347 protein-coding genes, 1 rRNA gene, 18 pseudogenes and 3 riboswitches (1 of these 369 only partly in view) are annotated in these 417,578 nt (G+C 63.2%); of the genes and pseudogenes, 212 read left to right on the top strand and 154 right to left on the bottom strand.

The window, feature by feature from the left end; all coding sequences use genetic code 11:
• The first annotated feature begins 234 nt into the window (after positions 1-234).
• Positions 235-348 (top strand): 5S ribosomal RNA (rrf, locus tag AB4Y32_RS09495).
• 421 nt (positions 349-769) lie between these two features.
• Here the strand turns inward: rrf and AB4Y32_RS09490 are convergent.
• Positions 770-1,768 (bottom strand): LysR family transcriptional regulator, encoded by a 999-nt coding sequence (locus AB4Y32_RS09490; RefSeq protein ID WP_368721063.1) that lies wholly within the window; start codon positions 1,766-1,768, stop codon positions 770-772.
• 197 nt (positions 1,769-1,965) lie between these two features.
• Between AB4Y32_RS09490 and AB4Y32_RS09485 the strand changes: the two genes are divergently transcribed.
• From AB4Y32_RS09485 to AB4Y32_RS09475, 3 genes are all read left to right on the top strand, one after another.
• Positions 1,966-4,146 (top strand): FUSC family protein, encoded by a 2,181-nt coding sequence (locus AB4Y32_RS09485; RefSeq protein ID WP_368721062.1) that lies wholly within the window; start codon positions 1,966-1,968, stop codon positions 4,144-4,146.
• 139 nt (positions 4,147-4,285) lie between these two features.
• On the top strand, positions 4,286-4,507 hold the full coding sequence (locus tag AB4Y32_RS09480; protein WP_368721061.1) for a hypothetical protein: 222 nt from the start codon (positions 4,286-4,288) through the stop codon (positions 4,505-4,507).
• A gap of 129 nt (positions 4,508-4,636) precedes the next feature.
• A complete protein-coding gene (locus AB4Y32_RS09475) occupies positions 4,637-6,151 on the top strand; it encodes an acetyl-CoA hydrolase/transferase family protein (RefSeq protein WP_368721060.1) in 1,515 nt (504 codons plus the stop codon).
• A gap of 77 nt (positions 6,152-6,228) precedes the next feature.
• Here the strand turns inward: AB4Y32_RS09475 and AB4Y32_RS09470 are convergent, their stop codons facing one another.
• Entirely contained in the window at positions 6,229-7,389 is a 1,161-nt protein-coding gene (locus AB4Y32_RS09470; RefSeq protein WP_368721059.1) for a metallophosphoesterase, read from the bottom strand.
• 384 nt (positions 7,390-7,773) lie between these two features.
• Between AB4Y32_RS09470 and AB4Y32_RS09465 the strand changes: the two genes are divergently transcribed.
• Positions 7,774-8,088 carry a hypothetical protein gene (locus tag AB4Y32_RS09465; RefSeq protein ID WP_368721058.1) on the top strand — a complete coding sequence of 105 codons (315 nt, stop codon included), beginning with the start codon at positions 7,774-7,776 and terminating at the stop codon, positions 8,086-8,088.
• Between the two features lie 90 nt (positions 8,089-8,178).
• On the opposite strand, the pseudogene AB4Y32_RS09460 reads toward AB4Y32_RS09465, so the two are convergent.
• Positions 8,179-8,760, bottom strand: a pseudogene (locus AB4Y32_RS09460) (malonic semialdehyde reductase).
• A gap of 137 nt (positions 8,761-8,897) precedes the next feature.
• Between AB4Y32_RS09460 and AB4Y32_RS09455 the strand changes: the two are divergent.
• Entirely contained in the window at positions 8,898-9,491 is a 594-nt protein-coding gene (locus AB4Y32_RS09455) for an alpha-ketoglutarate-dependent dioxygenase AlkB (RefSeq protein ID WP_368721057.1), read from the top strand.
• A gap of 64 nt (positions 9,492-9,555) precedes the next feature.
• Here the strand turns inward: AB4Y32_RS09455 and mdcH are convergent, their stop codons facing one another.
• From mdcH to AB4Y32_RS09415, 8 genes are read right to left on the bottom strand one after another with little or no spacing between them, the layout of a single operon-like run.
• Positions 9,556-10,491 carry a malonate decarboxylase subunit epsilon gene (gene mdcH / locus AB4Y32_RS09450; protein ID WP_368721096.1) on the bottom strand — a complete coding sequence of 312 codons (936 nt, stop codon included), beginning with the start codon at positions 10,489-10,491 and terminating at the stop codon, positions 9,556-9,558.
• Positions 10,491-11,195, bottom strand: a complete 705-nt coding sequence (locus tag AB4Y32_RS09445; RefSeq protein ID WP_368721056.1) for a malonate decarboxylase holo-ACP synthase — start codon at positions 11,193-11,195, stop codon at positions 10,491-10,493. The genes mdcH and AB4Y32_RS09445 overlap by 1 nt, the downstream gene beginning before the upstream one ends.
• Positions 11,195-12,037 (bottom strand): biotin-independent malonate decarboxylase subunit gamma, encoded by an 843-nt coding sequence (mdcE, locus tag AB4Y32_RS09440; RefSeq protein WP_368721095.1) that lies wholly within the window; start codon positions 12,035-12,037, stop codon positions 11,195-11,197. The genes AB4Y32_RS09445 and mdcE overlap by 1 nt, the downstream gene beginning before the upstream one ends.
• Positions 12,037-12,921: a biotin-independent malonate decarboxylase subunit beta gene (locus tag AB4Y32_RS09435; RefSeq protein WP_368721055.1), complete on the bottom strand. Its 885-nt coding sequence runs from the start codon at positions 12,919-12,921 to the stop codon at positions 12,037-12,039. Before AB4Y32_RS09435 ends, mdcE begins: the two co-directional genes overlap by 1 nt.
• Positions 12,918-13,232: a malonate decarboxylase subunit delta gene (locus AB4Y32_RS09430; protein ID WP_368721054.1), complete on the bottom strand. Its 315-nt coding sequence runs from the start codon at positions 13,230-13,232 to the stop codon at positions 12,918-12,920. Before AB4Y32_RS09430 ends, AB4Y32_RS09435 begins: the two co-directional genes overlap by 4 nt.
• Before the next feature lie 5 nt (positions 13,233-13,237).
• Positions 13,238-14,218: a triphosphoribosyl-dephospho-CoA synthase gene (locus AB4Y32_RS09425; protein WP_368721053.1), complete on the bottom strand. Its 981-nt coding sequence runs from the start codon at positions 14,216-14,218 to the stop codon at positions 13,238-13,240.
• A 4-nt stretch (positions 14,219-14,222) separates the two neighbouring features.
• Positions 14,223-15,914, bottom strand: a complete 1,692-nt coding sequence (gene mdcA, locus AB4Y32_RS09420) for a malonate decarboxylase subunit alpha (protein WP_368721052.1) — start codon at positions 15,912-15,914, stop codon at positions 14,223-14,225.
• 7 nt (positions 15,915-15,921) lie between these two features.
• The gene (locus tag AB4Y32_RS09415) at positions 15,922-16,704 is read right to left on the bottom strand and encodes a GntR family transcriptional regulator (RefSeq protein ID WP_368721051.1); all 783 of its coding nucleotides are present in this window, start codon (positions 16,702-16,704) and stop codon (positions 15,922-15,924) included.
• 175 nt (positions 16,705-16,879) lie between these two features.
• On the opposite strand from AB4Y32_RS09415, the gene AB4Y32_RS09410 reads away from it, so the two are divergent.
• Positions 16,880-18,184, top strand: a complete 1,305-nt coding sequence (locus tag AB4Y32_RS09410; RefSeq protein WP_368721050.1) for an MFS transporter — start codon at positions 16,880-16,882, stop codon at positions 18,182-18,184.
• Positions 18,185-18,499: 315 nt separating this feature from the next.
• Here the strand turns inward: AB4Y32_RS09410 and AB4Y32_RS09405 are convergent, their stop codons facing one another.
• Complete coding sequence (locus tag AB4Y32_RS09405; RefSeq protein ID WP_368721049.1) at positions 18,500-19,435, bottom strand: DMT family transporter; 936 nt, start codon at positions 19,433-19,435, stop codon at positions 18,500-18,502.
• 106 nt (positions 19,436-19,541) lie between these two features.
• Here AB4Y32_RS09405 and AB4Y32_RS09400 point away from each other — a divergent pair, with 106 nt between their 5' ends.
• The 6 genes from AB4Y32_RS09400 to AB4Y32_RS09375 all read left to right on the top strand — a co-directional run bounded on the left by AB4Y32_RS09400 (position 19,542) and on the right by AB4Y32_RS09375 (position 25,629).
• Positions 19,542-20,438, top strand: coding sequence for a LysR substrate-binding domain-containing protein (locus AB4Y32_RS09400; protein ID WP_368721048.1), 897 nt, complete (start codon positions 19,542-19,544; stop codon positions 20,436-20,438).
• Between the two features lie 264 nt (positions 20,439-20,702).
• Positions 20,703-21,389, top strand: a complete 687-nt coding sequence (locus tag AB4Y32_RS09395; protein WP_368721047.1) for a hypothetical protein — start codon at positions 20,703-20,705, stop codon at positions 21,387-21,389.
• Positions 21,390-21,614: 225 nt separating this feature from the next.
• Positions 21,615-22,445, top strand: a complete 831-nt coding sequence (locus AB4Y32_RS09390; protein ID WP_368721046.1) for an arylamine N-acetyltransferase — start codon at positions 21,615-21,617, stop codon at positions 22,443-22,445.
• A 41-nt stretch (positions 22,446-22,486) separates the two neighbouring features.
• On the top strand, positions 22,487-23,164 hold the full coding sequence (locus AB4Y32_RS09385; RefSeq protein ID WP_368721045.1) for an isoprenylcysteine carboxylmethyltransferase family protein: 678 nt from the start codon (positions 22,487-22,489) through the stop codon (positions 23,162-23,164).
• Positions 23,165-23,280: 116 nt separating this feature from the next.
• Positions 23,281-25,002, top strand: a complete 1,722-nt coding sequence (poxB, locus tag AB4Y32_RS09380) for a ubiquinone-dependent pyruvate dehydrogenase (RefSeq protein WP_368721044.1) — start codon at positions 23,281-23,283, stop codon at positions 25,000-25,002.
• 366 nt (positions 25,003-25,368) lie between these two features.
• The gene (locus tag AB4Y32_RS09375) at positions 25,369-25,629 is read left to right on the top strand and encodes a hypothetical protein (RefSeq protein ID WP_368721043.1); all 261 of its coding nucleotides are present in this window, start codon (positions 25,369-25,371) and stop codon (positions 25,627-25,629) included.
• 238 nt (positions 25,630-25,867) lie between these two features.
• On the opposite strand, the gene AB4Y32_RS09370 is transcribed toward AB4Y32_RS09375, so the two are convergent.
• Complete coding sequence (locus tag AB4Y32_RS09370; RefSeq protein ID WP_368721042.1) at positions 25,868-26,218, bottom strand: DUF4148 domain-containing protein; 351 nt, start codon at positions 26,216-26,218, stop codon at positions 25,868-25,870.
• A gap of 634 nt (positions 26,219-26,852) precedes the next feature.
• Here AB4Y32_RS09370 and AB4Y32_RS09365 point away from each other — a divergent pair.
• From AB4Y32_RS09365 to hutC (AB4Y32_RS09340), 6 genes are all read left to right on the top strand, one after another.
• Positions 26,853-27,722: a transporter substrate-binding domain-containing protein gene (locus AB4Y32_RS09365; protein ID WP_087732398.1), complete on the top strand. Its 870-nt coding sequence runs from the start codon at positions 26,853-26,855 to the stop codon at positions 27,720-27,722.
• A gap of 113 nt (positions 27,723-27,835) precedes the next feature.
• Positions 27,836-28,558, top strand: coding sequence for an ABC transporter permease (locus AB4Y32_RS09360; protein WP_368721041.1), 723 nt, complete (start codon positions 27,836-27,838; stop codon positions 28,556-28,558).
• Between the two features lie 15 nt (positions 28,559-28,573).
• Complete coding sequence (locus AB4Y32_RS09355) at positions 28,574-29,326, top strand: ABC transporter permease (RefSeq protein ID WP_368721040.1); 753 nt, start codon at positions 28,574-28,576, stop codon at positions 29,324-29,326.
• A 21-nt stretch (positions 29,327-29,347) separates the two neighbouring features.
• The gene (locus tag AB4Y32_RS09350) at positions 29,348-30,139 is read left to right on the top strand and encodes an ABC transporter ATP-binding protein (RefSeq protein WP_087732359.1); all 792 of its coding nucleotides are present in this window, start codon (positions 29,348-29,350) and stop codon (positions 30,137-30,139) included.
• 73 nt (positions 30,140-30,212) lie between these two features.
• Positions 30,213-31,838, top strand: coding sequence for a histidine ammonia-lyase (locus tag AB4Y32_RS09345; RefSeq protein ID WP_368721039.1), 1,626 nt, complete (start codon positions 30,213-30,215; stop codon positions 31,836-31,838).
• 127 nt (positions 31,839-31,965) lie between these two features.
• Positions 31,966-32,721: a histidine utilization repressor gene (gene hutC, locus AB4Y32_RS09340; protein ID WP_368721038.1), complete on the top strand. Its 756-nt coding sequence runs from the start codon at positions 31,966-31,968 to the stop codon at positions 32,719-32,721.
• A gap of 19 nt (positions 32,722-32,740) precedes the next feature.
• Here the strand turns inward: hutC (AB4Y32_RS09340) and hutC (AB4Y32_RS09335) are convergent, their stop codons facing one another.
• The 5 genes from hutC (AB4Y32_RS09335) to AB4Y32_RS09315 all read right to left on the bottom strand — a co-directional run bounded on the left by hutC (AB4Y32_RS09335) (position 32,741) and on the right by AB4Y32_RS09315 (position 36,774).
• Positions 32,741-33,601 carry a histidine utilization repressor gene (gene hutC, locus AB4Y32_RS09335; protein ID WP_368721037.1) on the bottom strand — a complete coding sequence of 287 codons (861 nt, stop codon included), beginning with the start codon at positions 33,599-33,601 and terminating at the stop codon, positions 32,741-32,743.
• A 23-nt stretch (positions 33,602-33,624) separates the two neighbouring features.
• Entirely contained in the window at positions 33,625-34,491 is an 867-nt protein-coding gene (locus AB4Y32_RS09330) for an amino acid ABC transporter ATP-binding protein (RefSeq protein ID WP_368721036.1), read from the bottom strand.
• Positions 34,492-34,529: 38 nt separating this feature from the next.
• Positions 34,530-35,192, bottom strand: coding sequence for an amino acid ABC transporter permease (locus AB4Y32_RS09325; protein ID WP_368721035.1), 663 nt, complete (start codon positions 35,190-35,192; stop codon positions 34,530-34,532).
• A gap of 10 nt (positions 35,193-35,202) precedes the next feature.
• Positions 35,203-35,853: an amino acid ABC transporter permease gene (locus AB4Y32_RS09320; protein WP_368721034.1), complete on the bottom strand. Its 651-nt coding sequence runs from the start codon at positions 35,851-35,853 to the stop codon at positions 35,203-35,205.
• Positions 35,854-35,934: 81 nt separating this feature from the next.
• Complete coding sequence (locus tag AB4Y32_RS09315) at positions 35,935-36,774, bottom strand: transporter substrate-binding domain-containing protein (RefSeq protein WP_368721033.1); 840 nt, start codon at positions 36,772-36,774, stop codon at positions 35,935-35,937.
• Between the two features lie 314 nt (positions 36,775-37,088).
• On the opposite strand from AB4Y32_RS09315, the gene AB4Y32_RS09310 reads away from it, so the two are divergent.
• Together AB4Y32_RS09310 and AB4Y32_RS09305 are read left to right on the top strand one after the other, a co-directional pair.
• Positions 37,089-38,075 (top strand): isopenicillin N synthase family dioxygenase, encoded by a 987-nt coding sequence (locus AB4Y32_RS09310; RefSeq protein ID WP_368721032.1) that lies wholly within the window; start codon positions 37,089-37,091, stop codon positions 38,073-38,075.
• A gap of 8 nt (positions 38,076-38,083) precedes the next feature.
• The gene (locus AB4Y32_RS09305; RefSeq protein WP_368721031.1) at positions 38,084-39,496 is read left to right on the top strand and encodes an FAD-binding oxidoreductase; all 1,413 of its coding nucleotides are present in this window, start codon (positions 38,084-38,086) and stop codon (positions 39,494-39,496) included.
• A 39-nt stretch (positions 39,497-39,535) separates the two neighbouring features.
• On the opposite strand, the gene AB4Y32_RS09300 is transcribed toward AB4Y32_RS09305, so the two are convergent.
• Complete coding sequence (locus AB4Y32_RS09300; RefSeq protein WP_368721030.1) at positions 39,536-42,949, bottom strand: alpha/beta fold hydrolase; 3,414 nt, start codon at positions 42,947-42,949, stop codon at positions 39,536-39,538.
• A 433-nt stretch (positions 42,950-43,382) separates the two neighbouring features.
• On the bottom strand, positions 43,383-44,192 hold the full coding sequence (locus tag AB4Y32_RS09295; protein WP_368721029.1) for a hypothetical protein: 810 nt from the start codon (positions 44,190-44,192) through the stop codon (positions 43,383-43,385).
• A gap of 390 nt (positions 44,193-44,582) precedes the next feature.
• Between AB4Y32_RS09295 and AB4Y32_RS09290 the strand changes: the two genes are divergently transcribed.
• Together AB4Y32_RS09290 and AB4Y32_RS09285 are read left to right on the top strand one after the other, a co-directional pair.
• Positions 44,583-46,424 (top strand): hybrid sensor histidine kinase/response regulator, encoded by a 1,842-nt coding sequence (locus AB4Y32_RS09290; RefSeq protein WP_368721028.1) that lies wholly within the window; start codon positions 44,583-44,585, stop codon positions 46,422-46,424.
• A gap of 409 nt (positions 46,425-46,833) precedes the next feature.
• On the top strand, positions 46,834-47,151 hold the full coding sequence (locus AB4Y32_RS09285; RefSeq protein ID WP_368721027.1) for a hypothetical protein: 318 nt from the start codon (positions 46,834-46,836) through the stop codon (positions 47,149-47,151).
• Positions 47,152-47,313: 162 nt separating this feature from the next.
• On the opposite strand, the gene AB4Y32_RS09280 is transcribed toward AB4Y32_RS09285, so the two are convergent.
• The 7 genes from AB4Y32_RS09280 to AB4Y32_RS09250 form a co-directional block, all read right to left on the bottom strand.
• Complete coding sequence (locus AB4Y32_RS09280) at positions 47,314-48,066, bottom strand: response regulator transcription factor (protein WP_368721026.1); 753 nt, start codon at positions 48,064-48,066, stop codon at positions 47,314-47,316.
• A gap of 717 nt (positions 48,067-48,783) precedes the next feature.
• Positions 48,784-48,942 (bottom strand): hypothetical protein, encoded by a 159-nt coding sequence (locus AB4Y32_RS09275; RefSeq protein ID WP_368721025.1) that lies wholly within the window; start codon positions 48,940-48,942, stop codon positions 48,784-48,786.
• Positions 48,920-49,921: a cytochrome d ubiquinol oxidase subunit II gene (gene cydB, locus AB4Y32_RS09270; RefSeq protein WP_368721024.1), complete on the bottom strand. Its 1,002-nt coding sequence runs from the start codon at positions 49,919-49,921 to the stop codon at positions 48,920-48,922. The genes AB4Y32_RS09275 and cydB overlap by 23 nt, the downstream gene beginning before the upstream one ends.
• Positions 49,922-50,061: 140 nt before the next feature.
• Positions 50,062-51,453 carry a cytochrome ubiquinol oxidase subunit I gene (locus AB4Y32_RS09265; RefSeq protein WP_368721023.1) on the bottom strand — a complete coding sequence of 464 codons (1,392 nt, stop codon included), beginning with the start codon at positions 51,451-51,453 and terminating at the stop codon, positions 50,062-50,064.
• A 402-nt stretch (positions 51,454-51,855) separates the two neighbouring features.
• Entirely contained in the window at positions 51,856-52,164 is a 309-nt protein-coding gene (locus tag AB4Y32_RS09260) for a 4-oxalocrotonate tautomerase (RefSeq protein ID WP_368721022.1), read from the bottom strand.
• Complete coding sequence (locus tag AB4Y32_RS09255) at positions 52,088-52,864, bottom strand: class II aldolase/adducin family protein (protein ID WP_368721021.1); 777 nt, start codon at positions 52,862-52,864, stop codon at positions 52,088-52,090. The genes AB4Y32_RS09260 and AB4Y32_RS09255 overlap by 77 nt, the downstream gene beginning before the upstream one ends.
• A gap of 46 nt (positions 52,865-52,910) precedes the next feature.
• Entirely contained in the window at positions 52,911-53,909 is a 999-nt protein-coding gene (locus tag AB4Y32_RS09250; protein WP_368721020.1) for an urea transporter, read from the bottom strand.
• Positions 53,910-54,183: 274 nt separating this feature from the next.
• Between AB4Y32_RS09250 and AB4Y32_RS09245 the strand changes: the two genes are divergently transcribed.
• Entirely contained in the window at positions 54,184-54,738 is a 555-nt protein-coding gene (locus AB4Y32_RS09245; RefSeq protein ID WP_368721019.1) for a putative glycolipid-binding domain-containing protein, read from the top strand.
• Between the two features lie 53 nt (positions 54,739-54,791).
• Here the strand turns inward: AB4Y32_RS09245 and AB4Y32_RS09240 are convergent, their stop codons facing one another.
• The 4 genes from AB4Y32_RS09240 to AB4Y32_RS09225 form a co-directional block, all read right to left on the bottom strand.
• The gene (locus AB4Y32_RS09240; RefSeq protein ID WP_368721018.1) at positions 54,792-55,355 is read right to left on the bottom strand and encodes an N-acetyltransferase family protein; all 564 of its coding nucleotides are present in this window, start codon (positions 55,353-55,355) and stop codon (positions 54,792-54,794) included.
• A 479-nt stretch (positions 55,356-55,834) separates the two neighbouring features.
• Positions 55,835-56,953, bottom strand: a complete 1,119-nt coding sequence (locus AB4Y32_RS09235; RefSeq protein ID WP_368721017.1) for a TAXI family TRAP transporter solute-binding subunit — start codon at positions 56,951-56,953, stop codon at positions 55,835-55,837.
• A gap of 129 nt (positions 56,954-57,082) precedes the next feature.
• Entirely contained in the window at positions 57,083-58,273 is a 1,191-nt protein-coding gene (locus AB4Y32_RS09230; protein WP_368721016.1) for a zinc ribbon domain-containing protein, read from the bottom strand.
• Positions 58,274-58,729: 456 nt separating this feature from the next.
• Positions 58,730-60,238, bottom strand: a complete 1,509-nt coding sequence (locus AB4Y32_RS09225) for an MDR family MFS transporter (protein WP_368721015.1) — start codon at positions 60,236-60,238, stop codon at positions 58,730-58,732.
• Between the two features lie 90 nt (positions 60,239-60,328).
• Between AB4Y32_RS09225 and AB4Y32_RS09220 the strand changes: the two genes are divergently transcribed.
• The gene (locus tag AB4Y32_RS09220) at positions 60,329-61,048 is read left to right on the top strand and encodes a TetR/AcrR family transcriptional regulator (RefSeq protein ID WP_368721014.1); all 720 of its coding nucleotides are present in this window, start codon (positions 60,329-60,331) and stop codon (positions 61,046-61,048) included.
• Positions 61,049-61,699: 651 nt separating this feature from the next.
• On the top strand, positions 61,700-62,164 hold the full coding sequence (locus tag AB4Y32_RS09215; protein ID WP_087732384.1) for a response regulator: 465 nt from the start codon (positions 61,700-61,702) through the stop codon (positions 62,162-62,164).
• A 41-nt stretch (positions 62,165-62,205) separates the two neighbouring features.
• Here AB4Y32_RS09215 and AB4Y32_RS09210 read toward each other — a convergent pair whose 3' ends face one another.
• The 3 genes from AB4Y32_RS09210 to AB4Y32_RS09200 all read right to left on the bottom strand — a co-directional run bounded on the left by AB4Y32_RS09210 (position 62,206) and on the right by AB4Y32_RS09200 (position 64,225).
• Entirely contained in the window at positions 62,206-62,817 is a 612-nt protein-coding gene (locus AB4Y32_RS09210) for a Fur family transcriptional regulator (protein WP_368721013.1), read from the bottom strand.
• Positions 62,818-62,967: 150 nt separating this feature from the next.
• Complete coding sequence (locus AB4Y32_RS09205) at positions 62,968-63,594, bottom strand: glutathione S-transferase N-terminal domain-containing protein (RefSeq protein WP_368721012.1); 627 nt, start codon at positions 63,592-63,594, stop codon at positions 62,968-62,970.
• A 4-nt stretch (positions 63,595-63,598) separates the two neighbouring features.
• Positions 63,599-64,225 carry a glutathione S-transferase family protein gene (locus AB4Y32_RS09200; protein WP_368721011.1) on the bottom strand — a complete coding sequence of 209 codons (627 nt, stop codon included), beginning with the start codon at positions 64,223-64,225 and terminating at the stop codon, positions 63,599-63,601.
• 159 nt (positions 64,226-64,384) lie between these two features.
• Here AB4Y32_RS09200 and AB4Y32_RS09195 point away from each other — a divergent pair, with 159 nt between their 5' ends.
• Positions 64,385-66,061: an ATP-binding domain-containing protein gene (locus AB4Y32_RS09195; protein WP_368721010.1), complete on the top strand. Its 1,677-nt coding sequence runs from the start codon at positions 64,385-64,387 to the stop codon at positions 66,059-66,061.
• A gap of 63 nt (positions 66,062-66,124) precedes the next feature.
• Here AB4Y32_RS09195 and AB4Y32_RS09190 read toward each other — a convergent pair whose 3' ends face one another.
• Positions 66,125-67,072, bottom strand: coding sequence for a phosphoribosyltransferase (locus tag AB4Y32_RS09190; protein ID WP_368721009.1), 948 nt, complete (start codon positions 67,070-67,072; stop codon positions 66,125-66,127).
• Positions 67,073-67,385: 313 nt separating this feature from the next.
• On the opposite strand from AB4Y32_RS09190, the gene AB4Y32_RS09185 reads away from it, so the two are divergent.
• Together AB4Y32_RS09185 and AB4Y32_RS09180 are read left to right on the top strand one after the other, a co-directional pair.
• Positions 67,386-67,817 (top strand): molybdopterin-dependent oxidoreductase, encoded by a 432-nt coding sequence (locus tag AB4Y32_RS09185; protein ID WP_368721094.1) that lies wholly within the window; start codon positions 67,386-67,388, stop codon positions 67,815-67,817.
• The gene (locus tag AB4Y32_RS09180) at positions 67,787-69,631 is read left to right on the top strand and encodes a hybrid sensor histidine kinase/response regulator (RefSeq protein ID WP_368721008.1); all 1,845 of its coding nucleotides are present in this window, start codon (positions 67,787-67,789) and stop codon (positions 69,629-69,631) included. Before AB4Y32_RS09185 ends, AB4Y32_RS09180 begins: the two co-directional genes overlap by 31 nt.
• Before the next feature lie 48 nt (positions 69,632-69,679).
• Here the strand turns inward: AB4Y32_RS09180 and AB4Y32_RS09175 are convergent, their stop codons facing one another.
• Positions 69,680-70,534 (bottom strand): helix-turn-helix domain-containing protein, encoded by an 855-nt coding sequence (locus tag AB4Y32_RS09175; RefSeq protein ID WP_368721007.1) that lies wholly within the window; start codon positions 70,532-70,534, stop codon positions 69,680-69,682.
• A 375-nt stretch (positions 70,535-70,909) separates the two neighbouring features.
• On the opposite strand from AB4Y32_RS09175, the pseudogene AB4Y32_RS09170 reads away from it, so the two are divergent.
• Positions 70,910-71,289, top strand: a pseudogene (locus tag AB4Y32_RS09170) (NAD(P)/FAD-dependent oxidoreductase); the annotation flags it as partial.
• Between the two features lie 109 nt (positions 71,290-71,398).
• On the opposite strand, the gene AB4Y32_RS09165 reads toward AB4Y32_RS09170, so the two are convergent.
• The gene (locus AB4Y32_RS09165; protein WP_368721006.1) at positions 71,399-72,136 is read right to left on the bottom strand and encodes a FadR/GntR family transcriptional regulator; all 738 of its coding nucleotides are present in this window, start codon (positions 72,134-72,136) and stop codon (positions 71,399-71,401) included.
• A 191-nt stretch (positions 72,137-72,327) separates the two neighbouring features.
• Between AB4Y32_RS09165 and lhpH the strand changes: the two genes are divergently transcribed.
• The 6 genes from lhpH to AB4Y32_RS09135 all read left to right on the top strand — a co-directional run bounded on the left by lhpH (position 72,328) and on the right by AB4Y32_RS09135 (position 78,294).
• Entirely contained in the window at positions 72,328-73,335 is a 1,008-nt protein-coding gene (lhpH, locus tag AB4Y32_RS09160) for a trans-3-hydroxy-L-proline dehydratase (RefSeq protein ID WP_368721005.1), read from the top strand.
• A gap of 95 nt (positions 73,336-73,430) precedes the next feature.
• Entirely contained in the window at positions 73,431-74,348 is a 918-nt protein-coding gene (lhpI, locus tag AB4Y32_RS09155; protein ID WP_368721004.1) for a bifunctional Delta(1)-pyrroline-2-carboxylate/Delta(1)-piperideine-2-carboxylate reductase, read from the top strand.
• Between the two features lie 259 nt (positions 74,349-74,607).
• Complete coding sequence (zwf, locus tag AB4Y32_RS09150; RefSeq protein ID WP_368721003.1) at positions 74,608-76,092, top strand: glucose-6-phosphate dehydrogenase; 1,485 nt, start codon at positions 74,608-74,610, stop codon at positions 76,090-76,092.
• A 449-nt stretch (positions 76,093-76,541) separates the two neighbouring features.
• Positions 76,542-77,456 (top strand): hypothetical protein, encoded by a 915-nt coding sequence (locus AB4Y32_RS09145; protein ID WP_368721002.1) that lies wholly within the window; start codon positions 76,542-76,544, stop codon positions 77,454-77,456.
• Between the two features lie 4 nt (positions 77,457-77,460).
• Positions 77,461-77,817, top strand: a complete 357-nt coding sequence (locus AB4Y32_RS09140) for a hypothetical protein (RefSeq protein WP_368721001.1) — start codon at positions 77,461-77,463, stop codon at positions 77,815-77,817.
• A 183-nt stretch (positions 77,818-78,000) separates the two neighbouring features.
• Complete coding sequence (locus tag AB4Y32_RS09135) at positions 78,001-78,294, top strand: hypothetical protein (protein ID WP_368721000.1); 294 nt, start codon at positions 78,001-78,003, stop codon at positions 78,292-78,294.
• A gap of 82 nt (positions 78,295-78,376) precedes the next feature.
• Here AB4Y32_RS09135 and AB4Y32_RS09130 read toward each other — a convergent pair whose 3' ends face one another.
• Complete coding sequence (locus tag AB4Y32_RS09130) at positions 78,377-79,462, bottom strand: GlxA family transcriptional regulator (protein ID WP_368720999.1); 1,086 nt, start codon at positions 79,460-79,462, stop codon at positions 78,377-78,379.
• A gap of 421 nt (positions 79,463-79,883) precedes the next feature.
• Between AB4Y32_RS09130 and AB4Y32_RS09125 the strand changes: the two genes are divergently transcribed.
• From AB4Y32_RS09125 to AB4Y32_RS09095, 7 genes are read left to right on the top strand one after another with little or no spacing between them, the layout of a single operon-like run.
• The gene (locus AB4Y32_RS09125) at positions 79,884-81,272 is read left to right on the top strand and encodes an L-serine ammonia-lyase (RefSeq protein WP_368720998.1); all 1,389 of its coding nucleotides are present in this window, start codon (positions 79,884-79,886) and stop codon (positions 81,270-81,272) included.
• A 37-nt stretch (positions 81,273-81,309) separates the two neighbouring features.
• Positions 81,310-82,554: a sarcosine oxidase subunit beta family protein gene (locus AB4Y32_RS09120; RefSeq protein WP_368720997.1), complete on the top strand. Its 1,245-nt coding sequence runs from the start codon at positions 81,310-81,312 to the stop codon at positions 82,552-82,554.
• 24 nt (positions 82,555-82,578) lie between these two features.
• Positions 82,579-82,887 (top strand): sarcosine oxidase subunit delta, encoded by a 309-nt coding sequence (locus AB4Y32_RS09115; RefSeq protein WP_368720996.1) that lies wholly within the window; start codon positions 82,579-82,581, stop codon positions 82,885-82,887.
• On the top strand, positions 82,884-85,883 hold the full coding sequence (locus AB4Y32_RS09110; protein ID WP_368720995.1) for a sarcosine oxidase subunit alpha family protein: 3,000 nt from the start codon (positions 82,884-82,886) through the stop codon (positions 85,881-85,883). The genes AB4Y32_RS09115 and AB4Y32_RS09110 overlap by 4 nt, the downstream gene beginning before the upstream one ends.
• Positions 85,873-86,523: a sarcosine oxidase subunit gamma gene (locus AB4Y32_RS09105; RefSeq protein ID WP_439899763.1), complete on the top strand. Its 651-nt coding sequence runs from the start codon at positions 85,873-85,875 to the stop codon at positions 86,521-86,523. The genes AB4Y32_RS09110 and AB4Y32_RS09105 overlap by 11 nt, the downstream gene beginning before the upstream one ends.
• Positions 86,520-86,984, top strand: a complete 465-nt coding sequence (locus AB4Y32_RS09100; RefSeq protein ID WP_368720994.1) for a dihydroneopterin aldolase — start codon at positions 86,520-86,522, stop codon at positions 86,982-86,984. The genes AB4Y32_RS09105 and AB4Y32_RS09100 overlap by 4 nt, the downstream gene beginning before the upstream one ends.
• 13 nt (positions 86,985-86,997) lie before the next feature.
• Positions 86,998-87,273 (top strand): hypothetical protein, encoded by a 276-nt coding sequence (locus tag AB4Y32_RS09095; RefSeq protein ID WP_368720993.1) that lies wholly within the window; start codon positions 86,998-87,000, stop codon positions 87,271-87,273.
• A gap of 183 nt (positions 87,274-87,456) precedes the next feature.
• Here the strand turns inward: AB4Y32_RS09095 and AB4Y32_RS09090 are convergent, their stop codons facing one another.
• The 5 genes and pseudogenes from AB4Y32_RS09090 to AB4Y32_RS09070 form a co-directional block, all read right to left on the bottom strand.
• Positions 87,457-90,048, bottom strand: coding sequence for an enterotoxin A family protein (locus AB4Y32_RS09090; protein ID WP_368720992.1), 2,592 nt, complete (start codon positions 90,046-90,048; stop codon positions 87,457-87,459).
• A 138-nt stretch (positions 90,049-90,186) separates the two neighbouring features.
• Positions 90,187-90,318, bottom strand: a pseudogene (locus AB4Y32_RS09085) (LysR family transcriptional regulator); the annotation flags it as partial.
• 1,216 nt (positions 90,319-91,534) lie between these two features.
• Positions 91,535-93,850 carry a peptidase M23 gene (locus AB4Y32_RS09080; protein ID WP_368720991.1) on the bottom strand — a complete coding sequence of 772 codons (2,316 nt, stop codon included), beginning with the start codon at positions 93,848-93,850 and terminating at the stop codon, positions 91,535-91,537.
• Positions 93,851-94,389: 539 nt separating this feature from the next.
• Positions 94,390-95,349 (bottom strand): LysR family transcriptional regulator, encoded by a 960-nt coding sequence (locus AB4Y32_RS09075; RefSeq protein WP_368720990.1) that lies wholly within the window; start codon positions 95,347-95,349, stop codon positions 94,390-94,392.
• A gap of 292 nt (positions 95,350-95,641) precedes the next feature.
• Positions 95,642-96,694 (bottom strand): NAD(P)-dependent alcohol dehydrogenase, encoded by a 1,053-nt coding sequence (locus tag AB4Y32_RS09070; protein ID WP_368720989.1) that lies wholly within the window; start codon positions 96,692-96,694, stop codon positions 95,642-95,644.
• Between the two features lie 364 nt (positions 96,695-97,058).
• On the opposite strand from AB4Y32_RS09070, the gene AB4Y32_RS09065 reads away from it, so the two are divergent.
• Entirely contained in the window at positions 97,059-98,054 is a 996-nt protein-coding gene (locus tag AB4Y32_RS09065; RefSeq protein WP_368720988.1) for an AraC family transcriptional regulator, read from the top strand.
• A gap of 36 nt (positions 98,055-98,090) precedes the next feature.
• On the opposite strand, the gene AB4Y32_RS09060 is transcribed toward AB4Y32_RS09065, so the two are convergent.
• From AB4Y32_RS09060 to AB4Y32_RS09050, 3 genes and pseudogenes are all read right to left on the bottom strand, one after another.
• On the bottom strand, positions 98,091-98,504 hold the full coding sequence (locus tag AB4Y32_RS09060) for a VOC family protein (protein ID WP_368721092.1): 414 nt from the start codon (positions 98,502-98,504) through the stop codon (positions 98,091-98,093).
• Between the two features lie 19 nt (positions 98,505-98,523).
• Positions 98,524-98,982 (bottom strand): annotated as a pseudogene (locus AB4Y32_RS09055) (histidine kinase); the annotation flags it as partial.
• A gap of 156 nt (positions 98,983-99,138) precedes the next feature.
• On the bottom strand, positions 99,139-100,347 hold the full coding sequence (locus tag AB4Y32_RS09050; RefSeq protein WP_368720987.1) for a polysaccharide pyruvyl transferase family protein: 1,209 nt from the start codon (positions 100,345-100,347) through the stop codon (positions 99,139-99,141).
• A 280-nt stretch (positions 100,348-100,627) separates the two neighbouring features.
• On the opposite strand from AB4Y32_RS09050, the gene AB4Y32_RS09045 reads away from it, so the two are divergent.
• The 6 genes from AB4Y32_RS09045 (at position 100,628) to AB4Y32_RS09020 (ending at position 106,758) form a co-directional block, all read left to right on the top strand.
• The gene (locus AB4Y32_RS09045) at positions 100,628-100,828 is read left to right on the top strand and encodes a hypothetical protein (protein WP_368720986.1); all 201 of its coding nucleotides are present in this window, start codon (positions 100,628-100,630) and stop codon (positions 100,826-100,828) included.
• A gap of 374 nt (positions 100,829-101,202) precedes the next feature.
• Positions 101,203-102,024: an alpha/beta fold hydrolase gene (locus AB4Y32_RS09040; protein ID WP_368720985.1), complete on the top strand. Its 822-nt coding sequence runs from the start codon at positions 101,203-101,205 to the stop codon at positions 102,022-102,024.
• Positions 102,025-102,186: 162 nt separating this feature from the next.
• On the top strand, positions 102,187-102,696 hold the full coding sequence (locus AB4Y32_RS09035) for a DUF1697 domain-containing protein (RefSeq protein ID WP_368720984.1): 510 nt from the start codon (positions 102,187-102,189) through the stop codon (positions 102,694-102,696).
• Between the two features lie 112 nt (positions 102,697-102,808).
• Positions 102,809-103,291 (top strand): OsmC family protein, encoded by a 483-nt coding sequence (locus AB4Y32_RS09030; protein ID WP_368720983.1) that lies wholly within the window; start codon positions 102,809-102,811, stop codon positions 103,289-103,291.
• 647 nt (positions 103,292-103,938) lie between these two features.
• Positions 103,939-105,267, top strand: a complete 1,329-nt coding sequence (locus AB4Y32_RS09025) for a sigma-54 dependent transcriptional regulator (protein ID WP_368720982.1) — start codon at positions 103,939-103,941, stop codon at positions 105,265-105,267.
• Positions 105,268-105,504: 237 nt separating this feature from the next.
• Complete coding sequence (locus AB4Y32_RS09020) at positions 105,505-106,758, top strand: metallophosphoesterase (protein WP_368720981.1); 1,254 nt, start codon at positions 105,505-105,507, stop codon at positions 106,756-106,758.
• A 66-nt stretch (positions 106,759-106,824) separates the two neighbouring features.
• On the opposite strand, the gene AB4Y32_RS09015 is transcribed toward AB4Y32_RS09020, so the two are convergent.
• The 5 genes from AB4Y32_RS09015 to betI form a co-directional block, all read right to left on the bottom strand.
• Positions 106,825-107,025 carry a hypothetical protein gene (locus AB4Y32_RS09015; protein WP_368720980.1) on the bottom strand — a complete coding sequence of 67 codons (201 nt, stop codon included), beginning with the start codon at positions 107,023-107,025 and terminating at the stop codon, positions 106,825-106,827.
• Positions 107,026-107,302: 277 nt separating this feature from the next.
• Positions 107,303-108,754: an MFS transporter gene (locus AB4Y32_RS09010; RefSeq protein WP_368720979.1), complete on the bottom strand. Its 1,452-nt coding sequence runs from the start codon at positions 108,752-108,754 to the stop codon at positions 107,303-107,305.
• 155 nt (positions 108,755-108,909) lie between these two features.
• A complete protein-coding gene (betA, locus tag AB4Y32_RS09005; protein ID WP_368720978.1) occupies positions 108,910-110,628 on the bottom strand; it encodes a choline dehydrogenase in 1,719 nt (572 codons plus the stop codon).
• Between the two features lie 11 nt (positions 110,629-110,639).
• Complete coding sequence (gene betB / locus AB4Y32_RS09000) at positions 110,640-112,109, bottom strand: betaine-aldehyde dehydrogenase (protein WP_368720977.1); 1,470 nt, start codon at positions 112,107-112,109, stop codon at positions 110,640-110,642.
• A 53-nt stretch (positions 112,110-112,162) separates the two neighbouring features.
• Positions 112,163-112,753, bottom strand: coding sequence for a transcriptional regulator BetI (gene betI / locus AB4Y32_RS08995; protein WP_368720976.1), 591 nt, complete (start codon positions 112,751-112,753; stop codon positions 112,163-112,165).
• A 196-nt stretch (positions 112,754-112,949) separates the two neighbouring features.
• Here betI and fdhA point away from each other — a divergent pair, with 196 nt between their 5' ends.
• Positions 112,950-114,149 carry a formaldehyde dehydrogenase, glutathione-independent gene (fdhA, locus tag AB4Y32_RS08990; protein ID WP_368720975.1) on the top strand — a complete coding sequence of 400 codons (1,200 nt, stop codon included), beginning with the start codon at positions 112,950-112,952 and terminating at the stop codon, positions 114,147-114,149.
• A gap of 145 nt (positions 114,150-114,294) precedes the next feature.
• Here the strand turns inward: fdhA and AB4Y32_RS08985 are convergent, their stop codons facing one another.
• From AB4Y32_RS08985 to AB4Y32_RS08975, 3 genes are all read right to left on the bottom strand, one after another.
• Positions 114,295-114,816 carry a hypothetical protein gene (locus tag AB4Y32_RS08985; protein ID WP_368720974.1) on the bottom strand — a complete coding sequence of 174 codons (522 nt, stop codon included), beginning with the start codon at positions 114,814-114,816 and terminating at the stop codon, positions 114,295-114,297.
• Positions 114,817-114,919: 103 nt separating this feature from the next.
• Complete coding sequence (locus AB4Y32_RS08980; protein WP_368720973.1) at positions 114,920-117,463, bottom strand: adenosylcobalamin-dependent ribonucleoside-diphosphate reductase; 2,544 nt, start codon at positions 117,461-117,463, stop codon at positions 114,920-114,922.
• Positions 117,464-117,639: 176 nt separating this feature from the next.
• Positions 117,640-118,656 carry a GlxA family transcriptional regulator gene (locus AB4Y32_RS08975; RefSeq protein WP_087733763.1) on the bottom strand — a complete coding sequence of 339 codons (1,017 nt, stop codon included), beginning with the start codon at positions 118,654-118,656 and terminating at the stop codon, positions 117,640-117,642.
• Positions 118,657-119,202: 546 nt separating this feature from the next.
• Between AB4Y32_RS08975 and AB4Y32_RS08970 the strand changes: the two genes are divergently transcribed.
• The 11 genes from AB4Y32_RS08970 to AB4Y32_RS08920 all read left to right on the top strand — a co-directional run bounded on the left by AB4Y32_RS08970 (position 119,203) and on the right by AB4Y32_RS08920 (position 134,114).
• On the top strand, positions 119,203-120,477 hold the full coding sequence (locus AB4Y32_RS08970) for a serine hydroxymethyltransferase (protein ID WP_368720972.1): 1,275 nt from the start codon (positions 119,203-119,205) through the stop codon (positions 120,475-120,477).
• Between the two features lie 34 nt (positions 120,478-120,511).
• Complete coding sequence (locus tag AB4Y32_RS08965) at positions 120,512-121,483, top strand: dipeptidase (protein WP_368720971.1); 972 nt, start codon at positions 120,512-120,514, stop codon at positions 121,481-121,483.
• 28 nt (positions 121,484-121,511) lie between these two features.
• Positions 121,512-122,045: a DUF5943 domain-containing protein gene (locus AB4Y32_RS08960; RefSeq protein ID WP_368720970.1), complete on the top strand. Its 534-nt coding sequence runs from the start codon at positions 121,512-121,514 to the stop codon at positions 122,043-122,045.
• Positions 122,046-122,097: 52 nt separating this feature from the next.
• The gene (locus tag AB4Y32_RS08955; protein ID WP_368720969.1) at positions 122,098-124,161 is read left to right on the top strand and encodes an oxidoreductase; all 2,064 of its coding nucleotides are present in this window, start codon (positions 122,098-122,100) and stop codon (positions 124,159-124,161) included.
• 2 nt (positions 124,162-124,163) lie between these two features.
• Positions 124,164-126,083 (top strand): (Fe-S)-binding protein, encoded by a 1,920-nt coding sequence (locus tag AB4Y32_RS08950; RefSeq protein ID WP_368720968.1) that lies wholly within the window; start codon positions 124,164-124,166, stop codon positions 126,081-126,083.
• A 3-nt stretch (positions 126,084-126,086) separates the two neighbouring features.
• Positions 126,087-127,265, top strand: coding sequence for an electron transfer flavoprotein subunit alpha/FixB family protein (locus AB4Y32_RS08945; protein WP_368720967.1), 1,179 nt, complete (start codon positions 126,087-126,089; stop codon positions 127,263-127,265).
• Positions 127,262-128,041, top strand: a complete 780-nt coding sequence (locus AB4Y32_RS08940; RefSeq protein WP_368720966.1) for an electron transfer flavoprotein subunit beta/FixA family protein — start codon at positions 127,262-127,264, stop codon at positions 128,039-128,041. The genes AB4Y32_RS08945 and AB4Y32_RS08940 overlap by 4 nt, the downstream gene beginning before the upstream one ends.
• Positions 128,042-128,080: 39 nt before the next feature.
• A complete protein-coding gene (locus AB4Y32_RS08935) occupies positions 128,081-129,361 on the top strand; it encodes an aromatic ring-hydroxylating oxygenase subunit alpha (protein ID WP_368720965.1) in 1,281 nt (426 codons plus the stop codon).
• A 60-nt stretch (positions 129,362-129,421) separates the two neighbouring features.
• A complete protein-coding gene (locus tag AB4Y32_RS08930) occupies positions 129,422-130,591 on the top strand; it encodes an FAD-binding oxidoreductase (protein ID WP_368720964.1) in 1,170 nt (389 codons plus the stop codon).
• An 869-nt stretch (positions 130,592-131,460) separates the two neighbouring features.
• Positions 131,461-132,324, top strand: a complete 864-nt coding sequence (locus AB4Y32_RS08925; protein ID WP_368720963.1) for a glycine betaine ABC transporter substrate-binding protein — start codon at positions 131,461-131,463, stop codon at positions 132,322-132,324.
• Positions 132,325-132,458: 134 nt separating this feature from the next.
• Entirely contained in the window at positions 132,459-134,114 is a 1,656-nt protein-coding gene (locus AB4Y32_RS08920; RefSeq protein ID WP_368720962.1) for an APC family permease, read from the top strand.
• A gap of 103 nt (positions 134,115-134,217) precedes the next feature.
• Here AB4Y32_RS08920 and purU read toward each other — a convergent pair whose 3' ends face one another.
• Positions 134,218-135,102 (bottom strand): formyltetrahydrofolate deformylase, encoded by an 885-nt coding sequence (gene purU / locus AB4Y32_RS08915; RefSeq protein ID WP_368720961.1) that lies wholly within the window; start codon positions 135,100-135,102, stop codon positions 134,218-134,220.
• Positions 135,103-135,252: 150 nt separating this feature from the next.
• A complete protein-coding gene (locus tag AB4Y32_RS08910; RefSeq protein WP_368720960.1) occupies positions 135,253-136,179 on the bottom strand; it encodes a choline sulfate utilization transcriptional regulator in 927 nt (308 codons plus the stop codon).
• Between the two features lie 144 nt (positions 136,180-136,323).
• Here AB4Y32_RS08910 and betC point away from each other — a divergent pair, with 144 nt between their 5' ends.
• From betC to AB4Y32_RS08895, 3 genes are all read left to right on the top strand, one after another.
• Positions 136,324-137,865, top strand: a complete 1,542-nt coding sequence (betC, locus tag AB4Y32_RS08905; RefSeq protein ID WP_368720959.1) for a choline-sulfatase — start codon at positions 136,324-136,326, stop codon at positions 137,863-137,865.
• Positions 137,866-137,920: 55 nt separating this feature from the next.
• Positions 137,921-138,886, top strand: a complete 966-nt coding sequence (locus AB4Y32_RS08900; RefSeq protein WP_368720958.1) for a choline ABC transporter substrate-binding protein — start codon at positions 137,921-137,923, stop codon at positions 138,884-138,886.
• 230 nt (positions 138,887-139,116) lie between these two features.
• Complete coding sequence (locus AB4Y32_RS08895; RefSeq protein ID WP_368720957.1) at positions 139,117-140,259, top strand: porin; 1,143 nt, start codon at positions 139,117-139,119, stop codon at positions 140,257-140,259.
• Positions 140,260-140,319: 60 nt separating this feature from the next.
• Here the strand turns inward: AB4Y32_RS08895 and AB4Y32_RS08890 are convergent, their stop codons facing one another.
• Positions 140,320-141,312: a GlxA family transcriptional regulator gene (locus AB4Y32_RS08890; RefSeq protein ID WP_368720956.1), complete on the bottom strand. Its 993-nt coding sequence runs from the start codon at positions 141,310-141,312 to the stop codon at positions 140,320-140,322.
• A gap of 323 nt (positions 141,313-141,635) precedes the next feature.
• On the opposite strand from AB4Y32_RS08890, the gene AB4Y32_RS08885 reads away from it, so the two are divergent.
• The 5 genes from AB4Y32_RS08885 to AB4Y32_RS08865 all read left to right on the top strand — a co-directional run bounded on the left by AB4Y32_RS08885 (position 141,636) and on the right by AB4Y32_RS08865 (position 146,267).
• The gene (locus AB4Y32_RS08885; RefSeq protein ID WP_368720955.1) at positions 141,636-142,598 is read left to right on the top strand and encodes a choline ABC transporter substrate-binding protein; all 963 of its coding nucleotides are present in this window, start codon (positions 141,636-141,638) and stop codon (positions 142,596-142,598) included.
• Positions 142,599-142,695: 97 nt separating this feature from the next.
• Positions 142,696-143,625: a 3-keto-5-aminohexanoate cleavage protein gene (locus AB4Y32_RS08880; RefSeq protein ID WP_368720954.1), complete on the top strand. Its 930-nt coding sequence runs from the start codon at positions 142,696-142,698 to the stop codon at positions 143,623-143,625.
• Between the two features lie 42 nt (positions 143,626-143,667).
• Positions 143,668-144,633: an L-carnitine dehydrogenase gene (locus AB4Y32_RS08875; protein ID WP_368720953.1), complete on the top strand. Its 966-nt coding sequence runs from the start codon at positions 143,668-143,670 to the stop codon at positions 144,631-144,633.
• Positions 144,634-144,721: 88 nt separating this feature from the next.
• On the top strand, positions 144,722-145,213 hold the full coding sequence (locus AB4Y32_RS08870; protein ID WP_368720952.1) for a thioesterase family protein: 492 nt from the start codon (positions 144,722-144,724) through the stop codon (positions 145,211-145,213).
• Positions 145,214-145,265: 52 nt separating this feature from the next.
• Positions 145,266-146,267: an alpha/beta hydrolase gene (locus AB4Y32_RS08865; RefSeq protein WP_368720951.1), complete on the top strand. Its 1,002-nt coding sequence runs from the start codon at positions 145,266-145,268 to the stop codon at positions 146,265-146,267.
• 98 nt (positions 146,268-146,365) lie between these two features.
• Here AB4Y32_RS08865 and AB4Y32_RS08860 read toward each other — a convergent pair whose 3' ends face one another.
• Positions 146,366-146,680, bottom strand: coding sequence for a DUF3331 domain-containing protein (locus tag AB4Y32_RS08860; RefSeq protein ID WP_368720950.1), 315 nt, complete (start codon positions 146,678-146,680; stop codon positions 146,366-146,368).
• A gap of 433 nt (positions 146,681-147,113) precedes the next feature.
• On the opposite strand from AB4Y32_RS08860, the gene AB4Y32_RS08855 reads away from it, so the two are divergent.
• Positions 147,114-148,199, top strand: coding sequence for an AI-2E family transporter (locus AB4Y32_RS08855; RefSeq protein WP_368720949.1), 1,086 nt, complete (start codon positions 147,114-147,116; stop codon positions 148,197-148,199).
• An 88-nt stretch (positions 148,200-148,287) separates the two neighbouring features.
• Here AB4Y32_RS08855 and AB4Y32_RS08850 read toward each other — a convergent pair whose 3' ends face one another.
• On the bottom strand, positions 148,288-149,391 hold the full coding sequence (locus tag AB4Y32_RS08850; protein WP_368720948.1) for an OpgC domain-containing protein: 1,104 nt from the start codon (positions 149,389-149,391) through the stop codon (positions 148,288-148,290).
• A gap of 434 nt (positions 149,392-149,825) precedes the next feature.
• Between AB4Y32_RS08850 and AB4Y32_RS08845 the strand changes: the two genes are divergently transcribed.
• The 8 genes from AB4Y32_RS08845 to AB4Y32_RS08810 are packed head-to-tail and all read left to right on the top strand — an operon-like array spanning position 149,826 to position 161,045.
• Positions 149,826-150,986, top strand: coding sequence for a polysaccharide biosynthesis/export family protein (locus AB4Y32_RS08845; RefSeq protein WP_439899762.1), 1,161 nt, complete (start codon positions 149,826-149,828; stop codon positions 150,984-150,986).
• A 55-nt stretch (positions 150,987-151,041) separates the two neighbouring features.
• Positions 151,042-152,664 carry a glycosyl hydrolase family 28-related protein gene (locus AB4Y32_RS08840; protein WP_368720947.1) on the top strand — a complete coding sequence of 541 codons (1,623 nt, stop codon included), beginning with the start codon at positions 151,042-151,044 and terminating at the stop codon, positions 152,662-152,664.
• A 56-nt stretch (positions 152,665-152,720) separates the two neighbouring features.
• Positions 152,721-153,248: a low molecular weight protein-tyrosine-phosphatase gene (locus AB4Y32_RS08835; RefSeq protein WP_368720946.1), complete on the top strand. Its 528-nt coding sequence runs from the start codon at positions 152,721-152,723 to the stop codon at positions 153,246-153,248.
• Positions 153,245-155,518, top strand: a complete 2,274-nt coding sequence (locus tag AB4Y32_RS08830; RefSeq protein WP_368720945.1) for a polysaccharide biosynthesis tyrosine autokinase — start codon at positions 153,245-153,247, stop codon at positions 155,516-155,518. The genes AB4Y32_RS08835 and AB4Y32_RS08830 overlap by 4 nt, the downstream gene beginning before the upstream one ends.
• 3 nt (positions 155,519-155,521) lie before the next feature.
• Positions 155,522-157,684: a glycosyltransferase gene (locus tag AB4Y32_RS08825; RefSeq protein ID WP_368720944.1), complete on the top strand. Its 2,163-nt coding sequence runs from the start codon at positions 155,522-155,524 to the stop codon at positions 157,682-157,684.
• Between the two features lie 33 nt (positions 157,685-157,717).
• Positions 157,718-158,758 (top strand): EpsG family protein, encoded by a 1,041-nt coding sequence (locus tag AB4Y32_RS08820; protein ID WP_368720943.1) that lies wholly within the window; start codon positions 157,718-157,720, stop codon positions 158,756-158,758.
• A 5-nt stretch (positions 158,759-158,763) separates the two neighbouring features.
• On the top strand, positions 158,764-159,936 hold the full coding sequence (locus tag AB4Y32_RS08815; RefSeq protein ID WP_368720942.1) for a glycosyltransferase: 1,173 nt from the start codon (positions 158,764-158,766) through the stop codon (positions 159,934-159,936).
• Positions 159,933-161,045 carry a polysaccharide pyruvyl transferase family protein gene (locus AB4Y32_RS08810; RefSeq protein WP_368720941.1) on the top strand — a complete coding sequence of 371 codons (1,113 nt, stop codon included), beginning with the start codon at positions 159,933-159,935 and terminating at the stop codon, positions 161,043-161,045. Before AB4Y32_RS08815 ends, AB4Y32_RS08810 begins: the two co-directional genes overlap by 4 nt.
• A gap of 331 nt (positions 161,046-161,376) precedes the next feature.
• Here the strand turns inward: AB4Y32_RS08810 and AB4Y32_RS08800 are convergent, their stop codons facing one another.
• The 3 genes from AB4Y32_RS08800 to AB4Y32_RS08790 all read right to left on the bottom strand — a co-directional run bounded on the left by AB4Y32_RS08800 (position 161,377) and on the right by AB4Y32_RS08790 (position 165,011).
• Positions 161,377-162,744 carry an undecaprenyl-phosphate glucose phosphotransferase gene (locus AB4Y32_RS08800; RefSeq protein ID WP_368720940.1) on the bottom strand — a complete coding sequence of 456 codons (1,368 nt, stop codon included), beginning with the start codon at positions 162,742-162,744 and terminating at the stop codon, positions 161,377-161,379.
• 64 nt (positions 162,745-162,808) lie between these two features.
• Positions 162,809-163,807 carry a helix-turn-helix domain-containing protein gene (locus AB4Y32_RS08795; protein WP_368720939.1) on the bottom strand — a complete coding sequence of 333 codons (999 nt, stop codon included), beginning with the start codon at positions 163,805-163,807 and terminating at the stop codon, positions 162,809-162,811.
• A 616-nt stretch (positions 163,808-164,423) separates the two neighbouring features.
• Positions 164,424-165,011, bottom strand: a complete 588-nt coding sequence (locus AB4Y32_RS08790; RefSeq protein ID WP_368720938.1) for an NUDIX domain-containing protein — start codon at positions 165,009-165,011, stop codon at positions 164,424-164,426.
• Between the two features lie 176 nt (positions 165,012-165,187).
• On the opposite strand from AB4Y32_RS08790, the gene AB4Y32_RS08785 reads away from it, so the two are divergent.
• Entirely contained in the window at positions 165,188-165,943 is a 756-nt protein-coding gene (locus AB4Y32_RS08785; RefSeq protein WP_368720937.1) for a DeoR/GlpR family DNA-binding transcription regulator, read from the top strand.
• Positions 165,944-165,959: 16 nt separating this feature from the next.
• On the opposite strand, the gene AB4Y32_RS08780 is transcribed toward AB4Y32_RS08785, so the two are convergent.
• On the bottom strand, positions 165,960-166,367 hold the full coding sequence (locus tag AB4Y32_RS08780) for an SRPBCC family protein (protein WP_368720936.1): 408 nt from the start codon (positions 166,365-166,367) through the stop codon (positions 165,960-165,962).
• Positions 166,368-166,789: 422 nt separating this feature from the next.
• On the opposite strand from AB4Y32_RS08780, the gene AB4Y32_RS08775 reads away from it, so the two are divergent.
• Positions 166,790-167,743, top strand: coding sequence for a peptidoglycan DD-metalloendopeptidase family protein (locus AB4Y32_RS08775; RefSeq protein ID WP_368720935.1), 954 nt, complete (start codon positions 166,790-166,792; stop codon positions 167,741-167,743).
• Between the two features lie 89 nt (positions 167,744-167,832).
• On the opposite strand, the gene AB4Y32_RS08770 is transcribed toward AB4Y32_RS08775, so the two are convergent.
• On the bottom strand, positions 167,833-168,651 hold the full coding sequence (locus AB4Y32_RS08770; RefSeq protein ID WP_368720934.1) for an alpha/beta fold hydrolase: 819 nt from the start codon (positions 168,649-168,651) through the stop codon (positions 167,833-167,835).
• A gap of 62 nt (positions 168,652-168,713) precedes the next feature.
• Positions 168,714-169,112, bottom strand: coding sequence for a hypothetical protein (locus AB4Y32_RS08765; RefSeq protein ID WP_368720933.1), 399 nt, complete (start codon positions 169,110-169,112; stop codon positions 168,714-168,716).
• A gap of 130 nt (positions 169,113-169,242) precedes the next feature.
• On the opposite strand from AB4Y32_RS08765, the pseudogene AB4Y32_RS08760 reads away from it, so the two are divergent.
• A pseudogene (locus tag AB4Y32_RS08760) lies at positions 169,243-169,452 on the top strand (cytochrome c); the annotation flags it as partial.
• Positions 169,453-169,515: 63 nt separating this feature from the next.
• Here AB4Y32_RS08760 and AB4Y32_RS08755 read toward each other — a convergent pair.
• From AB4Y32_RS08755 to AB4Y32_RS08745, 3 genes are all read right to left on the bottom strand, one after another.
• On the bottom strand, positions 169,516-170,172 hold the full coding sequence (locus AB4Y32_RS08755; RefSeq protein ID WP_368720932.1) for an amino acid ABC transporter permease: 657 nt from the start codon (positions 170,170-170,172) through the stop codon (positions 169,516-169,518).
• Positions 170,169-170,924 carry an amino acid ABC transporter permease gene (locus AB4Y32_RS08750; protein WP_368720931.1) on the bottom strand — a complete coding sequence of 252 codons (756 nt, stop codon included), beginning with the start codon at positions 170,922-170,924 and terminating at the stop codon, positions 170,169-170,171. The genes AB4Y32_RS08755 and AB4Y32_RS08750 overlap by 4 nt, the downstream gene beginning before the upstream one ends.
• A 68-nt stretch (positions 170,925-170,992) precedes the next feature.
• Complete coding sequence (locus AB4Y32_RS08745) at positions 170,993-171,802, bottom strand: transporter substrate-binding domain-containing protein (RefSeq protein ID WP_368720930.1); 810 nt, start codon at positions 171,800-171,802, stop codon at positions 170,993-170,995.
• A gap of 274 nt (positions 171,803-172,076) precedes the next feature.
• On the opposite strand from AB4Y32_RS08745, the gene AB4Y32_RS08740 reads away from it, so the two are divergent.
• A complete protein-coding gene (locus AB4Y32_RS08740) occupies positions 172,077-172,952 on the top strand; it encodes a LysR substrate-binding domain-containing protein (protein WP_368720929.1) in 876 nt (291 codons plus the stop codon).
• 64 nt (positions 172,953-173,016) lie between these two features.
• On the opposite strand, the gene AB4Y32_RS08735 is transcribed toward AB4Y32_RS08740, so the two are convergent.
• Together AB4Y32_RS08735 and AB4Y32_RS08730 are read right to left on the bottom strand one after the other, a co-directional pair.
• Positions 173,017-174,102: a calcium:proton antiporter gene (locus AB4Y32_RS08735; RefSeq protein WP_368720928.1), complete on the bottom strand. Its 1,086-nt coding sequence runs from the start codon at positions 174,100-174,102 to the stop codon at positions 173,017-173,019.
• Between the two features lie 227 nt (positions 174,103-174,329).
• Positions 174,330-174,686, bottom strand: coding sequence for a BON domain-containing protein (locus AB4Y32_RS08730; RefSeq protein ID WP_368720927.1), 357 nt, complete (start codon positions 174,684-174,686; stop codon positions 174,330-174,332).
• Positions 174,687-175,082: 396 nt separating this feature from the next.
• On the opposite strand from AB4Y32_RS08730, the gene AB4Y32_RS08725 reads away from it, so the two are divergent.
• A complete protein-coding gene (locus tag AB4Y32_RS08725; RefSeq protein ID WP_368720926.1) occupies positions 175,083-175,700 on the top strand; it encodes a DNA-3-methyladenine glycosylase in 618 nt (205 codons plus the stop codon).
• Positions 175,701-176,007: 307 nt separating this feature from the next.
• Positions 176,008-176,337 carry a DUF4148 domain-containing protein gene (locus AB4Y32_RS08720; protein WP_368720925.1) on the top strand — a complete coding sequence of 110 codons (330 nt, stop codon included), beginning with the start codon at positions 176,008-176,010 and terminating at the stop codon, positions 176,335-176,337.
• A gap of 312 nt (positions 176,338-176,649) precedes the next feature.
• On the opposite strand, the gene AB4Y32_RS08715 is transcribed toward AB4Y32_RS08720, so the two are convergent.
• Entirely contained in the window at positions 176,650-177,084 is a 435-nt protein-coding gene (locus AB4Y32_RS08715; protein WP_368720924.1) for a CBS domain-containing protein, read from the bottom strand.
• A 399-nt stretch (positions 177,085-177,483) separates the two neighbouring features.
• On the opposite strand from AB4Y32_RS08715, the gene ribA reads away from it, so the two are divergent.
• Positions 177,484-178,125 (top strand): GTP cyclohydrolase II, encoded by a 642-nt coding sequence (gene ribA, locus AB4Y32_RS08710; protein ID WP_152764009.1) that lies wholly within the window; start codon positions 177,484-177,486, stop codon positions 178,123-178,125.
• A gap of 230 nt (positions 178,126-178,355) precedes the next feature.
• Here the strand turns inward: ribA and AB4Y32_RS08705 are convergent, their stop codons facing one another.
• The 4 genes from AB4Y32_RS08705 to AB4Y32_RS08690 form a co-directional block, all read right to left on the bottom strand.
• Positions 178,356-178,610: a hypothetical protein gene (locus AB4Y32_RS08705; protein ID WP_368720923.1), complete on the bottom strand. Its 255-nt coding sequence runs from the start codon at positions 178,608-178,610 to the stop codon at positions 178,356-178,358.
• A gap of 246 nt (positions 178,611-178,856) precedes the next feature.
• Positions 178,857-179,567: a hypothetical protein gene (locus tag AB4Y32_RS08700; RefSeq protein ID WP_368720922.1), complete on the bottom strand. Its 711-nt coding sequence runs from the start codon at positions 179,565-179,567 to the stop codon at positions 178,857-178,859.
• A 279-nt stretch (positions 179,568-179,846) separates the two neighbouring features.
• Entirely contained in the window at positions 179,847-180,032 is a 186-nt protein-coding gene (locus AB4Y32_RS08695) for a hypothetical protein (RefSeq protein ID WP_368720921.1), read from the bottom strand.
• A gap of 41 nt (positions 180,033-180,073) precedes the next feature.
• Positions 180,074-180,961 (bottom strand): NmrA family NAD(P)-binding protein, encoded by an 888-nt coding sequence (locus AB4Y32_RS08690; protein ID WP_368721090.1) that lies wholly within the window; start codon positions 180,959-180,961, stop codon positions 180,074-180,076.
• A gap of 196 nt (positions 180,962-181,157) precedes the next feature.
• On the opposite strand from AB4Y32_RS08690, the gene AB4Y32_RS08685 reads away from it, so the two are divergent.
• Positions 181,158-182,045, top strand: a complete 888-nt coding sequence (locus AB4Y32_RS08685; protein WP_368720920.1) for a helix-turn-helix transcriptional regulator — start codon at positions 181,158-181,160, stop codon at positions 182,043-182,045.
• 47 nt (positions 182,046-182,092) lie between these two features.
• On the opposite strand, the gene AB4Y32_RS08680 is transcribed toward AB4Y32_RS08685, so the two are convergent.
• Positions 182,093-184,573 (bottom strand): FAD-dependent oxidoreductase, encoded by a 2,481-nt coding sequence (locus tag AB4Y32_RS08680; protein WP_368720919.1) that lies wholly within the window; start codon positions 184,571-184,573, stop codon positions 182,093-182,095.
• Between the two features lie 210 nt (positions 184,574-184,783).
• Here AB4Y32_RS08680 and AB4Y32_RS08675 point away from each other — a divergent pair, with 210 nt between their 5' ends.
• Positions 184,784-185,575, top strand: a complete 792-nt coding sequence (locus AB4Y32_RS08675) for a DeoR/GlpR family DNA-binding transcription regulator (RefSeq protein ID WP_368720918.1) — start codon at positions 184,784-184,786, stop codon at positions 185,573-185,575.
• 765 nt (positions 185,576-186,340) lie between these two features.
• On the top strand, positions 186,341-187,024 hold the full coding sequence (locus AB4Y32_RS08670) for a response regulator transcription factor (protein WP_368720917.1): 684 nt from the start codon (positions 186,341-186,343) through the stop codon (positions 187,022-187,024).
• A gap of 28 nt (positions 187,025-187,052) precedes the next feature.
• On the opposite strand, the gene bluB is transcribed toward AB4Y32_RS08670, so the two are convergent.
• The 5 genes from bluB to cobA are packed head-to-tail and all read right to left on the bottom strand — an operon-like array spanning position 187,053 to position 190,843.
• Positions 187,053-187,763, bottom strand: a complete 711-nt coding sequence (bluB, locus tag AB4Y32_RS08665; protein ID WP_368720916.1) for a 5,6-dimethylbenzimidazole synthase — start codon at positions 187,761-187,763, stop codon at positions 187,053-187,055.
• Positions 187,747-189,051 (bottom strand): cobyrinate a,c-diamide synthase, encoded by a 1,305-nt coding sequence (locus AB4Y32_RS08660; protein ID WP_368720915.1) that lies wholly within the window; start codon positions 189,049-189,051, stop codon positions 187,747-187,749. Before AB4Y32_RS08660 ends, bluB begins: the two co-directional genes overlap by 17 nt.
• 3 nt (positions 189,052-189,054) lie before the next feature.
• On the bottom strand, positions 189,055-189,657 hold the full coding sequence (gene cobO, locus AB4Y32_RS08655) for a cob(I)yrinic acid a,c-diamide adenosyltransferase (RefSeq protein WP_368720914.1): 603 nt from the start codon (positions 189,655-189,657) through the stop codon (positions 189,055-189,057).
• Positions 189,654-190,100 carry a cobalamin biosynthesis protein gene (locus tag AB4Y32_RS08650; protein WP_368720913.1) on the bottom strand — a complete coding sequence of 149 codons (447 nt, stop codon included), beginning with the start codon at positions 190,098-190,100 and terminating at the stop codon, positions 189,654-189,656. The genes cobO and AB4Y32_RS08650 overlap by 4 nt, the downstream gene beginning before the upstream one ends.
• Positions 190,097-190,843 (bottom strand): uroporphyrinogen-III C-methyltransferase, encoded by a 747-nt coding sequence (gene cobA, locus AB4Y32_RS08645; protein ID WP_368720912.1) that lies wholly within the window; start codon positions 190,841-190,843, stop codon positions 190,097-190,099. The genes AB4Y32_RS08650 and cobA overlap by 4 nt, the downstream gene beginning before the upstream one ends.
• Positions 190,844-191,052: 209 nt before the next feature.
• A riboswitch (cobalamin riboswitch) is annotated at positions 191,053-191,309 on the bottom strand.
• A 106-nt stretch (positions 191,310-191,415) separates the two neighbouring features.
• A riboswitch (cobalamin riboswitch) is annotated at positions 191,416-191,693 on the top strand.
• Between the two features lie 191 nt (positions 191,694-191,884).
• On the opposite strand from cobA, the gene cobW reads away from it, so the two are divergent.
• From cobW to AB4Y32_RS08615, 6 genes are all read left to right on the top strand, one after another.
• On the top strand, positions 191,885-193,003 hold the full coding sequence (gene cobW, locus AB4Y32_RS08640; protein WP_368720911.1) for a cobalamin biosynthesis protein CobW: 1,119 nt from the start codon (positions 191,885-191,887) through the stop codon (positions 193,001-193,003).
• 10 nt (positions 193,004-193,013) lie between these two features.
• Entirely contained in the window at positions 193,014-196,817 is a 3,804-nt protein-coding gene (gene cobN / locus AB4Y32_RS08635) for a cobaltochelatase subunit CobN (RefSeq protein WP_368720910.1), read from the top strand.
• Complete coding sequence (locus AB4Y32_RS08630; protein ID WP_368720909.1) at positions 196,814-197,845, top strand: ATP-binding protein; 1,032 nt, start codon at positions 196,814-196,816, stop codon at positions 197,843-197,845. The genes cobN and AB4Y32_RS08630 overlap by 4 nt, the downstream gene beginning before the upstream one ends.
• Positions 197,846-197,874: 29 nt before the next feature.
• Positions 197,875-198,519 (top strand): vWA domain-containing protein, encoded by a 645-nt coding sequence (locus tag AB4Y32_RS08625; RefSeq protein WP_368720908.1) that lies wholly within the window; start codon positions 197,875-197,877, stop codon positions 198,517-198,519.
• 372 nt (positions 198,520-198,891) lie between these two features.
• The gene (locus AB4Y32_RS08620) at positions 198,892-201,411 is read left to right on the top strand and encodes an ESPR-type extended signal peptide-containing protein (protein WP_368720907.1); all 2,520 of its coding nucleotides are present in this window, start codon (positions 198,892-198,894) and stop codon (positions 201,409-201,411) included.
• 50 nt (positions 201,412-201,461) lie between these two features.
• Positions 201,462-202,463 carry an OmpA family protein gene (locus AB4Y32_RS08615; protein ID WP_368720906.1) on the top strand — a complete coding sequence of 334 codons (1,002 nt, stop codon included), beginning with the start codon at positions 201,462-201,464 and terminating at the stop codon, positions 202,461-202,463.
• A 90-nt stretch (positions 202,464-202,553) separates the two neighbouring features.
• On the opposite strand, the gene AB4Y32_RS08610 is transcribed toward AB4Y32_RS08615, so the two are convergent.
• The 5 genes from AB4Y32_RS08610 to cobG all read right to left on the bottom strand — a co-directional run bounded on the left by AB4Y32_RS08610 (position 202,554) and on the right by cobG (position 208,236).
• Positions 202,554-203,492 (bottom strand): flagellar brake protein, encoded by a 939-nt coding sequence (locus AB4Y32_RS08610; RefSeq protein WP_368720905.1) that lies wholly within the window; start codon positions 203,490-203,492, stop codon positions 202,554-202,556.
• 155 nt (positions 203,493-203,647) lie between these two features.
• A complete protein-coding gene (gene cobJ / locus AB4Y32_RS08605; protein ID WP_368720904.1) occupies positions 203,648-205,417 on the bottom strand; it encodes a precorrin-3B C(17)-methyltransferase in 1,770 nt (589 codons plus the stop codon).
• Positions 205,414-206,172 (bottom strand): precorrin-2 C(20)-methyltransferase, encoded by a 759-nt coding sequence (locus AB4Y32_RS08600; protein WP_368721089.1) that lies wholly within the window; start codon positions 206,170-206,172, stop codon positions 205,414-205,416. The genes cobJ and AB4Y32_RS08600 overlap by 4 nt, the downstream gene beginning before the upstream one ends.
• Positions 206,172-206,798 (bottom strand): precorrin-8X methylmutase, encoded by a 627-nt coding sequence (locus AB4Y32_RS08595; RefSeq protein ID WP_368720903.1) that lies wholly within the window; start codon positions 206,796-206,798, stop codon positions 206,172-206,174. Before AB4Y32_RS08595 ends, AB4Y32_RS08600 begins: the two co-directional genes overlap by 1 nt.
• The gene (cobG, locus tag AB4Y32_RS08590; protein ID WP_368721088.1) at positions 206,791-208,236 is read right to left on the bottom strand and encodes a precorrin-3B synthase; all 1,446 of its coding nucleotides are present in this window, start codon (positions 208,234-208,236) and stop codon (positions 206,791-206,793) included. The genes AB4Y32_RS08595 and cobG overlap by 8 nt, the downstream gene beginning before the upstream one ends.
• 50 nt (positions 208,237-208,286) lie before the next feature.
• Positions 208,287-208,461: riboswitch (cobalamin riboswitch) on the bottom strand.
• A gap of 83 nt (positions 208,462-208,544) precedes the next feature.
• On the opposite strand from cobG, the gene cbiE reads away from it, so the two are divergent.
• From cbiE to cobM, 4 genes are read left to right on the top strand one after another with little or no spacing between them, the layout of a single operon-like run.
• Entirely contained in the window at positions 208,545-209,765 is a 1,221-nt protein-coding gene (gene cbiE / locus AB4Y32_RS08585; RefSeq protein WP_368720902.1) for a precorrin-6y C5,15-methyltransferase (decarboxylating) subunit CbiE, read from the top strand.
• On the top strand, positions 209,765-210,856 hold the full coding sequence (locus AB4Y32_RS08580) for a cobalt-precorrin-5B (C(1))-methyltransferase (protein WP_368720901.1): 1,092 nt from the start codon (positions 209,765-209,767) through the stop codon (positions 210,854-210,856). The genes cbiE and AB4Y32_RS08580 overlap by 1 nt, the downstream gene beginning before the upstream one ends.
• Positions 210,853-211,596 carry a cobalt-precorrin-6A reductase gene (locus AB4Y32_RS08575; protein WP_368720900.1) on the top strand — a complete coding sequence of 248 codons (744 nt, stop codon included), beginning with the start codon at positions 210,853-210,855 and terminating at the stop codon, positions 211,594-211,596. Before AB4Y32_RS08580 ends, AB4Y32_RS08575 begins: the two co-directional genes overlap by 4 nt.
• A 1-nt stretch (position 211,597) precedes the next feature.
• Positions 211,598-212,326 (top strand): precorrin-4 C(11)-methyltransferase, encoded by a 729-nt coding sequence (gene cobM, locus AB4Y32_RS08570; RefSeq protein WP_368720899.1) that lies wholly within the window; start codon positions 211,598-211,600, stop codon positions 212,324-212,326.
• 55 nt (positions 212,327-212,381) lie between these two features.
• Here cobM and AB4Y32_RS08565 read toward each other — a convergent pair whose 3' ends face one another.
• On the bottom strand, positions 212,382-213,854 hold the full coding sequence (locus AB4Y32_RS08565) for a sodium:solute symporter (protein ID WP_368720898.1): 1,473 nt from the start codon (positions 213,852-213,854) through the stop codon (positions 212,382-212,384).
• Positions 213,851-214,063, bottom strand: coding sequence for a DUF3311 domain-containing protein (locus AB4Y32_RS08560; protein WP_368720897.1), 213 nt, complete (start codon positions 214,061-214,063; stop codon positions 213,851-213,853). Before AB4Y32_RS08560 ends, AB4Y32_RS08565 begins: the two co-directional genes overlap by 4 nt.
• 323 nt (positions 214,064-214,386) lie before the next feature.
• On the opposite strand from AB4Y32_RS08560, the gene AB4Y32_RS08555 reads away from it, so the two are divergent.
• The 3 genes from AB4Y32_RS08555 to AB4Y32_RS08545 all read left to right on the top strand — a co-directional run bounded on the left by AB4Y32_RS08555 (position 214,387) and on the right by AB4Y32_RS08545 (position 218,510).
• Positions 214,387-215,052, top strand: a complete 666-nt coding sequence (locus AB4Y32_RS08555; RefSeq protein ID WP_368720896.1) for a MarC family protein — start codon at positions 214,387-214,389, stop codon at positions 215,050-215,052.
• 113 nt (positions 215,053-215,165) lie between these two features.
• Complete coding sequence (locus tag AB4Y32_RS08550) at positions 215,166-215,999, top strand: class II glutamine amidotransferase (protein WP_368720895.1); 834 nt, start codon at positions 215,166-215,168, stop codon at positions 215,997-215,999.
• A 90-nt stretch (positions 216,000-216,089) separates the two neighbouring features.
• A complete protein-coding gene (locus AB4Y32_RS08545) occupies positions 216,090-218,510 on the top strand; it encodes a putative bifunctional diguanylate cyclase/phosphodiesterase (protein WP_368720894.1) in 2,421 nt (806 codons plus the stop codon).
• A gap of 75 nt (positions 218,511-218,585) precedes the next feature.
• Here AB4Y32_RS08545 and AB4Y32_RS08540 read toward each other — a convergent pair whose 3' ends face one another.
• Both AB4Y32_RS08540 and AB4Y32_RS08535 read right to left on the bottom strand, forming a co-directional pair.
• Complete coding sequence (locus tag AB4Y32_RS08540) at positions 218,586-219,236, bottom strand: LysE family translocator (RefSeq protein ID WP_368720893.1); 651 nt, start codon at positions 219,234-219,236, stop codon at positions 218,586-218,588.
• A 141-nt stretch (positions 219,237-219,377) separates the two neighbouring features.
• Positions 219,378-220,121: a glutathione S-transferase family protein gene (locus AB4Y32_RS08535; RefSeq protein WP_368720892.1), complete on the bottom strand. Its 744-nt coding sequence runs from the start codon at positions 220,119-220,121 to the stop codon at positions 219,378-219,380.
• A 349-nt stretch (positions 220,122-220,470) separates the two neighbouring features.
• On the opposite strand from AB4Y32_RS08535, the gene AB4Y32_RS08530 reads away from it, so the two are divergent.
• Positions 220,471-220,638 carry a hypothetical protein gene (locus AB4Y32_RS08530; RefSeq protein ID WP_368720891.1) on the top strand — a complete coding sequence of 56 codons (168 nt, stop codon included), beginning with the start codon at positions 220,471-220,473 and terminating at the stop codon, positions 220,636-220,638.
• 310 nt (positions 220,639-220,948) lie between these two features.
• Here the strand turns inward: AB4Y32_RS08530 and AB4Y32_RS08525 are convergent, their stop codons facing one another.
• Positions 220,949-221,854 (bottom strand): 2-hydroxy-3-oxopropionate reductase, encoded by a 906-nt coding sequence (locus tag AB4Y32_RS08525; protein ID WP_368720890.1) that lies wholly within the window; start codon positions 221,852-221,854, stop codon positions 220,949-220,951.
• Positions 221,855-222,636: 782 nt separating this feature from the next.
• On the opposite strand from AB4Y32_RS08525, the gene AB4Y32_RS08520 reads away from it, so the two are divergent.
• The 7 genes from AB4Y32_RS08520 (at position 222,637) to AB4Y32_RS08490 (ending at position 229,376) form a co-directional block, all read left to right on the top strand.
• On the top strand, positions 222,637-222,876 hold the full coding sequence (locus tag AB4Y32_RS08520; protein WP_368720889.1) for a hypothetical protein: 240 nt from the start codon (positions 222,637-222,639) through the stop codon (positions 222,874-222,876).
• 28 nt (positions 222,877-222,904) lie between these two features.
• Entirely contained in the window at positions 222,905-223,213 is a 309-nt protein-coding gene (locus tag AB4Y32_RS08515; RefSeq protein WP_368720888.1) for a hypothetical protein, read from the top strand.
• A 261-nt stretch (positions 223,214-223,474) separates the two neighbouring features.
• Positions 223,475-224,629, top strand: a complete 1,155-nt coding sequence (gene dinB, locus AB4Y32_RS08510; RefSeq protein WP_368720887.1) for a DNA polymerase IV — start codon at positions 223,475-223,477, stop codon at positions 224,627-224,629.
• A 565-nt stretch (positions 224,630-225,194) separates the two neighbouring features.
• A complete protein-coding gene (pstS, locus tag AB4Y32_RS08505) occupies positions 225,195-226,226 on the top strand; it encodes a phosphate ABC transporter substrate-binding protein PstS (protein ID WP_368720886.1) in 1,032 nt (343 codons plus the stop codon).
• 188 nt (positions 226,227-226,414) lie between these two features.
• Entirely contained in the window at positions 226,415-226,615 is a 201-nt protein-coding gene (locus AB4Y32_RS08500; protein ID WP_368720885.1) for a hypothetical protein, read from the top strand.
• 397 nt (positions 226,616-227,012) lie between these two features.
• The gene (locus AB4Y32_RS08495) at positions 227,013-228,011 is read left to right on the top strand and encodes a hypothetical protein (RefSeq protein ID WP_368720884.1); all 999 of its coding nucleotides are present in this window, start codon (positions 227,013-227,015) and stop codon (positions 228,009-228,011) included.
• A 204-nt stretch (positions 228,012-228,215) separates the two neighbouring features.
• Positions 228,216-229,376: a J domain-containing protein gene (locus AB4Y32_RS08490; RefSeq protein WP_368720883.1), complete on the top strand. Its 1,161-nt coding sequence runs from the start codon at positions 228,216-228,218 to the stop codon at positions 229,374-229,376.
• Between the two features lie 98 nt (positions 229,377-229,474).
• Here the strand turns inward: AB4Y32_RS08490 and AB4Y32_RS08485 are convergent, their stop codons facing one another.
• Together AB4Y32_RS08485 and AB4Y32_RS08480 are read right to left on the bottom strand one after the other, a co-directional pair.
• The gene (locus AB4Y32_RS08485; RefSeq protein ID WP_368720882.1) at positions 229,475-229,924 is read right to left on the bottom strand and encodes a TerB family tellurite resistance protein; all 450 of its coding nucleotides are present in this window, start codon (positions 229,922-229,924) and stop codon (positions 229,475-229,477) included.
• Between the two features lie 58 nt (positions 229,925-229,982).
• On the bottom strand, positions 229,983-230,174 hold the full coding sequence (locus AB4Y32_RS08480; RefSeq protein WP_368720881.1) for a DUF3563 family protein: 192 nt from the start codon (positions 230,172-230,174) through the stop codon (positions 229,983-229,985).
• Between the two features lie 352 nt (positions 230,175-230,526).
• Between AB4Y32_RS08480 and AB4Y32_RS08475 the strand changes: the two genes are divergently transcribed.
• The 3 genes from AB4Y32_RS08475 (at position 230,527) to AB4Y32_RS08465 (ending at position 233,438) form a co-directional block, all read left to right on the top strand.
• The gene (locus tag AB4Y32_RS08475; protein WP_368720880.1) at positions 230,527-230,835 is read left to right on the top strand and encodes a DUF4148 domain-containing protein; all 309 of its coding nucleotides are present in this window, start codon (positions 230,527-230,529) and stop codon (positions 230,833-230,835) included.
• A gap of 219 nt (positions 230,836-231,054) precedes the next feature.
• Positions 231,055-232,383: a sensor histidine kinase gene (locus AB4Y32_RS08470; protein ID WP_368720879.1), complete on the top strand. Its 1,329-nt coding sequence runs from the start codon at positions 231,055-231,057 to the stop codon at positions 232,381-232,383.
• A gap of 380 nt (positions 232,384-232,763) precedes the next feature.
• Entirely contained in the window at positions 232,764-233,438 is a 675-nt protein-coding gene (locus AB4Y32_RS08465; protein WP_368720878.1) for a response regulator transcription factor, read from the top strand.
• Positions 233,439-233,467: 29 nt separating this feature from the next.
• On the opposite strand, the gene AB4Y32_RS08460 is transcribed toward AB4Y32_RS08465, so the two are convergent.
• The 3 genes from AB4Y32_RS08460 to AB4Y32_RS08450 all read right to left on the bottom strand — a co-directional run bounded on the left by AB4Y32_RS08460 (position 233,468) and on the right by AB4Y32_RS08450 (position 236,167).
• On the bottom strand, positions 233,468-234,748 hold the full coding sequence (locus AB4Y32_RS08460) for an MFS transporter (RefSeq protein ID WP_368720877.1): 1,281 nt from the start codon (positions 234,746-234,748) through the stop codon (positions 233,468-233,470).
• 138 nt (positions 234,749-234,886) lie between these two features.
• Positions 234,887-235,831, bottom strand: coding sequence for a transcriptional regulator GcvA (gene gcvA / locus AB4Y32_RS08455; protein WP_368720876.1), 945 nt, complete (start codon positions 235,829-235,831; stop codon positions 234,887-234,889).
• 108 nt (positions 235,832-235,939) lie between these two features.
• Positions 235,940-236,167: a zinc ribbon domain-containing protein gene (locus AB4Y32_RS08450; RefSeq protein WP_368720875.1), complete on the bottom strand. Its 228-nt coding sequence runs from the start codon at positions 236,165-236,167 to the stop codon at positions 235,940-235,942.
• Between the two features lie 215 nt (positions 236,168-236,382).
• On the opposite strand from AB4Y32_RS08450, the gene AB4Y32_RS08445 reads away from it, so the two are divergent.
• Positions 236,383-236,946, top strand: a complete 564-nt coding sequence (locus tag AB4Y32_RS08445) for an SLATT domain-containing protein (RefSeq protein WP_368720874.1) — start codon at positions 236,383-236,385, stop codon at positions 236,944-236,946.
• Between the two features lie 149 nt (positions 236,947-237,095).
• On the opposite strand, the gene AB4Y32_RS08440 is transcribed toward AB4Y32_RS08445, so the two are convergent.
• Complete coding sequence (locus tag AB4Y32_RS08440; RefSeq protein ID WP_368720873.1) at positions 237,096-238,046, bottom strand: PTS sugar transporter subunit IIA; 951 nt, start codon at positions 238,044-238,046, stop codon at positions 237,096-237,098.
• Between the two features lie 406 nt (positions 238,047-238,452).
• Between AB4Y32_RS08440 and AB4Y32_RS08435 the strand changes: the two genes are divergently transcribed.
• The 6 genes from AB4Y32_RS08435 (at position 238,453) to AB4Y32_RS08410 (ending at position 245,851) form a co-directional block, all read left to right on the top strand.
• Positions 238,453-239,043, top strand: a complete 591-nt coding sequence (locus tag AB4Y32_RS08435; RefSeq protein WP_368720872.1) for a BPSL1445 family SYLF domain-containing lipoprotein — start codon at positions 238,453-238,455, stop codon at positions 239,041-239,043.
• A 284-nt stretch (positions 239,044-239,327) separates the two neighbouring features.
• Positions 239,328-241,856, top strand: coding sequence for an EAL domain-containing protein (locus AB4Y32_RS08430; RefSeq protein WP_439899761.1), 2,529 nt, complete (start codon positions 239,328-239,330; stop codon positions 241,854-241,856).
• Between the two features lie 82 nt (positions 241,857-241,938).
• Positions 241,939-242,325 (top strand): ester cyclase, encoded by a 387-nt coding sequence (locus AB4Y32_RS08425; RefSeq protein WP_439899765.1) that lies wholly within the window; start codon positions 241,939-241,941, stop codon positions 242,323-242,325.
• Between the two features lie 327 nt (positions 242,326-242,652).
• Complete coding sequence (locus tag AB4Y32_RS08420; protein WP_368720870.1) at positions 242,653-243,570, top strand: alpha/beta fold hydrolase; 918 nt, start codon at positions 242,653-242,655, stop codon at positions 243,568-243,570.
• Complete coding sequence (locus AB4Y32_RS08415; RefSeq protein WP_368720869.1) at positions 243,567-244,979, top strand: hypothetical protein; 1,413 nt, start codon at positions 243,567-243,569, stop codon at positions 244,977-244,979. The genes AB4Y32_RS08420 and AB4Y32_RS08415 overlap by 4 nt, the downstream gene beginning before the upstream one ends.
• A complete protein-coding gene (locus AB4Y32_RS08410) occupies positions 244,976-245,851 on the top strand; it encodes an alpha/beta hydrolase (RefSeq protein WP_368720868.1) in 876 nt (291 codons plus the stop codon). Before AB4Y32_RS08415 ends, AB4Y32_RS08410 begins: the two co-directional genes overlap by 4 nt.
• A gap of 109 nt (positions 245,852-245,960) precedes the next feature.
• On the opposite strand, the gene AB4Y32_RS08405 is transcribed toward AB4Y32_RS08410, so the two are convergent.
• The gene (locus tag AB4Y32_RS08405) at positions 245,961-246,122 is read right to left on the bottom strand and encodes a DUF1328 domain-containing protein (RefSeq protein ID WP_087739237.1); all 162 of its coding nucleotides are present in this window, start codon (positions 246,120-246,122) and stop codon (positions 245,961-245,963) included.
• Positions 246,123-246,246: 124 nt separating this feature from the next.
• A complete protein-coding gene (locus tag AB4Y32_RS08400) occupies positions 246,247-246,441 on the bottom strand; it encodes a hypothetical protein (RefSeq protein ID WP_368720867.1) in 195 nt (64 codons plus the stop codon).
• A 10-nt stretch (positions 246,442-246,451) separates the two neighbouring features.
• Between AB4Y32_RS08400 and AB4Y32_RS08395 the strand changes: the two genes are divergently transcribed.
• Both AB4Y32_RS08395 and AB4Y32_RS08390 read left to right on the top strand, forming a co-directional pair.
• Positions 246,452-246,586 (top strand): hypothetical protein, encoded by a 135-nt coding sequence (locus AB4Y32_RS08395; protein WP_368720866.1) that lies wholly within the window; start codon positions 246,452-246,454, stop codon positions 246,584-246,586.
• A gap of 378 nt (positions 246,587-246,964) precedes the next feature.
• Positions 246,965-247,180, top strand: a complete 216-nt coding sequence (locus AB4Y32_RS08390) for a hypothetical protein (RefSeq protein ID WP_368720865.1) — start codon at positions 246,965-246,967, stop codon at positions 247,178-247,180.
• Positions 247,181-247,243: 63 nt separating this feature from the next.
• Here AB4Y32_RS08390 and AB4Y32_RS08385 read toward each other — a convergent pair whose 3' ends face one another.
• Together AB4Y32_RS08385 and AB4Y32_RS08380 are read right to left on the bottom strand one after the other, a co-directional pair.
• Positions 247,244-248,194, bottom strand: coding sequence for a DUF72 domain-containing protein (locus tag AB4Y32_RS08385; RefSeq protein ID WP_368720864.1), 951 nt, complete (start codon positions 248,192-248,194; stop codon positions 247,244-247,246).
• Between the two features lie 85 nt (positions 248,195-248,279).
• A complete protein-coding gene (locus AB4Y32_RS08380; protein WP_368720863.1) occupies positions 248,280-248,552 on the bottom strand; it encodes a DUF2934 domain-containing protein in 273 nt (90 codons plus the stop codon).
• A gap of 131 nt (positions 248,553-248,683) precedes the next feature.
• On the opposite strand from AB4Y32_RS08380, the gene AB4Y32_RS08375 reads away from it, so the two are divergent.
• Positions 248,684-249,205, top strand: coding sequence for a universal stress protein (locus tag AB4Y32_RS08375; RefSeq protein ID WP_368720862.1), 522 nt, complete (start codon positions 248,684-248,686; stop codon positions 249,203-249,205).
• A 128-nt stretch (positions 249,206-249,333) separates the two neighbouring features.
• Here the strand turns inward: AB4Y32_RS08375 and AB4Y32_RS08370 are convergent, their stop codons facing one another.
• The 3 genes from AB4Y32_RS08370 to AB4Y32_RS08360 are packed head-to-tail and all read right to left on the bottom strand — an operon-like array spanning position 249,334 to position 254,677.
• Positions 249,334-252,207 carry an Hsp70 family protein gene (locus AB4Y32_RS08370; RefSeq protein WP_368721086.1) on the bottom strand — a complete coding sequence of 958 codons (2,874 nt, stop codon included), beginning with the start codon at positions 252,205-252,207 and terminating at the stop codon, positions 249,334-249,336.
• Between the two features lie 26 nt (positions 252,208-252,233).
• Entirely contained in the window at positions 252,234-254,105 is a 1,872-nt protein-coding gene (locus AB4Y32_RS08365; protein WP_368720861.1) for an Hsp70 family protein, read from the bottom strand.
• The gene (locus AB4Y32_RS08360) at positions 254,102-254,677 is read right to left on the bottom strand and encodes a DUF2760 domain-containing protein (RefSeq protein WP_368720860.1); all 576 of its coding nucleotides are present in this window, start codon (positions 254,675-254,677) and stop codon (positions 254,102-254,104) included. The genes AB4Y32_RS08365 and AB4Y32_RS08360 overlap by 4 nt, the downstream gene beginning before the upstream one ends.
• A gap of 432 nt (positions 254,678-255,109) precedes the next feature.
• Here AB4Y32_RS08360 and AB4Y32_RS08355 point away from each other — a divergent pair, with 432 nt between their 5' ends.
• Together AB4Y32_RS08355 and xth are read left to right on the top strand one after the other, a co-directional pair.
• Positions 255,110-255,514 carry a DUF3597 domain-containing protein gene (locus AB4Y32_RS08355; protein WP_368720859.1) on the top strand — a complete coding sequence of 135 codons (405 nt, stop codon included), beginning with the start codon at positions 255,110-255,112 and terminating at the stop codon, positions 255,512-255,514.
• A gap of 95 nt (positions 255,515-255,609) precedes the next feature.
• Positions 255,610-256,392, top strand: a pseudogene (xth, locus tag AB4Y32_RS08350) (exodeoxyribonuclease III); the annotation flags it as partial.
• Between the two features lie 296 nt (positions 256,393-256,688).
• On the opposite strand, the pseudogene AB4Y32_RS08345 reads toward xth, so the two are convergent.
• Positions 256,689-257,631 (bottom strand): annotated as a pseudogene (locus AB4Y32_RS08345) (LLM class oxidoreductase).
• Positions 257,632-257,919: 288 nt separating this feature from the next.
• Here AB4Y32_RS08345 and AB4Y32_RS08340 point away from each other — a divergent pair.
• Both AB4Y32_RS08340 and AB4Y32_RS08335 read left to right on the top strand, forming a co-directional pair.
• Positions 257,920-258,198, top strand: a complete 279-nt coding sequence (locus AB4Y32_RS08340; protein WP_368720858.1) for a hypothetical protein — start codon at positions 257,920-257,922, stop codon at positions 258,196-258,198.
• Positions 258,199-258,265: 67 nt separating this feature from the next.
• Positions 258,266-258,577, top strand: coding sequence for a superinfection immunity protein (locus AB4Y32_RS08335; protein WP_368720857.1), 312 nt, complete (start codon positions 258,266-258,268; stop codon positions 258,575-258,577).
• Between the two features lie 171 nt (positions 258,578-258,748).
• Here AB4Y32_RS08335 and AB4Y32_RS08330 read toward each other — a convergent pair whose 3' ends face one another.
• Positions 258,749-259,219 carry an NUDIX hydrolase gene (locus tag AB4Y32_RS08330; protein ID WP_368720856.1) on the bottom strand — a complete coding sequence of 157 codons (471 nt, stop codon included), beginning with the start codon at positions 259,217-259,219 and terminating at the stop codon, positions 258,749-258,751.
• Positions 259,220-259,516: 297 nt separating this feature from the next.
• On the opposite strand from AB4Y32_RS08330, the gene AB4Y32_RS08325 reads away from it, so the two are divergent.
• Positions 259,517-261,823 (top strand): S1/P1 Nuclease, encoded by a 2,307-nt coding sequence (locus AB4Y32_RS08325; protein WP_368720855.1) that lies wholly within the window; start codon positions 259,517-259,519, stop codon positions 261,821-261,823.
• Positions 261,824-261,857: 34 nt separating this feature from the next.
• On the opposite strand, the gene AB4Y32_RS08320 is transcribed toward AB4Y32_RS08325, so the two are convergent.
• Together AB4Y32_RS08320 and AB4Y32_RS08315 are read right to left on the bottom strand one after the other, a co-directional pair.
• The gene (locus AB4Y32_RS08320; RefSeq protein WP_368720854.1) at positions 261,858-263,189 is read right to left on the bottom strand and encodes a type II toxin-antitoxin system HipA family toxin; all 1,332 of its coding nucleotides are present in this window, start codon (positions 263,187-263,189) and stop codon (positions 261,858-261,860) included.
• 2 nt (positions 263,190-263,191) lie between these two features.
• Entirely contained in the window at positions 263,192-263,686 is a 495-nt protein-coding gene (locus tag AB4Y32_RS08315) for a helix-turn-helix transcriptional regulator (protein ID WP_368720853.1), read from the bottom strand.
• 361 nt (positions 263,687-264,047) lie between these two features.
• Between AB4Y32_RS08315 and AB4Y32_RS08310 the strand changes: the two genes are divergently transcribed.
• Positions 264,048-265,505 carry an alkaline phosphatase family protein gene (locus AB4Y32_RS08310; protein ID WP_368720852.1) on the top strand — a complete coding sequence of 486 codons (1,458 nt, stop codon included), beginning with the start codon at positions 264,048-264,050 and terminating at the stop codon, positions 265,503-265,505.
• Between the two features lie 224 nt (positions 265,506-265,729).
• Here the strand turns inward: AB4Y32_RS08310 and AB4Y32_RS08305 are convergent.
• A pseudogene (locus tag AB4Y32_RS08305) lies at positions 265,730-265,911 on the bottom strand (IS6 family transposase); the annotation flags it as partial.
• Positions 265,912-266,241: 330 nt separating this feature from the next.
• On the opposite strand from AB4Y32_RS08305, the gene AB4Y32_RS08300 reads away from it, so the two are divergent.
• Both AB4Y32_RS08300 and AB4Y32_RS08295 read left to right on the top strand, forming a co-directional pair.
• Positions 266,242-266,454, top strand: a complete 213-nt coding sequence (locus AB4Y32_RS08300) for a DNA circularization N-terminal domain-containing protein (RefSeq protein WP_368720851.1) — start codon at positions 266,242-266,244, stop codon at positions 266,452-266,454.
• A 337-nt stretch (positions 266,455-266,791) separates the two neighbouring features.
• A pseudogene (locus AB4Y32_RS08295) lies at positions 266,792-267,667 on the top strand (ESPR-type extended signal peptide-containing protein); the annotation flags it as partial.
• Between the two features lie 1,241 nt (positions 267,668-268,908).
• Here AB4Y32_RS08295 and AB4Y32_RS08290 read toward each other — a convergent pair.
• Positions 268,909-269,619: a hypothetical protein gene (locus AB4Y32_RS08290; protein ID WP_368721101.1), complete on the bottom strand. Its 711-nt coding sequence runs from the start codon at positions 269,617-269,619 to the stop codon at positions 268,909-268,911.
• Between AB4Y32_RS08290 and AB4Y32_RS08285 the strand changes: the two genes are divergently transcribed.
• The 5 genes from AB4Y32_RS08285 to AB4Y32_RS08265 all read left to right on the top strand — a co-directional run bounded on the left by AB4Y32_RS08285 (position 269,600) and on the right by AB4Y32_RS08265 (position 274,664).
• Entirely contained in the window at positions 269,600-270,505 is a 906-nt protein-coding gene (locus AB4Y32_RS08285; RefSeq protein WP_368721085.1) for a YadA family autotransporter adhesin, read from the top strand. The two genes, AB4Y32_RS08290 and AB4Y32_RS08285, sit on opposite strands and share 20 nt — an antisense overlap.
• 83 nt (positions 270,506-270,588) lie before the next feature.
• Positions 270,589-271,743, top strand: coding sequence for a DUF2827 domain-containing protein (locus AB4Y32_RS08280; RefSeq protein WP_368720850.1), 1,155 nt, complete (start codon positions 270,589-270,591; stop codon positions 271,741-271,743).
• Positions 271,743-272,897 (top strand): DUF2827 domain-containing protein, encoded by a 1,155-nt coding sequence (locus AB4Y32_RS08275; protein ID WP_368720849.1) that lies wholly within the window; start codon positions 271,743-271,745, stop codon positions 272,895-272,897. The genes AB4Y32_RS08280 and AB4Y32_RS08275 overlap by 1 nt, the downstream gene beginning before the upstream one ends.
• A 25-nt stretch (positions 272,898-272,922) precedes the next feature.
• Positions 272,923-273,498, top strand: coding sequence for a hypothetical protein (locus tag AB4Y32_RS08270; RefSeq protein ID WP_368720848.1), 576 nt, complete (start codon positions 272,923-272,925; stop codon positions 273,496-273,498).
• A 38-nt stretch (positions 273,499-273,536) separates the two neighbouring features.
• Complete coding sequence (locus tag AB4Y32_RS08265; protein WP_368720847.1) at positions 273,537-274,664, top strand: DUF2827 domain-containing protein; 1,128 nt, start codon at positions 273,537-273,539, stop codon at positions 274,662-274,664.
• Between the two features lie 83 nt (positions 274,665-274,747).
• Here the strand turns inward: AB4Y32_RS08265 and AB4Y32_RS08260 are convergent, their stop codons facing one another.
• Genes AB4Y32_RS08260 through AB4Y32_RS08250 form a run of 3 tightly spaced genes read right to left on the bottom strand, consistent with a single transcriptional unit; the run spans position 274,748 to position 277,624 of the window.
• Positions 274,748-276,001 (bottom strand): DUF3734 domain-containing protein, encoded by a 1,254-nt coding sequence (locus AB4Y32_RS08260; RefSeq protein WP_368720846.1) that lies wholly within the window; start codon positions 275,999-276,001, stop codon positions 274,748-274,750.
• A gap of 9 nt (positions 276,002-276,010) precedes the next feature.
• Complete coding sequence (locus tag AB4Y32_RS08255) at positions 276,011-276,793, bottom strand: 3-hydroxybutyrate dehydrogenase (RefSeq protein ID WP_368720845.1); 783 nt, start codon at positions 276,791-276,793, stop codon at positions 276,011-276,013.
• A 21-nt stretch (positions 276,794-276,814) separates the two neighbouring features.
• Entirely contained in the window at positions 276,815-277,624 is an 810-nt protein-coding gene (locus AB4Y32_RS08250) for an acetoacetate decarboxylase (RefSeq protein WP_368720844.1), read from the bottom strand.
• A 507-nt stretch (positions 277,625-278,131) separates the two neighbouring features.
• Between AB4Y32_RS08250 and AB4Y32_RS08245 the strand changes: the two genes are divergently transcribed.
• Positions 278,132-278,260 carry a hypothetical protein gene (locus AB4Y32_RS08245; RefSeq protein WP_368720843.1) on the top strand — a complete coding sequence of 43 codons (129 nt, stop codon included), beginning with the start codon at positions 278,132-278,134 and terminating at the stop codon, positions 278,258-278,260.
• A gap of 107 nt (positions 278,261-278,367) precedes the next feature.
• Here the strand turns inward: AB4Y32_RS08245 and AB4Y32_RS08240 are convergent, their stop codons facing one another.
• The gene (locus AB4Y32_RS08240) at positions 278,368-279,006 is read right to left on the bottom strand and encodes a LysE family translocator (RefSeq protein ID WP_368720842.1); all 639 of its coding nucleotides are present in this window, start codon (positions 279,004-279,006) and stop codon (positions 278,368-278,370) included.
• 138 nt (positions 279,007-279,144) lie between these two features.
• Between AB4Y32_RS08240 and AB4Y32_RS08235 the strand changes: the two genes are divergently transcribed.
• Positions 279,145-279,966 carry an NAD-dependent deacetylase gene (locus AB4Y32_RS08235; protein ID WP_368720841.1) on the top strand — a complete coding sequence of 274 codons (822 nt, stop codon included), beginning with the start codon at positions 279,145-279,147 and terminating at the stop codon, positions 279,964-279,966.
• Positions 279,967-280,036: 70 nt separating this feature from the next.
• On the opposite strand, the gene AB4Y32_RS08230 is transcribed toward AB4Y32_RS08235, so the two are convergent.
• Positions 280,037-280,393: an HPF/RaiA family ribosome-associated protein gene (locus AB4Y32_RS08230; RefSeq protein ID WP_368720840.1), complete on the bottom strand. Its 357-nt coding sequence runs from the start codon at positions 280,391-280,393 to the stop codon at positions 280,037-280,039.
• A gap of 128 nt (positions 280,394-280,521) precedes the next feature.
• Positions 280,522-281,406, bottom strand: coding sequence for a LysR family transcriptional regulator (locus AB4Y32_RS08225; protein WP_368720839.1), 885 nt, complete (start codon positions 281,404-281,406; stop codon positions 280,522-280,524).
• Between the two features lie 150 nt (positions 281,407-281,556).
• Between AB4Y32_RS08225 and AB4Y32_RS08220 the strand changes: the two genes are divergently transcribed.
• Positions 281,557-282,351 carry a TerC family protein gene (locus AB4Y32_RS08220; protein ID WP_368720838.1) on the top strand — a complete coding sequence of 265 codons (795 nt, stop codon included), beginning with the start codon at positions 281,557-281,559 and terminating at the stop codon, positions 282,349-282,351.
• 14 nt (positions 282,352-282,365) lie between these two features.
• Positions 282,366-282,680, top strand: a complete 315-nt coding sequence (locus AB4Y32_RS08215) for a zf-TFIIB domain-containing protein (RefSeq protein WP_368720837.1) — start codon at positions 282,366-282,368, stop codon at positions 282,678-282,680.
• 45 nt (positions 282,681-282,725) lie between these two features.
• Here AB4Y32_RS08215 and AB4Y32_RS08210 read toward each other — a convergent pair.
• A pseudogene (locus tag AB4Y32_RS08210) lies at positions 282,726-282,860 on the bottom strand (helix-turn-helix domain-containing protein); the annotation flags it as partial.
• Positions 282,861-283,006: 146 nt separating this feature from the next.
• Between AB4Y32_RS08210 and AB4Y32_RS08205 the strand changes: the two are divergent.
• From AB4Y32_RS08205 to AB4Y32_RS08180, 6 genes are all read left to right on the top strand, one after another.
• A complete protein-coding gene (locus AB4Y32_RS08205; protein WP_368720836.1) occupies positions 283,007-283,312 on the top strand; it encodes an acylphosphatase in 306 nt (101 codons plus the stop codon).
• 128 nt (positions 283,313-283,440) lie between these two features.
• The gene (locus tag AB4Y32_RS08200; protein WP_368720835.1) at positions 283,441-284,451 is read left to right on the top strand and encodes a hypothetical protein; all 1,011 of its coding nucleotides are present in this window, start codon (positions 283,441-283,443) and stop codon (positions 284,449-284,451) included.
• Positions 284,452-284,484: 33 nt separating this feature from the next.
• Positions 284,485-284,715: a hypothetical protein gene (locus tag AB4Y32_RS08195; protein WP_368720834.1), complete on the top strand. Its 231-nt coding sequence runs from the start codon at positions 284,485-284,487 to the stop codon at positions 284,713-284,715.
• A gap of 203 nt (positions 284,716-284,918) precedes the next feature.
• Positions 284,919-285,176, top strand: a complete 258-nt coding sequence (locus AB4Y32_RS08190) for an RNA-binding protein (protein ID WP_342941838.1) — start codon at positions 284,919-284,921, stop codon at positions 285,174-285,176.
• 159 nt (positions 285,177-285,335) lie between these two features.
• A complete protein-coding gene (ppk2, locus tag AB4Y32_RS08185; protein ID WP_368720833.1) occupies positions 285,336-286,199 on the top strand; it encodes a polyphosphate kinase 2 in 864 nt (287 codons plus the stop codon).
• Positions 286,200-286,214: 15 nt separating this feature from the next.
• A complete protein-coding gene (locus tag AB4Y32_RS08180) occupies positions 286,215-287,561 on the top strand; it encodes a TAXI family TRAP transporter solute-binding subunit (RefSeq protein ID WP_368720832.1) in 1,347 nt (448 codons plus the stop codon).
• Position 287,562: 1 nt separating this feature from the next.
• On the opposite strand, the gene AB4Y32_RS08175 is transcribed toward AB4Y32_RS08180, so the two are convergent.
• From AB4Y32_RS08175 to AB4Y32_RS08160, 4 genes are all read right to left on the bottom strand, one after another.
• A complete protein-coding gene (locus AB4Y32_RS08175) occupies positions 287,563-288,162 on the bottom strand; it encodes a recombinase family protein (RefSeq protein WP_368720831.1) in 600 nt (199 codons plus the stop codon).
• A 43-nt stretch (positions 288,163-288,205) separates the two neighbouring features.
• Entirely contained in the window at positions 288,206-288,775 is a 570-nt protein-coding gene (locus tag AB4Y32_RS08170) for a hypothetical protein (protein ID WP_368720830.1), read from the bottom strand.
• Between the two features lie 127 nt (positions 288,776-288,902).
• Entirely contained in the window at positions 288,903-292,982 is a 4,080-nt protein-coding gene (locus AB4Y32_RS08165; protein ID WP_368720829.1) for a CheR family methyltransferase, read from the bottom strand.
• Between the two features lie 241 nt (positions 292,983-293,223).
• Entirely contained in the window at positions 293,224-293,967 is a 744-nt protein-coding gene (locus AB4Y32_RS08160) for a chemotaxis protein CheB (protein ID WP_368720828.1), read from the bottom strand.
• Positions 293,968-294,081: 114 nt separating this feature from the next.
• Here AB4Y32_RS08160 and AB4Y32_RS08155 point away from each other — a divergent pair, with 114 nt between their 5' ends.
• Positions 294,082-294,537 carry a lipoprotein gene (locus tag AB4Y32_RS08155; RefSeq protein ID WP_368720827.1) on the top strand — a complete coding sequence of 152 codons (456 nt, stop codon included), beginning with the start codon at positions 294,082-294,084 and terminating at the stop codon, positions 294,535-294,537.
• 782 nt (positions 294,538-295,319) lie between these two features.
• Positions 295,320-296,570 (top strand): phosphatidylserine decarboxylase family protein, encoded by a 1,251-nt coding sequence (locus AB4Y32_RS08150; RefSeq protein ID WP_368720826.1) that lies wholly within the window; start codon positions 295,320-295,322, stop codon positions 296,568-296,570.
• Between the two features lie 116 nt (positions 296,571-296,686).
• Here AB4Y32_RS08150 and AB4Y32_RS08145 read toward each other — a convergent pair whose 3' ends face one another.
• From AB4Y32_RS08145 to AB4Y32_RS08130, 4 genes are all read right to left on the bottom strand, one after another.
• Complete coding sequence (locus AB4Y32_RS08145) at positions 296,687-296,881, bottom strand: hypothetical protein (RefSeq protein ID WP_368720825.1); 195 nt, start codon at positions 296,879-296,881, stop codon at positions 296,687-296,689.
• A 627-nt stretch (positions 296,882-297,508) separates the two neighbouring features.
• A complete protein-coding gene (locus AB4Y32_RS08140) occupies positions 297,509-298,705 on the bottom strand; it encodes an amidohydrolase family protein (RefSeq protein ID WP_368720824.1) in 1,197 nt (398 codons plus the stop codon).
• Between the two features lie 162 nt (positions 298,706-298,867).
• Entirely contained in the window at positions 298,868-300,553 is a 1,686-nt protein-coding gene (mltA, locus tag AB4Y32_RS08135) for a murein transglycosylase A (protein ID WP_439899760.1), read from the bottom strand.
• Positions 300,554-300,794: 241 nt separating this feature from the next.
• The gene (locus AB4Y32_RS08130; protein WP_368720822.1) at positions 300,795-302,846 is read right to left on the bottom strand and encodes a protein kinase domain-containing protein; all 2,052 of its coding nucleotides are present in this window, start codon (positions 302,844-302,846) and stop codon (positions 300,795-300,797) included.
• A gap of 273 nt (positions 302,847-303,119) precedes the next feature.
• Here AB4Y32_RS08130 and AB4Y32_RS08125 point away from each other — a divergent pair, with 273 nt between their 5' ends.
• From AB4Y32_RS08125 to AB4Y32_RS08115, 3 genes are read left to right on the top strand one after another with little or no spacing between them, the layout of a single operon-like run.
• Positions 303,120-305,390, top strand: a complete 2,271-nt coding sequence (locus tag AB4Y32_RS08125; RefSeq protein WP_368720821.1) for a CHAT domain-containing protein — start codon at positions 303,120-303,122, stop codon at positions 305,388-305,390.
• An 8-nt stretch (positions 305,391-305,398) separates the two neighbouring features.
• Positions 305,399-307,078 (top strand): ShlB/FhaC/HecB family hemolysin secretion/activation protein, encoded by a 1,680-nt coding sequence (locus AB4Y32_RS08120; RefSeq protein WP_368720820.1) that lies wholly within the window; start codon positions 305,399-305,401, stop codon positions 307,076-307,078.
• A gap of 24 nt (positions 307,079-307,102) precedes the next feature.
• Positions 307,103-312,145, top strand: a complete 5,043-nt coding sequence (locus AB4Y32_RS08115; protein ID WP_368720819.1) for a two-partner secretion domain-containing protein — start codon at positions 307,103-307,105, stop codon at positions 312,143-312,145.
• A 55-nt stretch (positions 312,146-312,200) separates the two neighbouring features.
• Here AB4Y32_RS08115 and AB4Y32_RS08110 read toward each other — a convergent pair whose 3' ends face one another.
• Together AB4Y32_RS08110 and AB4Y32_RS08105 are read right to left on the bottom strand one after the other, a co-directional pair.
• On the bottom strand, positions 312,201-312,998 hold the full coding sequence (locus AB4Y32_RS08110) for a PP2C family serine/threonine-protein phosphatase (protein WP_368720818.1): 798 nt from the start codon (positions 312,996-312,998) through the stop codon (positions 312,201-312,203).
• A complete protein-coding gene (locus AB4Y32_RS08105; protein ID WP_368720817.1) occupies positions 312,974-313,705 on the bottom strand; it encodes a hypothetical protein in 732 nt (243 codons plus the stop codon). Before AB4Y32_RS08105 ends, AB4Y32_RS08110 begins: the two co-directional genes overlap by 25 nt.
• A gap of 729 nt (positions 313,706-314,434) precedes the next feature.
• On the opposite strand from AB4Y32_RS08105, the gene tssA reads away from it, so the two are divergent.
• The 20 genes and pseudogenes from tssA to AB4Y32_RS08005 all read left to right on the top strand — a co-directional run bounded on the left by tssA (position 314,435) and on the right by AB4Y32_RS08005 (position 339,905).
• The gene (tssA, locus tag AB4Y32_RS08100; protein ID WP_368720816.1) at positions 314,435-315,475 is read left to right on the top strand and encodes a type VI secretion system protein TssA; all 1,041 of its coding nucleotides are present in this window, start codon (positions 314,435-314,437) and stop codon (positions 315,473-315,475) included.
• Between the two features lie 391 nt (positions 315,476-315,866).
• Entirely contained in the window at positions 315,867-316,367 is a 501-nt protein-coding gene (tssB, locus tag AB4Y32_RS08095) for a type VI secretion system contractile sheath small subunit (protein ID WP_028369702.1), read from the top strand.
• A gap of 25 nt (positions 316,368-316,392) precedes the next feature.
• On the top strand, positions 316,393-317,889 hold the full coding sequence (gene tssC, locus AB4Y32_RS08090; protein ID WP_368720815.1) for a type VI secretion system contractile sheath large subunit: 1,497 nt from the start codon (positions 316,393-316,395) through the stop codon (positions 317,887-317,889).
• Positions 317,890-317,935: 46 nt separating this feature from the next.
• The gene (locus AB4Y32_RS08085) at positions 317,936-318,427 is read left to right on the top strand and encodes an Hcp family type VI secretion system effector (protein WP_368720814.1); all 492 of its coding nucleotides are present in this window, start codon (positions 317,936-317,938) and stop codon (positions 318,425-318,427) included.
• Between the two features lie 140 nt (positions 318,428-318,567).
• Positions 318,568-319,281 (top strand): annotated as a pseudogene (locus tag AB4Y32_RS08080) (type VI secretion system accessory protein TagJ); the annotation flags it as partial.
• 118 nt (positions 319,282-319,399) lie between these two features.
• Entirely contained in the window at positions 319,400-319,912 is a 513-nt protein-coding gene (gene tssE / locus AB4Y32_RS08075; protein WP_368720812.1) for a type VI secretion system baseplate subunit TssE, read from the top strand.
• Positions 319,913-319,916: 4 nt separating this feature from the next.
• The gene (tssF, locus tag AB4Y32_RS08070; protein ID WP_368720811.1) at positions 319,917-321,794 is read left to right on the top strand and encodes a type VI secretion system baseplate subunit TssF; all 1,878 of its coding nucleotides are present in this window, start codon (positions 319,917-319,919) and stop codon (positions 321,792-321,794) included.
• The gene (gene tssG / locus AB4Y32_RS08065) at positions 321,779-322,870 is read left to right on the top strand and encodes a type VI secretion system baseplate subunit TssG (RefSeq protein ID WP_368720810.1); all 1,092 of its coding nucleotides are present in this window, start codon (positions 321,779-321,781) and stop codon (positions 322,868-322,870) included. The genes tssF and tssG overlap by 16 nt, the downstream gene beginning before the upstream one ends.
• Positions 322,871-322,874: 4 nt before the next feature.
• Positions 322,875-325,592 carry a type VI secretion system ATPase TssH gene (gene tssH, locus AB4Y32_RS08060; RefSeq protein WP_368720809.1) on the top strand — a complete coding sequence of 906 codons (2,718 nt, stop codon included), beginning with the start codon at positions 322,875-322,877 and terminating at the stop codon, positions 325,590-325,592.
• Between the two features lie 27 nt (positions 325,593-325,619).
• Positions 325,620-326,009, top strand: coding sequence for a DUF4280 domain-containing protein (locus AB4Y32_RS08055; RefSeq protein ID WP_368720808.1), 390 nt, complete (start codon positions 325,620-325,622; stop codon positions 326,007-326,009).
• 1 nt (position 326,010) lies between these two features.
• A complete protein-coding gene (locus AB4Y32_RS08050; protein WP_368720807.1) occupies positions 326,011-328,035 on the top strand; it encodes a type VI secretion system Vgr family protein in 2,025 nt (674 codons plus the stop codon).
• Positions 328,036-328,263: 228 nt separating this feature from the next.
• On the top strand, positions 328,264-330,027 hold the full coding sequence (tagH, locus tag AB4Y32_RS08045; RefSeq protein ID WP_368720806.1) for a type VI secretion system-associated FHA domain protein TagH: 1,764 nt from the start codon (positions 328,264-328,266) through the stop codon (positions 330,025-330,027).
• Positions 330,028-330,069: 42 nt separating this feature from the next.
• Positions 330,070-331,404, top strand: coding sequence for a type VI secretion system baseplate subunit TssK (tssK, locus tag AB4Y32_RS08040; protein WP_368720805.1), 1,335 nt, complete (start codon positions 330,070-330,072; stop codon positions 331,402-331,404).
• 14 nt (positions 331,405-331,418) lie between these two features.
• Complete coding sequence (locus AB4Y32_RS08035; protein WP_368720804.1) at positions 331,419-332,708, top strand: DotU family type VI secretion system protein; 1,290 nt, start codon at positions 331,419-331,421, stop codon at positions 332,706-332,708.
• A 70-nt stretch (positions 332,709-332,778) separates the two neighbouring features.
• Positions 332,779-336,312, top strand: a complete 3,534-nt coding sequence (gene tssM, locus AB4Y32_RS08030) for a type VI secretion system membrane subunit TssM (protein WP_368720803.1) — start codon at positions 332,779-332,781, stop codon at positions 336,310-336,312.
• The gene (gene tagF, locus AB4Y32_RS08025) at positions 336,309-337,025 is read left to right on the top strand and encodes a type VI secretion system-associated protein TagF (protein ID WP_368720802.1); all 717 of its coding nucleotides are present in this window, start codon (positions 336,309-336,311) and stop codon (positions 337,023-337,025) included. Before tssM ends, tagF begins: the two co-directional genes overlap by 4 nt.
• Before the next feature lie 68 nt (positions 337,026-337,093).
• Positions 337,094-337,690 carry an OmpA family protein gene (locus AB4Y32_RS08020; protein WP_368720801.1) on the top strand — a complete coding sequence of 199 codons (597 nt, stop codon included), beginning with the start codon at positions 337,094-337,096 and terminating at the stop codon, positions 337,688-337,690.
• 24 nt (positions 337,691-337,714) lie between these two features.
• Positions 337,715-338,635, top strand: a complete 921-nt coding sequence (locus AB4Y32_RS08015; protein WP_368720800.1) for a hypothetical protein — start codon at positions 337,715-337,717, stop codon at positions 338,633-338,635.
• A gap of 29 nt (positions 338,636-338,664) precedes the next feature.
• On the top strand, positions 338,665-339,111 hold the full coding sequence (locus tag AB4Y32_RS08010) for a hypothetical protein (protein WP_368720799.1): 447 nt from the start codon (positions 338,665-338,667) through the stop codon (positions 339,109-339,111).
• 224 nt (positions 339,112-339,335) lie between these two features.
• Positions 339,336-339,905: a hypothetical protein gene (locus AB4Y32_RS08005; RefSeq protein ID WP_368720798.1), complete on the top strand. Its 570-nt coding sequence runs from the start codon at positions 339,336-339,338 to the stop codon at positions 339,903-339,905.
• A gap of 610 nt (positions 339,906-340,515) precedes the next feature.
• On the opposite strand, the gene AB4Y32_RS08000 is transcribed toward AB4Y32_RS08005, so the two are convergent.
• Together AB4Y32_RS08000 and AB4Y32_RS07995 are read right to left on the bottom strand one after the other, a co-directional pair.
• On the bottom strand, positions 340,516-341,706 hold the full coding sequence (locus AB4Y32_RS08000; protein ID WP_368720797.1) for a TIGR03118 family protein: 1,191 nt from the start codon (positions 341,704-341,706) through the stop codon (positions 340,516-340,518).
• Between the two features lie 270 nt (positions 341,707-341,976).
• Positions 341,977-342,150: pseudogene (locus AB4Y32_RS07995) on the bottom strand (carbonic anhydrase); the annotation flags it as partial.
• A 316-nt stretch (positions 342,151-342,466) separates the two neighbouring features.
• Here AB4Y32_RS07995 and AB4Y32_RS07990 point away from each other — a divergent pair.
• Entirely contained in the window at positions 342,467-343,237 is a 771-nt protein-coding gene (locus AB4Y32_RS07990; protein WP_368720796.1) for a TerC family protein, read from the top strand.
• 372 nt (positions 343,238-343,609) lie between these two features.
• Here the strand turns inward: AB4Y32_RS07990 and AB4Y32_RS07985 are convergent.
• Both AB4Y32_RS07985 and AB4Y32_RS07980 read right to left on the bottom strand, forming a co-directional pair.
• Positions 343,610-344,483 (bottom strand): annotated as a pseudogene (locus tag AB4Y32_RS07985) (hypothetical protein).
• A 28-nt stretch (positions 344,484-344,511) separates the two neighbouring features.
• The gene (locus tag AB4Y32_RS07980; protein WP_368720795.1) at positions 344,512-345,432 is read right to left on the bottom strand and encodes a lysozyme inhibitor LprI family protein; all 921 of its coding nucleotides are present in this window, start codon (positions 345,430-345,432) and stop codon (positions 344,512-344,514) included.
• Between the two features lie 369 nt (positions 345,433-345,801).
• Here AB4Y32_RS07980 and AB4Y32_RS07975 point away from each other — a divergent pair, with 369 nt between their 5' ends.
• The 11 genes and pseudogenes from AB4Y32_RS07975 (at position 345,802) to AB4Y32_RS07925 (ending at position 356,676) form a co-directional block, all read left to right on the top strand.
• On the top strand, positions 345,802-346,170 hold the full coding sequence (locus AB4Y32_RS07975; RefSeq protein WP_368720794.1) for a hypothetical protein: 369 nt from the start codon (positions 345,802-345,804) through the stop codon (positions 346,168-346,170).
• Complete coding sequence (locus tag AB4Y32_RS07970; RefSeq protein WP_368721100.1) at positions 346,148-346,495, top strand: hypothetical protein; 348 nt, start codon at positions 346,148-346,150, stop codon at positions 346,493-346,495. The genes AB4Y32_RS07975 and AB4Y32_RS07970 overlap by 23 nt, the downstream gene beginning before the upstream one ends.
• A gap of 387 nt (positions 346,496-346,882) precedes the next feature.
• Positions 346,883-347,353, top strand: coding sequence for a glycine zipper domain-containing protein (locus AB4Y32_RS07965; RefSeq protein WP_368720793.1), 471 nt, complete (start codon positions 346,883-346,885; stop codon positions 347,351-347,353).
• Between the two features lie 312 nt (positions 347,354-347,665).
• Positions 347,666-347,941 (top strand): hypothetical protein, encoded by a 276-nt coding sequence (locus tag AB4Y32_RS07960; RefSeq protein WP_368720792.1) that lies wholly within the window; start codon positions 347,666-347,668, stop codon positions 347,939-347,941.
• Positions 347,942-348,848: 907 nt separating this feature from the next.
• Entirely contained in the window at positions 348,849-349,844 is a 996-nt protein-coding gene (locus AB4Y32_RS07955) for a 2-hydroxyacid dehydrogenase (RefSeq protein WP_368720791.1), read from the top strand.
• Between the two features lie 98 nt (positions 349,845-349,942).
• Positions 349,943-350,761 (top strand): hypothetical protein, encoded by an 819-nt coding sequence (locus AB4Y32_RS07950; protein WP_368720790.1) that lies wholly within the window; start codon positions 349,943-349,945, stop codon positions 350,759-350,761.
• Positions 350,762-350,988: 227 nt separating this feature from the next.
• Positions 350,989-351,391 (top strand): annotated as a pseudogene (locus AB4Y32_RS07945) (glycogen/starch/alpha-glucan phosphorylase); the annotation flags it as partial.
• A gap of 25 nt (positions 351,392-351,416) precedes the next feature.
• The gene (gene glgX, locus AB4Y32_RS07940; protein WP_368721084.1) at positions 351,417-353,471 is read left to right on the top strand and encodes a glycogen debranching protein GlgX; all 2,055 of its coding nucleotides are present in this window, start codon (positions 351,417-351,419) and stop codon (positions 353,469-353,471) included.
• 211 nt (positions 353,472-353,682) lie between these two features.
• Positions 353,683-353,949 (top strand): hypothetical protein, encoded by a 267-nt coding sequence (locus AB4Y32_RS07935; protein WP_368721083.1) that lies wholly within the window; start codon positions 353,683-353,685, stop codon positions 353,947-353,949.
• Positions 353,950-354,335: 386 nt separating this feature from the next.
• Complete coding sequence (locus tag AB4Y32_RS07930; RefSeq protein WP_368720789.1) at positions 354,336-355,736, top strand: DUF3300 domain-containing protein; 1,401 nt, start codon at positions 354,336-354,338, stop codon at positions 355,734-355,736.
• Between the two features lie 10 nt (positions 355,737-355,746).
• Positions 355,747-356,676 (top strand): DUF2950 domain-containing protein, encoded by a 930-nt coding sequence (locus AB4Y32_RS07925; protein ID WP_368720788.1) that lies wholly within the window; start codon positions 355,747-355,749, stop codon positions 356,674-356,676.
• A 225-nt stretch (positions 356,677-356,901) separates the two neighbouring features.
• Here AB4Y32_RS07925 and AB4Y32_RS07920 read toward each other — a convergent pair whose 3' ends face one another.
• Entirely contained in the window at positions 356,902-358,488 is a 1,587-nt protein-coding gene (locus tag AB4Y32_RS07920) for a TrkA C-terminal domain-containing protein (protein ID WP_368720787.1), read from the bottom strand.
• A gap of 1,742 nt (positions 358,489-360,230) precedes the next feature.
• Here AB4Y32_RS07920 and AB4Y32_RS07915 point away from each other — a divergent pair.
• The gene (locus tag AB4Y32_RS07915) at positions 360,231-360,542 is read left to right on the top strand and encodes a DUF4148 domain-containing protein (protein ID WP_368720786.1); all 312 of its coding nucleotides are present in this window, start codon (positions 360,231-360,233) and stop codon (positions 360,540-360,542) included.
• Between the two features lie 300 nt (positions 360,543-360,842).
• Here AB4Y32_RS07915 and AB4Y32_RS07910 read toward each other — a convergent pair whose 3' ends face one another.
• From AB4Y32_RS07910 to AB4Y32_RS07900, 3 genes are all read right to left on the bottom strand, one after another.
• Entirely contained in the window at positions 360,843-362,507 is a 1,665-nt protein-coding gene (locus AB4Y32_RS07910; RefSeq protein ID WP_368720785.1) for a Na+/H+ antiporter, read from the bottom strand.
• 63 nt (positions 362,508-362,570) lie between these two features.
• Entirely contained in the window at positions 362,571-362,951 is a 381-nt protein-coding gene (locus AB4Y32_RS07905; protein ID WP_368720784.1) for a potassium channel family protein, read from the bottom strand.
• Between the two features lie 103 nt (positions 362,952-363,054).
• Positions 363,055-363,735 (bottom strand): VIT1/CCC1 transporter family protein, encoded by a 681-nt coding sequence (locus AB4Y32_RS07900; RefSeq protein WP_368720783.1) that lies wholly within the window; start codon positions 363,733-363,735, stop codon positions 363,055-363,057.
• A 359-nt stretch (positions 363,736-364,094) separates the two neighbouring features.
• Here AB4Y32_RS07900 and AB4Y32_RS07895 point away from each other — a divergent pair.
• From AB4Y32_RS07895 to AB4Y32_RS07870, 6 genes and pseudogenes are all read left to right on the top strand, one after another.
• Positions 364,095-364,235 (top strand): annotated as a pseudogene (locus AB4Y32_RS07895) (acyl-CoA dehydrogenase family protein); the annotation flags it as partial.
• Between the two features lie 232 nt (positions 364,236-364,467).
• Positions 364,468-364,728 (top strand): hypothetical protein, encoded by a 261-nt coding sequence (locus tag AB4Y32_RS07890; RefSeq protein WP_368720782.1) that lies wholly within the window; start codon positions 364,468-364,470, stop codon positions 364,726-364,728.
• Positions 364,729-364,792: 64 nt separating this feature from the next.
• Entirely contained in the window at positions 364,793-365,542 is a 750-nt protein-coding gene (locus AB4Y32_RS07885; protein ID WP_368720781.1) for an electron transfer flavoprotein subunit beta/FixA family protein, read from the top strand.
• 28 nt (positions 365,543-365,570) lie between these two features.
• Positions 365,571-366,515, top strand: a complete 945-nt coding sequence (locus AB4Y32_RS07880) for an electron transfer flavoprotein subunit alpha/FixB family protein (RefSeq protein WP_368720780.1) — start codon at positions 365,571-365,573, stop codon at positions 366,513-366,515.
• 436 nt (positions 366,516-366,951) lie between these two features.
• Positions 366,952-370,464 (top strand): pyruvate carboxylase, encoded by a 3,513-nt coding sequence (locus AB4Y32_RS07875; protein WP_368720779.1) that lies wholly within the window; start codon positions 366,952-366,954, stop codon positions 370,462-370,464.
• A gap of 62 nt (positions 370,465-370,526) precedes the next feature.
• Positions 370,527-370,682, top strand: a complete 156-nt coding sequence (locus AB4Y32_RS07870; protein WP_368720778.1) for a hypothetical protein — start codon at positions 370,527-370,529, stop codon at positions 370,680-370,682.
• 268 nt (positions 370,683-370,950) lie between these two features.
• Here AB4Y32_RS07870 and AB4Y32_RS07865 read toward each other — a convergent pair whose 3' ends face one another.
• From AB4Y32_RS07865 to AB4Y32_RS07850, 4 genes are all read right to left on the bottom strand, one after another.
• Positions 370,951-371,757 (bottom strand): oxidoreductase, encoded by an 807-nt coding sequence (locus tag AB4Y32_RS07865; RefSeq protein ID WP_368720777.1) that lies wholly within the window; start codon positions 371,755-371,757, stop codon positions 370,951-370,953.
• A gap of 27 nt (positions 371,758-371,784) precedes the next feature.
• Entirely contained in the window at positions 371,785-374,925 is a 3,141-nt protein-coding gene (locus tag AB4Y32_RS07860) for an efflux RND transporter permease subunit (RefSeq protein ID WP_368720776.1), read from the bottom strand.
• Positions 374,922-376,037: an efflux RND transporter periplasmic adaptor subunit gene (locus AB4Y32_RS07855; RefSeq protein ID WP_368720775.1), complete on the bottom strand. Its 1,116-nt coding sequence runs from the start codon at positions 376,035-376,037 to the stop codon at positions 374,922-374,924. Before AB4Y32_RS07855 ends, AB4Y32_RS07860 begins: the two co-directional genes overlap by 4 nt.
• A gap of 81 nt (positions 376,038-376,118) precedes the next feature.
• Positions 376,119-376,736 (bottom strand): TetR/AcrR family transcriptional regulator, encoded by a 618-nt coding sequence (locus tag AB4Y32_RS07850; RefSeq protein WP_368720774.1) that lies wholly within the window; start codon positions 376,734-376,736, stop codon positions 376,119-376,121.
• 100 nt (positions 376,737-376,836) lie between these two features.
• On the opposite strand from AB4Y32_RS07850, the gene AB4Y32_RS07845 reads away from it, so the two are divergent.
• Together AB4Y32_RS07845 and AB4Y32_RS07840 are read left to right on the top strand one after the other, a co-directional pair.
• Positions 376,837-378,300 carry an efflux transporter outer membrane subunit gene (locus AB4Y32_RS07845; protein WP_368720773.1) on the top strand — a complete coding sequence of 488 codons (1,464 nt, stop codon included), beginning with the start codon at positions 376,837-376,839 and terminating at the stop codon, positions 378,298-378,300.
• Between the two features lie 233 nt (positions 378,301-378,533).
• Positions 378,534-379,160 (top strand): TetR/AcrR family transcriptional regulator, encoded by a 627-nt coding sequence (locus tag AB4Y32_RS07840; RefSeq protein WP_368720772.1) that lies wholly within the window; start codon positions 378,534-378,536, stop codon positions 379,158-379,160.
• Here AB4Y32_RS07840 and AB4Y32_RS07835 read toward each other — a convergent pair.
• Positions 379,117-379,821: pseudogene (locus AB4Y32_RS07835) on the bottom strand (methyl-accepting chemotaxis protein); the annotation flags it as partial. The gene AB4Y32_RS07840 and the pseudogene AB4Y32_RS07835 overlap by 44 nt on opposite strands.
• A 1,287-nt stretch (positions 379,822-381,108) precedes the next feature.
• Between AB4Y32_RS07835 and AB4Y32_RS07830 the strand changes: the two are divergent.
• Complete coding sequence (locus AB4Y32_RS07830; RefSeq protein ID WP_368720771.1) at positions 381,109-382,365, top strand: exonuclease SbcCD subunit D; 1,257 nt, start codon at positions 381,109-381,111, stop codon at positions 382,363-382,365.
• 3 nt (positions 382,366-382,368) lie between these two features.
• Positions 382,369-382,449, top strand: a pseudogene (locus tag AB4Y32_RS07825) (AAA family ATPase); the annotation flags it as partial.
• Positions 382,450-382,451: 2 nt separating this feature from the next.
• Here AB4Y32_RS07825 and AB4Y32_RS07820 read toward each other — a convergent pair.
• A complete protein-coding gene (locus AB4Y32_RS07820; RefSeq protein ID WP_368721099.1) occupies positions 382,452-382,931 on the bottom strand; it encodes a hypothetical protein in 480 nt (159 codons plus the stop codon).
• A 68-nt stretch (positions 382,932-382,999) separates the two neighbouring features.
• On the opposite strand from AB4Y32_RS07820, the gene AB4Y32_RS07815 reads away from it, so the two are divergent.
• From AB4Y32_RS07815 to AB4Y32_RS07805, 3 genes are all read left to right on the top strand, one after another.
• A complete protein-coding gene (locus AB4Y32_RS07815; protein ID WP_368720770.1) occupies positions 383,000-383,494 on the top strand; it encodes an ATP-binding protein in 495 nt (164 codons plus the stop codon).
• Between the two features lie 321 nt (positions 383,495-383,815).
• Positions 383,816-384,010 (top strand): hypothetical protein, encoded by a 195-nt coding sequence (locus tag AB4Y32_RS07810; RefSeq protein ID WP_368720769.1) that lies wholly within the window; start codon positions 383,816-383,818, stop codon positions 384,008-384,010.
• 443 nt (positions 384,011-384,453) lie between these two features.
• Entirely contained in the window at positions 384,454-385,266 is an 813-nt protein-coding gene (locus AB4Y32_RS07805; protein ID WP_368720768.1) for an RMD1 family protein, read from the top strand.
• A gap of 146 nt (positions 385,267-385,412) precedes the next feature.
• Here the strand turns inward: AB4Y32_RS07805 and AB4Y32_RS07800 are convergent.
• Together AB4Y32_RS07800 and AB4Y32_RS07795 are read right to left on the bottom strand one after the other, a co-directional pair.
• Positions 385,413-386,244, bottom strand: a pseudogene (locus AB4Y32_RS07800) (ISNCY family transposase); the annotation flags it as partial.
• Positions 386,245-386,439: 195 nt separating this feature from the next.
• Positions 386,440-388,155: a hypothetical protein gene (locus AB4Y32_RS07795; protein WP_368720767.1), complete on the bottom strand. Its 1,716-nt coding sequence runs from the start codon at positions 388,153-388,155 to the stop codon at positions 386,440-386,442.
• Between the two features lie 740 nt (positions 388,156-388,895).
• Between AB4Y32_RS07795 and AB4Y32_RS07790 the strand changes: the two genes are divergently transcribed.
• From AB4Y32_RS07790 to AB4Y32_RS07770, 5 genes are read left to right on the top strand one after another with little or no spacing between them, the layout of a single operon-like run.
• Entirely contained in the window at positions 388,896-389,426 is a 531-nt protein-coding gene (locus AB4Y32_RS07790) for a MarR family winged helix-turn-helix transcriptional regulator (RefSeq protein WP_368720766.1), read from the top strand.
• A gap of 5 nt (positions 389,427-389,431) precedes the next feature.
• A complete protein-coding gene (locus tag AB4Y32_RS07785; RefSeq protein ID WP_368720765.1) occupies positions 389,432-391,594 on the top strand; it encodes an FUSC family protein in 2,163 nt (720 codons plus the stop codon).
• Between the two features lie 34 nt (positions 391,595-391,628).
• Positions 391,629-391,838 (top strand): DUF1656 domain-containing protein, encoded by a 210-nt coding sequence (locus AB4Y32_RS07780; RefSeq protein ID WP_368720764.1) that lies wholly within the window; start codon positions 391,629-391,631, stop codon positions 391,836-391,838.
• Entirely contained in the window at positions 391,835-392,863 is a 1,029-nt protein-coding gene (locus AB4Y32_RS07775) for an efflux RND transporter periplasmic adaptor subunit (protein ID WP_368720763.1), read from the top strand. Before AB4Y32_RS07780 ends, AB4Y32_RS07775 begins: the two co-directional genes overlap by 4 nt.
• Complete coding sequence (locus AB4Y32_RS07770) at positions 392,860-394,344, top strand: efflux transporter outer membrane subunit (protein ID WP_368720762.1); 1,485 nt, start codon at positions 392,860-392,862, stop codon at positions 394,342-394,344. Before AB4Y32_RS07775 ends, AB4Y32_RS07770 begins: the two co-directional genes overlap by 4 nt.
• 41 nt (positions 394,345-394,385) lie before the next feature.
• On the opposite strand, the gene AB4Y32_RS07765 is transcribed toward AB4Y32_RS07770, so the two are convergent.
• Positions 394,386-395,246, bottom strand: a complete 861-nt coding sequence (locus AB4Y32_RS07765; protein ID WP_368720761.1) for an alpha/beta fold hydrolase — start codon at positions 395,244-395,246, stop codon at positions 394,386-394,388.
• A 419-nt stretch (positions 395,247-395,665) separates the two neighbouring features.
• Here AB4Y32_RS07765 and AB4Y32_RS07760 point away from each other — a divergent pair, with 419 nt between their 5' ends.
• From AB4Y32_RS07760 to AB4Y32_RS07745, 4 genes are all read left to right on the top strand, one after another.
• Positions 395,666-398,119: a type VI secretion system Vgr family protein gene (locus tag AB4Y32_RS07760; RefSeq protein ID WP_368720760.1), complete on the top strand. Its 2,454-nt coding sequence runs from the start codon at positions 395,666-395,668 to the stop codon at positions 398,117-398,119.
• A 2-nt stretch (positions 398,120-398,121) separates the two neighbouring features.
• A complete protein-coding gene (locus AB4Y32_RS07755; RefSeq protein WP_368720759.1) occupies positions 398,122-399,003 on the top strand; it encodes a hypothetical protein in 882 nt (293 codons plus the stop codon).
• 1 nt (position 399,004) lies between these two features.
• Positions 399,005-399,925 carry a glycosyl hydrolase gene (locus AB4Y32_RS07750; RefSeq protein WP_368720758.1) on the top strand — a complete coding sequence of 307 codons (921 nt, stop codon included), beginning with the start codon at positions 399,005-399,007 and terminating at the stop codon, positions 399,923-399,925.
• A 102-nt stretch (positions 399,926-400,027) separates the two neighbouring features.
• Complete coding sequence (locus tag AB4Y32_RS07745) at positions 400,028-400,252, top strand: hypothetical protein (protein ID WP_368720757.1); 225 nt, start codon at positions 400,028-400,030, stop codon at positions 400,250-400,252.
• A gap of 104 nt (positions 400,253-400,356) precedes the next feature.
• On the opposite strand, the gene AB4Y32_RS07740 is transcribed toward AB4Y32_RS07745, so the two are convergent.
• Positions 400,357-402,600, bottom strand: a complete 2,244-nt coding sequence (locus tag AB4Y32_RS07740) for an NADP-dependent isocitrate dehydrogenase (protein WP_368720756.1) — start codon at positions 402,598-402,600, stop codon at positions 400,357-400,359.
• A 24-nt stretch (positions 402,601-402,624) separates the two neighbouring features.
• On the opposite strand from AB4Y32_RS07740, the gene AB4Y32_RS07735 reads away from it, so the two are divergent.
• The 3 genes from AB4Y32_RS07735 to AB4Y32_RS07725 all read left to right on the top strand — a co-directional run bounded on the left by AB4Y32_RS07735 (position 402,625) and on the right by AB4Y32_RS07725 (position 404,802).
• Positions 402,625-402,924 carry a hypothetical protein gene (locus AB4Y32_RS07735; RefSeq protein ID WP_368720755.1) on the top strand — a complete coding sequence of 100 codons (300 nt, stop codon included), beginning with the start codon at positions 402,625-402,627 and terminating at the stop codon, positions 402,922-402,924.
• 146 nt (positions 402,925-403,070) lie between these two features.
• Positions 403,071-404,207: an MBL fold metallo-hydrolase gene (locus AB4Y32_RS07730; RefSeq protein WP_368721082.1), complete on the top strand. Its 1,137-nt coding sequence runs from the start codon at positions 403,071-403,073 to the stop codon at positions 404,205-404,207.
• A gap of 229 nt (positions 404,208-404,436) precedes the next feature.
• Positions 404,437-404,802, top strand: coding sequence for a hypothetical protein (locus tag AB4Y32_RS07725; protein WP_087737552.1), 366 nt, complete (start codon positions 404,437-404,439; stop codon positions 404,800-404,802).
• Positions 404,803-404,910: 108 nt separating this feature from the next.
• On the opposite strand, the gene AB4Y32_RS07720 is transcribed toward AB4Y32_RS07725, so the two are convergent.
• From AB4Y32_RS07720 to AB4Y32_RS07700, 5 genes are all read right to left on the bottom strand, one after another.
• Complete coding sequence (locus AB4Y32_RS07720; protein ID WP_368720754.1) at positions 404,911-405,621, bottom strand: DUF899 family protein; 711 nt, start codon at positions 405,619-405,621, stop codon at positions 404,911-404,913.
• Positions 405,622-405,690: 69 nt separating this feature from the next.
• Positions 405,691-406,344 (bottom strand): glutathione S-transferase family protein, encoded by a 654-nt coding sequence (locus AB4Y32_RS07715; protein ID WP_368720753.1) that lies wholly within the window; start codon positions 406,342-406,344, stop codon positions 405,691-405,693.
• 195 nt (positions 406,345-406,539) lie between these two features.
• Complete coding sequence (locus tag AB4Y32_RS07710; RefSeq protein ID WP_368720752.1) at positions 406,540-407,271, bottom strand: FprA family A-type flavoprotein; 732 nt, start codon at positions 407,269-407,271, stop codon at positions 406,540-406,542.
• A gap of 81 nt (positions 407,272-407,352) precedes the next feature.
• On the bottom strand, positions 407,353-407,691 hold the full coding sequence (locus AB4Y32_RS07705; RefSeq protein WP_368721081.1) for a DOPA 4,5-dioxygenase family protein: 339 nt from the start codon (positions 407,689-407,691) through the stop codon (positions 407,353-407,355).
• A 100-nt stretch (positions 407,692-407,791) separates the two neighbouring features.
• The gene (locus AB4Y32_RS07700) at positions 407,792-408,847 is read right to left on the bottom strand and encodes a phytoene/squalene synthase family protein (RefSeq protein WP_368720751.1); all 1,056 of its coding nucleotides are present in this window, start codon (positions 408,845-408,847) and stop codon (positions 407,792-407,794) included.
• A gap of 538 nt (positions 408,848-409,385) precedes the next feature.
• Here AB4Y32_RS07700 and AB4Y32_RS07695 point away from each other — a divergent pair.
• A complete protein-coding gene (locus tag AB4Y32_RS07695) occupies positions 409,386-411,260 on the top strand; it encodes an ABC transporter ATP-binding protein (protein WP_368720750.1) in 1,875 nt (624 codons plus the stop codon).
• 140 nt (positions 411,261-411,400) lie between these two features.
• Positions 411,401-412,321: a serine/threonine dehydratase family protein gene (locus AB4Y32_RS07690; RefSeq protein WP_368720749.1), complete on the top strand. Its 921-nt coding sequence runs from the start codon at positions 411,401-411,403 to the stop codon at positions 412,319-412,321.
• A gap of 52 nt (positions 412,322-412,373) precedes the next feature.
• On the opposite strand, the gene AB4Y32_RS07685 is transcribed toward AB4Y32_RS07690, so the two are convergent.
• Genes AB4Y32_RS07685 through AB4Y32_RS07670 form a run of 4 tightly spaced genes read right to left on the bottom strand, consistent with a single transcriptional unit; the run spans position 412,374 to position 416,613 of the window.
• Positions 412,374-413,573 (bottom strand): cytochrome P450, encoded by a 1,200-nt coding sequence (locus AB4Y32_RS07685; RefSeq protein WP_368720748.1) that lies wholly within the window; start codon positions 413,571-413,573, stop codon positions 412,374-412,376.
• A 31-nt stretch (positions 413,574-413,604) separates the two neighbouring features.
• Complete coding sequence (locus AB4Y32_RS07680) at positions 413,605-414,588, bottom strand: 2-dehydropantoate 2-reductase (protein WP_368720747.1); 984 nt, start codon at positions 414,586-414,588, stop codon at positions 413,605-413,607.
• Positions 414,589-414,600: 12 nt separating this feature from the next.
• Positions 414,601-415,383: a class II aldolase/adducin family protein gene (locus AB4Y32_RS07675; protein ID WP_368720746.1), complete on the bottom strand. Its 783-nt coding sequence runs from the start codon at positions 415,381-415,383 to the stop codon at positions 414,601-414,603.
• Positions 415,384-415,404: 21 nt separating this feature from the next.
• Positions 415,405-416,613: an amino acid aminotransferase gene (locus tag AB4Y32_RS07670; protein WP_368720745.1), complete on the bottom strand. Its 1,209-nt coding sequence runs from the start codon at positions 416,611-416,613 to the stop codon at positions 415,405-415,407.
• A gap of 159 nt (positions 416,614-416,772) precedes the next feature.
• On the opposite strand from AB4Y32_RS07670, the gene AB4Y32_RS07665 reads away from it, so the two are divergent.
• Positions 416,773-417,578 carry the 5' portion of a LysR family transcriptional regulator gene (locus AB4Y32_RS07665; protein ID WP_368720744.1) on the top strand. Its footprint extends 130 nt past the window's final position, so only the first 806 of its 936 coding nucleotides appear in the window; its start codon is at positions 416,773-416,775; its stop codon lies beyond the right edge, outside the window.

Genomic DNA, 417,578 nt, shown 5'->3' with positions numbered 1-417,578 from the left:
TGATACTAATTGCCCGTAAGGCTTGATCCTATAACCGGTGTGTTTTGCGATGATCGCTCGTGCTTCAGCACGTGCGGGCATCTCACTCCCGAAGGGAGCACGGACACGCTGATGGTTGACAGATCGACGTTGTGCCAAAAACAACACAACCCCACCCCTCTTTACGCTTCTTCCCGATTGGCCGCGGCGCTCAAAGGTAACGTAACCCCCATAGCGACGCGGCAACCCGTCATGCCTGATGACCATAGCGAGTCGGTCCCACCCCTTCCCATCCCGAACAGGACCGTGAAACGACTCCACGCCGATGATAGTGCGGATTGCCCGTGTGAAAGTAGGTAATCGTCAGGCTCCTTACACAGCACCCGGCCCCGCCCTCCAACAGGCGGGGCCGCGGTCGTTTACGGCGCCATGTTTTACCCTTCCTCCCGCCGGCGCTGCGGGTACAAGCCGTCTACGCAAAACGTGTTGCCGCTGCCGTCGCCCCGGCTTCTACACCCTGGCCGGCCCCGCCCCGGTAACGCCGGCACCACGATCCGGCCGTGGCAGCCCTTCCCTCGCGATAGACAGCCCTGTTCCGCCACCGCCACGCGCTGGCGCAGACCCGCATTCCTTTTCTCCACGCCTCCGCCATGTCGCCATGTCGTTCATGCCGCGGCTCAACGCGAGAACGTCCTGCCCAGCGGGCACCCGGTCGTCGGGGCACCCAGGGACGTGTGCGCCGGGACTGCGCATCCAGCACACAGGCGCACTAACCGAACACCAACTCTCCTCAATGCTTCGTCTGCGGGGCCGCAACGCCCCCGTCATCCGCACGCAGCGCATCGCTGATCACACTCTGGCATCCCGTCTCACCCAGCAACGCGACGTCGCGGGCAATGACCTGCGGCAGATGCGTCCGCAGAAACTCCACCCACGTCCGCGTCTTCGCGTCGATGAACTTACGCGACGGATATAGCGCATAAACATTCATCTTCTGCAGCGTGTATTCCGGCAGCACGCGCACGAGCGATCCCGTCCGCAGTCCGTCGATGGCCGCGTACAGCGGCAGCATCCCGATCCCCATGCCTTCACGAATCGCCACGATCAGCGATTCGGCGATATTCACCTGCACGGGCCCGCTCACTTCCAGCGCCTCGCTGCCGTTCGGGCCATCGAGTGTCCACTCGCTGGTCGGAAAGGCCGGCGTCTTGAGCAACAGACAGTCATGATGGAGCAGATCCGCGGGCGTTTTGGGCGCTGCGTGCGCGTGGAGGTAAGCGGGTGACGCGCACAAGATGCTGAACGTCGTCCCGAGGAGAAGCGATACGAGATCGGAATTGGGCAACGTCGACGCTCCCACGACAGCGACATCGGCGCTGCCTTCGAACAGATCCGGCATCTGCTGCGAAAGCGTGAGTTCGACGGCAACTTCGGGATAAATCTCGCGATATCGCGAGATCGCGGGCAGCACGTAGTGCTGGCCGATGCTCGCAAAGCTATGCATTCGCAGCACGCCCGACGGCCGCTCATGCGCGCCACTTGCTTCTTCTTCAGCATTATCGACATCAGCAAGAATCTGCTGACATCGCTTCAGATATCTCTCACCGGCGGTCGTCAATGCGAGGCGTCTTGTCGACCTGTTCAGCAGACGCGTCCGCAGATGCGCCTCGAGTTCTGAAACCGCGCGGGACATCGCGCCCGTCGTCGTATTGAGCGATTGCGCCGCTGCCGTGAAACTGCCCGCCTCAACGACGCGCACGAACACCCGCATGTTTTGTAACGTATCCATCAATTCTTCTTGACTGACATCAAACCGTTATTGTCCGCCTATTGCATCCCGCGATTGTTGAGTGTTCTGCAAGGGATGTTCCCTACGCCTAGCATTAATTCGCACAACGCAGGCTCCTACAATCGGCGCCTTCAGGGCGGGAGTGTGCATGTTTGGTGCCGCGCTTCTCCGACAACAGCCAAGCGCAGTCTCAACAAATGAAACCCCAGCATGCGATGAAGCGAGTGTCGTCCGGTACTACTCTCGGATGGCGAACCGGCATGTTGCGGGCAATCGCCGATGCGACCGAAGAGTGGGCGACTACCGACGGCCTCGTCTGGCTTCATCTCTTCAAAACGGTGACGGCGGCGCTGCTTGCGCTGGGTATTGCGATGCTGCTCGAATTGCAGCAGCCGCGCACGGCGATGACGACCGTGTTCGTCCTGATGCAGCCGTTCAGCGGAATGGTGCTCGCGAAGAGCTTCTATCGGATTGTAGGGACGTTCGTCGGGATGCTGGCCGCGCTGCTGCTCGGCGCGCTGTTCGCGCAGCAGCCCGAGCTTTACATGCTCGGCATCACGGCCTGGATGGGCGCATGCGTGGCGGCGGCTGTGCGATATCGGCATTTTCGCTGGTACGGCTTCGTGCTGGCGGGTTATACCGCTGCGCTGATCGGCATTCCGACCGTCATGGAGCCGAGCGGCCTGTTCCTCGCCGCGTTGACGCGCGCCGCGGAAGTGGCGATCGGCATCATCTGCTCGGCCGCAGTGAGCGCGCTGATCGTGCCGCGCCGGTCGAGCCTGGCGCTGCAAAACGCGCTGCAACTGAGGCATCTCGATTTTACTGTCTTCGCCGTGAAAGTGCTGGATGGGGCGGTCGAGCGGGGCGCGTCGGAGCGCTATTTCGCGGATCTCGTCGACGAAGTGGTGGGCTTCGAAGCGACACGCGCGTTCGCTGCCTTCGAGGACCCAGGCATGCGTTCGCGCAGTCAGGTGCTTGCAAGGCTGAACCACGAGTTCATGGACGTCTGCGCGCGTCTGCATGCACTGCATCAGTTGAGGAAGCGTCTGCGAGACAACCAGTCGATTCTCGTCCCGCAATCGACCGCGCCGTATTTTCGCGAGCTGTCGCAATTGCTCGGCGCACACACGGAACGACACTTCGATTCGACCGATGCCGCCCGCATCGCTATCAGACTCAAGAGCTTCCAGGCGACGCTGCCGGCAAGAATGCGCGCGACGCGGCGTCCGCTGGAATCGACTGAGCCTCAATGCCTGCCGGACTTCGATACTGCGGGAGAGTTGCTGTATCGCTTCGTCGGCGAGTTCATTCGATACATCGATACCTACGCGTCGCTCGAGACCAATCACAACCCCGCGCGCGAGCGTCCACCCGTGCGTTACGTGAGCCAGACCAACGGATTCGTCGTCGCGTGCACGTTCGCGCGCACGGCGGTTGTGGTCGGCGCCGTCAGCGGGTTCTGGATCGCGACCAACTGGCCGAGCGGCGGCATGGCCGTGATCGGCGCGGCGCTCACTTGCGCGCTGACGTCGTCCGCGCCGAACCCCGTCAAGCTCGCGCTGCAGATGTCCGTCGGCGCAGCGTGCGCGACGATCGCCGGCTATCTCGTCACGTGCTACGTGTATCCCGCCATCGATGGCTTTCCGCTGCTATGCGCGATGCTCGCGCCCGTGCTCGCGACGGGGACGTTCCTCGCGTCGCGTGCGAAAACTTCGGGCTACGGCGTCGGCTTCACGGTGTTCTTCTGCCTGCTCGCCGCGCCCGACAACGTCGTCGCGTACGCCCCCGACCTGTTGATCAACAACGGCATTGCGATCGTCGTGTCGATGCTCGTTACGGCGTTCGGCGCCGCGATTGTCTTCCCCGTGCAGATGCCATGGCTGGTCGCGCGCATCGAAGGCGATCTGCGCAGTCAGATCACGCTCGCCTGCACGGCGCCGCTCGCGGGTCTCGCGCAGCGCTTCCAGTCGAGCACGCACGACCTGATGCACCAGTTGCGGATGCTGTTGCCGAGGCGCTCGCGACGCCACCGTTACGCGCTCAGATGGATGCTGGTGACGCTCGAAGTCGGTCACGCCGTCATCGATCTGCGCGGCGACGCCGAGCGTGCGGCCTACGCGACGCAACTGCACACGCGCTGGAAGCCCTCGCTCGATCGCGTCACGCGCGAGCTCGCGCGGCTTTTCGAGCGGCCCGACAAGGCGAATGCACAACGCGCGCAGATCGCCGTGAGCGCCGCGATGCGTGTCGTGCAGCAGGTGCTCGATGCCGTCCATGCGAATCGCGAGAAGCGCCACGACCAGCAGCGCATCCTCAGCTGCCTGCACTTCATCCGCACGACGCTGCTCGACAAGGACGCGCCATTCGACGCGCGTTAGCCCGGTTAGCCGCGTCGAATATCGATCTTGCTGCAACCTGGAAGAATGCCTTCCGCCTGGCCCTCTTAATCCGCGCCGACCCCGGTCCTATAGTTGGGGCACTGCTTCCGCAGTCACTGAATCAAATGGAGAGATTGAAATGAAAGCGCTGAAGTTGGTCCTGATTGCCTGCTCGTTGTCTGCTGCTGCCTTCGCGCACGCACAGGCGGCGCCGGCGGACGAGGGCGCGCAACAGGTTGCCCAGGCGAACGCGGCACGCGTCGCGCAACCCGAAGCGCAGCGTCCCGCCACGGCACCCGCAAAGAAGGCCAATGACTGTGTCGGTCCCGTGAGCTACTGCGTGATGTACTTCGGCAGCTAACGCGAGCGGCACGGCGAAGCACCTGCTACACAGCATCAACTGGCATCAGGCGGCAACGGGACGACGCACACCTACAACAAGCCATGCACTTCGGCTGCCGCGAGCGTGACATCGGAGAGACTTTCATTCATGTACGAAGACAGGATTCGTTGTGCCGCGTTGCGCGGCAAGATCACGTCGGCGGCGCAGGCAGCGCTGCTGATTCACGATGGCATGCGCGTCGGCGCGAGCGGCTTTACGCGCGCGGGCGACGCGAAGGCCGTGCCCGTTGCGCTGGCCGAACGCGCGCGTAACGAAGGCAAGCCGCTGCGCATCACGCTGATGACGGGCGCCTCGCTCGGTCACGGCGTCGACAGCCTGTTGACGGATGCCGGCGTGCTCGCACGCCGTTTGCCGTTTCAAGTGGACAACACGTTGCGCCGCGCGATCAATCGCGGCGACGTGATGTTCGTCGACCAGCATCTGTCCGAGACGGTCGAAATGCTGCGCGCCGGCCAGCTCGGCAAGCTTGACGTCGCGATCATCGAGGCCGTTGCGATCACCGAGACGGGCGGCATCGTGCCGACCACGTCCGTCGGCAACTCGGCGAGCTTCGCGATTCTCGCGGACAAGGTCATCGTCGAAATCAATCTCGCGCAGCCGCTCGCGTTCGAGGGCCTGCACGACATCTGGATTCCGGGCCGCCGTCCGCATCGCGAGCCGCTGCCCATCGTGCGTCCGGGCGACCGCGTCGGCACGACCGCGATCGAGATTCCGCCCGAGAAGATCGCCGCAATCGTCATCACCGACAAGCCCGACAGCCCGTCGACCGTGCTGCCCGCCGACGAAGACACCGCGCGGATCGCGGGTCATCTGATCGAATTTCTCCAACAGGAGGTGTCGCTGGGACGCATGCCTTCGCCGCTGCCGCCGCTGCAGGCTGGCATCGGCACGATCGCGAATGCGGTGCTGGCCGGCTTCGTCGAGTCGCCGTTCGAGCCGTTCACGATCTACTCGGAAGTCCTGCAGGATTCGACCTTTGATCTGATGGACGCAGGCAAGGTCACGTTCGCATCGGGCGCGTCGATCACGTTGTCCGAGAAGCGCCAGGCGCAGGTGTTCGGCGATCTCGCGCGCTATCGCGACCGTCTCGTGCTGCGTCCGCAGGAAGTCAGCAACCATCCGGAAGTGATTCGCCGGCTCGGCCTGATCGCGCTGAACACGGCGCTCGAGTTCGACATCTACGGCAACGTGAATTCGACGCATGTCGGCGGCACGCACATGATGAACGGCATCGGCGGCTCGGGCGACTTCGCGCGCAACGCGTCGTGCGCGATCTTCGCGACGAAGTCGATTGCGAAGGACGGCGCGATTTCAAGCGTCGTGCCGATGGTCCCGCACGTCGATCACAACGAACACGACGTCGATATCGTCGTGACGGAAATCGGCCTCGCGGATCTGCGCGGACTCGCGCCGCGCGAGCGCGCGTCGCTGATTATCGACCAGTGCGTGCATCCCCTCTATCGCGATCTGCTGCGCGACTACTATCGCGACGCACTGCGCCTCGGCGGTCAGACGCCGCACGTGCTGCGCGAAGCGTTCGCATGGCACGCGCGGTTTCAGGAAACGGGATCGATGCTGCCGGGCCAAAAGATCACGGCGTGATAGAAACGGGATCGAAGCGTGCCGGCCGAGGTCCAGTCGAAGCTCAGTGGTCCATCAGTTGATGCGTCAGTTGATGCTCAAGCGCCGCCGCCGACCAGACGCAATCGCGTGATTTCCGATGGCGCGCCCAGACGCTTGGGCGGTCCCCAATAGCCGGTGCCGCGGCTCGTATAGACCCACAGGTTATCGAGCCGCGAAAGCCCGGCGACAAACGGCTGTTGCAGCCGCACAGCAAAATTCCACGGAAAGAACTGGCCGCCGTGCGTGTGGCCGGACAGTTGCAGCGTGAAGCCCGCGTCGGCGGCGGCCTCGGCCGTGCGCGGCTGATGCGCGAGCAGCACCCTGATCAGCACGTCGCCGGGCGCGCCTTCGAGTGCCGCGGCCGGGTCGCTCCGATGCGTGGGATCGAAGTGCCCCGCCGTATAGTCGGTGACGCCCGCGATCACCGCTTGCGCGCCGTCGTGCTCGACGACGACATGCTCGTTGAGCAGCACGCGCAGGCCCAGACGCTGAAACTCGGCGATCCACGCATCGGCGCCCGAATAGTATTCGTGGTTCCCCGTCACCAGGTAAGCGCCATGACGCGCGCTCAGGCGCGATAGCGGCCGCGTGTGCTCGGACAGCCGCTCGACGCTGCCATCGACGACATCGCCCGTCACCGCGATCAGATCGGGCTTCAGGCGATTCACGGCATCGACGATGGCATCGACATAACCACGCTTGATGGTCGGGCCGACGTGAATATCGCTGATCTGCACGATCGTGAAGCCATCGAGAGCGCGCGGCAGATCGTCGATTGGCACGTCAATGGACACGACGCGTGCGCGGCGCCGCGCATTGACGAAGCCGACAGCCGTGGACAGCAGCGCGAGCAGCGGCACCGCGGTCGCGCTATCGATCTCCCACTGCGTGACGTGAATCGCTTGCGGCGCGAACATCGCGACGATCAGCACGACGAGCAGCATCAGTTCGCGCGCGAACGTCAGCACGAGCAGCGACGAAAAGAAGCCGAGCGGGAGCAAGCCCGCCCACGCGAGCCGGTCGCCGAGCGGCTGCCGTTCGATCGTGCGCGAGATCATGCCGAGCGGAATCAGCAGCACGGACAGCACGAGCCACAGCGCGCACAGCCACTTCACGGCGTTATCGACGGGCAGTTCGGGAATGATCCGGATGCCGACATAGACGTGCAGCAGAATGCCAATGGCGATGATCCGGACAAGAAACGATAGGCGGCGCATAGGTGGGAGCAGGGCGCTGGCGCAGCGCGGGAGACGAGTCGCAGGAAGCACGCCGACAGACTAAGAGAGACAGACGGAAGGCGGCCAGTCATTCTACAAGCAGTTTTGCGCGCTTGCCGAAGGCTTGCGCCATGGCGCGGCGCAGGCGCTGTCAGGCACTGTCCACGCGCGCTGCAATGCAGCACGATGGACGCGACGAGTTCTTCGTCATGCCTATTAAATGGGTATTGAGTTGCAGACACGAACGGACTATTCTCAAAGTAAGCGCACTGCCGCATCCGCAGTCACCGCGTTCCTTTCCCGGCATGAACGAACGCGATAGATGCCCTGCCAGCGACAGCTGCGCGCTTGATCGCCATATCGGATCGAGGTGGGGGGGCAAAGATGAAAACGACAAAGATCACGCATCGCGAGCACCACATCGGCTACGAAGGCAGCCACGTGATGCTGCCGATGGTCGTGCTGTCGCTGATGGCGCTCGGCGTCTATTACGGCGTGCGCAGCATCGATTTTTCCGAATTGGGCCGCACCGCGCTTTTCTATGTCGTGATGGTGTTCGTCGCGCTCGGCGTGGCGGGGCTCTTCGGCGTCGCCGCCGCATGGCTGCGCTCGCGAGGCGACGAAGCCGAAGAGGGCTTCTGCTTTGTCGGCGCGCTCGTCGGCGCGATCGTGTTCTACATCGCAATGCTGACCAGTTGACGCCTTTCGCTCGCGACGCGTATCAGCGCGCCGCGAGCAGCAAACGTGGATACGCGCCGCTTGCGATCAAACGATACGCGCCGCTTGCGATCAAACGATACGCGCCGCTTCGTCGAACGAAAGGCGCGGGCTGCGCGGAAAAAGTTTCGAGTGATCGCCGTAGCCGAGATTGATCAGAAAGTTCGACTTGACGGTCGTGCCGGCGAAAAACTCCGCATCCACCTTCGCCTTGTCGAAGCCGGACATCGCGCCCGTATCGAGGCCGAGCGCACGCGCGGCCATGATCAGATAGCCGTTGCAGCGTCGCGTTGCGAAACGCGGTGTCGGCGATCGCGGCTTCGTTGCCGGCGAACCAGCTGCGCGCATCGGCGTGCGGAAAGAGCTTCGGCAGATGATCGTAGAACGCCATGTCCATGCCGACGATGACCGTGACGGGCACCGACATCGTTTTCTCCAGATTGCCTTCGGACAACGCGGAACGCAGCCGCGCCTTGGCCTCGGGCGTCTTCACGTACACGAAGCGCGCCGGGCTCGAATTGGCCATGTCGGGCCGAGCAGCACGAGTTCGACCAGCCGCCGGAGCAGAGAATCGTCGACGGGCCGCGGCTGCCAGCCGTTGTGCGTGCGGGCGGTGCGGATCAGTTGATCGAGTGCGTCGTCGGAAAGAGTCATGATGATGAGCAGTGCGGTTTCTGGAATGCGGATGAAAGCGCAAGCTGGACGGCGACGCGTCGCGGCATCACGTCCGATAATAACCTTGTTCCCTTGAAAGAGAGGCTTCGCGAGCGTTGGCTCGCGATCGCAATACGATGTCCGCCGATTTGTTCGACGATTTGCCGACCCCCGATGTCGCGTGGTTCCCCGAGTGGCTCGCGCCCGACGCCGCCGCGCAGTTGCTCGCGCGCGTCGTCGAGGAAGTGGCCTGGCAGCAGGATTCGATGTTCACGCCCGCGGGCCGCGTGCCGCTGCCGCGCCTGACCGCGTGGCAAGGCGAGCGCGGTGCCGTCTATGTGTACTCGGGCATCCGCAACGTGCCGCAGCCGTGGACGCCCGCCGTCGCGGAACTGAGATCGGCCGTCGAGGCAACCTGCGATGCGCCGTTCAACAGCGTGCTGCTCAACCGCTACCGCAGCGGCGCGGACAGCATGGGCTGGCACGCGGACCGCGAGCCCGAACTCGGCAAGGAGCCTGTGATCGCGTCGGTGAGTCTTGGCGTGGCGCGCCGGTTCGATCTGCAGCACAACCGGACGGGCGTCGTGCAGTCATATCAGCTGAAGGGCGGAAGCCTGCTCGTGATGCGCGGAAGGACCCAGGCCGAATGGCGGCATCGCGTGCCGAAAGAGCCGAAGGTGCAGGGCGAGCGCGTGAATCTGACGTTCCGCTTCATCACGCCCGGAAAGTAGCCCCGCAGAATTGCTACACGCGCATTAAAAATTAGAAAAAATTTATGCGCATAAGGAACCGGTTTCAGCCGGCGGATTCGCTGCGGCGATGAATGGTCGGCGCGAGCCGGTCCAATGGCAGCGTGCTCGCCGCGATGGCGGCCACATCCGGATACTGCTCGCGGACGATATCGGTCAACACCTGTCCCGGCGATGCTTCGACGAACACCGTTGCGCCCATTTCGACCATCACCGTCAACGCGTCGAACCAGCGGACCGTATAGCGCATGTTGGTCGCCAGGTCGTCGCGGATGGCGTCGGCCGTATGCAATGCGCGGCCGCCGCGATTGCCGACGTAAAGACTCGAAGGCGCGCGAAACGGCACGCTGCGCGCATAGCTGGTGAGCGCGTCGGCGGCCGCGGCGAGCAGTTCGCAATGCGACGGCACGCTGACGACAAGCCGCGTCGCCTTGCGCGCGCCTGCCGCGAGCGCGCGCTCGATGAACGCATCGAGCGCACGGCTCGATCCCGCGACGACGATCTGGCGCGGCGCGTTCACGTTGCCGACGTACACGCGCTCATTGCTCTCGCGCGCTTGCGCATCGGCGAGCCGTTCGACTTCGTGCTCGGTCATCCCCGCAATCGCCGCGAGTCCGTAGCCGCTGGGGTAGGCGGCTTCCATCAGTTCGGCGCGCTTGCGGACCATCAGCAGCGCATCGGCGAACGCGATCGAGCCGCAGCCGACAGCCGCCGCATACGCGCCCACAGACAGGCCCGCGCTGATCTCCGGCGCGAGTCCCTCGGCTTCGAGCGCGCGCTGCATCGCGACGCCTGCAATCAGCAAGCCCGTCTGCACGGCGACGGTCGATTCGAGCGCCGTTGGCGTGTCGAGCGTGAGCACATCGACGCCGAGCGCCTGCGATGCCTCATCGAGCGTCGTGCGAATCGCGGCATGACCGCCGAGGCGATGCAAGAAGCCTTCGGATTGCGCGCCCTGACCGGGAAAGAGAAACGCGAGCATCAGCGATTCGCGTGCGCATGAACGCACGCCCACGGATCGGTGACGAGCCGTGGACCGCTCGCGTCTCGCGCCATCACGCGCGCCTTGTCGGACGCATATTCGACGAGGGCGACGCCGCCCGCTGGCGTTTCGAGTTGCGCGTCGATACGGATGCCGGCGTGCATCGCGTGCGTGTCGAGCAAGGCTTGCAGCCGCCGCGCTTCGTCGCGTGGAAAATGATTTGGCATCCTTATCAACAGATCGAGATCGCTCGTCAACGTGACGGTTGACGTGAACGTCGCGAGTTCGAAGCCGACGCTTCCCGTCGGTCCCCAGGTAAATGTGTCGAGCACCGAACGCGATTCGCGGCGCAGCGCATCGAGCGCGACAAGCGCAGGCAATGCGCGGCGATCCGCAGTGAGTGTCGAGGCCGACAATAACGCTTCGGGCTTCACCACTGCCTCGATATCGTCGCTGCGCGCCCACGTTCCATACCGCTCGTTGCGCGCCGCGCCGCGCACGCCCACCGCGACAAAACCCGGCGCCACTTGCGCCCGTCGCACGACGACGAACGGCGCGCGCGCGAACGCATCGCGGACCCACGCCGGCTCGTCGTCGAACGCTTCGAGCCGATGCAAACGCAGAATGTCATGCGCCTGCCAACGCGGATCGTCTGAAGCAGCCGCATCGTCGAGCGCAAAAGGAGCAACCGCGCACACACGCATCACGCAGCGTCCCACTGCTCGGCCAGCCGGCGCCGCACTTCGATCGACGCCGCGCGCGTCTGTTTCGCCGTATCCGATTGCAGCCGCCGCGACAGCCCGCGTTCATCGGACCGCGCGCTCTGCACCGACTCGGCCAGCACGCCGCGTACGCGTTCGATCTGCGCATCGGTCGGCGCATCGGCATCGATGCCTTCGATCAGCGTGTCGAGTAGCCCGAGCTTCGCGAACGACGCCATCGTGTACGACATCGGCGTGATCGTTTCGCCGAGCTTGTCGAGTTCTTCGACGGTGCGTCGCGTGACGCGCGCGGCCGCCTCCTTGCCCATCGCGTGCACCATCGTGCCCGGCGCGTCGAGCGCGACGATCCGGTTCGCCTGATAGCCGTGCGCGAGGAACGCGCCCGACATAGCCGGTCCGACGATCAACGCGACGACGGGATGCCCGGCATCGCGCGCGCTCGCATACGCATCGACGGCCGATGCGCACGCGAGATGAATGCCGAGCGTCTCTTCGCGATAGCCGTATGCCTGGCTCTTCACATCGACGACCGCAACGATGGGGCGCTTGCGGTCCGACGACGCATCGCGCGCAATGACGTCGCGCACCGCTTGGGCGAGCCGCCAGCCCTGTTCGAGGCCGACGACGTTGTCGGTCGCGCGCGGAAAGCGGTTGTGCGGATCGGGCACGACGGCGATGAAGCGGGCCGCTTCACTGCCCGGTACGCTGCCGATCGCGCCGTCGCCGCACCAGACGGGCACGGCCACGGCTGTAGTGTCGCCCGCGAGCGCCTTGAACCAGCGCATGCCGCGCGTGAGAGTCTGGTTGTTGCTCGTTGGGCTCATCATTGCTCCTTGCGCGGCGCGGCCGCCGAGTCTTGTTCGAACACCTCACGCATCGTTTCCGGCGATACGTTTGCGGGATCGATCCGCGCTAGCCGCTCCAGATACACCGACACCTGCTCGCTGCGATGCGCTGTCGGCACGCCTCGCGCGAACGCATCGCGAATCGCTGCGCGGATCGCGTGCGCGTCGTCATCGACCAGCGCGTCGGCGAGTCCCGTCGCCACGCGCTGCTCGCCGCCGATCATCTGCCACACGCGGCGCCGGTCGCTCGCATCGAGCTCTTCGATGCCCGCTTCCTGCTCGATCACTTCGGGGCCGTTCATGCCGAGCCGCCCCTGTTTCGTCGCGATCAGATACGAGCACAGCCCGGCCGCGAGCGACATGCCGCCGAAGCAGCCGACCATCCCCGCGATCACGCCGACGACGGGCACATGGCGCCGCAACGCGACGATCGCCGCCTGGATCTCCGCGATCACGGCGAGCCCGAGATTCGCTTCCTGCAAGCGCACGCCGCCCGTTTCGAACAGCACGACGGGCTGCACGATCCTGCCGCGCTCGCAATCGCGCAGTGCGAGTTCGAGCGCGGCAGCGATCTTGCTGCCCGATACTTCCCCGATGCTGCCGCCCTGGAACGCGGATTCGATTGCGGCGATCACGGCGGGCTTGCCGTCGATCGTGCCGCGCGCGATCACGGCGCCATCGTCGGCCTGGCAGACGATGCCTTGCAACGACAGCCACGGCGATTCGATGCGATCGAACGGACCAAGCAATTCGCGGAACGTGCCGTCGTCGAGGAGCGCGCGCGCCCGCTCGCGCGCGGGCAGCTCGATGAAGCTGTCGCGCAGCGTCAGCGCGGGCGCGGCGGGTGTCGTCATCGTGCTCATGCGCTCGCTCCCTGGTCGTTCGCTTCGGCGGCTTCGACTGCTTCTGCGAGACGCAGCGCGACGACGCCGGGCGTCGCGCCGAAGTCGTTGATCTCGATCCGCGCGGCGCCGTCATAGCGCGTGAAAAAGCGGTCGAGCACGCTCTTCCAGATATGCCCGTAACCGTCGACGCTGGTGCGCACCGTCACCGACGCCTTCATCGCATCGGCGGGCGACAGCAGCACTTCGAGATCCCCCGAGCCGACGACGCCCACATGCGCGCGTGTCGTGATCGCGCGTTGCGCCGGATAGTCGAATGTCATCTGTTCCATCAGTTTCAGCTCCCGCTGGCCGCGCAATGGGCCAGCCTGTCGATGAAGAGGGTGGCGGCGAGCAGATCGGCTGCGCCGCCGGGAGAAGCGTTGAGCGACAGCAGCCCGGCGTCGAGCGCATCGAGCGCCGCGCGTCCCGCTGCCGTCGATGCGCCGCCCGCCGCGAGCACCGCGCGAGCGCCGCGCTGTCCCGCGCGCAGACCGGCGAGACCCGCGCGATGCAGCAGGCACGTATCGTCGAGCGACGCCATGATCGCGAGCAGTGCGTCAAGACGCGCGTCGTCCTCGCGGATGCCCTTCGCGCGCGCCGCGCGCAATGCGGGCAGACCGACGCCGATCACATGCGGAAAGCCGTCCTGCGCTTCCTGGCGCGCGCCGCCGACGCGATACCGCCGACGCGCGCGCTCGCCGTGGCTGTCGGCGGGCGCGGCGAAGCGATCGGGAAAGCAGGCGATCTGTGCGGCGAGTTCGCAGACGCGCGCGGCATGCGAGTGTGCATGCGCATGCGCGTGCACATATGCGTGCAACGGCAGCGCTGGCGAAGCAAGCGGAGCGTCTTCGTCGAACACGATCGCCGCGCCCGCGACCAGCAGGCCGACGATCCATATCGCGCCGCGATGCGCATTGCTGCCGTCCGTCGCTCGCATCATGTCCTGTTCGCCCGCGCGTCCGAGCTGCGCGAGTTCCGCGCGCAGCGTCGCGGACGGCATGCGGCCACGCGAGGCGCGCGCGAGCGCCGCGAACGTCGGTTCGAGCGCGCGGGCGGAGCGCAGCATCAGCGGCAAGTCGAGATCGCGATGCGCGCCGCTGCCGCGCCCATCGACGAGCGCGGGCTTCGGCGTCAGTTGCGCTTCTTCGATCAGCGATGCGACGGCAAGCTCGGCAAGCGTCGTGTCGGACAGCGCGCGGCACGGACCGCCGAAGTCTTCGACGCGCGCGCGGCGAACAGCAGCCGCATCCGAACGCAAGGTGGAAAGCGAGCCCATCGCGTCACCAGCTACGGAAGCGTGCCGGCGGCGCATAGAGTCCGCCCGACCAGGTAACGAGATCGTCGATGCTCCTCGCCGCGAGCAGTGAGCGCTTCGCTTCGCCGCGCCGGATGCCGAGATCTTCCGGATACGCGACGATGCCGCGGCGGCGCAGCTCGGCCGTCTTTTCGGGCTTCGCGCGCAAGCCGATGGGCGTCACGCCCGCGACGGCGGCAACGGCCGCGCGCCGCTCTTCGATGCCTTCCGCCTTGTGCAGATGCGCGATGCCTTCTTCCGTGACGACGTGGCTCACGTCGTCGCCGTAGATCATCACGGGCGCGACGGGCATGCCGCTTTTCGCGCCGACGGCGACGGCATCGAGTTCGTCGACGAAGGTCGGCTCGCCGCCTTTCTTGTACGTTTCGGCCAGTTGCACGACGAGCTTCTTGCCGCGCGATACGGGGCCCTGATCCTTCAGCAGCTTGAGCCACGCTTCGCTCGAATGACGCCGGCCGCGCGGATCGTGTCCCATGTTCGGCGCGCCGCCGAAGCCCGCGAGACGTCCGCGCGTCACAGTCGACGAATTCGCGTCGCCGTCGATCTGCAGCGTCGAGCCGATGAAGAGGTCCACGCCGTATTGCCCCGCGAGCTGGCACAGCACGCGATTCGAGCGCAGCGTGCCGTCGTTGCCCGTGAAGAACACATCGGGGCGCGCTTCGATATACGCCTCCATGCCGACTTCGCTGCCGAAGCAATGCACGCTTTCGACCCAGCCGGACTCGATCGCGGGAATCAGCGTCGGGTGCGGATTGAGCGTCCAGTTGCGGCAGATCTTGCCCTTGAGGCCGAGCGATTCGCCGTACGTTGGCAGCAGCAGTTCGATCGCGGCCGTGTCGAAGCCGATGCCGTGATTCAGCGACGAAACCCCATACGGCTCGTAGATGCCCTTGATGACCATCATCGCGGTGAGCACCTGCAAGTCGCCGATGTGGCGCGGATCGCGTGTGAAGAGCGGCTCGACGGCGAACGGGCGGTCGGCCTGCACGACCACGTCGACCCACGACGCGGGAATATCGACGCGCGGCAGTTCATCGACGATCTCGTTGACCTGCACGATCACGATGCCGTGCCGGAACGCAGCGGCTTCGGCGATGGTCGGCGTGTCTTCCGTATTCGGTCCGGTGTAGAGATTGCCGTGACGGTCGGCCTTTTCCGCGCACAGCAGCGCGACGTGCGGCGTGAGGTCGACGAACATGCGCGCATACAGTTCGACGTACGTATAGATCGCGCCGATTTCGAGCTGGCCGTCTTCGAGCAGCTGCGCGACGCGCAGGCTCTGCGGACCGGCGAACGAAAAATCGACCTTGTGCGCGATGTTCTTTTCGAAGAGCGTCAGATGCTCAGGCCGGCTGATGCTCGAAATCAGCAGATGCACGTCATGCACCTTCTGCGGATCGACCTTTGCGAACGAGCGCGACAGGAAGTCGGCCTGCTTCTGGTTGTCGCCTTCGAGCGCGACGCGGTCGCCGGGACGGATCAGCGTTTCGAGCGCATCGACGATGCGCGCGGCGGGAAGGATGCCGTCTTCGAGCCAAGGCTCGATCGCGACGAGCCTGCGCTTCTTCTCGTCGCGCCGGGTGGTCCATGAGCGCGCGGCGGGCGCTCCCGTTGCCTGTGCCAATTCGAGCTTGGCTGACTCGACTCGTTGATTCATCGGCGCTTCAACTCCCGATAGTGGATGGAGTGCGCGCGGGCCGTCCACGCCGTCGGCGCGGGGCCGCCTCGGCGGCTTCGGCTTGCGCGCGCTCCGTCAAGAAACGATAGACAAACTCGCCCGTGCCCAAGAGGTGCGCGGACACGAGCGCTTGAGCGGCCGCGACGTCCTTGCGCTCGACGGCGGCGAGGATCTCGGCGTGCTCCGCATCGGACGCGCCCTTGTACTCGGGCAGGCCGAACTTGAGCCGCAGATAGCGCTCGCCGCGCCGGTGCAGCGACGCGATCATCTCGGCGAGTTGCGGGCGGTTCGCGGGCGCATACAGGCAGTTGTGGAACGCCTCGTTGCGCGTCACGTAAAGAGCCGGGTCCGGCTCGCACTCGGCCGCGCTGCACAGCGCCGCTGCTTCGGACAGCGTCGCGGCCGTGTGATTGGGAATCGCCAGCGCGATCGCAAGGCTTTCGAGCGCCGAGCGGATTTCATAGATCTCGCGCGCTTCGTCGGGCGTCAGCCGCGCGACGGTCGCGCCCTTGTTCATCTCGACCTTGACCCAGCCTTCGCTTTCCAGCTGACGCAAGGCTTCGCGCACGGGAATCGCACTGACCGAGAAGTGGCGCGCGATCGCGTCCTGGCGCAGCGGCGCGCCGGGCGCGAGCGTGCCGTCGATGATCGCCGCGCGCAGCGCTTCCGCGATCACGCGCGGCGTGCTGGCCCGCGGCGTGTGCGCCGTCGGCAGAAGAGGAGCGCGCGGAGCGCTCTCCAGGGGAAAACCATCGGTTGCGTCGTTCATGACATCAAATATTATATATAAAAATGAACAATTTCCAGCGGGACAAACCCGGGGTTTTCAGAAGGCACGGCGCTGACGCGCATCCACTCGTGCATGCGGCCTAAGCTGCATGCAGGGGAGCCGCTGCGTCGTGACGGACACGCAATCCAACCGTAGCACTTGGAGGAGCAGCAGCATGAATTCATCGATATCGGACCGGGCGGCAACCCTCCGGCAGCGTACACCGCTCAACCGGTCGCAGATTGCCGGATTCTGGGGCGCCTGGGCGGGCTGGACGCTGGACGGGATGGACTCGTTCATCTACGCGCTGGTGCTGACGCCCGCGCTCACCGAGTTGCTGCCGCGCTCGGGCTATGCGGCAACGCCTGCGAACGTCGGGCTGGCCGGTTCGATCCTGTTTGCGCTCTTCCTTGTCGGGTGGGGTCTGTCGTTCATCTGGGGGCCGCTCGCGGACCGCTTCGGCCGCACGAAAGTGCTGGCGGGCACCATCTTCACGTTCGCGATCTTCACCGGCCTTTCGGCGACGGCGCACAACGTGTGGGAGCTGGGCATCTTCCGCTTCATTGCGGGCGTCGGCATCGGCGGCGAGTGGGCGCTGGCGGGCACCTACGTCGCGGAGTCGTGGCCCGAGGACCGGCGCAAGATGGGCGCGGGCTACCTGCAGACGGGCTATTACGCGGGCTTCTTTCTTGCCGCCGCGCTCAACTACACGGTCGGCGTGCACTTCGGCTGGCGCGCGATGTTCCTGACGGGCGCCGTGCCCGTGTTCGTGGCGATCATGATCCTCACGCGCGTGAAGGAGTCGGACAAATGGCAGAAGGCGGAAGCGCGCGACGTGGTGCACGTGAAGCCGATGCGCGAAATCTTCGGGCGTACCTATCGCCGCCGGACGTGGGTTGCTTGTGCGCTCCTGACCATCGCGATCATCGGCTTGTGGGCGGGCGCCGTGTATGAGCCGTCGGCCGTGATCCAGCTCGCGACGCGCGCCGGCATGTCGAAGCCGGAAGCGATGAAGATGGCGTCGATGGCGACGGGCCTGCTGTCGATCGGCACGATTCTCGGCTGCCTCGCGCTGCCGCCGCTCGCCGAACGCATCGGCCGCAAGAAGACGCTTGCCATCTATTTCGCTGGCATGGCCGTGTCGATCATCGGCAGCTTCGGCTGGGCGTTCTATCTGCCGAACGGGCTCGCGCCGTTCATCGCGTGGCTTTTCGTGCTCGGCTTCTTCGGCGGCAACTTCGCGCTCTTCAGCCTGTGGCTGCCGGAGCAGTTCGAGACCCGCGTGCGCGCGACGGCGTTTGCGTTCTGCACGTCGTTCGGCCGTTTCGTCGGCGCGGGCGTGAACTTCCTGCTCGGCGCGGCCGTGCTCAACATGCACACGCTCGGCGTGCCCGTCGCGCTGACGGCGGTTGCGTTCATCGTCGGCCTGTGCATCATTCCGCTTGCGCCGGAAACGAAGGGCGAAGAGTTGCCGCAGTAACGGCTTCTCTTTTCCGATCGGTCTGTCCGTGCGAACGGTGCCGGAAACGAAGGGAAAAGAGTTGTTGCTGCAATAACGACTTCCCTTTTACCGATCGGCCTGTCCGTGCGAATTGCGCTGGAAACGAAGGGAAAAGAGTTGCCGCAGTAACGGCTTCTCTTTTACCGATCGTCCTGTCCGTGCGAACTGCGCCGGAAACGAAGGGCGAAGAGTTGTTGCCGCAGTAACGGCCTTTCTTGTTGAGATCAGTCTCTCGATGCAAACGCGGCGCCTCGATGCGCCGCGTTTTTGCTTTTGTGGTTTCGCTCGCGACGCTCAGCGTCGCGCGTGCCCCGGCTTCTGGATGCGCAACGCCGACAGCAGCGGCCAGCCGAGATTCACGCCCAGGCTCGCGACCACGATCAGCGCCATTCCGCCCATCTGCGGCACGCTGAGCGCGCGTCCGTAGACGATCGCATCGACGGCGATGGCCGTCAGCGGATAGACGAACAGCAGCACGGCGATCACGGGCGTCGTGAGCTTCGGCAGCGCGCCGTAGATCAGCACGTACGACAGCCCCGTATGCAGCACGCCCATGCCGATCAGCCAGAACCATTGCGTCGGCGCGATATGTTCGGCGCCCAGCGGCGCGATGAACGGCAGGCACACGACGCCGACGGCGCACTGCGCGAGCGTCAGCAGATGCGGGCGCAGCTCGCCGAGACTCTTCGCGATCAGCGTGACGCTCGCATACAGTACCGATCCCGCGAGCGCTTCGCCGATGCCGATCAGGTAGCTCGCATGTCCTTGCAGCGCGCCCGTTGCCGCGACGCCCGACGCGAGCACGAGTCCGACGAACGCCGTCGCGATCCAGCCGAGCCGGTCGATGCCGAGCCGCTCGTTGAACAGCGCCGCGCCGATCAGCACGACCCAGAACGGCTGCACGTGGAACACGACGGTCGCAACGGCGATGCTCGTGCGATGGATCGCATCGAAGAACCAGACCCATTGCGTGACCATCAGCACGCCGGAAAGCATTGCGAGCAGCACGGTGCGCCGCGTGAAATGATGGCGCGCGAAATAGCCTTGCCACGCGCAATACGCGGCAAGCGAGATGAAGCCGAACAGACAGCGGAAGAACACGAGCGTCAGCGCGCCGAGCCGCGCTTCCTCGACGAACACGCCGATCGTGCCCATCAACAGGCCGCCGCTCGCGAGCGTGAGCGCGCCTTGCTGGCTTCGGCTGAGCGATAGCGGCGACAGGGACGGCATGGCAAACGGCTCCTTGCTGTGGTCGGATGCGTCCGAGTATCGGACCGTTGCGTTCACGTGACAAACGAATAAAATTGAGAAATTCCATAAGCCGGATTGATGAATCATGCACCCCGAGTTCGACGTCGATCTGCTGCGCACTTTCCTGGCCGTGGTCGAGGCGGGCAGCTTCACGAAGGCGGCCGTCTCCGTGCATCGCTCGCAGGCGGCCGTCAGCATGCAGATCAAGCGGCTGGAGCGCATGCTCGGCACGACGCTTTTTGCGCGCGACACGCGCAATCTTTCGCTGACACGTCCGGGCAACACGCTGCTCGAATACGCGCGGCGCGTGATCGATCTGCACGAGGAGGCGTGGTCGGCCATCGTGCGGCCCGAAGTGACGGGGCGCGTGGTGCTCGGCGCGCCGGACGATTACGTGTCGTCGTTGTTGTCGCCGATACTGCGGCGTTTTTCGAATCTGTATCCGCATGTGGAGATCGAGATCGTCTGCGCGCAGAGCACGGCGCTCGCGCCGATGCTCGCGGACAACAAGATCGATCTCGCGTTCGTCACGCGCGACCGCAAGCTGCGCGGCGAATTCGTGCGCAGCGAGCCGATGGTATGGGTGGGCGCATCCGCCGATACGCCCGTGCTCAACGTCTCGCCGTTGCCCGTCGGCCTTTACGAGCCCGGCTGCGTGGCGCGCTCGAACACGCTGGCCGCGCTCGACCGTGCCCGCATCCGCTATCGCGCCGCGTACAGCAGCGCGAGCCTGAGCGGTCTCGTCGCGACGGTCGATGCGGGCCTCTCGGTGATCGCGCTCGCGCGTTGCAGCGTGCCGTCGCGGCTGGCGATCCTCGGCGCCGAGCAGGGCTTGCCGACTATCGAGCCGCTCGACATCGTCGTGGCTCGCAGCGCGAAGTCGGACCGGCCGACCTGCGACTATCTCGCCGCGCAGATGGTGCAGGACCTGTCGGTGCGCGCGCCGGCCCGCGAGCCGCGCGAGGCGCGTGTCAGGGCGTGACGTGCTATTCGCGTTGGGTGTGTCGCTATCCGCGATTACATGCTGCGCTTACGCCATACGCCTGTGAGGGATTTCCGCTCGCATTGGGTGAGGTTTTCCAGGAGCAGGCCCGCGATTTGCCACGCGGCCTTGGGTCTGACGAAAACGCGAACGCGAACCGGGTCTGCGTGTCGAAGCGACACAATCGACGAACTCGTCGGGACGAACCCGACACGCATCCGCGACGAACGTCACGCATCGATCACATGACAGGAGGGCCACCCCATGAAGACACGCATTCTTTCAACGCCACTGCTCGCTGCGGGCCTGCTCGTGAGCAGCGCCGCTTTTGCGCAGCTGAACCTGCAACAGTTCGGCATCGGCGGCGGCAACTCGTCGGGCGATGCCGGCGGCAATGCGGGAGCGGCCGCTTCGTCGGGCGGCATTTCACAGCTTCTGCAGAACTATGTCGGCGCGAACCAGCAGGTGCTGAGCGGCCAGTCGAGTCTCGCATCGGCGATGGGATTGTCGAGCGCGGCCAGCCAGGCGCAGCAGGCGTCGGGCCTGTTGAGCGGCGGCACGCCTTCCGCCCGTCAGCTATCGCAGGTCGGCAGCACGCAGCAGTCGCTGTCGCAGACGCTCACGCAGGCATTCGCGAGCCAGTCATCATCCGGATCGTCGAAGCCCGTCGACAAGCAGGCGTTCTCCAACGGCCTCGCGTCGCTCGGGCAGGGCGTGAACCAGTATTCGAGCCTGCAGTCGAGCCTCGGCAGCATCGGGCAGATGAGCCCCTCGTCGCTGCTGCAATCGGGGATGAATCCGCAGTCGGCGCAGGCGGCGTCGTATATCGCGCAGTCGGCGCCGGGGCAGTTGCAGTCGCTCGCGTCGACGCTGAGCGCGGCCGTGCAGTACGCGACGAGCCATGGCATCAGTGTGCCGTCCATTGCGACTTCGGCGCTCAAGGGCTTTTGAGGTTTGTGACGGATGAGGTCGTCGCGAGGAACAAGCTGAGCGACGATCGATCGGGTGCGAATGGGCGTAGGCGTTCAGGGACTTTTCGCATCGCACGCTGCAATCAAGGTACGCTTTCGATTCGATGCCGCGCGACGCATCGCAGTGCGTGACGCATGCACTTCACGCGGCATGCGCACGATGGGCGACGCGACAGACGACAACAGCATCGACAAGGAGAACCCGATGTCCAGCACACTCGATCTCGACCGCTATTTCAAACGCATCGGCTACACGGGCCCGCAGGCCGCGACGCTCGACGTGTTGCGCGATCTGCAACGCCTGCATCCGCTGTCGATTCCGTTCGAAAACCTCGACCCGTTGACGGGCCGGCGCGTCGAACTCGGACTGCACGCGATCGTCGACAAGCTGATCGAACGTCGGCGCGGCGGCTATTGCTTCGAGCAGAACGGCCTGTTCGCGCGCGTGCTGATGCAGCTCGGCTTCGACGTGACGCCGATGATCGCTCGCGTGCTGTGGAACCGCGAGCCCGACGCGATTACGCCGCGCACGCATATGGTGCTGCGCGTGAGCGTCGACGATCAGCCCTGGATCGCCGACGTCGGCTTCGGCGCCGTCACGCTGACAGCGCCCTTGCGCCTGCAAACAGGCGTCGCGCAACAGACGACGCACGAGCCGTTCCGTCTCGCCGATGCGTCGCAAGGTTCGTTCGATCTCGAAGTGCAATCGGGCGAGACGTGGCTCAAGACCTATCGCTTCGATCTGCAGCGCGCGGAGTGGATCGATTACGAAGTGTCGAACTGGTACACGTCGACGCATCCCGCTTCGTTCTTCACAACGAGTCTCGTCGTGTGCCGCGTGACGCCGGAAGGACGGCTCACGCTGTTCAACGACCGGCTCACCGCGCGCTCGAAAGACGGCGAAGCGATCGAGCGGCACATCGAGAGCGCGCACGAACTCGAGACGTGCCTGCGCGACACGTTCCTGATCGACATCGGCGATATCGACGTCGCGGACATCTACAGGCGCGTGTCGACGGCGGGCCAGCCCGCCTGACTCCGTCCTGACCCCGGCTGACATTCGAGCGGGCACCGACGATGATCACGCGTCTCGTCACCCAGAACGTGCTGTGGCTCGCCGTCATGGGCGTGCTGCTGTTCGGCGCGGCGCATACGCTCGCGTGGCCGGCCGCGTGGTGCTATCTGATCGAGCTAGGCGGGCTCGGCCTGTGGGTAGGCGTGTGGCTCGCGGGCTACGACCCGGCGCTGCTCGCAGAGCGGCTCGGCTCGTTCTCGCAGCGCGGCCAGAGCGCGTGGGACAAGGTCTTTCTCGTTTGCGTCGCGATCGGGTGGTGCGCGTGGCTCGTGCTGATGGGACTCGACGCGCGGCGCTTTCACTGGTCGTCGATGGGTCCCTGGCTGCAGGCTGTCGGTGCGCTTGCTATTCTGGTCAGCATGGTCGCGATGCGCGCCGTGTTTCGCGCGAACAGCTTTGCGGCGCCCGTCGTGAAGATCCAGGCAGAGCGCGGCCACAAGGTCAGCGACAGCGGGCCGTACGCGTACGTGCGTCATCCGATGTATGCGTGGGCCATTCTGTTTCTCGCCGGCACGCCGCTGATGCTCGGCTCCTGGTGGGGCCTCGCATGCGCGCCGCTGCTCGTCGCGGCGCTCGCGTATCGCGCGGTGCTCGAAGAACGCATGCTGTGCGCGCAGCTCGAAGGCTATGCGCAATACGCGGCACGCGTGCGCTATCGGTTCTTGCCGCATGTCTGGTGATCGCGCCTGGCCCCACTGCGTCAGGCGGTTGCAAGTTCTGCTCGCGTGCCGACGAAAGACATGACGAACCGAAGTAACAGCAGCCATCGCAAACTCATCGCAAACGAGGAACGTTCATGGCCAGGAACACGATTGCGGATTACCTCGCAAAGACGCTCGCCGCAGCGGGCGTCAAACGCATCTGGGGCGTGACAGGCGACAGTCTCAACGGCTTGGCGTTCAGCCTCGACCAGGTCGGCTCCATTCGCTGGATGCATACCCGCCACGAAGAAGCGGCCGCATTCGCCGCGGGCGCCGAGGCGGCTTCGAGCGGGCAGCTTGCCGTGTGCGCGGGCAGTTGCGGCCCCGGCAACCTGCACCTGATCAACGGGCTCTACGACTGCCATCGCAGCCACCAGCCGGTACTCGCGATCGCCGCGCACATTCCGTCGACGGAAATCGGCCTCGGGTACTTTCAGGAAACGCATCCGACGGAAGTCTTCAAGGAATGCAGCTACTTCGCGGAACTGGTGGTGAACGCATCGCAGTTTCCGCGCGTGCTCGAACGCGCGATGCGCACGGCGATCGAGCAGCGCGGCGTCGCCGTGATCGTGCTGCCGGGCGATATCGCGTTGAGCGAAGGGCCGTCGCAGGCGCCCGTGTGGAATCCCACTGTGCCGTCCGCAGTCCTGCCGCCCGACAGCGAACTCTCGCGCCTTGCGACGATGCTCAACGACTGCGAAGCGGTGACGATCATGTGCGGCAGCGGCGTCGCGGGTGCGCACGACGAAGTAGTGAAGCTCGCGGATACGCTGGGCGCGCCCGTCGTCCATGCGATGCGCGGCAAGCAGTTCATCGAATACGACAATCCGTTCGACGTCGGCATGACGGGGCTGCTCGGCTTCAGTTCCGGCTATCACGCGATGATGTCGTGCGATGTGCTGCTGCTGCTCGGCTGCGATTTTCCGTACCGGCCGTTCTATCCGCCCGATGCGAAGGTCGTGCAGATCGACTGGAAGGGCTCGCAACTCGGGCGGCGCGCGCCGCTCGCGATGGGCCTTGTCGGCACGGTGAAGGAAACGGTCGCCGCGCTGTTGCCGAAACTGAAGCGCAAGGACGACCGCACGTTCGTCGACATGGCGACAGCGCACTATCAGGAAGCGCGCCGCGACCTCGACGAACTCGCGACGCCTTCCGATCCGGGCCGCCCGATTCATCCGCAGTATTTGACGCGGATGATCGACGAAGCCGCCGGCGACGACGCGATCTTCACCGCCGATGTCGGCACGCCGACGCTTTGGGCCGCGCGCTATCTGACGATGAACGGCAAGCGGCAGCTGCACGGCTCGTTTAATCACGGGTCGATGGCGAATGCGATGCCGCAGGCGCTCGGCGCGCAGGCGGCGCATCCGGGGCGGCAGGTGGTGTCGCTGTCGGGCGACGGCGGCCTGTCGATGCTGCTCGGCGATCTGCTGACCGCGCGCCAACTCGATCTGCCCATCAAGGTCGTTGTGTACAACAACAGTCTGCTCGGCTTCGTGTCGATGGAGCTGAAAGCAGGCGGCTATCTCGACACGAACGTCGATTTGAGCAAGACCGATTTTGCGCAAATCGCGAAAGGTGCGGGCATTTTTTCGGTTCGCGTCGAGGAATCGGAAGAACTCGAAGGGGCGCTGAAGCAGGCGTTCGCGCATCAGGGGCCGGCGCTCGTCGATGTCGTCACCGACAAGCACGAACTTGCAATGCCGCCGACCATCGAGCTTTCGCAGGCCAAGGGCTTCAGCCTCTACATGCTGCGCGCGATTCTCAACGGACGCGGCGACGAAATCGTCGAACTGGCGAAGACGAACCTGCGATAACAAGCAAAGACGCGGCGCGCAACGCTTGCCAATGCGCGTCGCATTGCAATGCAGCGAGACAGCATTGCAGTCTCGCGGCGAAGGTCTATAACAGAAGCAGCAGCGCGGATCTTCTCTGCGCAGCCGGCATTCGAACCACTCCATCCCGGCCTCTTCGCGCCGTGCTGTGCCGCCCGACAGACTCGGGGGCTGTCCGATCAATCGCGTACACAACACATGGCACGCTGCAGCACAGATGGCTGCTGCGCGCGGATTCACGCTCGCGCGAACCGATCGAAACGATGCCGGTCACGCGAGCGGTGCGTGAGCGTATGGCGGATCGCGATGGACGACTGTCGCGTTCCGTCTGCATGGAAGGAGTTCGACATGAAGATGCTGATGGCGTTACCGATGGCGGGCGCGCTGTTGCTGGCCGTGCCTGTCGCGACAATGGCGGATGAAGTGGCGCAGAGCAGCGACGCATCGAAGGCGACGATGCAGAACAACGCGAATGCGTCGGCGCAGGCGACGACGGATATGTCGTACGGGGGCTCGATGGATACGGGCATGACGTCGTCGGGCAAGGCGATGCCGCATTCGCGCAAGTGCTCGACGGGCACGCAATGCGACATCTACTTTGGCAACTGAGCGGCGACTGAGCTGCAACTGAGGCGATAACCCACTGCCTCGCTGATTTTCATCCAGGCAATGCGCAGGCCGGCGCGCGACGTTGCGCGACGTGCATGAAGCGCCGGCTGCGATTGCTTCGATTCCCTCGATGACTGCTGTGCATGTTTCGCCGCGTCCTCCACATTCGCAGCCGTGAGAATCTGCGCGGCGCGGCCCTGCGCCTGACAGCGGCGGCGCAGGGTCCTGTGCGCGCCATTTAGCTGCCGAAGAAGATGTTGCAGTAGCTCACCGGGCCGACGCAGTTGCTGTCGCCCATCCCGGTGCGCGCTGGCTTGCCCGACGACGTGCCCGTCTGTGCGACGCCGCCGACGGCTTCGTTGCCCGGCTTCTGATTGTCCTGTGCGGCGATTTTCGCTTCGGCGGCCTGGATGTCGGCGGGGTAATCGATGTCATTCGGGCGGCCTGGCTGATAGCCCGCCTGTTCGACGCGAATGAGATCGGCGCGAACCTCTGCGCGTGTGAGGGGGCCGTTCGACTGGGCGAAGCTCAGAGCGGGAGCGGCCAGTGCGCCGGCTGCGACTGCGAGACAAACGAAGATCTTCTTCATGATGAGACTCCTTGAAAGCATTGCCCGAAAAACAGTTCGGTATCCTTAAGTAACAAGGCTCGATATGGACCGTTGGATAAGGCCGGGGTCTGGCTACAAAAAGCGCTGCTTGAACTGATGAATCAACTGCTGCGTACGGCTGTCGGGTCTTTGCCCTGCGATGAGTGCCCGGTTCGAATCTGCCTGCTACATCGACACAAACAAGGCGGCTTCGAATTTCATTCCCGATACGCGGAAATTTTTTGTCTCGCGGACACGACCGATCGGGCGCAGCGCCTTGGGGATGAGCAGGGCCAGCCTCGAGATGCGTTGCCGTCGTGCGAGGGCATGACCGATCGTTCGTGATGTGCCCTAGGGCGCGGCGGCTCGCGATCGGCGCACGCTCGCGGTGCATGCACGCACCGCGCAATTCACGAACCTGTCTAGTCAGCCTGCACCAGCCTGACGCGAACCCTTCATGCGCGTGCTGGCGTACGTGTCTGCCTGCGAAGCCCTGTTCGTAGGGGCTTACCCGAATAATTCAATTATTTCAGCGAATCCAGTTGCGATGATTTTTGACCTCATGCAAACTTGTCTATACATGTCCGGCACGCGGGAAGCGACGGCATCCGCTCAAACGAAAAGGAGATTCGACGTGAAGGTGAACAAGTCAAACCGCACTACGTTGTCGAAGGCAGTGTTGGGCGCGGTTCTGAGCGCCGCGGCATTGATCGGCGCGCCTGCTCAGGCGAAGGAATGGAAGTCCGTGACGATCGCGCTGGAAGGCGGCTACGCGCCGTGGAATCTCACGTTGCCGGGCGGCAAGCTGGGCGGCTTCGAGCCCGAGCTGGTGGCGAACCTGTGCGAGCGCATCAAGCTGCAGTGCAACCTGGTTGCGCAGGATTGGGACGGCATGATTCCGGGCCTGCAGGCTGGCAAGTTCGACGTGCTGATGGACGCGATCTCGATCACGCCCGAGCGCGAAAAGATCATCGCCTTCTCGCGTCCGTATGCGGCGACGCCTGCGACGTTCGCAGTCTCCGATACGAAGGTCCTGCCGAAGGCGTCGCCGACGGCACCCGTCGTCAAGCTGACGGGCGACGCGAAGGCCGACCAGCCGACCGTCGACGCATTGCGCAAGCAGTTGAAGGGCAAGACGATCGGCATCCAGTCGGGCACGGTCTATACGAAATTCATCAACGACGGCTTCAAGGACATCGCGACGATCCGCGTGTACAAGACCTCGCCGGAGCGCGATCTCGACCTCGCGAACGGCCGCATCGACGCATCGTTCGACGACGTGACCTACTACGCCGCGAACGCCGACAAGAAGGAATCCGCGCAGATCGCGATGGCGGGCCCGAAGATCGGCGGCCCGATCTGGGGTCCGGGCGAAGGCCTCGCGTTCCGCAAGCAGGACGCCGATCTGCGCGCGAAGTTCGATACGGCCATTGCCGCCGCGCTCGCCGACGGCACGGTGAAGAAGCTCTCGAACAAGTGGTTCAAGACCGACGTCACGCCTTGATCGACGATGGCTGCGCGTTGCTGCACGAGCGGCGCGCGCACTCGCTGGAGCGATCCGCTTCGTCGATATGACGAAGCGGATCTGTCAACGGAAGCACGGATGAGGGGTAGAGCATGGCTCTGATCGAGACGCTCGGCTTCGGGCAGGAAGGCTGGGGTGGCGTACTGCTGCTCGCGGCATTGATGACCGTCGCGCTGACGCTCGCGGCGCTCGCGGTCGGCGCGGTATTCGGCGCGATTGTCGCGGCCGCGAAGCTGTCGCGCTTTCGCACCGCGCGCGTGCTCGGCGATCTGTACACGACCGTGTTTCGCGGCGTGCCCGAACTGCTCGTCATCTATCTGTTCTACTTCGGCGGCTCGACGCTCGTGACGACGGTGGGTCAGTGGTTCGGCGCCGAAGGCTTCGTCGGCGTGCCGCCGTTCGTGATCGGCGCGCTGGCCGTCGGCATGATCTCGGGCGCGTATCAGGCCGAGGTGTATCGCGCGGCCGTGCTCGCCGTATCGAAAGGCGAACTCGAAGCGGCACGCTCGATCGGCATGCCGACCATGACGATGGCGCGCCGCATCCTCATTCCCCAAGTGCTGCGCTTCGCATTGCCGGGCATCGGCAACGTGTGGCAACTGAGCCTGAAGGACTCCGCGCTGATCTCGGTGACGGGTCTGGCCGAACTGCTGCGCGCTAGTCAGATCGCAGCGGGCTCGACGCATCAATACTTCCTGTTCTTTGTCGTTGGCGGCGCGCTGTATCTCGTGATGACGGGCATCTCGAACCGTGTCTTCAATCACGCGGAGGAACGCGTGGGCCGATCCTTCCGGCGCAACTTCGCGCGCAACTGACGACGGAGCGCCAACATGTCTTTCGATTTCGACTTTCTGTTCGACACGCTGCGCCAGTTGCTCGCCGCCGTGCCGACCACGCTGGGCCTGTTCTTTTCGTCGCTGGTGCTGGGCGGCCTGCTGTCGCTCGTGATCGTCACGATGCGCGTGTCGCCGCACTGGCTGCCGAACCGCTTCGCGCGCGCGTACATTCTCGTGTTTCGCGGCTCGCCTCTCTTGATCCAGATGTTTCTCGTCTATTACGGGCTCGGCCAGTTCGGCGTGATCCGCGAGAGCTTCCTGTGGCCCGTGCTGCGCGAGCCGTATGTGTGCGCGGTGCTGTCGCTCGCGTTGTGCACGGCGGGCTATACGGCGGAGATCATTCGCGGCGGCCTGATGGCCGTGCCTGTCGGACAGATCGAGGCGGGCTATTCGATCGGTCTGTCGGGCTTTGCGCTTCTGCGCCGGATCATCGGTCCGATCGCATTGCGCCAATGCCTGCCCGCGTATTCGACGGAGGCTGTGCTGCTCGTCAAGTCGACGGCGCTCGCGAGCCTCGTCACCGTGTGGGAAGTGACAGGCGTCGCGCAGCAGATCATCCAGCAGACGTACCGCACGACGGAAGTGTTCATCTGCGCCGCGCTGATCTATCTGTTCCTGAACTTCGTCGTCGTGCGCCTGCTCGGCTTGCTCGAACGGCGTCTGTCGCGCCATCTGCGCGCGATACCCATGCAAAGCGCGCCGCGCGCGATGCCGCCCGCTACCGAAGCACGTCGTGCCGCACCCTGACGGCCCATTCCGGAGAATCACATGAACGCTACGGCACCCGTTGCATTGTCGGTCAAGAACATCCACAAGTCGTTCGGCGACCACCACGTATTGAAGGGCATTTCGCTCGACGCGCACGAAGGCGATGTCATTTCGATTCTCGGCGCAAGCGGCTCGGGCAAGAGCACGTTTCTGCGCTGTCTGAACCTGCTCGAGACACCCGATGACGGCAGCGTCGCGCTCGCCGGCGAGACGCTGGCGATGAAGCGCCGCAAGGACGGCAAGCTGCAGCCTGGCGATCGCAAGCAGGTCGACCGCATCCGCTCGCAACTCGGCATGGTGTTTCAGAACTTCAACCTGTGGTCGCACATGACGGTGCTCGAAAACCTGATCGAAGGGCCGATGCGCGTGCAGAAGCGCAGCCGCGCCGAAGCCGTCGAAGAGGCTGAAGCGCTGCTCGCGAAGGTCGGCCTCGCGGAAAAGCGCGGGCATTATCCGGCGCATCTGTCGGGCGGTCAGCAGCAGCGCGTCGCGATTGCGCGCGCGCTCGCGATGCATCCGAAGGTCATGCTGTTCGACGAGCCGACTTCCGCGCTCGATCCCGAACTGGTCGGCGAAGTGTTGCGCGTGATGCGCTCGCTCGCGGAAGAAGGGCGCACGATGCTCGTCGTCACGCACGAAATGGGCTTTGCGCGACACGTGTCGAATCGCGTGATGTTCCTGCATCAAGGGCAGACGGAATGCGACGGCACGCCCGACGAGGTGTTCGGCGAACTGAAGTCCGAACGTTTCCGGCAATTCGTGTCGAGCCATCATTCGCGCACGACCAATTAGGGCGAGCGCCGCGCCGGAACCTGAGACATACAGAAGAGAAGCGCAAACGCATACGCACGACAAAGGCAACATCATGGCTATCACCCGTACCGACCGTCCCTTGAACTGGCGCGAACTGTCCGCGGTTGCGGCCGGTGAGCCGCTCGTGCTGTCCGATGCAGCGCGCGAGCGCATCGCGGCGGCGCGCGTGCTCGTCGAGCAGATCGTCGAGCGCGGCATTCGAGCGTATGGCGTGAATACGGGCGTGGGCGCGCTGTGCGATGTGATCGTGTCGCCGTCGGAACAACGCACGCTGTCGCGCAACATCCTGATGAGCCATGCCGTCGGTGTCGGCGCGCCGCTCGGTGTCGCCGAAACGCGCGCGATCATCGCGGCCGCCGTCAACAACTTCGCGCACGGGCACTCGGGCGTTCGTCTCGAAGTCGTCGATCAGCTCGTCGCGCTGCTCGATGCCGGATATATCCCCGAAGTGCCAGCGTTCGGCTCGGTCGGCTATCTGAGCCATATGGCGCATATTGCGCTGGTGTGCATCGGCGAAGGACACGTGCGTTGCGGCAATGAACGGCTGGCGGGAAGCGAGGCGCTCAGGCGTCTGAAGCGCGAGCCGCTCGTGCTCGAAGCGAAGGAAGGGCTGAGTCTCGTCAACGGCACGCCGTGCGTGACGGGCCTCGCGGCGCTCGCGCTGGCGCGCGCCGAGCGCGTGCTCGACTGGACGGATGCGATTGCCGCGATGAGCTTCGAAAATCTGCGCGGACAACTCGCCGCGTTCGACGCCGATTCGCTCGCGTTGCGCGTGTCGCCGGGTTTGAATTTCGTCGGTGAACGGATGCGCAATGCACTCGCGGATAGCGGCATTCTTGCTTCCGTCGTGGGGCAGCGCACGCAAGACCCGCTGTCGATGCGCACGATTCCGCACGTGCACGGCGCGGCGCGCGATGTGCTCGACGCAACGTCCGATGTCGTGAATCGCGAGCTGGCTTCGATTACCGACAACCCGATCGTTGCGGGCACGCCGGATGCACCGCGCGTGTATTCGCAGGCGCATGCCGTGGGCGCGTCGATCGCGCTCGCGATGGACGGCCTCGCGACGGCAATCGCACAGGTCGCGGCGATGGCCGAGCGGCGCCTCGACCGGCTCGTGAATCCGCTCGTGAGCGGCTTGCCCGCGTTTCTCGCGGAACCGGGCGGCACGTGCTCGGGCTTCATGATCGCGCAGTACACGGCCGCTTCGCTCGTCGCGCAGAACCGGCGGCTGGCCGCGCCCGCGAGCCTGGATGGCGGCATCACGTCGGGCTTGCAGGAAGATCATTTGTGTCACGCGACGCCCGCCGCGCTGAAGGCATTGGAGATCGTGGATAACACGGGCCGCATCATCGCGATCGAGCTGCTGGCGGCGGCGCAAGCGTACGATCTGCAATCCGTCGATGCGCCGCGCGCGCCGCACACCGACGCGTTGTGGCGCCGCGTGCGCGCAGTCGTGCCGACCTATCGCGACGACCGGCCGCTCGCCGACGACATGGCTGCCGCATTCCGGATGATCGGCGAAGCGGCGCCGCCGTTGCCGCCGGGTTCGGGCGATCTGCATTCGACGGCGACGCATGGCAATCGCGCCGCGCTCGACGATCACGGAGGCTTTGTCGCGCATGCCGCGAACGATCCGACTGCCGTCGCGCAACAGGCGCCGCAGTCGGCCGCATGATGAGGGGCGCAGCGAGGCACATGGAAGATTCGGCGACGCGCTTATCGGTGTGCCGCAACGAGACGTGGGCTGCCGCATTGAACCGATGCGTCAAGCTCGCGAGGTCAACCCACGAGGTGATGAGAACATGACGATAAACGGGCACCTGGAGACAGAGGACAGTAGATCGGCAGCGATGCGGACGACGCCAGCCAAAGCGATGCCTGCGTACGAGCAGATCAAGCGTTATGTGATCGCGCAGATCGAAGAGGGCGTGTGGAAGCCGGGCGGATTGATTCCTTCGGAAGCGGAGCTGGTCAAGGAGTTCGGCGTCGCGCGGATGACGGTTTCGCGCGCGCTGCGTGAACTCACAACTGAGCGCGTGTTGACGCGCGTGCAGGGCTCGGGCACCTACGTCGCGCCGCAGCGCTACGAATCGACGGTGCTCGAAATCCGCAATATCGCCGATGAAATTGCCGCGCGCGGGCACCGGCATTCGGCGCGCGTGCTCGCGCTCGAATCGAGCGACGACCCGCTTGCCATCGATGCGCTCGGGCTCGCGAAAGGCCCCATCTTTCATTCGCGCATCGTGCACTACGAAGAGGATGAGCCGATTCAATACGAAGACCGCTACGTGAATCCGCGCGTATTTCCCGAGTATCTGGATCAGGACTTCACGGCCGAAACGCCGAATCACTACATGGTGCGCCTCGCGCCGATCCAGCGCGCGGAGTTTCGCATCTATGCACAGAAGCCGGATGCGCATGTGCGCCGCCATCTGACGATGGAGATCGGCGAGCCTTGCCTGATGCTGTGGCGCAGGACCTGGGTGGGCGAGCATGTCGCGACATCGGTGCAGCTGTGGCATCCGGCGTCGCGCTTTCATCTGGCCGGGAACGTCTGACGCGCTTCTTTTCTCCGGGCTAGCCCTGCCGTTGCGACGTATCGGGCGCGAACCGGCAGCCCAGCCGATACCGTGAGCCCGGATGCACGAAGCGCGCGAACGTCACGGCGACGCCGCTCGTCCACGTGCGGCGCATGAGCGTGAGGCAGGGCTCTTCGGGCGTGATTTGCAGCAGGTCGGCTTCGGAGCGCGTCGGCAGGCCGGCATCGACGATGTGCTCGACATCGTGCGCGGGCACGACGCTGAACAGATATTCGGAAGGACGTGTGACCGAAAAGTCCTGCTCGATGAAATCCGGCGCGATGGCGGGGTTCACGTAACGGTCCTCGAGTTGAACGGGCAACCCGTTCTCGCGATGCACGCAGATCACATGAAACACCGAAGCGCCGGGCGGCAAGCCCAACGCATTCGACACATTGACGGGCGCCACCTCGCGTCGCATGAGCACCGTCTGATAGCTGTATTCGTGACCGCGCGAGCGGATCTCGTCGCCGATATGCGCGATCATCAGCAGCGTCGATTGCGGCTTCGTTTCCGCGACGAACGTGCCGACGCCCGATACGCGCGTCAACAGTCCTTCATCCGTGAGTTCGCGCAGCGCGCGGTTCACCGTCATTCTCGACACGCCGAGCGACGCGACGAGATCGAGTTCCGATGGAATGCGCTCGCCCGCGCGGTGCTCGCCCGATTCGATCGTGTGACGGATGTATTGCTTGACCTGCTCGTATCGCGTGGCGGGTTGCGCGTTCTTCGCATCGGACGCCACAGCCGTCGCAATACCGGACACCGCATTCGCCGCGCGCGCATTCGACCCGCGAGGCTTGCGCGTCTTCGCAAGCGCGCGTGCGCGGAGTTTGTCGCGGACAGCAGGGGCGGGCATCGCGGTGCCTCGTCAGAGCGTGTTCATACCGGCTCGGCGCTATCGCCGCCGCGCGACCAGAATGCGTTGCGGTCGAAGTAGTTTTGCAGGAACTGTCGAAGGCGTGGCTGGTTCGCGTCGTGAAAGACGTCGTGTGGCTTGCCTTGCACGGCGATACGCCCCTGGTCGATAAAGACCACCTTGTCCGCGACCTGCGCCGCAAAGCCCATTTCGTGCGTGACGACGGCCATCGTCATGCCGTCGCGCGCAAGCTGCTTCATCACTTGCAGCACTTCGCCGACGAGTTCCGGATCGAGCGCGGACGTCGGCTCGTCGAACAGCATGATGTGCGGCTCCATCGCGAGCGCGCGTGCAATCGCCACGCGCTGCTGCTGGCCGCCCGACAGTTTCGCCGGATAGGCATCGCCCTTGTGCGCGAGTCCAACGGTTTCGAGCATCGCGTTTGCGCGCTGCTTCGCAGCGTCGTGCGACAGATGACGCACGCGCAGCAGCGCTTCCATCACGTTGCCGAGCGCCGTCATATGCGGCCACAGATTGAACTGCTGAAACACCATGCCGACGTTGCGGCGCACGCGGTTGATCTCGCCTTGCGAAGCGCGCACGCGCTTGCCGTTGCGCTCGGTATAGCCGAGCAGTTCGCCTTCGATGCGCACATCGCCGTGGTCGTAAGTCTCCAGAGCGGCGAGGCAGCGCAACAGCGTGCTCTTGCCCGAGCCCGACGGTCCGATGATGCAGACCACCTCCGAGCGGTTGATGTCGAGATCGACGCCGCGCAGCACTTCGACGTCGCCGAAGCGCTTGCGCAGATCGCGCACTTCGATCAGCGGCGCGTTGCCGGATCGCATCGAACCGAGATTGGAGGAAGCGGGCATGTCGACGAGTGCATTCATGATGAACCTTGATTTCCGTTCACGCTTGCGATTGACGTTCAGGCCATGAAGCGCGCGACGCGTGCCTCGGCCCACATGCCCACACGCGATGTGAGCTCGACGAGCGCGAGATAGCACACGCACAACACGAGCAGCGTTTCGACGAACGCGAACGTTGCCGAGCCGATGCCCGTCAGGACGAACGTGAGCTCGGGCACGGTGACGATCGACAGCACGGCCGTTTCCTTGCTGAGCACGATGATCAGGTTGGTCAGCGCGGGCACGATCAGCACGAGCATTTGCGGCACCTGGATGCGCAGCACCGCTTGCCAGCGCGTGAGGCCGAGACACGATGCGGCTTCGAGATGGCCGCGCGGTATCGACTGAAAACCCGAGCGGAACGCCTCCGCGAAATAGGCACTGCCGTAGAGACCGAGGCCGAGCACGCCCGCCGTCAACGGTTCGAGCGTCAGCCCGATGGACGGGCCGCCGTAGTACAGCAAAAAGAGTTGCACGAGAAACGGCGTGCCGCGAAAGAGTTCGATATACACGCGCAGGATGCCGCGCACCCAGCGGCCGCAAAAGAGTTGCAGCACGGCGATCAGAAAGCCGAGCACGATACCGATTGCGACACCGACGAGCCACGTGCCGAGCGTCGTCGCGAGTCCGGCGGCGATCGGTTGCAGATTGTGCGTGATGACGGTGGGATCGAATTGCTGCATCGTTCGGCCCTCAGGTCTGCGCGAGGCGCTGCTCGGCGGCGTGCGCGACGAGCGCGAGCGCGCCGCAGATCACGAAGTAGATGAGCCCCGCCGCGAGATACGCTTCGAGCGGCCGGTACGTGCTCGCCGCGATGTTCTGCGCGGTGCGCGTAAGCTCGGCCACGCCGACGACGGAGATCAGCGACGACGCCTTGATCAGCAGCACCATTTCGTTGACGAGCGAAGGCAGCGTCATCCGGAACGCTTGCGGGACCTGAATGCGCCGGAGCATATCGATGGGCGTGAGGCCGAGCATGCGCGCCGCTTCGATCTGACCTGGCGGAATGCTCATGAAGCCGCCGCGCAATATCTCCGCGATATACGATGCGGAGCACAGTGACACGGCGCTGATCGCGGCCACGATCGGCGACACGTTGATGCCGACGAAGGGCAGCAGGTAATAGACGAGCAGCAGCTGCACGAGCATCGGCACGCCGCGAAAGAAGAACACGTACGCGCCGCCGAAGCGTTGCGCGAACGCATTCGACGACAGCCGCGCCGAGCACACGCCGATCGCGACGAAGAAGCCGATCGCGAGACCTGTCAGCGAAATGCCGATGGTCGCGAGCGCGGCCTGCAACAGCAGCGGAAAACCTTGAGCAAAAACGTGGGCGCTGAACATGGCCTGATACCTGCAACAAAGGACATGTGGGCGGCGCGTCGTGCGTGTGGCTAACGCCGACGCGCCGCGCGATTCAGGGCATCAATAGTTGGGCGTGGGCATTGTCGTGGGCGCGTCCATCGTCACGCCGAACCACTTCTTTTGCAGCGACGCGAGGCGGCCGTCGTTGTGCATCTTGACCAGCGCGGCGTTGAACGCGTCGGCGAGCGGCTTGCTGTCCGCGTCCTTGCGCAAGCAGTACGCGAAGTACACCTTTGCGCCGAACGGCGGCGTGACGACGGCGAACGTTTCGGGCCGCTGCTTCGCGACGTACGCGATATTCGTCATCGAGTTGGCGACGGCGGCGATGCGGCCCGCTGCGAGATCCGCATACGCCTGATTGTTGTCGACGTATTCGCGCACTTCGGGCTGCTTCGGCAATGTCGAGATGTAGGCTTTCAACTGGTCGAGTTGTGCGGAGCCTTTGCCCGCGCCCACCGTCTTGCCGACGATATCCGATGACTGCTTGAGCGACGTATCGCTCGCGCGCTTGAGCAGCGCGTCGGTGGCATCGGCGACGGGCAGCGTGTACGTGTAGCGTTCCATACGCGCCTTCGTCACGGTGAGCGGGCCGCCGACCATGTCGAACTTGCCCGCTTCGAGTCCGGGCAGCACGCTCGGCCACGGCAGATCGATGAAGCGCACCTTCACGCCGAGTTCTTTGCCGACTTCGGCGAACAGGTCCTTGTTGAAGCCCGCCTGCTGGCCGTTTTCGAGGAAGTCGAACGGCGCGAACTGCATCTCCGTGCCGACCACCAGTTCACCCGCTTTCTTGACCTTCGCGAGTTGGTCTTCCGCGTGCGCGCTCACGCTCGCTACCGATGCGGTGGCGCAGAAGGCCACCATCGCGAGACGACACTTCCAGCCTGCAAAGATACCCATGAGATTCTCCCGTTGGCAAAGCAGTGTCGCGCTCGAAAGCGATGGGGCGCGAGTCATGCGGGGCAGTATATACCGCTGCTTTTGCGCGAAAAAAATATTCGCATGCTGTCAAACCCTAATGCCGAGGCTGTTCCTTCTACAGATGAATGAAGATGCGTGCAGCGCGACTTGCGATTACGCTTTTGGCGGTATATACAACGTGAAATCGCTCGCTGGATTCGCGAGCCGGTTCACGAGCCGGTCCGCGTGCTGCGAGCGGCGCGCGCGGCATGTCGAATCGTCCGTTCAATCTTCATTGATGAAGGAGCCTTGCGATGCACCCAGTCACTCGCATTCCGATCGTCGATCTGGCCGGCGTGCGCGCCGGCGACCGCGACGCGTTGATGCGCGCGGGCCGCGAGATACGCGACGCGTGCACGACGATCGGCTTCTTCTACATCGTCAATCACGGCGTGCCACAAGCGGTGATCGATCGTGCGGAACAGGCAGCGCGCACGTTCTTTGCGTTTCCCGTCGAGACGAAGCGGCGCGCGGCAGTGAATCACCGGCATCGCGGCTTCAATGCGCTCGGCGACGCGACGATGTATCAGGCGAAGCGCCCCGATTACAAGGAGTTCTTCAGCATCGGTCTGGAGTTGCCCGAGGACGATCCCGATGTGCTCGCGGGACAGGCGTTGCGAGGCCCGAACAACTGGCCGGACTTCATGCCTGAATTGCAGCCCGTGCTGTACGGGTATTACGAGGAAGTGGGCGCATGCGGCGCCGATCTGCTGCGCGCCGTGGCCGTGGGTCTCGGCGTCGACGAGCACTTCTTCGCATCGCGCTATACGAAGCGGATGCAGCGCACGCAGATGGTCTACTATCCGCCGCAGCCGCCGCAATCCGATGAAGATCAGTTCGGCGTCGCGCCGCATACCGACTATGGCTGCATCACGTTGCTGTGGCAGGATCGCGTCGGCGGATTGCAGGTGCGCGAGATCGCTAACGAAACGTGGATCGATGCGCCGCCCATCGAAGGCAGCTTCGTCGTGAATGTCGGCGATCTGCTGGCGCGCTGGACCAACGACCGTTTTCGTTCGACGCTGCATCGCGTGATCAACGCATCGGGCCGCGAGCGCTATTCGATCGCGACGTTCTACGATCCGACCTATACGTCGATCGTCGATCCGCGCGATCTCGGCACGGCATCGGCGGACAGCAAATACGAGCCCGTCGCGGCAGGCGACTACATTCTGGGCCGCATCAACAGCTCGATGGGCTACCGGAAGAAGCTCGCGGCGGCGCAAGGCACAACGGGCTAAGGAACCGCATGACAGTAAAAAACACGGCGTCGTCTGAATCGACTTTAGCCGCGACATTGGCTGCGCTGCGCGACGCGTTGGGCGACGACGCGGTGCGCGTCGGCGATGCGATCGGCGAGCGCGCGATGACGGACTGGACGCGTCACGAGCCGACGCGGCCCGCGGCGCTGCTCTTGCCGCGCACGACGGAGCAGGTCGCGCGCGCGCTGATGATCTGCAACGACGCGCATCAGCCCGTGGTGCCTCAAGGTGGCATGACGGGCCTCGCAGGCGGCGCGATTCCGCGTGCAGGCGACATCGCGTTGTCGCTCGACCGTCTTGCGGGCGTCGAGGAAATCGACAGCGCGGCCGCGACGATCACGGTGCGCGCGGGCACGACGTTGCAGACGGCACAGGAAGCGGCGGCGCAAGCGGGCTTCGAACTGGCGCTCGATCTCGGCGCGCGCGGCTCGTGTCAGATCGGCGGCAATCTCGCAACCAACGCGGGCGGCAATCGCGTGATTCAATCGGGCACCGCGCGCGACCAGGTGCTCGGGCTTGAAGTCGTGCTGGCGAACGGCGCGGTGCTGAGTTCGCTGAACAAGATGGTGAAGAACAATACGGGCTACGACCTGAAGCACTGGTTCATCGGCTCCGAGGGCACGCTTGGCGTGATCACGCGCGCCGTGTTGAAGCTGCAGCCGCAGCGCGCGTCGCGGCATACGGCGCTCGTCGCATTGAACGGCTACGAGCAGGCGGTCGCTTTGCTGCGAAGGCTTTCGACGCGCTTTGGCAACGACATCGGCGCATTCGAAATCATGTGGCCGGACTTCTTCGGTTTCGGCGTGAAGCTGACGGGCACGCGCTCGCCATTCGCCGAGCCGCACCCGTTGTATGCGCTGATCGAGCACGCGAGCTTCGATGCCGATGACGACGGCGCGCGCTTTTCCAACGCGCTGACAGATGCGCTCGACGAATCAGCGATCCGCGATGCCGTGATCGCACAGTCGGTCGCGGACACGCGCGCGCTGTGGGCGATCCGAGAATGCACGGCGGAATTCCCCGTCAGGCTGGACCCGATCAACTTCGACGTGAGCCTGCCGATCGGCGTGATTGGTACGTTCGTCGATCGTTGTCGCGTAGCGCTCGACCGCGCGTGGCCGGGCAACGAATCGTATTTCTTCGGCCATATCGGCGATTCGAATCTGCATGTCACCGTCGACGGGCGCTCGGTGCCAGGCGTCGATCATCACGATGTGTATGCGCTCGTGTATGACATGCTCGCGCCGTTGCGCGGCTCGGTGTCGGCGGAGCACGGCATCGGGTTGCTCAAGCGCGAGTTCCTGCCCGTCTCGCGCTCGGCGGAAGAACTGGCCGCGATGAAAGCGATCAAGCATGCGCTCGACCCGAACGGCATTTTGAATCCGGGCAAGCTGTTCTGACTCGCGATGACGCGTGCGTGACGAATGCCGTGGCATTCGTCATGCAACCTCGGCACGGCCATGCGCATCCAGATGCCTGACGATCGTCGGAAACACATCGAGCGCCGCGCGTTTGCCGAACACGCAGTCGATATGTCCATAGCCGTCGATAATGTGCCGTTCGTAGTGCTCGGGCCCGAACCGCTCGACCAGCATGTCGAACGTCATCTGCGTGCTGGTCGGCAGATAGCAGAGATTCTCCGAGCCATGAATGAACGCGATCGGCAGCTTCATCCCTTCGACGTTCGGCATGTACACGTCGTCGCCATTCGCATCGACCAGATGCCCCGCGCGCACCATCGCCGCGAGCTGATTGAAAAGCTCGACGTCGTGAATGCCGAATAGCTCCTGCAGATTCGCGTGCAACTGCTCGTCGAGTTGCGCGTGTTCGTACAGCAGGCCATACAGGAAGGTCGCGCGATGGCACACGGGGCTGCTGCAGGTTTCATCGTGCTCGACAGGGAAGAACTTCAGCGCTTCGTCGAGCAGGTTGTGCGGCCACTTTTCATGTTGCGTGTAAGCCGTCATATCCTTGATGCCCAGGTGCTGAAGAATCTGCGGCGTATGCAGGCCCGCCTTGATCCGCTGCAAGAGTCCCGGCACGGGATGCGCCGACACCTGCGACAGCACGGCCGAACGCACGCCCTTGAGTCCCGACATCAGCGACATCGTGAAGGCCAGCGCGCCGAGGCAATGGCCGAACACCTGAATGTCATCCACGCCCGCCAGTTCGCGCACCTTCGCGACAGCGGCGGGTATGTCGTAGCGCGCGATTTCGTCGGCGGTCGTGCGCCCGGTCGCGCTTGGCAGTTCGATGCTCACGCGCAGGTCGACGAGCCATACGTCGTAGCGCGCGGCGCACAGAAACTCGACGAAGTTCGTGCCGATCAAATCCGTCGAGAAGATCCGGCTCGATACGCCGGAGCCGTGAATCAGCAGCACGGGACCTTTGTTGCCGGCGTGATAGCGCGCGAGTCGCAGCGTCTTGCCGTCCTCGGTGTCGAAGTACGTGATGTGCGGCGCGGGTGCGCGCAGCGCGCGGCGCAGGCGTGGCGCCGCTTCGGGATTGAAGTACTGCAACGGCGCGGCGACGCCGCCATATTCCGTGTAGAGCACGCCCGCGAAAAAGCGGCCGAATTTCAGCGTCCACGCGAGCCGCGCTTCGATATCGGGCGCATTCGTCACTTCGATCGTGCGCTGCTGCTTGAGGAAATTTTCCGGCGTGATGATGAGCGTCGCGTGCCCGATCACGGGCGCGTCGTCGAATTCCGATTCGCGCACTTTCGCATAGGCGGTATTGGTCTGCGTCCACAGTTCGAGCAGCGACGTGTGCGTGATGATCTTCTCGGCCGTCAGATAGAAGTGCTTGCCGTCGAAGGTATCGAGCGTCATCCGGTATTTCATGTTGCGCCGCTCGACGTTCGTTTCGTCGACGACGAACAGATTGAAGACGCCGTCGCTGACGGTCATCGGTTGCGCCGACAGCGCGTTGCACGTCAGCGTGCCGACCATGTGCGCTTCGTGCTGCGGATTCGCGAGCATGTCGTCGAGGTCGTCGGACGCGACCGTCACCGTGAAGCTGATATGCGCGCCTTCGGCGGGATCGTCGGCTTGCCCCGCAGCCTTTGCATCGCCCACGAAGTACGTGCCGATCATCGTTTCGGTGAAGCGCAGGCCGATTTTGGGCGCGGGTGGCGGGGCCTCTTTGCCCGGCGCATCGTAGTCGATCTGCCAGCCGCGCGACGCCGCAAGCTGCGCGCAGTTGCGCTCGGCGAGCGCGGAGATCGTCAGCAGCGGATTCACGCCGAGCGAAAGCGGCATTACCGAGCCGTCCATCACGTACAGCCCTTCGTGCACCGCATGGCCTCGCGTATCCGAATACACGAGGCCCGCCTGATCGACGACGCCATACGCCGCGTCGTCGGCCATCGCGCAGCCGCCCAGCGGATGCACGGTGACGATGCGGTTCTGAAACGCCTCGGTGGAGATGGGATTGCGCACGTAGGCGCCGCCGAGCGCGCTCGTCGCGTCGATCAACGCCTTTTCCACCGTCTCGTAGATGGGCTGCTTGCCCGCGTTCGGCCAGCTGACGCGCGGACGGCCGTTTTCCACCGTGATTTGCCCGCTTTCTTCGTCGTGGGCCATCACGAGCCAGGTTTGCGTGTTGCGCATCGCGCCGTGATACGGGCCGCGCAGAATGCTTTCGGCGATGCGCGCTTCGTCGGCGAGCGGCGGCTCGCCTTCGGGATCGGGCATCTCAACGCCTTCGACTGAAGCGACGCCGAGCACGCCCATCAGCGCGGCGCCGATGGGCGCGGCGATCGAGCCTTCCTCGATCACGAAGCCGTCCTTCACATTGGCTGTGTCGCGATGGTCGATGATGCCCGTGATGCACGGGCCGACGGGCGGAATGTCGCCGGCGGGATGCGTGCCCCAGCCGACGCCGTTGATCACCTTGTCGGTGTTGAACGCGAACGCGAGCACGTCGCCGTTGCCGGTGAAATGCCGGCCGAGCTGCTTCGATACGCTCAAGCCCGCCTGCTGCGAGCGCAACAGGATCGCCGTCGAGCCGAGCGTGCCCGCCGACAGGATCACGACGTCGGCCGTCACGAACAGCTCGGGCGCGTCGTACAGCTCGCGCTTCAGGTCGGCAGGCTGATAGCGGACGCACCAGACGCCGCGCGCTTCGTCTCGCACGACGGAATGCACGGCCGCGCCCGTGAAGATCTGCGCGCCGTGCGCGACGGCGTCGGGCAGGTAGTTCATGTGCGTCGAATTCTTCGCGCCGTGATTGCAGCCCGAGTTGCAGTCGCCGCAGCCGTTGCAGCGCTGCTGGTCGACGCCCGCCGCATTCTTGCCGTCCTTGAACGTCACCGTGATGGGCGGCCGGTAGAAGCGCTCGCTCATGCCGAGCTTTTTCGCCGACAGCGCGAGCGCGTCGAGCTTCGGCAGATCGGGATAGTCGTCGGGAACGGGTGTCGCGCCGAGCATCGTCTTCGCGCGCTCGTAGCAGATGTCGAGGTTCGCCTCGTCGGCACGCACGGCAGCGGGCCAGCGTGGATCGTCCCACAGCCGCGCATCGGGCTTGAGCGCGACGTTTGCGTTGATCAGCGACGTGCCGCCCAGCCCGCAGCCGACCACGACGTTCACGTCCGGGTTCACGTGCATTTCGAGCAGCGCGAGCGGCGAACCGATCTGCGCGAGGCTGGTGTTGTACTGGATCTGCTCGGCGCCCTGGAAAGGCGTCGCGGGAAAGTCGCCCGCCATGAATTCGCGGCCGCGCTCGAGCAGGCAGACGCTGCGTTTCGCGCGCGCCATGCGGCTCGCGGCGATCGCGCCGCCATAGCCCGAACCCACGACCACCACCTCGTAATGATCCTTCATCGCCGCAAGGGCGCTGGACAAGCGGTTCATTCGACCACCTCTTTTTGAGTGTGCAGCAGGGCGGGGGAACCCCGATGAAGACGACTCGAGCTCGTAGCTTATTTATCCTGGACGGCGCGCATCGAAATGCAAGGGGAAAACGCGCGGTCGGGTGCGCAATTCAAAAATGGCCGTGTTTTTTAGGCGCGCGCTGCGTTCGGCGCGAAAGGGCGCAGAAGGGCGCGGACGGGCAACGGTAGCTGGAGCGTGCGCTGGAACGGCGCGCGAGATGAAGCGCGGGATCAAGCGCGAGATCAAGCGCGAGATCAAGCGCGGGATCAAGCGCGGGATCAAGCGCGGGATCAAGCGCGGGATCAAGCGCGGCTGGGGACGAGGGCGCGGCATCCCGGCATTCCCGCGTCCGCGTCGATCGAGCCGCCTCGCAGGCCGATCGACCGAACGCCGATTGCGAAACGCCAACCGCTCACGCAGCCACTTCGATCATTTCGTCGTCCGGGGCGGTGGCGGCTTCCGTCGCTTCCGTCGCCAGCAGGTTGAACACAACGAGGATCGCGTCGCGGTTTTCGGCGAGGATTTCGATGCCGAGCACGTCGCGCAGCCACTGGCCGATCTTCGTGTTGGAAAACTGGCTGGCGTCGTCCGTCTTCTTCATCGTGACGCCGAGCTTCACAGCGCGGTAGTGATAGGAGGGCACACGATGCTGCGCGGCCACCGCGGACAGACCGCCTTTCGCTTCCGAGCACCAGCCGAGGCTGCCCGCCAGCACGATGCGCTCCGGCGAATCGAGCGACGCGATGAACTCGCGCGCCGCTTCGCGCACGCGCCGCTCGTTCAGGCCGTATTGCATCAGCACGCTTTCGACGGGGTCTTCGAGCGCCTGCGCGCGCAGATCGATTTCCTGCATCATGCCTTCGTGCTCCATCGAGACGTTGCGTTGATGGCTCGCGCTGCGCAGGCAATCGATCAGGTAACGGCGGAAGTAAGCGCAGATTGCATAGCTGTTGGACGGCGCGCTTTCGGGCGCCGCCTTCGATTCGACGTGGCCGGGCGCGAGGCGCAGCACTTTCGTATAGATGAACTGGTGCACGAGTTCTTCCTTGTCTTCGCCGAGCGCGTGCAATTCGAGCGGATGATAGGTGCGCAGCGCGCGCTTCACGAGGTCGTACATCGACATCATTTCGTTATCGGTTAGCTGCGTGCGGCGGCGCCAAAGGTCGGGAAGTACGGCGTCGTCGAGAGTGCGTGCGAAAACCTGGCTCGGAACTGCGCCCATGAAGGCCTCCATCGGAAGTGGCAAGGTGCGCGGTAGGGGCGAGTGGTCCCGCCGATGGAGCCTCGACAAAACAGGCGTAAAAGAGGATTCGTGAAGCTGAACCTTCAGAGGCTGTTGGCCGCGCTTGATTGTTGAATCGTTGAAACCAGTATGCTTTTTGCACGCGGCTCCGCCTATATGGATTAAGTCATAGCTGAAGGGTAAACCGCGGGCAAGACGGGTAAACTGTCTTTAGACTGTCGTACCAGTGCCGGTGTAAGACGAGCGTCGCACGGGTTTTATTCCCGATCAGAAGCAAGCGGCGGCGCTTCAATGAAAAGCGGAAACACCATCGAACAGCGGGGCCGGCTAGCCGGACTCGAAAGCAACCATGGGACAGGAGACCGCACGATGCGGGCTGATCCAATCCAGCGTGCGATCGACGAAGATCTCGTGCGCGTGCTGTACGCGCAGGACCCGATTGCCTTCTTCACGCACTGGTTCTCGATCGCGGTGCTGGTGGCGATCTACTGGAATGACATCCCGTATCCGCATCTTTTTGCCGCGTGCTTCATCTTCTACGGCTTTGCCAACTGCGCGAGCCTCGCGCTGTGGATGTGCAATCGCCGCTGGCCCGATGCCGTCTCGCCGCGCACGTGGATCAACCTGCACGCGGCGCGTGGCGCGTTGCTCTATAGCGCGCCGGGGCTCGCGATCTGGTTTGCGTTCCAGAGCCCGCATACCGATCTCCCGATCCTGCACACGGTGATGCTCGTCACGCTGGCGGCGGGCGTGTTCATGTCGAACGGCTTTGACGTGGCCAACTTCGTGACGGCGATTCCGTTCCTGCTGCTGCCCGCGATCGTGCTGCACTTCGGCACGCACACGTTCGACCGCACGATTCTCGCGATCGTCCTCGCGTTCTTCTTTTGCGCGATCAACGTCTACGCGCTCAGTTACCGCAAGCTGTTCCAGCGGGTCGTGCAGGCGCGCGTCGATCAGCAGGCGCTCGCCGAATCGCTTGCCGCGCAAAAGCTCGTCGCCGAAGAGGCGAGTCTCGCGAAGACGCGCTTCTTCGCGGCCGCGAGCCACGACCTGCGGCAGCCGCTGCACGCGATCGGGCTGCTCGCGGCATCGCTGAACGATCCCGCGGCGACGCCCGTGCAGCACGCGAAGACGGCCAGCAATATCGCCAACAACGTCGAAGCGCTGAACCAGCTTTTCAACCAGGTGCTCGATCTGGCGCGGCTGGAGAGCGGCGTCACGCAGGTGATCAAGCTGCATTTCCGGCTCTCGGAACTGTTCGATCGCGTCGGCAGCCAGTACTGGCCGCAGGCGGCCGCGAAGGGCCTCGCGCTGCGCATCGCGCCGACGGACGCCGTCATCCACGACGACCCCGTGCTGCTCGAGCGCATCCTGAGCAACCTGCTGTCGAACGCGGTGCGCTACACGGAGGGCGGCGCGATCTGGATGGGCTACCGGCGCGCGGGGCGGCTCGACGGCGGCTATATCGAAGTGCGCGATTCGGGCATCGGCATTCCGAAGTCGGAGCAGGAACGCATCTTCGAGGAGTTCTATCAGGTCGCCAATCCGCACCGCGATGCGCGGCAAGGGCACGGCCTCGGGTTGCCGACCGTCAAGCGGCTCGTCGAGATGCTCGGAGGGACGCTGCAACTGCGCTCCGCGCCGGGGCGCGGCTCGGTGTTCCGCTTTCCGGCGCGGGCTGGCGATCCGGCGCGAATCGTCGCCGGTCTCAACGACTCGGGCGCGAGCGGCGCGGCGGCGCTCGGCCGCCACGTGCTGTGCATCGACGACGAGCCGGCGATTCTCGAAGGCATCCAGAACCTGCTCGGACGCTGGGGCTGCGTGGTGCGCGGCGTGCCCGACGAGCGTCAGGCGCTTCTCGCCATCGACGAAGGCTTCATGCCCGACGCCGTGCTCTGCGATTACCAGCTCTCGAATCACCGGACGGGCGCGCAGGCGCTCGGCGCCGTGCGCGACGCGCTGCGGCGGCGCGGCCGCGAGCGCGTCGTGACGCTGCTGATCACGGGCGATATGGCGTCGGTGGAACTGGAGGCGCTCGCGCTGCAAGGGATTCCCGTGCTGCACAAGCCCGTGACGCCGGCGCGCCTGCGCCGCACGCTGGAGCTGCTGTGGCAGCAGCCGGGCGCCGACTCCGACGCCGATGTCAACGCCGACGCCGCCAGGAGCGTGGAAGGCGCGGCGCCGCAGCCGGTGACGTCGCGCAGTTGAGATCGCGGCGTTCGAACTGGCTGGCGGTCGCGTTTCGCGCTCGCTTTTTCCCGGCCGTTTGATTTCTCCGACGCCGTGTTTGCGGCGGTCGGCGACGCGCCGACGTCCGTTCTGTTCTTCCCCACTTTCTCCGCGCGACTCATTCGCTGCTAGAACGCTGCGCACAGCGTTGCGCCCCTGCATCGACCCGCCCGCCTTTTTTGAGAAGTGTCTGATCGACGGGCAGCAAGCCTGGCTGCTGAAATAAGCCGATTCGCGATAACGGCAGCCGTCGGGCCCGGCAACGTCGCGTGCGATCGGCAGGCATCGCGTCCGTCGCTCGATCTGCTGTCAGCAGCGAATTCTCCTGTCAACCCTCCGCGCCCGGCCCACTGCACTGGCGCGGCTATCGAATCAACGAGGTATCGAAGTGAACGGACATTCTTCCGACCGGCTCGTCGCCGGCGTTCTGCTCGGCGCGTTCGTGACGAGCGCTTTCGTCATCGGCATGCTGTATCTCGGCATTCCGTCCGGCCGTCACGCGCATATGGCGATGCGGCTCGGTCTGCCCGTCGCGCTGTCGTGCGCGCTGCTTTTCCCGGTGCCGCTGTTGCATCGCACGGTCCTGCGCGATCGCCGCAGCCTGTTCGTGCTCGATGAAGACCTCAACGCGCTGCTGCTCGGCCGCGCGATCGGCGTGATGGGCGGCATCGCGCTTGGCGTCACGCTCGCGACCGAACTGCTGTAACGGGCAACGCGCCTTTGCGGCTCCAGGCGGGGCCGCGTCCTTCCGACAGGCGGCATTCGATGAGCATCCGATGCCGCCGCCCTCTGCAACTCCCACGCTGAATCCCAACGCCGCCGCCCTCTGCAACTCCCACGCTGAATCACAACGCCGACGCGGCTCGCGCTAAAGCGTCTTGCCCGCTTCGAGCCAGCCGTTGATCACGGCAATTGCGGTCGCGCGATTGTGCACGCCGAGCGCGCGAAAGATCACAGAGAGATGAACCTTGATCGTCCCCTCGGCGACGCCGAGATCGCGCGCGATCATCTTGTTGGTCCAGCCGCGATGCACGAGGCGCATGATTTCCTGCTGACGCGGCGACAGGTTTTCCAGCAGATGCTGCTGGTGCGGCTGCAACGCTTCGACGCGGACGGCGGGAACGGCTTCCGTTGGCGCGGACGCCGTCGCTTGTACGGTGGCCGTCGCGGCGCTTGCCGTCGACGCCGGCTCCATCGTTGCCGTCGCGGCTTCGCGATTGCCGAGCAGGCTCAGCGCTTCCATCGGTACGTAGGCGCCGCCGGAAAGCACCAGTTCGATCGCCTTGAGCATCACGCTCGCAGGCTGGCGTTTCGGCACGAAGCCGAGCGCGCCCGCCGCGAGCACGGCGCGCATCTCGTCGGGCGATTCTTCCGCGGACAGCACCACGACGGGCAGCGCGGGGTTGGCCGTCAGCAGGTTTTGCAGCGACGAGGCGCCCGTCATGCCGGGCATATGCAGATCGACGATCGCGAGGTCGTGGTCGGCGTCGGGCTTGGCGATGGCGGCCAGCGTTTCCCACGTGTCGGCTTCGTCGAATACGGCGTCGGGATCGAGTCCGCGCAACAGACCTTTGACACCCTGGCGGATCAGTTCATGATCGTCGGCTACGAGAAACTTCATGATGTCTCCGCTTTCGGCCCTGCCGATGTTGTACCTGCGTTGTCGGTCGGGACGGGAGCGGAGGGCGCGCTCCCGGAAGTGCGCCATCCGTCCGCAAGGCTGCGCCGCGCGCGCGAAACCGCCCGCTGCGTGCCGCAACCCGCTGCACTCCCTGCGGCCGCGTCAGCGACGGGCCGTCCATGCAGCAACAGCTTGTTTGCTTCCTACGCCGCGATCATATGCCTGATCGTCGGCGTGGTCATGCTCGTCGCAGATCGCCTGCACGGGCCTTGCGACCCATGCGCTTGCGTCCGCCTGTCATTGTTTGCGCGGGCCGCCCGGAATGCAACGGCGCCGGCGCGTATCAGTCTGGTCTCGCTCGCGCTGCCGCTGCGGCCGTGCCGGAGAGTCCGGTCTGGTCGACGCGGTTGGCGCGCGTGGTTTTCCTTTGGTTTGGTACTGCATCGGTGGCCGGACGTACGTCCATGTCGCGGCCTGCTACGTAGACGAGCCGAGCGGAAGGATTTTGAAGGCGAAACGGCGGTTCGGTCGGGTAGAACGGGCGGGAGCGAGCTATGCGCGGCGGTGGCGTACAGGTGTTCACTGGCGCTGAAGGCGAGGCTCCGTACATGGGGCCTGCGCAGCGTGTTTGATTGCGCGAACTGCCACGCATGCCTCGGACCCTTTGTGCCAGCCATTCAGGTGATCGTGAAAAGCGTCGCGCTTTGCGCCAGCAATTCAGGTGATCGCGAAGAGCGTCGCGTTCATCAGCGCCTTGAACGCATAGCCGACGATCATCGCGCTGCCCACGCCTGCGCACCACAGCGCAATGAACCAGAGCCAGCCCGGCAGGCGCGAGCGGGCGCGGCCGGACTTAGTGGTAGTGGGCGTCGCCATGGCGCACCTTGCCGCGGAAGACCCAGTAACCCATCGTCGTGTACGCGATGATGATCGGGATGATGACGGCCGCGCCGACCAGCGTGAACACCTGGCTCGAACGCGGGGCGGCCGCTTCCCAGAGCGTGACGCTCGAAGGAATCGCATACGGCCACAGGCTCACCAGCAGGCCGACATAGCCGAGCAACACGAGACCGAGCGCCAGCATGAACGGCGTGTTGTCGTGCCGCCCGCGCACCGCGCGGCGCATGAAGTACACGCAGATCGCGACGAGCAGCGGCACGGGCGCGAGGCGCCAGAAGAGGCCGTCGTCGAACCAGCGCTGCGCGATCGTCGGTTCCTGCAGCGGCGTCCACAGGCTCACGACGACGATGAAGCCGAGCAACACGATCGTCAGCGGCCAGACGACGCGATGCAGCCGGCGTTGCAGATCGCCTTCCGTCTTTGCGACGAGCCAGCAGCAGCCGAGCAGCGCATAGGTGACGACGAGGCCGAGGCCCGTCAGCAGCGAGAACGGCGTGAGCCAGCCGAACGCGTTGCCGGCGAAGCTGCCGTCGACGACGGGAATGCCTTGCAGGAACGCGCCCAGCGCAATGCCCTGGAAGAACGCCGCGCCCGCCGAGCCGCCGATGAATGCCAGATCCCACAGATGCTTCGTGCGATTCGCCTTCGCGCGGATCTCGAACGACACGCCGCGAAAGATCAGGCACGCGAGCATGCCGACGAGCGGCAGGTACAGCGCGGAGAGCACGGTCGAATAGACGACGGGAAACACCGCGAAGAGCCCCGCGCCGCCGAGCACGAGCCACGTCTCGTTGCCGTCCCACACGGGCGCAACGGTGTTCATCATCAGGTCGCGCTCTTTCTCGTCGGGGAAGAACGGAAACACGATGCCGATGCCCAGATCGAAGCCGTCCAGCACGACGTACATGAAGAGGCCCAGTGCGATGATCGCGGCCCAGACTACGGTGACATCCATTTTTTCTCTCGCTGGTATCGAAGGGTGGTCAGGCGCCCATCATCGGGTCGACGGGCTTTGCATGGGACGGGAGTAAGCGCTCTGCATGGGCCGGAGTAAGTGCTAAAGCACCGACTCCGGCCGACAGCTGAAGCGCCGGCTCACGTCGACACGGAGAGCGGGCGGCGCGCGGTGCGTTCCGGACCATCGGGCACGCCGTCCGGCGTGTGGCCCGGCAGCGCGGGACCCGTGCGCATCAGCTTGAGCATGTAGTAGATGCCCGTGCCGAACACGAGGAAGTAGATGACGACGAACGCCATCAGCGAAATGCCGACCTGTTGCGCGGAGAGCGGCGACACCGCTTCGACGGTGCGCTTCACGCCATACACGACCCACGGCTGGCGGCCCACTTCCGTCGTGATCCAGCCCGCGAGCAGCGACATGAAGCCCGTCGGGCCCATCGCGATCGCGATGCGGTGGAACCACTTCGCGTCATACAGCTTGCCGCGCCGGCGCAGCACCCATGCCGCCGCCGCAAAGCCGATCATCGCGATGCCGAGACCCGCCATCACGCGGAAGCTCCAGAACACGATCGTCGAATCCGGGCGGTCTTCTTTCGGGAAGCTCTTCAGTCCGCGGATTTCGCCGTCCCAGCTATGCGTGAGGATCAGGCTGCCAAGGTGCGGAATCGACACGGCGTACTTCGTCGTCTCGGCCTGCATGTCGGGGATGCCGAACAGGTTCAGCGCGGTGCCGCCTTTCTCCGTGTCCCACAGGCCTTCGATCGCCGCTATCTTCGCGGGCTGATAGTCGCGCGTGTTCAGTCCGTGCGCGTCGCCGACGAACGCCTGGATGGGGGCGAGGACGAGCAGCATCCACAGCGCCATCGAGAACATCTTCTTCACCGCGTTGTCGCGCCGGCCACTCAGCAGATGCCACGCGCCGACGGCCGCGACGACGAGCGCCGTCACGATGAACGCGGCCATCGCCATGTGCGCGAGACGGTACGGGAACGACGGATTGAAGATGATCTTGAACCAGTCGACGGGCACGACGCGGTTGTCGACGATATCGAAGCCTTGCGGCGTCTGCATCCAGCTGTTGGACGCGAGAATCCAGAACGTCGAGATCAGCGTGCCGATGGCGACCATCAGCGTCGCGCCGAAGTGCGCGCGCGGGCTCACGCGCTGCCAGCCGAACAGCATGATGCCGAGGAAGCCCGCTTCGAGGAAGAACGCGGTCATGACTTCGTACATCAGCAGCGGGCCCGTCACGGGACCTGCGAACGCAGAGAAGCCCGACCAGTTGGTGCCGAACTCGTAGCTCATGACGACGCCCGACACGACGCCCATGCCGAAGGCCACGGCGAAGATCTTCGACCAGAACAGGCAAAGGTCTTTGTAGTAGGCCTTGCCCGTTTGCAGCCAGCGCCATTCGAGAACGGCGATGAAGCTCGCAAGACCGATGCTGAGCGCAGGAAAGACAATGTGGAACGAGACCGTGAACGCGAACTGCATGCGCGCGAGGTCGAAGGCGGAGATTGCGGTGTTCATGTGTCCGAATCCGAAAAGAGACACGGCGCGCGTCGGCGGATGCCGTTGCGCACTGCGTCGTGCAGGTGAGGCAAGCGTAGGGGATTGCGGACGGTTTTGCTGCGGCGCGGGCTGCGTCGATATGGCGCGGAACTGTGCTTTCGCGCGAGCGAACCGGCGACGTAAATCCTTGATCGCGATCAGGTTTTTGCTGCGTCGATCTGCGCGTCTGTTGCGCGCGCTCAAGGCGAAAGTGCGTCAATCAACCGCGTCGCAGCATCGTGTGCGTGACGGTTGCGCGACGGTTCATGGCGGTTCGCATGGCGGCGTCGAAAGCAGAAAGGCCGCAAGCGCGGAAGCACTTGCGGCCCGTTGTCGCAGAGGAGGCCTTGGGTTTCGTGCGAGCCGTTCAGTCGTTTTTCGTCAGGCTGGATCGGACCACAGACGGCCGCCCGTCGCCCAGTTCTCTCGTTTGACATCGATGAGAATGATGTCGACGGACCCCGGCTCGACGTTCAGCGATTCGCACGTCGCCTTCGTGATCGCTTCGACGAACTGACGCTTCTGCTCGACCGTGCGGCCTTCGAAAAGCTCGATATGAAATGTAGGCATGTCTCGTGTTCCTTGAAGTGAGTTGAAACGAAGCGTGTCGAAGTCAGTTCCTGAACGACGGATCGAGGCGATCGAGCTTGCGCAGCAGCGCGGGCCATTCGATTGCGCCTTCGATCGCACCGCCGTCGTAAAGCTGTTCGGCCGTGCGCCCGGCGACGGCTTCCGATGGCAGCACGAGCGGGCCGCCGCCCGCCTGCGCCTGCAACTGGATCTCGCATGCCTTGATCAGCGTCGCCATCAGCACATAGGCTTCCGCGACGGTGCGGCCCGCCGTCAGCGTGCCGTGATTGCGCAACAGCATTGCGGGCTTGTCGCCGAGATCGGCGACGAGCCGCTCGCTTTCGGCGGGCGTGAACGCGAGGCCCTCATAGTCGTGATACGCGAGATAACCGTGAAAACGCAGCGCGTGCTGCGAACCGGGCAACAGGCCGTCCTTTTGCAGCGACACGGCAATGCCCGCCGTGTTGTGCAGATGCATGACGCAGAACGCGTCGGCGCGCGCCGCGTGCACGGCGGCGTGCAACGCGAAGCCCGTCGCGTTCACAGGATGCTCGCTGTCGCCGACGATATTGCCGTCGATATCGATCTTCACCAGATTCGACGCACAGACTTCATCGAACGACAGGCCGAACGGATTGATGAGGAAATGGCCGGGCTCGTCGGGCACGCTCGCGGAGATGTGCGTATAGACGAGATCGTCCCAGCCGTTGAGCGCCGCGAGCCGGTAGGCGGCCGCGAGATCGACGCGGGTGCGCCGTTCGGTTTCCGACATCGGCGTGGATTGCGCGATGCGGCCTGCGGGCGTGTGTGCGAATGACATGATGTCTCCCGTCTCTGTCCAACACGGTTGCTGGTGACTCGCCGCTTCAGCGTTCCGGCAAAGCAGCGCGGGTCGTGTTTTCCGTGCGCCCGTCCGCGCTGCGTTCGGCTGCGGCGTCGAAGGGGCTTGTGTTGCGCGACATGTGCGTGTCGCGAGTATCGCGCATGAAACGGCTCACCGTCCACGTCGCGACGACGAAGGGCGCGGTCAATGCCGGCACGCCAGGAAACGCGGCAGCCTGTTGCAGCAATACCGACATCGACACGCCAATGAGCGCCGAGAATGCGCCGCAATCGGCCAGTGCCAGCGCAGTGAGCGCGCCGTTGAATCCCCACAGGCCCGCATCGAGCGAGGCGGCATCCGTGCCGATGAGCAAGTGCGCCGCCGTCGCGAGCGCTGCGCCCGCCAGAGCAAATACGGCGCATCGCATCGATGACATCGCGATGCCCGCGAGAATCAGCAGACCGGCCCACGTCGTCGACGCAAACGAGGTCTGCGCGATGCCCGCGAGCAATGCGCGCGCGAACGGCATCCACACAACGGCGTCGCTTGCGCTCGCGCCGACGCTAAAGCCGACGCCGACACTGACACTCACGCTGGCGTGTGCGAACGCCCCATGCACGAGCGGCATCCACGCCCACGTGACGAGCAGGCAAGGGCTCGAATAGTATCCGAGGCAGCGCGAGCGCAGCAGCCGCGCCCACGGACCGTGGAGCCACGCGGCGGCCGTCGCGGCGAGGATCGCGATGGCCGTCGCCGTAGCGATATCGGTGATGAACGTGAAAGCGGCAAGCGCCGCCAGCGCGCCGTTGAAACCGTGCAACCCATCGCATGTCTCGCGCGGATCGTAGCCGCGCAGAATGGCGCCGACGTTCGCGGCGATCGCGCCCATCAGCGCCGCGCACGCGAGGCGTGGGCTGCACACGAGCCACGCGGCGAGCACGCACGCGCCCGTCGATGCATCGCGTTGCAGGACGATCTGGCCGAAGCTGCGCAGCAGCGTGCGCAGCGCAGTGAACAGAACTTGATGGGGCACGGCGTGCATGGCGATATCGATTGAAAGCGGACGTGACGAAGCCGCATGAGGGGGAACTCACGCGGCCAGCAAGATTCGAAGCAGACGAATCGCGAGCATAGCGAGGCGCACGGCGAACGGCATGCGCGCGCATTGATAGCGGCTATTTGCGGCGCGTGTCTTGCAGGCTCGCGATCCCGGCGCGATTCGCGGCCGACGTGGCGAGAACGGAAAAGACGGCGTTGATCCACGGCCGTTCGCGCTACGATGTCACCGATAACGATCGGACGAAGGAGACGGATTCATGCGTGAAGTGCGATGGACCCCGGAAGAGGGGGATGGCGTCGAGCATCTCGCGTTCGACGCGCGCGCCGACGGCTTCCATGCCGAAAGCGTACTGGTCGGCGAGCGCAACGGTCACCCGTATGGCCTTTTTTACCGCGTCAAATGCGACCTGCAGTGGCGCACCGTGCATGTGTGGCTGAAAGTAATCGGCGGCCCGGAACTCGATCTGCACGGCGACGGCGAAGGCAACTGGCATGACGGTCACGGGCTCGTGCTGGCGTCGCTGGCGGGCTGCATCGATATCGACATCGCCGCGACGCCCTATACCAACACGCTGCCCATTCGCCGCCTGCAACTCGCGAAGGGCGCGCGCGAGACGATTCCCGTCGTGTTCATCTCGACGCCCGATCTGCAGATCTCACGCGTAGAGCAGGCGTACGCGTGCGTCGAGCCGGGCATCGAGTATCGCTATGAAGGCATCGATACGGGCTTCGCGGCCGAACTGAAGGTCGACGAGGACGGACTCGTCATCGACTATCCGACGATGTTCACGCGCACATTGCCGCTGGCCTGAAGTTGCGCCTCGCGCCCGGCGGCGCGTCACATGCGTGCTTGCAAGTGTGCGACTTACTCGACAATGTCGGCGTCCGTGGGCAGCGTATCGCTGCCGTCTCCGAGCGCGCGCTGCATCATCGTCGAATCGAGCCAGCGTCCGTGCTTGAAGCCGACGGCCTTCAACGTGCCGACGAGTTCGAATCCCGCGTCCCGATGCAGTGATAACGAGCCGCCGCTTCCGCCGTCCGCGATGACGGCGATCATCTGACGCCACGGACCGTGCTCGCATCGCTCGATCAGCGCGGCAAGCAGTGCGCGGCCTACGCCGCGTCCACGGTACGCGTCGTCGACGTAGATCGAGTCTTCGATCGTGTAGCGATAGGCGATGCGCGGCCGGTACAGCGTTGCGTACGCATAGCCGGCGACCTTGCCGTCGAGTACCGCGACGATATACGGCAGGCCGTGAGAGAGCACGGCGGCGCGGCGCTTTTGCATTTCGTCGACGGACGGCGGCGTTTCCTCGAACGACGCGACGCCCGTCAGCACGTGGTGCGCGTAGATGGACTGGATGGAGGGAAAATCGGCGTCCGTCGCGTCGCGGACGACGGGCGCGGCGGCCGGAGAGGTCTCGCTCATTGTGTCGGATGACGGTGTCGTAGCTGGAAACCTCTCACTATGCCTGTGGCGCGCGAGGAAATGAAGCGCTTCAAAAATCGGCGGCGGCGGACGGCAAGGTGAGCTGATCCAGGATGGTGAGCCGATCCAGGATGGTGAGGAAAACCAGGAGACGCGGCTTTCCCGCCATTGACGCTCGCCGCGGACGAAATTACATATCGCCCACGAAGCCGCGCGCAATGCGAAGAGGTGCTCCATCACCAGACGCCGCTTCTGCTGTTCCCGGCTGCGCAGCCGTCGATTGCCATGCAGGCTCCTTTCAGTCTCATCCATTGTCAGCGTCGCCGATACGGGCTTTGCCATGAACCTGCTGTCGCGTCTCTTCCATACCCGGGTGCATGCTACGTCGCCCACTGTTCTCATATGCAACGAAAACGCCACGGCATTCATCATGCCGTGGCGTCACGCATCGATGAAAACGCGTCCCCGGTTCGAACGCGTCACTTCCCGCACAACAGCAGCAGGCGCTCCTGATCCGAGCAAGGACGCTTGTTGACTTTGGGCGGCGCGGGCTGTTGCGCGGAGGCCGTCGGCGTGCCGGCCGCGCGATGTGCGATGCACGCGCGCAAGTGCCGTTCGATGGGCGGATAGTATTGCCAGCCCTTCGTGAGCGGCGGCAGGTCGAGCTTCACCTGCTTCCACTTCGGATGTCCCTTCTCCTGAAGCACATCGAAGTTGGTGCACAGCGAATCGGCGAAGCGGTTCAGATTGCTGACCGTGTCGCGCAAGCCGTAATCGTAGGTGACGAGAAACGCCTTGACGGTCAGCGTCGGCACGTCTTCTTTAAGCCAGTTCGGATAGCTGCTCTGGCGGATCGTCGCGGGGAAATACGTTTCCTTCGCGCGCGCCGTTTCGGGCGCGTTCGTGTCGAGCCGCAGGAAGCGGATCTGCGAAAGCAGATCGGGGTTCATGTCGGTGAAGAGCTTCGCCGGCTGTCCCGCCACGATCACGGCCACGTCGATCTTCTTCACGACGAGCGCGGCAATCGCGTCCTCGTTGCTGAGGCTCTGCACGTTCTGCTCGGGAATCGGCTGGTTGAACATCAGCCGGTAAAGCGTCGTTGCCGATTGCGCAGTGCCGCTGCCGATCGGGCCGATGCTGATCACCTTATCCTTGATCTCGTTCATCGTCTTCATCGGCGAGTCGTTGCGTACGACAAAATAGATCTCTTCGTTGTAGAGCGGCATGATGAGACGCAACGGGCGGATCGTCGTGCCGGCGTCCGCGTTGCCGGAGTTCGCCATGTCGATATAGGCCTGGTACACATCGGATTGCACGAGCGCGAGCTTGACGCCTGGCTCGAAGCGCATGCGCTGCACGTTTTCCGCGGAGCCTTTCGACGGCATCACTTCGAGGTCGATGCCCGCGGGCTGCGCGACGTATTTCGCGAGGTCGGCGCCGATCTGGATGTACGTGCCGCGCTCCTGTCCCGTGACGATCTTGTAGTGCGCGGCGACGCCAGCTGCCACCGCTGCCCCCGTCGCCCCAGCAGCGATGGCGATGGACGCGACCGATAAGCTCACCAGCGCCGTCAATCCCGTCAGTATTTTTCTGAGCATTGTCTACCTACCTTTTATGGTGTGTTGAAACGCATGCGCCCAACGGATAGCACGCATGCTCCGTTACTTGAGGCTTGCAATACGTATGTGCTGCGTCTTCCCGGTTGCGTGACGTGCTCTGCTATTTGTTCACTTGTTCGCCGATGGCGAATGCTTCCAGCCCGAATCGATGATTGCGCGCATTTCAGCGTCGACGCCGCTGGCTGCGCGCGACGCGTTGCTGCTTGCCGCGCTTGTTGTCGCGCTTGTTACCGCGTTCGTCGCTGTGGAATTCTCAGTGACGCTCGTTGCCGTCGCGGTGCTTTTCGTTGCGATCGCGGACGGCAGTGGCGGCAGCGCCGGCGAGCCGTTCGCATTGGCATTGGCGTTGACGCTCGCGGCTGCCGTCGCGGGCGCGGCCGCGCTGGCGAGCGGCTTCCAGCCCGTCGAAAGAATCACGCGTTCGAGCAATGACTGCGCGTCCGCGCTGCCGACGTCGATCGCGAGTGCATGCGCTGCATGCTCGCGCACGCAGCTCCACAGCTTGTCCTTCGCGCAGTTGCTCGCCACGCTGAGCGCGGCGTCGCGTCTCTTCTCGCGGTCGCCGATTTCGCCCTGGATCTGCGAGGCGTCCGTGTTGTTCGGCTCGATCGACATCGCATCGGCGAGCGCCGACTTCGCTTCCGCAAGATCGTTGTGCGCGAGTCCCGCGTGGGCCGCACGCAGCGCTTCGGAGAGGTCGCGGTAATGCTGGACGACGGGTGGCTTCGGCGGCGCGACGCGTGTCGGCGTGATCTCGGCGACGGGTGCATTCACGCTCGTTGCAATCGGTGCATTGCGTGCCGGCTGCGCTGCCGATTGCACCACGGATTGCGGCGCCGATCGCGGAGCGGGTGGCGGCGTATAAGGCGAAATGGACCCGCCCGCCGTGCTCGCGCTATTGGTCGTTTCGTCGCCGCTCGTGTCCTGCCGGCGATTGTCGCCGAGCAGCAGCCAGGCCGCGTAGCCGAGCGCCGCGACGAAGAGCAGCATCACGACGCCTCTCGTGGCCATCCACCGGCCGGCCGCCTGCCATGCAGCGTGCGGCACGGCGATGGGTGGGATCGGCATGTCGGGTGATGCGAGCGCGTGCAGTCCCGAGGGATCGGGAGCAATCGCGGGCAAATGCGGCGGCTGTGTATCGACGGCTCTCAACTGGGTTCCGGCGCGCTTGCGCTGCGCTCTGTCGAGAGGATGATCGGCGCCACAGTACGGGCAGAACTCGACATGCTGATACAGCACGCCGCCGCAACGTGTGCATGGCGTTGGGAAGCCCTGGGCAGGTGTCGATTCGGCAGACATGCTTGAACCCCAACCAGTGTTGTAGGCGATGCCGTTTCGGCATGCTCAGGATCGACGTTGAAGCAAACGAAGGAGTTGGCGGAACTCGATCCACATGCGCTGGGTAGCAGCCGGCCCGGTACTTTCATCGCGGGCCCGCTGTGTGTGAGCAAATATCGTTTCTTTCTCACGGCGCGTCAATCGACGTTGCTACCTATCGCACACATCGGTCGCGGCGGCCCTTGAATTAAAGGGGTAAACGATCAGAAATCAGGGTTTATGCATAGACTGAACTGCAACGCCGCCCGTTACGTTTTGATCATAGGAAACACATCGATCAAATAAAAGGCCGGTGCGCAATGCACACCGGCCTTTATGCACAAGCGCGTGATAGAGACGTTGCACGCCTTTATCCAGGCATTGCACGCCGTTCGCACGTCTCGTCGTTCTTGTGTTTGCTAGCGTCTGATGCGCTGTTCAATGCTTGCGCAGCGGATGGTCTCTAAGCAGCCACGCAAGCGCGAACGCAAGCACGACTACGCAGGCGGCGACGAGATACACCGTGTGCAGCGCGCTCGCGAATGCCTGCAAGTAGTCGTCGCGCAAGACGGCCGGCAAGTTATGAATCGCAGCGGGGCCGAGTGCGTGCGGCAGTTCGGTATCGGGCGGAATCAGCGCTTGCAGGCGAGCCGCGAGTCCGTTCGAGAAGATCGCGCCGAATGCCGCGACGCCGACCGAGCCGCCGATCGAACGGAACAGCGTCGCCCCCGACGTCGCCGTGCCGAGATGCCTGAACGGCACCGCGTTCTGCACGGCAAGAATGAGCACCTGCATCACCATGCCGAGACCGCAGCCGAGCACGCCCATATACGCATACATCACATGAACGGGCGTCGAGAGCTTCAGCGTGGTGAGCAGCACCATCGCGACGCCGACGAGGAATGTGCCCATGATCGGGAACATCCGGTATTTGCCGATCTTGCTGATGATGCGTCCCGTGACGATCGACATCACCAGCACGCCGCCCATCATCGGCAGCATCTGCATGCCGGCTTCGGAAGGCGTCGAGTACTTCACGACCTGCAGATACATCGGCAGAAAAGTCACCGACCCGAACAGCGACACGCCGACGATAAAGCCGATCGCGCTCGACAGCAGAAACGTGCGGTCGCGAAAGAGCTCGAGCGGCATGATCGGCTCGACGGCGAGGCGCTCTTCATAAATGAACCCGCCGATGCAAATGAACGCGAGCACGAGCGTGAACCACAGTTGCGGCGAGGTCCACGGCAGCACCGTACCGCCCTGGCTCGTGAACAGGATCAAGCAGGTGAGGGCGGCCGCGAGGAAGGCCGCGCCCATGTAGTCGATCGTGTGCTTCACGTGCGCGACGCGTGGCTTGAACACGGCGCCGATCACGAGCAACGCGACGATGCCGAGCGGCACGTTGATGTAGAAGATCCAGCGCCACGACAGATGGTCGACGAGAAAGCCGCCCATCATCGGACCAATCACGGTCGCAAGTCCGAACACGCCGCCGAACACGCCCTGATAGCGGCCACGCTCGGCAGGCGGAATCACGTCGCCGATCGCGGCCATCGTGATCACAAGCAGTCCGCCGCCGCCCAGTCCCTGAAGCGCGCGCAGCAGGATCAGCTGCGTCATGTTCTGCGCGAGCCCGCACAGCGCCGAGCCGATGAGAAAGAGCACGATCGCCGTCTGCAACACGACCTTGCGGCCGAACAGATCGCCGAACTTGCCGTACAGCGGCACCACGATCGTCGACGTCAAAAGATAGGCGGTGACGACCCACGACAGGCTGTCCAGTCCGCCGAGATCGCCGACGATGGTCGGCAGTGCCGTCGACACGATGGTCTGGTCGAGCGCCGCGAGCAGCATCACCAGCAGCAGCGCCGGAAACAGCACGCGCAGCGACGGGTGACCCGTCGTGCCGGGTGCGACGTCGGGGGCAAGGGTCTGGGTTTCCATCTCGGCTTCCAATGCTTTCAAGCTGCCTTGAAATTAATTAACACGAAGATTAATATATGCCACATCAGATCATTCGTCAATCTCACTGTCATGACAAGGAAAGCGGAATCGGGTGTGGATCAGGCGGCGCATGCGGACCATGAAGGCGCGGTGGCGCCCGCCGCAGCGGCGCGCCGTCCGGGCCGTCCGTCGGGCAGCGGACGCGGCCCCGAGCAGCGCGCCCGTCTGCTCGACGCGGCGCTTGCGCTGTTCGCGCGGCAGGGCATCGTCGATACGACGCTCGGCCAGGTCGCGCGCGAGGCCGGCTTTACGCCCGCGATGATGCACTACTACTTCAAGACCCGCGATCAGTTGCTCGACGTGCTGATCGACGAGCGTTTTCTGCCGTTGCGCGCACGGCTTGCCGGTTCGTTCGAAGCGAATCCTGACGAACCCATCGCGGCGATCACGTTGCTTGCGCATCGGCTCGTCGAGGTGGCGGGCGATTATCCGTGGTTTCCTTCACTGTGGATTCGCGAAGTGATCAGCGAGGGCGGCCTGCTCAAGCAGCGCATGCACGAGCGTTTCGGCGATGCGAACCAGCGGCGCGGCATCGCGTATATCGAGCGGTGGCAGAAGGAAGGGCGGCTGAATCCGGATCTGGAACCGTCGCTCGTGTTTCTGTCGGTGATCGGGCTGGCGATCCTGCCGCTCGCCACGTCGGCGATGTGGCGCCATGATCCCGTGCGCAGAAAGCTGACAGCGGACGACATCGCGCGTCACGCCGTTGCGTTGCTCACGCATGGCATGGGGCCGAAGCCGCGCGTATGAGTCGCGAGCCGATTGCGCATTGCTTGCCGACGAGCCGCTTTCTTCAGACGTTGAACGCCCTGGCGCATTTGCCAACGGCACGCAACGTGCTTCATGAATCCGTGTGTTTCGCAGGTCGACGTCCACCATGTTGTTTTGCGCCGGCGCGGCAATGAGCGATCTTCCGCGCGCGCATCAACCGGTTGACGGCATAACGAGGAACAGGAAGAAGATCGCAATGCATCGCAGTGCCTTGCCTTCGACCGTTTCGGCCGGCTGGCCCGCCTTTCATCGTGCGCGCGCTTCACAAGCTTCCTCTCGTTATCTGTATCCCTCCGATGGTCACGCAAGCGCCTTGCACGGCCGTCAAGATGGCGCGGTGCTGCTTGCATGCAGGCTCGATCCTCGTGCCTGTCCTGGCGCTCTTTGAATGCGGCGGGACGTGCTCGCAAGCGCACAGTCGCGTGCAACTCAATGCGGACAATCGAGTCCGAAGAGGGATGTGCACGGCGGCGAACGCGCCGGGCACGCAGTGACGACTACGCGAGGCGGGAACGGTTGGCGGACGGACAGCGCGTCCGTCGTCCGTCGGTAAGAACGACCGTGCGAGAGTAGTAACGTTGAACTCTTTTCCGCTGCCGGCGCTGGCGCGGTATACAAGTACGTAACATCATGGCCACGTCAGAATGCATAACCAGCTTTTACAGCAATAACATCAAGATGAACGGAGTATTGAGGCTCGATCAGGCCACGATCGTGCTCGTCGAAGACGACCCGCAAAACAGGGAATCGTTGAAAATTCTGCTCGAATCAGAAGGGGCCAATGTCATCGCCGTAGCGGATGCCGAAGAGGGCGTCGAAGCCGCCATTCGGGTGCTGCCCGATGCCGTCGTCTGCGATCTGGACCTGCCTGCGATGGACGGCTTCTACCTGATCCAGCGTCTACGGGATCACGAGATTCGCGGCGATCACGCGCCTTGCGTCGCAGTGGCCGTGACGGGCCATACGGATGAAGCCTACCGGCTGCGCAGCATCGGCGAAGGATTCCAGCACTTCATGACGAAGCCCGCGCCGCCCGACGCGCTGGTGACACTGCTGCGCGACGCGATCGGTGCGCGCGCCGCCGGTTTGACCTGACGCTCGAACCGCGGCGCCTCGTTTGACGTAGACGGGCCAGTTCAACCGCCGGCGGCATGCGCGGCCTGGCATGCCGAGCACAGCCCTTTCAGCTCGATTCCATCTCCGGCGAGCCGGTAGCCCGCGTGTTCGATTTGCGCGACGAGCGCCTCGCGCAGCGCGGGCTGATGGAGTTCCGTGACATTGCCGCACTGCTGGCAGACGACGAGGATGCCGTGCTGGCATTGCGTGAGGTCGTGGCACACGGCGAACGCGTTGATCGATTCGATCTTGTGCACGAGCCCCGCGGACAGCAGGAAATCGAGCGCGCGATACACCGTGGGCGGCGCGGAGCCGGGGTGAATCTGGCGCATGTCGTCGAGCAGCGAATAGGCCTTGGTCGCGCGGCCCGACGTCAGCAGAAGTTCGAGTACCTTGCGGCGGATGGGCGTGAGCTTTTCGCCGCGCTCGCGGCAGTATTCTTCCGCAAGCGCGAGCGCAGCCTCGGCGGACGCCGGTGTGCCCTGCGCGTGTCCGGCATGCTCGTGATCCGGATCGTGCGCGTTCGAATGCGCGTTATCCACGTGATGCTCATGCTGCGGACGATGCGCTGGATTCGATGTGCCTGCCGTTGCGGAAGCGGCGGCGGCAGCCGTTGACTTGGCGTTTTTCATCCGCTGATTATACGGTTGAACCCCACGGTCAAACCCGGCGGTTGAACCCGGCGGTTGAACCGCGCGATCAATCCCCCGCTTGAACCCCGGCCGCCGATCGCCGCTCTGCATGCGCTGCGCTCAACGGCCCGCACGATCGAACGGCCCGCGTCAGTCGAGCTTCGCTTCGAACCCGCGCCTCACGCCCTTGCGTTCGAACAGCATGTCGTACCAGCGCTTGACGTTCGGGTAGTCGGCGAGATCGACCTTGTGGCGCTCGTGCCGCCACGCCCAGCCGAGAATCGCGAAGTCCGCGACGGACAACTCGCCCGCCACGTATTCCGTCTTGCCCAGCCGCTTATCCAGCACCGCATAGAGCCGCCGCGTCTCGGCCGAGAAGCGCTTGAGGCCGTAGCGCTTGTCGTCCTCGGAAGCGAGCGCCGCGAAGTGATGCACCTGTCCTGGCATCGGGCCGAAGCCGCCCATCTGCCACATCAGCCATTCGAGCACGGGCACGCGCTCGCGCAGGCTCTTCGGCAGGAACTTGCCTGTTTTCTCGCCGAGGTACAGCAGGATCGCGCCCGATTCGAACACGCTGATCGGCTGGCCATCCGGTCCTTCGGGATCGACGATCGCGGGAATCTTGTTGTTCGGGCTGATCGCGAGAAAGCCGGGATCGAACTGCTCGTCCTGCGTGATGTTGATCGGCTTGACGACGTACGGCAGTTCCATTTCCTCGAGCGCGACGCTGACCTTGCGGCCATTCGGCGTGCCCCATGCGTAGAGCGTGATCGTCATGAGTTCAGGTCAGATCGAAGTCGACATATTTCTTGAAGCCCGGGCGCGTCGCGAGCCGTTGATACCAGCGTTCGAGATTCGGCGTCGACGGACGCTCGACGCCCGGCAGCCCGAACCAGCGCTTTGCGTATGCGCCGAGCACGATGTCCGCGAGCGTGAAGTGATCGCCTTCGATGTGAAAGCGCCCTTGCAGGTGCACATCCAGCAGCTTCCACAGCTTCGCGACGTTGTCGATATCGGCGGCGAGCTTCGCGTTGTCGCGCTGCGCTTCGGGCGTGCGCACGATGGACCAGAACACGGGACGCTCGGCGGGCTGCAGCGTGGACAACGACCAGTCGAGCCAGCGGTCGATGCTCGCGCGCGCCTTGGGCTCCGTCGGGTACAGCAGGCTCGACGCGCCGTACTGCATCGCCAGATAGCGCAGGATCGAGTTCGATTCCCACAGCACGTAATCGCCGTCGACGAGCGTCGGAATCTTGCCCGTCGGGTTCATCGCGAGGTATTCGGGTTCGTTGTTGCGGCCGAATTGCAGGCCGGCGTCGATGCGGTTGTAAGGCAGGACGAGTTCGTCGCACACCCACAAGACTTTCTGGACATTGACCGAGTTGGCGCGTCCCCAGATTGTAATCATCCGGTAATCCTCTTTGATTCGTCTTCAGTGGCAAGCCGCGCCTCGTGCGCGGCGTTCAACCACTAACGATACACGATGCGGGTTTTTCTTTCCGGGGCGCCGCCGATCCGAATTCACGCGTTGCGTACAATGAGCGCACCCAACATGACGAGGCATCGCATGGCCCGCATTGTCCCCGACGACTGGAAGAGTCTTGCCGCCACGGGCGCCGCCGCGCGCGAGCGCGAAACGCTGGCGCTCTTCGAAGAAGCGCTGCCGCGCGACTACACGGTCTATCACGGCGTGCACTGGACCCGCTTGCACGAAGGCTTCTCCGTGTTCGGCGAGGCCGATTTCGTGATCGTCAGCCCATCGGGGCGCGTGATGATCGTCGAGCAGAAGACGGGCTTTCTGCGCGAGACGCCAAAAGGGCTCGTCAAGGTCTACATGCAGACCGAGCGCAACGTGGCGATCGCGCTCGCGCGCACGATCGAGGGGCTGCACCGGCGCTTCACGGCGGCCTTCGGCGCGGGCACGTATTTCATCGAAGAGCTGCTGTATTGCCCGGACCACATCGTCAGGGATGCGGCGATTGCAGGCGTGAACCCGGCGCGCATCGTCGACGCGAATCGCAAGGACAAGCTCGTCGGCATCATTCTCGAAGCGCTGCCCGCCGACGAGCCGCGTCTCGCGTGCGCATCGAAGATCCACCACTTTCTCGCCGACGAACTCGCGCTCACGCCCGACGCGAGTGCGCTCGTCGGCCAGGCGGGCACGCTCGTCACGCGGCTCGCGGGCGGACTGGCCACGTGGGCGCGTCGGCTCGAATTCACGCCGTTCCGGCTGCGCGTGATCGGCACGGCGGGTTCCGGCAAGACGCAGCTCGCCGTGCAGGTGATGAACGATGCCGTCGCGCGCGGCGAGCGGCCGCTGTACGTGTGCTTCAACCGGCCGCTCGCGGACCATATCGCGCGTGTCGCGCCGCCCGAGGCGAAAGTCGCGAACTATCACCAGCTATGCGACTGGATCGCGCGGGAAAGCGGCGAAGCGCCCGATTTCCAGAACAACGACGTATTCGACAGGCTCGAAAGCGCGTTCGCCGCCACGCCTATCGACGCGCGCTGGCAGTACGACGTGCTGATCGTCGACGAGGGCCAGGATTTCCAGCAGCCGTGGGTGCCCGCGCTCGAACGGCTGTTGAAGCCGGGCGGCGCGTGGTGGTGGCTCGAAGATCCGCTGCAGAATCTCTACATGCGCGAGAGCGTCGCGCTGCCGGGCTGGACGGTGCTGCGCGAGTCGACCAACTATCGCAGCCCGCGCGACATCCTCGACTATCTGCGCGACGTGGTCGGCGCGACCGTGCCGCTCGCGGGCGCGCTGGCGGCGGGCAGTCCGTTCGACGGCTCGGATATCCTGCTGTCGACCTACGACGAAGCGCAGTCGCCGGAAAGCTGCATCGACGCGACCAAGCGCGCGATCACGCAGGCGCTCGCGCTCGGCTTTCGCAAGCAGGACATCGCGGTGCTGTCGTTTCGCGGACGCGAGGGCTCGGTGCTCTGGCCGCTCGATCAGCTCGGTCCGCACCGGCTGCGCAGCTTCACGGGCAAATACGACCTGTTCGGCAACCCCGCATACCGCGACGGCGACGTGCTGCTCGACTCGATTTACCGCTTTAAGGGACAGTCGGCGCCGTGCGTGATCCTCAGCGAAGTCGATTTCGACGAGTTCGACGAGCGCAATGCGCGCAAGCTCTTCGTCGGTGCGACGCGCGCGACGATGAAGCTGATCGTCGTCGCTTCGCAGCGCGCCGCGCGGCACTTGCAGCTGGGCGAAGCGAAGGATCAGCCGGCGGCGTAGCGCGCCAGGGGACAGGCGCGGCCGGGCAGCTTGCTTCTTTGAAGTCTTCGAAGGCGCCGAAGCTCAGCGCCACGCCGACGCGCTGATCAGCGTGCCCTTGTGCTCGAGCGCATCCCACCAGATCACGCGCAGAAGCGGCGCCTGCCTGGCGATGAAGAGCGCCTGCACGGCATCGCTTTCGATGAAATGCGTGACGCCGCAGCGCAGCGCGGCCTGCGCCTTGTGCGCGGCGGCGCCCGCGGGCGTCTCGTCGTGGATGTCCGGTGCGCGCATCACCAGCTCCAGATGACCGAAGCCGTGCCGCTCCAGCCATGCGCGGGTGCGGTTCAGATCGACGTGCGGCCGGCCCGTGATCACCGCGCGCACCTTCTCCAGATCGACGTCGGGCAGGATCTCGAACGGCAGCAGCGCGTCGCGCTCGTTCAACGCGGCGGACAGGTCCTCGTCGTAGCGCGACAGCGGCACGTCGGGCAGCAGGATGCCGTCCAGATCGATTGCGTACGTCGCGTACTCGTGGTCTTGCGCCATTCTCTCGGCGGAACCCGACTCGACCTTCAGCCAGTCCTCGCGGTAATCGTCCGTGTAGGCCTCGCGCTCCCACGGGAAGAGCGCGAAGAAACCCGACGCGTCGTTCGCATAGTCGGGGCGAATTCGGCTGATCTCGTCGAACGCGCCCGTCAGCGTCTTGACGATCAGGCCGTGCTGCTCCAGGAACGCGATGCAGTCGACCAGCGTGAAACCGCGTCCCGCGATGTCTTCGCACAACAGCACCTTGGAGCCCGGCGGCGGCAGCGGCTGCGCCGAGTCCCACGTGACATGCCGCGCGCGGCGATCGTAGCTGAGAAACGCCACGGGCACGCCGATCGCATGCGAAGCCATTAACGCAAGTGGCGCGCCGCCCCGTAAGATGCCGACAGCGGCCGCGAAGCGCTCTTCGAGCAGGGCGGGCTGCAGAGAATCGATCCAGTGGTCGAGCTGTTCGTAGGTCAACGGTAGAACCGGCTTTTTCATGACGGCTGGCGGTTTGTGTTGGGCCGGATGGACGCGCGTCGGCGAAACGGCTTTTTTGAGATGGAGCCGATATTATGCACGCCGTGCAACGATTCTGTGTCGTGGCATCCGACTGCGCTGTCGTTATCGTCTGACGTCGATGTCAGGCACAATGCGAGCCACGGCTGGGAAAAAGACGCACAAGCAGACGCACAACAAGACCACACGAAAGGGACCAAAAGTGCAGAACAACAAATACGGATGGTTGCGCGCGTTCGCGCTCGTGCCCGTACTGGCGCTCGCGTTCGTGGCGCCGACCGCGAGCGCCGCGCCGATGACGGCGACGCTCGAACTCGACGTGAAGGGCAAGATCGCGAAGACAAGCGACCCCGACCATGCCGTGTTCCATTTTTCGGAGGCGCAGATTCTCGCGCTGCCGACGCATACGATTACGACTTCGACGACGTGGACGGCAAAATCGACCTTCACGGGGCCGTTGCTCGCGGATATTCTCAAGACAGTGGGCGCGTACGGCGACGAGATCGAAATCCACACGCTCGATGACTACACGTACACCGTTCCCGTGTCCGATACGAGCCGCTATGGCGTGATCGTTGCGTACAGCATGAATGGCAAGCGCCTGCAGGTCAGCGACTTCGGCCCGCTGTTTCTCATCTACCCGCGCGACCAATTTCCCAGCGAGCTGGCGGGAGGGGCGGCGGACGCGAAATTCGTATGGCAGATCAAGGCACTCATCGTCAAATAGGACGGCGCCCGCTGCGTCGCGTCGTACTCGTCGTCATCTGGATCGCCGCGCTCGCGGCGCCGACCGCGGCGATCAGCTATCTGCTCTATTCGGCTCTTCTCACTCCCCGCGCGACCCAGCAGGTCACGGGCACCTACGACGGGTTCTACTGGGACGCCGCGCAACTGCAGATCGCCTACGCGCGGCTCGAAAGCCAGTTGTTGCTGTACCAGACGGGTGTCGACAGCGACTATCGGCGGCTCACGCTGCATTTCCAGGTGCTGCAGTCGAAGCTGCGCGTGATGGCGGGCTCGACGCAGCGCCTCGCCGCGCAGGCCGAGGCCGTCCAGCGTCAGCAGGAGGAGATCGCGCGGCTGTCCGAGATGCTCGTCGCGATGCAGCCCATGCTCGACGCGCTGCCCAATTCGCCGATGCTCGCCTCGCAAATGGTCGAGCAACTGCGCCAGCACTGGAAGGAAGTGAACGCCCTCGCGCTGAGCCGTCGCTTCGTCGACGTGCAGGATCGCGAGGCGATGAACTCCGACTTCATCGCGAAGCGCCGGATGCTGTTCGCGGGCGGGCTCGTGCTGCTGTTGCTGTCGGCGGCGGCGACCTTGCTGCTCGTGATGAACGGACGGCGCCGCACGAACCTGATCGTGCAGCAGCGCGCCGCGCTCGACGCCGAGCACCAGGCGAGCCGCGCCGCGCGCGAAGCGAGCCTCGCGAAGGACGCGTTTCTCGGCATGATCAGCCACGAGTTGCGCACGCCGCTGCATGCGATCGTGTCGTCGATCGAGCTGCTCGGCTTCAACTTTCACACCGAGGCCGACCGCAAGGTCATCCAGCGGCTCGAGACGGCCGCGCGCCATCTCGAGGCGCAGATGAAGGACCTGACCGACTACGCGCGTCTGGGCGCCGGCAAGCTCGAGTTGCGCCATGAGCATTTCGATCCGCGCGAGCTGCTGGCGTCCGTCGTCGACGAGCACGAGCCGGCCGCGCGCGCAAAGGGGCTGACGTTCGAAGGCAGCGCGAGCGGGCGCGCGGGTCTCGTCGATTCCGATCCGCATCGCATCCGGCAGATCGTCAACAACCTCGTGACCAACGCGATCCGCTACACGGAGCGCGGCGACGTCACGCTGCATTTCGAGCAGCACGCGGGCGCGCTCGTGATCGTCGTCACCGATACGGGCCCGGGCGTGCCCGACACGCAGATTCCGCTGATCTTCAAGGAGTTCACGCAGCTCGACGCATCGCGCACGCGGCGTTTCGAAGGCGCGGGCATGGGGCTCGCGATCGTGCAGGGGCTCGTCGCGCTGTTCAACGGGACGATCGGCGTCGAAAGCGAAGTGGGCAAGGGCACGCGCTTCACGGTGACGATTCCCGTCGCGTCCGTCGCCGAGCCAGCCGCGCCGGCGCCCGCGCCGCAAGAGGCACACGGCGACGGACGCCCGCAGGTGCTGGTCGTCGACGACAACCAGCTGATCCGCGAATCGCTGTGCGAAATGCTCGAGCACATGGAGTGCGACGCGGCCGCCGTCGCGAACGCCGACGACGCGCACGCGTGGCTCGCGTCGAGGCGCTGCGATCTCGTGCTGCTCGATCTGCACATGCCGGACAAGGACGGCTACGCGTTCATGGCCGAGTATGCCGCGAAGGCGGGCGCGGCGGCGCGCGCGCCCGTGATCGCCGTGAGCGCGTATGCGCCGGACGAAACGACACGCCCGGACGACGTGCCGTTCTTCGACAGCCTGACCAAGCCGGTTCACTACGAAGTGCTGCGCGACGCCGTGCAGCGCGCGCTGGCGGCGCGGCACGGGGCATCGGTGGAACAGTGAGGTGACGCGAGGGCGGGCGCCGCGCGGCTTCGCGGCGCTTTGGCGTGCCTAAGCCCGGCTCAGGCGCTTCGACAGATCGGCGACGAGTATCGCCATGCGCGCGGGCTTCTCGTAGCAGGCGACATCGTAGTTGCGCACGATGTCGCTGATCTCCGATTCGCTCGCCTTGCCCGTCAGCAGTTCGCCTGTCAGCACGAAGATGGGCGCGTCCGGGTTTTCGGATGCGCGCACCGCGCGGATCGCCTCCGCCGACGTCTGCGGGCCGAACAGCCAGTCGATCACGACGCCGTCGAACACCTGAGTCTGCAATGTTTCGGCGAACGCGGTGAGGCCGTAGATCGCCACGGCCGCGAAGCCGCTGCGCTCCAGATAGTCGCGAAGGTTGTCGGCGGACGGCTGGTCGTCGTCGACGACGGCGATCAGCGGCTTGTCCGTTTCGGCGCGGCGCGGATAGATCTCGATCTTGTGGACCTCGTGCGCGTTCTGATAGAGCGCGCCGTCGTAGCGCACGACGCGCCACTGGTCGAGCTTCGACCACGCGATGAATTCCGGCCGGCTGCCCGCTTCGATCGGCGCGCCGATCCACGCGGTGCACGCGAGCTCGATCGAGCCGATCGCGAACACCGCTTCCTGCGCGGTGGCGCCGACCATGCCGGGGTCGAGCGTCTGCGCGCCGAACAGTTGCGCGGCCGGCTCGCCGAAGACTTCGGCGACCTTCTTGATCTGCGAGAGCGTCCAGGGGCTGTTGCCGCGCAACTTGCGGTGGCCCTGCGAAAAACTCAAATCGAGGATGCGGCAAAGCTCGCTGGTCTGCTGACGCTTGCCGATGCCGTGACGGCTCATCAACTCGCGCACGCGTTCGGCGACGGCGAGCGAGTCGGTTGAGGTGGCTTCGTTGGACATGCGCGAAGTTTCTGTCTGTCAGTATGAATCGTTGTTTATGACGAAGCGTCGTTTCGACGGCGCGTAGCGCGGGTCTCCCATGCGCGCCGGTTGGGCGAGCCTCCTGCGCGGGACAGCCAATGTACCGCAAAACGCGCAGCGCGCCTGGAATCGCGCGGCGCCCGCATGGCCGCGTGCCACTCCTGGCCGCGAAACCGCTCATTCCGTCGAATTCGATTGCCCGCGCGGATCAGCACAGGTTCGCTTCTGGCCCGGCGATTCTATTTTAGCGGCGAAAACGTATGCGTAACGCATAGTGTCGGGTGTCGACGGTCTTTTGCCGATGCGGGCAGCGCGGGTGGCCGGCGCGCAAAAGATGGCGCGGCGGATTGCCTTATGACCGGCATTGCGGCATCCGCGCGGGGCTGCAGACCCTCGACAGCGCCACGCTGCGCAATCTGCTTTCCGATGACGACGACCTATCCGCCGCACGCGAACGTGAGCCCGGCCGACGCGCCGTTTCCCGATCACGCCGATGTCGTCACGCGGGCGCGGGCATCATGGGTTGCGCGGCGGCGTATTACCTCGCGCGGCGCGGCGCGAAGGCCGTCGTGCTCGACAAGTCGCGCATCGCTGGCCAGCAGTCGACGCGCGCGTGGGGTTTCGCGCGCCAGCAGGGCGGCGAGGCCGCCGAAGCGCCGCTGATGATGGCGGGCATGCGCATCTGGGAGCAGCTCGAACGCGAGCTGAACTTCGATCTCGAATGGCGGCAGGGAATGTCGTCGCTGGATTTGTCGGCGTTCCGATTGCAGCGGTTTTTCGATGCGACGATGCAGAGGCCGAGGAGCATGTTGTGAGTGGTTTCTTGATGTCTGCGACAAAAAACTACTTGGGCGCGATATCGCGCCTCACCCTCATGATGTGCTGCTCGACGTAGAAAGCAGCCGCCTCCGCATCGCCGTTGATAATCGCCTCATAAATCAGCCGGTGCTCCGACACATACAGCCGGATGCGCCCCGGATCATGAATGCCGTCGTCCTTCAGGCGCTTCCACAGCGGCTGGTCCATCGCCTGCGCGACTTCGTCGGCGATCTTCACGAGCAGCGCGTCGCCCGTCATCACCGCGAGCTGCCGGTGGAACAGACGGTCGCTGTCGTTCCAGAGCGTGCGCTGCTCGGCATCCGACACGTCGTCGATCGAATCCATTTGCGCGAGGTAATGCTCCGCAAGTTCGTCGCGCCGCGCGTGCGCCGCCGCCCGGCGTGCGATCGCCGGTTCGAGGATCAGGCGCACGTCGAGCGCGGAAGTGGGGCTGATATCGGCGTCGCCCGGCGCGCGATCGTCCGCGCGTGCCGCCGACAGGCGCTGCAACGCGTCCGCGCACACATACGTGCCGGAGTTGCGCCGCGTCACCACGAGCCCTTCGTTCTGCAGCGCGCCCAGCGCTTCGCGCACGGCGGGCCGGCCCACGCCAAAACGAGCGGCGAGATCGCGCTCGGACGGCAGCCGCGCTTCGGGCGCGAACTGGCCGCTGCGGATGTCGGCGCGCATGCGCTCCGCGACCTGCTCGTAAATCTGCTTCGGGCGAAACGCGTGTTCCAGTGCAAATGAAGTCGTGGCCATAGGTGCGTAGCGAGGAATGGACGGCAAGATGATGTAAGCCGAATTCCGACCAGTTTAGCGCGACAATTTTGAAATTGGTTGATCGTCAACCAAAGCTGGTCTACATTCTGATCCACCATAGCCAATCATGGAGCAGACGACATGTTCGATATGCAGCCGGCGAGGCCTGTGACGCGAGGCGCGAACGCATCATGAAACTGAACCGCGTGATCAGCACGGTCGAAGTGCATACGGGCGGCGAGCCGTTTCGCATCGTCACGAGCGGGCTGCCGAAAATGCCCGGCAAGACCATCGTCGAGCGGCGCGCGTGGCTGAAGGAACATGCCGATCATCTGCGCCGCGCTTTGATGCTGGAGCCGCGCGGCCACGCCGACATGTACGGCGGCTATCTGACGGAGCCCGTCACCGAGGGCGCGGACTTCGGCATCATCTTCGTCCACAATGAGGGATATAGCGATCACTGCGGCCATGGCGTGATCGCGCTCGCGACGACGGCCGTCGCGCTCGGCTGGGTCGAGCGCACCGAGCCGGAAACGCGCGTCGGCATCGATGCGCCGTGCGGCTTCATCGAGGCGTTCGTCAAATGGGACGGCGACCACGCGGGCAGCGTGCGCTTCGTCAATGTGCCGTCGTTCATCTGGCAGCGCGACGTGAGCGTTCAGACACCGAGCTTCGGCACCGTGCGCGGCGATATCGCATTCGGCGGCGCGTTTTATTTCTACACGTCGGGCGAGCCGTTCGGCCTCGACGTGCGCGAAGAGCAAGTGGACCGCCTGATCCAGTTCGGCGCCGAAGTGAAGCGCGCGGCCAACGAAGCATTCAAGGTTGAGCACCCGCACATTCCAGAGATCAACCACATCTACGGCACGATCGTCGATAACGCGCCGCGTCATACGGGCTCGACGCAGGCCAACTGCTGCGTGTTCGCGGACCGCGAAGTGGACCGCTCGCCGACGGGCTCGGGCACGGCGGGACGCGTCGCGCAACTGTATCTGCGCGGCCAGTTGGGCAAGGATGAAACGCTCGTCAACGAGTCGATCATCGGCACGGTGTTTCGTGGACGCGTGCTGTCGGAGACGAAGCTCGACCGCTTCGACGCCGTGATTCCCGAGATCGAAGGCGACGCACATATCTGCGGTTTCGCGAACTGGATCGTCGATGAGCGCGATCCGCTGACTTACGGATTTCTGGTCCGCTGAAGGCGCGACTGAACGCAGGACTGAACGCAGACCCGAACGCAGACCCGAACGCAAGATTGAACGCACGACTCAACGTACGAGGAGCACGCCCCGCCATGAGCAGCACGCCGATTTTCGATGCCGCCGAAACGGCCCGCCTGATTCCCTTTCGCGCGCTCGTCGATGCGCTGAAGACGGCCGCCGCCGATTACGCAGCGGGGCGCGTCGCGAGCCCCGAGCGGCTCGTGGTGCCGCTGAACGACAACGGCATCATGCTGTCGATGCCGGCCGCCGCGCCCGATCTCGCGATCCACAAGCTCGTCAACGTGTGCCCGCGCAATGGCGAGCGCGCGCTGCCGACGATCCACGGCCAGGTCATGACGTTCGACCCGGACACGGGCAAGACGCTCTTCATTCTCGATGGTCCGTCCGTCACGGGACGCCGCACGGCCGCGATGACGATGCTCGGCATCGAGACGCTCTCGCGCGCCGCACCGAAGGACTTTCTGTTGATCGGCACAGGCACGCAGGCCGCGAACCATCTGCGGGCGATCGGCGAGCTGTATCCGGACGCGCGCGTGCGCGTGCGGGGCACATCAGCGGCTCGCGCGCAGGCGTTCTGCGATGCGCAGTGCGGCAGTGTGTGCGATCTTCAACCGCTCGCCGATACGGCGACGCCCGATTCCGTCGATGTCGTGATCGCGCTGACGACGAGCCGCCAGGCCGTATACGACGAGGCGCCGCGCGCGGGGCGGCTCGTGATCGGCGTCGGTGCATTCACGCCGCAGATGTGCGAGATCGGCGCGCGCACGCTCGCGGGCAGCGCGCTTTACGTCGACGATCTGGCGGGCGCGAAGCACGAGGCGGGCGACTTCATCCAGGCGGGCATCGACTGGTCGACGGTGACGGGCATGGCGGACGCACTCGAGCGCAAGCCGACGCTCGACGGGGCGATCGTGTTCAAGACCGTCGGCTGCGCGGCGTGGGATCTGGCAGCGGGACGCGTCGCTCGATCGACGCTGGGCGCGGGCTGAGTGTCCGCAAGCGCGCTCGCGAGTGGGAGTGCGTGTGCGTGTGGGAGTGCGAGCGCAGAGCGTGCTGCCCGTCTCGCGAGGGAGAGTGATCCGGCACGAACGAACGTGCGGGTCGTGTCACGAAAGCATGCGTGCAAACAATCCGAAAACGTTGCACCATAGTTCTCTCGCGCAAACGCGTCCGGCGTAAGCGCTGCCTGAAAGGGCGGCCCGGACGGGTTTGCGTTTCTCCCAGCAGTTCATCTTTCGCGACCGCGCTATGACGACTTCCAACGCTCCCGCCTCGCCGGACCTCCCGCTCGACATGATCATCTTCGGCGGCGCCGGCGATCTGTCGGCCCGCAAGCTGCTGCCCGCACTGTACATGGCGCACGCGCACGGCAATCTGCCCGCCGAGACACGCATCCTCGCGATCGGCCGCCGCGACTGGCAGCGCGAAGACTATCTGAAGTGGATGGATGAGCAGAGCAGGCCATTCATCGAGTCGAAGGCGTTCGACTCGGCCGCATGGGACCATTTTCTTGCGCTCTTCGAGTACGTGCGTGTCGACGTCGATCAGCCCGCCGATTACGTGCGTCTCGCCGAAGCGTCGCGCAAGGATGCGCTGCGGGTGTTCTATCTGTCGACGTCGCCGGAACTGTTCACGGCGATCTGCGACAACCTCGCTTCGCACGATCTCGTCGACGAGCGCGCGCGCGTCGTGCTCGAAAAGCCGCTTGGACACGATCTCGAATCGGCGAAGGCGATCAACGATTCGGTCGGCAGGCATTTCGAAGAGCACCAGATTTATCGGATCGACCACTACCTCGGCAAGGAGACGGTGCAGAACCTGATGGTGCTGCGCTTCGGCAACGCGATCTTCGGGCCGCTGTGGCAGGCGCCGTATATCCGCAGCGTGCAGATCACGGTTGCGGAGTCGGTCGGCGTGGGTACGCGCGCCGGCTTCTACGACCATACGGGCGCGATGCGCGACATGGTGCAGAACCACCTGCTTCAGTTGCTGTGCATCGTTGCGATGGAGCCGCCCGTATCGCTCGATGCGGATGCCGTGCGCGACGAGAAGCTGAAGGTGCTGCGTTCGCTGCGTCCGATGACGGTGGAAGACATCGCGCGCGATACGGTGCGCGGCCAGTACACGGCAGGTGCAGTCGGCGGCGAGCCCGTCAAGGGCTATCTGGAAGAAGCGAACGTGCCGCCCGACAGCCGCGCGGAAACCTTCGTCGCGTTGCGCGCGCATATCAACAACTGGCGCTGGGCGAACGTGCCGTTCTATTTGCGCACGGGGAAACGGATGGCGAAGAAGGTGTCGGAGATCGTGATCGAATTCGCGGACATGCCGTTCTCGATCATGCCGAACAGTCCGTGCGGTCCTCGCAATTGCGGCAACCGTCTGGTGATCCAGCTTCAGCCTGCCGAGTCGATCCAGTTGCAGATGCTTGCGAAAGAGCCGGGCAGCGGCATGCGTACCTTGCCCGTGAATCTGAATCTCGATCTGGAGCAGGCGTTCACGAGCCGTCGCGCGGAAGCATATGAGCGTCTGCTGATCGACGTCGTGCGCGGCAGGCTCACGCACTTCATGCGTCGCGACGAACTGGAAGCGGCATGGAAGTGGGTCGATCCCATCATCGAAAGCTGGAAGCGCAACGGTGACAAGCCGCGTGGGTATACGGCCGGGACGTTCGGGCCGGGCGCTTCGACGGCGATGATGGCAAGGGATAATATGGTTTGGTCGGAGGAGACGTGAGCGGTTTTGATTGAATCGTGAATTGAGGGAAGGGAAAGGGCGGCTGCGTAATTCGAAGCCGTTCCGGTGTTCATCGTCACCCAGATCAGACCCGACCGCCTCATAACTCACGTGGCCATTATGTCCGTCCTCGGTTCAGCCACGCGCCTGTTGCCAGACTCGCACGTCGAGACGACGCTTGATCTACGTGCGAGTCATCTCGCGCAATCGCCCGCGCACACAAAACCAGCGGGACACCCTCTGCACCACTCGCGTCAAGAATTGTCATATTGGTCCTTGGCGGCCTGACTCCGTGCTACGTATCTCCCTTCATCGCACAACGACGTGGAGGCTGAATGCGCAGCTATGGGTCTATGTCACATAACGCGCTTCACGTGCCGCTCGATATCGGCACATGGCAATGCGAGCTAGTACCCGCCAGGGAGTTCTACAGCCTTTCTGGCTGATACGTGGACCGCTTTGCAGACTGGGACGCGTGCCGTGAGCGGGAGCGCGAAATCGAAGATGACAGGCGCACCTTCGACCGGCATTTCCGTCCCAAATACGATTTCCGGCGAACCATTGCCCCGGATATCGACGCGATCCGATCGTTCCTGAGAGATCATCTGAACGTCGTTCATTGGGATCTGCCGACCGATAACGAAGGTATCGAGCGGGCGCTCAAACAGGCCGCCCGCGACGGAATGCTTGTGCCCGTCATCAACCGTGACTGGCGCTCGCTTCCGATGACGTTTCGACCTACTCCCGCGCTGCTGCGTTGGCCGCCAACGTCCGGCGGTGGCGGATTCGGCAGCGGTGGCGGCACGGTGTGGGCCGCCTTCGAGAATGCGGGATCGGGTCCTTTGGTATGGGAAGGCGAGCCAGTTCTGAGAGGATCATACGATCCCTCTACAGTAGAGGCGCAGCTCAAAGCCGCGCGCGCTGCGTTGAGTGCAGGCAGCAGCGACGATGGCGGCAGCCTGCCCGGCATGGTCGAGGCAGTGGTCGGGACCGTGCTCGGTGGCGGCTCGGACCCGGATGATGGTGACGGTACGCCGGACATGGCGGAGAGCTTGACGGACGGCTCTGATGCTAGCGTCGATACATCGACACCGCTCGGCGATGGGGCGCCGTTCGAATATGGCGCAGACATGCCGCTGGGTGACGACGAAACTCTTGCGGGTATGCCTATCAAAGGCGGGCCGCCTGACACTTGGGTAACGAATCCATCGGGCAGCGGGCAATTGCGCCTATACGATGCCAACGGTAACGCGGCAGTGGATATCGACTTTGACCACGACCATGGTTTCGGTGCTCCGCATTCGCATAATTGGGATGGCCGGGACCGCGACCTTGGCAACCCTGTATCAATTCTTCCAAGGTAACGACATGGGCGACCTGAAAACCTTTAATCATTTTCACGACTGGTATATCGACACGTTCCATGTTTCGAAAGAGCGCGAAACATTGACTCTTGGCCTGTACCTGCAAGACCGGCGCGCTTCCGTATCATTCGTGGGAATGAATCGATGCGTGCTCGAAAATCTCGGACTCCAGAACATCGTGTACGGGATTGAAGTGCTGGAACCTGGTACGCCGCGTTATGAGAAAGCACAGCGGATACTCGCCAGGGCGGAACGATGGACCGATAACAAGCCCGGTAAAGTCGCGCAGCTTTTCTCCACGTGCGGAGCGGAACTTATTGTCGAGTTTGACTCGTTGGAGATTGAGTTGTCCACTATCTAGCTTTGGCGACGACGCATCGACGCCGCTTGGCGATGCGCAGCCATTTGAATACAGCGAAGATGCGGAGTACGAGCGTGCGCTTGATCGGCGCAATGCATTGGGAGGGCCAATGGGTGGTTCACGTGGAGCGGCCATGTGCCGTCAAAATGCTTTCGACAACTATCAGCAATGCAGGGGATATTAATGGCCAAACACTCGCCGTATTCCATCGTTTTGACGTATCAGGAAGACCGCCAGATGCTCACGGCTTACGCGGTTGAACCCGCAGCAGTCGCGCCGTTGCTCGCGGGAAAACTGGAAATGCCGATCCTTCTCGACGAATTCGAATTCAAGCTCGATGACGAATTTGCGCGAAGGCTTGGTGTCGCGATGCTCAACCTGATCGCGCTCGGTCAGCCAGATATCAAGCAGTACATGAGCGTGACGCCAGGACCGCTTCCGCGCGCTGGCAACCGCGACGCGTCGACGAACGACTAACGCATCGCCAGTTCGAAAAGCCGACGTTGGTAACGTCGGTTTCTGCCCTGTCTTTCCCGCTGTCACGTTTGCGCCGCCCACCTCAAAACACATCCACCCTCCCGGGAAACGTCTCCTCATACGCAGCCGCCGCATCGCCCTCAACCGGCGTTCCGCCACGTTGCTCTCTGAACATCACGGGGGGCATGCCGAACTCCTTGCGGAACTCGCGTCCCAAATGCGACGCGTCAGAAAACCCGCAACTCGACGCGATATCCGCGACTGTACGATCCGAACTCGTCAGCAGCCAGGCAGCCGTCCTTAACCGCACCTGCTTCGCAAACGCCTGCGGACTCTTGCCCGTCTCCGCCTTGAACAACCGCTCCAACTGACGCGGCGACAGATCCAGCTTGCAAGCCAGTTCCTCTAGCGGCAGCGTGCGCCCGACGTGCTGCTCCATCAGCAGGATCGCGCGCTTGACCTTCGGATGCGTCGCCGGTTCGAGTCCCGGCGGATGCGGCTGCGGTGCGTTCCCTTTCTGCATCTCGCCGACGAGCAGAATCCGCAGTGCCTTCTGCACCGTCGCCGTCTCGAAGTGCCGCAGCAGGATCGCAGCCGCGACGTCGATCGACGCGCGCCCGCCCGAGCACGTGATCCGTCGACGGTCGATCACGAACAGCCGGTCCGCAATCAGCGCGTCGGAATTGATGGAAGGAAAACGCTCGACGAAATCCCAGTAGTGAAACCAGCTGACGCAGATCCGGTGCTCGTCGAGCACCCTCGCGCGCATCAGCGCGAACACGCCGGTGCAGATGCCGACCAGCGTCGCATTCGAGCGCGCGGCATTGCGGATGAACTGCAAGGTCTCGTCGCTGGCCTGCGGCCCCGAATGCAGCAGCCCGCCGACGACGACCACATAGTCGAACGGCTCGGCATCGGCGAACGTTTCCCATGGCGTGATCTGGATGCCGCAACTCGCGCGCACAGGCGCGAGCGACTCGCCGATCACGCTCCATGAGCAGCGCACGGGCTTGCTGTAGTCGCCTTCGTCGGCGGACAGGCGCAGCATGTCGACGAAGCCCGAAAAAGCCGTCAGCGTGAAGTTGGGTAGCAGGATGATGCCGAAGCGGATGCGCTCTTTGGGCAGCGCATCGATGGAAGTCAGCGGTAGCGAATCAACGATGGTCATGGCGCGATGGCGCAGGAAAACGTCATAAGGTCCGGCAAGCTGAACAAGGGCTGACCACGAAGCAAAACGAAAACGCAGCGCAAAAACGCGGCACTCAAACGCGCGGCACTCAAACGCGCGCGCGTGGGGATAACCCTAGCGTCGCCGATCCAGCCTCGCGCCTCTTGTCCTTTTCCGACACCGACTTTCGCGGATGCGAAGCGCGTCGGGCCCCAACAGGCGTGCGGTCTGGCGATCCTGCACGCGCTCCGACTTGCGTTTTTCCGTCGCCGAGTTGCGCAGAAACGCAGCCGCAGCGGGCTCTGGCGTCGCCATCCCACGTCGATGCCGTTTTTGTTCTATCTGCGGATTTTACGCTTTGGTGTACTGGCGTCACTTCGCAATCTTCGCGTTTCCGCCCACTCAACTGAGCAAGGTTTCCATGAACGTCAGCGTTTTCGACCTGTTCAAGATCGGCATCGGCCCATCGAGTTCGCACACCGTCGGCCCGATGATCGCCGCATGCCGCTTCGCTTCGCATATCGAGGACGCGAATCTGCTCGCGTTCGTGCGCCGCGTGAAAGTCGAGCTGTACGGCTCGCTTGGCGCGACGGGCAAGGGCCACGGCACCGACAAGGCCGTGCTGCTCGGCCTCGAAGGCCATCTGCCCGACACCATCGACCCCGACCTGATCGAGCCGCGCCTGGCTCAAATCCGCAAGGACAAGCGCCTGTCGCTGCTCGGCAAGCACGAGATCGGCTTCGAGGAAAAAGAGCACATCGCGTTCTTCCGCCGCCTGATGAGCGGCACGGGCAGCGTCGTGCATCCGAACGGCATGCGCTTCCAGGCCTTCGACGAGAACGGCCAGCTGCTCGTCGAGAAAGAGTATTACTCGGTCGGCGGCGGCTTTGTCGTCAATCGCGACGGCGATCGCGTGAACGGCGTGCGCGCGGGCGGCGAAGTGCCGTATCCGTTCCGCACGGGCGACGACCTGATGCGCGTGTGCCGCGAAAGCGGCCTTTCCGTCGCGCAGGTGACGTTCGCGAACGAATGCGCTTCGCGCTCGCCCGAAGACGTGCGCGAAGGGCTGCTGACCATCTGGCGCACGATGGCCGCTTGCGTCGAGCGCGGCTGCAAGATGCACGGCGAGCTGCCCGGCCCGATGCGCGTGAAGCGCCGCGCCGCCGATCTCTCCGTGCAGCTGCGCACGCGCTCCGAAGAGTCGCTGCGCGACCCGCTGTCGATGCTCGACTGGGTCAACCTGTACGCGATGGCCGTCAACGAAGAGAACGCCGCGGGCGGCCGCGTCGTCACCGCGCCGACCAACGGCGCCGCCGGTGTGATCCCGGCCGTGCTGCATTACTACGTGAAGTTCGTGCCGGGCTCGAACGAGAACGGCATCGTCGATTTCCTTTTGACGGCGGCTGCCATCGGCATCATCTACAAGGAAACGGCGTCCATTTCCGGCGCGGAAGTGGGCTGCCAGGGCGAAGTGGGCGTCGCGTGCTCGATGGCCGCGGCGGCGCTCGCGGCCGTGATGGGCGGCACGCCCACGCAAGTCGAGAACGCCGCCGAGATCGGCATGGAGCACAACCTCGGCATGACTTGCGATCCCGTCGGCGGCCTCGTGCAGATTCCGTGCATCGAGCGCAACGCAATGGGCGCGATCAAGGCGCTGAACGCTTCGCGCATGGCGCTGAAGGGCGACGGCCAGCACTACGTGACGCTCGACAACGTCATCAAGACGATGCGCGAAACGGGCGCCGACATGAAAACGAAATACAAGGAGACGTCGCGCGGTGGTCTCGCCGTGAACGTCATCGAATGCTAATGGAAACCAGCAAGGCAACGACGAAGGGGTCTGCACGATGAGCCGCTATTCGATATTCAGTCTGTTCCGCAACGGGTTGTCGTATCACGAGAACTGGGAGCGACAGTGGAGGAGCCCGGAACCGAAGAAGGAATACGACGTCGTGATCGTCGGCGGCGGCGGGCATGGTCTTGCGACCGCGTACTACCTTGCGAAGGAGCACGGCGTGAAGAACGTCGCGATTCTTGAGAAGGGCTGGATCGGCGGCGGCAATACGGCGCGCAACACGACGATCGTGCGTTCGAACTATCTGTGGGACGAATCGGCGGGGCTGTATGAGAAGGCGATGAAGCTGTGGGAAGGCCTCTCGCAGGACCTCAACTACAACGTGATGTTCAGCCAGCGCGGCGTGATGAACCTCGCGCACACGTTGCAGGACGTGCGCGACACCGAGCGCCGCGTGAACGCGAACCGGCTGAACGGCGTCGACGCCGAGTTCCTCACGCCCGAGCAGATCAAGGAAATCGAGCCGACGATCAACCTGAACAGCCGCTACCCGGTGCTCGGCGCATCGATCCAGCGTCGCGCGGGCGTTGCCCGGCACGATGCCGTTGCATGGGGCTTCGCGCGCGGCGCGGACCAGGCCGGCGTCGACATCATCCAGAACTGTCAGGTGACGGGCATTCGTCGCGACGGCGGCCGCGTGACGGGCGTCGATACGGTGAAGGGCTTCATCAAGGCGAAGAAGGTCGCCGTCGTCGCAGCCGGCAACACGACGACGCTCGCCGACATGGCGGGCATCCGTCTGCCGCTCGAAAGCCATCCGTTGCAGGCGCTCGTGTCCGAGCCGATCAAGCCCGTCGTCAACTCGGTGATCATGTCGAACGCGGTGCACGCGTACATCAGCCAGTCCGACAAGGGCGATCTCGTGATCGGCGCGGGTGTCGACCAGTACACGGGCTTCGGCCAGCGCGGCAGCTTCCACATCATCGAAGGCACGCTGCAGGCAATCGTCGAAATGTTCCCGGTGTTCTCGCGCGTGCGGATGAACCGCCAGTGGGGCGGCATCGTCGACGTGTCGCCGGATGCGTGCCCGATCATCAGCAAGACCGATGTGAAGGGCCTGTACTTCAACTGCGGCTGGGGCACGGGCGGCTTCAAGGCGACGCCGGGCTCGGGCTGGGTGTTCGCGCACACGATCGCGAACGACGAGCCGCATCCGCTGAACGCGCCGTTCTCGCTGGACCGCTTCTACACCGGCCATCTGATCGACGAACACGGCGCTGCTGCCGTGGCCCACTAATCACGGACACCTGGAGAAAGAAACATGCTGATGATCGAATGCCCGTGGTGCGGGCCGCGCGCCGAATCCGAATTCTCGTGCGGAGGCGAAGCCGACATCGCGCGTCCGCTCGACACCGACAAGCTCACCGACAAGGAATGGGGCGACTACCTGTTCATGCGCAAGAACCCGCGCGGCGTGCATCGCGAGCAATGGATGCACACGCAGGGCTGCCGCCGCTGGTTCATGGCGACGCGCGACACCGTCTCCTATCAGATTCAAGGCTACGACACGTTCAAGACGGGCAACACGTCCGCCACGTCCGCTGACGCTCAAGAGGGCAACAAGCAATGAGCCAGAAAAACCGTCTCGGCGCCGGTGGGCGCATCAACCGCGCGATTCCGCTGACCTTCACGTTCAACGGCCGCACATATCAGGGCTTTCAGGGCGACACGCTCGCGTCGGCGCTGCTCGCGAACGGCGTGCACTTCGTCGCGCGCAGCTTCAAGTATCACCGTCCGCGCGGCATCGTCACGGCCGACGTCGCGGAACCGAATGCCGTCGTGCAACTGGAGCGCGGCGCGTACACGGTGCCGAACGCGCGCGCAACGGAGATCGAGTTGTATCAGGGCCTCGTCGCGACGAGCGTGAACGCCGAGCCGAATCTCGAACACGATCGCATGGCGATCAACCAGAAGTTCTCGCGCTTCATGCCCGCGGGCTTCTACTACAAGACCTTCATGTGGCCGCAAAAATGGTGGCCGAAGTACGAAGAGAAGATTCGCGAAGCGGCGGGTCTCGGCAAGTCGCCCGACGTGCTCGATGCCGACCGCTACGACAAGTGCTACGCGCATTGCGACGTGCTCGTGGTCGGCGGCGGGCCGACGGGTCTCGCGGCCGCACATGCGGCGGCTGTGAGCGGCGCGCGCGTGATTCTCGTCGACGATCAGCGCGAACTCGGCGGCAGCCTGTTGTCGTGCAAGACGGAGATCGACGGACGGCAGGCGATGAGCTGGGTCGAGAAGATCGAAGCGGAACTGTCGCGCATGCCTGACGTGAAGATTCTCACGCGCAGCACGGCGTTCGGCTATCAGGACCACAACCTCGTCACGGTGACGCAGCGTCTGACCGATCATCTGCCCGTGTCGATGCGCAAGGGCACGCGCGAGCTGCTGTGGAAGATCCGCGCGAAGCGCGTGATTCTCGCGACGGGCGCGCACGAGCGTCCCCTCGTGTTCGGCAACAACGATCTGCCGGGCGTGATGCTGGCGTCGGCGGTGTCAACGTATATCCAGCGCTTCGGCGTGATGCCGGGCCGCAATGCCGTCGTGTTCACGAACAACGACGCCGGCTATCAGTGCGCGCTCGACATGAAGGGGTGCGGCGCAACGGTGACGGTCGTCGATCCGCGCGCGCAGGGCAGCGGCGCATTGCAGGCAGCGGCGCGCCGTCATGGCGTGAAGATCATGAACAACGCGGCCGTGATGATGGCGCACGGCAAGCAGCGCGTGACGTCGGTCGAAGTGGTTGCGTATGCGAATGGCAAGACGGGCGCAAAGCAGGCGGATCTGCAATGCGATCTCGTCGCGATGTCGGGCGGCTTCAGCCCCGTGTTGCACCTGTTCGCGCAGTCGGGCGGCAAGGCGCACTGGAACGACACGAAGGCTTGCTTCGTGCCGGGCAAGGGCATGCAGCCGGAGACGAGCGTCGGCGCGGCGGCAGGCGAACTCAGCCTCGCGCGCGGCTTGCGTCTGGCCGTCGATGCGGGCGTCGAAGCCGTGAAGTCGATCGGCTATGCAGTGACGCGCCCGCAAGTGCCGCAGGTCGCGGAAGTCACCGAGTCGCCGATCCAGCCGCTGTGGCTCGTCGGTAGCCGTGCGGAAGCGGCGCGCGGACCGAAGCAGTTCGTCGATTTCCAGAACGACGTGGCGGCGGCCGACATTCTGCTCGCCGCGCGCGAAGGCTTCGAATCCGTCGAGCACGTGAAGCGCTATACGGCGATGGGCTTCGGCACCGATCAGGGCAAGCTCGGCAACATCAACGGCATGGCGATTCTCGCGGACGCGCTCGGCAAGTCGATTCCCGAAACGGGCACGACGACGTTCCGCCCGAACTACACGCCCGTGAGTTTCGGCACGTTCGCGGGCCGCGAGCTTGGCGATCTGCTCGACCCGATCCGCAAGACGGCCGTGCATGAATGGCACGTCGAGAACGGCGCGATGTTCGAGGACGTCGGCAACTGGAAGCGCCCCTGGTACTTCCCGCTGAAGGGCGAGGACCTGCACGCGGCCGTGAAGCGCGAATGCCTCGCGGTGCGCAACAGCGTCGGCATTCTCGATGCGTCGACGCTCGGCAAGATCGACATTCAGGGCCCCGATGCCGCGAAGCTGCTGAACTGGATGTACACGAATCCGTGGAGCAAGCTCGAAGTCGGCAAGTGCCGCTATGGCCTGATGCTCGACGAAAACGGCATGGTGTTCGACGACGGCGTGACCGTGCGCCTCGGTGAACAGCACTTCATGATGACCACCACGACGGGCGGCGCGGCGCGCGTGCTCACGTGGATGGAGCGCTGGCTGCAGACCGAGTGGCCCAACATGAAGGTGCGCCTCGCGTCCGTCACCGATCACTGGGCGACGTTTGCCGTCGTCGGTCCGAAGAGCCGCAAGGTCGTGCAGAAGGTGTGCAGCGACATCGACTTCGCCAACGAGGCGTTCCCGTTCATGTCGTATCGCAACGGCACCGTCGCGGGCGTGAAGGCGCGCGTGATGCGGATCAGCTTCTCGGGCGAACTCGCATATGAAGTGAACGTGCCCGCGAACATGGGCCGCGCGGTGTGGGAAGCACTAATGGCCGCGGGCGCCGAGTTCAACATCACGCCGTACGGCACGGAAACGATGCACGTGCTGCGCGCGGAGAAGGGCTACATCATCGTCGGCCAGGATACCGACGGTTCGATCACGCCGCACGATCTGGGCATGGGCGGGCTGGTCGCGAAGTCGAAGGACTTCCTCGGACGCCGTTCGCTCACGCGCTCGGATACCGCGAAGGAAGGGCGCAAGCAGTTCGTCGGCCTGCTTTCCGACGATCCGCAGTTCGTGATTCCGGAGGGCAGCCAGATCGTCGCCGGTCCGTTCCAGGGCGATACAGCGCCGATGCTTGGACACGTGACCTCGAGCTATTACAGCCCGATCCTGAAGCGTTCGATCGCGCTCGCGGTGGTCAAGGGCGGACTGAACAAGATGGGCCAGAGCGTGACGATCCCGCTGTCGAGCGGCAAGCAGATCGCTGCGAAGATTGCGAGCCCGGTTTTCTACGACACCGAAGGAGTGCGTCAACATGTGGAATGAAACAAGGAACAATGCACCGGGCGCTACCTCGGCTGTCGCGCAACGGATGGCGGGCCAGCCCTGGCAGGAGTCGCCGCTCGTCGGCGTGGGCGAACTGGTGAAGAAGCACGCGGCCGCGCCGTCGACGAAATTTCATCTGCGCGAGAAGGCGTTTTGCGATCTGGTGACGCTGCGTGGCGATGCGCGCGATGCAGCGTTTCTGAGTGCCGTCGAAAGCGTGACGGGCTGCCGTCCGCCCGCGAAGCCGAATACGGTTGCGCGCGGCAACGGCTATGACGTGTTGTGGCTCGGTCCCGACGAATGGCTCGTGCGTTCGCTGCAGCCGCAGTCGCCTGTGGCGGAGGACAAGCTGGTCGAGGCGCTGCAAGGGCAGTTCGCGTCGGCCGTCGATATCGGCAGTGGCTGGACGGTGCTCGAAGTGAGCGGCGAGAAAGTGCGCGACGTGATCGCGCGCGGCTGTCCGATCGATCTGCATCCGCGTATGTTCGCGCCTGGCCAGTGCGCGCAGAGCCATTACTTCAAGGCGTCGATCGTGCTCGTGCCCGTCGCCGACGATACATATGAGATCGTCGTGCGCCGCAGCTTCGCCGACTACTTCGTGCGTATCATGCTCGACGCGGCTGAGCCGCTGTTGTCGTGAAGCCGTTCGAAGAACCGTTGGCGGCTTACGTGCAGCCGTTGCGCGGCTCGCATGGGGCGCGCGGCAAGGGCTGGCGAGTCTTCATCGACGAACTGCTCGTGTCGACGCGCATCGGCATTCACGCGCACGAGCATCTCGCGCCGCAGCCTGTCGTGATCGACGCGAGTCTTGCGTATCGCTGCGAGCCTTCGGAAGAAGGTTCGCACGCGATGATCGACTACGAGCGTTACTGCAATCGCGTGAGCGAGTTTCTCGCGACGAAGCCGCACACGCGGATGCTCGAAACGCTGGCTGTCGAGATCGCGCAGCTATCGTTCGACGAGTGGCCCGCGCTCGATGCGCTCACGCTTTCGTTGCACAAGCCGAAGATTCGTGAGGGCACGAAGCGGATCGGCGTCGAGCTGGACTGGACGCGTGCGGATTACGACGTGCATCGCGCGGCTTGTGCTGCTCGGCGTTGAGTGAGCGTCCGATATGTCGCGTGCGCATACGTCCGAACTGCTCAAGCGTGCGTATGCGGCCGGCGATGCGCACGCGGCCGTCGCGCTGCTCGATCAGAGCATTGCGCTCGGGCATCGGCGGATTGCGTTGATCCGCTATTTGCAGGCGCAATATCTGGACGCGCCGCTCGATGCGAGGCATCACGAGTATGTGCGGGAAGTCGCCGCGCGGATGAGCCCGGCGACGCTGGCAAGGGTCGTGGGGGAGGCGCGGGCGAGGAGAGGGCAATCATCGCGCGCAGACGCGTAACGCTCACTCCAGAAACGGTGCGCTCGATATCAGCGCGCTTTTTTTGCGCGAGCCGCCGATTCGCGGGGAGCGAAGCGGCTCAGTGTCGATCTCGACCGGGCGCGGGCAGTGCGCGTCCTGCATTGCCGCACGCCAGTGAGCGAAACTGGCCGCTGCGAAGTGACGAGTGACGAGTGGTGGGCACTACGCACGTGCTTCCAGTTCCCGGTCACGATCCTCATTCTTCTTGATGTAGTTCCACAGGTCGTCAGCGATCCTGTAGTTCGATGCGATGCCGTTCTGCGTTGTCTCGGATAGCTCCTTGCCTGTCGCGGGATCGATATGCACATGCCACACGGGCGTACCGCCTATCGTGCGGACCTCGAGCGTGTTGGAGTCGACAGACACGGCCACGAAGCCGTCGGGAAAAATCCAGGCTGCGTTGTGACTGCGAAGCCAGTCGTTGACGCTCTTTGCCTCACCCGGTTTGATACGGTTCACGTACGAGAGGAAGTTGCCGCCATCGGCGGACGTCGTGCCCGGCACGGTGGTCACGAAATGTGTTGCCTGCACGGGAAGCACGCTATCCGGATCATGCTCGAAGTTCCGTAGTGTGACAGGGTCACCCGCCGTGCTCTGTTTCAGCCTGAAGTTGTACGCCGGTTCTGGAACAGGGGGCTGTACGTTGTTTCCCCGCATGTCCTCAATGCTCCAGCTCTGACGGGCCATCAGGCCACCGCCGCGACCTCCGGCGTCCGCCACGTAGGGGGTGTAGCCGGATGCGCCTTCCGTCAACCACTTGTGGTCTTCCATATGGAGCAGTCCGCCCGTGGTGGGATCGTAGGTAAAGACGCCGTTCAGGCTGTTCCTGTCCTCGGGAATGTCGCCGATATACGCATTACCGTTGCTGTCGATGCGAAGCACCTTGCTGTAGTCCCTGGCCAGATGGATACGGCCATCCGGGCCGAAGCGAAGTTCATCTTCGGAGGCGGCCCCTGTTGTGCCGTCCACCGACGGATAGCCGCCGTTGCCTGCATTATAGAAATTTAGCCGCACGGGACCGTGGCCTCCGTCGTTGCCCCAGTGCGGCTTGATATGGACTGGCCCGACATAGTCCAGTCCGGCCGACTGTCGATCGGCCAGTTTCTGCACGAGTGCATTGCCATGCTGGCGGAATCTTGCAACCCGCATTGCCGGATCTTCGTTGGGCGTGTAGAACGTCTTGCCGCCGCGCGTGACCTGCGACGCAAAGGGCTTGTGCAGATCGTCTCCCCAAGCGGGATTTTCTGGAGAAAACCCGGCAAGGTCCGGCCTCGCGCCGGCCGTCTGCGTCTGGTCATAGACGTCCCAGCGATAGTCGGGGTTGGGCTCATACGGCCCGACCTTGCCATCATGGACCCGGCGCCAGCCGCGGATTTGCGTGTACTCGATGTGTCCCATCGCCGCGACTTCGTGATCGTCGGAATTGGGCGCCTGATCGCCAAGGCTGCCGTTGACGTCCACCATGTTTGGAGTCGGCGCGACGTAGTAGATATAGCCGTCCTTCTTGCCGCCTGAATCCAGCTTCTTCATTGCGGTGTCTTCGGCGCGAAACGTTCCGAGATAACCGGCGCCATCGACGTTGTCCTTGTTGTGTTTCACGTCAAGGGCGTGAATGCTGAGGTTGGCGTCGTTCAGTGGGATGTCGTCGTCTGCGCTGAAGCCGTCGTTTTGCTTCAGCTCCTCGGGCGATATGGTCGAGGGGCGATACAGCGCGAACGGCTGTTGATCGGCATCCGGATTTTTCACGCCGCGCCTGAATTCGGTGTGAGGCAGCCCACCCGACGGACCCGGCAGATCGAGTTCCCGTAATGGCCCGAGTTCCGGCAATGGTGGAACTTCGGGGTGGCCGATGCCGGCCAATGGCGCATCTGGCAAACGGGGCCTCCCTGGATGTGACGGGTCATACGGCCGATAGGTCAGCGAGTCCGCGCGATAGGTGGTCTCGACCGACGCGATGCGGCCGTTGGCGATATAGCCGTTCGCATACAAGTCATGCAGCGCAGCGGCCAGATTGGCGAAGTTGCTATAGTGAAACACCCCAAAGTTGGGGTCGTACAATTCGTACTGGTCATTGCGGTAATCATCGGAGGGACTCAGGCGTTGGATGACCACGGCATGGCCCTCTCCGTTGCCAAGCGTCAGGCCCAGTTCGGCAATCGTGTATTGCTCTGTCCCGCGGCCATCGAGTGATGGATGACGCACTCCGAACTGCTCGGCCAGATCCGCAACCAGTGCGTCGCCACTGGTCAGCGGGTAATTGCCTTCTCGCTTGCTCAAATCCTTTATCGGCGTCGTTGTCTGATATTCGTTCTGCTCCTGCATCCAGCGCACCCGATTGATGGTGCGTGTGCGAGTACGCGGATCGTGCAGGTCGTCAAAAATCTGCCCGGTCACATCAGCCAACGTTGAAGCGTGTCCCTGTCCGATGCGGCGTAGCGCCTCCGTGGTCAACCCGGCACACTGGTTTGACATCGAATTGACATCGCCCGCCGCGGTCCCTAGACCCTGCCAGGACGCCAGAATTTTCATATCTGAGGCCGTGCGGCGATAGGCGGTCAGCGTAGGCTTGCTATTGTCCCCGTCGCCCGGTTGACGTCGGTTTCTCGGAGGCGTGACGGGGCTGGCTGGCGGTCGGGATGCGATCTGTCCGATCTGTTTAACGTCATGGTCCGGATTCACCGTGTCGTACTGTTCCTCTACATCGTCGTATCGGTAGAGCCTGTTACTGCCGTAGCTGACGTTTGAGATCGACATGAGCCACCTGAATGATGTTGATCGGGATCGCGTACTTTTGCGCTGTCGAAAGAGCACGCGACCTCATTCTCACCATGCCGGGCGGAAGGAAGGTGGTAACCGGACATCGACGGGAACACGTGCCAGGCGCGCGATACGTCATTGCGCATGCGCGCCTGCGCGCATCAACATCATCACCCGCGACATATCCGCCTCGACGTGCCCCTGATGCTCGAATAGCTCGGCGAGCCAGTCGACGAACGCCCGCTCGCGCGGCGACACGCGATTCGACCCATGCAGAGCACTTCTCTGGTCCATGCAAAGAACAAGAACGGGACATTCCACACCCCTCGATGCGAGGCATCACGAGTACGTGCGGGAAGTCGCCGCGCGGATGAGCCCGGCAACGCTGGCCAGGGTGGTGGGGGAGGCGCGGGCGGGGGCGGGGCGTGCACGCGGTGAGGACGATCAACGCGGAAGCTAACTCAAACCGTATCGCGCGAGTTATTCACAGGCAAATCTTGCACCGTCGGCGCTTAACGGAGCGACCAAAGACTGGCTACTTGCATGTTCTTTGAATGAATTGCATAGTAGCCAGTCGTTACTGTGCCAAATGTAGCTTCAGTTCTGCACCAAGCCATCCTGGTTCTAAGTGCGCTTTACTTCCAACGTCAGCCTCCGTGCTTAACGTTTTTCTTGAATACTCACTGGCAAGACTGGCACAGTCCGGATTATTATTTTTATAATGGAGGTCTGAAGCGCATTAGTTCTCTCGTTGATTTCGGTCATGCTCTCGTCGTAGCAACCTTGAATAATCACCCCGCAGCCTGACTTGCAAGTCAGGCGTTCATGTTGAGTGCGCGACATACATCTTGAGAACGCATCTGAAATTCTTTCCTCTGAAAAAAACATTCAGATTTAATGGAAAATTGAACAGAAAAAATGCCAGATCGATTATTTTTCTCTGGCTTCTGCGTTTCAGTTTGGCCTGTGTGGAGTTATCACTCGACCATGATCGAAGCTCAGTTGTCGGTCTCATGTAGACGGGTTAGACAAATTTTCGGTATGTTTCGCTCGAAATATGTGCTGATCAATACCTTCCTGCGTTTGTCTAACCTTAAATTTATGAACTCTTCACCACATTTTGGAAATTTCTCGACGAAGTTTCCTGTTTTACGTGACAGGACGAAGAGTCGGTGAATCGTGTAAACCCCCATGCCTTCATCGACGTGCCATAACGAAAAACCCCGTGTTCCATTAAATCTATAATCATCCACCGCAATGTGCGTTGGCTTTTCCGTGTCAAGAGAAACCTGACCACACCTTTTTTTGCCAGATGTGGATAGCTCATAAAATAGAATCCCATTGCGAATCTGCAAGCTCGCCGTCGTAGTTGCGGTTGATTTGAATTCCGCGGTTTGATCTGATGCAGATACACGCAAGCTGGCCGTAAGAAAAATTAACAATAAAAAAAACCTTATAACGTTCATAGTCTCTTATAGTTGATTCATTCCGGTGGAAGAAGATTTGCTAGAACGGCGCTTTTCGGAGCTGGAAGTGTAATGAGTTGGCTCTCGTAATGGTCACCGGCATCTCCCAAGACATCGAGAATATATGCCGAATAGCATTGTCTTTCGTAATAACCGTTGCCTCCACCGTTGACTAGCCGATTAATTAATCCTACATTTGAAGGAGAATACTCACGATCGGCTACCCGGTTAATATTCATTCCTTCTGAGAAAGATTTGGATATCCAATAAAATCCACCAGAGTCGCATGCAGAATAAGGGTCTTCTCCGACGATGTCCGGATCATAACGTGGCGACCAGACCATCAGTTCACCTCCATCAGCGGGATTGGCGGAATAGTGTCGCGAAGCCGATGCTATTCGAGGGGGAATATGAGGTATCCGCTCCACATACGAGCCACTATGTGGGGGAAACGATCTGTATTGGCCATACGCTTTATAGTTCCCGGCCCACGTCAACTGCATGATGCCGCGTCCATAGAATGCCGTGTAATATTGTGTCGCAGGATTGGCAAGAGAATATTGACCGAAACGCCATTCATGCATAAGGCGCTTGCTTCCACCTGGATTTCTCCATTGTGCCGTTTCAAGAAGAATTTGTGCAAGAAACAGAGCGGTTCGCTTTTTATCGTGCCCGATATACTTTCGAATGCATGCGTTAAGCGCAGCCGAGTGATGCATGATCCGATTGCGAGCCTCTGCCTTGGTTATGGCATACGTTGAATTGTTGGTCGTGATCGCGGTTCGCGGATTTCCCGTCGACGAGTAAAACATGTAACGCGGAAATGTGGACGCAAGTTCGTCCTTACTTAACCATTCACATTTCCGGAAATGTCGGATGAACGCAAGTGGGTGAAAGAACCAGAGTTTCTGGTCAGTTGGTAAACCGGTTTTATCCCAGAATTGAAAAGATCTGAGCAGGTCGATGTATTTTTTATATCCGGCTTCGTTCTTGTAGTAGAACTCGCCTTCGTTCATCAGTTTTTTATGGCGCTCATCGTTGTGCGTGCTGTCCCACTCGCTCGGTGCTTCACATATAAAACCGCGCAGTTTTGTACGCACGCCTGCCGTCGTTCGCACATAGCGGACAAGCGCATCTTCTTTCCGATATTCGTCGATCGATGAAATTTCGTCTGGAATCTGGTGAACTGCGGCATCCCTAAGGATATTTTTCAGTGCATTGATGTCACACAGACCATCATCATTGAAGGGACTATTGGCCTCACTGATTTTTTGCCAACCCATGAAATAGGGAAAATTAGCGTCGGATAGCTTTTGAATAGTGGTGTCACTTATATCGATGTAACCATCCTGTTGAGCTGCAAACGCAACGCGGACCCATGTCTCACGTTGGTCGGACTCGCGCGTCTGAGAGCGATCCTCTGCTGGGCTTGAAGCGATCGGCGTGAAGAGAGTGCGCCCAAAACGAAGCAAGTCATAACCATCGCTCGGGCAGGTAGGATAAAGCGCCGTCACCCGCTTATACATCTCGTATTCGTAGCTTTTTTCACAGATTGGAGTTTCCGTAAGGAGGTTTTTGCGGCCATCAGACGAAACGCCCCATACGTTCGTATATCTATTCCCTTTTTGAAAGTAAGTCTCGACGTAAAGCGGCTGTTCGTTTTGTCCAGATTGACGACGAACAAACTCGATCCCGTGCAATTTGCCTTGTGCGTCCGCGGTGGGCGGTAAGGCATGAAACGCACGGCCGACAGGTATTACGAAGTAGGTGTGTCCCCAGCAGCCGTTATCACATAGGTGAGTCGTCGTGATGTTGCCGGGTTGTGTGCGATCGAAGTAGGCATCAAAGTCATCCCGTGTCATGAAGATTTCAAAGTGCAGGTGACTTTGACCATGACATCCTCCGACCCAACCTAGCACCTGCTTGCGGCGCACCTTACGACTGGTGCCGCTCTCTGCAGGAGCGATGGAGCGAGCATCGCTTGCCGTTGGTAAGCGCAGAAATTCGGGAATTAGATTGGCGTCGGCTCCTATAGACGCGTAACTACCAAGATCGAGTAAATGCATATAAAGAGAATAGAAGGTCATACCTCGACCATCACCTGTTTCTGTCACATGCTTGAGAAGCACAAAGCCCGCATTGCTGTCTGGACGACCGCTTCCACCGTCGTACGCGCGTTGGCAGACGCGGTACGCGATCACTTCGCCGTCTGCGATGGCGTGGACCTTCTCCACTTGCATTTTTGGCATGAGATGCACGCCGCAATGCCAGCGCCGGTCGAACGCAATCGGAAAGGTTCCATGCGCAAGTTCGAACTTGTCGATGGTGTCCATTAGTGAATCGAGCGCCTCTGGGTCTTCAGATGCCTGGTTTGCGACCGGGAGGAATGGTGGGCTGATAAGCATGACTAAGGGTTGGTGATATTTCTATATTCAAAATAGGCAATGAGCTAAGACGCCGGCTCACAAACTCTTATCGTGGTGGCGATAGATGTTTGATGACGTGAAAGGTCATCTGCATAACAGAAAAATCACATGCCAAGGAATCGCTGTCTATACGAGTGGCAAAATCTCTACAATTATTTGCAATTCATGGTGATATTCGCTTGGTAACGTGTCGGCGAAGTCAATCAGACCTGTAGATCTCTAACGAAGGAGGGGGTCGAGGGGCGCCGTGCACCGCCTCTTTAAATACGTGAGAGGATGTTTCCGATGCAGTGTAGCGTTTGATGACCGGAGAGCGTATCGGGATCGGGTCGGACAAACCCGATCGTGACCAAGGGGCAGATTTTTCTCGTTGCTCGCTCGTCGAAGTGTCTGTTGCAAAGACGGGACGATAAGACGGCAATGGCGATACAGAATCAACTCACCCCTCACGCCGCGTGCAACCCCCCGCGCATCAACTGCCGCACGCGCGACATATCCGCCTCGACATGCCCCTGATGCTCGAACAGCTCAGCGAGCCAATCGACGAACGCCCGCACGCGCGGCGACACGCGACGCCCTTTGACAAAAGCAACGGACACAGGCATCGGCACCGGCTTCCACTGCGGCAGCACTTCGCGCAGCAGCCCCTTTTCGAGCAGCGGCTGCGCCGCGATCCGCGCGGGCTGGATCAACCCGAGTCCTTGCAAGCCGCAAGTCAGATACGCATGCTCGTCGCTGACCTTGATGAAGCCATTCACCTTCACGGTCAACGGACTACCAGCGACATCGAAGTCGAAGTCGACGGCGCGGCCGTTGTGAGGCGACATGCAGTTCACCGCGACATGGCCAGTCAGATCGTCGAGACTCTCCGGCATCCCATAGCGCTCCAGATACGCGGGGCTCGCGCACGTCACATGCTCGAGCGTGCCAAGACGCCGCGCGGCCAGCCCTGAATCGGGCAACTCGCCCAACTGGATGCTGCAATCCACCGCTTCGCCGACGAGATCGACATTGCGATGGCTCACGCCGATCGCCAGATCGATGGCCGGATAGCGCTCGTGAAAATCGTCGAGCGCCGGCAAGACAATCGATGTCGCCACCGCGCCCGGCATTTCGACACGCAAGCGTCCACTCGGGTTGTCCTGCGTCTGACGCAAGCTTGCTTCCATCTCATCGATGTCGGCGAGAATCTGCGCGCAGCGTTCGTAATATGCAGCGCCTTCCGGCGTGAGGCTCAGACGCCGCGTCGTGCGCACGAGCAGCGCGGTGCCGAGCATCGCTTCCAGATTCTGCACAATCGTCGTCGCGGTCGCGCGGGGTATGTCGAGCGATTGCGCGGCGCGGGTAAAGCTATTGGTATCGACGATACGCATGAAGGTGCGCATCGCCTGGATACGATCGATCACGGAACTCTCCTGTGTCGACCAGAGTTAGTGCTTCAGCTGTCGGCTGGAGTTAGTGCTTTAGCACTTACTCCGGCCCCATGCAGAGCACCTTACTCTGGTCCCATGCAAAGCTGGCAAACGGGACATTCCACAAAAAGACAAAACGGCAAGAAAAGCCGCGGCATGCCCCGTCCCGTCGGGAAGGCGCGCCGATACTGCAGATACAAGAGCGATACAACGCGGGGAGCAGGGACAGGCCGCCGTCCTGCGCGACCCGGGTGGAAGGTGTGAAGCGGTTGGGTCCTGCTGCCCGTTACTTCCGGAGCGAGTCGAGATCGATGACGAAGCGGTATTTCACATCGCTCTTCAATATGCGCTCGTATGCTTCATTGATCTTCTGCATCGGGATCATCTCGATGTCCGATGTGATGCCGTGCTTGCCGCAGAAGTCCAGCATTTCCTGCGTCTCAGCAATGCCGCCGATCAGCGAACCAGCCAGACGGCGGCGCTTCATGATCAGATTGAACACTTGCGGCGACGGATGATCGTGCTCCGGCGCACCCACCAGCGTCAGCGTGCCGTCACGCTTGAGCAGGTTGATGAACGGATTCAGATCGTGCTGCGCCGCGACCGTGTTCACGATCAGATCGAAGCTGTTCGCGTGCGCATCCATCTCCGCCTGGTTCTTCGAGATCACCACTTCGTCGGCGCCGAGACGCTTCGCATCGTCGATCTTCGACGGCGACGTCGTGAACAGCACGACGTGCGCGCCCATCGCATGCGCGAGCTTCACGCCCATATGGCCGAGGCCGCCCAGGCCGACGATGCCGACCTTCTTGCCCGGCCCGGCGCCCCACGTGCGCAGCGGCGAATACGTCGTGATGCCCGCGCACAGTAGCGGCGCGACGCCCGCTGGATCGAGGTTCTCCGGCACGCGCAGCACGAACGCTTCGTCGACGACGAGTTGCGTCGAATATCCGCCGTAAGTGACAGCGCCTGTCACGCGGTCCTGCCCGTTATACGTGCCGACGAAACCGTTCTCGCAATACTGTTCGAGGCCTTCCTGGCAACTCGCGCAGGTGCGGCACGAATCGACGAGACAGCCGACGCCGACGAGATCGCCGGCCTTGTACTTCGACACTTGCGGCCCGACTTTCGTCACGCGGCCGACGATCTCATGGCCGGGGACGACGGGGTACATCGTGTTCTTCCATTCGTTGCGAGCCTGATGCAGGTCCGAATGGCAGACGCCGCAAAACAGGACGTCGATATGCACATCGTGTTCGCGCAACTCGCGACGCTGAAATTCGAACGGCGCGAGTTTCGATTGCGCGTCGGTTGCGGCAAAAGCGTAAGTCGTGGTCATGGAAGCTCCAATCCTGGTGATGCAATTCAGCGATGCGCCGCGCGCGTTGAAAACGCGCGGCGGGCGAATCTGTCGTGCGCCGAGGCACGCGGGAGTCCGTTGGGGATGTCCGTCCGATGAACGGGAAAGCGGCGGTGCGCAGTTCGCTTGCCTCGTGCGAGAGGCGATGGACGGTGGCGGCCGCGGACAGAGAGCGGGCTTTGCGACAGGGTTCCCATAGTAGGGATCGCACGCGCCCCAGGGAATACCTGAAGGTCTTGAAGACTTGCCTATTTCTCCTGACGCCGTTCGCGGTAGGCCATTTAATGCTAGATTTCAAGCCATATTCTATGGCGCATCATGCTCGCTTCGAACGGATTCAATCATGTCGGACATAAAACCTTCAAATACCGCGCTCGCGCAATGCACGCCGCAGCAGCGCATGGTCGAACTATTGCGCACGCTTGCGCCAAACGAGGGCATGACGAACGCGCCGCTCGAAGGCGTCAAGTTCCTGCGCGCAAATCATCCGATGCCGCGCCGGCCCGTCATGTACGAGCCGAGCATCGTGATCGTCTGCCAGGGCAGAAAGCGCGGCTATCTCGGCGGCCACTCGTACATCTACGATGCGCAGCAATACCTGGTGCTCTCGGTGCCGCTGCCGTTCGAATGCGAGACGGAAGCGAGCATCGAAGAGCCGTTCCTCGGCATTTCGATTCGCGTCGACCTGACGATGGTCGCGGAACTGCTGATGCTGCTGAACGAAACGCATGGCGCCGTCGACAGCGAGCCGCGCGGCATCTACTCGACGCCGCTCGACCAGCCGTTGAGCGATGCCGTGCTGCGTCTGCTCGAAGCGCTCGTGGCGCCGTTCGATGCGCGGATTCTCGCGCCGTCGATCGTGCGCGAAATCTGCTACCGCGTGCTGACGGGCGTGCAGGGCGATGCGATCCGCGCGGCGCTCACGCATCAGCATCACTTCGGGCGCATCGCGAAGGCGCTGCGCCGCATTCACACCGAGTACGACGGCGCGCTCGACGTCGAGACCCTCGCGCGCGAGTCCGGCATGAGCCTCGCCGTGTTTCATGCGCAGTTCAAGACCGTCACGTCGACTTCGCCGATGCAGTACGTGAAGACGACGCGTCTGCATCATGCGCGCCTGCTGATGGTGCAGGATGGCCTCAATGCGAGCGCGGCGGCCGCGCGCGTCGGTTACGAAAGCGCATCGCAGTTCAGCCGCGAGTTCAAGCGGCTGTTCGGTCTTAGTCCCGTCGACGAAGTGAAGCGCATGCGAGGCACGCTGGACCCGGCCGTTTCGGCGCCGCCGCAGCGGCCCGTCGTGCCCATACGCAAGTTCGGCAAGTACGTGACGACGAACTGAAGCAGCGTTGCGACCGGCCGCGTTGTGGTCATCCTGTCAGGCGGGGTCGTGACAGCAGACGCAGAGCTTGTTGCCGTCGGCGTCGCGAAAGTACGCGCCGTAGTAGTTCGCGTGATACTCGGGGCGCAGTCCGGGCGGTCCTTCGCAGGTGGCGCCGTGCGCAAGCGCCGTCGCGTGCACGCGATCGACGGTGGGCCGATCAGGCGCCAGCAGCGCAACCATATGGCCGTTGCCCGCGACGGCCGGCTGCCCGTCGAACGGCCTGCCGACCAGAAAGAGCGGCCGCGCGACGCCGGGTATCATCCATCCCGCCCACGGCCTGTCGTCCTCGCGAAACTTAGGTCTGAGGCCCAGCTCGCGCAATACAGCCGAATAGAACGCATACGCGCGCTCGAAATCGTTGACGCCGATGTACACGTGGGAAAGCGTTGATCGAGAAGTTGAGCAGATCGGTGCGCCACATCGCGTACGACACCAGCACGCGATCCCAGCGTTCCTCGTGTCCCGGCAGGATCTTGCCCTTCAGCAGTATGTCGAGGCGCCGCCCGCCGAGCGTGTAGTTGACGGTCTGGCTCGTGAAGTAAGGCTGGCCGGACCAAAGCTGGCACAGCTCTTCGAGGTGCGTCTTCAGCATGTCGTCGCGGAAGACGGTGGAAAGGTTGTCCGTCAGCAAGCTGAAATCGGCGGCTTCGAATAGCGACAGCGTCTTCTGGTTCACCTTCATCACGCGGATGCGGCTCGCGCATTCGGCGATGCGCCGCACGTCCTCGCCGATATGCGCGCGCAGATCGGTCACGCCCTGCTCGCGCCACGCCTCGAACAGCGCCTTCACGCCGCTGAAGTCCTCTAGCCATAGCGCGACGGGGGCCAGGTCGAACATTTCGGAGTCGTCGTCGGCTGTGCTGCGCGGGCTGGAGGAGTTGGGCATGACGGGTTCAGAATCGAAAGTGTCGCTATTCTACGGTGCCGGATTGCGATGCCCGGCGAAAAGAGCAGGCATACGGCGCTGGAATGGATAAGTTCGGCCGTAAGCGGGATATCGGCAGATTGCGGCGAATCTGGAGTCGTTTCCTTCGCAGGCCGGTCAGACGAGACGCGACGCAAGCGTCGGAAAATCGTTGCGGTAGAGCGTAACGAGCCGCGCGGCGGTCTGATCGAGCCGATTCCGTTCAACCGATAAAGCGTCGTTCACGCCGTCGGCCAATCCGCTTACGCTGACGGCCTTGGGCCAATCGGCGTCTTCCCATGTTTCGGCGAACGCGGTCTGCTTGCAGGGACGCACGAGGTCGCCGTCATGCAGCAGATTGATGCGCGGCCGCGCGAACGCCATCGCGACGATCCGCCCATGCAGACTGCTGCCGAGATACCCGTGGCTGTGTGCGATCAGCGCGCAGATGTCCCAGATATTCAGCGAATCGAACACGTGGACACACGATGCGTGCATGCGCGCAGCAGTACGCTCGAAGCACGACAGATCGTCGTGCCATGGCGCTGCGCCCGCGCGAAAGAACACGACGGCAAGGCCATGCGTTTGCGCGACGCGGTCCAGTTGCCCGGCGATCTGGGCGAGCGTCGCATCGTCGCCGAAATCGGCGCTGAATTGCACGGCGAGATAGCCATCGGGTGCCGCTGCGCGTATCCGTTCGATGGCGGGCGTCGACGCGCGCTCGCGGATCGCATCGCCGAACAGGTTCGCCACCATGACGGCGCAATCGGGGACGAGCCGCGATTCGACGCCGGACAGCGCGAGCCATGCCTGCGTGCGCGCATCGCGCACGGTGACGTCGTCAGCAGCGGCGAGTTTCGCGAGCACTTCGTTGCGCAGCGCGTCGTCGCTGCCGCTCAGGCCCACGCCGCCGACCGCATGAAAGAGCACGCGCGCGGCAGACGGCAGTGCTTCCTTCGACCACACGTATGGGGCAAGCGCCCGCGTGCCGAGCGCGCGATGCGCCCATGCAAGGCGATCGCGCTGATGCGATGCGATGAGCCGTTGCGCGTCATCGGGCGATTGCAGCATCACGGCGGCTTCCCATGCGTCGCATGTGAGGATTTCTCCGCCGACGTGGATCAGATCGACCGCACGCTCGTGCATCTGCGCAAGCGCTTCAACCCGATGGCCGCCATGCACGCGCAGATCGCGAGCCGCGAGTCCGGCGAAGCGCACGCCGCGCTCGTCCAGCATGCTCGCGACGACATGGGGAAACAGCATGTCGCCAAGATTGTGCCGGTCGAATGCGCCGAACAGTACGACGTGTGATGGCTTGCGCGCCGAGCCGTCATTTGACTTTCGCATTGCGATGCCCTACGAATCGATTTAACCGGTCGTCGGTTTATCGGTGCAAATGATCATACGAGTCGCCGGAATCTGTAAGGAGGGTACACGCAATTCGCGCATTGGCCACGTGAACGCGCATCGCGGCGCAGCATGCAAGCGGCACGCGCAATACGAGGAGCACGTGTTTTCCGGCGAAGCCATTCGAAGCGCTTCGCCGCGAAAGCGGGCGACGATCTGTCTGCGGCGCACCGGCATCCCGGTGTGCCTCTTCATGCCTGAAAAGAACAGGGGCAGCGTCATGTTCACTTACGTCATCGTCGTGGCCATCTCGGCCTTCATTCCCTATGTCGCGACGCCTGCCGCCGAAGCCGGCGTCAACGCGATCGTCTCCCATCATGACGATACGGAATCGGGCGGCGCGCAACCGCCCGCGCAGATGCAAACGCTCGTCGCGCAAGACGGAGCGGTTGCCAATGCCGCGCCCAGGAATGCGCATTGACGGAGCGCCCGCCAAAGCACATTGCCATCACACTGACGCCACGCGTTGCGCTTGTTCATTGAGTCGAGGCGAGTCGGAACAAGGCGAAACAGGCCGGCCCCGATAGGGGGCCAAAGTCTCTATTTGCTTTCGATCCGACGCGTCTTTCGCGCCCCGCCACGGTCCCGTATGGCCGCGCGGACCCTCTGCTGAAGAGAGTTTTGTCGCGCTGTACCATCGGCGTCGATGATCGAAACGACGTTGATGGGTGATTGCGCGCGCATCGGTATCGCGCTCTTCGCTTGCCCATTGTTTTCCTGTCGATCCACCCGCCGCATCGGCGGCGCAATGTGTCACCACGTCAATGTGTCACCACCCAAAAGGAGCGAAGTTCAATGAGCACGATCACCACGAAGGATGGCACGCAGATTTTCTACAAGGACTGGGGCTCGGGCCGTCCCGTCGTCTTCTCGCATGGCTGGCCGCTCGATGCGGACGCGTGGGATGCGCAGATGCTGTTCCTGCTGCAGAAGGGCTTTCGCGTGATCGCACACGATCGCCGTGGACATGGCCGCTCGGGCCAGCCGTCGAAAGGCAACGACATGGACACGTACGCCGACGATCTCGCCGAACTGCTCGACGCACTCGATATTCAGGGCGCGACGCTCGTCGGGCATTCGACGGGCGGCGGCGAAGTCGCGCACTACATCGGCCGTCACGGCACGAAGCGCGTCGCGAAGGCGGTGCTGATCGGCGCCGTGCCGCCGTTGATGCTGAAGACGGCGGCGAATCCCGGCGGCCTGCCGCTGGACGTGTTCGACGGCATCCGCAAGGGCGTCGCCGACAACCGCTCGCAGTTCTACAAGGACCTCGCGATTCCTTTCTTCGGCTTCAACCGTCCGAACGCAAAGGTGTCGCAAGGCACGATCGACGCGTTCTGGGCGCAGGGCATGGCGGGCAGCATTCATGGCCAGTACCTGTGCATCCGCGAGTTCTCTGAAGTCGACTACACGGAAGACCTGAAGAAGTTCGACGTGCCGACGCTGATCCTGCACGGCAGCGACGACCAGATCGTGCCGATCGATGCAGCGGGCAGGAAGGCGGCGGAGATCGTGAGGAACGCGACGTTCAAGGTCTACGAGGGCAGCCCACACGGCATGTGCGTGACCGAGGCGGACAAGGTCAACGCCGATCTGCTCGCGTTCATCAACAGCTAGGCGCACGCGCGGGCCGTATGCGATGGCGGCGCATCCTTTGCGGGATGCGCCGCCTTGTTTTGTTCAAATGCCGCGGTCTATCGCGTGATCCAGATAGGCCGGCGTTTCCACTTCGTTTCAGACGCGATAACATCGCATCCATCGCGACTCCATGAACGGAACATGACGATCTACGTTGCGCTGTTGCGGGCCGTCAATGTCGGCGGCACCGGCAAGCTGCCGATGACCGAGCTTCGCCGGCTGTGCGAGGAAGCGGGCTTCATCGACGTTCGCACGTACATTGCGAGCGGTAATGTCGTATTCGAGAGCAAGCTCGCGACGCACGCGGTGCAAGCGGCGCTCGAAAGCCGTCTCGAAGACTATGCGGGCAAGTCCGTGGGCGTGCTGATCCGCACGGGCAAGGAAATGGCGGACGTGCTGCACGCCAATCCGTTCAGCGACGAAGCGCCGAACTGCACCGTCGCGATCTTTCTCGATGGCCCGCCGCCTGCCGATACGCTCGAACACATGACCGGCCAGCGAAGGGAAAAGGTCGCGCTCGGCAAGCAGGAAATCTACGTGCATTACGGCGAAGGGATGGCGAATTCGAAACTGAGGATTCCCGCCGCGAGAACAGGGACCGCGCGCAATATCAACACGATCGCGACGCTCGCGGAGTGGGCCGCGCAATGACGGCGAGAACGTCACGCGCCACTTCGCGGGGCGAAGACGTGCTCACGCCCATCTGACGCATCCGACCGCCTCAAGCTCATCGAATGACTCACCACGCGAGGACTTCACACACATGGCCAAACATACGGCACTGATCGAATGGAGCAGCAACGGCAGCCCGTTCACCGACAACCGCTATAGCCGCGCACATCACTGGACGTTCGACGGGGGCGCGGTCGTCCCTGCATCGAGTTCGCCGCACGTGGTACGCGTGCCGTTCTCCGATCCGGCGGGTGTCGATCCCGAAGAGGCGTACGTCGCGGCATTGTCGAGTTGCCACATGCTGTGGTTTCTGTCGATTGCAGCAGGCGAGGGTTATGTCGTGACGTCGTATCGCGACGAAGCCGAAGGCACGATGGCGAAGAACGAATCAGGCAAGGAAGTGGTGACTCGTGTCGTGCTGAAACCGGCCGTCGCATTTGCGGGCTCGAAAGCGCCAAGCGACGATGCGCTTCGCCATCTGCATCATCTCGCGCACGATGCGTGTTTTCTGGCGAACTCGGTGAAGACGGTGATCGACGTCGACGGAACGTGGAGCTTCAACGCAGCGCATTGAGCGGCAGTGCGGCTCATTGCTGCGTTCGAGCCGCGCGCCGTCATCGATGTGGGGAACTGTGCGCAGAATAAAAGAGTCGTTGTGTAACTATGACATTCGTCATCTCTGTGCGGACGGTCAATTTCGCCGCATCAGCGATCCTTAAGTTTTTGCACGTTAGACTTGCTTTGCTAATGTGCGCTTCACTAGGTAAGTGTGTCAGTTTTGGACTCGATCCATTCAGAATTACCGACACTCACTGCACATCACGCGCCATCTTCAGTACTTTTCTCGCTACGCTGTAGTCGAATGGGGAAGAACTTCCGCGCCCCATACACGGCCGTCTGAGGCTGTGTTCCGCCCGCCACAGTCAACCGTGTCTTATGTAAAGGATCGTTACCTGGAGGTCGGCTGAGGCCTTCGCGCGATCCATGCCGCCAAACTTTTTTCTCCTTTGGAAACGTGCGTTTGCGCGCGGACGGCGTGCTTAGGCCGTTCAAAATCGCCAACGTGTAGTCGCGATTCGACGTTTTCAAACAGTAACAACCGTCGATGCATAACGGGTCGCGATTCCGTTAATTTTTGAGTAACCGATCGCGAACGAATTCCCGGGGACGTGATGCTGTCGGTGCATGTCGACCAATCGAGGCGGGAAAACCGATTACATCATGGACCTCAACCTAAAGCGGCTCTATCACGTGTGCAACCCTGAACTGGCGTGCCTCGACGGCAATCTGCCGTCGGAGTTATGGCGTATTCGCTGCATCGATGTTCGGGAGAGGCAAGGCAGTGCGTTGCTTACCAATGATCGGGCTGCCGGTCTGATCGAGTTCTCGTCGCTGACCATTCCAGACGATCTGAACGAGGTCGATGTACTGACAAAAGCGAGTGCTGAAATCAGCTGGGTCGCCGTCGTGACCAAGGCGCACCTGAACGATCCGGAAATACGCCGGATCGTGCGCACGCGTTGCGTGAACTGCATCACGTTGCCCGCTGCCGCCGAGCTGATCGCGCAGACCATCGATCGCGTGTATGAAACGTCGACGGGCGATGAGCGCAAGAGCACGGACGACGACTCGCCGGCGATGATCGGCGCGTGCGCTGCGATGAGCGATGTGCGCGCGGCGATCCGGCGCGCGTGCGAGCACGAGCGGCCCGTGATGATCGTCGGCGAATCGGGAAGCGGCAAGACAATGACGGCAACGGCGATTCATTCGGGTTCGACGCGCCGCGATGGACCATGGGTATCGATTCATTGCGCGGCCTACGCGCCCGAGCGGCTCGCAGCAGAACTATTTGGCGACGAGGAGAGCAAAGTCGAAGGGGGCAATCAGCGATCCCGCCTGGAAATGGCGGAGGGTGGCTCACTTTATATAGACGGAATCTGCGAACTGCCGCTCGCGGCGCAACAACGTCTCGCAGATCTGTTCGACAGTGGGCCGCGCAATGTGCGCATCATCTGCTCGACACATTTCGACTTGCAACGCGCGAAGGACGAACATCGTCTGCATCCGTGCCTTGTTGCGTTGTTCGCGGGGAATACGATCACGCTTCCGGCGCTGCGCGATCGCGGCGCCGATATCCGTCTGCTCGCATCCTGGCTGCTGATGAGCTTTCGCTCCGATTCGCGTCATGGCGTGCAAGGTTTTTCCGTCTGCGCATGGGAAGCACTCGACACGCACACATGGCCCGGCAACGTGCAGGAGCTGATCAACCGCATCCGGCGCGCGATCGTCGTCGGCAAAGGCCAGTTGATTACGGCTGCGGATCTGGGCTTCGAGAAGGTCGCCCAGGTGACGTTGCTGAGGGCAGCCGACGAGACGGACGAGGTTCCCGAATGGGCCGCCGTCGAACTGGCAGTCGCACGCAACCAGGGCCAGCTCGATGCAGCCGCGACCGAGCTGCACATTTCGAAAGTCCTGCTCTCGCGCATGCTCGCGTCGGACTGCAAGCGGGTCGCGTCGACGGGCGCCGTGCTACAGGCGGATTCCGCGTAAGCCGAAGCAAAGCCGCTTGTGCGCATGCTGAAATGCGCTTCACGAACAGTTACACAAACCGTTTTTGTGTAGCACCTTGCGACATCCCCACGCGCTATGCTTGTTTATATTCGTGCCGCTAGCGCGTAGCGGCCGTCTTTGCTGTCACTTTTCAAAAGGAATTCGTTGCTAGTTCTTATGCCGCTTTATTGCGGGATTCACCAATGTATTTCGTCGTTATTTCGTTCACTGTGAGCCATGAAAGAGCCCTATCGCGCCGTTATCCGTTATCCGCGTAATGACTCAGGTCGTGACTTCGTCGTGGGCGACATTCATGGCTGCTTCGGGCAATTGCGCGCGGAACTCGAAGCCCGCCATTTCGACCCGCGGCGTGATCGGCTTTTTGCCGTCGGCGACCTGGTCGACCGGGGGCCGGAATCCGATTGCGTGCTGGAAGCTGTCGAGCGCTATCGCATCAAGTCCGTAAAGGGCAACCACGAAGATGTCATCGTGCGCTGGCATCACGGCGAAGAGCAGGCGCTCTCGCTGCTGGGCAACGGCGCGAACTGGCTGCTCGATCGCGCCGAGGACATGGACTGGGTCGACCGCATCGCCGATTACATGGCGTCGCTGCCGTATGTGATCGAAATCGAAACGGAACACGGCATCGTCGGCATCGTGCACGCGGACTCGCCCACGTCGGACTGGGCGACGTTCGTGCGCGAAATCGAACGCGAGTCGCCCAATGGATCGATGCGCCGCAAAGCTATCTGGGCGCGCACGCGCTGGAAGACGTATCAGCCGCATCGCGAGCCTTCGCGCAGCACGTTGCGAGGACTGCTCGACAGGGCGAAGCGCAGCGTGCGCTCGTACACGCATGCGACGGGGCACGTCGACAACGTGACGGCCGTGATCGTCGGCCATACGCCTGTGTCCGGCGTCACCGCGAAAGACAACGTGATCAATATCGACACGGGCGCCGTATACGGCGGCAAGCTCACGATCATGGATCTCGCGGATGTGCCACGGTGGGTCGAAGTGTTCGACCGTTCGTCCATTGGTGCAACAGAGGCTGTTCGACAAGAGCCCGTACATAAGGAACCGGCTCATGCAGAGCGTGCTCATGAGGAGCCGGTTCATGAAGAGCCGGTTCGTCATGAGCCTGCGGTGTCGGAGCGTTTGATTCGACGCAATCCTGGGCTCGCACCCGAGCCCGTGGCTGAAAAAGACTCGGTTGAAGCTGAAGCGGCACCCGTGGCGGCCGAGCCGCCCTTGACGGCGGAGAGCGCCGCTGCCGCGGCGAGTCCGGCGACGACGGCCGCTGCAAGTCCCGTCATCGAGCATGAGAGTGCGGATGACGCGCCACAACTCGCGCCCGAGACTCAGCCCAAACAGGAGCCGTTGACGTCGTTTGCATCGGGCGGCATGCACATCACAGTGCGCATGAGCCTGCACACCTTCGTGAACGACGGGCATCCAGTTGCCGATACAGCTGACCCGCATCGGCGGTAGTCCGCTGCCGTAACATCGGATCGCGTGCCGTCGCGCGGGTTTGACGTCGGCCGCGATGGGCGGCATTCAGTGACCCGCATCCATCCCTAGACGTTTGAGCAGATCGCGGCCGCGCGCGCTGATCTGCAACGCTGTGGTGCCGCCGCGATCGCGCACTTCGACGAGTTCGTAATGACGCAAAGCGAGCACATCGGGTTCGAGCGATTCGAGGCGGTGTTCATTGCTATTCAAGAGCATGAGCGTCGCGATTTCGTGAGGGCTCAACATCGGGGACACCTCCATAGTCGAGTGAGCGTTCAGTCCCGCACATGCTAGTGGGGCACCGCTACAGTTTGACTACGGATGTGTTTCATCACGTTACGCCGTTACACGTTTGACGATCGTGAAAGGACGCAGCTTGCGCATGCGCGCGAGATCATTCGCGGAACACGGCTCGAAAGATGGCGCCCGGCCTGTAACAGGCTTACGCGCGGGTAAGCCCGATACAGCAAACGGAAAGCGCGCTGACGTTTGACGATACGCGCGGGCGACTTGAATCCGGAGATCAGCGGGCGTCGTCGACGGCGACGCGATAGTCGTCGGCTGCGTCGTCATCGACCTGTGACACGAGCGTTTCGAGCGACAGGCCCTTTGTCTCGATGCCCATCACCCACACGGCGAGCGCCGCGACACCGAACGACAGCGCGCCGAGCGTGAACACGCCGCCTTGTCCGAAGATGGGCAGCACGACGCCGACTGCATAGGGACCGATCAGCGAGCCGACACGGCCGATCGCCGACGCGAAGCCCGAACCCGTGGCCCGCGCGCCCGTGCCGTACAGTTCGGGCGTGTAGGTATAGAGCGCGGCCCACATGCCGAACAGGAAGAACTGCATCGCGAGGCCCGTGCAGATCAGCAGCGTCACGCTGTCCGCGTGCAGCGCCGTCTGTCCGTACAGATAGGCCATGATGCCACCGCCCGCCAGCGACGCGATACAGGTCGGCTTGCGGCCCCAGCGTTCGACGAGCCATGCGGCGCACAGAAAGCCGGGCACGCCGCCCAGCGAAATGAGCACCGTATAGAGCACCGATTTCGTCACGGCGAAGCCTGCCTGCTGCATCAATGCGCCGAGCCACGACGTGAGGCCATAAAAGCCGAGCAGCGCGAAGAACCACAGCGCCCAGACCATGATCGTGCGCTGGCGGTACGCCGCGCTCCAGATCTCGCGAAACGCGCCGTGCTTCGAACGCGGTGCGGGATCAGCGCGCATCGACGGCGCGGGCAGCGAGCGGATGCCTTTCGACTTCATCACCTTCGCTTCGATCTGTTCAAGCACGGCATCGGCTTGCGCGTCGCGTCCGCGATGTTCGAGCCAGCGCGGCGACTCGGGCACGATGCGGCGCACGATCAGCACGAAGACGGCGGGAATCGCGAGCAACGCGAACACCGTGCGCCAGCCGAATTGCGGCAGCACCAGGAACGACACGCAGCCGGCCGCGATGAAGCCCAATGGCCAGAAGCCGTCCATCAGCGCGACGAGACGTCCACGCGAAGCCGTCGGCACGAACTCGGAGAGAAGCGTCTGCGCGATCGGGAACTCCATCCCCATGCCGATGCCGAGCAGCACGCGATACACGATCAACGCGTCGACGCTTTGCGCCGTCGAACACAGATACGATGCGAGACCCCACAGCACCATGCTCCACTGGAACACGGGCCGGCGCCCGAAGCGATCGGCGAACAGGCCCGCGACGGCGGCGCCCAGCACCATGCCGAAGAAGCTCGCGCTTGCGACCAGCCCGGCCGTCGCGCTCGACAGCCCGAACTCGGTCTTGATCGAGCCTAGTACGAAGGTCATCGTGCCCAGATCGACGGAGTCGAAAAAGAACGCGATCGCGATGATGATGAAGATGGTGCGGTGATAGCCCGAGAAAGGCAGGCGTTCGAGACGCGCGGCGGCGCTGGGCCTTTTCGTGGGCGAAGAGAAAGAGACGGATGAAGAAGCGTTGGTCGGCATGGCATCCTCGAATGGATGAAGGAAGAGGCCGGTGTTCTGTTGCTCCGGCCCGCTTCAGTAGACGCCGCCATTAATCCGTCATATAGAACAGATTCGGCATTGCAGTGGAACGTGTGCGTCATCGGCGGATGACGCACACGGCCCGTCAATGCCCGTCAATGCGTTTGCGTTGCCATGCTCCGTGCCTGTGCATGCGCAACGATATGCGCGCCACGCGCCGGTGCGCCGTTCGCCACATAGTAGGGCGCAGTCGAGCGCGCGAGCGGCTGGCGTCCACGAATGCGATCGGCGATTTTTTCAGCGAGCATGATGGTGGGCGCATTCAGGTTGCCCGTCGTGATGCGCGGCATGATCGATGCGTCGACGACTCGCAAGCCTTCGAGACCGTGCACGCGTCCTTCGCTATCGACGACGGCCATGTCGTCGTAGCCCATCGCGCACGAGCACGACGGATGGTACGCAGTCTCCGCGCGCGCACGCACGAACGCGTCGATCTGCGCATCGGTTTGCAGCTCAGCGCCGGGACTCAGCTCGCGGCCGCGAAAGCGGTCGAGTGCCGGTTGCGCGATGATCTCGCGCGTGATGCGGATCGCGTCGCGGAACTCGCGCCAGTCGAGCGCTTCCGCCATGTAGTTGAAGAGAATTGACGGATGCTCGCGCGGATCGCGCGAGCGCAGCTTCACGCGGCCGCGGCTCGGCGAACGCATCGAGCCGACGTGCGCCTGGAAGCCGTGCATCTTGATCGCGTTCGTGCCGTTGTAGTTGATCGCGACGGGCAGGAAATGATACTGGATGTTCGGCCACGGGTCGTCGTCGCGCGTGCGAATGAAGCCGCCTGCTTCGAAGTGATTGCTCGCGCCGATGCCCGTGCCCTTCAGCATCCATTCGATACCGATCGCAGGCTGATTGCGCAGCAGCAGCGCCGGGTAGAGCGACACGGGCTCCTTGCACTCGTACTGCATGTACATCTCGAGGTGATCCTGCAAGTTCTGGCCCACGCCGGGCAAATCGAGCACGACGGGAATGTCGAATTCGCGCAGCCACGCGCCGGGGCCGACGCCCGAGCGTTGCAGGATCTGCGGCGACGCAATCGCGCCGCTACAGAGCAGCACTTCGCGGCGCGCATGCGCGGTGATCTGCGCCTGACCGTCCAGATACACGACGCCTTGCGCACGCCTGCCGCTGAAGAGAATTCGGTCGGTGGTTGCGTGCGTGACGATCGTGAGGTTCGCGCGCTGCTTCGCCTGATCCAGGTAGCCGCGCGCGGTGCTGGCGCGGCGGCCGCTCGCCGTCACCGTGCGGTCCATCGGGCCGAAGCCTTCCTGCCGATAGCCGTTGAGATCGTCGGTGCGCGGATAGCCGGCCTGCACGCCCGCTTCGATCATCGCTTCGAAGAGGGGATTCACACCAGGCTTGCTGGTCGTCACATGCACGGGGCCGTCGCCGCCGTGATAGTCGTTCGCGCCGACATCGCGCGTCTCGGCCTTGCGGAAATACGGCAGGCAATCCAGATAGGCCCAGTTTTCAAGGCCTTTTCTTTCGGCCCAGCCGTCGTAGTCGAGCGCATTGCCGCGGATATAGCACATGCCGTTGATCAGCGACGAGCCGCCCAGGCCCTTGCCGCGTCCGCATTCCATGCGTCGATTGTTCATGAACGGCTCGGGGTCCGTTTCATAGGCCCAGTTGTAGCGGCGTCCCTGCAACGGATACGCGAGCGCAGCGGGCATCTGCGTGCGAAAGTCGAAACGATAGTCGGGGCCGCCCGCTTCGAGCAGCAGCACGGTCACGTCCCGGTCTTCCGTCAGACGCGTCGCGAGCACGTTGCCCGCCGATCCCGCGCCGATGATGATGTAGTCGTACTCTTTCGCTGCCATGCTGCGCTCCCTCAAAACACGGGCTGATATGGGCCCAGTTCGACCTGGATGGACTTGATGCGCGTGTAATGCTCGAGTGTCGTGATGCCGTTCTCGCGGCCCACGCCCGATTGCTTATAGCCGCCCACGGGCATTTCGGCGGGCGATTCGCCCCATGTGTTGATCCAGCAGATGCCCGCTTCGAGCCGATGAATCACACGATGCGCGCGCGACAGGTTCTCGGTGACGACACCCGCTGCGAGACCGTAGATCGTGTCGTTCGCGCGCGCGATCACGTCGTCCTCGTCGACGAAGGTCAGAATGCTCATCACCGGGCCGAAGATCTCTTCGCGCACGATCTTCATGCCGTCGCGGCAGTTCGAGAACACGGTCGGCTGCACGTACTGGCCGTACGCGTAGTCGCCGTCCGTGATGCGGGTGCCGCCCAGCACGAGCCGCGCGCCTTCCTGCTTGCCGCTCTCGATGTACCCCAGCACCTTGTCCAGTTGCGCAGCACTCGCGAGCGGTCCGAAATTCGTCGACGGGTCCGACGGCTTGCCGATGCGGATGCGCTTCACGCGTTCGATCACGCGCTCTTCGAATGCCTGCTGCACCGACTGATGCACGAACACGCGCGTGCCGTTCGTGCACACCTGTCCCGCGCTGAAGAAGTTGGCCGTCACGGCGATATCGGCGGCGCGGTCGAGGTCCGCATCGTCGAAGACGATCAGCGGCGACTTGCCGCCGAGTTCCATCGTCACTTCCTTCAGCGACGAAGCGCCCGCCATCGACATCACTTTCTTGCCCGTCTCGACGCCGCCCGTGAACGAGATCTTCGCGATGCCGGGATGCGCGCCCAGCATCACGCCGACGCGTCCGTCGCCTTGCACGACGTTGAACACGCCGGGCGGCACGCCCGCTTCCAGATAGATTTCCGCGAGCTTCGACGCGGAGAGCGGCGTGACCTCGCTCGGCTTGAAGATCATCGCGTTGCCGGCCGCGAGCGCGGGCGCGGACTTCCAGCACGCGATCTGGATCGGATAGTTCCATGCGCCGATGCCCGCCGTGACGCCAAGCGGTTCACGCCGCGTATAGACGAACGATTCGGCGCGCAGTGGAATCTGCTGGCCTTCGATGGCTGTAGCGAGGCCCGCGTAATACTCGATCACGTCCGCACCCGTCACGATGTCGACCGCGCGTGTTTCCGCAATCGGCTTGCCCGTGTCGCGCATTTCGAGTTCGGCGAGCTCGTCGTTGCGTTCGCGCAGCAGGTCTACCGCGCGGCGCAGGATGCGCGAGCGCTGCATCGCCGTCATCGCGGCCCATGCGCGCTGGCCTTCGCGCGCTGATTGCACGGCGCGCTCGATGTCGGCGACGCTTGCTTGCTGCACGGTCGCGAGTGTTTCGCCTGTGGCGGGATCGAGCGTGTCGAAGGTGAGGCCGCTCGTGGCGTCGACATATTCGCCGCCGATGTAGAGACGTTGCAGGCCATAGACGGGCATCTGGGTTTCTCCTTGAAATGCGGGTGTTCGTGGTGCAGCACTGTGCGTGCGCTTTATGAGCCGTTGCGCGCGAGCAGCAAGTCGATGTAGTCGTTGGCGAGGCGCAGCGCCGCTTTCGTGTCGAACGGATCGCCCGACAACGCGCCGCGCAGCCACAGCCCGTCGATCATCGCCGCGAGGCCGCTGGCAGCGCGCCGCGCGGGCGCGCGCGGCAACGCCTTCGCGAACTCCGCGCACAGGTTCGAATAGAGGCGACGCGTGTTCACGCGCTGCAAGCGGCGCAGCGCGGGCTCGTGCATGCTCTCGGTCCAGAACGCGAGCCACGTCTTCATCACGGGGCCGCTCACCTGCGATACATCGAAATTCGCCGCGACGATCGCGCGCAGACGCGCGCGCGGCTGCGGCTTCGCGGCGATGCGGCGCCGCGTCGTGGCGGCCCACAGATCGCGCAGGATGTGACGCATCGTGGCTTCGAGCAGCCCGTCCTTGTCGCCGAAATAGTGGCTCACGATGCCCGTCGAAATGTTCGCGCGCTGCGCGACGGACGCGAGCGTCGTGCCCGACAGTCCGGCCTGGTCGATCGTGAGCAGCGTGGCGTCGATCAGCTGCGCGCGACGCACTTCGCGCATTCCGACTTTGGGCATGGTGTCTCGCGATGCTTGCTGAAAGTCGTCACTCTAGTCTTTTTTTATTGAACGTTCAATCAAGAAAAATAGGGCAATCCGGCTTTGTCGGTTTGAGGAAAACGCGTGTCGCGTTTTGAACATTGGTGGGCGGGGCAAAGGGACTAACCTCGAATCAGCGCCATTTGCGCATTCAGATCAACATGGAGACGAGACGATGAGCAACAATCGCGGTGTCGTATATCTGGGGCAGGGCAAGGTGGAAGTGCGGCCGATCGACTACCCGAAAATGGTCGATCCGCGCGGACGCGCGATCGGTCACGGCGTGATCCTCAAGGTCGTATCGACGAATATTTGCGGCTCCGACCAGCACATGGTGCGCGGGCGCACGACGGCCGAAATAGGCCTTGTTTTAGGGCACGAAATCACGGGCGAAGTAATCGAGATCGGCCGCGATGTCGAGACGCTGAAGATCGGCGATCTCGTCTCCGTGCCGTTCAACGTCGCGTGCGGCCGTTGCCAGACGTGCAAGGAGCAGCATACGGGCGTGTGCCTGAACGTGAATCCGGCGCGTGCCGGCGGCGCGTATGGCTACGTCGACATGGGCGGCTGGATCGGCGGGCAGGCGGAATACGTGATGGTGCCGTACGCGGACTTCAATCTTCTGAAGTTTCCCGATCGTGATCGCGCGATGGAAAAGATTCGCGACCTCACATGTCTGTCGGACATTCTGCCGACGGGCTACCACGGCGCCGTGATGGCGGGCGTGAAGCCGGGCTCGACGGTGTATGTCGCGGGCGCGGGCCCTGTCGGCATGGCGGCGGCTGCATCGGCGCGCATCCTGGGCGCGGCATGCACGATCGTCGGCGACATGAATGAAGAGCGGCTCGCGCACGCACGCGCTGTCGGCTTCGAAACGGTCAATCTGTCGAAGGACGCGTCGCTCGGCGAGCAGATCGCGCAGATTCTCGGCAAGCCCGAAGTGGATTGCGCGGTGGACTGCGTGGGCTTCGAGGCGCACGGCCACGGCACCAGCGGCTCGCGTGAAGAGGCGCCCGCAACGGTGCTCAACTCGCTGATGGATATCACGAAGCCGGCGGGCGCGATCGGCATTCCGGGCCTGTACGTCACCGACGATCCGGGCGCCGTCGATGCCGCCGCGCGCAAAGGCAGCCTGAGCATCCGCCTCGGCCTCGGCTGGGCGAAGTCGCATTCGTTCCATACGGGCCAGACGCCCGTGATGAAGTACAACCGCAACCTGATGCAGGCGATTCTGTGGGACCGTCTCCCCATCGCGGACATCGTCAACGTGACGGTGGTGTCGCTGGACGAGGCCCCAGAGGGTTATCGCAAGTTCGATGGCGGCGCGCCGCGCAAGTTCGTCATCGATCCGCACGGTTTGCTGAAGGCCGCGTAGTGCAGGTGCGTTCGTGCAGGCGCGTTCGCCTGTAACGAGCGGGTAGCAGGTCGAAGTCTCCTCTGTCCCGTTTTGGACGATGCTGCGTTTCCCTTTTACGGGGAACGCAGCTTTTTTTCTTTGCGCGCGACGACTTCAACTGAATTCAAAAGTCGTGTCGAATAGAAAACGTCGCGCCTCTCTCGTGCGAATGATTGAGGTTCAAGAGCGGATTAGCTCTGAAGCTCCATTCGTCGTTGTTGGCCGATGAACCTGATGAATCGGTTTGAGGATCGGGCGTGAGCCCATAGACAGGCGAACCCGGCGCCTCGCCCGCGTGAAGGCCATCGAGTGCGGACGGGTGCTGTCCAAAGCGGACGCGCCCGTTATCCGGCGCAATGCTGTACCGGTTATAAAGCCCGTAAGCCGCAGTTCCCATATGCAACGGGCTTGCCACGACGTATCGATGCAGATGCCGTTGCGGCGCATAGGCCGTCGACGGAACCTGCGGATACGAATAGAAAAGAATGGATGCAGGCTCTCTTTCGGGCAATAAACGGGCGTGATCAGTGGCGACGGCTTTGGCAAATAATGCGCCGCTGACGAGAAGAAGCAACGCACCCGCAATCCGGTTGCGGAGATTGCGGCGCGTCGCGGATAGGACCCAATAAACAACGGAAATGATCACACTACCGATCATCCTGGCGAGGCGGAAGCCTTGCCCGTCGAAACATTGATACTACATTTTAGTTCTTTCGATGCCTTTTCGGTTCCCTCAGGTTCTCTTCGGCTTAACCGCATGCGCCGATTTCACCGCACGCCGTGCAGAAGTCGCAACCGTCCTTGCGGATCACCGCATTCGCGCCGCAATTACCGCACGTGCGGCCGTGCATCGTGTGCAGTGCCTGAACGCCGCGCTCTTCCGCCGATCCCTCTTCAATGGACGAGAGCGTGTTGTCGGCGCTCGACGCATTCGGATTCGCCTGGCCGCGCGGCAAGCGTGCGAGCAGGCGCGAAGGCACCTGATTGCCCTCGGCATCGAGAAAGCCGCGCCGGTGCAGGATCTGCTGGAGCGCGTACGCGAGCGCCGCGACTTCCGAATCGTGCCAGCGCGGCGAGCGATGGCCGTCGAGCCGCTGCACTTCGCCGAGCCGCACCTGGCCGCGATCCCATGAAACCTTGCGCAGGTCCTGCAGATTGCGCGCGACAAAGCCGCCACGGGCCGCGAGCGACAGCGAACGCATCGTCGCCGTGATCCATTGCTGCGACTCGTCGCGTTGACCGGCGGGAATGAAGAACTCGATGGGCCGTTCGATCGTCACTTCCTCGCCGCCTACGCGCCCCGTCACCTCGATGAACGACACGGCCAGGTACAGCGACTTCTTGCCGGCCGCCGTCAGGTACTCGATCTTCTCGATGATCGCGGGCAGTTCGCCCTTGGGCCGATGGTCGATGGCAATGCGCAGCGGGTCGAGATCGATTTCGACGAGCGCGTCGGCGGGCGTGGCCGCGGGCTCTGCCGTCACACTCAGCACGGCACCCAGCGTCTCGTTCGGGCGATACGTCGCGAGGCCCTTGAGCCCGCTTTTCCAAGCGTCGAAATAGAGGGTTTCGAACGCATCGAACGGGTAGTCGGCGGGCACGTTGACCGTCTTCGAAATCGACGTGTCGATGAATGGCTGCACGGCGGCCATCATGTCCAGATGATCGCGCGCCGACATCTCCAGCGCGCTCACGAAATAGTCGGGCAGACTGCCGATATCGCCGCCCAGCTCGCGATAAAGACGGTACGCGTGATCTTCGACGGCGAACTGCTCGCGGCTGCCGTCAGCCATCACCTTCATGCGCGTATACGTCCACGAGAACGCGGGCTCGATGCCGTTCGACGCGTTGTCCGCGAAAGCGAGACTGACGGTGCCCGTCGGCGCGATGGAGAGCAGGTGGCTGTTGCGGATGCCGTGCTTGCGGATCGACTGCTTCACGTCGTCGGGCAGACGCGATGCGAAGGTGCCTTCTTCCAGATATTGCTTCGCATTGAAGAGCGGAAACGCGCCGCGCTCGCGCGCGAGTTCGACGGATGCGCGATACGCTTCGTCGCGCATCAGGCGCGCGACGCGCACCGCGAAGTCGCGGCCTTCCTGCGAGTTGTAGCGCAAGCCCATCATCACGAGCGTATCGCCGAGGCCCGTGAAGCCCACACCGATACGCCGCTTCGCACGCGACTCGTCGTATTGCTGCGTCAGCGGCCACAGCGTCACGTCGAGCACGTCGTCGAGAAAGCGCACGTGAATGCGCGTGCGTTCGGCAAGCGCGTCCCAGTCGAACGACGGCTTGCCGCCGTGCCGCTGCGCGAACGGATCGATCACGAAGCGCGTGAGATTGAGCGGCCCGAGATTGCAGCAGCCATAAGGCGGCAGCGGCTGCTCGCCGCAAGGATTGGTTGCGCGGATCGTTTCGACGGCGCGCAGATTGTTGTCCTCGTTCATCCGCGAGATGAAGACGATGCCGGGCTCCGCGATGTCATAGGTGGACCGCATGATGCGATCGAAGATCTCTTTTGCGCGCCGCTCGCTGTAGACCCACATGCCGTCTTCGCGCTGATGCACGTCGTTGGCCGCGCGCATCGCGGGCGACGGTTCGGCGCGATGCACGAGCTGCCACATCTGATCGCTTTCGACGGCGCGCATGAATTCGTCGCTGACGGCGACGGACACGTTGAAGTTGTTCCAGCGGCCCTTCGAATGCTTGGCTTCGATGAACTCGAGCAGATCGGGATGCGTGCAGTCGAGCACGGCCATTTGCGCGCCGCGCCGCGAGCCCGCGCTTTCGACGGTGCGGCACGACGCGTCGAACACGTTGATATAGCTGCACGGGCCGGATGCCGACGAGCTGGTCGTCTTCACGCGCGCGCCGTGCGGCCGGATCGCCGAGAAGTTATAGCCGACGCCGCCGCCGCGCCGCATCGTCTCGGCTGCCTGCAGCAACGCGACGTAGATGCCCGGCAGACCCTGCTCGTCGACGCCCTGGATGCTGTCGCCCACGGGCTGCACGAAGCAGTTGATCAGGGTCGCCGCGATGCCCGTGCCCGCCGCGCTCATGATGCGGCCGGCACCGAGTGCGCCGTTCTTCAGGTTCTCGGCGAAGCGGGCCTCGATGACGGGACGCAACGCCTCGGGCTCGGCCATCGCGACGCCGCGCGCGACGCGTTCGTACACGTCGTCGGCCGTGCGTTCGTCGCCCTTTGCGTATTTTTCGAGCAGCACGTCGAGCGAGAATTGCTGCGGCGCGATGGAGGTGGAATCGAGCGGAGTGAGTTCGTTGTCGGTGTCAGCCATGAGCAGCCTCGAAGGGCGGCGCTCCAGCGATGCGCGCGAACCGCGCGACGCCGCGCCGCGTTGAGCCCCACCATAGCGCAGCGAACGGGATGCTGCAAACAGCACGAAGCGCGAGCAGGCCGTATGCCTGCCCGAGCGCAAAGCCCCGCTGGATTGATTGCGGCGAAAGCACGCGCTCAGGCGTGCGCGGGAAGGGTCGCGAGGCCGCTCATCACGGGATGAGCGAGCGGTGCAACCTGCTTGCGGCGTTCGCGCGTGGGCGCAGTGCCGAACGCATCGCGATAGCTCTTGCTGAAATGGCATGCGGACTGGAAGCCACACGCCATCGTGATGTGCATGATCGACATGTCGGTCTGCAGCAGCAGTTCGCGCGCGCGGCGCAGACGCAAGGTCAGGTAATAGTGCGTCGGCGTCATGCCGAGATGCTCGCGGAAGAGCCGCTGCAATTGCCGTTGCGACATGTTCGCGAGCCGCGCGAGTTCTTCGCGCGACAGCGGCTCTTCGATGTTGTTCTCCATCAGCGCGATGACTTCGAACAGCGACTTGTTCGCCGAGCCGAGTCGCGCAACGAGCGGCATGCGTTGTTGAGCGCTGTTGTCGCGCACGTGCTCGACGATGAACTGCTCGGCGATCTGCGTGACGCGCGGCGTGCCGACACGCGCGGCGATCAGGTTCAGCATCATGTCGAGCGGCGCGACGCCGCCCGTGCACGTGACGCGGTCGCGATCGATCACGAACAGTTCCTTGAGGAAGCGCGTGTCGGGGAACTCTTCCTTGAGCGCCGACATGTTCTCCCAGTGAATCGCGCACGCATAGCCCGCGAGCAGTCCCGACTTCGCGAGCGCATACGTGCCCGTGCACAGGCTGCCGAGCGCGACGCCTGCACGCGCGAAGCGGCGCAGCGTCGACAGATGTTCGGGCGTGGTTTCGCGCTGCACGTCGATGCCGCCGCAGACGAACACGATGTCGGGCGTGCCGATGCATTCGGCGGGACCCGTATCGACTGAAAGACCGTTGCTTGCCGTGACCGGGCCGCCGTTCGGGCTGATGATCGACCACCTGTAGAGCGACTGTCCGCTCAGATAGTTGGCCATGCGCAGTACTTCGATCGCATTCGTGAAGGCGATCATCGTGAAGTTCGGCAGTGGCATGAACGCGAAGTGCGATAACGACGCGGTTCTATCGGGCGACATGATTCGGGCGTTCCTTCAGCTCGATGATTTATTGCAGCCGATGGGGAATTCGGCCTTCTTATTCTGAGATCGGGGGCAACAAGCATGCCATACGGCTAAACCCTGGCTGGAACCGGGTTTTGCGCCGTGCATTGGCCAAAGCGCACTGCCGCTGTGCATGTCCCGCACTGCGGGCGGGCCTGTCGCGCTCGCGAGCGGTGCTATTCGTACTCTTTGGCGCCGATAAAACGCTGCATTGCACCATTTAATCGACGCCTTAAAACAACTTCAATGCAACTTCAACGCCACTTTATCTCCACTTCCATATGGCGAATTGCCCGGACCAATTAGCACGGTCGATCACTTGTCCAAAACGGACCTGTATGGCGGAAAAGGTAAAGAACGCGTCTGAAATCGTAAATTGACGCATCGGGCGAAAGACAAGAATAGAGCCGTCGGTGGAGGTAGTGCAAAGCCAGTCCAGTCAAGGGATAGCGCGGAATTGGACAGTCGGCCTCGCACAACTCTTTTCGCTTTCCAGTCATCAACGGACTTCTAACGGACGCCATGTCGAACGCTAACCCTTTCTTCTCGCAGACCCTCGCCGAACGCGACGCAGCCGTGCGCAAGTCGGTGCTCAAGGAACTCGAACGCCAGCAGTCGCAGGTCGAGTTGATCGCATCGGAAAACATTGTGTCGCGCGCGGTGCTCGAAGCGCAAGGCTCGGTGCTGACGAACAAGTACGCAGAAGGTTATCCGGGCAAGCGCTACTACGGCGGCTGCGAGTTCGTCGATGAAGTGGAAGCGCTCGCGATCGAAAGGATCAAGAAGCTCTTCAATGCAGGCTTCGCCAACGTGCAGCCGCATTCGGGCGCACAGGCGAACGGCTCGGTGATGCTGGCGCTCGCCAAGCCTGGCGATACGATCCTCGGCATGTCGCTCGACGCGGGCGGCCACCTCACGCACGGCGCGAAGCCCGCGCTGTCGGGCAAGTGGTTCGACGCGGTTCAGTACGGCGTGAACCGCGAGACCATGCGCATCGACTATGACCAGATCGAAAAGCTCGCGCACGAGCACAAGCCTTCGCTGATCATCGCGGGCTTCTCCGCCTATCCGCGCGTGCTCGACTTCGCGCGCTTCCGTGCGATCGCCGATAGCGTCGGTGCGAAGCTGATGGTCGATATGGCGCACATCGCGGGCGTGATCGCGGCGGGCCGTCATCCGAATCCCGTCGAGCATGCGCACGTCGTCACGTCGACCACGCACAAGACGCTGCGCGGCCCGCGCGGCGGCTTCGTCCTCACCAACGACGAAGAGATCGCGAAGAAGATCAATTCGGCTGTGTTCCCTGGCCTGCAAGGCGGTCCGCTGATGCACGTGATCGCGGGCAAGGCGGTCGCATTCGGCGAAGCGCTCGAAGACAGCTTCAAGACGTATATCGACAACGTGCTGGCCAACGCGCGCGCGCTCGGCGAAGTGCTGAAGGAAGGCGGCGTCGATCTCGTGACGGGCGGCACCGACAACCATCTGCTGCTCGTCGATCTGCGGCCGAAGGGCTTGAAGGGCACGCAGGTCGAGCAGGCGCTGGAACGCGCGGGCATCACCTGCAACAAGAACGGCATTCCGTTCGATACGGAAAAGCCGACGGTCACGTCGGGTATTCGACTCGGCACGCCGGCGGGCACGACGCGCGGCTTCGGTGTCGCCGAGTTCCGCGATATCGGCCGCCTGATTCTCGAAGTGTTCGACGCGCTGCGCTCGCATCCCGATGGCGATGCCGCAACCGAGCAGCGCGTGCGCAAGGAAATCTTCGCGCTGTGCGAACGCTTCCCGATCTACTGAGCCGCCCCGAAACCCCACAGCTACGGAGTCAAGCATGAGCAACCTGCACGACAGCAGCATCATCATCGACGGCCTGAACATTTCGAAGTTCGAGCGCTCGGTGTTCGAGGACATGAGAAAGGGCGGCGTCACGGCCGTCAACTGCACGGTCTCCGTGTGGGAAGACTTTCAGAAGACCGTGGACAACATCGCGGAAATGAAGCAGCAGATCCGCGAGTACAGCGAGATCCTCACGCTGGTGCGCACGACCGACGACATCCTGCGCGCAAAGAAAGAGAACAAGACGGGCATCATTTTCGGCTTCCAGAACTCGTATGCGTTCGAGGACAACCTCGGCTATATCGAAGTGTTCAAGGAACTCGGCGTGAACGTGGTGCAGCTTTGCTACAACACGCAGAACCTCGTCGGCACCGGCTGCTATGAAGCGGACGGCGGCCTCTCGGGCTATGGCCGCGAAGTGATCCAGGAGATGAACCGCGTCGGCATCCTGGTCGATCTCTCGCACGTCGGTGCAAAGACCTCGTCCGATGCGATCGCCTGCTCGAAGAAGCCCGTCACGTACTCGCACTGCTGCCCGTCGGGTCTCAAGGATCACCCACGCAACAAGACGGATGAGCAGTTGAGAGAGATCGCCGATGCAAACGGCTTCGTCGGCGTGACGATGTTCTCGCCGTTCCTGAAGAAAGGCCCGGATGCGACCGTCGACGATTATCTCGAAGCGATCGACTATGTGATCGATGTGATCGGCGAAGACAAGGTCGGTATCGGCACGGACTTCACGCAGGGCTACAGCACCGAATTCTTCGACTGGATCACGCATGACAAGGGCCGCTATCGTCGTCTGACGAACTTCGGCAAGGTCGTGAATCCCGAAGGCATCCGCACGATCGGCGAATTCCCGAACCTGACGGCTGCGATGGAACGTGCGGGCTGGAGCGAGTCCCGCATCAAGAAAGTGATGGGCGAGAACTGGATGCGCTTCTTCGGCGAAGTCTGGAACGTCTAAATCAATCTAGAGAACAAGGAACCCCGCGATGCAACCGCAACTGCCCATCGATGTCGATCCGAACACCGGCGTCTGGACCACCGACGCGCTGCCGATGCTGTACGTGCCGCGTCATTTCTTCACGAACAATCACACGGCCGTCGAAGAAGCACTCGGCCGCGACGTCTACGCCGAAATTCTCTACAAGGCCGGCTACAAGTCCGCTTATCACTGGTGCGACAAGGAAGCGAAGCAGCATGGCATCAGCGGCATGGCCGTTTTCGAGCACTATCTGAAGCGTCTGTCGCAACGCGGCTGGGGCATCTTCAAGATCGTCGAAGCCGATCCGTCGACGGCGCGCGCGAAGATCGAACTGCATCACTCGTCGTTCGTGCTCGCGCAGCCGGGCAAGGAAGGCAAGCTTTGCTACATGTTCGCCGGCTGGTTCGCGGGCGCGATGGACTGGGTGAATGACACCCGCGACGGTGGCAAGGACGCGCCGCGCGCGCAGTCGAAAGAAGTGCAGTGCGCAGCCGAGCATCACGATCACTGCGTATTCGAAGTGTCGCCGATCGCTCACTAAGCTGCAGATCATTTATACAGCCTGAACCGAACACCGCCCGAGGTCGCTTGCGATGCGTTACCCCAATCTGTTCAAACCTTTGACGCTCAATCAGCTGACACTGCGCAATCGCATCGTCAGTACCGCGCATGCTGAGGTCTATGCCGAACCGGGCGGTTTGCCCGGCGACCGCTATATCCGCTATTACGAGGAAAAGGCCAAGGGCGGTGTCGGCCTCGCCGTGTGCGGCGGGTCGAGCCCGGTGTCGATCGACAGTCCGCAGGGCTGGTGGAAGTCCGTCAATCTGTCGACGGACAAGATCATCGATCCGCTGTCGCGTCTCGCCGAAGCGATGCATCGGCACGGCGCGAAGATCATGATTCAGGCAACGCACATGGGCCGCCGCTCCGCATTTCATGGCGAGCACTGGCCGCATCTGATGACGCCCTCCGGCGTGCGCGAGCCCGTGCATCGCGGCAACGCGAAGATCATCGAAGTGGAAGAGATTCGCCGCATCATCGGCGACTTCGCGGCGGCTGCGAAGCGCGTGAAGGACTCGGGCATGGACGGCATCGAGATTTCGGCCGCGCACCAGCATCTGATCGATCAGTTCTGGAGCCCGCGCACCAACTTCCGCACGGACGAATGGGGCGGCTCGCTCGAGAACCGTCTGCGCTTCGGCGTCGAAGTGCTGAACGCCGTGCGCGAAGCGGTCGGCAAGGACTTCTGCGTCGGCCTGCGCATGTGCGGCGATGAGTTCCATGAAGACGGCCTCGATCACGAGCAGTTGAAGGAAATCGCCCAGGCGATGGCGGAGACGGGCCTGATCGATTACATCGGCGTGATCGGCTCGGGCGCGGACACGCACAACACGCTCGCGAACTGCATGCCGCCGATGGCGCTGCCGCCCGAGCCGTTCGTGCATCTCGCGGCGGGCATCAAATCGGTCGTGAAGCTGCCCATCATGCATGCGCAAAGCATTCGCGACGCAGGGCAAGCGGAGCGTCTGCTCGCGAACGGCATGGTCGATCTCGTCGGCATGACGCGCGCGCAGATCGCCGATCCGCACATGGTCATCAAGATTCGCGATGGCCGCGAAGACGAAATCAAGCAGTGCGTCGGCGCGAACTATTGCATCGACCGCCAGTACAACGGCCTCGACGTGCTGTGCGTGCAGAACGCGGCGACTTCGCGCGAAGCGACGATGCCTCACGTGATCGAGAAGACGCGTGGGCCGCGCCGCAAGGTCGTGGTGGTCGGCGCGGGCCCGGCGGGACTCGAAGCGGCGCGCGTCGCGCGCTCGCGCGGTCACGATGTCGTGCTGTTCGAGAAAAGCGATGCCGTCGGCGGCCAGATCATGCTGGCCGCGAAGGCGCCGCAACGCGAGCAGATGGCGGGCATCGTGCGCTGGTTCGACATGGAAACGAAGCGCCTGGGCGTCGACCGGCGTCTGGGCGTCGAAGCCGACGAGAAGATGATTCTTGCCGAGAAGCCCGACATCATCGTGCTCGCGACGGGTGGTTCCAGCTTCACGCATCAGGTGCCCGCATGGGGCGTCGACGAAGGCTTGGCCGTCAGTTCGTGGGACATCCTGTCGGGCAAGGTCGAGCCGAAGCAAAACGTGCTCGTGTACGACGGCGTGAGCACGCATGCGGGCGCGGGTGTCGCCGACTTCATCGCGAGCCGCGGCTCGAAGGTCGAGATCGTGACGCCCGACGTGAAGGTGGCCGACGATGTCGGCGGCACCACGTTCCCGATTTTCTACCGGCGACTCTACGCGCTGGGCGTGATCCATACGCCGAACTACTGGCTCGATCGCGTGTACGAAGAGGACGGCAAGAAGATCGCCGTGATCCGCAACGAGTACACGGAAGAACAGGAAGAGCGCGCCGTCGATCAGGTCGTGATCGAAAACGGCAGCACGCCGAACGACGCGCTGTACTGGAAGCTCAAGCCCGAGTCGGTGAACCGCGGCCAGGTCGACGTGCAAAAGCTCTTCGCAGCCGAGCCGCAGCCGTCGCTCTCCGAAGAACTCGGCAACGGACGCTTCCTGCTGTTCCGTGTCGGCGATTGCATTTCGATGCACAACATCCACGGCGCGATCTACGACGCGCTGCGCCTTTGCAAGGACTTTTGACGATGAGCCCGGCGTTTCTCATTACCGCGCTGTTGTGGGTATCGGTCGCCGGCCTTGCGTTCGCGGTCGCAAAACGGGCGGCTTACTGGCGTCTCGGACGGGCAACGGCAGCCGGTGCATTCGGCTGGACCAATCTGCTGACCATCCCGAAACGCTATTTCGTCGATCTGCATCATGTCGTGGCGCGCGATCCGTACATCGCAAAGACGCACATCGCCACGGCAGGCGGCGCGATTGCGGCATTCGCGCTCGTCTTCATCAACTACGGGCTCGCGCTCTATTCGCCGTGGCTCGACCGGCTGATTTTTGTCGCCGCGCTGATCATGCTGGTGGGCGCCGTGTTCGTGTGGCGGCGCCGTCATGCGAAGGATGTGCCCGCGCGTCTGTCGCGTGGTCCGTGGAATACGCTGCCGTGGCTGCTCGGTTCGTTCGCGCTCGGCCTATTGCTGTACACGCTGCTGCCGGCATCGGCGATGTCGGGCGGGCTCGCGATCGTCTTCGCGCTGCTGATCGCAGCGGGCGCGTTCGCGATGACGTTCGGCGCGGCGCGCGGCGGTCCGATGAAGCATGCGCTCGCGGGTCTTCTGCATCTCGCGTTTCATCCGCGTCAAGAACGCTTTGCTGCTGAAGGCGCCGTGCGCAAGGAGCAGGTCGTTCCGCCGACGGCACTGAAAGCGCCCGTGCTCGAACAGAACGAGTATGGCGTCGGCAAGCCCGTCGAGTTTCGCTGGAACCAGTTGCTGAGCTTTGACGCGTGCGTGCAATGCGGCAAGTGCGAAGCGGCATGTCCGGCATTCGCCGCAGGCCAGCCGCTGAATCCGAAGAAGCTGATCCAGGACCTCGTGACGGGCATGGTCGGCGGCACGGACGCGGCTTATGCCGGCAGCCCGACGCCCGGCATCAAGGTTGGCCAGCACGGCGGCGAGCCGCAGCGCCCGATCATCTCGAGCCTGATCGAAGCGGATACGGTGTGGTCGTGCACGACGTGCCGTGCTTGCGTGCACGAATGCCCGATGCTGATCGAGCACGTCGATGCCATCGTCGACATGCGCCGCAACCAGACGCTCGTGCACGGCACGGTGCCGGGCAAGGGCCCCGAAGTGCTCGCGAATCTGCGCGAGACGGGCACGGCGGGCGGCTACGACAAGGCGGCCCGTTACGACTGGTCGGTCGATCTGAGCTCGCCTGTCGCGCAGCCGGGCAAGCCTGTCGATGTGCTGCTCGTTGCCGGCGAAGGCGCGTTCGACATGCGCTATCAGCGCACGCTGCGCTCGCTCGTCAAGGTGCTGAACAAGGCGGGTGTCGACTACGCGGTGCTGGGTGCACAAGAGACGGATACGGGCGACGTCGCGCGGCGTCTCGGCGATGAAGCCACGTTCCAGCGCATGGCAAAGCAGATGATGGGCACGTTGTCGACGCTGAACTTCAAACGCATCGTCACCGCCGATCCGCACGTGATGCACAGCCTGCGCAACGAATACCGCGCGCTCGGCGGACGCTACGACGTGCTGCATCACACGACGTTCCTCGCGGAGCTGGTCGCGAGCGGCAAGCTGTCGACGAAAGCCGTCGATGCGTTCAACGACAGGAAGATCACGTATCACGATCCGTGCTATCTGGGCCGCTACAACGGCGAGACGGAAGCGCCGCGCCAGTTGCTGAAGACGATCGGCATCAAGGTCGTCGAGATGGAGCGGCACGGCAAGCGTGGACGTTGCTGCGGCGGTGGCGGCGGTGCGCCGCTGACGGACATCCCCGGCAAGCAGCGCATTCCCGATATCCGCATCGCCGACGCGCGTGCGATCGGCGCGGAAGTGGTCGCGGTGGGCTGCCCGAACTGCACGGCGATGCTCGAAGGCGTGGTCGGTCCGCGTCCCGAAGTGCTCGATGTGGCCGAACTCGTTGCGGCAGCGCTGGAGTGAACGATGAACACAACCATCAAACGTATCGATCCGCGCCGCCCGTTCGTCATCACGGCGGCAGGACTGAAGCGCATCACGCTCGGCGCGGAACATGTGGCGGGCGCATCGTATGACGATGCATTGCAGACGGGCGCGCATGGTCACGCTGCCGCCAGGTCGCTGCGCACGACGCAGACGCCGCAGCACACGCTGCTCGTTGTCGCGCACAGCGATCGCGGCGGTCTCGACGATCACGCGCGTCAGGCACTGGCCGCTGCCGCATTGATCGCGGACGCGGCGACGCAAGTCGCGCTGCTGGTGCTCGGCGAACTGAAGGACGACGCGGCCGCGCTCGGCGCGGACAAGGTGGTCGAGCTGCCGTCGTTCGACCGCCGCGCGTTTGCGCCGGAGCGCGAAGTGCAGGCCGTGGCCGCCTGCGTCGCGCAGCTCTCGCCCAAGCACATTCTGATGCCCGACAACGCGACAGGCGACGGCGATCTCGGTCGCCGTTACGCAGCGCTCGCGGGCGCGAGCATCTCGACGCATGTCGTGCAGATCGACGCGAAGGCCGTGTCGACGTATGCGCAGGCGAAGAAGGCCTACGCGACGCGCGCGCTGCCCGACGTGATCCTGCTCGCAGCGGGTGCAGTCGATACGCGCCTGCCGTTCATCGGCGCGGGCGAGCGCATCGAGATGCCGGCGCTCGCGCAAACGGATAACGCGTCGAATAGCGCGTACCGCGATCTCGGCATCGAGGAAATCGATGCCGCGCAGGTCGCGCTGGAAGAAGCGGACTTCATCGTGTCGGCGGGCAACGGCGTCAACGACGTCGCCGTGTTCGAGAAGCTCGCGAGCACGTTCGGCGCGGCGATCGGCGCGAGCCGCGTCGCCGTCGACAACGGCATGTTCACGCGCGACAAGCAGATCGGCGCGACGGGCAAGACGGTCGAGGCGAGCGTCTATATCGCGTTCGGCATTTCGGGCGCGGTGCAGCACCTGCAAGGCATCAAGGATTGCCGCCATGTGATCGCGGTGAACCTGGACGGCAGCGCGCCCATCGTCAAGCGCGCGAACCTCACGATCATCGGCGATACGCAAGCGACCATCGCGTCGCTGATCGACGAGATCGATCGCGCGCGGGCCGCGCGTTCTTCTGCAACTGCGCCCGTTACGAAGTCCATCGTCGAAGGAGTCGCGGCATGAACGGCAAGCTCGAAAAAATCGCGGTGCTCGTGTCGGTCGGCAAGCATCCTGTGAGCGGCGTCGCGCGCTATAGCCGCAACGATGCCGCCGCGCTCGAAATCGGCCGTCAATTGTCGAGCCAGCACGCCGCGCATCTCGATGTGCTGCACGCGGGCGATCCGGGTAATCCCGCACTCGAAGAGTATCTGGCGCTGGGCGCCGAGCGCGTCGAAGTGCTGACGTGCGGCGCCAACGACGATGCCGTGAGCGCGCTCGCCGCCCGCCTGAAGGGCTACGACCTCGTGCTGACGGGCACGTGCGCGGAGGGCGCGTTCGACAGCGGCATGCTGCCCTACCGGCTCGCGGACGCGCTCGCGTATCCGCTCGTCGGCACGGCCGTCGATCTGACAGTGGCGGGCGGCCGCGCGACCGTGCGGCAATTCTTGCCGAAAGGCGTGCGTCGCCGCGTGGATGTCGCGTTGCCCGCTGTCGTCGCCGTGCATCCGCTTGCGACCGTCACGCCGCGCTACGCGTACGCGCGGCTGCGCGCGGGCACGATCCAGCCGCAGCGCGCGCAGGCGCGCGCCGACGCGGAAGCCGCGCAATGGACGCTGTCGCCCGTCACGCGCAAACCGGTGCGCCTCGCGGCCGCCGAGAAGCGCTCGGGCCATGCCCGCATGCTGTCCGCGACGACGACGGAAAGTCGTGGCGGAAGCGTCGTAATTGAAGGGACTTCGGTCGAAAAAGCACAAGTGATACTCGGCTATTTGCGCGAGCATCAACTCATCGATTACTGATTTGCGCCGCACCACACGGCCTCGCACCCCGGAGCACACATGAAAGTATCGGCAGACATTCGCGCGCTGGTCGATCGGCGCAAGAAGGGTTACAGCCTCGAAGCACCGTTCTATCTGAGCGACGAAATCTTCGCGCTCGATATGGACGCGATCTTCCGCCAGCACTGGATTCAGGTCGCCATCGAGCCGGATGTTCCCGAGCCGGGCGACTACGTCACCGTCGAGCTGGGCAACGACTCGATCCTGATCGTGCGCGACGACGACATGCAGGTGCGCGCGTTCCATAACGTGTGCCGCCATCGCGGCGCGCGCCTGTGCAACGAGGACAAAGGTTCTGTCGGCAATATCGTTTGCCCGTACCACAGCTGGACGTACAGCCTGACGGGTGACCTGATGTTCGCGGAACACATGGGCGAGCAGTTCGACCGCTGCAAGCACAGCCTGAAGGGCGTGCACGTCGAGAACCTCGCGGGTCTGATCTTCGTGTGCCTCGCCGAGAAGCCGCCCGTCGATTTCGGCGTGATGCGCGCGGCGATGGAGCCGTATCTGCTGCCGCACGATCTGCCGAACTCCAAGATCGCCGCGCAGATCGACATCATCGAAAAGGGCAACTGGAAGCTCACGATGGAGAACAATCGCGAGTGCTACCACTGCGTCGCGAACCATCCCGAGCTGACCATTTCTCTCTACGAGTACGGCTTCGGCTATCAGCGCTCGCCCGCCAACGCCGAGGGCATGGATGCGTTCGAGCGCACCTGCATCGAGCGCGCGAAGCAGTGGGAAGACTTGAATCTGCCTTCTTTGGAAATCGACCGTCTGCTGGACGTGACGGGTTTCCGCACGCAGCGCTTGCCGCTCGATCGCAGCGGCGAATCGCAGACGCTCGATGCGAAGGTCGCGTCGAAGATGCTGCTCGGCGAATTCGAGCAGGCGGACCTGGGTGGCCTGTCGTTCTGGACGCAGCCGAATTCGTGGCATCACTTCATGAGCGATCACATCGTGACGTTCTCAGTGATTCCGCTGTCGGCGGGCGAGACGCTCGTGCGCACGAAGTGGCTCGTGCACAAGGACGCGCAAGAGGGCGTCGATTACGACGTGAAGAACCTGACGGCCGTGTGGAACGCGACCAATGACCAGGACCGTACGCTCGTCGAGTTCTCGCAGCGCGGCGCGTCGAGCAGCGCGTATGAGCCGGGTCCGTATTCGCCGTACACGGAAGGTCTCGTCGAGAAGTTCAGCGACTGGTATGTGCAGCGCCTCGCCGCGCACATCGATGATTCCGCTTCGGAACAGCGCACGATCAACATCAAGGCCGTCTAAGGCATTGAACCGCGCTTTGAAGAAAACCAACGGGATGCCTGGCGGCAAGTGGAGCAAGCAATGATGCGCGATGCAGCAACCTTCGAACCGGCCGAAAGCCGCGTGACGAAGCCTGAATTCTGGAGCGCGTTGCCGGCGCGCTGGACGAGCGATGTCGAGGAAACGCTCGTCTGCTGCCAGGTTCGTCAGGAAACGCACGACGTGAAGAGCTTTTTTTTCCGTTCGCCGGAAGGCCGTGCGTTCATGTTCGAGCCGGGGCAGTTCATCACGCTCGAACTCGATATCGAAGGCGAGACGATCAATCGCTGCTACACGATCTCGTCTTCGCCGACGCGCCCGCACACCATTTCGATCACCGTGAAGCGCGTGCCGGGCGGCAAGGTGTCGAACTGGCTGCATGACAACCTGCGGGCGGGCGCGCGCGTGCGCGTGCTCGGACCGGCGGGCGAGTTCACGTGCGCGCGGCATCCGGCGCGCAAGTATCTGTTTCTGTCGGCTGGCTCGGGCATCACGCCGCTGATGTCGATGAGCCGTGCGCATCACGAGCTGAGCGAAGATCGCGACATCGTGTTCGTGCACAGCGCGCGCACGCCCGACGACATCATCTTCTCGCGCGAGCTCGATCTGATCGCGGCGAATCAGGCCAATTTCAGGACGTCGTTCGTCTGCGAGCGACTCGGCAATCGCACGAACTGGCCCGGCATTACCGGCTTTCTGACGTTGCCGCTGCTGAAGCTGATCGCACCGGACTTCATGGAGCGCGAGATCTTCACGTGCGGCCCCGCGCCGTACATGAAGGCCGTACGCGATCTGCTCGACGAAGCGGGCTTCGATCGCAAGCAGTATCACGAAGAGAGCTTCTCATTCGAGACGCTGATCGAAAGCGAGCCGGACGTCGCGGCGGAAGTACTCGAAGCGGAGGAGAAAGCGGGCGCGAATGGACGGGACGGAACGGCGAACGGCACGCAGACTTTCGCGGTGAGCTTCTCGCGTAGCAACCGGACGATCGAGTGCGCTTCGTCACAGCATGTGCTCGATGCCGCGCGCCAGTCGGGCGTGCGTCTGCCTGCATCGTGCACGCAGGGCATGTGTGGAACGTGCAAGGTGAAGCTCGTGTCGGGTCAGGTGGACATGAAGCACAACGGCGGCATCCGTCAGCGCGAAATCGATCAGGGGATGGTGCTGCTGTGTTGCAGCAAGCCGTTGAGTGATCTCATCGTGGATAAGTAGTTTTTTTGTCTGCGACGCTGGGTTGTTTTGCCCTTATCGCTGGCATCCGCGATGCGCCTCGCGGCGCGGGCGTTGCCCCTGTGCGGGGCGGCACCTAAAGAAAGCCGCTCACACCGCCAATGCTCTGTATTACCCACGGGCTCTCAACGGCCCCGTGTTTCACGCGGCAGTGTGCTCGCTTATGTTCGTTGCCAACGTTCTTGCTAAACGCCTCACCCGCTTCATGCGCGTGTGGCACGGCTAAAGGGCGTTGAAGATCTCAGTGCCGCATTTCGGTAGTGAACGAAGTTGTAGCGTCGTACAGGGCGCAGCCCGCACTGTTGCCGCATCGCGTAGCGAGGGTGTCCTGTGCGGTGCGAATGCCTACACACAGTTTGCCGCAAAGGGGCCGGGGATATTCGATGTCGCAAGCCGCAACGCAGGTGCATGAGGCAGGTGAGGCATCGAATAAACGCGCTGGCGACGCGCATGAGATAGCACACTGGCGCATGAAGCATGGGGCCGCTGAGAGCCCGTGGGTAATACAAAGCATTGGCGGTGTGAGCGGCTTTCTTTTGCCTACTTTTCTTTGCCGCGGCAAAGAAGAGTAGGTGCCGCCCCGCACAGGGGCAACGCCCGCGCCGCGAGGCGCATCGCGGATGCCCGCGAAGGGCAAGGCAAACGAACGCAATTGCGGATGCCCGCGAAGGGCAAAACAAACGAACGCGTTCGCAGATGTCCGCGATAAGGGCAAAACAAAACCAGCGTCGCAGACAAAAAAACAACACGTCGCATACAGACAAGTAAACGTCGCAAAGCCGACCACCTCATATATTCTGGTTGGCGATTCTAAAAGCTATACCGCGCGTGCGGACACAAGGAGATCGACCATGAAGCACCTGAAGAAGCTGATGTTGTGCGGGGCACTGATCGCAACGATGAGCGCCATCGGAACGGCAGCCGCGGACACCAAGCCGACGATCAAGATCGGCTACGTCGAGGGCTGGGACGACAGCGTTGCGACGTCGAACGTTGCTGCGCAGATCATCGAGAAGCGCCTGGGTTATCCCGTACAGCTCGTGCCCGTCGCAGCGGGCATCATGTGGCAGGGCGTCGCGCGCGGCGACCTCGACGCGACGCTGTCCGCGTGGCTGCCGATCACGCACGGCGCGTACTGGGATCAGTTCAAGGGCAAGGTGCAGGACCTCGGCGCCAACTATACGGATGCGAAGATCGGCCTGATCGTGCCCGCTGACGTGCCGGAGAAGAGCATCTCGGATCTCGGAGCGCACAAGGCGGACTTCGGCGGACGCATCGTCGGGATCGACGCGGGCGCGGGTGTGATGAAGAAAACATCGGATGCGATCAAGGCCTACAACCTCGATTACCAGCTGATGCCGAGCTCGGGTAGCGCAATGACGGCGGAACTCGCGCGCGCGATGAATGCCAATAAGCCTGTAATCGTCACGGGGTGGATACCGCACTGGATGTTTGCAAAGTGGAAGCTGAAGTTCCTCGAAGACCCGAAGAAGGTGTATGGCGAAGCCGAGCATGTCGACAGCGTCGTCAATCCGGGCCTCGATACGAAGGCTCCCCAGGTGGTCGCGTTTCTGAAGAAATTTCAATGGAAGCCGGGCGAAATCGACAGCGTGATGCTGTCGACGGAGAACGGCGCCAAGCCTGCTGATGCAGCCGGATCGTGGATCTCCGCACATGGCGACCGCGTGAACAGCTGGCTGGGCGGAGCACAATGACCGTCCTTCTCTAACGCGTTCTGACGAGCGTTTTACGGTGATGCGGATGCGCTGCGCGCGCATCCGCATTGCTGATGTTGTATCTGGTTGCTTGTGTTCCAGCCAGCGCGCAGGTTCCTACAAGGAGACTCTGGATGGATCGGACAGGACTGCGCACGCGCAGTATCGAAGGCGCAGCAGACGGCGCCGCACATGAAGGCCACTCGCTGCAACGCGGCCTCACATGGAAAGACGCATTCTGGGTGACGAGCGGCGTGCCGGGCGGCGTGCTGTTCACAATCGGCGGCGTATCGGCGACGATCGGTCAGCCGGCATGGGCCGTCTGGGTCGCTGCGATCCTGATGGGCCTCATTCAAAGCGCCACTTACGCCGAAATTTCAGGGCTTTTTCCGCACAAGTCGGGCGGCGCGTCCGTGTATGGCGCGATGGCCTGGGTGCGCTACAGCAAGACCATTGCGCCCGTTTCGGTGTGGTGCAACTGGCTCGCGTGGTCGCCGATGCTGGCATTGGGCACCGGGCTTGCCGCCAACTACGCGCTCTCGAGTCTCTACGCGCCCGATGCCGCGATCAACACGTGGCGCCTGACGTTGCTCGATCTCGGCTTCATCAAGCAAGGGCTTTCGCTGCGCATCAACGCGACCTTCATCGTCGCGGCGATCTTTCTGCTCATCACGTTCAAGCTTCAGCATAGCGGCGCATCGAAGGCCGCGAAGACGCAGCGCATTCTAGGCATCGCTTCTTTGGCGCCGCTGCTGATCGTCGGTATCGTGCCGTTCGTGACGGGCGACGTGCCCGCCGCGCATCTGTGGCCGCTGATGCCGCTCGGGCACGACGCACGGGGCAATCTGACGGCATCGACGTTCGGTTCGTGGAACGGCTCGGGCATCACGATGGCGTTTGGCGCGATGTTCATGGCGGGCTGGGCCGCGTACGGCTTCGAAACGGCGGTCTGCTATACGCGCGAGTTTCGCAATCCACGCACCGATACCGTGAAGGCGATCTTCTGGTCGGGCATGGCGTGCCTGCTTGTGATGACGCTCGTGCCGCTCGCGTTCCAGGGCGTGCTGGGCACGAAGGGCATGCTCGATCCGAAGATCGCGGACGGCACGGGCGTGGCCGCGGCGATGGCGCATATGGTCGGCGGCGGTGCGATCGTGTTCGACGTGGTCGTGATCATGTTGATGCTGACGATCCTGCTGATCGTGATGACGTCGATGATGGGTTCGTCGCGCACGCTGTATCAGGCGTCCGTCGACGGCTGGCTGCCGAAGTACCTGTCGCACGTCAACGAGCACGGCGCGCCCACGCGCGCAATGTGGACCGACCTCGGCTTCAACCTGGTCCTGCTGCTGATGTCGGACTACATGACGGTGCTGTCGATCTCGAACGTCTGCTACATGATCTTCGTGTTCCTGAACCTGCAATCGGGCTGGATTCACCGCCTGGATCGCGCTGACGCGGATCGTCCGTTCCGCTGCCCGACGTGGTTGCTCGCAGCGGGCGCGCTGTGCGGCTATCTGGATCTCGCGTTCATCGGCGCAGGCGCTGATCTTCAGGGCGTGGGCACGATGCGCAATGGTCTGATCGCGATGCTGCTGATCGTGCCCGTGTTCATGTTCCGCCATTATTGGCAGGATCGCGGGCGGTTTCCGGCGCGCATGGCGCAGGACATGGAATGGCGAGGCGGTGTGCGGCCCGCTGGCCTACGGGGCTTCTTGCCGTATGGCGCGTTGCTGCTCGCGGTCTTCGTAGTGTGGTTCTCGCACGACCTCGCGAAATCATTCTTCTAATTCTTTAACGTCAATTGGCCGCCGCGTTTGCTGTTGCAACGCGGCGGCTTTTGCTTTTTTAGCGCACTCTGTTCGATGTTGCTTAAAAACCTTTAGAGCACTTTTAAAGCACGACGGTTCTATCGCCATTGATGAACACGCGCCGCTCGACGAACGCCTTCACGGCGCGCGCAAGCGTGATGCACTCGACGTCGCGTCCGACGGCGAGCATGCGCTCCGGTCCGTACGAGTGATCGACGCGCTGCACTTCCTGTTCGATGATGGGGCCTTCGTCGAGATCGTCGGTGACGAAGTGAGCCGTCGCGCCGATCAGCTTGACACCGCGCGCATGCGCCTGGTGATACGGCCGCGCACCCTTGAAGCCGGGTAGGAACGAGTGATGGATATTGATCGCGCGGCCCGCGAGCTTGCGGCTCGTTTCGTCGGACAAGATCTGCATGTAGCGCGCGAGAATCATCAACTCGGCGCCCGACGATTCGAACAGATCGAGAATCTGCGCTTCCTGTTGCGCACGCGTGTCCGCCGTCACGGGGAAATGATGAAAGGGCAGGCCGTGCTGTGCGGCAAGCGGTTCGAAGTCGGGATGATTCGACGCGATGCCGACGATGTCCATCTTCAGTTCGCCCATTCGCCAGCGGAACAGCAGATCGGCGAGACAGTGCTCCAGTTTCGACACCATGATCAGCACCTTGGGCCGCGCGTCGAGGTCGTGCATCGACCACGTCATGTCGAAATCGGCGGCGATGGGGTGAAACTCGCGGCGCAACGTGTCGATCTGCAACGCGGACACCGGCGCGTTTTCGCTGGCCACGCCATGAAACACGCAGCGCACGAAAAAGCGCGAGCTGATGTCGTCGTCGAATACGGTCAGTTCGTCGATATAGCCATGGTGCCGATCGAGAAAGCCGACGACGGCGGCGACCTGGCCGGCGGCGCTCGGGCACGAAAGGGTCAGCGCGAACTGTTTGGAGCGATCGGTGGCGGGCATGCGAGTCCTCTGTATTTCGATGTGGGATTCCCGCATGGCCGTGCCAAACGTCGTGCAGCGCATTGCGGCGCGGCAAGCGGGATGATCAAGTAAATCAGCCCAATTTGCGCGCGCATAGAACCGATGCGCCGTGCTCGTAGTATCGGAGCGTCAGGCGTGCGCGTGCTCGATCACGTGGATCAGTTCATCGAACAGCCAGCGCCGGAAAAGCGGCACGGCCGCGGGCGCGGGACGGCTGGGCGGGCAGACGAGGTAGTAGCCGCGCTCCGTGGTGACGGGCGTCTCCAGCAGGCGCACGAGCTGGCCCGACGCGATGAGCTCGTCGGTGAGAGGTGTCCAGCCCAGCGCGACGCCCTGGCCCATCAGCGCGGCCTGCACGACAAGCGAATAGCTGTTGAACATCATGCCCTGGCTTTGTTCCGGCGCGGGCAAACCGTATGCAGCGAACCACGTGTGCCACGCGAGCCAGCGTTCGGGCTCGGTGGGCTGCACGTGCAGCAGCGGCAGATGCGCGAGATCTTCGGCGCACATGACGGGGGTGTGCGCGTCACGAAACGCGGGCGAGCAGACGGGTGTGACCGTTTCGGGGAAAAGGCGCGTCGACGTGCAGGGCGGCCAATGGCCGTCGCCGAACGCGATCGCGATGTCGGCGTGATCGCGGTGCGGGTCGTAGCCGAGTTGCGACGTGACGATCTTCACGTTGACGCCGGGCATCGACGTGTTCAGACGCGCGAGACGCGGCATCAGCCAATAGGTCGCGAAACCCGCGTCGGTGAGGATCGTTAGCGAGCCCGTGGCGCGGCGCGCGCGGATATCGGCTGTGGCTTCGCGGATCGTGTCGAGGCCGCTGCGCACGGCCTGATAGAGCAACGTGCCTTCCGGCGTGAGCGTCACGCCGCGATGACCGCGTTCGAAGAGCGGCGTGCCGAGTTCTTCTTCGAGCTGCACGATGCGCTGGCTGACGGCGGGCTGCGTCGAGCCGAGCTCGCGCGCGGCGGCCGTGAAGCTCGCGAGGCGCGCGGCCGATTCAAACGCCGTGAGCGTCTGCATCGGTGGAAGGCGGTCTGGTCCCGGCATAACATCCCCTTATGGGCCGATAAGCGTGCGCCGCCTTCACAACGTTTTAATGAGCGGCAATAGTGACGTGCATGCGGCGAGTCACTACATTGATGCGTCGCCGCGCAAGCAAGCGCAATCCTCCGATTCTAATCCGCCCCGCCCATGAGCCTTAATACAAAGCAGAATATCCTTATCCTGATGGCCGATCAGATGACGCCGTTTGCACTGCGCGCGTACGGCAACCAGGTTTCACTGACGCCGCGCATCGATGCACTCGCGAAAGAAGGCGTCGTATTCGACTCGGCTTATTGCGCGAGCCCCTTGTGCGCGCCCGCGCGTTTTTCAATGATGGCGGGCAAGCTGCCCGCTGCAATCGGTGCTTACGATAACGCCGCCGAATTGCCCGCGCAAACGCTGACATTCGCGCACTATCTGCGCGCTGTGGGCTACCGGACGATCCTCTCCGGCAAGATGCATTTCTGCGGCCCCGACCAGTTGCATGGTTTCGAAGAGCGGCTGACGACGGACATCTATCCCGCCGATTTCGGCTGGGTGCCGGATTGGGAACATCCGGACGTGCGGCCGAGCTGGTATCACAACATGAGCTCGGTGCTCGATGCGGGCCCGTGCGTACGCACGAACCAGCTCGATTTCGACGACGAAGTGACGTACACCGCGCGCCAGAAGCTGTACGACATCGTGCGCGAGCGCGCGGCGGGCGGCGATACGCGGCCCTTCTGCATGGTCGCGTCGCTCACGCATCCGCACGATCCCTATGCGATCCCGCGGCAGTACTGGGACCTGTATAGCGGCGATCAGATCGACATGCCGCGCGTGTCGCTGACGCGCGAAGAGAGCGATCCGCATTCGAAACGCCTGCGCGATGTCTACGAGGCCGACCTGACGCCGCCGACAGAGCAGCAGGTTCGCAACGCGCGGCATGCGTACTACGGCGCGCTGTCTTATGTCGATGCGCAGTTCGGCGCGATTCTCGACACGCTCAGCGCAACAGGTCTCGCCGACGACACGATTGTCATCGTCACGTCGGACCACGGCGAAATGCTCGGCGAGCGCGGGCTCTGGTACAAGATGACATGCTTCGAAGGCGGCGTGCGTGTGCCGCTGATCGTACACGCGCCGAAGCAGTACCGCGCGCATCGCGTGGCCGCGTCGGTTTCGCATGTCGATCTGCTGCCGACGCTCGTCGAAATGGCATCGGGTGCGCACCGAACCGAATGGCCCGATCCCATCGACGGACGCAGCCTGGTGCCGCATCTGCTCGACGACGGCGGGCACGACGAAGCGATCGTCGAGTACTTCGCGGAAGGCGCGATTGCACCGTTGCTGATGATCCGTCGAGGCAGGTACAAGTTCATTCATACGCCCGTCGATCCGGATCAGCTTTACGACCTCGCGGACGATCCGCACGAGCGAGTGAATCTCGCGCAAGAGCCTGCTGCGGCCACACTGGTCGACGCATTTCGCAAGGAAATCGCACAGCGTTGGGACGTGCCCGCGCTGCATCGTTCGGTGCTCGCGAGCCAGCGGCGCAGGCGCTTTCATTTCGAAGCAACTACGCAAGGCGTGATCCGCTCGTGGGACTGGCAGCCTTTCACCGACGCGAGCCAGCGCTACATGCGCAATCACATCGAACTCGACACGCTCGAAGCAATGGCGCGTTATCCGCGCGTCGTCGCGCGCTGATGCAATACACGATGTAAGTCGACGGAACACGACAAACTCATTACGGGAGCCCACGATGAACAGACACTGGAGAAGTTCGCTTGTGAAGGCCGCGCTGACGCTCGCAGCATTCGGCGCAGCCTTGACGGGATCGTCGCATGCCGCGGAGCCGCAAAGCTGCACGCAGGTCCGCATGGCCGATCCCGGCTGGACCGACATCGACGCGACGAACGCCGTGGCAGGCGTACTGCTCAAGGCGCTGGGCTATCAGCAGAACGTGTCGAATCTATCCGTGCCGATTACATATCAAGGCTTGAAGAAAGGGCAGATCGACGTGTTTCTCGGCAACTGGATGCCCGCGCAAGGTCCGCTTGTGAAGCCGTTCATCGACGACCATTCGATCGATGTGCTGCACGCCAATCTGGTCAACGCGAAGTTCACACTGGCCGTACCGGATTATGTCGCGGCAGCGGGCGTGCATTCGTTCGCCGATCTCATCAAGCATGCCGATCAGTTCAACGGAAAGATCTATGGTATCGAGCCGGGCGCGCCGGCAAATCAGAACATCAAGAAGATGATCGCCGACAAGGCATTTGGACTCGGCGACTGGAAGATTGTCGAATCGAGCGAAACGGGCATGCTCACGCAGGTCGAGCGCGCGGTACGCGACAAGCAGTGGATCGTCTTCCTCGCGTGGGAGCCGCATGTGATGAACACGAAGTTCCATTTGACCTATCTGTCAGGCGGCGATGCGTATTTCGGCCCGAACTACGGCGGCGCGACGGTGAATACGGTCACTCGCGCGGGCTTTGCGGGGCAGTGCACGAATCTCGCGAAGCTCTTCCAGCAGATGACCTTCAACGTCGACATGGAAAACCAGATCATTTCGAATGTGCTGCAAAACAAGGTCGATGTGAATACGGCAGCGATGAATGCGCTGAAGGGCAACCCCGCATTGTTGAATGCATGGCTCAAAGGCGTGACGACCACGAGCGGCAACGACGGATTGCAGGCCGTGCAGGCACAACTCGGCATTCACTAAAGCGGCATTATCGGCACTCCAATAGAGGCGCGCAGTTCTGCAATGGGACGCGCGCTTTTGTTTTATCGCACATGTCGCTGCCAGACCAAAGTGTGTCGCGTTTGGTCGAGTTGCTCGAAATATGGATTTGTACTGTGCCTTGATCGTCGTGCAGTGTGCACACGACGCGGAGTTCGCTTCGCATTCCTATACCCCGATATCCTCATAGCCAGGCAAGAGAGAACGACACAATGAAAAAGCTGAATGCCGCAGCACTGACAGGCGTCGCGTTCGCGCTCGCCGGAGTTTCGAATGCGAGTCACGCACAAAGCAGCGTCACGTTGTATGGGATCATCGATGCGGGCATCACGTACGTGAACAACACAGGCGGCTCGCACGTCGTCAAGTTCGACGATGGCGTTTCGTATGGCAACCGCTTCGGCATCAAAGGTACGGAGGACCTGGGCGGCGGTTTGCAGGCGGTATTCGCACTTGAGAATGGCTTTCACCTCGGCAACGGTCAATTGGGCTTCGGCAGCACGATGTTCGGGCGCCAGGCTTATGTGGGACTCAAGAACCAGTGGGGCACGCTGTCGTTCGGCAATCAGCTGGATATGACGAACGAGATTCTGACCACATACAACATTTCTGGGTGGGCGAGCGGCTATGCAATTCACCAGGGCGACTTCGACCGGTTCAACGGTGACCGTCTGCCCAATTCGGTGAAGTTCCTGTCGAATGAATTCGCGGGCTTCATTTTTGGCGGCATGTACTCGTTCGGCAATGTCGCGGGCAATTTCCATCAGGACAGCGCATGGAGCGTCGGCGCGCACTATGCGAATGGCTCCTTTACGGTCGGCACTGCTTATACGCAGCTGAATAATCCGCACGGCATCTATGCGTTCGACCCGTATGCAATGATTGGCGTGCATACGTTTCTGGGCCAGCAGGTGGTCACCGTCGATCCGGCGACAGGTGCGCGAACCGATCTCTTTTCCAGCAATCCCTTCCCCGTCGACAAGCAGGGCACTTTGGGCGTGGGTTCGAGCTATGCGATCGGCAACGTGACGTTGATGGGCAACTTCAGCTACACGACGATCAAGGGACTCGGCGTCACGTCACACATGAAGGTAGCGGAGGGCGGCGCGGACTGGCAGGTCACGCCGGCGTTCAGCGTAATCGGCGGCTATCAATACACGAACTTCGAGGGCCATCACTGGAATCAGGGCTCGCTCGGCGCGCATTACCTGCTGTCGAAGCGGACGGACGTGTATATCTCGGGTGACTATCTGAAGGCTTCGAATGGCGTCGATGCGGTGATCGGCTATAGCTTCACGCCATCGACGACAACAACGCAAGCCGATGTGCGAATCGGCATGAGGCACTCGTTCTGATTTCATTTGCCCGCGACGGCCTTGTGCGGTCTTTTAGTCCGTCGCGGACATACGCCTCGTTCAAGGCAAGGCATTCTCCCGCGTCGTACTCACCACTCCGCCAGCACTGGAACGTATCGGCCTGCGATCGTCGCGCGGGCTTGCTCCAAACCTCGCACGATATGTGCGCGAGAAGTGCGATGGCGATTCGAAGCCACACGCGACACAGATCGCCGTAATCGACATATCCGTTTGCCGCAAAAGCTCTCGCGCGCGATCGAGCCGCAATTGCAGATAGAAATGCGTCGGTGTGTCCTTGAGCGACGAGCAGAAGAGCCGTTCCAGCTGTCTGCGCGTGACGCCGATTTCCTGCGCCAGGTCGGCGGGTGTCAACGGCTCTTCCATATTCTGTTCCATCACGCCGATCACCTGAATCAGCTTGCGGTTGTGCACGCCATAACGCGCGGCAATTTCCATTCGCTGATGATCGGAGCGCTGACGTATGCGGCTCACCACGAACTGCTCGGAGATCGACGAAGCGAGTTCCGCGCCATGACTGCGCGAAATGAGGTCGAGCATCATGTCGATGGATGCCGTGCCGCCCGCGCACGTAATGCGCCGATCGCCGATTTCGAATAGCTCTTCGCTCGCCTCGACGGCGGGATAGCGCTCGCGAAACGCGGAGAGCGCTTCCCAATGCAAGGTCACGCTGTCCGTTGGGCGCAGCAGGCCCGCTTCCGCGAGGATGAACGCGCCTGTGTCGATGCCGCCGAGCGTCGCGTGCGCGCGGTCGAGACGTTTGAGCCAGTCGCCGAGCGCACGGCTATAGCATGCAAGCGGCTCGAAACCCGCGACCACGAAGACCGTTTGCGCGTAGTCGACATTGCCGAACGCGCTTTCCGCATTCAGCGAAATGCCGTTGCTCGCGGCGACGGGCGCGCCGTCAACGCTCAGTATGTGCCAGCGATACAGGTTCTCGCGAAAGCGGTTCGCGACGCGCAAAGGCTCGATGGCCGACATGAAGCCGATGGCTGAAAAGCCCGGCAGCAGCAGGAACGAAATGTCTTCGGGCATCGCTCGATCTTCTCGATCTCAGGTGAAGCGGATTCGTCGAATCGGGCGAGCGTAGCAAGTGCCATGCTATGCGGCAAGCCGCGCCAAAAATCCGCATTGCGATTGCGCGGCGCACAAATGAGCGCCCACCGCGCGCCCAGCAAGTTGCATGCTGGTTTTCCCTCATGGTCGCGCGCAAGCAAGAAGGGGTCGCTGGCGGTCGATTTTGGGGAAATATGGGCCTGTACCTTTGCTTCACACCAGTCGTTTTCGGGTCGTCTCACTACCCGCCCATATCGTGGGCGTTACAGGACACGCTGCGAATCGTGTCGAAGGGGATCGTCATGAAGTTGCGCATCAAAGTCGTTACCGCATGTCTCGCCGGCCTTGTCACGGGCCTTCTTGCGACGCTGTCGCAGCCCGCGCTCGCGCAGGACCCGCCGAGTTGCCGCGCCGTCCATTTCGCCGACATTGGCTGGACCGATATCACATCGACGACGGCGCTCGCGTCGACGGTATTCGAAGGGCTAGGTTATCAGCCCGTGACGACGGTGGCCTCTGTGCCCATCTCCTTTGCCGGATTGAAGAGCAAGCAGCTCGACGTTTCGCTCGGCTACTGGTGGCCCGTGCAGGAAAAGGCAATCGCGCCGTTCGTCGAGTCGAAATCGATCAACGTATTGCAGCCGCCGAATCTGACGGGCGCGAAAGCCACGTTCGCTGTACCGACCTACGAATACGACGCGGGACTCAAGACCTTTGCCGATATCGCAAAGCATCGCGCGGAACTCGACGGCAAGATCTACGGCATCGAGCCGGGCAGCAGCGCGAATGCCGCGATCCAGAAGATGATTGCGACCAATCAGTTCGGGCTCGGTGGCTTCAAGCTTGTCGAATCGAGTGAAGCGGGCATGCTCGTCACCGTCGAACGCGCGGTGCGGGAGAAGAAATGGATCGTCTTTCTCGGCTGGCAGCCGCATCCGATGAACATTCAGATCGACATGAAGTACCTGAGCGGCAGCGAAGGCGTATTCGGCCCCAATGACGGCGAGGCGCGCGTCTACACACTGACGTCGCCCGACTTCCTGACGCGTTGCCCGAACGCCGGAAAGCTCGTCAGCAATCTTCGCTTTACGACGCAAATCGAAAACGTCGTGATGCAGTCGGTGATGAAAAAGGAGAAGCCTTCCGATGTTGCAAAGACCTATCTGAAACAGAACCCGCAATTGCTCGATCAATGGCTGGCTGGCGTAAAGACGTATGACGGCAAGGACGGCTTGCCCGCCGTCAAGGCATATCTCGGTCTTTAAGCCAATGTCTTTAAAGCTCAATTGCTGAAGCTCTGTCTTTAGAGAACAGCAAGTACTTTTTATTCCGACTCTTTAGTTCTAACAGGAATTTGCACGCATGAACCATGAAGTGATCGTGACCTGCGCCGTCACGGGTGCAGGCGATACCGTCGGCAAGCATCCCGCCATTCCCGTCACGCCGAAACAGATCGCCGATGCGGCGATCGAAGCCGCCAAAGCGGGCGCGACGGTCGCGCATTGCCATGTGCGCGATCCGAAAACGGGACGCGGCAGCCGCGACCCGAATCTGTATCGGGAAGTCGTCGACCGCATTCGGTCGGCAAACACGGACGTCATCATCAATCTGACGGCGGGCATGGGCGGCGATCTGGAGATCGGGCCCGGCGAAGATCCGATGCGCTTCGGCGCGAATACCGATCTCGTGGGCGGCCTGACACGTCTTGCGCATGTAGAAGAACTCTTGCCGGAGATCTGCACGCTCGATTGCGGCACGCTCAATTTCGGCGACGGCGACTATATCTACGTATCGACGCCCGCTCAATTGCGTGCGGGCGCAAAGCGCATTCAGGAACTGGGCGTAAAGCCCGAACTGGAGATCTTCGATACGGGCCATTTATGGTTCGCCAGGCAATTGCTCAAGGAAGGGCTGCTCGATGCGCCGCCGCTGTTCCAGTTGTGTCTCGGCATTCCGTGGGGCGCGCCCGCCGATACGGCGACGATGAAAGCGATGGTCGACAACCTGCCGGACGGCGCGCAATGGGCGGGCTTCGGCATCGGGCGCATGCAGATGCCGATGGTCGCGCAGGCGATGCTGCTGGGCGGCCACGTGCGCGTCGGCCTCGAAGACAACATCTGGCTGGACAAGGGTGTTCCCGCGAGCAACGGTTCGCTCGTCACGCGCGCGGTCGAGATCATCGAGCGATTGGGCGGCCGCGCGCTCACGCCCGCCGAAGGGCGCAAGAAGCTCGGCTTGCCGGCGCGCGGCGAACGGCTGCTCGAAAAGCGCGCCGTCGAACAATCCGCGTGAAGTTCAAATAAGGCTTTGCACAATTCCAGAGGATCGTCGGCAATGGCAGTCATCACCAACATCAAGACATTTGCAGCAATCGGCGCCGGCGTGATCGGCAGCGGCTGGGTCGCGCGCGCGCTCGCGCACGGGCTCGACGTAGTTGCGTGGGACCCGGCACCGGGCGCGGAGAAACAGTTGCGCGACAACGTCGCGAACGCATGGCCCGCGCTCGAACGCGTCGGGCTCGCGGAGGGCGCTTCGCAGGATCGCCTGCGTTTCGTGAACACGGTCGAGGCGTGCGTCGCGGATGCCGACTTCATTCAGGAGAGCGCGCCCGAGCGCGAAGAATTGAAGCTCGCGCTGCACGAGCAGATCAGCCGCGCGGCGAAACCCGATGCGATCATCGCGTCGTCGACGTCAGGGCTGTTGCCGACCGACTTCTATGCACGCACATTGCATCCCGAGCGCTGCGTCGTCGGGCATCCGTTCAATCCTGTGTATCTGTTGCCGCTCGTCGAAGTGGTGGGCGGCGAGTGCACGGCGCCTTCGACCATCGATGCTGCGTCGAGCATCTATCGTTCGCTCGGCATGCGGCCGCTGCATGTGCGCAAGGAAGTGCCCGGCTTTATCGCCGACCGTTTGCTCGAAGCGCTATGGCGGGAGGCGCTGCATCTCGTCAACGAAGGCGTCGCGACGACGGGCGAAATCGACGATGCGATCCGCTTTGGCGCGGGCATTCGCTGGTCGTTCATGGGGACCTTCCTCACATACACGCTCGCAGGCGGCGACGCGGGCATGCGCCATTTCATGCAGCAATTCGGGCCCGCACTCGAATTGCCGTGGACCAAGCTCGTCGCGCCGAAGCTGACGGATGGGCTGATCGATCGCGTCGTCGACGGCACGGCGGAGCAGCTGGGTCCGCGCTCGATCAAGCAGCTCGAACGCTATCGCGACGACTGCATCACGAACGTGCTGTCCGCGATTGCCGACGCGAAAGCGCGGCACGGCTTGCATCCCGACGAATAACGTCGCGTAATATGGCTGCACGCGCGGGGCATCGGTGCGAGACGCCCCGCGCGCACGAACATCGTTCAACGCGACGGAGACAATCGCCATGCCGCGACACGCGGAACTGCCTGCGTATCAAGACGTCGTGCGCGCCGAGTGGGTCGACTACAACGGCCATCTGCGCGACGCGTTCTATATGCTGATCTTCAGCTTCGCCACCGATGCGCTGATCGATCAGATCGGCCTCGACGACACCGTGCGCAAGGCGCGCGGTCGCTCGATCTATACGCTCGAAGCGCACATCAGCTATCTGCACGAAATCAAGGAAGGCGCGCAAGTGCGAGTCGAGATGCGCGTGCTCGCACACGACGCAAAGCGCATGCACCTGTACCTCGAAATGTTCGCGGACGACGGCGGCGAACCCGTCGCGGCGGGCGAGCAGATGCTGCTGCACGTCGATACGAGCGGGCCGCGTTCCGCCGTGTTCGATAGCGATGTCGAGGCGCACGTGCGTGCGCTCGTCGATGCGCAAGCCGCGTTGCCCCCTGCGCAATACGCTGGCCGTGTGATCGGTTTGCCCGCGCAGACCCGCAAGTGATGCGTCGGCATTCACAGGCATAATCGGGCAACGCACAAAGGGAGCGCACGTCATGCTCGAACCTGAAATCGTGGCATTCGTCGAACGGACGAAAGCGCTTTATCCGAGCGATCGTTCGGCATCGACGGTCGTCGAGCAGCGCGCGATGTATGAACGTCTCGCCGCTGCCTTCACGCCGCCATTGCCTGAAGGCGTGGGCGTGCACGATGCGCCGTTCACGTCACCCGATGGGCACACGTTCATGCTGCGCCTCTACGCGCCCGCCCAACGCGAGCGGTGCGAGCGATCGCCGGGCACGGTGCTCTATTTTCACGGTGGGGGATTCGTGGTCGGCTCGCTCGCGAGCCACGAATTGATCACGGCGCGCGTCGCGGCGGATACAGGCTTGTGCGTGATCGCCGTCGATTACCGGCTTGCGCCCGAACATCCCGCGCCTGCCGCTCACGACGATTGCCTTGCCGTCACGCGCGCCGCGCTCGTTGGGCGCTTGCCGTTCGGTCCGCTGCCGACGTCGCTGCAACTCGCGGGCGACAGCGCGGGCGCGACGCTCGCGGCGAGTGTCGCGATGCGGTTGCGCGACGAAGGCGTGAAGGGCGTTCGCGGTCTCGCGCTGGTTTATCCGATGCTCGGTGTCGAACCGCAATCGCCCGCGCGCGAGACGGAAGCCGATGCGCCGATGCTCACGCTCGCCGACGTGCGGCGCTACAGCGCGCTGTACTGGGGCGATGAAGCGGGCAACGAAGCGGATAGGGCAGATAGCGGCATCGGCGGCATGCGCGCAAGCGCTTCGGCGCGTATAGCGTGGACGATTCCGCTCGAAGCATCACGCTATGATGGATTGCCGCCGACGCTTGCGATCGGCGTCGAGCACGATCCGTTGCGCGACGATGCGCGCGTGTTCGCCGAACGCATCCGCGCGGCGGGCGGGCAAGCGCATGCCCCTGTCGGCAAGGGCCTTGTGCACGGCTCGTGGCGCGCGCTGGCGACGAGTCCCGGCGTTCGATGGATGCACGGTGAGGTGTGCCGCTTCCTCGCCGACCACGCAGCGGGCTAGCGACTGCAACAACGGCCTGTCGCACGCGATCCTTTTGCGTACGATGCCGCTCATTCTGCCCGGGAATCTTTGCGTTCGATTGTTGCCTGAAACGTCGGTTATGCGGCGAGCGCGTGTTCGAGTTCTTCCGCCGCGAGCGCGTGTTCGAGCACTTCGGCCGCGATCATCGCGGATGCATTGGCGGGAGCCGGGCGCTCGGCCGGCTTGAAGACGGCGTCGCCGCGGCGGATCTTGCGGCGCGATACGGCGCAGGTGCCGGACGAGTGCGCCGAGCGACGGCGCCAGCGCTGCTCGCCATAATGACAGCGGCCCGGTTCGATCCAGCGAATGATTAGCGTTGTGTCAGAGTGCTCGAGTATCTCGATGCGCAACCCGTTGGTGCCCATCAACGGTAAACACTCCAAGGTCGTCATGGTCGGCTCCGTAGTTGTGGTGTTTGCCGAATTTAGTCCCCCGCACGCGTGAGAGCCATTGTGCCGACGTAGAAACACTGTTCCCGATTCCGCAATAATGAGATAGCGGGTATGTACGCGGACGGTAACAGGCCGCTTTGCGGGCGTCTATCGCCATTACATGCAAATCTGCAACGAACTGTTGTATCAGCGGCGGAAAAGGTCGGGATCGCTGGACGGCGTGGATGGGCGCGCACGGCATCCCTTATGATGTGCGCCTTGACAGGCGAGCGGCGCGCCGGAGCCGGGTTCGAGGCAGGTATCCCGCGTGCTCGCTGCCGATGGTCCGTCATCCGGGTCTTTCATCCGGGTCTTTCATCTATTCGCGCTATCTTTGAGCGGGCGGGCCGCTCATGCGGGCAGCCCACGCAGTCCGCTCATTCTACGAGGTCACATGAATCAACGTCCGCCAGATGTCCCATCCGGGGCCGACACGCCCGATCGCCGCAAGATGCAGCGCGTGGCCTCGGCCACGCTGTATGCCGTGATGGTGGTGCTGGCAATCTGGGTGATACGCGACTTCGTGCCTGCGATCGCGTGGGCTTGCGTGATCGCGATTGCGCTGTGGCCGGCATTTCATCGAGTCGAACAACACGACTTCTTCAAGGGACGCACGACGCTGATCGCGACCGTGCTGACCATCGCGATCGGACTGCTGTTTCTGTTGCCCGTCGGGATCGGCATTGCTCAGGCCGCCAACGAAGCGCACGACGTGATCGAGTGGTTGCGCACCGTGCACGAGAACGGCATTCCCGTGCCGGATTTCGTCCAGCATCTGCCGTTCGGTGCGGCGCAGATCGGCGCGTGGTGGGAGGCGAATCTCGCGCAGCCGCTGCGCGACTCGCCCGCAATGAAGGGGCTGCACGGCGATGCCGTCGTGACGTTCGGCCGGCATTTCGGTGCGCGAGCCGCGCATGCGCTGATGCTGTTCGGCTTCATGCTCGTCACGCTGTTCGTGATCTTTCAGGCAGGCCCGAGGCTGTCCGGGTCGCTGATGAAGGGCGTCCAGCGCGCGTTCGGCCACGAAGGCCTGCATCTCGTCGAGCGGATGGCGGCGGCCGTGCGCGGGACGGTGTCGGGGCTCGTCGTGGTCGGCATAGGCGAGGGCGCGCTGCTGTTCGTCGCATACATGTTGACGGGCGTGCCGCACGCAGCGCTGCTCGGATTCGTCACGGCGATCGCCGCGATGCTGCCGTTTTGCGCGCCTGTCGTGTTCTGCGGCGCGGCGCTGTGGCTCTTTATCGTCCAGGGAGCGATCGTCCCTGCGATTGCGCTTGCCGTGTTCGGCTTTATCGTCGTGTTCGTCGCCGAGCATTTCGTGCGCCCCATGCTGATCGGCAATTCGACCCGGCTGCCGTTTCTGCTGGTGCTGTTCGGGATTCTCGGCGGTGCGGAAACCTTCGGCCTGCTGGGTCTGTTCGTCGGCCCCGCGCTGATGACAGTGCTGATGGTGCTGTGGACCGAGTGGATCGAACGCTGATCCACTGATCCCGTTCTGCGCTTTTACGGCGAGTGCTTTCGCGATGCCGCTTCAGCCGGTGACTTGTGTGATTGCCTGATCGGCGTGATCAAGCTGGGCCCGAGCCGCGTAGACGCAAGGTCAGCACGCGAGCGATCGGCGCGGACACTCTGGCGACCGCGAACAGCGAACCGATCGCGACGGTATCCGCGACGAGTCCGAGCGGGACGTTCAGATAGCCGCCCGTGGCGGTGTACAGGAGCGAGTCGACGACCAGCGAGATCACCGTGCCCGCAATGAAGCACAGCAGGCCTTTGCGGCCCACGAGCCCAATCCACGGCAGGCGCTGCGCGATCGCCTTTGCCCAGCCGACGCGCACCATGTTCGCGGCGAGCCACGCGATCGCGAGGAAGTTCACGGCGCGCAGCCACGACAGATTCTGCTTGAGGCTGCCATCGAGCGGCACCGTTTCGACGAACAGCTTGTACCAGGCGACCGTTCCGACCACGGCGCACGCGAGCGCCGTCGCTATCCAGCCATAGCGGTGCGCGCTTGCGCGCTGATAGACGGGCTGCGTCTGCACGATCACACCCAACACGAACATCAACTGCCACGCGAACGGGTTGAAGTCCCATTGCGCGTCTTCGGCGACGGGCAAATGCGGCAGCATCCACGGCGCAATCGACCACACGGCGAGGCTGCCCGCGAGCAGCAGCCAGGGCTTGCTGCGCGCGAGCGGCAAGACGACGGGCACGGCGAACGCGAAGAACGCGTACATCGGCAGAACGGACGCCAGATAAGGCTGACGGCGGAACAGCAGGATGTCGCGCAGCACGGCCGTGGGCGTATCCATCATGTCGTCGAGATCGGTCGTGGCCATGTTGGGCGCGTCGATGCTGAACGCGCTCATCACCGCGCTCACGACGAGCATCAGGACAGCCGTGATCAGAAATGCCCTATACAGCTCGACCGAGCGCCGGAAGAAACGATTGCGCGCGTCGGCTTCCGTGTGGCGCTTCGCCAGCGACGCGTAGGCCGTCGCCGTCGCGAACCCGCCGAGAAAGACGAAGACTTCCGCAGCGTCGCACAGCGCGTACGCATGCAGCGTGGCGCGCGACAGGATGCTGCCGCCGATATGGTCGACGACGATAAACAGAAGAACCAGTCCTCGGAAGAAGTCCAGCTCGATCAGACGGTTTCTTGATGTCTGCATGCGTGTGATGGCAAAGCGCCTCCGCGAAACGGTGCGCGGGCGGCACGCAGCGCAGTTTCGGTGAGGCGGGAAACGGGTGGGGGCGAGTGGCAAGCCTCGTACGTCGTCGCGCGACCAAGGGCCTACGGCGCGACGCGGCTATCCGATGCGTTTGCTCGGGTAATTCTGACAGGTGTCCGCGCAAGCGAAATCGGACCGCTATTATCGCTCAGAGTTCCTCCCGATTGCATTTTCGTTTGAAAGGTGATTGACCGAGATGGGCGGGTGTCTGCGCAGGAAGATGGGTGGTTGGCGAAAACGGTTCGGGTATTGGCAGGACAGGTAAGCCGCGCGCCCTTACGCTTGCCGGTCTTCGAGGTGTGCCGGCCAACCGAATGACAAGGTATCGATTGACCTGCCTCCATGCTCAACAGCATTCGTGGTGAAGTCATCCCATGCGCAGTCTTGATCTTCTATCCGCGTTTGGTCAGATGCGTGCTCGCCGCGTGCCTTACCAACCGTTAGTGATGCTTGTAGCCTGTGGCGCGCTGTCCGCCTGTGCGCTCGCGCCGGGTATGCGAATGGAATCGTCGTTCACGCACGACACGTCGATCAAACCGCAACCGACGGCGGATCTCCATGTTATTGAACTGGACGGTGGCGTCCTCACGGATATGCGCAACGCGGCGAAGCGTCAGGAGTCTGCGCAGGCCGTTGTGCTCGAAGGGCCGCCTCGGGGTTACACCATTGGTGCAGGCGATGTGCTCAACATCGTCGTTTGGGACCACCCCGAATTGGCTGCGGCACAGGGTCCACAGCAGCAGGCCGCCGTCCGGCCGGCCGACCCGGCGCCCGGCTTCGTCGTTGATGAAAAGGGCAATCTGACGTTCCCGTATGCAGGTACCTTGCACGTAGCCGGGTTACCGCCCGAGGCAGCGCAACAGCAGCTCACGCTTTCGCTGTCGCGTTACCTGCGCAAGCCTCAGGTAACCTTAAGAGTCGCATCGTTCCGTTCGCGTCAGGTCTATGTCGATGGACAGGTGCGCAGTCCAGGCGCCGTTCCCGTCAACGACGTGCCGATGACTCTGTATGAGGTTATTAGCCGCGCGGGTGGGTTCAACGATGCCGCCGACCAAAGCCACATCGTCCTGGTTCGCGAGGGCAAGTCGTATCAGCTCAATCTGACGCAGATGTTCGAAAGCGGACAAAGCCCGGCGCGGATCATCCTCAGGGGCGGTGATCTGCTGCGGGTAGAGTCGCGTGAAGAGAATGCAGTGTACGTGATGGGCGAGGTGAACAAACCGCTCAGTGCGATTCCGCGAACGAGTGGTCGTCTCACGCTCGCGGACGCGTTGCTGCAGGCAGGCAGCCTGAACCCGGGCAGTGCGGACGCGGCGCAGATGTATGTCATTCGCGGTTCTTTCAGCGGTGCGCCCCAGGTATTCCATCTGGACAGCACGTCCCCCGTATCGATGCTGCTCGCGAGAGAATTCGACCTGTTGCCGAAGGACGTGGTGTACGTCGACGCGAATGGTCTGGTGCGCACGAGCCGCATCCTCAGTCTGCTGCTGCCCGCGATCAACGCCGGCTTGACAGCTGCGGTGGTGGCCAAGTGATGGGACTGGCCCGTCGCGGTGGCGCGAAGCGCTTTGCGATTGCTGAGGAACGCGCATGATGGATCGCCGCAGACTCCTCACTATGTCCGCAACGGGCGCTTGCCTGGCGGGTCTCTCAACTGCGGCGCGCAGCGCGTCGGCGCCAGTGGCGACGCCGTCCGACCTTTTGGTCACCGTACGGGATTTCGGAGCAAAGGGCGACGGCAAGGCTGACGACACGATGGCCTTGCAGCGCGCGATCGATCACATTCGCGGGCGCGCTGACACGCTCGGCGACACATCATATTTGCCTGGCATTGTTCTTCCCGCCGGCCACTACCGGCTCACTGACACGATCTACACCGCGCCGTGGATCAAGCTGCGAAGCGCCGGCTCTGTGCTGATGGACTTCACGCAGTTGCCCGTCGATCGCGACGGTATTATCTGCCGGAACGAGACGTCGATTCCGGGGGGCATGCTCTGTTTCGCCGGCAATCGCTCACCATTTCTGGACGGGACGGGCGGCACCGTGTCGATCCTCGGGCCAGGCAGTGAGCGCTCGAACGGTTGGGGCATCGTCATCGGCGATAAAAATCCCCATGCACCGGGCGCGGTACGAGATACAGGCGGTTGCTATGTCGTCGTCACCGGATGGCGCGGCGCGCTATGCATCGATCCGGTCCACACGTACCTTGTTGCATGGCGCTCGTGCCGCTTCGAACAGAACCGCGACGCGGCAATATATGTGCGCGGCCGCGCCAGCGCAGCGGTTGACAGCGGCGAGCGGATGGCTTTTCTCGACTGTACGTTCGCTGGTTCCCCGCGTGCCGTGTCGATCGATGCGGATAGCCAGGACTTCGTCTTCGACGCCTGCTCGTTCGATTTCCACGGCGACGTCCTTCACTTTGGCCCGCAAGCTAGCTACGGAACGGTGGCGTTGAGCCATTGCCATATCGAAGGTATTGATGGGCAGCTTGTCAATGCGGTCGAAAGCGGCAAGCGTCTGCGTGTGGCGCTCAATCACTCGATTGTGTTGCCGCGCCCGTGGAAGCACAAGACAATTGAGAATTCGCCCCGGCGGCTCGTATCTGGACGGGTGCGCTTCAGCGCGATCGCCGTTGAACTTCGTTTCGAACATTCACCGGACAAGTTGCACGACCCGCTGATCGGCGACGAGGTCGTCATTGAGAGCCTTGGCGCGCTGAGCTTTCCAGGCGTCGACGCTTTGCCCGCCCGTCAGCTTTGCCTGAACGCTGACGCGCACTTCGCGGCTGACGCGCCTGGCACTTCCGTCGGCACGCTTGCGCATTGGAAAGCACTCGTGCGGAGCGTTGGGCAAGCTTCGACGCATCGCACGGGCGCCTCGCAGGCGCTCGTCATCATGGCGCCGTTAGCGGGCAGCGCGGACTTTGCGCTGACTAGCCGTTCGCCTTTCTCTGTGGAGGTTGGCGCGACGATTGTCGCTTCTTGCGTTGTTGCCGCAAATGGCAAGCCACCGCGAGTGACGATCCAACTCGAATTCTTGACCAGCGACGCACAGCGGCTCGAACTCAAGTCAAGCCAAGGCACGCGCGACGCGCTGCTCCTGTTGCGTGCGACGGTGCCGCCCGGCGCGTCGTACGCGCTATTGCATGCCAGTTTCTCCGACTGGTCGGGCGAACTGCAGGTGCTACGTCTCGCAGCATGGCGGACGACATGACCGCTCGCTGTTCCCTCGAGCCTCAAGGCGGCCGTGCCAGTCCATCGGATCAATCTATGACCATTTCTCGTGTTCTTATTTTGTGCAGAGGCAACCTGTGCCGAAGTCCGATGGCAGCCGCGTTGCTTGGCCAGCGTTTGCCCGGCGCGGTAGTGCGTTCCGCCGGACTGGCCGCAGCTGTCGGGGAGCCGGCCGTCAGCGAGGTCATCGCCTTGCTTGCGTCAAGCGGCATCGACGTTTCCGCGCATCGTGCGGTGCAGGTGACGCGATCGATGTGTGATGAAGCAGATCTGATTCTCGTCATGAGCGGCGCACAACGGCACGCGCTCCATGATGTGTTTGCGCATACCCGCGGCAAGGTCTTCCTGCTCAGCGACGGCCGGGACGTCGCAGATCCTTACGGGCGGAGTAACGCGCACTTCAACGCGTGCTTCGATGTAATCAGCCCGGCGATCGAACAGTGGGCACGAAGGATAGGGAGTGAGTCGCCGATGCAACCGTTTGTGAGCGACCGATGGATCGAGTGCCTACCGAATGCGATTGGCCGCGCCGCAGCAACATCGGAAACGGGGGCACAGCGATGAGCGAATTGACCCGGGACTCGAACAACGCGCCACACGAAAGCGGATTTGACCTGGCGGCATGGCTAGACGTCTTGATCCTCTACCGATGGATGATGCTGGCGATCTTCGTCGTCGCCGCCGCCATTGGTACCGCCTGGGTGCTATTGTCAGCCCCTGTCTACGAGGCAGACATCATTGTCCAGGTCGAAGAGAGCGGTGCGGCTGACGCGGCGCGCTCAGTGCTGGGCGGTCTGTCTTCCATGTTCGACGTGAAGGCTTCGGCCGAATCCGAACAGCAAGTTATCGCCTCCCGACTCGTCGTTGCGGCGGCGGTCGACCGCGAGCGGCTCTTCATCGACGCGCAGCCGCGTCGCTTCCCTGTCATCGGAGCAGCTATCGCGCGTGGTAACGGCGGTGTGCAGGATCCAGGGTGGCTCGGGATTGGTGGCTATACGTGGGGTGCTGAGCAAATCGACATCGACCGGTTCGACGTCCCCAGTAACTATGAAGAAGAACGTTACGACCTGACCGTCGCCCGGGGCGGAGCGTTCCGGCTTGCAGGTCCCGGGCTCATCGGAGATGTTGCGGGGAGATGCGGAGAGCAACTGCGCGTTCGCACAGATAATGGCCCCCTCGTGCTGCAAGTCCGCTCGTTCAATGCGAAACCCGGCGCCCGCTTCAGACTGGTTCGTTACCCTCGCCAGACAGCGATCGAGCAGCTCCAGCGAGACCTGTCGGTCAAGGAAGCGGGCAAGGATTCCAACGTGTTGCGTGTGTCGCTGCGTGGCAACGATCCTCAGCGGCTCGTTGCCACGCTCGACGACATTGCGACTTTTTATCTCGACCAGAACATCGCGCGAAAGACCGAGGAGGCTGCGCGTTCCCTGGCCTTCCTCGAAGGCCGGGAGCCGGAGTTGAGGCACAGTCTCGACGCGGCGGAAGCAGCGCTCTCGACCCTGCGCGTCCAGTTGAAGTCGGTCAGCACAGACGGCGAGGCGGCAAGCTTGCTGCAGCAGTCGGCGCAAAACGAAGTGCAGCTTACCGGACTGCTTCAAAAGCGTGCCGAACTCGCGAGCCGCTTTTTGCCGGGACATGACGCGGTGATCGCAATCGACGATCAGATCGCCGTGTTGCGTGCGGAGTCGCAAAGACTCGTGCAAAGCATTGCAAGGCTCCCTGCCGATCAGCGTCGCTTGATCAGCAGCGAGCGCGACGTCAAGGTGGCCAATGATCTGTACGTCAGCCTGCTAAACAATATCGAGCAGATGAAGTTGATCCATGCGGGTCGGATAGGCGACGTCCGCCTCATCGATAAGGCTCTCGCGCCCGATCGGCCGATGCATTTGCGCCGCGCAATCGAAGTGTGCATCGCGATTTTTCTAGCCGGATTTGCCGCAGTGTTCGCTGCGTGGGTGCGCGATCTGCTTTTCCGCGGCGTGTCCGATGCCAATGAAGTCGAGAGTGCGACAGGTCTGCGCGTTTTCGCATCGGTGCCACGTGCTGCAGGCTGCGGCCTGTCTGCCTCAATTGCGCGAATGTGTTCCCGCAGGAATACGTCGCGTTGTCATCCGCATGCGATTGTGGCCTCAGACGATCCCGCTATCGAAAATCTTCGCAGTCTGCGAACCGCAGTGCGATTTTCAATTCTCGGCGCGCAAAACAACGTCGTAATGTTCACCGGCCCCACGCAAGGTGTTGGGAAATCGTTTGTGTCGTCGAATTTTGCCGAGGTGATGGCTGCGTCGGGCAAGCGCGTCCTGCTGATCGACGGTGACATGCGTCGCTCGGGGCTTGCTGCCATATACGGCGATGGTCGGCTGGATGGCTTTGCGGACGTGTTGGCTGATCGAATCACGCTTGACGGCGCGATCCGCCAGACGGGCCGAACCAATCTGCATTTTCTTCCTGCTGGGCAGCGACCGTCGAACGCGTCGGACCTGCTGGCCAATGCCGCCGTTGCGGTCGTCATCAAAGCCGTGGCGGCGCGCTATGACGTCGTCGTGATAGATACAGCGCCCGTCCTGCCAGTGTCCGACGCCGCGATGCTCGCACCATACGCTGCGGGCAACGTATTTGCGGTCGTACGTGCCGGCGCAACTCATCTGGGCGAACTCAAGGAAACAGTCCGTCGGCTGCAGCGCGTCGGGGTCGATATCACGGGCGTGATTCTGAACGGCATCGATCCGCGTGCCGGTCGTTTCCGTTATGGCGCGAAGTACGGTGCGTATCGATATTCGGCTGATTCCGGCACTGACGTCGTGCGCGCGGTGGCCCAACAACAGGGAGACTGAAGCATGACATCACGCCGGGATGTCTGGTCATTGACGCAGTTGCTGCTGGGCGCGGGCGGATCTGCTGCGGTCGCGTTCGTGGTGCAAGCTGCACTCGCACGGGCGATGTCCACGGAAGTATACGGTCATTTCGCGGCCGCGCTCGCGGCCCTGTCGATGATCGCCCCGGCAGTCGGATTCGGGCTTCCGGTTTACTGGTTGAAGTTGTACGGTTCAGAAGGTCAGCGGGCGAAGCGATGGATGCCGGCGTCGACCCGGTTCATTTCAATCAGTGGACTCGTTTGTCTTGGCGTGGCTGCCGTTTGGGCGCTGTTTGCGTCACGGGACGTGCAGACGAAAAGCTTCGTTCTTTGCATGCTTCCGGTCGTGCTCAGCCAGGCCGCCATTGAGCTCACCAGCGCAAAGTATCAGCTTGAAGGACGCCACGGGTTGCTGACGATATGGCAGTTCGCTCAACATGTACTCCGCCTTGTCGTCATTCTGTATGCGCAGTGGCTCCGCTGGCGCGCGCAAACTGTCGCGCTCGCCTTTGGCGCTATTGGCCTCGCTCTCGCCGTCGGCGCGTGCGGGACGTTATCGTCGATGCGAACCGGCAGGATACGCCTCGAAGGTCACGACGACGCACGGGATCATGCAATCGCCCCTTGTTCAACGGAGCGGCCTGGCGTGCTCCAGTTGTGCGCCGGCGCCATGCCGTTCGGCGTTGCAAGTGTCCTCTATTTTGCCTATGCGCAAAGCGGTCTGTTCGTGGTCGCACACCTGCTAACGGCGCATGAGGCGGCGGCATACAGTGTCGCTGTCACGCTGCTCAGCGCCACGTATCTGATACCGACCGTCGTGTTCCAGCGGCTGCTCTTGCCGCGCTTCCATCGCTGGGTCACTGACGCGCCGGAAAGACTGGAAACTGCGTGGCGTAAGGGCAATGGTTGGATGCTGGTTGCAGGCACCGCAATCGGTGTCGCTGTAGCAGCGCTTGCGCCCTCCGCAATTCCGTTAGTGTTTGGCCAGCGATATCAGGATGCGGTCGATCTGATTGTCCCCATGGTTGTCTGTATTCCGTTGCGTTTTGTCGCGACAAGCTCGTCCTCGGCGATGACGACTTCGCATCTGATTGGCGTGCGGAATGGCTGTTCAGCGGCGGTCTTGATTTGCGGAGTTGCCGCGTTTGTGCTTCTTATCCCGCGATTCGGTCTGAAGGGGGCCGTGTTTGCCACCGTTGCGGGGGAGGTACTGTGGGCAGTGCTCTCGCTTGCTGCTGCGAAACGTTTTCTCCCGCGGAGAGCTTCGACGCAAATCGCTTTTGATACCTGCGTTGGGCGCGATTCACAGTTTGCAGCGCATGAGAGGGCATCCACGGAGTGCGTGCCTGTCACAGTGATCGTGCCTTGCTACAACTGCGCGACTACTATCGAGCGCGCCGTCGCTTCCGTAGCGTCTCAGACCTGTCGTCCCGCCGAAGTGATTCTGGTCGACGATTGCAGCAACGAAGAGACAGCGATAGTTCTGCGTAGCATTCAGAATGCCTATGGCCTCGAATGGGTCCGTGTCATACGCCATTCAGAAAATGCTGGCCCCGGGGTAGCGCGCAATGCTGCATGGGGGGTGGCGACGCAGCCATATATCGCGTTCCTCGATTCCGACGACGCGTGGCATCCGCAAAAGATCTCGATCCAGTATGGATGGATGAAGTGTCACCCTGATGCTGCGATCAGTGGCCATCCCGTTGAACAACTTTCTGATAGCAACCACGCGATGTCGATGACGAGGATGGTCACGCCTGCTCAGCCGCGTCAGATGTCCCGTTTCCAGGTACTGTTTTCGAATCGCTTCACACCGTCGAGCGTGATGGTTCGCGGTGATATTGCGGCACGCTTCGATGAAAGGAAGCGTCATGCAGAAGATTATTTCATGCTGCTTGAACTGGTGTTGGTGGAAATGGGCACGGCATTCCTGTTTCCCTCATCACTTTCATACGTATTCAAACGTCAGTTCGGCGCGAGTAGCGGTTTGAGTGCGCAACTGTGGAAAATTCAGAAGGGCGAGCAACACAACTATTTGCATTTCTGGCGTGCAGGCGCCGTCAGCTTTCTAGAATGGGTGACTTTCTCGGCACTGAGCTTCGCTAAGTATTTGAGACGTTGCACGCTGTCCAGACGCTTCGCCTGATAGCGCCGCTTCAGAACTTACGCGTAAGATTGCATGAGCTACTATATTTTAGCAATCCTGATTTTCTACACTGGTATAGGTTTGTGCATCACATACGGCGGGACTGACTGTGGTGTGCTGTTTTTTTTCGCCTTTCCGATGCTTCTGCTCGTGTGCTTACGAGGGCATACCGGAACTGATACGGCTGCCTATTACACCGCGTTCATGGGCCTCGAAAAGGGAGATGGGTATGGCGGCGAACCGGTGTTCAATTTACTTTCCATGGCGCTTTGGTGGATAGATCCAGATCCGCGCTTCGTCGTCAATAGCATTTCATTTATGGCCGGCGTTCTGATGTTGTGGGGCATTGGTCGCAATCGATACGGTGCATGGTTCGGCGGTCTTTTGATGGTGCCGGCGATGTTCTACGAACTGACGATGAATCTCATGCGATTCGGACTCGCCTCATCGATCTTCCTGCTGGCAACAGCGATTCCGTTTGAAAAAAAGCCTGTGCGCTATCTCTCGCTCGCTCTGCTCGGAACGGGCACGCACTTTTCGTCGGTGCTGTTGTTCATTCTGTTCATTCCCGCTACGAAGCGCGGACATATGTTGATCCTGTTTCCGCTCGCGGTGGTTGCGCTGGCCGTCTCCTTACTGATGCCCGAGTATTTGAGTGATAAGACGGATCTATACGCGGGCATGGCAGCGCCCAATGAGTCATCGGGTCTGATGTTCCTGACTTTGCAGGCATCAATGCTGTTTGTCATCTTCCATTTCAGAGGTCAGTTCCGCGTGCCCATCTCCGGGTTATCGCTGTTCGGTGCGCTCGCCATCGCTTGCTACGTGCTGACACAGGTGACGTATGCGGGCATCCGGTTTCAGTTGCTGCTTATGTATCTGATGAACGTTGTGCTAATGCGCCAGTATGCGCCGCGCGACGGTCGGATGTCGCCGCGCCTTGCCGCCTGTGTGTTCGTGATTGGTCTTGTCGCGATGGCCGGGCGCTTCCACAACATGCTCGACGAAGAAGGGCGAGGGGCGTCGCCATTTTTGCCCTATCGGGCGATTCCCGCATTAGAAGAATTCCAATAAGTCTCATGAAAAAGAAAATTGTTCACGTCACCGAGGCGCTTGGTGGCGGGGTGCTGCACTGCGTCGTATTACTTGCGAATCTGCAGGCGCGAGCCGGAGACGACATAGTCATCGTACATTCCATCAGACCGGACACACCATCGTCGGACAGACTCGATGCATTGTTGGATGCACGTATCAAGCGGCGTGTGATTTCGATGCACACCGGTATCGGCGTCCACGACTTTGCCGCGCTCGTGCGGCTGGTGGTCCAACTCATGATCGAGCAGGCGGACATCGTTCATCTGCATTCGTCGAAGGCTGGTGCGCTCGGTCGCATCGCGTCGCGACTGTTGCGCATTTCGGATCGGGTAGTGTATTCGCCTCACGGGTTTGCATTTTTGCGTCGCGATATTTCATCGGGCAAAGCCCGTGCGCTGATATCGATTGAACGGTGGTTGCACAAGTTGGGTGGCGTGCTCGTCGGCTGTTCCCGTAGTGAGGCGCGCTACGCGGCGATGCTGTTCTCGCCACGGCGAGTGGTGGTAGTTGAAAACGCCATCGACCTCCGCGGTTTTGGCACGAACGCTACACACCGCGATAACGCAACACCGACGATCTGCACGTCCGCGCGTGTGACGTATCAGAAGGCGCCGTGGCGATTTTCGGCGCTTGCTGCATCCCTGAGTAACCGCCGTAAGGTGCGCTTCATCTGGTTGGGTGGTGGCGAGGCGCAGTCGGTCGAAGCGTGGATTGACCTACGGCACGTCGAATTGTCTGGCTGGATTGACGCGGATAGTTTGCGTCGTCGGTTGAGCGCGTGCGATGTATTCGTCTTGCCATCGCTATGGGAAGGTATGCCCATAGCACTGATTGAAGCGCAGGCAGCCGGGCTACCCGCCGTCGCTAGCCGAATCGTCGGCAATCGCGATGTGATTGTCCATGGCGTGACCGGCTTTCTCGCCAATAACGACAGTGAACTGTTTGCCTATACTCGACGGCTTCTCGACGATGCGTCGTTACGTGCCAAGATGGGGGCTGCAGCGCGCGAACAGGCGTTGGCCCGATTTAGCTCCGAGCGTTTCCTTGACGGGTTTGCCAAGATTTATGACGCGTTGTCGAACACCGCGGCTTACCATCGCCGCGGACGGGCGCGCCCAAGACGGACCACAGCACACATGGAAGGATATGATCGGTGAAGTTCCTGCCATGTTTTCGCAAGAAGCGGACAAGCACGATCAGGATTGCATTCTTCGGATTCTACGGTCGTCACAACTTTGGTGACGACCTGTTCGGCTACGTACTGCAGCATCTTTGCAACGACATTCCGGGCGTGGAAGCGCGCCTTGTCTGCGCGTCCGCTAAGCGTGAGTTGACGCAAACATGGACCGTTCCGGTGGTGAAGCGGTGGGTCTACCAGTCAGGGTTGCGCGGAACGGTTGCCCGTATGGTCACCTATTGCGCCGCGTTGATGCAGACGGACGTGGTAGTGTTTGGCGGCGGTTCGCTGTTCGGCGCACAAGCGTCGATCATGTTTGCACGGTTTATCAGCTCAATCGCGCGAGTGCTGCGTAAGCCTGTCCATGCACTGGGCGTTTCTGTTGGGCCGTTCGTCACTGAGCGTCGGCGCAGTGCGAATCTGTCGATAGTTGCGGACATGATCACCATTGCAGTACGCGACCGCGCATCTGTGCGAACGGTGACGTCGATCCCGTCGATTACTGAACCGGCTAACCTCGGCGATCTCGCTTTTGCTTTGCCGGCTATATATTCAGCGAAACGCATTGATGGGCGTATACGGACGCTCGTCATATCGATTCATTCATACGAGTACGTGGAGCAGGTGCTGGACATTCTTGCGAACGTTGACGCAGAAAACTCGGTCGAACGAGTGCAATTCGTTTCTCTCGATGCAAAGAGTAGCCATGTTGCGCAGGAACTCGCGCACAAGTTCGAGCCACGTTACGTCCATGTTGAAGCGCTGAACTATTCAGCATCGATCGAAGAGATTATCGACGCATTGGCATCGGCGAAGTGCGTTGTAACATCAAAGCTGCACGGCGCAATTACAAGCCATGTGTATGGGGTTCCGGCGTTGCTGTTCTGTTACCAGTCCAAATGCGCGGACTTCCTGGACGACAATGATCTGCCGGGTCCGCGTGACAAACATCCTGCATCGCCGGTCTGCGTAGAGGTGGTGCGGAAACTGATGCAGGCGAATGCGGCGCCGCCGGTCCGCCACGGCGGCACGAATCATTATGCGAAATTCAAGGAATTTCTTGAGCGCGCGGTCGCGCGGGATTCGTAGGCGTGCATTCCCTCGTGTGGCGAGCGGCTTAGGAAGCGCTAGACTTCTTCCGTGAGGGTCTGATATCACTGACTCGATAGTTACTGAGGCGCTTCGAGCGGCTTCAGGTTTTGGGTGGACGCCTAAGAGGCAGTTGGCGACGGTGCATGTGACATCGGGAAATGAACAGGTGTGGGTAGTAAAGCGCAGTTTTCGTTGGCTCGATCGCTTCCGCCGCCTTTTGCGCGACTGTGAGCGGTCTCCCAAAACCCTTGCCGGGGTTTAGTTTTGTAGTCTTCGAAATGCTCATATCCGTTTACGTGGTCGAAGTACTGCGAAGTTCTGACGCCCTCTAATAGGCGTTTCCGCTTACAAAGCCTTTCAGAATCGTCAAGCAGATGATCTTTATATCCAGCGAGAGCGTCCAGTGCTGAACATAGTAGATGTCAAGCTTTACGCGTCCCACCATCTTTTCCACTTGCGCGGTCTCGCCACGATATCCGCTCACTTGAGCTAGCCCTGTTATGCCCGGCTTGATTCGGTAGCGAAACATATAGTGCTGGACGAGATCCTTATAGTATTCGTCGTGTTCCACTGCATGTGGACGAGGGCCAACGACTGACATGTCGCCCTTCAGTACATTGAAGAACTGAGGTAACTCATCAAGGCTAGTACGACGAAGGAAGCGTCCAATCGTCGTCACGCGTGCGTCATTTTTGCGCGCCTGTACGATAGCGTCAGGTTTGTCGACCCTTTGATACATCGTTCGGAACTTATAGATAGAGAAGACACGGCCGTTGATGCCTTTGCGGTACTGACGGAAGAATACGGGGCCTGGCGATGAGCATCGGATCGTAATTGCGACCACTGCGAACAACGGCAAAAGAATCAGCACCGCCACTAACGCGAACGATCGGTCGAATAGCTCTTTGGGCACGACTTTCCAGCCGCGTTCTGGCGCTGCGACCAGGTTGAGCAGGCGGATGCCGCGATAGTCGCCGACTGAGGGTTCGAGTGATCCATCCTCGTCCAAAACAGGAAGGATGCGCAGGTTAATGAATTCGTGCTGGAATGCTTCTAATAAATGCTCGACGGAAACAGGCCGGAACGGTGAATCGATGATCCAGATTTCCTTTAGCTTTGCTTCGACGACGAGTCGCTTGAACGACTGCATTTGATGAACAACAGGGACGTGGCCCAGCACTCCATCGCACGACGACGACGGGTCGAAAATGAGCACAGGGACGAACGCGCTATGCGTCTGTGGAGCGATCCGACTCAGAATCTCACGATTGGCCGCATTTGGCGCAACTATCGCAATAGGAATAGCCCTCAAACCACGCGAGCGCAACGATGAAGACAAAGCGTATAGCACATACCGCTCGAGCACGAGTCCAACGGCTGCGAGTCCTGTCCAGCAGAGCAGCCACTGATTGCGCAATGGGGTGCCATCAGCGACGCGCGACAGCAGCACGAGCAACGTCTGTGCGGTCAGCCATGCTGCAATAACGCGGGCGGCACTTCGTAACGCAGAGTCGCCTCGATGCGAACGGTAAACGTGTGTCGCGCGGAACGTTATGAAAGGTAGGGTGAAGCCAAGCACCGCCAGGAGCAGATCGGTATCCGCAAGCGATGATCTACCAAATACGGCCGCGTGCGACACATAAGCGGTTCCTGCGATGAATAGCGAATCGCCGGCCTTTGTAACAGGTGTAAGCATGAGATGTTCGCCAGAGAGCGTTCAGATTCCGCAGCGCGGCGCCGGTCGGAAAGCTGTCGAATGACTACGCGCGGCCGGACTGAAAACGGCTCCGATACTCCGTCGGTGAAATATTCAAAACCTGCCGAAACAACCGCGCAAGACATTCTCCACTGGTCAATCCGCACCGCCGCGCGATTTTGTCAACTGGCAAATCGCTCGACTCCAGCAACGCCGTGGCCAGTTCAACGCGTGAGCGGCGCAAATGCTCAGACGGCCTTATACCCATTTCGGCCCGAAAGTGTCGTAAGTACGAGCGGCCACTCATTCCCGCTGTTTGTGCCGCCACCGTAATCGAAATCGCCTTGCTGCAATTGCGCGTAATCCATTGCGCGCTTTCGTGTATCTTCTCCTTGATTGACTTTGCGCTGACGCCGGCAATAGCCTCAGAATGTGGCCATCCGGTATCGGGAAGAAGATCGAGTACACGGCGCAAAACGGATACGCCAAAGTCCTGTCGTATCAGTTCTAGCGCATGCCTCACGGCAGATCGTGCGGCCCGGTCAGGCAGGCTGTTGCCCGTCGTGCGGACGAGCCGCAAGTGGCCGGCAACAGATGTCTCCATGTGCTGCGAAAGATTTTGCGAAGACATACCACGGGCAAATAGCGCGTCTTCGCCATTAACAATGGCGAAGATTTCTTCCGCATAAGAGGTCTTTGCGCGAAACCATTTGCTAAATGGCACGTCCCATTCGAAACCGGTATATTTTTCCCCACTCGCGACGAAAATCGCCCGCGGAGATCGAAGCTGGTCAGCAGTCTGTGTCAATACATCGACTCGCGCCGAGCTCGACACACAACCACCATGGGTCGAAACAAAGACGGTTCGATAGCAAGGAGCGTCGCCGTGTCCAACGGCCAGAACCTGATTCGCCTTGTCGAATACATCAACGACCTCAGCAGTCGGCAAAATCGAAAATCCGTCGAAGACGACGATCCCGATTACCCGGGCATTAAGACTTGCGGCGCGGTTTGGAAAAGTGCGGTCGAGCTTACGCGGAACGTCGTGGTAAGTGGTTTGCATCGATGCCTCTCTGCCGGTGTCGGTAAGCCTTGGCGCGAAGCGAGTTGAGCGTTGATGACGAATGGGCCAGTTCGCAGCTCTGCGTTGGTTTAAGCACGCGCCACTAGAGGCGCTGAGGATACTGAGATGGTTCCACATATCCAATCAGACAATTCTGATTCGGCTTGCAGATGTGACCTGTAGCGTGCTTACCAATTGGGAGATTAATTTCGACGACGACAGACTAATTCGGTATTATGAATTGACGACCATGCGTCCAGATGCAGATGTGCGTGCAAGTCTAACGACGTTAAGCCAAATAGATGGTATCTCTAGAAAAAGATCAGAACGCGTGCCAACCAACATATCCATCAATAGCGAAAGTCGTCGAATGAAGACGCAGATCATTGCGCTGTGCGCTACGGATACCGCAATCAGAACCTGGTGGGGACAGCGGCGCTGAACGCACGCCCCTTGTACGTCGATGATGGTGCCCGCGTACCGGGATTAAATGCGTCGTCTATGATCGGATTCGTCTTGTGTCCCGTGGCCAAATAGGGCGCAACGCATTGCCTGCCGCGCTTCATTCGAAGCGCGGCAGGCTTTTTTATGGCGCCGCGATTGCGAGCGCGCAAGTTTACTCCCGGGACAGATGCAAAGCCGCATGCTGCAGCAGCATGATGGTCTTGCCATCCATGATCTCGCCTTGCGCAACCATCATTAGCGCATCGTCGAGGGGCAATTCGAGCACTTCGATGTCTTCGCCCTCGTCGACGACCCCGCCGCCTCGGCCCACGCGCGCGAGCGCGTCATATTCGGCGACGAAGAAAAACACCTTCTCCGTGACAGAGCCCGGACTCATGAACGCCTCGAAGATTTTCCGCACCGATTGCACGCGATAACCCGTTTCCTCTTCGACCTCAGCGCGAATCCTTTCTTCCGGCGACGCTTCCTCGAGCAACCCGCCGGGCGTCTCGATCAACATCCCGTCATGGCCGTTGACGAAGGCGGGCATGCGGAACTGGCGCGTCAGCACGACAGTCCGGCGCCGCGGATCGTAGAGAAGGAGCGTCGCGCCGTTGCCGCGGTCATAGGTCTCACGACTCTGCCGCTGCCAGCTACCGTCAGCGCGCCGATAGTCGAAGGTGGTTTTCTTCAGCACGTACCAGTCGTCGGATAGCACTTGCACGTTGACGATACGCACGCGTTCAGCGGTCTCGTTCATGCGCACTCCTTGTCTCGAAGGCCCGGATTGCGGGCGGCGATTCCGTTGGGACGCGGCCCGGATAGGCCGCGAGGTCGAATCATGGTATCGTGCAGATTCGTGCAAAATCAAGAAAAATCGTGCAATCGCCAACAGGCCGCGATTAGCGGCTGTGCCCCGATTAATCAGGCAAACCGATGCTCACCTCTCAACGCAAGAAACTGATCCTCGATGCGCTCAAGCGCGACGGCCAGGTATTGGCAAAACCGCTGAGCGAATCGTTTGGCGTATCGGAAGACACGGTGCGGCGCGATCTGCGCGAGCTAGCGGCCGAAGGCAGGCTGCAGCGCGTCCATGGTGGCGCGTTGCCGTCGTCGCCGGCCGTGGCGGATCTGGCGAAGCGCCGGTCGATCGGCTCGGTGGCGAAGGCGGAGATCGGACGGGCTGCCGCGCAGATGATCGCGCCAGGGCAGATTGCGATCGTCGACGGCGGCACGACTGCGATCCAGTTGGTCCGCCACCTCGCGATCGATCTGCGCGCGACGATCGTCACGCACAGTCCGAGCATCGCCGTCGAACTGGCGGAACACGAAGCGCTCGAAGTCGTGCTGATCGGCGGGCGGCTCTTCCGTCATTCAATGGTGACGGTGGGCGCCGCCGCCATCGAAGCGCTCAGTCACATTCGCGCCGACCTCTACTTCATGGGCGTGACGGGCGTTCATCCCGAGGCAGGGCTCAGCACGGGCGACCTGGAAGAGGCGTACATCAAGCGCGCGCTTGCGGCGCACGCAGCGGAGACGGTCGTGCTGGCATCGTCGGAGAAGCTGAATGCCGCGTCCGCCTACAAGATCGCGGACATCGACGCGGCCAGTACGATCGTCGTCGAGAAGGGCACGCCTCGCGAAGCGACCGCGCCCTTCGATGCGCTCGGTGTGACGATCGTGCGTGCATGAAGCGGTTCGCCTTGCGCTAGCGTTTCTCGAGAAACCGCTTCAGCGCGGCGAGATCGCGCTCGACCCATTGTGCGTCGGCGGCGAATCGCGCGTCGCTCATGTCCGCCGTGCGCAGCAGCGTGAAGAGCACTTCGGTGCCGTCGCCGTTTGCGATGACGCGCATCGGAACGTAGATCTCGTCACCGTGTTCGGTGATCACATAGTGATCGAGCACGCCATACGGATTGTGCGGCGTGAAGCGTACTTTGACGGGGCGGCCGTCGGCGCTTTCGAAGGTCCACAGCGAGCCTTCGCCGCGCAACGGCTTGCCGAGCCCCGATGCCCACTGCGCGAACGACAGCGGGTGCTCCATGAACGCGTACACTTCGCGCCAATCGCGTGCAATCGACACGCTGATCGTTTTCGATTCGACAGGGCCAGTCATCGGTTCGTCTCCATAGAGGGCAACCGCGTGCGTCTCAAGTTTCGCGCGCGTCGTGCCGATATGAGATTGAGCGGTTGCCCATGACGCTTCGACGCCCGCGCGACGGTTGCCGCAGGGCGGGGCAAGCGAAAGAACCGCCGTTAAACATTTCATTTGTATCAGAGTGTTCGGGCTGCCCGTTTTCCGACGCCCGCACTCTACAATGCGGATTCATTTTAGACGGTTAATCTGGCCCTTTTGACGGAAGATCGCATCACGTTTGACGCGGCTCCGACGGGGCATCGGCTGGTTCCGGCAAAACGCCGGAAGGTTGCAGCCGCAACGAGGCGGCATGCTGCGCCGCCGTTCGCAGGTGTCGGTCGACACCTGCTGAGCAGGCAGAAGCGCGCATCCGGTCTTTAACGAACAATGCGGGAGAGCAGATGTCGATGAGTGGACTCGGCAAGACGTGGGCCAGTTTCGCGAGCTTTGCACTCGCCTTGATGCTGGGTGCCTGTGCGCACGTCGGCGAGCAGAACACGAATAACAATGACGCGGCCGCGAGCAACCAGACGGCCGCCGGTCCTACGCCCGCGCAACCCGCGACGCAGATGGTCGCGCAGCCCGTGCCGCCCGCCATGTACAAGGTGCGGCGCGGCGACTCGCTTGCCCGCGTTGCGCGCGGCCACAACGTGACGGTCGCGCAGATCGTCGCGTGGAATCATCTGAAGCCGCACGCGCGCTTGCGGACCGGTCAGTCGCTGAAGGTGTCGTCGCCGGATGCCGTCAGGATGGTCGCGGTGCCCGTCACATCTTCTTCGGCTTCAAACGGATCGGCATCGAGCGTCAATGCGAACGCTGGCAATGGATCGGGCGCGACAGTGAGCAGCGCGACCCGGAGCGGCGATACGAATGGCACCAACGGCTCGAACAACGCACCGAGCACGATGGCTTTGGACGCCGCGCCCGCGCCGAGCGCCGCCGAAGCGCGCGAAGTGAACGCCGAAGTCTCGCGTCACGCGAAGGGCGTGTCGCTGATCTGGCCGGCGCAGGGCAGCGTCGTCGAGGCTTTCCAGCCGGGCGAAACGCGCGGCATCGAAATCGGCGGCAAGCCGGGCGATCCGATCCGCGCCGCGGCGGACGGCAAGGTGATGTATGCGGGCACGGGGCTCAACGAGTACGGCAGCCTCATCATCGTCCAGCACAACAAGGACTTTCTGACGGCCTACGCGCACAATCGCAAACTGCTCGTGAAGACGGGCGACATCGTGCGCAAGGGGCAGCAGATCGCCGAGATGGGCAGCGAGAGCAACTCGCGCGTCTCCGTGCTGTTCGAGCTGCGTCACGACGGCAAGCCGATCGATCCGATGCCTTTTCTGCCGCATCAACGGAGCTGATCGAGCCGCTTCAACGCGTGCAACGAGTATCGGCTGAAGGCTCCGGCGAACGAAGCTCGCCGGAGCCTTGCTGCATTTGCGTCCGTTGCTCAACCGATCCAGCGCATGACCGCGGCGACGATGGCCTCGGGCGCGTCTTCCTGCATCAGATGTCCGGCATTCGGCACGGCCTGAAAACGCGCGCCGGGCACGAGACTCGCCAGATGCCGCCCGCGCTCGATGGGAATCCATTGATCGTCTTCGCCCCACAGAATCTGCGTGCGGCAGCGTATCTGCGGATAGCGCGCTTCGACTTCATCCGTATAGCGCTGATTCATCTGCGCGATCTGTCGATAAAACGCCGGCTGCCCGATGTCCCCGAGCCAGGGCTCGACATAGGGCGCGAGATCGTCAGTGGAAATGGGCCTCGCGACCGCGCCGCGAATATACGCATCGACGATTGCCGCATGAATATAGGCGGGCAGGCCAGCGAACGCCGCCGCGTGCTCGCGCACGTGCCTCACGAACGGCGAGCCCCAGGGCGCGACGGCAACCGGGTCGATCAGCGTCAGGCTTCGATATTCGCAGCCATCGATCAGATGCGCGCGCAGCGCCGTCGCGCCGCCGAAATCATGCGCGACGACATCGGGCGCATCCAGCTTCCAATGCGCGAGCAGCGCGGCCAGCACGCCGTTCTGCACGCCGAGCGACACGTCCTGGCCTTCGCGCATTTCGGACCGTCCATAGCCGGGCAGATCATACACATACACTTTGCGTTCATGCGCGAGATGCGGCGCGATCCGATGCCATACCCACGACGAAAACGGCGTGCCGTGAATCAGAACGATCGGCGGACCGTCGCCGAAGGTTCGATAGCGCACTGCTTGATCGCGGTACGTGAATGTCTGATCGAGCGTCCATTGCTTCATCGGTGTTGAACTCCGTTGCGCGAACCGCGCGAGCGTGATTCGTTTCGATGGATCACGACGGATCACGTCCTTTCGACCGACTTCAGGATCGGCGCGACCTGTCCGTGTGCGTGAAGTATCTCGGGGCTGTTCTGCAAGATCTGCCGATAGCGCGGCAGGAACAGATTGCCCGGCACATCCTCGGAGAAAAGGCCTACTGTCGACTCCACGGCCGCGATGCGCTCAACGGAAGTCGCGTCGTCGTTGTCGAGAATCTCGTCGACATTCGCGATCACGGTCGATAGCGGCGTCAGCCAGCGAAAGCCCGATCCGTTGATCAACACCTGCAGGAACGCTGCGGGCGTGACAGGTCCGAACTCCTTTTCATACGACGCGCGCTCGTGATCGAGTATCGCTTTGTGCAGCACGAGCAGCGGCTTGCGAATGTCCCCAAGAAACTGAAGGGCGCGTTGGTCGTTCATCGTTCGACTCCAGGGCGAAGGCGTGCACGGCTATTACACGCGACATCGGACATCGGTGCAATCGGTATCGAGCGATGGCTTGGCGGGCAGCCCGCACGCACGTTTTTTTAACGTGCCGGCAGCCGCGTTTGTGCTGCATGTGATGCTGAACGGCACCCAAGACCTCGTGATCGGCGGCATTCCCGCGCCGTATCCGATGCCGAACTACGCGAACGTGCTGAACGACGTCCCGCAGATCGTCGATGTGCTGACGTTCGTTCGCGCGGGGTGGAATAACAGTGTGCCTGCTGTCGGCGCGGCGGACGTCGCGAAGTCGAGGAAGGCGGCGCAGGCTGCACGAAAGGCGGTTTTGTCTGCGAAGGCGCTCGCTTTTTCAAAGCAAGCGTCTTCGCAACAGTGAACATCAGCGATGCTGCCCGACCTTCTGCTTGCGCTCCAGCACCCGCGCATACCACGTCAACGGAAAGCACATCGCGAAGTACAGCAGCGCCACCATTCCATAGATTGGAAATGGCCGGAACGCGGCATTGGTGATCATCGTCCCCGTCTTCGTGAGTTCGATGAAGCCGATGATCGATGTGAGCGCCGTGCTCTTGACCACTTGCACGAGAAAGCCGACCGTCGGCGCGACGGCGATCTTCAGCGCCTGCGGCCACACGATATAGCGCAACTGCTGGCCGAACGTCATGCCCAGGCTTGCGCCCGCGGCCCATTGTCCGCGCGGCACGGCTTCGACGCAGCCGCGCCAGATGTCCGCGAGATACGCGCTCGTGTAGAGCGTCAGCGTGACGGTCGCGGCGACCCACGGCGATACGTCGACGCCGAGCAGAGGCAAGCCGAAGAACGCGAGAAAGAGCTGCATCAGCAACGGCGTGCCCTGGAACAGCTCGACGTACAGCACGACGATGCGCCGCAGCCACGGCATCGGCGATACGCGCATCGCAAGCAGCAACAGCCCGACGATGCCGCCGCCGACGAACGCGATCAGCGACAGCAGCACCGTCCAGCGCGCGGCGAGCAGCAGATTGCGCGCAATGTCCCACAACGTGAATTCGATCATGACGAGCGCTCCGTCGACGGCGCCGGGCGCGCGCCGCGCAATGCGAGGAGGTTGCGAAAGATGCCGCGCGGCGCATCCGTCGAGCGGGCCGCGCGCCCTGCGAAAAGCCCCTTGCCGAGCCGGTTCAGCAGTTGACGCAAGACGATCGACAGCACCAGATACGTCGCGGTGATGATCACGTACGCCTCGAACGAACGGAAGTTGCGCGACTGGATATAGTTCGCCGCGTAGGTCAGATCGGGCACCGAGATCTGCGACACGACAGCCGAGCCGAGCATCACGATCAGCACCTGGCTCAGCAACGCGGGAAACACGTTGGCGACCGCCTGTGGCAGCACGACATGGCGAAACACCTGGCGCTTTTCGAGGCCGAGCGCCTGCGCGGCCTGAACCTGTCCGTGCGGAATCGACTCGATGCCGGCGCGCACGATTTCGATTGCGTATGCACCAAGATTGACCGTCATCGCAAGTATCGCGGCCTCGATTTCGTCGATGTGGATGCCGAGGCTCGGCAGCCCGAAGAACACGAAGAAGAGTTGCACGAGAAACGGCGTGTTGCGGATCAGCTCGACATACGTCGCGATCAGCGCGCGCACCCATTTCGGACCGGACGCGGCCGCCGCCGCGCCCGCAATGCCGACGAGGCCGCCCAGCGCCGTCGAAACGGCCGTGAGCCCGAGCGTCACGCCGACGCCACGCACGAGCATGCCCGCATACATGTCAAAGCTGCTGAAATCGAACGCGTAACTCATCGTATGCGGCTCATCGTGACATCGGCGATCAAGTGGAATTCAACGCGAGAGGACTTCAATTCGACGACTCAGAGATTCTCCGGCAGCGGCGCGCGCAGCCACTTCTGCGAAATCGCGTTCATCGTGCCGTCCTTGCGGGCGCGCGCGATGGTCTCGTCGACTTTCTTCAGCAGGCGCGGCTCGTTCTTGTTGAAGCCGACATGATCGGGCGAACTGAAGAGTGAGAACTTCTGCTCGGGATCGTTGGCGGGATGGCGCGCGAGTATCGTCGCGCCCACATCGTTGCCGACGACCATCAACTGTACCTGACCAGAAAGGAACGCAGAAATAGCGCCGTTCGGATCGTCGAAGCGCTTGATGTTCGCCGACGGCGGCGCGATCTTCGTGACGCTCAAGTCCTCCAGCGTGCCGCGCGCAACCGAAATGCTCTTGCCCGCGAGATCGTTCGCGTCCTTAACCTTCACCGATTTCGGACCGAACACGGCGAGGTAGTAAGGCGCGTAGGGCTGCGAGAAGTCGATCACCTTCTCGCGCTCGGGCGTCTGACCGACGGACAGCAGCATGTCCGCCTTGTGGTCCGCGAGATAGGCCATGCGGTTGTCGCCCGTCACGGGCACCAGCTCCACCTTCACGCCGAGCGACTTGCCGATCAGGTTCGCGACGTCGATGTCATAGCCTTGCGGCTTCATGTCGGGGCCGATCGAGCCGAACGGCGGATAGTCCTCGAACACGCCGACGCGCACGACGCCCGCCTTCGTGATCGTGTCGAGCGCATCCGCATGCGCGAGCGGCGCGAACGCGGACAGCGCCGCGCCCGTCAGGGCAAAGGCCGCGAACGCGTGCGAGAAGCGGCGGCGGTAGAGGGCGGCGAGGGTCATCGGTGCATCCTTTCGTTGAAGGTTGGAGCGGCAGGGACTACGGGTGAGGATCACTCTAGGTTTGCCAAAATCCGCGAACAATCGAAATCTGCGCATGGACGCCATGACGTGCGCTCATGCCGTACGGGTTGTCCCGAAGACGCCGCCGCATGAGCGTTGCGCATGACGAACGGTCCTCGGAGATTTTTGGATCGCGTATGCTTGGGGATGGTCGGACGCGTGCTATCCATCAAAGAAGCACGTCCAATGATTTTTACTGATGCGATCCACGCCCATGCGACGACTTCCGCCCCTGAACGCCTTGCAGATCTTCGAGACAGTGGCGCGCCATCGCAGCTTCACGCGCGCGGCCGAGCACCTGTGTCTCACGCAGGGTGCCGTGAGCCGCCAGATTCTCGCGCTCGAGGACTACTACCGCTTCCCGCTCTTCAAGCGCCACGCGAAAGGCCTCACGCTGACAGCGGAAGGCGAGATGCTGCTGCCCGCCGTCAAGGAGAGCTTTGCGCGGATCGAAGAAATATCGCTGCGCCTCACGCGCCAGCGCACCGATCTCGCGCTGAAAGTGCCCACCTGCGTGATGCGCTGGATGCTGCCCAAGATCATGCAGTTCCAGGCCGAGTATCCCGATCTTCACGTGCAGATCACGACGACGTGGCAGCACGATGTCGATTTCCAGGTCGAGCCGTTCGATGCCGCGATTGTCTATGGCACGTCGGCGGGCGCGGGCGTGCAGTCGGTGCCGCTCTTCGAAGAGCGGCTGACGCCCGTGTGCGCGCCGCAGCTTCTGCACAACAAGCCGCTCGCGAGCGCCTCCGATCTCACGCGCCACACGCTGCTGCACCCCACGCGCGATCATCGCGACTGGAAGATGTGGCTCGAATACGTGGATGTGCGCGACGTCGACGCGAATCTCGGCCCGAGCTTCGATACGCTCGATCTCGCCACCAACGCCGCGCTGCAAGGCTTCGGTATCGCGATCAGCGATCTCGCGCTGATCGAAGAAGACGTGGCCGCGCAGCGTCTCGTGCGTCCATTCGATGCCGTGCTCGCGACGGGCGCGCGCTACTACCTCGTGTATCCCGAGAGCGTCGCGCATCAGCAGAAGGTCAACCTGTTTCGCGACTGGATCGACCGGCACTGGGCGGGCTGAGCGGCGGCCTGCCTGCTTGCGCGTCGCGAACGCAAGACTATCGGGTTCGCGAAGCCCGGACGCATCAGGGCACGAAAGACAGAAACAGATAGGCGGCCAGCAGCGAGAGATGCACGGCTCCCTGAAGGATCGTCGTGCGCCCCGTGCCGAGCGTGAGCGTGCTGATCAGCAATGTCAGCGCGAGCAGCACGGTGTCCCTGCCCGTGATGCCGAGCGTGAGCGGGCGGTCCATCCAGATGAACACCAGCGCGACGGTCGGAATCGTCAGGCCGATGCTCGCGAGCGCCGAGCCGAGCGCGAGATTCAGGCTCGTCTGCAAGCGGTTGGCCCGTGCCGCGCGCACGGCGGCAAGCCCTTCGGGCAGCAGCACGAGCGCCGCGATCACGATGCCGACCACCGCGATGGGCGCGCCCGCTTCGAGTACCGCGCGCTCGACGACGGGCGACAGCACTTTCGCGAGCAGCACGACGGCGACGAGGCACACCATCAGCAATACGCTGCTCGTCAGCGCAATGCGCGCGCTGGGCGGCGCGGCGTGCGCGTCTTCGTCGCCGGCGGCATCGGCGAGAAAGTAGTCGCGGTGGCGCACCGTCTGCACGAACACGAAGACGCCGTACAGCACCAGCGAGGACACGCCCGCGAACGCAAGTTGCGAGGCAGTGAGCGCGGGTCCGAGCGTGACGCTGATGTGGTTGGGCATCACGAGCGACAGCCCCGACAGCGACGCGAGCACGGCCAGCGCCGCGCTCGCGCCGCGAATCTGGAAGCCTTGCTCGCGATGACGCAGTCCGCCGAACAGCAGGCAGACGCCGACGATACCGTTGCACACGAGCATCACGGCGGCGAACACGGTATCGCGCGCAAGTCCCGCTTTCTCAGGGCCGGCCGACAGCATCACCGACACGATCAGCGCGACCTCGATCACCGTCACGGCGACGGCGAGGACGAGCGTGCCGAACGGCTCGCCGATGCGATGCGCGACCACTTCCGCATGATGCACGCCCGCGAATACCGAGCACCCGAGCGCGATGGCCGCGAGTGCCACCAGCAGCCCGTTGCCGGGCAGCGCATAAGCGCCGCCGAGCACGACCCACGCGAGCAGAGGAGCCGCGATCGTCCAGCGGGGCAGTACGGGCGATGTCGATGCCATGTGCGTTTCAGTCCGTTATCGTTGTTCGGATGGCCTGGGCGCGAATGCGCAGCTTGATGAGCCGCGCGTACCCGAAATTAAAGCAGTTCGGCTCACTGCGTGTATGACGGCTCAGGTCACGATGCGCAACACGCAAAGAAAAACACCGCTCCTCGCGGCGAAGAGCGGTGTGTGTCGTGCATGATCCGGGTGCTCGCGTCGCGAGCCCCCGAGGCCTTGCGTTGAACTTATTGCCCGACGGGGCGGATCGTCAGCGCGTTCTTCACCGACGTCACGCCTGCGACGTTTTCCGCGACCTGCGTGGCCTTGTCGACTTGCGGCTGCTCTGGCACCGAGCCCTGCAGCGTCACCGCACCGCTCCTCGCGCGGACCGTGATGTTGGCGACACTGATGTCCTTGCTCTTCGACAGCGCAGCGCGCACCTTCTTCGCCAGCGCGCGGTCAGCCGACTTCGCTGCCTTCTGGGTCTGCTTCGCGCTGGGCTGGTTGGTCATGTCGGCATCGCTTGCCTGAGCATAGGCGTTGATCGACGCCAGAACCACGAGCGCGCCACCTACCAACTTGATTGCCTGAATCGCCTTCATACACTTTCTCCTGTTGTCATGATTTGCGACGGTGTCGCGCTTGAACGGACCCGTCAAACGGGCCGTCATACGGGATACCACTGCACTACCACTTCGGTACTTCGCGATGAAAACGGCTGGAAAGATGCTACTGGTTGGATAGGCATCGGGTGGCTTGCCGATCTGGCGCGCAAGCCGGAACACCGATGCGGCTGGCCGGACAGTAACGATACCTCAATTGGTTCCATAGTGAAGACATGGGCCATCGGGATGAGGCATCGGTACAACGGATGGGCGCCGGATCGACGCCATTCGTGCCGGATTGCGTGCATCGTGCATGGATACGGGCGGCGCGTCATCATGCTGCAAACTGTTTAGTCCACGCGGCCGACCCGTTCGCTGCCGACGAATCCTCGCATGGTCACGACAACGCTTCCTATCGTTCCTCTTCGTCGCAACGATCTACCCGTCGATACGGTTGACCTTGCGCGCTTCATGCTGGGTAAATACCTGGTCCACGATGAGCGCGAAGGGCGTGTGGCGGGACGCATCGTCGAGACGGAGGCCTATCCCGTCGGCGATTCGACCAATCACGCGTGGCCCGGGCGGCGCGCGTATAACGGCTCGATGTTCCTCGATCGGGGGCACGCGTATGTGCGGCTCACCTATGGCATCTACAACGTGATCAACGTGGTGAGCGAGCGCGAAGGGACGGGGGCCGCCGTGCTGATCCGAGCGCTGGAGCCCATCGAAGGGATCGAATGGATGCAGGCGCGCCGGCCTGATGCGAAGCCGCGCGATCTCGCGCGCGGTCCCGGCAGGCTCGCGCTTGCGCTGGGCATCGATCTGGGCTTTGACGGCGCCGACCTCTGCACGGGGCGCGGCTTGTGGCTCGGCGCAATCGACGGAAAACCCGTGCCGTTCGCGGTGACGACGCGCATCGGCATTGCGCGCGAGACGCATCGTCTGTTGCGCTTCTATGAGCCGGGCAGCCCGTTCGTCAGCGGACCGCGCAAGCTGTTGTCAGCAGGATGAGCTGCGCGGCGGCGGCTTGCGGCGCCGCGCTTCGCGAAGGCCCGGTGATGTCCCGTCCGCCGTGGCATGTGGCAGCCGGCACGCTTGCCGCATCGATGGGCAAACGCCGATGTGCCCCGTCATTATTACCGTGCGGCATCCCATGAATCGACACACGGCACGGAGGCTGCGCGACTTTTGCACTCAGCGCAATTAAGTATCTCCGATATAGGGGTTTTCCCTCGGCACGACGGTGGCTACACTGAACTTACTTGCTTCACACACGGTGTGTGAAGCGGCTGATAAAACAACCTCGGAGGTAGTTACCATGAAATCGTTGATCAAGGCTGTCGTTATTGCTGCTGTTCTCGCCTCTCCCGTCGTTTCGTTCGCGCAGTCGAACCAGCCCGTCACCCGCGCACAGGTTCGCTCGGAACTGATCCAGCTGGAGAAGGCAGGCTATAACCCCGCAACGGCTTCGGATCCGCGCTATCCGGCCGACATCCAGGCTGCCGAAGCACGCGTCCAGGCGCAGAACGGCGCTGTCGCGCAAGCGCCCACCGCCGATACGGGCTACGGTGCGGCGACCAACGGCTCGTCGCAATCGGGCGCTGCAAAGCGGCTGAGCCCGACGCAGAACGTCTACTTCGGGAATTAATTGTCGTCAGGGGCCGCGAAGTTCGCGGCCCTGCATGCGTGCTTTCGAAGAACAATGAAGCGCGCATGACAAACATCGTAACGGCGGTGCGGCGCAGAGTTCAGAAGCCCGTGTCCGTGTCGCCGTCGACGAAAACCTGAACCTCCGCCGCCTCAAGGTGGCTTTGCCCAACCTCGCGGATTGGGCTTTTTTTATTGGCGCGAGCGAGCAAGCGACCGAACGAACGGACCAACGGGTGGCGAGTTGGGCGTGTCGAATGCCGCTGTCGCGACGACGAAAAGCAAGTCGCGACGGCGGCGGGCGCAAGCGCTCCTACGCACCGTGAATGTAGTGCTCCAGCTGCTGGATCGTGAACTGCTGCTCGGCGATGATGTTCTTCACGAGGTCGCCGATCGACACCATGCCGATCAGCTTGTCATCCTCCATCACGGGCAGGTGCCGCATGCGACGCTCGGTCATCAGCGCCATGCACTGGTCGGTGGTTTGCTCCGGCGTCACGAAGCGCACCGCGCTGCTCATGATGTCGCGTACGGCCGTCGTCTTCGACGAGCGGTCCATCAGCACGATCTTGCGCGCATAGTCGCGTTCGGTGACGATCCCCGCGATCGACCCGTTCTCCTTGACGATCAATGCGCCGATCTGCTTTTCCGCCATCAGCTTGATGGCGTTGTAGACGGAATCGGATGCCTCGATCGTGTAGACGTCTTGATTCGGCTTCGATTTGAGTACTTGTGCAACGCTAGTCATGGAGCGGCTCCGTTTGCTGTGCAGCACGCCCGGCCGCGGCGCGCTGGGGTGAAGAAGGGGCACGTCAAGCGCAGATCAGGCGCAGGTCAAGTATAGGCCTCGATGGCGGCTGCGGCGACGCTCGCTTCGCCTGGTTCCGTGGGGTCCGGCACGCATGCCATGCGATCGCCAACGCGATGGATCAGTGCCTTGTTCGTCCGGCTTCGTTCGTTCCATTTGATGCAATGGCGGATGCGCTGCATCGCTCGCGCGCACCATCGCGAAGCAGGCGACAGGTAGAATTCACGGTTTAGCGGTAAACTCCGCTCTGTACTTGTTCCGCCGGTTTCTTTTTTTACCCCGGTCTTCATCCCCGTTAGTTCACGGGTTCATGTCCGCAATACCGCTAACGCCATGCCCATGTCTCACGAGCCGTCGCAAGCAGACGGCGCCCCCACCGGCGAATGCGTCGCGCTCGACGCGACGGCCACGCTTCCAACCCGCTACGGCATTTTCACGTCCTATGTGTTTCGTGTGAACGACACGGGCGCGGAACATGTTGCGCTCGTGATGGGCGATGTCGCGAACAAACAGTCGGTGCTCACGCGCCTGCATTCGGAGTGTCTGACGGGCGACGTGCTGGGCTCGTATCGCTGCGACTGCGGCGAACAACTGGATCTCGCGCTGCGCTATATCGCAGCCGAAGGTTGCGGCGTGCTGCTCTATCTGCGCGGACATGAAGGACGCGGCATCGGGCTGTCGAACAAGATCCGCGCATATGCATTGCAGGAGCAGGGCCGCGATACCGTCGAGGCGAATCTCGACCTCGGTCTGCCCGAAGACTCGCGCGAGTACGATTCGGCGGCCGCCATTCTGCGGCTGCTGAAGGTGACATCCGTGCGCTTGATGAGCAACAACCCGAAGAAGTTCGACACGCTGTCGAAGCACGGCATTCCCGTCTGCGAACGGGTTGCGCTGGCGATTCCGATGCGCGAAGAGAACGAGCGCTATATCCGCACGAAACAGGTGAAGTTTGGGCACTATTTCGAGGAGAACGAATAGTAGAAAGCTAAAGATTCACGAGAGCCGCAGTCCATAAGGCTCTCGTTCATCAAAACCTTATCCGGCAAGGCGAAGCGCTAGCCAGGCGCTTTCGGAGTGGCCAGCGCTTTCATTCAGTGCGGCGATCGCCGAATGGGAGGAAGCAGCGAACGGCGCGCGACGTCGGCGACCGCGCGAACGAGCCGCGAAAGTGCAAGGCAAAATCGAACGGTGGCGAATTCGAGTCCCCCTTAAAGCGTCACCTTACCGCCTTTCCCATCAGTAACTTGAAGGAAGTCGCGAAGCTCCGGGTATTGCGTCGCAAACCAGAGAAGGGCGGCACCGCCAAATCGACGAGCGAATTCATCGTCGATTGGATTGTCGGCGTTGACCTCGTGCTCCACTGCCAGATTCAAACGGGCTCCCTTGAGGATGCGGGCATCGACGAACCCTGTCTTTATGGCCTTCGTCTCGGGATCGTAGTAAGAAACAAAGTACTCAACCATCAGTAGCCTCTACATGCTTGATAATCTCGGAAAGCCTGCTCTTTGCAGGCAAGGTACGTCCGCGCATCGCCGCCATACATTTTGCTGAGGGCATTACAGTATGTCATGCGCACTTCGTACATGGCATCGCATTTAGCCTCCTCCGCATCACTCACGCCACGCGCCGCGATGTCCTGCACATCGCCGGGAGGGGTATCGTCAGAGTACTCGAACGGTTGCGCATCGCCGAGCGGCGTCGATGCGCCCTCATCCGGTACCGGACTCGTCCGCGAAGTTCTCAGCCATGTCGGGTGTACCGTCGCCATCGTTCGCCGGACCTGAACCGCCGCCGAGCACAGCGCCGGCTACCACTTCGAGCAGGCCGCTGCAGTCGTCGCCGTTGCTTGCAGCCATTGCAGCCCGAGCAGCCTTCAATTGCTTTTCCCATGTGGCCGGATCATACGGACCAGACAAGACAGGTTCGCCGTCCCATGTCAGGGGACCGGGCCCCGCATTCTCGAAGGCGGCCCACTTTGTGCCACCACTTCTGCGGAATGCGCCTCCGCCTGACTGCTGCCGCCAACGCAGCGGCGCGGGCGTAGGCCGGAACGTCATTGGAAGCGAGCGCCAGTCACGGTTGATGACGGGCACAAGCAGTCCGTCACGCACGGCCTGTTTGAGCGCGCGCTCGATGCCCACGTTATCGGTCGGCAGGTCCCAATGAACGACGTTCAACTGATGGCTCAGGAATGAGCGGATCGCATCGATATCCGGGGCAATGGTTCGCCGGAAGTCGTAATTGGAACGGAAGTACCGGTCGAAGGTGTGCTTGTCATCTTCGATTTCGCGTTCCCGCTCACGGCGCATGTCCCAGTCGGCGAAGCGGCGCACAGAAAGGCTATAGAACTCCCTGGCGGGTACTAGCTCGCATTGCCACGTGCCGATATCAAGCGGCACATGAAGCGCGTTATACGACATCTACCCTCCCGTAGTGCCGCATTCGGCCCCCTGTCGTTTGATTGATGGGCGGGTATACGTAGCATGGAACCGGGGCGAGACGGAGTGTCGTGACGATTTATGACAGAAGCTTGTACGCATGGAGTTACGCGATGATAAGGCCACTCGTCGCGTAAGTTACATATTGTGGCCTTTCCGGAAAGGGGCTAGTCAATCCTTCGAGGAACGAGTGACTCTTTTGCGTCTCGCTTCATTCGCGTAATGGCCTCGCCAATGGCGAGGCCATTTGTTTTCGTGGATTCAGAAGATCATGAAGTCATCGTTGCTGTCGGGAATCGCGTTCAGCAACTGTTCCAGCCGATACCATCCGAGCCGCGCGGCCAGATGCGTCGCGAACGCGTACAGCCCCTTTGCCGCGTTGTGATGTGCGTCACGGCTTCGAGCCGAAGCGTCCCGGCTCATGCGCAACAAAGAACAGCACTGCATGTGACGCTCCTCGCAAAAGAGGCGCACGTATTCGACAGCATCTAGCGCGCGTCGATCGCGGACACCAGTGCGGCAAACACGTCGCGCAGTTCAGTTTTGCCGAAGCGCCGCTCGCTTGCGCCCGCTTCGACATCGATGCGACCAGCGTTCTGCGCGTCGTAGAGATCGACGATGAGTTGCGCGTGATTGGCGTTGAGTCCTGCGCGCAGGAGCGTCGCCGTCCACTCGCTACGCGGCAACGCGCATGCGACGATGGCGCGCCCGGCCACTTCGCTCAATGCGCGGGCGACGCCGTTCGCATCATGGCGCTGGGGGCCTTCGACGCTCACGACACGGACCCCATCGCCGCCATGTCCATCGATCAGCAACTGTGCGGCAAGCATGCCGACATCGTGCGCCGACACCGACGGGAACGCCCTGTCGACGGGATGATGCAGGCTCGGCAGCAAACCCGTCGCGAGTGCGGCGGGCAGCACGCGCGCCCAGTTCTGCATGTGCTCTGCCGAGCGCAGCAGCGTCAGGCGCGGCACAGCTTCGCGGAATGCCCTTTCGAGGTGATGGAACAACATCGTGATGCCCGTGCCCGTATCGAGTTCGGCGCCATAGTCGGACAGCGCGACGACATGCACCTCGGGATGCTCGCGCAGCGCGCGGGCTGCCACATCGATCATGCGACGCATCGAGCCGGCAGGATCGGGGTCACGATGCGGCACGGGACACAGCATCTGCACGCCGTGAGCGCCGACGAGCGCGCGCGTCACCGATGCGTCATCCGTCAGATCGCCTGGCACGACCTCACAACCGAGGCGCTCGAGCGCCTCGCGCTGGGCAGGGTTTCGCACAACGGCGCGCACGGCGTGGCCCGCGTGCCGCAATGCCGTTGCCGCCGTGCGTCCCACGTTGCCCGCTGCGCCAAAAATCACGAACATCATCCGGCTCCTCGATCGTTCAGATGACATCAAGCGTAAGCCGCGACGACGTGCGAAGCGCGCATGCAAGGATGCAGAACAGCAGATCCGGATGACGATCTGCGTGCGATGGCAGTCCACATGAATCGACGGCCTGCAGGCTGGCGCGAAACGAAGCACAATGCGTCGATCTGAACGATGACGGAAGGGGCAGGCGATGAATGCAGTCAACGGTCGGCTGGTGCCGCACTCCGGCGCGCGCGAGAGCTTGCGTTCGAGCGCGTCGCTCGGCTGGTCCCGTTTCGGCGCGGAACTCGTCGGGGTGGCCGCCGGCGCACATCGCATTCCGGCGATGGCGCATCATCGCGTTGGCGTGCATGTCGGCGCGCCTGTGAGAGCCGTGTGCCGATGCAACGGCCACCGTTATGCGCGAATTCAGGCACATGGCGATGCCGATGTGATTCCAGCCGGGCTCGACGGCGAGTGGTCCGATGACGCAAGCTGTACGATCTTGCGCATCTGGATTGCCGACGATTTCGCGCGCGAGACGTTCGACCAACTTGGCCTGCGTGCAGCCGATGCGCAGATTCGCCCGCAATTCCAGATGCGCGACGCGCGGTTTCAGCATCTGGCCTGGGCCATGCGCGCGGAACTCGAAGCCGAATACGCATCCGATCCGCTTTACGCGGAGAGCCTGTGCACAGCCATGATCGTGAGGCTCGCGGGCGCCGGCGTCCCACGCGACGACAAAAGACGCACGCTGTCGCCGCGTGTTGCTGCGTGCGTGAGCGACTATATCGAGTCGCATCTCGACGAACGTCTGACGCTCGCCGAACTCGCCGCGCTCGCCGCACTGAGCGTGCCGCATTTCAAGGTGCTGTTTCGCGAGACGTTCGGCGTGCCCGTACATCGGCATGTCGTGCTGCGGCGCGTAGAGCGTGCGCAATCGCTGCTGTTGCAAGGGCGCCTGAGCGCGAGCCAGGTCGCGCTCGAAACCGGCTTTGCACATCAGAGCCACATGGCGCACTGGATGAAGCGGCTGCTCGGCGTGACGCCGCGCGATCTCGCCGGCAACGGCGAGAGACGGCTGATCATTGCGCGCTAGCGCAGGGCGTTGCGTTCGCGCCGCATGCGATTCAGCCCGCCTGTGATTCAGCTTTTCACGCGCGCCGCGGCGGGATCGTATGGCGCTTTCAGATGCAGCGTAGCCGGCAGCAGATCGCCGGCGACATCGATCTGATAGCGGCCGCTCGTGAGCCATGCTTCGTCGAGCGCGCCGTCGTCGCGCTTCACGTAACCCATCGCAACCGGGCAGCCGAGCGTATGCCCGAACGCCGCCGACGTGACGAAGCCCGCCACGTTGCCATCGCGCAGGATCGCCTCGCCGCCCCATAGCATGCGATCGCTTGCGCCGTCCGCAGTGAGCACGACGAGACGTTTGCGCAGCGGTTCGCCGCGCAGCTTGACGAGCGCATCGCGGCCGACGAACGGAATATCCTTGTCGAGCTTGCACGCGAACGCGAGCCCCGCTTCGAACGGATTCGTATCTGGCGACAACTCGCGCCCCCATGCGCGATAACCTTTCTCGATGCGCAGCGACTCCAATGCATAATAGCCCGCGTTTTTCAGGCCAAAACGCGTGCCCGCCTGATGCAGCGTTTCATAGACGCCCACTGCGAATTCGACGGGTACATACAGCTCCCATCCGAGTTCGCCGACATACGTGATGCGCGTCGCGCGCACCGTCGCATAGCCGATATCGACTTCGCGGCTCTGCCCGAATGCGAACGCCGCATGGCTCCAGTCGGCCTTCGACACGCTCGCGAGCAGATCGCGCGCACGCGGTCCCATCACCGCGAGCACCGCATATTGACCCGTCACATCGACGAGCATGCAGTGGCTGTCGCGCGGAATGCGCTTGTCGATCATGTCGAAGTCGCGCGTGGTTTGCGCGGAGCCCGTGACGAGCAGATATTCGTCGGCGGCGAGACGCGTGAGCGTGAAATCCGATTCGTAGCCGCCGCGCGCGTTGAGCATGCCCGTATAGACGGTCGTGCCCGGCGGCACGGCGACGTCGTTCGCGACGATGTGCTGCAACACGGCTTCGGCATCGCGTCCCTTGATAAGAAATTTGGAGAACGACGTCATGTCGAAGAGCGCAACGCGTTCGCGGCATGCGCGATGTTCGTCGCCGCTCCAGGGCAGCCAGTTCTGTTGGCCGAACGCGTAGTCGATGCGCGCCTGCTCACGCGTCGGCGCAAAGAAATTCGCGCGTTCCCAACCCATCTTGCTGCCGAAGCATGCGCCTTCGTCCCGCAGCAACGCATGAAGGGGCGAGCGCCGGAAGGGACGCGCGCTATCGAGTTCGCGGTTTGGCCACGGCATCGCGTAGTGCAGGCCGAGCGTCTCCTTAATGCGGTCGTGCAGCCATATATCGTTTCCGTTGAAGCGCGCGAAGCGGCGAATATCGACGGGCCACAGGTCCATCGTCGGCTCGCCGGCGACGATCCACTCGGCGAGCGCCATGCCCGCGCCACCTGCCGACGCGATCCCCATCGAGTTGAATCCCGCGCCGACATAGAAGTTGCGCAGCTCGGGCGCTTCCCCAAGGATGAAGTTGTTGTCGGGCGTGAACGACTCGGGGCCGTTGTAGAACTGGCGCACCTGGGCCGTCTCCAGCGCAGGCACGCGTTGCAGTGCGTTCTCCATCAGGATCTGGAATTGATCCCAGTCGTCGGGCAGCAACTGAAACTCGAAGTTCTCCGGAATGCCGTTCATGCCCCACGGCTTCGCATCCGGTTCGAAGCCGCCCATCACTAGGCCGCCGACTTCTTCCTTGAAGTAGATATAGCCGTCCGGGTCGCGCATCACGGGCAGATCGGGATGCACGCCCGCAATCCTGTCCGTGACGATGTAGTAGTGCTCGGCCGAATGCAGCGGCACGGTGACGTCGCACAGCCGCCCCACGGCCTTCGCCCACTGACCCGCGCAATTGACGACGATCTCCGCCGCGATCGCGCCTTCGTTGCCCGCCTTGTCGCGCCACGCGACGCCGCTCGCCTCGCGGCCCTCGCGCGTCTGCCGCGTGCGGATCGCGGTGACGCGCGTGTTCTCGACGATGCGCGCGCCGCGCCGCCGTGCGCCGCGCGCGAGCGCCTGCGTCAGGTCGGTTGGGTTCGCCTTGCCGTCGCCGGGCAGCCAGACTGCGCCGAGCAGATCGTCGGTGCGCATGGGCGGCCACAGCTCGCCCGCTTCCTTCGCGCCGATCACGTCGCACGTCACGCCATACGCGCGCGCGACAGCGGCCGTGCGCTTCAGCTGCGTCGTCCGCTCGGGCGAGCGCGCCACCGACAGCGAACCGCATTGCTTCCAGCCCGTCGCGAGCCCCGTGTCCGCTTCGAGCTCCGCGTACAGCGCGGTCGAATAGCGGATCAGCTTCGTCATGCTTTCCTGCGCGCGCAACTGACCGACCAGCCCGGCCGCATGCCACGTCGTGCCGCACGACAGCTGGCCCTGTTCGAGCAGCACGACATCCGTCCAGCCGAGCTTCGTGAGATGCCAGGCGAGCGAGCATCCAATGATGCCGCCGCCCACGATGACGACGCGTGCCTGCGTCGGAGGATTGGTTGACATGTGTTGGATCTCGCTGAGGTTTGTGGAATTGCGTTGAGGTATGTGGAAATGCGTCGATGCGTACTTTGCCGCAAAAATGCGCGCAATGCAATGTTGCGGGCACTTTTCATGCGAGTAGATAAGCGGGGATGTGTGGAAGTGATTGGATTCGTGTTGGCCTCAGTCGCAAGTGTCTGCTAGACTCGCGCCAATTTCCGACCGCCGCCGCCGATGTTCGCCAACCACCGACAGAACGAGATCCTGCGTCTCGTCCGCGCGCAACAGACCTGCACCATTACCTATCTGGCGAACACGTTCGCCGTGTCCGACGAAACCATTCGGCGCGATCTGAAGCCGCTCGTCGCCGAGGGGCTGCTCGTCAAGGTGCACGGCGGCATCATGTTGCCCGCGCAACTCGACGAGCCGCCGTTCAGCCGCCGCATGGTCGAGCAGCGCGACGCCAAGCGTGCGATCGCGGCGCGCATCGCGCAGATGATCCACGACGGCGATTCACTGTTGCTCGACGGCGGCACGACTTGCGTGCATATCGCTCACGCGCTCGAATCGCATTCGCGCCTGACGGTCGTCACCAATTCCGCCGAGATCGCGCATCTGCTCGCGCCGCGCAACGGCAACCGCGTGCTGATGGCGGGCGGCGAACTTCGTGCCGACGATGCGTCCGCTGTTGGCGAGAGCGCGCTCGCTTTCGTCCGGCAATTTCACGTGCGTTATGCGATCGTGTCGATCACGGCTATCGACGCGAAGGGGCGCTTCATGGACGCGCAGCCCGCCGATGCCGCGCTTGCGCTCGCGGCGTTCTCGCAAGCGGAGCGACGCGTCGTCGCCGCCGATCACACGAAGTTCGGCCACAGTGCGCTCGCTCACGTATTCGGCCCGGACGGTCTCGACATCCTGGTCACGGATGTCGCGCCGGCTGCGGCGCTGTCGAAAGTTCTGACGGCGGCGGGCGTCGAAGTGATCTGCGCGGCGCCCATAGGCGGAGCAGGCGGGGCCGGCCTCTGATCGTGAGCGGCGCACCGCATCGGCCACGGACCTGAAGTGCGGCGCCGCAAGAGCCGCCAACGCGATCAGGGGAACTGTCCTGGGCCCACGCATGGGCGTGTGAAGCCGGGATAAGCCGCTTATCGCCGCCATCGACCGATTTAACGAAGTGGTTCACCGGCTGCACAAAAAATGAGAGGTTAATTGACTGATTGAATTCGTTCTAATAATCTTCACCCCGATTTAAATGAAAGCGTCAACGACGACGCTTGAATTGTTAAATCTTTCCGGTAATTGGAATGAACTCTCTATTGCGTGAATGTTAAATCCGCAAAGGGACGTTTGTGATGCAGTGCCGCATGCACGGGCGGCCTTGTTCGCCGGCTGGTCATCAGTCGCCCGCCAGTCATTTCCAACTGCGAAAAGCTGAGACACTCCGCGCAAAGCGAGCAGCGGCGCTCGTTTCAGGGCGGCGGCACAATAAGCCGGTGAAGTATCGCCGACAGCGAAATGCAAGAAAAATCCGCTCGCAAGAGGCGGTCAAAAGAAGTCGAGTTCGCGCCTCTTATAACCGGCTGTTCGATGAGCCGTAATAGGGTGCGAAGGCATTAAAGCAATATCGGGCTATCAAGGCATTGTCGGGCAATGTGAAGGAATTGGCCCGCAATCGATGCAGGAGTTGAACGCCAGGCCAATGTGGAATTCCAATTTCATATCGCCGGTTGTGGTCCTTCATCCACGATTTCCCGGTCGGACGGAAACAACGATTGAGCGTTGCGGGGTTTTATGAGAATTGCAGTTCTGGAGGAGACACGGGCGCAAGCCGAATTCGTGTGCGGAACGCTGTCGGCGGCGGGGCACGCCTGCCATGCATTCGACGATGGACAGGCGCTGATCGGGCAACTGCGTAGCCAGCCGTTCGATGTGCTCGTGCTCGATCGCAATGCATCGGGCCTGTCGCCTGGTCAGGTGCTGCGCTGGGTCCGCGAGAATCTCACCGAGCGTTTGCCCGTCCTCCTGTTGATGAGCGCAGACGACACGTCCGACCAGATAGCGGACGTCGACGATTGTCTCGTCAAGCCCATCAGCGCGGCGACGCTGCTCGCGCGCGTCGGCATGCTGTTGCGCGGCACCGGCCAGGGGCTGGTGGCGGGAAAGGAAGTGTTCGGCGAATACGAATTCGAGCCGGGCTCGAAGCGCGTCCATGTGCGCGGCCATTCCGTCACGCTTACGCACAAGGAATTCGAACTCGCGCTGCTGCTGTTCAAGCATCTGAGCCGACCGCTGTCGCGCTCGCATATTCTCGATGCGATCTGGAAACAGGCGGCGGCCATTCCGTCGCGCACGATGGACACGCACGTGTCGATGCTGCGCACGAAGCTCGGCTTGCGTCCCGAGAACGGCTACCGGCTGATGCCGATCTACGGTTACGGCTACCGTCTCGAACGCATCGAGAAGGGCGACACGTAAGCGGCGCTCAAAGGCTTTCGAGCGGCGCTCAACGCGCATCGTCGTGCGCCTGCTGCTGCATCGACTGCATCGACGTCGCGTCTTCGCAAGCGGATTTCTGATCGCGCCACGTGTTCTCGAAGAGACACGCATCGAGCGGCATGCGTTTTGCCCAGCCTTCCGATTCGAGCATCGGCTCGGGATAAAAACGCTCCACATGCCCTAGACACAGAATGGCGACGGGCCGCGCCCCTTCCGGCATGCCGAGCATAGCGCGCACTTCGTCGGCATCGAACAGCGACACCCAGCCCATTCCAAGCCCTTCCGCGCGCGCCGCGAGCCACATGTTCTGGATCGCGCACGCCACCGAAGCCAGATCCATTTCCGGCAGCGTGCGCCGTCCGAAGATGTGCTTCTCGCGGCCGTCCATCAGCGCCATCACGAGCAGTTCGCCGCATTCGAGCATGCCTTCGACCTTCAGCTTCATGAACTCGTCGCGCCGCTTGCCGAGCGCATCCGCCGTCAGCACGCGCTCGCGCTCGACGGCGGCATGCAGCTTCTGCCGAAGCGCGGGGTCGGTGATGCGTCCGATCCGCCACGGCTGCATATAGCCGACGCTCGGCGCGTGATGCGCGGCATCGACGAGGCGCGCGAGGACGGCGGGATCGACGGGCGTTGGAACGAAGTGGCGCATGTCGCGCCGCTCGTAGATCGCGCGGTAGACCGCCGCGCGTTCGGCGTCGTCAAAAGGCTCGGCCATCGAAGAGGGCGGCCGCGAAGGCCGGATTGGACGGCCAGTAGCCGTGCATGTAAGTGGCGACGATCGAACCCTGGCGATAGACGGCTTCGCCGGGCGCGTCGGACTGTGCGCGCGTCGCGTGACGCACGGGCGCGAGCGGCGTGCTCACGCGCGAGTAGTGAAACGTGTGGCCCGTCAGCGTGCCGTGCACGCGGTCGTCGATCTGCTGCATGCCGAGCGCGGTGAAACGCGTCTGCATTGCGGCATGACCGGGCACCAGACCGAGCATCGGCGTCGTGACACCTTGCGTGTCGGTGACGCTGTCGAGCAGATACAGCATCCCGCCGCACTCGGCGACGATGGTCTTGTTCGCAGCGGCATGCGCGCGGACGGATGCCGCGCTGCGCGCGTTGGCTGCAAGCGCAGGCGCGTGCAGTTCCGGATAGCCGCCGGGCAGATAGAGCGCGTTCGCATCGACGGGAACACGCTCGTCGGCGAGTGGCGAGAAATACGTGACGCGCGCGCCCAGCGCTTCGAGCAATTGCACGTTCGCCGGATAGATGAACGCAAACGCAGCGTCGCGCGCGACGGCGATATGCATGCCGTCGAGCATTCGCGGCAGCGGCGCTTCGTGCGCGGGCTCGTCGAACGTCACGACGGGCGGCAGTTGCGCGAGCGCCGTCGATGCGAGCGCATCGGCGGCACGATCGAGCCGTGCGTCGAGATCGCCGATTTCCTCAGCTTGCAGCAAGCCCAGATGTCGATCGGGCAATTCGATCGCATCGGTGCTCGACAGATAGCCGAGCATCTTCAGATCGGCGGGCAACGACTCTTCGAGCATCTGCGCGTGACGCGCGGAGCCGACCCGGTTCGCGAACACGCCATGAAACGGCACATCCGGACGAAAGCGCGCAAGGCCGAACGCGACCGCGCCGAAGGTCTGTGCCATCGCTTTCGCCGAAATCACGGCGGCGACGGGCACGTTGAATTTCGCGGCGAGATCGGCGCTGCTCGGCGTGCCATCGAAAAGGCCCATCACGCCTTCGATCAGGATCAGATCCGCGTCGCGCGCCGCTTCGGCGAGCAGCGCGCGGCATGCACGTTCGCCGACCATCCACAGATCCAGTGACAGCACGCTCGCGCCGCTCGCGCGCGCGAGGATCATGGGATCGAGGAAGTCGGGGCCCGTCTTGAACACGCGCACGTCGCGCCCCATGCGCCGATGATGCCGCGCGAGCGCGGCCGTGATCGTCGTCTTGCCCTGGCCCGACGCCGGCGCGCTGATGAAGAGAGCGGGGCACGCGGGCATCGTTCAGAACTCCACGCCGCGCTGCGCCTTCACGTGCTGCTCGCGATACGGATGCTTGACGAGGCGCATTTCGGTGACGAGATCGGCGGCGTCGATTAGCGCGTCAGGCGCGTGGCGTCCCGTGATGACGACGTGCAGCATCTCGGGCCGCGCGCCGACGACTGATAGCACTTCATCGAGCGGGAGATACTCGTACTTCAGCACGGTGTTCAGTTCGTCGAGAATCACCATCTGATAGTCGCCGCTTTCGATCATGCGGCGCGCCTCGTTCCAGCCTTTGCGTGCCGTCGCGATGTCGGCTTCGCGGTCCTGCGTGTTCCAGGTGTAGCCATCGCCCATCGTGACGAAATCGCAGTTCGCCTGGGCGCCGAGAAAATCGCGCTCCGACGTATGCAGCGCGCCCTTGATGAACTGCACGACGCCAAGCTTCAGGCCGTGGCCCAGCACGCGCACGGCCATGCCGAACGCGGCCGTGGACTTGCCTTTGCCCGTGCCCGTGTAGACGATCAGCAGGCCTTTTTCGACGGTCGCCTGGGCCTGCTTCTTCTCGTGGCCTTCGCGGCGGCGCTGCGTCATGCGTGCATGCGATTCGGGGTCGGTCTTCATCGATTGTCCTTCGTTCGGTGTGTGTCGTTTGAGTGCTGATGGTTGGCGCTCTGTACGGCCCTGATGTCATCGGCGGAGCATGCGATCGCGACCGTGACGCCATCGCGTGCGCGTTTGTGCACGAGCAGCCGTCCGTTTTGCGTCGCGAGCAGCGCGCACGGTTCGCACACGCCATCGACGCCCATATGCTCGCGTACGGCTTGCGATGCGTTCGTGCGTACGTCGAGTGCGGCGATCTGTTCGCGTGTGAAGGTGCGCAACGGCAACGCATGGCGTGCGCAGAACGCGACGAGGCCGGCTTCGTCGGATTTCATAGCTATAGTTGCGACGGCGTCGAGCGCTTCGAACGGCAGCGTATCGCCGAGCGCGTCGCGCACAGCCGCTTCGATCTGTTCAGCCGATACGCCGCGTCGGCAACCGATGCCCACGATGAGCCCCGTCATGACGACGCGTGCTGAAGAAATGCATCGACGGGCGCGGCCAGCGACGCGACCCCGCCGATCACGACGATCGAAGGCGAGCCCAGGCCCGCGTCCGCGACCCGCATGGTGAGATCGCGCAACGCCGCACATACGTGACGCTGCTCGGGCCGCGTCGCCGATTCGATCGCGGCGCACGGCGTATCCGGCGACATGTCGGCGCGCAGCAATGCGTGGGCGATGTCGTTCAGGCGGCGCATGCCCATGTAGATCACGAGCGTCATCCGGGTGGCGGCGAGCGCGGACCAGTCGGCCTCGTGCTCGCCCGCGCCGTGGCCCGTGACGAAGATCACGCCCTGCGCGTAATCGCGATGCGTGACGGGAATGCCGATTGCAGCGGGCGCGGCGATGCCCGCCGTGATTCCGCTGACGATCTCGACATGCACGCCGGCCGCCTGCAACGCCTGCAGCTCTTCGCCGCCGCGTCCGAACACGAACGGATCGCCGCCCTTCAGACGCGCGACGCTGCGGCCCGCGCGCAAATAATCGAGCATCATCGCGACGATCGCAGGCTGCGGCGTCGATGCGTGACCGCCGCGTTTGCCGACGTGGACGATCAGCGCATCGTCGCGCGCGAATTGCAGGACTTCGGGATTCACGAGATCGTCGACGAGCACGACGTCGGCCTGCGCGAGCGCGCGGACGGCCTTGAGCGTCAGCAGTTCGACGTCGCCGGGGCCGGCGCCGATCAGCCAGGCGCGGCTCATCGCGAATGTAGCGCCGCTGCGTGGGCGGGCCTTGAAGAAATGTGGGTCATGCGATGCTGCATTTGATGCGCGGCGCCGTTGCCTGAAGCCGGCTTATATACGGGCGCAAAAGCGGGCGTACAAGCGGGCGTGCAAGCAGCGCGTCGCGCGTGGGCGCTGGCGTCCGTTTCCCGCGGCTCCAGCGAATGGCGAACGGTTTCGTCGGTCCCGTCGCCCCCTTGCATCTGGCCGGTATCCGGGCTGGCGGCTCATCGCGTTCGCCTTCCCACTTGCATGATGCAGGCAGTGGCCTTGAACGCACTGCGCGGAAATTGTTCCTCCCGCTCGCCGCGTGACCGTTGCGGGGACAGCACAGGCTGAGCGCTTCGTTTGCCGCACAGCATGTGCCGTGTGAGAGGCGCTTCCCTGTTTCCCGTTTAACCGTGCAAGCGAGCGCAGGCACGGCACCAGACGCGCGCATACGATAGCACAGCCGACCTTGCGCGTCGCTGCGGAGTTTCCTCGATGAGCACGCAGCAACGGTGCGAAGAAAGCATTCCGGCTCTATTCTTGACGCTCCTCGCGTGCGAGCCTAAACTCGCACGCACTCTGGTGCTCGCGCGCGCTTTCTGCTCGCGCAGTTAAACGGGAAATAGCAGGCCCCTCGTGTCGCTCGTGTCGTCACAGGGCCAAACTATGCTGCTCCCCGCAACGGTAGGTGAAGGCATCGCGAAGTCGATGCGGAGCCGTCTCGCTGCATGTGCGTCCAACAGTGGCCCATGCAGATCATCCACTGCGCGAAAACGCTCGCGCGGGAAGGAGAGGCGGCGCTTTCATCAGCCCGGATACCGGCCCGAGAAAACGATGCAATGCTGCGGGGATGCGGCGCTGCGTTCACGATTCCGCACGTGCCGCGTGCCCGTTTCGCGCCTGCTTCTTTATGCCGCGAAGCGTTTGCGGCGCCGTTTTCCGTCCCCGTGCATTACGCTGACTCGCATCGCTCGCGGCGTTGCGATTCCAGAGTCCAGAGTCGCCCGAAACACAGCGGGCAACGGAGCCATCATGCAGACACAGATGCGCAAGATTCCCGTGACGATCATCACAGGCTTTCTCGGCAGCGGCAAGACGACGTTGATGCGTCACATTCTTCAGTACGCGGGCGGCCTGCGCATCGCGGTGATCGTCAACGAGTTCGGCGAGCTAGGCATCGACGGAGAAACCCTCAAGGGTTGCGGCATCGGTTGCGACGAGGACGGCAACGAGACGGAAGGCCAGCTCTATGAACTCGCAAATGGCTGCCTGTGCTGCACCGTGCAGGAAGAGTTCTTTCCCGTGATGGAGCAGCTCGTCGAGCGGCGCGGCCAGATCGATCACGTGCTGATCGAAACATCGGGGCTCGCATTGCCGAAGCCGCTCGTGCAGGCATTCAACTGGCCGTCGATCAAGAACAGCTTCACCGTCGATGCCGTCGTCACCGTGGTCGACGGTCCTGCCGTCGCGAGCGGCCAGTTTGCCGACAATCCCGCCGCCGTCGACCGGTTGCGCAAGGCCGATCCCAATCTCGATCACGAATCGCCGCTGCACGAGCTGTTCGAAGACCAGTTGTCGGCGGCTGATCTCGTGATCCTCAACAAGACCGATCTGCTCGACGAAGCGCAGCAGGCCGCCGTCGAATCGACGCTGCGCGAAGAGATACCGCCTCAGGTGAAAGTGGTGCGCGCGCATATGGGGCAACTCGATCTTCACGCGCTGCTCGGGCTCGAATCGGCATCGGAAGAAACGATTCATCTGCGGCACGATCATCACGGTTCCGCCGATGATCCAGGTCACGCCGACCACCATCATGACGAGTTCGATTCCGTCGTCGTGACGGCACAGGCACCGTCGCGCGACACGATGATCGCGGCTCTCAGGCAAGTGGTCGAAGCGCACACGATCTATCGCGTGAAGGGTTTTGCGGCGTTGCCCGGCGCGGCGATGCGTCTCGTCATTCAAGGCGTCGGGCGGCGCTTCGACAGCTATTTCGACCGGCGCTGGCAGGCGGGCGAATTCGACGCTTCTGCTGGCTCGGCACTCAGCCGCTTCGTGCTGATCGGCGCAGATCTCGATCAGCGGGCGCTGCAGCGCGCGCTCGACGAAGCGTTGAACGACGTCGCGAACGCACAGACGCAACAGGCCTGAAGGCGGCGCGATGCATCTGCTGCGCACCGTCCCTGGCGGTTTCGTCGACGATACGAAGGGCGTCATCCGTATCGACCAGAAGCCCGCCGATATCGTCATCCTCAGTTCCGCCGACACGACGCTGTCGCTGCTCGCGAGCGTCGTGCCGCGTCTTGGCGAAGGCTTTCCGAGCGTGCGGCTCGCGAACGTCACGTATCTGCGGCAGCCGGCTTCCGTCGATTTCTATATCGACGATGTGTTGCAGCATGCGCGCGTCGTCGTCGTCGATCATCTGGGCGGCGAGTCGTACTGGCCGTATGGGATCGAGCAGGTCGTCGCGCTCGCGCAGCGCAACGGGCAGACGCTCGCGATGTTTTCCGGCGACTTGCAGGAAGACCCGAATCTGCTCGCGCACAGCACGGCGGATGCAGACCTGTGTCATCAGTTGTGGCGCTATCTGCGCGAGGGCGGCGCGCGCAATGCCGAGTCCTTCATGCGCTGCATCGCGTGGCGCGCGCTCGGCTGGGGCGACGAGCCCGCGCCGCCGAGCCCGTTGCCCGCTGCCGCGCTGTATCACCCCGCGCGCGACGCAGCGGCCATCGAAGACTGGCAGGCGCGCTGGACACAGGGCGCGCCCGTCGTCGCGGTCCTGTTCTACAAGGCGCATTTGCAGGCGGCCAACACGGCCGTGTTCGATGCGCTGATCGATGCGCTCGAAGCGCGCGGCATGAATCCGTTGCCGGTCGCGATCACGTCGCTGAAGGATGCGATTAGCCGCGATGTCGTGCAGCAACTCGCCGCGCAGCACGACATCGCACTCGTGCTGAACACGACCGCGTTTGCCGCTTCCGCGATAGACGATCCGGAGCCGCTCGCGCTGGCGGGCGACGCGCCCGTGATGCAGGTGATCCTGAGCGGCGGCAACCGCGAAGACTGGGAGAAGGACAATCACGGCCTCAACTCGCGCGATATCGCGATGCACGTCGCGCTGCCCGAAGTGGACGGCCGCATCATCACGCGCGCGATCAGCTTCAAGGGCCTTGCGTATCGCTGTCCGCATACGCAAGTGGACGTGGTTCGCTATCAGCCGGATCACGAGCGCGTCGCGTTCGTCGCCGAACTGAGCGAGCGCTGGTGCAAGTTGCGCCGCGCGCCCAACGCCGACAAAAGGCTCGCGCTGATACTCGCGAACTATCCGATGAGCGAAGGGCGCATCGGCAACGGCGTGGGACTCGATACGCCTGCGTCCGTGGTGAACATCCTGAAGATGCTACGCGACGAGGGCTATCGCATCGACGACGTGCCCGCGAACGGCGACGCGCTGATGAACGCGTTGACGCAAGGCGTGACCAATGATCCCGTCGTGCGCGATCTGCGGCCCGCGTTGCAAAGCCTCGCGTTGAGCGATTACATGACGCACTTCGCGGGTCTGCCTCAATCTCTGCGCGATGCGCTGAACGCGAAGTGGGGGCCGCCCGAACGCGATCCGACCTTACGGCGCGAGCGCTTCATGATCGCCGGCTGGCGCTGCGGACATGTGTTCATCGGCATCCAGCCGCCGCGCTCGCGCGAGCAGAACGACTACGCGAGCTATCACGATGCCGAACTCGTGCCGCCGCATGCGTATCTCGCGTTCTATTTCTGGCTGCGTCATCAGTTCGGTATCGATGCCGTCGTGCATGTGGGCAAGCACGGCAATCTCGAATGGCTGCCGGGCAAGAGCGTCGCGCTGAGCGATGCGTGCTGGCCCGATGCGATTCTCGGGCCGCTGCCGCATCTGTATCCGTTCATCGTCAACGATCCCGGCGAGGGCAGCCAGGCGAAACGCCGCGCGCAGGCCGTGATCGTCGATCATCTGATGCCGCCTCTCACGCGCGCCGAAAACTACGGGCCGCTGCAAGACCTCGAGCGCCAGGTCGACGAATACTATGACGCGCTGATGGTCGATCCGCGCCGCGCGAAGCTGTTGCGCAAGACCATTCTCGATACGATTGTCACGCATCGGCTGCATGAAGAGCTGAGCGTCGATACGCCGAACGATGCGGATGCGGAAGACGCACTGCTCACGCGCGTCGATGCATGGCTGTGCGAGCTGAAGGAAGCGCAGATACGCGACGGTTTGCATACGTTCGGCGAGTCGCCTCAGGGCGTGCAACGGCGCGATACGCTGCTTGCGCTCGCACGCTTTCCCTTCGGCGACGGACAGGGCGCGAAGGCCGGGCTCATCGATGCGCTCGCTCGCGATCTGCATGTCGATCGCGTGTTCGATCCGCTGTCGGCGGACTGGTCGGCTGCGTGGGAAGGGCCGCGTCCTGCATTGCTGCAACAGATCGGCGATGCGCCGTGGCGTCACAACGGCGACACGCGCGAACGGCTCGAACTGCTCGCGTCGTGTTTGCTCGACGATATGTGCGGCTTGCCTTGCGATTCACGCATTCCACTCGATGCCGATGCCTTGCCGCACGCGGCGCGCGTTCTGGAACGCTTGCGCGAGGAGATCCTGCCGCGTCTCGACGCATGCGGTGCGCACGAGCTGATGCATCTGAAACGCGGCCTCGAAGGGCGTTTCGTGCCGCCTGGCCCGAGTGGCTCGCCGTCGCGCGGACGTCCGGACGTGCTGCCGACGGGTCGCAACTTCTATTCTGTCGACACGCGCGCGATCCCGACGCAAGCTGCGTGGTCGCTGGGTCTCAAGTCGGCGCAGACACTGATCGAGCGTCACTTGCAGGAGCACGGCGACTATCCGCGCGCGATCGGCCTGTCCGTGTGGGGCACGGCGACGATGCGCACGGGCGGCGACGATATCGCGCAAGCGCTCGCGTTGCTGGGCGTGCGCCCGAAGTGGGCGCCGGGCAGCCATCGCGTGACCGACTTCGAGATCATGCCGATCGCCGCGTTCGATCGTCCGCGCATCGATGTGACGTTGCGCGTGTCGGGCTTCTTCCGCGATGCGTTCGCGAACGTGATGCATCTGTTCGATGCGGCCGTGCAGGCTGTCGCCGGCCTCGACGAGCACGAGGACGTGAACCCTGTTCGCGCGCGCGTGATGCGCGAGCGCGATGCGTGGATCGCGCGCGGCGTCGCGCCGGATGAAGCGCGCAGGCGCGCGGGCTTTCGCGTATTCAGCGCGCGGCCCGGCGCATATGGCGCGGGGCTGCAGGAGATCATCGACACGCAACGATGGCAGACGGACGCCGATCTCGCGAACGCGTATCTGTCGTGGGGCGGCTACGCGTACACGCAGAAGAGCGCGGGCGAAGAGGCGAGGCACGCATTCGGCACGCGGCTCGCGGCGATGGATGTCGTCTTGCAGAATCAGGACAACCGCGAGCACGACGTGCTCGATTCGAACGACTACTACCAGTTCCAGGGCGGCATGACGGCGGCCGTGCGGCATCTTGCGGGCAATCAGCCGCACGTCTACCACGCGGATCACAGCAACCCGGATGCGCCTCGCGTGCGGACGCTGCATGAAGAGATCGCGCGCGTGATCCGTTCGCGCGTCGTGAATCCGAAGTGGCTCGACGGCGTGAAGCGTCACGGCTACAAAGGCGCGGCCGAAATCGCCGCGACGGTCGATTATCTCTACGGCTATGATGCCACGGCGCGCGTGGTCGCCGATCATCAATATGCGCTCGTCGCCGATGCGTATCTGAACGACGGCGATACACGCGAGTTCATGCGCCGGCACAATCCGCATGCGCTGCACGCCGTCTGCGAGCGGCTCGTCGAAGCGATGCAGCGCGGACTCTGGCAGCAGCCGGGCGGCTATCGCGCGCAAATCGAACAACATCTGCTGAATAGCGAACAGCACATCGAAGGATCACGATCATGAGCGAAACCCGTGCGATGCCTGCCGTGTTTCCGTTTTCCGCATTGATCGGCCAGGCGCCGTTGCGACGGGCGTTGTTGCTCGCCGCCGTTGATCCGGGCATCGGCGGCGTGCTGGTCAGCGGGCCGCGTGGCACGGCCAAATCGACGGCAGCGCGCGCGCTCGCCGAACTGCTGCCCGAAGGCCGCTTCGTGACACTGCCGCTCGGCGCAAGCGAGGACCGGCTGATCGGCACGCTCGATATCGAAGCGGCGCTGCGCGATGCGTCGGTGCGCTTTTCGCCGGGGCTGCTGGCCAGTGCGCATCGCGGCGTGCTGTATGTCGACGAAGTGAATCTGCTGCCGGATGCGCTCGTCGATGCGTTGCTCGATGCGGCGTCGAGCGGTGTGAACACGGTCGAACGCGATGGCGTTTCGCACACGCATGATGCGAGCTTCGTGTTGATCGGCACGATGAATCCGGAAGAGGGCGAGCTGCGTCCACAACTGACGGACCGCTTCGGCTTGATGGTCGAGCTGGAGAACTGCTACGAGCCGCAGACGCGTCAGGACATCGTCAAGGCGCGGCTTGCGTTCGATCTCGAACCTTTCCGTTTTCGCTCGGGTTATGTCGAGCAGCAGGATGCGCTCGTCGCACGCATACGCGATGCTCGCGCGTCTTTGACACGTCTGTCGTTCGACGATGCCGTGCACGCGCACGTCAGCGCATTGTGCATCGCCGCGGGCGTCGATGGATTGCGCGCGGATCTCGTGATGCTGCGCGCGGCGCGCGCGCTGGCCGCGTTCGACGGCGCGGGCGAGGTGACACTGGAGCATGTGGATCGAGTGGCGGAATCGGTGCTGTTGCATAGGCGGCGCTTGCATGACGATGAGGCCGGACAGCCTCAGGAGGCCGCGTCTTCCGATCGGCAGCCGTCTTCTACCGATAGCGCGAATCCATCCGGCGAAAGCGACTACGGCTATCTTCCACCCGAACGGACGGGCACCACGCACGTCAAGCAGGTCATTCCGCTTCCGACAAAAAAACGCTGAGCCATCGAAAGGGCGCGGCCGCGCGCGCGATGCGCAGCGGTTTTCGATGGCGGCAAGGCGCGGGCGATGCGTCGCGCGGCGGCTCTGCCGGCGCGCGTATCGCGTGGCCGCGCACGCTTGCCGCGAAGCGCAATCAACGTTTGCATGTGGATCACCTGCGCTTCGTTAGTGAAGCCGCACGTGGCGGCGTGCTGCATTGCTTCTTGCTCGATTGCTCCGGCTCGATGCTCTCGGGGCAAAGGCTTGCGCTTGCCAAGGGGCTGCTCGTCGCGCTGTTCGATCAGGCGCGCGCCGAGCGGTCGGAGGCAGCGCTCGTGTGTTTCGGCGGGCAACGTGCCGATGTGCGCTTTCGTCCCGCCGTGCCGCGCTGGTGGAACGAGCGGTGGCTGTCGCCCATCGGCGGCGGTGGCGGCACGCCTTTGACGCTCGGCACCGAAACGGCGGCGACGGTGCTCGAACGCGCGGCACGCCGCAAGCCTGGCCAGCAGCGATGGCTGTGGATTTTCACGGACGGCCGCAGCAGCGGTACGCCTGTGCGGCCCGTTGCTGCGGATCATGTCATCTTCGTCGACTTCGAGCGCGACGAGACGGTGCGGCTTGGTCGCTGCGCGCAGCTCGCGCAAGCGTGGGGCGGCGAGTACGTGCGTCCTGACGGGTTGATTGCGGCAAGGTAATTCCGCTCACAGCATTGCCGCGATCGCAAACTTCCGCGCACCATTCCGGCACGTTGCCCATATCGGTTCGAGATATCCGCATCGCCTTTTCGAGTCTTTTTCGAAGGCATACGTAGGAATGCTTCGAACTATGCGTGGCAAACATCTAAATAAGACTGCTCCTATTCAGCACTTCTGCCGTTTCGCCTAACTTGCCGACGCTGCTAATCCGTCGATTGGATGTGGATTGTCTGCGACGTCTGAAAGAAGTCGACATGCGGACGTTGTCTCTTTCCGCACTCGAAGCGTCACCACAAAGCGGAATTCGTTTCGATATCTGATCCGATCGCTGGACTGAAGCTGATCATTTATTTAGAAAAGTTAGGATGACAAATGAATAGAATTTACCGGACTGTGTGGAACGAAACGACGGGCACGTGGGCCGCCGCACAGGAGAACGCCGCTGCGCGCGGCAAGGGGTCGTCGAAGAAGAGTCTCGCGGCCGTCATCGGCATCATCGGTGCAGGCCTGGCGCTCGCGGGGAGTGGCGCACATGCTGCCGTCACGGCTGGATTCGGTTCGCTTGAGCTGTGTCCGGGACTCGCGTCGGGGGGCACGGGTTCTTCGTACGGGTACGTGACGAATGTGAACAACCTGGACTGCACCATTGCGGGTAGCAATCCTCTTTCGTTCTCGCTGAACAATACGGGAGACACCAATGGGTCGTACGGTTTTTCAGCATCGACGGCCCGTGTTACCGGTTATCAGACTGGCTTGCTGCAGCTGGTGGGTACGGCAGGCGTTAGCATTCTGAACACCGTCGACATGAACACGAAAAAAATCACGAATCTCGCGGCTGGTGACGTCAACGCGTCCAGCGCCGATGCGGTCAATGGTTCGCAGCTTTACAACCTGGCGAACTCGACGGCGAACGCGATCGGGGGCGGCTCGACCTTCGACCCGACGACGGGCGCGATCTCTGTGCCGACCTACGTGCTCGACGGCGGCAACACGACCTTGACCAGCGTGGGCGGCGCAATCACCAACCTCGATGGCCGCGTGACGCAGAACACGACGGACATCAGCAACATCCAGACGCAGATAGACAATGGCTCGATCGGTCTGGTGCAGCAGGCCAGTTCGTCAGCGACGGTGACGGTGGCGAAGGGAACGGGCGGCACGCTGGTGGACTTCACGGGCACGGCAGGTGTGCGCAAGCTGACGGGCGTAGCCAACGGCAACGTGAATGCATCGAGCGTGGATGCGATTAATGGTTCGCAGCTGTACAACGTGTCGAGCTCGACGGCAGCGGCACTGGGCGGCGGCTCGACCTTCGACCCGACGACGGGCACGATCTCCGCGCCGACCTACGTGCTCGACGGCGGCAACACGACCGCGACCAGCGTAGGTGGCGCGATCACCAACCTCGATGGCCGCGTGACGCAGAACACGACGGACATCAGCAACATCCAGACGCAGATAGACAATGGCTCGATCGGTCTGGTGCAGCAGGATCAATCGACACGCGCCATCACGGTCGCGAAGGGCACGGACGGCACTGTCGTGGACTTCACGGGCACCGCGGGCGCGCGCAGGCTGACAGGGCTGCTCAACGGCAACACGAACGCATCGAGCACCGATGCAGTGAACGGCGCGCAGCTGTACAACGTATCGCAGTCGGCGGCGAGCGCGCTCGGCGGCGGCTCGACCTTCGACCCGACGTCGGGCACGATCTCCGCGCCGACCTACGTGCTCAATGGGGGCAACACGACCGTGACCAACGTTGGCGCCGCGATCACCAACCTCGACGGCCGCGTGACCAATATCGACAACGCGGTGACGAACATCGTCAACGGTGGCGGCATCAAGTACTTCCACGCGAACTCGATGTTGGCCGACTCGTCGGCGACGGGCACGGACGCAGTGGCCATCGGCGGCGCGGCGACAGCGGCGGCAACGAGCGCGGTGGCAGTCGGCAGCAAGTCGACGGCGGCTGGATCGAACTCGGTGGCAGTCGGCAATGCGTCGACGGCCTCGGCGACGAACTCGGTTGCGCTGGGTTCGGGTTCGGTGGCGGATCGCGACAACACGGTGTCGGTCGGGTCGGCGGGCAACGAACGCCAGATCGCCAACGTGGCGGCCGGCACGGCAGGCACGGATGCCGTCAACGTCAATCAGCTGAATGCGGCCATTCAGAACGTGACGAACCTCGCGAATAGCGCAGTCGATCCGATGTTCACAGCCGACGGCGACCGCGATACCGAGGCAGCGGCAGCAAGCGGCACGCACGCGACGGCAATGGGGCCGACCGCGAACGCGAGCGGCAGCCAGTCGATTGCGACGGGCTTCAATGCGAAGGCAAGCGGCGACAGTTCGATCGCGACGGGGGCGAACGCGGCCGCGAGCGGTCCCACGGCGACGGCGATCGGCGCGAACGCCACGGCGAGCGGCAGCAACGCGGTGGCGCTCGGCGCGGGCTCCGTCGCCGATCAGGACAACACCGTGTCCGTCGGCTCGGCTTCGCAGCAGCGCCGCATCACCAACGTTGCAGCGGGTACGGCGCCGGGCGATGCGGTGAACTTCGGCCAGGTCAACGACATGCTCTCGCGGATGGGCAACCAGGCGGTGCAGGCGGCAAACGCGTACACGGACCAGCAGTTCAGCAAGATGAACAACAAGATGAACTCGCTGGGCGCGGCGGCCATGGCGGCGACGTCGCTGATTCCGAATGCGCGCGCGGAAGGCAACTTCCAGATGTCCGCTGCGGCGGGCACCTATGGCGGGGCTGCCGCGATTGCGATCGGCGCGAACTACTGGGTCAGCGACCGCGTGCTCCTGAATGCGCATGTCACGCGGGCGACGGGCAACGGCGCAAGCACGGGCGCATCGGTCGGCGCGACGATCGGCTTCTGAGTGCCGGGCACGCCCGCCGCGCGAATTGCGTGGCGGGCGCGGAGAAATCTATGAAAAAACCAATACTACGCAGCGCGGCGCTCGCAGTGGTGGCCGCGACCTGCACTGCGATCTTCGCGGCGCCAGCGTTCGCGGCCAGTATCAAGAGTGAGGCCGCGGCATTGATGCCCGCCGCGCAGCGCCTCGCCGATCCGTACCGGCGCGGCGTCGCGGAAGCCTACCTGGAAATCGCCGGGCGTCAGGACGGCCACGTGCTCGTGTCGAACGTCTACAACGACGCGGCGAAACGGGCGCTCGGCAACGCACGCTATCTGATCGACGGCAGCGGGCAGTGGCAGCCGATGTTCAGTGTGAAGAACTGGCCGACGCGCGATAACTGGGTCCAGGCGATCCGCGCAATCGAAGCGAGCAATGCGCGCGCTTCGGCGTCGTCCTGCAAGGGCGAGTCGGCGGGGCGGCTGCTCGCGCTCACCGACGAAGTCTGGAAAGAGCAGGACGAAACGCACGGCACGCGCTGGGTGCACGGCTGGGAATCGATCGAGCGCGCGAAGAAGCTGAGCGAGCAGGTCGACGACGAGCTGAACCGCTGCGCGCCGCCGCCCGCCGATGTTCCGACGGCGGTCGAGAAGCCCGTCGCGCTGTCCGCTGACGCGCTGTTCGATTTCGACAGCGCGATGCTGACGCGCAACGGCAACGCCGCGCTCGACACGCTTGCGTCGAAGCTGAAGCGGGCGCGCACGATCGACGCCGTCACGGTGACGGGCTACGCGGACCGCTTCGGCAGCGTCGAGCACAACCGCGATCTGTCGTCGCGTCGCGCGCAATCCGTCGCTGACGCGTTGAAGGAACGTGGCGTGAGCGCCGCGCGCTTCGACGTGCGCGGCGCAGGCTCGGCGGCGCCTGTCGCGACGTGTCCGGGGCCGAAGACGCCCGCCGTGATCGCGTGTCTCGCGCCGAACCGGCGCGTGGAGGTTCGCGTCAGCGCGCTGGTTGCGCAGCCGGCCGCCGCGCAGCGTCAGGAGCCACAGCCGGAGCAGCCGCAGCCGCAATAGCAATAGCAATAACGTCCCGCAAGAGCGAAGCGGCCCGGTCATGCGAATGACCGGGCCGCTTCTTTGTGGCTCGTGACAACGGAGTCGCGCTTACCTGGGTCCGCTCGTCCAGAAGATCACATCGTCGATCCGATCGAACACGTAGACCTTCAGCGCCATGTGCTCGACCTGATCGAGGTGTTCGAACTCGATGCCGTGCGTCGTCGGATCGCCGGGCCTCGAACCTTGCTGCACGTTACGGATGATCGCCGCCGCTTCGATCGACGTGTCCATATCCTTCGAGCACAGCCGGAACGCCACGCGAATGCGCTTGCCGACTTCGCCGACTTTCCATGGCGCGGAGAACGACATGCCCATTGCGCTTACGCTCTGCACGAGGCCGAGGCTTTCGTAGCCGGTGCCTGCCTCGTCGATGCCGAAGCGCAGCGGCAGGCTCGCGCGCACGCGGACCGACTTGCGTTCGCGCAGCCGGCGGACCACACCGGGCTTCGACAGCACGAGATAGTGGAAGGGCGCGACACACACGGAATCGACGGTACAGACAAAGCGGAACACCGCCTGGCTCGCGATCGCGAGAATCTCGACGTTCTCGCCGACGGACAGCGTCATCGGCTTGCCGTCGGCGACGGGTGGCGTGACGAATAGCGATTCGTTCGGCGCAAAGCCGATGATGCGCGACGGATGCATCGGCGCGCCCATGCCGACTTGCGAGCGCACGCCGATCAACGCGCCGATCGTCAGGTGCATGTCCCTGAGCGATTCGGCTTCGCCCGATTTGCCGGCGGATTCGGCCGCCGATTCCGGCGAGATCGCTTCGATGTCGCCCCGTTGCGGCCTGAAATGCTGAAAGAGAAAGCGGTGCTCGTCGGCGCCGATCACGATCGCGCCGCGCTCGAACAGCAGCGTGTCGTCGCTGTCGACAATCGGGAATTTGAGCGGCACGCCCATGGGCACGGCCTCGGGCGCAAGCGAACGAGACATCGCGGGCAGGTTCGCGCTTGCATCGACAGCGTCTTCACTTGTTTGCATGATGACGAACGAAAGAAAGCGTTGGACGAGATAACCAGTGTAACGTCGCCTTTTAGAAAAACTTTAATTTCTTTTTTAGCGCTGGATCGATCCGGTTTTCAATCGCGCATTCAATCGCTTTATTTTGGTCGGGACGGCGACCGATTTAAAGCGATTTAAACGTTAAAATCGGCGCTTTTATACCAGCGCGGCGTATACACCCATTCGCGGGCGGTGTCGGCGGGGCGAAAGGCGCGTGTCATCGACGAACCGATAATCACCATCGTCCGCATATCGACGTCGGCGGATTTCAGTTCGCCAAGCGTCGTGGTTTTGAGCGCCGAGCCGGGACGGCCAATATCGCGGCCGAGCACGACGATGGTCGCCGGATCGCGAAAATCGCGCACGATTTCAAGCGCCCTGTCGAGTTGCCACGGACGCGCGCGTGAAATCGGGTTATAGAACGCCATCACGAGATCGGCCTCGGCGGCATGCCGCAGACGCATTTCGATGACGGACCACGGTTTCAGATTGTCGGACAGCGACAGCATGCAGAAGTCGTGGCCGAGCGGCGCACCCGCCTGAGCGGCCGTGGCGAGCGCGGCGGACACGCCGGGCACGATCTCCAGCTCGACGGCGGCCCATGCCGGGTCATGCGCCTCATCGAGCGCTTCGAGAACGGCGGCCGCCATCGCGAACACGCCCGGATCGCCCGACGACACCATCGCGACACGCCGCCCCGCGCTCGCCAGTTCGAACGCGTGACGGGCGCGCTGCATTTCCTCGCGATTGTCGGTGCCGTGTACGCATTGCTCCGCGCGAAACGGGCCGGCCATCTTCACGTAGGTTTCGTAGCCGAGGATGTCGGTGGCTTGCGCGAGCGCTGAGCGCGCGGCGGGCACCATCAGCGACGCATCGCCGGGTCCGAGCCCGATCACGCTCAGCCTGCCGCGCGCGCGGCCGACCGTCGCGGGATCGACGGGCGCGTGCGCGATCGCGAATGCGATGGGCGCGCGATTGCCGTCGCCGAGCGTCTCGTGCGGCATACGCAATGTGTTGCCGAGCAGTCGCGGCGGATCGGACGAAGCATCGTCATCGGCAAAGCGCAACGGGATCTGCAACGCGTCGGCGGCCTTCTGGAGCGCCCGCTCGCCGATGCGGGACGCCGGCGCGAGCAGCACGGCGAGCGCCTGCGCGGCAAGGCCGCGCTCGCGCGCCGCTTCGAGTATGCGTTCGTGCAGCCCTTCGTCGCCTGCATTGCGTACGTCGTGTTCGTCGCGAGCCTCGCCGATTGCGACGACGACGCTACGTGGATGAATGACCAGTTCGTCCGTCGCGCCGTTCCATGCAAGAGGCGTGACGCGGATCGCGCGCTGCGCGTCGTCGTCGCGCGGCAGATGCACGTCATCGAGCCACGGTGCGTCGCCTTCGACGCGCGTCGCTTCCCCCGCCAGCAGATCGGACACGAAGCGCTTGCCCTGGTCGATGCTCGCGAGCGTGTAGCCATCGGGCGGATTCAGCACGCAGGCGCCGAAGCGCAACTCGCCGCTCGTCGTGATCGCGGGCTTGATTTCGAGCGCCGCCGCGATCTCGCGCGCCATCGCGTTGACGCCCGACAGACCGCCGAGCAGCGGCACGACGGCGCTGCCATCCTCGGCGACGGCGAGCACGGGCGGCTCGCTGCCCTTGTTCGCGAGCAGCGGCGCGATGCAGCGGATCACGATGCCCGCCGCGCACAACGCGACGATCGGGATGCCGCTCGCGTACAGATCGCGCAGATGCGCGGCGAGTTCGGTGAAGGCGACGTCCACATCTCCATCGGCGACGCGTCCTTGCAGGCCATGCACGCTCGCGCCGGGGTAAGTGGACTGCACAGCGGACTGCACGCGCCGCGCCGTCGCCAGCGCGCCGACGCCGAGTATCACGATCGCGGGCGGTGTCGTCATCCTTGCCATTTTTCCCCCGGCACGACGAGCAGCGAGAAATAGGGCGATGCCATCGGATCGACTTCGGCGAGCGGCACGATGCGCTGGTTCGCCATCGTCGCGCGTTCGACGTAAAGCGCGCGGTCCGCGAGGCCGAGTTCGTCGAGCACGCGGCGCACCTTGTCGAAATTGCGGCCGAGCTTCATCACGACGGCGGCGTCGGCATCGGCGAGACGGCGCTTCAATTCATCCTCGGGCAGCACGCCCGACAGCACGGAGAGCGTCTGGTTGCGATACACGAGCGGCTGGCCGAGCACCGCGACGCCGCCGAGCATCGAGCACACGCCGGGCACCACTTCGGCCTCGAAGCGAGGCGACAGCCGGTTCGCGAGCCGGTCGTGCAGATACATGTAAGAGCCGTAGAAGAACGGATCGCCTTCGCAGATCACGGCGACGTCGCGGCCCGCGTCGAGGTGAGCGGCGACCACTTCCGCCGCCGTGTCGTAGAAGTCCGCGATGATCGCCTCGTACGAAAGCGGCGGTTCGAGCGCTTCCGTCGTCACCGGATAGACGAGCGGCAACTGCTGCTGCTCGCTCGACAGATGCGACTCGATGATCGAGAACGCGTTGCCTTTCTTGCCCTTCGCGACGAAGTACGCGACCACGTGCGCCGACTTCAAGAGACGCAGCGCCTTTACCGTGATCAGCTCGGGGTCGCCGGGGCCGACGCCGAGCCCGAAGAGACGTCCGCGCGTGCCGTTCGCCTGCTCAGCCATCATTCGTCCTCCGATGCGAGCGCGTTCACGGCGGCCGCCGCCATCGCGCTGCCGCCGCGCCGGCCTTGCACGACGATGAATGGCACGCCGCGGCTGTCGGCGGCGAGCATCGCCTTCGATTCCGCCGCGCCGACGAAGCCGACCGGGAAGCCGAGAATCAGTGCGGGGCGGGGCGCGCCCGCGTCGAGCATGTCGAGCAGATAGAAGAGCGACGTCGGCGCATTGCCGATCGCGACGACGCTGCCTTCCAGTTGCGGTCGCCACAATTCGAGCGCCGCCGCCGAGCGCGTGTTGTCCAGTTCGCGTGCGAGCGTGGGCACGCGCGGATCGGCGAGCGTGCAGATCACTTCGTTGCGCGCGGGCAGCCGCGCTCGCGTGATGCCTTCGGCGACCATGCGCGCGTCGCAGAGGATGGGCGCGCCGTTTGCCAGAGCATGGCGGCCGGCACGTCCTGCGCCTTCCGAAAAGCGCAGATCGCCGACGATATCGACCATGCCGCACGCGTGGATCACGCGCACGGCGAGTTTTGCGAGGTCGGCGGGAATGCGCGATAGATCGGCTTCCGCACGTATCGTCGCAAACGACTGGCGATAGATGGCTTGTCCGTCGCGGAGGTAGTCAGGCATCGGATGGCTCGTCAAAAGGTGTGATCGGTGGAAGAGCGGCACGGCTCAGCATGCCGGCGGCTTCGTCGATCGTCAGACCGCGCGCGAGACAGCGGCCGAAGCCTGTCGGATCGCGCGGGTCGCGGGTGTGGTACAGGTCGTAGCGGCCGGGTGCCACGGCGAGCAGCGTATAAGGCGCGCGATGCGCGGCCGCGCATGAGCGCGGGCAACCGCTCAGATGGACTTGCGCATCCGCAGGCAGGCACGCGGCGAGTTTCATCGCATCGGCCTTGGTGTCGGCGAGACTCTTCGCGCAGCCTGCCGAGCCCGCGCACGCGATCACGCGGGTCAGCGGATTCTGCGCATTGCACGCGAGGCCGAGCGCTTCGAGCGCCTGCAATGTCGATGCAACCTTCGTCGTGTCGATATCGCTCAGCATCACGCTTTGCCACGGCGTCATGCGCAGCGTCGCGCCGTCGTTGTGCGCTACGAGCCGCGCGAGGCCGCGCAGCGTTTCGCTGTTCATGCGTCCCAGCACAGGCTGCCCACCGACATGCGATCGCCGTGTGTCGCGCTGCGTGTGCGCGCCGAGCCGCAGCGACGGATCGCCGGGCGCGCGGCGCCATCGTTCGATCGACGCATCGCGCAGCAGCGCGATCCCCGACTTGCTTTCGACATGCGTCAGCACGTCCTCGACGGAATGCACGGCAAGCAGATCGCGCATGCGCGAGTGTTCGGGCGCGGCGAGATCGAGAAATGTGTGGACGAGCGCGTGTGTCAGCGCGGCCGCGTCCGAAGCCGCGACGGCTGCGACCGCGCCAGCGTGCTTTTCGGCGACAGGCGGGCAGCCTGCAAGGCCGAAGGCGAACAGTACGTCATCGCACTTGGGATCGCGCATCGCTGAAAGCCAGATGTCGTGTGGATGATCGAGCATCGCGAGACGCTCGCCGCCGTCCAGAAGCAGCGCGAATTTCGGCGAGAGCGCCGCGAAGCGCGCGTCGCCTTGCAGGCGAGCGAGGATATCGTCTGCAAGCGTTGACGTGTCGATCAATGCGTTCGCATCGCGGCCCGCTGTCGGACTCACCATCACGTTGCGCACATCGTCCGCGAACGCATGCGTGGCGTCTTGCGGACCCGAGGGCCCGAGTCCCGCGTGGAGCAGCGCCGCGATCAGCGGCTCTTCATGACCGCGCTTCACGCCGCGCAATTGCAGATTCGCGCGATTCGTGATGTCGGCGATGCCGCAAGCGTGTTCGTCGATCGCATCGGCGATCGCCAACGCCTGTGCTGCGCTCAACTCGCCGCGCGCGAGCTTCACGCGGCAGATGCCGCCGTCGAGCGCGGGCACGATGCGCAGCAGCCCCGGACAGGCCGAAGGGCGCAAGCGACAGGCATCGGACGAAAGGTAAGCGTGGCTCAAGGGGTCACCGGGTGAGCGTCGCGCGACGGCCCCGGGCATCTCGAACGGAGAGCGGCTCGGCATCGGTACACCCCGCCCGACGTTGGCTGGCACGAACAAGTTGGCCGGCAGGTTTCCTGACTAGCAGTTCATCATCCACGCCGGCCTTCCCGGTGACACCAGTGGCGCAAATTGGCGCGGACTCGCTGCATACAGTTGCGGGGGCAGTCACGACGACGTGTTCCCTCTTAGGCCCCGAAAGGCACCGGCGAGCGGGTATTATGCCTTTTTTCGAACAGCACAACGATGCCGCGGCCCTTGAATCGGGCTCGCCACGGCGTTTTCTGCAATCCGATGAGGAAAGATGCATGCCGGCCTGGCTGACCGTAGTGGGAATGGGCGATGACGGTTTTGCCGGTCTGGGAAAGGCGGCGCGGCGCGCGCTGATCGACGCGTCGGTGATCTACGGCGGCGAGCGCCATCTGGCGATGCTGCCCGTTTGCCTGTCCGCCCGGCGCGAACCGTGGCCGCGTCCGTTCGATATCGAAGCCGTGCTCGCGCAGCGTAACGCGTACGAGGCGCACGATGCGCGCGTATGCGTGCTCGCGAGCGGCGATCCGATGTTCTATGGCGTCGGCGCGACGCTCGCGCGCCATCTTCCCGCCGATGAATTGCGCGTGCTGCCTGCGCCGTCGTCCGTGTCGCTGGCTGCCGCGCGGCTGGGCTGGGCGCTGCAGGACGTCGCGACGGTATCGCTCGTCGGGCGGCCGCTCGCCGCGCTGCACGTGCATCTTCACGATGGCGCGCGCGTGTTCGTGCTGAGCGCCGATGGCGCGACGCCCGCCGCCGTCGCCGCGCGGCTCGCCGAGCGCGGCTTCGGCGCGACGCGCATGATCGTGCTGGAGCATCTGGGCAGCGCGTCCGAACGTCTGATCGACGCACGCGCGGCGTCGTGGCAAATGAGTGAAACGGCGGCGCTGAACGTCATCGCGCTCGAATGCCGGCGCGACGCGTCGGCGCCTGGGCTTGCGCTCACGCCCGGATTGCCCGACGACGCCTATCGCCACGACGGGCAGCTGACCAAGCGCGATATTCGCGCGCTGACGCTCGGCCGGCTCGCGCCCGCGCCCGGCGAATTGCTATGGGACGTCGGCGCGGGCTGCGGCTCGATCGGCATCGAATGGATGCGCGCGCACCCGACGTGCCGTGCGATCGCGATCGAAGCGAACAGCGAGCGTCAGCGCTTCATCGAGCACAATCGCGATGCGCTCGGCGTGCCGGCACTTCAGTTGATCGCGGGCAGCGCGCCCGATGCGTTGCAGGGCCTGCCCGAACCGGACGCGATCTTCATCGGCGGCGGCGTGACGGCCGATGGCGTGCTCGACACCTGCTGGCGCGCGCTGAAGAGCGGCGGTCGACTGGTCGCGAACGCTGTCACGCTCGAAGGCGAAGCTGCGCTCGCCGCGTGGCGAGCGCAGCACGGCGGCACGCTCACGCGCATTGCGCTCACGGAGGCGCAACCGCTCGGCGGCTTCGAGACGTGGCGTCCCGCGCTTCCCATCACGCTACTCGACACCCGCAAACCGTGATGCGCGACGAGACACCCGAACAACCCGCGCCGCTGCGCAGCGGCTACACGACGGGAAGCTGCGCGACGGCGACCTCGCTGGCGGCGGCGCGCCTGCTCCTTGCCGGCATCGCCAGCGACGTCGCGGAGATCGTCTTGCCGAAAGGCCAGCATGTGCCGATGACGCTCGTGTTCTGCCGCCTGACGGAAGACGGCGCGGAGGCAGGCACCGTGAAGGACGCGGGCGATGATCCCGACGTCACGCACGGCGCCGTCGTGTTCGCGCGCGTGCGTTTGAGCGACACGCCGGGCGTGCGCTTTCATGCGGCGCCGGGCGTCGGCACGGTGACGCGCGCGGGCCTCACGCTGCCTGTCGGCGAGCCGGCGATCAACCCGGTGCCGCGCCAGATGATGACCGCTCATCTCACCGATCTCGCCGCCGAGCACGGCTACGCGGGCGGCTTCGAAGTGGCGATCGGCGTCGAGAACGGCGAGGCGCTCGCGCAAAAGACGATGAACCCGCGCCTTGGCATCGTCGGCGGGCTGTCGATACTCGGCACGACGGGCATCGTGCGGCCGTTCTCGTGCTCGGCGTATATCGCGTCGATTCATCAGGGCATCGACGTTGCTCGCGCGAATGGCTACCAGCACATTGCCGCATGCACGGGCAACGCGAGCGAAGACGCGATGCGCGCGTACTACCAGTTGCCCGATATCGCGCTGATCGAAATGGGCGACTTCGCGGGCGCGGTGTTGAAGCATCTGAAGCGCGCGCCCGTCGACACGCTCAGCATGTGCGGCGGCTTCGGCAAGCTGAGCAAGCTGGCGGCGGGGCATCTCGATCTGCACAGCCGCAACTCGAGCATCGACTTGCCGCAGCTCGCCGCGTGGTCGGCGGAGCACGATGCCGGCGACGACGCGTTGCAGGCGGCCATCGTCGGCGCGAATACGAGCCAGGAGGCGCTCGCAATGGCGCTCAAGAAGGGCGTGCCGCTCGGCGATATCGTGTGCGCGCGTGCGCGCGACGTCGCGCGCGAGATCGTGCCCGCGACGGTCGCCGTCGAGATGTTCGCAATCGACCGCAAGGGCAACATCGTCGGAGCGGCGCGATGAAGCGCGTGCTCTTGCTCGGCGGAACGGGCGACGCGTTGCAGATCGCGCGTCAGCTCGGGCCGCAGCATGTCTATAGCCTCGCGGGGCTCGGACGCGTGCCCGAAGGCCTCGCGTGCGCGGTGCGCGTCGGCGGATATGGCGGAAGCGTTGGTCTCGCGCGCTTTATCGTCGATGAAGGCATCGGCCTCGTGATCGACGCGACGCATCCGTACGCCGCGCGGATCAGCGCGAACGCGGCTGCTGCATGCCGTCAGACCCATGTGCCGCGCTGGGCGTTGCGCCGCGCGGGATGGACGCCGCAAGCGGGCGACGACTGGCGCATGGTCGACGACTGGAACGGGATCGTCGACGCGGTCCGCCCGTTCAAACGCGTGCTGTTCACATCGGGCCGCGAGCCGCTCGCGCATCTCGACGAGATTCCCGTGCATCAGTTCTGGCTCGTGCGTTGCCTCGACGCGCATCCGGCCAACGAGCGCGCGCGCATCATCGATGCGCGCGGCCCGTTCGATATCGACGGCGAGCGCGCGTTGTTCGCGCTGAACGCAATCGACGCGCTCGTGACCAAGAACAGCGGCGGCGACGCGACGCGCGCAAAGCTCGACGTCGCGCGCGAGCGGAAAGTGCCCGTCGTCATGACGCGGCGTCCGTTGCTGCCCGAAGTTGGCGGCGAGTCCGATCGCGAATTCGACAGCCCGCAGCAGGTGCTGCGCGCGTTGAACGAACCAGAGGGAGTGCAGTGAAATGACGGTGTTTTTTATTGGCGCTGGGCCTGGCGATCCCGAGCTGATCACGGTGAAAGGGCAGCGCCTCGTGCGCACATGCCCGGTGATCCTGTACGCGGGTTCGCTCGTGCCGCAAGCCGTATTGAGCGGCAACGTCGCCGAAAAAGTGGTGAACACGGCCGACCTCGATCTCGACGCGATCGTCGCGCTGCTCGCCGAGGCTCACGCGAAAGGCCAGGACGTCGCGCGCGTGCATTCCGGCGATCCTTCGCTGTATGGCGCAATCGGCGAACAGATCCGGCGCCTGCGCACGCTCGGCATTCCGTATGAGATCGTGCCGGGCGTCACGGCGACGGCTGCGTGCGCGGCGGCGCTCGGCGTCGAACTGACATTGCCCGACGTATCGCAGACGCTGATTCTCACGCGCTACGCGCGCAAGACGTCGATGCCCGAAGGCGAGCAACTGGGCGATCTCGCGCGGCATCGCGCGTCGATGGCGATTCATCTCGGCGTGCGTCATCTCGCGCGCATCGTCGACGAGCTGACGCCGCATTACGGCAGCGATTGCCCCGTCGCGGTGATCTATCGCGCGAGCTGGCCGGACGAGGAAAAGGTGACGGGCACGCTCGCCGATATCGTCGCGAAGGTGCAGGCGACGGATATCGAACGAACGGCGCTGATACTCGTCGGCCGCGTGCTCGATGCCGAGCATTTCGCGGAATCGACGCTGTATTCGAAGGAAGGCTGAATCGTGCATCGGGCCTGACGTGCGCCTGCATCGGCACGCGTCAGGCCCGGCAACATCAGTGCGCGTGCGACCGCTCCGCTTGCGGCTGCGGCTGCGTCAGTGCGCTGACGATCGCGAGCACGATCACGTTCAGGGCCAGCGCGATGAAGCCGATGTTGACGTCCTTCAGCGCATCGGGCAGGAACGGCATCATCTGGCCGACGCTCATGTGGAAAAGCGTGGTCACGGCGACCACGGCCACGCCGACCACGATCCCGCAGAACGCGCCTTGCTTCGTCGCGCGATTGCGCGGCGCGATGCTGCAGACTACAGCCGGGAACAGTTGCGTGACGAAGTTGTAGCCCATCAGCAGCAACGCGACGATCGTCTCGCCTCCGTGCAGCGTGAACAGCACGGCGACGAGCGCGACGACGGGCACGAAGATCCGCGCGAGCTTCGTGACCTTTTCATCCGGCGCGTTGCGATGCACGAGACCGCGATAGACGTCGTTGGCGAGCAATGTCGAGGCCGTCGTCAGGATCATCGAGCCGGGCACGAGCGCCGTCAGCACGCCCGCCGCGCCGATCACGCCGACGAACCACGGATCGAACGTCTGCAGCGACAGCTTGAAGAGCGACAGGTCGATGTCGCCGCCCTTGAGCCCTGGCACCTTCAGCGCGGCCGCGAAGCCGACGAAGAACACGAACAGCAGGATCAGCTGATAGAGCGGCAGCACCATCGCGTTGCGGCGGAAGATGCGCTCGTCCTTCGCGGTGAACACCGAGCCGAACGTATGCGGCCACATGAAGAAGCCCAGCGCCGTGAGCAGCACGGTCGACTGGAACCATGTGACGCTCGAGCCTTTCTCGGGGAACGTGAGGAAGCCGGGACGCGCGGCGTCGATTGCATGGAACATCTGGCCGAGCCCGCCGTAGTAGTGCAGCGGCAGATAGATGCCGAGGAACAGCACGATCGCGAGAATCAGCAGGTCCTTCGCGACCGAGTTCCACGCGGAGCCGCGCACGCCCGACACGGTCACGTAGATCGTGACGACGGCCGCGCCGATCCAGATCGCCACCGACGATGAGATCGCGCCATACGAAGCCGTCGACACGATGATGCCGAGCCCCTTGAGCTGCAGCACGAGATAAGGGATTAGCGCGGCGACGTCGACGATCGCGACCAGCACGCCGAGCCCATGACTGTCGTACTTGCGCGTGAAGAAGTGCGGCTGCGACACGAGCCGGTGCGCCTTCGCGAAACGCCACACGGGCGGCAGCATCCAGTACGACAGCACATACGCGAGCGTGCCGTACGCGAGGATGTAGTAGACGGGCGCGCCCTTGCCATATGCGAAGCCGCTTCCGCCGAGGAACGTGAACGTCGTGTAGATCTCGCCCGCCATCAGCAGGAACACGAACGCGGTGCCGAAGCTGCGGCCGCCGACCGTCCATTGTTCGAGGCTCATGTCGTGTCCGTGCCGCGCACGGATGCCGAGATAGAGCGCAAAGAGCGTGATCGCGGCGATGATGACGAGTGCGCTGCTCATGAACGCACCTCCTCGTCGGCGGACGTATGCCGGTTGGCGGGATCGAGCCGGTAGATGATGGCCATGATGAGCGAGCTCAGCACGACCCACGCGACGATCCATGCAAGCACGAGCGGCATGCCGAGCACGAGCGGCTCGACGCGGTTGACGAACGGAACGCCGAGCAGGATGCCGATGAACGGCAGCACGGCGAGCAGACGAAATGACATGGGACAACTCCTCGGATGTGATGGAGGTGGTCGATGCGAACGTCTTTTCATGAAGCAATGACTGAGGTGCCGCGCACCGACTGTATGCCCTTCACGGTATTCCGGTAAAGGGTGTCAAAAATGTGCAGGTCAATTGAAAGGGAGATGCGCAAACGCAATGCCCGCGTGGCTTGCGTATCGTACGGCATGCATCTCCGCGGTGCTGCATTGCATGAAAATCGCGCATGGGCCGCATGCAATTTTCATTGCATTAAAACAGTCTGCGCTGCAAGCTGCGCGGTGGCGCGACGCAAAAAACACAACCACAATCGAGCGGGTCATACATGATTTCAAGCCTGGTTTCGGAGATTCTGTTTGGCTTTACGGGGTTGATCAGCATCATCAATCCCATCGCGATTGCATTCGTGTTTGTCGATCGTACCGATTCGCTGACAGAAAGCGAACGCGCCGCGCTCGCGAGGCGCGTCGCGATCAATGCGTTCGTCGTGCTGCTCGTCGTGTTCTTCGTCGGCACGCCGATCCTGCATTTCTTCGGCATCTCGATGGAGGCGTTGCGTATTGGCGGCGGACTTGCCGTCGCAGTCAGCGCGTGGAATATGCTCAATGCACCGGAGAAGCAGCCGAACGAGGCAGCCGTGAAACCCGTCGATCCCGACAACGCGATGTCGAAGGCTTTCTTTCCGTTGACGGTGCCGCTGACCACGGGTCCCGGCACGATGGCGACGGCGATCGCGCTGAACGCGAACCGCAGCCACAAGCTGTCGGAGTTCCTGATGTCGTCGATTGCGTCCGTGACGATTTCGTTTCTGATCATGCTCGCGATCTGGTTCACCTATAACCACGCGACGACCTTCGCCCGTTACCTCGGCAAGGAAGGGACGAAAGTCGCGTTGCGCGTGTCGGCGTTTCTGCTGCTGTGCATCGGCGTGCAGATCATCCTGACGGGGCTGTCCGAGTTTCTCGCGCCGCTCGCGCGCATGAACAACTGACTGCAACCGAGTGCAGCTGATTGCAGTGAACGGGGCGGGCACGGCAGCCGGCCCGTCGTGAGAGCCGCTTCAAGCGGGCGCGCGCGAAGGCGTTTTCATCGAGGAGACCGATCATGTGCCGCTGGCTGGCTTATAGAGGCAACCCGATACAGCTCGAAGCCGTGCTGTTCAGGGCGAAGCATTCGCTGATCGATCAGAGTCTTCATTCGCGCTTCGGACACACGACGACCAACGGCGACGGCTTCGGCGTCGGCTGGTACGGCTCGCCCGCCGAACTGCCGTTCCGTTACCGATGCGCACAGCCCGCGTGGAGCGATCGCAACCTGCGCGACACCGCGCGCGCGGTGCACGCGCCGATGTTCGTCGCGCATATCCGCGCGGCCACGGATACCCCATCGCAGGAAACCAACTGCCATCCGTTCCGCCACGGGCGATGGCTCTTCGTGCACAACGGCCTCGTGCGCGACTACCCGAAAGTGCGGCGCGACCTGATGCTCGGCATCGATCCCGATCTGTTCGCGTCGATCGAAGGTTCGACCGATTCCGAAGTCATGTTCTTGCTCGCGCTGACCTTCGGCCTCGAAATCGAACCCGTACGGGCGCTGGAGCGCATGGCGCGTTTCGTCGAAGAGACGGGGCAGCGGCATGGCGTCGAAGCGCCGTTGAACATGACCGTCTGCGCGACCGACGGCGAGCAGATCGTCGCCGCGCGCTATTCGAGCGAGCGGCAGTCGCGCTCGCTCTATCACAGCACGTCGATCCGTCATCTGATGGAGCTGTATCCCGACGATCCGCGCCTCGCAGCCGTTGGCCGCGACGCGTTTCTCGTACTGTCGGAACCGCTCGTCGATCTGGAAGGCTTATGGGAGGAAGTGCCCGAATCGGTTGCGATTGTCGCGAAGCTCGGCCGGATCGAAGGGCGTATCTTCAATCCGTATCGCGCGTAACGCCCGTCGCTGTGACTGAGGTGCAATTAGGGGTAAACCCGGATGCGTGGTGGGCATCGGTCTGCCGTTGTCGCGTGAGGGAGTGCAACCATGAGTCGTCAAGTGACTGCAGACATAGCGACTGACAAGCCATCCGAATGCACTCGCTACGCGCCGGACCTGGCCGCCGGCGTGCTCGCGTCGGAGCAGACCGTGTTGCGTCTTCTGACGCGCAGCACGCCGCTGCCCGAACTGCTGGCGGAAGTGTGCCGGCGCGCGGAGACCTTGCTTGGCGTTGGCGCCTCCTGCTCGATTCTCGTGCTCGACAGCGACGGCGTGACCGTGCGCGTCGGCGCGGCGCCGTCGCTGCCGGCGCAATTCAGCGCGTCGATCGACGGCGCGGTGATCGGCCCGGCCACGGGCTCGTGCGGCACGGCGATGTTCGAGCGGCGTCTCGTGATCGTCGACGACATCGAGCACGATCCGCTGTGGGCCAACTTCCGCCATCTCGCGCTGCCGTTCGGCTTGCGCGCGTGCTGGTCGATCCCGTTCGAAGACGACGCGGGCCATGTGCTCGGCGCCTTCGGCGTCTACTACCGCGACGTGCGGCGTCCCAACGAAAGCGAACAGGAACTGCTGAGCGAGATCGGCCACAGTGTCGGCCTCGCCGTGCATCAGGACGCGATACGCAAGCGGCTCGCGCAGAGCGAAGAGCATCACCGGCTCGTCGTCGATCACCTGAACGAAGGCATCGTCGTGCAGTCACGCGAAGGGATCGTGCTCGCGTGCAATCCAAGCGCGCGGCGCATGCTGCGCACGACGGACGACGTGATCGGGCAGGGCATCTATACGGTGATGCGCGCCGCGTTCTGGGAGGACGGCTCGCACGTCGAGCCCGGCGAGCGGCCGACGGAGCGCGTGCTGCGCTCCGGCAAGCCGCTCGTCGGCGTGACGCTGCGGCTCGAGCTGACATGCGGCGAAACGATCTGGGTCACGGAGAACCTCGTGCCCATCGTGAAGCCGGGCGAGACCGAGCCAGGCGCCGTGCTCATCTCGTTCAACGACATCAGCGCCGTGCGGGCCGCGCGCGCGCAATTGCAACAGCTTGCCACGCGCGATGCGCTGACGGGACTGTATAACCGCGCGTATCTCGCGGACAAGATGAGCGAGCGTCTCACGCCGCGCGAGATTGGCTTAGGCCCGTCGACTGCGTCCGATGATTACGTGCCTGAGCAGGCCGTGCCTGGACCGGCCGCGCCTGAGCGGGCCGCGCCTGGACCGGCCGCGCCTGAGCCGGCCGTGCCTGGACCGGCCATGCCTGATCAGGCCGCATCGAAACTAGCCGTGCTGTTCGTCGATCTCGACGGCTTCAAGAAGGTCAACGACATCGCCGGCCACGAAGCGGGCGACGCGCTGCTGCGCAGCGTCGCCGAGCGGCTGTCGGCCTGCGTGCGCAGCGAGGACACGCTCGCGCGCGTCGGCGGCGACGAGTTCGTGATCGTGACGGGCGACTATGCCGACGCGTCCTTCCTGACGTCGCTCGCGCAGCGCGTGCTCGATACGATCGCGCAACCGTTCGCGGTCGGCGGCAACGAGTACTACCTGGGCGCGTCGATCGGCATCAGCCTCTTTCCCGACGACGGATGCGATGCGCCGACGCTGATGCGCAACGCCGATTCCGCGATGTACGACGCGAAGCAGCGCGGGCGTAACAACTTCCAGTTCTTCACGGCCGAGCTGAGCCAACGCCTGCAGCGGCGCTTCGCGATCGAGCAGTCGTTGCGGCGCGCGCTGCTCGCGGACGAATTGAGCCTCGCGTATCAGCCGATCGTCGAAGGGGCGACGGGGCGCATCGTCGGCGCCGAGGCGCTGCTGCGCTGGCACAACGGCGAACTGGGCAACGTGTCGCCCGCCGAATTCATCCCCGTCGCCGAGGACACGGGGCTCATCGTCGACATTGGCCGCTGGGTGCTGGAGAACGCGTGCAGGCAGGCTGTCGAGTGGCGCGGCACGCTGATTCCGCATCTGATGATCGCGGTGAACCTGTCGCCACGCCAGATCAGCGGCGAGCTGATCGACCACGTCGGCTCGAGCCTGGAGCGAGCGGGGCTCGACCCGTCGGCGCTCGAACTGGAAATCACGGAGGGCGTGCTGATGAGCGACACCGACACCGTTATGCCGCTGCTGTCGGCACTCGCGCGGATGGGCGTGCGCATTTCCGTCGACGATTTCGGCACCGGCTATTCGTCGCTGTCGTATTTGAAGCGCTTTCCGCTGCATAGCCTGAAGGTGGATCGGTCGTTCGTCGCGGGCCTGCCCGCTCATCGCGATGCCGTGGCGATCACGCATGCCGTCGTCGCGATGGCGCACTCGCTCGGCATGAACGTGACAGCGGAAGGCGTCGAGACTTACGAGCAGGCGGCGTTCTTGCGCTCGATCGGATGCGAGCGGCAGCAGGGATATCTGTTCGGAAGGCCTGCGGCGGCGGGCGAGTTCGCACGCGAAGCGCAGCGTTTGCGAGTGGAGATCTGACGGGCGCGGCGCTTGCGCCGCTGATGAAACAGCCGGTTCAGGTGTCGTGTCGCGCGGCGTCTGGTGCTCAAGTGCTCAAGTGCGCGACGTCAACAGCTTGAGGCCCGCGAGTCCGAATACGATGGCGAGCCCGCCGTCGAGCCAGCGGCGGATCGACAGATAGACGCGCCGCGCCAACGGCGTCGAGAACAGCGCCGCGTAGCTGCCGAACACGAGCACGCCGATCGCGAGACATCCGGCGACCGTCGTCAGCATGTGCGGTGCGCCGCCGTGCGTCGGCGATGCGAGCGCGACGACGGAGATCCACACGAGGATCGCCTTCGGGTTCGTCAGATGCAGCAGCACGCCGCGCGTATAGAGCCGGCGCAGCGACAGATCCGCGTTCGGCATCTGTGTTCTGGTTGCAGTGGATTGCAGCGCCGAGCGGCCCGACTTGAACGCGAGCCACAGCAGGTAGCATCCGCCGAAAATCTTCAGCCCGACCATCAGGCCCGAAAACGCGAGCAGCGCCGCCGACAGGCCGAGCGCGGCCAGCATCGCCCAGAAGCACGACCCGCAGACGACGCCCGCCGCGAAGGCGAATGCGGCCTTGCGTCCGTCCGTCGTCGCGATCGACATGATGGCCAGATTGCTCGGCCCAGGGCTCGCAGTGCCGACGAAGTACGCGGAATAGGCAAACAGCAGGTTCGCGGAGACGTTCGCGGAAAGAAGCGGAATGCTGGTCATGAGCGCGCCGTGGGTGAAGGATCGGGTGATTGTCTGAGGTCCGGGCCGCGCGGGGAATAGACAGTTCGACGGATGCAGGGCAAGCCAGAAGAACGGGTTGCGCCGGACGGTTCTGCACAGTCGGCGCGCGATTCACGCTCTTCAGGCACTCGATCCGCTTGGGCCGCCGCGCAAAGCGTTCGCAAGCTCCGGCCAGCAGCGCTGCGCGATCCGTTTGTGATACGCCATCAGCGCCGGATGCTTCGCGATGAAATCGCGTACCGGGCTGTCGAATGCATGGATGGCCGTCGTGTGAATCCACGCGAAGCATGTCGCGTCGATCGTCGTGGCTTCGTCGCCGAGCATGTACGGCTGATCGCCGAGCAGGTCCGCGATGGCCTGCCACGCGTCGATGCCCATTCGCACGATTTCGTCATAGCTATGCCGTGCTATCCCCTGTTCCCACACCTGGCGCAGCACCTTGCGGCGAATGACAGGGATCACGACGGGCGCCACCGTGCCGATCAGCACACGCGCGGACGGCGGCGCGGTCAGCCGCGCGTATTCGATCAGATATGGCCGGTAGATGGCCATGTTGCTGTCGACGGCCCAGCGCAAATAGACGATCACGAAATACAGATGCGTCTCCAGCAGCGCCTTGATCGCCGCCGATTGCGCGCGCTGCAGGCGATCGAGCCGCGCGTCGCTGAGCGCATCCGGGTGACGTCGTTGCAGATAGTCGATGATCGCCGACGAGTCGCTGACCGTCACGCCGTCGATCACCGCGACGGGCAGCTTTTTCTTCGGCATCGCGTTGAGATTGCCGATCCGTCCTTCATACGGAATGCCAGAGAATCTCAGCCACGTTTCGAGCTTCACGACAAACGGGCTGAGATCAGGTGGCATTGCGCCTGAACCGTCTCCGAACTTATACACGATCATGAGCTTCCCCTCGTGCCATCGTGGTTGCGAATGACGATGCTTCGCCGTTGCGGCTTCTGCGCCGCGCATCGCGGCAACGGCAATCGTACAGGGACGCGGACACGCGGTGGGACGCTCGAAGCCGGCATCTGATTCATGCGCGTCGCTTGAGCGCGAGCCGTGCCAACGGGCGCCGCGCATTGTTGCCTTCAGCCGAACAGAGATTCCCTGTGCATGCGATTGATGTCTTGCGCCCGCTTCATAGAATCGATATCAAGGACGCCGTTATTGCGGCCACAGGCGATTGAGGATGCAAGCGGATACGGAGGCTCACATGGACATCATCGACGTAGCGCGGCAAGCGGGAATGACCGTCGTGCTCGAAGCGAGAATCGGGCGGCAGGAATATCACAGCGTGCATGGATCGCTCGCTGCGTTGCTGGATTTCGCCGAGCGGGTGAGGGCGATCGAGGAAGAAGACGAAGCGCTCGGGCAGGACTGAAAATGAAGGAGCCGTCGGGGCGCGACGGCTCTTTTTGCTTATTGCGTGGTCTCCAGCGCCGATCGGACGATCAGCCGTTGAACAACTCGACGAGGCAGACGATCATCGTGTACAGCCCGATGCAGCCGCCCAACGCGACCGCACCTTGCATAAAACCGCCCAGATTCCGCATGTAGCGCTCCTTGGTTTTGACAGGTGGCGCTAGTCTAAATCGAAAGAAAAAAGAAAGGTAAAGGAAAGTTAGTGCGTCGCGTATCGATTAGATGCGCCACGAACTTGTACGATGACGTATCTCAGAAGGGCGTGGGCGTCATCCTTTCGCTTTCTGGCCGATCTCATGGTTCGCCATGATTTCGAGCGCGCGCACCATGCCCGAGTGATCCCACGCCTTGCCGCCATGCGCCGCGCACGCGTTGAACAGCATCTGACACGCCGACGTAGCCGGTAAGGGCACACCGAGCGCCTGCCCCGTCGACAGCGCCAGATTGAGATCCTTCTGATGCAACTCGATCCGGAAACCCGGATCGAACGTGCGCTTCGTCATCCTCTCGCCGTGCACTTCAAGAATGCGCGACGACGCAAAGCCGCCCATCAGCGCTGTCCGAACCTTTTCCGCATCGACGCCTGCCTTCGACGCCAGCAGCAGCGCTTCGCCGACCGCTTCGATCGTCGCCGCGACGATCACCTGGTTCGCGACCTTGCACACCTGGCCCGCGCCGACTTCGCCGATCAGCGAGATGTTCTTGCCCATCATGTCGAGCAGCGGCTTGACCTTGTCGAAGGTGGCTTGCGAGCCGCCCACCATGATCGTCAGCGACGCGGCCTTCGCGCCGACTTCGCCGCCCGACACGGGTGCGTCGAGGTAATCCGCGCCTTTCTCGCGCACGCGCGCCGCGAAACCACGCGTGGCCATCGGCGAAATCGAGCTCATGTCGACGACGATCTGCCCCGCGCGCAGGCTGTCCGCGACGCCGTTCTGGCCGAACAACACGCGTTCGACGTCGGGCGTGTCGGGCACCATGATGAAGACCACGTCGGCTTGCGCGGTGACATCGGCGGCGCTGTCGCAAGCGACGACGCCCGCCTGCTTCAGTTCGCCGGGCACGCCGCTGCGCGTGTAGGCGGCGAGCGCGACGTTGTGCTTGCGCAGGTTTTCCGCCATCGGACGGCCCATGATGCCGAGTCCGATAAAGCCGGCCTTGAGTGTCTGAGACATGACGTCCTCCGGATTCGTTGTTCGGGCAATGTGCGCCTTCAGCTTAGCGAGCGCCGCGCGAAATGCCTATGGAACGGTGTTGCCGTCACGTCTTGCCCGCGATTCTTCTGAGCGTCATCGCGCGCGTTCCATGTTCGCGTGAACGCGTAAAAGAACAATCTGATGTTCGAATGAACATCATGAGGGAGTTCGAATGCACTTGTTCTTTCACAACACACTTGCACAGCAGTATGCGAAACAGCCATCTGAAGTGACTTTCCGGCGAGTCATTCGCTATACTGCATCGTTTTCCCTGGTATCCTGCGGCCTGCCAAGTAGTACGATGACGGATGATAAATGCAGATCCAATGTTCGAATTCGCGCATCGAATCGCAACCAGGACCGGCGGTCCCAGATTCCGGTTTGAACAGGAGGCACAGTTGAAAACAATCGTTGGCCTGCGCTGGTGGATCATCGCGCTCGTGTGCGCGGAGACCATCGTGGGGCCGTCGCAGTTCGTCGGGATGGCCGGCATCCGACACGCGTTCTGACGGCGTCGATTTTGGCGCGGCAATCGTTTGCGCCATTTGGTTTGCGCCATTTGTCCAGCCGGGCGTCGCGATATTGCGACGGCCCGGCTTTTGTTTGTCCGCGTACCGGGTGAGCGCGGTAGACTGCTGCGCGCAGCGGCGCGCCTGGGACTTGGGCTTCACGCACTGATGCGCAACGACGTTTCCGGCCAATTGCATAAAACCCTGTATGGATATACAGTATCGGGATGCGATCGATGAGGAGCGTGCGTCGTGGATATGCGCGTGAACAAGCCCTCCGGCCATCCAATGCCGGAGATCGCGGCTTTTGTCGCGGCCTTGAAGTCGGCATTCGGCGAACGGGAAATCGATGAAGCGATCCGTCGCGGCAAGGCTGGCGAGCCCACGTTTTACGCATGCGAGAACGGCCGGTCGGTGGGAACGGCGAGTTCGTCGATGGGCGCGGGCCTGGCGCGCGAACATCCCCACGCGGTGGAAAACGATGCCCGGTAAGACACGCGCGAGGCAAGGAGATAAGGCAATGAACGCAGGTCGTCATCTCTTACCCGGAATGACAGCCGGAGTGGTCGCGCTGCTTATGGCTTCAGCGGCGCACGCGGAAAAGTACGTCGAGATCTGGAACCCGCCGGAGGCGCGCGGTCATTCCGCTCCGGCACCAAAGCACGTCCGCCCGCACACGCAAACGGCGCCGCGGCTCGCGCGAAAGATCACCGAGCCGGGCAGCGCGCATCCGGATCAGGGCGCTTCATCGGTGGTGTCGTCGAAGAAGGCGCCGAATCGCAGCATTCCCCGCAAGATCGGTCCCGACGGCAACGTGTTCCGCGTCTGAGGCAAGCGGGAAAGCGGCTGATGTTTGCGTCCCGCGAGCGCCGCTGTTTCGAGCCGCTGTCTTGTGCCCGCATCGTGCGCCGCTGTTTTCAGCGTGTGTATTGCTAAACTCCACGGCCGCGCGGCATCGTCACTGCGTCAGATGCCAGCAGTACGAGCGGCATCGGCAGCACCCACTGCGCACACGGCGTATCGTCGAGTCAGCTTCCAACCGAAGCATCTGCTGCCGTAGCCCACATTCATCGCCGCCGCATCACGCAACATGAGCGTCTTCACTCGCCGTATCGCGCATCTCGACATGGACGCGTTTTACGCATCCGTCGAACTGCTGCGCTATCCGGAGTTGCGCGGCAAGCCGGTGGTGATCGGCGGAGGGCGCAACGCGACGCCGGAAACGCTGCCCGACGGCACGCATCGCTTCGCGCGGCTGCGCGACTATGCGGGGCGCGGTGTTGTCACTACGTCGACTTACGAGGCGCGCGCGTTCGGCGTCTTTTCGGCGATGGGCATGATGAAGGCTGCGCAACTCGCGCCGGACGCGGTTCTGCTGCCCACCGACTTCGATTCGTACCGCCATTACTCACGCCTTTTCAAGGCGGAAGTGGCGAAGTTCACGACGCGTATCGAAGATCGCGGCATCGATGAGATCTATATCGAACTGACGGACGTCCCCGGCGACGCCGCCGACATCGGCACGCGCATCAAGCAGGCCGTGCGCGATGCGACGGGCCTCACATGCTCGATTTGCGTCGCGCCGAACAAGCTGCTGGCAAAAATCGGCTCCGAGCTGGACAAGCCCGACGGCCTCACGATCCTGACGCCCGCCGACATCCCCTCGCGCATCTGGCCGCTGGCAGCGCGCAAGATCAATGGCATCGGCCCGAAGGCGAGCGAGCGGCTGGCCGCGCTCGGCATCCATACGGTCGGCGATCTGGCGCATGCGGCGCCAGACCTGCTGCAGGCCAACTTCGGACTCAGGTACGCGACGTGGCTGACGCACGTCGCGCAGGGCATCGACGAGCGTCCCGTCGTCGTCGAATCCGAGCCGAAGTCGATGAGCCGCGAGACGACGTTCGAACGCGATCTGCATCCGCGTCACGATCGCCCGGCGCTGTCGGAGTCCTTCACACGCCTGTGCGTGCGCGTCGCCGAAGATTTGCAGCGCAAGGGCTATGTCGGGCATACGGTCGGCATCAAGCTGCGTTTCGACGATTTTTCGACCGTCACGCGCGATCTGACGATTCCCGTCGCAACGTCGGATGCAGCGGCGATCCGGCGCGCGGCCACGGAATGCCTGAAGCGCGTCGCGTTGACGCGCAAGCTGCGATTGCTGGGCGTGCGGGTGAGCGGGCTGTCGCATGCGGGCGAACGCGCGCAGCCGTTGCCCGTGCAGGGCGAGTTGCCTTTTACTGCGTGAGGCGATTGCGCGGCGCCTGCTGGCGTACGCGTGAGCGGGGCTATCCACGGCTTTTCGACGAACGTGTCGTCGACGCGCTGGCACCCCCTCGGCCATCTCTTCCGACAACCGCGCGAAGCCATCGGCGCGACCGTGAAAGCCGCGTTTATTGACCTTTCCGAACCACTCGGCGAGCCGCCACGCGTCCGTCACCGCAATGTCACGAAGCCCCGCTAAGTTCGAAACGCACCCGATCCAAAGCTTTCTGCAACTGTCTTGCATGGGACCAGTAAGGCATGGGACGGCAGTAGGCATCGAAGCGCCGGCTCTGGATCGACTGCTCTGCATGGGACCAGGCACTAAAGTGCCGACTCCCGTTGACACGCCAACTCTGGATCGGCAGCTTTGCATGGGCGGGAGTAGGTGCTCTGCTTGGGACCGGAGTAAGTGCTCTGCATGGGGCCGGAGTAAGTGCTCTGCATGGGGCCGGAGTAAGTGCTAAAGCACTGACTCCCGCCGACAGCTAAAGCACTAACTCCCGCCGACAGCTAAATCGCCGACTCTGGATCAACATCAGGAGGTAACCATGAAACTCGCATTCCTCGCCGTGGCCGGCCTGATCGGCGCGCTGTCCAGTTCCTTCGCGCGGGCGGCCGACATCACGGGCGCCGGCAGCACATTCGCGGCGCCCATCTACACGAAATGGGCCGACGCGTATCAGAAGACGGGCGGCGCACGCATCAATTACCAGGGCATCGGCTCGTCGGGCGGGATCAAGCAGGTGCTCGCGAAAACCGTCGACTTCGCCGGCTCCGATGCGCCGCTCAAGGACGACGAACTGGCCAAGGACGGCCTGTTCCAGTTTCCGACCGTCGTCGGCGGCGTGGTGCCCGTGGTCAACTTGCCCGGCGTGAAGCCGGGTTCGCTGGTGCTGTCGGGTCCCGTGCTGGGCGACATCTACCTCGGCAAGATCAAGAAGTGGAACGACCCGGCCATCGCGGCGCTCAATTCGGGCACAAAGCTGCCGGATACCGATGTCGCCGTCGTGCGCCGCGCGGACGGTTCCGGCACGAGCTTCATCTGGACGCACTATCTGTCGCAGGTGAATCCGGAGTGGAAGAGCAAGGTCGGCGAAGGCACGACGGTCAACTGGCCGACGGGCACGGGCGGCAAAGGCAACGACGGCGTCGCGGCATTCGTGCAGCGTCTGCCGGGCTCGATCGGCTATGTCGAATGGGCGTACGCGAAGCAGAACAAGATGACGTACACGTCGCTGAAGAACTCATCGGGCGCCGTCGTCGAGCCGAAGGCGGAAACGTTCAAGGCGGCCGCCGCGGGTGCCGAGTGGTCGAAGTCGTTCTACCAGATCCTCACGAACGAGCCGGGCAAGGAAGCGTGGCCCGTCGTCGGCGCGACGTTCGTGCTGCTGCATTCGTCTCAGGACAAGCCGGACCACGGCAAGGAAACGCTCAAGTTCTTCGACTGGGCGTTCAAGAACGGCAACCAGACCGCGCAGGAACTCGACTACATCACGCTGCCGGATGCCGTCGTGTCCGAAATCCGCACGCAGTGGAAGGCGAAGGTGAAGGACGCTTCCGGCAAGCCCATCGCCAATTGATCAGAATGCACGCATAAAAACGGACCGGCGTGCAAAAACGCCGGCCGTCACCGAACAGTAACGGGGCGTTGTGATAATGCGAATCCTGGCCCGAAAGCGGGCACGAGGCGCGGCCCCCGTCGTTCGGGACGCAGCGCATCGGCCTGCATTTCCTTGAAAGAGCCAGAGACGTATCAATGACGATTCCCATGCTGACGACACACCGAGGCTATCGTTTGCAGGCCAGCGCCGCCATGGGCGACGACGGCATGCACGCAGCCGATCTGATCATCGAAAAGCCGGGGCTGCCGCCCCGCACGTTCAACGCGCTCGACTACTTCTACGACGGCGAACAGGCACTCAAATACGCGACTGCCTGGGGCCGCATCTGGGTCGACATGAAAGGCTGATGGAAGGCTCCGAGGGAAGGCCTGTCGACAACTGCTGCTGGCGCTTCCGCCGCTCCGGCCGCAGTTGCCTCATTTCCACATAAGCGCCTTAGAAAATCATTTAAATTCACACGATTAGCGGCATGCGCGCAAATGTTGGATGTCGCACACAGTCAGTTTTTCCTTCTCGACCGCCGCGTTTCCGCCCTTTATGATGGCGCGTGACGGAACGCGTCTATTTGCTGGCTGATTTCGCATTGGGCCGGCGGTCCGATCCGTACGATGTGCAAGACGCGCTGGACTTTCCAGCATGAAGGGCGTCTCGCGACTGTCGTACGGAGCGCCGCATCGCGCCTGCATCCTTCGACCACAGACGCCGTATCGGGTCGGCTGCCCGGTGAGCGGAAAGGGACGTGGCATGTTGAGCAAGTTGATCGATATCGCAAGAGATATCCGGCGCAGCGAACGGTTCAAACAATCGATCAGCACACCGGGCCGCATCTCGCTCCATGCGCAGCAGCGGTTGAACCACGGCTACTTCGCGATTGAAATTCGCGCGCATTCGGGCTTTTTTTCCGTGATGCAGATCGTGCTGTTCATCCTGATGTATTGCGACGAGAAGCGCCTGACGCCGCTGATTTCCGCGCGCGGCGGGATTTACGGCGATCGGGAAGGGCAGGTCGACTGGTTCGCCGAATACTTCGATACCGTCAGTCTGTCCCCAAGGCCGGGAGCGAGCGCGCGGCTGCGAACGTCGGTCGTGCGCGATCTGAGCGTGCTCGGTTTTCGGAATCGCTACGAGCCGCGGCTCGAACTGAAGCATTCGAGCGCGCTCTTCACGGCGCACTATCGACCCGCCGCGCCGATCCGCGCGGAAGTCGACGCAATTTGCCAGCGCCTCGGCATCGGCGCAGCGACGCTCGGCGTGCATTATCGCGGCACGGACAAGAAGGTCGAGGCGCATACGATCGGCTGGGAGGAGTTTTGCCGGTTCATCGATACAACGCTTTCCGAAGAGCCGCATCTGACGAACATCTTCGTGTCGAGCGACGAGCAGCCGTTCCTCGAGTTTTTCGCTGCCCGCCCGTTTGCCGTGCCCGTCAACGTCGCGCCCGCGCGGCTGCTGGCCTCGGGCGGCACGCCCGTGCATTTCAGCGGACATCCGGGGCTCGCCATCGGGCGCGAGGCGCTGGTCGCAAGCCTGCTGCTCGCGCGCTGCGGCTATCTGCTGAAGACGCCGTCGTATCTGTCCGCGTGGTCGAAGATCTTCAATCCGTCGCTGCCCGTCAAGCTTGCCGTGCCGCCGCGCGCGACCGCGTTTTGGTTCCCGGACAGCCAGATCTGGAACGAGCAGCAAAAACGTAACGAGGAAACGTCAGAATCCGCCGTGCAGTTTCCCCACGAGAAGACGGCATAAACGGAAGACTGCATAACGAACGGCAGCGGGAACGGCGGCGCGCGCCACCTTGCACGATGTAAAAATGGCGCAACGCGAAGTGCGGTCCAGACCACAACGGCGATTCGAAAGCTGGGGCACGGGCGCGCCCGCGACCGGTACGCTCGCTTTGTGTCGCGTAGAATCGATATAAAAGACAGCACGGCAATCGGGGAAGGGAAGGGCGTGAAGATTCACAGCCACTACGACAATCTGAAAGTCTCGCGGGACGCGCCTCAGGAAGTGATCCGCGCGGCCTATAGGACCTTGTGTCAGAAATATCACCCAGACCGGCGGATCGACGATCCGGACGCCGAGCGGGTGATGAAGATCATCAACGCGTCTTACGCGGTCCTGAGCGACCCGGTGCAACGCAAGGAACACGACGAATGGCTCGCGCGCAAGGAGCGCGAGGCCTCGGCTGCTGCCGCGGCATCGTCGTCGTCGCGTCCGTCCGGCTCGTCGGCTTCGTCGGCCTCGTCCGCATCTGCCGCCGCGGCCTCCCAGCACATGCCCCGGTATGCCGCTTCGCAAGCCGAGGCGTCGGCGCGCTCCATGCCGCGCGGAAGCGGCTGGACGTCCCAGGCGCGGGTCGATCCGCGCGCCGCTGCGCGCAAGAAGCCGCGCGCGTCGTTCGGACTTGCGCTGCGCAGGGTCTCGTTGCGCGGCTGGATCGCGATTGTGGCATGCGCGTTCGTCGGCTACGTCGTGATCACGGAATCGATGTCGCCGTGGCCGTTCACGCGCAACATCACATCCGGTGCGTCATACGGCGAGCACGGCCATGCCGATGCCGAAAGCGCGGCTGCAACCGACGGCAACGGCCGCGCGCTGGCGGCGATGGCCTCGGCGCAGGCGGCGACGTCGCCGTGGACGAACGACGCATCCGTTGCCGCGAGCGACGCGAGCGGGCAGGCCACGAGTGCGCCCGCCCCGTACGTGCGCCCCAGCGTCGCGCCCAACGGCGCGCCTTGGCCAGCCACGGCGGGTTATCTCGACGGCATGCCTGTCGGCGCGTCGGGCGGGCATTCGTCGGTGACGATCGACAACTCGATCAACCGCTTCGACGTGTTCGGCAAGCTGGTCTACAACGCGTCCGTGTTCGATCAGCCCGTGCGCCACTTCTTCGTGCCGGCAGGCCGGACCTTCACGCTGAAGGACGTCGCGCCCGGAAGCTACGACGTCCGCTACCAGAATCTCGACGACGGCGGCATCTACAAGTCGCAACCATTCGGGCTCACCGAGCAGGCTGTCGGCAACGGGCTCGACGCGACGCATATCAGCGTCATGCTGTACGCGTCGCCGGGCAGCATGCAGGCGACGGCTATCGGCCGCGGCGAGTTCTAGTTTCAGGCGGTCCTTCCATCACGCCGCGGCGCCGCCATGGGCCGCCATGCGGCTTGCAGATCGCACGGCGGCGTGACAACGGCATCGATCCCAAAACCCTACGCGGCGGATACGCTCACGAGCTTCGACCTCTCGCGCGAGTATTGCAGCGGATCGTTCTCTTGCGGCATTCGCCACGCGGCGCGCAGCGCGCGCATGAACATGTCCTCGCCTTCGGAAAGATGCCCGTCGGCGTGCGCGCCTTCCTTGCATAGCGCAATGACTTCGCGTCGTAGACGCGCATCCTTGACGTCCTGCGCCAGCTGAAAGATCACGGCGGGGTCGAGCCGGCAGGTGTCGCCCCAGTTCAGATAGGCCGTCGTCGTGAGGTCTTCACACATCTGCTGGATGACGGCGAGCAGTCGTTCGCGGTTCAGCCCGAGCCGCTCTTCCATGCCGTAACGGTCCAGCGCTTCGAGTTCGTGGATGCCCACGTGTCCGTCCGAGAGCAGGCAGGCAGCGACGATACGGGCTGCGGCTTCGGGGCTGTCGCATCGATAGTGACGCATTTTCAGATCTCCATTTGCATTGATCGATTGATACCGGTCTTGCGTGGCGTGCCGCCGCTCATGCGATCCAGTCGCGCGGCATGACGCTCGGATGCACGTGAAACGGATGGCAGCCGTCGTCGAGCAGACGCATGCGCCGTTCGAGATCGGCGAGATCGGTCGACGAAGCGAGGAAGGCATCGCGTTCACGTTCACGGTTGCGCGAGGGCATGAACAGCGTGCCAAGACGATGAGCGAGTTGGGCCAACATGATGGGCTCCTTCAGTGATGCAAAGAATCAGGAACGTGCGGGCGAACGATCGGCTCGCGTCGCTGCGTGGATGCGATGCGCTTGAAAACTGCGTGCCCTCGGTTGCTCGGAATCGGGCCGCTGCATCGACGGGTTGCATCGTAGTCAGGCCGAATTAGCCGGAAATGAGTCAGACATGCAGAAAACCGGCGGCGTGACGATGGGGTAGGGCACAACGTGACATATCGCGGTCTATGCCCCCGGATTGGCGGCGCTCATTCTGTGCTCACTATTGGCGCCCAGAATACGAATGAACCGATGCGTCGAATGCACGGCATCGGAGACTCACTCGATAACCTCTGAGAGAAACGTCATGAAATCGCTGATTCAAACCGCTACCGTCGCTGTGTTCCTCGCATTGCCTGTTGTATCGTTCGCGCAGACCAATGCGCCCGTCACGAGAGCCGACGCGCAGGCCGAACTCGCGCAACTGGAACGTGCGGGCTACGAGCCCGCCAGCGACTACGCGCACTATCCCGCTAACCTGCACGCGGCGCATGCACGTATTCAGGCGCAGGGTGCAAGCGAATACGGCGGCGTTGCCGATGGCGCGTCGCAAAGCGGCGCATTCGATCAACCGCAATACGATGTCGGATTGAAGTCGATCTACATCGGGCATTGAATGCTTGCCGGCAACGTGTTTCGTTGCGCATGAGTCGTGGACGCGCAGAGCACTCTGCGCGTCCGCATCGCCGCTTCGAGAACGAGAAGAGCGTATAGCGCGGTGTAGAATCGGCTCGCAACGACGAAGCGCGAGGAGCGTGCGTCTCGCGCGCCGTCGTTGCATTCAAAGCTGCAAAGCTGTACGCGCAACGCACTTCGGACGGCACGCTTCGTCACCATGTCCATGCCCAAGATCCGGTCGCTAAGAAATCAGCTCGTGCTCGCCTTGTGTGTGCTGGTGAGCATCGTCGGCGTGGTGCAAGGCGTCAGTTCATATCAGTTGTCCAAGGCGGGCATGAATGCGCTGCTCGACCTGCGCCTCGAACAGGCGGCGACGCGCCTCTATAGCAGCGGTCTAGCCGAGTCACTGCCTGCGATACCCGCACGCGGTTCGCAGCCCGAGCGCGATATCGTTGTCACCGTATGGAAAGACGACATCGAAACGCCCTATCGTTCGACGGAACCCGCGCTCGCGTTGCCGCGCAATGCTGAAGCGGGCTTCCTGACGACGGAAGTCGGCGGCGAAAGCTGGCGCATCTACACGCTGCGCGAGCCGGGCACGGTCGTCCAGGTCGCGCAGCGCTCGCGTGTGCGGCATGAGCTTGCGCAGGCCCGCTCGATCAACACGCTCTGGCCGATGGTCGTGCTCGTGCCGCTCGTGTGGCTTGCCGTGCTGCTGGTCGTGCGGCGCGCGCTGCGCCGTCTGACGCGCCTCGGCGCCCAGGTGCAGGCGATCGACATGACGCATTTCGAGCAGCTGTCGACATCGGGCGTGCCGACCGAAATACGCCCCTTCATCGTTTCGATCAACAGGATGTTCGAGCGTCTCGCGCAATCGATCGAAGGCGAAAGAAAGTTCATCTCCGACGCCGCGCACGAATTGCGCACGCCGCTCACCGCGTTGCAGTTGCAGGCCGACAATCTTCAGCCGCATATCGCGCCCGGAAATCAGGCGCGCTTTCGCGAGCTGCAAGGCGGCATACGGCGCAGCGGCAGACTGATCGCGCAGCTGCTGCGGCTCGCGCGCGCCGATGCGGCGGTGCAGCCCGATACGTTGACGCGCGTCGACGTGACGAAAGTGGTCGTCGATGTCGTGGCCGAAGTGCTGCCGATCGCGATGAAGCGCGGCATCGATATCGGCGCCGACGAAATGGCGAGTGCGCATGTGCGCGCCAATGAAGCCGACATCGGCGTTGCGCTGCGCAACCTCGTGAGCAATGCGATCCGCTACACGCCGGATGACGGCAAGGTCGATCTGAGCGTGCACGTTCGCGACGGCATCGTGTGGATCGAGGTCGTGGACACGGGGCCCGGCATCGACGAGGCGTTGCTGCCGCGCGTGTTCGACCGCTTCTTTCGCGCGAACGCGCAGATAGAAGGCAGCGGACTGGGGCTGTCGATCGTGCAGGCAATCGTGAACCGGTATGGCGGCGCGGCGAACTTGCGCAATCGTACGGATGGACAGTCGGGCATCGTAGCTTCGATCGGATTCGACGCCGTGCCTTGAGCGTTTGCGCTCGCGCGCGGCGCTCATTCGCTCATCGTTTGCTAACTTTGCGCGTGCATGATGGAACCGTTGGAGCAGGCCGCTCTGGTTCTCGCGCGAAGACCGGCGTACGTCAGAACCCTTCCGCCGACTGCGCGAGCGGTCGGCTTTTTTTCGCCCTTGCCATCGCTGACACTTGCGCAGCGCCCCGCGAATAAACGCGAGCAAATCGGCGGAAACAACTCGGCTATCATGCGTTGTGGCCGGTGCGCCGTAGCGGGCTTGCACCGGCGGGCTACGGCCTGGAATCACAATTCGCCGCCTGGGCACGCGTCGCCCCGCCGCGAACGGTCCTTGCGCCGCAGCCAACGACAACGCTTCGTTGCTGTGGACACGACATCATGCGAGTGCTACTGGTTGAAGACGATCTGCAGATCGGCCAGAGCCTGCTGCGCGCGCTTCAGGACGCCGATTACAGCGTCGACTGGGTGCGCGACGGCAAGGCGGGCAGCGCGGCCATCGCGGCCGCCGAATACACCGTCGTCCTGCTCGATCTCGGCTTGCCCGGCATGGGCGGCATCGAATTGCTGAAGTCGGCGCGCGCGGCGGGCAACACGGTGCCCGTGCTGATCCTCACCGCGCGCGACGATCTCGACGCGCGCGTCCAGGGCCTCGACGTGGGCGCCGACGACTACATGCTCAAACCCTTCGACGTTCCCGAACTGCTCGCGCGCATCCGCGCCGTGCTGCGCCGCAAGGCCGGCTATGCGTCGTCACGGCTCGGCGACGACGCATTGAGCCTCGATCTCGACAAGCGCACGCTGTGCTGCAACGGCGTGTCGTCGGTGCTGTCGGCGCGCGAGTTCGCGCTGATGCTCGCGTTCCTCGAACGCCCCGGCACGATCCTGTCGCGCGATCAGCTCGAAGACAAGCTGTACGGCTGGGGCAAGGAAGTCGAGAGCAACGCCGTCGACGTGCTCATCCATTCCGTGCGCAAGAAGTTTGGACAGTCGGTGATCCGCAACGTGCGCGGGCTCGGCTGGACCGTCATGCTCGGCGATACGCCGAAGACCTGAGGGCCGCCGGCGCATCGCGACACTTCACTTCAGGCGCGTGCGGTTTCGACAGACGCGCCGCTCGCGTGAACCGTATCGTCGATGGGGAAATGCAGCAGCGCCGCGAACAGTCCCGCCAGCGCCGTCGCGCCCCAGATCAGCGAATACGAGCCCGTCACGTCGAACACGAAACCGCCTAGCCACGCGCCGAGAAACGAACCGAGCTGATGGCTCAGGAACACGACGCCGAACAGCGTCCCGAGATGGCGCGTGCCGAACACCTTTGCGATGAGTCCGCTCGTGAGCGGGACGGTGCCGAGCCACGTGAGGCCCATCACGGCAGCGAACAGCACGACGGAGAGCGTCGATTTCGGCAGCAGGAAAAACGACGCAATCGTCGCGCCGCGAATCAGGTACAGCCAGCCGAGCACGTGCTGTTGACGGAAGCGCCCGCCCAGCCAGCCGCACGTCCAGCTGCCCGCCATGTTGAAGAGCCCGATCAGCGCGAGCGCGGTGGCGCCGAGTCCCATCGGCATATGGCACAACGTGAGGTATCCGGGCAGATGCGTCGCGATGAACGCAAGCTGGAAACCGCACGTGAAGAAGCCGAGCGTCAGCAGCCGGTAGCCGCGATGGCGCGTCGCGTGCGCGAGCGTCTCACGCAACGACGTGGGCGCCGACTCCGCCGCGTGTGAGGCCGCCGCATGCGGCACGCCCGCGCCTCTGCCCCGGCGATCGAGCACGATGCCGAGCGGCGCCGCGATCAGCATCAGGAATGCAAGCGCGAAGAGCGACGTCGATATACCCGACGTTTCGCGCAGCGTCTGTGCGAACGGCACCATCAGCACCTGCCCGAGCGAGCCGCCCGCGCTCGCGATGCCCATCGCCATGCTGCGCTGCTCGGCCGACGCGACGCGTCCGACGGCCGTCAGCACGACGCCGAAGGTCGTGCAGCTGACGCCGATGCCGACCAGCAGCCCGAGCCCCGCAATGAGCGCGAGCCCTGACGGCGCGCCCGCTGCGAGCGCGAGGCCCGCCGCGAACGTCGTGGCGCCGAACGCGACGACGGGTGCTGCGCCGTAGCGATCGGCGGCCGCACCCGCGAACGGCTGCGCGAAGCCCCACACGAGATTGTGCAGCGCGATCGCGAACGCGATCAGCGTGACGGGCAGGCCCCGGTCATACGAAAACGGCCCGATGAACAGGCCGAATGTCTGCCGGATGCCCATCGCGGCGCTCAGGATCAGCGCGGCGGCGACGATCACGTAGAACGTCGGGTTCTTCAGCGTTGTTGCGTAAGTTGTTGCACGAGCGGGTTTGGCTGTCGACATGTTTCCGTTCCTCCTCGCGGCCATCGTCGCAGTAGCGCGGCCACGCGACAAACGAAAAGTTTTCGACGACAGATGAAGAGAATTCACTCATGGCGAAGGACTTGCCAGCGTCGAGTGCGTTGGGAAGAGCCGGTAGTGCTATCGCGACGCAGCAAAGGCGGACGAAGGCGGCTCGTCGACGGGATGCTGGTCGTCGAATGTCTGCGCTTCGTGAAGCAGCCAACGCTTGAACGCCCGCAGATCGGGCCGCTCGTCCGCGCCCTCCGCGCTGACGAGCCAGTACGCGGTCTTCGCTTCGACGGTCGGCGCGGCGGCTTCGACGAGCGTGCCTGCATCGAGTTCGCGGTTCACCAGCGGCCGGCGGCCGATCGCGACGCCCACGCCCGTCGACGCCGCTTCCAGCGCCAGCTGGATCGTGTCGAAGCGCAACCCGGGCGTCGCGTCGACGTCGGCGATGCACGCGCCGTCCAGCCACGCCTGCCAGTCCTCGCTCGCGGTATCGACGTGGATCAGCGTCGCGCGGCGCAGATCGACGTGGCCGTGCGCATCGACGAGCGTCGCGCGGTACGCCGCGCTGCAAACGGGCACGAGCCGCTCGCCGAACAGCCGGCTCCAGTCGCTGCCGGGAACCGGGCCGCGGCTCAGTCGAATGCCGAAGTCGAAGCCGTCGATGGGAAAGCCGACCTGGCGCCGCGACGTGTCGACGGAAACGTCGATGCCGGGCCAGCGCGAGCGAAAGTCGTGCAGGCGCGGCACGAGCCAGCGGACGGCAAGCGTCGGCGCGCAGCTTACGGAGATGGTCCGGTGCGTGCGGCTGTCGGGCAGCCGCTGCGTGCCGAGCGCGATCAGCGAGAACGCTTCGGCGATGTACGGAAAATACAGCTCGCCCGCAGGTGTGAGCGACAGCTTGCGTGGCTCGCGCACGAAGAGGGCGACGCCGAGCGTTTCTTCGAGCGCGACGATGCCATGGCTGACGGCGCTCGGCGTCACGTTGAGCTCAGCGGCCGCGAGCTTGAAACTGCCGTGCCGCGCCGCCGCCTCGAAGAAACGCAGCGAGTTCAGCGGGGGCAGGCGCAGCGGCATGACACGTCCTTCTGGCTTGATGGTTGACGGCCGCGCATGACGACTGACAACGCGGATAAGCCGGATAAGGCGGATAACGTGCGGCCCGTTCGCATGCCGTTCATGGGCTCAAGGGCAGCACGAGCAGCCGCGATGCCGCATGCCGTAGCCGCCCTCGCCATCGGACGCGGCGCCGCCCGACGCCGACGAACCGCCGAGCAGCGCGGGCGCGCCGATCCGCACGCGTTCGGCGGCGCTCCCGCAACGGGGACAGTCGGCTGCTTCGTCTCGCTGCGCGATAGGCCGCACTGCTTCAAACGCGCCACAGTCGGCGCACTCATAGTCATACACAGGCATCACTTGCTCCCACGAATCCCGTCATCCTACCGTGTCCGCCGCGCCTGCGTGAACTCCGCATGACGAGCCCGCGCGTCGCGAAGCGGTCCCCGCATGCGGTTGACACGAGGTCGACGCGGCATCGATTCGGCATCGAACCGTGCACCGCGCGCGAGGGCCATGGCGCACCGCACGATGCTATGCTGGTCTTTCCTTGTCGAAGAGAGGCGGCAGGCATGACGATGGTCGATACGCAAGCGAAACCCGGTTCGGGCGTGCAAGCCGAGTACAGGCCGCCCGTCAACGAAGACGAGCTGCTGCTGAAATGGATTCGCCGCGCGCGCGAATCGCAGAAGAGCCATTACGACATGGCCGATCTGCTGGCCGCGCGGAATCGCCTGTTCGGCATCGGCGTGACGGCCGTTTCGGCCGTGGTCGGCACGACGGTGTTTCTGTCGCTGGTGGCGTCGGCGGATTCGCCGTGGGCGCGGCTCGTGGTCGGAATGGTGAGCATTGCGGCGGCCGTGTCGGCGGCATTGCAGACGTTCATGCGCTACGCGGAGCGGGCAGAAGAGCATCGCTCGGCGGGCGCGCGTTATGGCGCCGTGCGGCGTCAACTGGAAGCGATCTACGCCGGCGATCCCGGCTCGCGCGACGGGCACTATGTGAGCGCGGTTCGCGAGACGCTCGACAGGCTAGCGGACGATTCGCCGAGCGTGCCGCCAGGAGTGTTCAGACGCACGCAGGAAACGTTGCGCGTCGCGGCGGCACAAGGCCGTCAGGAAGGGCGTTGGGAATGAATGCGGTCGGCGCGCGATGCGCGGTGGTCGCGTAAGCACAAGGCAAGCCGACGCCGGCGCAAACGTACGTACGCCTCCAAACGTACGCCTTTAAACGTACGCCTTTAAATGCTACGACCTCAAACGCCACAACCTCAAACGCCACGCCCTCAAACACGCCCCTGATGCGCCGTTGCTGCGAGCGGACGTTGCATCGGCGTCAACGGCGGCGTAAGCGTGCCGTCGACTCCGGCATCGCTGCCGAACAGGCGGCAAACCTCGCTCGCGCTGCCGCATCCACGCAGACGCTCGCGAAAGTGCTGATCGCAAAAGCGCTGCGCGACATCGGCGAGCAGGTTCAGGTGTGTGGTGTTCGCGCCTTCGGGAACGAGCAGCGCGATGACATCGCTGACGGGCTTCGCATCGGGCGCGTCGAAATCGAACGGCACGGCGGGGCGCACGTACACGACGATCGCATTGCGCAGGCCCGCGATCTGGCTGTGCGGCACGGCCACGCCTTGCCCGAGCCCCGTCGAGCCCAGCGCTTCGCGCGCGCTCAGTCCCGCGACCACTTCATCCGCCCGTACGCCGTAGCGCGTTTCGCAAAGCTCGCCGAGCCGTGCGAAGAGCGCGGCTCCATCAGCGATGCTCGCATCGAGCAGCACGTTGCCGGGGTTCAGCAGACGGTCGAGCGACTCGGCGTCGTCGCTGACGGGCGGCTGTGGCCGCGCGGGGCGCAGCGTGTTGGCCGCGTGCGTCCAGGACGTCGCGCGCAGCAGATCGCGCCAGCCGTCCGTCGGCGTTTCGGGGATCTCGAACAGATGGCCGAATTGCGCGGCGGGCGCGATGCGCGCCACCTGCGCGATGGCCCCGTTGACGGCGTCCTTCGGCAGATACAGCGACAGTTGCACGCGATCGGTATGCGGCAATGTCGCGATACGGATCGTCCAGGGCTGGCCCGCGCAGTCGCGGGTGAGCGCGCGCCGCAAAGGCGTGACGTGCTGGGCGTCGAGCGTCACGCGCATCATCACGCTGCGACCGGCCGCGTGTCGCCGCGCGGCATCCGCGCGGGCGCGGTGGGCGCCGAAAATCGCGCGCAGAATGGCACTTGCCTTCGTCATGCCCTCTCTCCAGACCTTGACACGATGACTAGCGTAGCGCGATCCGCGTTAAAGCCGAATAAAAACTCGTGTGCGGCGCAGTCGCGGAATGCGGGGTGCCGCATTACGCGCCAACTGGCGCGAAAAGATGATCACGCTCGGGCACTGCGCGGCCATAGCGGCTTTCGATGGCGCGCAATGCAAGTGCCGGATGTAAGTGCCGGATGTATTTGCCGGATGCAAGTGCCCGATGCAAGTGCCGGATGTAAGTGCCCGATGCAAGTACCCGATGCAAGTGCCCAATGCAGACGAAGATGACGATGGAACTCCGGCGACGCATCCGCTGTCATCAACTAGGGCCGTCCGCTGCCGACGCAAGGACGGACCGTCGCCGCGACAAAAATTCGGACTTACAAGGGAGAAAACAATGCGCCGCCGCCGATTCCTCGCCATGACCACTGCCGCAGTCGCCACGAGCGGCCTGTCGCTTGCGGGCTGCACGACCACGGGTCCGTCGTCGGATGCGACACCTGAAGCGAACGCCGGCAAGCGCCAGTCGATCGACGCCGACGTCAACGCGACGCTCACGCGTCTGTTCAACACGATCGGCGGCTCGCGCGAACTGGCCGACAAGGCGCGCGGCATTCTCGTGTTTCCTTCGGTGATCTCGGCGGGCTTCTGGTTCGGCGGACAGTACGGGCAGGGCGCGCTGCGCATCGGCGGACAGACGTCGGGCTACTACAGCATCACGGCGGCGTCATTCGGCCTGCAGATCGGCGCGCAGTCGAAGGCGATCGTCATGCTGTTCATGACGGACGACGCGCTCAACGGCTTCACGCACAGCCAGGGCTGGGCGGCGGGCATCGATGCGACCGTCGCGGTGCTGAAGGTCGGCGCGAACGGCAACGTTGATACGTCGACGGCGACGAGCCCCGTCGAAGCCTTCGTGCTGACGAACGGCGGATTGATGGCGGGTGTGTCGCTCGAAGGATCGAAGATTTCCCGCCTGATCATCTGATCGCTCAGTGCAGCTTTGATGCTGCCTCGATGCGGCGGTTGCGAGCCTGCAGCGGTGCGGGCTCGCAACGAGCACGGCCGCGCGGGCTCTCGCGCATTCTCGTGCGACATCCTGTCACTCAGGTTTTGCACCCGGCCTGTCGTCAAGAGACGGATTGAAGTGTCATTTCCTTTGGGCGTTTGCAGACCCCCGTCGATGCAGCAGCTAAACCGCGAGGCCGCCTTGCTTTGCCGGCGTGCATGTCATGCAGACGTCTGCGAAGGTTCGCCGCTCTGAGCCAGTCGATGATAAACACGAGCAGTTACGCCATTCCCGTTTCACGCCTCATTGCGCGCCCGATGGTCACGTGCACGTCTGCCACGTCCGTGCGCGAAGTCGCGCGGCGCATCTTCGCGGAACGTTGCAGCTCGATTGTCGTGATCGACGACGGCAAGCCCGTCGGCATCTGGACGGAACAGGATGCGCTCGCCGCCGGCGAGGATGCCGATGCACTCGATCGCCCCATCGGCGACGTGATGAGCGCGCCGCTTCTCACGCTCGATGCGGGCACGCCACTCGGCGAAGCGGTCGTCCGTTTCAAGCAGTCGGGCATTCGCCACTTCGGCGTGGTCAGGGACGGCGCTTGCATCGGCGTGCTGACGCAGACGGACGTGATCGTGAACCAGGGCGCCGAGTTTTTCCTGCGCCTGAAGTCGATCGAATCGATTCACGTACACCCGCACCTGTCGGTGCCGGCGCATCAGCCGCTGCACGACACGATCGCGCTGATGCGGACTCGCAAGCTCGATGCCGTCGTCGTCGAGTATGACGACGGCGAGCACGGCATCCTCACCGAGCGCGACGTGTTGCGTCTGATCGTGAACGACCGGCTTGAAGGCGTGATCGGCGATCACGCGAGCCGTCCGTTGCAGGCGCTTGCGGCGACGCAGAGCCTGTACGCCGCGCAGCGCCTGATGCTGCAGCGGCATATCCGTCATGTCGGCGTGCGCGACGGCGACGGACGCCTCGCCGGATTGCTCAGCTTCGCGGACCTTCTGCAGAACATCGAGGACGAGTACATCAGCGAGCTGCAAAACGCGGTGCGCGAGCGCGACGAGGCGCTCGGTCAGGCGCGCTTCAGTCTGCGGATGGCGGACCGCGTGTTCGAGTCGGCGCTCGAAGGCATCATGGTCACCGACCGCAACGGGAAGATCGAGCGCGTGAACCAGGCCTTCACGCGCCTCACGGGCTATACGCAAGAAGAGGTGCTCGGGCGCGACGCGAGCCTGCTGAACTCGGGCCATCAGGCGCCCGGGTTTTATGCGGAGCTGTGGCGATCGCTCGAAACGGGCGGACACTGGCAAGGCGAGATCTGGAACCGCCGCAAGAACGGCGAGCTGTATCTCGAGTATCTGACCATCACGAGCATACGCAACAACGACGGCGACATCTCGCACTACGCGGGCATCTTCTCCGACATCACGCAGCGTCGTCAGACGGAAGAGCGGTTGCGCTACCTCGCGACGCACGATGTGCTGACGGGGCTCGCGAATCGCGTGCTGTTCGAGGAGCGGCTAGAGCGGGCGATCATTCATGCGGGCCGTAGCAGACGCAAGTTCGCCGTGATGTATCTCGATCTCGACCGCTTCAAGCTGGTGAACGACACGCTCGGCCACAGCGCCGGCGACAAGGTGCTGAAAGTGGTGGCCGAGCGGCTGCACGCCGGGCTGCGCGAAAGCGACACCGTCGCGCGACTCGGCGGCGATGAGTTCGCGCTCGTCCTGGAAGACTTCAACGATGTCCGCGACGTGGGCCATGTCGCGGGGATGCTGCTCGACTCGGTGGGACAGGCGATCGATCTCGGCGGACGCGAGATCTTCACGACGCCGAGCATCGGCATCAGCATCTATCCGGACGACGGCACGCACGCCGGGCAACTGATGATGCGCGCCGATCAGGCGATGTACGGCGCGAAGAGCCGTGGACGCAACGTGTTCCAGTTCTTCGAGAGCAACATGACGTCGTCGGCGATCGCGCAGCTGGAAACGCTCGGCGAGTTGCACCGCGCGCTCGAGCAGAACGAATTCTGCCTGTACTACCAGCCGCAATACGATTTGTCGAACGGTCGCATCGTCGGCGTCGAAGCGCTGCTGCGCTGGCGCCACCCACATCGGGGGCTCGTGCCGCCCGGCGAATTCATCGGCATCGCCGAGCAGTCGACGCTGATCGTGCCGCTCGGCCGCTGGGTGCTGCGCGAGGCGTGCCGGCAGGCGCGCGCGTGGCTGGATGCGGGCATCGAGTTCGGCCGTATCGCCGTGAACCTGTCGGCGCGGCAGTGCTTCACCGACGAGTTCCTGGGCGACCTGTCCGCGATTCTCAGCGAGACGGCGCTGCCGCCCGAGCGGCTGCAACTCGAACTGATCGAGAGCATGGCGATGAATACGCGCGAAGAGATCGGCACGCTGTTGCGCGAGCTGGTCGCGCGGCGCGTGAGCCTCGCAATCGACGACTTCGGCACGGGCTACTCGTCGCTCGCGTACCTGAAGGATCTGCCCGTCGATACGCTGAAGATCGACCGCTCGTTTCTCGGCGGCAGCGACGCGCACAATCCGGATCGCGCGATCATCCACGCCGTCGTCGTGATGGGGCGCGCGCTCGGCCTCGACGTGGTGATGGAAGGCGTGGAGACGCCGGAACAGCTCGCGTTCCTGCAAGAGGCGGGCTGTCATCAGGGGCAGGGCTACCTGCTGGCGAAACCGCAGCCTGCTGAACGGCTGACGGAACACATGCGGCGAAGTTGCGATGCGGTTCTCGCGCAGCTGGAGAGTGCATAGAAAGAAAGCGTCACTTGATTCGGGCAACGCACGCCGGCAAGATTTCTGCTCGGGGATCTCGCACGAGCAAGGAGCCATGGCCATGATCGAAACGCGTCTGCCCGCCATCTACCGGGATTACATTGCGTGCCTGAACCAGCAGGACTGGTCGCGCCTCGGACGGTTCGTCCACGACGACGCGATTCACAACGGCCAGCGGATCGGCTTGTCGGGTTATCGCGCGATGCTGGAGCGAGACTTCACGGAAATCCCGGATCTTTATTTCAACGTGCAGTTGCTGGTCTCCGATCCGCCTTATATCGCGAGCCGATTGCAATTCGACTGCACGCCACGCGGCGTATTTCTTGGGCTTCCCGTGAACGGCAAGCGTGTTTCGTTTGCCGAGAACGTGTTCTACGCATTCCGGGCAGACAAGATCGGGGAAGTATGGTCGGTCATCGACAAGGCCGCCATCGAAGCCCAGCTTTAGCGGCTAAACGACCTGCCTGGCCACGTCCGTTCGCGTGCGTTAGAGCAAGACCAGCGAGCAAGACCAGCGAGCAGGACCAGCGAGCAAGACCAGCGAGCAGGAACAGCGAGCAGGAACAGCGAGCAGGAACAGCGAGCAGGAACAGCGAGCAGGAACAGCGAGCAGGACCAGCGAGCAGGACCAGCGAGCAGGACCAGCGAGCAGGACCAGCGAGCAGGACCAGCGAGCAGGACCAGCATTTGCTCATATCAATGATTCCGACGCGGCACTGACGCATTCGTGCTTCGCTGACGCGTGCCGCTACCGCTCTTCAACGGACGCATGACGTTGCAACTTCTTCCTGTTTGCCTCGCCGTCTGCATCGTATTCGGCGGCGCGTGGCTCGCGCTCGCGTGGCGCCGGCTCGCGGCCACGCCCGCGCTGACGGAGGCGAGCCGCGCCGCGGGCATCGGCGGCGTGTATACGGAGGTCGGCCGCTGCCGGATGTTTCATCGCGTTCATCCCGGACCGGCCATGACGCAGCATCGGATGCCTGTCGTGCTGGTCCATGGCCTTGTGATATCGAGCCGTTATATGGAGCCGCTTGCGAGCGCGCTGGGCCGTCATTTCCGCGTGCTCGCGCCGGACCTGCCGGGTTTCGGCGAAAGCCGTCTGATCGACGGCAGCCATTCGCGGACGTTGTCGCTTGCGCAACTCGCCGACGCGTTGCGCGACTGGTTGCGAGCGCTCGGCGTCGAAAGGGCGGCGTTTGTCGGCAATTCGTTCGGCTGCCAGATCATCACCGATCTTGCGTGCCGCCATCCGGATGTCGTCGAGCGGCTCGTCCTGCAAGGGCCGACCACCGATCCCAACGCTCGCACGCTCATCAAGCAGGTCTATCGCGATCTCGTCAACGGGCGGCGTGAGAAGATGCGCTCGCCCGCCGCGACGGGACGCATCGACTACGCGAAGGCGGGCCTGCCGCGCGCGTTCGCGACGATGCGAATCCTGATTCGCGACAGGATCGAAGAGCGGCTGCCGCATGTTGCTGCGCCGACGCTCGTCGTCGCCGGCACGCGCGACCCCGTGGTGCCGCTCGAATGGGCGGCCACCGTCGCGGGGCTCGTCCCGCGCGGAACGCTTGCCGTGATCGAGGGAGGCACGCACACGTTGAACTATGTCTATCCGCACGCTTTTGCGCTGGCGATCGCGCCATTCCTGACGGCAGGCACGCACACTTTATCAACCGAGGCCGCACGACCATGAACAAGCCGCCGCGCGGCATTGCCCGTTTCGACTCGGCGGCCGGCATGGCGCAGGCGTTGGCTGCGACGCTGCACGGCAAGCCCTTCGTGAGTCCGAGCCAGTCGCGCGTGCAGGACTGGCTGATGTCGCGCGCCAACAGGTTGTCGCCGCGCGCCCGCGAGCGGTGCTACAGCATCGGCGGCATGATGGAAGGGATACGGCGGCGTCAGGTCCGCAAGCTGGACATCGAACGCATCGCCGAATGGCTCGCCGGTCTGTATCCTCAACGGCAATACGATGCCGCCATCGTCGGGTCGTCGAATGGCGCGCTGGTTCATCTCGCGGCCGCGCTGCGGATTCCGTGGCTGCCGCAGACGTTCCTGTGCCCTGTGCGCGCACCGTTCAGCGACCCCGACGACGCGCAGCGCGGTTTCAACGAAGGCCGCCGGATTATCGATGCGTTGCTCGCCGCCGACGAGCGCATCGCGGTCCATCATATGCAAGACCCGAATCAGGACAGGCTGATGCTGCATTCGATGCACTATTTCCGCCTGAAGCATCTCGCGCTGCCGCTTGCGTATCGCGAGTTTCTGCTGAGCAGCCTGCGGCCCGGCGGGACCTTGTACGTGAACGCATGCACGCGCGCATGGCCTGTCACGCGCACGAGTTCGCGCTCGGTCTATCAGTTCGGCGCGACGGGCGGCGCAACCGAGGACGAGTACCTGCACGGCGGCCCATCGGTGAAAGCGAGCCTCGCGCGCTACGGCAGCAAGCGCACGCACTGGACGCCGCCCGCACCCAACGACATCGCGCCCGAAGCCGAGTGGGGCTTCGACGAACGGCTGATGCGCGACATCGAATGGCTGGCCGCGCAGATGAAATGGCGTATCGTGGAGATCCGTTACGAAGAGCCCGAGAGCCTGAGCTTCGTGACGGCAGCCGTGTATCGCGACTGCTATCGCGATGCGGGCATCGTTCCGCGCAGGCTCGTCGTCGATTCGTTCCTGCTGATGGAGCCGCTCACCACCATGCGTCTTCACGCACTGCCGTTCTGGCTGCTGTTCTGCGTCGAGTCTTCGGCGGACGCGTTGCAGCGTTATCTGCAAACGCAGCCCGCATTCGACGAGATCGACATGATGCTGTTCTCGCATGGCGTCGAGAGCATCGGCTATGCGCCGATCGATCGCTGGCGTGCGCTGCTCGATACGGCGAAGAGCGAGGGCCGCTTCGCAGGCGTCGATACGGCGCACTATCCACGCGACTTCGCGACGTTCGCGCGCTTCGGCCGCGCGCTTGCGCGCCTGGAACCTCAATTTCCGACACCGCGTGCATTGACGTGCGCGCGCTTCGAAGCGCTTCTTCAACAGCATGGCGCGGCGCATCGCGTGCAGTGCGCCGAGCGCGCGTCCATCCAGGGCGCGACGGCATGAACGAAACGGTGCGGCTGATTCTGCTGTCGCTGCTTGTCGTCGTGCTCGCCGGTTATGCGATCGCCGTCGCGCTGCTGTTCTGGCTTCAGGGGCGGCTGGTCTATCCTCTCGAACAGATCCGGGGCGTAGCACGCAACGCGGCTGCCGATCACATCGAGCCTGTGACGGTGCGCACGGCAGACGGCCTCGTGCTGCCGGGCCGTTACGCGCCCGCGAGCCGAAGCGATGCATTCACCGTCGTGCTGTTTCATGGAAACGGGGAAGACCTGTCGCAACGCGCGCAAATCGCGCATGACCTGATCGAAGCGGGGCACGGCGTCTATCTCGCCGAATATCGCGGCTATGGAGGTGCACCGGGACATCCATCCGAAGCCGGCCTGTATGCGGACGGCCGCGCCGCACTCGACTTCGTCGCGCAGCGCACGACCAGGATCGCCGTGCATGGGTTTTCGCTCGGCACGGGTGTCGCGGTGCGAATGGCGTCGGAGTACGAAGCGCTTACTGCGCTGATTCTCGAAGCGCCGTTCACCTGCATCGCCGACGTGGCGAGAGCGCGCTTTCCGTTGTTCGCATTGCGCTGCATGGTGCGAGACCGCTACGACAACTTCGCCAGCATCGGCCGCGTGCGCGCGCCCGTGCTGATATGCGGCGGCCTTGCCGATGCCGTCATTCCGCCTGTGCAGTTCGCGCGGCTCTACTCGGCTGTCCGCGCGCCGCGCCGGCTCGAACTGATCGACGGCGCGGGACATGTCGATGTATGGGAACAGGGCGCGCGCGAGCACGTACTGCGTTTTCTCGACGATCTGCAACGCGTGAACGCCGCCGCCGAAACGGATCAGCATCGCAGGCGGACTGCGCCACACGATGCTTAAGCTCCACGTGTAAAGGACTCACGTTGTGCGTCGTGGTGGCGGCGATGCGAGCCGTTCGATTGACAACGCTCGCGCGTTCGCATCGCCGCTTCTTGCGCTTGCCGTTACGTTATCGCCGCACGACGCCCATCAGCAGCGTCACGATGAAGATCACGAGGAAGATGAAGAACAGGATCTTCGCGATGCTGGCCGCGCCCGCAGCGATCCCGCCGAATCCGAAAACGGCGGCAATGATCGCGATGATGAAGAAAACCAGAGCGTAGTAAAGCATGGTAGGGATCTCCTTTTATGGGGCCGCGCCGCGTTAGCGCGTGCGCTTCACAGGGAATGAGCAACCGTCGTGCCGTCGCCTTGTGAAGCCGAAAAGCGGGTGTCCGCGCGATGACTGTGCGGCGTCATGCGGCCGCATCTCGAGCAGCTTTCGCTCGGCGTTGTTCAAGCGCATGAACGTGGCCGTCGCGCTCGGCGACGATGCCGCCGATAAGCACGATGAGTTCGCATCGTCTGTCGCGATAGGCCTGCCCGTCGGTGCCGACGAAGGGTGTCGAGCGCGGCGAAGCGTTGTTCCATTGTTCCTGGAGCCGGTTCAAGGCGAGCCTTATGTCGTATCGATCGGGCGAGGACGCGGGGAGCATCGCCGTGGTGCCGACCTATGTGCACAGCGCATGGCGCAACGACGCGCAGCCGATCACCGCCAGCGGCGTCAGTGCGTTGCGCGAAATTCCGCGCAAGTGAGCCGGCCCACGGAAACGGCATGCAGATTGCTGGAGCCCCGGCAACGAAACGTTGTCGGGAGCAAATCCGATGAATGTGCCGGGACAGGTCGTTTCGTTTCCGGGTTCGCGCGGGCTCAGGCTTGCCACGACCGAGTCGTGCACGGCCGGCCGATTGCATTGCTGCTCCCGGAGGAGCCCGGCAGCGGAGCGTGCGTCGACGAGGGCTTCGCCACGTACTCGTCCGAAGGCAGGAACGAGGTCGGGCGCCGCGCAGAACGCGCTCTCGCGGATCGAGCACGACTCCAACACGTTCGGCTCACGGCGTTGACGCTTTGCATCGTCAGTCGAGCGGTGTAGCCTGCACCGTCGCAACATTGGAGAATAAGGGGACAGCATCATGGAAATGACCTATGCGTCGTGCACCGTCGGCGTGACAGCCGGCGTCGCCGACGGCAACCTGGTGGCAAGCGTGCGGATCTATCGGCCATCCAATGACGACGCCGCGATGGAGACCTACGAGTTCGAAGTGCCGGGGAACTTTCTCGACGAGAAAGAGGCGATCGTCTTCGGCACCGAATGGGCGAAGGAATGGATCGACGAGCATTGCGTCTAGTGGCGCACGGGAGATGTTTGCGATCGGGATGCGCAATCCGGCCGGGCCGCCCGCATGCAAGTGCTATGCCGGCTTGTGATGAAGTGCTGTACGAGTAGTTCGTCTGACGCTCTGCCGGATTGGTTTTGCGTTGGGCGACTTCGCGAACTGATCGAACCGGGCTTTGAGGCGCGCGGCATCGAATGGCGCTTCGACTTTCGTATCGTTGTCGAAGTAGACGAGCACGTCGCGCGAGCGTCGCTTCGCCGCTGGCTTGGGCGCGAACCGCACCGCGTCGTTCGGTTCGCCGCCGTGCGCCCATGCGTCGATGCGGGCCGCGAGCCGTTCGAGCGCGGCGTCCGCATAGGCGCCGCTGTAGAGCGTTTCGCTGCCGTGCAGACGCAGATAGACGAAGTCGCTTGTCACGTCTTCGCCGTAGGGCCAGCCTGCCGTCGAGTCGGATATCACGAGTGCTGCCCTGTACTTTCGCAGCAGTGCCACGAACTCGGGTACGCAAAAACTCGGGTGACGAATTTCGATCGCGTGTCGAATGCGCCCGTTCACGTCGACGTCGAACCACGGATGGCTGACGCGTGCATCGTGCTGCCCGGCGAGCCGCGCCGCCGACGCAAAATCCACGGGCAGCAGCGCGAGGAACGCTTCGAACGATTCAGGCGCGAACACGAAATTCGGTGGAAATTGCCAGAGAAACACACCGAGCTTTTCGCGCAATGCGAGCACGCCGGACGCGAAGAAATTCGCCATCGCCGGACGCGCCGTTTCGTTGCGAAAGCGCAGCATGTGAGTGAGGTAGCGCGGACCCTTCACGCTGAAAATGAAATCGCGTGGCGTTGCGTCGTACCATGACAGATAGCTCTCGACGGTTTGCAGCGAATAGTGCGAGCCGTTTATCTCGATCGTATCGACGGCCCGCGATGCGAATTCGAGCTCGCGTTTTTGCGCAAGCCCTTCCGGATAGAAGACACCTCGCCAGCCCGAATAGCGCCAACCTGAGATACCGATCCTGACCGTCATCGCGGTTCTCCTCGTGGATGATCCGTGGCGCCCGGGCACGAAATCCGCATCGAACACGTTCGTCAGATCCCGCGATTTGCACGTGTCATCTCGCGCGCTTCGCACGCGGCTTGCCCGTTGGATCGTCGTGAGGGGTGTTGCCTTCCTGCGGATCTTCGCTTTCGATATGCCGCTTCACCGATTGCGCGGCAGGCTGCCCGTCTTGCGCGTTCCCCGAACCCTCGGCTTCGATCTGCCGGCGCGCCGCGTCCCAGTACTCGTTCGCGTGCTTTTTCGGATCGTCGTCCTGCTCCCAAAGATGGTACGCGCGTTCCCTGATGCGATCGTCTGTGCTCCGTGTACTGCTATGCGTGGCCATTGCGTGCTCCTCGATTCATAAGCGCATGACAGCGAGCATGCGCAATGCCTGATGCGCAATGCTCATTCAGTGCTAAGTCTCGCGCGTCATCATGCCTCCATAGCACAGACGCAACGACGGAGGAACACACGATGATCAGGCACATTCTGGTAGCGGTCAGCGCCAGCACGAACGACGCCGTGCTGAAGACAGCGATCGACAAGGCGCGCGACACGGGTGCGCGGCTCACAGCCGTGTATGTCGTCGATACGATGCCGTGGTGGGCGATGATGGGCGTCGAGCACGGCTGCATCGATAAGCCACAGACGGTCCGCGAACTCGAGAGTGTCGTCGAGCGCCGTTGCAACGATACGTTCGAATGCGAAGCATGGGACATTCAGGCACGCGCGATCACCGTGCCGCTGCAAGGCCGCAGCGTGGGGCGCGAGATCGCGAATCTCGCCGTTCAGCTGGACGCCGATCTGATCGTGGTCGGCGCGGGTCGCGGCTCGAAGTGGTTCTGGGAAGAGCGGATGAGCGATGTGATCGGACGTTGCACGCGGCGCACCGTGCTCATTGCGACAGGCGCGCAGCCGTCGGGCCGCGCGCACGACTGCGCAACGGCGCGGGCCGACGCGCGACGCGCGGGCGCGGCTCATGCGAAGGCCGTTTGACTCTCAGAAGGCGGTTCGGCGGATCAGGCGCGCAGGCTGAGCGTGAATCAGGCTGAGCGTGAATCAGACTCAGTATGAATCAGACTCAGTGTGAATCAGGCCGAGCGCGAATCAGGCGCAAGCGCGCATCACGCGCCGCCGATCAGCTTCAGCCCCGCCGGCAGTGATTCGCCGAACACGCGGCCGGTGTCGGCCTCATCGAGCGCGACCGTCTCGCGGACCATCCGGACCCACGCGGGCGCCGCGCCGAGTGCTTCGAGCCGCCGGATCACCGTCTCGCGCGCATCGTCGGGCAGGTCGCGCGAGCGGTCGCCTGTCATCCGCGCCAATTGCACGGCGGCGAACGCGGCGGGCTCGACCTTCTTCCAGTCGAGCGCGAGCACGGCATCGAGCCATGGCAGCGCGACCTCGGGCGGCACCACGCCATGCGCGCTGCCATAGAACGGCAGACGCGCGCCGATGCGCCCGATCGCCCACCACGTCTGGTGGTTCTCCGAAGGCTTGCGCAGCCGTTCGAGCAGTTGCTGCGCGAGCGCGATCTTGCGGTCGACGGAAATGCGTTCGAGCGACGCCTGCACGCGAATCATGTCCGCATAGCCGACCTTCGCGGGGTCGAACGGCAGCTTCTGCTTCTTGATGCTCGCGGCTTGCAGGAAGTCCATCGCGTCGAGCAACTGCAATTGCGCGTCTTCGTTCAGCCCGCCCGCCGCGCGTCGCCACAACGTCCACCACTCGGACCAGACCTGGCTTTCGTGGATGTACTGAATGCCATCGTCGAAGATCGACCAGAGCTGCTCGACGCGCCATTCGTCGAGCGGATAGCCGAAGCCCGGGCGCACGCAGTAGCCCGTGAGGTTGAGCCACAGCCGCTCGTGAGCGGCCGAGCGCCGTCTGCGCTTCGCACGTTCCCACAGTGCTCCGAACAGCTCGCGCAGCAGCGCGACGTCCCAGTTGTCGCGCGGCCCGAGCGTCTGTTCCAATTGCGCGCGCAGCCGCTTCACTTCGTTCGGGCCCACGTCCGACGAACGCGCGCCGAACGAGCGCTCGATCAGTTCGATCGCGTGATCGAGCGACGGATGGCGCCCGGATTCAATTGCCTCGTCCGTTGCAGCCGCCGCCTCGTCGCGCCGTAGTTCGAATTGCAGCAGCCAGCGTTGCGAAGGATCGTCGGTGGCGATGCAGGTCACTTCGAGCGTGCCGACTTCCGTCATCGCTGTCGTCAGCCGGACGGGGCGCTCGTCGTCGTCCGTCGCGTGCCGGCGTTGCACGACGGTCGCGATGGGCGGCAGGCGCACGAAGTCGCCTTGCGACAGATCGGCGAGTTCGCCTGGCGCGAAGCGCGTGTCGGCGACCGTCGACATCAGGTGAAAACGCACGGGCTGCCCAAGGCGCAGCGCGAACACGCGGTCGTCGAGATGCATCTCGTGCGCTTCTTCCGTGCCGCGCGGCAACAGGCAGATGCCCTGATCGCCTTCGAGCACGAGGAAATAGCTGCGCGCCGAGCCGCCGCCGATACGCGGTGCGTTACCCGCGCGCGCAAGGCCGTATGCGACGGCGCCGCGCGCCACCGCGACATCGGGATGATCGTTGTGCAGCACGTGCAACGGCTTGCCGCGCCACGCGCCGAGCGTTTGCGCGAGCCGCTCCGTCAGCGGCTGCGCGCGGAACACGCCGCCGTTGAGCAGCAGCGTGTCGGGCACGGGCAGCGTGTCGGCGTTGTCGTCGTGCTCAGCGCCTGGCTCGCTTTCGCCGCTTTGGCTGGACATGCCCAGCGCGTCGCGCGATTGCGCGGCGAGCCGCTTCAGAAACGCCGCGACGTGACGCGTAACGGCGGCATCGCTCGCGTAGGGCAGCCCGAACTCGACGATCGCCGCGCGCGAGCGGCGCGGCATTTCATCGGCGGCAATCTGCGGAAAGAATCCGTCGACGACGACCTTTTCGATCTCGTCGCGCGTCACGTGCGCGGTGCGCGCGCCGCCGATCACGCGCGAGCCCGCACCGAGCAGCGTGATTGCGACGGACTCGGGCGCGCTCGCATCGAGCAATTGCTCCTTCGCGACGCGGCAGCGTTCGACGAGCTGCGACAGACTCGCCGCCGACAGCCGCGTCTGGCCGTCCTGCGTGTGCGAAAGCCGCGTCTCGACGAGTCGCGCGAGCGCGAGGTCCATGTTGTCGCCGCCGAGCATCAGATGATTGCCGACGCCGATGCGCGTCAGTTGCGGTTCGCCGTTTGCGTCGATCTGCACCTTGATCAGCGTGAGATCGGTTGTGCCGCCGCCGACGTCGCAGATCAGCACGAGCCGCGTGTCTGCCAGCTCGTCGCCGAGACGGGCGCGATGATGGAACAGCCAGTCGTAGAACGCCGCTTGCGGTTCTTCGAGCAGCCGCAGCGCGGGCAGCTTCGCGAGACGCGCCGCTTCGAGCGTCAACGCGCGTGCGCCTTCGTCGAACGACGCGGGCACCGTGAGAATCACGTTCTGCTGTTCGAGCGGCGCATCGGCGAAGCGTGCGTTCCACGCGGCGCGCACGTGCGCGAGGTAGCTCGCGCTCGCGGCGACGGGCGAGACCTTCTCGACGTCGTCGGGCGCGCCCCAGGGCAGGATCGGCGCGAGCCGGTCCACCGACGCATGCGACAGCCAGCTCTTCGCGCTCGTCACGAGACGCCCGGGCACCTGTGCGCCGAGTGTGCGCGCAAGCCGCCCGATGATGGGCGCGGGTTCGTTCCGCGACCCATCGCGTGCTTCATCCGCTGCGCGCGACCACGGCAGCAGCAGATCGCCGGGATTCAGCTCGCCCGCCGCCGGGTGATAGCGCACGGACGGCAACAGCGGCTGCGCGCCCACTTCGCCGGGGCCGACCAGTTGCTCGACATCGAACACGCGGATGTCGTCGGAACCCGGCTCGACATATGCGACGACGGTATTGCTCGTGCCGAGATCGATGCCGACCGTGTAGCGCCTGACGGCTTCGGGCTTTCGCTGCTGCGGCTGCTTTCGCTTCATCGATGCGTAGATGGTCAACCCGGTGCTCAGCCCTGTGCGCCGCCGCGCACGTCGAACTCGACTTTCCAGCGCTCGTCTGTGCCGCGCGGGATCGCTTCGAGTTCGAGCGTGCCCGTTTCCGTCACGCGCGCGTGCAGCTTGACGGGCACGACTTCGCCGACCGTGCGGCCTTCGGCGGGCAGCGACGCTTCGATCTCTTCGAGTTCCTGCAATTCGTCGGGCGACCAGTAGTCGAGCATCGTGCCCACCTGATCGAGACGCCGCACCGACGAGCCGAAGAAGCGAAAGCGCACCGGCTCGCCGACGACGAGACCGAACTCCTGTTCAGGCAGCGGCGCATCAGTGCCTTCTTCCATGCCGAAGGGCGCGACGCACAGCGCCGAGATGGGCGGCTCCATACCGGGCACGGCGGGCATCGCCGATTCGATCGCGACGTAGTACGAGCGCGCCGTGCCGCCGCGAATGCGCACGCCGCGGCCGCGCTTCACGTAGCCGTAGTAAGCGGCGCCGCGCGCCACGGCGAGATCGAGATCGGCGCCTTCGAGCAGACGCGCTGCCGCGCCGCCATCGGCCGCGAGCCAGCCGTTGAGCGTCGTCATGATGCGCTCGACGAGCAGCGGCGACTTGAACACGCCGCCGTTGAACAGCACGGCCGTCGGATGCAGGAACGTCGCATTCGGTTCGAGCGGCAGCTGCCCGGACCCCTGCGACTCTTGCAGCTCGGCGAGCGCCGCGACCTGGCGGCCGAGGAACGCAGCGAGATGGCGCGTGACGCCCGCGTCCTGCGCATACGGCAGACCAAGCTGCGTAAGGCCCGCGCGCGTGCGGGCGATGGGCCGCGCCGATGCGTCGACTTGCGGAAAGAAGCCTTCGAGAATGGTCTGCGTGAGCTCGTCGCGCGTCAGTTCGGTGCGGATCGATCCGCCGATCAGCTTCGAGCCGCGGCTCGGCACGACGAGTGGGACAGCATCCGTCGACGGATCGGACAGCAGCGTTTCCTTTGCGCCCCGGCACGCGTAGGTGAGGGCGCGCAGTTGCCACGGATCGGCTTGCGTGCCTTGCGACGCGAGCTTGCGCGCGACGACGTGCGCGAGCGCGAGGTCCATGTTGTCGCCGCCGAGCAGAATGTGCTCGCCGACCGCGACGCGATGCAGTTCGAGATTGCCTTCGCGTTCGATCACGGCGATCAGCGAGAGGTCGGTCGTGCCGCCGCCCACGTCGACGACGAGAATGATGTCGCCGATCCTGACCTGCTTGCGCCACGCGCCGTCGCTCTTCTGAATCCAGCTATAGAGCGCGGCCTGCGGCTCTTCGAGCAGCGTCATCTGGCCGCGGTTCTGGCCGTAGCCCGCAGCATTCGCGGCTTCCGCCGTCAGCTCGCGCGCGGCGGGATCGAACGACGCGGGAATCGTCACGGTGATTTCCTGGTCGTCGAACGGCGCGTCGGGATGCGCGTGATTCCACGCTTCGCGCAGATGCGTCAGGTAGCGCACCGAGCTTTCGAGCGGCGACACGCGCGTCACTTCGGGCGGCGCGTCGCTTGGCAGAATCGCCGCGCGTCGGTCGACGCCCGGATGGCACAGCCAGCTTTTCGCGCTCGACACGAGACGGATCGGCGTGCCCGCGCCTCGGCTGCGCGCCATCTCGCCGACGACGAAATCGCGTTCGCCCGTCCACGGCAACGCGAGATCGCCGGGCGTCAGTTCGCTTGCATGCGGCAGGTAGAGGAACGACGGCAGCAGATCGAGATCTTCGATCGCGCCGGGCGCCGTGAGCTGCGTGACGGGCATCACGCGTTGTTCGGTCTTTTCGCCGTCGCTTGCGGCGAGATCGACGTACGACAGCGCGCAGTGCGTCGTGCCCAGGTCGATACCGATCGAATAGCGCGGATCGCTCATAGTTCCACCTCGGCGGGAGCGAGCACGGTGGCGTCATGGCTTTGCGTGAGCTTCGGCAGGCGCACTTCGGCGACGCGCCAGCCGCGATGGCTGATGCTGCCCGTGAACGGCGCCTTGCCAACCACGTTGCCCGTGAGGCGGATCGCCGTCGCGTCGAAGCCGTCGTTGATCGTCACGCGGCTGCCTTCCGCTTCGTCGCGCACGGGGCGGATCGTGAAGTGCTCGCGCAGCGTCGCGCGGCAGCCGTCATGGACGAGGCGCGCGGCGGCACCGATGTCGGCGTCCGAGTACTTCGCGATGTCCTCTTCGACGAAATCGATGAAGCGCGCGTCGCGTTGCAGGAGACCGAGCAACTGGAGCGCGGCGTCGGGCGTCGCTTCCTTGATCACAGGCGCGGGAGCGGGCGCAGGCCGGGGCGCCGGTGCGGGCGCAGGTGTCGCCACGGGAGCGGGCGCCGCGCCGCTGCGCAGACGCAGCACGCTCGCGGCGAACTCGCGGTCGCCGAGGATGCTGAAAAATGTGCCGAAGGCAAGCGATAGCCTGCTCATCAGCGAAACGTTCGGTTCGGTCATGAAAGATCGCTCCTGATTTTCTGGATACTGCCGCGGCGCGCGATGCCGCGCGGCCGCATGGGGTTCGGGGCGGATGGCCGTGGCCGCCGTGGCCGTCGGAAACGGGCGGCTGCCTTTGCATCAGGTCCGCGTCAAATCCGCGTCAAAAGCGGTATTTTGCCTTGTTATGAGCCGATGACGGCTCAGAGTCTGATTCCGGCACAAGAATGGCGGCCGGATTTTACGTCCTCAAGTAAGAATGAGCGGCATCGTCCTGTCATTTTTTGCGGCGAGGATAGCGGTTCGAGCGGGCGCATCGGGCGCACGATTGCCTACAATCTCCACCGGACGCCTTGCATGCGTCGCTCCCGCGAAATCCCATGAGGCGGATGTTCGGGGCCGTTTCGTCGAGTGCGGCGCCGTCGCCTTCAACCGATTGTCTGGAGGAAAGCCATGAGCATTTTCAGCACGATCCTCAGCAAGATCTTCCCGTCTAGCCATCCCGCCGTGCAGGCCGCCACGGCGGCGCCTGAAGACGCGCCCGTCGCCGAGCCTGCTTCGGCACCTGCGGAAGCGCCTGCCGCCGCACCGGCCGAACCCGTCGATGTCGAAGCCATCCTGACCGCGCTCGCCGACCAGAATCCGGAAAAGCTGAACTGGCGTACGTCGATTGTCGATCTGATGAAGCTGCTCGGGCTCGACAGCAGTCTCGCCGTGCGCAAGCAACTTGCCGAGGAACTCAACTACAGCGGCGACACCAATGACTCGGCCGCGATGAACATCTGGCTGCACAAGCAGGTGATGACCAAGCTCGCCGAAAACGGCGGCAAGGTGCCCGACGATCTGAAGAACGGCTAGAACTGATCCGCCCTGTCCGTCCGGCGCGCCGCGATCCGCCGCGCATGGAGGCTCGCGGCGCGCGTGGGTATGGCACTTGCGAGCGCCCGATGATCATGAAGCTCGCGACGTTCAACATCAACGGCATTCGCTCACGGCTTCCCGCATTGCTCGAATGGCTGAAGCGGGAAGCGCCCGACATCGTGTGTCTTCAGGAGCTGAAGACGCCCGATGCGGGCTTCCCGAAGGCCGAGCTCGACGCGGCCGGTTATGGAGCGGTCTGGCATGGACAGGTGTCGTGGAACGGCGTCGCGATTCTCGCGAAGGACAGCGAGCCCATCGAAACGCGCCGCGGCCTGCCCGGCGATCCCGACGATACGCATAGCCGTTATATCGAAGCGGCCGTCGACGGTCTGCTGGTCGGCTGCCTGTATCTGCCGAACGGCAATCCGCAGCCGGGGCCGAAGTTCGACTACAAGCTCGCATGGTTCGAGCGCCTGATCACCTATGCGAAGAAGCTCGTCGACAGCGGGCATCCCGTCGTGCTGGCGGGCGACTACAACGTCGTGCCGACCGATTTCGATATCTACAATCCGCGCTCGTGGCTCAAGGACGCGCTGCTGCAACCGGAGAGCCGCGAGTGCTATGCGCGCCTGCTCGCGCAGGGCTGGACGGACGCGTTGCGCGCGCGCTTTCCCGACGAACAGGTCTTTACGTTCTGGGATTACTTCAGGCAGCACTGGGAAAAGAACTCCGGGCTGCGCATCGATCATCTTTTGCTGAGCAAACAGGTTGCCGCGAAACTGCGCGATGCGGGCGTCGACAGGTGGGTGAGAGGCGAGCCGCGTGCGAGCGATCACGCGCCGGCGTGGGTCGAACTCGATCTCGGCGGGTGGCGCGGCGAGCAGCATGGCGCGCTTGCGCGGGCGTCATCGGAGAACGGAGGCGCTGATGAAGATGCAGAGGTTAGACGCAGTGCGGCGAAGGCGGCTGTGAAGAAAAGTGCAGGGAAGGAAAGTGCAGGGAAGAAGAGTGCGGTGAAGGAAAGTGCAGCGAAGAAAAGTGCAGCGAAGAAGAGTGCAGCGAAGAAGAGTGCAGCGAAGAAGAGTGCAGTGAAGAAGAGTGCAGTGAAGGAAACTGCAGCGAAGAAAAGCGCAGTGAAAAAGTAGCCGTGTTTGCCTCGCGCACGGCGACACTACGTATGGAAATGCGGCAAGACCTCGGCGGCCAGTTCCGCGATCACATCGCGCACGGGTCGATCGGAATTCAGATTCAGCGTCACGTGATGTGTGCCGTTCTCGCGCATGTCGTCTAGCAGTTCAATCAGTGCATGCCGTCCCGTGCGATAGCCCGAGCGAGAGCGGCGTGGCGCGTTCATGCGGATCGCCGCTCAGATCGAGCCGCATCGCGACGCCGAACGCACGAAAGCCCCGTGTCGGCAGACGTTCGACGGCCGCGCGCCACATGCTATGTCTCGCGCGCTGGGTTTCCGGCTCGCGGTGATACGTCATCCAGCCGATCGAATGCCTGGCGATCCAGTCCACGCTTTGTCCACCCGAGCCGACGGCAAGCATCGGAACGGGCGACGGGGGCTGCGGCAACAGCATGAATCCGGGTGCGCCCTCCGGACGACGATCTGCCACCACTCGCCGCGCTTCGCCCAGCGCCGCCGCAACCGTCTCCCAATGCATCCGATACAGGTCGCGCCGCTCTTCACCATTGCGCCCGAACGCCGCGTATTCCGGCGGCCGGTCGCCCGAGCCCAGGCCGAGAATGAAGCGGCCATTCGACAGCGTTTGCACCGAGCCCGCGCCCTTCGCGATATGCAGCGGATGACGCAGCGTCAGCACAATCGCGCCGCTGGCGAGCGCGATCTGCGTCGTATGCATCGCGAGCGCGCCGAGCAGCACCCACGGGTCGAGATGGCCGACAGGGTCGGGATAGTCCGCGCTGTTCAACGGCACATCGCGCACCCAGAGAGCGCGGAAACCGAGTGCATCCGCAAGCGCCGCGAGTTCCACCTGCTCGCGGAAGTCCGCGACGATTTCACCCGCGCGCAACAACGGCAGCGTCAGTCCGATCGACAGACGATCTTCGGAAAACACCCGGCGTTCCGTGAAGGATGCAATTGAGTTCATGAACGTGCGCCAACTGCTGCCGCGACGCTTGCGATGATTGAACGGAAGCCGATCCTAGCATCGGCGTGCGAATCGCACCGGCAGCGGGCGCGACAACCCTGAGGACCGCATGGGGAACGCACCGGAATCGGCGCGTGGTTCTCCCATTGTTTGAAAAACGGGAACTGTGATTTCAATCTATGAGCATAGAAGTTTGATAGGGCTCGTCTAAACTCATCCTCAATCGACGCCGCGCCAGAACATCCGGTTGCGACGCCTTCCTGATTCAACATTTTCCGGAGTCACGTCATGAAGACCCGTCTTATCGCAGCCTTGCTCGTCGCCGTATCCGCAGCCGTTGCCGCACCGGCTTTCGCGTCGGGCTACGGTCCCGCACCGTTCTATCATCCGTCCGTCGGCGCGCCGGCTTCGCAACGCGGCGTCAGCGCTCAGACGATCGCAGCCGAACGCAGCCAGGCTGTCGATGCGAACAGCGCCGTTGGCGGCGTGGTCGATACATCGTCGGCGTCGGGTCGCCGTCAACCGGCCGAAGCCGCTCGCGAAGCGAACGTATTCAACGGCCACTGATCGCCGCACGCGGCGCGTGCAGCGCGCCGCGGCGACTATCATCGCGACCACGGCAGGAGGTCATAGCATGAGAGCGTTTTTCGAAGGACTGGTGTTGCTGGCAGCAGTGATCGTGTATTTCCTGCCTGCCATCGTCGCCGATGCACGCGAGCGCGACGACGCGTTCGCACTCACGGTCTTCAACGTACTGTTTGGCTGGACGGTGATCGGGTGGATCGCGGCATTCGTGTGGGCCCGCCATCGCGTGAGCGAGAAGCGGCTCGCGAATGTCGCGACGAAAACGCGCCGCTCGATGGGCCGCGTGACGATTGCGAAGCTCGTCGCGCGCTCGCACCGTGCACGTCTGGCGCGTCGTCAGTCAACGGTATCCGCGTTGTAATGGGTTGGGTCGACGAAGCCGCCGGTCTCTGAGGCCGGCGGTTTTGTTTTTGCGCGAAGGACGCGAGCGCTTCCGCGAACATCAGTCACGCGGCTTTCACACACACGCAGTCAGTATGGGTTCCGATCTGGATCAACTCACGACAATCGACTCACGACAATCGGCTGACGATCACAGAGCAGGTGTCCACCCGTTGAGCCCGACATCGTGCAACGCCTCGCGCAGATTCTGCACGAATGCATCGGCGCGCTGGTGCCGGCTCTGCTCCCGTGGATCGTAGCGGCGATTCAGCGCGAGTACATCGACGATGCCTCGCGTCGAGACGCTCGTGTCGAGATCGGAGATGTCGGTGACTTTGGCCCACGTGCAGCGCGTGATTTCGTTGCTGGGCACAGGCGAATGCCGCTCGTCGATATGCGCGGCGAACACGTGATGACAAGTGCGCGTGCCCACGAATGCGAACAGATACTGCATGCCGATGGCGTGAAGGCGTGTCTCTTCGATCAGTTCGCGCAGGGCGGCCGCTTCGAATGACTCACCCACTTCAGGCTTGCCACCCGGCAGCGACCAGCGCGAATTCGCCTTGCCGACCAGCAGAATGCGTGTGCCCACCCTGCATACGACAGTCGCACGTTGCTTCACAGTGTCTCTTCCATGTAGGGACGCGATAGCACCGGGTTGAGCACGCCGGGTGCCGCGCAATGCGATGGCGCTCTCAGCCGCCATTCGACCGTATTGTCCGCTGATGGTGCGTACCGCACGTGACATCTTTATGACAGCCCGCATCGGAGTGACGCAACGCTGTCACACGCATCGGAGAACCTTGATCGTGACCACGCGCCGTCACGCGCGATGCCACGTGAAGCGCGGTATCGCATCGTACTGGCGGCGTGCCTGCAACGGCCGGTCGAAGCGGCCGGCGAGCGTCGAGGTGAATCGATGAATCCACTGTCCACGCAGCACAATTTCCAGAGCCTGTCGTTGAAGGACCTGCTTGAAGCGCGCGATCTGTATCACTGGCATCTGTCGAACAAGGCCAATGTGGTCGGCACGGCCGTCGGGCTGTATCTGATCCGCACCGATGAACCGTGGCCCGACCAGCACGCCGACACGAAAGGCCACGATGCACGCAATGCCAGGACGAAGGGTATACGCACATTCGACAACTCGGAGGTACGGCCGTATTCATGGCCCGCCGTGATCGTGCTGGTGCGAGACTGGATCGATGCGGCGGAGTTCGGTCATGGCAAGGTCGATCCCGATCATATGGTGCCGCGCACGCTTTACATGCCCGATGGCCGCGCGGTGCCCGTCTGCGTGGTCGCCGTCGAGCCGACCGAGGCCGCGACGAGCGCACCGGCGGATGCACGCTGGCCGTCGACATACATCGGCGGTGGGTGTCCGTTGATTGCGGATACGCAGGGCGTCGAGCGCACGGCGAGCGTCGGATGTCTCGTCACCGATGGACATACTGTCTATGCGCTCACCAACCGGCACGTGTGCGGCGAACCCGGCTCGTCGGTGAAGGCGCTGTTGCGCGGCACTGTTTTAGAAGTGGGCATTGCATCGGACCGGCAACTGACACGCGAGCCATTCACCGATGTGTTTCCCGGCTTCGCAGGCAACCGCAGCTTCATGACGCTCGATATCGGGCTCGTCGAAGTACACGACGCCAACGACTGGTCGAGCCAGCCGTTCGGCGTCGAAGGCACGATCGGGAACATCGTCGACCTGAACGAGCTGAGTCCCAACCTGCAATTGATCGACCAGCCGGTGACGGCGTTCGGCAGCGCCTCGGGCGCGCTCGACGGCACGATCAAGGCGCTTTTCTATCGTCACAAGTCGCTAGCGGGCTACGACTACGTATCGCAGTTTCTGATCGCGCCCGCCAACGGAAGCCCGCAAACGCAACCCGGCGATTCAGGCACGTTGTGGTATCTGGTGTCGCCGGAAAATGCGGAAGAGGAAAAGGGAACGCGTAACGGGTCCGCGGGCTCCGCGCGCAAGAAGCGCAACGCCGTGAAGAGCGCACGTCGTCTTTGTCCGCTTGCGATCGAATGGGGCGGGCAGGCGCTCGCGAGCGACAGTGAACGGCGGCTGAACTATGCGCTCGCGACGGGCTTGAGCACCACGTGTCAGCTGCTCGACGTCGATCTCGTGCGCGCGCATAACGTCGGCGCGAATCCGTTCTGGGGACAAACGGGCCACTACAGCATCGCGACGGCGGCGATCGAGTCCGTGAAGCGGGGACCGCTTCATGATTTCCTCGATGCGAACGTGGAGCGCATCAGCTTCCGGCCGAATGAACTGACGCCGGAGCAGATACGCGAGAAGCTTGCGCGCGGAGATTTCGTCGAGCTCGCGGACGTGCCCGATCTCGTGTGGAAGAAGACGCCCGACCGCGTACCTGGCGGGCGCGACTATGCGCAGAACGCGGGCCCCGAGCATCCGAATCATTACGCGGACATCGATCAGCCCAACGCGGACGGCAAGACGCTGCGCGATGTGACGCTCGACAGCATCGCCAACATGAGCGTGGCCGTATGGTCGAAGTGGTATGCGGACGAAGGCGAAAAGGACGCGCGCGATGAAGGTCTGCTGCCGTTTCGCGTGTGGCAGATATTCGACGAGATGGTCGCGCAGCTGAAGGCGGGCAACGACACGAAGTTTCTGTGCGCGGCGGGCGTGCTCGCGCATTACGTCGGCGATGCGTGCCAGCCGTTGCACGGCTCGTATCACTCGGACGGCTACAAGGATGCCCCCGGCGCAACCGCGAAGAAATGGCCCGGCAAGGGCGTGCATTCGACCTATGAGGACAAGATGGTCGACCGTCATTCGAGCGACCTGTTGCCGCAGATCGGGCCGCAGGCGAAAGCGTTCGAAGGCAGGATTCCCGCGATCAAAACCGGCCGCGATGCCGCGTTCGCGACCGTGACGTTGATGAGCGAGGCGGCGCAAATTCTTCCGCCCAGCACGCTGATCGACGAGTACATCCGTCTGGGCGGCGGAAGTTCGGCGCGTGTCGTCGATGGTCTATGGGTGGCCTTCGGGGAAGACACGGCGAAACTGATGGGCGCGGGCGCACGCTTTCTCGCTGCGATGTGGGAAGCCGCGTATGCCGTCGCCGATACGTCGCTGCCGGCGGGCGCGCGTGAAATCGACGAGCAGGCGCTCGCGCACGTGTATCAGGACAAGACGTTCGTGCCGTCGCTGACTATCGACAGGATTGGAGCGGTGATCGGTTGAGCGCGGTTGAGCGCTTTCGTCTTTCGTCGCCGGGTTACATCGCCGCGAGCTTGCTGCTCTGTTTGAGCAGGCCGTCGAATATCGCCGACGCGAGGTCTTTCGGGAAAGCGGCGGGCAGTTGTGCGGCCACGGTGTCGATGACGTGCTGCGTGTCATTCGTCACCGACGCGATCAGCGCATCGACGGCATCGGGCGCCAGGCCGACCTGCTGCCCTTGCGCGATCCAGTGTCGCCGCACGATCTGCGCGATCAGATAGTGATTGCTCGTGCCGCGCACGGCCATCGCCATTTTCGCTTTCTGCATCGGGATGCGGTTCGCGCCGCGCCCGATGATGGGATGCGCGGACAGCACGTCGTACAGCGGCGTCGCGCGATAACGGTTGCCCGGCAGATGCGCGATGCTGAAATTCTTCGCGTGACCGTCGGTGGCCGCGAGCAGCCAGAAGATCAGCTGCGTCTTGAAGAAACGCGTGGTGTCCGTGGCGGCGTCGACCGATCCCGCCAGTATCTCCATCACGGTGTCGACGCCGGGGCCGCCGTCGGCCTGATACTTCACGATGGGTGGCGTGCCCGTCGCCTGGCACATGTCTTCCTGCGGCAGGCGGACGATCCACGTGCCGTCGCTCGACAGCCGGCGATCGAAGCGCTCGACGACGAGTGCTTTCTGATCGCCGAAATGCGCGATCTCGCATGCGGCGACGGGCAGCCCGTACGCTTCGACGATCTTCGCGCAAAGCCATTCGTTTTCGACCGACGTGCGCATGTCGGCGCGCATGTTGCCGACGAGTCCCAATGGTAGCTTGAGAATGTGCGTGGTAGGCGTGCTGCCCGAGGGCAACACCCAACGGCCCTTGTGGCGCAGCAGCGCCGTCTTTTCCTGCGCGCCGGCGATGGACAGCCGTAAGTCGCCAGCGTGATCGCGTTGGCCGAGCGGCGCGGCAGATGTCGTGTCGCGCAGCAGCCGGCCGATGTCGTCGTCGGTGAGCGTTTCGCCGCCGATGCGGTAGAGGTCGGCGGGTGCTTCGTCAGGCGGCAGCATCTGGATCGCGCCGACGCAGTCGCGCCCGAGCGCCGCAAGCAGGTCGAACGGAGCCGTGCCGCCCGTATGGTAGCGCTGCGCCATCCGTCGCCGGATGGGCTCGCTGTCGGGCAACAGGTTGTCGAAGAACGCCGACACGACGGCACCGCGATACGGCTGATTGCCGGGCGTAAACGGCAACGAAAGCGACAGCGGACGGCCCTGTTCATCGTCGATCCAGTCGTCGAAGTAGACGAGCCGCTCACCACCGCTGGCTTTTTCCCAATAGCCGACGGCGAGGCCGTTCATCCACAGGTCGAGTCGTTGTGTCTGTGACGGGCGCCGCATGCTTACCAGTTCTCGCGTTTTTTGGGTGGTGTTGCCGCTCGCTTCACCTTGACGGGCGCGCGGGCTTTTCGGTCAGACGCAGTCTTGCGCGCAGCCAAGCGGGCGCCCGGCGCTGCCGTGCCCGGCTGCGCCCGCTTGCCCGTCTTGCGGGCGGGGGCCGCGCGTTTCGTCCCGGCTTCGCGAGGCGTTGCCGGGCGAGCCTTTGAGACGTTCCCGTTAGTGGCGGCTGCGCGATTCGACGGCGCCATCTTCGCAACGGGCGCAGTGTTAGCCGGCGACAGCGCATCCTGACTGAGCGTGATGCCGGCGTTCAACAGCCGCAAAACCTTGAACAGCCGCTCGACCCCGGCCGCCGCCGGATTCGCCTCGAACTGCGCATAGCTCTGCTGCGTGATGCCGAGCCGCTCGGCGAGCATGGCCTGCGTGAGTCCCGCGGCCTTGCGAAAACCGCGCAGAACGGGCCGCAGCTGGCTGAGCGTCTTGACGGAATATTCCACGGCGGGCCTCGAGGGAGACGGTTGAAGGCGTGCAGGCGAGCGTGTGCATGCGTCGCTGCCTGTCAGGCAGGATACAGGTCAAGGACTGTATTGGCAATATACAGAGTTTAGACTGTAAAGTGAAAATACAGGGTTGAGACTGTATCGATGAGAATGTGCCCGCGCGCGGCCGTCCCGCGTGCCGCGCAGCACGAAAAGCTCATGCCGCATCGGGAAAGACCAGGGAATCCACTGACACGGATCGCGTGCCGAACGGAGATTTCCGGGAACGCCAAGTGCTGAAGAGGCTTGTCCGTCCGCTCGACCCGTCGACAGCGGCCTCAACGGCACCCCAACGGTCCTTACAACAACGGAGAACGACATGAGCGATCATCAGTCTTCGAATGCACCCGATCCCACGCGCCGCAAGATACTGGCTGCGCTCGCGGGCACCGTCGCGTTGTCGGCTTGTGGTGGAGGCGGGGGAGGCGGAGGCAGTTCGGGGGCGACGAGTGGCATTCCGCCCGATCGCGCCAATCTGCCGAGGCCCGCGTTGCCCGACCCGGCCACGTCAGGCGTCGATCACGTCGTGCTCGTCACGATGGAGAACCGCTCATTCGATCACCTGTTCGGCTGGGTCCCGAATGCGGAACATCAGCAGAACCGCCAGTTTACCGACGCATTCGGACAGACGCAGTCGTCGTTCGCATTGACGTCGAACGCGGCATACGGCTTCCAGGCCTGCTCGTTTTCCGATCCGAACCATCTGTACAGTGGCGGCCGCACCCAGCTCGCCAATGGCGCGATGAGCGGCTTCCTGCTGACGCCGGGCACGAGCCTCTTGCGCGGCGATCTTCTCCCCATCGGCTACTTCGGCGCGGCCGATCTCGACTTCTACCGCGGCGCCGTCACGCAGTACACGGTTTGCGATTACTTCATGAGCGGCATTCTGTCGGCCACTTTCCCGAACCGGCTCTATCTGCATAGCGGCGAAACAGACCGTCTCGACGACAGCACCGACACCTCTTCGCTGCCGACCATCTGGGACCGGCTAGACGCGAAGAACATCTCGTCGACGTATTACTTCCACGACGTGCCGATCATCTCGTTGTACGGCACCCGCTACGTCAGCCGCTCAAAGCTTTTCGCGAATTTCCTTGCGGATGCGGCGACGGGCAATCTGCCGTCGTTCTGCATGGTTGAGCCAAGTTTCGCGGGAGAAGCGCAGGGCACGTCCAACGACGATCACCCGCATGCCGACGTGCGCAACGGACAGGTCCTGCTCGGCCAGATCTACGACGCGCTGCGCACCGGGCCGAAGTGGAGCACGACGCTGATGATCATCGTGTACGACGAATGGGGTGGTTTCATGGAGCACGCGGTGCCGCCCGTCAGGCCCGTATCGGCGGCTGAACAGGCTGTGGGCAACGACGGCCGACTGGGCTTTCGTGTGCCGTGCATGTTGCTCGGACCACGTACGCGCGCAAACATGGTGTCGCGCTATCCGTTCGATCCCAGCTCGATCCATCAACTGCTCGCATGGCGCTTCGGCATCGATCCGTTGGGCGTGCGCGCAACCGATCCCGCCACTTTCAACATGGCCTATGCGCTTGACTTCAGCGATGCTGCGCGAACCGATGCGCCCGCCATTGCAGTGACACAGGGAACCTTCGGCGTGGCGTGCTCGACTGCGGGCATCATACCGGGGCTCGGCGGCGTCGATCATAGCCAGCAACTTCCGTCGAGCGCGGCATCGTCGACAGCCGTCAATCCGCCCGGCGGCCGCTTTGCCGAATTGCGTGCGAAAGCGACTGCGCTAGGTTTTCCAGGCGGCATGTAAATTTTGCCCGCCGTCGTGAGGCATTTGCGCGGCTCGATAAAAATACGGCCCTGCAACGTGCGTATTGCAGAGCCGTATTTCGTTTAGAAGATTTCTATAAAGGGGATGCCTTATCGACAGGAGAGCCCGATAAGAATAGCGACTTTGCCACGGACTTTCAGGCACGTTTCGTTGCATGCCACGATGCTCTCGCAGAAGTGGCAAACGGTTCCGTGTCTGACGGATTCCGGCGTATAGCGTTTCACCCAGCGCAGGGTTGTTGTGTTTGTGTGGGCCAACGTCAAGGCCGCGCTCAGCCATCATCTCGACAAGATCACGCAGGCTGAGCTTGTAACGCGAGTACCAGCGCATGCAACAGAATGGTCACATCGCGGTTGAAGTGCCGGCCTGAAAACAGATCGTCCATGCTCAGCTTGCCCATTATTGAATCATGAGGTCGGGGGAGGCAGCACTCTCACCGAATCGCCCTTGCTATTTGCAACAGAACCGTCCGTTGCATCCCACATGCGTTCGCGACTCCGAAGTGCCCGGGAAGTCCGCGTATCACAGTTTCAAAGCTGTGCGCCGGGAATCGATCCAGCCCGTGCAGTGCCGACTCGATCTTGCCCGTCGCGATTCGCTGACTTTCCATCGCGGTCGGCTCTGGATCGAGGCATCAAGGTGTCGATGGGTGGCAAGGGAAACTGACGCGACAACGCGTTCGTCGACGCACGTGGCGCAGCACCCCTCCTGAGGTGTGACAGGCACCACGCTAATAGCGGGCAGCCGTGTTGCGCTGCATGCGTACCCGTATCGCCGCGAACTATGGGTCCAAGGCCTGTCGCGCGGGGCGGAGCATTTCGCTGACCGGCTTTCTGTTGCAGGACGGAGCTACGGCGGCGATGTCGTAGCGCAGCTCACGACGCTGATTGCCGCATGCGCAGGCGCACGCTTCACTACATCGGGCTAAAAAAGCGTGCATCGAGGCATGTGCCAACGATCAAGTACGCGCCTTCCTCATCGTGCAATCAAAAAAAGCTGTTTTGCGTAGCTCTATAGGACATGTCCTATATCTGGTGCATCGTTTCTATAGAAGACTAGGCGCGCTTTTGTGATCTATCAGGAGGAACCCGGCAGATTAAATAACGAGCTATACAGATATATAAATTTTTATTCAAGTTAATTAGCATAACGAATAAAACATTTGTCAATTCTTTAAATCTGATTACGGGAAGTGTCGGGGAAAATCAGTTAATTCGTGTTCTTCGGTGCCGGTCCGTGACGTCTATTGAATTTGCTGTGAAAATATGAATAAGTCTTATCGCACTATTTGGAATGAAGCTCTTGGCGCATGGGTTGCAGCGTCTGAGTTGGTCAAAGGGCGCAGCAGGACATCATCGCGCGACATCGGAGCATCGGATTCTTTAGTTGAAGGACCAGCTGGTTCCTCAGATGCCGGACTTTTTGCGTTCTCCACGATCACCGCCGTCGTATTAGGGCTTGGCTGCTGGTCAGGTGCCGCGAATGCTGAATATATCGGTTCCAGTCAGGGCATTTTTGTTAACGACGGCACTGATGGCAATTGCGTCGAATATTACGATTATGGCGGCGGCGGCTCCCAGTCGGTTGGCGATTCCATGTGTAGCGTTTCCGATAAGGCGACGCAAACGAACCGCGCGCTATTTTACAACCCGAACAACGGGGGCTCGAATTCACTGACACTGGGCAACGAACTGTATGTGAACGGCGGCAAGCTGGGGCTGGCGGATCAGATGGGCTCGACCTACAGCATGCGTATCGGTAGCGCCGCCACATTGGCTGGCGTTGCTGGCGTGGATGCTATCGCGATTGGCTCGTCCCAGTCTTCGTCCACGGACGCCGCCAGCAGCGCGGCGACGATAGCGAGCGGCGCCCAATCCATTGCCCTCGGCTCGACCGCGACGGCGTCGGCAAGTAAGGCGGTGGCGGTCGGCGCAGGTACAAAGGCCAGCTACGCGAACAGCGTGGCAATTGGCTATGGCAGCACCACGGGCGCTGCCGCGCCAACCGGTACAGGTTACGCTACCGGACAAGCAGCGCCAGGCTCCGAAGTGTCCGTGGGCAGCATAACGGCGACACGCCGCATTACCAATGTGGCTGATGGTGCCGCTGCTTCAGACGCGGTTACCGTCGCGCAATTGAGCACCAGCGCCAGCAGCCTGTCGACATCTGTGTCTTCTCTGTCTACGTCGGCGTCGACGGGTCTTGCTTCGCTCTCGACGGTCAGCAGTACGCTGACTAGCAACGTGAATAGCCTGTCGACGGGGGTTTCTTCGTTGTCGACTGGGCTGTCGACTGCAAACAGCAATTTGACCGTTCTGTCGACGTCGACGTCGACAGGTATTAGCACACTGAATAGCGGTGTAGCCAGTTTGTCGACGGGCCTCTCGACGACCAACAGCAGCGTCGCGAGCCTGTCGACTGGTCTGAGCACGACCAACAGCAGCGTTGCGAGCGTGTCGACGGGTCTGAGCACGACCGACAGCAGCGTGGCCAGCTTGTCGACCGCCACATTCAACAGTGTGGCGTCGTTGTCCACGAGCCTGTCGACCACGAATGACGCGCTCACTTCGTTGTCGACCTCCACGTTGACCGGACTGAGCAGCCTTTCGACCTCGACGTCCACTGCGTTCAGCAGCCTGTCCACGTCGACTTCCACTGGTCTCGCGAGCTTGTCATCGTCGATCTCCAGTAGCAATTCGTCGCTGTCAACGGCTGCATCTTCGCTTTCAACTGCTCTTGATACGGCCAACAGCAACGTGACGAGCTTGTCGGTGTCCGCATCGACCGGCATTGGCTCGTTGTCGACAGGCTTGTCCACAACCAATAGTTCTGTTGCCAGCCTGTCGGCGTCGGCTTCGACGGGACTGGCATCGCTGTCGTCGTCGGCTTCTACCGGCGTGGCCAGCCTGTCCACCGGCCTGTCGACGACAAACAGCAACGTCGCGAGCCTGTCGACGGGTCTCGACACGACCAACAGCAACCTCGCCAGCGTGTCGGTGTCGGCCTCGACCGGCGTAGCCAGCCTGTCCACCGGCCTGTCGACGACAAACAGCAATGTCGCCAGCCTGTCGACGGGTCTCGACACGACCAACAGCAACCTCGCCAGCGTGTCGGTGTCGAGTTCAACGGGCATCGGTTCGTTGTCGACGGCAGTAGATACGACCAACAGCAACCTGACAAGCCTCTCCGTATCTGCCTCCACCGGGCTGTCCGGTCTGTCGACCAGCCTCTCGACGGCAAGCAGCAATCTCCTCAGCCTGTCGGTTTCGTCGTCCACCGGCATCGGATCGCTGTCTACCGGTATCGCGCTGACGAACGACAGCCTGGCAAGCCTTTCGGTGTCGACGGTCGCTGGACTCAATTCGTTGTCCACGGGATTGATCTACCTGTCGACTTCGACTTCGACAACGGTCAGTTCGCTGTCGACCGGAATGATCTCGATGTCCACCGGCCTGAGTTCGCTGTCGACGGCGTTGAACACGACGAATAGCGCAGTCGACGCGTTGTCGACCTCCACGTCGACGAGCATGAACGCGCTGTCGGCTTCGACGTCGACTAGCGTCGCATCGCTGTCGACAGGCATGAACGCGTTGTCCGCGTCGACCTCGACAGGCATTGCGTCGCTGTCCTCGTCAACTTCGACCGGCATGGCCTCGCTTTCGACCAGCATCGACACGCTGTCGACGGATGTCGCGACGGTCAACAGCAACATGAACAGTCTGTCCACGTCCACGTCAACCGGCATCGCATCGCTGTCGACGGGCGTGACGAGCCTGTCTACTGGCCTGTCGACGACCAACAGCAACGTCGCGAGCCTGTCGCTGTCGACCTCGGCCGGCCTTACGTCACTGTCGACCGGCCTGTCGACGACCAACAGCAATGTTGCGAGCCTGTCGACGGGCATGAACTCGCTGTCGACGACGGTCAGTTCGACGATCGGCGGCATGGCCAGCCTGTCGACCAGCTTAGGCTCGATCTCGACGTCGATGTCGACCGCGGTCACTTCGCTGTCCACGGGCACTGCCAGCCTGTCGGCTTCCACCTCGACGGGGATCGCGTCGCTCTCAACCGGCTTGTCGACGACCAACAGCAACGTCGCGAGCCTGTCGACCGCGATCGCACCGTTGGCGCTGTCCGCCGACGTTGGGATCACGCGCGGCGCTACCGTCGGCGCGACGCTGACGGGCGGGGCGAACACCGATGGCGCCGTGATCGACACACAAGGGCGCGTGGCCAACAGCGCGGCCATGCGTCCCGTCAACGCAGCGGATTGCGGTGTCGCCAACGGCGTCGACACGACGGCCACGGGCGCATGCGCGAACGCAGGCACGTTGATCGGCGTTAACGGCGCCACGCAGACCACTGTCGCCAACGGCGCGTCCGCATACGGTGCGCAGTCGCTCGCCCGCGATGTCAACACGACCGCGATAGGCTTCCGCGCAACCGCCATGGGCGCAGGTTCGGCAGCGCTGGGTTACCAGGCGCTGGCGAATGCGCCCGGCGCGGTGGCGATCGGAGCCAATGCTAACGCCAGTGCGTCGAATTCGGTCGCACTGGGCGCGGGGTCGGTGGCCGATCAGGCGAACACGGTGTCGGTGGGTTCCGCAGGCAACGAGCGCCGCATCACGAACGTGGCTGCGGGCGCCAATCCGACCGATGCGGCGAATGTCAGCCAGTTGATGAGCATGCAGAACAACGTCACTAACGTCTACAACACCCTGTCCAGCGATATCAAGCATGTGGCGAGCGTCGCCTACTCAGGCGTCGCGATGAGCATGGCGCTGGCGGCGGACTATATGCCGAAGCTGGACCCGGGTCAGTACGGGGTCGGTGCGGGGGTCGGCACGTTCCAGGGCTATTCGGCGCTCGGGCTGAACTTCAAGTCGCTGAGCGAGTCCGGGCGCTGGTCCTGGGGCGCAGGTATCGCGGCAACGGCGAAGCAGATCGGCGCAAACGCGGGCGTGGGCTACAAGTGGTAAGCATGCCCTGACGTTGTTTGAATAACTGGCGACAGCCCTCTGCGGGCGCAGGGGGCTGTCATTCCATTTGAGGAACCGGAAACATGCGCATTGGAATTTCCGTTTTGACCCACGAGGGGCAAAACATCTGGGAGAACGGTCTCGGCCAGAACATCGTGTTTCTGGCGGAGGCGTTTCAGCGGCTCCCTTTCGTCGAATCAGTGGTGCTCATCGATGTCGGCAATCAGAAAGCGCTCGCCCCTCAAGTCGACACGACAGAAAAGCGGCTTGCGTTGCTCACGATGCGCGAAGCAGGTGACGTGGTCGACGTGATCGTCGAAATGGGGGGCGCGCTGGACGGCGAGTGGCTTCAGCTGATGAGGGCGCGCGGCAAGCGAGTGGTTTATTACTGCTGCGGCCAGCCTTTCGCGGGGCTGGCAGAGTCGCCCGTTTTCAGCAAGCCGGCGCACGCGCTTCGCCCGGACCGTTGCGACGAAGTCTGGCTCCTGCCGAAAGACGCGACGCTGCTGACGCCGATGATGCGCGTGCAGCACAGGTGCTCCGTCTACGAGGTGCCGTTCATCTGGCATCCGCAATTCGTGCAGCAGCGCATCGACGAAGTGGCGAAGCTATCGCTGCACTACGGGTATACGCCGCGCCGGACGGATGAAAAAGGGAACGCGCGCGGTTTGCGGGTGGCGATTCTCGAACCGAATATTTCCGTCGTCAAAACATCCAGCATTCCGATGCTGGTGTGTGACCTCGCATACCGCAAGGACACGCGGAGCGTGAGCGCCATGCACGTGCTCAATACGCTGCATATGAAAGACCATTTGACCATGCTGCATTTCTCCAATTCTCTGGATCTCGTGCGCACGCACAAGGCAACTTTCCATGGACGCCACGACGTGGTCGGCTTCATGGTCCAGCATGCCGAGGCTGTGGTCGCCCACCAGTGGGAAAACGCGCAGAACTACGCGTATCTCGACGTGCTCTACGGCAACTATCCATTGATTCACAACTCGCCGTGGCTGCGCGACGCGGGGTACTACTATCCGGACTTCGACGCCGACGAAGGGGCGCGAAAGCTGCTCTATGCGGCAGACCATCACGATGAGTCGCTCACCGCTTACAGCAATCGATCGAATGCGGTGTTCAAGGCGGTCGATCCGTTCAATCCACGGAACCTGTCGCAATACGCGCTGCGCCTGAAGCATCTCATCGACAGCCGACAAACCACTACAGCCAGAGGCGTGTGATGAACGGCAGCCAGTCGACAATCAAACGCCGCGAAGCACAACGGCTCCGGGTGGGCGTATCGATTCATATCCGCGAAGATGCGCAATCGCTGTGGGAAAACGGCATCTACCAGAACTGTGTGTTTCTGGTGATGCTGCTGTTGCGCTCGCCGATCGTGGCCGAGACATATCTTGTGGCGGGAGGTGCAGCCCCCGTTCACGCGGAAGGTTTTCTGGCGGATTCGCCCGTGCCGCTCATCGACATGCAGGCGGCGATGGACAGGCTCGACGTGATGATCGAGATGAGCGCGCAACTCGACCGCGAGTGGGTGGTTCAGTTCCGCGCCAAGGGCGGGAAGATCGTGTCGATGAGGGTCGGTAACGACTATGTCATCGATATCGAACGGATGATCTTCGACCGGCCGCACGGCATGCTGGTCAGCGGCGCGCCTTATCACGAAGTGTGGACGCTCGCCGAATACGAGAAAACCTGCGTTTCATATTTCGGGGGTCTTTTTCGCGCGCCAGTGCGGATCATGCCCCATCTGTGGAGTCCGCTCATCGTCGACCGTGAAATCGCCGCCCTGCCGGACGGTCAACGTTTCGGCTACGAGCCGGGACGCGCCCGCTGGCGCGCAGGCATTTTCGAACCGAACATCTGCATGGTGAAGACGAGTTTTATTCCGCTGCTTTGCTGTGAAGCCGCGCACCGCGCCGATCCGGACGTTCTCGAACATGTATGGACGTATAACGCGCTGCAACTCAAGGAAAGCCCGCCGTTTTTCACATTCGCTCGCGGCCTCGACATCGTGCAGCATGGGCTCGCGTCTTTCGAGGGGCGCTTTCCGCTTTGCCGCGTCGTCGCTCGCGATGTCGATGTCATCGTTACTCACCATTGGGAAAACGGCCAGAACTACGTGTATTACGAAGCGTTGTACGGCGGGTATCCGTTGATACACAACTCGCAATTCATCGGGTCGTGTGGCTATCGATACCATGACTTCGACTGCGAGGAGGGCGGCAAGGCTCTGCTGCGCGCATTTGCAGAACACGACGTGAACTTCGAGGCCTATCGCGCGAATGCGAAGACGTTCCTCTCGCGTCTCCATCCCGAGAGCGAGGAGAACGTCCGTATCTACAGCGCCGCACTCGCCGCGCTCTATTCACTTGCCTGAAAGGTTGGGAACGCATACTGGAAACATGAAATCGTTCAAGCTGATCTCTTCACGGTTCATCGGATGGATGGCGGCCGTCATACTCAGTCAGGCTGTCGCGGTATCCGCCGTGGCCGTGCAGCCGGCGGGGCAGGGCACGCATGCGTCGATTGCGGCGCCCAATTCACTGGCGCTCGCGATCAAGAATGTTGGCATCAAACAGTGCGCAAGCTCGCTGACGGCATTGTCTGCGCTAGGCATTCAGGGAGCGGTGAATAACGACGTGCTCCTGGACTGGGATCGTAGTCGCCCGGCCAACAGCGCCGTCTTTGCGTTGCTCGCACTCGATACGCCCGTAGGCGGGGCGGCAATGACGGTGAATGCGGTGTCCGAAGCAGACGGAAGCTGCTCCGTGTCCGCCGAGCGCATCTCGGTCGCACCGGCGGCCTGCGAGGCCGTCGCAGCCCAGGAACTGGCGGGGTACCGGGCGACTCCGCTCTTGAACCGGATCACCGTTTACACCGACCATAACGACCCCGGTTCATCCGTTTCGCTGTTTGCAGTGAAAGAAGGATGCCTCGTTATCAGGCGGTTTGCCCGTTTCAACGTTCGCAATAACTAACAGCGTTGGCTGTCTTGCGTGAAATCGAAAGAACTGCAATGAACCAATATCGCGTCGGCATTACCATCGGGCTGCATCATGAAGCGGAGACCTTGTGGAACAACGGCATCAAGCAGAACGCAATCTTTCTTACCGAAACCTTGCGCAACTGCATCAATGTGCGCAGCATTGTGCTGGTGAATACGACTGCAATACCAATAACAAAAGCGCTTCCATGGGATTTGGAACGCTGGCCGACGTGTACCTTTGATGACGCGAAAGACGATCTCGACATCATGATCGAACTCGGCGGCCAGATCGGTCCGGAGCAGACGGACTATCTGAAGCGGCGCGGCGTTCGGCTCGTTTCATACTGCTGCGGCTTCGAGTACGTGCATGCGATGGAATCCGTACTGTTCAACAAGCCGATATGGGGCAGCGACCTGTTCGTGAATCAGCGCTATGACGATCTGTGGATGATTCCGCAGGTCGCAGGCATCAGTCAGTCCTACTTCGAAGTGTTTCGGCGGCAGCGGGCACGCGTTATTCCGTTTGTCTGGAGCCCGCTGTTTCTTGACGAGCGCACAAGGATGTTACCCGAAGAGGGGCGGTACAGGCCGCACGCTGGACCACGCCGGTTGAGTGTGATGGAGCCTAACATCAATATCGTCAAGTTCTGTCTGTATCCCGCTCTGATTGCGGAAGTCGCGTACCGCGAGCGCCCTGAGCAGATCGCGCTGTTGCAGGTAACCAATGCCGGGCAAATCGCGCGAGAAAGCGCCGAGTTCATTTCGCTGATGAACCAGCTCGACATCGTTCGACAACATAAGGCGGTGTTTCTGGGCCGGCATGAGACGCCCGAGTTCCTCTCGAACAACACAGATATCGTCATCTCGCATCAACTGGAAAATCCGCTGAACTACTTCTACCTCGAAGTGTGTTGGCAGGGATATCCACTGATTCACAACGCTGAGCTATGCCAGGATCTGGGTTACTACTATCATGCCAACGACGTCGACGAGGGCGCGCGGCGGGTGATTGAGGCTATCGACGCGCATGACGCTCACCGAGGCTACTACCGCGAGAGACAACGCGCGCTGATTGCGCGCTACCTGCCAGATAACCGGCAGATCGTCACAAGCTATGCTGCGTTGATCGACGATCTGATGTGCCGTCCTTTGCGTTAGTTCCTGTGTGGAGCGCCCTTTGGGGCTCCGGTGCAGCCTCACCTCCCTTAAGGCTGGTTAGAGCCAATTCAATCAAAGCGCACTCAGGCCGCTTCCTTGCGGCTTTTGCCCGGCAACGTTTCGACGGAGCTCTTGTCGGACTGCGGCACCGACCCGACGGGGCGGTGCACGTCGTGCGTGGCGAAACCCTGCTCACGGCTCGGCACATCGAACCAGTCGCGATGCGAGAACGAATCGCGAATGTCGTCGAGGCCGCTTTGCCAGTGCTCGAGCATCGTATCCATGCTGAACTCGTAGTCCTTGTAGTGGCCTTCGTATGGCTTGTTCTTGTAGATCAGATGCACGACGTTGATCGCGCTGCCATCTGCGGCCGCTTCGGCAAGCCGGAATAGCGGGTCCGCTTTCAGCACCGACGTCGGCACATGTTCGAGCAGTTCCTTGATGAAGCGCGCGTGCTTCTGTCTTTCCGCGAGCATGTTGGTGATCGCGCGAGTCCGGCTCGAGTACTGGATGTCTTTCGCGCGCTCCGATATGTCGAGAAAATCGCCCGGTGCATTGCCTTTCGCACTCCACAAATCGACCTGAAAAACCAGTGTGTCCTTGTGATCCGAATCGCGCAGAACTTCCGTGAGCGGCGTATTCGAAACGAGTCCGCCGTCCCAGTAGAACTCGCCGTCGATCTCGACAGCGGGAAAGCCCGGCGGCAATGCGCCCGACGCCATGAAGTGCTCGGGCGCGAGACGCATTTTGGCGTTGTCGAAATACGTGAGATTGCCCGTGCGCACATTCACTGCGCCCACGGACACGCGAATCTTGCCGTCGTTGATGCGATCGAAATCGGCGTACTGCTGCAACGTCGCCTTGAGCGCGGCCGTGTCGTAGTAGCTGACGCGGCTCGGGTCCAGCTTTGCAAGTCCGGCAACGGGCAATGGAAAGCGCGGCGCGAAAAATCCCGGCTGGCCTTCCGTCAACGCGCGGCCAGCGGCCCACATGCTGGCCCACTTGCGCGACAGATCTTGCAAGCCCAAACCGGGCAGTGTCCACGCGCTCACGCTACTCACCCAGTCGAGCGGATGGCAGATCGCATTCCAGAATCCGCGTAACGCTTCCACGCGGTTTTCCGGCGCATTGCCCGCGATGATCGCCGTATTGAGCGCGCCAATCGACACGCCCGCGATCCAGTCCGGCTCGACGTTCGCCTCGGCCAGCCCTTCGACGACACCCGCCTGATACGAGCCGAGTGCTCCGCCGCCTTGCAGCACGAGCGCGATCTCGTCGTAGCGCGGCAATGCAAAGGCATCCAGCCGCGCGCTGATTTTTTTCGTATCGCTGCGCATGCAAGCTCCTTACTGCATCGACCAGCCGTGGCTGACGATCACCGACTGTCCCGTCAGTGCCGCCGATTCAAAACCCGCGAGAAACGCAACCGTATTGGCGACGTCGTCGACCGTCGTGAATTCGCCGTCCACCGTTTCCTTCAGCATCACGTTCTTCACGACTTCTTCTTCGGTGATGCCGAGTTCCTTTGCCTGTTCGGGAATCTGCTTCTCGACGAGCGGTGTACGGACGAAGCCCGGGCACACGACATTCGCGCGCACGCCACGCGGACCGCCTTCCTTCGCAACGACGCGAGCGAGACCTAGCAGGCCGTGCTTGGCCGTGACATAGGCGGACTTCAGCTTCGACGCTTCGTGCGAGTGGACGGAGCCCATATAAACGATCGAGCCGCCGCGCTTGCTGTCGTACATGTGCCGGATGGCCGCCTTCGTGGTCAGGAACGCGCCGTCGAGATGAATTGCGAGCATCTTCTTCCAGTCGGCGAACGAGTAGTCCTCGATGGGCGCCACGATCTGAATGCCTGCATTCGACACGAGCACGTCAATACCGCCAAGTTGCTTCACTGCGCTTTCGACGCCCGCATTGACGGCTTCTTCATTCGTCACGTCCATTGCAACGGCGAGTGCCTTGCCGCCCGCAGCAACGATGCTTGACGCGACTTTCTGCGCGGCCTCGAGGTTCAGATCGGCGATGACGACGCAAGCGCCGAGGCTCGCCATTTTGCGCGCGCATTGTTCGCCGATGCCGCTTGCTGCGCCCGTGACGAGCGCGACCTTGTTTTGCAATGACATGTTCTTTTCCTGACGAGTGGTTTAGAGAGCGAGTTCGAGTGCGTCGTCATTCGACTTCATCGCCGGCTGCGCAACGGCTTGCGCGGGCGCGAGATAGTCGAACGCCACTTCACCGATATTGAGCGTGAGATTCGCAATTACGTGACGCGCGCCGATCACGCGCTTGACAGGCAGTTCCGCGATGGGGGCAAGCGCATGCGGATGCAGTTCGAGCGCGGCAGGGCCGCTCCATGCTCCGAGCACTGTCACGTCGCGCAGATAGAAGCGAACGAGCTCGCAAATGCGCGCGCTGCCATCGACATGCGGAATCACCTTGAGCAGATAGTTGGGCGTATCGGCGAGCTTGGTGCGCTCGGCTTCGATGTCGAGCATCCGGTGCTTGTAGCCCATCGTGCCCGTCGCGATGCGCTGCGTGCCGTAGTCGAGCGTGCCGAGCAACGTGTCGTTGCCGTCGACGCCCAGCTTCGGGCGCGCGAGCTTCTTCGGGAAGCCCCAGATTTCACGGCCGCCGGCAATCGGGCCTTCGTCGTCGAGATACATCGAGTGCGTGTAGTTCCCAAGACGTCCTTCCATATCACGCACGGAAATCACCTGGCCGCTCTCCGTGTAGTCGCCAAAGCCCGATGAATCCGGCATGCGAATGAATTCGTAATGGACCAGTGCGTTTTCCGGCTTGAGAGGTTCGGGCACAACGGCGCGCAGCGCATCCATTTCCGTTTCATACGAAATGATGAAGTACTCGCGATTGAGAAAGCGGAATGGCGGGCGAGGGTAGGCGGGATTGTGAACGGGCATCGCAAAAGCGGATTGCCGGATTGACTTGATGTCCATACTTTTCCTTTTGAGCGATAGGCGTTGTTGGAGCACGGCGAATCTTAGAGCAAAAGTATTTGCGCGATCACGTTAATTTTTCCAATACACCGTTGGTTCAAACGCAACAGTGCCCGATGCTTTCAATTCGATTCATTAAGCGGCGGATCATTGTGAAATCCGGTATGACCTTTTTGCTCGAACGAAAATGAACGGAGCAACGCAATTGAAATACTGCTGTCACGCAACGGGTGAAGTTCGGTGATTCGTCACGTGCAATGAATATATTGAGGTATCCGTTCTATCTGATTGGCTTCGCCCGGTGGTGCGCGACGACTTGTTGTGGGAGCATTCGGTTTCAGCGAATGCAATTGAACCCGATAAACGCGTATGCGCAGATGACGAAGGCCCGTTGTAAGGTCGCGCATCGCGCGCTGACGCATGGGCTTATTGATTTGTTGCGGTGCGTCATGCGTACGGATATACTAGGGTTATTACTTAGGTTATTACCCGTAAAAGGAATCCGCCATGCAACAAGCTACGACCGCCGCTGTCCCGTCCACGAACTGGCTCTCGCGTCTGCGCGAACTTGCCATCCGCGCCGTGGAGTTGCATCTGCAGCATTGCGCCGTGCTGGCCGAAGCCTATCGCCGCTAAGCATTTACCGCCGGGCATTCCACATAAGACAAGGGGAGTACTAGCCGTACTGCCCCTTTGATCATCGCCGTTATACGGCCAGCTGACGTGGCCGTTGTGTCTGGCGGTCAGATTCCCGCCTGCTTCGCCGCGAAGATCAGGCGCAACCCGAGCGCCGCGATCGCGCTAGCGGCAATCCGGTCGATCCACTTTTTCGCGCGCAAATAGACTTCGCGCGGATGCCGGCTCGAAAAGCACAGAGCGACGACCGTGTACCAGCCGGCCTCCACTGCAAAGACGAGCGGCGGCAGCACGAAATAGCACCACACGGGCGGATGCTGCGGCAGCAGTGCCGCAAAGATACTGCCGTACCAGATCGCCGTTTTCGGATTGCTGAGCTGCGTCGTAAAGCCGATCCAGAATGACTTCTTTGCGCTACGGCCTTGCACTGCGTCGGCGCTATCCATTGCGATGGGCTGAGCCGCGCCGCGCCAGATCTTCGACGCGATATAGATCAGATACAGCCCGCCCGCAACTTTCAGCGCGATGTAAAGCCACTCGACGGCAACCAGTAACGTGTAGAGTCCTGCAAGCGCGATGCCGCCAAAGAAAATTCCGCCGACGCCCATGCCGAGCGCAGTCGAAAGCCCGTCGCTGCGAGACAGGCTAATCGAATTTCGCGCGACGAGAACGAAACTCGGCCCAGGGATCATCGCGCCCAGCAACAACGCGATGAGAATGGCAAACACAGCGGCGGATGCGGACATCGATTTGTCTCCTCGATAAGGTGGCCATGCTGCTTGAGCGACAGTCTCGTGAACCATGTGTCGGCTCGTGTCGCTATTGTCCATTACGCGAAGCGCGGCGTACAAGACGCTTCGTGTGCGAATTGCTAGAGTAGCGCGATGGACGAAAACGAACGTATCAGGCGCGCCGTGTCGTGGCTGCGCGAGGCCGATGGAATGCTGGTGACGGCAGGTGCCGGCATGGGTGTCGATTCAGGCTTGCCCGATTATCGCGGCGCCGATGGATTCTGGCGCGCCTATCCCGCGTTGAAACAGCAGCGCCTAACCTTTCAGGACATGGCGAATCCGCGCGTGATGGCGTTGCATCCGCGGCTATGCTGGGGATTTTATGGGCATCGTCTCGACCTGTACCGGCGCACGATTCCACATGAGGGTTTCGACATGCTGCGCCGCTGGGCCGACTCCATGCCGCGCGGGCTGTGGGTGTTCACGAGCAATGTCGACGGACAGTTTCAGAAGGCGGGCTTCGACGATACAACCATAGCCGAGTGCCATGGTTCGATTCACGTTCTGCAATGCTCGGAGGTCTGCAACGACCGGCTATGGTCCGCCGATGACGTGCGTCCAATCGTCGATGAAACGACCTGCGAACTGACGAGCGATCTGCCGCGCTGCCCGGCATGCGGTGCGGTGGCGCGGCCCAATATCTTGATGTTCGGCGATTACGACTGGATCGCGCTGCGCACCGAACAGCAGGAGGCGCGCTTGCACGCGTGGTTGTCGACAGTCGAGCGGCCTGTCGTGATCGAAGTCGGCGCGGGCAAGGCCATACCGACTGTGCGTCTTTTCAGCGAGTACCACGGGCCACGCGTCATTCGCATCAATCCGCGCGATTTCGGCATCGCTTCGCCTCTGGGTATTGGGCTTGCCCGAGGCGGAGTCGAGGGCTTGAGGCTGCTCGACCGTGCAATGAATTCGTAGCACGTGAGCGCAACGGGCGACACCGCGCTCACGGTGTCGCCGACCATGCAGTCATCAACCGCATTCGTGCTTAAACAGAATCAGGCTGAGCGATCCATGCGGGCTCGCGCTGGCTGAAGCGTCGCGCGGCAAGACGAGTTTGCCGTCTGCGCACGATAGAACGGGCCGCGCGAGAGAGCGCCAGATCGAGCGCGCCGCGCCAGTCTCTCGCAACCGACGTCACGACGACGGGCGTCGCATCGGGTGTCTGCACCTGCACCTGGCAGCGCTTGTCGAGCCCGCCGCGCGGGCCGTTGATATCCGAAAGGCTGACTGTTGCCTTCGAAATCAGCCAGTCCAGACGCCGGAACACGAACCGGATACGTTGACGCGCGAAACGGCGCATACGAACGGCTTCACGGTCGCGGGACTTGAACAGAACTTGCATGTGACACCTCCGTCGTGGGTACGGCTCAAGAGTACGGTGTCGAAGGGTCCGGAAAAAGCAGAAATAGCGGAACGGAAAGTTCGGAAAAAACGAAGCTGCATTACTGTCAGAACAGTCGGCCAGAACAGTCAGCCCAAAGCGGGAGCCAGTACCTTTTGCGTCAACGGATGATGGCGTCCGCGCCGCGACACGATCGCGTGTATTTCCTCTTTCACGTCCGGCGACCGGCCTAGCCAGCGCAAGCCGCGATGCATCGGGTCGTTGCGCTCGGCGCCGAATGCCGCGAGCGGAAACACGCCGAGGCCCCGCGACGCGAATAGCGCCATCAACGCGCTGTCTTCGAACTCGCCCGCGATGCGCGGTCGTATGTCTTCCGCTTCGAACCAGCGGTCAAGCCGCGAGCGCAGCGAGGAGTGCCCAGTCGGCAGCAAGACGGGCAGGCTCGCGAGGCATTGCGGGAAGTGATCGATGGCGCTCTTGCGCACGGTGGCGGTGGGCCCGTACCAGTCGATCGGCGATGCAATCAGGCGTTCGCTCGACAGCCGCAAGTTCGCGTTATGTGGCGCCGCCTGGCTGGACAGCACGAGGTCCAGATGGTGATGCGCGAGTTCGGCCAGCAACTGCCCGGATTCTCCCTCGTGACAGAGCAGCCGCAACGACGGCGTATCCAGCACGGGCGCGAGGATTGCGTGGGCGGCAAGCTTCGAGATGCCGTCCGTCAGACCGACTGCGAAGCGCGCGACCGCTCCACTCGCGGCTTCGCGCACTTCGTCGTGCAGCGTGCTTCCGAGCTGGAAGATTTCTTCCGCGCGCGCGAAGGCCGCATGGCCCGCCTCCGTCATCGCGACGCCGCGGCCCGCCGGCTTCAGCAACTGATGACCGAGCGATTTCTCCAGTTCACGCACCTGCGCGCTGATGGTCTGCACGGCCATGTCGAGTCGTTCGGCGGCACGCGCGAATCCGCCTTCTTTCACGACGACCCAGAAATAATGCAAGTGGCGGTAGTTGAGCATTCTTTGGCCTCTCGTCAACTTCGAAAAATACGAACGAACCGTCAGATTATCACTGGTTTTTACGATATCGCGCGTAGTGGATCATTCGCTTTGGAGGCTGTGGCCAGTATTGAGCCGCTTTCACTCAACCCCGAACAACAACGCGCGCAAATGGACTCCCTGTTGACTCTCATCGCCGATCCCGCTGCATGGGCGGCACTCGTGACACTCATCGTGATGGAAGTCGTGCTCGGCATCGACAACCTGATCTTCATTTCCATTCTGAGCAACAAGCTTCCCGAAGCGCAGCGCGCACGGACGCAGCGCATCGGCATCATGCTCGCGCTCGTGATGCGTCTCGGCCTGCTTGGCACCGTCGCGTGGATTGCGCGCCTGACGGAGCCGGTGTTTTCCGTGTTCGATCATGCGTTCTCGTGGCGCGACCTGATTTTGCTCGCGGGCGGTCTGTTCCTTGTGTGGAAGGCGACGCGTGAAATGCACCATCACGTGAACCGCGATGCCGATGTGTCGAATGCGGCCGTGCGTGTCTGCGGACTGACGGCGACGGCTGCGATCGGCCAGATCCTGCTGCTCGACCTCGTGTTCTCCGTCGACAGCATCATCACGGCCGTCGGCATGACGGATCACCTGCCCATCATGTTCATCGCGGTGATCGCGGCTGTCACGGCGATGCTATTCGCGGCGGCTCCGTTGTCGAAGTTCATCGAAGGCAATCCGACCATCGTCACGCTGGCGCTCGCGTTCCTGCTGGTGATCGCGATGACGTTGATCGCGGAAGGTTTCGGTACGCACGTGCCGAAGGGCTACATCTACGCGGCGATGGCTTTTGCCGGCTTCGTCGAAGGCATGAACATGCTGGCGCGCCGCAGGAGGATAAAGCGCGAGCGCGACGCGGCTGGACACGCAACAAATCCGGATCACCGAAATGCCGAACTGGCGAAATGACAAGGAGCGACGCAATGAAATGCCCCGTTTGCAAGACACCCGATCTGTTGATGACCGAGCGGCAGAACATCGAAATCGACTACTGCCCGACATGCCGCGGCGTATGGCTTGACCGAGGCGAACTCGACAAGCTGATCGGGCAGATGCAGGACACGCCGCATTCGCAACGCGCGGACGCGCAGCATGAGCGTCAAGCGCGCTTTAGCGACCGTGATGCGCGGCATGAACAGGAGTGGGGCCGGCGTCACGACTCGCACGATGACCATCGCAAGCATTACGATGCGCGTCGCAAGAAGAAGTCGCTGTTCGATATGTTCGATTTCGACTGAGCGTCGGCATCGTGCGGGCTGCATTCGCGCGTTGCGCCGCACAGCGCCGGGCGCAACGCCGACGATGCGCTTGAACGCCCGGCTGAACGCCGCGTCCGAATCGTAGCCGAGCCTCGTCGCGAGTGCCGTCAGCGATGCATCCGTTTCCTGCAACTGCGTGAGCGCGGCCTGCATCTTCACCGTCGAAAGGCGATGCCTTCTCTGTCACTCCACAGCGACGGGTTTGCCCGGTGCATCCTGTCGGCAATGCAGCGACGTGACATATGATCGACACATAGGCGAGAGTGCGATATTTTCGTGGCGGTAATTGTCGGTGGAGAGCGCGGATGGCAAGCGACCTCGATGGCAGCGTGACGACGCTGCTCGTCAGAGTGACGGGCACGGTTCAGGGCGTCGGGTACAGGGCGGCGTGCGTGCAACAGGCGGGCGTGCTCGGTGTCGCGGGCTGGGTGCGCAACCGGATGGACGGCTCGGTCGAGGCACTGCTCCAGGGCACGCCGGAGCAGGTGCGCGAGATGTGCGACTGGATGACGGACGGCATGCCCGCATCACTCGTCGACAGAATGGAAGTCGAAGAGCTTGCGCCGCCATTTGCGCGGTTCGATGCGTTCAGACAGATTCCCGATGCGTAGCCGCTGAAAGCCGCGCGCCCAGTCTCGTAAGCGAAAATGAATGACACCGTTGACCACGGTCGCCCGCTACGCATTCCCGTGCGCCGTAGACTATGTTTGATGGTGCCTCGCCTTCGGAGAATTCGACAATGGGTCTATTGCGCTGGCTGTTCCATCGCGAGCGAGTCCACGTTTCAGTGGCCGACGCAGCGCGTATCGATGAAGCGGTCGAGCGCATTCTCGCCATTCATCCGCGACTGAAAATGGCGAGGCACTACCGGCGCCGTCTGAAACGGCCCGTCGCAGCAACACTCCAGTACATAGACGAGCTGATCGCCTCGCTGCCCGCCACGCTCGAGGCCAATGCCGCTGCGTGGTCCAGCAATCCGTCCCTGCGCGCGTTCTTTGCGACGCCGGACGATATCGCGCGCGCGCTCGGCCGCTCCGAAGCGGTGCGCGCCTTTTTCGAGCAGAACCCCGGCGCAGTTGATGTCCACGGAACGCTCGGGATGGCCTTGACCGAGCGCCATGTGCTCGGCGTTGCACTGGAGGGCGACACGCTGCGCCATGACGTCGTGCAAACCACGTTGTCCTTCAGCGATCATCGCGTGAGGGTTTGCGGGCGTACGGAATCGGAGTTGCGCGACGAACTCGTGCGGCGGCTGATCGACCAGATGGCGCTGGAAGGGCTTTCCCGGCTGGCGACCGATCGCGCGGATCGCCTCGCGCGGGGACGCGAGCTGATGCAGGAGCGCGTCGCGTTGCTGCATCGGCAGGGCACGGGTATTCGGTCCGTCGTCGGCGGCGACGGTGCGACCTCGGAAGAACTCGCGCATGTGCAGGCGCAGATTGCGGAGAACGCGGACGGCCTTGCGGCGCTCCGAGTGCCGACGGATACCATCGAACTCGACCTCAAGGGCGTGTGTGAAGTGCTGAGCAAGCCGTCGGAGCATGTCTACGTCAAGACCCGGCGCATCCGCATCGACATGATGAACGTGATCCAGAAGGCAAACGTGCAAGGCGCGCGCGAAATCGAATTTCACTTCGCGCGCATTCCCGGTCCCAGGCCGGAGACGCGGGCCTTCGCACTGGTCCACTTTAGCCGTGCGGATTTGCCGCCTGGTGGATTGAATATCGACGCGGCGATGCGCGCCTTATAAGATTCAATTCGAAAGCAGGCAGCGGAGGAGACCATGAACAGATTCGATCTGGCAGTACTGTCGGTCGCGGCAGGTGCCGCCGTTTCGTTTGCCGTTTTGATTGCCGCGGCGCCCGTCGCCGTCGCGCAGCCGGCCGCAACGAAGCAGATGCAGGACGCGCAGCGCAAGGCAGAGCAAAAGGCTCGCGAAGCAAGGAAGCAAGCCCAGCAACAGCAAGCAGAACCTCAGAAGCAAGAGAAAGGTAAGCCGGCTTCCGCGCCTTGAAAAAATAACGTGTTGCAATTTTCGATTTGATCACTCTCGCCATTTCGTATTTCGCAGCATCGATTCATCCTTCTGAGCGGACGTAATGCGTTTTCGGGCAGGTATTTGCCACACGTGAGCGCACAATGAATATATTGAGTGTGTCGGGTCGTGCGGTGCATGGTCGAGGTGTTGAGCCGACTGTCCAAAAGGAGAAAGTCGCTATGGCTGAACTATGGGTAGGCAATGTCGAAGACAGCACGACGGATGAGGAAATCAAGACCTTTCTTTGCCACTATGGGTTTCCGCCTTTCGATACGATCCAGCGCGTCGAAGGAACGGGCGAACATCCCGCCGTCGTGCTCGGTTTCAACGACATAGCGTCGCACGTGCTGCAGAGTCTGCAGCCGCGCGTGCACAACATGTTCTGGAAAAGCCGCACGCTGGTGGTGCAGGTCGTGCCCGCGCGCGACGAGACCTGAAGACGTTTCGGCCGCACGGCATTGCGTAGGGTCGCTCCTTGGGGGCAGCATCGCGTCTGCTTCGCGGACGGCTGTGCAAACGGCTTCGACGGCGATCGCGGCGCCTTCGTCAACAACCAGTCAGCAACCATTTTGCGTGGCAGTCACGGGAGATCAACGATGGCTGAGATGAGCAATGACAAGACCAGGAATGACAGGAACGGCGCGAATGGCAAGCACGCGGAAAAAGCACCGGAAGCAGCAGCGCATGGGCGTCTGAAGAACAGGCAATATGAAAAAGAACTTACGTTGCTTCACGTCGAACTGGTGAAGCTTCAGGAATGGGTCGTGCAAACGGGCGCAAAGGTGTGCGTGATCTTCGAAGGGCGCGATAGTGCGGGCAAGGGCGGAACGATCAAGGCGATCACCGAGCGTGTCAGTCCGCGCGTGTTCCGGGTCATAGCGCTGCCCGCGCCGACCGACCGCGAGAAGACGCAGATGTATATCCAGCGCTATCTTCCGCATTTGCCTGCTGCCGGCGAGATCGTTCTTTTCGATCGAAGCTGGTACAACCGCGCAGGCGTCGAGCGCGTCATGGGCTTTTGCACGGAAGAGCAGGTGCAGCACTTCTTCAAGGCCGTGCCGCTCATCGAGCACGCGATCATCGGCTCGGGCATCATTCTTCTGAAGTACTGGCTCGAAGTCAGCGAGGACGAACAGACGCGACGGCTCCAGGCGCGTATCACCGACGAGCGGAAGATCTGGAAGCTCTCGCCGATGGATTTGCGTTCATATAGCCGCTGGTATGACTATTCGCGCGCGCGGGACGACACGTTCGCGGCCACCGATACCGACCAGGCGCCCTGGCACGTCGTGCGCTCGGATGACAAGAAACGCGCGCGACTGAATCTGATCACGCATCTGCTCAACAGCATTCCGTACAAGACGATGCCACGCGAAAAAGTGAAGCTGCCGAAGCGGCAAAAGCCCGAAGGTTATCGGGAATCGAACCGGCCGCTTCGATACGTTCCGGAAAAGTACTGAACACCAGTAGGGACGATGCGAAGGGACAACCCAGCGCTCCATCGCAGCCGGAAGACGCCCGTCACACCGAGGCGCCGGCGTCTTCTGATCCTCGGTGCGATCGTCGTGCTGACCGCGCTGGGCTGGGTGCTGTTCACGATCATCGAGCCGGCATTTCAGACGCGAATCGTCATCACGACAGGCGCGGACAAAGGCATCTATCGCGGCTTTGCAGACCGGTACGCGCCCATCCTCAAACGCGACGGCGTCACGCTCGATATACGCAGTTCTTCAGGTTCAGTCGAAAACTATCAGCGGCTTAGAGATCCCAATAGCGAGTACCAGGTAGGCTTCATTCAATCGGGCACCACCACGCCGCAGGAAACGGACGGGTTGCAGACGATCGCGGCAGTTTCGTACGAACCGATCTGGGTGTTCTATCGTGGCGACGCCGTCGTCAACCGCCTCGTGCAACTGCGCGGCAAGCGGATCGGCATCGGCGTGCCCGGCAGCGGGTTGCTGCACGTGTCGCTCGTGCTGCTCGGCTATAGCGGGATCGATCGCGGCAATACGCAACTGGTCGAAACCGATGCAGAGAAAGCATATCGCTGCCTCGAAGACGGCTGTCTCGATGCCGCATTCTTTATCGGCCGACCGGATGCGCCGATGCAGAAAACGCTGTTGAACAGCGACCTGAAGCTGATGAGTTTTGCCCAGGCGGACGCACTCGTGCAGAAGTTCCCATCGCTTTCGAAGGTGACGTTTCCGCGCGGGTCGACCAGCATCGTGAGTGACCGCCCGCAGAACGACGTCACATTGCTGGCCGCAACGGCGCTGCTCGTCGCAAAAGACACGTTGCATCCGGCACTCGTTTATCTGCTGCTGGATGCCGCCAAGACCGTTCACTCGGGCGAAGACTACTTCACGCCACTCGGCGCATTTCCCAATCTGAATACCGATGAGTTTCCTCTTTCCAGTGAAAGCGAGCGTTATTTCAAATCGGGGCGTCCCTTTCTTCAGCGCTATCTTCCGTTCTGGCTCGCGAGCTTTATCGAAAGGCGCCTGCTTATTCTATTGCCGTTCATGGCGGTGCTCATCGGCGTCGTGCAGGCTTTGCCGCGAATGGTCGAAACGCGGATAAAGAACCGCTTTATCGTCTGGTATCGCGAGCTCAAATCGCTGGAAGACGAAATATGGAGAACTGCGCAGCCGTCGAATGATCTCGTTGCCCAATGGCGCAATGAAATCGAGAACATCGACGCGCAAGCAAGTCAGATACGCGTGCCGACACGTTATCTGCACGACGTCTATGCGCTCAAGCAGGCCATCAGCGTCGTGCGTCAACGCATTGCGATGGCGGCGGCGAAGCTGAATGAGCGGTAGTTCAGCGCTGCGCAACCGCCTGTGCGGAAGACGCATCACGTATACGCATGATGGTTTGACGCGAGGTGCCGAACTTGCGCGCGACTTCGCTGACGGACAGCCCTTTGTCGAGCGAGCGCATGACGCGCGCCCTGTCGGTGCGCGAGAGCGACGCGGGGCGGCCAGTGTGCCGTCCGCTTTCCTGTGCGGATTGCAGGCCCTTCCTGCTTCGCTGGCTTCGCGTCGCGATCTCCATTTGCACGACGGCGCGCAACGTTCTGACGGCTTGCGGTTCGGGATTGCCCGTCAGATCCACGCTGCCGAGCTCGACGCATCGCACGGACACCTTTGCGCCGCGGCATCGCGTCAATGTCGCGAGCACGTCTCGTGCACTGCATCCGAGCGCGGAGAGCTTCAGTACTACCAGCAGGTCATCGCGAGCGATGCGTCTAAGCAAAACGTTCAGTTGTGGGCGATCCGCTGCGGGAAAGTACTGCGGCACGTCGTCGATCGCGACGCGATTGAGCGCGACGGTATAGCCGGCCTTGTCGATCTGGATCAGCTCGCGTTCCGGAGTGTGGCTGTCGCTCGCGCCGTTGATGTAGAAGTACGTTTGTCGCAAATATTGTCTCCGGGAAAGCATTGAAGGGCAATGCGTGCAGCTGTCAGGTCTCGAACAGGATGGCCTGAACGATCGTATCGATCGAAGCCGGCTTCACGAGGACGGCATCGAAGCCGACGTACTCGCCGTGTTCCAGCCCTTCCGGAATCATCGCGATGATGCGGATCGACGGCTCCGTTTTGAGTTCGCAGATTGCCAGCACGGAGGCCTCATCGAGCTTCCTTTCCACGTCGACGAGAATGGCCGTAGCAGATCCGTGCGAAGCCGCATCCAGGAGCCGCTCCGTCGGCAACACGGTTGTCTTGAATCCCCGCAGGCGCAATAGCAGCGCAATCGACTCGCCGACATGCGCATTGGCGTGAACGATCGCAATGCTCTTGCCCGCGTACTGCGACGGGCTCTCGACGATTGCGGCGCTCCGCAACACCGCTTCGCAGCTCAGCCACAACAGGCGCGCTTTCTCGTAGGCGTGCTGCGCGGTCTGCTTCGTCGATTCGTCCGCGAGCGGATTGGCGGAAAGCGCACGGACGCGCGCATCCGCTGCCTCCAGTCGCCTGACGGCTTCGTCGAATTGAGCTTTCGCGTTGTTGCCCAGATTGTCGAAACTGTCCATGATTTCCCGCTTCGCTCCCATCGCCCAATGCTTCTCCAAAGCTCACGGCATTCGCGTCGGTCGTCGGGCATGCTTGCTGCCGCTTCGACGGCAAGGACGCATCGCGTCGGTTGTGCCGATGCGCGTTCTATTTGCGCAGACGCGAGAACACAGTGAGCAGATCTTCCAGCATCACAGGCTTCTTCATGTGCGCATCGAAGCCGGCATTTTCTGCGTCGCTGACATCGTCCTCCGCGCCAAAGCCGCTGAGCGCAATGCAGATCACGGATTTCATCGACGGTTCCTGCCGCAGCTTGCCGACGAATTCGAATCCGCTCATGCCAGGCATGCCGATATCGGACAGCACGACGTCGGGCACGTGTCCGTCGAGCATCGACAACGCTTCTTCGCCGCTCGTCGCCGTCCGAACGACGGCGCCCTCGCTTTCCAGAAGCAGCTTGAACGTTTCTACCGTTGCCGCGTCGTCGTCGACCATCAGGATCTGCAAGCCGTGCAATGACGGGATCACGCTGCCGCAGTGCGCGTTCACGTGCGCGAGCGATCCATGCGTCGGAAGCGTGACCGTGAACGTCGCGCCTTTGCCGACGCCCTCCGATTCCGCCTGCACGGCCCCGCCATGCAGATTCACGAGATCCCTGACGAGCGCGAGGCCGATGCCGAGCCCGGCGCGGCGCGTGGTGGGATCGCGGCTCTGCTGGAACATGTCGAAGATGTGCGGCAGCAGAGCGGGCTCGATGCCGCTGCCCGTATCGGACACGCGAAGCACCGCCTCCGCATGTTCGTTGACCTCCAGCGACACATTCACCGACCCTCGACTGGTGAACTTCAGCGCATTGCTGACCAGGTTCCAGACAATCTGTTCGATGCGCGTGAGATCCGCGTGAATGATGACGGGCGTCTCCGTCATCGAGACATTGAGCGCGAGGCCGCGGTGTTTCGCATCGTCCTGCACGGCGCTGCTCACGCGCTGCACGATCTCGCGCATGTCGACGGCCGTGCGCACCACGGACAGCTTGCCAGTGCGCACGCGCGAGATGTCGAGCAGATCGTCGATGATCTGCGCCTGGCCGATCACCGTGCGCCGGATCGTATCGGTTGCACGCGAGATGTTGAGGCTTTTCCGCGTTTCCGGCGCGCGCGCAATCAGTTCCGCGCTCGCCGAGATCAGGTTGAGGGGATGCTTGAGTTCGTGCGAGACCACCGCGAGAAATTCATCGCGCCGTCGTTGAGCGTCTCGCTCGCTGGCTTCGCGAACCGTCTGGACGGGCGCGCCGCGGCCTGCCGTTCCAGCGCCGACGGACTCGCCGAGATCGCGGGCGATCTTCGCAAAGCCGCTCACGCCAGGCTCGTCCAGACGCGATAGCACGCCCGTCGCAAAGAAACGCGTGCCGTCCTTGCGCAGGTGCCAGCGCTCTTCGTCCGTGCGCCCATGCAGACGCGCTTCCGCAAATTCGCGCTGGGCAACGTTGCTGGCGCGGTCTTCGTCGGTCGAAAGCATGTCGGCGGACTGGCCGATCATTTCCGCTTCCGTGTATCCGAAGATCCGTTCCGCGCCCGCGTTCCAGCTGGTGACGATGCCGTCGTCGTCGAACGTGATGATCGCGTAGTCCTTGGTGCCGTCGGCGACGATGCGCATCCGGCGTTCCTCTTCGCGCAGCCGGTCTTGCGCCTCGCGGCGGTCCGTGATGTCGATGAACGACAGCACCGCGCCGTCGATGCGGTCCTCCGTCGTGCGATACGGTACGAAGCGCGCGAGATACCAGCGGCCATCGCTGCTCTTCAACTCGCGCTCGATGAGACGCAATGAGTCGAATGCTTCGGCGGCATCGTCGGCGAGCTTGTCGTATTCGAGCCGGTGCGTGATGTCGAGCAGCGAGCGGCCGATATCAGAAGGAATGATGCTGAACACGTCCGTCGCGCGCGGCGTATAGCGCTTGATGCAGATATTGCGGTCGACGAAGATCGTGCCGATGTCGTTCGCCGCGATCAGGTTCTGCAAGTCGTCGTTGATTTTGCCGGTTTCCTCGACCTTCGATTTCAGCTCCGCGTTCACAGTCGTCAGCTCTTCGTTGATCGACTGCAGTTCTTCCTTGCTGGTCTCGAGTTCTTCCGTCGCCGAACGCAGCTCTTCGTTGATCGCCTGCAACTCCTCGTTGGAGGCTTTCAGTTCTTCCGTCGATGTTTCCGATTGCTCGATGGTCGACTGAAGCTGTTCTTTCGTGCGCTGCAATTCGCGTTCGAGCTGGCTGATGATCGGGTCCGTCTGTGCATCGGCCGACGACGTTTCCGCACGGCCCATGCTGTCTTCGACTTCATCGAACAGCACCAGCACGAAGTCCGCATTCGCTTCCGCATCGTGCACGGGGCGCGCCGTCATGTTGACGAAATACGAACGCCCGTCGCGCTCGATGCGCACGCGCCGCGCTTCGACGCTGCGATTCGTGTGCAAGGCCTGATAGATCGCGGTGCGCAGTTCGAGCCGCAGTTCGGGACGCACGACGGCGACGATGTTATGCGACGGCTCGCCGCCGGAGTACTGCAAGAAGCGGCCCGCGCGATCGGACAGATGCACGATCTCCGAATCGCGGCTGACGAGCACGCTAGGCGGCGCATATTGCTCGACGAGCCGCTGATGCAGGTCGCCGAACGAGAAGCGGCGGCGTCCCGGCGGATGCACCGTGGCGACGACAGGGCGCGTGCTCATCGGGCCGATCGCAACGGGCATGGGCGTATCGCCGCGCACGGCCATGTTCGCGCGGTAGATGCGATTGCGCTTGTCGACGACGCTGAACATCGAACTGACGCTGTCGGCGGACTCGGAACTGCCGAGAAAGAGCACGCCGCCTGGACGCAGCGCGAAGTGGAACATCCTGAGGATTTCCATTTGCGCTTCGCGATCCAGATAGATCAGCAGATTGCGGCAGCAGATCAGATCGAGCCGGGAGAAAGGCGGATCGCTCAGCACGTTGTGATGCGCGAACAGCATATGCTCGCGCAGTTCCTTCTTCACACGATAATGCGCGGCGTCTTTCGAAAAGAACTGGCGCACGCGGGCGGGCGTCACGTCGGCGAGAATCGAGTCGGGATAGAGACCCGCGCGCGCGTAGGAGATCGCGCGCTCGTCGATGTCGGTCGCGAACACCTGGAACGAAATGCCCTCCGACGACTTCAACGAGCGCTCCTGCAGCAGCATCGCGAGCGAATAGGCTTCCTCGCCCGTCGCGCAGCCGACCGACCACACGCGGATGCGATCCTGCTCGCCGCGTCCTTCGAAAAGCTGCGGCAGCACTTCGCGCTCCACCACGTCGAACGCTTCCTTGTCGCGGAAGAAGTTCGTGACGCTGATCAGCATGTCCTGCAACAGCGCCTGCGTTTCCTCGGGATGCAGATGCAGATGGTCGCGATAGGCCTGGAGATCGACGATGCCGTTGACCTGCAGCCGGCGTTCGATCCGGCGCAACACAGTCGCCCGCTTGTAATGGCGGAAATCGTGCGCCGTGCGCGTTCGCAGGATGATCATGATCTCGCGCAATGCGCGCTCGGCCGTCTCGTTCGAGGGATCGTCTGCGCGATCTTCGTTTTCGACGATGGGAAGATGAATTTCCCGTGCGGTCGACCACAGATCCATCAGCCGTTGCGGCATCTCCGCAGCCGTCAGCACGAAGTCGACCATGCCCGTGGCAATCGCGCTTCGCGGCATGCTGTCGTATTCGGCTTCCGACGGGTCTTGCGCGAGCGTGATGCCGCCCATTTCCTTGACTCTCGACAGCCCGACGGAACCATCCGAACCCGCGCCGGACAGCACGATGCCGATCGCGCGCTCGCGATGAGCTTCCGCGAGCGTGCGGAAGAACAGATCGATGGCGGCCCTGCGGCCGTCCTGCGGCTGATTGGGTGCGACGCGCAGAAAGTCGTCGACCATGGTCAGTTCGAGCGAAGGCGCGATCAGATACACATGGTCGGGCTGAATGGGTGTCGCGCTCGTCACCGCCGCCACGGGCATGTCGGTCGCCTTCTGAAGCAACGACGCCAGGTTGCTTTCGTGATCCGGCGCCAGATGGACGACCACCACGAACGCGATGGATGTATGAGCCGGCAACGCTTCGAAGAATTCCAGCAGTGCACCCAATCCACCCGCTGATGCACCGATACCGACAATAGGATAGTTTGCCTGGCTCGGTATGGTCTGTGCCCGTCTCTTAGGCATGGCTGCGTGTCCTGTTAGAAGAATGATAGTGTCGCCCGAGACCTGGTCCGGGCGGCAATGCGGACCGCTCCCGCATTGCGTCTACGCAAACCACATTATCCCCTCTCGAACCTAGACTGCAAAAGTCCTGCCGCTTCTGCTGCGCCGCGAGTTGCATCTTCCTTTCCTGCCTTTTGCGCGGCGTATCGCCGATGTCTGCCGAAATGCTCCGCAATGTCCCGAAATGCCCGGTCTGCGCACCTCAACGCGATGGCGTCGCCCTCCCGCTCGGAGCCCCAGAGGGGGGCGTGCCGGGAATCCGTGCGCGCGGCGCGGTCGCGTCGCGATCGATGTCGGCGTCGCAAGGCGCGGCCTCGTCGTTCGTACGCGCGGCGCGTCTGCCGTCGATGAGTTCGATCAGCCGGCGCGGCAGGCCGGCCAGGGGCAGAATGTCGTCCGCAAAAGGCGACGCGTGCAACGGCATGCCTCTCGCGAACGCATCCGCGGGGTCCTGGACAATCGTCGCGCCGCCGCACGTCTGGATCGCCTCGAGGCCGGCCGCGCCGTCGTCGAGCAGGCCGGTCAGGATCACGCCGATCACGCGCGGGCCCATTTCGGCGGCAGCGCTGCGAAAGAGGGGATCGATGGCGGGTCGCGCAAAATTTTCCTTCGCACCATGTACGAGCCGCAACCGGCTGCCTTCGATGATCAAATGTTGGTCGGGCGGCGCCACGTAGATTCTGCCGCACGCGTATGTTTCGCCGTCCGCGGCATGGACGGCGCGCAACGGTCCAGACATGTTCAAAAGCGAGGGCAGGACGCTGCCGTGGGCGCCTACGTGCAGCACGATTGCGATGGCCGCCCGCAGGTCGTGCGGAAGCGCGGACACCACGGCGCGAAGAGCATCGACCCCGCCCGATGATGTGCCTATCGCAATGAAGTCCCGGCGGGTCAAGATCGCTCCCCTATGCCCAATTGATTGTACGTAGCAATTGCCGTGCCGCATGGTGCGCGGTTGTGCTGAAACAGGTTGTTATGAGGAGCGGCACATTGGCTGTGCGAATACTTTTGATGCCCGGCTATAATCGCGCTCGAATGTGACCTGAGAAGACTTACACACGTGAAAAAAATCACCGCCTTCGCGCTCATCGCGCTTGCACTCGCTGCTTGCTCGTCCCCGGAAAAGCAGGCGAAGCAGGCCCAGGAGTTCATCCATAACGAGACCAGCCTCGCCGCCGCCCAGCGCGATGCAGTGATCGACTGCGCACGGGCGCAGTGCGACGCGGCCTGGGCAGCGACGAAGCGCTACATCCAGCAGCATTCCGACACGCCCGTGACCCGCGCGGACGCCGTCGCAATCGAAACCGACGTGCCCTACGATTCAGGCAAGGCCGCGTTCTCCGCGACGCGCGTCGCGACAGGCGATGGCGCGACGCTCACGCTCTTTGCGCAATGCCGTGGAATGTACGGGCCGGACAGGGCGAAGGGCGGAGACTACGACGAGTGCGCCGAAAAGATCCTCAAGACGCAGAACGGCTACGTGGCGTTTCTCAGGACACATGCGTCGGGTCAGTAAGCCGTCATCGTCGCACCTGTCATCACGTTCTTACGCGGCTTCGGCATGGGCCTTTTCCGGGCGGCCGTCTCTTTCGCACGCAGACGGTACTGGTCGGCACGTTCTGCTACCGGTTGCGCGACGTGCTGTTAACGGCATCGGCGCACATCACGGTCAGGCCTTATCCGCAGTGCAGAATGTTGTTAACGACATATTGAGTCGATGTCGGGACCATGAAATCGGATAGCGTCGGCAATGCCGGGATGACCGAGGCGTCCGATAGGCATCTGTTACGTACAGCTTCGCCATATTGGATTTACGCGCGATCGTGTGTACGCTGATATCAGCAGATCGGCACCCTCGCTGCTCTGTGGCGGCGGACGGAGAGAGCCCTCCGTGCCCGCCCATGACGGCGGCCAACGTTGACCAGGCGTTGGCCGCCGATTTTTATGGTCATTCGCTCGCGGTGGCGTGCGGGCGGGCGGTTTCTTGGCGCCGCAAATCGTTCCGCTTGCCGTGAAGTCATGTGCGTTGGACCACGAAGAACGGTCCGGGTCCAAAAACGATATATACCGTTTCGCCGCCCCGATTCCACAACCGGCAATACCGTTCATGCGCCGCTCGATCCTCGATCAGCAATAGGCACATGCTCGTCATCCGAAAAAAATACATAGCTATCCTGTCTACAGGAAGAGCTTTCCGCCCGACGCAATCCCCATTGAACTGGGCACGCTCGATGCTAACGCTACGCGAACGCGTTCCGCGCGACTTCGTGCAACGATCGAGACAAGGAGCATGTGCCCATGAATGGCGGCAACCAAGGACCACTCATCGAGCGGCGCAGACTGGGCGGCTGGATGCCCGGGAAGGAACAGACGGCCGCGGCGTTCCGGCAAGACCTCGCGGCGAAGGCGCGCGAACGCGCATCGCGGATGCCGCTTTCGAGCGTCGTGCGCGATCTTGCGCAACTCGTTCACGGCGACCCGGTGCTGCGGATGAACGTCTCGCGCGCAATCGGCGAGGCGCTGGAAGCCGGCTATGAACCGGGCTACCGCTCGATCGACGAACTGTTCCCGATCATCGATTACATCACGACGTATGTGCCGCCCTTCAGCGAGACGGCGCCCGTGATGACGCCGCTCAACGCAGTGCTCGACTGGCTCATGTGCATGCCTTCCGGCTATGCGGTGTTTCGCGATCCCGCGTTCAATGCGCAGCTTCGACGCGTGCTGACGTACTGGTGCAGTTTCCTCTCGGGCCCGCACTCGTGCTTGCATCTGAACGCGAACGAACCGGATGGCTGGTTCTGCGAGAAGGCGCAGCAGAAGATGGGACTTTCGCAGTTTGTCTGCTCGCCGGGCACGCCATACTGGGGCTTTACATCGTGGAACGACTTTTTTACCCGGCGCTTTCGCGACGGCATGCGCCCCGTCGCCGAGCCGGACAATCACAAGATCATCGTGAGCGCGTGCGAAGCATCGCCTTTCAATGTGCGCACGGACATCAAGGAAACCGACGAATTCTGGATCAAGGAGCAGCCGTATTCGCTGCGCGACATGCTCACGGAAAGCGAGCGCGAACTGGCGCGGCGCTTCGTCGGCGGCTCGATCTACCAGGGATATCTGAGCGCATTCAACTATCACCGCTGGCATGCGCCCGTCGCCGGGCGCGTGGTCAAGGCATACAACGTCGACGGCACTTACTACTCGGATGCGGAGGCGGAAGGTGAGGACCCGGGCGGGCTCAACGATTCGCAAGGCTACACGACAGCGGTAGCGGCGCGCGCCATCATCGTGATCGACGCCGACGACGCTTCGATTGGCGAGACGGCATGCGTGTTCGTCGGCATGGCCGAGGTTTCGTCGTGCCAGGTGACGATACGGCCGGGACAACGTGTCGCCAAAGGCGATGAGCTTGGCTTCTTCCAGTATGGCGGCAGCACCTTCTGCCTGTTGTTTCGCGCGGGCGTCATCGAGACGTTTTGCCCGAAGCCCCCGTACCACGACGACGTGCCGCCACTGCATGTGAATGCGCATCTGGCGACGGCGCGCTAGCGTGGCCCGTTCGCCGAAGGCACGGCTGCCTTCTCGACGTGCCCACGCGACGAAGGGCATTCGATCGTCGTCGCGTCATCGACGCGAGCGGCTATCGGTGATCGATCTATGGGCGATCAATCGTCATCCCATTGGCCGTGATGTCCATGGCCTCTGTGCCAGCCGTTGCCATGCCACTGGCCATAGCCGTAGACGGGTGGCGCCTGATAGATGACGGGCGGTGGCGCCGACTGGTAAGTACCCTGCGGGCCATAGGTGCCGGGAGGGCCGTAGTAGGGCTGGTTGATAACCGACGGTGGAGGGGTAGCCACCGGCCCCGGAACACCGAGACCCTGATAGACACCTACGTTCCCCTGAGCAGAAGCCGACACGGGTGTACAGACGGCCACTGCGGCTGCAAAAAGCAGAGAGATCGAGTACTTCATGATCAACTTCCTTTTGGCGCGCAAGTTCGGCAAAACGCAACTGTAAGGCAATGGTTTACAGAATAGTCGCGGTCGCTGCGGGTAAGTGAAACCGATGCCGCTCAACTTGTAACGTTGAGTAACTCGGCAGCGACTCGCGTCGACACGCCGCGCGTGGTTGCGATCAGGGTCCGAAGAACGTGTCGCAGAAATGGCCCGGCACATGGCATGCGGCGGCCTGGGACGCTGGCGGGACAGCGCTGGGTGACATCGATGTCGAGCAGGCCGACATCACGAATAAAGCTGCCGCGTAAATGCCTGCGCGCGCGCTGGTTCGGCATCGCGCCGCGCGATATGTAACGGGACGGGCTGGCAACGCCTGCTTGCGCGAAAACATAGTGGATGTGAAGTGTCGGTGTTGCGCAATCGCTGCTGGAGGCTCTCACACATTTAGTTCGCGCGACGCTTCAAACGTTCAAATGCGGGGTCAGGCCAACATTCAGTCCAACACCTGGCCCGAGGAACCCGATTCGCTCACAACGCATCGATCAGTTCGCCATCGCGCGCGACGATGCATCCGTTGGCAACGACGAGCTTGCGCTTCGGCCGGGACACCACGGCATGCGCGACGGTTTCCGCGTCGACCAGCACGAGGTCCGCGCGTGCGCCGACGCACAAACCATAATCGGCGAAACCGCATCCTCGCGCGGCCGCATCGCTGACGCAGTCGAACGCGATCGCGAGGTGATCGTCGCGGCGCAAGTCGTAACGCAAGCCGATCAGCATCGCACGTTCGAGCATATCGGGCACGCCATACGGCGACCACGTGTCGCGTATGCCATCGTTGCCGCCGAACATCGTGATGCCTTTGTCCCTGCAAGTCATCAGCGGCGGAACAGGGACGGAAGCGGGCGCGCTCGTGACAATGGCCACGCGCAGATGTGCGATCCGCTCGAGCAGCGCGTCGCGTTCGCGCTCCGGCAACGCGTCAAGGCAGAACGCGTGACTCACGACGACCTGTCCCTGCATGCCCATCGCCTCGACGCGATCGAGCAGCAGCTTCAGCGTGAATGCGCCGACTGCGCCGGGTTCGTGCAGGTGAATATCGATCGGCTTGCGATAGCGTTGCGCCAGGTCGAAAGTCGCGTTCAGCGATGCAACGGGATCGCCGTCGATCAACGCCGGGTCGAGCGCGCCGAGCACATCGGCGCCTTCTGCAAGCGCGCTGCCGAGCAGCTCCGTTGTGCCGGGACGGACCAGCATGCCCGACTGCGGAAACGCGACGATCTGCATGTCCAGCACTTCACGCATCGTCTGCCGCGTGGCCAGCACGCCTTCGAGGTAGCGCAGACCCGCATCGGTATCGATATCGACATGCGTGCGCAAGCGCGTCGTCCCGGCCTGCACGAAGGCGCGCGACAGCGCAAGCGACTGCGCGGCCGCATCGTGGCCTGACGTCTTGCGCCATTCGCGTTCGTTGTCGATGCGGTCGATGAGCCGAGGCCCGACCTCGTTGCGATACCACGGCCGGCCCCAGTTGCTCTTGTCGACATGCGTATGCCCTTCGACGAAGCCCGGCAACAGCAACACGCCGCCCCCGTCTTCGACAGGCACGCCGGGTCGCGCAGCAGCTTGCGGGCCGAGCGCCTCGATACGGCCATCGGCCACCGATACGGAAACACGCTGGCCATCGGCCAGTCGAACGTTGGAGAGATGAAGAGAGCGGGTCATGTGCGTCATGCCGATTCGACGGAGTTGATGATGCGAGGACGCGGCGTGCGTTGAGCGGCGTCGATAACCATGAAGACTACCGCATCGGCGAATCGCTTGACGAGGCCGGTATCAATGAGCGTGAAGACGAAGAGCGCATTCGGTAAGTGATTGCCGTCGCGCTCACGGTGCATCGTCGACGCACAGATCGGGATCGCTTACGAGGCAATCCGCACTCGATGCCGCCGGCGCGCCGCCTCGCGTTTTCATCGTCGCCTCCTGCGCGGCGATATGCAGCCCTTTCGGCAAGAGCACCCACATGCGAATGCGTTCTTTGGTCCGGCTCGCCTGCGCCTGTGCGTTCTGACCAAAGCCGTAGAAGTAGTCCGCTCTCACCGCACCCTGGATTGCGCCGCCTGAGTCTTGCGCCATCATCAACCGGTCGATGGCGCCGGGCGTCTGCGGATCGTCCTGCGTCGACACGAACACGGGCGCGCCGAGCGGCGTCGTGCGTGGATCGACGGCAACCGAGCGACCCGCCGACAAGGGCACACCGAGCGCGCCAAGCGGTCCGTCGGGCGAATCGGGGATGCGCCGGAAGAAGACGTAGCTGGGGTCCGAGATCGCGAACACGCGCTTGACGGACGCGGTTGCCGCTCCCGACGCTGCTGTCTTTGCTGCCGATGTCGCTGCATTACCCGGCTTCGAAGCAGCAGCACTGATAGCCGGCGTAACAGAGCCACCGCTTTGCGGCGTCGCTGCCGCGAGCTTGAAACCGCGCAGCAGCGGCGACGCGGGTTCGTCGTCGTCCTGCGCGCGCGCCGATGTCGAAGTCACATCACCCGTTGCATCGCCCGGTGTTCGAGCATCAGCGGTGCTGATTGCGCCCGTCGAAGTTTCATCGACGACATCGATCTCCACGTCCATTCCGCGGACGGTAATCCGCTGTCCGCTGCCGCCGCCCGCACGCGCGACAGGCGGCACGAACGGGCGGCCGTTCTGCTCGGCATAAGCGAAACGGCGGACGGTGCCATCGGGCATGCGCACTTTCCCCGCGCCTTGTACCTGCATCGAGTAGAGCATCGCCGGGTCGTCGACGTACGCGAGAATCGGCGCCTTGAGCGCGCCGCGCTCGATTTCGGCGCGCGTGTAGTACGGCACGATGCGCTCGCGATCGAGCCGCAGACGGATTTTCTTGTCGCGTATGTCGGGCACGCTGTCGCGCAGATCGAGCACGTAGACACCCTTGACGCCGCTCGCCGCACTATCGGTAACGGGAACGACCGTGCGCCCTTCGATGCGAGCCGCGCTCACGGCCCCGCGTGCGCGCTCCGGCAGACGCCGCACGTCGAGGTACAGCATGTCGTCGGGCGTGCCGTAGACCGGGTAGAGAAAGGCGCCGCCGTATTGCGGGCTGCCGTTCAAAAGCGGCTCGTAGTAGCCGGTCAGCGTGCCTTCGCCGCTCTTGTCCGTATTGCGGATCTGATAGGCGTTGAAGTACGTCTCGAAGAAAATCCGGATCGCGGCGACGTTGCGCGCATCCACCGAGCGCGACGCGATGCACGGCGCCGACCATCCTGCGCGCGAGCCGAGCACCGCGCAACTGCGTTTGAACGCATCCCACGAATTGCCGAGATTGTCGGTGCTCCAGCCGGGCAAGTCGGCGAACCGGGTCGGCGCGTAGTAAGCGTGACGCGTGGAGAAGGCGGCGCTCGTGCTCGCGTTTGCGCTTGCCGCAGACGTGTCGGGTGCCGTCGGCATCGTGTCTGACGGGGCGGGCGTGGCCGGGGCAGCAACGCTCGCGTGCGGCGTTGCATCGGGCTTCGTGGAAGATGCGCGTGCGGCAGGCGAGAGCGACGTAACCTGCACTGATGACTCAGGCAATGACTGAGCCGAAGATTGCACCGATGGCTGAACCGATGACTGAGCCGATGGCTGAACCGATGACTGCGCCGATGACTGAACCGATGACTGCGCCGCAGCGCCGAACGTCATTGACGTGGCCGGCTGGTTGCTGGCACAACCGGCGCACACTGCCGCCACACCGAGCATCGCATACAGGCTGTGCATGCCACCTCCTTCCCGCGCTCGCGGACGTTCGCGTGGTCCGCTACGTCGACGGGCCGACGACGTCGATCGTGAAAGTTGCCGCGCCGAATGTGTCTGGACAGTCGGTCGCGCTGGCCGCGCAACGCGGCTGGCCGGCGAATGGCGAGTAGCTGGCAGTGCGGCGCGCGGCTGCCGCCCGCTGGGCCTGCTCGGGGAATTCGGCGAAGACGGATTCGCCGTGCAGGCCGCCGCCGGAGAAGTCTCGCTGCGTCGGCGACACCAGCACGAGAAAGCGATTCGGGCCCGCCGGGGCGCCCGCCGTCATCGGCCAACTCGCGCGCGGCAGTGAGATCGCCTGGCCGGCCGCGATCGTGTTGTTCTTGTCGAGGCCGTTCGGAAACAGCATCAGATATTGCCCGGCTGGGTCGACCATGAACACGTACACATAGCCCGCCCGATTGCTGCTGATCCTGAATTGCAGACGATCCTTGTTGATCCGCGCCGAGCTGTTGCGTGATGACGCCGTGACGCGAATCGACGGATCGGAAAGCGCGGCGATCCGCTCGAGTTCGCCGCCGGGCGTATAAGGCGGAAGCGGGGCTGGCGTGGCCTGGGTCGTGATTGGCGCTGCATTGCCGCTTGCATTCGCTGCCGCGTCCGATGTCGACGCCGACGCGGGTGGGCTGGACGCCGCTTGTGCTTGCGTCGGCACCTCTGGCGCAACATGACTGCCGCTTGCCGCACGAGCGATGTCGATACGGCCTGCCGAACCGGCAGTAGCAGCAGAACTGGCAGCGCCCGAAGGCGTCGTCGGTGGTGTGGGACGCAACGCATACCAGCCGCCGAGCGCGGCAAGCCCGACGACGGCAACGGCGCCAACGGCTATCGCCGCAGAACGGCTGCGCTTCGCATGCGGTTGCGCGTCGGCCGCTGAACGTGCTGAAGCAAGCGAACGGGAGGCCGTTCGAGCGCTCTCCTGCGAACGAGCCACAGCAGCCGCGCCTGACTCGCGAGACTCGACAGCGCCGATCGAAGCAGCCGCAGCGACGCGCGGCGCAGCCGAAGCAAGCGCATCGTCGCGCGAGCCGTGCTCGCCGCCCAATGCCAGGCCCAATCCCGACGCAAATGTCTGCACGCTTTGCGGCCGCTCTTCGGGCCGTACCGCGAGCGCGTGATCGATCGTCTGCACGAATGCGGGTGAATAGCGGTCCGCGGCAAGCGTCGTGAGCGGCACATAGCTGTCGCTCATCATGCGTCCCACGGACGGCGGCGGCGTCTTGCCCGCGATCGCGAAGTAGACGACGGCCGCAAGTGCGTAGATGTCGGTCCACGGACCCTGCTTGAGCGTTGGGACTTCCGCATACTGTTCGACGGGCGCATAGCCGGGCTTCAGGATCACCGTCAGCGCCTGCGTCATGTCGCCGATCACGCGTCTTGCCGCGCCGAAGTCGAGCAGCAGTGGCCGGCCGCTGCCCTTGAGCAGCAGGATATTGTCGGGCGCGATGTCGCGGTGGTAGCACTGCGCGGCGTGCATCACGTCCAGCGCGCTGAGAAGCGGTGTCAGCAGCGCGCGCAGCCATGCTTCGTCGGGCGGCGAACTCATCGCGCGAAGCGAGTCGCGCAGGGTCACGCCTTCGTAATACGGCATCACCATATAGGCAGTGCCGTTCGCTTCCCAGAAGCGGTAGACCTTGACGAGCGAATGATGATCGAATTGCGCAAGCAGCCGCGCTTCGTTGACGAAGCTCTTCAGGCCCGCACGAAACGTTTCTTCATGACGTTCGGAGCGCACCGCGACTTCGGCGTTGTTGCCACGCGACGCGAGTGCCGCGGGCATGTACTCCTTGAGCGCGACATTGCGGCCCAGTTGGGTATCGTAAGCGAGGTAGACGATGCCGAAGCCGCCTTCGCCAATCAACCCCTTGATCTCGAACTCGGCGACGCGCGTGCCGATCGCCAGCGCGTGATGCGAGTCGATGCTCGCGGCCGATGACGTCGCAGGACGGCTGTCGGACGCGGGCGCTTGCGACACGATTACCGTCTTGTCGTCGGGACTTGTCATCGGGTCGGGATGCTCATGTGAGTCCAGCCGCGCGGCGCTGCGAACACGCATGCGCCATCCTCACGCACACGCGCGTGTACTTACAAGACGAATCACGCGACCGATTTTGAAGGCGCGCGCGAGGCCTTTCCGTCGAGCCCACCTGTATCGCGAGATGCCGCTGCGCATCCTGCATGCCCGTCGCTTTCAAAATAGCGAGCCCTGATTCGTCTAGTTCTGTGTAGTTCGAGGTCTCCGCGCGGCGCTCACTTCGCTTGCCTGCGCTCCCAGTCACAACGGCTCTCCAGTCAGTCGCGTCCCAGGACCGTCCCGTAGGAAGGCGATGTGAACGAACTCAGAAGAATCCTTCGATCCTGGAGAGCGCGCAACGCATCGCAAACGGTGCCGGGCGCGACCGCGCACACAGGTTGGTCCGATGCGAAGCCTCACATCGCGCGCTCGCGTGCCGTACGGTTGAGCGAGTGCATCGCTGCGCTTACCGTCTGCGTGACGCTCGTCTTGAGCGCTCCCGCATGCGCTGCCGACGCCGCTGCATCCAGCTCCGCTGCACCAGGCCTCGCGCCCGAATCATCCGGCTTTCGCCAGGCCGCCGAGCGCGAACGCGACGCCGAAACATTGCAGACGCTGACGGCCGAAGGGCGCTTGCTGCTGTCGCGCGATCGCGTCACGTTGCCTGCCTACGACTATTGCAGCATGGCGGTATCGGCGGCCGAGCGCGGCGACTTCCGCGACAGCGTCGAGGCGGCCGCCCGCGCGCTGGTGATGGCGCAGCGCACGGACAACGCGGATCTGGCCGCGCTCTCGAAGCGCGACCTTGCCATCGCGTACAGCTACGCGGGCGATCTCGCCGACGCCGGGAAATACGCACAGGAAGCCCTCGCATCGACGCCCAAAGCGCCCGAGCAGGTGTTCGCGCCCGCGAACAAGGTGCTCGGCGATGTCGCGCTGCGTCGCGGCCATCCGCAAGATGCGCTCGCTGCGTACAACCGCGCACTGGAAACGGCGTCGCCGCGCTATCGGCCGCTCGTGCTGCTGTCGATCACGAATGCGCAGATCGCCGCGGGCGATACGGCGGGCGCGCGCAAGACATTCGATTCCGCGAGTCCTCCGCCGACAGCCGAACTCGCGCCCGCGTACCGTCGTATCGAAGGCAATCTGCTGCTCGCGGAAGACAAGCCGGAAGACGCGCGCAACGCGTTCAACGCGCTCCTCAAGGAGAGCAGTTCGGGCGATGCGAACTACGACCGGCTGTGGGCGCACGAGGGCATCGGCCGCGCCGATCTGGTGCTCGGCGAGAAGGGCAGGGCGCGCGAAGCGTATCTGCTCGCCGTCGACGATTCGGAAAAGATCCGCGCGCGTTTTCGCAGCGACGAGTTCAAGACGGGTCTCTTCGGCGACACGCAATCGGTGTTCGAAAAGGCGATCGCGCTGACGGTCGAGGTCGGCGATTATGCGTCGGCATGGAGCCTGTCCGAGCGCAGCCGCGCACGCGCGCTGCTGGATGTCGTGCGCAACCGCGTCGATGCCGGCGTCGACGACCGTCAACTGAACGGCGAAGTGCCCGGGCTCGATGTCGTGCGTAACGCGCTGAAGCCGAACGAGGCGATCGTCGAATATCACAGTCTCGACAAGTCGATCGTCGTCTGGGTGATCCGCAATGAAGGGCTCAAGGGCTATACGCTGCCGATTGCGCGCGCCGACATGGATGCCGCCGTCACCGACATCCGCAACGCGATCGTGCGTCGCCGGCCAACCGCGATCACGTACGGCGACAAGCTCTATGCGCTGCTGATCGCGCCACTCGGGCTGCGCGAGAACGAACGGCTGATCATCGTTCCGCACGGCGCGCTTCACTATCTGCCGTTTCAGGCGCTGCACGGCCCCGACGGCTTTCTGATCCAGCGCCATCCTGTCGCGCTCGAACCGTCGGCAAGCGTCGCGGTTCAACTCGAAGCACGCGAGCGGCAAGTCGCGAGCAATCTCGTCGCGTTCGGCAATCCAACCATTGCTCCCGCGTATGCGCTGCCTGGCGCCGAAGCCGAAGTGCGCGGCATCGCGCCGCTCTTTGCGCGCAATGAAGTATTCCTGCAAGCGAGCGCAACGCGCGTGAGCTTTCGCGACAACGCGCCCGCCGGACGCGTTCTGCATGTGGCCACGCACGCCGAGGCGGACACGATCGACCCGCTGCATTCGCGCATCCTGCTCGCGCCCGCGACGCAGCCCGCCGACGGACCCGACTCGCTGCTCGCGAAGGACATCTATAACCTCAAGCTCAACAACGTATCGCTCGTCACGCTGTCGGCGTGCGAGACGGGACTGGGCCGGATCGCGCGCGGCGACGAAATACTCGGCTTCACGCGCGCGTTCTTCTATGCGGGCGCGAGCAGCCTGATCGTGTCGATGTGGCCCGTGGCCGACGAATCGAGTGCGCTGACGATGCGCACGTTCTACTCGCAACTCGCTGACGGCCATGAAGCGATCGACGCGATGCGGACGGCGCAACTCACGGTCATGCAGAATCCGCGCTTTGCGCATCCGTTCTTCTGGGCACCGTTCGACCTGATGGGAGGTTGGCGCCTGAGCATCGCGCGCTAAGAACAATAATGAAGACACCACTTCGACTGATCGCCGCGGCATTGGCGTGCAGCGGAACATTCGCGTGGGGCCAGACGCTGCCGAACGCGGGCAGCATTCTCCAGCAGACCGCGCCGCGCGAGACGCGCCCTTCGCCACCCGGCGGCGGAGAAGCGCTGCCCGCGGTGCCGCCGCCGACGACGCCTCCCGCCGCCGCGCCCGGTCCGACGTTCACGCTCAAAGGCATCAAGTTCAAGGGCAACGATACGATCCCCACCGACGAGCTGCTTGCGCCCGTGCGCGACCAGATCGGCAGGCAGATCGGCTTCGCGGATCTCGAAGCGATCGCGGCCAGGGTCACGCAGGTGTATCGCGCGCGCGGCTACCTGCTGGCTCAGGTCGTGATTCCGCAGCAGGACGTGAGCGCGGGGACGGTCGAGTTCACCGTGCTCGAAGGGCGCGTAGGCCATGTGCGGCTCGATATCGCGGCGGGCACGCCGATCCGCGAAAGCCTGATACGCGAGCGCGTCGCGCAGATCCCCATCGGCCAGCCGTTGCAGCAGCACGATATCGAACGCACGATGCTGCTGCTGTCCGACTTGCCGGGCATCCAGGTGACGTCGGCGATCGAGACGGGCGAGGAGCCGGGCACGGTCGATCTGAGCATCAGCGTCTCGCCCGCCAAACGCTGGACCTTCGCTGTCGACGTTGACAACTACGGCGCGCCGGAAAGCGGAACGTGGCGCCTGGGCGCACTGGCGCGGCTCAACTCGCCCTTCATGATCGGCGACAACCTGGACTTGCGCCTCCTCGGCAGCGAACGGCTCGATACCGTCTATGGCCGCGTCGGCTACGAGGCCCCTGTCAATGCGTATGGCACGCGCGTCGGCGTCGCGGTGTCGCGGCTCAACTACGCGCTCGGCAAGGAGTTCGCGTCGCTCGACGCGCAGGGTGAGGCGACCGTCGTCGACCTGACGCTCACGCATCCGCTCGTGCGCACCCGCAGCCAGAACCTGCTTGCACGCATCAACCTCGAGTATCGCGATCTGATCGACAACGTGGGCGTCGTCGATTCGCACAATCCGCGTTCGCTGTTCGAAGGCAGCGTTGGCCTGAGCTACGAAAGCCGCGATACGTTGCTCGGCGGAGGCTTCAACAGCGCAGACGTTGAGCTGCTGATCGGCAGCGTTCACTTCAGGAACGCGCAGGCCGAGGAAATCGATGCGTCGGCGTTTGGCCGCAACACGCAAGGCAACGAAATGCGCGCCACGTTCTTCGCGAACCGGCTGAATGCGGTGACGGAGCGCGTCAGCATGTTCGCCGGCATATCCGGCCAGTGGGCGGCCACGACACTCGACAACTCGTCGCGCTTCCTGCTCGGCGGGCCGCACGCGGTGCGCGCCTATTCGCCGTCCGAGGCGCTCGTCGACGAAGGGTTCGTCGCGACCGTCGAAGGGCGTTACGCGATCACGTCGAAAGCCACGGTGTTCGGCTTCTTCGATTTCGGCACCGGCTGGTACAACGCGAACGCGCGGCCGAACCAGGGGGCCAACGTGATCACGAGAAGCGGCGTCGGCCTTGGCGCGTTCTGGTTGGCGCCGGGCGGCATCGCGGTGCAGGGCACGATCGCGTGGCGCACGACGGGCTCCGATACGACAGGCAACGACAAGGTGCCGCGCTTTTATGTGCAGTTGACGAAGACGTTCTAGTGGGCCATCGGCCTGAGGTGTGCGATGAACAAGCCCTGTAGTGTGCGGCCGGGTATGCGATCGGGTGTGCGGCTGGGTGTGGGTCCGGTTGTGGGTTCGGGTGTGGGTCCGCTACGCGCCGGCACGATCGCCAGCGCGGTGACTGCGTTGTTTGCGGCGTCGTGCGGTCCGATGGCGCTCGCGAATCCGACGGGCGCGCAGGTGGTGTCGGGAACGGTGAGCGTCGCGGTGCCGAGCGCGGGGCAAATGAACATCACGCAATCGTCGCCGAAGGCGATCGTCAACTGGAACACATTTTCGATCGGCGCGAGCGAGGGCGTGAAGATCGTCCAGCCGTCGGCGAGCGCGGCATTGCTCAACCGCGTGATGGGCAACGATCCGAGCGTGATCGCGGGACGCCTGCAGGCAAACGGCAAGGTGTTCCTCGTCAATCCCGCCGGCGTGATCTTTGCGCCCGGCTCGTCGGTGAACGTCGGCTCACTGGTCGCGTCGACGCTCAACATCTCGAACGCCGATTTCCTTGCGGGCAACTACCGCTTTGTCGGCGCATCGGCGGCGCCCGTCAGCAACGCCGGCACGCTCACGGCCGGATCGGGGGGCACGATTGCGCTGCTCGGCGGGACCGTCAGCAATACGGGCACGGTGAGCGCGCGTCTCGGCACGGTCGCGCTCGGCGCGGGTAGCGACATCACCGTGGACTTCGCCGGCGACGGCTTGACCACACTGAAGATCAACGAAGGCGCGGCGCGCGCGCTGATCGGCAACACCGGGACGCTCGCGGCCGACGGCGGCACCGTGATCATGAGCGCGCAGACCGCCGATGCGCTCGCCGGCACCGTGATCAACCAGCAGGGGATCGTGCGCGCGCAGAGCCTTGCCGAGCGCAATGGACACATCGTGCTCGACGGCGGCACGAACGGCGTCGTGACGGCGGGCGGGACGCTCGATGCAACGGGCGGCGCGGGCCTGACGGGTGGCCGCGTGGACGTGACGGGTTATGACGTCGCGTTGCCCGACGGCGCGCGTGTCGATGCAAGCGGCGCGGCGGGCGGCGGCACGGTGCGCTTCGGCGGTGGCGCGGCGGGCGGCGATGCCGACATGCGCAACGCGAACGCAATCTGGATGTCGCCGAACGCGAGCATTCATGCCGACGCATCGCTAAACGGCAACGGCGGCCATATCGTTGCGTACAGCGCGACGGCGAGCCGCATTTACGGCACGCTATCGGCGAAGGGCGGCGCACAGGGCGGCAACGGCGGACTGATCGAGACGTCGGGCCATTATCTCGACACAGCCGGTGTGAAGATCGACGCGTCGGCGGTCAGAGGGAAGGCTGGGACGTGGCTGCTCGATCCGTTCGATGTATTCATCGAACCGGACCCGATCGGACTTGCTGCTATCACGGCGGCTGCCGCGCCGGGCAGCACGACGACGTTCGCGGCGGCGGGCGACAACAGCGTCGTGTTCCGTTCCGACATCGAAACGCCGCTTGGCAACGGCACGTCGGTGACGATCACGACGGGAACGGGCGGCGCACAGGCGGGCAATATTTCCATCGAGACCCCGATCACGAAGACGGCGATATCGCCGGCGGGCAACAACGCGACGACGCTCAAGTTCAGCGCGGCCGGCTCGATTACGGATAACGGACAGAGCATTACGTCGCAGGCGGGCTCGCTGAATCTCGTGTTCGATGCGAACGTGGGTGGCGCGACGCCCGCGAATTCGGTGAACCTCACCAACGTCGTAATCGATACCAACGGCGGATCGCTGACGATCGGCGACACCGGGCAGAGCGCGGTGAGCATCAACAACTCGACGGTGCATACGGAAGCGGGTGCGATCCATATCACCGGCGCGGCGCAACCGGAAATCCACGGCGTCGCGATCGGCTATTCGCTGCTCGCCACGACGAGCGGCAACGTGACGCTCGTTGGTTCGAGCACGTTCGGCAATGGCATCGACATGCAGCAGAGCGCGATCGAGACCGCGAGCGGTGCGATTTCGCTGAGCGGCAGCGGCAGCGCGGGCCTGTTCGGCGGCACCGCTTTCGGCGTGAACATCTCGGGCGGACCATACGCGCAGCTCAATCCGGACGGATCGACGACGCTGATCCCGAACATCGACGTGACGGGCAGCGGCACGGTCGCGATCAACGGTGTCATCACGGGTAGCACGAGCGGCTCCGGCGTGAACCTCAACAACGCGCAAGTCGCTGCGGCGACAGGCAATGTCGCGTTGACGGGTTCCGCAGACGTCACCAATCAGGGCGCGGGCGTGACGTTGCAGAACGCGACGATCAGCACGACGGGCGCAGGCGTATCGATCAGGGGTTCGGCGTCTGCCAGTCAGGCCGTCGCGATCGGGTATGCGGCGACGGGCCTTGCGTCGGGTGTGGCGCTCGGCTATGCGCTCGTCAGCACGGGCGACGGCAATATCAGCGTGACGGGCTCGTCGAGCATGACCGGCTTGTCGACGTTGGCTGGTGCGGGCGTCGACATCGTGCAAAGCGCGCTTCACACGACGGGGCAAGGCTCGATCGCCGTGACGGGTGCTGCGAGCAGTACGGCCACCGGGCCTGCGACGGGCGTGATCGTCAACGGCAATTTCACCAGTCAGTCGCCGCCGGGCACCACGCCTGTTTTTTCGGCGACGGGCGCGGGCGCGATTTCCGTCAGCGGCAGCGCGCAAGCGACGGCGGGCACGGGCATCAGCGTGAACAATGCGATGTTCGCGGCCGCGTCGGGCGCGATCGGCGTCGCGGGCACGGCGACCGTGAGCCGCGCGGCTCAAGGCGTTCATCTGGAGAATACGCGGATCAGCGACGGCGCAGGCAACGTGACCATCAGCGGCACTGCGAATGTCCCGCTCGACGGCAGCGGCGTCGTGCTTGTCAATACATCGGCGAGCACCACGAGCGGCAGCGTCTCGGTGAACGGCACTGTCACCGGGGCTACGACATTCGCTATGGGCGTCAGCGCGTTCGAGGGATTCCTGATCACCAACCCCGACACCACCGTTACGCAATTGCCGCTGATCATCACAGGCAGCGGCAACATCGTCGTCGCGGGCAGCGCGCCTGCGACGACGTCGGGCAGCATCGCGTTCGACCTGAACAACGGATCGATATCGTCGACGAGCGGCTCGATCTCGCTGTCGGGCAGGACCACGGGCACCCCCGCGACGAACCTTGCGTCGACGGGCGTGGTGCTCGAAAGCCAGACTGAATCGGCTGTGCCGACGCCTTCGACCATCACGACGGGCAGCGGCCAGTTGAGCATCGACGGCAGTGGCTCCGGCGCGAACGCACAAGGCGTGCTGATCGCCGACGGCACGCAGATCGTGTCGAACAACGGCGGTGCAATCGATATTCGCGGCGTCGTGAGCAGCCCGACGACCGCCGCGAACGGCGGCAACGTGCAGTTCGACTACGGCACGCTGATCCTGAACGGCAGCGTGACTTCGACGAAGCCGGGCAGCACGATCTCGCTCGCCGGCTCGACCAGCACGTCGGATGCGGGTCTCGCGTTCGGCGCGGTGCCCATGCCGCAATTCATGAGTTCGTTCGCGGTGTCGAGCTTCTTCCATGCGGCAGGCCCCGTGTCGATCAACGGCGCACCGGGCGGCTCGGTCGTGCTGCGCGCCGCGAACGACAACACGTCGCAAAGCATCTTGAGCCGCAACGCGAGCATCACGGGCGGCGCGGGCGTGCTTTCGATACTGCCGGCCAGCGTCGATTCCTCGACGTTCGCGTTTACGCCGCAGAACGCGACGCCGATCACGCTGTTCGGCACGAGCGGCGGCATGAGCATCGACGCGCAGACGTTCGCGAGCTTCACAAACTTCCAGACGCTGACGCTCGGCTCCGACACGCAGACTGGCCTCATCACCGTGAACGGCGTGTGCGGCCCGGCGAGCGGCTCGTGCCTGCTCGTGAAGCCTGGTCTGAACATGAACCTCACGTTGTCGAATCCGGGCGCGGGCAGTCAGGGGATTCAACTGCCGTTCGGATTGTCGCTCGGCGCGGGACATACGTTGTCGCTTGTATCGGCGGGCGCCGTGACCGACCCGGGCGGCATCCAGGCAGCGAATCTGCTGCTGTCCGGCCCCGGCTCGTTCACGCTGACCGATCCGCAGAATGATGTCGGCGTGCTTGCGCTCGTCAACGCGGGCAATGTGAGCTTTGTCGATTCGCATGGCTTTGCGATTGGTCCCGTCACAAGCCAGTCATACAACGCGAGCTCGGGCACGTTGACCGCAATCGACGGCACGAATTCGACGCTGACGGGCAACCTGGTTGCGCAGGCCGCGACGGGCAATGTCGCGCTCGATACCAGTCTGACCTCGGGCGGCACCGTCGACCTCGTGATGGAGAACGGCGTATTCACGGCGGGCAGTACGGGCGCGCTGAGCGCCTCGAATGGCTGGCGGATCTGGGCGGCCACATGGAACCAGGAAGTACGTGGAAACGTGCAGCCTGATACCGCGCAACCCAACTTCTATGGCTGCATCTTCGGCGCCGGATGCAGTTGGGGCGGCACGGTGCCGACGACGGGCAATCATTACGTGTATGTCGCAAGGCCCACCGTGATCGTCACCGCGAATGGTGCGACGCGCTTCGCCGGCGCGCCCAATCCTGCATTCACGTTCACGGCCAGCGGACTCATCAACGGCGATACGGCAGCAGGCGCGCTGACAGGTTCACTGACGACTGCGGCGAACCAGAATTCGCAGCCGGGCCAATATCCGATCGATCCGAACTTCCTGTCGAACGTCGGGTATGTCGTGAACGAAGCGCCCGGCACGCTGACCGTGATCCGCATGCCGAATCTCGTTGCGCAAGCCGGCTTGCAGTCGTTCTTCAGCAACGAGGAGCAAACCTTCGTCTATGAAAACAACCTGCAAGGGACGAATATCTGCATCGGTTCGAACCAGCCGCTCTTTACGACGGCGGCACCCGGCGACAATCAGGACATACTCGCCGTCGAATGGAAGCGCGTGCGTTCGCAGCCCAATCTGAACAGTTGCATGTTGCTGAACAGTCCGCATGGGTGCGGCGATTTCTAGCAACGTTCGGCGCGCGGCGTAAAGAGATCGACAGCAGACGCTATGCGCGCTGTCATCAAGGCGCGCGGCTCGTCTGCAATATGGTTGCCTGCGTGTCTTCCGCGTCGACGATCCATACTGCCATTGCGCTCTGGTTATCGCGGTTCGCATCCGCCGTTGCGCGCACTTGCGCGGCGAGTGCGTCGAGCCAGGCGTCCGGTGTCGCGGCGTTGTGCAGCGCTTCGCACATGTCGGTTTCGTCGACGTACTCCCACAGCCCATCGCTGCACAGAAGGAACGCGTCGCGATCGAGCAGGCTGAAGGTGCCGGAGGAACCCGTGATGTGCAGATCTCCGCGCTCGCCGAGCGCGGCGAGCAGCACATTGCGGCGCGGATGATGACGCGCTGCGTCGGGGGACAGCAGGCGCGCGTCGACCATTTCCTGAACCATGCTGTGATCGCGCGTCTGCACGCGGACGTTGCCGCCACGGAAGCAATAGAGACGCGAATCGCCGCAATGCGCCCACGCCGCCGTGCGCTGCTCGCAGTCGATCGCGAGCACCACGGCCGTCGAGCGCATGTCTTTGAGCGCAGCGCCGCCGCGCGTCTGTTCTTCGACGATGTTGTCGTTCGCGTGCGCGAGCGCGCTCACGAGACGCTGGCCCGTCGGCGGCAACTCGCCAACGGTCAGATAGCGCAGATCCGCAAGCACCGAATCGACGACGATCGCCGATGCGGTATCGCCGCCGCCATGTCCGCCCGCGCCATCCGCAAGCACGCAGTAATAAAGGCGCTCGCTCGACCAGTCGCCTAGCGAATCTTCATTGCGTTGCCGGCCGCCGCGGTCCGTCAGGCTTGCTGTGACAAGTCGCACAGAAAGCCTCGCTCAGGGGCGGGCTCGGCCGCTGGCGCGTGCGACTGCTCGGCGAGGATGCCGAGCACGAGCAGGATCGCGATCCTGTTATCCGCGACGATGTCGATGCCGAGCGTTTTCGCGACCCACTGACCAATGTTCGTCGCGGCAAAATCGGCGGGCAGCGAGCCTTTTTTCAGCGTGACGCCGAGCTTGCGGGCGCGATAGTGATATGACGCGATCCTGTAGCGCGCGGCAATCTCCGCCAGTCCGCCTTTTTCGTTCGAGAGCCAGCCGAGGCTGCCTGCAAGCAGCAACTGGTCGACTTTGTCGAGTCCGGCGATGAAGCGCGCTGCCGATTCGCGCACAATGCGCTCGTCGAGTCCGTGTTGCAGCAACACCGAGCCGACGGGGTCGCTTTGCACGGCTGCCTGTTGCTCGATCTCGGCCAGCACGTCTTCGTTGTCAAACACGACGTTGCGTTGATGACTGGCATTGCGCAGGCAATCGATCAGATAACGACGGAAATATGCGCACACTGCGTGACCATTAGAAGGCGCGCTATGCAGTGGGAACGCTTCCGGGTGCGCATGCGCGGCTTCGAGGCGGAAAACCTTGAAATAAATGAACTGCGAGATCAACTCTTCCTTGTCTTCGCCTAGCGCCTGTAATTCGAATGGGTAATACGCCTGAAGTGCGCGGCGAACGATTAAATACATTGAAGCCATTTCGTCACGATTCAGACATGTACGGCGCCGCCACAAGTCCGGCAACGCCGCATCGCAAGCACGGTCGACCGCACGTGCGCATTCTATGTGTGTCACACGTCACCCCGCATGATGAGCACAGCGTCATGCTGTGCGGATTCAGTACTCGAAAAGCGTCCGTTCGTTTGAGTCCGGGACGCTGACAACAGTCCGCTACCGCTCAGCGTCGACTAATAGAGGAAACAGATATTCACCGCAATAGTGCGAAAAGTACTGCCTTAGGTATTGCACACGCTGGTACAAAACCAATATGAGGGTTTACCTTATTACGTCCAATCGTGCTTTTTTTCAATTTTGTGAGACTCGAACGTTTACTAGATGGTAATGCCGCCGAGTGACGCGCAAGTTGCGATTGATGCAAAACCACGACCGTATGCGCATCTTGCGTTTTTTTAAGGCGCTTAGAAACGCCATTTTTAATTGAATTTTTGAATCGGCTTTACAAAAGCGAGAGCATCGAACCTGTCCTTTAATTTTAAGGATTGCGTGCTACGCTCGTATCGGTTTTCCGAAGCAGTGACCGCGTTGCGACGTAGCTGTATAAACGCGCCCATACATAAGCAATCCGAATTTATTCAATTGACTATTCAATCCGGGGGAAGTCCAGTTTCGACAGTTAACGTGGCGTGAGTCGTCGCGAAGAGCGAGCACGCTAAAACTATTCGTTTCTGACTGCAGCGAATACAACAAATGGCCACGCTCGATGCCGGGGTACTGCTTGCCGAACTCTCACCAGAAAGCCCTTGTGGGGACGATGTCGAGTACGACCCGCTGTTCCTCGAACTCGAACAGGCCGTTCACGGCAAACCGGATGTCCAGTATGGCGCAACCGTAGTCGCTGCCACGCCGCCGGACTGGAAGACAGCTCAGTCGCTTTCCCTCGAACTGTTCGGCAAGAGCCGCGACTTGCGTGTGGCCGCGCATCTTGCGCGCGCGCTGCTGCATCGGCAGGGCTTCGGGGGTCTTGCCGAAGGGCTCGCGCTGATCGAAGCGCTGCTCGAACAGCACTGGAATCATGTCCATCCGCAACTCGATCCCGACGACGACAACGACCCGACCGCGCGCATCAATGCGCTGACTGTTCTCGTCGATCAATCCGGCATGCTGCTGGACGTGCGCGATACGCCGCTTGTCGCTTCGCGCACGCATGGAATCGTCAGGCTGCGGGACATCGAATATGCGAACGGCGACGCGTCCGCGCCCGAGGGCGTCGAACCGTTGTCCCTCGCGTCGATCGACGCGGCGATCGCCGACGTGCGCGACGATGCCGTGCGCGTCGTCGCTGCGTTGCAGGGCGCGCGCAGCAGCAACACACGTATCGAAACGCTGTTGACGGAGCGCGTCGGCACGGCCCAGGCCATCGATCTGTCGCCGTTGTCGCGTCTGTTGCAACAGGCAGCGGGATTTCTTGGCGAGCGTGTCGGCGAAGCCGTGCCGCAAATCGCGAACGAAGCAGCGACAGGCGACGGAGAGACGGACGTGCCCGCGGGCACGGGCGCGCGAGCGAGCACGGGCGCGCCGCCGACGGGCGAAGTGAACAGCCGGCAGGACGTGATCCGGCTGCTCGACAAGATCTGCGCTTACTACCAGAAGCACGAGCCGTCGAGCCCGGTGCCATTGTTGCTGAACCGCGCGCGGCGTCTCGTGGACAAGAACTTCATGGAAATACTCGAGGACCTGGCGCCGGAAGGTCTTGGCCAGGCCCGGCAGGTTGGCGGTATCGATAGCTAGGGCCTGTTTAGATATGAAACGTGCATGCGAACGCCCGAAAGCGGCGGCAGGGCAAGGAGCAAGGAGCGCCCGTTTGGCCGAGCCAAACAAGCGACGCGCGACGCCGCCATGCGGCCGCTTTCGGGCGTTCCCGTGGAATAAATCCCAAAGAGGGTTGCCCCGTAAAGGGCCGCTCGCGGCGTCACGCTCCTTGCGAATATGCCCCGAAGGAAATCCCCTTGGGGGACGTCCAGTATTCGCTGCGTCGCAATCCTTGCGAGCGGCCCTTTACGGGGCAACGCATGCACGTTTCATATCTAAACAGGCCCTGTAGTCGTGGGGAGTTGATCAGCAACGCAACTGATACGCTGCCCCGTCTTTCGACGGTGCGGCGTCAACCAGGGGAACTGTCGTGGCCAAGGAAAGCAGCCAGAAATTCATCGCACGCAATCGCGCGCCGCGCGTGCAGATCGAATATGACGTCGAGGTGTATGGCTCGGAAAAGAAGGTGCATCTGCCCTTCGTAATGGGCGTGATGGCCGACTTGTCCGGGCAGCCTGCCGATCCGCTTGCGCCCGTCGCGGACCGCAAGTTTCTGGAGATCGACGTCGATAACTTCGATGAGCGCCTCAAGTCGATGAAGCCGCGCGTCGCGGTGCAGGTGCCGAACATGCTGACAGGCGAAGGCAACCTCGCCGTCGACATGACGTTCGAGAGCATGGACGACTTTTCTCCCGCTGCCGTCGCGCGCAAGGTCGATGCGCTGTCGAAGCTGCTGGAGGCGCGCGGCCAGTTGCAGAACCTGCTGACTTATATGGACGGCAAGACCGGCGCCGAGGAATTGATCGCTAAAGTACTGAACGATCCGGCCTTGCTTCAATCGCTCGCATCCGCGCCGAAGCCACAGGAATAAGCGCGACCAACAGTGGAGTCTGACCATGGCCGAACCCAATCCCCAGGAGCAGGTGCAGCAGGCAGAAGGCACGCTCGAAATGAGCGACTTCGCTAATCTGCTGCAAAAGGAATTCAAGCCGAAAAGCGAGAAAGCGAAAGAAGCCGTCGAGACGGCCGTGCGCACGCTCGCCGAACAGGCGCTGCGCGATACCGCAGTCATTTCGAGCGATGTTCTCGCGACCATCGAGGGCTTGATCGCGCAGATCGACAAGAAGCTGACCGACCAGATCAATCTGGTCATTCACTCGGAAGAGTTCCAGAAAGTGGAGAGCGCATGGCGCGGTCTGCACTATCTGGTAAACAACACCGAGACCGACGAGTCGCTGAAGATTCGCGTGATGAATATTTCAAAAGGCGAGTTGTACAAGACGCTCAAGAAATACAAAGGTACTGCATGGGACCAGAGCCCGTTCTTCAAGAAGCTCTACGAAGAAGAGTACGGGCAGTTCGGCGGTGAGCCTTATGGCGCGCTCGTCGCTGACTATTACTTCGACAACAGCGGTCCCGATGTCGACCTGCTGACCCAGATCGCGAAGATCTCTGCCGCCGCGCATGCGCCGTTCATCGCAGGCGCGGACCCCGCCGTCATGCTGATGGATTCGTGGCAGGAACTGGCCAATCCGCGCGACCTGACGAAGATCTTCCAGACCCCCGAGCATGCCGCGTGGCGCTCGTTGCGCGAGTCGGAAGATTCGCGCTACATCGGTCTCGCGATGCCGCGCTTTCTTGCACGCGCGCCCTATGGCGCGAAGACCAACCCCGTCGATGAATTCGACTTCGAGGAAGACACAGCGGGCGCGGACAGCGGCAAATACGCATGGGCCAACGCGGCCTACGCGATGGCGACCAATATCAACCGCTCGTTCAAGATGTACGGCTGGTGCTCGCGGATTCGCGGCATCGAGTCGGGCGGCGCCGTCGAGGGCTTGCCGGTGCATTCGTTCCCGACCGACGATGGCGGCGTCGACATGAAGTGCCCGACGGAAATCGCCATCAGCGACCGGCGCGAAGCGGAACTGGCGAAGAACGGCTTCATGCCGCTCGTGCACAAGAAGAACTCGGACTTTGCTGCGTTCATCGGCGCGCAATCGTTGCACAAGCCCGCCGAGTACGAAGATGCCGATGCCACGGCGAATGCGAATCTCGCCGCGCGGCTGCCGTATCTGTTCGCATGCAGCCGCTTTGCGCACTACCTGAAGTGCATCGTGCGCGACAAGATCGGCAGCTTCAAGGAAAAGGACGACATGCAGCGCTGGCTGCAGAACTGGATCTTGCAATACGTCGACGGCGATCCCGCTCATTCCAGCGAAGAGTCAAAAGCACGCCGGCCGCTTGCCGCCGCCGAAGTCGTGATCGAAGAAGTCGAAGGCAATCCCGGCTATTACACGTCGAAGTTTTTCCTGCGTCCGCATTACCAGTTGGAAGGCCTGACCGTGTCATTGCGGCTGGTCTCGAAGCTTCCGTCCGCCAAGGCGGCATGACGGAATTCCGTTGTTACCGACGAAACGTTTTTGAGTGGAGAAGAACATGGCCGTCGATATGTTCATGAAGCTGGGCGACATCAAGGGCGAGTCCCAGGACAAGACCCATAAGGAGGAAATCGAAGTGCTCGCGTGGAGCTGGGGGCTGAGCCAGAGCGGCACGATGCACATGGGCACGGGGGGAGGCGCAGGCAAGGTGAACGTGCAGGACCTTTCGTTCACCAAATACGTCGACAAGGCGTCGCCGGCGATCATGGCGGCCTGCTGCAAGGGCTCGCATATCGAATCGGCAGTGCTGACCGTGCGCAAGGCGGGCGGCGACAACCCGCTTGAGTACTACAAGGTGACGCTGACCGCGTTGCTGGTCAGCTCGTACTCGACGGGCGGCTCGGGTGGCGAAGACCGTTTCACCGAAAACGTGACGCTGAACTTCGAGAAGTTCCATGTCGAATATCAGCCTCAAAACGCGAAGGGAGCGAAGGAGGGCGGCGTCGTCGAGGTGAAGTGGGACATTCCGAAGAACGACGCGACCAACTAGACGGGGGCAGCGTGCCGTGCCGCAATCGAACAGCGCTGTGGCACGGCAACGCGATGGCGTGGGCAACGGCGTCCCGTCTCGCGCAGTTGCACGCCGTTGCGCGCAATTGCATTTGATCCGGCCTGACGGAGCGAATTGACATGACCGCAGAGGAAAGCTTGCGTGAAGGCGATCTGGACGAGAGCCTGCGCCAATTGCAGATGCAGGTTCGCAACGATCCGTCGAAGGCGTCCCTTCGCGTGTTCCTGTTCCAGTTGCTCGCGGTGCAGGGCTCGTGGGACCGCGCGCTGACTCAATTGAACGTCGTCGGCGATCTCGACGCCGCCGCGCTGCCGATGGTGCAGGCCTACCGCGAAGCGTTGCAATGCGAAGCGCTGCGCGAGGAAGTCTTCAACGGCACGCGCGCGCCGCTGATTTTCGGCGAGCCGACGGGCTGGCTCGCGTTGCTCGTCGAAGCGTTGCGGCTCGATGCGGCGGGTGATGGCGCAGCAGCCACGGCCGCCCGCGAACAGGCGCTCGCCGACGCGCCCACCACCTCGGGCAGCATCAACGGCGAGCCGTTCGAATGGATCGCCGATGCCGACGGCCGGCTCGGACCCACGCTTGAAACGGTGCTCAACGGCCGTTACTACTGGGTGCCTTTCTTCCGGATCAGGCGCATCGAGATCGAAGCGCCCGTCGATCTGCGCGACCGCGTCTGGACGCCCGCGATCTTCACGTGGGCCAACGAAGGCCAGGCAGCCGGACTGATTCCGACTCGCTATGCGGGCACGCTGGCCCACAAGAGCCACGCGCTATGGCTCGCGCGTCTGACCGAATGGATCGGCGGCGAGGCGGCGCAAGCGCGTCCCGTCGGGCAACGGATGCTGACGACCGACGTGAACGACTATGCGCTGCTCGATATCCGCACCATCGAACTGGCGGTCGACGCACCGCCTGGCAACGAGGGCGGTGCAAGCGCCGCACCGGATCATGGCTGAGTCGAGCACGCGCGACCGGTTGCAGCCCTCGCTGCTCGACCGGCTGACCGACTACGAGCCGGAGGTGAAGCAGGAGGCGCGCGAGCGCCGCGTGCTGTCGATGCGTGCGCTGCGCCAGAGCGTGCAGCGCGATCTCGCGTGGCTCCTGAACGCGAACGGACTCGCTTCCGTGCAGGAACTGTCGGGTTATCCGTATGTGAGCACGTCGGTATTGAACTTCGGCTTTCCGGACATCGCGGGCAAGACGGCCTCGGGCATCGATGCCGCGAAACTCGAAAAGCACGTGCGCGACGCGATCTGGGCATTCGAGCCGCGCATCATCCGCGACACGGTGCGCGTGACGGCCGTTCAGAACGAAGAAACCACGGGTCGCCACAATACCGTGTCGTTTCTGATCGAAGGAGACTTGTGGGCGCAGCCGTATCTGGAGCGGCTCTACTTCAGGACCGAGCTCGATCTCGAAGCCGGCGAAATCAGAGTGATCGACCAGAGCGGGGCACGTTGAATTCATGAACCCCGAACTGATCAAGTACTACAGCGAAGAGCTCCAGCATTTGCGCGAGATGGGCGGGGAGTTCGCGAAGGAATATCCGAAGGTCGCCGCGCGCCTCGGGCTGGAAAGCCTCGAATGCGCGGACCCGTATGTCGAGCGCCTGCTCGAAGGGTTCAGCTTTCTCGCCGCGCGCGTGCAGATGAAGATCGATGCCGAGTTTCCGCGCTTCACGCAGCATCTCGCGGAACTGGTCTATCCGCACTATCTCGCGCCGACGCCGTCGATGGCCGTCGTGCAGATCCAGCCCGATCTGAGCAACCCCGGCCTCGCGGAAGGCGTGAAGGTCGCGCGTGGCAGCGCGTTTCGCAGCGTGCTCGACAAGAACGGCTCGACGCGTTGCGAATATCGCAGCGCTCACGACCTGACGCTATGGCCGATCGAAATCGCCGATGCAAAGTTCTTCACGCATTCGGGCTCGCTCGGCGGCATAGATATCGCGCTGCCGCCCGGTGTGAAAGCAGGCCTGCGGCTGCGTCTGCGCGCGACGGGTGGCCTCAGGATCAACCAGTTGAAGCTCGACAGGCTGGTGCTGTATCTGCGCGGCGCCGACGCCTTGCCGACCCGCACCTATGAGCGCCTGCTCGGCTCTGCCGTTGGTGTCGTCCTGATGCCCGTCTCGCGACCCGCAACGTGGCATGCGCAACTGCCCGCAACGGCCGTCGTGCCCGTCGGCTTTGCGCAAGACGAAGCGTTGCTCCCGATCAGCAAGCAGTCGTTCCAGGGTTATCGGCTGCTACAGGAGTATTTCGCGTTCGCGCAACGCTTCATGTTCGTCGCGATCGATGGCTTGCAGCCGGCGCTGCGCCGTTGCGGCGACAACGAAGTGGAAGTGATCGTGTTGCTCAAGCGCGGCGATCCGCTGCTCGAACAGTCGCTCGACGCGTCCAACTTCGCGCTCTTCTGCACGCCCGCGATCAATCTGTTTCCGCGCCGGACGGACCGCATCGCGCTGTCCGGCGAGCAGTTCGAATATCACGTGATCGCCGATCGCACGCGGCCGATGGACTTCGAGATCTATTCGATCGACGAAGTCACCGGCTATGGCGCGGGTGCCGCCGCCGAGCAGAAGTTCGACGCGTTCTATCACGCGCGCGATCTCGGCGCGGGCCACGGCGCGAGCGCTTACTACCAGGTGCGGCGGGAGAAGAGGCTGCGTTCGTCGCGGCAGGCCGAACGCGGACCGCGCACGAGCTATCTGGGCAGCGAGACGTTCATCGCGCTCGTCGACGCGGCGAATGCGCCGTTTCGCGGCGATCTGCGCCAGCTCGGATTGCAGGTGCTCTGCACGAATCGCGACTTGCCGCTCACGCTGTCGATCGGCAGCGGCCAGAGCGACTTCACGCTCGATGTCGAGGCGCCCGTCGAGAGCGTGCGCTGCGTGAGCGGCCCGAGCCGCCCGCTGCCGTCGTATGCGCATGGCGCCGTCGCATGGCGGCTGCTGAGCCATCTGTCGCTGAACTATGCATCGCTCGTCGATAGCGACGCGAAAGAGGGCGCCCGCGCGTTGCGCGACCTTCTGAGCCTCTATTGCCCCGTCGGCGACCCGGCGACACAGCGGATGATCGAAGGCATGCATTCCGTCGAGTCGCATTCGGTGACGCGACGCCTGCCGTTTGCAGGACCGATCGTGTTCGGCCGTGGCCTTGCAATCACGCTGACACTCGACGATGCCGCTTTCGAAGGCGCGGGTGCATTTCTGCTCGGCGCCGTGATGTCGCACTACTTTGCGCAATACGTGTCGATCAATTCGTTCGCCGAGACGGTGGTGAGAACGCTGTCGCGCGGCGAGATCATGCGCTGGCCAGCGAGAGGCGGACAATGCCTGACGCTCTGACCTTGCTGCGCGAACTCGAAACACACGCATGGCGCTTCGATTTCTTCCAGGCCGTGCGGCTCATCGAGAACGCCCATCGCGACAAGCCGCGCATCGGGGAATCGCTGCGCCCGCGCGACGATGCCGTGCGCTTTTCGCAGGAGCCGGAACTGATCTTTCACCCGGCGACGCTCGCCGCGCTGATCCCGTCGCGTGATGGACACGCGGCTCGGCTCGCGGTGAATTTCATGGGCCTCTTGGGGCCGAACGGGCCGATGCCCGTGCATGTGACCGAATACGTGCGCGACCGCGCGCGCAACGCGAACGACCCGACGTTCGCGCGCTTTCTCGATGTGTTTCATCACCGGATGGTGTCGCTGTTCTATCGGGCGTGGGCCAATGCACAGCCGACCGTGAGTCTCGACAGGCCGCAGCACGACCGCTTTTCGGTGTATGTGGGCAGCACGTTTGGTCTCGGCGAAGCGGCGCTGCGCGAGCGCGATGCAGTGCCCGATTTCGCGAAGCTGCACTTCGCCGGACTGCTCGCTGCACCGACGCGTCCCGCAGCGGGCCTGCAACTGATTCTTGCGCGCTTTTTCCATCTGCCCGTGCGTATCGAGCAATGGGTCGGCCACTGGATGCCGCTGCCGCGCGACACGCTCTCGCGGTTGGGCGCGCGCGACGGATCGTCCGCGCTCGGTGTATCGACGCTGCTCGGCGCGAGCGTGTGGGATTGCCAGCACAAGTTTCGCATCGTCATCGGCCCGTTGACGCTCGCCGATTACGAGCGCTTCCTGCCAGGCGGCGAAAGCTTGCGCCGCCTGACCGACTGGGTACGCAACTACGTGCGCGACGGCCTCGACTGGGACCTGAACCTGTGGCTCAAGCAGGAAGATGTGCCGCGTCTCGCGCTGGGCCGCCGCGCGCGGCTCGGCTATACGAGCTGGCTGCTGGGCGGCCCCGCCGTGCAGGATCAGCGTCAACTGAAGCTGCATCCCGCTTCACATTCTTCTTCGTTGTCCGGGCGGCCCGGCGAACCCGAGCGTAGCGACGCGCACACGCGCCAGCCGGACCCCCAACACTCATCCAAGGACTAGCAAAATGGCCGAAATCAAACGTGCAGCGTTGTTCGGCAAGCTGAACAAGCTGGCCTATCGTGCGATCGAAAGTGCGAACGTGTTCTGCAAGTTGCGCGGCAATCCGTATATCGAGCTCGTACACTGGTTCCATCAGATCCTGCAATTGCAGGACTCGGATCTGCATCGCATCGTGAAGCACTTCGGCGTCGAGCCTTCGGCGCTGGCGCGCGACCTGACGGATGCGCTCGACCGGCTGCCGCGTGGCGCGGGCTCGGTCGTCGACATCGGATCGCAGGTCGAAGAGGCCGTCGAACGCGGCTGGGTGTTCGGCTCGCTGATGTTCGGAGAGTCGCAGGTGCGCACGGGGCATCTGGTCGTCGGCCTGTTGAAGACACCGTCGCTGCGCAACGCGCTGTACGGCATCTCGCGCCAGTTCGAGCGGGTCAAGCTGGAGGCGCTCGTCGACGAGTTCGACAGCCTGCTCGGCGGTTCGCCCGAAGCGGGCATGAGCGCGAGCGACGGCTTCCAGGCAGCGGGCGCGACACAGGGAGGCGATAGTGGCGGCGCTGTGCCGCCCGCCGCGATGGGCAAGCAGGAGGCGCTCAATCGCTTCACGACCGATCTCACTGAGCAGGCGCGCAGCGGCAAGCTCGACCCGATCGTCGGCCGCGACGAAGAGATCCGCCAGGTCGTCGATATCCTGATGCGCCGCCGCCAGAACAACCCGATCTTGACGGGCGAAGCGGGTGTCGGCAAGACGGCTGTGGTCGAGGGCTTCGCGCAGCGCATCGTCGCGGGCGACGTGCCGCCGACGCTGCGCGACGTGCAGTTGCGCACGCTCGACGTAGGCCTGCTGCAAGCGGGCGCGAGCATGAAAGGCGAATTCGAGAACCGGCTGCGCCAGGTGATCGAGGAAGTACAGGCTTCCGGGAAGCCGATCATTCTTTTCATCGACGAAGCGCACACACTCGTTGGCGCGGGCGGCGCGGCGGGCACGGGCGACGCCGCGAACCTGCTCAAGCCGGCGCTCGCGCGCGGCACGCTGCGCACCGTCGCCGCGACGACGTGGGCCGAGTACAAGAAGCACATCGAAAAAGACCCGGCCCTCACGCGGCGCTTCCAGGTCGTGCAGGTGCCCGAGCCCGACGAGACGAAGGCCATCCTGATGATGCGCGGCATCACGTCGACGATGGAGAAGCATCACAAGGTCCAGGTGCTCGACGAGGCGCTGGAGGCAGCCGTGCGGCTGTCGCATCGCTACATCCCCGCGCGCCAGTTGCCCGACAAGGCCGTGAGTCTGCTGGACACGGCTTGTGCGCGCGTCGCCGTGAGCCAGCACGCGACGCCGCCTTCCGTCGACGATTCGAGAAAGCGCATTGCCGCGCTCGAAACGGAACTCGCGATCATCGGGCGCGAGACGGCTGTCGGCATCGAAACGGGCGAAAGGCTCGCCGCGGCGACCGAGCATCTCACGACCGAGCGCGCGCGTCTCGAAGAACTCGAAGCGCGCTGGCAGGGCGAGAAAGAACTGGTCGAGCGCATCCTCGCGTTGCGCGCGCAACTGCGCAACGAGACAGGCAAGGTCGAAGGCGCGGCCAGCGCCGAATCCGCTGCATCCATCAATCCGGCCGCATCCGTCGATCCCGCCACGCGCGACGCGCGTCTTGCCGAACTGCGCGAACTGCAAGCGAAGCTCGCGCAGCATCAGGGCGAAGACCCGCTGATCCTGCCGACGGTCGACCAGCAGGCGGTCGCGTCCGTCGTGCAGGACTGGACGGGGATTCCCGTCGGACGAATGGTGCGCAACGAGATCGAGAACGTACTGAAGCTCGCGGAAAACCTGAACAAGCGGATCATCGGCCAGGGGCATGCGACCGAGATGATCGCGCGGCGCATCCAGACGTCGCGCGCGGGACTCGACAATCCGAACAAGCCGATCGGCGTGTTCATGCTCGCGGGCACGTCCGGCGTCGGCAAGACGGAAACGGCGCTGGCGCTCGCCGAAGTGCTGTACGGCGGCGAGCAGAACGTCATCACGATCAACATGAGCGAGTACCAGGAAGCGCATACCGTGTCGTCGCTGAAGGGCGCGCCGCCGGGCTACGTCGGCTATGGCGAAGGCGGCGTGCTGACGGAGGCCGTGCGGCGTCGTCCGTATAGCGTCGTGTTGCTCGATGAAGTGGAGAAAGCGCACCCCGACGTGCACGAGATCTTCTTCCAGGTGTTCGACAAGGGCTGGATGGAGGATGGCGAAGGGCGCGTGATCGACTTCAAGAACACGCTGATCCTGCTCACCACGAATGCGGGCACCGATCTGATCGCGAATCTGTGCAAGGACCCCGAGCTGATGCCCGAGCCGGAGGGCATTGCGAAAGCGCTGCGCGAGCCGTTGCTGAAGGTCTTTCCGCCGGCGCTGCTAGGACGCCTCGTCGCGATTCCGTACTACCCGCTGTCCGACGAGATGCTCGGCGCGATCATCCGCTTGCAGTTGGGGCGGATCGAAAAGCGCGTGCGCGCGACGCACAAGATTCCGTTCGCGTACGACGACGATGTCGTGAAGCTGATCGCGAGCCGCTGCACTGAACTGGAAAGCGGCGGCCGCATGATCGACGCGATCCTGACGAACACGTTGCTGCCTCACATCAGCAACGAGTTCCTCACGCGGATGATGAACGGCACCACGGTATCGAAGGTGCAGATCGGCGCGCGCGACGGCGAGTTCATCTACACGTTCGATTGAGCGCTTGCACTCAGACGGAGTTTGCATATGCCGCAGCAAGTCAGCATGGGAGCAACGTTGCAGTGCTCGTTCGGCGCAGCGCCATCGACGCTCGTCGTGCTGCCCGTGAACCGCGTGATGGGCGAAGGGCCGCCCGCCGCCAACATCATGGACCATGTGCCGCTCGTCAACATCATGCCGTTCGGCATGTGCAGCTCGCCCGCGAACCCGACCGTTGCCGCAGCGACGGCGGCCGCGATGGGCGTGCTCACACCGATGCCGTGCGTGCCCGCAACGGCGACGCCGTGGGTCACGGGCGCGCCGACCGTGCTTCTCGGCAGCCAGCCGTCGCTCGACAACGTCTCGAAGTGCATGTGCAACTGGGGCGGCGTCGTCACCATCGTCAACCCGGCCACCGTCAATACGATGATTCCGTGATATGACTACGCAAGACCCGCTCCGCCACATCACCGTCAGTTGCGCGCCTGCCGGCAGCGACCTGCTGTTCCTGCGCCTGACCGGGCACGAGGCGCTCGGGCGGCTCAGCGAGTTTCATCTGGATCTGCTCAGCACCAGCAACGATCTGAAGCCGGGCGATCTGCTCGGCCAGGATATCTCGATTGCCGTGTCCCTGCCCTCTGACGGCGAGCGGCAGATCAACGGCATCGTCACCGCGTTTCGCATCGTCGCGCCCGGCGATCGCACGCGCAACCGGATTGCGCGCTACGAGGCCGTCGTGCGGCCGCGGCTGTGGCTGCTCACGCGTGCGTCGCACAGCCGCTTCTTCCATGAGATGACCGTGCCTGACATCATCGCGAAGGTGCTGCAGGATTACGACATCGATATGAGCAACAAATGCTCGGCGACGTATCCGTCGCTGGAGCATTGCGCACAGTATCGCGAGACGGATTTCGCGTTCGTCAGCCGGCTGATGGAGCACGAGGGCATCTATTACTACTTCGAGCACAAGAGCGGCAAGCACACGCTCGTGATGACGGATTCAGCAGACGTGCATGCGTCGATCGATCACTACGCGACGATCGCCTATGACGGGTGGTACGAGCCGGGCCACGAGAAAGAGTGCGTGTATCAGTGGTCGTCGGGTGCCGAGTTGCAGACGGGCAAGTACGAAGTGAACGAGTACGACTTCGAGAAGCCATCGTCGAGCAACCAGCAAGGGCTGCTGTCGCGCGCGACGCGGCCGAAGGTCTACGATCCGCCCGTATACACGATGCAGGAGCACCTGAGCGGCCACATCCAGTCCGGCGACGGCGACCGTTACGCAAAGGTCGGCGTGGAGATTCGCCAGGCCCGCAACGACAGCATCAGCGGCCGGTCGAGCGCGCGCGGCGTGTGGCCGGGCGGGCTGTTCAAGCTGCAAGGACACGCGTGCGATGCTCAGAACCACGACTATCTGGTGGTCAGCGCAGAGTACGAAATCAATTCCGACACGTACGTATCCACCTATAACGACAACCGCGGCGACAAGCGTAACGACAACCGCGGCGACAAGCGCGCGCTGCCGTTCTTCGATTGCAGCTTTGCCGCGCTGCGCAAGGAAAACCAGTTCCGCGCCGAACGCATCACGCCGCGGTCCATCGTGGCAGGCCCGCAGACCGCGATGGTGGTCGGACCCGACGGCGACGAGATTCTCACCGACAAGTATGGCCGCATCAAGGTGCAGTTTCATTGGGAGCAGTTCGCACCGCCCGCCGATGCGGCCGCGAGAATGAAGCGCTGCTGGGTGCGCGTATCGCACGACTGGGCAGGCAAGCGCTGGGGCACGTTCTTCATCCCACGCATTGGCCAGGAAGTGCTCGTCGATTTCATCGAAGGCGACCCTGACCGGCCGCTCGTCACCGGCTGCGTGTACAACGCGAACACGATGCCGCCGTACGACCTGCCGGCGAACGCCGCGCTGTCCACGCTCAAGAGCAATTCGACCAAAGGCGGCGGCGGGTTCAATGAAATGCGCTTCGACGATACGAAGGGCAGCGAGCAACTGTTCTTCCACGCGGAAAAAGACCATGAAACGTGGATCAAGAACGACATGCTGACGAACGTCGGCAACGACCGCCATCTGAAGGTGACGGGCAATGAATTCATTGCGGTGACGGGCGCGCGGCACGACAGCGTAACGGGCGATCGCAACGCGAAAGTGCAAGGCAATGACTCGCTGAACGTCAGCCAGAAGTTGCAGGAAAAAGTCGGGATGGACTACGCGATCGACGCGGGCATGAACATCCATATCAAGGCGGGCATGAACGTCGTAATCGAAGCGGGCGTGAGCATCACGCTCAAGGCAGGGGGCGCGTTCGTCGTGGTGGGGCCGGCAAGCGTCGCGGTATCAGGCACGCCGATCCTGTTGAATTCGGGTGGCTCGGCGGGATCGGGCAGCGGCTCGTCGCCTGCTGCGCCCACCGATCCGAAGGACGCTGATGATGGTACGAAGAAGCTCAAGTGATGACGGGATGCGTGGATGATTTGCAGGGGATCAGGCGGTCTGCATGGGACTGGAGTAAGTGCTAAAGCACTAACTCCAGCCGACAGCTAAAGCGCCAACTCTGGTCGACCGCGCTGCATGGGACCAGAGTAAGGTGCTCTGCATGGGACTGGAGTAAGTGCTAAAGCACTAACTCCAGCCGACAGTTCAAGCGCCAACTCTGGTCGACAAGCCAAGGGGATGATAGAGGTGAGCAATCCGGTTCTTTCGTTGCGCGTCGCGCGTTTCAATGACGAGCCTGTCGCCGAGCCGATCGCGGTCGAGTTCGGCACGGCGGGCGGCACCATTGGACGCGCAACCGACTGCACGCTGGTCCTGCCCGATCAGCAGCGCGCGATTTCGCGCGTGCACGCGCGCATCGAGTTTCGTGACGGCGAGTATCTGTTGTGCGATCTCGGCAGCAATCCGAGCGTGCTGAATCAGCGCGCGCTCGGCGGCACGCGCGAGGCCCGGCTTGCGAGCGGCGACCGGCTGATGATCGGCACGTATCTGCTCGAAGTGTCGATCGGCGAACGCGTCGCTGGCGCGCGCAGCATGACGGGGGCGGGGCTGCCCGATCCGCTGGCAGCTGTGAAGGTGCTCGGCGAACCGTCGCCCGCCGACGCGCAAGGCGATCCGTTCGGCCTCGGCGCGCTCGATCCGCTCGGACAGCCCGCCTTCGGCGAGCGCAAGCCGATTGCGACGGGGCCGCGCTATGCAGGCTCTGAAAGCGATCACGTCGCGCCGGAGTTTCAGGCGTTCTCCGCGCCTGTGGCGTCGGCGCCTCTCGTGCCGCCAGCGACGCCTGGCGCGTTCGGTTCGTCTGCGTCGCCGGCTGCATCGCCGGGAGGCATTCCCGCCGACTACGATCCGCTCGCGGATGCGCTCGCGCAATGGGAGTCGTCGCCGCGTCCTGGCGGCGCGCCTGCCGTGGCCGCACCTGCATCGCCGGTGTTTGCGCCGCCACCCGCGCCCGTGTTTGTGTCCGCTCCGGCGCATCCGGCTCAGAGCGCAACGCCGTCCGCTCCGGCACCTGCACCTGTGTTTCAACAGGGACCGACGGGCTTGCCAGCCAGCCTGCTCGACGATGCCGCGGCGAGTGGCCCAGCGACGCCATTCGACGATCTGCTCGCGCAGCCCGCACAGCACGCGCCTCTCGAAGATCCTACCGAGGTCGCGCCCGTTCCCGCGCCTGCGCCCGTCGCGCGTGAGCCTGTGCAGACGGCCGTGTTCGAACGGCAAGCGCCATCGCCTGCGCCATCGCCCGCACCTGCCGCGACCACTGCCACGATGCCAGCACACGCCCCCGCACCATCGAGCGAACACGAAGCACCGCGCCCCGCGCAAGCGTCGGGCGACGCATACGCCGCGCTACTCGAAGGACTCGGCCTCGATCCTTCGCGCGCGCCCAATCTTCCGCCCGCCGATCTTGCGCGTCTCGTCGGCGCGATGCTGCGCGACGCGCTGCGCGGCACGATGGCCGTGCTTCGCGCGCGCTCGATGACGCGTCGCGAGGCGCGTCTCGACGTCACGCTGATCGTCGCGCGAGACAACAACCCGCTGAAGTTCTTCCCCGATGTCGACAGCGCACTCGCGCAGATGCTGACGGGCCGCGGCGCCGGTTATCTGTCGCCGGCGCAGGCGCTGGAGCGCGCGTTCGACGACATCGAGTCGCACGAACTGGCCGTGATCGTCGGCATGCGCGCGGCGCTCGCGGAAGTGCTCGCGCGCTTCGATCCCGCGACGATCGAGGCCCAGTTGAAGGAGGGCGGCGTGATCGACAAGGTGCTGTCCAACCGCAAGTCAAAGCTTTGGGACCTGTTCGTCGAACGGCATGAGAGCGTCGCGCGCGAGGCGCAGGACGACTTCCAGCGCCTGTTCGGCAACGCGTTCAACGATGCGTACGAAGCGCAGATCGATGCACTGCGCGCCGCGCGCAAGAACGGCAAGACAGACCCGTCGGACAACCGCTGATCATTTTCGCCACGAGAACGCCACTAGCTAGCGACAACAAACATGTCCTGGAACAGCAAAGTCATCTGGTCGGAGGGGATGTTCCTGCAGCCTCAGCATCTGCAGCAGCACGACCGCTACTTGCAGACGCAACTGGAAACGCGGGCTGCGGGACTGCGTCCGTATAGCTGGGGGCTGACGGCGCTCGAAATCGACGAGCAGTTGCTCAAGCTCGGCAAGGTCGCGCTGCTGTCGTGCGCGGGCGTGATGCCCGACGGCACGCCGTTCAACCTGCCCGCCGACGACGACCTCCCCGAGCCGCTCGATATTCCGGAAGGCACGCGCAATACGCTGATCGCGCTCGCGCTGCCCGTGCGCAGACCGGGCATCGCGGAAACGGGCAACGACGGGAGCGAAGAAAATTTCGCGCGGCACCGCGTGTCCGAACTCGAAATCGGCGACAGCAACGATCCGAATGCCGCGCCGGCGCTGATGCAGATCGGCAAGCTGCGCGTGCGGCTCGCGCTCGAACCCGATGTGGCGAATGCGTATGCGGTGCTCGGCGTCGCGCGCGTCGTCGAGCGCTTGCCGGATAACCGCGTCGTGCTCGAAGGCGACTACAGCGCGCCGTGTCTCGACTATCGCGTGGCGCGCCGGCTCGCCGCATTCGTCGATGATCTCGTCGGCCTGCTGCATCAGCGCGGCGAAGCGTTGGCCGCGCGTCTTGCGCAGCCGGGCGTGACGGGCGTCGCGGAAGTGGCGGATTTCCTGCTGCTGCAACTGATCAACCGGCACGAGCCGCTCGCCGCGCACCTGTCGACGATGACGGGGCTGCATCCCGAAGCGCTGTACGCGATCGCGTTGCAGCTTGCGGGCGAACTCGCCACGTTCAGCCAGCCGACGAAGCGCCCGCCCGCGTATCCCGTGTATCGGCACGACCGGCTCAAGGAAACTTTCGCGCCCGTCATCGACGATCTGCGCGCGTCGCTCAGCATGGTGATGGACCCGCACGCGGTACCGATTCCGCTCGAAGAGCGCAAGTTCGGCTTGCGCGTGGCGCTCGTGCCGGACAAGAACCTGTTCGCTTCGGCGATGTTCGTGCTGGCCGTGCGCGCGCAGATGCCCGCGGAAAACATCCTCACGGGCTTTGCGCCGCAAGTGAAGATCGGACCGATCGAGCGCATTCGCGATCTCGTGAACCTGCAGTTGCCCGGCATCGGGCTGCGCGCGCTGCCCGTCGCGCCACGCCAGTTGCCGTTTCATGCGGGGTTCACGTACTTCGAGCTCGATCGCGGCAATGATTTGTGGAAGCAGTTCGCGACGTCCGCCGGCATGGCGTTGCACGTCGCGGGCGAATTCCCGGGGCTGGCGATGGAACTTTGGGCCATCCGCCGCTGAAGAGGACTGACATCGTGACTCCAGATGAACCGCGCGGTCCGCTCGACGATCCCGGCGCGACGATCCTGATCCCGACGCCGGGCGGCGCGCGCGCCGCATTCGTGGCGGCCGCGGCGAGCACGGCGCCCATCGCGCCGAACGCGGGCGGCCTCAATCCGCTGCTGCGCGCGGCGAATCCTCTGCTCGAACTGGCCGTGCCGCTGCGCCAGTTGCCGACGCATCCGAACGTCGAAGAGTTGCGTACTCAACTGATCCAGATGATGCGCACGTTCGAGACGCAAGGGCGCGCGAGCGGCATCGACGACGAGAAGCTCGGCGCGTCGCGCTATTGCCTGTGCACGTTCCTCGACGAGTCGATTGCGAGCACGCCCTGGGGCGCGGGCATGTGGGCGAGCCGCAGCCTGCTCGTGACGTTTCACAACGAGGCGTCGGGCGGCGAGCGCTTCTTCCTGATCCTGCAGCGGCTCGCGCAGAACCCGGCCGCAAATGTCGATGTGCTCGAACTGATCTACGTCATTCTCGGGCTCGGCTTCGAAGGGCGTTATCGATTGATCGACGGCGGGCGCACGCAACTCGACACGATCCGCGAACGGCTCGAAACGATGATCCGCTCGCAACGCGGCGCCGCCGAACGCGACCTGTCCGTGCACTGGTTGCCCGTCAAGGCGGAGCGCAAGCCGCTGCTGCAACTGGTGCCATTGTGGGTCGCGGCCGCCGTCGCGTGCGTGCTGCTCGTCGGCGTGCATCTGGTGCTGAGCCTGCGTCTGAACGACGAATCGGACCGCGTGTTCGTCGCGTTGCACGGCGTGCGCGTCGCGCCACCGCCGCTCGCCGCCGCGAAAGCCGCGCCGCCGCCTGCGCTTGCGCCGAAGCTGTCGCAATTCCTCGCGCCCGAGATCGCACAGGGGCTCGTGCGCGTCGCCGAAAAGCCGGACAGGACGATCGTCGAGATCAACGGCGACGGGCTCTTCGCATCGGGCAGCGCCGAACTCACGTCGAGCTATCTGCCGTTGATCCAGCGTATCGGCGATGCGCTGAAGGATGTGCCGGGCAATGTCGTCGTCGCGGGACACACGGACAACCAGCGTCTGCTGTCGGCGCGCTTCCCGTCGAACTGGCACCTGTCGCAAGCGCGCGCCGATGTCGTGAAAGACATGCTGGCCGCGCGCGCGGGATCGCCTGGCCGCTTCACCGCCGAAGGCCGCGGCGACACCGAGCCGATCGCGCCCAACGACACGCCGGCAAACCGCGCGAAGAACCGCCGTGTCGACATCACCATTCTCGCGCCGGGGGCGGCATCGTGACTTCGTTCGCCATCTGCGCGCAACGCACGCAATGCACGCAACGCACGCAACACTGCGAGGGTCATCGCCCATGAAACTCCTTGGCTGGCTGAGGCGCCCGATCGTGCTGACGTTCCTCGGCGTGCTGGCGCTTGCGCTGATCGTGTGGATCGAAGGCCCGTTGCTGGCGTTCGCAGGCAAGGCGCCGCTCGAAACGGCGACGAGCCGCTGGATCGTGATCGTCGTGTTGTTCGTGCTGTGGGCGCTCTATTGGGGCGTGCGCTGGCTGATCGTGCGGCTCGCGAACGTGCGCTTTACGCGCGTGGTCGCCGAGGAGACGCCGCAGCCTGGCAAGAAGGAATCGGAGGCGGATGTCGCCGCGCTCAAGCAGCGCTTCGAAGAAGCGATGGGAATCCTGCGTAAGGCGCGCATCAAGGGGCGCTTCGGCAGCCAGTATGTGTATCAGCTGCCCTGGTACATGTTCGTCGGCGCGCCCGGCACCGGCAAGACAACGGCGCTGCTGCACTCGGGCCTCAAGTTTCCGCTCGCGGACCGGCTCGGCAAGCAGGCAGTCGGCGGCGTCGGCGGCACGCGCAATTGCGACTGGTGGTTCACCGACGATGCCGTGATGCTCGACACGGCCGGCCGCTACACGACCCAGGACAGTTTCGCCGAAGCCGATCAGGCCGCATGGGGCGGCTTCCTGCAACTGCTGCGCAAGTACCGGCCGCGCCGGCCGCTCAACGGCGTGATCGTCGCGCTGTCGGTGCAGGATCTGCTGCAACTGTCCGACACCCAGCGCGCGGTGCAGGCAGGCGCCGTGCGCGAACGTCTGAAGGAACTGTACGCGCGGCTCGGCATGCGGTTCCCTGTGTATGTGGTCGTGACGAAGTGCGATCTGCTGGCGGGCTTCGCCGAGTTCTTCGACGACCTCGGTCGCGACGAGCGCGAACAGGTGTGGGGCGTGACGTTCCCCTACGTCGCGCAAGGCGCGCCCGACGAAGCGCTGGCGTCGTTCCCCGGCGAGTTCGCCGGGCTGGAGAAGCAGTTGCAGGCGCGTGTCTTGAGACGCATGCAGCAGGAGACCGACACGCGGCGGCGCGCGCTCGTGTACGGCTTTCCGCAGCAGTTCGCCGGCCTCGAGAATGTGCTGACGTCGTTCCTCCAGGAGACCTTCAGCACGTCGCGCTTCGACGAAGCAGCGCTCTTGCGCGGCGTCTATTTCACGAGCGGCACGCAAGAGGGACGGCCCATCGATCGCGTAATGAGCGCCGTCGCGGCCGCGCTCGGCTTGCAGCGCCAGGTCGTGCTGCCCGATCCGGCGAGCGGGCGCGCGTACTTCATCACGCGGCTGCTGCGCGACGTCATTTTCCAGGAAGCGGGACTGGCGGGCACGAACCCGAAACTGGAGCGCCGTCGAACGTGGTTGCAGCGCATCGCACTCGCGCTGATCGGCGTCGCGGTGGTGATCGCGCTGGTGCTGTTCTTCATCAGCTATCAGCGCAATCGTGCGTATATCGCCGATGTCCAGCAGCATGTGAGCGCATTGCAAAAGCTCGCGCAGAGCACGCGGCCCGGCGACGATCCGCTCACGCTGCTGCCGTTGCTCAATGCCGCGCGCGATTTGCCGGGCGGCTACGCGGATCGCGACAGGAGTGTGCCGTGGCTTTCGCGGCTCGGCCTGTATCAGGGCGACAAGCTGGGCCTCGAAGCGCAGGCGAGTTACAGGCGGCTCCTGAAGCAAACGCTATTGCCCCTCGTCGTGCGCAGAATGGAAGAAGAGCTGCGGCGCGGCGATGCGAACAATCCCGACTTTCAGTACGAAGTGCTGCGCGCGTATCTGATGCTCGGCGATGCGTCGCACTTCGACGCGGATTCCGTCCGTCTGTGGGCCGACATCGACTGGCGGCGCGGACCGCTGCGCGATGCGAGCGACGATCAGCGCAACGATATCGACGGTCATCTCGCCGCGCTGTTCCAGCCCGCGCTGTTCGATGCGTCGCTGCCGCTCGACAAGAACCTGATCGCGCAGGCGCGCACGAACCTCGCGAAGATGCCGCTTGCGCAGCGCATGTTCAACCGCGTCGCGCGCGATCTGGAGCAGACGAAGCTGCCTGAGTTCAGCATCGCGTCGGCGGGCGGACGCAATGCCACGCTCGTGCTCGTCAGAAAGAGCGGCGCGCCGCTCACGCGCGGCGTGCCGGGCGCTTATACGCGGGCGGGCTATCAGAAATTCGGTCAGCTACGCGACGCTGCCGTGGTCGATGTCGCGCGGGACGACTGGGTGCTCGGCCGTGAAGAGTCCGTGTTGACGCCGAACGGCATCGATGACCTGAAGTCCGCGATGACGCGGCTCTACTACGACGAGTACATCCGGCAGTGGGACGCGCTGCTCGCGGATGTCGACGTGGTGCCGTTCGATGGCGTCGAGAAGGGCGCGCGCGTCGCGAACCTGCTCGCCGCGCCCGATTCGCCGTTGCGTGCGCTGATGCTCGTCGCCGCTCAGGAGACGACGCTCGGCACGGTCAAGACGGGCGGGTCGCTGGCCGGGCAGGGCGCCGCCGCGCTCGGCAACAAGCTCGATGCAGTGAAAAAGCGGCTCGAAAGCGCGCTCGGCAATCAGCCTGACGAAGCGCCGCCGCCGACCGCGCAGGTCAATCCCGTCGATGCGCACTTCCAGGCGCTGCACGATCTCGCGGGCAAGCCGGGCGCGGCGGGGCCCGTGCCGCTCGATACGCAGCTCGCGGCGCTCAAGGACGCGGCGTCGTATCTCGAAGCCGCCGATTCCGCGCGCAAGCAGGGACTGCCCGCGCCGCCCGGCGATGCGCTGAACAAGCTGAAGCTCGCCGCGCAGGGTGCGCCCGCGCCGCTCGCGAACGTCGCCGACGACATCGCGAACGGCGGCTCGATGCTGATGATCGGCGGCGAGCGGGCGCGTCTGAATGCGCTGTGGCAGGCCAATGTCGCGCAGCTTTGCCGGCAGGCGCTCGATGGCCGCTATCCGCTGGTGCGCGGCTCAAGTCGTGATGCGGCATCCGACGACTTCGGGCGGCTACTCGGGCCCGGCGGTCTGATCGACGATTTCTTCCAGAAGAACCTCGCGACGCTCGTCGACATGTCGGGGCCGCAGTGGCGCTGGCGCAATGGCGCCGATTCGTCCGGCATTCCGCAGGACGTGCTCGCGCAGTTTCAGCGGGCCGCGCAGATCAGGGATGCGTTTTTCCGCGCGGGCGGGCGCGACGTCTCCGTGCGCTTCTCGCTCAAGGTGCTCGATATCGATCCCGCGATCGATCACGCCACCATCGACATCGACGGGCAGCAGCTGGTTGCCGCGCATGTCGATCAGTCGATGGTGTTCCAGTGGCCGAGCGGCAAGGGCACGGGACAGGCGCATGTCGATTTCGAGCCGTCGGGCGACGCGTCGGCGCCTCGGGCGGATGGGCCGTGGGCGCTGCTGCATCTGGTCGACGACGCGCGCTTGCAGCCGACTGCGCAAGCGGACCGGTTCAAGATGACCTTCGATTCGGATGGACGCACGCTCGTGCTTCAGCTCGACGCGAGCAGCGTGACGAACCCTTTCCGTCGAGGAATATTCGATCAGTTTCGCTGTCCTGACCGGCTATGAGCGAGTTCGCAGGAGAAGGGCCTGGTTTTTTCGGCAAGGTGCGCACGCATGGCGACTTCGTCACGCGGCGTCTGCCCGCCGCGTTCGTCGCGCCGTGGGACGCGTGCCTGCAGCAGGGCATGCTGTTCGCGCAGCGGTGGTTCGATGCGCAGTGGCTGCCCGTGTATCTGAATGCGCCCGTCTGGTGCTTTGCGCTCGGCGCGGGCATCTGCGGCGAGTCGGCTTGGGCGGGCGTCGTGATGCCGGGCGTCGACAGAGTGGGGCGTTACTTTCCGTTCACGATCGCGGCGCCGATTGCGTGCGGCGATGCGACCGGATGGCTCGTCGGCGCGCAGTCCTGGTACGACGAGGCGACACGGCGCGCATTGTCGACGCTTGCCGACGATTTCGTGCTCGAGTGCTTCGATGCGGAACTCGATGCTTGGGGGCCGCCTATGGTTGCATCGACAACAAATGATGCGCCCGCATGGCGGCTGTGTCCGATGGAACAGGCGCAGGCGGACAACATGCAGCCAGTCGCCACGCAAAGCGGCTTCTCTGCATTGCTGGCTGTTTGCACGGAGATGGGATCGAGCGCGTGGTGGACGCAAGGATCGAGCGCGGTGCCCGCGTCGCTGTTGTGCGGACGGGGACTGCCCGATGGCGAGCGCTTCATCGGCCTGCTCGACGATGCGCGCAGCGGCTGGCAGTCGGTTGTGAAATTGCGCGAATGAAAGCGGATGACAGCGGGCGCAAGCTCGCACGCGTGTGGACAGGTCAAGCGTTGATCGGAGGTCGCGATATGTCTGGCTCAATCATTTCGTTTGTAGACGGGCGCACGGCACGCAGGGCGGTGACGATGGCGCTGTGTGCGATCGCATGCGCGCATCTCGCCCATGCAGCGGACCCGGTCGTCAAGGAGCAGGACATCGACGAACAGTCGGTGACCAGGGCGCTTGCTCCCGAGGACAATGGCGACAACATCGTCACGCGTGGGTTCGTGCTGTCGAACAAGCAGCCCGGTGCGGCGGCGAAGCCCGCCGCTTCCGCGAAGCATCCGTCGCTGCAGATGCTGATCACGTTCACGACCAACTCGTCGACGCTCACCGATAGCGCGCAGACCGCGCTAGACAAGGTCGCTCACGCGTTGCAGTCGGAACAGTTGGCGGCCTATCGGTTTCGCGTCGAAGGGCATGCCGATCCGCGCGGCTCGGCGGATGCGAACATGAAGCTGTCGGAGGATCGCGCGGCTGCCGTCGTCGACTATCTGACGCACAAGGATGGCATCGCGCCGGAGCGTCTGTCGTCGGTCGGCAAGGGATCGACCGAGCCGCTGAACCGGCGCAATCCGATCGCGCCGGAAAACCGCCGCGTCACGATCGTCACCGTGACGGACTAGCGGCGATTGCGGGCGCCGGCGTCCATGAAGGCTTTTCTCACACGTGGCATCGGGCTCACGGCGGCATGCGCGTTGTCGTTGTCGACGATGGGATGGCTCGCCGGCGATGCCTGCGCGCAAGCTGGCGCCGCTGAACTCGAAGCGCAGAGCGAGCACGTCGAGATCAGACGCGTTCCGCTTGCGAGGCTCGAAGCATCGCTGCCGGGCGACGCGCGGCTCGTCCTCTTTGCGATCACCGACCGGCCAGGCCTTTATGTCATGCACGCGCCAGGCCTGGCCGGACAAGGCGCGATGTTTTCGCGGGTCGTCGCGCTCTTTGAACGCCGCGACATGCCGCGCGATCACATCGTCACGATGACGGAGATCGCCACTCACGCGCGGCGTTTCCGCACCAATGCAGCGGACCTGACGGCGGGCAACAACTTCAGCTCGACCGAACTCGCGCATTTCTTCGATCTGGCGCGCAGCCAGCATCTGACGCTGACGCCCGGCGAGCGCGCGCTGCTGCGCATCGCCGTGCAGATGGACCTGATCGGGGAACGCAACGGTAACTGGCAGGCGCGCAGCGCACGCGATTTTTTGATCACGATTCCGGGGCTTGGAAAGGGGCCGGGCGGCGAGATCATCGATGCGTCCGTGAGGGCCGCCATCCTCAGCCACGAACTGGGCCATTGGCAATATTTCTCGGACAACGCATACGCGCAGGCGTGCCGTTCGTTCTGGTGGCGCGAGCTTAGCTACGACCAGCGCGCGGAACTGACGCGCCAGCTGGAAGCGTTGGGCTATGACGCGAGCGACCGGATCGTCATCGATGAAGCGCAGGCTTATCTGCTGCATACGCCCGCGCCTTATATGCCGCTCGCCGACGTGCCCGGCCCGAATGGATTCGATGTCGCGGCGATACGCGGCAGGCTGAAGCAGAAAGTGGCCGAGGCCACGCGGTGACACGAGTCGATGCGATCGAGAGGTGCACTATGTCGACGCTCATGGAAAACGAACTGCAACGCAAAGGCGAGCACGCATTGACGCTCGTCGCGAATCGGATCAAGGCGCTCGGTGACCGGATGCGCGGAGCGACGGTTCAGATCGCCTGGATCGAGATCGACGAAACGAGGCTGTTCATTGCGGGCATCAATTCGTCGGCTGGCTTCAATGACAGGCAACGAGACGAAATGAAGCGACTGGGCATTCTCGAAGTGCCATGTCATCTGAAGGGCGTCGGGCGCGAAGAAGGTGGCGCCCCTCATGCGGAAGAAAACATGGCCGCTTACATCCACGATCGCGGCGGCAGGGGACTGCGATGGAGCCGGGCGGTGGTAGGGGGCGTATTCGATACGAGGCGCGGCTCTCAATCGTATGTATGCGCTGCGTGCCGTGCGATGGTCGAGCGCGTCGGTGGGGTCATCGAACCGGCGTTTTGATTGGTGCGGTTCTGATTTACGCGGTTCTGGGTTGTGCGGTTCTGGGTCGTGCGGTTCTGGTTCCCGAGGCAATTGCGCGGTTGGCGCGGCGGACGATGTCAGCAGTACGGTCAGTCTTCTAACAGGTCTCAACGAAATGACTCTGGGGGCATTCATTCTTTCAATGAATGCTGTTAAAGGCGAATTTGCGGGGCACGGTTACTTTTCTTTTGAGGGGCAAAATCATGGCATTGGCAGATAACATTCGGCTGGGCGAAAGCGCTGTCAGAGAGGTGAAGAGCCTGGGCGTTCTGGCTTGCAACAAACTCGCGGATCGCCTCAAAGCTGCGGGCGGCGTAGATAACGTGGTCTACCACGGCTACGACGATACTGCGGGACAGGGTGTCGACAGAACGCGAAACGCCGGTGCATGCGCGATGACAATCGGGAATATGCGCGGCACCGCGGAGCACGTGAGAAATACGAAATACGGTAACTGCTGGGAGCAGGCCATCATCGCCTTCGTTCATCTCTACGACAAAGGCCTGCGTCCGCTCGACCTGATGGCGTTCACAGCGGCCGGTTATGACCATGTGTGGGTCGGCATCGGCGTGCATCCGGGATGGCAGTCCAACAACCTGCGCTCATGGGGCCCCGACGCAGTCTGGTGCGATCCGTGGCAAGGCGACGGCGTCGTGTTCGCGGTCTCCGATCTGGTCAAGGGCGCCGTGCGCAATCTGAACGCCATCTACAAGTGCAATACCTGTGAGCTGGTGGAAGCAGGAATGCCGGAGTCGAAGATACGGGTCGATTGATGGCGGGTCGCGCAGCCGGGGGCCGTGCTTGCGGACGAAGACGACTTCACGGTGCACTATGCGGCGCTGCTCGAGCACTATGGCATGAACGGGACACGCAACAATCGCGGCCTGGGTCGTGAGTATGGCGTGGTAAAAAATATGTCGCCGTGACTCGCGATCCCCCTGTATTGCCTACCGGGTTGACGCGTTCACGACGACATAATTTCAGGCTGATACTGATATTCCACTGATCAACATTTGAGGGATTTCATGTTTGAGATTCTCTTTACGCGTCCGCATGCTCTTGCTGCCCTCACTCTCGCGCCCTGCGTGGAATCCAGGAAGCGCTTCCTCGTACATCGTCAGGAACTGCGTTATCCGCCTAAGTCGATCCGCAAGATAGCTTAGATCCTGCTGGTATTTTCACAGAGCTTTGATCTGTCCCGCCCGCGGTTAATAACGCACGAGGAAATCGCGTTTGCGGTTGACCATCGGATTCGACTTCTCCGAAGTGAGCGCGCGAACGAGTCACGCAGCTCACGTCCTTCGTCTCCAACTCGGATCGACACGTCGTCGATGGTCAACGATATCGTGCTTTGGAGTTGCACGGGGAGCCACCCGGCGCCTGTTATTGCCCGTGCTCAGCCGACGCGTGTGCCTTGGAAGCGCTCACGGGAGCTATGGTACCGAACAGTCCGTTGACCTCCTTGTTTGGACCTGCCGAGAAGTACAACGTATCCGAACTCGAGTTGCGGCCGCCACCGAGTGTCAGAGTCCACAGGCCGTCGATAGCCAGTGGACTGCCGTTTGCATCCTCCAGTTGATCGACGAACGTGCCGTCATCGTTAAAGACATTGATTCGGCCATTGCCGAAGTTGCCAATCAGGATTTTTCCGCTGAAGCGGCCGAACGCAAACGATGCGCGAGTGACTCCCCACGGTGAGTTGAGCGGCCCTCGGCTGGCGAAACGGCGCAGCAGGTGGCCGTCTGTATCGAATACATCGACGAATCCGAGACCTTCGCCTGCAACGTCGTCGTGCTTCTCCTTGTTCTGCTTTGCATAGGTGACGAAAAGGTCACCATCGATGTTCGCGATGCCAAACGGCGCGAATCCGGCCGGGATCTTTCGGTCGATGAAGCCGCCGTCCGTCGTCGCGGGCATGAACAAGCCTTTCGTTCCGCCGCTCGGCCCGAATACATCGATCTGCCCCGAACGAAAGTTCGTCGCAAACAGGAATACTCCTTTCGCGTTCACACCGACGACGAGACCCTTGTAGACGGCCCCGTTGGCGGCGGAGGGGGTGGCCGAGTTATCGACCGCGAGCACGGCATTGTTCGGCGGATTCAGCCCGCCGGCCCAAGCGGAAATCGTGCCGTCCTCGGTCGCAAAGATGAATACGGCCGGGATCGTGGTACCTGGCACGAGAAACGCCGGTGAGGGATTCCACACCATCCCGGTCGGCGCCGCGGGCGCGGTCTTCGGCGGATTGTTGGGAGAGAAGGGACGACATGCGCTGTCCGGTATGACATTGCCCGGCAGCGGGATGGAGACCTGCAGCGCCACCTTTGTCCCCGCGCCGTCATACAGCGTGGCGCAGCCGGTGGCGTTGTCGTTGATCCAGAATGGACTTGCTGCCGGACTGAACGCGATACCCCAGGCGTTCTGGAGCACCCCGTCGACCTTCGGTGCCGCGCCTGCCACGTTGGACACGAGTGGCGTGACGACGTAAGCATCATCGTCGGCAGCATGCCCGATTGTGAAACCGGCGGCGAGGACGATCACGGCCGCCGCTTTGAGACCCCAAGAGACCTGAGACATGACACCCTCCTTACTCTGACTGGTGAGAGATTGCTCCGCGAGCGAGCGCCAGGGAGGCTAAACGAACGCTGCACACCAAATATTCCGCTGTACGCCAAAAATTCTCGCTCTCACCGCCCATGCGTCTCGACCATACCGGCACTGCCTCGGCCAGTTTTAGTCCTTGTCCACTTCGGTCTTGCCCACGCATTGATGCCAGTTTCATCTGCGACATATTCAGAAGGTTTCGACACAGCCGTGCCCTGTCGCCGAGAAGGCAGCTATGAAGATGAACAGCTCGGCCGGATGGGTCGAGGCGAGCAGATCTGGCACAACCCGGCTGTCCGAGCACGTGACGAAGAGCGCATCAGGCGTCTGCGCGAGAGGCAGTTTGCTGAACTTCTCCGCGTATTGCGGGAGCATTTTCTCGCGGAATTCGACGATGCCCGTGATGGGTTTGCGCATGGATTGCCTCCCGGAAGGTCTAGTTGTTTGCAGTCGAGACTGGCGAACCCCTGCAGCGCAGACGGGGGTTCGCATTTCGCCAGAAGATCCGGACACTTGAGCGTTTCCTTTACGATACGACACCCGAACATCAACCCGGTCAATGAGACCTTGGTCCAACGGGTCGGGGACGTCGAGTCTCCGGGATGGCGTCTCGCGTTCGGGGCCGCGAATCGCCGTTCGTGTAACGATTTAAGCGCAAAACTCTCCTATCCTGTCATGGTCGATTCATCACGCCACGGCTGGCCTCGCAACCGCTGTTTGAACGCCTGTGCTTATGGACTATCTCCTCGCTCTCGCTGCCGACCCGGCCGTCTGGGCCGCGCTCGTGACCCTCGTAGTAATGGAGGTCGTCCTTGGTATCGACAATCTGGTTTTTATTTCAATTCTCAGCAACAAACTGCCGCCATCGCAGCGGGTGCGGACTCAGCGGATTGGCATCGCGCTCGCCCTCGTGATGCGTCTTGCGCTGCTTGGCACGGTTGCATGGATCGCGCACTTGACCCAGCCGGCGCTATCGCTCTTTGACCACGCCTTTGCCTGGCGCGATCTGATCCTGATCGGCGGCGGACTGTTTCTCGTCTGGAAGGCGACGGGGGAAATCCATCATCACGTCGCGAGCAATGAGGAGGGGCGTACCACAAGTACCGAGAGGCCTACACGTCTCACGTCACGCTCTGCAATCGGTCAGATTCTGGTGCTCGACCTGGTATTCTCGGTCGACAGCATCATCACCGCAGTCGGCATGACCGAACATGTGGTCATCATGTACATTGCCGTCATCGTGGCCGTCGCGGCCATGATGTTTGCAGCGGGTCCGTTGTCACGATTCATCGATCGCAATCCCACGATCGTGATGCTCGCACTGAGCTTTCTGCTGGTGATTGGCATGACGCTGATCGCCGAGGGCTTCGGCACGCACGTTCCAAAGGGCTATATCTACGCGGCGATGGCGTTCTCGGCGTTCGTTGAAGGCATGAACATGCTGGCAAGGCGCAAGAAGTGGAAGCGTGAACAACAAAGGGAGACCAAGGATTGCGCTCGTTAGCAGATGCGATACCGCAGCCGCACCGCTGTGTGGTATCCGCGAAGGTCATGAGCATTCAGGCGCTGCCATAACTCGCAGGGTTCTGCGGTGTCGGGAAAATTGACGGTTACTTTTGAAAGCGGTCGTCGAAGTTGCGTCAGCCCGAGTGGCCGTTGAGGGTCGAGAGTATGCTTCGCGCGGCATTAGACCTGACATTCACGGTTGTGGTGGTCCGAATGGCAGAAAAGCAAATCTGAAGCTGCCTCAGGAACGACGACTCCCAAATGTCTATAAAAGCCGAATCGTGCGCGCGGCTTGTTCGGCAGGGTCCGGGGTCTTCCTGCCCATGCGGTCGCAATGGTGAGCCATGCGCACATGCTTCGGAAAAGCGCTCTAAAGAATACCGTCCAACGCCTTGGCGAGCCCGGCGACCGCACCTTCGATGTCATGCAGTTTGTCCAGACCGAATAATCCGACGTGAAAGGTGTTGAAGTCTTCAGGCTCGCCGCATTGAAGCGGAACGCCGGGCGCGATCTGCAAGCCGGCATCGGCGAATCTCTTGCCCGATCGTATGCCGTCTTCGTCCGTGTAGGTGACCACGATGCCCGGAGCCTGGAAACCTTCGGCAGTCACGCTTTTGAAACCTGCGCCAGTCAAGAGTGAGCGAACACGCGTTCCGAGTTCAAATTGCTCCGCTCTCACTTTGTCGAAGCCGTATGCATCGGTTTTCTTCATGACATCGCGCAGCGTAGCGAGACTATCCGTTGGCATCGTGGCGTGGTACGCGAACCCGCCGTTTTCGTATGCCTCCATGATCTGCAGCCATTTGCGCAGATCGCAAGCGAAACTGGTGCTGGATGTTGCGTCGATTCTCTCGCGGGCGAGAGCGCTGAGCATGACCAGCGCGCAGCAAGGCGACGCGCTCCGTCCCTTTTGCGGTGCGCGCCGGAGGCGATGCAGTCCAGTACGAAGATGCCGCCGACGGCATGAACAGCGTCGGACATCGCGCGCGGATAAGCATTAGGCAGCATCATGCCGGACGCGGTTTCGACACTTCGTGTTCGTCGCGAACTGCCTTGCGACGGCTTCCATTCCGAAAGTCCCGCTGCCCGGGATAACAATGGCCGACTTTGCGTTGTAGACCCTTTTTCAGAGCCTTGGAAATGTCGCGCACGACTCCTTGAAAGAGCCGCGACATATGATTGATTGATCGGTCGGTGTACACGATTGAATATTCAAGGAGCCCCTCGTGGTCGACGTCGAGCAATGCCTATCTCACATCGATCGGCACATCATTACGACCGCATCCGCTTGAGTTCATCGATGCGCAGACGATAGCTTCGTAGCAGACATACTTTATCGCCGCACACGTTGCGAGAATTGCGAAGCCATGCTCGTTGATCCGCTCGCAATCGCGTCTTGTTAGCCGATTCTTTTATCTTTCGATGATAGAGCTCTGCCAATGTCTTATCGACACGGGAAAGTTCCGCATCCCCGCAAACAAGCTGCGCTTGAACGGATATGAGGTTGCTGCAATCAAGACTATGCATCAATGCAGCCTTCGTCTCGTATCGGGTTTCCAGCAAGCCCGGCTTGCATAGCCCTTGTAGCGACTTGCATGCAACGTTGCGCCCGACCCACGCCATGTCTTGCGCACCATATTGCTTGACGAAACGATTGATGGCGGCGTGGCTGACGCCCCTTTGCATTGCGTTTGCCGCGATTATTTCGTTGCAAAGCGAATCCTCGGCGTAGGTTCGCCCATCGCGCCGGTAACAACTATGAAAACCGAGCAGCCCGGCACCGACAACACTTCGGCGTTCTCCGGACGCGAACAGGATCGAAGCGCAAGCGGACGCGCATTTGGCATTATCTGGAACCGTTGTATAGACGCGTACCTTGTCCATTGCATCGACGACCCGGAAAGCGGCCTCAACATTTCCTCCGAGGCTATTTAAAACAAGGACAACGAGTCCTTCCTCATCGCGGTCAGCCATTTTGGCGACTGCGAGAAACTTCTCTGCATCACCTTCCTGAACCTTCCCTTCCCCGATAATCATCTTTAACTCAAGTTGTGGTTGGTAGTAGATCCTGAATTCCATCCCGAGCGCCAGACCGGGAAACATAAGCACAGGGAAACAAAGCCAGGAAAGCAACCGTTGAATGAATCCTGGCGCCGGCGCGTCCTTCGGCGGTGGGTGCCCGGTGCTGCGCATACACTTCTCCCCGGAATTTCACTGGCTTTCTGCAAGCTCGCACCCTACCGCATTATCCGCGAACGTGGCGCGGAACCACCGCACTCGGTGCAGTGTGCTTCGGCGGGACGATGCACACGCTCTTCGATGTTCGAGATGATCGGGCAGTGGCCTACGACAGACGCGCTCGCGACGTTGCCGAGCATTGCTTGAGGATGGCAGGACGTATGGCGGGCGCTCCGCGCGCGCTTCACCGTCGATCAACTGACGACAATCTTTGAGAACCCTCTTTGCCGGCTCGATGTCGACCGGCGTTGCTATTACGCGCGCAATCCCGGGAAGCACGACAGCGAGCCAACAGCCCGTTCGCCTGTGATGATCGGGCGAGACATGCGTGAAAAGAACAGTACATTGATGCCCCCGGCTGTGGATCGTCAGCCCCAAAGGACGGGACGGCTGGCTGCGCAAATCAGGGCGCTGCTGGCGGATGGCAGCGAGCGCACCGCCATGCAGATTGCGCAGCAACTGGGCACGAGTCGCAACGAGGTGCTCGTGGCCGTACGCGCGATGTTGGCCGATGGGGCGCTGCAGGTAACGCGACACGTTTCCGCGAATCATCGCGGCCGGGGGGCACGCGTGTTTGCGTGCGCCGGTACGGCCGCGAGGAAAAAACATGATGAGCGCGGGTTGTACGCGCCATGGCCGCAGGCGGACCCGGTGGTGACGACAGCCATCGATGCTATTGCGCGCCACAGGTGACGATGCTTCCTGGCGCCCGCTAACGGGGGGCCAAAAAGGCGCGGGCGGCGCCTTGACCAGGATTGCACTTTCAAGCGTCACGATCAGGTTGTTCAACGAGCGCGTCATCGCCGCCCGACTCGCGGGCGTCGCAGTGTCGAGAATGCGTCGCAACATGACCGGTAGGGGCGTGGCTGCCGCCATTGTGATCACGTGCGCTCGCGCGCTGGTCCGGTATGTGGTTGACCACAATGTACACGGCGTGTCGTTTGGTTTTGCCCTGAGTTTTAGGCCGATATTCGCCGGTTCATTGATCGGCAAGTTCTGTTTTTATCAAACGAAATAATCACGACCATTATTCTGTGAGTCGGTACACCGAGTATTAGCATCAAAAGCGCGATGAATGTTCTAACATCATATTGAGTCGACGCCGCAATTCGCTACAAACCCGTTTGCAATTGCCACCGGTCCAGACAGGGCCAATTTATCGGGACTCTGTCCTTCTGTCTGAAGAACTCGGCCATGTCCCTGTGGAACTAGCGACGAGCCAATGTTTCGGGCAGTCGACAAAAGCGGGAACTGTCTGCATCGTGTTCGCCAGTTTCGCATCTTAAAAGGTCTTCCATGAGGCGCGACACGTGCCGTCGCCCCGGATCGACTTTCGAGATTCCTACCGCTAATTCAGCGGACCGAATAGACTAGGTGAGAGCACGCCACCACACAGGGGGCTCTTATGAACGCCTTAAGGATTTACCACATTAGCGCTATCGCGGCGCTGCTGTGTTACCAGACTCTTGCGCAAGCGCAGCCCGTCGCGTATCCGGCCAAAGGCCAAAGCGCACAGAAACAGCAGCAGGACGAGGGACAATGTGCTTCGTGGGCCAAGTCGAAAACCGGCATTGATCCGACAGCTGTCGCCGCAACGCCTCCGCCTCCGTCTGGACCTGCGGTAGGCGGCGGAGAACGGGTTGGCGGCGCCGCTCGAGGCGCGGCGGGTGGCGCGGTCATCGGTGCGATTGCGGGCGACGCAGGTAAGGGCGCCGCCGTTGGCGCGGTCGCAGGAACGATGGGTGGCGGGATGCGTGCGCGCCAGAACCAGCGGAACGCGCAGGCAAACGCTGAGGCGCAGAAACAGAACGCCATGGGCGCATGGAACCAGGCCTATTCTGCCTGTATGAGCGGTCGTGGATACACCATGCACTGAGCGGCAAGTAACGGAGGCACACAAGCCTCGATAGGTCGTCCGGGGTTTCCCAGACGACCGTAATGCGAACACCGCTTTGTCCACGTGCGCTGGACGTCGTGCTGCAGACGCCCCCACCGGGCTCGGCGTAGCTTGTTTCCGGGCGGCCCATGACGAATCCACTACGCCGATTGCGTCAGATCGTAGATGCACTCTGCGCGGGGTGCCTGTTACTCGCCCTTAACGCATGCAAACAGTGCTTCGTCGTCTACGCGTGCTGATGACGCGTCGTTGCGCGCCCGTGCCGTGACGGCGGAAAGTCACGGTGTACGGGTGAGCGCAGCCGTGCTGAGTGCCGACGACAACGAGCGCATGTTCGGTACCAACCTGAACATAGCCGACGTACAACCGGTCTGGGTCGAGGTGACGAACAGAACCTTGCTTTATTTATGGATGTTCCGCACCGAAAACGGCGAGGGTTATTACTTGCCGTTCGAGTCCGCGTGGCCAGTACATACGCGACCCGGCGGAGCAGCGAAAGTGCACATCGACGACCGCTTCTATAAAGCGTCCTTCAAGAATCCGATCCCGCCGGGTGGCACCATGTAGGAATCCTTTTCACTAACCGGGTTGAAGGACTCAAATTCTGCAATATCGATCTGTCCGGTGATACCGAGGTCTTTCATTTCTCGCTCTTTTTGCCTGTGCCGGACGACGACGAAAATTTCGAAAAGATCCGCTTCCTTGACACGGGAGGCGGCTCTTCAGTGAAGACTATCCCCGAAATCCGGTGAAGATCATCCCCGCAATCGCTGCGGCGGAGTGTGCCGAAATCCTATGTCTGCCAAAACGGCACTCGCCCGGTTCTGTCGACCAGGCGGGCTTTTCTCGAAAGGCCAGATGAGCCAAAGGCCCAAAACGCCCGCAAGAAGCTGGCGTTAATCCGCCGTCACCTGCGCAAGTTAAAGCCATTGAAGGGCGGTTACCCACAGCCCCAAACCATGTACCGTCTGAACTGAGAATTCGATTTGTTGCACTCTATTTTTCGACCGAAACGGCCGCGCGGACAGTAAAGATCGCGGCGATATTTCCGAGTATCCGAATACGATCGAATGACCATAGATCATCGACCTCCGAAGCCGCCGCCGCGGGTCTGGTGGCGGCTCCAACGACAATTGAAAGGTGGGGCGCCTGATTATTTCTCGCATACCGGTCCTCGGGAAACCGACCATATGTGGGAGGCTGGAATGACCGCAGCGGCTGACATACTTGGACAGGGCGTCTGGCAGGTTTCGTTGAGGTTTGTTGGACGCTTGACATTACGCGTAGCCATGCACTAAGGGCGCAGCCGTTGGACCAAGGTCCCATATCATCCCGCGCGCGCATGATCTAGTCTTTCCAGTGACCGCCCTCTGCCCTGAAATTCCCACGACACGCTCACGCTGCCTGTGCGCGGGCGTGACGCGCGCCGTGGTTCTGGCTTTTATCGCGATTATCCGGAGATTGGAGGCACGCCATGGAGATCGCCATTTTCAGCTCGACGCCCTATGAGCGCCGCTACCTCGACGAGGCCAACGCGAACGGGCATCACAGGCTGAATTTCTTCGAAGTGCCGCTGACGGCCGAGTCAGCAGGACTTGCAACCGGCTATCCCGCTGTCTGCATTTTCGTCAACGATCGCGCGGACGCCCAGGTGCTGGAAGCCCTCCAGCAAGGCGGCACGCGGCTGGTGGCGCTGCGCTGCACCGGCTTCAACAACGTCGATCTGGAGGCGGCGGCCCGACTCGGGATGAAAGTCGTTCGCGTGGTCGACTACTCGCCGAACTCCGTCGCGGAACATGCGGTGGCGCTGCTGCTCGCGATCAACCGGAAAATCCATCGCGCGTACAACCGGACGCGGGATTCGAATTTTTCGCTCGACGGCCTGATCGGTTTCGACCTGACAGGCAAGACGGTCGCTGTGGTCGGCACCGGCAAGATCGGCCGCGTGTTCGGGAAGATCATGCTCGGCTTCGGCTGTGAAGTGATCGGCTACGATCCGATGCCGTCGCGGGAGTTCGAGACGCTGGGCGCGCGTTACGCGGCCCCCGGCGAGATCGGAGAGAGAGCGGACGTCATTTCGCTGCACTGTCCGCTGACGCCGGCGACGCACCACATCATCAACGCTGAAACGCTGTCGCGCGCCAAGCGGGGCGCGCTGCTGATCAACACGAGCCGCGGCGCGCTGATCGATACGGAGGCCGTCATCGAAGCCCTCAAATCCGGTCAGCTGGGCGGCCTCGCGATCGACGTCTACGAGCAGGAGGCGAACCTGTTCTTCAGGGATTTATCGAGCGTCGTGATTGCGGACGACCTCATCCAGCGGCTGGTCTCTTTTCCGAATGTAATCGTGACGGGGCACCAGGCGTTTCTGACGCGGGAAGCGCTGACCACGATCTGCGAAACGACGCTGCAAAGCGCAACGGCATTCGAGCAAGGACAGACGCTCGAAAACGAAATCAAGGCCCCGTGACTCACGCCTGCCGATATGCGGCAGCGCATGCATCAGATTGGAAGCCGATTCGGCCGGGCGGCGCGTTCATTCGAATGGAAGCAGAGGAGACTCCCTTCATGCGCGGATACTGCGGATGCATCGCCGCCCTGACGTTCGTCGCGACGTTCGCACAGGCGTCGGACGCTGCGCCGACGCGAAGCGATGCAGACGATCACTGGCAATTCGCAGTGGCGCCATACCTGTGGCTGCCATCCGTGGACGGCACGATGCGCTTCTCGTTGCCTGGCGGCGGAGCCGATGCGTCCACGGGCCCATACGATTATCTGCAGAACCTCAAATTCGCTTTCATGATTCAGGGCGAAGCGCGCAAGGGCGACTGGAGTTTCTTCGCGGACGGAATCTATCTGAACTTCGGGCGCCACGAGAGTGCGGTCAATGCGACGAACGGCCTGTTCGGGCCGCGCGAAACGCAGCAGAGCGTCGAAACGAGCTTTCGCGGCACGCTGGTCGAGATCGGTGGCGGGCGCACGATGATGCGGCAGTCGTGGGGTTACGTCGATGCGATCGTGGGGATGCGCTATCTTGGCGCGAAGGGCACGCTCGACGCGACAGCCGTCCCGACAGCGAGCGCCGGCGTGGGCGCGAACCCGCAACTAGACGTATCGCAGATGCAGAACGTTTTCGACGGCTTCGCGGGCCTGCGGGGACGCGTGTCGATCACGGGCGACGGCCGCTGGTACGTGCCGTTCTATCTCGATCTGGGCGCCGGAACGTCGAAGTTCACCTGGCAGGCGATGACGGGGCTCGGCTACGCGCTGAAGTGGGGTGACGTCAGTCTGACGTATCGGTATCTCGCCTTCTACGGCTCGGGCGATCAGCTCGTGCAGACGCTGCGCTTCAGCGGTCTAAGCCTGAATGTGATCTTCAGGTTCTGAACGCGCGACGTCTGGAAAACTGGTGCTGCGCACAACGAATCGACGGATGAATGGGACATGCATGACGAAATAATGACCGTTTGTACATCGACTTGAAATGCACACGCGGTAACGTATTCTGGCTTGTTGTACGCATATTTCCCCTGGCAGCACTACGGATGTAGCGAGACCGCCCACTGGCGCGACGCGGCCCGGTAGCTCCACTGAAGCGCCAATGCAGCCACCCGAAGGAAGCGGGCGATGAAAACTTCTTCCTGTTTGGCCGGACCGCAGAGCAGGTGGAGCATGATGGCTATCGTCCTGCGCAATACGCCGAAAACAATGCGGAATTGCGCGAGACACTCAACCTGATCGCGGACGGATATTTTTCGCGCGGCGACAAGCAGGTGTTCCGTCCGCTCGTCGAGAACCTGCTGCAATCCGATCCGTTCCTCGTACTTGCCGACTATGCTGAATACGTGACGTGTCAGCAGCGCGTGAGCGCAGCGTGGCAAGACCCGTCGCGCTGGACTCGCATGTCGGTTCTGAATACGGCGCGCTCCGGGAAATTCTCTTCGGATCGCGCGATACGAGTACTGCGAGCGCATCTGGAAGATCTCTCCCGTGAGAATCGACCTTGACCGAAGCTGATGCAGAACCGGTCCAGCGTTATGTCATACGCGCCGGATCACGTTTTCCGCCAGGCGCGACCGTGGTGCCGGAAGGTGTCAACTTTTGCATCTTCTGCCGGCATGCGACGCATGTCGAACTGTTGCTGTATGAAGCGCCGGATAGCGCGGAGCCGTTCCAGGTCGTTGTGCTGACGTCCGAGCACAATCGCTCGTTCTTCTATTGGCACGTACTGGTCGAGAATCTGGCTCCGCATGTCTTCTACACATGGCGAGTGAACCCGCCGCGTGATACTCAACACACTGAGCATGTGTTCGACGCGCGCCGCGAACTGCTCGATCCATTCGCGCATGCCGTAAGCGACGTGCTCTGGGACCGGCGCAAGACCATCGAATTGGCGGACGTCGCGAACGCGGCTTACCGCGCGATCGTCGTCGAATCCACGGCTGCGCCACGCTCGCCGGTTGCGCGTGGCCTCGATCACGCGATTATTTACGAACTTCATGTCGGCGGCTTTACACGCCATCCATCGAGCGGCGTTCGGCATCCCGGTACATTCGACGGACTGATCGAAAAGATTCCCTATTTTCAGCAACTCGGCGTGACGCACGTCGAGCTGCTGCCCGTGATGGCGTTCGACGAACAGGATGTGCCCGCCGCAGCAGCCGCGCGCGGTCTCGTCAACTACTGGGGCTACAGCACGCATAGTTTTTACAGCCCGCATCCGCGCTATTGCGTCGATCCGGCAAACGCCGTGAACGAATTTCGCGCGATGACGGACGCCATGCACGCCGCGGGAATTCAGGTGCTGCTCGACGTGGTCTTCAATCACACGGCGGAAGCGGGCGAGTCGGGACCCGTCATCAACTTCAAGGGGTTCGCCAACGACATCTTCTATCAGCACGATCCCCGCGACGCGCGCCGCTATCTCGACTACACCGGCTGTGGGAACACGGTGAACTGCAATCATCCGCTCGTGACGGCGTTCATCGTGCATTGCCTCGAATACTGGGTCGAAGAAATGGGCGTCGACGGCTTCAGGTTCGATCTTGCCAGCGTCTTCGCGCGCGACCGGCATGGCGAACTGATGACCGATCCGCCACTTCCATGGGCGATCGAATCATCGCGCATCCTGTCGCGCGTGCCGCTGATCGCGGAAGCGTGGGATGCCGCAGGCCTCTATCACGTCGGGGCGTTTCCGGGCATGGCGTGGGCGGAATGGAATGGACGTTACCGCGATGTGATTCGCCCCTTCGTGCGCGGCGACGCCGGGATCATTGGGGCGGTGGCAACCTGTATAGCAGGAAGCGCGGATCTTTACGCGGACGACGGCAGATTGCCGGGCAATAGCGTGAACTTCGTCACGTGTCACGACGGCTTTACGCTGAACGACCTTGTCAGCTACAACGGCAAGCACAACGAGGCCAATGGTGAAGAAAACCGCGACGGCTCAAACGACAACCTGTCATGGAACTGCGGCGCGGAAGGCGAAACGGATGACGCGGGAATCGTTCAACTGCGCGGCCGTCAGGCCCGCAATCTGATGGCCATACTTTTTCTGAGCCAGGGCGTGCCGATGATGCTCGCGGGCGACGAAGTACTCCGTAGCCAGCACGGCAACAACAATGGCTATTGCCAGGACAACGCGCTTTCGTGGTTCGACTGGCGTCGGGTCGAATCCGTATCGGGGATGCTGCGGTTCATGCGCGAACTGATCGCGCTGCGCAAGCGGCATGCGAGTCTGCGCCGGCGGCGATTTCTGACGGGGCGACCCGTGCAAGGCCACGCGCACCCGGACATCGCATGGCATGGCGAACGACTGCATGAACCCGAGTGGCTGAATCCACGAGCGCGGCTTCTCGCATTTACCTTGGGCGGCGAAGATCCGGAAGAGGCGCTTCTTCATGTGATCCTGAACATGGATGATTCGGCACGTCAGGTCGCGCTTCCCACTGTACTCGACGGGAGACGCTGGCACCGGATCGTCGATACCGCGCAGAGCAGCCCGCATGACATTGTTCCGGCGCCGCGCGAGGCACCGGCTGAGCTGGATCACTGCTTGATACAGCCGCGCACGGTCGTCGTGCTGGAAGCGGACTGAATTCCACGTAAGCGAAAAGGCGCGCTTTAGTCGTGCAGCGCGAATTTCGTTTTCGCGCGGCTCGTTTCGCAGGTCCCCGTTTAGTTCAGGGTGCCAACCAGTCATTGGACCAAAGTCCAATACCATATCCATTTCAACCCGTATAGGCTGGAAGCCGTCGGTTTTTTTCACCGGTAGACAGACAATGCAGGCACAACATCGGGAGTTCGTCATGAAACACACGAGTGCAGTCTTGATTGCCGCTACTCTAGGACTCGCGTCCCTTGGCGTTGGAGCGCAGAACAATGCTGGGGCCGGCACATCGACGGGCGCTGAACATCCGGACGAGATAGTGAGAATGCACCAGCAGGTTGCTGCGGCGAATCGCGAATACGACCGTGAAGTCGCGGCTGCAAAAAAGGTGTATGACCACAAGAAAGCGGAAGCGAAGAAGAAGCGCGACGCTGCGGTGTCGGTCGCTCACGGCGCGGGCCAGTAAGACGTATTCCGCGATTGTCTGGGTGGTCAGCCAGTCGGGCTCGCGTGTCGGTCAGAGATATCGCGCAATGCATCCCGTAGGTCTTCCTGCGTTTCGAGACTCGACGTGAAACACGATTTCGAGGGATTCGAGCAGGCAGCGTTCTGGCTACATATCATTGTTGCCTGCGTTTTGCTGATGTTCCTCATTCGCGGTAAGGAACCCACGACTGGTGACTGGTTCGGAGTCGGATGGGAGACACTCGCGATTGAGTTTACCCCGGACTCTTTGCTTCCCGAGTCGACGCCCGGACCATCCGGGCAGCCAGGCACGCAGGCACCAGCGACTTCTATGACAGGCAGGAACGCCTCGTTGTCCGCGACAGGAACCTGCCGGGCGGAGTGGCCATGATCAACTGGAAGGCCCGATGGGCTAGAGCCTGCTTGTTATGGCTGGTTCTGCCGGCCGCCATCCCCTCGTGTGCAGATCACGGTCCGGCGAGCCCCCCGCCATCAGGTACCGCGTCATTGAGCACCGCGCCAACTAGCCCGCCGCAATCAGGCCCCGCGTCATTGAATACGGCGTCATCTGGCCCGGCGCAATCAGGCCCCGCACCATCAGGCCCAGCGGCGTCGGGCCCATCGCCATTCAAGCCAGAGGAGATCGAAGCCCTGGTCGCGCCGATCGCGCTTTACCCGGACTCCGTGCTGGCGCAGGTATTGATGGCGTCGACCTATCCGCTGGAGATCGTGCACGCGGCGCGTTGGGTGAAAGCAAATCCGAATGTGAAGGGCGACGCCGCCGTGAAGGCGGTAGAGAACCAGCCGTGGGACACGAGCGTGAAATCGCTGGTGGCGTTCCCGCAGATACTTGAGCCGATGAATGACAAGATCGACTGGACCCAGAAGCTCGGCGACGCCTTTCTTGCGCAGCAAAAGGACGTCTTCGCTGCCGTGCAGCGCTTGCGGGCACACGCGAAGGAGTCGGGCAACCTCAAGTCGAACGAGCAGCAGAACGTGATCGTCGAACAGGCACCTGCTGGAGGCGGGCAGACTATCGTGAAGATCGAGCCCGCGAACCCGCAGGTGATCTATGTGCCCGCCTATGATCCGACTGTCGTGTATGGCGCGTGGAGCTATCCTGCCTATCCGCCTTACTACTGGCCGCCGTATCCCGCCTATTATCCCGGCTACTATCCCGGTGCGGCCCTCGCGACAGGCTTTGCCTTTGGCATTGGCATAGCTGCCGCCGGCGCAATCTTCAGCGACTGCAACTCGTGTTGGGGTGGAGGCGACGTCAACATCAACGTCGACAAGGCCGCCAACATCAACCGCAACTTCGATCGCAGCAAGGTCCAGGGGCAAGGCGGTCGATGGCAGCATGATGCGAGCCATCGCCAGGGCGTCGCCTATCGGGACAATGCCACGCGCGATAAATTCGCCGGGCAGTCGCCGCGTGCCGGCACACGCGACCAGTATCGCGGCCGAAGCGACGCGGGTAACCGTCCCGGCACCAATGACCGGGCAGGGGCAGGCAATCGCGCAGCGACGGCAGACCGTTCTGCTGGCGCGAACCGGGGCGCGTCGAATCGCGCAGGAGGTGACGTGAATCGTGTCAGCAGTGGCGATCGCGGGGGTGGTTACAGCGGCGGACGCGACAACGCTTTCAACGGCGTGGGCACGAGCGGCCGTACCGCGCAACGTGACTTCGACAGGGGTAGCTCGAGCATGCGGGGTTCAGGGGTTAACCGGCCCTCCGGTGGTGCGGGCATGCGCGGCGGCGGTGGATTCCGCGGTGGCAGGCGTTAAGGAGGGAAGCATGGAATTCCATTCAAGCGTCGTCCAGCAATGGCTGACGCTCAAACTCGCAAACCTTGCGGCCGTCGCCGTCCTGTCGGTCGCAACGACGACAGCAGTGCATGCGCAAAAGAACTTCAGCTCGCCAGAGGCGGCGATGAACGCCTTTGGCGATGCAGTGGTGAAAGACCGCGAAGACGCGTTGCGCACGATCTTCGGCAATGACTTTCGCGAACTGATTCCACCCGTTGGAGCAGAGTTGCGCGATACGTTTATCGCCGAATGGGCGAGGTCGCACACGATCGAGCCGACGGAAACAGGACGCACCCACATCGTAGTGGGCGACAATGGCTGGACGTTCCCGATACCACTCGTCAAGAGCAGTAAAGGATGGCGCTTTGATACGCACGCCGGCACGGAAGAAATGCGATTGCGGCGCATCGGACGCAATGAACTGGCCGTCATTCAGACAATGCTCGCGATCTACGACGCGCAGCGCGAGTATGCACAAACCAGTCACGACGGCGAGGGCGTGCTTGCCTATGCGTCAAGGATGGTGAGTTCGCCCGGCAAACATGACGGTCTGTACTGGCCTACCGGACGGGAGGCGACCCCGAGTCCGCTCGGCGACGCGTTCGTTGATGCAAGTTCGCGCAATGCGAAGAATGCCGGCTACTACGGGTACCACTACAAGCTGCTCGAATCACAAGGATCGCACGCACCGGGTGGTGCCTATGACTACGTTGTCGGAGGAAAGCTATTCGGCGGATTCGCCGTCATCGCCTGGCCCGTCAAATATGGAGACACGGGGATCAAGAGTTTCATGGTGAGCCATGCGGGGCAGGTCTATCAACGAGACCTCGGACCGGACAGCGCCGCCAAGGCGGAGACTATGAAGTCGTTTGACCCGGGCACGGGCTGGAGCAAGGTGCCTGATGCCGATGTTCAGTAACGCGCTGCGTCCTCTTTCGCGCACGCTAAACAATGCACATGACGCGGCTCTTTTTTGATGAGCCGTTAGCGTTCGGTCTTTCCACTGCAGGTGACGCAGGGTATGCGCACCTACGTTTGCAGCGTCCCGACCTCAGGGTCACAGTAGACGGACTGCACCGCGTCGTCGCAGCAGACGATCCGAATGCGAATTCGAATCGAGTATCTCCTCCGGTACGGGCGATCGTTACGAGAGGGAAATCGCGAGCTGCACGAAGAGCACTTTCACGATGGTCATGGACGGGAAGATCATCGCGTACATGACGTCAGGGCGATCCGTAGGTGCGATGCGGTTAGCGAACGCAAGGATGGCCGGGTTGCCTGTCGCGCCACAGATCACGCCGACCGCTGCATCGAATGGGAGTTTGAAGACCCATATCGAGAACACGGCGGTAACGAGCACAAGCACCAGCAAGACGAGAGCCCCGAACAGCAGCAATAGGGGCCCAGTTGTACCAACCGTGTCGACGAATTTCGGTCCGCATGAAATGCCGACCTGTGCAAGAAATATGGTCAGTCCGAGATTGCGCAGGACCAGGTTCGCCGACAACGGCATGACCCACACGAATGGCCCGCTGCGCCGCGCCTTACCGAGACAGAGCGCGAGTATCAGCAGCGCGGCGAGACCCAAAGTAAAGCCGCCCGTACCGGGCAACGGCAGGGCGACGGCGCCTGCCAGCAGGCCGGCTGCAGCGCCGATCCCGAGGCTGACAAAGCTCAGATCCGCCGTGCCTTTGATCGAGTCACCAAAGAACGCGCGAATTATGGGCATATGCGCGCGATTCACGAGCACGCCAACGCGGTCGCCCGTCTCCAGCACAATTTCGGGGCTGGGCAGAAGGTCTACGTCGCCACGTCGCACATGAGCGACTGAGCATGTGACCCCTTCGGGAAAGCGCAATTCACGCAGGGACCTGCCAACCACGCTCGGACTCGACGCGAACACACGCATGTAATCGAGGTCTTCGCGATGGCTCGCTATTCTGCCGGGCTGCAACTGACCGCAAAGTTCCGCAGTCTTGCGCAACAGTTCCGGATCGGTCGCAGTGGCAAGCAAAACGTCGTCCTGTAACAAGACCAGGTCCGCAGCTGGTAACTGGTTGTGATGCTTGCGGCGCACAGCGGCGATGGCGAGACCTTGCGGAAGGCGAGCGGTCAGTTCGGACAGTTTAAGCCCAATGAAATCGGCATTCGCCAGCGCGATCTCGGCCATATCGATGATCTTTGCGTTTGGTGTATCGATTTTTGGCTTTAAAACGACCTTCAGTAGGAGAAGAAACAGAATCGGTCCGGCCACGCCGATAGGATAAGTGACGCTGTACGCCACGGCTGCATCATTGTTCTTAAGCGTCGCAATTGCCGCCTGAAGGCTGGCTGTACTTGTACCGGTCCCGGCAAACATGCCGAGTGCATCTGCGAGCCGGAAGCTTGCGAGCGGGACGAGACACCACCCGCCGATACCGGCTGCGAGTACGCCCAAACAGGCCGCCAGATTCGCCTTGATGCCGTCCGGGCTCGACAGGCCCTTAAAAAACTGTGCGCCATACTGGATACCAATTCCGTAGAGGAAAAGCAAAAGTCCGAGCGTACCTAGCAGGGCCGGTGGGGACGATTTGGGCGCAAAGGCGCCAATCGCGAGACCGACGAACAGGACCGCTCCGGATCCGAGGCAGACGCCCTTGATGTCCACTTCCCCGACGATGTAGCCGAGTGCCACGGTTAGGAAGAGTGTGAACAATGGCTGAGCTTCGAGAAACAGCTTTACTGCATTCATGCGGGTTCACCGTTTGTGCCGGCAATAGCGTGCATTTCCAAGCCTCCATGCAATACCGATTGCCCAGCGCAATCGAATTTTGCTGAGAAGCGATAGCGACAATGCACGCGGCAGTTTGTACGCGTAGCGATATCTGGGGGTTGTGCAACACACGCTGGCTCGCTAGCCTGCGCTTCGCGCCTACAACGGCGGCATCGCGCCATTGACAAGTGTGGTATGTCACTCGGAAAGTAGCTAGAGTAGGATGCCGTGCCGGAAAATTGTATTGGACCTTGGTCTAATCCGTCGGCGGCGGGGGCGTGTCGCAGCACCGCTGGTCATCGTCGTGATACCTGGCACGACGCGGAGGTCTGTGGCTATCGAAGCTGGCACCGGATATCGATTCAGGCAGCCCACGGCCAAAGGCACGGAAAGCAGCAGTAGAAACGCTGCACCCTTCATCTGGCCTGCTGCCCATCAACGTTGGAACAGCTGTTTAACTTTGGTGCTGGCGTTTCGTTTAAGGTGCCGATAACCTGACGAACTGAGGGCGCGCGATGAACGCATATCCGATCGATCCCTACGCAAGCCGTCACCGAGGTTGACGGCAGTCATATCAGTTCGCTTGATCCCGTATAAGGCTGCTCGATTGCGACTTCATCGAGAACTACGGGCTGGTCAAAAGCGGCGGCGATTGTCTGTGCGTCATGGAATCAGGCGATTACGGGCGACAAGGCGACGCTGGCAGTAGGCCGGCATCAATGCGAGCGCCTCGCGGTCTGTCAAGCTGGGAGTGGATCAATGGAAAAAACGTACTCGTATAAAGGCTTTGAGATCACCGTGCGGCTTGAGTCTGTGCGGGCTCTGTCAAGCGAATTCACCTATGGGCCCCCAGTGGGGTACATTGCAGTGGTGAGTATCTATACGGCGGACCCGAGAAGACCAGTAGGCGTACCGATTGGGCTCGTCACAGAAGGAAACCGCGTCTTCGGCACGGTGGACGAGGCCTTGACGGCGGGATTTAACGCAGCAAAGCGTGTGATAGACGACCGAGTTGCCCCTTGACCCCGCGACAAGGATGAGTCCATGCAGGCGAGCCGACCAGTGTTGCTCAAGTCGGCACAACGCAGACATCGATATAAGCCCGGAAAGCATGTCGTCGCCTGCTCCGCTTTGCTCTGGGTTGTCCCCGCGATAGATAGGTGCGTACACGCCCGCGCCGATTCCGAGCGGAAGATAGTGGTCGAGTTCGCATGGGTCGTACAAGGATTTCGTAGACCCGATTCTGTGCGGATTCGTCAGAGTGGATCATAGATGGTGGCCATGAATCGGTGGTCGGGTAACCGTGATAACCCGCGCTTGGTGCGAGCGCGAGAGGGCAGGGAGGCATCCGCCGGCTATACGGCCGCCTTATGGAAAGCTTCGCATCGCACCGCTCAAATTTGTATCGCGAGAGCAAGCCGACTACGGGTAGTCGGTTCTTACATGTCTCGGCTGCCAGGCCTCGTACATCGCGTAGATACGCATCGTAGCGATGTAAATCGTCAGTGATGTTCGCCGGGAATGATGCGAAAGACCGGACGTTGGAATTGTCGGGCGCAGACTGGTTGGCCTCATAACGGTACCCAGAAGTGGGACCGTTACTCCAGACCATCGCTGAAATTATGTCGAGTTCTTAGAAATCATCCTGCCGCCACTCCCTGCGCTCATTGGAGTGCCCCGCTACCGAAACCATCTGCTATCCATAATCAACGAGATGCGCTATGGAAAACCTCCCGAGATACCGCTTGACGCTTACTGCGTTGGCACTCCTGCTGGCGGGATGTGCCGCTGGCGGCGTGCCCCAAAGCGGCCCACATCTGAGCCCAACGGAGTGCCGTGACCTGGCCGCACTTAGGAGCAACGCGCCTCCGACGACGGCGCAACACCAAAGCGAGCTTGCGGCCCTGAGGAAAGCGGGCTACAACCCGTCACCATGGAACGACGATCCAAACTTCCCGGAGGACCTACACGCGGCGCAGCGCCTGGTCGACCATTGGTTCGAAACGGAGTGCCAGCAGTTTCAACCCGGGTGAGAAATCCCGGAGCCACTACGGACCTCGTCTTCCTGATACGTCGACCGTCCGTTGCTGGCCGGCAGTACGCGTTCACCCACCGCGCCGGAAAGCTGCCGTTGAAGACTCCAACGTCAGCTCTGTAGAACGTTCACGGAACCGGTTCTCTCGGCCATGAAGCGACATCCGTCGTCCGTTTCCCACCGGCCGAAGCGCGCTCGAAAGTTGATCATCTTGATCCGAAGAGTTGGGTCCTACATATGCGATGGTGATCGCGAGATCCGATCCTTGCAAAACTGATCCGGCCCACGCTCCGTGTGGTCACGTACCAGCCTGTTCGCGGGTGGTCAGCGCCGTTTCCGAAAAATCCACTTCCCGCATCAGCTTGCTCAACGTCTCGTCATTGATTTCGTGGGCGTTGCGCAGGTCCAGCAGCGCAGCGCGCTCCGCGCGCATCGCCGCAAGGCTGATCTGAATTTCCAGTACTTCCGCCCGGCGCACTTCGTCAGTGGAATTCCTGTCGGCGGTGAGCGTGGCGAGTCGCCGACGGTAGAGGTCCATCACGCGCGCAGTCGCATCCGCAGCGAAGGCTGTTGCCGATTCGCCCATATCTCCGGTGACGGTTCGATGAAGGTCGTCGATCGCGCGTATTGCGGCTTGCGCGGCGACCTTGCGCGCGTGTTGTTCTTCAACTGCATGTGCATCGTGCCCGTGGCGAGCGCCATGTAACAACTGCGGCAGTGCGAACACTGCGACCAGCAGCGACGTCAGGATCACACCCGAAGCGATAAAGATCACCAGGTCACGTCCCAGCAACGCCTCACCGCTAGATAACGCAACGGGTATCGACAACACGCCAGCGAGCGTCAGCGCACCGCGCACTCCAGCGACCGTCATGATCGTCACGGTACGCAGACCCGGCACGGCGTTGATCACGCCGTGCCGGGCCGCGCCAAGGCTTGCGGACCAGCGCAGCAGCCAGACCCACGCGAAGCGCATCGTATAAAGCGCGAGAGTGACCGCCGCCACGTAGCCGATCAGTCGCCACACGTCGCCATTACCCGTCTCGTGAGCGTCGAGCAGTGCACGACCGATGATGTGAGGGAACTGCAGTCCCAGCAGAATGAACACCATGCCGTTGAAGACGAATTCGACCATTGACCAGGTACTGTTTGCCCTCACGCGTGCCGATACCGTGCCGGCGCTGGTGATGGTCGCGTAGTTCATCATCATCCCGGCGGCGACCGCCGCGAGAATACCGGAGCAATGGAAATGTTCGGCGAACAGATAAGCTGCGAACGGGAGCAGCAGCGTCAATACAACGCCGGGTGCTGGATCGCCTTCGCCCGTCACGTTGCGGAGGCGCCGTATAACGAAGCTGAACACCCAGCTCATCGCGGCGCCCATCGCAAGGCCACCCGCGGCGATGATCACGAAGCTGATCGAAGCTTCGCGCAGCGAAAACATGCCAGTCAGCGCGGCCGCAATCGCGAACTTGAGCGCGACGAGCCCCGAGGCGTCATTCATCAGCGCTTCGCCCTCGAGAATATGCATCAGATGCGGCGGAATACGGTTCTTACCGGCAATGCCAGCAAGCGCGACGGCGTCCGTCGGCGACAGCACCGCTGCGAGCGCAAACGCGATGGGGAGCGAAACTGTCGGCACGAGCGCATGCACGAAGTAGCCGACCACGAGCACCGTCATGAACACGAGGCCAAACGCAAGCAGCAGGATCGAACGGCGCCGCATGAAGAATTCGCGTTTCGGAGTGCGCCATCCGTCCGCGAAGAGTAACGGGGGGATGAAGAGTAGCAGAAACAGTTGGGGGTCGAAGGTAACGTACAGACCGAACTTTGGCCAGGCAAGCAATGCACCGATTGCGATCTGGACGAGCGGTAACGGCAACAGGCCACGCAGAAGCCGCACGGCGACGCCCGATACGGCGACCGCGAGCAGTAGGATCAAAACGGTGAAGACGATTTCCATCAGGGTCCGCAACCGAGAAGAATTGGAGCCGGGTCTGAGTTTTAGCTCAGTGCTAGAGCTGACCTAGCGCCGTGTGTCAGCGTTTTGTATCGCCTCATGGACGCCGCGAACCGCCGCGGCAGCAACAGTACTCACCAGCAGTATGCCCAGCACCCCGAGCGATACCGAGTCGATGTGGACAACGGTTGTGGTAGGCACAATGTAGCGGTAGCCGATCGTGATCGCCCTCATCGCGCAAAAGTAGAGGGCCTCGCCAAACGAGCATGGCGATCCGCTTGTCGACTGGACCGGGCCACCGAAGTCGTACATTACGACGGAAAGCAGGAGATAAAGCACAAACAGAAAGGCGATCGGAGCACGTAGCCGCCCAAGGGCCCTGGAAAGTTCTGCCACCACGTGGCGAGTCTTCAGCGGGGCGTGCGCGGAACCGTTGGCGTTCTCCATGAAGCAGACCTCTCACAATAGTGTGCGTCTCCCTGCTAACGGACAGGGTCTGCACCCGCAGATGGAAAGCGGGCCGACCAGGTTTGGAACGGCTTGGGGTCGGTTAGCCGCCCAGCTTGATGATTGCCATCGTAAGCAGAATGCCAAGCGCGATCATTGCGACACCTGCCTTCATTGCCCCTGCGCCGGTGTAGCGCCCCAGCGCAAAGCCGGCGATGAAAAGCATCACGAGTGTGAGCACGCGCGAGGCGATGAGTGCCGTTGTAACATCCCTCACGACAAGAAACGGCACCGCGACCGGAAACGTTCCTAGGACAACAAGCAGAAAGATGCCCAGCGCGCCGACGAAGTCACCACTCGCAAAATTTGCCCGAGGTGGCAGCGTCGATGCGGTCGCGAGGCGCGCGCGGATCCGCTCGAGGTCGGCATCTTCGACGAGCGGCTCCAGCTTCTCAGGCAATGCATCGCGCAACACCCGAACGGCTGCCGCATGGTCCTGCTCCCGCTTCACGGTCAGCGCGAGTTTCAGACGCTGCCCTCGATCGGCGAGCGTGCGTACGAGATACATCACGGCGTCGGCCAGGCCCCACGCCAGATTGCATCCGAGCGCGGCGAAGAACATCTTGTACCCCTCATCTTCGCCCGCGGTGACTGCCTTGACGGCGCCGACGAACGTCAGGGCCATGAACAGTCCAAAACAAATTTCGCAGACACGGTCAACGGTATTGAGAATCGGCTCGCGCCGTTCGGGTTCGGCGTGTCCGGCCGGCGTGATAGTGCTCATATGGCCTCGACTCAAGGTAGTCAACGAGACGTTACGCTAGCTGCCAACATGGACTGCTGGTAAGAGCAGTATATGAAAGAGACGACAGTTCGGTACTCTCCCTTTGACAGACCGGGAGCGGCGAAAGCAGCGGGAGGGGCCCGAGGTCGGCCGGATTCGCCTGTACCATCGTCCATCATATGCCGGAGTCGATGTTCGCAGGCAAATCACGAACGAATGGTCTGCCGCATGACGGTGGGCGCTTCCTGCGAGTCATGTGGCGAACTTTCTACGTTCCTGCATTAAACGAATAAAGAAGAACGCGAAGGTTGGCAGTAGAAGCTCTTGCGGATGAGGGAAGTGATCGGGCCGATTCAGCAGGTGTGTCCGATGATTTCCCGCTTGCGTACGCGTGGGCGAACCAGCGAACGTTGCGGCTTGCGGACGGACCGGACGAAGTGCACCGCAACGCTATCGCCAGACTGGAACTGGCACGCTACCGGCAAAAAGAACCGGCGTGATGCAGGCCTCTGTTCTGTCCGTATGGGCGCGGGCGCGGCGCCTGAAAATGCTGCCTCCACAGCGGGCGTCGCTTCGATTAGTGGCCAGATTTGTCCATAGAAGGTCAGGTTTGGACACTCGGTCCGGACGGGATCCGGGCTACGATTCTTTCATGCGTTGCGGGGCTTCCGGTAGAAGCAATGTGCAACTTCGCCAGGTGCGTCTGATTGAGATTGATGTATTGAGGTCGCCATGAACATTCTGTTTCCCCCCGTCGATACCGTACGTTTTGACGAAGGCCCCATTTGCTTCGATGCACTTGTAGACGGCGTGCCCGTCAATTGCGTATTGACCACACGTGCGTTGAGTGCTGTTGCACCGGTTGGTCACGTGATATCGCGGCGCGAAGCCTTTGTGCTTGGGCAGCCGGCCATCAAGGAAGTCGTGGCCCGTCGGATCACGGAATCACGAGTCTCGCCAGTTGTCATCACCCAGGCCGCATTCGATGCTTGATCGATAGCTGGGATAGCCGCAGCTGAGACAGACGTAAACGAACAGATTTGCCAGGAAGGACAAAGTGAAAATCATTGTGCCAGTCAAGAGAGTGGTTGACTACAACGTGAAGGTCCGCGTGAAGTCGGACAACACGGGCGTCGACATTGCCAATGTGAAGATGTCGATGAATCCGTTCGACGAGATTGCCGTCGAAGAGGCCGTGCGCCTGAAGGAAGCGGGCGTCGCGACGGAAGTGGTCGCCGTGTCGGCGGGCGTCGCGCAGTGCCAGGAAACGCTGCGCACGGCGCTGGCGATCGGCGCGGATCGCGCGATCCTCATCGAATCGAATGAAGACCTGCAGCCGCTGGCCGTGGCCAAGCTGCTGAAGGCGCTGGTCGACAGGGAGCAGCCGCAGCTGGTGATCCTCGGCAAGCAGGCCATCGACGACGATTCGAACCAGACGGGCCAGATGCTGGCCGCGCTGGCGGGCCTGCCGCAGGCTACTTTCGCATCGAAAGTGACGGTTGCAGACGGCAAGGCGACCGTATCGCGTGAAGTGGATGGCGGCGCGGAAACGCTGTCGCTGAAGTTGCCCGCCGTGGTGACGACGGATCTGCGCCTGAACGAGCCGCGCTACGTGACGCTGCCGAACATCATGAAGGCGAAGAAGAAGCCGCTCGAAACTGTGAAGCCCGAAGACCTGGGCGTCGACGTCACGCCGCGTCTGAAGACGCTGAAGGTCAGCGAGCCGCCGAAGCGCTCCGCCGGCGTCAAGGTGCCGGACGTGAAGACGCTGGTCGAGAAGCTCAAGACGGAGGCCAAGGTGCTTTGATTTTTTCGGGCACACGGAGACGAATGAAATGACGATTCTGGTAATTGCTGAACATGACAACGCGTCGATCAAGGCCGCGACGCTGAACACGGTTGCTGCCGCGCACGCAGTTGGCAAATTCGTCGGCGGCGACATTCATGTGCTGGTCGCGGGTTACAACGCACAGCCAGCCGCTGATGCCGCATCGAAGATTGCAGGCGTGGCGAAAGTGCTGCTCGCCGATGCGCCGCAACTCGAAGCGGGCCTGGCGGAAAGTGTCGAGGCGACGGTACTGAACATCGCGAAGGACTACTCGCACATCCTCGCGCCCGCGACGGCCTATGGCAAGAACATCGCACCGCGCATTGCCGCGAAACTCGACGTCGCACAGATCAGCGACATCACGGCAGTCAATAGCGCCGACACGTTCGAGCGTCCGATCTACGCAGGCAACGCGATCGCGATCGTTCAATCGGCTGATCCGATCAAGGTCATCACGGTACGCGCAACGGGCTTCGACCCGGTTGCAGCGGAAGGCGGCATCGCATCGGTCGAGAAGATCGAAGCCGCAGCCGATGCAGGCATCGCGCAGTTCGTGAGCCGCGAAGTGACGAAGCTGGACCGTCCGGAACTGACGTCGGCGAACATCATCGTGTCGGGTGGCCGCGGTCTGGGCAGCGGCGAGAACTACACGAAGATTCTCGAGCCGCTCGCGGACAAGCTGGGTGCAGCCATGGGCGCATCCCGAGCAGCAGTAGACGCGGGCTACGTGCCGAACGACTATCAGGTCGGCCAGACTGGCAAGATCGTCGCGCCGCAGCTGTACATCGCGGTGGGCATCTCGGGCGCGATCCAGCACCTCGCCGGCATGAAGGACTCGAAGGTGATCGTCGCGATCAACAAGGACGAAGAGGCGCCCATCTTCAGCGTCGCGGATTACGGTCTGGTTGGCGATCTGTTCACGGTCGTGCCGGAACTGGTGAGCGACCTCTGAACTCCTTGGAACCAGCTTTCAGTGACGGAGGAACGTTGGCTGTCTTAGACCAGATTCGGCAAAGCCAGTCGGTTCACGGGGACGGAGGAGATTTGAAATCGTGGTGCGGTCGTGACGGCTCGGGCGACTGAAGTCGCAACGCCGCGCCCCGTCCGCGCCAGACTGGGCGTGGGCGATTACGCAAGGTCATTATGAGTGGATGGATTCGCGTGCATCATTCGCCAGCCTTAACTGTCCAAAAACGCCACCATCCTCATTCATTGCTGGCCTATGCGGTCGCCTGATCGCCAATGGCTGTCGGATTCGCTAATCTATCAACGCTCTGTTCAACGTACGCTTTCCGTCAGGCTGGCAGAGCTCTAGTCCAATTCGTCACACGTGAGTTCCGGCGGTCCGCACCGCGCGATCGCAACCAGTTACCTTTCTCTTGCACATCATGAACTACGCTCCGATCCGGTCCCTGCTGATTGCCAACCGCTCCGAGATCGCGATCCGGGTGATGCGCGCGGCCGCCGAGATGGACATCCGCACGGTAGCCATCTATTCGAAGGAAGACCGGCTCGCGCTTCATCGCTTCAAGGCCGATGAGAGCTATCTCGTGGGCGAGGGCAAAAAGCCGCTCGCCGCCTACCTCGACATCGACGATGTACTTCGGATCGCGCGGCAGGCGAAGGTCGATGCCATTCATCCCGGCTACGGTTTCCTTTCGGAGAACCCCGAGTTCGCGCAGGCAGTGATCGATGCGGGTATCCGCTGGATCGGCCCGTCGCCGGAAGTCATGCGCATGCTCGGCAACAAGGTGGCGGCGCGTAACGCGGCGATCGCGGCCGGTGTGCCGGTGATGCCCGCCACAGACCCGTTGCCGTGCGACCTTGATGAATGCAAGCGTCTCGCGGCCGGCGTCGGCTATCCGCTGATGCTCAAGGCAAGCTGGGGCGGCGGCGGGCGCGGCATGCGCGTGCTGGAAACTGAACAGGATCTTGAGTCGGCGCTTGCCGCAGCCCGGCGCGAAGCGCTCGCGGCCTTCGGCAATGACGAGGTGTATGTGGAGAAGCTGGTGCGCAACGCGCGCCACGTCGAGGTGCAGGTACTCGGCGACTCGCATGGCAACCTCGTGCATCTCTACGAACGCGACTGCACCGTGCAGCGACGCAACCAGAAAGTCGTGGAACGGGCGCCTGCTCCCTATCTGGATCAGGCGGGCCGGGCGGCGTTGTGTGAATCCGCGCTGCGCCTGATGCGTGCGGTCGGCTACACGCATGCCGGTACGGTCGAGTTCCTGATGGATGCGGACTCGGGCCAGGTCTACTTCATCGAGGTCAATCCGCGCATCCAGGTCGAGCACACCGTTACCGAGGTGATCACCGGAGTCGATATCGTCAAGGCGCAGATCCGCATTACGGAAGGTGGCCGGATTGGACTGACGGAAGACACGCTGGATGAAGCGGGTGCCATCAACGCTCGCGCCGCGGGCGTGCCCGCGCAGGCGGAGATTCCGCTCAACGGTCATGCGCTGCAATGCCGGATCACAACCGAGGACCCCGACAACGGCTTCCTGCCCGACTATGGGCGGCTCACCGCGTATCGCAGCGCGGCGGGCTTCGGCGTGCGGCTCGACGCCGGAACCGCCTACGGCGGTGCGGTCATCACGCCGTACTACGATTCGCTGCTGGTCAAGGTGACCACGTGGGCGCCGACGGCGGCCGAATCGATCCGGCGGATGGACCGCGCGCTGCGTGAATTCCGCATTCGCGGCGTCGCATCGAATCTGCAGTTCCTCGAAAACGTCATCAATCATCCTGCCTTTGGAAGCGGCGACGTCACCACGCGCTTCATCGACCTGACGCCCGAGCTGCTCGCCTTCACGAAACGTCGTGACCGGGCGACCAAGCTGCTGCGTTATCTCGGTGAGTTGAGCGTCAATGGGAATCCGGAAATCAGCGGGCGCTCGCTGCCGGCGTTGCCGCTGCCGAAGCCCGTGCTGCCTGCGCTCGACACTTCCGGGCCGCTGCCGGCAGGCACGCGCGACCGCCTGCGCGAGCTTGGCGCGGACAAGTTCGCGCACTGGATGCTGGACCAGAAACAGGTGCTGCTGACCGATACGACGATGCGCGATGCTCACCAGTCGCTGTTCGCCACACGCATGCGTACCGCCGACATGCTGCCCATCGCGCCGTTCTACGCTCGCGAGCTTCCGCAGCTCTTTTCGATGGAATGCTGGGGCGGCGCTACCTTCGACGTCGCATTGCGTTTTCTCAAGGAAGACCCGTGGGAGCGTCTGACGCAATTGCGTGAACGGGTGCCGAACATCCTTTTCCAGATGCTGCTGCGCGGATCGAACGCGGTCGGCTACACGAACTACGCGGACAACGTCGTTCGGTTCTTCGTACAGCAGGCAGCTAGCGCGGGCGTCGACGTGTTCCGCGTGTTCGATTCGCTGAACTGGGTGTGCAACATGCGCGTGGCGATCGATGCAGTGGGTGAAAGCGGCGCGCTATGTGAAGGCGCCATCTGCTATACGGGCGATCTGTTCGACACCTCGCGCTCGAAGTACGACCTGAAGTATTACGTCAGCATCGCGCGTGAACTCCAGCGTGCCGGCGTGCACATTCTGGGCATCAAGGACATGGCGGGCATCTGTCGTCCACAGGCTGCCGCAGCGCTCGTAAGGGCGCTCAAGGAAGAGACGGGTTTGCCCGTCCACTTCCATACGCACGACACCAGCGGTATTTCAGCCGCATCGGCACTTGCCGCAATCTATGCAGGCTGCGATGCCGTCGACGGCGCGCTCGATGCAATGAGCGGCCTCACATCGCAACCGAATCTCTCCAGCATTGCTGCGGCGCTGGCAGGCAGCGAGCGCGATCCGGGGTTGAGCCTTGAGAAGCTGCATGAAGCGTCGATGTATTGGGAAGGTGTGCGTCGCTACTATGCGCCGTTCGAATCGGAGATCCGGGCCGGCACAGCAGATGTCTACCGTCACGAGATGCCCGGCGGCCAGTACACGAACCTGCGTGAACAGGCGCGCTCGCTCGGGATCGAACATCGCTGGACGGAGGTGTCGCGCGCGTATGCGGACGTCAACCGGATATTCGGCGATATCGTCAAGGTGACGCCGACCTCGAAGGTGGTCGGCGACATGGCGCTGATGATGGTGGCGAACGATCTGAGCGCTGCGGACGTATGCGATCCGGCGAAGGAGATCGCGTTTCCTGAATCGGTCGTGTCGCTCTTCAAGGGTGAGCTTGGTTTTCCGCCCGACGGCTTTCCTGCGGAACTGTCGCGCAAGGTCTTGCGCGGCGAACCGCCCACGCCGTACCGTCCCGGCGATCAGCTTGCGCCCGTCGACCTGGACGCCGCGCGTGCGCAGGGCGAGGCCCTCTGCGAGCACCCGCTCGATGACAGGCAGCTCGCTTCGTATCTGATGTATCCGAAGCAGACGGGTGACTATTATGCGCACCTGCGTTCGTACAGCGATACCTCCGTATTGCCCACGCCATCCTTCCTGTATGGCTTGCAGCCGCAGGAAGAAGTCGCCGTCGATATCGACGCGGGCAAGACGCTGCTCGTCTCGTTGCAGGGACAGCACGCCGATGTGGAAGAGGGCATGGTGAAGGTCCAGTTCGAACTGAACGGACAGTCCCGCACGGCCGTCATCGAGCAGGCCAGTACCGTGCTCGCGGGTCCGGCACGCAAGAGCCAGGCGGTTGCCGATCCGGAAAACCCGCTGCATATCGCCGCGCCGATGCCGGGTTCGATCGTGACCGTCCCGGTTCAGCCCGGACAGCGCGTATCGGCGGGCAGCACGCTGGTCGCGCTGGAAGCGATGAAGATGGAAACGCACATCGCAGCTGACCGCGATTGCGAGATCGCCGCCGTTCATGTGCACGCGGGCGACCGCGTGGCGGCGAAGGATTTACTCATTGAGCTGAAAGCAGCGACGGACTGAAACACCAGCGCCAAGGTCGGGCGTGTATGGGAAGTGGACGAAGGGCAGGGGGTTTCGCCATCGTGTCGTCCGGCAGCCAGATTGCGCGGTCGCACTACTTTCTGGTGGAAGACGCGCGCGCTGTCCGGCAGGCGCGCGCGTTCGGCGACGACGGCCGGACCGTCGACGTCGAGGCTGTCCACAAGGACCCGTTCGACGACGATTCCGCGAACCGCTGACGATCGTGAAAATGATGTATGTGACCGGGATCTGGTGCGCGCCAGGCGTTACGAGCGAGTTTCAGGATGAAGTTGAATCGACAGGCCCACTCGCTCAGAAATGAAGGGGTAGATAGTTGGGCTATCCGACCTTCGTTTCGGGACATTGGCCGTAATCGCGTCCGAAGGGAACGAAAAATTGGGGCTTTCATACCCTTCATTTCGGGACATCGCGCGGACCGCGAATCGAGGGTCGCTCACACAACTAAATCTGCTAAGGAGCATGATTTCAAGCCAGCCCAAATGTCTTCCGCAGGCTTGCATCGACTGGGCCAGCTGGCATGAAGCGGCGCAATTTTCTCAGAAGGGAGGCTTCGCCTTTGGGCGTGCGGCGCATTTTCCATGGACCCAGAGCAGCATCGACAATCGTGGTGGCGACACCATCCGGTGCCGGCGCCTCATTGACACTTTTCTGAATCGCACGGGACACGACCGCGCGGTCGTCGTTATAAGCCGCAATTTTTGAAGCCGCATGGGGCGCATTGAGGTCCAGATTGGTCCTGGTATAGGAAGGCTCGACCAGCACCACGCGGATCCCGAACTTGCGCACCTCATGATCCAGGGTTTCGGACAGTCCCTCAACAGCATGCTTGGAGGCCGAATAGAGCCCCATGTATGGAGCTGGCAGAAAGCCCAGCACCGAGCTGACGTTGACGATTCTTCCCGAACCCTGCGCGCGCATATGCGGCAGCACCGCTTGTGTCGTGCGCAAGATTCCAAAGACGTTGGTATCGAACAGCGACTGCGCTTCGGCAAGCGACGTTTCTTCCGTCGCACCGAGCAGGGTCACCCCCGCACTATTGACTAGCACATCGATCCGCCCGGCCTGAGCGATGATGGTCTGGAATCCACGCTGAACTGAAGCCTCGTCGCGGACATCCATCTCAACCAGCACCACGCCCGGTATTGACTGCGCTTTTGTAGCACTACGCACGGTGCCGAATACCTTGTAGCCCCGTTTGGCAAATTTCTCTGCGGTGGCACGTCCGATCCCCGATGACACGCCGGTAACAACGACAACGATCGAATTCGACATAGCAGTTCCTTTGGAGAGTGGCGTTGTTTATCTCTGGTTGGCTGACGAGTCCTCAAACATCTGTTCCGCAGGTTGTGCCCGTTCATGCTTGCCTCCTTGCGAATCAGCTGTACTGCCCGGCCTGATCCTGAACCAGATGGAATACATGGCCGGCAGGAATACCAGCGTCAGAATCGTCCCTGCAAACGTGCCGCCAATCAGCGTGTAAGCAAGGGTTCCCCAGAACACCGAATGGGTAAGCGGGATGAACGCCAGGATCGCCGCCAGCGCGGTCAGGATCACCGGTCGGGCCCGCTGCACGGTTGCCTCGACGACTGCCTTGAAGGGATCCAGCCCCGCCTGTTCGTTCTGGCGGATCTGCCCGATCAGGATCAGCGTGTTGCGCATCAGGATGCCCGACAACGCAATCAGGCCGACCAGTGCATTGATGCCGAATGGCTGCCGGAACAGAATCAGGGTGGGCACGACGCCGATCAGCCCCAATGGACTGGTCAGGAAGACCATGACCATCGCGGAGATCGAGCGCACCTGCAAGATGATGATCAGCAGGGTGACCGCCAGCATGATCGGGAAGAGCGGCAACATGGCTACCGTCGCCTTGCCCGACTCTTCGATGGAGCCGGCCTGCTCGATGCGGTAGCCGCCCGGCAGCCTGGCCATGATGGGTTGAAGCTGCCTGGTAATCGCCGTTGACACATCCGGCGGCTGAAGGTCATCGGCGATGTCGCCCCGCACGGTGATCGTCGGCATGCGGTCGCGCCGGCGCATGATCGGTTCCTCCATGCGCACGTCGACCTTGCCCACCTGTGACAGCGGGATGCGCTGCCCGTTGGCGCCCGCCAGCGTAAAGTCGCCGATCCTGGCCGGATCGAGCCGGACGTCGCCAGCCGAACGCGCCACAACCTGAACGGTTCGAATGTCCTCACGAACTGCGGTGACAGGGATACCGGTGAGCAGGAATTGCAACTGCTGCGCCACGGCGCTGGAGGTCAGCCCCACCGCCTGCAACCGGTCCTGCTGCAAGGTGAAGTGCAGTGCGGGCGTGCGCGTACCCCAGTCGGTGTTGACCGTGCGCATCATCGGGCTCGCGTCCATCACGTGCTGAACTTCAGCCGCAATACCACGTAGCTTGTCCGGGTCCGGACCCGTGACCCGGTAGGCGACCGGGAACGGCGAATACGGGCCGAATACGAGTTGTGTGACGCGTACGCGCGCCTCCGACGCGAGACCGTCGGCGATGGCTTGTCGCAGCCGCTGCTTCAACGCGTCGCGCTCATCCTGGCTATCCGTACGGACCACGACCTTGGCAAACGACGGATCAGGCAGTTCAGGGCCCATTGCCAGATAGAACCGTGGGGCGCCCTGACCGATGTAGGCAGTGACGATCCTGGCTTCCTTCTGTCTGGCCAGCCAGGCTTCCACCTTCGCCGTGGCGGCGCTGGTCTGGGCGATCGACGTGCCATAGGGCATTTGCACCTCAACCAGCACTTCAGGACGGTCGGAGATGGGGAAGAACTGTTTCTTGACCACCGACATACCGAGGATGGCCACGACAAAGAGCGCCACGACCGAACCGGCGACCAGCCATTTGCGCCCGATGACACGCGTAAGCAACTGGCGGAAGCGGTTGTAGCGCGGCGTATCGTAGAGCGCATCGTGTCCCCCTTCGACCTTCTTGAAGTCGGGCAGCAGCTTGACGCCGAGGTAAGGCGTGAAAACCACGGCGACCACCCAGGACGCTATCAGTGCAATGCCAACGATCCAGAACATGTTGCTGGTGTATTCGCCTGCGGTGGAGCGGGCGAAGCCATTGGGCATGAAGCCGACGGCCGTCACCAGCGTGCCCGATAGCATAGGCGCGGCCGTATGACTCCAGGCATAGGCGGAAGCGGCCACGCGGCTGTAACCTTCTTCCATCTTCACCACCATCATTTCGATGGCGATGATGGCATCGTCCACCAGCAGACCCAGCGCCAGGATCAGGGAGCCCAGGGTGATCCGGTCGAAGTTCTTGCCGGTCGCGGCCATCACCATGAAGACAGCTGCGAGCGTCAGCGGCACGGCCGCAGCGACCACGACCCCCACGCGCCAGCCCATGCTCACGAAGCACACCAGCATGACCACCAGCAAAGCAGCGAAGAACTTGATCATGAACTCATCGACCGCCGAGCTGATGTTGACGGCCTGGTCCGTGACCTTGCTCAGGCTCATGCCCAGTGGCAGTTCAGCGTTGATCGCACCCACCTCACGGTCCAGCGCCTTGCCCAAGTCGAGTCCGTTCCAGCCGTCACGCATGACGATGCCGAGCAGCAAGGCCGGTTCGCCGTTGTTGCGGATCGTGAATGTCGCCGGATCTTCATAGCCACGACTGACGGTGGCAATGTCCGACAGTTTCAGCGTGCGCCCCTGCGCCACAACCGGCGTGTCGCGGATCTTCTGCAATGCGTCGAAGGCGCCGTCCACGCGAATGAGCACTTGAGGGCCCCGGGTCTCCACGGAGCCGGCTGGCGTCAGGACATTCTGGCTGTTGAGCGCGGCGAATACGTCCTGCGGACTCACGCCCAGCGTGGCCAGACGGTCATGCGAAAACTCGACATAGATCCGCTCCGCCTGCTCGCCGATGATGTTGACCTTCTTCACGCCCGGTACGTGCAGCAGCCGCTGACGCAGTGTCTCCGCATCGCGCACCAGCAGGCGTTGCGGTTCGCCTTTGGCCTTGAGCGCGAACAGCGCAAAGGTGACGTCTGCGTATTCGTCATTGACGATCGGCCCGATCACGCCAGACGGAAAGTTGGTTACTTCGTCGCCGACTTTCTTGCGGGCCTGGTAGAACTCCTCCTGCACTTCCGAAGGCGGCGTGCTGTCGAGCAACGTCAAGGTCGTGAACGCCAGGCCAGGTCTTGTGTAGGTCTCGGTCCGGTCGTACCAGCGCAGCTCCTGCATGCGCTTTTCAATCTTCTCGGCGACCTGGTCCTGCATTTCCTGCGCGGTGGCGCCAGGCCACGCGGTGATGATGGTCATCACCTTGACCGTGAAGGCCGGGTCTTCCGCCCGGCCCAGCTTGAAGAACGAAAGGAGCCCGGCCAGCGAGATCAGGCAGATCAGGAACAGGGTGATGGAGCGCTCGCGCACGGCGAGCGCCGACAGGTTGAAACGACCTTCGCTCACGGACGGACTCCCTCGGTCGAAGTGGCGGCCGTCTGGCCCGCCACACGGACCTGTTCGCCTTCGCGCAGCAGATGCGCGCCGAGCGCAACGACCCGGTCACCTTGCTGGAGTTGACCGGCGATGCGTGCGCCATCGTCCTCCAGATGCTGGATGGCAACCGGCCGCCAGGACACCTTTGCAGGCTTGCCGTTGATGACCCACACCCCGGGTCCCTTGCCCGCGTCGAACAGGGCGCCCATCGGCACCTGCAAGCCGCCTTGCACGGAGGCATGTGCATCCGGAATCTGGATCGTCACCGTGGCGCCCAACGGGGCGTTGGCCAGTGCTCCTTCCAGCACGTACCGCGCCTCAAAGGTGCGGGTAAGGCGATCCGCCGTATCCGAAAGCTGGCGGAGCGTGGCCGGAACGCCAACGCCGTCTTTGCCGAAGAGCGTGGCTTGTGCAACGGAACCGATCGCGGGGCGCAGCGTTTCGGGCAACTGGATAACGGCCTCGCGACGCCCGGCGTGGGCCAGGCGCACCACGGGCTGTCCCGCGCTGACGACCTGGCCCGGTTCTGCCAGCGTTTCCATGACGACACCATCGCCGTCCGCGACGAGCTCCGCATAACCGGTCGCATTACGGGCCACGTCGGCTTGTGCTTCGGCCGCACTGAGCTGGGCCTTGGCCGCATCCGCCGCCGCCTTGATCTGATCGTAGGCCGAAGCCGATATCGCACCGGTCCCGCGCAGGTCACGGTAGCGGGCTTCATCCTCCGCCGTCTGATGCGCCCGCGCGCGTGCGGCCGCAACCGCCTCTTCCTGCGCCTGCGCCGCAAGCTTCAGGTCGACCGGGTCGATGCGCATGAGCGGCTGGCCGCGTTTGACGGTTTGCCCGGCGTCCACCAGCCGCTCCAGCACCTTGCCGGATACGCGAAACCCCAGGTCGCTCTGCACGCGGGCGGCTACGGTTCCGGTAAACGAACGTGACGCGGGGATAGCGCCCTGAACGACTGCGACGCGCACCAGCGGTGCCTCGGTGCGCGGATCGGAGGGTGCTTTGCCGCCGCAGGCGACCAGCGCAAACGGCAAGGCACAGACGACGGTAGAGGTGGCGAGGCGGCGCGAGCGCATGAAAGTCCCATCGACGAAGTGATGATGGCTTTCATTATGGTTCTAGTGACTAGTATAGTCAATAGTCACATACGCTTCGTTTCAGGGTGAGAGGCTACGGAGCACCAGGCTTGACAGTTTCGCCGGCGCTTCCTCGGTGTAATCGAAGCTGTGCTGCAGGATGAGCGGGTTGAGGTAGGGGCGCAGGACCAGGTAGATCGCCATCGCGGTCTCGTCCAGCGGCGTCTTGCGTTCGAAGTCCCCGCTTTGCCGGCCCGCCTGCAGGATGTCCTGAAGCAGTTTCTGGATGCGCTCCTCATAGGCGAGTGTCGCCTGCCAGTGCTCGGTGGCGGCCGACGCGGCAATCTCGTAAAGCTTGCGGTCCTGGGAGAACAGGCGAAGGCTCGCCTCCACGATCGCCTTGAACATCCGCCGCAGCTTCTCGGGCGGCCGGTCGGCCTCCTCGACGGCCGCCTTGACCTCGCTTTCGATCTCGCGCAGGCAGTTCGCGCAGATCATCTCGCCAATGGCCTGCTTGGACTCGAAGAACTTGTAGATGTAGGCCTTGGAAAAGCCGATGGCCTTGGCGAGATCGGAGACGGTCGTTTTCTCGTAGCCATACCGACTGAAGTGCTCGGTGGCGGCAGCGACGATCTGATCGCGCACCTCATGGTCGGCCGGGCCACGGGCCGAAACGGGATAGCTGATTGCATTTTTCATGGTTCGCAGCTTACCGCCGCTCTCAAGAATCGACAACAAGTGACTAAAGTGTATTATAGTCACATCACTCGCTCCGTTCTCCCTTCGCCGGAAGAAGCTCATGCTGCCCAAACAACTCCTTGCCGTACTCATTGTCGCCAGTCTCTCGGCAGGCTGCGCCGTCGGCCCCGATTACGTCCCGCCCGACGTATCCATGCCGGAACGGTTCCACGGCCAGGCCGCGGTCGATCAGCGGCCTGCAACGGCCAGTGCCGATCTCGCCACGTGGTGGACGGGTTTCGGCGATCCGCAACTGACACGGTTCGTCGCGCTCGCGCTGGAGCAAAACCTCGACCTCGCGCAGGCATCCGCTCGCATTGCACAAGCGCGTGCAGGACTTGGGGCAGCGAATGCCGCGTTGCTGCCTTCCGGTAATCTCAGCGGCCAGGCGGCCAGAGTCTACCAGTCCGTTGAAACGCCCTTGGGACGAGTCTTGAACGCGACGCCCGGTTTCGACCGCTACGGCAACGACTACGAAGCCAATCTCAGCGCGAGCTGGGAACTGGACGTGTTCGGAGGCCTGCGTCGTGGGCGGGAAGCGGCGCTAGCCGAGTACCAGGCTTCGGAAGCGGGCGCAGCGGCCACGCGCCTGGCGGTAGCGGCGCAGACCGCCGATATCTACATCACCATCCGTGGACTGCAAGCCCGTCTGAACGTTGCCCGGCATCAGGTGCAGACGCAGCAGGAACTGCTCTCGACCATCAACCTTTTGTACGGCAAGGGGTTGGCGGCCGAGCTTCAGGTGAGACAGGCCGAGGGGGCGCTTGCCCAGGTTCGGGCCTCCGTCCCGGTCCTCGAGGCGGGCCTGGATGCAGCGATGAACGCACTGGATGTGATGCTCGGCGCGCAGCCCGGCACGCATCGGGCAGAGCTGGTCGAAGCGGGCGACATCCCGGCCGCCCCGCAAATCGGCGCCACCGGATCACCGGGCGACTTGCTCAGGCGTCGGCCTGACCTGATCGTGGCCGAGCGGCGCCTGGCCGCATCGAACGCGCGTATTGGCGTCGCCATCGGTGAGTACTATCCGAAGCTCTCCCTGAGTGGGCTGATCGGCAGCGCGACCTCCGTGGCCAGTGGCAATCTTTTCACGAGCGGCGCCAATCAAGCTGCAGGTGTGCTGGGGCTGCGCTGGCGTCTGTTCGACTTCGGTCGCATCAATGCGCAGATCAATCAGGCCAAGGGCGAGGAGGCCGAGATGCTGGCGGCGTATCGGCTTGCCGCGCTCCATGCAACCGAAGACGTAGAGAACGCCTTTTCTGCACTGGTCAAGCGCGAGGAACAGGCTGCTGTGCTCAACCAGGGCGTGGACTCGCTGGGTCGCGCGCGAGCGGCATCGTTTGCAGCCTATCAAAAAGGCGTGGTCAGTCTCGTCGAAGTACTGCAGGCCGACGAAAGCTTGCTACGCGCCTCCGATGAGCGGGCGCAGGCGCAAACGGAATCAGCACGCGCAGCGGTCGCGGCCTTCAAGGCGCTCGGTGGCGGTTGGCAACCTCGCGAATCCGGGGCTGCGGTAGCCATCAGGTAGCAACCGAACACACCCATAGTGACGCAGGAGGAACATGGGATTCGCCATCGTCGTTGCTGAGGATTCCTTTCGCCACGGGAGTGATTCATGTGTGGATGCGCTGAGGTAAGTATCCGGCCGACACCCGGCATGTCAACCCATGGGATAGGCGAACGGCTTGCATTGCAGGACTGGGCGTCCAAATTCGATAGCGCAACGAAACCCATATCCCAGATGGCCGAACACCTTCTCACATGCCACGCAAACGATTGACGCGCGAAGAACACCGCGAACAGACTCGCTGTCGTTTGCTCGACGCTGCGGCCTTGAGCATTGCCAGAAAAGGGCTGGCCGCGACCAGCGTGGAGGACATCGCGGCTCAGGCCGGCTATACCCGCGGCGCGTTCTACTCGAACTTCAACAGCAAGAGCGACCTGTTCGTCGAACTGCTCCGCCTGGATCACCAGTACATCCGGGAACAGTTACAGAAGCTGCTAGACGCCGCGTCCACCGAAGACGTGCACAAGCAGCTCACCTCGTTGTACGCCCGATGCTATCGGGACGACAAGCACTACCTCGTCTGGGCTGAGGCACGCCTGCACGCAATGCGTGACGCGAAATTCCGGGAACGCGTAAACGCCCTGTGGCTGGAAAAATGCGACCTGATCGCGTCCTTCATCGAGCAGTTCTGCAAGCGCGCTAACGTGCAGTTGCCAGGCTCTCCGGCCCATCACGCGCTTGCCACCATCGCCTTGCTGGATGGCGTCCTCTACTTCGCCATGACGATGCCCAATGAGCTGCCGGAAGCTTTGGCCGAAGCGGTTTTAAGCAACGTCTTTACGAGAATGTTCGAATGTTCTTCGGCGCATTGTCCTGAGTAAAGCTCGGCTTGAGCTTCCCGCCACTTCTGCAGCCGTTTGACATTCCTACCGGCGACGCCGGCCATCTGATGACAGGCAGCGTCGGGCAGTGCCGTTCGACCGCTACGCAACTGCTGCGTATCTGCGCTCGATGGTCGAACACCTCTTCTGTTGCCACATACAGCGGGCCCCGATACCAGTTCGGATCGCCATATCGGGTCGCTTCGGGACGCTGGATCTGTGCGCCATCAAGCCTGAAGACGCCGACCAGTTGCGCGAGACGCCCGGCCTGATCCTGCAGCGATGCGGCCGCCGCTGCAGCCTCTTCAACGAGCGCCGCGTTCTGCTGCGTGATCTGGTCCATCTGCTCCAACGCCTGATTGATCTGCTCGATTCCGGCGCTCTGGGACTGCGTGCCGTGATCTCTCCCATGATGCCCGTCACGCGCTCTATGCTGGCCACGATCTCGCCCATCGTGGCGCCGGCCTGAGCAACCTGCTGGCTACCGGTCTGCACCCGTTGCGCGGAGTCGCCGATCATGCCTTGATTTCTCTTGCTGCCTTCGCGCTGCGCTGCGCGAGGTTCCTGACCTCGCGCGCCACGACCTCGCAGCCTCTGCCGTGCTCGCCCGCACGCACCGACTCCACTGCGGCATTGAGTCCGGGATATTGGTCTGGAATGCCGTAAAGCGAAGCAATGTTGTCACCGCATCATGCCCACAAGAGCAGGGCGTAAGGGTCGGAGCTTTGCCCTCGCTTGGTGTTCGCCTGGTGGCGAGTTGACACTTCTAATGGCGCGACGGTGACAGAGTTAGTACGGTCTACGGCGCGAGCGGTATAGTCCATCGGCCATCAAGACACACCGGCTTCATTTTAACGAATGGCCGTATTGTGGCGAAGATCTGACATCGATGCGAACTCCAGTGATGGATCTTAAAGACTAAAGCAATTCGCAAGCCTAAGTTTGTCGCGGAAATCTGTCCATCAAGAAAAGAAAACTTAGCTTAATAGCTGTATTTTATTTCACGCGAGCGGCAACGCTTTTGTGTTCCGGGTCTAGATTTCCCTGATCCTTGTTGATCAACACTAGTAGAGGCGCAATCATCCGGATGGCTCAACTACCGGAGAACCAAGGTGTTGAAGAAATCAATCTTTGGAGCGTTGGTCGTTATGGCCATGAGTGTGACTCGCGCGGTCCCGATCTCGTTGCACCGGACGGAAGGCTGGCCGGAGAGGTTCAGTTCGCAACTGATGAACGTGCCGTTTACTATCGGTGCCGTAGTCAACGGCGATGGCATGCTGGCCACAAATGTTGCAGTTCAAGCGGTCCCAAGTTCAGCGGTCGACTCATGAACGACACGGCTTCCGGCACGTGGCGCAATCATGTATTCGTCAACGGAATGCCGTGAATAGTGACCGGTAGCTGGGCGTGAGGCCGTGCTGGCTTGCCGCCGCATCGCAGTCGCTGCGCAAGTGCTTTTCATTCTGAAACAACTACCGCAGAACGCGTTCGGCAGCCGACAAGTACTCCGGTTGCGGTAGCATGAGATGTAGAGCAAACCCGGGAGCAACAACTAGGAACTGACGCTACTGAAAAACTGCCCCGCTCAACCGGCCCTTCGCTGACCGGCAACAGCCCCGGCGAGGTGCCGCCGAAAACGTAGTCCACGGTCAGCTTCACGTCGTCACTTTGATGACGGCCGCCGGCCCCTCCCACCGTGACCAGGTACCCCTGAATTTCGATTGCGTCCTTTGCGCGCGTCAGCGCGCCATTGATCATGGCGACTGCCTCGCGTCGATCTGGGCCGTACGCCCGCATCACAAGCGATGTCGGCCGGGAGGGGGCTGCCCGATTGTGCCGATATATTGCTATCGTCGATGCGTCTGGCGTTTCGCTTAGAATCGACGTCCGGCATCGGCGCGCCATTGCTGCGCGCGTCGATAGCCATTCGTTCAGTCCGGGAGTGAACATGCGGTTTATCCATGCGGCGGATATTCATCTCGACAGTCCGCTTCACGGCTTGATTGCCTATGCGGATGCGCCTGCGGCCATGCTGCGCAATTCGACGCGCGAGGCATTCTCGTCGCTGGTGACGACCGCCATCGTCGAATCCGTCGATTTCATGGTGATCGCCGGCGACCTGTACGACGGCACCTGGCGGGACCACAACACGGGCATCTTTTTCTGCCGGGAGATGGGCCGGCTGCGACGCGCGGAAATTCCCGTGTTCGTCCTGTTCGGCAATCACGACGCCGAAAGCGAGATGACGAAACAGCTGCAACTGCCCGACAACGTCCGCACGTTTTCCACGCGCAAGGCGGAGACGTTCAAGATCGACGCGCTGAAAGTCGCGTTGCACGGCCATAGCTTCAGGGAACGGGAGACGACGGCGAACCTCGTTACGAGCTACCCGGCGCCTGTGTCCGGCTACTTCAATATCGGCGTGCTGCACACGGCGCTCGAAGGCAATGCGGCCCATGCGACCTATGCGCCGTGTTCGCTGGCGGAACTCCATGGCAAGGACTATCAGTACTGGGCGCTCGGACACGTGCACGAGTTTGCGATGTGGCGGGATCGATCGACGGTCGTGTTCCCCGGCAATCTGCAAGGCCGCAATATCCGCGAGACGGGACGTCGCGGCGCCGTCATGGTGACGGTCGACGATTCGGGCGAGATCGAAATCGAGCGCCTCTTCGTCGATGTGCTGCGTTGGGAAGCGGTGGAGGTCGATGCCTCGGCTTGCGCGACGCTCAACGATGTCGTGCGCGCGGTTGGTAGCCATCTGGAGATGCTCGCGGAATCGGCGTCGGCGACGGTGCAGCACGCCGTGCGTGTGACGGTCACGGGAACGACCGCGGCACATGGCGAGCTGTTCGGACTCGAACCGCAATTGCGCGCCGAAGTGCTTGCGCAGATCGCGGGTCTCAGCCACGACCGTCTGTGGCTTGAGAAGGTGCGCATCGAGACGAGCCCGCTCGGCGATAGCAATGCCGTGCTCGATCGCGCGGATGCCATCGCGGATCTGCACAACCTGCTCGTCGAAGCCGAATCCGATCCGGATTTTCTCGCGCTGCTGAAAGAGCGGCTGATCGGGCTGGCAACCCATTCGCCTCATGAGCTGCAGGAGATGGTGCCCGCGCTCTTCGATGTGCTTAACGGCGATCTGACGGGACTGGTGCGTGAAGTGCGCGCCGGTCTGGTCGAACAGTTGGCGAAGGCGAACTGACATATGCGTATAGGCAAGCTCGAACTGATCCGTTACGGCAGGTTCTCCGACGAAGCGGTGGCGTTTCCCCGCTCGTCGCACGATTTTCACTTTCTTGTCGGGCCCAACGAAGCCGGCAAGTCCACCATCAAGACGGCGATCACATTTCGATCGAACTCTCGCGACGTCTGTCGTCGGCGCGGGCTGTGCAGGCCGAATCCCAGCGCCTGACGAACGAACTGATGGACGTGTCGGAGCGCGTTTGCTTCGCCCGTGCGGACGTGGATGAGGCGACAGCGCAACTGCGTCCGCCGTATGCGCTTGCCGCCGTCGACAAGCCTGACCTGCTTCGTCCGCTGATCGCTCGCTCGGACAGCAAGCGCAAACTGGTGGCCGCCATCGGGCAGGCGCACAGGAGTCTCGTCAACGATGGCGACGGGCTGAGCATCGATCAACTTGCCGAGGAAGTCGACGCGACTGATCTGCAGACAGTCCAGGCCGATCTGCTGAGCGTGGGCCTCGCGCTGACGGACTCGGTCAACGCACGTGCCGAAATGGCGACCAGGGTGGCCGAGGCGCGTCAGCAACTGGAGGCGATCTCGGGCGGCGCGAGTGCGGCGATTGCCGAAGCGAACGCCAGGAGGCGCTCGCCGCCATGGCCGAGGCGGCCGAACGCTTCATCAAGGTCGAGACGGCGTCCACCTTGCTGCGCTGGGCCGTCGACCGATGCCGCGAGCGTCGTCAGGGGCCGATGCTGGCGCGCGCGAGCACAATCTTTTCTGAACTGACGCTGGGCGCGTTCGAACGTCTTTCTGTCGATTACGATAGCCAACCACTGGCGCTGGCCGCAGTGCGGGCGGGCGGCGAACGCGTGGAGATCGCCGGCATGAGCGAGGGGACACGCGACCAGCTTTATCTGGCGTTGCGCCTCGCTGCACTCGAACTCCATTGCGAGCATGGCTTCGCGTTGCCTTTTGTCGCCGATTGCCTTTTCATCAACTTCGCCGACAGGCGTGCGAAGGCCGGACTTCGTGTGCTGGCGGGACTGGCCAGGCGCATGCAGGTAATCTTTCTCAGTCACCACGATCATCTGGTCGCGATCGTCAATGAGGTGTTCGGCACCTCGGCGAACGTGCGATATCTCGGTTAACGGTTCTCTCCATCCAGCAACGCAACCTGTATTCAGGCAAGTAGTGCCGCTTCCGCGTGTCCAGGGTGGACATCGCCACTTTCCATGGCCGAACCCGCGTCGAAGTGCAGCACCTACGCGCATGGCGACTCGGCGGCCATGATCGCTGGCGTGGCCGTATCGGCCTGTCGGGCGGAGGCAAGGAGGTTCATTGACGTCGTAGGTGCAATGGTGTCGGGACAAGCTCACGAAACCGCTAACCTGACGTCAACGAAACCAATCCCCACGCGTTATGGCAGTGGACGACGTAATGAATCGTCGCCTTACCACTGGAGACTCCGAATGAAGAAGCTTGCTGCCGCCTTGATCACATCCCTGTTTGCTACTGTCGCGTTCGCCCAGGCATCGGCACCCGCGGCGACCGCACCAGCAGCCACGGCTACGGCTCCCGCCACGACGCCGGCGCCTGCACACAAGACGACGAAGCACATGCATAAAGTGAGTCACCATGTGACGCACAAGAAGGCGGCGCAATAATCCACGGCCTCGGCGCGAAGTATCAGAACCCTGCTTCGGCAGGGTTTTATGCATTGAGCGATCGGCCCTAAACAGGGTAATCGTTCGTTCGAGATAGAGACCTCGCCAAGGTATTCGCAGCAGTCGGTGGGCGCGACTGCATTGGTCTCTCTCAAACAACGCTGCCTGATGCGAACGCGAGCACCTTGCCGCCAAGGCATTCGCGGCGGCCCGTGGGCGGGGCCGCCAGAGTGGACAAGCTGGTGCTTGCGCCCTTCAGAATCCCGCAAAACGCTGCCTTATGCGAGCGCGAGTGCCTGGCTCTTCATGTCTTGCGTCGCGCATCGAATGCGCGCACTGTTCGGATCACGATATTGAAAAAGTCGCGACGAAAACGCCTGGCAGAGCTGCGCGCAATCGGTCGAAGCGCATGTTGTGAGATGAATCGGATTGGTGGGTAGAACATGAACCAGCTCGCTCTCGACTCCCGGCAACACGTGAAAGCCCGCGCACGCCTGATCGGAGACCGGCTTGATTTGAAAAATTATAAGATCGCCAATCCGATGGGCACCACGCCACTCACACTGACCGTCGGGTCTGACGATGGCGTAGCAGTTCTGTTTCGTTATGGTGTTGTTGTATTTTTTGGCGTGGGTACCAACGATGAAACAGCTTTTATTGATTCCCTCAAAACCATCATAACCAACGCTTACGACAGCCCTGAGGTCGAAGAACTCGACATCTACAGTGGAAGGTCCAACGCGGGGGTGCAGAGCGACGCCCTGTCGGTGGACAAGGTCACGTTGGAGAAGATACAGATAGTCGCGGACGTGCTCGGGAAGAGCCTCGTCCTGTCACTGTATGAGAAGGAGGTCGCGGGTAAATTCGATGGGATTGCCCCCGTGGCCCTGGAACTGGCGAATTCGGGAAAGGTGAATGCGGATTCGAAATCACTGTTTTCGAAAATAGGCAATCTGATATTGATCGAACACCGCATGGTTGGCCGTGCAGAGATCGGTGACAAACCTGAAATCCTGTGGGACTTTCCGGCCCTTGGTGGCCTGTATGCCGCCCTCGAAGATGAATTTGAGCTGCACGAGCGTCACGCAGCGTTAGAGCGCAAACTGACTCTGATCTCAGATACCGTACAAACCTTGGCGGATATTGTGGAGAACAAGAAAATCCACAAACTGGAATGGTATGTAATCGGGCTAATCTGTTTTGAAGTCGTTCTGAGCCTCGTGGATCTTGCGAGGAGATGGCTGCTTCCCGGCTGATCGCGATTGACGAACGGAAAACCCGGACTGAATTCGTGCCCGACCGGATGGCGCACGGGCACAAGCTGACGGCATTCTTCCTTCGTCGAGTTTCAAAGTAAGGAACTGGGTGAACCTCACGCAGCTTTACCTACTTCTTATTTGCATGAGGGTGCCCAGGCGTTGGCTGCAGCCACCGTGCTGATGCCACGCAGCCGCAGTTCCTTCACCAGGCGGTCCTGCAGCGTCAGGTGGGCGCGCTCGACGCGGCCCTTGACCGGGCTGCTGTTCGCACAGAAGCTGTCGATGTTCAGCTCGTACATCGCCCGGCCGAAGTGCGTCACGCTGTTGCCAGTCTTGCCGGCGGTGGTGCTGCGAAATACGCTCGCCTTGTCGCTATAGAACGCGCCGGGCTTGCCATGGCGCTCGATGTACGCGCGCGTCGCCTCGAAGTAACTGAACGTCGACTCCGTCGCCGTGAAATGCAGCGCGTACACCAGCAGCGCGCATTGCGGCGCCCGGTCCTCGAACCACGCATGGCTCGCTGCCGTCGATCTGGATCAGTTCGCCCACGCATGCGCGCCACGCGCGCGGCTGGTACACCTTCGGCGGCCGCTGCCGGCGCGGCACCCAGAGCCCCGCGGCCGTCATCAGCCGGCGCACCGTTTCCTTCGCCAGGCGAATGCCATGACATTCATACCGCTTTTCGCGCGCCAGCGTCGGCCCGAAATCCGCGTAGCGATCACGGATGATCGAGATGGCCCGATCGGCCGTCACGGCGTCCAGGCGGTTGTTGCTGGGCTTCGAGCGACGACGCGACACGAGCCCCGGCGCTCCCTGGTCACGCAGTCTGCCGACCAGTCTGCGGATCTGCCGCGTCGTCAGCCCGAGTCGTTCGGCGGCACGCGACGGCTTGAGCACACCATCGGCCACGTCCTGAATCACCTTGTACCTGTCCAGCTCGCGCATCGTCATCGTTATCCGTTCTATGACTGCCATCGAAGCTCCCCGTGCCGGTTAGCCGGCGGCCGGTCAGCTTACGATGGTCCGAAAAGCGGACATTTCAACTTGGCTAAAAGCGGACATTACAATTCAGCCGCTACAAACGTTCTGGTGATAATTTATCTTATGTAAAATCAAAACGCCCAGCGCCGATCCTCGAATCAACGCCACCCTGCAACCACAACAAACGCCCTAGCTATCCGGATGCCCCGCGACAAACCCGACAAACGCGTTATACGGCAGATTCACCGGCGCACCGTCGATCATTAGGCCGTACGTCGTATCGCCGCTATCGAGCACGTAGTACATCACGGACTGGATGTTCTTCGTCTTTCTCGCCTGATAGTACGTCGCATAGCGCGACGTGATGTAATCCGCGCGATACGACTGGCTCTTCTCCGGCCCGGTGTTCCACTCGGTCAGCAGGAACGGCACGCCATAGCGCGCCTTGCAGTAAGTCGGCAGGTCGAAGCCGGGACCGGAGCCGTCAGAGCCGATATCGAAAATATCGCCGTACACCTCGTAGTTGTGCCACGTCGTCAGATCCCATCGCACCGCCGGATAGCCGCTCGTGCCGTCCGGCTGCTTGCCGTCCCACAACGCATCGGCGGCGCCCGTATCCGCGACGCAGAAGTTGATCCCGCATTTCGCATTGGATTGTGCCGACTTCACGCCGTCGATCATCCCGCGCATCACGCCGCGCATGATCGGCCAATTGATGTTGCTGAAGTCGACCGCCTTCGTCCCCGCGTTGGTCGAGTCGAGAATGATCGCGTCATCGCGCGTCAATTCGTTTCCGCACTCGAACATCACGACGCCATACGGTGCGAGCGCGCGCGCCACTGTCGCGCCGCATGAATACCCGCGGTTGTACGCCGCCGATTCGCTTGCAAAGAGCAAGCCGTTCGAATCGCGGATGCCAAGGTTGACCAGCACGAATAGCGTCAGCCCCGACGCCTGGAACGCCTGCGCGAGATTGACAACGGCGCCGAGCGACGTCGGATCGTCTATGCAGCCGACGCGATAGGTCGAGCAGCCCATGTTGCGCATGATCGTCACGATCTGGGCGGGCGTGTAGCGATAGTCGTAATGCCCGTTGATGCCGTGGAATGTGCCGCTCGTCGCCGCGACGGGGATGCACGGATCGCTGCACGGCATCCACTGGTCGAGATCGCTGCACACATGGAACTGTCCGTCCGTCGACCGGTACCAGAGCTTGCCGCCGTACCACAGCAGCATCGACACGTTCGATGTCACGCCGACGGCAGCGTTGTTGCGAAGGACGATGCCGTTTGCCACCGTCCACAGCGCGCCGACCTTGTCGATGATATACGGCGACGCGGGAATCGTCGTGCCGTCCGCAGACGTGCCGCCAAGACGCGGATCGTTGCATGCGAACCAGGTCGAGCCGTTCCATCCGTAGAACTGCCCGCCTGTTCCCTGGTGATAGATGCCGCCGCCGTACCACAGCAGCAGCGTCACGTTGTACGTGTTGCCCGCAGCGACGCTGTTCCGGTAGACCGATCCGTTGACGAGCGTCCAGACGGCAGCCTGATTGTCGGTGATCGAAGGCGCAGGCGGAATCGCCGTGCCGTCCGCCGATCCCGGCGCGCTATCGTTCGACGATCCCGTCGATGAATCGCCCGATGAGCCCTTATTCGTTCCGCTGGAGGAACCCGAACCCTTTCCGTTCGACGACCCCGCCGTCGCACCACTCGTCGAAGCGGGCGTCTTGCCGTTTCCGGCTGCCGCCGTCACGCCCGCGCTGGTTGTCGTTGTGCTGTTGGCGCTAATGCCCGTAGAGCCGCCCTCGCCGCCTCCCGAGCCACCGCCCCCGCCGCATGCGCTTAGCACGCGAGCGCCGCCGAGCGCGGTCAGCAAACCGAGGAATTGACGTCGTTTGATCATGACAAAAAAATCCACTACCAGGGTCGCGCCCGGCGAAAAGCTTTGATGTGTGAGCGCAGCGTGCGTGTTGATGAAAGATCGACGGGCCGTCCAATATGATTCGTCATCCTGATTAATGACATTCGAACTATCGCCAACGACCTCATCGACAGTGCTCCGTCGAGTGGGCGCATTCGCGCGTCGGCTGACAGGAGTTCAATACGGGAACGATGCGGGAGTTCTTTCCACTTGCATCAGTGGCGATCTACTGGCTGGATATCGGCAGGCGCTGGGCGTTTGCGCAGTGGCCGTCTGAAATAAAAACGATTCTTTCGAAAGTGCGCGCCGCGAGGAAACGATTCGCTTTTGTCGGTGGTCCTCGCGCGTTGCCGCATTGCAGCTTGGAGCAGCGTGGAAACCGCATCAAGACACAAGCATGACGCAAGGCACTCGCGCATAAGCGGCAAAACCAAGCCCGCGTGCAACGCGATGAGGCCAAAGAATAACTTTCTCGTTAGTACCCCGTTTGCATGCGCAACACGCAATTTTTCCGCCGCAGCCACACCGGCAGCCCGCGCGACACCGGCGCGGAGCGCGTCACATGCCGATGCCAGAATCCCGGCTAATGCGTCTCTTTAGAGCAGCCCCGCCCGCGCGCTTCAGCGCCTCGCGCCACACGGAGAAAAATTTTGAAGTATTTCCTTAAAAACTGTAGGTCGATAGGATGCTAACGAATAGAAATCGACATACAATCCCGCCCCATGGCTAATCTCCATCTCCTGCGCCGCTCTGTCAGCAGCACGCTGGTTGTCGCCGCGCGCCGCTGGCGCCGCACGAGCCATAGCGTGCTGTCCGCGTACAACGTGTCGGAAGCCTGCGCGGGGCCGCTGCTGACGGCTAACCGCCTCGGCGAGGCGGTTCGCCAGGTGACGCTCGCAGAAGAAGTCGGCATCGAAGGGCCATCGCTCGTGCGTCTGCTCGACCAGCTATGCGCGGCGGGTCTCGTGCGCCGCGACGAAGACCCCGACGACAGGCGCGCGAAAACCATCACGCTCACCGACGAAGGCCGCGCCGTCACCGCGCGCATGGAAGAGCGCCTGATGGATCTGCGGGCGCGCGTGCTCAAAGGCGTGACACGCGAGGATCTGGAGACGACGCTGCGCGTGCTGAATGCGTTCAACGCATCGCTGGATGCAGCCACGACGCCGCCCGCATCCGGCAACCCCACGGCCGTCGACGACGGCACATTCGCACGCGCGCCGGACCGCTCCGGCAGCAAAGGCAAAGCGTAAGCGCCATGGTCTATCCCTCACTCCGCGACTGGCTGTTCTCCGCCAAGACGTTCGCGGCCGCGATGATCGCTCTTTACATCGGCCTTGCGCTCGAATTGCCGCGCCCGTACTGGGCGATGGCAACTGTCTACATCGTGTCGAATCCGTTCGTCGGCGCGACGCGCTCGAAGGCGCTGTATCGCGCGCTCGGCACGGCGATCGGCGCGGCGGGCGCCGTGCTGATCGTGCCGCCGTTCGTCGAGTCGCCGTTTCTGTTCAGCGTGATCGTCGCGTTGTGGACGGGCACCCTGCTCTATCTGTCGATGAACGACCGCACGGCGCGCAGCTATGTGTTCCTGCTCGCCGGCTACACGCTGCCGTTGATTGCGCTGCCCGCCGTCACCAATCCGACGACCGTGTTCGATCTCGCCATCACGCGTACCGAAGAGATCCTGCTCGGCATCGTGGTCGCGAGCATCGTGGGCAGCGTCGTGTTTCCGAGCCGCCTCGCGCCGACGCTGATCGAGCGCACCGACGCGTGGTTCCGCGATGCCGCCTTCTACGCAAGCGAGACGCTCTCAGGCCACATCGCGGGTGCGTCGATTTCGGCTTCGCGCCAGCGGCTCGCGGCGACCGTCAACGGCCTCGAATTCCCGTTGAGCCAGTTGACCTACGACCACACGCGTCCCGACATCGTGCGTCGCGCACGCGCGTTGCAAGGGCGCATGCAGATCTTCCTGCCGCTGATTTCGTCGATGGCCGATCCGCTGATCGAACTGATGCGCGAGAATGGCACGCATCCGCCTGAAGTCGCAGCGCTGCTCGCGGATGTCGCGCAGTGGATCAGATCGCCCGCGCTCGAAGCGAGGCACGCCGACGAAACCGACCGCGAGGCGGAAGCGCTGCGCGAGCGCATTGCCGCGATGAAGCCGCCCGCGGCATCGCTTGCAAGCTGGCATGCCGCGCTGCTGTCGAACGCGCTTTGGCGTCTGGGCCAGGTCGTCGATGTGTGGCAGGACATTCGCAGTCTGCGCGCGGAGATCGTCCACGAGACGGCGCAGTGGCGGCCGCGTTTTCGTCACTGGCGCCTGGGCGGCACCGAGCGCTTCTTCGATCGCGGGATGATGCTGTTTTCCACTGCATCGGCGGTCGGCGCGATCATCGTCGCGTGCGGACTGTGGATCACGTCGGGCTGGAACGACGGCGCGGGCGCGGTGACGCTCGCGGCCGTGTCGTGCTGCTTCTTCGCCGCGCTCGACGAACCCGCGCCCGCTGTATTCAAGTTCTTTCTTTCGACCTGCGCGAGCGTCGTGTTCGCGGGCCTGTACGTGTTCGCGGTGCTGCCGCACGTGCACGACTTCGCGATGCTGGTGGTGATCTTCGCCGGGCCGTTCCTGATCATCGGCACGCTGATTCCGCGCCCGCAGTTCAATCTCGTGACGATGCTCGTCGCCGTCAACACGGCCACGTTCATCAGCATTCAGAGCGCTTACGAAGCGGACTTCTTCGTGTTTCTCAACAGCAATCTGGCTGGCGTCGGCGGCTTGCTGTTCGCGTTCATCTGGACACGCGCGACGCGGCCTTTCGGCGCGGAACTCGCGGCTGCGCGGCTTACGCGCTCGGCGTGGTCCGATGTCGTGGTGAGCGCTTCGACGGCCGCCATCGAGGACCAGCGCAATCTGTACGCGCGCATGCTCGATCGGCTGATGCAACTGCTGCCGCGCCACGCCGCAACCGATTCGCACCGTCATCCGTCGATCGAAAGCTTCCGCGATTTCCGCGTCGCGTTGAACGCGCTGGACCTTCGGCGCACGCGCCGCAAACTGACAGCCGACTTGCAGGACACCATCGATGACGTGCTCTCAGGCGTGCGGCAGTATTTCGAGCAATGCATCGATCAGCGCGCGCGGCAGCCGGTGCCGCGCGCGCTGATTGACGCGATCGATGCCGCCGTCGCGCGCGTGACGGCACGCGGCATCGAAGAGGCGCAAGGCGGGTCGCAACGCGCACAACCCGCACAACCAGGACAGGAACCTGCGCAAGACCAGGGGCAGAGCCGCAATGCTCCGTCCGCCGAACGCTGGCTGCGCGACACGCTGCATGCGCTCGTCGGCATGCGCCTGTCGCTGCACCCGCCGCACATGGCGCCCGGCGGCAACCCGCCCGCGCAAGAGGAGACGCCCGCCTGATGGCCACTCAACCCTTTTCATTCTGTCGACGCACATGATCGGCGAAATCGATGTTCTCGGCGTATTTGTGCCCGCCGTGCTGGTGCTGATGCTCATCGCCTATCTGCTGAATCTGGCGATCCGCACCGTGCTCGCGCGCATCGGCATATATCGCTTCATCTGGCACCGCTCCATTTTCGACCTCGGCATTTATGTACTGGTGCTGGGGCTGGTCGTCATCGTTTCGCACCGGCTCATAACGTGAAAAAAACCTGGTTCTCCGTCGGGCAGATCCTGCTCACTCTCATCGTCGTCGCGATCGCGGCAGCCGTGCTGTGGAAGCTGGTCGACTACTACATGTTCGCGCCGTGGACGCGCGACGGCCACGTGCGCGCCGACGTCATCCAGGTCGCGCCCGACGTGTCCGGGCTCATCACGCAAGTGAAGGTCGTCGACAACCAGGAGGTCAAGCGCGGCGACGTCCTCTTCGTGATCGACCAGGCGCGCTACGAGCTTGCGCTGCGCAACGCGCAGGCTACCGCGCAGCAGCGCCGCGCGACGCTCGATCAGGCGCGCCGCGAAGACGCGCGCAACCGCGCGCTAGGCAATCTCGTCGCGCGCGAATCCGTCGAAGAGACGCACTCGCGCGTCGAACAGGCGGCCGCCGCGCTCGCCGATGCCGAAGTCGCGATCGACACGGCACGTCTGAACCTGCAGCGCACGGTGATCGTGAGCCCCGTCGACGGCTACCTGAACGACCGCGCGCCGCGCGCCGGCGAGTTCGTGTCGGCGGGACGCGCGGTGCTGTCGGTGGTGGACATGCACTCGTTCCGCGTCGACGGCTACTTCGAGGAAACCAAGCTGCACGGCATCGACATCGGCCAGCCCGTCGACATCAAGGTGATGGGCGAACCGAACGTATTGCGCGGACACGTGCAGAGCATCGTCGCCGCGATCGAGGACCGCGACCGCCAGCAAAGCGCCAACCTGCTGCCTAACGTGAACCCGGCGTTCAGCTGGGTGCGTCTGGCGCAGCGCATTCCCGTGCGCGTCGCGCTCGATGAGATTCCCGCCGACTTCCGCATGATCGCGGGCCGCACGGCGACGGTGTCGGTGCGCGGCCTCGGGCCGTCTATTGGAAGACCTGCGGCTTCGGATGCCGTTGCTGCTTCGGCGCTTGCCGCGTCGCCATCGGCTTCCGGTGGCGCGGGCGCATCGACGGCGAGCGCCGCTGTCGCCGGCGCGTCGCCGTCCCGTGCAACGCAACCTGCTTCGGGCGCATTACGATGAAACGCAATCCGTTCATGACGGCAGCGCGCGCCGGCTGCGCGTGGCTGCCCGCCCTGCTTCCCCTCGCGCTGGCGCTGAGCGGCTGCATGACGGTCGGCCCGAACTACAAGCTGCCCGACGACGCGATGGTCAACGCGCCGTATGCGAACGCGGCCATCGACGGCGCGGACAACGCGCCCGTTACGCAGCAACCCGTGCCGTCGAAGTGGTGGCGTCTGTACGACGACCCCGTGCTCGATCAACTCGTTACGCAGGCGCTGGCGTCGAATACCGATTTGCGCATCGCTGCGGCCAATCTGGCGCGCTCGCGTGCGCAAGTCGATTTCGCCAACGAACAGGGCGGCTTCTCGGGCAAGACGTCGGCGGCTTTCCAGCGCGCGCAGGAATCGGCAGAACAGTTTCTGCTGACGGAGAAGCTTCCCGTCGTCACGGAAGGCGCGCTCGACCTGAGCGTGTCGTATGAATTCGATCTGTTCGGCAAGCTGCGGCGCGGCGTCGAGGCCGCGAAGGCCGACGACGAAGCGGTCGAAGCCGCGAGCGATCTCGCGCGCATCACGGTGGTCGCGGATGTCGTGCGCGCGTATGTCGAATCGTGTTCGGCCGCCGACGAACTGAAGATCGCCCAGCAATCGCTGTCGTTGCAGAGGCAACGGGTCAAGCTCACGCAGCGGCTGCGCGACGCGGGGCGCGGCAACCAGCCGGACGTCACGCGCGGACAGACGCAGGCCGACACGCTCGCCGCCGAGATCCCGCGCTTCGTCGCGCGCCGCCGCGCGGCGCAATACCGGCTCGCGATGCTGCTCGCGCGCGCGCCGTCGGACCTGCCGCCCGCCGCCCTCGTCTGCAACAAGGTGCCGCATCTGACGCAGCCGATTCCCGTCGGCGATGGCGCCGCGCTGCTCAAACGACGCCCCGACGTGCGCCAGGCCGAGCGGCAACTGGCGTCATCGACGGCGCGCATCGGCGTCGCGACGGCGGCGCTGTATCCGTCCGTGAGCTTCGGTGCGTCGGTTGGCTCGGTCGGCGTCGCGGAAGACCTGTTGGGCGCGACGACGAACCGCTGGGCATTCGGGCCGTTGATCAGCTGGACTTTTCCGATCAACGGGCAACGGGCGCGCGTGCATGAAGCGGAGGCATCGACGGGCGGCGCGCTTGCGCACTTCGACGGCGTCGTGCTGAACGCGCTGCGCGAAACGCAGACGAGCCTGTCCACCTACGCATCCGACACGACGCGCGCCGATGCGTTGCGCACTGCGTACAAATCGGCTGTGCAGTCGGCGGACGAAACGCACCGGCTCTATGCCGCGGGCCGCGAGTCGTTCATCGACGACCTCGACGCGACGCGCACGCTCACGAGCGTCGCTTCGCAGGTGGCGGCCGCCGACGGTCAGGTGGCGATCGATCAGGTGAACCTGTTCCTCGCGCTCGGCGGCGGATGGGAGAGAGACGAGGACGTGGCGGCGAGCGCGAAGAACAAGTAGGCGGCGAATGGAGCGCGGTGCTCATTCGCGCTCGTCGAGATCTATTCGTCTGGTTCGAATACCGTTCCCGCGAAGCGCTCGATCACGCCGTTGAACAGCGCCGGCCTTTGCAGCGGCGCGAAATGGCTGACGTTCGGCAGCACGATCAGTTCGGCGTCGGGGATGGTTTGCGCGAGATACGCGGCGTGCTCTTGCCTGATGAACTCGTCGTCCTCGCCGATGGCCACGACGACACGCACGCCGATTCGCGCGAGATCGTCGGCCGAATAGTTGGGCTGCGTGCGCTGCATCTCGCTGACGGCGGCGACGAACGCATCGAAATCGTCCGGCGTCGCGGACAGCGCCTCGTAGTCTTCCCGATGCCGCTTGAAGCAGCGCTCAATCACCGGAGTCGGCACGAATTCCTTTGCGCCGCCGGGGTCCATGTTGCAGGCGAAAAAGAACACGCCCGCGACGCGCTCGGGCGCGCGCCGGGCGAGGTCCAGCGCGGTGCACGCGCCGTCGCTCCAGCCGACGAACGCGGCCTTCTGCACATGCAGCGCGTCGAGCACGGCGAGCACATCGGAGGCCATCCGCTCATAGCTGTAGGGTCGCGCATCGCGCGTGCTGCGCCCATGTCCACGGCTGTCGATCAGGATCGCGCGGTAGCCGGCATCGACGAGCGCGGGCACCTGATAGCCCCAGTTGCCGCGATGCCCGAGACCGCCGTGCAGCAGTACGACGGGCTGGCCCATCACGGGCTGGCCCATCACGGGCTGGCCCATCACGGGCTGGCTGCCCGCGCCGTATGTCGACCACGCGATGCGCGCGCCGTCGTTGTCCACGAAGCCCTCATCGACAGCGGCAGGCAGCGGCGCGGCGCCGTGCAATGCGAAGTGTTTCAGGTCGTCGTCCGATTTCATGTCGGTGCTCCGTGGCGCATCGAATGAACGCGTTATTGTGCCATCGGCGTGTTCATTCGGCGCTGTCGGGTGAGCGGTCGCGCAGTGGGTTCAGGTGCGATGAACGCCTGATGGTCGACCACGCGCGGCGTTCGCCGGTTATCTGGATGAACCCCCTTTTTCTCCATGCGCTGAAACGAATAAGCCTGCGCAACGCGAGCATTTGAAATCATTGGAGCGTCCGGTTTAACGGCCATATTAGGCAGTCTATCGAAAGTCAAATTTTGTGATGTTTATCTGCTGCGCCTGAACGGCGCCCCATTTACAAGTTTGTTTGATTATATTGGAGAGCAATTCCGTTCCGGGGTCGGTGGAAATTCAGGGTGAATCTGGCTTCGCATTCCTCATCATTTCGCTGTTGGCGTTTTCAGGGAGAAGAAATGGCGATATTCAATCCGTTGTGGCGAGATATAACGGGGCGTCAGGCCTACTTCCTGGATGTGCCGGGAACGGCAGGCGCGCAAGCGCTGTCGGTCGTGGCGTTCGAGGCGGTCGAGAAGATGGGCGCGCCGACGGAAGTCTGCATCGTGCTGACCCACCCCCATGGGCTTGCGCGTGCTGACTACCTGAACCGCGATGCGACCTTCTCCATTGTTCCCGATGACGGCGCGCCCCGGAAATTCTCGGGCTTCCTCGCGCGCTTCTCGACAATCCAGACGACGAAGGACTTTACGAAGTACGAGCTAGTGCTGAAGTCCCATTTCGGACGACTGGACGCGGTAACAACGAGCTGCATCTACCAGCACCAGAGCACGCCGCAGATCATCGAGGCGATCCTGCGCCGTCACGGCATGGCCGGTCACCAGTTCGCCTTCCGGCCGCGCCGACAGTATCCGCAGCACCGGTTCCGCTTCCAGTACAAGGTCGATGATCTGTCGTACGTGCAGATGCTCATGCAGAAGGCGGGCATCTACAGTTACATCGTTGAGACCGAACACGGCGACCAGATCGTGTTCGGAGACGATATCGATCACTATCTGTATGACCTGCAACTGGTGGTGCCCTACCGCGAGGCGGCAGGACTCGAAGCGGCGGGCGTCGAGGCGGTCACCGCGCTGAAGACTCACGCGGTCACGGTGCCACAGTCGTACGCGGTCGCCGACTACAACCCGGAACAGGCGTGGGAGCGTTTCAGGGACGAGGCCAACGTCGCGCCGCAGGACCCGACCACGTACGGCCAGCCGTACATCTATGGCACCCACCACCTCGACCAGGCGGGCGCGCAGTGGGAGGCGCAGTTGCGCCACGAGGCGGCCATCACGTGGCAGGTGATCTACGAAGGCAACAGCAATGTGCTGGCGTTGCAACCCGGGCGTGTGCTGGATATAGACGACATCACCCTGCTGGACGCGACCAAAGGGCAGGTAATTGTGGAGGCGACGCACAGCGGCGCGCGCGACAGATCCTACGCCAACAGCTACAAGGCCATTCCCGCCGAGCGGCGTTTCAGGCTCAGACTGGAACCTGAAACGTGGCCACAAATCGCGGGCGCACTCAGCGCGCGCGTCACGTCCCCGGACACCTACCAATATGCTTACCTGAGCGCGGCCGGTTACTACACCGTGCGGTTCGATGTCGATTTTGCGGACTGGCCCAAAGGCGGCGAGAGTGTGCCGCTGCGGCTGGCGAAGCCGTTCGCCGGCAGGTTGCAGACGGGCTTCCACTTCCCGGCGCTGGACGGCGACGAGGCCGTGATTTCCTTCCGGGACGCGGACCCGGACAAGCCCGAGATCATCGGTTTCCACCATCACAGCCAGGCGCGGGACCTCGTGACGAGCGATCGGCGCTGGCTCTCGCGCAACGTGATCCGCACGCAGCGCAACAACAAGCTGCGCATGGAGGACTGGGCGGGCCAGGAGGGCATCAAGCTCAGCACGGAACACTCGGGCAAGTCGCAACTGAACCTCGGCTATCTGGTGAACCGGAAGCTGGCGTATCGGGGCGAGGGCTATGAGCTGCGCACGTCCGGCTATGGCGTGCAGCGTGCGGGCAAGGGGCTGCACCTCACGGCATACGATCGTCCCGGCGCCACCGGCCAGCAGCTCGACATGCAGGAAACCATCGCGCAGCTTGAGCGTGCGCTGGAACTGGCGAAGGCACTGGCCGATTCGGCGCGCAGCGCGAAGGCAGTGCCCGCGGATATCGACGCGCAGCAAGGCGTGAAGGATGACCTCGACGGCCTGAAGCAGCCGGGGCTGCTCGCGAGCGCGCCGGGCTCGATTGCCATCGCATCCGGCCGTGGCATGCAGCTCGCGGCGCAGGACAGCATCTCGGCCGTGGCGGGCAAGAACGCCGATGTCAGCGTCGCGAAGCGTTTCACGGTGGCCGCGGGCGAACTGGTGTCGATGTTCGCGCAGAAGCTCGGACTGAAGCTGTTCGCTGCGAAAGGGCCAATTGAGGTGCAGGCCCAGAGCGATGCAATGTCGTTGCTGGCCGACAGGGATGTGACGGTGGCGAGCGTCAACGGCACAGTGCGCATCAGCGCAAAGAAGGAACTTGTTCTTGAATGCGGCGGCGCATTTGTGCAACTCAAAGACGGCAACGTCACGCTGGGCGGTCCGCTCGACCTTCTCATCAAGACCATCACGGTCCAGAAGAAGAAAGCGCAGCGCATTGCGGAAGCAATTGCGCCATTGCCAGAATCAGCGGGGGCGTTTGATGAAGCGTTTGTTGTGCATTGGGCCGGGACCGAGGTGCCAGTTGCCAATACGCAATACCGGATGTTCTCGGAGAACAAGGTGATTGCTGAGGGTACGACCAACGAGCACGGTGAAACATCGTTGGCGCAGAGTCACGTTCCGCAGGGCGTGAAAATTCAGTTGAAGGGTAAATAGATATGGCAGATGACGACAGAATCGTGGGTTACGCGGAATCGTATATGACGCCAAGGTCGTACACGAAGCGCGCAAGAGTGGAGCGGACCGCATGCGAAGTTCAGGTTCCTCCGGCAGCGGACTCGATCATCGGGCACTGCGAGTATTACTACAGGCCTCTGCATTGCGAGTACGTTGATACCGTCACAAAGGTCACGGCAGGAAGCGCGTGGGCGACTGTCAAAGCCTTTGCAACCTCTTGGGACCCGTGGACGGACAAGGAAGTTGCTGCGCGTCTGCTACATGAGCGCCAGACGCTGATCCAGCCGGAATGCACCGCTTCAGACTGGTCGAGGCACAGCAACTTCATGATGCGTCACATCGGCTGCGGACATAAACCGCCCTCCTACTACCTGAGTTACGGCTATTTCTATTGTTCGAACTACGGCGCGAAGCTATACCCGACATTGAGCCCCGCCGGGCAAGCATGGCTTTGTAGCGCAAGGTGGTATCTGCAAAAAAACATGGAAGATGGACTTAAACAAAATATGCAGGGAAAAATCATCAAGATCAGTAGCGCCAAGCACGGTAATGGGAGTTTCAAGATGGCGGTCACACAGTATCAGCTCGAACTGGACAGCAAAACGTTCAAGACCTTCGCGTTCAAGACGCACCCACTTGCGTACCTGGACGGTGGACTGGCGGACCTGCAGATTGGCGACATGCTCAAGATCATGGGAGGCCCGGCTCTAGAGGAGTGGGCAGATCCGCGAACCTACCAGCAGGTATGGGACAGCGGCAAAGTTGTTGCCGGCAAGACTCTCGGCGACGCGTGGGATGACGCCAAGATGGATGTTGACGATCCGGTGAGCAAGATACTCGGGCGTCTGATGAACGCGAAGTGAAATGCGAATGCTCAAGCGCAGGAATTTAATCGTGGGCGGCTTGTCGGTACTAGCCGTCGCAACTTGCGGATATCGCAACATGACGACACCAGGCTGGAAGACAATTTCAACGACTTTCATGAAGAATGACAAACCGTATGGGGGCGGCGACTGCCGGATAAGCGGGAATGAAGTCATCAGTCTCAAAATTGCGGACCCCATAATCACGTTCAAGCCGGTTGAACAACTGAAGGGCCCGCAGGTCGCGGAGCCTACCGAAGCATGGATGAATAATTCGAGTGAGCGGCTCAATCGGTCTACAGTCGGCTTCTTTCGAGGCACGATTGACGGTGGCCTGACTCGCTATTTCCAGCAACCCGGGCAGGATGCGGCCTGGTGGTATTCGAAAGCCTGGAGCACGCAATACATCAGCACGGACTGGATGGACTACAAACGTGCTGATCATGAAAAAGGACCTGCGCCGCATATCACGAAGCTCTGGCGCTCGCACGACGGCGGAAAGAACTGGACCCAGCTCAAATGGCCCGAGAATCAGAACATCGGGCAACTGATGTTCCTCGATTCCGAGCGCGGCTATGCAGTGGGCTGGGGTCCACGCGTATGGCGCACAGCGGACGGTGGCCATTCATGGAGAGAAATCAACGTCCCCTATTTCGCCACCGACGACCGTGAGCCGCGAAAGACCTTCGACGGCGTGAACCTCGGTTCCGATGGAACGTTGCGCGTTGCCTGCTACGTGACCCAATTGGGCGAAATCCTGCAATCGAGCGTCATCGAAAAGCTGAAATGGGATAGCGAGACCTTTGAGCAGGATGTTGTGCTCCCCGGTCAGGTTGTGGTGTCCCTTGAATCGGAGCAGACACAACCGGATTACACCTATTCCATCTACGCCCTTTCACGCCTGGGATTACCACGCAACTGAAACGACCGAAACGATAACGGAGATCGCACAGGTGCAATTTCGACGTGGACCAGTCGCGGAAATCCAGCCGCAGTCGAACAACGAAATACGTTCGACGCAGGTTTGACACTGGACGGCCTCAGCGTAGGGAAGCGGGGCGTATTGCTTGTTTATGCGACGGATGCGACACGAGAAGGCGCACCCCACGATATGACGCTGGCAAGCAAGGACTACGGCAAGTCGTGGGCCGATACTGATGATGGAATCACGCAGGGCGTCTATTTCGACGCGGCGACAAATACGCAGTACGGGCTTTATGCCTACACGTTGAAGAAAAGAACCTGGTAGGCTCAAGTGCACCCTGATGAACAGATCCGCTTCGGTGCGGTTTCTTTAAAAAGCCCGCGCATCGAAATGCGCGGGCTTCGTTCACAGCGCTACGCTGCTGCGGCTCAGGCCGTCACGGCGGCCAGCGCGGCGTTGAGCGTCTTGCTCGGACGCATTACGCTATCCAGCTTCGCGAAGTCGGGCTTGTAGTAGCCGCCGATGTCCGCTTCCTTGCCCTGCACATCCGACAGTTCGCCGACGATCGTCTTCTCGTTGTCCGTCAGCACCTTCGCGAGCGGTGCGAACTTCGCAGCGAGTTCCGCGTCTTGCGTCTGCGCGGCTAGCTCCTGCGCCCAGTACATCGCGAGGTAGAACTGGCTGCCGCGATTGTCGAGCTCGCCCGTCTTCGGCGAAGGGCTCTTGTTGTTGTCGAGCAGCTTGCCCGTTGCCGCGTCGAGCGTCTTCGCGAGGATCTTCGCCTTCTCGTTGCCCGACTTGATGCCAAGCTCTTCCAGCGACACGGCCAGCGCGAGGAACTCGCCCAGCGAATCCCAGCGCAGGTGATTTTCTTCGGCCAGCTGCTTCACGTGCTTCGGCGCCGAACCGCCCGCGCCCGTTTCGTACATGCCGCCGCCTGCCATCAGCGGGACGATCGACAGCATCTTCGCGGACGTGCCCAGTTCCATGATCGGGAACAGGTCGGTCAGGTAGTCGCGCAGGATGTTGCCCGTCACCGAGATCGTGTCCAGACCGCGAATCACGCGCTCCAGCGAGTAACGCATCGCGCGAACCTGCGACATGATCTGGAGATCGAGACCCGACGTGTCGTGATCCTTCAGGTACGTTTCGACCTTCTTGATCAGCTCGGCTTCGTGCGGACGGTACGGGTCGAGCCAGAACACGGCCGGCATGCCCGAGTTGCGCGCGCGCGTGACGGCAAGCTTGACCCAGTCGCGGATCGGCGCGTCCTTCACCTGGCACATGCGCCAGATGTCGCCCTTCTCGACCTGCTGCGTGAGCGCGCTCAGCACCTCGCCCGTCGCGATGTCGACGATGCGCGCTTCGCCGTCTGCGGGAATCTCGAAGGTCTTGTCGTGCGAGCCGTACTCTTCCGCCTTCTGCGCCATCAGGCCGACGTTCGGCACCGTGCCCATCGTCTTCGGATCGAACGCGCCGTTGGTCTTGCAGAAGTTGATGATTTCCTGGTAGATGCGCGCGAACGTGCTTTCCGGGATCACGCACTTCGTGTCGGCTGGACGGCCGTCGGCGCCCCACATCTTGCCGCCTGCGCGGATCATCGCGGGCATCGACGCGTCGACGATCACATCGTTCGGCGCGTGCAGATTCGAGATGCCCTTCGCCGAGTCGACCATCGCCAGCGCGGGGCGGTGCTCGTGGCACGCGTGCATGTCGCGGATCACTTCTTCGCGCTTCGATTCCGGCAGCGCTTCGATCTTCGTGTACAGATCGACGAGGCCGTTGTTGACGTTCACACCCAGTTCGTCGAAGAGCTTCTGGTGCTTCGCGAACGCATCCTTATAGAACACCTTGACTGCGTGGCCGAAGACGATCGGGTGCGAGATCTTCATCATCGTCGCCTTCACGTGCAGCGACAGCATCACGCCCGTCTTGCGCGCGTCTTCCATCTGGTCTTCGTAGAACGTGACCAGCGCCTTCTTGCTCATGAACATGCTGTCGATGATCTCGCCGTCCTGCAGCGCAACCTTCGGCTTCAGCACGATCGTCTCGCCGCTCTTCGTGACGAGTTCCATGCGGACGTCACGCGCGCGGTCGAGCGTGATCGACTTTTCGCCGTGGTAGAAGTCGCCATGCTTCATGTGCGCGACGTGCGTGCGCGACGCCATGCTCCACTCGCCCATGCTGTGCGGATGCTTGCGTGCGTAGTTCTTGACGGCGGCGGGCGCGCGGCGGTCCGAGTTGCCTTCGCGCAGAACCGGGTTCACGGCGCTGCCGAGGCACTTCGAGTAGCGCTTCTGGATCGCCTTTTCTTCGTCGGTCTTCGGGTCTTCCGGATAGTCCGGCACCTTGAAGCCCTTCGCTTGCAGTTCCTTGATCGCGTTGACGAGTTGCGGCACCGACGCGCTGATGTTCGGCAGCTTGATGATGTTCGTGTCCGGCAGTTGCGTGAGGCGGCCCAGCTCGGCCAGGTTGTCCGGCACGCGCTGCTCTTCCGTCAGGAACTCCGGAAACTCGCCGAGAATGCGGCCGGCCACGGAGATGTCGCTGGTCTCGACATTGACGCCGGCGGGCGCGGTAAACGTGCGGATGATCGGCAGAAAGGCACTCGTCGCGAGCAGCGGGGCTTCGTCGGTCAGGGTGTAGATGATCGTAGGTTGCTTGTTACTCATCGCTTTGCTCTCGGTCGAGAAAGGTTGGGAAATGCCGCCGGCGGTGCCAAGGCCGACGCGAATGCCCCGAATTTTGCCTTATTTTCAATTTTGACGGTTCGAATCGGGCCAGTCAGCACGGCGTTTCGGAAAAAAATTGCACGATTTGAACCGTATTCGCGCCCTTTATCGATGGCAAGCGGCATTTCACTTCACTTCTGCATTCCGCTGCCGGCACAATTTTTCCGGTTAGCAAGTCGCTCGGTGCACACGACGAATGCCGGCAAAATACAGGCACTGCGACCCGGAATTCAACCGTGCTCGCTGGATATGGCGAGCCGATGAACCGGATTGCAGTCGTTCGGGCCTACGTTCGCGCCGAACACGTTGCCGTCGCTTCGGCGACGAAAACAGTGTCCGTCTACACTGATGCACAGTCCACTGTCCGGCTTGCGCCGTTCGAGCACTTCGCGCCCATTTGGCCATTGACGATGCCACGCCCGCTTCGCCTGCCTTTGCTGTGCGCCGCCTTCGCCGTGCATGCCGCGGCGACGCCTTGCGTCGCCGGTGCGCAGGAACGGGAGCCATCGCCGGAGCGCGTCGCCGCGGCGGGCATCCATCACGCGCCGCGCACGGAGCATGGCTTCGAGAACAACGACGGGCCGCTCGTGCGCGGCTCGTTCTGGAAGTGGCGCTGGAACCGTCTGATCCACGGCTTGCCTCCGCCGCCCGCGAACGGCTACGCGTTTCCCGTCGATCACTCCGACGTCGAATGGATCAAGGCGAACCGCAGCGAAAACACGATGACGTGGATCGGCCACGCGAGCACGTTGCTGCAGATCGGCGGCGCCAACATCCTGACCGACCCTATGTTTTCCGAGCGCGCGTCGCCGCTTCCGTTTCTCGGACCGAAGCGGCGCGTGCCGCCGGGCTTGACGCTCGGCCAGTTGCCGCACATCGACGTCGTGCTGATCTCGCACAATCACTACGACCATCTGGATACGGAGAGCGTCGAAGCGCTGAACGGACAGCCCGGCGGCCCGCCCCTCTTTCTCGTGCCGCTCGGCATCAAGGACTGGCTCGCGAAGAAGGGCATCACGAACGCGCGCGAACTCGACTGGGGCGATGAAACGGAAGCGGCGGGTCTCGACTTCTGGTTCGTGCCCGCGACGCACTGGTCCGCGCGCACGCTAACCGACCGCAACGAGACGCTATGGGGTGGCTGGGTCGTGAAGACGCCCGAAGGCGCCGCGCATCCGTACTCGCTGTATTTCGCGGGAGACACCGGCTATTCCGCTGACGCGAAGCGGATCGGCGCGGCGTTCGGCTGTTTCGACCTCGCGCTGATTCCGATCGGCGGATATGCGCCGCGCTGGTTCATGGGTCCGCCGCATCTCGATCCGCAGCAGGCCGTGCAGGTTTTCGAAGACGTGCATGCAAAAAAGGCTATCGGCGTTCACTGGGGCACGTTCGAGTTGACCGACGAGCCGCTCGACGAACCGCCGAAAAAACTCGCAGAGGCGACCCGCGAAGCCAGTCTGCCCGACGACGCGTTCACGGTCCTGCATCATGGTCAGATGATCACGCTCGACGATCCCGGCGATCCGCGCGACGCCTGTTCGCGCTGACGGGTATCGAGCGTTCGCGCTGCGCTGCGTCCGTGCAATGGCCACGAAGAGCATCGGAAAGCGCCCGCGATCGTCGGCCAGCACACGTTCGGACACGCGCGCGAGAAAGCACACATCCGGTTAAACCCTGTCGTGTACGGCACAACCTCGTGATATTGTCGTACACACACGGGTTCGAGCTTTGCTACGCGGAACTCACGTCATATCCGTTACCTTCGCGAGCGTCGCCATGAGTGATGTACGCCATCTTCTGAGCCAACGCGACCGCGTGGAGCTGCTTTGCTGGCTCACATGCGGGAGCCTCGGTGCCTGGTATCTGAACGAAGCCTGGCCCTCGCCGGCTTTTCACGTGGAGGCCGCGCACAAGTGGCTCGACAGGCATAGCCGCACAGCGGACTGGCTGTGCATCGCGAAGCTGTCGGCCATCGCACTCGACATCGCGCAGCGGCACGCGTCGTTCGTCGAAGCCGACTGGGCGCGCGACGCCGTCGAAGAAATCCTCGATACCGACGAGCTCGATTCACAGGCGCGTCTCGTGATCGCCGTGCTCGGCGACTGCGAACGCGCACTCGCCGACCGGCGCATCGCAGACTGAGCGTTCACGCGGAACCCGCACAGATCCGCACACGGCCGCGCCCATGCGGCGCGAGTGCGTTCGCGCTTCGATCACGCCAACCGCAACGCGCCATTCAACGCACGCCATTCACCTCGCGTAGTCGAGCTTCGGATACCAGTTCGGATCGCGCCCTTCCGGCGTCATGTCGAAGATCGTCCACATCGGCATCAGATCCGGCGCGCCGCGCGGGTCCTGTCCCGGGTCCGCCGTCGGGAAGCCCATCTCGGCAGCGTAGAAATGCCGGACCGTGCCGCCCCGGCGCGTGAACACCTGGAACGCCGGCTCGTCGCCGCCATCGGTGCCGATCGCGCCGAAGTCGCGGCTGTACTCGCCGTTGACATCCGAATACAGCTTCAGATCGCGCCAGCCCCGCTCCTTCTTGAACGCGACGAGCCGCTCGATCGGCGAGCGCGCGACGACGGCCAGCGCGATGCGCTGCTCAATGTCGCGCGCCTCGCCGTCCCATGCGCTCAGCAGCGACGTGCACATCGGACAAGGCCGCTCGCGCTGCGGCCCGAACATATAGCTGTAGATGACGAGCGTGTCCTTGTCGCCGAACAGTCCCGCGAAATCGACGGGCCCTGCTTCGCCGACGAAGCGGTAGTCGCCCGTCACCTCCCCGCCGGGCGGCAATGTGCGACGTAGCTCGGCGACGCGTTCGATCTGCCGGCGCAGCTCGATTTCCTCGGCGAGCAGCGTGTCGCGCGCCTGTCGGTACTCGACGCTTTCATTCGGATAGTGCCTGCCGTTGCGCTTCACGAGCTCGGCGGCGGGCACGAGAGAAGATGCAGAAGACATGTTCGGCCTCCGTTGAAGAAGCATGGAAACGGCTGCCCGATGTACGGGGCAGCCGCAGATGCATCGAAGTCAGTCGCGATCGGGCGCGCCGAGCGGAAACAAGTGCCGATAAACACGCGCTTCGTCGACGGCGCGTGCGAATGACGGCCGTTTCAGCAGCCGCTGGCGATACGCGATCACGTGCTCGAACTTCGGGTCGATCCGATGCGTCCAGTCGGCGTAGAAGAGGAACGGCGCGGCGGCGCAATCGGCGAGGCTGAAACGCTCGCCCGCTGCCCACTCGCGATTTCGCATCGCTTCGTCGAGCCACGCATACGCGGTTTCGAGCTGCGCGCGTGCATCGGCGACGCCGCGCGCGTCGCGCTCGCCCTCGCTGCGCAAGCTGTCGAAGACGATCTTCTGCTGCGGCGTCGCGACATAGTTGTCGAAGAAGCGATCCATGAAGCGCACTTCGAGCGCGGCGCGCGGATCGTCCGGTATCAGTTGCACGGGGCCGGGATGAAACAGCCCGAGGTGCTCGATGATCACGGTCGCCTCGACGATCGTGCGGTCGTCGTCGACGAGTAGCGGAAAGCGCCTGATCGGCCAGCGCGCGGCGAGTTCATCCATCGCGCCGGGTTCGTCGAGCCGGCGGTACTCGAACGGCGTGCCGTTCTCGTATAACGCGGTGAGCGCCTTCTGGCAATACGAAGAAAACGGATGGGCGTAGAGCTTCAAGGTCATCGTCGTCGTCCTTGCTGAGTGGTAGCGGCACAGCGGACAAATGGTCCACTTAACCTGACGACGAACGGCGGCAACGCGAATCGACACGCCCGCGCGAAAAAGTCTTGCTGCACTGCGGCGTTCGAACGTGCATCGGCGTTCATCGACCGCGCAGAAGTTCGCGTCCGCGCCGCCGCCAGTTTGAGCAGCAGAGCCTTACTCGCGCAGCGACTGCGCCAGCGCGCGGATCAGCGAAGCGCAGTCGCCCTGCCACGCGCTGCCGTGCATGCAGGCGAGCGTGCGCGGCTCGAGCGCGGCGAGCCGATCGAGCATCGCGTCGGCGTGTTTCGTGTGCGAGTAGTAGTCCATGCTGCGGCGGAACGCTTCGCACGGACCGAGGATGTCGGAACCCGTGACGGGAGGATGATCGCTGCCCGGTTGCGTGAAGAGATCGCTGCATAGCAGCGTGCGCGTCGTCTCTTCGATCATCATCCCGCATTCCCATGCGTGCGGCAGATGCGGCGTCGCGAGCCAGCGCACCTTGTGCTTGCCGAGATCGACGGCTTCGCCGTCTTCGAGGCCGCGCGCCGGACGGTCGGCGAGATCGTCGATGGACACCAGCTTTGCAATCGATCCGCACAGCGGCTGCGCGTCGGGCGCGACGGCGAGCCATTCGTTCAGGGACCCGCACTCGTCCGCCTCGACATGCGAGAAAGCGATGTGGCGCAGCCGCTCGGGTGGAATCACGGACGCGACCGCCTCGCGCACGAGCGCGAACATCTTGCGCGGCCCCGTATGAAAGAGCAGCGGCTCGTCGTCGGCGATCAGATACTGGTTGAACGAGAAGCCGCCCGGACCGCCTTCGAACACGACGGGCGTGTTGATCCGGTAGATGCCATCCGATACTTCATCGACGTTGGTGCCCGACACTGCGTTCGTGATCGTCATGACGAGACCTCCGCGCGCGATCGCGCGTAACGATGTGCAGCAGCGCGCAACGGCGCGCAATCGTGCGCGGGGCGCAGCGCGCTATCCGCCCAGCGCGGCGAGATTCAACTGATGAGAGCGCCCGATCCACGCGGCCGCTTCACGATGATCGCGCAGTGCGTCGCCTGTGTTCGGATGAATGAAGACATCGAGCGCGCCATGATTGAGCGTGAGCCACTCGAACAGCTCCGCGAACAGTTCGCGGCCGAACTTGAGCTGATACGACCACATCGGATGCGGTCCGACGAGACGCTCGTGAAAACGACCCATTTCGAGCCTGCCGCCGAAGCGGGCCTCGATGGCCTCGCGCAAAGCCCACGCGGCATCGCGCGTCGCCTGATCGAAATACACGTGAGCATGCCAGTCGACGATATCGGTCATGATCGATTGCGGCCGATGCCGCCCTTCGCTGCAAGTCATGTGACGTTCATCATAGGCTTTCGATTGCCGTACAGCCAGGCGAAGCGGCAACGAGCGAGGCTCAGCGAACGTCGATGCGCGCTTCGATCGCACCGATCAGACCTTCGATCCACCGGCGCAGCATCGCATCCGACAGCGAAACGGGAAGCGAACGCGCGATGATCCCGTACACCTGCTTGCGCTGGATCTTCGATACCTTTGCCGGTTCGAGCCAATGCGCGTTGTCGACGAGCAGCAGCAGCGTTTCGAGCCCGATCACGATCGGCCACACGCACGCGAGCCGCAAGCGCAGCGAGAAGCGCGGAATCGCGAGCGTGTAATCGAGCGCCGCGCGGAAATGATCGAGCGACTTGCGCACGAGCTCATGCATCAACGGCTGTGCGCGCGCCGATGCCTGCGGCTGAAGCAGTTGCTCAGGGCTCAGCCCGAACCGGTCGAGCATCGCGGACGGCAGATAGCAGCGCCCGATCCGCAGATCCTTGCCGCAATCGCGCAGCACGTTCGTCATCTGCAAGGCCTTGCCGAAGCGCACGCCGCGATCGAGCATCGTCGCGGCGTCCGTCGTCAACGTGCCGGGCAGATGCGCGTACGTCATCTTCGTCCAGAATTCGCCGACGCAGCCCGCGACGAGGTACGTATAGCGGTCCAGCTCGTCCCATTCGCGCAGTGCGGCGATCCGGCCCGAACGCTCGTCGGGGAAAGTGCGCAGATCGAATTCCATGCCCGTCGTCAGCGTCGTGACGATCTCGCGCACGGCGGCGCGGTCGGCCTCGTCGAGTTGCGCCAGCACGTCGAGCGCGGGCGCGATCGATTCGAGCAGCACCTTTTCGTCCGACTGCGTCTGCTGGCCCGCCACTTCGCCAGCGAGGCGGCGCGCGAGAGCGCCGTCCTCGGTCGCGCCGTTGATCTGCTCGCGCAACGCAAGCAGCAATTCGAGGCGTTGCGCCGCAGGAATCAGCGCGGTATCGGCGATCGTGTCGGCGGCGCGCGCGAGCAGATACGCAAGCCCGATCGGATCGCGCATGCCGGCGGGCAAGATGCGCAACGTCAGATAGAACGAACGGGACACCCCTTTGAGCAACGGACCGAGCAAGAAGGCCCGAGTGGAACTGGACATGAGTTGAGGTCGAATCAGGTTGGGTCGCGGTTTGGGCAAAGCCTGGACGCTTCGGCGCTGCGGCATTGTATCCGGCACGCCGGCTTCGGGCCCTGAAAACCGCTCGCGTGCCCGTCGCGTATCCGTCGCGATGAACGAACGATGAACTGCTGCGGATGAACACTCGATGAATGGTAGAGAAATGGGTCGATCACGCGCGCATAAAGCCACCACTACGCGTCGGGTCAAGGCAATCCGCGAGCAACTTGCGCAAGCTTTCCTGCTACAATCGAGCACCTCAGACGCAGTACTTCATCCATTCATTCACCCAAGGGAGGCGTTCAATGCACGCAATGCACATCGCAGTCTCTCGCGGGTTTCCACGACGCGTCATCGGCTCTTCGAGCTAGGTCGCCGTCAGCGTAGGCACGCAGAGGCCCGCGCTTTTACCAGACAACCGGTTTTATTCGTCCCTGCCGCAACTGGCGGGCATCGGCCGTCTGCTCTCGAATCTCCTGACTGGATAGCGATGCGCGCGTCGCGCCGCACGCTGTGACACATGGCTAGCAAAAAACTCGACTTTGGCGCGCAAGCGTTCAGAAGCGTTCTCGGCTTCACTTTCAATCACTGGCGCAAGCAGCCGGTGCGCATCGTCGGCATTGCGCTGTTCGCGCTGATGGCCGCGTTCGCTGACGTGCTGACGCCGATGTTCGCTGGGCGTCTCGTCGATGCGCTCACGTCTGGCAGCGCAGGCGGCGCAAGCGGCAAGGCTGCGTCGCACGCGGCGCTGATCGCGTTCGTCACGCTGATCGGCCTGGGCATCGGCGGCACGGTGCTGCGTCAACTGGTGTATCGCAGCATCATCGTGATGACGCTCAAGATGATGAGCGCGATCTGCGCGAACGCGTTTCATCGCGTGCAGCGCTTCTCGACCGACTGGCACGCGAACAGCTTCGCGGGCTCGACCGTGCGCAAGATCACGCGCGGCATCTGGGCGCTCGACCTGCTCAACGACACGTTGCTGATCGCGCTGCTGCCGTCGCTGGTGATGCTCGCGGGATCGACGGTGCTGCTCGGCCTTCACTGGCCCGTGATGGGCATCGTGGTCGGGCTGGGGTCGCTGCTGTATGTCTCGGTGACGGTCGCGCTGTCGCTCGGCTATGTCGCGCCTGCCGCGCGCCTCGGCAATCTGTGGGACACGCGCCTGGGCGGCGCGCTCGCCGATGCCGTCAGCTGCAATGCCGTCGTCAAGGCGTTCGGTGCGGAAGAGCGCGAAGAGTCGCGGCTCGACCGCGTGATCGGCAAATGGCGTCAGCGCACGCGCCGCACGTGGCAGCGCGGCACGACCAACGGCGGCGTGCAGGGCGCCATGCTCGCGCTGATGCAGGCCGCGATACTCGGCGCGGCGCTGCTGCTGTGGCTGCGCGACGAAGCGAGCGTCGGCGATATCACGTATGCGCTGACCACCTTCTTCGTGCTGCAAGGCTACCTGCGCGATGTCGGCATGCACGTGCGCAACCTGCAGCGCTCGGTCAACGACATGGAAGAGCTCGTTGCGCTCGAACGCGAGCCGCTCGGCATCGAGGACAAGCCGGGTGCGCGCGCGATCGATATCCGCGTGGGCGAGATCCGATTCGATAACGTGACGTTCCGCTACGGCGCGCATCGGACGCCGCTCTATCGCGACTTCTCGCTGCGCATCGCGCCGGGCGAGCGGATCGGGCTCGTCGGCCATTCGGGCTCGGGCAAGACGACGTTCATCAAGCTGATCCAGCGTCTGTACGACATCGACGAAGGCCGCATCACGATCGACGGACAGAACATCGCCGATGTGCAGCAGGCGTCGTTGCGCCGCCGCATTGCGATCGTGCAGCAAGAACCCATCCTGTTTCACCGCTCGCTCGCGGAGAACATCGCGTACGCGCGCCCCGGCGCTACGCTCGACGAGATTGTGCAAGCCGCGAAGCTTGCGAGCGCGCACGAGTTCATCAGCGCGCTGCCGCTCGGTTACGACACGCTCGTCGGCGAGCGCGGCGTGAAGCTGTCGGGTGGCGAGCGTCAGCGGGTCGCGATTGCGCGCGCGTTCCTTGCGGATGCGCCCGTTCTGATCTTCGACGAAGCGACGTCGAGTCTCGACAGCGAAAGCGAAGTGCTGATCCAGCAGGCGATGGAGCGGCTGATGGTCGGACGCACGACGCTGGTGGTTGCGCACCGGTTGTCGACGGTGCGCGCGCTGGACCGGCTGCTCGTGCTCGACAAGGGGCGCGTCGTCGAGGAAGGCAGCCATGAACAACTGATCCGTCTCGACAACGGCGTGTATCGCCGGTTGTTCGAGCGCCAGGCGCTGGAGCTGACGAAAGGACTGCTCGACGACGGGCCCGTGCGCGGCAACGAGCGGTTTTCCGGCGATCCGAGTCTGATTGCGGGAAAGTGAGTTTCCTGCCTGACGGGATGTCTGTGGTGTCCGCGGCGGCTTCGCGCCGTCGCGGACATGAAGCCCGATCCACCATCACTTGCTCTATCATTAACGACTCCGCGAAACACCTTCATCGCGACGCCGCAGGCACCTTCATCATGACACTGCACATCGATACTCCCCTTCTCGAATCGCAACCGCTCAGCCGCGCGCTTGGCCGCCGCGTGCTGCTCAAGATGGACGCGCTGCAGCCGCCCGGCTCGTTCAAGATTCGCGGCATCGGCTACGCGTGCGAAGAGCATGCGAAGGCCGGCAAGCGGCGGTTCGTGTCGTCGTCGGGCGGCAATGCGGGGATCGCGGTCGCCTACGCGGGCCGAGCGCTGTCGATACCCGTCACGGTCGTCGTGCCGCAGAGCACCGGCGAGCGCGCGAAGGAACTGATCCGCATGCAGGGTGCGGACGTGATCGTGCACGGCGCGACCTGGCAGGAAGCCAACGCGTTCGCGCTCGAAGAGGCCGGCCCCGACGACGCGTTCATCCACCCGTTCGACGATCCGCTCCTCTGGCAGGGCCATGCGTCGATGATCGACGAAGTCGCGCGCACCGGCGCGAAATTCGATGCTGTCGTGCTGTCAGTGGGCGGCGGCGGCCTGATGGCGGGCGTGATCGAGGGTTTGCGGCGCAACGGCCTCGGCAACGTGCCGGTGATCGCGGTCGAAACGGAAGGCGCGTCGTCGCTCGCGCAATCGGTGCGCGCGGGCAAGCGGATCGAGCTGCCGGGCATCACGAGCGTCGCGACGTCGCTGGGGGCGAAGCAGGTCTGCGAGCAGGCCTTTACGCTGACGCAGACCCATCCCATCGAATGTATCGTGGTGTCCGATGCGGAAGCCGTCACCGCGTCGCGACGCTTCGTCGACGATCACCGTGTGCTGGTCGAGCCCGCATGCGGCGCGAGCCTCGCGCTCGTCTATCGGCAGACACAAGCGCTGCAGCGCTTCGATAGCGTGCTCGTGATCGTATGCGGCGGCGCAGGAACCACGATCGAGCAACTGGAATGCTGGCATCGCGAGATGGCCTGACCCTGCATCACCCAGGCCCACGCGGCTCGATCAAAGCAGGATCAAGGCAAGATCAAAGCGTGGCCATCAGCGATTCGACGCCGCGCAGATTGTTCCGCCTGTGCCACATGAGCGCATCGAGATTAGTGACGCGCATCTGCGGCAAGCGCGTCATCAGCTTGCGCAGCGCGATCTCGAGTTCCATCATCGCGAGGCGCGCGCCGAGGCAATAGTGAATGCCCGCGCCGAAAGTCAGCAGATGCCCTGACGGCTCGCGTTCGATATCGAGCGTATCGGGCCGCGCGAAGCGCTCGGGGTCGCGATTCGCCGAGCCGAGCAGCATGAACACGATCGAGCCGCGCGCAAGCGTCGCGCCCTCCACTTCGATATCGTCGAACGCGGTGCGCACGACCATCTGCACGGCCGTGTCATAGCGCGCGCATTCGGCGACGGCCTTCGACATCAGCGACGGCTCGGAATGCAGACGCGCGAGTTGCGCCGGATGCCGGTGCAGCGCGATCAGCGCGTTGCCGAGCATGTTCGACGTGGTCTCGTGTCCCGCGACGAAAAGCAGAATCGCGTTCGACACGATCTCTTCCTCCGACAGCCGCTCGCCCCCCTCTTCCGCCTGGATCAGCGACGAGACGATATCGCCGCCGGGCGTGGCGCGCCGTTGCGCGACCACGGCGCCGAAGTACTGTTCGAGATCGAGCGCCGCCTGATTAGCGCGAGCGAGCGCATCGGCCGAAAGCGGCGCGAGGTCGAACGTGGAGACGAGCAGGCCCGCCGCGTCGCCGAGCCGTTGCCCTTCGTCGACGGGCACATCGAGCAGCCGGCAGACGATCTGCAACGGCAGCGGCAACGCGAACTCGCGCACCAGATCGACTTCACGCTTGCCCTGCATCGCGTCGATCAGACTGTCCGTCGTCTCTTCGACGATCCGGCGCAGCGTTTCGATCTGCCGCGCATTGAACGCCTTCATCAGCAGCGTGCGCAGTCGCGTGTGCACGGGCGGATTCATCATCAGCAACGTGCGGTCGAGCGCCTGAAACACCGGCTGTCCGCGCGCGGCATCGCCATAACGCGCGACCACGCTCGGCATATACGTCTTGCCCATGCGGCGGTCGGGTAACAGCGCATCGATGACGGCGTGCCGCCCCGTCAGCATCACGTTGGGCGCGAGCGGCACGAAAGCGCCCGCGCGCCGGATGTCCTCGTAGAACGGATAGGGATTGTCGAAGTACGCCGGCGACGAAAGATCGGTGAATTTCATGCTCGATGATGCGAAGTTGAAAAACGTGTGCTCACGCTTGCGGATACAGTCCGCGCGCGCGAGCATGCAGCCGCGCGAGCCCGAACAGCGCGTTCGCATACGGCGTTTCGACGCCCGTCAGCGCGCCGAGTTCGCAGACCGCGCCGACGAGCGCATCGAGTTCGACCGCCTTGCCCGCTTCGACGTCTTGCAGCATCGACGTGCGCATCGCGCCGAGCTTTAGCGTGACGGCGTGACGATCTTCGGGCGCCTGGTCGATGGGAATGCCGAAGCGCGCGCCGATCTCCTTCGCTTCCAGCATCACGCGCGTGATGAAATCGCGTGCGAGCGGGTCGCTGAGAATCTTGTCAGTGGTCGCGCCCGTGATCGCGCTCACGGGGTTCATCGTCATGTTGCCCCACAGCTTGTACCAGACGTCGCGCTGGATCTGCCCGGATGCGGTGGCGTCGAAGCCCGCCTTGCGCAGCAGTTCGACCAGCGACGTCACGCGCTCGCTTGCGTGCCCCGTCGCCTCGCCGACGATCAATCCGCGCCCCTGATGATGCGCGACGACGCCAGGCGCATCGACGCGGCAACTCGCGTGCACGACGCAACCCAATGTGTGCGCAGCGGGAATCGCGGCGGCAATCGAGCCATCGGGATCGACGGACGCGAGACGCGCGCCCGCGAACTCGCCTTGCAGGCCGTCGCAGAACCACCACGGCACGCCGTTCATCGCCGTCAGCACCATCGTGTTCGCGCCGAGAAGCGGTCCGATATGCCGCGCGACGTCGGCCATGCCCGGCGCCTTCACGGCGACGATCACAAGATTCTGCGCGTCGAGCGCTTCGGGACGCTCGCTTGCATGTACCTTGACAGCATGCGTCTCGCCGTTTTCGACGAGGCGCAAGCCGTGTTCGCGCAACGCTTCGAGCGTCGCGCCGCGCGCGACCACGCTCACCTCGCAGCCCGCTTGCGCGAGCTTCACGCCCATCCATCCGCCGATCGCGCCCGCGCCGTAGATGCCTACTTTCATCGTTCTTCTTCCTCAGAGCTTGTAGCTGGCGTCGATCCTGTCGACCTTGCGCACCAGCGCGTCGAACACGTCCTGTCCCGCGCCGTAGCGCACGTCGAATTGCAGCGCATCGCGCGAGCATCGCTCGGCGATGGCTTCGGGCACCGCGCGCGCCGGGCCCATCGCGAACGTCGCGACCTGGATCTCGCACGCGCGGTTCAGCGTCCACAGATACGCGAACGCTTGCGGCAGCGTTTTGCCCCACGACAGCAGCCCGTGATTGCGCAGGATCACCGCCTGCCGGTCGCCGATATGCTCGACGAGTCGCGGCCCTTCTTCGGCATGAATGGTGATGCCCTCGAAGTCGTGGTACGCAATGCGCTCGTGCAACTGCGCGCTGTAGAAGTTCGTCTGCTGCAAGCCGCCCTCCGAGCACGCGACGGCAACGCCCGCCGTCGTGTGCGTGTGCATCACGCAATGCGCATCGGCGATGCCCTCGTGCAGCGCTGCATGCACGGTGAAGCCCGCCGGGTTCACCGGGTACGCGGAGCCGTCGAGGATGCGCCCTTGCGCGTCGATCTTCACCAGGTTGCGCGCGGTCACTTCGCTGTAGTGCAGGCCGAACGGATTGATCAGGAACTGCTTCGTGCCGCCCGCCACGCTTTCGGGGAGGCGCACGGTGATGTGGTTGTAGATCAGCTCGGTCCAGCCCAGCATATCGAAGACGCGATAGCAGGCGGCCAATTGAACGCGCGCCTGCCATTCGTCGGGATGCATTTCCGGCGCAGCCTGTTTGTCTCGCTCCAGAGTCTCCATGTGTGTCTCCTCACTGCGCTCTTACTGGCGCGCACCAGGGCCTGCGACGGCCGCGATCGCCGACGCCACATAGCCGACGTTGCTGCGATTGAGGCCCGCGACGCACATGCGGCCCGAGCGCAGCAGATAGATGCCGTGCTCGTTGCGCAGCGTTTCGACCTGAGCCGCGCTCAAGCCCGTGTACGTGAACATGCCGACCTGCGCGACATAGCGCGCGCGCATCACTTCATCGACGCGTCCAGCGAGGCCATCGTGAATCGCATGACGCATTTCATGAATGCGGTCGCGCATCACGCGCAGCTCGTCGTCCCACGACGCGCGCAGCTTTGCGTCGCCGAGCACGCCCGCGACGAGTCGCGCGCCGTGCATCGGCGGGTTGCTGTAGTTCGCGCGGATCATGAAGGTCAACTGGCCGAGCACGCGCTGCGCTTCGACGGCGTCCTTGCAGACGACGCTCAGCGCGCCGCAGCGTTCGCCATACAGCGAGAAGTTCTTCGAGAACGAGTTCGCGACGATCAACGGCACGTCCGCCGATGCCAGCATCCGCACGCATGCCGCATCTTCTTCGAGGCCGTCGCCGAAGCCCTGATAGGCCATGTCGACGAACGCGATCAGCTTGCGACGCTGCAGCACGGGCACGAGTTCGCGCCATTGCTCCGTCGTCAGGTCGACGCCCGTCGGGTTGTGGCAGCACGCATGCAGCAACACGATGCTGCGTTCGGGCAGGGCGTCGATCGTGTCGCGCATCGCGTCGAAGCGCAGACCGCCCGTTGCGTCGTCGTAGTACGGATACGTGTTCACGGTATGCCCCGCCGCTTCGAACACGACGCGGTGATTCTCCCAGCTGGGATCAGAGAGCCACACCTGCGAGCCCGCGAAGTGGCGCTTCAGGAAATCCGCGCCGACTCTGAGCGCGCCCGATCCGCCGACCGTCTGGACCGTTGCGATGCGGCCCGCCGCGCGCGCTTCGCTATCGGCGCCGAACACGAGCGCCTGCGCGGCGTCGCGATAAGCGGGCAGCCCAGCCATCGGCAGATACGAACGCGGCGTGCCCAGCGCGACGACGGCCGCCTCGGCCTCACGCACAGCCGACATCACGGGCAGCGTGCCGTTTTCGTCGAAGTAGATGCCGATGCTCAGATTGACCTTGTTCGTGCGCGGATCGCGCTGGAAGTCTTCGTTGAGGCTCAGGATGGGATCGCCGGGGTAGGCTGGGATGTGTTCGAACATGGCATTGTCTCTATCTGTGTTGATGTTGGCTCGAAGGTGCGAAAGATTGCATGAACCGAGGCCGCAGAACCGGCGCGTCGCAACAGTGTCGCGAAAAGCGCGCGTCATCACAATCAATCGATTTTGGATGATTCGTAAGTTTAGCTTTAGAATCGCCCGATGGCTCTCACACGCGTCACCATACGCCAATTCGAGGCGTTTCTAGCGATTGTCGATCAGAACGGCATTGCCGCGGCGGCGGAACGGCTGGGGCTCACGTCGTCCGCCGTCAGCCAGTTGCTGGCGGAGCTGGAGCGCGAGATTGGCTTTCGTCTGTTCGACCGCACGACGCGGCGCGTGAGCCTGTCGACGGCGGGCCGCGACTTCCTGTCTTCGGCCGAATCGGTGCTGCGTCATCTGCGCGCCGCCGAGCAGACGGCGAGCGATATCCGCAATCGTGCGGCGGGCATCGTGCGCGTCGGCGCGCCGCTGGTGCTCGCGAGCACGGCGCTGCCCTACGCGATCGCCGGCTACGCGGCGCACAAGCCGAAGGTCGTCGTGCGCGTGGTGGATACGGATGTCGAGCAACTGGTGGAGCGCGTCGCGAGCGGCGACGTCGATCTGGCCGTCGGCCCCGATCGCACGACGGGCGACCGCGTGCGGCGCGAAGCGATTTTCCGCAGCCCGTGGGTGTTGTGGTGCGCGGCCGAACATCCGCTTGCGCGTCGGCGGCGCTTGCGCTGGCACGATCTGCGCGGCACGTCCATCGTCGCGACAGGCCGCGATCACGAAGCGAGCGTCGCGCAGATGCTGGCCGACCAGCCATCGGATGCACGGATCGCGCCCGTCGAAGTCGTCGACAACGTGACGACGGCGTTCGGTCTCGCCGCGCAAGGTCTTGCCGTCACGCTCGCGCCCGCTTATGTGAAGCCGCTCGCGCAGACGTTCGGCCTCGCGATGCGGCGCGTCGTCGAACCGGAGACGAT

It is taken from the genome of Paraburkholderia phymatum (assembly GCF_040965635.1).
In the GTDB taxonomy this organism is placed as follows: Bacteria; Pseudomonadota; Gammaproteobacteria; order Burkholderiales; family Burkholderiaceae; genus Paraburkholderia; species Paraburkholderia phymatum_B.
This window is presented reverse-complemented; position numbering and strand designations above follow the sequence as displayed.

Coding starts and splice junctions, on each gene's coding strand:
- AB4Y32_RS09490 (WP_368721063.1), bottom strand. CDS start 1,768: ATGGATACGTTACAAAACATGCGGGTGTTCGTGCGCGTCGTTGAGGCG.
- AB4Y32_RS09485 (WP_368721062.1), top strand. CDS start 1,966: ATGAAACCCCAGCATGCGATGAAGCGAGTGTCGTCCGGTACTACTCTC.
- AB4Y32_RS09480 (WP_368721061.1), top strand. CDS start 4,286: ATGAAAGCGCTGAAGTTGGTCCTGATTGCCTGCTCGTTGTCTGCTGCT.
- AB4Y32_RS09475 (WP_368721060.1), top strand. CDS start 4,637: ATGTACGAAGACAGGATTCGTTGTGCCGCGTTGCGCGGCAAGATCACG.
- AB4Y32_RS09470 (WP_368721059.1), bottom strand. CDS start 7,389: ATGCGCCGCCTATCGTTTCTTGTCCGGATCATCGCCATTGGCATTCTG.
- AB4Y32_RS09465 (WP_368721058.1), top strand. CDS start 7,774: ATGAAAACGACAAAGATCACGCATCGCGAGCACCACATCGGCTACGAA.
- AB4Y32_RS09455 (WP_368721057.1), top strand. CDS start 8,898: ATGTCCGCCGATTTGTTCGACGATTTGCCGACCCCCGATGTCGCGTGG.
- mdcH (WP_368721096.1), bottom strand. CDS start 10,491: ATGCTCGCGTTTCTCTTTCCCGGTCAGGGCGCGCAATCCGAAGGCTTC.
- AB4Y32_RS09445 (WP_368721056.1), bottom strand. CDS start 11,195: ATGCGTGTGTGCGCGGTTGCTCCTTTTGCGCTCGACGATGCGGCTGCT.
- mdcE (WP_368721095.1), bottom strand. CDS start 12,037: ATGAGCCCAACGAGCAACAACCAGACTCTCACGCGCGGCATGCGCTGG.
- AB4Y32_RS09435 (WP_368721055.1), bottom strand. CDS start 12,921: ATGAGCACGATGACGACACCCGCCGCGCCCGCGCTGACGCTGCGCGAC.
- AB4Y32_RS09430 (WP_368721054.1), bottom strand. CDS start 13,232: ATGGAACAGATGACATTCGACTATCCGGCGCAACGCGCGATCACGACA.
- AB4Y32_RS09425 (WP_368721053.1), bottom strand. CDS start 14,218: ATGGGCTCGCTTTCCACCTTGCGTTCGGATGCGGCTGCTGTTCGCCGC.
- mdcA (WP_368721052.1), bottom strand. CDS start 15,914: ATGAATCAACGAGTCGAGTCAGCCAAGCTCGAATTGGCACAGGCAACG.
- AB4Y32_RS09415 (WP_368721051.1), bottom strand. CDS start 16,704: ATGAACGACGCAACCGATGGTTTTCCCCTGGAGAGCGCTCCGCGCGCT.
- AB4Y32_RS09410 (WP_368721050.1), top strand. CDS start 16,880: ATGAATTCATCGATATCGGACCGGGCGGCAACCCTCCGGCAGCGTACA.
- AB4Y32_RS09405 (WP_368721049.1), bottom strand. CDS start 19,435: ATGCCGTCCCTGTCGCCGCTATCGCTCAGCCGAAGCCAGCAAGGCGCG.
- AB4Y32_RS09400 (WP_368721048.1), top strand. CDS start 19,542: ATGCACCCCGAGTTCGACGTCGATCTGCTGCGCACTTTCCTGGCCGTG.
- AB4Y32_RS09395 (WP_368721047.1), top strand. CDS start 20,703: ATGAAGACACGCATTCTTTCAACGCCACTGCTCGCTGCGGGCCTGCTC.
- AB4Y32_RS09390 (WP_368721046.1), top strand. CDS start 21,615: ATGTCCAGCACACTCGATCTCGACCGCTATTTCAAACGCATCGGCTAC.
- AB4Y32_RS09385 (WP_368721045.1), top strand. CDS start 22,487: ATGATCACGCGTCTCGTCACCCAGAACGTGCTGTGGCTCGCCGTCATG.
- poxB (WP_368721044.1), top strand. CDS start 23,281: ATGGCCAGGAACACGATTGCGGATTACCTCGCAAAGACGCTCGCCGCA.
- AB4Y32_RS09375 (WP_368721043.1), top strand. CDS start 25,369: ATGAAGATGCTGATGGCGTTACCGATGGCGGGCGCGCTGTTGCTGGCC.
- AB4Y32_RS09370 (WP_368721042.1), bottom strand. CDS start 26,218: ATGAAGAAGATCTTCGTTTGTCTCGCAGTCGCAGCCGGCGCACTGGCC.
- AB4Y32_RS09360 (WP_368721041.1), top strand. CDS start 27,836: ATGGCTCTGATCGAGACGCTCGGCTTCGGGCAGGAAGGCTGGGGTGGC.
- AB4Y32_RS09355 (WP_368721040.1), top strand. CDS start 28,574: ATGTCTTTCGATTTCGACTTTCTGTTCGACACGCTGCGCCAGTTGCTC.
- AB4Y32_RS09350 (WP_087732359.1), top strand. CDS start 29,348: ATGAACGCTACGGCACCCGTTGCATTGTCGGTCAAGAACATCCACAAG.
- AB4Y32_RS09345 (WP_368721039.1), top strand. CDS start 30,213: ATGGCTATCACCCGTACCGACCGTCCCTTGAACTGGCGCGAACTGTCC.
- hutC (WP_368721038.1), top strand. CDS start 31,966: ATGACGATAAACGGGCACCTGGAGACAGAGGACAGTAGATCGGCAGCG.
- hutC (WP_368721037.1), bottom strand. CDS start 33,601: ATGCCCGCCCCTGCTGTCCGCGACAAACTCCGCGCACGCGCGCTTGCG.
- AB4Y32_RS09330 (WP_368721036.1), bottom strand. CDS start 34,491: ATGAATGCACTCGTCGACATGCCCGCTTCCTCCAATCTCGGTTCGATG.
- AB4Y32_RS09325 (WP_368721035.1), bottom strand. CDS start 35,192: ATGCAGCAATTCGATCCCACCGTCATCACGCACAATCTGCAACCGATC.
- AB4Y32_RS09320 (WP_368721034.1), bottom strand. CDS start 35,853: ATGTTCAGCGCCCACGTTTTTGCTCAAGGTTTTCCGCTGCTGTTGCAG.
- AB4Y32_RS09315 (WP_368721033.1), bottom strand. CDS start 36,774: ATGGGTATCTTTGCAGGCTGGAAGTGTCGTCTCGCGATGGTGGCCTTC.
- AB4Y32_RS09310 (WP_368721032.1), top strand. CDS start 37,089: ATGCACCCAGTCACTCGCATTCCGATCGTCGATCTGGCCGGCGTGCGC.
- AB4Y32_RS09305 (WP_368721031.1), top strand. CDS start 38,084: ATGACAGTAAAAAACACGGCGTCGTCTGAATCGACTTTAGCCGCGACA.
- AB4Y32_RS09300 (WP_368721030.1), bottom strand. CDS start 42,949: ATGAACCGCTTGTCCAGCGCCCTTGCGGCGATGAAGGATCATTACGAG.
- AB4Y32_RS09295 (WP_368721029.1), bottom strand. CDS start 44,192: ATGGGCGCAGTTCCGAGCCAGGTTTTCGCACGCACTCTCGACGACGCC.
- AB4Y32_RS09290 (WP_368721028.1), top strand. CDS start 44,583: ATGCGGGCTGATCCAATCCAGCGTGCGATCGACGAAGATCTCGTGCGC.
- AB4Y32_RS09280 (WP_368721026.1), bottom strand. CDS start 48,066: ATGAAGTTTCTCGTAGCCGACGATCATGAACTGATCCGCCAGGGTGTC.
- AB4Y32_RS09275 (WP_368721025.1), bottom strand. CDS start 48,942: ATGGCGACGCCCACTACCACTAAGTCCGGCCGCGCCCGCTCGCGCCTG.
- cydB (WP_368721024.1), bottom strand. CDS start 49,921: ATGGATGTCACCGTAGTCTGGGCCGCGATCATCGCACTGGGCCTCTTC.
- AB4Y32_RS09265 (WP_368721023.1), bottom strand. CDS start 51,453: ATGAACACCGCAATCTCCGCCTTCGACCTCGCGCGCATGCAGTTCGCG.
- AB4Y32_RS09255 (WP_368721021.1), bottom strand. CDS start 52,864: ATGTCATTCGCACACACGCCCGCAGGCCGCATCGCGCAATCCACGCCG.
- AB4Y32_RS09250 (WP_368721020.1), bottom strand. CDS start 53,909: ATGCACGCCGTGCCCCATCAAGTTCTGTTCACTGCGCTGCGCACGCTG.
- AB4Y32_RS09245 (WP_368721019.1), top strand. CDS start 54,184: ATGCGTGAAGTGCGATGGACCCCGGAAGAGGGGGATGGCGTCGAGCAT.
- AB4Y32_RS09240 (WP_368721018.1), bottom strand. CDS start 55,355: ATGAGCGAGACCTCTCCGGCCGCCGCGCCCGTCGTCCGCGACGCGACG.
- AB4Y32_RS09235 (WP_368721017.1), bottom strand. CDS start 56,953: ATGCTCAGAAAAATACTGACGGGATTGACGGCGCTGGTGAGCTTATCG.
- AB4Y32_RS09230 (WP_368721016.1), bottom strand. CDS start 58,273: ATGTCTGCCGAATCGACACCTGCCCAGGGCTTCCCAACGCCATGCACA.
- AB4Y32_RS09225 (WP_368721015.1), bottom strand. CDS start 60,238: ATGGAAACCCAGACCCTTGCCCCCGACGTCGCACCCGGCACGACGGGT.
- AB4Y32_RS09220 (WP_368721014.1), top strand. CDS start 60,329: ATGACAAGGAAAGCGGAATCGGGTGTGGATCAGGCGGCGCATGCGGAC.
- AB4Y32_RS09215 (WP_087732384.1), top strand. CDS start 61,700: ATGGCCACGTCAGAATGCATAACCAGCTTTTACAGCAATAACATCAAG.
- AB4Y32_RS09210 (WP_368721013.1), bottom strand. CDS start 62,817: ATGAAAAACGCCAAGTCAACGGCTGCCGCCGCCGCTTCCGCAACGGCA.
- AB4Y32_RS09205 (WP_368721012.1), bottom strand. CDS start 63,594: ATGACGATCACGCTCTACGCATGGGGCACGCCGAATGGCCGCAAGGTC.
- AB4Y32_RS09200 (WP_368721011.1), bottom strand. CDS start 64,225: ATGATTACAATCTGGGGACGCGCCAACTCGGTCAATGTCCAGAAAGTC.
- AB4Y32_RS09195 (WP_368721010.1), top strand. CDS start 64,385: ATGGCCCGCATTGTCCCCGACGACTGGAAGAGTCTTGCCGCCACGGGC.
- AB4Y32_RS09190 (WP_368721009.1), bottom strand. CDS start 67,072: ATGAAAAAGCCGGTTCTACCGTTGACCTACGAACAGCTCGACCACTGG.
- AB4Y32_RS09185 (WP_368721094.1), top strand. CDS start 67,386: ATGACGGCGACGCTCGAACTCGACGTGAAGGGCAAGATCGCGAAGACA.
- AB4Y32_RS09180 (WP_368721008.1), top strand. CDS start 67,787: ATGGCAGATCAAGGCACTCATCGTCAAATAGGACGGCGCCCGCTGCGT.
- AB4Y32_RS09175 (WP_368721007.1), bottom strand. CDS start 70,534: ATGTCCAACGAAGCCACCTCAACCGACTCGCTCGCCGTCGCCGAACGC.
- AB4Y32_RS09165 (WP_368721006.1), bottom strand. CDS start 72,136: ATGGCCACGACTTCATTTGCACTGGAACACGCGTTTCGCCCGAAGCAG.
- lhpH (WP_368721005.1), top strand. CDS start 72,328: ATGAAACTGAACCGCGTGATCAGCACGGTCGAAGTGCATACGGGCGGC.
- lhpI (WP_368721004.1), top strand. CDS start 73,431: ATGAGCAGCACGCCGATTTTCGATGCCGCCGAAACGGCCCGCCTGATT.
- zwf (WP_368721003.1), top strand. CDS start 74,608: ATGACGACTTCCAACGCTCCCGCCTCGCCGGACCTCCCGCTCGACATG.
- AB4Y32_RS09140 (WP_368721001.1), top strand. CDS start 77,461: ATGGGCGACCTGAAAACCTTTAATCATTTTCACGACTGGTATATCGAC.
- AB4Y32_RS09135 (WP_368721000.1), top strand. CDS start 78,001: ATGGCCAAACACTCGCCGTATTCCATCGTTTTGACGTATCAGGAAGAC.
- AB4Y32_RS09130 (WP_368720999.1), bottom strand. CDS start 79,462: ATGACCATCGTTGATTCGCTACCGCTGACTTCCATCGATGCGCTGCCC.
- AB4Y32_RS09125 (WP_368720998.1), top strand. CDS start 79,884: ATGAACGTCAGCGTTTTCGACCTGTTCAAGATCGGCATCGGCCCATCG.
- AB4Y32_RS09120 (WP_368720997.1), top strand. CDS start 81,310: ATGAGCCGCTATTCGATATTCAGTCTGTTCCGCAACGGGTTGTCGTAT.
- AB4Y32_RS09115 (WP_368720996.1), top strand. CDS start 82,579: ATGCTGATGATCGAATGCCCGTGGTGCGGGCCGCGCGCCGAATCCGAA.
- AB4Y32_RS09110 (WP_368720995.1), top strand. CDS start 82,884: ATGAGCCAGAAAAACCGTCTCGGCGCCGGTGGGCGCATCAACCGCGCG.
- AB4Y32_RS09105 (WP_439899763.1), top strand. CDS start 85,873: ATGTGGAATGAAACAAGGAACAATGCACCGGGCGCTACCTCGGCTGTC.
- AB4Y32_RS09095 (WP_368720993.1), top strand. CDS start 86,998: ATGTCGCGTGCGCATACGTCCGAACTGCTCAAGCGTGCGTATGCGGCC.
- AB4Y32_RS09090 (WP_368720992.1), bottom strand. CDS start 90,048: ATGTCGATCTCAAACGTCAGCTACGGCAGTAACAGGCTCTACCGATAC.
- AB4Y32_RS09080 (WP_368720991.1), bottom strand. CDS start 93,850: ATGGACACCATCGACAAGTTCGAACTTGCGCATGGAACCTTTCCGATT.
- AB4Y32_RS09070 (WP_368720989.1), bottom strand. CDS start 96,694: ATGACCACGACTTACGCTTTTGCCGCAACCGACGCGCAATCGAAACTC.
- AB4Y32_RS09065 (WP_368720988.1), top strand. CDS start 97,059: ATGTCGGACATAAAACCTTCAAATACCGCGCTCGCGCAATGCACGCCG.
- AB4Y32_RS09050 (WP_368720987.1), bottom strand. CDS start 100,347: ATGCGAAAGTCAAATGACGGCTCGGCGCGCAAGCCATCACACGTCGTA.
- AB4Y32_RS09045 (WP_368720986.1), top strand. CDS start 100,628: ATGTTCACTTACGTCATCGTCGTGGCCATCTCGGCCTTCATTCCCTAT.
- AB4Y32_RS09040 (WP_368720985.1), top strand. CDS start 101,203: ATGAGCACGATCACCACGAAGGATGGCACGCAGATTTTCTACAAGGAC.
- AB4Y32_RS09035 (WP_368720984.1), top strand. CDS start 102,187: ATGACGATCTACGTTGCGCTGTTGCGGGCCGTCAATGTCGGCGGCACC.
- AB4Y32_RS09030 (WP_368720983.1), top strand. CDS start 102,809: ATGGCCAAACATACGGCACTGATCGAATGGAGCAGCAACGGCAGCCCG.
- AB4Y32_RS09025 (WP_368720982.1), top strand. CDS start 103,939: ATGGACCTCAACCTAAAGCGGCTCTATCACGTGTGCAACCCTGAACTG.
- AB4Y32_RS09020 (WP_368720981.1), top strand. CDS start 105,505: ATGAAAGAGCCCTATCGCGCCGTTATCCGTTATCCGCGTAATGACTCA.
- AB4Y32_RS09015 (WP_368720980.1), bottom strand. CDS start 107,025: ATGTTGAGCCCTCACGAAATCGCGACGCTCATGCTCTTGAATAGCAAT.
- AB4Y32_RS09010 (WP_368720979.1), bottom strand. CDS start 108,754: ATGCCGACCAACGCTTCTTCATCCGTCTCTTTCTCTTCGCCCACGAAA.
- betA (WP_368720978.1), bottom strand. CDS start 110,628: ATGGCAGCGAAAGAGTACGACTACATCATCATCGGCGCGGGATCGGCG.
- betB (WP_368720977.1), bottom strand. CDS start 112,109: ATGCCCGTCTATGGCCTGCAACGTCTCTACATCGGCGGCGAATATGTC.
- betI (WP_368720976.1), bottom strand. CDS start 112,753: ATGCCCAAAGTCGGAATGCGCGAAGTGCGTCGCGCGCAGCTGATCGAC.
- fdhA (WP_368720975.1), top strand. CDS start 112,950: ATGAGCAACAATCGCGGTGTCGTATATCTGGGGCAGGGCAAGGTGGAA.
- AB4Y32_RS08980 (WP_368720973.1), bottom strand. CDS start 117,463: ATGGCTGACACCGACAACGAACTCACTCCGCTCGATTCCACCTCCATC.
- AB4Y32_RS08975 (WP_087733763.1), bottom strand. CDS start 118,656: ATGTCGCCCGATAGAACCGCGTCGTTATCGCACTTCGCGTTCATGCCA.
- AB4Y32_RS08970 (WP_368720972.1), top strand. CDS start 119,203: ATGTCGAACGCTAACCCTTTCTTCTCGCAGACCCTCGCCGAACGCGAC.
- AB4Y32_RS08965 (WP_368720971.1), top strand. CDS start 120,512: ATGAGCAACCTGCACGACAGCAGCATCATCATCGACGGCCTGAACATT.
- AB4Y32_RS08960 (WP_368720970.1), top strand. CDS start 121,512: ATGCAACCGCAACTGCCCATCGATGTCGATCCGAACACCGGCGTCTGG.
- AB4Y32_RS08955 (WP_368720969.1), top strand. CDS start 122,098: ATGCGTTACCCCAATCTGTTCAAACCTTTGACGCTCAATCAGCTGACA.
- AB4Y32_RS08950 (WP_368720968.1), top strand. CDS start 124,164: ATGAGCCCGGCGTTTCTCATTACCGCGCTGTTGTGGGTATCGGTCGCC.
- AB4Y32_RS08945 (WP_368720967.1), top strand. CDS start 126,087: ATGAACACAACCATCAAACGTATCGATCCGCGCCGCCCGTTCGTCATC.
- AB4Y32_RS08940 (WP_368720966.1), top strand. CDS start 127,262: ATGAACGGCAAGCTCGAAAAAATCGCGGTGCTCGTGTCGGTCGGCAAG.
- AB4Y32_RS08935 (WP_368720965.1), top strand. CDS start 128,081: ATGAAAGTATCGGCAGACATTCGCGCGCTGGTCGATCGGCGCAAGAAG.
- AB4Y32_RS08930 (WP_368720964.1), top strand. CDS start 129,422: ATGATGCGCGATGCAGCAACCTTCGAACCGGCCGAAAGCCGCGTGACG.
- AB4Y32_RS08925 (WP_368720963.1), top strand. CDS start 131,461: ATGAAGCACCTGAAGAAGCTGATGTTGTGCGGGGCACTGATCGCAACG.
- AB4Y32_RS08920 (WP_368720962.1), top strand. CDS start 132,459: ATGGATCGGACAGGACTGCGCACGCGCAGTATCGAAGGCGCAGCAGAC.
- purU (WP_368720961.1), bottom strand. CDS start 135,102: ATGCCCGCCACCGATCGCTCCAAACAGTTCGCGCTGACCCTTTCGTGC.
- AB4Y32_RS08910 (WP_368720960.1), bottom strand. CDS start 136,179: ATGCCGGGACCAGACCGCCTTCCACCGATGCAGACGCTCACGGCGTTT.
- betC (WP_368720959.1), top strand. CDS start 136,324: ATGAGCCTTAATACAAAGCAGAATATCCTTATCCTGATGGCCGATCAG.
- AB4Y32_RS08900 (WP_368720958.1), top strand. CDS start 137,921: ATGAACAGACACTGGAGAAGTTCGCTTGTGAAGGCCGCGCTGACGCTC.
- AB4Y32_RS08895 (WP_368720957.1), top strand. CDS start 139,117: ATGAAAAAGCTGAATGCCGCAGCACTGACAGGCGTCGCGTTCGCGCTC.
- AB4Y32_RS08890 (WP_368720956.1), bottom strand. CDS start 141,312: ATGCCCGAAGACATTTCGTTCCTGCTGCTGCCGGGCTTTTCAGCCATC.
- AB4Y32_RS08885 (WP_368720955.1), top strand. CDS start 141,636: ATGAAGTTGCGCATCAAAGTCGTTACCGCATGTCTCGCCGGCCTTGTC.
- AB4Y32_RS08880 (WP_368720954.1), top strand. CDS start 142,696: ATGAACCATGAAGTGATCGTGACCTGCGCCGTCACGGGTGCAGGCGAT.
- AB4Y32_RS08875 (WP_368720953.1), top strand. CDS start 143,668: ATGGCAGTCATCACCAACATCAAGACATTTGCAGCAATCGGCGCCGGC.
- AB4Y32_RS08870 (WP_368720952.1), top strand. CDS start 144,722: ATGCCGCGACACGCGGAACTGCCTGCGTATCAAGACGTCGTGCGCGCC.
- AB4Y32_RS08865 (WP_368720951.1), top strand. CDS start 145,266: ATGCTCGAACCTGAAATCGTGGCATTCGTCGAACGGACGAAAGCGCTT.
- AB4Y32_RS08860 (WP_368720950.1), bottom strand. CDS start 146,680: ATGACGACCTTGGAGTGTTTACCGTTGATGGGCACCAACGGGTTGCGC.
- AB4Y32_RS08855 (WP_368720949.1), top strand. CDS start 147,114: ATGAATCAACGTCCGCCAGATGTCCCATCCGGGGCCGACACGCCCGAT.
- AB4Y32_RS08850 (WP_368720948.1), bottom strand. CDS start 149,391: ATGCAGACATCAAGAAACCGTCTGATCGAGCTGGACTTCTTCCGAGGA.
- AB4Y32_RS08845 (WP_439899762.1), top strand. CDS start 149,826: ATGCGCAGTCTTGATCTTCTATCCGCGTTTGGTCAGATGCGTGCTCGC.
- AB4Y32_RS08840 (WP_368720947.1), top strand. CDS start 151,042: ATGATGGATCGCCGCAGACTCCTCACTATGTCCGCAACGGGCGCTTGC.
- AB4Y32_RS08835 (WP_368720946.1), top strand. CDS start 152,721: ATGACCATTTCTCGTGTTCTTATTTTGTGCAGAGGCAACCTGTGCCGA.
- AB4Y32_RS08830 (WP_368720945.1), top strand. CDS start 153,245: ATGAGCGAATTGACCCGGGACTCGAACAACGCGCCACACGAAAGCGGA.
- AB4Y32_RS08825 (WP_368720944.1), top strand. CDS start 155,522: ATGACATCACGCCGGGATGTCTGGTCATTGACGCAGTTGCTGCTGGGC.
- AB4Y32_RS08820 (WP_368720943.1), top strand. CDS start 157,718: ATGAGCTACTATATTTTAGCAATCCTGATTTTCTACACTGGTATAGGT.
- AB4Y32_RS08815 (WP_368720942.1), top strand. CDS start 158,764: ATGAAAAAGAAAATTGTTCACGTCACCGAGGCGCTTGGTGGCGGGGTG.
- AB4Y32_RS08800 (WP_368720940.1), bottom strand. CDS start 162,744: ATGCTTACACCTGTTACAAAGGCCGGCGATTCGCTATTCATCGCAGGA.
- AB4Y32_RS08795 (WP_368720939.1), bottom strand. CDS start 163,807: ATGCAAACCACTTACCACGACGTTCCGCGTAAGCTCGACCGCACTTTT.
- AB4Y32_RS08790 (WP_368720938.1), bottom strand. CDS start 165,011: ATGAACGAGACCGCTGAACGCGTGCGTATCGTCAACGTGCAAGTGCTA.
- AB4Y32_RS08785 (WP_368720937.1), top strand. CDS start 165,188: ATGCTCACCTCTCAACGCAAGAAACTGATCCTCGATGCGCTCAAGCGC.
- AB4Y32_RS08780 (WP_368720936.1), bottom strand. CDS start 166,367: ATGACTGGCCCTGTCGAATCGAAAACGATCAGCGTGTCGATTGCACGC.
- AB4Y32_RS08775 (WP_368720935.1), top strand. CDS start 166,790: ATGTCGATGAGTGGACTCGGCAAGACGTGGGCCAGTTTCGCGAGCTTT.
- AB4Y32_RS08770 (WP_368720934.1), bottom strand. CDS start 168,651: ATGAAGCAATGGACGCTCGATCAGACATTCACGTACCGCGATCAAGCA.
- AB4Y32_RS08765 (WP_368720933.1), bottom strand. CDS start 169,112: ATGAACGACCAACGCGCCCTTCAGTTTCTTGGGGACATTCGCAAGCCG.
- AB4Y32_RS08755 (WP_368720932.1), bottom strand. CDS start 170,172: ATGATCGAATTCACGTTGTGGGACATTGCGCGCAATCTGCTGCTCGCC.
- AB4Y32_RS08750 (WP_368720931.1), bottom strand. CDS start 170,924: ATGAGTTACGCGTTCGATTTCAGCAGCTTTGACATGTATGCGGGCATG.
- AB4Y32_RS08745 (WP_368720930.1), bottom strand. CDS start 171,802: ATGACCCTCGCCGCCCTCTACCGCCGCCGCTTCTCGCACGCGTTCGCG.
- AB4Y32_RS08740 (WP_368720929.1), top strand. CDS start 172,077: ATGCGACGACTTCCGCCCCTGAACGCCTTGCAGATCTTCGAGACAGTG.
- AB4Y32_RS08735 (WP_368720928.1), bottom strand. CDS start 174,102: ATGGCATCGACATCGCCCGTACTGCCCCGCTGGACGATCGCGGCTCCT.
- AB4Y32_RS08730 (WP_368720927.1), bottom strand. CDS start 174,686: ATGAAGGCGATTCAGGCAATCAAGTTGGTAGGTGGCGCGCTCGTGGTT.
- AB4Y32_RS08725 (WP_368720926.1), top strand. CDS start 175,083: ATGGTCACGACAACGCTTCCTATCGTTCCTCTTCGTCGCAACGATCTA.
- AB4Y32_RS08720 (WP_368720925.1), top strand. CDS start 176,008: ATGAAATCGTTGATCAAGGCTGTCGTTATTGCTGCTGTTCTCGCCTCT.
- AB4Y32_RS08715 (WP_368720924.1), bottom strand. CDS start 177,084: ATGACTAGCGTTGCACAAGTACTCAAATCGAAGCCGAATCAAGACGTC.
- ribA (WP_152764009.1), top strand. CDS start 177,484: ATGTCTCACGAGCCGTCGCAAGCAGACGGCGCCCCCACCGGCGAATGC.
- AB4Y32_RS08705 (WP_368720923.1), bottom strand. CDS start 178,610: ATGGTTGAGTACTTTGTTTCTTACTACGATCCCGAGACGAAGGCCATA.
- AB4Y32_RS08700 (WP_368720922.1), bottom strand. CDS start 179,567: ATGTCGTATAACGCGCTTCATGTGCCGCTTGATATCGGCACGTGGCAA.
- AB4Y32_RS08695 (WP_368720921.1), bottom strand. CDS start 180,032: ATGCAGTGCTGTTCTTTGTTGCGCATGAGCCGGGACGCTTCGGCTCGA.
- AB4Y32_RS08690 (WP_368721090.1), bottom strand. CDS start 180,961: ATGTTCGTGATTTTTGGCGCAGCGGGCAACGTGGGACGCACGGCGGCA.
- AB4Y32_RS08685 (WP_368720920.1), top strand. CDS start 181,158: ATGAATGCAGTCAACGGTCGGCTGGTGCCGCACTCCGGCGCGCGCGAG.
- AB4Y32_RS08680 (WP_368720919.1), bottom strand. CDS start 184,573: ATGTCAACCAATCCTCCGACGCAGGCACGCGTCGTCATCGTGGGCGGC.
- AB4Y32_RS08675 (WP_368720918.1), top strand. CDS start 184,784: ATGTTCGCCAACCACCGACAGAACGAGATCCTGCGTCTCGTCCGCGCG.
- AB4Y32_RS08670 (WP_368720917.1), top strand. CDS start 186,341: ATGAGAATTGCAGTTCTGGAGGAGACACGGGCGCAAGCCGAATTCGTG.
- bluB (WP_368720916.1), bottom strand. CDS start 187,763: ATGGCCGAGCCTTTTGACGACGCCGAACGCGCGGCGGTCTACCGCGCG.
- AB4Y32_RS08660 (WP_368720915.1), bottom strand. CDS start 189,051: ATGCCCGCGTGCCCCGCTCTCTTCATCAGCGCGCCGGCGTCGGGCCAG.
- cobO (WP_368720914.1), bottom strand. CDS start 189,657: ATGAAGACCGACCCCGAATCGCATGCACGCATGACGCAGCGCCGCCGC.
- AB4Y32_RS08650 (WP_368720913.1), bottom strand. CDS start 190,100: ATGACGGGGCTCATCGTGGGCATCGGTTGCCGACGCGGCGTATCGGCT.
- cobA (WP_368720912.1), bottom strand. CDS start 190,843: ATGAGCCGCGCCTGGCTGATCGGCGCCGGCCCCGGCGACGTCGAACTG.
- cobW (WP_368720911.1), top strand. CDS start 191,885: ATGCAGACACAGATGCGCAAGATTCCCGTGACGATCATCACAGGCTTT.
- cobN (WP_368720910.1), top strand. CDS start 193,014: ATGCATCTGCTGCGCACCGTCCCTGGCGGTTTCGTCGACGATACGAAG.
- AB4Y32_RS08630 (WP_368720909.1), top strand. CDS start 196,814: ATGAGCGAAACCCGTGCGATGCCTGCCGTGTTTCCGTTTTCCGCATTG.
- AB4Y32_RS08625 (WP_368720908.1), top strand. CDS start 197,875: ATGCGCAGCGGTTTTCGATGGCGGCAAGGCGCGGGCGATGCGTCGCGC.
- AB4Y32_RS08620 (WP_368720907.1), top strand. CDS start 198,892: ATGAATAGAATTTACCGGACTGTGTGGAACGAAACGACGGGCACGTGG.
- AB4Y32_RS08615 (WP_368720906.1), top strand. CDS start 201,462: ATGAAAAAACCAATACTACGCAGCGCGGCGCTCGCAGTGGTGGCCGCG.
- AB4Y32_RS08610 (WP_368720905.1), bottom strand. CDS start 203,492: ATGCAAACAAGTGAAGACGCTGTCGATGCAAGCGCGAACCTGCCCGCG.
- cobJ (WP_368720904.1), bottom strand. CDS start 205,417: ATGACGACACCGCCCGCGATCGTGATACTCGGCGTCGGCGCGCTGGCG.
- AB4Y32_RS08600 (WP_368721089.1), bottom strand. CDS start 206,172: ATGGCTGAGCAGGCGAACGGCACGCGCGGACGTCTCTTCGGGCTCGGC.
- AB4Y32_RS08595 (WP_368720903.1), bottom strand. CDS start 206,798: ATGCCTGACTACCTCCGCGACGGACAAGCCATCTATCGCCAGTCGTTT.
- cobG (WP_368721088.1), bottom strand. CDS start 208,236: ATGCCCGGGGCCGTCGCGCGACGCTCACCCGGTGACCCCTTGAGCCAC.
- cbiE (WP_368720902.1), top strand. CDS start 208,545: ATGCCGGCCTGGCTGACCGTAGTGGGAATGGGCGATGACGGTTTTGCC.
- AB4Y32_RS08580 (WP_368720901.1), top strand. CDS start 209,765: ATGCGCGACGAGACACCCGAACAACCCGCGCCGCTGCGCAGCGGCTAC.
- AB4Y32_RS08575 (WP_368720900.1), top strand. CDS start 210,853: ATGAAGCGCGTGCTCTTGCTCGGCGGAACGGGCGACGCGTTGCAGATC.
- cobM (WP_368720899.1), top strand. CDS start 211,598: ATGACGGTGTTTTTTATTGGCGCTGGGCCTGGCGATCCCGAGCTGATC.
- AB4Y32_RS08565 (WP_368720898.1), bottom strand. CDS start 213,854: ATGAGCAGCGCACTCGTCATCATCGCCGCGATCACGCTCTTTGCGCTC.
- AB4Y32_RS08560 (WP_368720897.1), bottom strand. CDS start 214,063: ATGTCATTTCGTCTGCTCGCCGTGCTGCCGTTCATCGGCATCCTGCTC.
- AB4Y32_RS08555 (WP_368720896.1), top strand. CDS start 214,387: ATGATTTCAAGCCTGGTTTCGGAGATTCTGTTTGGCTTTACGGGGTTG.
- AB4Y32_RS08550 (WP_368720895.1), top strand. CDS start 215,166: ATGTGCCGCTGGCTGGCTTATAGAGGCAACCCGATACAGCTCGAAGCC.
- AB4Y32_RS08545 (WP_368720894.1), top strand. CDS start 216,090: ATGAGTCGTCAAGTGACTGCAGACATAGCGACTGACAAGCCATCCGAA.
- AB4Y32_RS08540 (WP_368720893.1), bottom strand. CDS start 219,236: ATGACCAGCATTCCGCTTCTTTCCGCGAACGTCTCCGCGAACCTGCTG.
- AB4Y32_RS08535 (WP_368720892.1), bottom strand. CDS start 220,121: ATGCCACCTGATCTCAGCCCGTTTGTCGTGAAGCTCGAAACGTGGCTG.
- AB4Y32_RS08530 (WP_368720891.1), top strand. CDS start 220,471: ATGGACATCATCGACGTAGCGCGGCAAGCGGGAATGACCGTCGTGCTC.
- AB4Y32_RS08525 (WP_368720890.1), bottom strand. CDS start 221,854: ATGTCTCAGACACTCAAGGCCGGCTTTATCGGACTCGGCATCATGGGC.
- AB4Y32_RS08515 (WP_368720888.1), top strand. CDS start 222,905: ATGAACGCAGGTCGTCATCTCTTACCCGGAATGACAGCCGGAGTGGTC.
- dinB (WP_368720887.1), top strand. CDS start 223,475: ATGAGCGTCTTCACTCGCCGTATCGCGCATCTCGACATGGACGCGTTT.
- pstS (WP_368720886.1), top strand. CDS start 225,195: ATGAAACTCGCATTCCTCGCCGTGGCCGGCCTGATCGGCGCGCTGTCC.
- AB4Y32_RS08500 (WP_368720885.1), top strand. CDS start 226,415: ATGCTGACGACACACCGAGGCTATCGTTTGCAGGCCAGCGCCGCCATG.
- AB4Y32_RS08495 (WP_368720884.1), top strand. CDS start 227,013: ATGTTGAGCAAGTTGATCGATATCGCAAGAGATATCCGGCGCAGCGAA.
- AB4Y32_RS08485 (WP_368720882.1), bottom strand. CDS start 229,924: ATGCGTCACTATCGATGCGACAGCCCCGAAGCCGCAGCCCGTATCGTC.
- AB4Y32_RS08480 (WP_368720881.1), bottom strand. CDS start 230,174: ATGTTGGCCCAACTCGCTCATCGTCTTGGCACGCTGTTCATGCCCTCG.
- AB4Y32_RS08475 (WP_368720880.1), top strand. CDS start 230,527: ATGAAATCGCTGATTCAAACCGCTACCGTCGCTGTGTTCCTCGCATTG.
- AB4Y32_RS08470 (WP_368720879.1), top strand. CDS start 231,055: ATGTCCATGCCCAAGATCCGGTCGCTAAGAAATCAGCTCGTGCTCGCC.
- AB4Y32_RS08465 (WP_368720878.1), top strand. CDS start 232,764: ATGCGAGTGCTACTGGTTGAAGACGATCTGCAGATCGGCCAGAGCCTG.
- AB4Y32_RS08460 (WP_368720877.1), bottom strand. CDS start 234,748: ATGTCGACAGCCAAACCCGCTCGTGCAACAACTTACGCAACAACGCTG.
- gcvA (WP_368720876.1), bottom strand. CDS start 235,831: ATGCCGCTGCGCCTGCCCCCGCTGAACTCGCTGCGTTTCTTCGAGGCG.
- AB4Y32_RS08450 (WP_368720875.1), bottom strand. CDS start 236,167: ATGCCTGTGTATGACTATGAGTGCGCCGACTGTGGCGCGTTTGAAGCA.
- AB4Y32_RS08445 (WP_368720874.1), top strand. CDS start 236,383: ATGACGATGGTCGATACGCAAGCGAAACCCGGTTCGGGCGTGCAAGCC.
- AB4Y32_RS08440 (WP_368720873.1), bottom strand. CDS start 238,046: ATGACGAAGGCAAGTGCCATTCTGCGCGCGATTTTCGGCGCCCACCGC.
- AB4Y32_RS08435 (WP_368720872.1), top strand. CDS start 238,453: ATGCGCCGCCGCCGATTCCTCGCCATGACCACTGCCGCAGTCGCCACG.
- AB4Y32_RS08430 (WP_439899761.1), top strand. CDS start 239,328: ATGATAAACACGAGCAGTTACGCCATTCCCGTTTCACGCCTCATTGCG.
- AB4Y32_RS08425 (WP_439899765.1), top strand. CDS start 241,939: ATGATCGAAACGCGTCTGCCCGCCATCTACCGGGATTACATTGCGTGC.
- AB4Y32_RS08415 (WP_368720869.1), top strand. CDS start 243,567: ATGAACAAGCCGCCGCGCGGCATTGCCCGTTTCGACTCGGCGGCCGGC.
- AB4Y32_RS08410 (WP_368720868.1), top strand. CDS start 244,976: ATGAACGAAACGGTGCGGCTGATTCTGCTGTCGCTGCTTGTCGTCGTG.
- AB4Y32_RS08405 (WP_087739237.1), bottom strand. CDS start 246,122: ATGCTTTACTACGCTCTGGTTTTCTTCATCATCGCGATCATTGCCGCC.
- AB4Y32_RS08395 (WP_368720866.1), top strand. CDS start 246,452: ATGTCGTATCGATCGGGCGAGGACGCGGGGAGCATCGCCGTGGTGCCG.
- AB4Y32_RS08390 (WP_368720865.1), top strand. CDS start 246,965: ATGGAAATGACCTATGCGTCGTGCACCGTCGGCGTGACAGCCGGCGTC.
- AB4Y32_RS08385 (WP_368720864.1), bottom strand. CDS start 248,194: ATGACGGTCAGGATCGGTATCTCAGGTTGGCGCTATTCGGGCTGGCGA.
- AB4Y32_RS08380 (WP_368720863.1), bottom strand. CDS start 248,552: ATGGCCACGCATAGCAGTACACGGAGCACAGACGATCGCATCAGGGAA.
- AB4Y32_RS08375 (WP_368720862.1), top strand. CDS start 248,684: ATGATCAGGCACATTCTGGTAGCGGTCAGCGCCAGCACGAACGACGCC.
- AB4Y32_RS08370 (WP_368721086.1), bottom strand. CDS start 252,207: ATGAAGCGAAAGCAGCCGCAGCAGCGAAAGCCCGAAGCCGTCAGGCGC.
- AB4Y32_RS08365 (WP_368720861.1), bottom strand. CDS start 254,105: ATGAGCGATCCGCGCTATTCGATCGGTATCGACCTGGGCACGACGCAC.
- AB4Y32_RS08360 (WP_368720860.1), bottom strand. CDS start 254,677: ATGACCGAACCGAACGTTTCGCTGATGAGCAGGCTATCGCTTGCCTTC.
- AB4Y32_RS08355 (WP_368720859.1), top strand. CDS start 255,110: ATGAGCATTTTCAGCACGATCCTCAGCAAGATCTTCCCGTCTAGCCAT.
- AB4Y32_RS08340 (WP_368720858.1), top strand. CDS start 257,920: ATGAAGACCCGTCTTATCGCAGCCTTGCTCGTCGCCGTATCCGCAGCC.
- AB4Y32_RS08335 (WP_368720857.1), top strand. CDS start 258,266: ATGAGAGCGTTTTTCGAAGGACTGGTGTTGCTGGCAGCAGTGATCGTG.
- AB4Y32_RS08325 (WP_368720855.1), top strand. CDS start 259,517: ATGAATCCACTGTCCACGCAGCACAATTTCCAGAGCCTGTCGTTGAAG.
- AB4Y32_RS08320 (WP_368720854.1), bottom strand. CDS start 263,189: ATGCGGCGCCCGTCACAGACACAACGACTCGACCTGTGGATGAACGGC.
- AB4Y32_RS08310 (WP_368720852.1), top strand. CDS start 264,048: ATGAGCGATCATCAGTCTTCGAATGCACCCGATCCCACGCGCCGCAAG.
- AB4Y32_RS08280 (WP_368720850.1), top strand. CDS start 270,589: ATGCGCATTGGAATTTCCGTTTTGACCCACGAGGGGCAAAACATCTGG.
- AB4Y32_RS08275 (WP_368720849.1), top strand. CDS start 271,743: ATGAACGGCAGCCAGTCGACAATCAAACGCCGCGAAGCACAACGGCTC.
- AB4Y32_RS08270 (WP_368720848.1), top strand. CDS start 272,923: ATGAAATCGTTCAAGCTGATCTCTTCACGGTTCATCGGATGGATGGCG.
- AB4Y32_RS08265 (WP_368720847.1), top strand. CDS start 273,537: ATGAACCAATATCGCGTCGGCATTACCATCGGGCTGCATCATGAAGCG.
- AB4Y32_RS08260 (WP_368720846.1), bottom strand. CDS start 276,001: ATGCGCAGCGATACGAAAAAAATCAGCGCGCGGCTGGATGCCTTTGCA.
- AB4Y32_RS08255 (WP_368720845.1), bottom strand. CDS start 276,793: ATGTCATTGCAAAACAAGGTCGCGCTCGTCACGGGCGCAGCAAGCGGC.
- AB4Y32_RS08250 (WP_368720844.1), bottom strand. CDS start 277,624: ATGGACATCAAGTCAATCCGGCAATCCGCTTTTGCGATGCCCGTTCAC.
- AB4Y32_RS08245 (WP_368720843.1), top strand. CDS start 278,132: ATGCAACAAGCTACGACCGCCGCTGTCCCGTCCACGAACTGGCTCTCG.
- AB4Y32_RS08240 (WP_368720842.1), bottom strand. CDS start 279,006: ATGTCCGCATCCGCCGCTGTGTTTGCCATTCTCATCGCGTTGTTGCTG.
- AB4Y32_RS08235 (WP_368720841.1), top strand. CDS start 279,145: ATGGACGAAAACGAACGTATCAGGCGCGCCGTGTCGTGGCTGCGCGAG.
- AB4Y32_RS08230 (WP_368720840.1), bottom strand. CDS start 280,393: ATGCAAGTTCTGTTCAAGTCCCGCGACCGTGAAGCCGTTCGTATGCGC.
- AB4Y32_RS08225 (WP_368720839.1), bottom strand. CDS start 281,406: ATGCTCAACTACCGCCACTTGCATTATTTCTGGGTCGTCGTGAAAGAA.
- AB4Y32_RS08220 (WP_368720838.1), top strand. CDS start 281,557: ATGGACTCCCTGTTGACTCTCATCGCCGATCCCGCTGCATGGGCGGCA.
- AB4Y32_RS08215 (WP_368720837.1), top strand. CDS start 282,366: ATGAAATGCCCCGTTTGCAAGACACCCGATCTGTTGATGACCGAGCGG.
- AB4Y32_RS08205 (WP_368720836.1), top strand. CDS start 283,007: ATGGCAAGCGACCTCGATGGCAGCGTGACGACGCTGCTCGTCAGAGTG.
- AB4Y32_RS08200 (WP_368720835.1), top strand. CDS start 283,441: ATGGGTCTATTGCGCTGGCTGTTCCATCGCGAGCGAGTCCACGTTTCA.
- AB4Y32_RS08195 (WP_368720834.1), top strand. CDS start 284,485: ATGAACAGATTCGATCTGGCAGTACTGTCGGTCGCGGCAGGTGCCGCC.
- AB4Y32_RS08190 (WP_342941838.1), top strand. CDS start 284,919: ATGGCTGAACTATGGGTAGGCAATGTCGAAGACAGCACGACGGATGAG.
- ppk2 (WP_368720833.1), top strand. CDS start 285,336: ATGGCTGAGATGAGCAATGACAAGACCAGGAATGACAGGAACGGCGCG.
- AB4Y32_RS08180 (WP_368720832.1), top strand. CDS start 286,215: ATGCGAAGGGACAACCCAGCGCTCCATCGCAGCCGGAAGACGCCCGTC.
- AB4Y32_RS08170 (WP_368720830.1), bottom strand. CDS start 288,775: ATGGACAGTTTCGACAATCTGGGCAACAACGCGAAAGCTCAATTCGAC.
- AB4Y32_RS08165 (WP_368720829.1), bottom strand. CDS start 292,982: ATGCCTAAGAGACGGGCACAGACCATACCGAGCCAGGCAAACTATCCT.
- AB4Y32_RS08160 (WP_368720828.1), bottom strand. CDS start 293,967: ATGCGGCACGGCAATTGCTACGTACAATCAATTGGGCATAGGGGAGCG.
- AB4Y32_RS08150 (WP_368720826.1), top strand. CDS start 295,320: ATGAATGGCGGCAACCAAGGACCACTCATCGAGCGGCGCAGACTGGGC.
- AB4Y32_RS08140 (WP_368720824.1), bottom strand. CDS start 298,705: ATGACCCGCTCTCTTCATCTCTCCAACGTTCGACTGGCCGATGGCCAG.
- AB4Y32_RS08130 (WP_368720822.1), bottom strand. CDS start 302,846: ATGCGTGTTCGCAGCGCCGCGCGGCTGGACTCACATGAGCATCCCGAC.
- AB4Y32_RS08120 (WP_368720820.1), top strand. CDS start 305,399: ATGAAGACACCACTTCGACTGATCGCCGCGGCATTGGCGTGCAGCGGA.
- AB4Y32_RS08115 (WP_368720819.1), top strand. CDS start 307,103: ATGAACAAGCCCTGTAGTGTGCGGCCGGGTATGCGATCGGGTGTGCGG.
- AB4Y32_RS08105 (WP_368720817.1), bottom strand. CDS start 313,705: ATGGCTTCAATGTATTTAATCGTTCGCCGCGCACTTCAGGCGTATTAC.
- tssA (WP_368720816.1), top strand. CDS start 314,435: ATGGCCACGCTCGATGCCGGGGTACTGCTTGCCGAACTCTCACCAGAA.
- tssC (WP_368720815.1), top strand. CDS start 316,393: ATGGCCGAACCCAATCCCCAGGAGCAGGTGCAGCAGGCAGAAGGCACG.
- AB4Y32_RS08085 (WP_368720814.1), top strand. CDS start 317,936: ATGGCCGTCGATATGTTCATGAAGCTGGGCGACATCAAGGGCGAGTCC.
- tssE (WP_368720812.1), top strand. CDS start 319,400: ATGGCTGAGTCGAGCACGCGCGACCGGTTGCAGCCCTCGCTGCTCGAC.
- tssF (WP_368720811.1), top strand. CDS start 319,917: ATGAACCCCGAACTGATCAAGTACTACAGCGAAGAGCTCCAGCATTTG.
- tssG (WP_368720810.1), top strand. CDS start 321,779: ATGCCTGACGCTCTGACCTTGCTGCGCGAACTCGAAACACACGCATGG.
- tssH (WP_368720809.1), top strand. CDS start 322,875: ATGGCCGAAATCAAACGTGCAGCGTTGTTCGGCAAGCTGAACAAGCTG.
- AB4Y32_RS08055 (WP_368720808.1), top strand. CDS start 325,620: ATGCCGCAGCAAGTCAGCATGGGAGCAACGTTGCAGTGCTCGTTCGGC.
- AB4Y32_RS08050 (WP_368720807.1), top strand. CDS start 326,011: ATGACTACGCAAGACCCGCTCCGCCACATCACCGTCAGTTGCGCGCCT.
- tssK (WP_368720805.1), top strand. CDS start 330,070: ATGTCCTGGAACAGCAAAGTCATCTGGTCGGAGGGGATGTTCCTGCAG.
- tssM (WP_368720803.1), top strand. CDS start 332,779: ATGAAACTCCTTGGCTGGCTGAGGCGCCCGATCGTGCTGACGTTCCTC.
- tagF (WP_368720802.1), top strand. CDS start 336,309: ATGAGCGAGTTCGCAGGAGAAGGGCCTGGTTTTTTCGGCAAGGTGCGC.
- AB4Y32_RS08020 (WP_368720801.1), top strand. CDS start 337,094: ATGTCTGGCTCAATCATTTCGTTTGTAGACGGGCGCACGGCACGCAGG.
- AB4Y32_RS08015 (WP_368720800.1), top strand. CDS start 337,715: ATGAAGGCTTTTCTCACACGTGGCATCGGGCTCACGGCGGCATGCGCG.
- AB4Y32_RS08010 (WP_368720799.1), top strand. CDS start 338,665: ATGTCGACGCTCATGGAAAACGAACTGCAACGCAAAGGCGAGCACGCA.
- AB4Y32_RS08005 (WP_368720798.1), top strand. CDS start 339,336: ATGGCATTGGCAGATAACATTCGGCTGGGCGAAAGCGCTGTCAGAGAG.
- AB4Y32_RS08000 (WP_368720797.1), bottom strand. CDS start 341,706: ATGTCTCAGGTCTCTTGGGGTCTCAAAGCGGCGGCCGTGATCGTCCTC.
- AB4Y32_RS07990 (WP_368720796.1), top strand. CDS start 342,467: ATGGACTATCTCCTCGCTCTCGCTGCCGACCCGGCCGTCTGGGCCGCG.
- AB4Y32_RS07980 (WP_368720795.1), bottom strand. CDS start 345,432: ATGCGCAGCACCGGGCACCCACCGCCGAAGGACGCGCCGGCGCCAGGA.
- AB4Y32_RS07975 (WP_368720794.1), top strand. CDS start 345,802: ATGCGTGAAAAGAACAGTACATTGATGCCCCCGGCTGTGGATCGTCAG.
- AB4Y32_RS07970 (WP_368721100.1), top strand. CDS start 346,148: ATGCTATTGCGCGCCACAGGTGACGATGCTTCCTGGCGCCCGCTAACG.
- AB4Y32_RS07965 (WP_368720793.1), top strand. CDS start 346,883: ATGAACGCCTTAAGGATTTACCACATTAGCGCTATCGCGGCGCTGCTG.
- AB4Y32_RS07955 (WP_368720791.1), top strand. CDS start 348,849: ATGGAGATCGCCATTTTCAGCTCGACGCCCTATGAGCGCCGCTACCTC.
- AB4Y32_RS07950 (WP_368720790.1), top strand. CDS start 349,943: ATGCGCGGATACTGCGGATGCATCGCCGCCCTGACGTTCGTCGCGACG.
- AB4Y32_RS07935 (WP_368721083.1), top strand. CDS start 353,683: ATGAAACACACGAGTGCAGTCTTGATTGCCGCTACTCTAGGACTCGCG.
- AB4Y32_RS07930 (WP_368720789.1), top strand. CDS start 354,336: ATGATCAACTGGAAGGCCCGATGGGCTAGAGCCTGCTTGTTATGGCTG.
- AB4Y32_RS07925 (WP_368720788.1), top strand. CDS start 355,747: ATGGAATTCCATTCAAGCGTCGTCCAGCAATGGCTGACGCTCAAACTC.
- AB4Y32_RS07920 (WP_368720787.1), bottom strand. CDS start 358,488: ATGAATGCAGTAAAGCTGTTTCTCGAAGCTCAGCCATTGTTCACACTC.
- AB4Y32_RS07915 (WP_368720786.1), top strand. CDS start 360,231: ATGGAAAACCTCCCGAGATACCGCTTGACGCTTACTGCGTTGGCACTC.
- AB4Y32_RS07910 (WP_368720785.1), bottom strand. CDS start 362,507: ATGGAAATCGTCTTCACCGTTTTGATCCTACTGCTCGCGGTCGCCGTA.
- AB4Y32_RS07905 (WP_368720784.1), bottom strand. CDS start 362,951: ATGGAGAACGCCAACGGTTCCGCGCACGCCCCGCTGAAGACTCGCCAC.
- AB4Y32_RS07900 (WP_368720783.1), bottom strand. CDS start 363,735: ATGAGCACTATCACGCCGGCCGGACACGCCGAACCCGAACGGCGCGAG.
- AB4Y32_RS07890 (WP_368720782.1), top strand. CDS start 364,468: ATGAACATTCTGTTTCCCCCCGTCGATACCGTACGTTTTGACGAAGGC.
- AB4Y32_RS07880 (WP_368720780.1), top strand. CDS start 365,571: ATGACGATTCTGGTAATTGCTGAACATGACAACGCGTCGATCAAGGCC.
- AB4Y32_RS07875 (WP_368720779.1), top strand. CDS start 366,952: ATGAACTACGCTCCGATCCGGTCCCTGCTGATTGCCAACCGCTCCGAG.
- AB4Y32_RS07865 (WP_368720777.1), bottom strand. CDS start 371,757: ATGTCGAATTCGATCGTTGTCGTTGTTACCGGCGTGTCATCGGGGATC.
- AB4Y32_RS07855 (WP_368720775.1), bottom strand. CDS start 376,037: ATGCGCTCGCGCCGCCTCGCCACCTCTACCGTCGTCTGTGCCTTGCCG.
- AB4Y32_RS07850 (WP_368720774.1), bottom strand. CDS start 376,736: ATGAAAAATGCAATCAGCTATCCCGTTTCGGCCCGTGGCCCGGCCGAC.
- AB4Y32_RS07845 (WP_368720773.1), top strand. CDS start 376,837: ATGCTGCCCAAACAACTCCTTGCCGTACTCATTGTCGCCAGTCTCTCG.
- AB4Y32_RS07840 (WP_368720772.1), top strand. CDS start 378,534: ATGCCACGCAAACGATTGACGCGCGAAGAACACCGCGAACAGACTCGC.
- AB4Y32_RS07830 (WP_368720771.1), top strand. CDS start 381,109: ATGCGGTTTATCCATGCGGCGGATATTCATCTCGACAGTCCGCTTCAC.
- AB4Y32_RS07815 (WP_368720770.1), top strand. CDS start 383,000: ATGGCCGAGGCGGCCGAACGCTTCATCAAGGTCGAGACGGCGTCCACC.
- AB4Y32_RS07810 (WP_368720769.1), top strand. CDS start 383,816: ATGAAGAAGCTTGCTGCCGCCTTGATCACATCCCTGTTTGCTACTGTC.
- AB4Y32_RS07805 (WP_368720768.1), top strand. CDS start 384,454: ATGAACCAGCTCGCTCTCGACTCCCGGCAACACGTGAAAGCCCGCGCA.
- AB4Y32_RS07795 (WP_368720767.1), bottom strand. CDS start 388,155: ATGATCAAACGACGTCAATTCCTCGGTTTGCTGACCGCGCTCGGCGGC.
- AB4Y32_RS07790 (WP_368720766.1), top strand. CDS start 388,896: ATGGCTAATCTCCATCTCCTGCGCCGCTCTGTCAGCAGCACGCTGGTT.
- AB4Y32_RS07785 (WP_368720765.1), top strand. CDS start 389,432: ATGGTCTATCCCTCACTCCGCGACTGGCTGTTCTCCGCCAAGACGTTC.
- AB4Y32_RS07780 (WP_368720764.1), top strand. CDS start 391,629: ATGATCGGCGAAATCGATGTTCTCGGCGTATTTGTGCCCGCCGTGCTG.
- AB4Y32_RS07770 (WP_368720762.1), top strand. CDS start 392,860: ATGAAACGCAATCCGTTCATGACGGCAGCGCGCGCCGGCTGCGCGTGG.
- AB4Y32_RS07765 (WP_368720761.1), bottom strand. CDS start 395,246: ATGAAATCGGACGACGACCTGAAACACTTCGCATTGCACGGCGCCGCG.
- AB4Y32_RS07760 (WP_368720760.1), top strand. CDS start 395,666: ATGGCGATATTCAATCCGTTGTGGCGAGATATAACGGGGCGTCAGGCC.
- AB4Y32_RS07755 (WP_368720759.1), top strand. CDS start 398,122: ATGGCAGATGACGACAGAATCGTGGGTTACGCGGAATCGTATATGACG.
- AB4Y32_RS07750 (WP_368720758.1), top strand. CDS start 399,005: ATGCGAATGCTCAAGCGCAGGAATTTAATCGTGGGCGGCTTGTCGGTA.
- AB4Y32_RS07740 (WP_368720756.1), bottom strand. CDS start 402,600: ATGAGTAACAAGCAACCTACGATCATCTACACCCTGACCGACGAAGCC.
- AB4Y32_RS07730 (WP_368721082.1), top strand. CDS start 403,071: ATGCCACGCCCGCTTCGCCTGCCTTTGCTGTGCGCCGCCTTCGCCGTG.
- AB4Y32_RS07725 (WP_087737552.1), top strand. CDS start 404,437: ATGAGTGATGTACGCCATCTTCTGAGCCAACGCGACCGCGTGGAGCTG.
- AB4Y32_RS07720 (WP_368720754.1), bottom strand. CDS start 405,621: ATGTCTTCTGCATCTTCTCTCGTGCCCGCCGCCGAGCTCGTGAAGCGC.
- AB4Y32_RS07715 (WP_368720753.1), bottom strand. CDS start 406,344: ATGACCTTGAAGCTCTACGCCCATCCGTTTTCTTCGTATTGCCAGAAG.
- AB4Y32_RS07710 (WP_368720752.1), bottom strand. CDS start 407,271: ATGACGATCACGAACGCAGTGTCGGGCACCAACGTCGATGAAGTATCG.
- AB4Y32_RS07705 (WP_368721081.1), bottom strand. CDS start 407,691: ATGACCGATATCGTCGACTGGCATGCTCACGTGTATTTCGATCAGGCG.
- AB4Y32_RS07700 (WP_368720751.1), bottom strand. CDS start 408,847: ATGTCCAGTTCCACTCGGGCCTTCTTGCTCGGTCCGTTGCTCAAAGGG.
- AB4Y32_RS07695 (WP_368720750.1), top strand. CDS start 409,386: ATGGCTAGCAAAAAACTCGACTTTGGCGCGCAAGCGTTCAGAAGCGTT.
- AB4Y32_RS07690 (WP_368720749.1), top strand. CDS start 411,401: ATGACACTGCACATCGATACTCCCCTTCTCGAATCGCAACCGCTCAGC.
- AB4Y32_RS07685 (WP_368720748.1), bottom strand. CDS start 413,573: ATGAAATTCACCGATCTTTCGTCGCCGGCGTACTTCGACAATCCCTAT.
- AB4Y32_RS07680 (WP_368720747.1), bottom strand. CDS start 414,588: ATGAAAGTAGGCATCTACGGCGCGGGCGCGATCGGCGGATGGATGGGC.
- AB4Y32_RS07675 (WP_368720746.1), bottom strand. CDS start 415,383: ATGGAGACTCTGGAGCGAGACAAACAGGCTGCGCCGGAAATGCATCCC.
- AB4Y32_RS07670 (WP_368720745.1), bottom strand. CDS start 416,613: ATGTTCGAACACATCCCAGCCTACCCCGGCGATCCCATCCTGAGCCTC.